Genomic DNA, 461373 nt, shown 5'->3' with positions numbered 1-461373 from the left:
ATGGGAGGCAACCACGTTGCTAAAGGTTGAGGGCGTTTGCAAAACCTACAAAAAAGGCTTCTGGTTTGGCAAAGCACGGCAGCAAGTGCTGCATAACATCAGCTTTGAATGGAAGCAGGGGGAATGCCTTGGCATTATAGGCGAAAGCGGAAGCGGCAAATCGACGTTGGGACGTCTATTGCTGGGTATCGAAAAGCCGGATCGGGGCACCGTTACATTCAATGGCAAACCAATATCAGACCGCAGTACAAGAAGGGGAGGAATCAGCGCAGTTTTCCAAGACTATACCTCCTCCATCAATCCGTTCTATACGGTGAAACAAGCGATGCTTGAGCCCTTGAGGCTGGCGAAGACGGAGCCGAAGATGCGCGATAGTACAATCGAACTCCTGCTGAGGCAAGTCGGCTTGGATGCATCCTATCTTACGAAATATCCCCATGAGCTATCAGGCGGGCAAGCTCAGCAGGTATGTATCGCGAGAGCGATTTCCACCCAACCTGCATGCATTGTACTGGATGAAGCAATCAGCTCGCTAGACGGGTCGAATCAAATGCAAGTACTTGAATTGCTGAAAAGCTTAAGATCGATTTATGACATGGGCTATATTTTTATCACTCACGATATCCAGGCGGCTGCCTATCTATGTGACAGGATCATGATAGTTAGAAGCGGTCGAATAGAAGAGCTTATCGAGGCGAAGTACTTGAATAGCGTCCAATCACCTTACACTAGGGAGCTGCTGAGGAAAGTCATGCTATAACGCTGCTATTGGGGGAGGAGCGGAAGGAATGAAGGGAGCCTTATCCTGGCCGTTTATACGGCTGTATTTGCTCACGCTATTTTATTTTAGCGGCAATTCAATTATTAATGTCATTATTCCTTTGAGAGGCGAAGCTCTTGGCGCATCCAATACTGCGATAGGCATTATTATGGGGGCCTATCTGTTTACCACTATGATTTTCCGCCCTTGGGCCGGCGGGCTGATTCAGCGCTACGGACCAGTTAAGCTGCTGCGTCTCATCTTGATCGTCAATGGAGCCGCCCTTGTAACGTATGCATTTACCGGACTTGGTGGCTATTTCGTCGCGCGAGTACTGCAGGGAGGATGCACCGCTTTTTTCTCGATGGCCCTGCAGCTCGGCATTATTGATGCGCTCCCAGACAAGGAACGTTCACAAGGTATATCCATGTATTCCCTTTGCTCCTATCTACCCGGTGTAATCGGCCCTTTGCTTGCCATTGGCATTTGGCAGTCAGGGGATACGAATGTATTCGCATCCGTCATGATCGCCATTGCCGTGCTGTCTGGGGTGGCGGGCTTTACAGCGACATTGGACAATCCGTCCGTCAAGACTGCAGGAAATTCGGATGTGCCGAATCAGGGAACAGAGATGCTGCAATCCTTTACTCAATTGGTGAAGAATCGGCTATTGTTTAAAAGCAGTGTCCTGATGTTAAGTGCTTCCCTGATCTTCGGCACAGTAACCACCTTTATTCCGTTATATGCCGAGCTGATTACCGGCGGAAGTGCGGCTTTTTATCTCATGCTGCAGGCAGCTGTGGTCGTTTCCGCACGCTATGCGCTGAGGAAAAAAATCCCCTCTGATGGTAAATGGCATTCTTTCTTTATCACGGCTACTATGCTGCTGGTCGCAGCGGCTTCGCTTAGCGTCAGTCTAGCTGCCTCAGGCGGGGCTGTTCTGTTTTATGCAGGCGCGATTTTGATGGGTATCGCCCAAGCTCTGCTTTATCCGACACTGACGACTTACTTGAGCTTTGTATTACCGAAGGAGAACCGGAATGTATTGATGGGCTTGTTTATCGCAATGGCAGATCTGGGTGTGGCACTTGGCGGCATTGTGATGGGGCCAGTGGCAGACCTGTCCAGCTACTCCATGATGTATATGCTCTGCGCGGTACTTGGTGCGGCGATGATATGGGTTGCTTACGAGCGGCGGTCTAATAAGCACGGAACATGACATTTATGTAAACGAAGTCAAACTGGTTGTACATCATATTTGATGTTACAATGAATCCGATCCATATTTTCACTACTGCCTTACATACTTTCAGATAGAGTCGATAATCTATGAAAAGGATGGGATTCTATGAAGAAAATCATGAATCGGCCGGAAACGCTCGTGAGAGAAATGTTAAACGGCTTCGTTATGGCACATCCGGGCTTGGAGTATAACAGCAAATATACATTTATCAAGAAAGAGACGATTCATCCGAACAAAGTCACCCTGATCAGCGGCGGGGGAAGTGGTCATGAACCGGCACATGCCGGATTCGTGGGCAAGGGCATGCTGGATGTCGCCGTGTGCGGCGATGTTTTCGCTTCACCGTCCCAGATTCAGGTGTATCAGGCGATCAAAGCGTCGGCAAGCAGCAAAGGCACACTGCTCATTATCAAAAATTACAGCGGCGATATGATGAATTTTAACAATGCGGCTCATCTGGCTTCCGAAGACGGCATCAAGGTCGACTATGTGAAGGTGGACGACGATATTGCAGTTGAGGACAGTCTATACACTGTCGGAAGAAGAGGCGTGGCTGGAACCGTTCTGGTTCATAAAATCGCAGGAGCGGCGGCGGAAGTAGGCATGTCCCTGGAGCAGGTGAAGGCAGCGGCCCAGAACGCCATCGACAATGTCAAAAGCATAGGTTTTGCGCTTACCTCCTGCACCGTACCGGCCAAAGGGAGTCCAACCTTCGCGCTTGACGAGCAAGAAATGGAATATGGCGTCGGCATTCATGGGGAACCCGGTATTCGGCGGGAAAAGCTTCTCCCTGCGGACGAGCTTGCGGCACGCATGGTGACAGAGCTGCTGCATAGCTTGGAAATCAGCGGCAATCACGGCGATGAGGTGGCTGTACTGGTCAACGGGTTCGGCGGTACCCCGCTGCAGGAGCTGTATCTGCTTAACAACGCGGTGATGAGGGAGCTGGAATCACGAAAGGTGAAGGTTTATAGGGTGTTCGTCGGCAATTACATGACGAGCATCGATATGGCGGGGGCTTCACTGAGCATCATGAAGCTGGACGCTCAGCTAAAGCGGCTATTGGCTGAAGAGTGTGATACCCCTGCCTTGGTCGTAAGAGGACCCATTGAACCGGTGCAGTTCAGCAGTCTATCTAATGAGGCAGAGCACCACAGTCCCACAGATTTCGGCATGGTAACCAGTGAGGAGCATGCGGTGGTGCGGGATGGGAAGCTGTCCCTTAACAACCTGATTTATTTGATCGATAAGATGAGCGAGATTGTCATTAAGAACGAGGTACCGTTCTGTGAGCTGGATTCCCATGCCGGCGACGGCGACTTTGGGATGAGCGTGGCCAAGGGCTTCAGGCAGCTGAAATCGGAATGGGACGAAATCATTTCCCAAGCGAACGATATAGGTGCTTTCCTGGATGCATGCTCTCTTATTATTATGGAGCACTGCGGCGGAGCATCCGGACCGATCTGGGGATCGGGATTCCGTGCGGCAGGTAAATATGCGAAAGGCAAGAAGGAACTGACAGTACCGGAAATAGCCGGGATGATGAATGCGGCGGTACAAGGAATCCAGGCTACGGGAGAACGCTCCTTTGGCCGGGGGGCGGTAGTCGGTGATAAGACTCTTATTGATGCTCTTGTTCCTTATGCTCAAGCGTGGTCGAAGGCGGCCGATGACCGAACCGATTTGATAACGGCAGGAATAAAGGCGGCCGAGGCGGCAGTAGAAGGCGCCAAGAAGACCGAATCCATCGCAGCTCGTATGGGAAGGGCGGGGACGGTAGGCAATCGAAGCATCGGCTATCCGGATGCCGGGGCCTATGCGCTTGGCGTGATATTTAGCGGACTCGCCGGCTCACTCAAAGCGTAAGCTGCTGCCCGCCGTCACAAGTTAGGGCCTTGGCTTCGGGGCCGAATCAGCTGCTTTGTTGGCAGTATTATAGTGGTAACAAAAATGCCGCATGTTCTATGACTGAACATGCGGCATTTTATATGCACTTGTTATCAAGCGTCGCTGCAGGCAAGAGAGCATTTGCTCATTAGGTCCCTCTTTACAGCAGCAGCATGCCTGTAACACCACAGGCGATCCCGAGAAGAACGACTGCGCAGCCGACGAAGACCAGGACCCGGGTTGGAAATGATTTGGAAATCATCAGAAGCGAAGGCAGGCTGACCGCCGGCAGCGTTAGCAGCAGCGCCGAAGCGGGACCTGCTCCCATCCCGAAGGACATCATGGTCTGAACGATGGGAATTTCCCCTGCTGTCGGAATGACGAACAGCGTGCCAGCGATGGCGAATCCGATAATAGCCAGCAGGCCGCCTCCCGCTTCACCGGCTGCCGGGAACAGCCAGGCTCTGACGGCGCCGAGCAGCAGCACGGCTATAACATAAGCCGGAACAATATGCAGGATCATGTGCCATGCGCTGCGAAGCCAACGGGTGAGCAGGGAGCCGGAGGGCTCTTTGCTCTGCTCTTGAGCAAGCCGGTTTATTTCCTCCGGCGGATTGGAGCTGTCAGCGAACCGGTTGGCAAAATGGCTGACGCCAAAGGTCAGGATCAATCCGAATACTAGGCGAAGCAGCGTAAATTTCCACGAGAGTACAAAGGTCATGAATACAAGCGTTGCCGGGTTCAGTGTCGGATTTCCGAGCCAGAAGGCGAGGCTTGCTCCGACCGAAGTATTCTTCCTGCGTAAGCCGACGGCCAACGGCGCCGCGCAGCAGGTGCACATCATACCTGGCAGAGATGCCATGCCCGCCAGAGCGGTGCTTTTAAAATTGCTTTTCCCCAGCATGCGAAGCAGCCAGCCGGAAGGAATTAACACCTGCAGCAGGGAGCCGAGTACAATACCCAAGACGGCGGCCTTCCATACGGAGGCATAATAAGCTTTGGCATACTCCCACGCACTGGTCCATGAGGGATCGGGAGCTATGGGTTTGGTGCCAGAGATGATAGATGCTCCTATCGTATGCTTGACGGCGGCATCTAACGCTTTATGATAATACGGAAGCCATTTGACGTAGGTTAATCCAGCCACAGCTATGGCTATGAAGATCGCAATATAAAGGGCGAGTCTCACTTTGCTATGTGCCGGTTCGTGATCAGATGCACTACTATACTGGGACATATATTCCTCCAAGTGAATTTGAATAATGGATTGATTAACGAGAAGTTTCGGATTCCATTATATCATGAGTGCGAAGAAGGAAAAGCTCATTTCGACATCGCCGCTTGCCCTGTCTGATCCTGCATGCCTAATGAACACTGCTGGTTACTTCTATACAAATGTATTTTTCAAATGGCAGGCAAGCTGAATCTTTAGCATATCTTCAGGATCGTCCAGACTAAGATCAAGCAATTCTTCAATCCTTTTCATCCGCTGATAAAAGGAATTGACATGAATATGAAGCTTCCTGGCGGTTTCAACTGCAGATTGATTCAAAGAAATATACAGCATCAAGGTTTTTTCCAATTCCTTGCTTTGATTTTTGTCTGTTCTTAGCGGCGCAAAAATCTCATTAATATATTTCTCGATTTCTTGAATAGGCTGATTAAGAAAAAAACGGTTAATCCCGATTTCTTCATAGCGCATCAGGCCGTAATTATTTTTGCTCCTCGCAAAGGCTACCGTCTTATTCGCTTCATTGTAGCTCTTACTAATATCCTCCAAGTCTTGGTAGGCTGAACCGATTCCTCCGCGTAATAAAAGCTGGTCTGTTTTCTCCCACTCTTTAATGACGGTTGAGATCAGATGAATGGTTTTGTCAACTTCAGCCGGATCATGAACGGATACCAGGAATTTCACTTTATTATAATCCCCATAAATTAACTTATTAACTTGGACAAGCTCTTTATTCAGCCGTGAAATGAAGCGTTGGATCTTAGCTTCTACCTCGTAGGGCTCAGTCAGCTCGGGAATTTCACATATCACGATAAATGAATAGGAAGAGAAGGTAAGGTTGAACTGCCTTCCTTTTGCAATAATCTGCTCATGATTTTGCATGTTCAAGATTTGGTTGAAAAAGTCATCCGCTTTTTTGTACTGCAGCTCGGTCACGGATATTTTTTTGACGATTTCAAGCGCCAGAACAGAGCCGCTCTGTTCCACTGTAATAATATCCATCGGAGAAAGAGGATGAGAAACGGTCACGAGAATACAGCCCAGCAGCACTTTGCCGACAGTGATTGGGTATAAGAAATAATCCTGGTTCATTATTTTTATAGACAAAGGCGAGAGCTGCTGCTGGTTCGCAAATAACTCGGATATCATATCAAAGCTGACCGGCACTTTGCTCTCATGCTCTTTATAAATTGCATTATCCAGGAAATCAATATAGGCAACCGGCATACCCAAGATCAGGTTGATCTCGTGAATCATTTTCTGTATCCCTTTATTTTTAAGAGATAGCTGTGTTAACGTATCGTGAACATTGATTCTCTTTTGCAACAAAAGATTGTTGTCTTCTAACTTCTTACTCAACGCCGTCACCTGCTGCAAGCGCAAATGGGTTTCCTCATACAGCTTTGCATTATGAATGGCAATGGCAACCTGGGAGGCAAAGCCTTGCAATAGCTTGATATCCCGATGGGTAAAGTTTCTTTTCTTGTGAAATTGCAGCAGCGTTAAGGTTCCTATTCGCGTATCGCCCGAGGAAACGGGAACAATGATAAGGGCGTTGGCCTTTTCGCTTGTTTGTACAAAATTAGCATTTTGCGAGGAAATGTTGGTATAATCCGCCTCCATTTCTTGTCTGGAATGATAAATTCGCGGAATCCCGTCGGAGAATACTTTCCCTGAAATAGCCTCGCCGCTCCTCGTTTTATATTGGGCAATGGAATCATCAAAGCCAATGGCAGCCAGAGGATTCAGCAGGGAGCTTTGGCTGTCATACAATCGAAAAATCCCTGCATCGCCCGCGGATATAACCGTCAGAGCGCTTCGGATGATTTGTTGGAGAAGCTTATTCAGATCCAGCGTAGAAGTCAGCGCTCCGATCCCTTCAATCATTTTGTCCAATTCCAGGTCCTTCGTTGTTAAGAGCATTTGATGATGAAAATCCCGACAAAGAAGATACAGCTGCTGTAGTTCGAGCTCGTCCAGCCGTGTATCGCTATTTGAGAAATAAACAACCATTTGGAGCTCATCCTCAAATGTAATATTCATGTAAGAAATATCAGGTTGATAGGTAAACTGATACTGCTGCTCTTTACTAACAGGAAATGGATGCGTTTGCATCTCGAGTTCTTTGTCGCCCGACAGTACCAAATCCAATGCGTTGTGCTGTCCATACCAAACTTGATATGCGATTCGGCTGAGCTTATGAAAGATGAATGACTCCAGTGATGTAAGGTATTTCATGACAGTTTGCTCCTTATATAGTGTAAACCTACATTATTCATCTTATTTCTCGTTAATAAGCTACATAGCTATTATTTTACTATAGTATAAAATATTTATTAAGTGTTGAATATATCGATTTTCCTTAGATTTTTCTACGCTTGTGTCATGAAAAGTAACAAGGGGGATAAGGAGGCTGACGAAACGCAAGAAAATATTGTTAAGAAAGCATGATAATGGCAATGAGAAGCTTTGCACAATTCAAAAATGGAGTGATAAGGATGAGGCAGGATATTACCAATAAGAAGAAATACGCCATTCTGCTTGTTTTATTTTTTGCTTGGATTGTAGGTTATTTTGATAAGGTTTCCATTAATGTTGCCATCATTCCGATTACGAAGGACCTTCAGCTAACGCCTGATAAAGCGGGTCTCATCCTAAGCAGTTTTTTCCTGAGCTATGCCCTTATGCAGCTTGTGGGCGGTTATCTGGCCGATAAATTCGGCGCAACCAAAGTATTGTCTGGTGCTATATTCACCTGGTCGATTTTCACTGGAATCACGGGGTTTGCAAACTCTTTCGCAAGTTTAATTGCTTCCCGTATTATGGTTGGTGCTGGGGAAGGCTCTTTTCCTACAGCAAGCTCCGTTGCCATAGCCAATACATTTCCCAAGGAACAACGGGCACGGGCCAAGTCTGTTGTACAATCCGGCAGCTCGGTTGGCATTGCCATAGGATCTATTGTCGTTGCAACGATGACAGCTTCACTTGGCTGGAGGATCATGTTTTATGCGCTTGCCGTCATAGGATTTTTAATCGCGATTCTGGTCTGGTTCGTTCTCAGATCCTCTGAGAATAGAGCAGGGACAGAGCAAGAGCAGTCTGAAAAGCAAGTGAATAAAGTTCCGGTCAAAACCATCTTAAAAACCTCCATGGTTTGGAAGCTGCTCATCGTTTACTTTTTTGCCAATGTCGTATTCTGGGGGCTGCAAAGCTGGCTGCCTTCCTACTGGGTCAAAGTAAAGGGCTTGAGCATGGTTTCAATGGGCGTCTACTCTTCAATCCCGGCGATTCTAGGCTTTGTATCTTTTCTAGTCAGCGGTTGGGTGCTGGACAAGTATATGCTTGGAAAAGAGAAGTTCATTATCATTGGCGGAGCCTTGCTATCAGCCGTTTTCATCTACTTGATGTTTAATGCCAGCTCTGTGCCTCTCGCTTTCACGTATTTGACATTAACGAATGTGTTCCTGAATCCAGTCAGCATTACGGTATTTATATTACCGCTAAAGCATATGGCCAAAGACTCTGTCGGTACGGCGACGGGGATCATTAACGCAGGCGCTCAGGTGGGTTCCATTTTATCGCCAACCATCATGGGCTATCTGATAGGTTCAACAGGCAACAACTACAATGTTGCTTTCATGTTTCTTGTTATTTCCTGCATTGTGATGCTCTTGGCCGGGTTCACAATCAACACGAAAAAAAGTCTGCAATTGAACAAGGAGACACCGCATGTTTAATGAACAGCTGAGAATGGAAAAGGATTTTCTCGGCGAGAAGGCCGTGCCGCTGCACGCTTATTATGGAATACAAACCATGAGAGCGGTTGAAAATTTTCCGATTACCGGCTATACGCTTCACAAAGAGCTGATTGTAGCTATGGCTATGGTCAAAAAGGCGGCCGCCCTCGCAAATATGGAGATGAAACAGTTGAATCCTCGTCTAGGGAACGCGATTGTGGAAGCTGCTTCAGAAATCATTTCGGGCAAATGGCATGATGAATTTATAGTAGATCCGATTCAGGGAGGCGCTGGCACCTCCATTAATATGAACGCCAATGAAGTCATTGCCAATCGGGCGATCGAAATCTTGGGCGGGTCCAAAGGAGATTACTTCACTTTAAGCCCTAATACGCATGTAAACATGTCTCAATCTACCAATGATACGTTCCCGACAGCGCTTCATCTTGCCGTCTTGTCCTTGATCGACAAGCTTCTAGTTACCATGAAAGAACTTCACGGGACGTTTTTATCAAAAGCACGCCAGTTTGACGCCGTCATTAAAATGGGACGAACCCACTTGCAGGATGCGGTTCCGATTCGGCTCGGGCAGGAATTCGAAGCGTACGGCCGAATGCTCGGAAGAGATATAAAGCGTATTCAACGGACCCGTGAGGATTTGTACGAGGTAAACTTGGGTGCCACAGCGGTCGGTACAGGCCTCAATGCGGATCCTCACTATATTCGCAAGGCCGTCGAGGCATTGGCCGAAATTAGCGGGTTTCCGCTTGTAAATGCCGAGCATTTGCCGGATGCTACCCAAAACACGGATGTGTACACAGAAGTCTCCTCCGCTTTAAAAGTATGCATGATGAACATGTCCAAAGCGGCCAATGATTTGCGGTTGATGGCATCCGGACCGAGAGCAGGATTGGGGGAAATTATACTGCCAGCTAGGCAGCCAGGCTCGTCCATCATGCCCGGCAAGGTCAATCCTGTCATGTGCGAGGTCGTGAATCAGGTTGCTTTTCAAGTCATCGGCAACGATCTGACGATTTCGCTGGCATCGGAAGCCGGGCAATTGGAGCTGAATGTGATGGAACCGGTATTAATGTTCAATCTGCTGCAATCGTTAAGCATGATGAACCAGGTGTTCCAAGTATTCCGTACGCATTGCCTGGAAGGAATCGAAGCCAATGAACAAATATGTAAGGACTATGTGGACAAAAGTGTAGGCGTATTGACTGCATTGAATCCGCACTTGGGCTACGAAACGGCAGCGCGTATTGCTCGGGAGGCCATCCTCACAGGAACATCCGTACGCGAGCTTTGCCTGCTGCACAACGTGCTCACGGAAGAAGAATTGGAACTCATTTTGGACCCTTACCAAATGACGGAACCGGGAATAGCCGGAAAAATATTACTTGATATGGAGTGAACTGCATGAATTTCCATGAACAGATCTCAGCGATCATTGACCAGAAGAAACAGAAGCTTATTGAGGTTAGCGATAGCATTTGGGGATTTTGTGAAACCCGATACGAAGAACATAAGTCTGCGGAGATGATGGCCCGAGCTCTTGAAGAAGAGGGATTCACGGTTGAGCGCAGCGCTGGGGGAATTCAGACCGCTGTAGTCGGTACGTATGGCACGGGTAAACCAGTTGTAGCTATTTTAGGAGAATTCGACGCATTGTCAGGATTGAGCCAACAAGCGAATGCAGCAGTTAAACAGCCCATACAGGAAGGCGGGAACGGCCATGGCTGCGGACATAATCTGTTGGGCACAGGCTCGCTTGCGGCAGCGATTGCAGTTCGTCATTACATGGAGCAGCAAGGGTTAAAAGGAACGGTACGCTACTACGGCTGTCCCGCGGAAGAAGGCGGGGGCGGCAAAGCGTTCATGGCTCGCGCCGGTCTATTCCAGGATGTCGATGTAGCTTTCACCTGGCACCCATGGGATGAGAACCTTGCCTATAACGCAAGAATGCTTGCTACATGCCAAGTGTATTTTAAATTCAAGGGCATTAGCTCTCACGCATCAGCAAGTCCGGAATTAGGCCGCAGCGCATTGGATGCCGTGGAATTGATGAATGTAGGGGCAAACTTCCTGCGGGAGCATATCATTCAGGACGCAAGACTTCATTATGCCATTACTAATACCGGTGGTTATGCTCCAAACGTGGTTCAATCCGAAGCGGAGGTCCTATATAAAATTCGTGCGCCCAAAATGGATCAAGTTCGCGAAATTCTCACGCGAGTCATCGATATCGCACGTGGAGCTGCTCTAATGACCGGTACGCAGATGGAAATGCAGTTCGATGCGGCTTCGGCGGATTTAATTCCTAACATCACGCTAGGTTCAATGATGCACAAGCAGTTTGTGCAAATCGGAGGCGAGAGCTATTCCGAAGAAGAAATCAGCTTTGCCCAATCGATTCAGGCAAGCTTCTCGGAAGTAGAGATGAAGCCCGTACACAAAGCCAATGGAAAGGTGCTATCGGTAGATGTGAATCCTTATAATCCGGAGCCTGGTTTCCTTGCTGGATCTACAGACGTTGGTGATGTCAGCTGGATTGTTCCAACAGGTCAAGTCTACGTAACGACCTGCGCATACGGTACACCGCCACACAGCTGGCAGATGGTTGCACAGGGCACTTCGTCCATTGCTCACAAGGGAATGCTTCTGGCCGGTAAAGTTATCGCTTCATCCGCCATTGAGACTATGCTGCATCCGGAAATTATAGAGCAAGCGAAGGCAGAGCATCAAGAACAGCTGGCAGGCGAGACTTACCAGTCCATGATTCCGGCTGAAGCCGTACCGGCTCCGATCCGGCGCGCATAATACGTTTGATCAGGGAAGGAATATTCGTTTTGAAGCAGCTATCACCGATTCGGCAAACTGGATTGATCGCAGCACTTGTTATCCTATGGGGCGTATCGTTTCCTATTAATAAAATGATGCTGCAATACACACCGCCCCTGCTGTTTGCAGGCATGCGAACGTTGGCAGGTGCTATTCTTCTCGTGCTGCTAATGCTTCCTAAGCGTAAGCAAATCCAATGGAAGCAGCACAAGCATGTTTATATCCTATCTTCCTTACTTAACGTTGTCTTATTTTTTGGACTGCAGACCTACGGATTGAAAATGATGTCTTCAGGACTTTTCTCGGTGCTTGTTTATTTGCAGCCTGTTCTGGTTGCTTTATTCGCCTGGATTTGGCTCAGGGAGCATATGTCGGTTTTGAAGGGAATTGGGCTTACATTTGGCATTCTAGGTGTTGCGGCAATAAGTACTAGAGGAGAGGCAGGGCATATTTCCACTATTGGAGTGATGTTGGGAATAGGCACTTCGATCAGCTGGGCATTGGGTACCGTTTATGTAAAGAAGGTCAGCTCTGTTGTCCATTTCATGTGGTTAGCCGCATTGCAATGTTTGATTGGCGGCATCATTCTCATCATCGCAGGGACATTGGCAGAGCCATGGAGTGCAATTCAATGGAACCCGATATTTTGGTCCGGGCTGGGATTTAGCAGCATCTTTGGGGTAACAGGTTCCTGGATTCTGTACTTTACCCTTGTCAATTCCGGCGAAGCCAGTGTGGTGACTTCGTATACATTTCTAGTACCCATAGTATCGGTTTTGACAGGGATGCTGTTTTTACATGAATCCTTTACCGTGTATTTATTGCTAGGATTGATTTTTATCGGGATCAGTATCGGCATGGTCAATCTTAAACCCAAATCGTCCCCGTTAAAATCAGGGAAACGTAAGATTCTTAACAAATTAGACTGAGTCATATGAACAGGAGTAAAGACATGGCCTATAACAATATCGTGGTCCGGTTAGAATTAACAGGTGTATCCTTCGGAGATGTGGCAACGGCAATAGGCAGAGCCGGCGGAGATATCGTGTCCATTGATGTCATTCGTTCAGGCGAAGCGTCATCCATCCGGGACATCACTTTTGAGGTGCGGGATTCACAGGAAACTCAAGTTATCGATTCGTTAAAAGCGATAGAAGGGATCCGAATCATTAATGTTTCGGATCGTACCTTCCTTACCCATATCGGCGGCAAAATCTCAGTGGAATCCAAAATCCCCGTGAAAAATAGGGACGATTTATCCAGAGTATATACGCCGGGCGTTGCCCGAATATGCTCCGCTATTCATGAAGATGAGTCCAAAGCGTACTCGTTAACCATAAAAAGAAATACGGTAGCCGTGGTCACAGACGGGACGGCCGTTCTTGGTTTAGGGGACATAGGGCCTTATGCGGCGGCACCTGTAATGGAAGGCAAAGCGATGCTGTTTAAACAGTTTGGCGGGGTGGATGCTTTTCCCATTTGCTTGAATACAACGGACACGGAGGAAATAATCCGTACGATAAAGGCAATCAGCCCTATATTTGGCGGGATCAACCTCGAAGATATCGGTTCTCCAAGATGCTTTGAAATTGAAGCAAAGCTGGCGGAGCAGCTAGATATTCCTGTATTTCATGATGACCAGCACGGTACGGCCGTTGTTGTCGTAGCGGGTTTAATTAATGCACTGAAGGTTGTCGGGAAAAGAATGGACCAAGTCCGGGTGATTGTGAACGGTATTGGAGCGGCTGGCGTCTCCATCTGCAAAATGCTGCTGGGTGCCGGAGTTAAGCGTCTTGTTCCTATTGATGTCGAAGGGGCTATTGTACGAGGAGGCCGCTACTCGCAGGCAATGTGGCAATGGCTTGCAGATCAGCCTGAGGTGGAGAATCAGGAAGGGAGCTTGAAGGAGCTAATAGCTGACGCGGATGTATTTATCGGAGTATCCAGAGGCGGCTTGCTCTCAGCAGCTGATATTAAGCGCATGGCGCCCCAAAGCATTGTGTTCGCTATGGCCAATCCTAATCCAGAGATTACTCCGGAGGAAGCTCTGCCTTATGTGAAGGTTTATGCAACAGGCCGCAGCGACTATCCTAACCAGATCAATAATGTCCTTGTGTTTCCAGGTATTTTTAGAGGAGCGCTTGATTGTCAAGCAAGTACAATTAACGAACCGATGAAGCTTGCAGCGGCAAGGGCTATCGCAGCTGTCGTGTCGAAATCAGAGTTAAACGAGCAGTATATCATTCCAAGCATCTTTAACGAGCAAGTCGTTACGAAGGTGAGACATGCCGTTATCGAAGCGGCGATTATTACGGGAGTTGCACGGCGGACCCCGCCTGAATTTAGATAATATCGTAAAAGGGAAAGCCATTCTTCTTTATCGGAGGATGGATTCATGAATCAGTAACCGGGCATGCATTAGCAGTAAACTGTTGGAAGATGAAGGAGCTGACCTTTGGGGTTAGCTCTTTTTTTTGATCTTTAACTTTTTTATCAGCAGCGGAAGTCTATTTTTTGGCCATCGTTCTTCTTCCCCATACGGAAACTATCAGTTTTGCATAAAATAGCACATTGAAGCAAGGCATACAGTTGCTAGATTCCTAGGAACCAGTCTTGCTTCAAGTATAAGCAAAGGAGAGGGAAGCATGGCACGTAAATCGATTCAGGAGCTTCAGAATGGTTATGCGAATCATCAGTTTACGCCTCTAGAAATAACCAGGCATTATTTGAAGCGCATCAAACGAAAAGAGGGGGCACTTAACGCCTTTATTACCGTATCGAAGGAAAGAGCGGTCAAGGAAGCCAAAATTGTCGAAGCTATAGAGAAGGCTGGGGATCAGACGGGGATTTTGTACGGAATTCCGCTTTCGTACAAGGACAATATCGATACCAAGGGAATCCGTACTACCTACGGCTCCTCCATCGATGCGAACAACGTTCCAGACAAAGACGCAGCCGTAGTCCGCAAGCTGCTTCAAGAGGATGCAATTACTCTGGGGAAAAATAACATGCACGAGTACGCCCTCGGCATTACCTCGAACAACCCTCATTACGGGCCGGTTCATAATCCATGGAATCTGGAGTATACACCGGGCGGCTCTAGCGGGGGATCGGCTGCTGCCGTAGCTGCGGATCTGAGTGTGGCGTCGATCGGGACCGATACCGGCGGGTCTGTACGTATCCCGGCCGCGTCGTGCGGCGTTGTCGGACTTAAACCCACCTATAACAAAATTCCGACACAAGGGGTATTTTACGTTTCCTGGACGCTCGACCATGTCGGTCCGTTAACTGCCAATATGACGGATTTGGCCATCATGATGGAGGCGCTGACGAATCAGAGCTACCTGCCTTATCTGAAGCAGGATATACGCGGGCTGCGCGTCGGTGTCCCAACGAGCTTTTTCAACGAGCATATCGAAGCGGAGACGTATCAGCTGTATCTCGCTGCCTTACATGCGCTGGAGCAGCTCGGCGCGCTCTTGATCGAAGTGGACGTTTCGTTCATCCATGGCTATCAGCAAAAAATATTGAACATCGCAGCCTCCGAAGCGGGTTATGTTCATCGCGAGCGGATGGAATGCTGCTTGTCCCAGTACGGAGCGGATGCAAGAGCGCTGCTGGAATCTTCGCTTATGATCACTTCCCGACAATATATTGATGCTTTGAAGGCAAAGAAGGACTATATGAAGCAATTCGGACGGCTGTTCCGCGAACAAATCCAGGTGTTAGCAACTCCGACGATTCCGATTGCAGCGAGAAAAATCGGGGTCGAACAGGTCCAATTCGGCTCTTATACCGAGAGCCTCTTTGACGCGATGACCCGCTATACCGAAATATTCAATGCCGTAGAAACTCCTGCGCTTTCCATCCCATGCGGCATAACAAGCGAAGGGCTGCCTGTCGGTTTGCAGCTGGTAGCCGCCTGGGGAAGGGAAGACCGGCTGATTCGCGCGGGTTATGCATACGAACAAAACCAACTGGCTGACTTCTACCGAATTCGGGACGAAATTTGCGCCGGGTATCATGCTTAACAAGTCGAACGGAGCAGGGCTATCTAGCCTTCCAAAAGGGGAACCGGCGGTTCCTCTTTTTTTTGCATGCAGCGAATAACACACCGGATCCATCAGGTATTGGAGTGACTTTCAAGATTAGCAGAATGGACAGCCATTGACGAAGAATGGTGGAATACAGCTATAATTCATTTACATGCTGAACCGAAACCATATCAACTCCTTTGCGTCTATCATTTATTGAATTGAATGGAGGAACAATGCGATGTCGACCTGTACTGTATGCGGTGCTGTCCTTCTCGAGGGGAAGACGTGCGAAACGATATTTAACGAATTTATGGCGCTTGAATTCATGGACCCCGGTTACGGACGGGTCCACTTTCTCACTGTCGCCTGCTACATGGTTCAACATAAGCGCTACAGTGATGCTGCGTATGTCTGGATACAATCAGCGTTACGGAACTATCTGGAGAAAGCCTATACTATAGAATGGATTCTTCAGGATGCCGCCCAAGGACCAGGAAGCACCAAGGATATCCTGCGGAATCAGGCTGATCCGACTCTGCCCAAGGTAGAGTGGACCATGACCATTGCTGACGTGGCTGCGCAGATGGATGACGCAGAAAGCTATTGCCAGCTCATTGAGAGATGGGCACATATCACACTGAAAGAAATGGGACCGCTCATATTGAATAAAGGATAGATAAAGGGATCAACAGGTGAAAAAGGAGGATATGGGATGTTCAAGATCGGGGAGTTCTCCAAGCTTGCGGGCGTGACGGTGAAGACGCTGAGACACTACGACCAGTTGGGACTATTAAAGCCCATACATATAGATGAGGAATCGAAGTACCGCTACTATACAGCGGAACAACTGCTAACTGTCCGCCGCATTGCGAGTTTTAAAGAGCAAGGTCTGACCCTTGAGCAAATGCGGCCCCTCATGGCCGATTCAGCCGCACTGTCTGATGCGGAATCTATGCTGAAGGAGAAACGGGAAGAACTGAAGCGTCTAATACAAGCCATGGAGCGGCAGGTCGTAGAGATTGACGAGCGGCTCGTGCAGCTTGATCGAATATCCGAAACGACGGAGCTGGTCAAAGAAGAGGAGGAGGGATTCGCATTGCAGCGTGTAGAGCCGATTCTCGCGGCTTCCATACGTGAGCAGGTTCCGAAAGACCATTTGTGCTTACTGCTCGATGAACTGAAGCAATACGTCCGAGGGTACGGGGAGCAAGCGGATCATATGGTGATGATTGTTTGGCACCGACGAGCTGACGGCAGCAGCTCACTTTCAGATATAGAGGTTGCTATCCCTTTATCAAAGCCTATCCCGTACGGCCATAGGGTCAAGGTTGGCATTTTGCCAGGCTTAGAGATGGCTGCTTCACTCAAGCATCTCTGCGATCCGTACCTTGACGATTGCAGAGCAGAGGAAGAACTGCAAGGTTGGATAATAGCCGAAGGCTATCGGCGGCTTGAGGCGGAACCAACCCGGGAGGTCTTCTTGACGTCGGATAAGGATATCTATGGCCGTTTACGTCTTGCAGAGGCTATTGTGCCTGTGGAGCCTTTGCCGTCCGACGTGTGAATCCCTTTTTCGATTAGAAAAAAAATGATTTTACAAATCGGCTTGACTCTACCCTTTAGGGGAGGGTTTAGAATGGTGTTAACCATTCAATAAGGAGTGATTTGTAATGAGTATGAAACGTTTGGAGAACCGTATCGCAGTCGTCACTGGAGCAAGCAGGGGGATAGGAAGAGCCATAGCGGTCCGGCTTGCTTCCGAGGGGGCGTTAGTTGCCGTACATTACGGCAGACGGCGGGAGGCTGCAGACGAAACGGTCCATACAATCGAAGCGGCAGGTGGCAAAGCCTTCGCCGTCGGTGCCGAGCTGGACTCCCTGGATGGAGTTTACCAGCTGTTGAAGGGTATGGACGAGGAACTTATTCGCCGAACCGGCAGCAATCAGTTTGATATTCTTGTCAATAATGCGGGCATTGGCACTTCTTCGTCGTTTCAAGATACGACCGAGGCGGATTTCAATCAAGTGTTCGAGGTTAACGTTAAAGCTCCGTTCTTCCTCGTTCAGAAGTCGCTGGACCGTCTGCGAGATGGCGGGCGTATCATTAATATTTCATCTGGGGTTACACGTATTGCTTATCCTCATCTCATGGCCTATAACTTAACCAAAGGCGCGATCAATACGTTCACCCTGCATTTGGCTCAGTTGTTGGGACCGCGGGGAATCACCGTGAATGCGGTTATGCCCGGTATCGTCGACACGGATGTGAATGCATCATGGCTCCACACTCCGGACGGTCGCAAGCATGCCGAAGAGATGTCGGTACTCGGCCGCGTTGGCGAGCCTTCGGACATCGCTGATATTGTCGCGTTCGCGGCATCACCGGATGGACGTTGGATAACCGGGCAGATGCTTGACGCCACCGGCGGCTCACATTTGTGAATGGGGCGTTTTTGGAACATTACGACTGCTGTCAACATAAAGCGAATCCTTCTATTGATCGAAACTGTGGCTCACGGAGTGCTGTCATCGCGGAACGAAGTGTTTGTCAAGAAAATCGCGAGCTAATCAAGTATATATGTAATGATGAGAACGTAAGCGTCCCCGGCCGATGACCGCTGTCATCCCGGGGACGTCCGTATGGAATGGAACCAATTACGGCTTCGGCACTACCAGATCCTCGGCGATTCGGACGGAGCATATCCTTAATGTTTTGTTTGCTGCTTCATGCCCACAGCAGTCTACAGAAAAGAATGAAAGGTGCGTTCTTATTGGGTCAGGTTCGCATGCCGCTGCCTTCATTAAAATTTGTTACTCTAATTTATAGCACATATTTTTGCAATTTCCTTATTATCAACATTAAAGTTTAACCGAGTCATTTATTATTTAGCTTTATTAAAGAATAATCTTGTTTGATACTCTTCCAAATTCTTGATATAATAAAATAGGAACAAACATTCGTAAATGATATTTGAATTGGCAGAAACTTACCACAGTTTGAGTCTGTTAAAATTTAATGTGTAATTATTGGCCCAAAAAGGGTAGCCGGAGGAAAGAACAATTATGAAACTAACCATTATTAATGATGTGCGAACTAATAATTTTAATGATGATCTTTTATTGCAAAAGATTACAGGATTGTGGGAAGAGGCTTCTAATAGTCTGACTAATCGAGAAATTATTATCTATGGTGTCTATCATGATTACGAGAGTGACTATAAAGGGGACTATACTTTAAGTGTTGGTTTTGAAGATAGCACAAGTGAATCTTCAATTGAAATACCAGATAACGCTGAATATGAAATTTTTAATGTGGATTCAGCAGAAGAACAAGGAGTTATAAACACTTGGAAGAAAATATGGGAACGTGAGAATTCTGGTACCTTGAAAAGAGCGTACACATACGATTTTGAGAAATATTATCCCAATGGGGAAATTGAGATTTACATAGCAATTAAGTAAATCAAGCAGGCGAAATTTGCACTTATATGATGGGGAAACCCAAAAGGATGCGGATCAGCATTTTTCGAAGCCAGCAAAACGTGATGATGGAGATAAGGGAATCAAGTGTACCTATACCGAACACGACCCTTAAGCCATGCAGATCGATGGTGTTTTACCAGAAGGGCCTAGGTAGACTAAGTGGGTGTTTTTTGCTCTTAGCTTCTTTTATTGATTTAAGGATTCCCAACCGGAATTCATTTTGTCGGTCAAACGAAATAATCCCCGAATATTAGGGTAGGTGCCTAAATTAAATTACATAAATTAAAAACGTGCCACTTAGGAAATAATTCTACAGCCGGAAGGCCATTTAACATGCTCAGCTTGCGGACTAGCTGTACAAGGTAAGAAATTGAAGAAAATGTCTGCAGGAGCTAAGTAAAATTTTAAAATCTACTCCCTCGATTATGACGGAAAGCGCCATGAAGATGGCAGTGCGCTTGTCACATCCGGCGAACCGTGGTGTACGGATCGAACACTGTGCCAGAGCTCCCGAGGCTTATCAGCAGACTCTTCGCGTATTCTTTCAAAAAGCTTGATAGTACCAATGAAACCCGATTCTTCAGAAGCGCTTTTTTCTGGGGATTGGGTTATTTTTTGTTATAAAAATCCTCATTTATAAACGCTATTGACACGACACCAAAAGGTGTCATATAATCAAAGTGTCACTAAATGGTGTCCAATTGGCAGTTTGTCATTTGAAAAGCTTGAAGCCTGAACTCGTTTCGATTGAAAATCATTAGGAGGAGGATACAAATGAGTAATGTTATCGGTGCGCAAACAATAGTGAGAGTAGAAACCCAGCCCCGAGGAAAAATAATTGCTTACTGGTCAGTCACCTTATTGCTAGCTGCAGCAGTTATGTTAAGCGGTATCGGACAATTGATGCAATATGGAGGTAACATCGAGTTAGTGACGAGTCTTGGTTACCCTGTATACATTTTGACCATTCTTGGGGTCTGGAAAGTGCTTGGAGCCATCGGTCTTGTCGTGCCAGGTTTTCCTCGGCTTAAAGAATGGGTTCATGCAGGCATCTTCTTTCTCATGACGGGTGCGGCTTTATCTCATGCATTTGCTAACGACTATGGTGATTACGGGTTTCATATTATCCTCCCGCTTTCATACGCTGCCTTAAATATTGCCTCGTGGGCGCTGCGTCCGAAGAGCTGAATACTTTAAATGGGAGGTGAAATAAAACGGCTATCCCTTTGTATCTACCATTGATTACTACACAGAAAATACGATTTTGGAGGGGGTGCTATGAGCGATAACAACCATTCGCGGGATGTGTTTGACGCGATTGCAGATCCAACCAGGCGCCAGCTCATTCGTTTAATAGCAGAGGCCGGGGAGATACCGCTTCACGAATTAACGTCGCATTTTCAAATGGGTCGTACCGCGGTATCCAAGCATTTGACCATCCTGAAAGAAGCCGGGTTGGTACATGACCGAAAAGTCGGCAGAGAAACACGATTTAGGCTTAATGCCGCTCCACTCAGAGAAATTCAAGATTGGGTCGCTTTTTACAGCAGGTTCTGGAGTATGAATATGCTTCGTTTAAACCAACTATTAGAGGAGGAAGAGGAATGAGTTTAGCATTAGCGTTAGATTTTCAATACACGACAACGATCGAGAAGCTTTGGTCCGCTTTAACCGATTCAAGCAAGCTTGCCAAATGGGTGGTCAATATCCACTCAGGTCAGGCAATGGAAAATGATTTTAAACCTATCGTAGGACACCGTTTTCAGTTTCGCACTCAGCCGACTGAATGGTGGAATGGAATTATTGACGGCGAAGTGCTTATCGTGGAAGCACCAAACCGTTTGTCCTATACTTGGGCCAGCGGAGGGGAGAAACACACGGTCACCTGGACACTTCAGGATTTAGGGAACGGAAAGGTAAACCTTCATCTCGATCAAACCGGATTCGCCAATGTTCAAGGACTTGAAGGCGCCAAGTATGGCTGGGGAAAATGGTGCGGCGAGCTTGAAAAGGTTTTGGAGCAATAAACCCTGATCATCATAAACCGGCTGCATGAGAAAATGCAGGCCGGTTTATGTCTGCTTCGGACAATTGTCATTTTGGGCAAAATAGTGAATCCATTGAAGATAGAGAACGTGAGGGGGTGTGCAGCTTAATCATCCAGTTGTAAAAAATGGACAGACCTTAAGTATCTGTACACGATGAATGATACAATGTGAATAGAAGTAAAAGTGAACATATCGGAAGGGCGTGAATCATGAGCACAGCTGATCAGGAGTACATCATAATCTCAGGAGCGAGGGAAAACAATCTCAAGAATGTGTCCTTACGCATTCCCAAACGGAAGATTACCATTTTTACCGGGGTTTCTGGTTCCGGTAAGTCATCGATCGTATTCGATACTATTGCCGCCGAATCCCAAAGACTGCTGAATGAAAACTTCAGCATGTTCGTCCGCAACTTTTTGCCGCGTTTTCCGCAACCGGATGCAGACGCGATTGAGAACCTGAGCATGGCTGTTATCGTGGATCAGAAGCGGTTGGGCGGCGGTTCTCATTCCACGATGGGCACGATAACCGATATCTCTCCTATTCTCCGTCTGCTCTTTTCCCGAGTCGGTCAGCCCTATGTTGGACAAGCGCATATGTTCTCGTTTAACGATCCGCAAGGCATGTGTCCCGAGTGCAACGGGATTGGCCGCAGTTTGCGCATCGATATGAGCAAGGCCGTTGACATGTCAAAGTCATTGAATGAAGGAGCGATCTTGCTCCCCGGTTATTCGGTGGATAGCTTGGATTTGACGATGCTTGTGCAATCAGGGCCCTTCGATCCCGACAAAAAGCTGAGTGATTATCCGGAGGAGGAGCTGGACCAACTGCTGTACGGCAAGGCAAAGAAAGTGGCGACACAGTTCGGCGGTAAGACGATGAACATTACGGTGGAAGGCTGCATCGAGAAGTTTACTAATAAGTATATCAAACGTGATGTAAAGACGATGTCCGAGCGGACACAACAAACGGTTACGCCGTTTATCACCGAGGGCACTTGCCCCAGCTGCCACGGTGCGAGACTCAGTCAGGCCGCGCTCAATTGCAGAATCAATGGATACAATATTGCGGAGCTGTCCTCCATGGAGGTCGGGGATCTGATCCGCGTCATTAAGGAGATTGATGACGCGATCGCCGCTCCAATCGTCAAGTCGCTATCAGAGAGGCTGCAGCATCTGGTTGATATCGGACTTGATTACTTAACGCTGGACCGGGAGACAGATACATTGTCCGGCGGCGAGTCGCAGCGCGTCAAGATGGTGAAGCATTTGAGCGGCAGTCTGGTGGATGTCACTTATATCTTCGATGAGCCGAGCGTTGGCCTGCACCCGCGTGATGTACACCGGTTAAACGAATTGCTTTTGAAGCTGCGAGACAAGGGCAATACCGTGATTGTTGTCGAGCATGATCCCGATGTGATTAAGGCGGCGGATCATATCGTCGACGTCGGCCCTCACGCCGGCAGCCGCGGCGGCTCCATCGTATATGAAGGAAGCTTTCAAGGCCTGCTGGAGTCAGGTACACTGACAGGCACCCATATGAAGCGGCCGCTCCAGCTGAAGCACAACTGCAGGAAGCCATCCGGCAAGCTGACTATCAAAAATGCCACACTTCACAACCTTCGGAACGTGAGTGTGGATATTCCAACCGGAGTGCTTACCGTAGTGACGGGTATCGCCGGCTCGGGCAAGAGTACACTGATTAACGAGGTATTCCTTGGTAAGCATCCGGATGCGATAGTCATCGATCAATCGGCGGTAGGAGTGTCAACCCGCTCGAATCCCGCAACTTATACAGGCATTATGGATGATGTGCGCAAGGCGTTTGCTTCCGCGAACAAGGTCAGCCAAGGCTTATTCAGCTTCAACTCCAAGGGAGCCTGTGAGAATTGCCAAGGGCTGGGAGTTGTCTATACAGACCTGGCATACCTAGACAGTCTGAAGCTGCCTTGTGAAGTATGCGGAGGCAGACGTTTCAAGGAAGAGGTGCTTGCATATAAACTAGACGGCAAGTCAATTGCAGATGTGCTGGAGATGACGGTAGAGCAGGCATTGGAATTTTTTCAGCTAAAAGAGGTTGTACGCAAGCTCCAGGCTATGTGTGATGTGGGGCTAAATTATATTACACTCGGCCAGCCGCTCAGCACGCTCTCGGGCGGGGAATGTCAACGCATCAAGCTGGCAAGCGAGCTGCATAAGAAGGGCAGCATCTATGTGATGGACGAGCCGACGACCGGCCTGCATATGTCAGATATCGGTCATCTTCTGGGGATCATGAACCGCCTCGTTGACGCCGGGAATACGGTGATCGTCATCGAGCACAATCTCGAAGTGATCAGTCAAGCAGATTGGATCATCGATATGGGACCGGAAGGAGGAAGCAAGGGAGGTCAGGTGGTATTCGAGAGTACACCTTCGCAGATCATCCATGCGGAGCGATCGATCACGGGAAAATACTTGGGGTAAATTCCACATTAACTGACAAGGTTTGTCAGTGGATTGATTTTATACTTGGATTAAGAAGAGTGAAACATCCTGTAGAGATTTACAACACCGCCGTTTCGAGTGTATGCTAACCCTATTAAAGGAGGAGAAGAATCTATGATAAAACAATTGATTATCGGAGACGCCAAGCAAGAGCTTGCCGCTACACGCCGTATCCTTGAACGCTTGCCCGAGGAGCATATGAACTGGAAGCCGCACATGAAATCAATGACGTTAGGCGGATTATCCACGCACTTAGTTAACCTGGTGAACTGGCAAATCGCGATTTTCCTTTCCGCTGAATTAGATCTCTCAACTTTACCGGACCGCCGGGAAGCTTTGGAGAATCGCGAAGACGTACTGAAGGAATTTGATGAGAACCTTGTCAAGCTTGAAGAGCTATTAGCCGATTGCGACGAGAAAACACTCGGGGAGGAATGGACCTTACGACACGGTGACCATGTCATCCTGCGCCAACCGCGGGCGATCGCGCTGCGTACCTTTGGATTAAGTCATATGGTCCATCACCGTGCGCAGCTCGGGGTATATTTGCGGCTGCTTGATATTCCAGTGCCAGGCTTTTATGGCCCCTCGGCTGACGAAGAAAGTAAATGAACTACGATGTGCCTGATAGACGAAGGGTATCGGCTTTACGCTGGTACTCTTTTTTTCGTGGATTAATGCTTCAAGTCTCCGGAAGGACCAGAAGCCCCTTAGCGCGTGTTTCTGTTTATCTCACGTAAACAAAGCGGCAGGCTGCCCGCATATACCGCTCATCACGGATCTTCACGGACAACTCCGTAATTTCTTTAATAACGCCGCTGCCGACTAGCTCATCGCCGCGAAATACGATAATAGGCGTACGATCGTTAGCAGCCGTATACAGGTGGATTTCGGATGTTAATTCGCGGAATCCCTTATAGAGCTTCGTTCGTTTCAATGGGGGTGCTCCTGACTGTTTAAGGTTATACTTGGTCCATAATGTGTTTAAAAAATAAAAAAGTGCGTTGCCATAGGCATTGCACTTTTATTTGTATGTATGTTTTTGACACGGTTTAATACAACGTAGATGACCTCGCCATCCATAATAGTAGTATAACCGATCGAAAATGATAAGTCTATACTTTTTCCTGAATTTCCCTTATTTTATTTAAGTATCGATGATCGAAAGGAGAAGCATTTACTTTGAAGATTGGACTAAAGGTTTAAAAACGAAAGAATAAATAAGGGAGCTGAGTATGGAAAATAATAAACAAAAGAACTCATACGGGTTTATTAGCAATTTGATATTTATGATTCGCGAGCAGTGGGGTTTCGAAAAGATGGGAGTCTTTGTCCCGTTTATTAGAATTCCTGCAGATATTGCAGTAGCTTTCCTAGGAATATGGATTCCCAAAATTGTGCTTGATGCCATTGTGAATTCTGTTCCCGCTTATGAATTCGTTATACATCTAAGCTTATTGTCGATGGCTATGATGGTTCTGATGTATGTCAGCTATTATACTGAACAAAGCCTATTCATGAGCTCTGTGAGAATTTGGAATTTGCATTTCTACGTTAAAAAAACATGGAAAATTGTTGATATGGATTATCCTCTTTTCGCATCCCCGGCAGGAAAAACAATAATTGAACGTTCCCACCAAGCGTTAAACAGGAATATCAATGTGAATATGGTTTCATTTTACCCGCATTTTGTCGAACTGATTAAAAGCATTTTTGGATTTGTTTCTTTCTGTACTATTTTACTCATACTTAATCCCATTATCATCCTTTTGCTTATGCTGAGTTACGCTGTCGATGTATTCCTTGTTTTATATATAGAAAAATGGCAGCACAAAACCAAAGATGAACGTGCAAAGATCGATCGTAAGCTTGACTATGTTATCAGCCGAACAAGTAATAGTTCTATAGCAAAAGATATCCGGATTTATAACATGAAGCCCTGGATCAACGGCATGTCGGAGTTTATGATGCAAGAAAAATACAGTTGGCAGAAAAGGATCGCATCGAAGTATTATACACAGCTGCTGTTGGAAGCTCTATTCATTTTTGTGCGAAATGGAGGTGCGTACATTTTTCTAATAGGGAAGATCCTTATTCAAGAGATCTCTATTGGAGATTTTGTGCTTTATTTTGGGGCAATAACAGGATTCGGACAATGGCTTGAACAAATAGTCAGCAGAATCGGGAAACTTTCATCAGCAAATTATAAGGTGGATGATTATCGGTATTTGATGGATATGAGCGATAAAATGAAAAGAAATGAGGGGGTATCGCTTCCGCCTAATGGTGAGCCCGTTGAAATCGTGCTTGAAAATGTCAGCTTCAAATATGAAGGCAGCGATGAACTTATTCTTGATAATATAAACTTGAAAATCCATAAAGGCGAGCGGCTAGCGGTTGTAGGCACAAATGGAGCGGGCAAGACAACATTAGTAAAACTAATTTGCGGGCTCCTGGAACCGGTTTCAGGACGTGTCCTTATGAACGGAATCGATATAAAGGAATTTAACAGAGACGAATATTATTCTCTGATTACTGCTGTGTTTCAGAATGTGTGTTTGCTGCCCGTGAGCATTGCCCAAAATATTACCTTCTGTTCAGACAATGAAATCGACTGGGATAAACTTTATAAATGTACTGAGCTAGCAGACATCAAAGATAAAATCGAAAGCTTACCGGATGGTTTTCGCACACAGCTTGTACCTTCCGTGACGGATCATGGTGTTGATCTTTCGGGAGGAGAAAACCAGAAGCTCATGTTGGCACGTGCGCTATACAAGGATGCCCCGTTGATCATTCTTGACGAGCCGACAGCAGCACTTGATCCGATAGCTGAGAATCGCATGTACCTCAAATATGATGAGCTGACCGCAAACAAAACAGCCATTTATATATCTCACAGGCTTTCTTCGACACGCTTTTGTGACAGAATCATACTTATTAGCGGTAAAACAATTGCGGAGGCTGGAACGCATGATGAGCTTATGGCACTAAGCGGAAGATATAAGGAAATCTTTGATATCCAGAGCCAGTATTACAAAAACAGCGTAGAGGAGGCAGCAAGTTGAAAAAGGAATCGGGAAAAAGAAGGTTAAAAAAAGATCTGCAATTAATAAAGCGCGGTTGTTCTATGATCAGTCAGATTTCACCGAGGTATTTAGAGCTGACGATGATAAAGTCATTTATTAACGCCATGATTCCTTACCTATCCATCTACATGCTGGCTGTAATCATTGACGAATTGCTGGGAAGCAGAAATCTGCACTTACTTACCCTCTACGTGGGGATAACGGTCGGCGGGACACTACTGATGACCGTACTCTCTGAATGGATATCGAAAAAATTAATGATCAGGAGCGGGATGTTTGAAGCGCAGTTTGAACATTTTCTTAATGATAAAAACCTGACAATGGATTTTACAAAGCTGGAGGATCCGAAATGTACAGAGCTGCGAGAAAAAATTATGGGGAATATGTCTGCTGCGGGAGGAGGGATTACTGCTATCCTTGGCTATGCAGCATCTATTGTTGAAAGTACAATTTCAATAATAATGGCTATCTTGATTGCATCTGAGGCCATAACAGCAACCGCTGCTGCAGGCAGTGGTATAACAGGCGTAGTGAATTCGATATGGTTTTCCTTAGTGCTGATTGTAGGAATCGTAGTTTGCATTGCCCTTACAGTAAAAAATTCGAGGACAGCTAAAAAGAAAGAATTTGAGTTGTTTCAAGACGGGGCAAAAATTAACGGGTACATCGCGTATTATAATTATTTTTACTTAGAAGATGACCAGGCCGGTAAGGATGTGCGAATTTTTGATCAGCGGAAGCTTATTATAGAGGAAGTACTTTCTAAGGGACGCTTGCCCTGGTTGAACATTGTGAATGGCACATACAGCCTGAATCAAAAATATCTCAGCCTTAATTCTGCGATCTCGGCTTTAATAGGAGGGTTTATATATATTTTTATAGGACTCAAAGCTCTCTCCGGTACGATCAGTCTTGGAAGTGTTACACAGAGTTACGCCGCGATATTCAAGCTAGTTGGTGCAGTTGGAAGTCTTTCGGTTTCGCTTTCCAAAATAAGAAGCAACAATAATTATCTTGAATTGCTATACGAATTTGTTGATTTACCTTCAGAAATGCAAGAAGGCACCGAAATTCCTGTCCTATCGGATACAGGATGGGAGTTTGAATTTCATAATGTCAGCTTCCGTTATTCGTCTAGTGAAGAATATGCGCTGAAAAACCTGTCATTAAAACTAATGCCAAACAGCCGCACTGCGATCGTAGGAATGAATGGTTCCGGCAAATCAACCATGATTAAATTACTTTGCCGGCTGTACAATCCGGAATCAGGGTACATCACACTTAATGGAAAAGACATAAAAAAGTATGATTATAACGCCTATGTAAGCCTCTTTTCAGTGGTGTTCCAGGATTTTCAGCTGCTTGCTTTTCCAATAGGGCAAAATGTGGGGGTGTCGAAGGAATACGAGGAAGAAAAAGTTTGGCGGTCTCTTGAAAAGGTGGGAATTGCCGATAAAGTACGTGAACTCCCATTCACGATAGAACAATCTATTTACAAAAGCTTTGAAGAGCACGGAATCGATATTTCAGGCGGCGAGGAGCAGAAGATCGCATTGGCACGCGCCATCTACAAGGATGCTCCAATCGTTGTGCTGGATGAGCCTACCGCTGCCCTCGACCCCATATCCGAATTTGAAGTGTATTCAAAATTTAACGAAATGATTGGATGTAAAACGGCTTTATTTGTATCCCATAGACTTTCCTCATGTCGTTTTTGTGATAAAATAGCTGTTTTTCATGATGGCGAGCTAGTACAATTAGGCACACATCTTGAATTACTTAAGAATTCGACTGGGAAATATTTTGAGCTATGGAACGCACAGGCTCAGTATTATGCGGAAAAGGGCGAAGATATTAGTCTAAACGAGATAAATTGACGGGCAGGATACGGCAGTGGTTTTGTGGAAACTATTGCGTAATGCTTATGGAAGACATTCACGCCATGATAACCTATAGTTTGCTCTTACCAGAATATACAATTTTGGAGGGATAATCCATGAAAATAGGAGCGGCTCGAGAGGCAGCAACGGAGTGGATCAAGCATTATGCTAGTCAGGAAGCATGGTTTATGGGGGCGTATTTCAGCGGCTCGACGGTTGGTCAGCCGGATGACGTAATGATGTCATTGGGCTCCGACATTGATGTTGTCGTTGTTACCACTGAAGCAAAAGCACCTCTAAAACTGGGGAAGTTCATCTACCGTGATGTGCTGATCGAAATAACCTTCATATCGTGGAACCAGATCGCCTCTGCGGAGGAGGTACTGGCATCGTATCACCTGGCAGGCAGCTTCCGCGTAGATACCATCATTGCAGATCCAACCGGACAGCTGCGCGGCGTGCAGCAGAAGGTATCGCACCATTTTGCCGAGAGGGAATGGGTGCGGCGCCGCTGCGAAAACGCTAAGCAGAAGATAGAACATGGGTTACAGAATATCGATCTGACTGCACCATGGCATGACCAGTTTATGTCATGGCTGTTCATGACCGGAGTCACCACACATGTCCTCCTCGTCGCAGCTGTACGCAACCCTACCGTGCGGCTTCGCTATCTGGCTGCGTACAAAGTGCTTCAGGAGTTCGGGCGAACCGAATTCTATCCGGAATTGTTGAGGTTATTGGGCTGCGAGCACTGGACTCCCCAGCGCACCAGCCATCATCTGAGCGCGCTTGCCCGTACCTTCGACGCTGCAGCAGCGCATGCCAAGACCCCATTCTTCTTCAGCAGTGACATTACTGCCGCTACACGACCGATTGCGATTGACGGCAGTCGCAGCCTTATTCGTGACGGATATCACCGCGAAGCAGTGTTCTGGATCGGGGTGACTTTCGCTAGGTGCCACAAAATACTCTCTATAGATGCCCCAAAACTACAAGTTGAGCTAGCTCCGGCGTTTGAGCAATTCGTCATCGACCTCGGCATTACTTCATCCGATGGCCTTGTGCGTCGTGCCGAGGACGTGCAGCAGTTTCTACAGCGGCTCTGGGATGAAGCCGAATTAATTATACAAGCCAATTAATCCGGCACCAAAGTGCTACTAATTGGTGAATGATTTATCTTTCAATTATGATTATCAGACAGAACGAAGCCTTAAGCAATAGTTAACAACAATTAGAATCTACTGCACTTTTATCACCAAGGAGGCATCCACATCCTGAATACAGCTGCGGCCGGAGATGGCTAGCTGCAGCTCGGTTTCCGCGATAAGGTGTTCCAGCAGCTGCACGACCCCCATTTCTCCTGCTATGGCCAATGCATAAGCATAAGGGCGGCCCAAGAGTACGGCGGAAGCGCCCAGCGCAAGGGCCTTCATGATGTCGGCGCCCCTGCGGATGCCGCTGCCCAGGAGAACGGGAACTCTTCCTCTAATCGCCTCGGCTATCGAAGGAAGACTATCGAGGGTCGCTACCGCTCCGTCCAATTGTCTTCCTCCATGGTTAGAGACGACGATACCGTCTACACCGTGCTCTACCGCCATAATGGCGTCGTCTGGATGGGTGATGCCTTTGATCAATAATGGAAGCTTCGTTTGCTTGCGAATGAAATCCAGTTCCTTCCATGTAAAACAAGTATTATTTCCTTCTTCAAGCGCCTTTTTGACTGCCGCTTTCTTGTCTTGTTCCGGAGGCTCCTTCAGCAACGCAAGAAATATGGGATCGGTAAAATAATTCCCCATCCCTTGTCCGGAAAGGAAGGGGAGGTAAGCATTGCGAAGATCCGTTTCGCGCCATCCGAGAAGGGTGGAGTCCACTGTGACGACGATGGCCGAGTATCCGGCTGCTTCGGCGCGGCTGATAAAGCTTTTGGTCAAATCGTGATTTTTGGGCGGATACAATTGAAACCACCGAACCGCATCTTTCATGGCATCTGCCACTTCTTCCATAGGCTTACTGGAAACATTGCTGAGAATATAAGGAACGCCAAGCTTTGCCGCTGCTTTAGCAGGACCGAGCTCGCCGTCGGGATGGAGAATCGTATTGACACCGATAGGCGCCAGCAGGAACGGGACCGGGAACCGGCAGCCAAATAGGGAAGTAGTCAGATCATGCTGGGAAATATCGCAGCACACACGGGGCCGGATTCGGTACTTTTGAAACGCCTCCACATTGCTCCGATTCGTATCTCCTGCTCCGGCAGATCCATAAACATATCCGAACGGTGCGGCGGCAAGCGTTTTTTTCGCCCGTTCTTCCCATTCATCAATCGAAATTGGCAGCAGCTTGGCCGCCTCATCCCCGGACTCGTAAATTTTCATCTGAATGTCTTCACTGTGCAAAGTCAAATTCCCTCCGCAAACCCATTTTCTTTCAATGATAAGTAAACGTGTTTATCATCTCCGACTTATTCCTTTTTGATTCTCAAGAAAATACTCGATGTCCCCGTTTTCCCAGCAATCGAAGGGCTAAGTAGAGGCCCATGCAAACAGCGAAAAATAATAAACCGCCAATAGAACGGGCCAAAGCGGATTCGGCACCGATATATAGCAGGAAGGCAGCATATGGCTTGTACAGGATACCGACTCCGGCCAGGAACAACGTCCCGATAGCTAAAGGCTGCAGGGGGAAGATACCTCGGCATCGTTTTCTCAGAAAACTGATGTTCCAAACCAGTGCAATGCATTCCAGTGTGAAGACACCTATCGCCGCTCCGGAATAGCCGAATCCTGGAATGGCAACGAAATAATATGCGGCTGCGGCAGAGCCGATTAATCCGAAGAGAAGCCCGAACAGGGGGATCGTCTTTTGCTCGGAGGCCCATAACATTGTCGTCGTTAGCTCCCGTATCCCGGTAATGAGAGGGGCGAAGGCCAAACATCGTATCGCCTCGGCTGCCCCAAGGCTGCCGAAAATTAGATTAGACAGCTCAGCGGCATGTGCATATAGAAACATCATCGAACTGATGCCCAATATCCATCCGATTTCTAGGGATAGATTGGAACGCTCGGCAAACTCTTTGGTCTTGCCGCTCTCCCAATCGGCCGTCAATTTGGGAGCAGTTGTAAACGATAGTGCAGCGGTGACCATCGTGGGTAAATAAACGATCGTCGCCGCCATTCCGAAGATTTCTCCGAACATCGCGAACGCTTCCGTTTGACTAAGTCCCGATACCTGCAGCCGATTGGGGATAATTAGGGCATCCAAAACGTCGGAGGCTGGTACAATTAAGCGGGTGAGGGTAATGGCCAGGGAGGATTGAATGAACCAGAATACGCCTGGCCCGATGACCAGCCAGCGGTAGGCTGGGCTTCTAACAGACCTGAAGCTTCCAATAGACGATCCCCTGGAATGGCAGTAAAACCAAATGATAAGAAAACCCAGTGCTATACAAGCACCTGTAAAGGCGCCGAAGACCGCTCCACCCGCAGCGGCATGAATACCATAATTCATCCATAGGATGACTAGCAGCAGCATCGTGCCGACGCGAATGATTTGTTCTACCATTTCGGATACGGATACCATCCCATAATATTCAAGACCTTGCAGGTAGCCGCGATACAGCTGCAGAAGAGGGACGATTGCAAGAGCAGGCACCATACAGCGGAGCGGAAACGTTAATCGGTCGTCACCAAAAAAATGAGCAAGTTGGGGAGCCAGAACGAAGAACAGGATGCCCAGGCTAGTCCCCAGCATGAAGAAAGGGATCGCTATATTGTGAAAAAACCGCTGTCCTCGTTCCTGATCTTTTGCGGTCATTAGCGCCAAGGAGGTTGGAAATCCTCCGGAAATCAATGTTAGAGCGAAGCCGTATATGGAGTAAACCATCTGGTAAATGCCCGTGCCTTCAGGACCAAGCAGCCGAAATAAAGGAATACGGACTGCCAGTCCGATAAGTTTAATAAGAAAAATAGCGCTAGAACGCAGCGCTGTTTGTTTAATAAAGGCGGGAAGCTTCATCTTTTCACCCCAAAGGATTTGTCCAAATCATTATATGAACAAGCTCCTGGAGGTAGACTTCTCCGCGCCTTTTAATCGTTGATATGAATTAATATATATTTGGTTGTCCGATCCCAGCCCAAGTCGAAGGGCACACGATACCGATCGGCGGTATGGGAGTTTACCAAAGGATATCCGTTCGCATCCACTCCGATTACGATGGAGAAATGGTCAGTATCCCCATCCAATACATAACCGATCAAATCGCCCGGCTGTAATTTCGCGATGGCTCCATGAGGATGCTTATCACTGGGCCGGGTAACTTCCGTGAAGGTTCCTTTGCCAATGAGCCGGCCGTACCCCGAGTACAGCAAGAAATGTTCAAAGGCATCCGTCTGCACCCAGGATTGGCTTCCCCCTCCATGGTATCTCCATATATTTGACATCGGCAAGCCGCCGCCTTCCTTAGCATCGCCAAGAACTTGGGAGGCAAAATTCGTACAGTCTCCTCCAAGAGGCGTATAATCCCGATATTTCCGGTTATACCGATTGTTATTTCCAGCCCCCCAGGCTAACCCCGCATATTTATTGGCGTAAGCGACCGCGCGTTCCCGATTGTACCGTCCCTTTGTCTGAGAAGCTTCATGATGAGGAGCCAGCTGGGGGAAGCCGGCCGGGGAATCAGGTATTAAATCCGGGTTCTCCTCGAGCGGATCCAGATACCATTCCTTTTTCACAATCCACTCATCCCGCTCCTTGATCAATGTAAGAGCATGCCGTGTACCAATTCCGAACGATTGAGGGGGCAGGTGATGCGATTCGTACTCGTAGGATATTTTTGCCGACTGAACCAGTGAAACCGTGGCTAGGTTGTCGTTCTTTTTGATGCGTGCAATTCGAATAACCGGCTCGGCAGAGACCAGTCGAACGCCGCGTTTCTTGGCCCAGGTCTGGATATATTTTGCACGTTTAAGCTCCATTTGATAAGCATACCTGCTCGCACTTTCGGTTTGATTGTAGTACTTCTGGATAGCTTCGGGCTGCTGATGAATGAGGAGGCTATTGCGATCCTTATACAACTGCTGTATAAATACAGTCACCTCATCCTTAACTCCACTACCCTGTATCGAATTCAAAGCGTAAGCATCCATAGGTGAAGCGATCATGGTGAACAAAACCCCGATTAGCAGAGACAAGCGCAGCACGTAGATAAATCCCCCTTAAGTTCGTTATGCCAAAAAACATTCCAATCCCTTGAATCGACATTCCAAAGCAAAGGAAATCCAACATTTATCCTTCCCCGCCTGATCGGTGATATGCTAAGGGGTTCAGACCCTTAATTTGGAAGCGGAAGCTTGAGCCTGATTAAGTATAGAATACCCAGGGGCATCGAATAAACCCATTGCCTTTATTTATATTGGTTTATCATAAAAAAGTCGGGGGAACACTGTTCATTGTACTTGATCTATTCAAATATCTAATTGGAGTGAGTACTTTGACTTATGAATGTTATTATTGTAAAAAAAGTGCAAACCATCATGATGAAACGGCTCATAGTATCACCCTTTATGATAAGGACGGCCTTGAGGAAGACATTGAGCTTTTATGCAATGAATGTTACTCGGATTGGCTATTGTCTCTGAAGGGTTGAACATGGAAGAGTTTGAAGGAAGAGCTTGCCTTCGGCAGGCTCTTTTTTAACGTTTCGGATAATATCATTCCAGGTAATCTATATCAGATGTTGTCCTTATGAAACTGATCAAGAAGGATTTATAAATTTTTAGCTGAAAAGCCGCATCCGATGCGGCTTTTTCATTTTGTGGCATCAAGCTTCTGTCATAGACTGCTTATGCCCGAATTATTGATAACACTTGTCTTTGCCTATTCCAGTTCTCCCCTTTGATCATATGGTATGTAGACATTGCTAAAAGGAGGATTTATATGGCAGAACATGTGAAGGTAAGCCCACGATTCAGAAAGCTTTGCATCCAATTTGGAAGAATTTTGGGGGGAGAATCTGAGATCGATCAGGGTCCTGTTTGTTTTGTTACACGAATGACGAATCTTCGGGCGAGGATCTTGGGAAGAAGAACCCTTTCCCCATTAGTTCAAATGCAAATGTTTTCGTTTGAATCTCTTGATGCTTCGGGAAGGGCACTTTGTTTAGGCGAGACTGCGGTACATCAAAATCAGGTTAACCGATTAATGTCGAATCTTCGTAAACGCGGAATTAAAGTCACTGCGGTCCATAATCACTGGTTAAAAGAAAATCCTCGCTTAATGTATATGCATTGGGAAGCCGTTATGAATCCCGTTGTTTTTGCTAGAAGAACCAAAGAATCCATTGCATTCTTGGGTTAATTGCAGCTGTTCAGTATGAGCAGAGGAATTTTATCATAAAAGCGAAAGGAAGGATTCATATGGCTGTGAAAGTAAGTCCCCGCTTTAAAAGACTATGTAACCAATTTTCTAGCATTTTAGGTGGTACAGAGCATGAGATTACAAAAGGACCCGTATGTTTTGTCAGTAGAAATCGGAAAGTTAACGCCTCGATATTAGGAAGACGCACCACATCGCCATTGGTCCGTTATCAGCTGTTCTCTTTTGAATCCTTGGACAGTTCTGGTCGTGCATTATGTTTAGGGGAAACAGCCCTCTTTCAAAACCAAGTAAATCAGTTACTGTCCAATCTTCGCAAAAACGGAATTAAAGTAACAGCAGTTCATAATCACTGGCTGTTTGAGAACCCGCGTCTAATGTATATTCACTGGGAATCGATTGATAAGCCAGTAGATTTTGCAAGGAAAGTAAAACGTTCGATTGCATTTTTGGGATAAACTATCATCAAAAAACATCGCAGCTATTTGAGGCGATGTTTTTTGATCGGGAATGCTGAACTTTTGTTATTCTTCCACCGTTTCGAACAAATGCCTTGAAAGTTTTCGATTTATTCTTCTTTGGTTTTGAAGCTTTAACTGGCGTGCAATTGTGTAACCAATAAGAAATGTGGGAGCCGAGGTATTGCCGTCAACGGTAAAAGGGATAATGGAAGCATCGGCTACTATTAAATTTTTTACACCATGAACGCGACCTCTACGATCAACTACACCGCCGTTCTTTAACGGAGCCATCCGTAAAAAGCTTTGCTGATGATGGTTATGATCGAAATTCTCCTTGATATATTGTTCCAATTTCGAATCGTTATCAATAACGTCGGGTTCAGGCGAAATGAGCTTGTAAGACGGGTCTATTGCTTCTAATTCTGCAGCAATATTTTTTACATATATTCTAAAAATATTTTTTATTGCTTCCATATCCTCAGGATTAGCGATAAATCCTTCGTCCGCAAGCACGATTTTTAACGGGTCGTTATTTTGAATACGAATGCTTCCTCGGCTTTTCGGCCGAAGATATAGAATTGCCAATGTTAGCATGCCCTTCGAACCCAAACCTATGAGTTGTACAGCACGCCTGCCAGGTGCGGCTCCGGTAGGGTCGGGCAAGAACGCTCCTCCAGAGTATAAGCTGTTCGGGTCATTCGCGGGGAGCGCATGATCTCTAGGATTGGCAGAGAATACGGCAAAGTTGAGCGTATGATTTCTTATGCTCTTACCTACGTGCGGATTATTGAAAATCACCGGGATGCCGGCCTGCTTAAGTAATTTACCAGGACCGATGCCGGATAACATTAATAGCTGAGCACTATTGATGCCGGCAGATATAATCACTTTTTTTTTTGCGGAAGCGGTTATGCATCTGCCTTCGCGTAAAAACTGAACGCCAACAGCCTTATTGCCGGTAAAAAGAACCCTTAAAGCCGTCGATTTATATATCACTTTAAGCTTGCGTCCATTTACTCCATGTCCACCGGCAGTCATAATATCGGAAGATAAGAAAGCAGTAGAAGAGCTCTCCCTGCGGCCGTCCGGATTTTGATACAGCTGCCATCGGGTGAAGGGCCCCAGCGTTGTATTTGGATCGTTATAATCGAGAATCTCGGGCAAACCAGTGGCCTGCTCTATTCCCGTAATCAGTTTTCTTGTCATCCCCGTCGGCTCCGTGGGGGTTTGCCTTATGTCGATCCTTCCCTTAAATCCTCTTGCCGCTTTATTGCTGGTTTTGCCGTTGTACTTTTCCAAACGTTTAAACCGACGAATTGCCCGTCTCGGAGACCACAGCGGACCCAATAGCTGTTCCCATTCTTTTAATACTGCAGGAGTAGGCCGAACATACTGCTCGCCGTTAATGGAGGAGCCGCCTCCCGATAGGCGCCCTGTAGTCCATTCGAAAGCACGATCGTCGAGCCCTTTTTGGGGAACACCTTCTCCTTGCCAAAAATATTTTGGAAAAAAATGTTCTTCAAGCTCCAGGGCCTCAGAAGAATCCCTGATCGCTTTGTCCCGGTCGTTGTTTTCGCCAGCCTCCAATACGAGAACGGATGTTCTTTTATCATCGGTCAGTGTTTTTGCAAGAACAGCTCCCGCTGGCCCCGTACCCACAATGATATAATCGAATGTTAGTTTCCGGTTCATTTCGATTCCCCTTTCATCGGATAATGTAGGGTATTATCATTGGGCGTCTAATGTGACGATGATTGATGAAAACCATTAATGATAGCCGGATTCAGCCTCATGACTGGGTTGAAGACAGAATCGTGTGCAGTAATGCTCACCATAGCCGTCATTTATCTTCCGCTTCTTTTGGAGGATATCATGAGAATCATGCAATCACGGAGAGTGCGGGGACCGCAGTACGGAAGATGGGATTTGGCAGGGCGGGGGAGAGATATGGTTTTATTGCTGACGCCGTTATTTCTCATGACCTTCAGGCAGGATTGCTTGGGCTGGTACTAGGCTTTAGCATAGCGCGCTCCAAAAACCGGATCCAGGCTGTCTCGTTGTTCGCTCTTGCATTATGGGCCGGAATTGCACTGCTGTTATACGCCATTCGCTTTCCGCTGATCGGACCTTCAGTCGCTGCGAGCTTCGATATCACTACGGCCATCTATATTTTATTATTTTGTTTGCTTTATAGCGCGATATGGACGGAACTCAGTCTGCGGTTATTGGCGAGATTAAGCAAGTCCGTACACGGACTATAAAGAACGTAACGGCACTGTCACATGAAAAGATTAATGGAAGCTTGCCAAAGTTAGCAGCTGCCTATTATAAACCAAAAAGAACCTGGACAGTTGTACCAGGTTCTTAAATATTGCATATAAAGAGACACAATGATATAATCGGACTACGACCGTTTTTTTTACGGTCAAGATTGCAAAGTAAGATCATCTTACACTTTAAGTGTATCATGGGTACAAAGCTTTTGTCAAATGTTTTTCTCAAATTCATGGTTAGGAGAGATGTTGAATGAGTTCGTTGGTTCTCAGCTTCCAGGAAATCGAAAAGACGCAGCTTTTACTCGTTGGAGGAAAAGGGTTACACTTGGGGGAATTATCAAAAATGGAAGGAATCCAGGTGCCTGAAGGATTTTGTGTTACCACCGTGGGATTTCAAAAAGCCATCGAACAAAACGAAGCGTATCCTGCTTTGCTCAATCGACTAACCATGCTAAAGGCAGAGGATCGGGGCCAGATTGGTGAAATCTGCAGAAAGATCCGACAAAGCATCATGGAAGCAGAAATCCCTTCCGAGGTTGTGAGAGCAGTTGCTCACTATCTCTCCCAGATTGGCGAGGAGCATGCTTACGCAGTGCGTTCTAGTGCGACGGCCGAGGATTTACCACATGCCTCTTTTGCTGGTCAACAAGATACCTATTTAAATATCATCGGCAAGGAAGCCATCTTACAGCATATCAGCAAATGCTGGGCGTCCCTATTTACGGATCGCGCGGTAATCTACCGTATGCAGAATGGATTTGACCACCGTCAAGTTTATTTATCCGTTATCATTCAAAGGATGGTATTCCCCCAGGCCTCCGGGATTCTATTCACCGCCGACCCAGTTACTTCCAACCGGAAGCTGCTTTCCATTGACGCCAGTTATGGACTTGGAGAAGCGCTGGTCTCCGGCTTGGTATCCGCTGATTGTTATAAAGTACGGGAAGGGGAAATCGTCGACAAAAGGATTGCCGCTAAAAAATTAGCTATTTATGGACGAAATGGAGGCGGAACAGAGACACTGCAGATCGATCCGGATCATCAAAAGACTCAAACGCTTACTGAACGGCAAATTTTAGAGCTGGCACGTATCGGAAGACAGATTGAAGCCTATTTTGGCTGTCCACAAGATATCGAATGGTGTTTGGCCCAAGATACGTTTTATATTGTCCAGAGTCGGCCAATCACGACTTTGTATCCGATCCCTGAAGCGAATGATCAGGAAAATCACGTCTATCTATCCGTCGGCCACCAACAAATGATGACGGACCCTATAAAACCGCTGGGTCTTTCCTTTTATCTGTTAACGACTCCAGCACCTATGCGTACAGCCGGCGGAAGGCTGTTTGTTGATGTTACGCCTAAGCTAGCTTCGCCAGCGAGTCGAGAAGCCATAATGAAAACCTTTGGACAACACGAACCGCTCATCAAGGACGCACTTATGACCTTAATAGAGCGTGGAGATTTTATAAAATTATTACCCGACGATAAAACAGCACCGATTCCCGGCAGAGGTAATACAGATATGCTTTCTCAAATCGAAAACGCTCCGACTATCGTCTCTGATTTGATGAAGATGAATCAAACTTCATTAGAGGAGTTAAAGCAAACCATCCAAACGAAATCAGGATCGGATTTATTAGATTTTATTCTAGAAGATATCCAGCAGCAGCTAAAGAAGATATTATTTAACCCGCAAAGCTCAGCTGTCATTATGGCTGCTATGGATGCTTCAGCATGGATCAATGAAAAAATGAACGAGTGGCTAGGTGAAAAAAACGCAGCAGATACGCTTTCTCAATCTGTACCGGGCAATATTACTTCGGAAATGGGTCTGGCTTTATTGGAGGTTGCAGATGTGATTCGTCCTTATCCTCAAGTTATTGATTTCTTACAACAAGCAAAAGAGGATGACTTCATGGATGAATTGCTTAAGTTGGATGGCGGACAGGAAACCCATGATGCTATCAGTGCCTTTCTCAACAAATATGGAATGCGATGTGCCGGTGAAATTGATGTTACGAGAACTAGATGGAGTGAAAAACCAATGACTCTTGTCCCGTTAATTCTTGGTAACGTCAAAATCTCTGAACCTAATGCTGGCCAACGCAAATTTGAGCAAGGGCTACAGGAAGCCCTGGAGAAAGAAGAAGAGTTATTGGATCGATTGAAGCAATTACCGGATGGCGAGCAAAAAGCCAAAGAAACAAAACAAGGGATCGACCTAATCCGGAATTTCAGCGGCTATAGGGAATATCCGAAATACGGCATGATTAATCGCTACTTCGTATATAAGCAGGCTTTGCTCAAAGAAGCCGAACAACTCGCACAAGCCGGCGTTATTCGAGAAAAAGAAGATATATACTATCTCTTTTTTGAAGAACTTCACGAAGCCGTACGCACCAAAAAACTGGATTACCAGATCATCAGCCAACGAAAAGAGGAGTACAAATTTTACGAAAAACTAACTCCGCCACGTGTTATTACGTCCGATGGTGAAATCATTACAGGCGAGTACAAACGGGAAAATCTCCCGGTCGAAGCCATTGTAGGTCTGCCTGTTTCTTCCGGAGTTATAGAAGGACGTGCACGAGTCATTTTAAATATGGCCGATGCGGATCTGGAGGATGGAGATATATTGGTTACCTCCTTTACTGACCCTGGCTGGACGCCATTGTTTGTATCCATTAAAGGACTAGTCACTGAAGTCGGCGGACTGATGACCCATGGAGCCGTTATCGCACGTGAATATGGCCTGCCAGCCGTTGTAGGCGTGGAAAATGCCACCAAAATAATCAAAGATGGGCAACGAATTCGCGTACATGGGACAGAAGGGTATATTGAAATATTGTAATGGCTGAATACCCATAATGGAGAGTACACCACTGAGCATAAAAATAATGAGGCGGCTGCGGCTGCCTCTTTATTTTTTATCGAGACCTGCCCGTTCTTCCTTAAAATGAAATGATTTTATACAAAAATATAAAAATATCCAATTATGTAATTAAAAAACTTATGAGATAATGACACCGACATTAAGACGAACGGCTGATTGCCGGCAGTTTCGTCTCGAAGAAAAGGGGGGGGGACGGGAATGTAAAACAGCCGAATTTGTATCGAGGATATTTCAGTATGGAGGTGGGAAGCTGCTTGTTTTGGGTAAGTTGTCATTCCAATCTAAGGAGGTTTCTAAGATGATGAGATATTCGAAAGTATGCGCCTGTTTACTTGTATTGTTTATTACGGGTTTTGCGTCAATCCCCTCATTCGCATTTGCAGATACCCAAGGGCCGGTCGCGGATGGCAAAATCATGTATTCCCAGGATTTCGAGCAAAACACGGACGGCACCAAACCTTCACCCTCCGGCCTTCCGAGCAATCGGATCACCAGAGTCACCGACCCCTTAGGGCAGCGTGGGACGGTACTTAAGCTGTTATGGCAGAAGGATGACGATTATCGCACATCCTCGGGTACGAATCCGAGAACAGAAATCAACGTCGAGAACGGCTACGAGTGGCCGCGGGATCAAGTCGTCAGCATCGCATGGGGACAGCGCTTTGATACCTCTGTAGTCAATGCTTCCATCGCACAAGTGATCGGAGATAACGGCCCTTATTGGATGCTTAAGGCTGATGGCACGGGAAAGCTGTCTGTTATGGGCGTGAGCGGCGGCTCTGATGTTAACTACACACTGAAAACGAATGAGTGGAACGATTTTAAGGTTGAATGGAAAGGCTCGGCTTCTAACGCCTATTTTAAATTTTGGATTAACGGATCGCTTGTTCTAAATAAAACCGGTTTATCTTTCCCGAGGGAAACCGTAAACATGCATACGAAGTTCGGGATTTACAATACGGATGAAGGGGTAAAGGCTAACAATACAAGGAACTGCTATTTGAGTAACATCAGTATCGGCAAGGATCCTGCGTCCACAACCCTGATTACGAATTTATCAGTCAAAGATTCTGCTAACGCTGCGGATTGGTCGATTCAGAAAAATCTGCAGTCCGGTCAAACCGAATACGGGGACCGTGCTTTCACATTTACTTCGGTTCCTTCCCTTGTCGCTGGATCGGATTGGATCCGAACGGCAAACGATTCGAAGGCCTATTCGTCCGACCCGGCCGTAACGTTTACAGTCACTCAAAATGCCGTCGTGTTCGTTGCCATGAACGATATGATATCCCCCAAGCCTTCATGGCTAAGCGGCTGGACAGATACGGGCGAAGATCTGGTCAACAACGAATCAACTCCGCGGACATTCAGCTTATATCAAAAGTCGTATGCAGCCAATTCGACCGTTTCTCTGGGAAATAACGGCAGCACATCGTATGGCATGTACACCGTTATCGTGAAGCCCAACTAGTCGGGCTGCGGCGATTATCATTTTGCGGAGCTTCCGGTTTTCCGAACGTAGTTTATACGAATATAAGCGTTTCGGCAATGTGTCGAAACGCTTCACTTTACTTTTGGTCATAGCTAATCGAACGTTTGAAGCGCACAGCATCTACCAAAAAATATATAATGGGTATGCATTCGGTCAAGATGAGAAAAGTCATTTCCCCATGCTTAAGCAATTCTGTTAGCTCTGGGGCGGTTCGCGCCATGAGCAAGCATAAAGCGATCATAGCTGCAGTCATCGAGAACGAGAATGGTTTATGATCCTCTAATGCAAATGTATGGGTAAGTGCGATGACAGACACGAATAAGAAAAGGCTGATTTTGATAAATAAGCTTGATAACCATACGGATATGAGAATAGGATCCAAATTTTCAAGAAACGTACCGATTCGTACGTAACTGATTAATTCAAGTTCCGGGAAAAACATGTTGGCAGATAATTTGGTTCCAAAAATCAATAGGGTCGGTATCAAATTAGCCAAAATTATAAATACGGATGTTGCCACTGCCCAAATAATCGACTTCATTGTATTGTGCTTCTCGGCAAAGTAGGGGATGAGGAACAATATAAAATTCATTTGACCGTAAAGAGCCATGACAATGTACATGCCGCTCCATATCCCTTTGGGTCTAAAATGGTTCGTCAATGCGATCCACATGTCCGGGTTCATAGTGCTGCCGACGAAGAGAGGGACAATTAGAACACCTACAACACTTAAGAAAAAGATGCCTTGGGCAGAGCGGAAAATAGTTTCTACTCCAGATCGCACAGCATAAGCCACGCATAGGCCGAAGAGAGATGCTACAGCCCAATCAGGGGTATTCGGTAAATACACATCGCTGATGAAATCCTGCAGCTCTCTCATTACAAACGATGCTGAGAACAAGAAAGAGAATATCATTATGGCAACGAGCGGATAATGAATCCATCTTCCGATAATTGTATGTCCGTAATGACCAAAAAATTGAGTCGGGCGCTTAAGACCTAATCGAAATGAAACATAGGTAAATCCAATACCTGCAAGGGCACCTGCAATTAAAGACAGCCATGCAGCAAAACCCGCCTTCTCAACTAACGTCCCCATTAAGAAACCGAGAATGGTTGTAAACAAGTATTGTGTAAATAGCATATATATCTGTAATTGGGATACTCGTCCCAAATAGTTCGTCATGATTTCGTACCACCCCCAGCGATATAATTTTCAATGGACATGAAGATGCTTTGAACGAGTCGAGCCATTGTAAATTTATCCTTGAATATATATAGCGTTTCTGTCCCTAGAAAGAGGAATAGTGCCGTCCCCAGCACGATAAAGTAAGTCCGCTGCTTTCGCTGTTTTCGTTTCAGGTAAAACCATTCGTAACCAATAATGCATCCAAAAGCGATCCCGATAAGTATCATGATCAAGCCCCCGTGTCTTTAAGTGTTTGTATTCGGAGAGGATGCTTTTCCGTACCTAAATGCTTTATGAGAATTCGAGCCTGAATGTCAAACTTAACTTTTTTGGCATAAAGGTAACGCCATTGCGGTTCGATGGTCATCCATTTATTCGGATAATTCCAATCGATATATTGGCCGATTTGGAACGCATCCGAGCCTGCTTCTTGTGATTTTCTTATTGCCATAGACATGCGGTCCTGAACAAGAGTCGCAAGGTCGTGTTCAAGAACGGCCAGCTGCTTCGCGTCCAGAAAGTCGATATCAGATTCGGACGAGATGAGATCAGCGCTAGCTCTGCTTTGGATATTTATGGTGATTTGATCACCGGATAAAACCGGTTTTATCGATGTTCGATTATTTTTTACCATGAAGCTAACTTCCTTCCCGTCTATTGTGGAAGGAACCGTGATCTCAGAATCCCTTACCGTCTCCTGTACCCACATTGCTCCGCGCATTTCATTCGTATCCAATGTCCCTACCATCTTTCCAAGCTTGAAAATGGCAGCTCCATCGGTACCCATCCATTGCTGAGTTTTATTTTTTTCACTAGGCACGGTTTTCATCTCAAAGCTAAGCATTGGTATGAATAGATCTCCGCCCGAGTAGGTAGCCATGAGGGCATCCTTAACGGTCGCACGGACGGTGATATGCTGTTTGGCATAGGCCACCAGGATATCTACGGGAAAACGCTCGAATACAACAGGAACTGCCATCATTTTCTTAACCTTACCCTCTGTAATGAACATGCTGGCATTGATATGAAAGCGTGGCTCGCGGGCGATAAATTCTAATACGGGCAAAATCCCTTCTTTAGCCAGAGCATTCCCTATAACGACGATACTTGTTTGTCCGAACGTAATTTTTCTTGAAAGGTCCGATTGAATAAACCGATAGGCCTCCCCGATGTCACGCCCCGTTTTCGTAATATAGGTATAGGGTTTGCCAGTTTGCCCACCGGAACCGCCGGATTGTCCTGGAATGAGGCGATTAGGCAGGGGGAAGCAGAGAGTAACCTCAATTCCAGACTCGGATTTATCAAGCAGCATCATTTTCACGAAGGCCCGGTCATTGATTTCGATAGAATTCCAGCAGCCAGTTAGCAGTAATAAAGGGCATAGCGTAATCAACGTCCATAAAGTAACGTAAGCGGGAAATTTGGATTTAATCATTACTACCCTCCTCCGAATACGACCACTTTCGAGTAACCTTTCCTTGTCTCGTTTTATTCGGTGCAGCCTGCATCGGGCGTTTTTTCATGAGCCACCACGGAGCACGAACTAGAGTATCCTTCAGATCACTCGGGACGAAAGGGGCGATCGGGGATAAATACGGCATTCCGAAGGAACGCAGATTGATAAGGTGGATGTAAAGAAATAACATGCCGCAGGCAATTCCGAACAATCCAAAGAATCCGGCTAATATCATAATTGGAAATCGCAATAAACGAAAGGCCAGTCCCAGATCGTAGTGAGGACTGATGAATGAAGCAATGCCTGTTAAAGACACAATGATCACCATTGCCGCTGACACGATGCCTGCCTGTACAGCTGCAGTGCCAATAATAAGCGCTCCAATAATGGATACCGCCTGCCCGATGGATTTGGGGATACGAATGGCTGCTTCCCGCAGTGCCTCAAAAGAAATTTCCATAATAAAGGCTTCGATTAAGGCTGGAAACGGGACGATTTCTCTGGAAGACATGACGGTGACAAGCAATTTTGAAGGAATAATCTCCGGATGAAAGGTCGTAATTGCGATATAGGTAGACGGTAACAGCAGCGAAACGAACAGAAAAAAGTATCGGATCCATCGTATCCAGGTTGAAGCAATGAAGCGCTGGTAATAATCTTCAGAGGACTGCAGCAGCATCATCAAGGTAACCGGAGCGATAATCACAATCGGAGTCCCGTCGACAATAATAGCCACGCGCCCCTCAAGAAGTGCAGCAGCCGTAATATCCGGCCGTTCCGTATATTGCAGCTGCGGGAAAGGAGAGAAAGGAGTATCGTCCAAAAATTCCTCGATAGTGCTGCTTCCCAAAACGCTATCGATGTCAATTTTCGACAACCGATATTTCACTTCATCCAGTAAATCTTTCTTGCAGAGGCCGTCAATGTAACCAATTAACACCTTGGTCTGGGTTAACGTTCCAATCCGCAGGGTCTCCGTCTTAAATTTTGGCGTTCTCAAACGTTTGCGAATTAAGGTCAAGTTAATACTGGCATCTTCTATAAAAGCCTCTCGTGGTCCCCTGATACCGGATTCGTTGGGCGGCTCTTCAATAGCACGTTTTGAATACTTGGATAGAGGAAGTTCAATTATTCTTTGTTCACCGTCTATAATAAGAACGGCCTTGCTATCCAGAATAGACGATATCCCCTCCGAAAGCGTGAACAGGAATCGGTAGTCCGAAACCGACAATTGCTTACGGTCGAAGAGCTGCTTGCGGAATTCATCCGCATTCGCCGCATCCATACGAAGAACAATCTTAAGAACATCCTCCTGCAAAGTGGTTAAATCGATCATTCCGCGCAAATAAATAATGGTGCACGCCACCATCGGACCTGCAATAAAGTTGTGGTAAGCTACATCTGAATTGTCGATCAATTGCTGACGAATCCAAGTTAACCGTTCTTCAATCGGATAAGTATCGGCCTCGACAGGCTCAGGTTCAATTTGACCGTTGTTCATATCGTTTTCTTCGCGGTGCTCAGGGTTCTGTTTCATAAACCAATGGAAATAGGTCATATGTACCTCGCGCTGATGTATTATCGGTATTAACCAATTTTTCCATTTATCGTTATTTTAAACTAAACATAAATAATCAGGTGTCTAATATGAAAATGAACAATAAGCGCTGAACGAGAACGACCAAGGGTCAGGTTTGAGATTTTCAATAAGGTCATTTATTTATGTTGGTAAGGTATTTGGGAGCCGGCTATGGTAAAATCCTCATATAAGTAATAACCGTTTATTATATCACTGAAGAGAAGAAGCGGGGGAAATGGTATTGTAAAACTCATTCCTGCAAAATAATCGAGAAAGAGGCTGCCCGATGACAACCTATTGCAAACGTTGCGTCAGCGACGAGGCTTTGGCCGATGTCAGTTTATTTGCTATTGAGAACCGACGTGAATTGCACCCTTCTTATGGTACCTTGGACATGGTCTCCCTGTTATGTTCTCATATTACGCAAGGCCATCTGATTTACATCACGAATACTGACAATCAGGTGCTCGGAATGATGACTTACTATCATGGAACGCCTGAAAAACAATTCGAGGATAAGGAAATCGCCTTCGTAAACTTTGCCATTATGGACAAAGCATACCGGGGGACACGCCTCTTTGTTAAAGGACTGTATTACATGATTGAGCTGATTATCGAAGCCCATCCGGATGTACAGGAGCTCAGATTCAACGCTTTAACGGAAAATACATACTTATGCAGACTTTATTCCAAATTTTCGAGTGCCAGCCATACCCAGGAGGGTATCCTTGGAGAAGAGACCGTATTTTGTGCTAAAATTCACCATTTAAGGACTACCTTAACTCGATATATCAAGGTATAATTGAGTAAAGAATACATTTTTTTGACACGAAATGGAGGATAACACATGTTTTTGCCACCACCTAATATCGACAAGAAAACTGGCGGTAAATTGGGGAGATTCGCTATTCTCAATGACACCCTAAGAGCAGTTCCGCAAATCCAGCCACAACCACAACCGGCTAAGTAATGTTTTTTTTATGCCGGCCATGCACCACGGAACTGGATTTCGAGAGTTATGTGAAGTTTCTGCTCCGGCATCACGCCGATTTGAACTTGCCGTACGCATTTGCCGTAAAGCTCAGCTTTATAAGTAGTCCGCTCATTTTCGGTAAGGCGATGCTGATCCTCTCGGAAGAGGACTACGATGTGGTTGGAGCTGCCGGTTTCGTCTATGGAACCGGTCCCAACGGCTATGAGGATCGGCATATCTGTCAAGTGGAGGTCGCGTATCTGCGTCCGGAATATCGGCGTACGAGCTTGTTTATGCAAGGTCTGATGAATCTTCTAAGCGAGATAAAAGCGGGCAACCGGGATGTTGAGAAAATTCAGTTTTGGGTTACAGAGGGTCAATCGGAGGAGGAAAGGCTCTTCTCCAAATGGAATGTCTTACCGGGCTCAAAACGCTTTCTCGTGAACGGTCTGATGTGTCATCAGGTGCTTTTTCACGAGCTGGAGGACTATTGCCTCAGGTTCAAAAATCGCTTCCAGAGGATCGAAGGGACAACTTGAATTTCACTTATAGAAAGAAGGCACTGACTATACAGATCAGTGTCTTTTTGCTGTATATTTGGCCCGATAACGGCCAACATTTGCTATTTGCCGCAGCCGTTTGTGTAAAAAAATGCAAGATGACAACAATATGTAAGGGTATAGGCTTTTACACATTGTAGATCAATACAGATAGGATAGTACTTTCCATAAGAAAGGAGAAAAGTACAATGAAGCTACATGTAGTGATTGAAGGTAAAGAGTTTCCGATTCAATATGAGCATGCGGATAGATATGAATTAGTCGATTTTGCTCCCGACGGGGAAGAAGCCCGTTATCTCGTATTCAAGGATGACTGTATTCTTGGTAAGGACGGCAATCTGCATGCGGACGATTTCCAAATAGACGCCAAATATTAATCTATAAGGCTTCCGGTTTTTGGTAAACTAATGAGTTTATCGAAAATCGGTTTTTATTAGGTATGAATTAGGAATCCTATCGGGATTACTTGAATTTTAAAAATGAACATCTTATAATTCAAATATTCACTTGAATAATGATGGCGGTGGTACTAATGGAAGATGCTCAACTAGCACAAATATATAAAGAACAATTATTTTTACAATATGCCCGAATTGGGAAATGCCTTTCCAGTGAGAGAAGACTCGAAATTTTGAGTTTATTATCCAATGGTTCAAAATCGGTAGAAACGATAGCTCATCAATCTGGAATGAACCTTGCCAATGTATCTCGTCATCTTCAAATTTTGCTGGATGCTAATCTGGTGAGATTTACAAAAAAAGGGACTTATGTTATTTACTCTTTGGCAAATCCCATGGTCACAGAGTTTTTGACGTCTTTATGGAAAATCTCCGAACATCAGCTTTCGGACGTTCCCCGTCTCAAGCAAAATATATATCAGCATTACAATAACGTTCGTACAATATCCAAGAAGGAAGTATTGGAGAAGATGAAATCGGGCAATTTCCTTATATTGGATGTTCGTCCTAAAGACGAGTACGAGACGGAGCATATTGAAGGAGCAGTTTCTGTTCCAATGGAAGAACTTGACGATTATCTTCAAAATTTGCCAAAAGATGCCGAAATTGCAGCCTATTGCCGAGGACCGTATTGTGTATTCACCACGCAAGCCGTTGAGCAGATGCAGAAAAAGGGATTCAAGGCCTATCGCATTGAAGAAGGCGTACATGAATGGCAGACAAGTTCATAGTTTTTTTAGAAAGGCGCAGCAATTAGGTTGCGTTTTTTATATGTCCACATTTCAAGTTATGGAAAGGTTTTCATAACTTTTTAGAACAGTACTCATTATATAGTATTCAATTATACAATTGAATACTATACCTTTTTATTCTATACTAAGGGAGTTCCATAACCGGACTGTAGGAGGAGGAATGATGCAATGAAAATGATGAAAGCTATGCAAATTCCGGCCAAGGTGAAAAATTGAAGCTGGTCGAAATCCCGGTGCCTCAACCTGGAGAAGGGCAAGTGCTTCTACGTGTAGAAGCATACGGGGTATGTCATGGGGACTCGGTAAGCAGTTAACTAAGGAGAAAACAAATGCCAGAAGGTAATTTACCGCTTGAAGATAAGATAAAAAGTCTTCCGGAGACGCTAAGGGAATACGCAGCCTCTCCCGAGAAGCAGTATCAGTTGTACAAGAGAACCATGAGAATCGTCATTGCTTCTCAAATTTTTGGCGGTGCAGGTTTGGCTGCGGGAATCACGGTTGGCGCACTGCTTGCCCAAGAGATGCTCGGCGTGGACGGGTATGCGGGAGTTCCTTCCGCGTTGTTTACGCTAGGTTCCGCTGCCGCAGCGCTTTTAGTCGGCCGGCTTTCCCAGCGTATGGGCCGCAGGGTGGGGCTTGCCGCCGGTTTTTTGACAGGGGGGATTGGAGCATTAGGTGTCGTTCTCGCAGCAATTCTCCATAATGTGCCGCTGCTCTTCATTTCTTTGTTAGTCTATGGTGCCGGTACAGCGACCAACTTGCAGGCTCGTTATGCCGGTACGGATTTGGCGCCGGCTACCCAACGGGCCAAAGCAATTAGTGCCGCCATGGTCTTCACGACCTTTGGTGCGGTGGCCGGGCCGAATCTGGTCAATGTCACTGGCAAGGTAGCGTCATCCATGGGAGCTCCTGCTTTAACGGGTCCGTTTATGCTGGGTGCCGCGGCTTATATTTTGGCCGGGCTGGTTCTTCTCTTGTTTCTCCGCCCCGATCCCCTTGTGGTCGCCAAGGCCATTGCAGATGTAGAGCGGCTTAAGGCTGCGCAAGGCAGCGGAGCAAGCAGGCATGAGGCAGAGCCGCGTGTCCATAAGCCGGGGATTATAGTGGGGGCAACCGTAATGGTGCTTACCCAAATCGTTATGATTGCCATTATGACGATGACGCCGGTTCACATGAAGCATCACGGCCATGGTCTTGGCGAGGTGGGTATCGTCATAGGCATTCACGTTGCTGCGATGTATTTGCCTTCCCTCGTTACCGGCGTGCTCGTCGATAAATTCGGGCGCACGATGATGTCCTATGCCTCCGGTGTCACCTTGCTATTGGCAGGCTTAGTGGCTGCTTTTGCACCTGGTGATTCGATGGTTCTGCTCATTCTGGCGCTGGCTCTGCTTGGTTTAGGCTGGAATTTTGGTTTAATTAGCGGGACAGCGGCCATCGTCGATGCGACGCCGCCGCAAATCCGGGCGAAGACGCAAGGCACTATTGATGTGCTAATCGCTTTGGCTGGTGCCTCCGGAGGCGCGTTGTCCGGTATGGTTGTAGCCCAATCCAGCTACTCCACACTCTCTTTGATCGGAGGGATCCTATCCTTACTGCTTATTCCGGTTGTCGTCTGGTCACGTAAGAAGAGGAATGCAGACTCTAGCAGAAGAACAGAAAGCATGTAGATTCTAAAACATGTTGAGGCTAGGAGCCGAGGAATCCGCATTCGATCCATGAATCAAAAAATGACTATTTCCCCTCTTATAATGACAATCAAGCCTTGTAAGCCGCTGCTGCAAGGCTTTTTTCGTGTTTTTGCAATTACGTACCGGAATGACTATGGACGGCAATGAAAGCATTACCCTATGATGCAGAGGTGACAGCAAGACTTGGTTCACCGGTGAATCAACTCTGCAGCTTAGTGGAGAGCATCCACGGCATAATCCATTGAAAGAAAGGAAGGGGCGTTATGACCACGGAATCGGCCGCAGCGGCCATCAAGGTATCAGGCGATATGTTATACCGCAAGCAGCGCATTCGACGTATGCTGCGCAATCGCTGGCTTTACCTGATGCTGCTTCCCGGCATCTTTTATTTTCTTATTTTCAAGTACATTCCAATGTACGGGGTATTAATCGCATTCAAAAATTATCAGCCGTTTCTCGGTTTCTGGGATAGCGAATGGGTAGGGATGAAGCATTTCAACCGGTTTTTCGGAGATCCTCTCTTTTGGAGATTGCTTAAGAACACATTTGTCCTGGCGATTTACAATATCGTCTTTTTCTTCCCGCTGCCTATTGTGATCGCGCTAATGCTGAATGAGCTGCGCCTGGAGCTGTTCAAACGGATGATCCAGACGGTCGTGTATATTCCCCACTTCATGTCGTGGGTCGTCATCGTATCCATCGTCTACTTGTTCTTTACGACCGAAGGCGGACTTGTGAATGAAGCGTTGAAGTCGCTCGGAGCCGAGAAGATCAACTTTCTGCTCAGCGCCGACTGGTTCCGGACGTTTATCACCGCAGAGGTGATCTGGAAGGAGACTGGCTGGGGCACGATCATATTCCTTGCGGCCCTGGCTGGCGTAGACCCGCAGTTATATGAAGCGGCCCGGATCGATGGGGCGAACCGGCTTCAGCAGCTTCGTCACATTACGGTACCTGCGATTCGTTCCACGATTGTCATTCTGCTTATTTTGCGGCTAGGACACTTTCTCGACACCGGCTTCGAGCAGATATGGCTGATGCTCAATGCGATGAACCGCGAGGTCGGCGAGGTATTTGATACGTACGTGTACTCGACGGGCATCACGGAAGGGCAGTACAGCTACAGTACGGCCGTCGGCCTGTTCAAATCGATCGTCGGTCTGGTGCTGGTCGCAGCCTCTAATTTTATCGCCAAGAAAATGGGCGAGGAAGGGGTCGTATAACACATGGAGAGGAAGGGTAGGCATGGTTAAAGACCGCACCTTCGGCAGCCGGTTATTCGATACGGTGAATGTCACCGTCCTGGTTTTGTTTGCTCTTGTTACATTCATTCCATTCATCTATATTATCGCCGGGTCGTTCGAGACCCAGAAGGAGCTTCTGGAGCGGGGATTCATCCTGTTTCCGACCGAGTTTACACTGAGCTCCTACGAATACATCTTTTCCACCGGGACGCTGCTCAAAAGCTTGGGAATAACCGTCTATATTACATTGGCCGGCACGCTCATCAATATTTTCATGACCTGCTTAATGGCGTATCCATTAGCACGCAAAGATCTGGATTACCGGACGCCGATTCAAATGGCCGTGATCTTTACGATGCTGTTCAGCGGTGGGATGATCCCGACGTTCCTTGTCGTCAAGCAGCTGGGCATGATCGATACCTACTGGTCTCTGTTAATACCCGGTGCGATAAGCGCCTTCAATCTGATTATTCTTCGTAATTTTTTTCAGCAGCTGCCCGACGGTCTTGAAGAATCGGCCAAAATAGACGGCTGCAACGATCTCGGCATCCTGTTTCGAATCGTCATTCCGTTGTCGCTGCCGGCGATTGCTACGTTTTCCCTGTTTTATGCCGTGGGGCATTGGAACACATTTTTCAGCGCGGTGCTCTACATCAATGATGCAGCCAAATGGCCGATTCAGGTGCTGCTGCGCCAGATCGTCATCATGGCGGATGGCGGCGGGTTGGGTGATTCGACCTCGCTCGCTTCGGACTTCGTTCAACCGCCGGAGCAAAGCATCAAAATGGCGGTGATTGTCGTCTCGACGCTGCCGATTCTCTTGGTTTATCCGTTCCTGCAAAAGCACTTTGCCAAAGGCGTGCTGCTAGGTTCCGTCAAAGGATAAACGGTTTACTCCGTTTGCCGATATCGATATGATGAAATAAGGGGAGGAAGTTTCAATGAAACAACAATTACACAAATCTATGCTTATGGCGTCCGTGCTGACGCTGACGGCTGGTGCTGCTGCTGGCTGCGGCGGCACTAAGGCAACTGATGGGGGAGGACAGCCGGCTGCAGCCGGCGATGCTGCGAAGACAGCTGCACCATATAAAATGTCGATTATGCTGCCAAGCTTCAATCCGGAGCCGATGTCTACCGACGGAGAAATTTTCAAAAAAATTCAATCGGCAACGAACACCGAGCTGAAGCTCAACTGGGTGCCATCCGCTACCTATTCGGATAAACTGAGCGCTACCGTAGCCTCCGGCGAGCTGCCGAATGTTATCACGGTATTAAATCAAAAAGCGCCGTTCATCGTCAACTCCGTACGATCCGGGATGTTTTGGGAGCTCGGACCCTACCTGAAGGATTACAAAAATTTAAGCCGCATGAATCCGATCGCCTTGAACGCGATTTCCATTGACGGCAAAGTATACGGGATTTACCGCGAACGGGATCTGGCGAGGGACGGGCTGACACTCCGCAAGGATTGGCTCGACAATCTCGGCTTGAAGGAGCCGAAGACGATTGATGAATTTTACAACGTTTTGAAGGCGTTTACGTATAATGATCCGGACAAAAATGGCAAAAACGACACCATCGGCCTCGTCGAGCAGCAGGAGCCTGCAGGCTGGAGAACTATGCTGGCGTGGCACGGTGGCCCTGCCGACTGGGAAGTGAAGGACGGCAAGCTGAGTCCGGCCCACCTGTCCCCGGCTTACTTGGAAACGATGAAGTTTTATAAGAAGCTGTATGATGAAAAGCTGATGAACCTGGATTTCGCCGTGGTGAAGGACGGGCGTCAGGTGATGAATAAAGGGACGGCGGGAGCATGGGTCGCCAACTTGAATGATGCCAATGGCATCGAGGAGCAGGCGAAGAAGGTTGATCCTAAGGCCGAGATGACCCTGATCGGTGCTCTGGAGGGGCCTAAGGGCTTGCGCAGCATCGCCGGGACGGGATCTTACGGAATCTTCATGATTCCGAAGACATCGGTTAAAACGGAAGCCGAGGTGAAGGCCATCCTGAACTATTTCGACAAGCTGTCGGATAAAGACATGCAGAATATGCTGTACAACGGCATTGAAGGACGCCAATACACGGTGGAGAACGGTCAGTACAAGAAAACTACCGATCCCAAAATGCTGGTCGAATACGGTATGGGCGATTCCTCCCAGCTGGCGGTGCTGAGAGACCAGGTCACGACCTTCGGCTCCCCGCTCGTGCACCTGCGTGACAAGGTATGGCAGGAGAACGCAAAACGGGCGATTGAAAATCCGGTGAACGCTTTTATCTCGGCTACCTACAGCGAGAAGGGTAAGGAGCTGGATAAGCTGATTGATGATGCGCGCACAAAGTTTATCATGGGCTCTATCGATGAGAATGGCTGGAACAAAGCGGTGGAGCAGTGGAAGCAAAATGGCGGAAGCAAGATCATGGAGGAATACACCGCCGAGTATAACAAGAGCGCAAAGAAGTAACCATTCATGACCAGCAAAGCCGTGTAGCGGGAGGTCTGTGATTTTTTCCCTCGGCGCTGACCTCTTTTTTGCTATACTAAGGGCATTAAAGACTTAGTACATTGACGTTCCGAAGGAGAAGACATCAGGCATGAGGACACATTCCTATTTCCGCAAATTGATATTGCTAACGCTTGCAGTGGGGGCTTTTCCAGTTCTCATCCTGGGCTGGTATTCCTATAACTATTCATCCCAGACGGTGCTGGAAAAGGTAAACGAAAGCAACGCGCAAATATTGCGGCAGACACAGCTTCGGGTGGAGCAGACGTTAAAGACGATCGATTATTCCGCCTCCCAGCTGCTTAATACTCCTCTCGTCACGGCGGCTATTGGTAAGCGGCTTACAGCAGCGGATTCGGAAATGATTACCGACGTCTATGACAGTCTTATCGGCATCCAAACGTTTGAGCTAGGGATTAAGGACGTTCTCTTGTACAGCTTGGAAAAGGATTGGATCATCAGTAATTCCGGGATCGACGAGCATAGCCAGCCCGGGATGAAGGGTCTTCTGAAGGAGTTTGCAGCCATGCCGCAAGGCTCCCGGTGGGTCAGTATGGATCTGACCGGGCAGTACAATACTGATCAGGAACCGCTGACGGCTGCAAGCAAACAGACTATAATGATTGTAAAAAAGTGGCCCATCAATTCCTTGCATCCGCAAGGAATGATGGCCGTCATGCTGTCTGCCAAGGAGGCGAATCGTTTTATCGATCTTGAGGACAGCAACGGACAAATCATGATCGTCGACGAGAACAGCCGCATCATAGCCCATAGTGATGATAGCTGGGTAGGCAGGGATGTATCACAGGAAAACTTTATTCGCTCCATTGCAGACTCGAAGGAGCCTACAGGATTGCTGCAGTCCGCCATAGGGGACGAGGATATGTCTGTCTCTTATCGCAAATCCGCATATAACGGCTGGATATATATTGCGGTGCTGCCGATTCACGAAATGACGAAGCAGGCGCAGAGCATCGCTTGGACATCCCTGTGGGTCAGCATTCTCGCGTTGGGCATCTCGGTGCTCATCGCTGTTCTAGGCACACGCAGCGTGTACAGCCCGGTCCGCCGTATTTACCGCGTTCTTGCAGATCACCGGGCGACTCGGGAAGGTAAGGACGAATTCGGAGTCATTGCCGATGGGATTCAATCGCTGCTGTCCAATCAATCGAAGCTGCAGTTTCAGCTGGAGGGCCAGCAGGAGCATATGACGGAGCTGCTTGTCCGCAAAATGCTGACAGGCGAGGAAAAGACCGCGACGCTGCAGGAAAGGCTACACTATTACGGCCACACGTACGACTGGGAGAAGAAACGGGTACTTTTGTTCCAGATCGACGATCTGGAGAAGAGCCGTTTCGAGGAGAAGGACCGTGACTTGCTGTTGTATGCGATGAGCAACATAGTCTCCGAGCTCGTACCGGGGGAGGAGCGTCTCGTCCCGATTATTTACCGGGACGCGGTTGTACTGATCATCGGTAAGCAATCGGGGACGGACGATGCGTTCAAGGAGCGGTTGTTCCGCATAGCCGAATCCATTCAAGATGCGGTGAAACGGTACATGTCTATCGAAGCGAGCGTAGGTATCAGCCGGGGCTTTGAGGAATGGGCCGGGGCCGAGCAGGGCTACGAAGAATGTGCAGCAGCACTGAAATACCGCCTCCAGCTCGGGAGGGAGGCTGTCCTGTTCATCGAGGACGTGCAGCCTGACATAAGCAATGAGCCAACGTATCCGAAGGAAGCGGCGGCGCGGGTGCTGGATGCGATTCAGTCGTTAGACCGGGAACGGGCGGGGGAGGCCTTGGCAGGATTTATGGAGAGCGTTTCCAGCCAGGGAGGTCATCCGAACGACTACCAGCTGGCTTTAGTCCGGCTATTCGTAGAATTGATCCGTCTCCTGCAAGATGCCGGCGTCTCGATCTATTCGCTTACCCGCAATGAACGTTCGCTGTTTGATGAGCTGATTCAGCTGCAAACGGTAAGGGATATCGAGTCGTGGTTCAACGGGCAGCTTGTCGAACCGGGAATCGCGCTGCTCGAGCAGCGGCGGGAGAAGCAGTTCCGCACGATTTCCGAAGAGGTCAAGCAACTGATCGCCGAAGAGTTCGATACCGATCTGACGCTGGAAAAGTGCGCCGCCCGAATCAATTATCATCCGCAATATATTAGCCGTGTGTTTCGCCAGGAAACTGGCATCAACTATGTGGATTATTTGGCCCAGTATCGGCTGGACGTCGCCAAGCGCTGGCTGAGAGAGACCGATATGACGGTCACGGAAATCGCCGAGAAGCTGAAATATAATAATCCGGCCAACTTTATCCGGTACTTCCGTAAAATGGAGGGAATGACTCCTGGACAGTTCAGGGGTAAGGCTTAACAGGAGCAGGCAGGGAGTGTTCCAATAAGCGCTTTGCTCTCCATAGTGCGGTATTGCCTGCAAATTCATGCTCAGGCTAGCGTCAGGCAATGATTGATCGTTGTCTGATGCGGCTGGCATGATGGCTGCAGCCTCAATACATATAAATAACCCATTATTACAATGCGAAAAGAGGGAATGAACTGTGAGGAGAGGCAGATTTAGTATCGCCTATTGGCTGCTTGTTCTCGTCCTGCTGGTTTCGCCAGTCACCGCCTATGCGGAGCCGTCAGGCACCATACTGGCACCGATCGGCGAGCGAAAGCAGGGTGAAGCCTTCACCATTCAAGGAACGACCGGCTTGCCTGAATTGATCGTTCAGATCCTGAGGCCGAATCAAACGATTCTGGAAATGGATCAGCTTACTAAGGAGCAGTTTCTATTCGGTAAAACGGTTACGCTTCCCGCTGACGCTCCGGTGGGCGTCTATACGGTGAAAGCGGGAGCGGGCAGCGAGGCTGCCGTAAGGGATTTCAATGCGGTTGCCAGGAATGGCGATGGAGAGCCGGGTACGGAGCCGGGGACTGAACCCGAACCGCAGCCTGCATTAGAGTTAAGCGCGATCAGCTCAGTCGAAGCAGGTGGCGCGATGCGTATTCTAGGCACGACCAATCAGCTTGCCTTACTGTGGAGAGTGTTAGCTCCGGATGGGACGCTGCTCCATGAGCAAGCAATAACTGGAAGCGAGCTGGAGCAGGGCTATGTCTACACGATTCCTGCGGATGCCGTAAGCGGCGTGTATACGCTCAAGGTTGGCAACAACCGAGTGTCGAGGCAGTTTACGTTTCAGGTGACGCGAAACGATACCGGAACGCCAGGAGGCCGACCTCCGGGCGGAAGCGGCCGCAATCACAGCAGCCGAGGCAGCGCGGTTATTTCGGCACCGGTGAAGCCGGAACCGCAGCAGGACGGCTCGGTTGCGCTCCTGCTTCAGCCCCAAGGGCCGCCAGATACAGCGGGAATGGTTCAAGTTATCCTCACGCAGGAGATCATTGACCAAGCCATGGCAGAGCTCCAGGCAGGAGCCTTGAAGCTGCGCATCGAGGCTGCGCCAAAGGATGGCGCGACGGCTTATGCCTTTCAATTACCCGCAGGCGTCCTGCTTGAAAATAGCAAAAACCTGCAATTCGAGCTGCTCACCGAATTGGCCAGTGTATCGTTTCGGGCCAGCCTGTTCGCACAGAGCCTAACGGCCGAAGCTCAGACCGCTTCTATAACAGTAGGAGAAGCTCAAATGAATGCGCTTTCCCAAGGAGTGGCGGCAGCCATTGGCACACGCCCGGCGGTCATGGTGCAGGCGGCGCTGGATGGGCAGGCGATCAATTGGCCGAGGCTTGATTCGCCGGTCGTCGCCATTCCGTATACCCCATCGGCAGCTGAGCTGGCCGTTCCGGATGGAATCACGGTTTGGTCTATCGACCGCTCAGGCAATCCGTACCCGGTACCTAGCGGTCATTATGATAGCTCCAGCGGCAAAGTGATCTTCCGTGCGGCACATCCTGGTCATTATGCCGTCGTTTATGTGACAATGACGTTCACTGACCTAGCGGACTATGCTTGGGCGGAGAAGCCGATTCGGGCGCTCGCAGCTAAGGGCATCCTGACGGGCATTTCTCCGGAAACATTCGCCCCGGAAGCTCCAATCAAGCGCGCTGACTTCGTGCTGCTGCTGAGCCGCACGCTGGAGCTGTCAGCATCTTTCGAGGACAACTTCGACGACGTGCGTCCCGGAGCCTATTATTACGACGCGTTGGGCGCTGCTCGAGCACTTGGCGTCACCGACGGAGCTGGCAATAACCGTTTCCAGCCGGAACGCTTGATTTCCAGGCAGGAAATGATGACGCTTACAGAACGGGCGCTGCATACGGCAGGACTGCTTGCCGAAAGCAGGGGGACTGATACCCGCTCTGAACTGGAAGCATTTGCAGACGCCTCGCGGGTAGCGGACTACGCCGCATCCAGCGTTGCGGCTTTGATTCGTGAAGGGTTGATCGAGGGCAGCGGAGGCTCGCTCCGCCCACAGGATAACACCAGCCGTGCGGAGACGGCTGTCATGCTGTACCGCATAGTACAACACATCGCAGGAGGGATGTAACGATGGCTATTGGAACATCAAATAGGCTGCGTCAGGCATTGAAACGATCCTGTATCGCGCTTGCGGCCGGTGCCTTGCTGGCATCGGCTGCAGCAAGCTTCACCGCGGGAACGACTCATGCGGCACCCGTGAATCTGGAAGCGGATTATGTCGTAAGTGAAGGGCCGCTTGTCCGCACGGAGCAATTCAACAATACGAATTACACGCCGCTTCCGGTTCATGTCGTCGATGAACTCAAAGGGATCCGGACCAAGGTCGTAAGAGATTTTGTTAAAATTAATTGGTACTACAACAAGGATGAGGCGAACAGCGATTATTTGGCTTATTCCATCGACGACCCGCGTAACGCGACGAACCCGGATTTACAGCATGGCCGCAAGGAAACGTATGATTTCATGTCCCAGTTTACCGATGGCATTCTCCTATCTCTCGCTTATTCCTACGGAGGTGACGCGAATCCGCAGAAAAACCGCCTCCTAGCCGGCGAGACCGAAATGAACTGGCCTGAATTCGACAAGGCGATGAAGAAAATCATTTATACGTTGAAAGAGAAAAATCCGAAGATCGAATATATCGAGGTGGGCAACGAGCCGAACCTGGAGCCTGCCTATTATGGACATGTGAAGGATGATATTCCCGGCTACATGCGCATGTATCAGGGCATGTCGGAAGCGGTAAAATGGGTAAACGCACAGGGCTTGGCCGGGCAGCCGCTGAAAGTAGGCGGACCGGTATTATCCGGCTACAATTTCGAGAAGCAGAAGCAGTTCGTCGATCTTGCCTACGCCGCAAGCTATCAGGTCGATTTTGTGTCATGGCACCGATACCAGGAGGACGTGCGGATGAACGAAACGCAGGAAATCGAAATGAAAAGCTATCTGCACAAGTTTTATCCGAATGCTATAACCATTGTTAGCGAATACGGCTGGAAGGGGGGCGGGGGCTTAAGTGATCCGACGAACAACGTCGGACTGGCGAAGCAAGCGGCGTTTATGACGGACTCGGCATCCTATTATGCCCGTGGAGGGACGGATATTCCGATGAACTGGGTAGCGGTCCATACACTGAATGCGTATTTCAAGAACCAGTTCGATGTCGACTATGCTTTAAGCAATGGGGATACGACGAATTGGCAGACATTTATGAATCCTAATCCAAGGGCTTTACAATATTTGAACCTGCGCGGGTGGAGGGAGTCGGCATCGACCTCCAAGCCGATGAAGATCAAGGAAATTCGTTTTTTTGACAGCAGTAACAACCCGATTCCAATCCCGAATCCGGCAAACGACCCGATTATTGCAGCGGTTACGGACGGTGATGATGCGACGCAGTTTATCCAGGCAGACTACTGGACCTGGCTCAAGTTCGATCTGGGTCCATCGGCTCCCGGGATTGCCAGGGTTGATATCAAGTGGGGGAATCCCGATATCAACACCTTCCAGCTCACTGGCACTAGTGATAAATTGAAATATTACGAGGTGCTGGGCCGCACCTTCTTCACCCCGTATTTTAACACAATGCGGATGTTCGCCCGGCTCGGGGACACCCGGGTGAAAGCAACCGGCGGCAGCAGTGACATCTATGGGACACGGATGCTGGCGACGAAGAACAGCGATTCCAAAGCGACGATGATGGTGTGGAACAAACAGGGAGACGGGGCGGCCTCATCCAATGTCAGCATCGATGTGAAGCATCTGCCGCCAGGCTTTGAAGGGAAGAGTGTACGGATCAAAAAGTATTTGGTCGACGAGACCCATAGCAATTATGCCTACAACAAAATCGACGAGCTCCAGTTGGTCGACGAAACCATAGCGAACACGGCGGACAATCTGACGATTAACGCTACGTTGAATAGAAATGCGGTAATGCTGATAGAGCTGGAGGCGGTTGATCCTAGCATCCAAAATATCGTGTCTGCCGGCAAGGAAGTTACCTCTACGACAGGAATGACAAATATGCCGGCGCTGGTGGACGGCAATAGTCTGACTGCTGCTGTCGCAGCCGATAGCAGCTATCCGCAAACTATACAAATGGATCTCGGCAGACCCTATGAGTTATCAGGGATGCAAATCGATTGGACGAACAGCGCATCGAGAAATTTCAGCTACGCAATAGCTACGAGCTTGGATGGCACGTCGTACCATACGGTAGCGGATCAAACCGACCCGGCTTCCGCTGTTCCAAGAGGGAACAGTCTGGACTGGTTCCAAACCAAGGCGCGGTATGTGAAGCTGACGGTGACGGGCTCCACCTTCGATGGCCCGCTATCGATTAACGATGTAAAGGTTTTTGCCGAAGCGCTGTACAAAAACGGGTTCGACACTACCGAGGATAAGAATGCAATGGCGGCATGGACGACGGTTGGCTTTGGATCGAAATCCACCCCATGGACCACCGTGACGGACAGTGTTTACCCTAACACATTCGTGCAACCGATGGACCTATACAGCACGACACCTAGTTTCGCCATTTTTGGTGACAGTCTTAAGGATTATGGAGTGGAAGCGCGGGTCAGAACTACGGACAGTGGAAACGTGCAAATGGGGCTTATTGCCCGAGCGACCGATTACAATAACTTGTATTACTTCAAGCTGTACCGAAACAGCTCCGCGCATCAGGCAGTGCTGGAGAAGCGCGTCAATGGAACGACAACCGTGCTTAAGTCGGTGGATTTGGCTGATCCGATTCAGTCGAACCGCTGGTATAGGCTGAATTTGGAAGCTGTCGGAACAACGCTGCGAGCTTCTATTGACGGCGTTCAGGTTATCGAGCTTACGGATGCCAGCCGGGCTTCCGGTAAATTCGGGCTGCGAAGCCATGAATCCATCGTAGGCTTCGACGATGTCAAAGTGTATCCGATCGTTCCGCTGCTTGGCGATATTAAGGTGAACGGCGTTTCCATTGAGGGCTTCCATCCGCATTTGAACAACTACACTGTGCTTGTCCCATCGACGAGCTCTGCGGTAATCGTGACGGCAACCGTCTACGGTACGGCCAATACCATGGCGTCCCCGGCCTCCGGGCAGGTGGCCTTCGACGCGGTTGGCCAAGAGAGGTCGTACACAATAGCTGCGCTGTCGACTGAAGGCAATGGGGCGAATTATTACAAGATAAACTTGCGGACGGCAAGCGCCGACACATCGCTTAGCAGCCTGAGGCTGTCGGCCATTACGGACCCTCTGACAGCCCCGGGCCAACAATTACCCGAATCGAGTGTTGCTCTGGTTCCGGGTCAAACGAAATACACGATTCACGTTCCTTCCCGTACGGCTTATGTCAAGGTGGTAGAGGCGATCCCGACGGCAAGCAATGTGGCTTCAGTTCAAATCACTAACGCAGCTTTGGTGAACGGCTCGGGTACCGCAACGGTAAAAGTAACCTCCGAAGCCGGAACGACGGCGGAATATATACTGAATATCCGGGCGAATCCGGAGGCGGCTGCCGGGACGGTGCTATACGAAGAAAATTTTGAGAGCGGAGCTTACAATCAGGACGCAGCGACCGGTTGGAATAACGGTGCCGTACCGAATGGTGCAGCTTCACATCTACGCATTGTGGATGAGGATCAGGGCAAGGTGCTGGAGAAGTATACGACGACCAGCATGGCCTTTACGGTCGGTCAAAGCGGTTGGACAGATTACGATGTAAGGGCCAGAGTTAAAGCGCAGGCCAGCCCGTCACTGCCAGGCATTATTGCGCGCGCATCCGACGATGCCAAAAACTTTTATATGCTGCGCATTCATAACGGCACGAATGGACTGCCTGGCGGAAGCACGGGATATGTCATCCTTGGCCGTGTCGTGAACGGGATGCTGCGTGAGCTGGACAGCAAAAAAATCCCATACCCGTATGTGATCGGTAACTGGTATCAGCTTCGTCTTGTCGTGGATGGCAATCGGATCAAAGGCTATGTGGACGATAGCCTGATCTATGACGAAGTAGATAACGGATCGTTATTCCCGACGAATCCTCCTGCACTGATGCAAGGCAAGGCGGGGATCCGGGTGGCAAACCAGGCAGCCCGCATCGATGATTTTCAGGTATCCCATCTTGCTGCCCTACCCGCAGATTCGGTGAAGCCGGTGATAACCCTGAACGGGCCGGCAGTGGTTGAAGTATTGGCTGGCAGCACGTATACGGATGCAGGAGCGACGGCGGCGGATGATGTGGACGGCGATCTGACAAGCCGCATTCAAGTGAGCGGCAGTGTGGACACGTCGACGCCAGGAACGTACACGCTGGTCTATACCGTAATGGACAACGCACATAATGTAGCGGACCCGGTTGTACGCACTGTAACGGTAACCGCTGCGGGGGATAAGCCGTTTACTGTCATTGCAAATGGCGGGCTGAACCGGACGAACGGTTTGAGTGCTAAGGTCGACGTTACCCGCACACCCGGCTCGGTAGATCATGCGGGTAGGGAAGTCGTTTACTTTCAGCTTCTTAAGGGCAGCACTCCCGTATCCCATGTTGCGTTGGAAAGCGAGCTTACGAATGGCGGCAGCCTGACAGGCCATTTCGATGTGCCGGATGCTGAAGAGGGCACTTATACGGTTCATGTGTTTATCGTCGATATGCTCGACTCTATAGAGGGATCCTTGCCGATTCCGTTATCGAATAAGGTGATCGTGGAGTAGATTTCTGCAAGGAGGCAGCCCTTAGCTGGGAGGGATTCCCTTTCCATTAAGTCAGCATATAGACAACAAGCCACTCCTTACAAGGGAGTGGCTTGTTTTGATAGTTCATCTCTTTTGATGATTCGTTATGTTCTGCTTAATATTGTCCTTTAATTACAAAAAACGAGCCTCGAATCGTTCCGGCCAATTTGGATTTCTGCCTGGCAAACTTAAACTTGCCTTCTAACTCCTTGGGAACGTCCATTCCCTCAGAAAGCTTAAAGCCAACAGCCCGCTTCTTAGGATCGTCAACCGTATACATGACATTGAGCCCAAGACCATCCTCATAAAAAACGTAGGTGAACAGGATATTTTCGACTTGAAAGCGCGATGTTTCCAAAGGCTTGGCCGCAAACGCAATATCCCGTTCCTCCTTCAAGATTCGGTTCACATAATCAAGGATCTCCTGACTTTCGCCAGCTGGCACAACCGTAAATTCATGCTTGTATTTGTTCATAAAGTAACGGGCTTCGTTAGCACGTAAACCAGCGAGCGCTTCCGCTACAGGTGAAGATTCCAAACCTACCGTAGACACATTTTTAAAATCAACGATATACGACATATCCATCCCTCATTTTCTCTTTATTCCCGAATCCTCTTAAATATTTACATAGATTGGTATTGACAAACGACACTTTAAATATACTACATTGCTACGTCAAAACCCTTCATTTTGAGGAATAGAAGCCATGCCAAATCAATATCGTGATTTTCGCTGCATCATCTATGAAAATATATCGATAAGCATTGTTTTCATTTAAAGTCGTCGCCCGTCAAATAGTTGTGGAACGGACGGTCTACCCAGAACTTATACGTGCTGACTTTGACACTCGGGTCGATTTGTTTGAAGCCGGCGACGATGCCGTCCGACTTGTCGTTCAGCGAGAACGATTGCGCATAATAAGGACCGGCTGCAGTGGTGATTTTATTATTGGTAATCACATCGTAATCGTTCAGTTCGGTCAAGGAATAATAGAGCGGCTGCCACCAGGAACCGGCGATTAAGCCGGATGTGTCTTCACTGTTTTTCTTGGCGTATTGCAGTACGATCGGCTGGAATTTTGCTTTGTCCGCCGTACTCGCGAATTCGAAGGCGATGTCGTACTCCTTTGCCAAGGCGATATAGTTGCCGTTGGCCAGCTTTTGATAGCGCGTCGTGCTGGACGGTGTCGGCTGCCCCCATTCGATCAGATGTACGAAAGCGGATGTCTTCGGCTCAAACTGCACTTTGGCTTCAATACCTTCACTGCGCAGCAAGCCGATCAGCTGAATCGCGTGCTTCAGATCGGAATGGCCGTACGTCAGGGATAACGAGTCGACGAAGTTGGAGCTGAATCGCGAGTCCTTCAAATTATAGCCGGTGACCAGCCCTTGATCCAAAGCGGTGTTGACAACTTTCTCCAGTTCAGGCGCCTCAATGATATCCGATGTATTGTAGGCATCGGTCAGCTTCGCATAGATATTGGGATCGGAGGTTTGGCCGATGTAGTGTTTATAGTGTCCCTGAGTTTCCAGCACGTGTCCGAGAAGCTGCTCCGCCAGCCGCTTGGAGGCGTTCGCGCCCAGCCTCAGATCGCCGTACAATTCCGGGTCGACGAGTCCGGCATCCTTAGCTGCAGCGATCTCCTGGGCAGCCGATAGAGAGACGAAATCATCGACATTGAGCGACAGTGGGGCGAGCGATTGGGACACTTTTGACTGCGGATAGGAATAGGCCAGCTCGGTGAGGCCCGCTGCTTTTACTGCGATGAATGCGGCTTGCAGCGCTGAGAGCGGCTGATCCGCTGATACGGACGTCGAGGTCAGAATTCCTCTCTGATACAGTGCTGCGGCCGAGGCGTAGTACGGGCTGGACGCCGATAGATCGCTGAAAGCGACGGTCGTTGTACTCTCCGGCGTAAAGTTCAGCGAGCGGGCGACAGCGGCGATAAATTCCCCGCGCGTCGGTGTTTCCGACAGCGACACTTGGAATTTCTCCTGCAGAAATACGCCGTATTCGCTCAATGCCTGCTGAGTTTGTACAGCGGCGGTCTGAATGGGAGCGGAAGCTTCCGCTGGAGCTTCAGCGCCAAATGCCGCGTGCGCTGGAACCGTAAATAGCAGGGAGGCGGATAGGGCTGCTGTGAGCAGTCCATTCGGTACGGAAATTGTCTTGAACATGATGCATTCCTCCAACCATAGTTAAAATGGAAAAATATAAATCCGAGTAATTATGTAGGATTTTCCTATGCATTCTATCATCCGTCACAAAACCTGTCAATAGTAGAAAACCAAGACGAGATCAAGTGGAAGGAGAGACCGTGCTATTTGAAACGTTGAAAGCACGAAGCATGTCCAAAGTTGAAATGTGAAATGCATTATGCTACAATCACTTTTAGTATTCAAGGGGAGATGATGAGAATAATGTAAGTTTTCTTGCTATTTTACGAATGATAAAACAATATCTGTTTTATTTTTTGTTGAGCAAGAAAGTTACTTATTCTCTTCACTCAAATAAATTTATCTGTCCCACGAGGTGGGTTAGATTTCAGCATTCATTTATTTGAGCTACAAGAAAGGGAACTTTCTTGTAGCTCTTTTATTTTTGTTTTTTATCTTGAGGAGGTTGAAAATCGATGTTTGAAGTTGTAAATGATCATGTGAGCCGTTCATTGTCCGTTGGTACGGTTCACGATCAAACAAAACGGATGCCGGAGCATTATCCATCTATTGATAGATGCACGTAGCGATTCTAGCTGCAAGCTTCGTGGGCTTTCATAGGGTTGGTTAATGTGCTTATTAAACACCAACAAAAGGGTGTAAAGGCTTTTTCTCCGGCTCAAGAGGAGAAAAAACATGAAATCAACTTCGAAATACGAAATGATTCAACATATATTGACAGAATGGAAACAACCCGCCTATCGGTTCCAGCAAATTACGGATGCGATCTTTAAGCAAAGAATCGGGGAGTATGACCGAATGACCGTACTGCCCAAGAGGATAAGAAACGATTTCATCATGGAGCTTGGCGAACATGTTTTGAATTTAACCCCTGTTATGCAAAAGACATCCAGTCAAGTGAATAAAGTGCTCTTTGCCATTGAGGGCGGCGAACGGGTGGAAGCCGTTCAGCTGAGCTATGAGCGCGGGTGGAAATCCTACTGTATTTCCAGTCAGTGCGGATGCGGGTATGGCTGCCGCTTTTGCGCAACAGGCACAATCGGCCTGAAACGGAATCTGACTGCCGATGAAATTACCGATCAATTGTTATATTTTCATTTAAACGGTCAAGCCTTGGATAGTGTTTCGTTTATGGGGATGGGAGAGGCGCTGGCCAATCCTAATATCTTCGACGCGCTTAAGCTTCTAACCGATTCCCGAATCTTCGGCTTGGGTCATCGAAGAATAACCGTTTCCACTATCGGTATTATGCCGGGGATCGATCGTCTGACGCAGGAATTTCCGCAGGTAAATCTGACCTTTTCCCTGCATTCTCCGTTCGACGAACAGCGGAGCGAGCTAATGCCCATTAACCATCGCTTCCCGCTTCATGATGTAATGAATAAGCTGGACCAGCATATTCGCACTACAGGCAGAAAAGTATATATTGCGTATATCTTGCTTCGAGGAGAAAACGATTCAACGGAACACGCAGAAGCGATTGCCGCCCTGTTGAAGAATAGAGGTTCTTGGGAACATTTATATCATGTCAATTTGATCCCCTACAATGCGACCGATGTGACGCCCGAAAGCTTCCATCCATCGGACAAAGACCGGGTTCAACGGTTTGTTAAGATTTTAAAGTCCAGAGGAATTCATGTCACCGTGCGAACCCAATTCGGAACGGATATCCAAGCAGCATGCGGCCAATTATATGGACATAACAAGTAAAAAAAGCTAAAGGAGGGATAACATGAGTACAGACACCGTGGTTACGCATGATTTACTCCGTATAAGTCGATAATATCCATTAAACTTATACGGAGTAAAATGAGACTGGATGGATATGTACCGACTTTTTATAAAGAAGCAGTGTGGTTATAAAAAGGAGGAACTTTCAACATGTCAATGATACAAGTGCAAAACCTGACGTTTTCTTATCCAAGCAGCTTTGATAATATTTTCGATGATGTTAGCTTTCAACTCGATACGGATTGGAAGCTCGGGTTTATCGGCCGCAACGGACGGGGCAAAACAACGTTTTTCAATCTGTTGCTGGGCAAATATGAATATAGCGGGAAAATTATTTCTTCGGTCGAGTTTAATTATTTTCCCTATCCCGTCTCGGATAAAAGCAAACTCACCTATGAAATATTAGAAGAGATATGTCCCCAGGCGGAGGATTGGGAGTTTCTTCGGGAAATCTCTTATTTGGACGTCGATGCCGAAGTGATGTACCGGCCCTTTGAAACCTTATCGAATGGGGAACAAACGAAGGTTTTGCTTGCCTCGCTTTTTTTGAATGAAGGGCAGTTTTTATTAATTGATGAGCCCACCAATCACCTGGATACCGATGCACGAAAGAGGGTTTCCAATTATTTAAAAAGAAAAAAAGGGTTCATTTTAATTTCGCATGATCGAAATTTTTTGGATGGCTGTGTTGACCACATCTTGTCCATCAACCGAGCGAATATCGAAGTTCAAAGCGGTAATTATTCTTCCTGGAAGCTCAATTTCGACAGACAGCAGGATCATGAGGAAGCAGCAAATGAACGATTGCAAAAAGATATTGGAAGGCTGCAGCAATCTGCCAAACGTTCAGCTAATTGGTCAGATCAAGTAGAAGCTTCCAAAAATGGCACAACGAATTCCGGTTCTAAATTGGATAAGGGGTTTGTGGGACACAAAGCTGCCAAAATGATGAAACGTGCAAAGAATATTGAATCCAGGCAGCAGAAAGCCATTGAAGAAAAGTCAAAGCTGCTCAAAAATGTTGAAAAAACAGAGTCATTAAAGCTGGAACCGTTGGAATACAAATCCGAAGAGCTGATCCGTTTAACGGATGTATCCGTTATATACGATGGTGAAACCGTGAATAAGCCCATAAGTTTTCATGTCAAGCAAGGAGACCGGGTTGTGCTTGACGGAAAGAATGGCAGTGGAAAAAGCAGTATTTTAAAGCTCATCCTGGGGGAGCCCTTACAGCATACAGGCACTTTGAACGTTAGTTCAAGCCTTGTCATTTCTTATGTACAGCAGGATACTTCTCATTTAAAGGGAATGTTATCCGACTTTATTGAAGAACATCAAATTGATGAACCGTTATTTAAATCCGTTCTGCGAAAAATGGACTTTGAACGTATCCAGTTTGAAAAGGATATATCCCATTATTCCGGCGGGCAAAAGAAAAAGCTGCTTATAGCCAAAAGCTTATGTGAAAAAGCTCATTTATACATTTGGGATGAGCCGTTAAACTTCATTGATATTTATACACGCATGCAGATTGAAGAGCTCATTCAAGGCTTCAATCCAACCATGGTGTTTGTAGAGCATGACCAGGCATTCCAAGAACAAGTCGCTACGAAAACGGTAGCCTTATAATGAACCTTCAGTATTGAGAAGTAAACCCGTTCCATAATTCCGGAGCGGGTTTATTTTTGTATTTTATTTGGGAAATGGATGAGTTTCCTCGACCGTGATACCGGCCGCTTTCAAATGCCCGTAGGCAATGATTCTGCTAAACTGGGATGCAACTTCATCTGCAGGAAGGGCGTTATCGTTTTTAACCCACCAAATTACAATCCCCATAAAAGCTGATACGAGGTATTCGAGCAGCAATTCCTTGGATATCGACGAAGGGGAATTTCCCTTAGCAGGATTCCATCCTTCATTCAGTTTATCTTTAATGATATTCTCCATTTTCGCTCGAAACTGATAGATTCTGTTCTCGTCAATTAACATAGCATAGTAAAAGGTAGTGTTGCGCGAAATATGTTCGAGTATAGTTTGCATGACTATTTCGAGTACAGAAATGCTGTAAGGATTCGTACTGATGGGACAAAGAACGATGGCATCCTTTAATTCGCTCAACAATTCATTCATGCATGTATCTAATAAATCGGGCTTATTTTGGTAATGGAGATAAAAGGTGTTGCGATTAATCATTGCCCGATCGGCAATATCCTGTACTGTAATCGCTTCGTAACCTTTTTCCTGAATAAGCTCATAAAACGCCTTGCGAATCGATTGTTTCGTGCGCAGTATTCTTAGATCCGTTTTCTTGCTCATGGTTTTCGTTCCCCCAAAATGGATTTAGTCCGTTTAGCGACAAACTTTTATAAGATGTCTTTTATCCTTCAAAACGAAAAATATTGAATATTGAACGTGATAATAACCTCCATTATAATGAGCGACAGATAAATAAACAACATGATGTTCATTATTTATCTAATGACCATTTACTCTAAGGAGGATATTCCAATGACATTCAACCATCAACATGAGCTTGTACTTAAAGCAATCGCCGTTCTGGAAAGTTTAGAAAGCGGGAACCCCGAAGCAATTACGGCTTACGTTCATCCGGAACATTATATTCAGCACAATCAGGCCTTACCCAATGGTCGTGAAGCCATGCTTGGCGCACTCGGTCATTTAAAGGAAATAGGTACGAAGGTAAGCATTAAGCGTACATTAATAGACGGAGATTATGTCGCTCTTCATTCTTTATATGATTTTCACGGACCTAAAGTCGCTTTTGATATTTTCCGTTTCGAGAATGGACTCATCGTCGAGCATTGGGATAATTTACAAGAGATGGAGGGCAAGACACCAAGCAATCATACGATGATTGATGGACCGATCACCATTAAAGATATCGACAAGACGGATGCCAACAAAGTATTGGTCAGAAGCTACGTCGAAAATATCTTGCTTGGGAAGAACCGCGACCTGCTTGCCACTTATTTTGACGGAGATAACTACATTCAGCATAGTCCACATATTGCGGACGGCCTTTCCGGACTTCATGCTGCATTGCAGGCGCTGGAGGAGAAGCATATTGAGTTTCAATATACTCATGTCCATCAAGTCATAGGACAAGGCGATTTTGTGCTTACAATGAGCGAAGGTCACTTCGACCGTCAGCCTACCGCTTTCTACGATTTGTTCCGCGTAGAGAATGGAAAGATCGCCGAGCATTGGGATGTCATCGAGCCCATTCTGCCGGCAGAAAAACGAAAGAACTCGAACCCTAGATTTTGAGGAAACTTTGCAATAAATCAAAAAGAAAAACCCGGCATTCACGCCGAGCTCGTTGTTGTATATAAGGAACAGTGTCTTCAGGATAGTCGAGTTAATGGACTGCATCGCGACGATTTCTTGCGACGACGGGAGCCGCGCAAGAGCGACCATGACGAAGGTCGAGAATGCGAAAAAAATGCCCGCGATCCACAAGCAAAAAAGGAGCGGAAAAAGAACAGGAGGCGCCGTACGGAAGGGATTGTGGTCCTGAATGGAATGCGTGAGTACAATAAGCATAGGCCTACTGCTTGCTGCAGTAGGCCTTGTTTTACAATCCTATTTCTAATCATTTGAAGGATTAAACAATCATTTCTTAAGCTCTTCCGGGATCTGAGGACGATGCCACTCAAAGCTAAACGATGTAGGTACAGTAATAAAAGCAACACCTACTAGCATGGTATTCAGAATTTTCGCGATACCTTTTTTCACCATAGTCAATAACTCCTCTCAAGTTTAAATATTTTTTCAAACCAAGGTGTTAATGAAAATGCTTGTACTACTATAATAGAGGATAATAGAGAATTTTGTAAGTAGAAATTGGAAAAAATAAATAATAAACTGCAAATTTTTATGATCCATTTTTTACGTAAAGAGACCTTCCTTATTACATCAATTCCTTTTGGCGCATAGATTGCAAAAACAAATAGAGAAATAATATCAAATGTGAGCCCCAGGTAATCATAAGGATACTTTACGAAAACAAGAAGCAAAAATACAATAATGGTAAAGATACAACAGGACAACGAAGAATTTAGATGCGCTCCGCCTGTAAAGTACCTTAATACGGTTAATATCAAGAATACTACGAGCCAACGTTCCAGGTTCCCGGCAGCGGCACAAATAACGAATGATATCAAGAGGGCGGTAAGGGTGTTAATAGTAATAATTAGCGAATAGGTTAACAGCTCCTTAGAGGAAGCTTTAGGATGATTCTGCCTGATAAAGTCAGCTATTTTTGAGGCTAACTCATCGATTGGATTCATTTTTTACCCACTCCAGTAGTGTTTAAGTACTTTTTATCTACCGCGTTTTTGTTTCTTCTCCAGGCAATTATCAAAACGATGATAAGTAATAATGCGATTAAAAAAAATATAATCGGATGGATCATGCTGTGTGTAGCCGTGTACATAGACAGCCTGCTTGCTTGAATTGCACAAACAATTAATATGAGTAGAACGCCAAAAATAACATTGAGCGGTTTCAAGGCTTTACGACCGTAAAGCTGTCTTGCGAGGAACATGAATCCAAACTTCCTGTAATTGAACAAAGCTGTTAATAGTAGAAGCAATATACTAGTACTTATTTGAATAATGGACATTTGAGTTAATGAATTACTAATACCCATATAAGTGGTTAAACCTATAAGCTGTGCAATGGAAGCAATTAAGTATTCCGCTAGAAATCCTACAATCGTATAAATGATGGAAATTAGGAATGAATATGCAATTGGCAGGTTAAACAGCACTATGCAAGATATAATCAAAAATGTCGGCAGGAAGAAGATGGTGATCCCTTTCATAGCCGCTACTTCTGATAAATAATAGGAGAGCAGACTCATAATAGTAGTAATTGATAATATTTTATAAAGATTATGACCGAACAAAAGCCGAAAAATAGAAAAGGTGAAGAGTCCTGTTGCACCATATTCCAGTATGTACAGTAATATCCGACTTACAGCAACCACAAAGGCACCAATCTCTCTTGTTGTATTATTGTTAAAAGTTATTAAATAAGAATTAACATATTTTTGTTCATTTGTGTAGTCTTTTTTCAATGTGAGATAAATAACGCCCGCTTTGTGCAAGGCAACAAATTATTGACAGGAAGAAATTGTAATTATAAGATTGATCGGATAGTTGGGCTTAATGACGTTAAAACGGCATATGTGTTCTTCTGGATGATTACGTTCGTGGGCCTGAGGGATTTATTGCGGAGCTGGCTGAGAACATAAAAAGGAGAAGGTGGCCTATGTTGAACAAAAAAACAAAGGGTGCGGATGTGATCGGATACTGCTGCATGAGATTTCCAGTCACCAATTTGAAGAAATCGGTGGATTTTTATTGCGATGTATTGGGCTATGAATTGATTTCAGCAGATTATTCATTTGGAGAGGCACATGTCGGATTAAAAAATGGCAATGGACCGGGTATTTTTTTGATGGAAACGAAACAGGAAGAAGTCACGCCAATGAAGTTTGTATTTCCCCGTTCCTTCTTTATTACAAGCAGCACAGGGCATGTGACGATGATTGAGCTATTAACGAATGATTTGCTTGCTTTGCATGAACGGGTTAAACAAGCTGGCGCTCCTATTGATAAAGAGCCTGTATTTACTAATGATTTCGGTTATTTCACCTTTTATGATCCGGACGGGCATTATTTTCGGGCGGTCGAAGAAGCATAACAATAGCAAAGCCCTTGAGCATCTTATGATAGACTCGAGGGCTTGTTACTTACTGTAAATTTTTCCTATCCGTCAAAGGGTCCTCGTCTAAATCGATTGCAGCTTCAAACACGTTGTCTTGCGGAACATTCGTAAGATCGAGCTTTTGCTTCACCTGATCGCCGATGTTTTCATACCAGGCTTCAAAGGAGTCATCTAATTGCGCCTCCCGATGGCGATCCTCATTCACATCCGAGTCCGCTTCGATTTTACTGCCAAATACCCCATAATCATCCCCAGGTTGTCTCATTGAGTGATTCAACTCCTTCGTTGTTGGGTCTAATTAAAATCTCCCAAAAGAATCCATTTTATACATGGACTTGTTCTGCCGATTTCGGAGATGAATATGGAATCCAAGGAGTGGCATACTTTTATCGTATTGCCATCTCAGCAAAGGGAGGTTGGAAGGATGTCTCGCAATAATGCGAACAATAACGGCAAAAAATCTCAGCCTGGAAATAACCAGGACTCTGAGGTAGCCGGATCCAATGGCAAGACGAAGAAATAAAGGAGTAAGAAACCGCCGAACCGGCGGTTTTTTTTCGTGGGGGACATCCGGAAATGCTTTGATCAGTATGATCGGGCGGGCGGCTAAAGGCTTCTCTCCAGCAGTGTCCCAACTTGTTTCGCCATTTCTTCAGGCGGGTACGGCATATCATTTCTGATCCACCATTCAATGACACCTACATAAGCGGTTCCCGCATATTGCAGCATAACATTTTCGCTTAGATCCTTATTTTTTCCGCTTTCTCTATCAATCTCGCCTTGGAACCCTTCGGTAATATAATCAAGAAGCCGTTTTCGAAATGAAGGGGCCCCTTTACTCGCTAACATAGTCGAAAAGAATACATAGTTTTTTTCAAAATATTCGAAAAAGGGTAAGAGTGCGCTGCTCCAATCCAATCTGCAAGCCCATTCACCCATCTCCCTTAATTCGTTAATGTGTGACTCTATAAGCTTGTCCAACAGATCAAATTTGTCCTGATAATGAAGATAGATAGTACCGCGGTTAATATTTGCCCAATCGGCTATATCCTGAATGGTAATTTCATCGAAACTTTTTTTCGTCATTAGTTCAATAACCGCTTTTTTCATAGCTTCTTGTGATTTAAGAATTCTCCGGTCCACTTTGGTCATCGTAACTATTCACCAAGCTTTCATAGATATTGAGCATTTTCAAACACTGTGTTGAATAATCAACAGATTACGGATCTTTAACCATTGATAAGCATAGTCTTACTTATATAATAATAGACGTAAGTTGATTAATCAATTGAGTTTGATTAACAGTATGTAGTTAACGCTTATTTATGCCAAGAAGAACGGAATTCATAACAATTCTGAAAGGAAAATCATTACTCAATGACAAGACGAAACTTTATTAAATGGTTGATCGCAGCTGTTTGGGCGAGTATCCTAACCATTTCTGGACTTATTATGTCCCGGCGTTTTCGAGGGGCCGCGGGCTACGATAATAGAACGATGCCTTCGATAGCTGCACCACCAGGCAGTGTAACAGATGAGAAGCAACCAACGGAAGACGCTGGACCGTTACTTTCCTTTTTCATTATAAGCGACCTGCATATCAACTCGGGGATTGCCGCCCAATCCAATCACCTGCGAAAGGCCCTTGACGATATAAAGACGTTCGGAGATAAAGCACAAGCAATCGTTATTACCGGGGATATTACCGATTCGGGAACACCGTCTGATTACAGGGAGTTCAAAAATATCATGTCCCGATACGAGCTTCCGCCGGTATATGCCAATATGGGGAACCACGATTATTATAATGTTTGGATCGGAAAGGATGGTGCATGGAATCAGGATTCGTTCCCGAACGGTAAGACCGATACCATGGCTCGGCAGGCGTTTACATCCATGTTCAATCTTGAGAAGCCTTACCATGACGTGTGGCTGAACGGTTTCTATTTTATTCTCCTGTCGCAGGAAGCGTATATTCAGGAAAGACCGGAAGTGGGCGAAGGCGCATGGTACTCGGACGAGCAAATGAGCTGGTTTCGGAGCAAGATGGCAGAAAACAATGACGGTAAGCCTGTCTTTGTTATGATTCACCAGGAGCTGCCGCCGATAGGCCAGGATGGAGGCAATCATATGCTGATCAAAGCCAAGGAGTTCCGAGAGATCTTGAAACCATACCGTAACGTATTCGTTTTTTCCGGGCATACGCATCAGGACTTTACCGTAAACACGGAGCATTATATCCAAGAAACGTTCCACTGGTTCAGGAACTCGTCAATTGGTCTCGTGATGAATACCAAATACGAAAATGTAAGGAAGGATGCTGCACAAGGCTTGTACATAGAGGTATATCCCAACAAGGTCGTGCTGCGCGGCCGTGAATTCAGCGACAGGACATGGATCAAAGAAGCAGATTGGTCTGTTCCGATTTCAGAAAGCTAATGCTGCATTTTGTATGGCAAAAGACAAATGGTCTGTCCCAGTCGAGGTGCAACCTGTTACTTTTTATACCCGTATAAACTGAACCTGCCTGCCTTAGACCCTCCTTGGTAAGATAATCCCATGAATATTACTATTTTTCCTGGAGGTTATCACAATGAAATCAGTTGTTATTGAAAGAGCAGGCGGGGCAGAGGTGCTTAAGGTCAAGGAAATGCCGGAGCTTGCACCTAGATATGGGGAGATGATCATTGATGTAGCTTATGCGGGCGTCGGGCTCGTGGATATTTTGATCCGTAAGGGCGAGTTTACCGAGCTGTTTCCTTTTCCGCTGACTCCAGGAATTGAGGTGTCCGGATATGTCCGCTCCATAGGAGACGGGGTGGAGGGATTCCGGATCGGCCAGCCGGTTGTTTCTATGAAACTGCTTGAGCTTGGCGGATACGCCACTCAGACCAGAGTAACACCTCAGCTTACAGTACCGCTAGATGTGCTGGAAGGAGAGCTGAGCATGGCCGAGGCGGCGGCCTCCATCGTTAATTTGACCACAGCCTACATGGCGGTTAAGCAAGTGAACCGGATGCGGGAGGGGGACACGGTTCTGGTTCATGCCGCAGCAGGCGGACTCGGCAGCTTTATCGGGCAAGTCGCCAAGCGGTTTGGTGCATCGAGGGTACTTGGAACGGTTGGTTCGCCGGATAAAATCAAATTGGCCGCATCGCTTGGATACGATGAACTGCTGCTGCGGTCGGATTTTGTGGAGGAAACGAAACGGATTGCAGGAGCACAGGGCGTCGATGCCGTGTTTGACCCCGTCGGCGGAGAGACGCGGGCCCGCAGCCTGGAGCTCTTGAGACCGCTCGGACAGATCGTCGCTTTGGGCAATGCCAGCGGCGGCGAAGTGCTGCACAATACGAACGATATTTGGTTGGGCAACATGAACATCGCCGGATTTAACCTGGGGGCGTATGCCGTCTATGATCCGAAAGCCGTGGGCCAAGCGGCAAGCGAGGCGATGCAGCTGCTTGCCAGCGGGAAGATCCGCTCGGAGGTGTACGGCATCTACCCGATGGAGAACGCATCCGAGGCGCACCGTCTGCTCGAGAGTCGGCAAACATCGGGAAAACTGGTCCTGCAGATGGGCTAAGAGTTATCGCTTTATTGTTCCCTGTGGTCTTGTGAACACTCGCAAAAAGGGGATTACCCTGCTGCCTCTAGCCCGCCCCAAGCGCGGACTGGAGGCTTTCTTTTGTGGCGGGAGGGATGGTATCATTTGAATGTTAAAGTTGAGGAAACGCTGAACATCTCGGAGGTGCTGCTGCAATGACGCAAACCCGGAATTTGCTCGGGGAATTTTTAAAATCGCGCAGGGCTAGGCTTCAGCCAAGTGACGTCGGTATCGGCGGGGGATATGGAAGAAGGAGAACCCCAGGACTTCGCCGTGAAGAGGTGGCGGAGATTGCCAATGTCAGCACCACCTGGTACACGTGGCTGGAGCAAGGGAGAGATGTGGCCGCTTCCAGGGAAGTCATGGAAAATATCGCCAGGGCGCTGCTCCTGTCGCCCGACGAAAAGCTGCATGTCATGCGGCTGGCGGGATTCGGCGATCTTCCGGAATGGTCCGCACCATTGCCCTTCACGCCGGTGGAGCCGGGAATACAAAAGATCATTGATCAATTCATGTATCCCGCCATTATTGTCAACCGCCGGACCGAAATCATGGCATGGAATCGCCAAGCGCCGCGATGGTTGTATGACTTTCTGGCAGAACCCGGAATGGGCCGCAACATGGTCTGGTCCATCTTCATGAATCCATATTTGCGGGATCGCGTCCTGAACTGGGAACAATTTGCCGCATACAGTGCCGCCATTCTCCGTGCATACCATGGACAATCCAACGGGGACCCGTGGTATGAGATGTTTGCGCAAAAGCTTTCCGAGGAAAGTGAGGAATTCGCGGTGTTATGGGAGCGGCATGATGTCCGGGAGAAGCAGGCGCAGCCATTTCAGCTTGACCACCCGGATCTTGGCCCGCTATCCTTTGAAATCAATACCTTTGCCCATATTAACGGCAATGAGGACATTCACTGCTGCGTCTTTACGCCGATGGAGGGCACAGGAACCGAAGAAAAGCTGAAGCTTGACGTGCAAAAAATGCCGTAACCGATCATCCGGATGCCGCCTAAGCCCCGATCAATTGCAAAGGGTGGTTAGGCCGTTGTAACCGGTCAGCACAGCGTTGACAAGTTTCCATGCTTCGTTCACAATAGGAAGTGTAAAGATGTCTAGAGGAGTAGATGTTATCATATGCTAGCGAAGCAGCAATTGATCAAGCAGTCCCTGGAGTCCATGATGGAGAACGGGCAGCTGCGCGTCGGCCAGCGTCTTCCGTCCGAGCTGCAAATGGCCAAAGATTTCGGAGTCAGCCGCGAAACGTTCCGGGCTGCGGTCCGCATGCTGGAGAAAGAAGGGAGGCTGCTTGTCAAACACGGCGTAGGGACCTTCGTTATTCAGCCGCTGCCGCTTATCCCGAGTTCGCTGGAGAAGCTGACGAGCATTGGCCATATCATCCGGACGGCGCAGCTGGACGAAGGGGAAAGCCGCGTGTCTCTCAAGACGGAGGCTTGCTCTCCGGAGGCTGCGCGGGCGCTAGATATCCGTCCGGGCGATGAAGTTGTTATCCTGGAACGCGTGCGCACCGCGGAGGGGGAACCGGTCGCCTTCTCCATCAATATAATTCCGCGCAGTATTGCCGGTGATGCCTTTGACCAAGGCGAATTCCACGGTTCACTGCTGGATTATTTCGAAAGCCGCCTCGTCCGCAAAATTACGACGGCGGATTCGGAAATTTGTGTGCCGCTTCATATCGACCGCAATTGCCAGCGGCTGCTGCTCCATCCGCAAACGACAGTCCTGCTGCTAAAGCAGGTACATTATGACGACGCCAATAAACCTGTCCTATACTCGCTCGATTACTTGCGTAACGATGTGTTTACGTTCCGGATTCGGCGCACAACGTAATTCCACAGCTTCCGATTAAGCCCCGGTCTGTTCTGCAGACCGGGGCTTTTCATTGATTACGAATCCCTGCTTCCAACACCCTGCGTATCTATCGTCCAAGCCTTTACAAATTATTTATCCCCGCTTGATGATCTGCTAATAATCATCGGCTATTATAATCCTATAGATGTCTATACCTCTTAGAAAATGGAAAGGAGCTTTGTATGAGCTGGAACCTGAGAATCTTCTCCGGCAAAGCGTGGATCGAATGGGCTGTCCTGCTGATCTTCGCCATCTTCTTCATGGGACCACTGCTTAATCTCTTGGTGCTGGCTTTCTCAGGAAAGTGGCAGTATCCTGCGATTTTGCCCCAGGAATGGTCGCTCTCCTGGTGGACCTATGTATTGACCCAGAACGAGGTGATCGAATCCATCTCACTCTCCTTCGGGATCGCCGCGGTCGTAACCCTGCTGTCTGTCATCCTCTGTTTGCCGGCGGCTTATGCGTTTGCCCGGATCCGATTTCGCTTAAGTAAGCTGTTTTTATTTTCGTTTTTGTTAACCCACGCTTTTCCCAAGATGGGGCTGTACGTATCGATTGCAGTTCTCTTCTATAAGCTGAACCTGATGAATACGTTTCTCGGTGTCGTGCTCATTCATATGGTCAACACGCTGATGTACATGACCTGGATTCCAGCTGCGGCCTTCAAGAGCGTCCATCTTTCCCAGGAAGAGTCGGCGCGGGATGCGGGAGCCGGTCCGTTCCGGGTGTTCTGGTACATCACGCTGCCGATGGCGCTGCCCGGTATCGTCGTTGCCTCGATCTTCACGTTTCTTTCTTCTCTGGACGAGGCCCAGGGAACCTTTATGGTCGGCATCCCGGATTTCCGTACGATGCCGCTGATCATGTATACGATCGTTCAGAACTATCCGACGACCGCAGGAGGCGTGTTCTCAATACTATTGACACTGCCCACGCTTCTTCTGCTGCTAGCCGCACGCCGTTTCATCAGCGCCGATGTATTATCGAGCGGATTTACCATCAAATAGGGGGCATAGGATGCAATGACTTTCCAACAACCTCAGTTATCGATTCAAAACTTCATGAAGGTGTTTAAAACGGGGGATGGAGTCAAGGGCGTAAGCCTGGATGTAAACAAAGGGGAGCTGGTAACGCTTCTCGGACCGTCCGGCTGCGGCAAGACGACAGTGCTCCGCGCCGTAGGGGGCTTCCTGGAACCTGACAGCGGAGACATTCTAATCGAAGGAAGAAGCGTCCTCCAAGTGCCGCCGGAGAAGCGCCCGACAGCGATGGTGTTTCAAAGCTACAACCTGTGGCCGCATATGACGGTCTTCGATAACCTCGCTTTCGGCTTGAAAATCCGCAAAAAGAAAAAAGAGGAGATACGCACCGCCGTCGATAAGGCGCTGCAGCTTGTTCGTCTGCACGGCATCGAGAGCAAGATGCCTGGTCAGCTGTCCGGCGGTCAGCAGCAGCGGGTTGCGGTCGCCAGAGCCTTGCTACTTGAGCCGGCGGTGCTGCTGCTCGACGAGCCGTTCTCGGCGCTCGATGCGAAGCTCCGGTTCGAGATGCGCGAAGAGCTGCGGGATATACAGGCAAGCACGGGCCTGACGATGGTTTTCGTCACGCACGACCAGGAGGAGGCGCTGTCGATCTCCGACCGGATCGTTGTCATGAATGCCGGACGCATCGAGCAAATCGATACGCCTCAGCGCATCTACGATCATCCGGAGACGTTGTTCGTTGCCCAATTTATCGGACGAATGAATTTCCTGTCCGGACGCGGGCACGGAGTTTCGGTCGATATTCAGGGACGGAGCTTCCCGGTCGGGCGCGAGCTGGACGGGGCGGTTACCGCAGCGGTCCGCCCAGAGGATGTGTTCATCTCCGAATGGGAGGGAGAAGACCGCGCAGGCGTGTTCCCCGCGACGATTCGTCAAGTGATGATCCTGGGACATTACGCCGAAGTGACGGCCGACACCACCGCCGGACCGGTCAAGCTGTTCGTGCCCCGTGAGCGGGCTGTGTCGCTTCATTCCGGACAATCCATATCCATCGGTTTCACGCGGGTAACCGCATATGCAGGATAAATACGAAGCGAATTTGAGGAGGCGGCATTGATGAAAAAATGGGTGAAACAAATCAGAGTTCTTAAGGGCAAGACCTTGGTGCTTGCCGCTGCGGCGATAGTTGTCGCTCTGAGCGGCTGCGGCAAGGTAGAACAAGCCGCTACGAATGGCGGTGCGGTGGGAGCTGCACAATCCGGCGGAGCGAAGCCTGTCGAAATCAACTTCTACTTCTCCGGCTCGGCCAACGTCAAGGAAATGTGGGAGACGCTGGCGCCGCAATTCGAGAAGGCGAACCCGGAAATCAAGGTCAAGCTCGTTCATTTGCCGGACGGTCAGGCTGAGGGAGCGGCGATCGACAAGGTGCTTGGCGCCAAGAAAGCAGGTCAGAAAAGCATCGACATCGATGTGTTCGAGACCGGGCTAAGCAATCTGACCAAGGGTGAAAAAGACGGCGTATGGCAGAAGCTCGATCAGTCCATGATTCCGAATTTGGGCAAGGTTGACTCCGCCTACATGAACGACGTTCATCAGCTGGCCGTGCCTTACCGCGCTTCCTCTGTCGTACTGGCCTACAACAGCAAGAATGTACCCGAGCCGCCGAAGACGGCGGACGAGCTGTACGACTGGATCCGCAAGCACCCGGGCAAATTCGCGTACAACGATCCGGCTACCGGCGGTTCGGGATCATCGTTCGTTCAGACGGCAATTTATAACTTCCTTCCTCCCGAAGCGATTCACAACGAGGATCCCGCAATCATGAAGCAGTGGGATAAAGGCTTTGCGCTGCTCAAGGAGCTCGGGCCTTCCATGTATCAAAAAGGCGTTTATCCGAAGAAAAACCAGGGCACGATGGACATTCTGGCTAGCGGTGAAGTCGACATGATCCCCGCGTGGTCAGATATGGCGCTCGAGCAGCTGAGCAAGAAAATGCTGCCGGATACGATCAAGCTGACCCAAATCCAACCGGCCTTCACCGGCGGCCCTTCCTATATTGCAATTCCGGCAATGTCGGAGAAGAAGGAAGCGGCGCAGAAATTCATTAATTATGCCCTGACCCCCGAAGCACAGACCGTCGTTATCAACAAAATGTACGGTTATCCGGGGATCAAGTGGTCCGAGATGCCGCAAGAATTACAGAAGAAGTTCGAAAGTGTAGCTAAGGGCTACCGCACCTTCACGATCGGCTCGCTCGGCGACGAAATCAACAAGCGCTGGCAGCGTGAAGTAGCCGGAGGCAACTAAGAATGCTATGAATAACAAACAGCATAATTATCTAGGGATAGCGATGGTTATCCCTTCTTTTCTCATTCTGCTGCTCGTCGTCGTTATTCCGATCGTGCTTGCGGTACTCGAAAGCTTCAAGGACGATGACACCGGAGCTTTTACGCTGAGCAATTATACCTTCTTGTTCGCCGATTCCTTCATGAGACGCAATATCGGGTTCACGCTCAGCATCACCCTGGTATCGATGGTAATCGTCATCTTCATCAGTTATTTGCTTGCGATGTATTTGCGGTTTAACCAAGGGAAGATTGCCGATTGGATTCGGCGGCTCTATTTTATTCCCATGTTCATTCCGTCGGTTATTGGTACCTACGGCATTATCTCGATGTACAGCAATCACGGCTGGCTGGCGAGATTTGTACTGCTTGCGGGAGGAGACAACTTTCCGAAAATTATCTACAGCTACAGCGGAATCGTTCTCGCGAATCTATGGTTTAACATTCCGTTCGCAACGATGATGCTCAGCTCCGCACTATCGGGCATACCGAATTCCATCGTGGAAAGCGCCAAGGACGCGGGCGCCGGGCGGCTGCAAATTTTGCTGCGCTTTATTATCCCGCTATCCTACAAGACCATGCTCGTAGCGATGACGTTCGTATTTATGGGCATCATCGGCAGCTTCACCGCGCCGTTCCTGATCGGTCCGAATGCGCCTCAGGTGCTTGGCGTCGCGATGGAGCAGATGTTTGGTGTCTATAAGGAGCTCGGCCGGACGAGTGCAACTGCGGTTTTTATGTTCATCCTGTGCTCGTTCATGGGTTATTTCTACATTCGCAGTATGATTCAGGAGGAGCGACGATAAATGAAACAACGGATGATGTTTTACGAACCGGCGGTTCCGGTACTGGTGGATGCCGGACAGGAACTTAAACTGAAGTTCCAGATGGACAAAGCGGGGCTTGCAGAATTTGCGTTAACCGCAGCCTGCGACGGGGATTGGCTGATTGAAGGCAAGGAATCCGTCCTGCTGCAAGTGCTGCTGAACGGGGAATACAATCAGGATGTGGTCTTGTTCTACGGCGACCGCTGGCTGAAATACCCTCGGCTGCTCGGTTATCTGGAGCCAGGCGATTACGAGCTCGAGCTGCGGTTTCACGATCAATCTTCTCCGGGCACACGACAAGCGGCCGTAAAGGCGGCGGCCATCTACCGGGTGGACCGCGATTCCTTGCTCGGTATGATTTACCGATACGCTCCCATGCTGTACGGCAGAGATTTGGGTCATCCGGTGGAGAGCCGCTACACGGACACACCGCTATTGATGCTGTACACGCTAACGCAAGGGGAGGACAGGACGGTCATTGAATATCACGTGCTGTACAGCCACGAGGACGAGGGAACACCGGCTCCTATGCTCATGTCCAAATGGGGACGTCTGACCGATATCGAGTGGACACTTAGACTAGTGCTCGATCGTGACGGAGCGATTATGGATGCCGTCTATCAAGGACTTCATCATAGAACAACCCCGTTTAGGGGCGAATTTGTGCTGGGAGGTCACCCGGTGCTGCAATCGGCGAGTGCTCACGGCATGGTCACCGATGTTCCGACCTCGCGTTACCGGATGCTGCTTGCCCCGGTGTACTGCTGGAACCCGGCGATCGAGCCGCGCGAGAGGGTGATGGACGCATACCCGTACACGTATCAGATGATGGCTTGGGAGCTGGAACGGCACCGCCGCTTGTCGCAATTAATCGCCATGGGCACGGGCTCCGAGCCTTGGCAAGTGACGGATGTGAGAGAGTATTTATTCGTTCAGACATCCAAATGGGCGGAGGACCCGGCGCTGCAAAACCGCACATGCGTCGATATACGCGTAAGGCTGAAGGGAAGTGCTGCAGTGTACTCCAGCTCGTTCGGGGACCTTCGCGCAGGGGAGTTCCGAGCCGCTTATACAGGGCCTTACGAATGGTACGCCACAACAGTGAAGCTCCCTGCAGGGACGGTGCTAGGCGATATTGAAGCGATTGAGGCAGAGCTGCTTGGAGGTGGCGACCATGCTGTGACGGTTCGCGGCCTGAAAGCGTTCATGCTGGAGGCCGATTATTTGCCGGGCGATGCCGTAGAAACGCTGGGGGAGCTGCGCTTGACAGTTGACGAGCCCGTCGGCTCGCTGTGGTGCGCACCATGAGAATAATGGAAGCGCAAGGCACCTTGACGCCCGTGATGTCCAAGACTCAGGTCGTGTACGCGTTTCCGCTGCCGGAAGGCCTGGCCGGGCTGACAATCCATTTCCGCTACTCACCTAAATTGCTGGAGAATACCGAACGAGCCGAAGAGCTGATCCGTCAATCGGCCCCGAGGTACATGGAGGAGCCCCAGCTCAGCCGTTATTTGGAACGCTGGGAGGATGCGCTCCCGCTGTCCAATTTGCTTACGCTGTCGCTCGACGATCCGAGCGGCTTCCGCGGAGCGGCGCATCGACATTCGCCGGAGCAATCACACCGGATCGGCCGGACCGAAGCGTCGCCGGGATTTCTCCCGGGACCAGCGGCCGTTGGGATATGGCGGATCACCATCAGTGCTCATGCCGTTGTCACGGAGGATTGCGGCTATTCCTTGAAGGTGACGGGCTGGAACGAAGAGGAGGCTTATGATGGGCTTGCATAATAAGGGAGAAGCAGCAGAGGAACGGTGGGTTGCCTGCGAGCTTCATACCCATACGTATCACAGTGACGGCCGCCATACGCTGCGTGAGCTGGCGCTCAGCGCAGCAGCACTGAAGCTGGACTGGATAGCTCTGACCGATCATAATACAACCTCGGGACTGCTTCACAAGGAAGAGGCCGAACACGAATCCGGCATCTCGATAGAGAACGGGCTGGAATGGACGACCTTTTACGGTCATATGCTCGTCCTGGGTTTGCCTTCCGGGAGCTATGCGGATTGGCGTATGTTGGGTGTCAACGATTTGGCTCAGGGCTTGCGAGAGGTGAAAGCGCTCGGCGCTTTGGCCGGTCTCGCGCACCCGTATCGGGTCGGCAGTCCCATGTGCACCGGCTGTTATTGGGAATACGAAATCGAAGATTGGAGTGACATCGATTTTATCGAGGTATGGTCAGGTACGTTTCCCGCTGTGAAGACAAGCAATCAGCGGGCGTTTGCCCTATGGACGGAAGCGCTGAACCGGGGCTATCGCATAGCGGCGACCTGCGGCCGTGACTGGCATGATTCGGCGCCGGACGCGGTGGAGCGGGAGCCGGTCGCCGTCACCTACATCGCTGGTGATACTCCGGTGTCGGGCATTGCCCGCGGGGCAGTCGCCGTGTCAATGGGGCCGCTAATGACGATAACGGCCTCCGGAGAGGGCGGAGAGACGGGCATCGGCGGCGTCATGAAGCTTATGGAGCGGTCCAAGACGATCGACGTATCGGTTCAATTGGATTTTGGGCGCCGGGCCGCCTGCTGGTCACTACCTGAGCAGACGCTTGAGGTTAAGCTAGTCGGCAACGAAGGGGTTATCCAATCGATAGCGCTGCCGTCAGGCGTTCGCGAGACAAGTGTCTCTCTTGATGCGTCCGCTTTATCATGGCTTCGGGCGGAGCTGTATGGCACGATGAACGTGTGCTGGACGATGATTGCCTTTACCAATGCCATCTATATCGAGATCTGAAATAACGAACTAGGCCGCCGATATGGTCGGCGGCTTTGCGTTGGGCGTGCTGCTATGTCAATCGTTAGTCATCATTACCCGTTGACATGCAACGCTTTCTTTTCGTGGCAATTATATTCACAAGAGATCCCGCAGCTTAGCAATATCTTCATCCGTTCTGTTGCCGTGGATCTCGATTTTAGCAAGTTCATTCTCAATTTGATTATATTCATCATCCGTTAGCTCGACATCAGCCGCCCCCAGATTTTCCTGAATTCTCTCAAAATTTCGTGAACCGGGGATGGGAACAATAAAATCTTTTTTATGCAGCATCCATGCCAGAGAAATTTGTGCCGGGGTGGCATTCTTTAATGCTGCAAATCGGGTTAATAAATCCAGCAGCGGCTGATTGGCTAACCTATTCTCCTTGCTGAAGCGGGTGATCACCCTTCTTGCGTCAACTCCAACAAACTCCGTATCTGCTTGGATTTTCCCGGACAAAAATCCGCTGGCAAGCGGGGAGAAAGGTACGAAGCCAATTCCCAGCTCTTCACATGTGGGGATCACATCCCGTTCAAACATCCGCTCCATGATTGAATACTCGCTCTGAATCGCAGTCAATGGAGTTACTGCATGTGCGCGCCGGATTTCATCTTCTGTGGCCTGCGACTGCCCCCAGCCCAGTATTTTTCCTTCTTTAATCAGCTCGCCCATACAGTATGCAATTTCTTCCACCGGTATGTTCTTATTCACCCTGTGTTGATAGTAGAGATCGATACGATCGGTTCCAAGCCTCTTCAGAGAAGCATCCACGCGCCCTCTAATTTGCTGCAGCATCTTTTCGGTCGAGCTCGCTTCGTCGCTTTTTTCATACATAATCTTGGTAGCAATCACAACTTGATCCCGGATCGGCCTCAGCGCTTCACCCACCAGCTCCTCATTGGACCCCATACCGTAGATCTCCGCCGTGTCGAAAAAAGTACAGCCTAATTCATAAGCCTCGTTAATCATGCGAATCGCATCACGGCGCTCCGGTACGGCACCATATCCCATAGATAACCCCATGCAGCCATAGCCGATTGCGGACACTTCCAAATCTCTCAATTTTCTTTTATACATTGCTGTTGCTCCTTCCATTTTCTCTGAGTTCCTCTCTAATGTTACAGTTGGAGTGCTTGATACGGAAGTTCAAATAGGTTAGCATGGTATTAACTATTAGTTTATACGGAGAGAAGGCTTAATAATGAATGAACAGTTGAATACGTTTATTCAGGTGGCGGAGTCTGGGAGCTTTTCCAAGGCGGCTGAGAAGCTATTTGTTTCTCCAACCGCAGTGATGAAGCAAATGAATTTGCTGGAGAAGCAAGTAGGAGTTCCTCTTTTGACTCGCACGAATCATGGTGTTGGACTCACTGAGGCCGGAAAATCGTTTAGCAAGGATGCGGCATTTATGCTGCAGTATTTTCAAGAAGCCCTGCTGCGTACACGTCATGCCGCACAGACAATTCAGGTTATTCGCGTTGGGACCTCTATGCTTAATCCATGCAAGGTTTTGCTGGATCTATGGAATGAAATCAGCGATCAATATCCGCAGTTCAAGATCAACATCGTCCATTTTGAGGATGATGCTTATACACTCCCAACTACGTATCGTACCCTTGGTCAAAACTTTGATTTCATCGTAGGGCCAACCCTTACAGAAAACTGGAAGGATTATTTCCGCGTGCTAGAACTAGGCAGTTACCGCTTTTGCTTTGCAGTCTCTCGCAACCATCGGCTGGCTTCCCAAAAAACATTGTCTGTCAAAGATTTATATGGGGAGAAGCTGGTTGTGGTGAATGGCGGAAAATGCGCCGCAATTGAAACAATTCGCGATTTTTTGATCAGGAACCATCCTAAAATCAAAATTAAATATATTCCGCGCCTATATGATCTTGACGTATTCAACCGCTGCGTAGAAAGTAATACAATCATGCTTACATTGGATGCATGGAAAGATATTCATCCGTCCTTGGTGACCCTTCCTAGCGATTTGGATTTCACTATACCCTATGGTTTGCTATATCCTCTGCAGCCATCCGAGGATGTCCATCAGTTTCTAGAAATCATTAAGGAAATGCAATCTAAGAACTAAGAAAAAAAGAGAATCCAATGGTGTGAGAGCAGCCCTCTTCTTGGGAACAAGGTGAGGGTTATTTGAGTTCCGGATTCGACCCGGCGAATTACTGGCACTAACATAACACTTTCTATGGGATTCTCTGTGTCAGCAGCTTTTTGTTAAGCAAAAAAAAGGTAACTACCCTACAACTATGATGTGTGACCCCCATAAGGATTTTGAAATAATAGGTATAATGAAGAACTGTAAGCGCTTACTGGTAGTGGCGAGGTCTATACCGGCAGGCCGACGGCTTGCGGCATCAAATTTACAGAGCAAGGGGGGGAAGTCGAATCATTGGACGCGCCAAGCTCAATCATGGTTGTCTATTTCATTACTGAGACTCACAGCTAGACTATAATAGGAGGTTACATTTATGCTCAAATTGAATAAGTCAAAAATGAAAAAGCTATGCGGAATTTCAGTTTGCCTATCGGTTACATTATCGTTATTTTGCACGACTGGAAACCATGTCAATGGTGCGGCGGCAGCTGCTCCCCCAAATGTCATTGCCTTTCCCGGAGCTGAAGGCGGAGGGAAGTTTGCAACAGGCGGAAGAGGAGGCGATGTAGTGTATGTTACTAATCTGAATGATAGTGGCCCTGGTTCATTCAGAGATGCGGTTGGCACGCCTAATAGAATCGTTCTATTTAAAGTTGGAGGAACCATTGAATTACAAAGCGATGTCGTTGTCAAATCCAACGTGACCGTAGCAGGCCAGACCGCCCCGGGCGGCGCAGGAATTACATTGAAAAACTACAAAATCGGTCTTGGCGGCGATAATATTATCCTTCGGTTTATCAGTTCAAGGCCCGGTGAAAGAGGTGTTGCGAAGGATTATGATGCATTCGGAGGTTCAAACGGAAGCAACTCCATCGTCGACCATGTTTCCATAGGCTGGGCGAATGATGAGCAATGGGGGCTTTATTCAAAAAATGATAACTACACGGTACAGTACTCCATTATTGGTCCATCGAATTCATTCTCCTACCATTCCAAGGGAATTCACGGGTTTGGGGTTATGCTTGGCAGAGCTAACGCTTCATGGCATCATAATCTGATTGTGCATAACGTATCTCGCAATTTCCGAGGGAAAGTGGTGGGAACCAATCCAATCGATTTTACCAATAACGTCATTTATAATTGGGGATATGAAACGGCTTATGGAACTCTTGGTCATGAAAATTATGTAAATAATACATTAAAAATGGGTGTTTCAACCAAAGGGGGCTTCAATTATATAAGTGTCGGTGATAGCGGAACAAGTCCCGAAAACTTTTCTATTTATTTAAAGGGGAATCGTTTCCTTAATAAGGACAATACAGAATACAGCACGTTTACCTCGGATAACTGGACTGGAATTAAATATGGCTCTGGAAAAACAGAAGAAAATACCCGTTCGGATGTACCTTTCGAAATGCTCGTAAACGGGGTCAATGTATCTACAGCCGTCTACGCGGAAAGTGCGGAGGATTCCTACAATCATGTGCTGCATTACGCCGGTGCAGCGGTAAGTGCGAATCAAAGGACGGAAATTGACAAGCAGGTTGTTCAAGAAACAAGGACAGGTAAAGGATCGCTTACAGGTGCTAGACCTTATTCGGAAGCTACGGATGAACAAAAAGCTCAGCTCGATAAATATCATATTGAGACTGGAGTTGAGTACACCTATCCTGATGCAGTGTTGACCGGCGCGCCGACGGATACAGATGCAGACGGTATGCCTGACGACTGGGAGAAGGCGAGAGGTCTTAATCCGAACAGCGCTTATGCGCCTGATGGTACTCTGGAATCGAGGGGAGACTACTTGGGACAAGGATATACAAACATAGAATATTATATCAATGATCTAACGGTACATGCATTTCCAGCCAACACAGTTCAGTTATCTCCCAAGAAAAAGAAGTAAGGAAGTAACATTTCTGACTAGATCTAGATAAATGCAAATGAGAGTATGGACGAAGCCTATGCTAAAGCGTAGGAGCGTCCATTTTTTTTGTAGGTGGCAGTGTAACGTAATAAGATCCTAAATTGATTTCAACTAGGAAATGATGAATTCATTATTGGGATACAAATAAAGATTAAAAATAACCTATTGCATTTCACATATGTATGCGATATATTGCATATAAGATCAAAAAAGTAAGGATGATAAAATTGCCAGTACCCAAAAATTTCGTTTCGCCTGCGCGGATGTCCGCAAAAGAAAGAGCCTTTTCCCAAATTCAACGATGGATTATCGATGGTACACTCCAACCAGGGGAAAAACTTATTGACGCCGAATTAGCGGAGTCGCTTGGAGTAAGCCGTACACCGATTCGGGAAGCATTTCAGCTGCTCGAAGTGCAAGGGCTCGTTTCGACGCATCCTGGAAAAGAAACAAAAGTGACGGAAATTGAGAAGGATGACATCTTCAAGATGTATTCAACGATGGCAGTTCTTCAGGCTTTAGCAGCTGAAATTACCGCTAAGATTATTGCACCAGAGCAAACTGAGCAGCTTCGATCGATTAATCACGATTTTGCTAGTGCCATTAATAGCGGTCAAGCTTACCAGGCCATGGAGACGGATGAACAGTTCCATAACCTTATCGTGGAGCTCTCGGACAATCCTTATATCGCATCATTCAGCGCGTCGCTTCAGATTCATATCCGGCGCTTTAAATACGTGTTCTTAAAGCAGCCGGTTACGGCGACACAAGCTTCAGTCGATGAGCATGCATCGATTATTTCAGCTTTTGAGCAGAAAGATAGCGATCGCGCTCAGGCAATGATGAAGCAAAACTTCATCCGTCCGATGCAGGAGCTGCACGAATTACTTTAATAGACAGGGGAGTGGAATAATGGCGAGCGGAAAGGATCTTCGTATTCGCAGTAAGGTAATCAGCGAGGGTGTGAACCGGGCACCGAACAGAGCAATGCTGCGTGCCGTTGGTTTTAAAGATGAGGACTTCAAAAAGCCGATGATTGGCGTAGCCAGCACCTGGAGTGAGGTAACTCCATGCAATATGCATATTAATGAATTGGCTGTTCAAGCTAAGCTTGGGGTGCGTAACCATGGTGGTGCTCCGCTGATTTTTAATACGATCACAGTCTCAGATGGTATTTCAATGGGCCATGGAGGCATGCTGTTCTCGCTGCCAAGCAGGGAAGCAATCGCGGATTCTATTGAGATTGTAACCGGAGCTGAGCGGTTTGACGGTCTTGTGGCGATCGGTGGATGCGACAAGAACACGCCCGCCTGTTTGATGGCAATTGGACGGTTAAATATTCCTTCCGTTTACGTATATGGAGGAACGATCCAACCGGGCAATCTCGACGGTAAAAAAGTTGATATCGTCACGGCTTTCGAAGCGGTCGGACAATATCATGATGGAAGAATGACGGATGAACAGCTCCATAAGGTAGAATGTAGCGCTTGTCCGGGTCCAGGCTCTTGCGGCGGCATGTACACCGCCAATACCATGGCCGCTGCTGCAGAAGCAATGGGCATGAGCCTTCCGGGCTCCTCTTCTACGCCAGCTATTTCGCCTGATAAAGCGGCAGAATGTGTTGAGGCTGGTAAACAAGTCATATCGCTGCTTGAGCAGGAGATCTACCCCAAAGACATTATGACAAAAAAAGCATTTGAAAATGCGATTACGGTCGTTATGGCTTTGGGAGGTTCAACAAATGCTATCCTGCATTTGCTCGCCATTGCACATTCGGTAGGTGTCGATTTATCATTGGATGATTTTGAGCGAATCCGCCTCCGTGTTCCCCATTTGGCAGATCTGAAGCCAAGCGGCCGATATGTTATGCAGGATTTGAACGAAATTGGCGGCATTCCGGGTGTAATGAAGTTCTTACTCGCCGAGGGTCTTCTTCACGGTGATTGCCTCACGGTCACAGGCAAGACCTTGGCAGAGAATCTATCCAAGGCAGCTCCACTTCGAAATGATCAGGAGATTATTCGCCAGTTGGATAAACCGCTGAAGCCTAGCGGACCATTGGTTGTTCTTAGAGGCAACCTCGCTCCTGAAGGCGCCGTTGCCAAAATGTCCGGTATGAAGAAGCAGCAGTTTGTCGGACCGGCAAAGGTGTATGACAGTGAGGAGGAAGCAACGGAAGCCATTTTGAGAAATGAAATCCATAAAGGGGATGTCCTAGTTATTCGCTATTGCGGTCCCAAGGGCGGGCCAGGTATGCCGGAGATGCTATCTGTTACTGCACTGATTGTAGGCAAGGGTCTTGGCGGGGAGGTTGCCCTTATTACGGATGGCAGGTTCTCGGGTGGTTCCCATGGCTTCGTAGTCGGTCATGTATCACCTGAAGCGCAGGTTGGCGGACCAATTGCATTGCTGAGGAATGGGGACATCATCACCATCGACAGTGAAACTCAGCAGATTAGGTTTCAAGTGTCGGAAGAGGAGCTTGCTGCCCGGGCTCAATCATGGGTACAGCCTCCGCTCAAAACAAATTCGGGCGTACTGGCAAAGTATGCAAGACTAGTTTCCTCAGCATCTACAGGTGCAGTTACAGATATGTAATAACAATGAAGAATCGCCAAGCTTTTGGCGGTTCTTTTCTTTTATGCCGGCAAGGCCGTGGTCCTGATTTCATTGGATTATGGCCGATTTATGATATATTCAATGATAAGACGGCTAAAGCACTAACGACTATCTATATAAAGGAAGTGCGAACCATGAATCTAGAAATGGTCATGCAAGAGCTTGAGGCTCTCGGTAAGGAGCGTACCAAGAAAATATACCAGTCCAACGGCGCGCACGAACCCCTTTTTGGTGTAGCCACAGGTGAAATGAAGCCCCTTTTCAGGAAAATAAAACGAAATCAGCCATTGGCAGAGCAGCTCTACGCTACAGGGAATTACGATGCTATGTATTTTGCCGGGATGATTGCAGATCCTGCAGCCATGTCAGAGGATGATTTTGAACGGTGGATTGATAAAGCTTATTTTTATATGCTATCGGATTATGTAGTTGCTGTCACTTTGGCAGAAACGGAAATAGCTCAACAAGTTTCGGATAAATGGATTGCAAGCGATATAGAGCTCAAAATGTCAGCGGGTTGGAGCTGCTACTGCTGGCTGCTCGGGAATCGTCCGGATAGCGAATTTTCCGAAAAGAAAATTGCTGATTTGCTGGAACTTGTTAAACATACGATTCATGATGCCCCGGATCGTACGAAGTACGCGATGAACAATTTTATTTACACGGTGGCAGTATCCTACCTTCCGCTCCATGACAAGGCGGTCGCGATCGCAAAGGAAGTAGGATCGGTAGAAGTTCATACAGGTTCTGCAAAAAGCAAGTTATTGAACGCTTCCGTTACGATTCAAAAAGCCGTAGATAAAGGGCAGCTTGGCTTCAAACGAAAATATGTAAGGTGTTAGAGATGTATGAGTCAATAATGATTGGCTGGAAATAGAATGGAATCAACATAAATAAAAGGTGAGCTATTCAAACTCCTAAATCCAATTGGGGGATTAGAGGACATCTAGTTCGTCATCGGCGATATCACGAATGTAGATGCATTTGCAGCGGTATTGGCGAATTGCGACGTCTTATTTCATACAGCAGCCTATTTCCGGGAATCGTTCGGATTGGGTCAAAATCAATGGCCGATGTTGGAAAAAAATCAATTTACCAATACGATTCGATTGTTCGAATTAGCTACCTCAAAAGATGTAAATAAGATCGTACATACGCGGGTAACAGCTTTCCGGCAGGTAATTCAGTCATCAATCGGAACTATACAGCTTCAGTTTCGCATGATCATTAAAGATCCCTTATAATGATAAGTGAATAAAATGTAAGTAGAGGTGAAAAAAATTGAGCTTGACTCCACTGCAACAATCCATTTTATTAACATTAACCACGGAATGGCAGACACCGGCACAGATTGCAGGTCAACTTACGGAAGCTGCGGATCTATCCGACGTAAATCATTCACTAAAAGACCTTATACGTGAAGGGTTGGTACAGGCTAACCCCGTGGTTCTGGGTCTGTATCGATTATCCACTCTCGGCACGCAAAAGACGAAGGATATGGGTGAAAATCAATAAAACAGCCCGGCACAAGAGACTTTCGCATACGCTTATTCAATGAAGCTAAGTTCCAAAAACAACGCGGTTGCCGATATGCATCGGTAGCCGCGTTGTGAAATCCCGTATAGGGACTGATAGAGATGCTCTAAGGATAGGGGATTATCAAGCGAGTAACGTTTACAAGCAGGTAAACGATGGATTACAATTCACCGAATGAAGCGGTGTTAAAGGTGAAACTTGGCCTAAAGATACCATAGCGGCGGGTCGTCGTCATACCGTTCGCCTTAAGTCGGACGGCACAGTGGAGGCTGTGGGGGATAACGAGTACGGACAATGCGATGTAAGTATCTGGCGAGGTATCCAACTGCCCGGTGTCAAAAAAAATGCCCATTAGACCTATCTACATATAATTGGGGAAGCCAATTAAGATAATGCCATTTCCGACAAGCGTCTTCTTATCCTATAACGAACATAGAAGGAGGTTCAAGCGGGATGAAAATAAGCGAGCTGTCGCGATTGACCCGCGTAAGTATACGGTCGATCAGGCATTATGACAACAAAGGCCTTCTGAACGCCGTTAGAATGGAGAATGATTATAGGGATTTCGGCGAATCTGCCGTAGAAAGAGTCAGAGCGATTCAACTATACTTGAAGCTCGGACTAACGACCGATGAAATCGGAACTTTGTTCAAAGGCGAGACGGCGGATCCCGACGAATATGAATTTTGCGAGGAAATGCTGGCGACGTATGAACAGAAGCTTGGGAATGTAAATCATCAGATCGAAGCGCTTCATACCCTGAGAAGATTATTGGAGAGACAAATCGATATAACGAAGAGGAAACAAACACCCTCTGACGCAGACACGCCCCGGAGATAATGAAATGCTCCTGGGCCGTTTTGTTTTTTGTGTTGACTTTGACACTAGTGTAATCCTTTATGATGTCCTTGAGGTTATCATGAAAGGGGTTTTTTACATTGAATAGCAATGCACATGCAGCAGGGAAAAGCAAATCGGTGACTATCATCGGCCTGGGTCCGATGGGCCAGGCGATGGCAGGTGTTTATCTGGAGCGCGGTTATAAGGTAACCGTATGGAATCGAACCACCAGCAAAGCGGACGAGCTTGTATTGAGGGGAGCCGTCAAAGCATTCACCATCAAAGAGGCGCTGGACGCAAATGATCTGGCGATCCTCAGCCTTACGGATTACGATGTGATGCATGCAATCCTCGAACCGGCTTCGGAATATTTGACCAGCAAGGTTCTTGTCAACCTGAGTTCAGATACTCCGCAAAAAGTCCGTAAGGCAGCAAATTGGTTAACCGACCGTGGGGCCAGCATGATTACCGGGGGAGTACAGGTTCCGCCTTCCGGTATCGGTAAGCCGGACTCTTACACGTACTACAGCGGTCCAAAAGAGGTGTTCGAGGCTCACCAGAAGGATCTTGAAGTCCTTACCGGCACTGACTATCGAGGCGAGGATCCCGGACTAGCCATGCTGTATTATCAGCTCCAGATGGATATATTCTGGACGTCCATGCTGGGCTACCTGCACGCATTTGCAGTGGCGAGTGCGAACGGCATAACGGCGGAGCAGTTCCTGCCCTATGCTTCAGCAACGCTGTCATCATTGCCAACATTTGTTAAGTTCTACACACCGCGACTTGACGCCGGTAAGCATCCTGGCGATGTGGACCGACTGGCTATGGGGGTTGCGAGCGTCGAGCACGTCGTTCATACAACAGAGGATGCCGGCATCGATATTGCTTTGCCATCTGCGGTTCTGGATATTTTCAAACGAGGGGTAGAGAAGGGTCATGCTGGGGACAGTTTTACCAGTCTCATAGAAATCTTCATGAAATCATCCGATGTCCGTTCATAAAAGGGAGACGATTTCTTAGCCATGATCTAGGGAATCAACGCCTCTCAACAATAATCGCCTTTGGCGGCTTCCGGTCAGCATGTGGCCCGGACGGAATTAACCCGTCCGGGCCTGAACTATTTAGTATAGTCATTTTTTGCGTGGAAGTCTTTTACCGCGAACAACTTTTAACGGCCGCATCATATCGTAGTCTTCGTGCTCTAGAATATGACAATGCCAAACGTAGTTGCCTGTATATGGTACGAACTTTGCGATCATTTTTGTAACAAATCCCGGGGGTACCCGAACAACATCTTTATTCCCCCGTTCATTAGCTGCTGGAGGAACTGCAGGACCAGTGTAGCGTATTTTTTTCATCTTGTTATAGTAATTTACATCGAACGGTCTACGGCTGAGAATTTGGAAGTGAACCAGATGCGTGTGCATACGATGCGTGTTAGTTCCCGAGTTAACGAAGTTCCATACCTCAATGGAACCCAGCTTAGGCCGCTGCGTAGCCGGCGCCATGAAGCCCTTGCCATTTAACAGCTGAACCTGTCTCCCAAATTGATCGGGGGATGAATTGAGCTCAAGATACCGTACCCGGCGCGCTTTGGCGGGCGATAAGCGGGGGATGGCTCTCAGTTTGGCAGGTATTCGGCTTTTATCCGGAGAAGTGAGACGATGGCCTACCCGAAACTGCATAATTTTTCCCGTTGTATTCGGATCGGGCATTGTTCCCCCTGGAAACGGGGCCCGTGCACTGTTGGTAAGTAAGATTTTTTGTCCTTTATGCCGTGAAAAGTCTATGATCACATCCGCCCGCTCGGCAGGACCAAGAATCAGTTCTTTTACCCGAACCGGTTTAGGCAGGAATCCTTGGTCGTTCCCGATTTGAATAAACGACTGCCCGGAGCTCAGTTTCATTTTGTAAAAACGTCCATTGGCACCGTTTATGATACGGAACCGGTATTTCCTCGGCTCCACATTCAGGTACGGCCATACCGTCCCATTAACCAGATTCGTATTCCCGAAGAACATCGGCACGATCGAAGGATTTACTCCTTTTACCGGCGGGGAAGTATTGCTCGGATAAAAAAGCTGCCCATTATTCTTAAACGACCTGTCCTGAATGAGCAGCGGAATTTCGAACTTTCCTCTGGGCAAACGGAAAGACGCTTCGCGGGCATCACGAAGCAGATAAGCACCAGCCAAACCGGCATAAACATTCAAACGGGTAATTCCAAGCGCATGGTCATGATAAAACAAAGTGGTCGCAGATTGCTGGTTCGGATAATCATACACCTTTTGTTTGAACAATGGACCGACTCGTTTAAAGGAACGGCTGAACCAGGCTAACGGATTTCCGTCACTTCCTTGGCGAGCTACGGTACCATGAAGATGAACAACCGTACGAACCTCCGGAACGTTAGGTCCGGCCCCTGGAACCGTTTTGTCTACCGGCAGCAGATGCTTAAGCGGCAGAGCGTTGATCCATTTTACCCGGACACGTTTATTTTTTCGAGCGATGATGGTCGGTCCTGGATAACTTCCGTTATATCCCCATACGGTAGTTGGGGGAAGATCTCTATGCAGCTTCTGCTTTACCTGCTTCATTCTTACTTCATAATAGTTGCCCTTCGAACTACGGGATTTAGGTTGTAAGACCGGCGGAATGGCGAGAGGAGTAACAAACTTTTTAAGCGGCACGCATGATCCTCCTTACTGAGGTTTGACATCCGTTTCAGGGTATTTGTCTTGAAACGTTGATATAAGTTAATGCCAATAGAGGGGATCGCGAAACGTACATGAGCCAGTAATCTTATTTTTCTCTGGGTAGCACTAGCCAATTCTGATAAAAAGAGGATATTTGAAAAGGAAGACTGAGGCAACGAAGGTTATGGAGGTCAGTTCAAGCTTGACGAAAAGAACAAAAAGGTTTATATTACTCACATACCCCAACGGGTATATGTATATAATCAAAAGGAGGTACCGATAAGCTGTAAAACAACTACGTGATGTTCGTCGACATCGTCAGACATAGTATCATTGTCTAAGTAGATGTCGGTCCATGTTCCAGTACAGTACTTCAAATCATTTTTTTTGCTAAATTATATACCCCACTGGGTATATGGCAAAGAGAATAAAGCATGATAAAAATTACTAGAAATGCAGAAAGGCGGGTGCCTTTATGGATTGGACATGGATCCTAACCATTTTCGCAATCGGCTTCCTGGGCTCTTATATCTCAGGGATGGTTGGGATCGGCGGTTCGATCATTAACTATCCGATGCTATTGTTTATTCCGCCGCTTCTTGGCTTTGCAGCTTTTTCACCTCAAGAAGTCTCAGCGATTAGTGCGGTTCAAGTATTTTTTGCAAGCATGATGGGTATGTTGGTTCACCGCAAGGGTGGGCACCTTCACAAGCTGCTTGTTATCTATATGGGAATTTCCATCATTGTCGGAAGTTTCTTGGGAAGTTTCATATCCAATTTACTACCAAGCTCAGTCATCAATATGGTATACGCGGTGCTGGCACTCATAGCGGCTATCATGATGTTTTTGCCCAAGAAAGGATCGGAAGGTCAGGAGGCCAGCCAGGTAGCATTTAATAAGCCCGTGGCTGTAATTCTTGCCATTATCATTGGCATGGTATCTGGGATTGTCGGCGCCGCTGGGGCTTTTATCACCGTACCGGTCATGCTAGTGGTTCTGAGGATACCGACAAGAATGGCAATTGCATCATCGTTGGCTATTTCTTTCATTTCTTCTATCGGCTCGATGGCAGGGAAGCTGATGGGCGGGCATATGCTGCTGATTCCGTCAATTGCCCTAGTAGCAGCCAGTTTAATCGCCTCGCCTTTAGGAGCAATTGTCAGCAAAAAACTCAATACGAAAATTCTCCAATGGATTCTGGCAGGGTTGATCACCGCAACAGTAATCAAAATATGGATCTCTATATTACTCTAAGGGGGAAATCAAAAATGACGAATCAAATTCAACTTCAAGGAATGACTGCGGCACAGCTGACGGCAAAAGTCCTGAATCATGAGCGGCTTTTTATCTTGGATGTACGAAACGAAAGTGACTTTAACGATTGGAGAATCGAAGGGAAACAGGTAAGGATCATCAACAAACCGTATTTTGATTTGATTGACGGAGTAGAAGAGGTCCCGGATCTGATCCCAGACAATCAAGAAGTGTTGGTTGTATGCGCCAAAGAAGGCTCTTCGAAATTCGTTGCAGAGCAACTGGTCGAAGCAGGGAAGCATCATGTTTCCTATTTAATTGGCGGTATGAAATCTTGGAGCGACCATTTGGAGCCCGTTAAGATAGGCGATCTGAAGGACGGCGGAGAAATTGTTCAGTTTGTCCGCATCGGCAAAGGCTGCTTGTCCTATATGGTGATTTCGAACGGTGAAGCCGCTGTTATTGACGCAGTTAGGATGACCGATGTTTTTATAGATTATGCCCAAACAAATAATGCGAAGATCAAACATACATTGGACACTCATCTTCATGCCGATCACATTTCCGGAGGAAGACAATTAGCTGAACAAACCGGTGGAACCTACTGGCTGCCGCCAAAAGATGCTGACGAAGTGAGTTTCGATTATGAAAAGCTGGAGGAAGGCAAATCCATCGTTGTAGGCAATACGCAAATCAAGATTCAACCGGTTTATTCTCCAGGTCATACCATTGGGAGCACATCTTTAATTGTGGACGATCAGTATTTGCTGTCGGGCGATATTTTATTCGTGAAATCTATCGGCCGTCCCGATCTGGCTGGCAAGGCGGAGGACTGGGTATCGGATCTAAGAGCAACTCTGTATGAGCGTTATAAACGGCTCTCGGAAGATCTGATCGTGCTTCCAGCGCATTTCGGCAAGTTTACAGAACTAGGTGAGGGTGGCAAGGTATCAGCACGTCTTGGTGATCTATATAAGGAAAATCCGGGATTAAACATTCAAGACGCTTCCGTATTCCGCAGTACGGTTACCGAAAATTTGCCGCCACAGCCGAATGCTTATCAAGAAATTCGCCAAACCAACATGGGGAAAATCACTCCAACCGAAGAGGAGCAAAGGGAAATGGAGATTGGTCCCAATCGCTGCGCAGTTCATGACGAATAATCCGGGATGATCCGATTCGATCAAGGAGGTGAAGCATATGTACAAGGAGCAAATGCCGGAAGAGGTTCTTGAGAGGCAGAAGCAGAATGAGAAGCTCGTCATCCTAGATGTTCGTGAGCCTGAGGAATGGCAATTCGGACACATTCCGGTTGCCAAGCACATCCCGCTCGGACAAATCGCAAGAGCGTTGAATGAATTAGATCCGAAGCAGGAAACCATCATCGTCTGCCGCAGCGGTAACCGAAGCGGTCAGGCCTGCGATTTCCTTTCTTCGATGGGCTTTAACGTCGTCAACATGCTAGGTGGCATGTCGAAGTGGACCGGAGATACCGTATACGGGGCTTAAGCATTTAATCAATAGGGAGGGTTTATCATGTCAACATTGCAAGTAGATCGCACTATAGAATGTGAAGGACTAGCTTGTCCTCTACCCGTTGTTAGAACCAAGAAAGCCATCGATGATATGAAAGCAGGCGAAGTATTGGAAGTCCGCGCAACAGATAAAGGTTCCGTCGCAGATCTTAAGGGCTGGTCCAGCCGTACCGGGCATCAATATATTGGCTTGAAGGAAGAGAATGGGGTGTTCCGCCACTTTATTCGCAAAGCGGAAGCAGCTGAAACGAAAGCCGAGAATAAGCACCCGCATACGGCAACGAATGAAGAGATTTACGCCAAAACGGCAGCCGGAGAAAAGTTGAATATCATCGATGTTCGGGAACCTGCAGAGTATGCGTTTGGTCGCATCCCGGGGGCGATTTCGATTCCATTGGGCCAGCTTGAAGAGCAGATGTCGTTGCTGGATCCAAATATGGAATACTACGTAGTGTGCCGAACCGGAAACCGAAGCGATATGGCCTGCCAGATCCTAACGGAAAAAGGTTTTTCTCATACCAAAAATGTTATTCCCGGCATGTCGGAGTGGACACACGAACTAGAGCAAGATTAAAAAACAAGATTTACAAAAGGAGACTGTGTATATCATGACAAATAAAAAAGTAGCTCTTATTGCATCTTCTGGCGGTCTGGAGACAGCCTATAAGGTTCTGAACATAGCCACAGCAGCGGCGGCACTTGATGCCGAGGTAGCCATCTTTTTCACCTTTGAAGGGCTTTCTATCATTCACAAGCAGTCGGAGCAGCTGCTTCAACTGAAGCCCGGCAACGAAGGATTAGCGGAAGGCTTCAAGAATGCCAATGTCCCATCCATCGGTGAGCTCATGGAAATTGCAAAGGAATCCGGAGTACGTCTCATCGGGTGCCAAATGACGATCGATGTTATGGGACTGAAGCCGGAGCATTTTATTGACGGAATCGAGTTGGGCGGTGCAGCGACATTCCTGGATTTTGCCTTTGATGCGCAAGTGAGCTTGAATTTCTAAAAATTGAAGAGACATTAGCTGAAAATTAAGGAGAGATATCCACATGGCAAACTTGACTGTAGACGCAAAAGGACTGGCATGCCCGATGCCGATTGTAAAGGCGAAGAAGGGAATCGATACATTGGAACCCGGACAAACTATGGAGCTGCAAACGACGGATAAAGGCTCCATGAAGGATTTCCAGGCATGGGTCAACCAAACCAATCATGAGCTGGTAGAAGCAAGAGAAGACAACGGCGTCTTTACCTTAATCGTGAAGAAGGGCTCCTGATTAAATTTTTTTGGATTTCAACATACCCATACATGTATAAGTAATGAGGTGATGATAAGTGAATCAAGAGAAATCGACAATAGTCTTATTCAGTGGGGAATTGGATAAAGCGATAGCTGCGTTCATTATTGCTAATGGGGCAGCGGCTTACGATCATGAGGTAACCATTTTCTTCACCTTCTGGGGATTGAATGCGCTGCGTAAGGATGAATCGGTATTCGTGAAGAAAGGCTGGCTGGAGAGAATGTTTGCGAAAATGATGCCGCGCGGAGCGGATAAGCTTGGTCTCTCCAGGATGAACTTCGGAGGTTTTGGCCCCAAAATGATTAAGCGCGTTTTGAAAAAGCACAACGCTTTGACGCTGCCGCAATTAATCGAACTGGCCCAGGAGCAAGGGGTTAAATTAGTTGCCTGTACCATGACGATGGACCTGCTTGGGCTGCAAAAAGAAGAGCTTCTGGACGGTATTGAGTACGCAGGCGTTGCCGCCTACTTGGGTGACGCTGCAGACGCCAAAGTCAATTTGTTTATTTAACGAAGCCTGCGTGGCATTGTTTTATGATGCTGTTTTGCAATTATATACCTATTCCGGTATTAAAGAAGGGCGGTTATTCCATGCATTATGATGAGGATGTTCAAAAGAGATTAAAGCGGGTTGAAGGACAAATTCGCGGCGTACTGAAGATGATGGAAGAAGAGCAGCCATGCAAAGATGTTGTGGCCCAACTGTCAGCGGTTAGGAATGCTGCGGATAAAGCCATCGCCTACATCGTTGCCGTCAATCTGGAGCAATGTATTATGGAAGAAAAGGAAGCCGGAAGAGATACGGGTAAAGTCGTTCATCAGGCTATCGAATTGCTGGTGAAAAGCAGATAAGCCCAAGAAAGGAGGCTACTCCAGTGGATGTCAATCTGATGATTCGAATTGCAGTCATCGCGCTCCTGGTTTGGTTTATTTATTCCCGGTTCGCCGGAGTCAAAGGACTTAGGAATTTAAGTACGGAGCAATTCCGGGAGGCCCTGCAAGAAAACAGCAATAATGTCCTGATCGATGTGCGGGAACCGAATGAAGTAAAGCGGGGGGATATTCCCGGAGCGGTCAATATTCCATTATCGGAATTCAAGCTGCGGGGCGGCATCATGGCTTGGAACGGGAAACTATCGAAATGAAGCAAAAAATCATTAGCTCCAACGTGAGAGCTAATGATTTTTTTTTACATAAGTATAGAATAATTGCAAATACTTATTTAGTCGCTGTAGTGTAATGTTCTACATAACCTTCTAGTGCGGGGATGAATTATACCTCCAAATTCCGATTTATATACTATGAATTATTATAAAACGAGAAAAGCTTGATTGTAAATAAAATAAAGTTGAAAGGGAATACAAGACATGTTTCATTATACGATCGATACCGATCAAACAACTGCGCAAACTATAGAGAAATTAGAACGGCATCTGAAGGAAGAAAAGTTCGGTGTACTATGGCATCTGGATATGCAGGAGAAGTTAAGGGAGAAAGGAGTAGAGCTTGAGCAACGCTATCACATCCTATAGGTATGTAATCCGGTAGAAGCCAAACGTGTGCTTAGTGAGAATGCCGTTGTGGGGTATTTCCTGCCATGTAAAATAGCCGTTTACGAGGAACAAGGAAAAACAAAAATCGGTCTGCCCAAACCAACAGCTTTAATTGGAATGGTAGATAACGGTGTCCTCCAAACCATCGCGGAGGATGTAGAAAAAAGATTGATTTCTTGTATAGATCAAGCGGCATTATCTTAATGGAAAGAGACCGGACCTGTGCCGGTCTTTTTTGCTATGTGTTAGTGCGAGAGCAATCAAAAGTTGTTCTCAATTTCTTCACACGATGTTTACCCTAATAGCCCTATCGGGTGATAGGAATTATGACCATAACGCGTAAAATTAAAATTGGAATTTGTATGGAAAGGAGCTGCTGCACGAGAGAAAGCGAATAAAAATAATAGATAAGGATTGGGAAAAAAGATGGAGAAAAATAATTATAATCGTTTTTGGCGATGGCATTTTTATGCAGCGTTATTTATTACACCGCTTCTCATTACACTAACGTTAAGCGGTATCGGGTATTTGTTTTATCCAAATGTTGAAAATCTCTTGTACAAGAATGAATTTTTTAACAAAAGCAGCCAAACGGAACAAATAACGTTAGATCAAGGTATTGAGAAAGCCAAGCAAACCTATCAAGATTTTTCTGTTTCAAAAGTTATTGTTTTAGATGATCCATATAATACGCGTTTAACAATGATCAATGGAGCTGGAGAACAAAAATATGTATTTTTAGACTCCAATTATCAAATAGTGGGCAGTCAGAATCCCAAATATACGTTTTCTAATGTAATGAGGGACATTCATAGTTCTCTCTTTGTTGGGGGAACTGTTGTCAACTATCTTGTTGAATTGGCTGCATGCTGGACAATCTTCCTGTTGCTCTCCGGAATGTACATGACATTCAAAGGAAGGGTGTTGAAGAAGGAGCCGAATCTAACCAAACGGCAAACAAATCTGAAATGGCATGCGAGAATCGGTATAATCATTTCCATACCATTGATAATCCTTATTTTTACCGGGTTGCCATGGTCAGCCTTTATGGGCGATATCCTATACTCCACAGCGCAAAAGCATCCGTCTATCGGATTTCCAGTATTAAAACAAAATCCGCCGACATCGGATATGAAAGAAATTCCTTGGGCCACTCGTAAAAATGAACTACCGGCATCAACCGGTGGATCTCATGAAGAACATAACGGCGTGGCACATCAGAATATTATGTCTGTACGAAACGGAATGATAAACCTCCAGCAATTAATGAACGAAATTAATCAGGCCAATATTTCCAAGCCGTACTCCATCATTTATCCTAAAGACGAACATGGTGTATTCATTGTCTCTAAAGGAAGTAATTCAGGAGTGACAGGATTAGACGTTAGCCCTAATGATGAAGTAACCGCATATTTTGATGCATATAGCGGCAAAATGATTTCAAAGGTTGGTTATGAAGATTATGGGATACTAGGAAAATTGTTCACCTGGGGAATTCCTTTACATGAAGGGCATTTATTCGGATGGCTCAATAAAATTATCAATCTCCTGGTTTGTGTTACGTTCCTGCTTGTTATTTTCTGGGGGTTCAAAACATGGTTGGCTCGTAAAAAGAAAAGTACTTTGTCTGCTCCGCCGAACCCAACAAGCAAGCTATCGATTGGATTTATTATTCTCATGTTGGTATTAGGTTGTATAATGCCGTTATTTGGCATTTCTTTAGTTTTGGTCTTCATGATGGAAATCATTCTATCCTACAAAAATAGAACTAATAATGCAGAGCCTTTTAAAAATTTTAATCCGCCATCTTAACTAAATAATTGATGATAAACAAAAACTGGAAGAAAACTTAATGCCGATAGATGAGGAATCATGGGAATAATGTAAACAGATAATATGGCATAAGAAGGGAGAGGAAGCCTCATGTTTGATTTATCGGAGCTCGAGAATGTTCACGCGGATATCCAGGCGGTGCACGAAATCGTTTCATCTTTTAAAGCACGCATTGACGGGAAGGAAATTGGAATTCGAATTCTAAGGAATCGGACGGATGATTACTTTTATGAGCTCAGTCATTATTATAGGGGAGCGGACCAGGCGGATCCAGAGTTTTCCGAGGAAAACCGTTTTACATCGGTGGAAGCTGCTGCAAAAGGGGCCCTTCGATCGGCTACGATGTTCTACCGAAGTACAGACGAGGGAGGAGCCTGGCATACTAACGAGTCGTACATTCTGCACTAGTTAAAATTTGTTATTTTTTTCAAAAGCAGGACAAGCACATAGTAATCAAAAATCGTTCTTGTATAAATCCTTTACAGGCAGGAAAAAGTATTTGGGGATGAAACCTTTAAATAAGAGAGGTCTATACATTCATGCTCAAAGATAATAATAAAGAAATAAAAGAAAAAATGAACTTCCAAAAGGCAAGCTGGGAATTGCCGGAGACAGAGGCGACGGAAGCAACTATGGATCAGGACGAAGTTCCGTCCAATTACGAGAGCTTATCGACCACTAGCTATACCGATTCGACTACATTTGAAGTTAAAAAAACACCAGGCAGGCTTTAACATTTAGACTAGGAACGTTCAACTCCCATTTTAGATTATGAACCGTGACGAAAAAAAACTGAGATCGCTGTATCTCATGATATCTCCTGTCAAAATAAGCAAAGCAAAGACCCGATCTTTTCAAACGATCGGGTCTTTTTGCAATTAATCCGTAATATTCCGGGTGTAGAATTCGATGATGTCTTTACGCCGAATGATCCCAAGAAAGATGCCATCGTCATCTACGACTGGAACAAAGTTCTGATCAGCGGCAAGCGCAAGCATGTCGTCCAAATCGGCGCCAATCTTGACGCATTCGATCTTTAACCGCTTATTGATGGAAACGACGGGAATTTCATGCATCGTATCGAAAGTAAGGCCAGGTGTGGCCTTCATCTTCCATAACAAGTCTCCTTCGGAAAGCGTTCCGTAATATACTCCATTGTCCTGCAGGACCGGAATGGCCGAATAATGGCAAGCCTCCAATTTGTCTAAGGCTTCTTTCATATTGGAAGATGTCGTGATGTAAGAGACCTCATTCTTTGGATGTAGAAAAGATTTAATGTCCACAGTATCACGCTCCTTTGATATATTAAAACATATTTTGCCACGCAGTGCATATGGCAATTTCAATCAGCATCAGTAAAAATATGGTATATTTTATACGAAGAGCTGCTTGATGGACAACGGACGGATGAAACAAAGAAAAGACTGCAAGGGATTCTTCTGAACGTAGAAAAGGTCCAATCGGACGAAACGTGCAACGGTTGTGGCAATTGACGGCTACAAGTTTCGCTCTCCTTTAGGTGCGGCAGGGCAGCAGCTTATTTTAAAGAAGCAGGATAGCGGGTGGGAGGTTCAGGAAAGGAAAGGGTTCTGGATCATCCAGATGCAGAAAAAACTTTATAAATATACATATTTATAAAGTTTTTAAAGTATGATATGGTATAAGCAAGGAAAGCACATTATATCGGGAATTGGAGGCGTTTTCATGAATGGTTGGATCCAGGCAGGTACCGTAGAAGAGCTTCGAGAGCAAGGTCCGAAGCTGATCAAAGGGGGGATTGTAGTTTTCTTTCACGAGGATGAAGTGTATGCGCTTGACAACCGGTGCCCTCACCTCGGGTTTCCCCTTCATATGGGAAGCTTGTGCAACGGAATATTGACCTGTCATTGGCATCACGCGCGGTTTGACGTATGCAGCGGTGGAACGCTCGATCCTTGGGCAGACGATGTTCCGGTACATGAAATAGCCGTACATGAAGGAGTGATTTGGGTCGACCCGAATTCCCGGAACGGCAATCAAGTACAGCTATATAAGGACCGGCTTCTGAGCGGTCTTGAGCAAAACATCGGCCTTGTCATTGCCAAGGCCATAGTCGGTTTAATGGAATCGGGTGTTCCCGAGTCGGAAATCGCTGCAATCGGGATCGAATTCGGGGTCAAACAGCGCAGGCAAGGGTGGGGCTCCGGATTAACGATTCTTACCGCGATGGCCAACGTCCTGCCGAAGCTTGATAAACAAGGACGGATCCTGGCGTTGTTTCAAGGCTTGCTGCACACAGCGCGCGACTCAGCCGGAAGCGGAACGCGCTTCTTGCTCGATCCGCTCCCGAATACAAGCGTCTCCGAAGCACGGTTGACGGAATGGTACCGTGACTGCATCGAGGTCCGGGATACCCGCGGCGCGGAGCGGGTGCTGCTGACCGCCGTACAGGCGGGGACGGATGAGATGCAATTATTCGCTATGATGAGCATGGCAGCAACGGACCATTTCTATATTAATGGAGGCCATACGCTGGATTTCCATAATAAAGCATTCGAGAGCTTGAAGTATGTCGGGGACGAGCAGCGCAGCTATATCCTCGCCTCACTGCTTCCCATGTTCGGAGACGCCTCACGCAGCGAAGAGCTTCACAGCTGGCAGTCGCCTGTCAATTTGGTTCAGCCGTTGATGGAAGCGTTCGAGGAGGTTTCCAAACAAGGCAATGTAACTGGAAGCGGGAACCCCGGTATCGACGATGAGGAGCTGCTCCAAGCGCTGCTCGGAGACGATCCGTTACGGACGGTTCGTGTGCTGAAGGAAGCTTTGCTCGGCGGCGCTTCCCCGGTACGCATTTCGCAAATTGCCGCGTTAGCTGCGGCGGAACGGGTCGTCCGCTTCCATACGCAGAATGATTTTGGAGATTGGATTTCGGTACTGCATACGTTTACGCATGCTCATGCCGTTCATGAAGGTTTGATCCGTTCCACTAATCCATGGCTGATTCGCGGAATTTTCCATACAGCAGCTGCGATATACCTGGACCGGTTCTTGAATATCCCGGCGGCCCCAAGGCCGGTTGTGATTGAAGAGGCTGGGGAAGTGCCTCAGCCCACGGAGCTGCTGGACATTCTCGATAAGCAGCAGCAGGTAGCTCCGGCGGCGGCATGGGTGATCCGCTATCTGCGCAGCGGCGGAAAGCCGGAACCTTTATTCAACGTATTGGGTCATGCTTTGCTTAGAGAGGATGCGGAATTCCATTCCTTCCAGATGTACGAGGCGGCCGTCGCGGAATATGACCGCTGGGCTACCGAATCGGGACCGTTCGCAGAGAAAGCTCGCGAAACGATGATCCTTGCTGCCACCCGTTATTTGGCGGCTCACGCCCCAACTTCCCGCGAGAGGCCTCATACGGCAAAAATTGCATGGCGGCTCCATCGTGGCGAGAAATTATTTGAAGAAGAATAAAATGATAGGGTGTTGACGGACTTTCGAGCTTATCAAAATAATTACTTGTCGGATGACAAGATGTGAACCAATGCAGACCCGCGTATAATCGTGGGTCTTTATTTTTATCTGAACATTTCCTTGTCTCAAGTCAATGACCAGAAGCTATTCGATATAAGCTTAAATGTCGTGAAATGCATTATTCAATGTCGTTAAAACAGTAGCTTGGAAATCATTTTATTTGTTATGATTCAAAAATCGGTTCTATAATCGAAAATAGGATATAACAAGACTGTCGGGCAACGACAGTTTTTAAATTTGTAGTAGGGGTGTGTGCTTTTGAGGATCCCGCATATTTCATGGAATTCGATTCGTTTCAAACTGGTTATGGGATTACTGCTTGTAACCGTCCCTCTCATTACACTGCTGCTGTACAATAACTTCTACAGTATTCGTGTCGTGCACGACCAGGTCGCATTGTCCAATAAAAATTTAATTTCTTTGTACATGGGACAGATCGATACGCAATTAAAGGATGCAGAGCGTAATCTGATCGGCTTGCTGACATCTGATTATGATATTCAATCCATGAATGCTCCGAATTCGGAAGACGAGTACCAGCTGGCCAAACATAGCGTCTCCGATAAGCTAGCAAGCGATATTGTATTATATAAATCCGTCGATGCTTTTTTTGTCTATTCTCAATCCAGGAAGGATTTGTTGGACGTCTTCAAGTCGACCATTTCATTTACCGACAGGGATCGGGTTGAGCAGCAATTGCGTGAATCTCTGAGCAGCGAGACAAACCTTTCGAATAATGAAGGCAGCCGATGGTTAGTAAAGCAAATCGGAGAAGAGTACTATGCACTGCGAATTTTGAAATCGGGTGATTTATATCTCGGTGCTTGGGTCAATGTGAAGACACTGCTGGTTCCGCTCCATTTGATTGATTTAGGGAAAGAAGGAAGCGCTTTGCTCGTGAATAGTGATGGGAACGTGATGGTAAGTACAAATCCGCTGCCGGATGAGCAGATAGATTTTACAGTGGACTTCAGCGAGTATTATATGACAGGCAGCAAGAATAGTTTACTTGTTGTCGGGGAACCTTCACAGGTAGGAAATTTCAGCCTGGCTGCTGTCATACCGGACAAGCAGATATTGCAAAACCTGCCTAATTTATCGCGGCTGACCTTGTTTATTTCCATTGTATCCATAGGATTACTGCCCATCAGTCTGCTTCTCCTTCGTCAAATTTTGCTAGTGCCGCTGCAGCGCTTGATTGCCGTCATGAAGAGAATTAACGACGGGAACGTCAACGTGCGGGTAGAATCCTATCCTGCATCGGACGAAATTGTATTAGTTAACGAAACATTCAACCGCATGATGGGGCAAATTGAAGAATTAAAGATCAACGTGTATGAAGAACAACTGAACAAGCAAAAGGCGGAGCTTCAGCATCTGCAGCTTCAGATCAACCCGCATTTTTTTATGAATTCGCTTAACATCCTGTTCAATTTGGCACAAGTGAAAAACTATGAATTGATTCAGGAGTTAACGCTATGTTTGGTTCGGTACTTCCGTTTTATGTTTCAAAGCAACCTGACATTCGTATCCTTAGGTGAGGAACTGCAGCATGTCCGTAACTACGCTCGAATTCAGGAGCTTCGCTTTCCCGGGGGCCTTACCTGTACGATAGATGTCCCGGATTTTCTTGAGCGTGTACCGGTACCACCGCTTATCATTCAATCGTTCCTGGAAAATTCAATCAAGCATGGGATCACTCTCGATCAACCGATCCATATCAGTGTATCTATCGATTTAATGGAAACAGGCTTGGAGCCTTACATTGAAATTATCGTTCGCGATACAGGCAAAGGTTTTTCCGAGGAAATATTGTCGGAGATTCGTTCAGGCAACAGGGTGATAGACGAGGAGGGGGAGCACATCGGGATATGGAATGTTCAAAGGAGGCTGCAGCTGTTGTACGGCGAAGAAGCTTCTCTCTCTTGCTATAACGGTTTTCCGAGAGGTGCGGTAGTCGAGATCAGGCTGCCCTATGCTTCAGAACGGTGAGAAAGGGGATATTGATGATGCCTCAACTTTTAATTGTTGACGATGAAATTCATGCGGTTGAAGGAATATTGTCCGGGGTTCACTGGCAGAGGCTTGGGATTACGGCGGTATTAACCGCTTATACCGTGAAACAGGCAAAGGAAGTATTCGAGAGGGAGCAGGTCGACATTATGCTCTGCGATATCGAAATGCCGCAGGCTACCGGCTTGGAATTGGCGGAGTGGGTTCGAGAGAGGTATCCGCGAACGGCCACCATTTTTCTCACATGTCATGCCGATTTCAAATATGCCAAGCAAGCGCTACAGATGGGGAGTCTTGACTATATTCTCAAGCCGATACCATTTCTTGAACTGGAAAAAACGATTCAAAAAGCGATCGAAAAAAATCTCAAAGATTCGGAGATCGAGCAGTTTAGCCAATATGGCCAATTTTGGTTTCAGCATCAACCTGTGCTGATCGAACGATTTTGGCTGGATCTTATCCATCAAGTGATTCCGGCCCGTGCGGATGCAGTGAAGCGTGCCGCGGCGGAACGTAACATCCCTTACGACGAATCTATGACTTTTATCCCGATACTGATCGGCGTTCAAAGATGGCATAAGCCGCTGACGCTCCGGGAGGAGAAAATTATGGAGTATGCTCTTAAAAATGCCGCGGAAGAAATGATTATTGGTGATCATCAAAAAGGACAAGTGGTTTCATTAGACAGAGGCCTGCTTGCTATATTACCGGCAACCAGCCGTGACGATTTTGAAATGTCGATGGAGCGGGCGTGCAATCGTTATATTGAGGCCTGCAAGCAATATTTCTCTTGCGATCTTTCATGCTATATCGGGGATGCCATTCACGGGCAAGATATGTTCGGGATGGTTAAGGCACTCCGTGACTTGGAGAGAAATAATGTAGCCTATAATAATAAAGTGTTCTTCATTTCCGACGTTTCGTTACGATCATCACTCCACGTGCTCCCGGACATGGGGGTTTGGGCCGTTATGCTCAAGGAAGGCGAGTATGGCAGGGTGCTTCAGGAGGCTACCGCTTATTTGGATGGGATGCTGCAGCGGGATACTGTGGATGCTACGCTGCTCCATCAATGGTATCAGGATTTTCAGCAAACGATGTATGTCGCTCTTCAAAATAAGGGGATTCAAGCGCATCAATTGTTTAGCGACAGCATTTCTTTAGATGCGTCGGCAAATGCGACCCGCTCCGTTACCGATTTGGTTTCCTGGATGAATCATGTCGTTAATCGAGCGCTGGAGTACGTTAACACTGTGGAGCAATCTCAGAGTGTGGTCAACCGGGTTATCGGATATATCAAGCTTCACTTGGCAGAGGATTTGTCCCGTGAAGAGATCGCAAATCACGTGTATCTAAACCCCGATTATTTAAACCGGCTATTCAAAAAGGAGACGGGAATGGCCATTTCCGATTACTTGTTTCAGGAAAGGCTTAAGCTTGCGCAGGAGCTGTTGTCGAAAACCGAGATGCCGATCAGTGCAGTTGCTTCGCATATCGGGTATGCGAACTTTTCGCATTTTTCCCGGATGTTTAAGAAGTATACCGACATGAATCCGAATGAATATCGCCAAAAACACCAGCAAAAGGGACAGAAGGATTAGATAGTCTGCAAATGCACATTGAAAAGTCGTGACCGGAGCAGTGCCATAATTGCAGCGGAAGTACAATAGGCGTATATTCACCTTTTGAATCCGCTTGCTCGCAATCGGTTTCAAGGTGAACGACACTACGCAAATGGGGGAGTACCATGAGGAAGAGATTTACAGCAGCAAGCGGGCTCGTAATAGGGTCCATGCTTTTCTTATCCGCTTGCGGCGGAAATAATGGAGGCGGCGCTTCTGGAGGGAATGCCTCGAACAAGAAATTGCCGGAATTGAACATCGCTTATCCGATTTTTGGTTCGGTGCCGAAAGACTTGCCGGTGGTGCAGGACTCTATTAACAAAATTGCGCAGCAAAAGATCAACGCTACTGTGAAACTGACGCCGATCAGCTTCGGGAATTGGGAGCAGCAGGTCAACCTGATGCTAAGCAGCAATGAGAAGTTGGATCTGATGGTGGTTACGAGCAGTCTTTACAGCAGTTTGGTTGCCAAAGGTCAAATCATCGCGTTGGATAAGTTGCTTGAAGCTCAAGGACAAGGAATTAAACAATCCATGGACCCGGCTTACTTGAATGCTGTAAAAATCGGCGGATCGACGTACGCAGTGCCCACAATTCGAGATTTTGCCGCTAGCCAGGGCTTGACCATGCGGAAGGATCTTGTCGAGAAATATCAAATTGACGTCAGCAAAATTCATACGCTGGATGATGTAGAAGCGGCATTGAAGTTAATCAAGGAGAAAGAGCCGGATTTGACCCCGCTGGTTCCTGGTAATATCGGCAGAACGATGCTCGATTCTTATCGATGGTTCGATATGCTCGGTGATTCGATGGGAGTGCTTCCAAATTACGATAATAACCTAAAAGTCGTGAATTTATACGAAACACAGGAATATGCCCAGTTCGTGCAAAAGATGAGAAGCTGGTACACATCCGGGTTGATTTTGAAGGACGCTGCCACTAATAAGACTTCTCAGTTCGATCTATTAAAATCTAACCGCGGCTTCGCATACTTTTCCAATATGAAGCCGGGATTTGAGGAGCAGGAATCGAAGAGCAGCGGCGTACCAGTGGTGACAGCCAACCTGGTTAAACCGGTCTCAACAACGACAAACGTCACGAGTATTATGTGGGGCGTACCCGTTAATTCCAAGATGCCGGAAAAAGCGATGGAATTCCTTAATTTAATGTACACCGACAAAGATATCGTCAACCTGTTCGATTGGGGTGTAGCAGATAAGCATTACGTCGTTAAATCCGGCAATGTGATTGATTTTCCACAAGGTGTAGATGCTAAAACCTCTGGCTACAGCTTGAATATGGGCTACTTATTCGGCAACCAATTCTTGTCTTACGTGTTTAATGGAGAAGACCCTAATATTTGGAAAAAGATGGATGATTTCAATAAGTCGGCTATAAAATCCAAAGCGTTGGGCTTCACGTTCGACGCTACATCGGTTAAGACGGAGTATGCCGCCGTGTCCAACGTGATCACTCAATATAAACTTCCGCTTGAAACGGGAAGCGTCGATCCGGATAAGATATTGCCGGAATTCATATCCAAGCTGAAATCCGCCGGTATCGATAAAATTATCGCTGAAAAGCAAAAACAGCTTGACGAATGGGCGAAAGGTAATAAATAAGACGAAATTCGTTGCCCGTCAACTTTCTGGTTGAACGGGCATTTTTTCCGAGTATCGTCTAGATCCCAAGAAAAGAGGTCGTTCATGTTGAAAATAATTCCATTAAATCAGCTTTGGATGTTCACCAAAGAAAACAGTCCCTCTTATGCCAGCACCTTAATAAAAGAAGGGCAGTCAGTTACATTACCGCACACTTGGAATGATATGGACGGACAAGGGGGGACAGAGCCGTATTACAGGGGGGCCTGCTGGTATCAAAGAACACTCCATATCGCTCCAGAAGATATTGGCAAACGTTTCTATTTGGAAATCGGGGCAGCCGGCAATATGGGCCAGGTTTATATCAATGGTCATCTTGTAGGGGAAAGCCGATGCGGTTACGCAATGTTTCGTGCAGCATTGAATCCTTATTTGACGGAAGGAGATAATCTAATCTCTATAAGAGTGGACAATAGCTATGATAATGAGGTGTACCCGCTGATGGCGGACTTTACTTTCTTTGGCGGCCTCTACAGGGAAGTGAACCTGTTTGTCATGGACGACATCCACTTTGATGTGATGGATCACGGCCGAGACGGTGTATATCTAACGCAGACAAGCAGCGGCGACAATTCATTTCGGCTGGATGTACGCGGACGGGTCATTAATGAATCATGCGCACCAGCCAATGGAAGCGTCTTGATTCAACTCGCGGACCTGGAAGGAACCGTTGTGTGGGAAGCAAGCTCCGAGTTGTCCTTTGCAACCGAAACGGAGTTCTCCTTGCATGGAACCATCAGCAATCCTACGCTTTGGGACGGTGTGGATAATCCCTATCTGTATAAGGCTGTGATCACCGTCAGCGTCCAAGGAGAAGTAGCGGATGCTCGTCAAATTGAAATCGGCTTTCGAACTGTCGAGCTTACGGCCGACCGAGGCGTCATTTTGAACGGAAAACCGGTCAAGCTCAATGGAGTGTGCCGCCATCAGGATTTCGGAGGCGTGGGCAATGCCATTACGAAGGCTCACATGGAATTGGACATGGAGCTCATTCGAGAGGTCGGCGCTAACAGCATTCGGCTTGCCCATTACCAGCATGACGATTATTTTTACAGTCTCTGTGACCGCTATGGTTTGCTGGTGTGGGCCGAAATTCCGTATATTAGCATTCCTTCGACCAAGGATCCGGAAAGCCGGAACGCCTTCGAACAGTTGGAGCGTTTGATTAAACAAGCCTATAATCACACTTCTATTTATTGTTGGGGAGTTCAAAACGAAATAACGATCGCCGTTGAGACGGAGAATACGTATCGAACGATTCAAAAGCTGGTGGAGGAAGCCAAGCGGCTGGATCCAAGCCGTTTCACCGCACAGGCGAATATTAATGGAGTTGCGGACGATAGTATCATCAATAATTTCACCGACCTTGTCGGTTACAATTTATATTATGGCTGGTACTATGGCGAAATCAAGGATCTTGGGGAGAGGCTTGACGAGTTTCACAGAGTTCGCCCTGACGTTCCTGTGCTGGTTTCGGAATATGGGGTCGACACGAATCCCCGATACCATTCTTATACTCCACAGGTTCAGGATTATACAGAAGAATACCAGCTATTGTTCCATCATAACGCGCTGGAAACCTTTCAGGCGAGGCCATTCGTTCTTGGCGGATACGTCTGGAACATGTTTGATTTCGGTAGTGCGAACCGTAAGGAAGGCGGAGAAGTCGGCAAAAATTTGAAGGGACTTGTCACCATTGACCGGACCTTGAAGAAGGATGCTTTCTATCTTTGCAAGGCCTATTGGTCGAAGAATCCTTTTGTTCACCTGGCCGGACGCCGATTCTACCATCGGCATAAAGAGGGGAACGATATCATCATTTTATCGAATCTGAGTCATATCCGCTTGTATCACAACGATATATTGCTGAAGGAGACTCAGGACGGTAAGCCGGTATACGTCGTTAAAGACGTCTTGTTGAAGCCAGGGGATAACCGCATTAGAGTGGAAGGTGTGGATGACCAAGGTATGGTCTATACAGATGAGATCGTTTTGCGCCATGTATCGGAGATCGACACCAGCTATATTCATGTGAAAGAAGAGAAGAGCAAGCACGTCGTCAATTGGTTTGAACAATTCGACTTGTCCGAGGCAGGGCAGATTGAAGTGAAGGAAGGCTATTATTCCATCTATGATACGATCGAGGATCTGTATAGTAACGATGCTTCCAAAGCAGTGTTTCTCAAATACTTCGAACATGTGACGAGCAATCCGTTCTTTGAGGTAACTCAAGGGGTTATGTCCATCGACAAGATGTCCCAGCTCGTGTTTTACGGAATTCCTCCGGAATTGCTGCCGGTCATTAACCGGGAGCTCAACATCATATCGAAGTAAATCCCGGATGAACTGCTCTGCTAGGCCGCTTGGCCTGGCAGAGCTTTTTTCATCCATTGACGGATGGTCGGCAAAGTGCAAATTGGAAGTCGTGTGAGCGGTAGTGAGAAGGACTGCCGATTGATTACTATAAGAGTACAACAAGAATTTCGTTAATACGGAAAGGGGAACCAGAAATGACAAATCGTTCACAGAGCGTGGCTATGAAGAAACTATGGAAATACAGCCCGCTCTACATCATGATGCTGCCGGGGATCGCGTATTTGCTAATTAATAACTATCTGCCGATGTTTGGCCTCATCATTGCATTCAAGGATATTAACTTTGCCAAAGGCATCTGGGCAAGTGACTGGGTAGGCTTTCAAAACTTTAAGTTCCTGTTTCAAACGTCGGATGCCTATATTATTACCAGGAACACGATACTGTACAATGCGGCTTTTATCGTTATTGGTCTCGTCGTTGCTGTCGCTTTTGCAATTCTTCTCAATGAAATCAAAAGCAAGTTTGCCTCCCGGTTTTATCAAAGCGTAATTATTCTTCCTTTTTTGATTTCGATGGTTATCGTCAGCTATTTGGTCTTCTCGATGCTCAGCATAGAGAGCGGGTTCATGAATAAAACCGTTTTACCGGCTTTGGGCATAGATCCGATTTCGTGGTATAACGAACCAAAATACTGGCCTGCGATACTAACGCTTGTGCATACTTGGAAGGGAGTCGGATACTCATGCATCATTTACTTGGCGGCCATCATTGGAATTGATCCGGAGTATTATGAAGCAGCCAAATTGGACGGAGCATCCAAGTGGCAGCAAATCCGCACAATCACGATTCCGCTGATCACACCCGTGATTATCATGCTGACCCTCCTTCAGATCGGGCGGATTTTCTATTCCGACTTCGGCTTGTTCTACCAGGTTCCAATGAATGCAGGAGCGTTGTTCAGTACAACGAACGTCATTGATACGTATGTATTCCGCGGGTTGCTTCAATTGGGCAATATCGGGATGTCGTCCGCCGCAGGTTTTTATCAATCGCTTGTCGGATTCATCCTCGTCCTTGTATCTAACTACGTAGTACGGAAAATTAATAAGGAAAACGCATTGTTTTAGAGGAGGAACCATCGTGAACACAGAAAATCGTGCTTGGCAGTGGATTGCCCATACCATCCTGTTTTTATTTTCGCTATCGTGCTTGCTTCCGTTTCTATTGCTGATTATGTCCTCCATAAGTGATGAGAAATCCATCCTGCAGAATGGCTACTCTTTCTTTCCTAAGCAGTTCAGCCTGTCAGCATATGAATATTTATGGGAGCAATCCTCCCTAATCTTTAACGCTTATGGGATAACAATACTGATTACCGTGGTAGGAACAACGGCCAGCTTGATCATCACGTCCATGCTTGCTTACCCGCTCTCCCGGCGCGATTTGCCCGGAGGCATGTTCTTCGCCTTCCTGCTGTTCTTTACCTTATTGTTTAACGGCGGTCTTGTTCCTACGTACCTCGTCTATACACAGCTGTTGGATATAAAAAATACGATTTGGGCGCTTATTGTTCCCGGATTACTATTGAATGGCTTCAACACGCTGTTAATGCGGACGTTTTTCATGACAACCGTACCGGTGCCCGTTCTGGAATCGGCCAGTATTGACGGTGCAAGCGAATTTAAAATGTACTATAAAATCGTTTTGCCCTTGTCATTGCCCATCCTTGCCACAGTAGGCTTATTTCAGGGCCTTGCCTATTGGAATGACTGGAATAACGGGCTCATATATGTGACCGATCCCCAATTGTTCAGCCTGCAAAATGTTTTGAATCGCATCATGAGCGATATCCAATTTCTTGCAAGCAACGGCGATCTGAGCGCGAGTGCCGGCGAGAAGGTTGCTCAGCTGCCTAGCGAAACGTTCCGCATGGCCATTGCGGTAATTGCCGTCATTCCGATTCTGATCGCTTACCCGTTCTTCCAGAAATATTTCGTGAGAGGAATGACGATCGGAGCTGTGAAAGGATAAATAACAGGTTCCATATCCACAGGGAGGAGAATATATCAATGAATCGCGACTTGAAAAAACTGATTTCCACTATGACTCTGGAGGAAAAGGCTGGACTTTGCTCCGGGTTTGATTTCTGGAATACCAAAGCCATCGAGAGACTTGACATACCATCCATCATGATGACAGACGGGCCTCATGGCCTTCGGAAACAACGAGCCTCTGCAGACCATCTGGGCTTATTCGATAGCGTTCCTGCGACTTGCTTCCCTTCAGCGGCAGGTCTGGCTACATCATGGGATCGGGAACTGCTTCGCAAGGTTGGCGTTGCTCTAGGGGAAGAATGTCAGGCAGAGCAGGTAGGCATTCTTCTCGGACCAGGGGCAAATATAAAGAGATCGCCGCTTTGCGGACGAAATTTCGAGTACTTCTCGGAGGACCCTTATTTGTCAACGGAATTGGCGGCCGAGCACATTCTAGGCGTTCAGAGTCAAGGCGTAGGTGCTTCACTCAAGCATTTTGCGGCAAACAATCAAGAGCATCGCCGAATGACAACGAATGCGGTTGTGGACGAGAGAACGCTGAGAGAGATTTATTTGGCCAGTTTTGAGGGAGCAGTCAAGAAAGGGCAGCCATGGACGGTTATGTGTGCCTATAACCAGCTTAACGGGGAGTATTGTGCGGAGAATCAACGCCTGCTTACAGATATACTGAAGGACGAATGGGGACACGAAGGCTTTGTTGTATCCGATTGGGGCGCAGTTAACGAAAGAGCCGATGGAATAGCGGCAGGACTCGAACTAGAAATGCCTGCCTCAGGAGGTGTCGGCGACCAAAAAATTATTGATGCGGTTAGGGAAGGCCGGCTTTCTGAGCAGAAGCTGGATGCCGCTGTGGAAAGAATACTGCGGGTCATATACAAAGCGGTCGATTATAGAAAACCTGCCGCCACCTACGATATGGAAGCTCATCACCAGCTGGCCCGAGAGGTAGCCCGAGAAAGTATGGTTCTATTAAAGAACGAAGATAGAATCCTTCCGTTAAAGAAGGGGGGACGTATTGCGGTCGTTGGCGCCTTGGCCAAACAACCACGCTATCAAGGTGGAGGGAGCTCCCACATCAAGCCTACCAAAATGGACGATCTTATGGTGGAACTGGCCAAGGCAGGGGGTTCAGCAGAGATATCCTATGCGGAAGGGTATACGCTAAACACGGATGATATGGATAATGTACTCTTAAATGAGGCAATTCAAGCTGCCAAGGATGCGGATGTAACTATCATTTTTGCCGGTTTGCCCGATCGCTACGAGTCGGAAGGATTTGACCGTACCCACCTGGGTCTGCCGAATAATCAAATGAAGCTCATCGAAGGGATTACCGCCATACAGAAACAGGTCGTCGTCGTGTTAAGCAATGGCGCCCCGATTGAAATGCCATGGATCGATGATGTCAAAGCCGTCTTGGAGGCATATTTGGGTGGTCAAGCTATGGGCGGTGCAATAGCGGATCTATTATTCGGCGACGCGAACCCTTGCGGCAAATTGGCAGAGACGTTCCCGGCCCAACTCAGTGACAACCCATCTTACCTCTTCTTCCCTGGGGACGGGGATACGGTGGAGTACAAAGAGGGCATCTACGTCGGGTATCGTTATTATGACAAGAAAAAAATGCGTCCTCTATTTCCTTTTGGTCATGGCTTAAGCTATACAAATTTTGAGTATTCCGACATGACAATAAGTAAATCGCAAATCGAGGATACGGAGACGCTGGTAGTAACAGTTAATGTCAAAAATATCGGGAAGCTGGCGGGAAAAGAGATCGTACAGCTGTATGTTCGGGACGTGAAAAGCAGCGTGTCGCGCCCCGATAAGGAGCTGAAGGGTTTTGCCAAGGTAAGCTTGGAGCCCGGCGAGCAAAGCACGGTTTCATTTACGCTGGATAAACGTTCGTTCGCCTATTATCATGTAGGTTTGCAGGACTGGCATGTGGAGACGGGAGACTTTGAGCTCTTGGTGGGCAAGTCTTCAGCAGAGATGGTTCTGACAGGGACAGTTCATGTAAAGTCCACTACATCAATCAAACCGCGATATACAAGAAACTCAACGGTCGGGGATATCATGGAAAACCCCCTAGCGGCACCGATCATTAAGGAGCTCGTGAATCAGACTCCATTTGGCGGATCCGCCAATACGGGGGAGAGCGATGAGTCTTCATCGGATATGATGGCGGCGTTTCTGAACTATTTGCCACTGCGCGGACTAGTGTCATTCAGCGCCGGCAAGCTGACGGAGGAGAGTCTTGATCAAGTTCTGGTCAAGCTTAACGGCGGGCTGTAGATTCTAGAAGTAGGCGAACTAAAATAGAGCACTTGTGCTGCCGAAACATCACGTATCTTGTTCAGCAGTACATTAGGAGACCATTAAGGTATACGGACGTGTGCCTAGATGGTCTCCTTTTTACGCAAATCTGACCATTAGTTTTCACAGTAACTTGAAGATTTATCCAATCTATTGTATAAAGATATGATAAGTATTCAGTCCGCAGAAAGACACAGGGTCTATAAAGTGAAGGTATACGAGAGTTGCTAGACCCGCTCTTTGATCCATTGAAAAAGCAAGTTTTTTTCTCCGATAGGAACGAATCCGGAGTACCGGTCTTCACTGTATCAGATGACACAATTGCAAGGGAATGGGATTGGATTACACGCAGTTAATGATAGAGGTGAAAATCTATGTGTACAGGGATGGCAATGTACGACACAAGTAAAATCACTCCACTTGATGCTTGCATTGCAGGCGAGTCTTTCTTTGAAGCAATCGGTGCAAGGATTACAACTGCCGGATATTATACTTACAAGAATGGCGAAGATGGACTCGATGTTGATTTGATAGAAGCCTCACTCTCCGAACTCAAGAGTAAAATAATCTCAAAAGAAGTTACAGCATTTAGATTATATTGTGAGCAAAGCAGCTACTCTCCATGGTTTGCATCCTTTGGGTACATGACCGATGAGTTTGGCAGCTTTCATCATATCGATGGTCAGTGTGCCGTGCCTTTGGAAGAGATTTATGAAAATATGATCGGATTTGTGAAGGATGTATCGAAAAAATTTAGCTACCCGTATGGAATCGTGTATGCTGCTAAAAGAGTGGCAGATGGATTTTATTATGCTCAGGGCGAGAATCTGATCAAATTATTTCCATACGAGGATTCGAGGATTTTTAAAGAAGAAACTCCCGGAAGATTTAAAGGGAAAGTTCGTTATAGAGGAGATATGCTAAGAATGGTATATCCTTGCAATATGATAAACGAAAGCCATCTGCATATAAAAATTCAAGGAACGACACTCGGAGAGTGGATTGTCAAAGAACGCGGCCGCGGTACTCTAAAAAAAATCAGCAATGAAATGTGGCTTTGGGAGGTTGGAAGAGATACTATGGAAGGAGTAACCAAATGCTGCGGAGACGCCGGAATCCTGCTAGCCTGGAAGCCGCCTCATCCAACAAAGCCATCCAGAACTTTGCCATAGAGTCTTTGCCAAATGAATCGGCGGGTTGAGAATATCCAGTACAATGGGAGAGATATTATGTCCGTAATACATGCCTACCTTGCGAAGTCATCCAATCCATACTCCCAGGAGCGTCTTGCTTCTGAGTTAAGCGCCTACTTTGATTTTGATACAAAGAATGGACTGGAAATGGGAGCGTCGGCAAATCCGTTTACGAAAGAGAAGTACTTGATTCTCCGTTGGCCGGGTTGGAATTTTACAGCGCATTTTGAAACTGGCCGTAATGTAGCTGAAGATGTAAATTACATTACAAGCACCGTCAAGGATTGTCCGCCTGAAATCAAAGACTGTACCGAACGTATTCGCTTCGTATTCTCGCCTGATGAAGGAAGGGATTTCACGAATCATATCATTTGGGCGATAGACTATTTGTTGGAGATACCAGGCGCAATCCTTTTTGATGTAAGTCAAAAAACAATAATTCGCTGCTGGTAAAAAAATAAAACATGCGGCGGATTCAAATCGAATAGATAGGAGAGATGACGGTGCAACTTTCAGATTCCACCCATGCCGAAATTACCGCACTGTGTAAACAAGGCGATGATCTGGTTAGTGCAGGCAATCTCGAGGCGGGAAAGAATAAGTACGTCGCGGCCCTCCGATTATTGCCGGAAAGTCATCGAGAATGGGAGGCCGCAACGTGGATCTATGTGGCTATTGGGGATGTCCATTTTCAAATGAAGAACTACGATAAGGCATTCAAGTGTTTTTTTAATGCTGTACAGTGCCCGAAGGGGTTAGGGAATCCCTACATTCATCTTCGGCTAGGGCAATTGTATTACGAACAGGAAAACCTTGAAAAGGCGGCAGACGAGCTGACCCGGGCTTATATGGGTGCCGGGATTGGTATCTTTATGGAAGATGATCCAAAGTACCTTGAATTTTTGGAGACAAGAATAGAGGTTTGAAGTACCAGGATAGCCATACAGGTTTATTATTTGAAGGCCATTCTGTGGCAGATTCCGCGATATATGGAACCATAATATAATGAGGTGCTTAACCATTGAAAACTATAGGTCTTATTGGTGGAATGAGCTGGGAGTCATCTCTACTCTATTACCAAATCATTAATCAATGTGTAAAAGAAAGACTTGGCGGGCATCATTCCGCTAAAAGTCTCATGTACTCGGTAAATTTTCAAGAAATCAAGACTTTACAGCATCAAGGGAACTGGGATGAGGCTACAAAAATTATGATTGATTCAGCACAAAAACTTGAAACGGCCGGAGCGGATTTAATCGTTATCTGTACAAATACAATGCATAAGATGGCACAAGAGGTAGAAAGTTCGGTGTCCATCCCGTTAATTCATATCGCAGATTCCACAGCGATCGAAATCGTTAAAGATGGAATTAAGAAGGTCGCGTTATTAGGGACTGCATTTACGATGGAACAAGATTTTTACAAGGGCAGACTCACTGAAAAGTTCGGACTTGAGGTTATTGTGCCGAATGAAGAAGATCGATTGGTTATACATGACATCATTTATCATGAGCTTTGTCTTGGTCTAATTAATGAAGAGTCCAAGCAAGCCTACTTAAAGATCATAAATAAGCTTAAACAGCAAGGAGCAGAAGCCGTTATTCTGGGATGTACAGAAATAACGCTGCTCATCTCACAAGATGATTGCAGTATACCCGTCTATGATACAACAAGACTTCATGCTGAAAGTGCCGTTGACTTCGCTTTAAAAGGGGCTAACCAGGACAGGATCTAGACTTGAATACCTATCTGCATTGAGCTGATTAACACCTGGGACCCTGCTGGATTAGTAGTCGCAGGTGCTTCCTTTGGATTAACCTAGCTTCGAAGATTGCGAAAGAAGAAACGAAAACAACCTAAAACCAATTAAATGGGTTTAGGTTGTTTAACGATCGTTTTTTTTATAATTAGAGCTTTAAACTGTAATAGTTACTCGAATATCCTGCGGATAGTTGCCGAAGTTCTTGCCAAAAAGGCTGACACCTCCGCAATTCGCAGCGGATTCGGGACAAGAGATTCGAAAGAGCAGCTCCTGACCTGCTGTTACGTTCAATTGATGAATTCGAACATCAGAAAACCTTACCCCATCGATAAATGTACCCTCATCGGTAATGGAGAGGACCTTAAGAAGTCCGTACTGCGTATCCACCCACCACTCGGGTGTGTATTGTCCGCGCTTGCTGCCAAAATCCCCCGGGCAGGTCCAAGTAGCCACTTCCATGTTATTGACGGAAAAGGTAATATCCGAGGGCCAATTGTCGTTATAATAAGGTGCTTCGGAGCAAATCTCCAATGAAATGCTAAGGCTTGACGCGGTTTCTTTTCCTACCAAATAGTTCGGAATCCGATATTCGACAAAACCGCTTGCAAACCACAGGTGCTCTGCCATCGTGCGCTCGGGGTCGTCGAAATAACGGGGATCGTCCATCATGCCGATGCGCTTGTCGGAGGATGCCAAACCACAGGTTGGGTGAACCTCATAACGGATGTATTGTCCGACCGGCAGGTCGACCGTAAATCCAGTTTGGTTCTGTGGCTTTTCTATTTCGGCAGTTCGGAGTACTAGCGTCATTTTATCCACATTCAATGAACAGCGCTTCTGCGTCCCTCGTTTTCCTACCGTATTCTCCGTAGAAACAATCCTGGCTTCCTCTAGCTTCTGAATATGCTTTGTAATTATGGCTGAGGACAAGCCTAATGCCTCTGCGAGTTCACCAATGTTATAAGGTTTCTCATTCAACAATTCAATGATCCGAACTCGCGTCTCAGAAGAAAAACACTCCAATACATTCATATTTCTAGTGGTTACGTCTATTTTCATACAGCACGCTCCTAATGCTCCAATTATATAACCAAATTGTTAATTAATCAACTTTAGATTGACAACAAGTCAGGGGTGGGGATATTATATTAACAATAATAGAATAAAGATAATTAATTTATTAATTAAACGAAAAAAGGGGGGGATGGTCCAATTTATTAAACGAAAGGGGGTTCTTTCGCAAAACGAGCAAAATTAGTAGAAATTATGTAAGCGTTTACCAGGGCTAGCTCGATGAAAAGAGGATTTTTCAAAGGCAGCGTGTGAAGTAAACTATAGAGTTTGTGCTGGATAGTTACAATGAACATGGAGGGATCTAATTTGAAACGAAAGTTAGTTCTTACTGCCACAGTTTTAACATTGCTCCTGAATGCCGGCTGCCAAAGTCAAAAGAGCCCTGGCGATAAGGGCTTGGATGTGCCGGAGTCGGAGATCAGTACGGAACCCGTGACTTTAAAGTTAATGGTTGCCCACGGCTTTTTCGCGCAAGAAGATTTTGAGGCTTATTTTGCCCAACCGGTAAAAAAGAAATATCCGCATATTACATTGGAAATGGTTAGTGGCAAGCTGCAGGAGATGATAACATCGGGTGACGTGCCTGATATTTTAATAGCCGGGTTGCCTGGGATTCCTGCTTTACAGGAATTGCAAATCATAGAGGATCTCAATCCGTATATCAAAAAATTTGGATTGGACTTGTCCAAATACGAACCGGTCCCGATTGAATCCATCAAGAAGTTTGGAACAAAAGGCGAAATGGTTGCGCTTCCATTCCGAATGAACATCCCTGCCCTCTTCTATAACAAAGACATATTCGATCGATTCGGAATCGCTTATCCCAAGGAAGGCATGACATGGGAGGAGACCATCGATTTGGCGCGCAAGCTGACACGCGATGATGGAGGTGTCCAGTATTTGGGTCTGTACGCAGGCGGAGTGGACCGCTTTGCAATGGGGCTTACTTTGCCTTATGTGAATAAGCAGACGAACGAAGCCGTATTGACAACGGATAGCTGGGCCAGGGTTCTGAATATGCATAAATCGATGTATGACATTCCGGGATATGTAAAGGACGGTAAACTTTCAAGCAACTCGCACACCGTATTTGTGAAAGACCAAAAAGTTGCTATGGCCGGCTATTGGGGCACAGATGTCATCGGAGAAATCGATAAACTGGTAAAGAGCGGTCAGGAGCTTCATTGGGACATGGTAACACTCCCTACGTTTGAGAAGGACAAGGGCTATGCATGGCAGGCGGAAACGCATAATATGATTGTGACCACGACAAGCAAACATAAGGAACAAGCCTTCCAAGTGTTGTCCTATGTCGCTGGTGAAGAGGTGCAGAAGCTAATCAATAAGAGCGGAAGAATACCGGTTCTGAAGAAAACGGAGGAATTGAAGAAAGACTTTGGCGTGGATTTGGAGTTCCTGAAGGGGAAAAATACGAATGCGTTCTTCACCCTCCAGCAAGGAATACATGAACATACAAAATATGATACAAAAGGCAGAAGCTTAATTGTTGAAGCCGGCAACGATATGATATTGAAAGGTATCGATGTCAATACTGCCCTGCGGAATGCACAGGAAAAACTGAACCAGTATATCAGGGAACAATCCGCTGCCCGATAATCATTCGTTCTGAATGATAACGGAACATGGAACATACGAAGCTCCATAATATTCACATGTAGGACCTGAGGAGGGCTCCGGCATATGAAGTAGTACAATGGCGGGGAATGAGGAGGCGGCGAAAGCATTATCGGCATTCCAAAACATGAGATTCAAAGAATGTTCCCCTCAAATATTTACATCATGGGGGGAACTTTGTTTTGTCGACCTTACAAGAATTATTCCTATTCCCTATGGAATAGCGGATCACGGTGAATAGTACGAACTACCACCCACTAAATAACGATAAAGTTAACATATGAACTATACGGTTGACAAAAAGAAAAGCGGCGCCTATTATATTAACATAATAGTAATTATATTAATTATTATATTAATGATTCAAAAAGGAGTGCAGACATGAATCAAGAGATCCAAAGACTGGAGTACCCTCGTCCGCAGCTTGTAAGGGAGAAATGGCTTAACCTGAATGGAACCTGGGATTTTGAATTCGATGATCAACGTATAGGAGATGAACAGCAATGGGGTTCGGTCACGAGAGAATTTACGAAAGAAATTCAGGTTCCCTTTGCTTACCAGAGCCATTTAAGTGGAATTGGAGAGACGGGTTTTCACGATCTGGTGTGGTATAAGCGCAGCTTCAACATTCCCGAGGATTGGACCGGCAGCAGGATCATTCTTCACTTCGGTGCAGTAGATTATGCGGCAACGGTGTGGGTGAATGGCAAAATGGTTGCCTTTCATGAAGGGGGACATACGCCATTCCATGCAGACATAACAGCCGCACTGAAACAAGATGAGAATATCATTGTCGTTCGTGTTGAGGATTTCAGCCGTGATGTCACCCTTCCGCGCGGAAAGCAATATTGGAAGGATCATTCAGCTTCTATCTTCTATACACGGACGACCGGCATATGGCAGACCGTTTGGCTAGAGCCAGTCAACCCGCTGCACATTAAGAAGATTAAATTCAAGCCGGATATTGATAAGAACGAAATTCAAATCCGGACTTTCTTGAATCAGGCTCCAGTGGTCGATAAGGTAGAAGCTCGCATCGATATTCGATATAAAGATGAATATTTCACCAGCACAACGTTAAGTTTTCATCATTCGGAAGAAACAAGGACCGTAGGGCTGCACGATTTTAACGATCATGGATTGGGGCGTTGGTGGTCGCCGCATAATCCCAACCTGTACGACGTAACTATAACCTTGTTGGTGAACGGCGAGGAAGTCGACTCCATTCAAAGCTATTTCGGCATGCGTAAAATCTCCGTTGAGGCAGGCAAGGTCATGCTGAATAATCGGGTCTATTTCATGCGTCTTGTCCTTGATCAGGGTTATTTTCCGGAGGGAAACCTAACAGCTCCGAACGACGAAGCATTGAAACGGGATATTGAATTGGCAAAGGAAATGGGATTTAACGGAGCGCGTAAGCATCAGAAGATTGAAGACCCCCGCTATCTGTATTGGGCGGATAAATTAGGTTTTCTCGTATGGGGCGAGACGGCTAACGCTTATCAATACTCGGAGGAGTATGTTCGAAAGATCACCTTCGAATGGCAGGAGGCCATTGAACGAGATTACAATCATCCTTCCCTTGTCGTCTGGGTACCCCTTAATGAAAGCTGGGGTGTCCCGAACATCCTGATCGATAAGCGGCAGCAGCAGCATGCACTGGCGATGTACCACTTAACCAAGTCTCTTGATGATACTAGACTGGTCGTTTCTAATGACGGCTGGGAACACATGAGAACGGATCTCTTGACCATCCACGACTACGAGTGGAGACGAGAAGAGCTGGAGGAGAAATATGCTACACTGGAAAACACGTTGGGAATGAAGCGCACACGTCGTGAGCTGCTGGTTGGCGGCACAGTCTATGAGAACCAGCCGATTCTAGTAACGGAATTTGGTGGTATTGCCTTTAAGAAAAACGATCAGGAGGGTTGGGGGTATTCCGGAGCCGAGAATGAAGAGGATTTCTTAAAGAGGCTTACTGATGTAGTCGAGCCGTTATTACAATCCCCGCAGGTCCAAGGTTTTTGCTACACCCAGCTAACTGATGTAGAACAAGAGATTAACGGGCTGCTGAGCTATGACCGTACTCCCAAATCTTCACTACAAAATATTCGGAAAATAATAGGCGGGCGGGTTAAGTATTAATCGCCGAAATCAAGGCGGGAAGGAGACTTCAGCATGTCTAGAACCTTCCATCCGTTGCTGCTGCAGGGGGCGGATCCTTGGCTTTATCAGCACGAGGGACGTTATTATTTTATGGTGACCCGGGGGAATAGGCTAGATCTGTGGGAATCGAATACGATATCCGGCATATCGGAAGCAGCCCCGGTCACGATCTGGACGCCGCCTAAGCAGGGAGCTAATTGCCAACACATATGGGCTCCGGAAATCCATTATATTCGTGGAAAATGGTACATCTATTACACGGCTAATGACGGCAAAGTAGGGAAGGCGGGCGATGCGTCCCGCCGGATCTTCGTTCTCGAGAACTCTTCCCCCGACCCGATGAAGGGTACGTGGACCGATAAAGGCCAGCTTGACACGGCTTATCCCGGGCTGGACGGAACCGTTCTGGAGCATAGGGGAGAATTGTATTTTATCTACTCCGGCTATGGCTGTTATCCGGATTACGGGTCGGCGATTTATATCGTGAAGTTGAGCAATCCTTGGACGCTGGTAGAAGATAACGTGCTGCTTTCTGCCCCGACAGAGCCATGGGAGAAACAGGGCGGCATGGCCATCAATGAAGGGCCGGTCATACTGCGTAAGGGCGATAAGCTTTACCTTCTATTTTCGGCAAGCGCCTGCTGGTCGGACGATTATTGTCTCGGGATGCTTACAGCATCAGCATCAGCTGATTTGATGAGGCCGGAAAGCTGGATCAAATCACCGGGCCCTATATTTGCCAAAAGTGTGGAAAACGGTGTGTTCGGCCCAGGTCACAACAGCTTCACGAAATCGCCGGACGGCACGGAGGATTGGATAATATACCATGCGATCGATATTTCGGGCGGCGGAGCACAGCGCAGAAGCACGCGAGCACAAAGGTTTACCTGGGATGGGAACGGAATCCCTGATTTTGGGGTGCCGGTTTCGACAGATACGGAGCTTATCGTGCCGTCCGGTGAATAGGTTTGATTGACCGACCGAAAAACATGGCTTTCCAGCGACTTATGGTAATAGTCAAGCCCCATGACATCTCTTTTGAAGCGGGAGACATGAGCCAATCGTTGTCGATTTGACTGAAAAGGAAAATTAATGTATTCTTATTTTGACATTACAGTAGGTCAAAAAAAGGAGGACTTTCCGATCATGTCTCCCCGAACGAAGGAACAGAACGAAGAGATTCGTGCGCTTCGGATCCAGCAAATGCTGCAGGCCGCCGCGCAGGTATATATTGATAAAGGAATCACTATGGAGATGCGCGATGTCGCGGCCCAGGCCTCGCTCGGTTACGGAACAGTTTATCATTATTACAAAAATAAATACGAATTGTTTGATGAATTGCTGTGGTGCGCTTTCGAAAAAGCGAAATCGGTCACGGAAACTGCCTTGAGCGGCGAAGGACCATGGCCTGAACGGCTGCGGAAATATATCGTGCTCATGCTTCGCCAGTGGTCGGAGAATCTATCGGTGTTCATCCTGTACAAAATGTCGGTGGAAAATTTTCACCAGCTGCCCGGCGGCCGCTATAGGGATCTGTCCGAGCGGTTCCACGAAGAGCTGTACTTGCCGCTGACGGAGGTATTCCGGGAATACGCCGGCGGGCGAAGCCCGGAAAAAGCGGCCAACATGCTGATTGGCTCGCTTGTCGGCTATGCCGGATTGCATATTCATCATCAGCATGAAGAGATGGATATCGACGAGGCAGCGGAAACTTTACTAACCGGAATTTTGCCAGGAGGGAACCGATAATATGATCACTTTGAAATCGGCAGCGGAAATAGAAGAGATGAAAATAGCCGGGCGGTTCGTGGCGGCATGCCACAAAAGAGTGGCCGAAATGATTCGCCCGGGCATTACGACACAGGAGATTAACGACGAAGTTGAGAGGCTCATCGCAAAAGCCGGGGGTAGAGCGCCCACTTTGGGCTACAATGGCTACCGGTATGCAACATGCGCTTCCGTGAACGATGTGATCGCACACGGGTTCCCGGACAGCAAGCCGCTTCAGCAGGGGGACATCGTCACCATCGATATCGTTGCCGAGTTGAACGGCTGGGTCGGTGATTCCGCATGGAGTTACGCGGTTGGCCCCGTCTCGGAGGAAGCCGAGAAGCTGATGCGGGTCGCGAAAGAGTGCATGTACATCGGTATCGAACGAGCAACCGTCGACAGCCGGATCGGTGATGTTGTCCATGCGATTCAACAACATGCGGAGCAAAATGGTTTTGGCGTTGTGCGCGATTTGCTTGCCCATGGAGTGGGTAGAAACATGCATGAGGAGCCTAATTTTCCGCACGTCGGCTTGCCGGGCAAAGGCTTCCGCCTTAAGGAAGGAATGGTTTTTACCATTGAGCCGATGTTGAACGCGGGAACGTATCGCATGACGATCGACGACGATGGTTGGACCGCGCGAACCGCTGACGGAAGGCTATCTGCTCAGTACGAGCATACAATTGCCATTACGAAAGAGGGACCTGTCATTTTAACTGCGCAGGAATAAGTCTTTTAAAAAAATGTTTTGACAAATTAAAAAATGCATGTTACTTTATTACCTAGTAATTCCATAGGAAATATAGTACTTGACTACCGGACAACCGGAAACTTGCTGCGGCTTGTTTCCGGTTTTTTCTATTATCCGGAGAAAAAATCGTTTGAATGGAGCGTGTGTAGCTTGAGTTCAGGGAAAAAAAACGTGCATCTCAACGTGTTTGTTCGTATTACAGGCCACCATGCCGGCGGCTGGAAGCATCCGGACGCAGAGCCTCACAGGGATCTTGATATTGACAAGTATGTGGAATTGGCCCAGCTTGCGGAACGCGGACTCCTCGACTCCTTGTTCACGGCAGACAATTATTCGGGCACGGGTCGCAGGCTAGAGCCTTTCACGTTGCTCTCAGCTCTGGCGGCCGTCACGAAACACATCGGTCTGATCGGCACGGTAAGTACCACTTATAATGATCCGTTTCATGTAGCTAGGAAGTTCGCTTCGCTTGATTTTTTAAGTAAAGGGAGGGCAGGCTGGAACATTGTAACAGGGCATTCGCCAGCGGACGGGGACAACATCACGAAGTGGGATGGGTATCCGGAGACGGAAAAGCGGTATGACATCGGAGATGAGTTCGTCGAAGTTACTAAGCAATTATGGGACAGCTGGGATGAGGAGGGAATTCAGATTCACGACGAGCATGAACTTAGAGTGGACCGGGATCATATTCACGAAATCGATTTTCAGGGCAACTATTACCATATCAAGGGACCTTTAAACATCCCACGCCCGCCGCAAGGCTATCCTGTATTGGTACAAGCCGGTTCCTCCGAGAAAGGCAAGGAGCTAGCAGCGAAGCATGGTGAAGTCATCTTTACCGCACAACAGACGCTCGGGGCGGCACAGGAGTTTTATACCGATGTAAAATCGAGGCTGTCCAAATATGGAAGGAGTCCTGACGAGCTGGTGATCATGCCGGGACTTGGTGCTATTGTCGGTGAAACGGAAGCGGAGGCTAGAGAGCTCGAAGAGGAGCTATTTTCCCTGCTCAATCAAGAGCAAGCTCTAAAGCAGGCTTCACGGTTCTTCGCCGTGGATTTGTCGGAGTATTCGCTGGATGATCCGGTGCCGATTGATAAGATCAAGCCCGAAGACCCGCGCAAGCAGGGCGGGATCACCAGCCGCCGGGAGGTAGTGCTTGACGCAGTGCGCCGGGAGAAGACGACCATCCGGCAATTTATCAACCGCAGCGCGGGCGGACACGGTCATATTACCTTTACAGGCTCCTATATTCAAGTAGCTGATTTCATCGAGAAATGGCTGCGGGAAGGGGGAGCGGACGGCTTTAACTTGCTGCCGCAGGTGGTTCCGAACAATTTGGAGACATTCATCAACAAGGTCATCCCAGAGCTGCAGAACCGGGGGATTTACCGGACGGCTTACGAAGGGACTACCCTTCGCGATCATCTTGGACTTGCGCGACCGGCTAACAGGAATAGAGAGCTGTGGACAGCCAGTCGGCAATCTTCTAAAAGCACCTATTCCGATGCCGCCCATTAATCGATAATCCTATACGAGGTGATGTATACAATGTCGAAGCCCAATAAAAAAGCGCATTTTAATGTATTCATACGCGGTACCGGACATCATGCTGCAGCTTCGAGACATCCGTCGGTCAATCCGGATGGCGGGCTTGATTTGGAGCATTTTGCTAACCAGGCGCGCATTGCTGAGAGAGGCTTGCTGGACGCTCTGTTCGTTGCTGACGGTTATTCCGGCGTTTCTCGGCGGCTCGAGCCTTTCACGTTGTTCTCGGCCCTCGCCCCGCTAACCAAGCATCTTGGTTTCATTGCAACGGTTGGAACGACGTATAACGATCCCTACCATGTTGCCCGGCAATTCGCTTCCTTGGACCATATCAGCAAGGGACGAGCGGCATGGAACATCGTTACGACAGCACAATCTGCAGCCCATAATTTCGGACGAGGCGAGCATCCCCATGTGGATGAGCGGTACAGAGTGGGCGAGGAATTCGTCGATGTCGTCAAGCAGCTCTGGGACAGCTGGGAGGAGGATGCCCTCGTTTACGATAAAACCTCAGACCAGCGGCTGGACTCAAGCAAGGTGTACCACATTAACTTTGCCGGCAATTACTATAAAGTCAAAGGTCCGCTAAATATTCCGCGTCCGCCGCAAGGCTACCCGGTACTTGTTCAGGCCGGTTCCTCCGAAGGGGGCAAAGAGCTGGCGGCGAGAACGGCTGATGCCATCTTCACTGCCCAGCAAACATTAGCTGCTGCGCAGGAGTTTTATCGGGATGTGAAGGGCAGATTGGCCAAATTCGGCAGGACGCCGGATCAACTGCTTATTTTGCCTGGTCTATGCCCGGTCATTGGGGATACGGAAGCGGAGGCTAGAGAGCTCGAGGAGGAGTTGTTCTCACTTCTCCATTTAGAACGATCGCTCAGCAATTTGTCCCGTTATTTCACCGTCAATCTGGCTGATTATCCGCTGGATGCGCCGGTGCCACTCGATAAGCTAAGGCCTGCAGAGGAGTTTCGCACAGGGATTACCTCGCGCCGGGACGTCATTATCGATGCTGCATTCAGAGAGAAGTTCACGATCAAACAATTTGTGAGCCGAAGCGCCGGAGGACACGGTCATATTACGTTTACGGGGTCCGTTCTCCAGGTAGCCGATTTCATCGAGCAATGGATCCGGGAGGGAGGCTCGGACGGCTTCAACATTCTCCCGCCGATCTTCCCTAAGGGGCTGGAGGATTTTGTTGACAAGGTTATCCCTGAACTGCAAAATCGCGGGTTGTTCCGTACAGAATATGAGGGAACAACCCTGCGTGAAAATTATGGTCTAGCCCGTCCTGAGAATCAGCATAGAAAAGTATGGGCTGCTAACGGACAAAGCCTTGCGGCATCGGGAGAGGCGAGTTGGGCATAGCGGAATGCTATAATCGAATGGAAGAATATTGACGATATGGATTATTATTGTTGACAGTATGAAAGCAGCATACTATACTGCACATAAACATAGTTAGTACATCGGAATACTTTAATTTATTTCGATGGTCTACCGGAAAGCTGGAGACTCCTTTTTGATTCGGATGCGTGCCGAATAGAATAGGGGTCTTTTTTTCTGTAATAGAATGGGTAGATGATAGGACTCCCAGCAAAGTAACGTAATCGGTCTCAAAGCAAAGGCGACACTTGCGGGATCATCCTATGAATTAAGAAGGGGGCGATAAAGGAAGAAACTCCGATGCGTTTTGCCGCCGCCGAGCTGCCGCCAAAATAAAATCCGCTGGAGTCCGGTCAATCGGAGACGATTCTCGGCAATTTGCTCGGCGCTCGCAGACACCAAATTATCCTCGCGACAAAAGTACATGGACGGGTAGGACTTGGTGCCAACGATGCGGGGCAGAGCCGTTATCACATTTTTCGCGCCGTCGAGAACAGCCTTCGGCGACTTCAAACGGATTATATCGATTTGTACCAAGTGCATCGCTTCGACGAAAGTACACCGTTGGAGGAAACGCTGAGAGCATTGGACGATTTGGTTCGTCAAGGGAAAATTCGTTACATAGGCTGCTCCAACTACGCCGCATGGCAAATTGCGAAGGCGCACGGCATCTCGGCGCAGCTGAATTTGCACCGGTTCGAAAGCGTACAGCCTGAGTACAGCATCATCAACCGGGATATCGAGCGGGAGCTGCTGCCGTTCGCCGCTTCGGAGCAGGTGGGCGTCATTGTGTACAGTCCGCTTGGTCGCGGGCTATTGGCGGGGAAGTACGCCTTCGAACAAGCTCCTCCTGAGGGAACACGCGGGGCCGCCGGCGAGCAGCGTCTGCAAGTGCTGCTCAAACAGGAGCATCATTTTCATATCGTAGAACGGCTTAAAGCGATTGCAGCTCGGAAGGGCTGGTCTCTAGCTCAGCTTGCGCTTACTTGGGTAGTCAGCAGACCGCACATTACATCTGCCATTCTGGGGGCATCGAATCCAAGACAAGTAATCGAATCCGTTCAATATGTCGGTGAGAAGCTGAGTCCGGAAGAGCTGTCCGAGATCGACGAGATTACGAATAACCCTTATGCAGGGAAGGTTGGGCAGCTGTAAGGCAAAGTTCGCTCTGCATCTAATCCGATTAAACTTATGAGAAAAATGGGTTGAACATCACTAACACGCTCATAAGAACTGAGAGGCGTTGACTCGATGGCTGGAATTTTAATCAACCACTTATATAAAAGATACGGCAAGGATAAGCATGATGTCGTGAAGGATTTTCATCTCGAGATTCAAGACCGGGAATTTCTGGTCTTCGTCGGACCTTCCGGCTGTGGCAAATCGACAACCCTGCGGATGATCGCCGGGCTGGAGGAGGTTACTGAAGGGGAAATCTATATCGGCGATAAGCTGGTGAACCATCTGCCCCCGAAGGACAGGGATATTGCCATGGTGTTTCAAAACTATGCGTTATATCCAAATCTCACGGTGTATGAAAATATCGCTTTCGGTCTCCGAATGCGGAAGGTACAGAAGCACGTCATCGATCAAAGTGTAAAAAAGGCCGCAAGGGTGCTGGAAATCGAACAGTACCTGGACCGTAGGCCTAGGGAATTGTCTGGTGGCCAAAGGCAGCGTGTCGCGTTAGGGCGTGCGATCGTCCGCAATCCGAAAGTATTTCTCATGGATGAGCCATTATCCAACCTAGACGCGAAACTGCGCGCGCAAATGCGTACGGAGATCATCAAGCTGCACAAGTCGCTGGACGTTACCTTCATCTATGTAACCCATGATCAGGTGGAGGCCATGACGATGGGGGACCGGATTGTTGTCATGAAGGACGGCATTATCCAGCAGGTGGATACGCCGGAGGTCATTTACCGTTATCCGAGCAATACATTTGTCGCCAGCTTTATCGGATCGCCCCAGATGAATTTTCTCACAGGACGCATCGTTGAGAACGTTCCAGGAAGGCTGGAGTTCTCCACCTCAAGGTTCTCGCTGGAAATTCCGCCTGAGACGGCTAGTATACTGCTCAAGCATAAGCAATTGAACCGGACGGTTACGCTAGGGCTGCGGCCTGAGTATATCAGTCTGGAGGGGCTCTATTCCGACACGCTCCTGGTCGGCCGCTGCAAGCTGAGCGAGTTAATGGGCGCCGATCGTTTCCTGCATTTAGATATCGGACAGGATAAGCTGCTGATTGTCCGCGTGAACTCCCAGTTTCAATACAAGGACAATGAAAGTGTGCGAATTTCACCTGATATGAACAAAGCGCTATTCTTCCACATCGATACTGGCGATAGACTAAAATAGGCGCTCGATCAGCGTATGGAAGAAAGGGGGGGTAACCATATTGTTCATCAATCGATTTCACCGTTCCCGGACTCTTAGATGCCGGACGCTTCTGCTGCTATCCGCCTTGCTGGCGATCTTGGGCCTTCCGCTCTCGATTAGAAGCGGCCTTCCGGTTTACGCTGCTGAGCCTAAGTCAACACAGCCCACGAAGTCGTCTATCCAGCAGGGGCAGGCCGCCGGAAATGACCCGTTAACGGAACCCTATTATGCGTCCGTGTTGAAGACGTGGCAGGAGCAAAATATTCCGAACGCGAAGTCTGACGTCGCCATCCGTGCCACCACGCCTTCTGCCCAGTCGGATCCCGGCTCGACCGCAAGAGGCAGCCTGGAGGGCAAGCCGGATGTGCTGCTGTGGAAAGGAAGCCAGGCAAGCTGGATCGAGTACCAATTCCAGGTTCCCGCCGCAGGCTTGTATGAAATACATGCCTCGTATCATCCGCTACCTGGGAACGGCGTCGGGAATCCGATCGTATGGGATGTTGCGTTGGATGGCAGACGTCCGTTTCGAGAAGCCTCTTCGATCACGTTGTACCGCGAGTGGACTGATGCCCGTCCGATCCTCAAGAATGAAGATGGGGATGAGGTGCGCCCTCGTTCATACGAACTCGCCACGTGGCGCGTCAAGCCGTTCATTGACTCCGAGGGGGCCTATGCCGAGCCGTTAAAATGGTATTTTACCGCAGGCTCCCATACGCTGAGGATTAACGGGCTGGAACCGGTCGCGCTGGAAGAGCTTCGGCTTGTTCCCCCGCAGAAAATCGACACTTACAGTGAAGTGTCCGCATCCTATCCATTAACGCCACCCGTTCAGGCGCGGGTATTAACACTGCAGGCGGAGGATTTAGCGTATAAAAATGATACATCGATCAAATTATTTTACGATACCGATCCCCGCACCGTTCCTGAGTCCAGGGGAAGGATCACGTATAACACGGTCGGCGGCAGAAGATGGCTGTATCAGAATCAGGAAATAGTCTGGAGCTTCGACGTGCCGGAATCCGGCAAATACAAGCTGGCGCTGCGTTCGCTGCAAAATGCCATCGCGCAAAAATCATCCTTCCGTAATATTCGCATTGACGGGAAGACACCATTTCGCGAGCTGCTGGACTACAGGTTTCCATACAGCTCCGGCTGGAAAGGAACGGTCCTTCAGCAGGAAAACGGAACGCCGTTTGAATTTTATTTGACCAAGGGTACACACGAGCTGTCGATGGCGGTCAACCATGCCCCCATCAAGCCGGTGCTGCTCGGAATTGATGATTTGTCCGGCCAGCTGCGCTTGATCGAGCAGGATCTGCGGCTATTGACCGGTGGATTGGTGGATAGGAACAGGACATGGAAGGTCGCGGAGGACCTTCCCGATTTGCCGGATCGGCTCGAGAAGGCCATAAGTTCGCTGCTGTCTCTATCGGCTGCGCTTCAGCAGATCAACGGGAACAAGGACAGTATTAGTCAGGGGCTGGCTACCTCGGCACAGGACCTTCGCACGCTGCTTGGGAAAATCGATGATGTGCCCTATTACGCGGATCAAATCACAAGCATGAACCAGAAGATTAGCAATTTTATCGATACGTTGCTGCAGCAGCCGCTGCAGCTCGATGAAATCTACATAGCCCCTTCGGAGGAACGTTTTCCAAAAATGGAGGCATCGTGGTTCTCCGAGGCTGTAGGCTCGATCAAAAACTTCTTTTACTCGTTCCAAGATCGAGACAGCCTCAACAACTTAGACGATCGCGTCTTGAACGTTTGGGTTCAGCGGGGGCGGGATTACGTTGACCAGCTGCAGCAGCTGGCGGATGAGCGGTTCACCCCAGATACCGGAATTAAGGTGAAGGTCAATCTACTGCCTACGCCGCAACTGCTGCTGATGTCCAATGCCGCTGGCGTGCAGCCGGATGTGGCACTGGGCCTCACGCAAGATCTGCCGGTTGATTACGCGATCCGCGGGAGTGTAGCTGATTTATCGAAATTTCCGGGCTTTCAGGAGCTTTATAACCAATTCAGTCCAGGGTCCTGGCTTCCGTTTTATTATGACAAGGGCTTCTATGCGATTCCTGAAACGCAGTCGTTTCTAGTGTTGTTTTACCGCAAGGACATTTTGGAGCAGCTTGGGCTGAAGGTACCGCAGACATGGGCGGACGTCACAGCCATGCTGCCGACACTGCAGCGGAATTCGCTTAATTTCTATCTTAACAGTAGGGATTATACGCCCTTCTTTTATCAAAACCATTCCGATTTCTTTGAGCAAACCGGGCTAGGGACAGCACTGGATTCACCGCAAAGCTTCAAATCGTTCAAACAGTGGACCGATTTGTTTACCACTTATGCCCTAGAGAAAGAAGTACCGAGCTTCTACCAGCATTTTCGCAGAGGGACGATGCCGATTGGCGTCTCCGACTACAATATGTACGTTCAGCTGGCCGCAGCTGCTCCAGAGCTGAACGGGAGATGGGGAATAGCCGAGATCCCGGGCATCAAGCAGCCTGACGGCACGATTGAACGGTGGGCCGGAGGCGGTCAGCGAACGGGCGTTATTTTCGAGGCTTCCAAGAAGAAGGATCAGGCTTGGGAGTTCTTAAAATGGTGGGTGTCTGCAGACGTCCAGGCACAATACGGTAACGATATCGAGGCAGTAAACGGCGTTGCTTTCCGCTGGAATACGTCTAACGTCGATGCATTCGCCCGGCTTCCGTGGAAGCGGGAAGACGCGCGCGTCATTCTGGAGCAGTGGCGTTGGTATAAGGACGTTCCCAATCTCCCCGGAGGTTACTTTATGGAGCGCGAGCTTCGGAATGCGTGGCTCAGGTCCGTCGTAGACGGGATAAACTACCGTTCCTCGCTGGAGACAGCGGTACTCGATATCAATCGGGAGCTTCGGCGCAAGCAGCAGGAGTTCGGCTATGTGGACCCCGGAGGACAAACGATTAAAACGCTCGATTTGCCGGTAGTGAGTCAGCCTTGGGAAGGAGTGAACCGTTATGTTCGATAGAACGTCGCGAATTCCGTTGAATACCGCGCCGACATCAGCTGCTGCACACAAGTCCAAAGCCCGTTCGCGGGTTCGGAACAACGCGCGGGGGCTGCTCGCGCTCCTATGGGCGCACCGTTTTTCTTATTTGTTCGTCGCTCCGTTCATGCTCAGTTTTATCACATTCATTCTAATTCCGGTTCTGGCAGCAATCGGACTCAGCTTCACGTATTTCAATGCGATTCAACGGCCACATTTTATTGGTTGGCAAAACTATCAGTATTTGCTGTCGCAGGATTTACTCTTCTTGAAATATGCGCTGCCTAACACATTTCAATTCGCATTGCTAGTGGGCCCCGGGGGGTATATTGCCGCATTTTTGCTAGCCTGGCTCATTTCCCAGCTTCCAGGTACACTGCGCAAGTGGTTCGCACTTGCCATGTATACCCCGTCGTTGACTGTTGGAATCGCAATGTCGATTGTTTGGCTGCCGATGCTGACCGGGGACCGGATCGGCTACTTGAACAGCATTCTGCTTCAACTAGGCTTAATCGATGTGCCCAAATTGTGGGTGACCGACAAAGATTACTTGATGAATTCGATGGTCGTCGTGACACTCTGGTCAAGCATGGGGGTCGGTTTTCTTGCGATGCTGGCCGGCATTCTGAACGTGAACAAGGAACTGTATGAAGCGGGCAAGCTTGACGGTATCGGCAGCCGGCTGCAGGAAATCTGGTATATTACGATTCCGTCTATGAAGCCGCAGATGCTGTTTGGGGCAATCATGGCCATTGTATCTACGTTCAAGGCAGGCGCCATCGGAGTAGAGTTGTCGGGCTTGAATCCGACGCCCGAATATGCAGGTCATTTGATAATTAACCATATCGACGACTACGGCTTTATCCGTTTCGAGATGGGCTATGCGGCCGCAATTTCTGTATTCTTGCTCATTCTGATGTATTTGTCCAACCGGCTGAGCTGGAGCTTATTCGGTCCCAAGGAGGGCGAGTAATGAAGCGGATGGTTTTTTCTACAAGCTGGCCCAAGGTCAAAGCCTGGAAGCATGTGAAGCGTCTCACCGGAACGGGTCGAATGGATGCCTTTCAAAAAGTGATTATCACCATCATGGTGCTGCTCTCTCTTTTCATGCTGCTTCCTATCGTGTATATCATCAATCATGCGCTCAAGCCTTATCATGAGCTCTTTGTTTATCCTCCGAATTTCATTGTCAGAGAGCCTACGTTCCAGAATTTTATTGAGTTGTTCCTAGTGGCCGCGAATTCAACCGTTCCGATGTCCCGGTACTTGTTCAACAGCGCGATCATTACGGTGGCCGGGGTTGTGGGCGTAACAATAGTCAGTGCGATGTGCGCGTATCCGATTTCCAAGCTAAAGTTTCCAGGGCATAAAGCGATGTTCTCACTCATTCTGCTGACGCTGATGTTCGCTCCGGAGGTTATGCAGATTCCGCGGTATTTGGTAGTAAGCCATCTAGGTATCATGAATACGTACTGGGGGCATATATTACCACTGCTCGCCATGCCGGTCGGTGTATTTTTACTTAAGCAGTTTATTGATCAGCTGCCAAATGACCTGCTCGAAGCTGCCAGAATAGATGGTGCCAGTGAGTATATTATATTTTTGCGCATCGTCATTCCAGTCTGCATGCCCGCCGTAGCTACAGTAGCTATTTTGACCTTTCAGAGCGCATGGGGTAACGTAGAGACTTCCTCCTTGTTCATGCAGGACGATAATATGAAGAACTTTCCGTTCTTTCTGAGTACCCTAACGAGCAACCAAGCCAATCTCGTGGCCCGTCAGGGGGCGGCAGCTGCGGCGGCGCTCATCATGTTCGTGCCGAACCTGCTCATTTTCTTGTTTTTGCAGGGAAAAGTGATTGCAACCATGGCCCATTCGGGGATCAAATAAAAAGAGAGGAGGACATTCGTTTGCGCTTCATTCATAAGAGACTGCTTCTCTCGATTTCAGTACTATCCGTGCTCTCGGCGTTACTCTTAGGGCCAGGTACCGTTGCGGCCGATACCCCATACAGCACGAATTATAAAGACAGCTACGATCAGCTCGTCTGGACTCAGCCGGCCTACAATCCGGCTGGAGCGCTAGGGCGCGAGATTTACATCCCTGATCCACAGAAGCCCGGACATCTGCTGTTCTCACCACTCAAACAGCCGCAGGATCTTTTTATTGATGTGAAGGATCAAATTTACATTGCGGACACGGGAAACAATCGGATCATTCATCTGGATGAAAAAGGTAAGCTGATCCGCATCATTGACTTGAAAGAAAGCCCATTAAATAAGCCGCAAGGGCTGTATGTTGACGATGAAGGGCAAGTCTATATCGCAGATACTGGGAATAAACGGGTCGTGCTGCTGAATAAGGATGGGAAGCTCATCCGTGAGTACAAGCGGCCAAATTCCAAGTTTTTACCAGATTCCTTCAAGTATGATCCGGTGAAGCTGGTCGTGGACAAACGCGGATATTTGTACATCACAGTGCTTGGCGGCTACCAGGGGCTAATACAGCTGGATTCGGAAGGAGAATTCCAAGGCTTCTTCGGCGCCAACACGACCAGCTTCTCGATGCTCGATATGTTCAAGAGGATAATCTACTCCCGGGAAATGTACCAGAAAGAGATCAGCAAGCTTCCGGGTTCGATTGCTAGTGTCGCGATCGACAAAGATGGATTGATCTATACTACTTCCACCGATGTGGTTAATCGGCAGATCAAGAAGTTGAATATTGCAGGGCAGGATCAGTTGACGAGCAAGGGGGATTTCTCCACAGGGAATGTGAAGACGGAGTATGGCGAAGTGGCCTTCCTTGATTTTAACAACCGGGTACCCGTCCTATCCGATCTAACTGTAGACGGAGACGGCAACATTACCGCGATCGATTCCAAACGCAAGGTCGTAAATCAATACGACAGCTCCGGTAATTTGCTGTTCTTCTGGTGGGGGGATGACACCACGGTAAGCACTCAATTAGGTATGGTTAAGACGCCGACGGCGATCGCCAGCAATTCCCGGGACGAGCTGTTCATTCTGGACGGGGAGAACAATTTGGTACAGCACTTCCAGATATCGGAATTCGGTGCGCTTGTTCATCAAGCAAACCATCTGACACAGGAAGGCAAATACGTGGAAAGTGAAGCCCCGTGGTCCGAGGTGTACCGGCTGAACAACTACTATACACCGGCTATCGTCGGCCTAGCGAAGGCATCCTATAAGAAAGGAGATTATGAACAGGCGCAGGAGCTGTTCCTGAAAGCCGGCCATGCGCAGGGCTATTCCGATGCCTTCTGGCAGAACCGTCTGCTCTGGTTCCAGCAGCACTTCGGTGCAGTAGCGAATACGGTCTTGATTGCGGTAACTGTGCTTGTACCGGCAGGCAAATGGGTAGGAAGAAGCGGCTGGGCGGACCGCTTACAGCGTCGAAGACGGAGCCGGTTTCCGCTGGCCGGACAGCTTGCCCAAGCCTTTTACATCCTGCGCCATCCGATTGAAGGCTTCAGCGCGATGCGGTACGACGAAAAGGCAGGGTGGCTTAGCAGCTCCATTCTGCTCCTGTTGGGGCTGGGCTCGTTCTGCGTTATGCGAGCGGGAATCAGTTTTATTTTTAACCCCGAGGTATTCCTGGATGTCAACCTTCTAGCGGTGATCGTGCAGTTCCTGGTCATCTGGTTCGGCTGGATCGTTGCCAACTATTTGATCAGCTCGATTTATCGGGGGGAAGGCCGGTTCCGGGATGTCGTCTATGGCAGTGCTTATGCTACCTTTCCGCTGGTCTTGGTGGGCCTGCCCTTGACGATCATTTCGAACGTCATGACATTGAACGAAGGCTCTATTTACCATTTTCTGTACTACGGATTGTTTGTCTGGATCGGCCTTCTGCTGTTTTGGAAGGTACAGAGTCTGCAAAATTATTCGGTAGGCGAGACGGTGATCAACCTCGGCTTATCCGCATTTACGATGCTGGTATGTGGGGTGCTCATCTTTATTACGGTGGGGCTCACGAAAGAGCTTCTAGATTTCTTCTACTCAATTTACCAGGAGGTGTCAGTAAGATGAAGCGCAAACAAGTCGTCATGATTTCCGCCATTCTGCTGGCTATTCTTCTGACGGTAGGACTCCTTACGAATGGCAATACGGGAGGCACGCTACTCGCTGCGGATCCTCCGGCAGGCACAGGGGCGGGTACACAAGCTGCAGCCATTGTCTCCCAGACTGCAACCGGAACCGGTTCGCCGAAGCTGGCGCTGCCGGAAGAAGCCGGCTTCCGGCTCTCGGCGGAATCGGAGGGGCTGAGATTGTGGGTGGATGACAAAACAGCCCATTTTAAGGTGGAGCAGAAAAGCACGGGGCAGGTGTGGCGATCGTATCCAGACCCCGAGCACTGGCCCCGGGAGACTATTACCGGAACCTGGCGTAACAATCTGATGTCGCCGATTATGCTGGAATATATCGATACCTCCAATTCCAAATCGCAAGCGAAGACGATCAGCTGGCTAGAGGATAAAGGTGCTCTTGAGAGCTTTCAGTTGACGCCTGCGGGCTTTAAGGTGACCTTCAACTTTACCGTAACCGGATTCAAAATCCCTATCGAGGTGCGGCTTCGTGAAGATTACGTGGAAACGGCCGTCGACGATAAGAACATCGGGGAAGGCAAGCTCAGCCTGCTGAATGTGAAGCTGTATCCATTATTCGGAGCCGAGCCTTACGAAGAGAAGCAAGAGGGCTACATCCTGCTTCCGGATGGAGCGGGGGCGCTCATCCGGTTCAAGCCGAATCAGGCGAATGATAAATCGGTCTACCGTGCCAGTGTATACGGGAACGACGACGCCTTCTTCAATGAAAAGACCGGCCGCAATGCGCTTCGTCTGCCGGTGTTCGGCATCAAAGCAGGTCCGCAGGCTTTTGTCGGTGTGATGGTATCGGGTGAAGAGTATGGCAAGCTGTTCGCTTCGCCAACGGGAGCGTACGGCCAATACAATTGGGTAACACCCGAGTGGACGTACCGGCTCAAATATTTTCAGAGCACGAGCAAGAAGGGACCCAATGGCTTCTTTACCTACAACAAAGAGCGGTTCACCGCTCCTGAACGGGCAACCCGGTACTATTTGCTCGATCCGGAGAAAAGCGATTATGCCGGGATGGCGGAGAAGTACCGCAATTTCCTGATCAAGGAAAAAGGACTTCAACCACTCACTCCAAAGAACGGTGATGTGCCGTTCTATGCAGATATCATCGGTGCCGACGTTAAGCAGGGTCTCATGTGGGATAAATATCTGAAAGGAACGACGACCACAGAGGCTGCAGAGCTTGTGCAAACACTGCTGAACCAAGGCATCCGTAACCTCACGGTGCAATATGCAGGCTGGCAGACGGGGGGCTACAGTGCGTTCGGCGGGCTGTTCCCGGTCGACTCCCGGCTCGGCGGCAATGAAGGCATGCGCCAATTCATCCAGTTTGCTCATTCCAAGAACGTACCCGTTTATTTAACAGCGAATTACACGCTGAACAATACGGGGAGGGACGGGTTCTGGCCGGCGTTCGACGGCCTGCGCGATTTATCGGGGACCATCGTAGAATATGAGAACCCCTCCAACCACGAGATGACAACGCGAGTAAGCCCGCGCCTAACAGCAAAAACCGCTGAAGAAGATTTGAACCGGTTCAAGTCGCTGGGAGCGGACGGCATCTATTTCAACGAAGGTATAGGGCAGCTGTTGAGCAGCGATTACAACGAACGCTACAAGGCCAATCGCAGTGCTGCACTTCAGCTTCAGCGTGAAGTTCTCCAGCAGACCAAAACGGCGCTTGGCGGAGTCAGCGTAGAGGATGCCAACCTGTACGCATGGGATCAAACTGCTCATATACATAAAATGGCGGATTCGTTCTCTCACGATATTTTCGTTGATGAATCAGTACCGCTCCTGCAGATCGTGCTGCACGGCCTGGTCACCTATTCCTTGGAGTGGTCCAACCTGCGGGAGCAATACCGCGCTGACTTCCTACGCAGCATTGAGCTCGGAGCCTATCCCTCGTATGTATTTACGAGCGCACCGTCCGGCAGCTTGAAGGGGGCCTTCTCCATCTGGTACTACAGCATGGATTATAGAGAATGGCTTGCCCATGCGGCAGCAGAATATAAACGCTTTAACGAGGCACTCGGGGATGTTCAGGATCAGGTGATTGTCGGACATCGTACGCTTGCATCCGGAGTCAAGGAAACGGAATATGCCGGAGGCAAAAGAATTATCGTGAATTACAATGCGGAGCCGTATGTTCAAGGGGATCTCCGTGTTCCTGGTAAGGACTTTATCGTGCAGAGAGGAGGGGGGCGTTCATGAGAAGGCTTAATCTGCATGATTCGACGCTGCGCAAATGGGAAGGCGCCTTATTCATCTCGCCGTGGATTCTCGGATTCTACGCGTTCGTCGCCTTCCCCCTCGGCTTTTCGCTTTACATGAGCTTCCACCGAGTGAAAGTGACGGTAGGCGGCATCGAAACGACGCCTAATGGTTTCGATTATTATAAGGAAATCTTATTTGCCGACGGCGGGCTGCTGTATGACGATTTGATTCCATTCCTGAGGGAAGCGGTCATCATGATACCGGTTATTATTATTTTTTCTATGTTGATCGCCATATTACTGAACCAAAAGTTCTGGGGCAGGACACTGTTCCGGGTCATCTTCTTTCTACCGGTCATTTTCTCGTCCGGACAGATCGTACTGGAGTTTATCAAGCAGGGTGAAGGCTCGCTGGCCTTCATTGAATCGCTGCGTCTCAGCGCATATGTGGCGGAGTATGTGCCTAAGAGCTGGGTAGAGCCTATCAATCACGTTATCAGCTCCTTCGTTCTTGTGCTTTGGTACTCGGGTGTGCAGATCCTGATCTTTCTGGCTGGACGACAGACGATTTCCTCTTCCGTGTATGAGGCGGCTCGGATTGACGGAGCGGATCCGTGGAATACCTTTTGGAAGATTACGCTGCCGGGACTTATTCCGTTTATTTTTTTGAATTTGATTTTTACAGTCGTCGATTTATTTACCTTCCCGAGCAATCCGATTATCAGCAAGGTGACGACGGCCAACTACGGCTTGTCCAGCGCACTCGCGTGGATCTATTTCATGATCGTCCTCACCTTTATCGGACTCGTGCTGTTCCTGTTCAGCAGGGTTGACAAAGCATTCGGAGGAAAGCGCAGATAACAGCCGACCAATACTCGCATGAGCAAAGAGGGAGATGACCATGGAACCTATCTTCGAAAAAAATGGAGGTCGGCGGAGCGGTGAGGGTGTGTTCATAAAAGACCGCACCATGAACACCAAGTACCTGCTGCTTGGCAAGGAAGCGGATCAAGGCTTGCTGTTCCGAATATTTCTATACGTGATTTTGATCGACACCGCATTTATTTATTTGAAGCCGATTCTTTATATGGTCATCACCATGATGAAGGATTCTTCGAATATGCTTGATCCTTCCGTGGTGTGGGTACCGCGATCGATCTTCTTCGGCCATTTGGAGGAGGCACTTCGGCTGCTGAAGTTCAAGACCGGTTTTATCTATAGCATCTCGATTTCGCTGTCTGTGGCGGTTCTCCAGATCATATCGTGCGCTGCTGCCGGCTACGCCTTCGCGAGACTGGAATTTCCATTCAAAAGATTTTGGTTCATCGCCCTGGTGTTTACCTTTATTTTGCCGCCACAGCTAACGATCCTGCCCTCCATCCTGATGTTCAAGCAAATAGGCTGGGCCAATACGGTGCTGCCGATGATCGTTCCGGCAATATTCGGCCATGGGCTGAAAGGAGCCCTATTTGTCATCATTTTCCGGCAATTTTTCTTGACGCTTCCGAAGGAGCTTGAAGAGGCAGCCCGAATCGACGGAGCGAATGCATTCCGCTTTTTCTTCAAGGTTATGCTGCCGCTCTCCAAGTCGGCTATTATCGTTGTCTTCCTATTCTCGTTTGTCTGGAACTGGAACGATTTTTACTTGCCGTCCATGTACATGTCGGGATCTAAGGAGGTTCCGCTATCCATTAGTCTGGCGAAGCTGGCGGCCAGCTTATCCGCAGACGAGGCCCAAGGCGGGATCAGCATCTATGCCGAACCGATTAAGATGGCTGCATCGTTCCTGATCATCGCACCGGTGCTTGTCGTATACGCAATAGCCCAGCGTTGGTTCGTCGAGGGAATCGAGCGGACCGGTCTGGTGGAATGAGATAAACCTCTATCCAAGATCCTTCGAAGATGAGCGACCTTAAAGTTTTGCTAAAGCAAGACTCACTTCGTAAGCAGGGTAGGTTTATTCGCCAATCCGAATGTTCTTCGCACTCGCTTTAGTGCTGTAAAGAACTTAAACATTTTGATGTGTAAAGAAAGGGGTTAACTACACAATGACAAAATCCAGGTCTACTCTATTTTTGACACTAGGCATCATGACTGCATTCTTATCTGCATGCTCCAATCCGGCTAATTCAGGGACAAATGTGTCTGCAGCAGATGGTCCCGCCAAAGATGCCGGGACCGACGCCAAGCCGGTTACACTGAAGTTCTACAACAGCAGCGGCACGTTTACGAACACAGAGTTCAAAACCTTCATTGCCGACCCGGTTCATAAACGGTTCCCGAATATTACCGTGGAACGGATTGAGCCTCCGAGCGGAACGACGCCGGAAGATTTCTTCACCTCCGGTGCAGATCCGGATCTCATTTATGCCAGCTCGACCACGCACAGCAAGCTAATAAACTTGAGCGTGCTTCAGGATTTACGCGAGTATATCAAGAAGTACAGCTTCGACGAGAGCCGGGTCAAGCCGTACTTGTACAACTACGCCAAAGGGCTTTCGAATAAGGGGGAAATCCTGGCAATTCCGTTCAATTCGAACCAGCATATTTTATATTACAACAAGGACATCTTTGACAAATTCGGCGTACCGTATCCTCCTGATACCCAAATGACCTGGGAGCAAGCCATCGAACTTGGCCAGAAGCTGACGAGAACGGAGAACGGCGTCAATTACATCGGAATTGATGCAGAAGGCCCAATAGGACTGGCCAAGAGCTTGGCCTTGCCGATTATTGACTTGAAGACGAATAAATCGGTTCTAACCTCGCCGGATTGGGTGCGTGTATTCAACATCGCGAAGCTAAATTATGACATTCAGGGTTATGTAGGGAAGGACGGTAAATATGTGTACGGACGTGACGAGTTCATGAAGGACCGTAATCTTGCAATGCGCCCGACCTGGCTCGCCAACATGGTCGGTCCTTTGGAGGAGCTGCGCCAGCAAGGGCTTGAGGTAAACTGGGATATCGCTCCGATTCCGACCTTCAGCGAACATCTCGGTCAAACCCGGGAATCCCAAGTTCATACGCTGTCGGTCTCGAACAAGAGCAAGCATAAGGATGAAGCATTCCAGGCGATCTCCTTCATTTTGTCCGATGAAGTGCAGAGGACGCTGTCCCGCAACGGACGGGTGCCGGCTATCGTGAACCCTGAGCTGGAGAAGGAATACGGCGCCGATCTTCCGGTGCTGAAGGGCAAGAAAGTACAGAATGTGTTCGTCGGCAGCCCGCTTCAAGAGCACACTTTCCATCCATATGAGATTGATGTGCAGAAGTATGTGAATGAAGCCGCCAAGAGCATTGCCGTCGATAAGGTGGACGTTAATACAGCGCTGCGGAAGGCATCGGAAGAGGTCGACAAAGCAGTGGAGCGGTTCCAAAAGAATAATTAAACTCTAAGTGGTTAATGTGAAAAAAGAAGCTATAAGGAACAAGTGTTCCCTATAGCTTCTTTGTACTATCGCTCAAATTTCGGCAAATCATCGGAATAATCGATCGGCACGTTTTTCCGAGTCCGGCAATGAATCGAAACGCCGGCCCATGACTATGGGAAGCGAGCGGACCCGCGAAAAACAGGCCCGGTACACTGCTCTCGAAATGGGCGTTCAAACGAGGGAATCCGCGGCCGTTGTACGTTTCCCGCTCCACATGCATTAGCAGCTCCTCGGAGAGAAACGGGACCCTGTCCAAAGCAATCCGATAGCCTGTTGCAGCAATCAGGTGGTCGACGATACGTTCTTCACCACTGGAGAGGAGCAGATGGAGCTTGTCGCCCGGAAGCGCCTTGGCCTTTTCCACGGAGACGTGAGCCGTCTCAGGTACCTTGCCTTCCACATAAGGACGCAAGAAGGCGGCAATGCTGGCGGAGGAAGTTGTCCATTTTTCCAGCTTGTTCTCAAGCGGAAGGTCATAGAACGCATCGGCAAGCTGTATCAGCTCCATCCCTGAGCCGTTACCGACGCTATAATGAGGCGCTTCCCTGCGGTAAATCAACTCGATGTCACTACCGCTCAAATGGAGAAGTGCAGCCGCCTCCCATGCACTCTGCCCGCTGCCAAGAACCGCGACCCTGCGGCCCGAGAAGGCGCTGAAGTCGGTGTAACGGAACGTGTGAGATACGAGGCTGCCGGGAAGTCCAGCAAAAACCTCCGGTATATAAGCGTAATGCTGCAAACCGGTGGCGACGACAGTATGGCGGGCAGTAAAGATCCTGTCGGTTTCCGTTAAAGCAGAATACCCGCCTGGAATGCCGTCAAGCCGGACCACGAGCTCGGATGTAAACTCGACTCCGGTTTTATCCGCGAACCAGAACGCATAATCTAAGAAGACAGGGCGGGGCAGCGGGACAGTAATTTTCGTATGAGTCTCCTGAGCGAAACGCTGAAGGGTATATTCACCACGTTCATCCGATAGCGCGATCACATCCGGCTGGGTGCGGATAAACATATTTTGCGGCATTTGATTCTTCCAAAAATGCATAGGGTAGCCGAGCAGCACATACGATAAGCCGCGTGCAGCCGCATGTGCGGCTAGCGAAATACCGTACGGGCCAGCACCGATAATAAGCAGATCCAGCACAAGAAGCTCTCCCGTCCGTTATTCTAATTTGAATCCCCGATTCTCCAAGAAGCTTCGCATGTGTGTGCGCTGCCTGGACCGGAGACGACCCGTCATTTCCTTAGACCAGTTCGATTCCCTTGTACCCCCGGCCCGGGTAAGCATCCACTGGGACAGCTCCTGGTTATACTGTTCAATCCCTTCGGTATAAGTTTCCGTGGAATAACGTTCGCGGTGAAGCACCGTTGCTAGGGGAAGACGCGGACGTTGTGTAGGCTCTTGATCGGGGTAACCGAGACACATGCCGAATACGGGATACACCAGCTCCGGCAGTCCGATCAGGTCCGATATTTCCTGAGGATGATTGCGGATCCCACCTATAAACACAGTACCGAGACCAAGCGATTCGGCAGCGATGACGGCATTCTGGGCTGCTAGTGCGGCATCGACCGTAGCGATAATGAAGATTTCCGTGCTCGCCGGAATGGTTACTTCTTCTACAGGGGCGCAGGCATACTGCAGCCTGTGCAGATCCGCACACCACAGTAGGAAGACTGGGCATTCATCGATATACTGCTGATCTGCGGCCAAATGGGCGATCTGGCGCTTCATGTCCGGATCGGTTACAGCCACTACGCTGTAAGCCTGCATGTTGCTTGATGTAGGGGCTTTTTGGGCCGCACCGATGATTGCCTTTAGCTGGTCTTCAGTAATCGTGTCCGGTTTGTATTTTCGGATCGAACGATGCTGAAGCAGTTGGTTAATGATATGGTTCATTTACATTCACCTATCCTTTGAGAGGGGTTTGTTCGAAAAGAAAAACCGAAGACCTTGCCCATGGGGAGGTCTCCGGTTATCCGGTAGCAAATTATATTATATTAATCCAATTGGTATACTCAGTTAAATATATCACCGGATTCCAATCGCGTCAATGCAGGATTAATGGCGAACCCCGCACCAGGGATTTAAAAAAAGTATTGAATTTCATATTATTCCAAGTATAATAGTTGGTATAAATAAGTTGTAACCAACACTATTGTCTACCTGGCAACTGGAGACCGGCATCTTTGAGGGTTCATTCCTCAGCCAAGATGTTGTGTCTCTTTTTATTATCACAAAAAAATTTAAAAGATTCTGTGGTTATCGGATACGAGTATGATTAAAACCCGATAAACCGTCCATAAAGGAGCTGATAACTTTAATTGACGCTGACGAGGACTTCCTGCAACTACATATCATATCTACCGGATAACCGGGGCTAAAGGCAAATGCTGCGGCTCCGGTTTTTTCTGCCTAACGCTACAAAACTCAAGGGAAGGTGACCAACCATGTTCAAATCCGTTGTTCTGCCTATAAGCGTTATATTGATAATTCTTCCTCTAAGTGCATGCTCACAAAAGCCGGATCCTGGCTCAAATCCCAAGGATACAACGGCGGCCTCCACGGAGCCGGTCAAGCTGCTGCTGTATTCGAACGGAGCCACCTTCACTAACACGGAATTTCAAACTCTTATTGCAGACCCGGTGAAAAAGAAATACCCTAACATTACGATCGAACGGCTGGAGCCTCCGTCGACAGCCACGCCAGAGGAAATTTTTTCTTCAGGAACCGTTCCCGATCTCATCTTTTCAACCTCTACTTCATACTACAGGTTCATCAAAATGGGTGCTTTAGAAGATGTACGTGAGTTAATTAAAAAATATAATTTCGACGCGAGTAGGCTGAAGCCGTTCCTATACGATGCGGTGAAGCAAATCGCGGATAGCGGGGAAATCTACGGGATTCCGTTTAACTCCAATCAGCACATTTTGTACTACAACAAAGATATTTTTGATAAATTCGGCGTTCCTTATCCGCCGGATCAACAGCTGACTTGGGATCAGGCGCTCGATTTGGCACGTCAACTGACTCGGACCGAAGGAGGAGTTAATTATATAGGAATTGATGTTCAAGGTCCGCTGGGCTTTGCCCGGAGTTTAGCCTTGCCCGTGATAGATCCGAAGACTGGCAAGTCCCTCCTTAGCTCTCCAGATTGGGTACGCACCTTTACCTATTCCCAGAAAAACTTCGAGATCCCTGGCTTTATCGGGAAAAATAACACCTACAACTATGATAGGGATCAGTTCATGAAGGATCGGACCTTGGCCATGCGCCCTGCGTGGCTTGCCAATATGGTCGGGCCGATGGAGGAGCTGAGGCAGCAGGGGATTGAAGTGAACTGGGATATCGCCCCGATCCCGCAATTCGGCGATCATCTGGGGGAAACCAGAGAGGCACAGGTGCATTCATTATCGATATCCAGCCAAAGCAAGCACAAGGATGAAGCGTTCCAAGTGATTACCCATATTTTATCAGATGAAACTCAGCGCATTTTGGCTCGCAACGGCCGGGTTCCGGCAATCATCAACCCGGAACTGGAGAAGGAATATGGCGCTGATGTCCCCGTTCTCAAAGGGAAAAAGGTGCAAAATGTGTTCGCCGGCAAACCGCTCAAAACCCATGCGACCAACGAGTATGAAAGTGACATTACAAAGTACGTATCGGATGCGTACAGGGATATGGTCTTGAACAACATTGATGTCAATACCGCCATACGTAAAGCTTCGGAGAACATTGATAAAGAAGTTGAGCGTTTGCGAAAGAATCAATAACCTGAACAGCGTTACTATTCCAAAGATGAGGTGTATAAAAACTATCTATATGGAGCTGGCCCAATCCGCCTAACTCAGCCTGCTCGATTTGCACAGCGTGCAAAGTAAAATGCTAATAGAGTGAATAACAAAGAGCATCTTGTCCTATGAAACCAGTAGCTGAGTTACATCCCTATGCTCTATGCAGAGCCCAAAAATTCTGGTAGATCAAGCAGCCGTCCTTTCATGCCTGACTGATTCCACCATCTATCTCAATGCCAAACGCAACCTCTATCCTTTATGGACGGAGGTTGCATTCTTTGTGTTACCCACTTTAATGGGAGCATATCACTATACCGTCGTCTTATGGAGCATGCCGTTCAGTCAGAAGCGTTCAAAGATACCAGGATAGGGAGGGAGCTATTAGGTCCGCCGCATAGCTAATTCTACTATTTTATTTATTTAATACTGGAGCTGAACTGCGTCAGGCTCATTCCGGTCTCGGCTTTGAACATCCTGCCGAATGTATGAACATCGGCGTAGCCTACCCGAATGGCGATTTCATTGACCGAGAGACTCGTGTTGGCCGCCAGCTCTTTGGCCCGTTGAATGCGAATCCACCTCAGATACTTCATGGGAGACAGATTATAGAACTGTTTGAATTTGCTCAGCAAATAATTGCGGCTTAATTCAGACACGGATTCCAGCTGCTCCAAAGTAATATTCTCCGCATAATGCTGCTCCAAATAACGCCTAGCCAACTCGACCCTTGCTCCCGAACGGGTTTGATTCAAGGCGAACGGCGCCGCAGAGGTCAGCAGCTGCAGCAGAATGCCGATCAAAATATGCTGGCACCTCAACTGATTGACCCAATGGGGGTCCTGATAATTATGGACAAGCTGGTGAAGCTGGTCTTCTAGCGGCAAGCCGCGAATCGATCCGAGATACGTCTCTTTCGGAAGCAAATCCGATAGCGGAAAGTTCTTGCTTTGTCCGAAATGAAACAAGATGCTAATGCACTTGTAAGGACTTCCGGCTTTCCCATGGATGGTGTGGGGATGATCGGGCCGGATCAGAAAGAGATCCCCTTGTTTTACCGGCATGGGCTTATCTCCGAGCATGAAATCTGCGCTTCCATCCTCTACGTACTCTAATAAATATTGCTTCAAGCGACGGTTTTTGTACAAGTCTTCTTCTCCATGCAAAAAATCGAAGCGGCTGGCCAACGTAATATAGGGAGGAAAGTAATAGTTAAACAGCCTGAGTATCGTCTCTTCAGGGCTTAGAGCGAAGTATTCCTGATCCTCATGCGGAGCACGTTCCATACCGATCACTCCTCACTGATGCGATAGATTCATTGTAATCAAAAAATAATGATTCTAGCAACTCGTTAAAGATAAGAAGCTGAATAGCCTACTCTCGGCTCTAATCCTTTAGGGCTAACTGGCTACTTGAAAGATATAACGAGGCGCTATCCAAATTTTTTTCAAAAAAGTGATTTCGGCAACTGAAATGTTGCTTTTAGCTAAATACAAGGGAGAGGACTTTTCCTATAATGATTTCTAGAAAGCGTTACCAACTGGGAGGGATTTGCTTTGACAAGTGATTCGGCATCGGTAGAACGGGTCGTCAAAGAAGGATTGGATATCGTTGTTCTCAGCGAACCGGCTACCGGCTCCACAGCAGAGATCATTACTGGCATCGGGAACAATCTTATTCGTTTTGAAAGCGGAGGCCATCCGGTCATCGAGCCGCCGGCCCGTCTGCAGATGCTGCAAACGGAGGCGTTTGCGCCATTCCAATACGGCATGCCTATCTTGTTTCCCCCCAATCGCGTACATAAGGGAAGGTTCAGCTATCGGGGAAGGGATTACGGATTGCCCATTAACGAACCTCCGGATTTTCATCTGCATGGGGAACTGTGTAAACGGGCATGGGAGGTCGTGAAAAAGGGGGTATCGGACGATGGCGGAGCGTATGTAACAAACCGTTTTTGCTACGCTTCCCATCCGGACCTAATGGCTTATTTTCCTCACTCACTGACCTTTACGATGACGTTCCGGTTATTGAAGGGACGTCTATATTTGGAAGGCACCATTGTAAATGAGGGAGAGGAAGAGTCGCCTTTTGCATTCGGGCTTCACCCTTATTTTTCCCTGCCTTTCCATCGTGGAGGAGAAATCATTCTCCACGCTCCTGCCTTGGAGGAGTGGCCTGTAACTTCTCAGGCAATGGTTAAGAGCCTGCCTTCGCAGACCGAGTTCAGCCGAAGTCTTAACGAAGGCGTCTCGATCGCGGAGTATCCCGAACTGGGCTGCTCGCTGGTTTCCCTTAAGGAAGGCGGGACCGCCTGCCGAATCGATGTACCTGATAACGCGTATTCCATCCTCTTTCGTATCGGTCCGGAGTTCCCTTATATGGTGCTGTTCCGACCGGACTGGTCCTCGGCTTATTCTTTGGAGCCTTATACGTATGTTACCGATGCGTTTAATTTGCCTTATGAATCGGAACGGACTGGAGCCAGAGGCCTTATGCCGGGTGAAACATTCCGCTTTGAGACTTCCATGTGGACCGAGAAGCTGGGTTGACGGTTTCGTTATGCAAGATGCTGCCGCAGTTGGCGAAGGAAGCGTGTGGAGCTGTTTTTTGCATGTCATTCGCTAATTTGACTATAAGGAGGAATCGGCTTGAATTCGATGGATTTGGATTTATCTATACGACCGCAGCTGCCCAATCGGAAAGATTTCAGAATCGGCTGTATCGGTTCCGGGTTTATTATGAGGGACTGTCACCTGGTTGCGTATCGGGATGCGGGATTTACTCCAGCAGCCATAGCCTCAAGAACTTTTGAAAATGCCAAAGCGGTGGCTGACCTGCGGGGTATTGGGAAGGTGTACGAAAAGTGGGAAGAGCTAATAAGCGATCCCGAGATCGAGATTTTGGACATTGCCATCCCGCCGGATAAACAGCTTGAGGTGGTAAAAAAGGCCGTGAAGCAAAAGCACATCAGAGGCATTTTGTGCCAAAAGCCGTTGGCCATGAATTCACGTGAAGCTTCCGAAATCGTCCAGCTTTGTGAAGAGGCAGGCATCAAATTAGGGGTCAATTCAAATATGCGTTACGATCAATCGATCCGTGCCCTCAAGGCGCTGCTGGACCGGGGAGATCTTGGATTGCCCGTCTTGGCCACAATCGAAATGCGCGCGATTCCCCACTGGCAGGATTTTCTGCATCAGTACGAGAACGTCGAAATTTTGAACATGGGGATCCACCATATCGATACGTTCCGGTACTTATTCGGTAATCCGCTGAAAATCACGGCTGTCGCAAGGCGGGATCCGCGAACGGCCTTCCGGCATATTGACGGTATTTCCCAATATTCGTTCCAGTACGCTAACGAGCTGTTGGCGACAAGTCTTGACGATGTCTGGGCGTGGCCGGGCGAAGGCACCGAGAAGGACATCTACATCAAGTGGAGAGTGGTTGGACTGGACGGTCTGGCACAAGGGACGATTGGATGGCCCTCCTATCCGGAGCGGGTACCCAGTACGATCGAATATACGACCAAAACATCGCCGAATGAGTGGCATCGTCCAACCTGGGATGAGGTATGGTTCCCGGATGCTTTTCAAGGGACGATGGCTCAATTGCTTCGGGCGGTAGAGACGGACAGCGAACCTGAGATTAGCGGCAGGGACAATCTGCTGACGATGGCTGCCGTCGATGGATGCTACCGATCGATTGCCGAAGGGCGCACGATTTTGTTTGAGGAAGTGGCTAGTCCATTCAAATAACGTTTTGGGAGGCGATGATTCATGATTTCAGTAGGTATTTTTAACGGATACTACCCGTACACATTGGCGGAAACGATTTCACGAATTCAGAAAGACGGTTTTTCCTGTGTTCAACTGGATCTATCCTTCAAAGATCTGGATGTAACCGCTCATAACCTGGATAGGAACAAGGCACAATTCATTCAGCATGCATTCCGCGATGCTAACCTGCCGATAGTGGCCATCTCGGGCTACACTAATATTATTCATCCTAACCCGGATATTCGGGAACAGAACATCGCAGGGTTAAAGAATCTCCTGCGCTATGCCCGCGACCTGGGAACCCCGTATGTCATCAGCGAAACCGGTACATATAACCAAGAAAGCGATTGGGTCTGGGATTCGAAGAACGGAACAGAGGAAGCTTATGAAGAGATATGCAGACAGATTGAAGACCTGGCAAAATTCGCTTACGAGCATGGTTCGGTGTTCCTGGTTGAGAACTATGTGAATAATATCATTGGTTCGGTCGATCAGCTGACCCGGCTGTTCTCCGATGTGAATCATCCGGGGCTCGGCTTGCTAATGGACCCTACCAACTATTTTACGGACACGAACATTCATCATGTGGATGAAGAGATTCACCGCATCTTCAATGCATTGGGCGACAGAATCAAGATTGCCCACGCCAAGGACTGTAAACCGGCGGAGGATACAGGGGAAAAGCACGCCAATATCGACGCTGCCGAATCCCATACCTTCCGAGGAGCGGGGGCTGTCGAGCTTCCGGCGCCGGGACTGGGCATACTGAACTACGATCTGTACTTGGCCCGGTTGGCGAAGCTGCACCCGAATATTCCGATCATTATTGAGCACCTCGACGAGGCCGACATTCCCCGTGCCAAGCGGTTTCTGGACAGCAAGCTGAAGCGACTGGGTGTCTAAACCAACCCTTGAACGTTTGATTGGTGGATAAGCGTGCAAAGAAGCGCGCTTATCCGTTACCAGTTGACCGATAGAAAGGAGCTTTGAGATGGAAGTACAGATCAAGAGAAGGGATTACAGTATTACAGGACCGGAGGGCAAACGTGCGGAGGAACGGGGACTGGTAGCAGCCGAATGGTACACAAGCCCGATTCCCCGGCAGAAAATGAAGGAATTGATGAAGAGAAAGGACGGTCCTGCGATACGGGATACGATAATATGGTTCGGCGGACTTGTTCTCTTAGGTTATCTGGCCTTTCTTTCCTGGGGGACCTGGTGGGCGGTACCGGCCTTTCTGGCGTATGGAATTCTCTACGCTACGCCAGGCGATTCCAGATGGCATGAATGCGGACACGGTACGGCATTCAAAACGCCTTGGATGAACGAGGTTCTATATCAGATCGCTTCCTTTATGGTGCTTCGTTCGGCTACTCCGTGGCGTTGGAGCCATGCAAGGCATCATACGGATACGATTATCGTAGGACGCGACCCGGAAATCATTACGGAGAGACCGCCCATTTGGAAACAGCTTCTGCTGGAGGTTTTCCATTTATACGGTGGTCCCATAGAAATCAAGCGGTTCCTTCTGCATACTTTCGGCAAATTGGAGGCTCAAGAGAAGGAATATATCCCTGAATCCCAGTATAAGAAAACGTTCTGGGAAGCACGTGTGTACATGTTGATCATACTGGGGGTTATTGGAGCTTGTCTCTACGCCGGAAGCCTGCTGCCGGCCATGTTTGTATTCCTGCCCTCGTTCTATGGCGGTATCGTCGTCATTACTTTCGGTATTACCCAGCATCTCGGCTTATACGAAGACGTCCTGGATCATCGGCTGAATACCCGTACGATCTATATGAATCCGGTGTTTCGGTTCTTGTACTGGAACATGAATTATCATACGGAACACCATATGTTCCCGATGGTTCCCTATCATGCGCTTCCGAAGCTGCACGAGGAGATGAAGGCGGACTGCCCGGCTGCGCGAACCAGTCTTTGGGCGGCTCTGGTAGAGGTCATTACAGCGCTGCGCAAGCAGAAGCAGGATCCGGCTTATGTGGTTGTCAAACCGCTGCCAAGCACGGCACGCCCCTATATGTATGGGATCCCCAACGAATTGGATCTCGAATTACAATTATCGAGGTCTTAGCGTTAAAGAGCGTCATAAAGAAAGGAGTGAAGCCGGCATGAAGGTTACAGAATGGCTGGAAGTCTGCCATATGGAGGATATTGGACTGGAAGATGTCATAAGATTTGACCATGACGACCGCACTTTTGCTGTGTATCGTACCGATAAAGGTGAATATTTCGCAACCGACGGGTACTGCACCCATGAGAAAATTCATCTTTCGAACGGGCTCGTTATGGGGAGTGTTATTGAATGCCCGAAGCACAACGGCCGTTTCGATATAAAGACCGGCGCAGCCAAACGAGCGCCCGTGTGTGTCGATCTTAAGACGTATCCGGTAAAGATTGAGAATGACAAAATATTTATTCAGCTTTAAAAAGTGTTGTGAAAAACGAGAATCAGTAAATCTGGGGACAACAGCGGTTGGAAGCTGCTTTCGCATGCGCAGTTATCGTATTTCACCACTTATTTAATGGTCAGGAGGTCTAGGGAGCCATATGATACAAAAGAATCCATTCGGGAAGCTGGAAACATCCGTTTCCCGCTTAGGCTTTGGAGCTATGGGTCTGGGCGGCGTGTTTGGGCAATATGAAGAAAAAGAACTGATCCGGTCCGTCTTGAACTGTCTGGAGCAAGGCGTCAACTTTATTGATACGGCTCGTAATTACGGGGAATCGGAAAGAATTCTTGGGCTGGCTCTGAGAGAGTGGACCGGTGAGAAGCCCTTTATCGCTTCAAAAATCCAGTCCCAAGGCCCCGGCAATCTGGGGTGGGGCCAGCCGATTCCTATTGAAACAGCCTACCCCAAGGGCTGGCTTAGAGAAAGCACAGAGATTTCGCTCAAGCTGCTTGGTGTAGAGACGATTGATTTAATGCAGCTTCACCAATATTGGCCCCAATGGGATCGCGTTGATTATTGGATGGAGGAGCTGCTCCAGCTAAAGCAGGAGGGGAAGATCCGAGGAATCGGAATTTCGCTTCCTGATCAGCGCCATGACCTTGCCTTATCTCTTGTACAGAGCGGAAAGATTGATTCGGTACAGACGGTATTTCATCTGTTCGATCCTCTTCCTCTGGATTGCCTGATTCCATTTTGCGTTGAGAACCATGTTGCCGTCATCGCACGCTGTATTCTGGACGAAGGGGGATTGACGGGCTTTCTGCGGGAAGACACTCCATTTGAGGAAGGGGATTTCCGCAAATCGTACTTCGATTATTTGCCCCGTTCTATCTATATAGAGCGAGTGAACCGCTTGAAGGAGGCATTCGTCCCCCAATATGCTGATAGCTTAGCCGAGCTGGCCATCCGGTTTGTTCTCCAACATCCGGGAGTGACGACAGCAATCAGCTCGATGCATGTAATGAAGTATGCCGATGAGAATATTGCAGCTGCCGGCAAACCGCCTTTGCCAGAGGACGTTTTTGAAGACATTCGCCGCCACTATAGATGGGTGAGGAATTTCTATGAAACCAAATATTGGGCCTAAAGTGTTATGGTCCGAGCTGCTGCCGTATGAATTCAGAGCCAGGTTGGCGGAGTGCCCGGCGGTTTATCTGCCGCTTGGGATTTGTGAGCCGCATGGGCAGGTTAGTGCCTTTGGACTCGATTTATTTAAAGCGGAATGGCTCTGTATCGAAGCGGCTCGTCGTACAGGAGGGATCGTAGCACCCTCTATGGGCTATCACATTCATGAAACCGGATACCACGCCAGATGGCTGGAGGAGGAAGTAGGGGAAACCGATCCTCTCCTAACCGGCATTCCTCCCGCGGTGATGATTCATTTATTTCTATACCAGCTTAGGTCCTTCGTCAACGCGGGATTCCGAACCATTGTCGTCGTTTCAGGACATAGCGGAGGCAATCAAGCGGATTTGCGCCAAGCAGCTGCTGTCTTTATGGAGCATGTTCCGGTTACCGTATGGGTCCAAAGCGATCCTGAGCTCGTGGACGGACTGTACACAGGGGATCATGCGGGAAAGTACGAGCTTTCTCAGCAAATGTACCTTCGTCCCGACCTCGTGGATATGGAGAAGAGGGTATGGGAGAATGTGCCGGGCTCCGGAGGGAAGATGGCGCTCGGTGACGATGCGGATGAAGCAACGGCTGAGCTGGGACAAAACATTATGAATGCTTGTCTGGACCGTCTTTGTGCCGCGGTTTGTTCATTAAACAGGGCTAGAAACACCAAGACCATTCCGCCGCTAACGTACGCAAGCATCGAAGAAATATGGCGCCAAGTATTATCCGGCTCTAAGTCCTGGGTTACGGCTCAGCCGTGGCCGGATCAAAAACCGGTATCCTCCCATTCGCGGTGGAAAACGTACGAGTACTACAGGGTGGACAGTTAATTTTGATTACTAGATGGCTGCGCTCTGCGGCCGTGGCCGAAATTCGTTTGTGCCACCGATGGCTATCGGTTGAACTTGTCCGCTGCCAACAAACTATTGGAGCCACTGGGCGTAACGCGTTTGCAAAATTTTATGGTATGTTGGGGGAAATATTCCTAATTGACTTGATAGCAGCGCTATCGTAAAATTTTGTTATGTTAATTTCAGGTAATGCACTTACTTGAAAGTAAGGGGATGATTTATCCATGATTCATCAGCGTGAATGTCCAATTGAGACACTCATTCATGTTTTAAGCGGCAAATGGAAGCCATTGATTTTATGGCATTTGATTGAATCCAAAAAAAGATTCAACGATCTGGAAAAGCTTATACCTGATGTTTCACAAAAAATGCTTTCGCAACATCTCCGAGATTTGGAACGAGAAGGCATCGTCGATAGAACGGTCTACCCTACTGTCCCTCCAAAAGTAGAATATTCTCTTAGCGAATACGGCAGAACTTTGATTCCTGTAGCAGAAGTTATGTGCGCTTGGGGAGAAAATCACAATAAGCGGAAATATGAAGAGCCAGCGTCATAAAGCTGATTCAATGTGCTTGTGCACTGATTCAATCAAACTCAAAGCAATAACTGCCACGGGATTCCGGGCAGTTTTTTGTTTACCTGCAGTCGCACTCCTGATACGAACTAAATATCGGGGTGGAGGTAATAAAACTCCTTACCATGTGGAATTGCCGCCAATCTGTCGTTAAAATCTTCCCGTCCTCCGCGTGTAACTAGGGTATCCCTTTTTACCATGCTTACTTTTAAGTAAGTACCCTACTAAAAAGTGGGTTCTTAACATCATTCTGAAGCGATGATAAGCTTGAGCTAACCAAATATTGGGGTCCATTCAGAGGAGGAAAGAATAATGAAAATTATTGTTTTTGGAGCTACGGGGAACACAGGGAAAAGAGTGTTGGCACAAGGGATACAAATGGGCCATGAAATGACCGCATTTGTGCGAAATTCCGAGAAGCTTTACGATCAACTAGGTGAGCATTCCATTAAGCATGTGGAGGTGATCGTGGACGATATGATGGACCCGGTGAGTGTCGGTAAGGCGCTCGCGCATCAAGGCGCCGCTATTATTGCAGCTGGCCATGCGGGCCAGGGAGAAGAGTTTGTTCGTCTCGTGGATAACATCATAAGCCAATGTGAATCTCAACTTAGCTTCTCTGGGCGGGTATGGGTCATGGGAGGAGCCGGACTACTGGATATTCCCTATACGGATCTTATCGGCAACAATTTACCCGGCTTCCCACCTGAGTTTAGAAATCACAACCGGAATTTCGAAAGGCTGCAGCAGACTCAGCTCGATTGGTCCTTTATGTGTCCAGGAACAATGAAGGATTCAAGAGATTACCCAGATCCGGTTCATCTGCATGTAACAACGGAAACCTTGCCTATTCCAATTTCGGAGACGATCAAGGAATATTCCGAGGCAGATATAGCCGGTCACTTGTTCAGCCGGCTTCAAGAGATGAATGTAACTTATGACGACGTCGCAAAATGTATGTTGGACCATCTTGAGCTCGAAGGAGCATTTAAAAGAAAAAGGATCGGTCTAGCCTATCAAAGCAATACTACGGCGCGCTAAGGAGAAGGGGGATAATGGGTTTGTTTGGATTCCTGCTCGTTTTGCATATAGTGGCTTCAATCGCCATAATGGGCCCCGCTTTCGTGATGCCCTTCATTCGAAGATCCGCTAAAACCGTAGGCCAGCTGCACTTTACTTTTGGGGTAACGACCAAGCTTGCCATAATGCCTAAAATTGGCGGAACCGTACTTATAGTAACCGGGGTTTGGCTTATGATCATAACCAAGATGGGGTTAGCCCAAATGTGGATGAATGTATCCATTCTTTTATCGCTGATTCTGATCGTCATGATCGACGGATGGATCGAGCCGCGTATGAAAAAGATCATAAAGCTCATATCTGAAAGTCAATACCAGGGTAATGAAATACCCGCCGAGTTCGGCCAGCTAATAAGAAAGATCGTACCAATCGAGACGGCAGCACAGCTGCTCATGATTGTCATATTGGTGCTTATGGTCGTTAAGCCATTTTAATGAAGCTGATGGGAGCTTCCTAACCACATTTTGATCGCTAACGAATCCGTAAACATCAGTAAAAGGACTTACATGGGAGGAGGGAATCAATGAAAAAATATGTAGTTGCAGCCCTAACATTCTTCGTTATAGGTATAGTCTTTCTAATTGCTACAACAAATAAGAATCCGCTCCATGTTTACCAAGTACCCGAAAATTTTACTGGACAAGTAGAAGTTACTTTTGAACAATCGGATAGCCCACCACTGCAAAAAGAAAAAAATGCTTACATTTATACCATACCTCAATCAGGTAAGTTGAAAACATCGTCTACATTGAAAAGTGGACCTGTAGAGGTGTACTATATTGACAATCAGGGTACGCGAAAAAAAGTAATGCATGAACAACTTCACAATGTAGCGTCTACGCATAGCAGCGACAGAGGTACAACTTCTACATTTTTTATCGGCTCTAAAGAACAGTACGAGAATTATTTGAAACAACAATGATATTATGTATCAGCTTGGATGCAAACACCATTGTCTGGAATGTTATCGATAGATCAACAGCACAATGGTACATCTGACACTTCAATTGACAAATCAATAAAAACCATATATAGTGTAGACATCTACACGAATTTAAGGAGAAGTTTATGCCAAGCGTTTTCGACATGTACCCCTACAGCCTTTACATTAAGCTTATCGCGCAACGGGTCCGGGAAATTATCGACCTGCTTCTGAGGGAGCATGGCTTGAACAGCTCGCAAGCGATTCTTCTCTCGCATATTCATCAATCCATAGAGGAGCATATAGAGATCAATCGAAAGTATCTTGAAAAAACAATGGCTTTAAGCGGCCCGTCTGTGACAAATTTATTGAACGGTCTAGAAAAATCCGGATTTATCACGCGCGGCAGCAACCCTGACGACGGACGCAACCTCCGTATCGATCTAACGGCCAAAGCCAAACAATTTCTTAGCGAGAGGAGTGATGCCTTCTCGAAATCTGAAGAATTGATCACGCAAGGGATGTCTGATGCCGAAAAAGCCATGTTTGCTTCTTTGCTGACCCGTGCTTTTGAAAATGTCGAAAAACAGCCGCCGAAATAATGAATTTGCCATGTATTATTATATTTTTTTAAACAATTAGGTAGACGACTACATAATTTATTTTAAAGTTTAGGAGATGGTCATGATGAAAGATCAACAAAACGGACTGGAGCTATCCAGAATCGGACTCGGCTGCGGCCATATGTCAAATGTCAATGAAGCTGTCAAAAGTGCTGGCATTTCCGCCATTCATGCTGCTTTTGGGAGTGGAATCAATCATCTCAACACAGGGGATTTTTACGGTGCAGGCCGAAGCGAGATGGTCATAGCTGAAGCGCTGAAGGGGTACAAAAGGGATGACTATTTTATATCGCTGAAGTTTGGGGCATTAAATACGATCGACGGTTCCTTGTACGGGCTGGATGTCTCTCCCCATCATGTTAAGAACTATCTCGCCTATTCGCTCAAACGACTCAATCTTGATTATATTGATCTTTATCAGCCCGCGAGAATCGATCTGGGTATCCCCGTTGAAGAAACGATCGGTGCCATTTCTGAATTGGTTAAGGCCGGCTATGTCAGGCAGATCGGAGTCAGCCAGGTTGACGCTGAGACGCTGAGAAGAGCGCATGCCACGCATCCGATCAGCTGGGTGGAAGTCGAATATTCACTTTTTAACCGAAGCATCGAGAAAGATATTTTGCCGACTGCGAGGGAATTAGGCATCGGCGTTGTTGCTTTTGGGGCGCTAGCTCATGGTCTTCTTGCCGGTCATTGGACAGACGAACGAATCCAAAAGAGCAAAGGCGGCTACGTTCCGTTATTTTTTGAAGAGAATATAGAGAAAAACGTTTCTTTGGCCAAAAAGCTGGGTGGGATCGCCGCAAAAAAACAAATGACGTTATCCCAACTAGCGTTTGCATGGATATTATCCAAAGGCGAAGACATCATACCGCTCATTGGTACTGTATCGAAGGCTCATCTTCAAGAAGCTTTGCAGTCACTTGATATTCATTTGACTGAAGATGATATCAGGGAAATCGAAGATGCGATACCAGAACAGGAGATCGCCGGCGCTTCTTTCCCCAATATGCAATTTAGAAACGGGAAGACTGTTCGCGTATAAGCATTATCATACAAATGAAAGGATGTTGTTTGCCATGATTATCGTTACCGGAGCCAACGGGAAATTAGGGCGGGCCGTGGTAGAACAGTTGCTTAAGCGTGTACCTGCCGAGCAGATCGGTGTCAGCGTCCGCGATCCGTATCAAGCACATGAGCTTCGGGAACGTGGAGTTCGTGTCCGTCGGGGCGACTTCAACGATGCCGAGAGTTTGCACCATGCCTTTGAAGGGGCATCGCAGGCTCTCATCGTTTCGTCCGGCATCATGAGCGAGGCTGATATCCCGCATGGTATTCAGCAGCATCAAACCGCGATTAACACGGCAAAGAAGGCAGGGGTCAGTCGAGTGCTATACACAAGTCATATGGGCTCTTCCCCGACATCTCACTTCGCCCCCATGATTCATCATGCGGCTACCGAAAAACTGCTGGAAGCTTCAGGTATAGCCTTCACATCGCTCCGTAATGGCTACTACACTGCATCGGCACTAATGATGATTGGCGGAGCAATAAAAACAGGGGAATTGATTGCTCCTGAGGACGGTCCAGTTGCCTGGACAGCCCACTCCGACTTGGCCGAGGCTGCGGCGGCGATCATAAGCGAGCAGAAACTGGATGGCATGACCCCCAATCTTACGGGATCCGAGGCCATTGACATGGATGGGATTGCGACAATCGCTTCCGAGGTCTTGGGGCGAACCATCCGCCGGATCGTTGTGTCGGACGAAGAATTTCGGGACCGCATGATGTCACGAGGCGTGACGGAAACGAGTATAAATATGCGGATGGGTATGTTTCTGGCGAGTCGTCAGGGAGACTTCGCACAAGGCGATCCTGCTCTAGCTAATTTGATCGGCCGTCCTCCGAAAAGTTTTAGAGAGGTCCTGAAAGAGTCGATTTCTCATTTATAAGGTTTGATTGAGTACATGCAGTGACTATAGAAAAATTTCAAATAACAACACCCAGTTTCGAAAGAACCTGATCCATTTCATCAAAATGTTCTTTGTCGCTTGAAGCATAAATCAAATTAAAACTATCGTCATTTCTCATTACCGTTATGATACTGTCATCGTAGTTACCATAAAATTCGATACCGATCCAATGCCGAAAGGAGAAACCTTTGTTTTTAAAATTCACACGAATAAAATCCAAGTCCGTTTGTTCTATGGAATAGAACGATTCACAGCCGTATTCAAGAGCGAATACAGTTTGCAAAAAGGCCATCGCATGAAAAAAATCGGTCAATGTTTCAAATTCCTTATGCCATACCTTTTCATCGTAACTCATATAGACAGGGGGATTGGTCCTTGATAAATCGTTCTTATGGATTCCCCAAACACAGACACGCTGGTTTTCGCAATAAAAAATTAAGTATTCGCTATGTTTGAAATAGTCGAATTGCTCGGGCTTAACCAAACTATCTTGCGTATGATTCAGTCGCTCGTCTTTACCGAGTTCCAAATAATAATCTATAAACACCTGAGGCAAAAAAATAGTTTAATGATTTGTATCTCGTCATGACTAAACCCGTTTCGTTCAGTAATATGAAACAGGTTTTTAATCATTTTAAAATCTGTCATCTGCAACACACCTTATTTCATTTTTTTTGATCCTTATTCCGAAATGCTATCATACTACCTTATATAAAAACAAACGGAACAGCTGACCTAAGGGGCATGCATTCAAAGGAAGGTTAACAAAGCCATTTCTCAAGGCTGCGGCCCAAAGGTACCGCTTTTTCACATTGTGAGCTTGCCTGCAGTAAAAGCAACAGTAACTTTTTTCTTGCTTAATTTCGATTTGCTCCTGTACTTAGATGGGTTGGAGAGGCCCCCAAAGGAGAAAGAAAAAATCACACATTTCATTCCCGTTTGGATGTAACAAAACACCTCAGAATAGCGTTTATATTGTAGAGATAAAGTTACCTCCAAAGGAGTGGAACATGTGAAAAAGTACAAGGTCATGCTTGCAACCGCGTTAATAACTTCCACTATAACTAGCTTTACCGGTCAATCGTCGTATGCTCAAGATATCGCATTTCACGATATAACAACAACGTTCTGGGGTTATTCAAACATCGAATGGGCTCTAAATAATCACATCATCGAGGGGTATCCAGACGGGACATTTAAACCCGACCAGCATGTTGGGGAAGCTGAATTTTTGGCGATGCTAATCAGAGCTTACCAGCCAGCGGAGTTTATTCCGGACCCTAATGCTTCTGATTGGAGTATCCCATATTTTACCTTTCCATCCAAGATGGGCTGGGAGGTTACCAATCCAACATCGGTGGGAACTTCTGTTCCTCTGTCCAGAGGAAAAGCTGCACAGTATCTGGCCAATGCCTCAGGTGAAAAATTAACGATCGACCAATCTATCGAATACTTACTTGGAATCGGCATAATCGAAGGAAAAACAGCAAAGACGGTTGAAGGATATCAGGGTGGCGATAGGGTAACAAGGGCGGAGGCCGTAGCTCTTATTCAGCGTTTCAAGTCTAAACGAGATCGTTTGTTGCCGGCAGGAAAAAAGGAAGAAGCAGGAAAGGAAACGGAACGAGATCAATTAATCATGAAACAGGTTCACGAAATTAAAGAGAAGCTTAAAGTGGGATTATCACAAGAAGAAGTACAAAAATTATTTAAAGAAGAACATGAAATAGCACATGATAACGGTGATTTAGAAAATGGAAGCGATTCGTATTGGAAATATAGCTTTTTTAAAGAACCAGGTTATTTGCGTAAAGATATACCAGATCACGTTATTGACGAAGAAGGACTTAAGAACAAGAAGCTTGGGGCCTATTTATTTATCGGATGGAAAAATAACACATTACACATGTATTCCGTTTCTTACGTTAATCCAAATGATAATAAAATTTATTTGCTTGTTATGAGCCCTGACGGAAAAATGACAGATGAACCTTTGTAGCATCTAAGTATTGATTCACAAGTTTTGTTGACGTCTCTAGGAAGCTACTGTATTTTCATATATTGTACACATCATATGTGGACATCCGTTTCACGGGAACGGAAATGTCCTCTTTTTTTTGTGTAAATAAAGGTGATGGAAGCGGGAAACTTGTGAGGCGTCAACTTCCTTGAACGCTAAATGTGACCAAGCATGCCTATTCACGATACTTTATTATAAAAAAACAATGGATAATGGGATATTTTCGAGTCACCAATCGTGTTGTATGTAGGAGGCGAAAAAATGAATAACAATTCTTTATTGCGTACGGATAAAGAATTAGCCGAACTATATCAACGGCATGCAGATCTAGTTTACAGACTGTGCTATATATATTTGAAAAATCCCGTTGATGCAGAAGACGCTGTTCAGTCTGTATTTCTAAAACTGATCAAATCTCAAACGGTTTTCAACGACCACGAGCATGAAAAAGCTTGGTTGATTGCAACCACCCAAAACTACTGTAAAGACATTCTTAAACATTGGTGGAAAACCCGTCGTGTGGCTTTAGACGCTTTACCGGAAGTTTCTTCTTGGAATGGAGAGGATCCGCCGAGGAAGGTTCTTTCAAAGATGCTTTCGCTTCCCGAAAAATACAAAACCGTTTTATATCTTTACTATTTCGAGGAGTACTCGGTAAAAGAAATATCAGCTATGTTGGGGCAAAAAGAAAGCACGATCCAAACACAACTATCTCGAGGCCGCAAACGACTTAAACTTGACTTGGGAGGGACTTACCTTGAGTAACATACATATTAATCGGATTTTTGAAGCTCTTACGCCAAAACCCGAACAAAAAGAAAAGATGTTTGTTAACATTTTAGTGCAAAGCCAGAATGAAAATACAAGTCACAGAGGATTTGCTCCCGTGAAACGTTTAAGATCTGCAATACTGGCTGCCGTGCTGATGGTTTGTTTGACTACAACAGCTATTGCAGCGGCATATATGGGATTAGATGAAGCTTTATTAAAATTTCTTAATCCAGTAAATAAGGAGCAGGCGCAATATTTGTCAAATGGCGCTTATATGGTTGACAAACAAGTGGCAAATGAGAACGGATCGCTTACTATTAAGCAAGTTATCGGCGACAGCAATCTGACCTATCTCTTAATGGACTTCACTGCTCCAGAAGGCACTGTTCTAAATGCAGCGCGATACCGTTTTGAGGAACCTATGATTAATACAAATCAGAGTTTTAGTACAGGATTTAAGGTGCTAGATGACGGGAACCCAAATGATAATAAAATTCGCTTGGTCATGAGTATCATGACCAAAAATTCAATCGCGGGCCAAACCCTGCATTTCGAATTCAAAAACGTACAAGCAGCGGAACCATTTCCTGGGATTTTTGAAACGGTCATACCGGGTTCTTGGGAAACCACATTTAAGTTGGATTTCAAGGAGTACTCTACCCTTTATCAGATCAATCAAGACATGGACATGTCTGGTTATCCAGCAGTATTAAAAACGATCTCCGTCTCGCCAATTTCGATTTCTTTAAAGATTGAAAGCAGTTCGTTGAAAGAGATTAACGAAGCCGCCGGCCGATTAAAGGAAATTGGCAAAAATGAATATTTGGATAATTACCCTATCACGATAAAGTATAAAGATGGTACCTCAGAAACGACTAGCATTTTTACCGGAATGCATTTGCTGGATTATCTAAATGACCAAATGCTTACGATCAAAACTTTTGAAAATGTTATCAATGATAAGGAAATCGCATCTATCGTATTTTTTGATAAAGAAATTCAGCTATGAAACAGAATCTACAAGAAAAGGGAATACTATGAATGGCCCTTGCACGACCGATGTAAAGGAGCGGGGGAAGGGGAACGGCTGATTTCCAATGCCTGGGGCAATTTAATTACTATTATTTTTAATTAATTGCAGCAGGTAAAGGTTCAGAGTTTATTCCCCATTCCACTAAAGACTCGGAACCTTTTTTAGGCAGAAATGGGCAATAATCACATTAGTTGGCCAACCAACGGAGCCCTTCGTTCAACAAGACGTCTTGCCCGTCAATGTAGACTTGTTTAAACGTTTCCCTTGTCAGGGGAACTCGGATGTCGGGGGCCACGCCGCCTTGCCCAGTATAGTTGCTGTCGACTTGAATTTGTTTGTCTTTATTCAGCGACCGTCCATCCGGAAAGTTGGCTGAATATCCTTCCGGCATGTTGATCGTAATGCGGCTCGACACTATTCCGAACGAGCCGTTCGTACCAGTAAACCCGATCAATTTGACGTTAGGCATCCCTTTCATCACAAGAGGGAGTCCTTCGCCGGAGCTAACCGTCCGACTGTTGATCAAAACCGCTATTTTCCCGGTAAACACATTGCTGGCAGGCTTGATCATGCGCGTTTCGTTGCGGTTGATCTCGAATTTCTTCATATAACGGTTATAATAGCTCGTGTATTCGTACAGTTTCTTTTCCGGGACGAAATATCCCGCTATTATGGCGACGAGATCATCCTCGCCGCCTTTATTGTCGCGAAGATCGAGAATCAGTCCTTTGGCTTGCTCCTTCTGAAACAGCTTCAGCAGATCCTCCAGCGGTTTCTCCGGTTTTCCGATTGGGTCAGACGGGAAGGCGGTGATTTTGACATAGCCATAGCCGTTATCCAGCAGCTTGCCGGTAATCGGCTCGCTGTCAGACGCGCTTGATCTGAGCGATTTGAATTGATCGTCGAAAGCGGTCAGGGTGGCCGTTTTCGCTTCTTTCTCGCCCCAATTTTTGAACCCGACTTCTATTGTTTTTCCGACTGGCCCTCGAGTCATAAACAGCTCTTGATTATTAATTTTGCCTTGCTCCGTTGCCGTAGAGGTCATGGTGCAACCGAGGTCATGCAAAGCGTCTTTGCCGTTCTTCCGATCCCAATTCACAATTTCCGCCCCGACTTTGATCCCGTTCTGGGCAGCCGTACTGTCCGAAACAACGGAACGGACGAACACCGAGCCGTCGTCCAGGCGAATGATGCCGATCCCGAAGCTGCCTCCGACTTCTTTTTTCATGTCCTCTTCATTGTTAAGAGTAACGTGTCCGTCATGAATGGAACAAACATATTCTTTCAGTGTCTTCACGTACAAGGCTCTGTCTTTGTTGCTGTCGGCTTGCTGGAAGATCGGCTCGTATTTTTGCCTGAGAGCGTTCCAATCGATCTTCTTCCATTCCCCGAACGGGTATTCGGCCGACAAACGCTCGTTCATTTTGACAAAAGCCGAAGCGTAGCTCATATTGCCTAAATGGCTTGCCGGGTTGTACCTGAGTTCCCCTGCCACCGTAAGCCCGAGGCCGATCGGCGCCGCCGCGCATACACATAGGATGACCCGAAGCGCCCGGTACTTCGGAACCCTTATCGTGTGTGTCGGTTTAAACACTTTCTTCACCGTGCATAAGAAGACGATCACGGCCGGCAAATAGATCAGGTTCGACAAAGTAAAAAAATCAAGGTCTCCGCTGATAATGCTGGCCGCAACGAGCAGCATTCCGACGCTAGGCATAAAATCGAGCCATCTGTAATGGACTCGAATCGGCACGGCGTACCAGATTAAAACGCCGATCGTGATGATGGAAATTAGCAGGTCATAAACGGTGAACCACTTGACGGAATCAATCATCCCCCATAAGCTCATATGTAAAGCCCTCCAATCGAAGTTGACTCCCGGGATGGGGCGGATGTAATGCACAGATTTCATCATAGCAGAGGAACATGAACAAAACGGAAAGATAAGCTAAGTTTTACCTGAACTTTATCTGAATTTTACCTGAATTTTACCTTTCCGAACCGATAGGGGGATTGGAATCGGGTGACTGTTGATTGGAATTATTGGGGCAGAGGCTGCTAAAAGGAACGATAAAAAGATAGTTTTTATGAGAAGTAATAATAAATAGGTTGGTGATGAGATGATTGCTATAGAAGATTTTACTCGTTATGGAAATTGCTTTTTTACATTTATTTATATCGTTGGTAATATACAATATCGTTCAGGTGTCATGTTTAAAACAGCTTGTTCGGATGAAGATTTTAAAAAAACCTTCCCTATGACTCAAAATACCCTGCTCTGGTTAGAACAAAATATAGAGAGTATCAATATGTTGGTGGAAAACAATCTACCACCTCAGGCAGATCTTGCAGTATTTAAGGAACAGCAAGTAGTGTCATTTTCTCTTATTATTAATGAAAATCATGACCCACCAGAAATACATCTTGCATATGGCGGCGATGGCGTGTATCTCACCGCAACGATAATAGATAAGCAATTAGATTTCGTGGGATTGAATGAGTATTCATAGATTCCATAGGGTAAAGTAACTCCGAGCAGTTATGTAACCGTAAGGAAATCGTTAAGATAAAATGGAAGTTTCATGGAGAGGGGATTTTCCGTGATTAAGCATAGTGATATGGAACTTATACAACGAAGGATTGAAGTTGGAGACGCATCCTTGGTTGATAACGAAATCGTCAAAAAGTTTCTTACGTGGCTTCCGAGTTACAATTGCGAATCAGCTGCAGAAGGATATTTCTCCATTCTTTCGTCAATTGCGAAATACAAACCCCAAATCATTGAGCCGCTGTTAAAGAAAGCAATCGAACCAATATATTTTTTGGGTTATGATAGTTCAAAGGATATTATTGGTTGGGCATCCCATTTCGCCAATAGCTCGAATGTTGCTTATAAACCATCTGAATCAGGAAGAGTTTGGTTGACTCATGAATTACCTAATTACGAGGAATTCATTGAACGCTGCCTGAAAGAATATATGTCTGAATGAAATTAAGATTTCATGTGAAGGTTCTGATTATATACAGATTTGGGGATAGTGGATTACAAGGAACTACAGGAAAGAATGATAAAAACAAAGTAAAAAAATACTGTGTTTTTTGTTGCGCGATAAATTTATAAAATGGACATTTCAACGGATGCTAGATAATTAGAACGGAGGGTAAAAATGGAGGATGAAAGTCCATTATACATCACGGGAGCAGCGATTAAAAGTCTTACAAGTAAATTAGATTTACCTACTCTTGAGCCGATTAGGCAAGATTGGGAACTCGAAATAACTGATTCGTCGAGAGTACTGGAATTTATCATTTTTTATGAAAAGCATGTCCTTAATGAAAATGAACGGTTCGCACTTATGGCATTGATTATCGCTTCATATGATGACTATTTATCTGGCGGGAATGTACCAGATTTTGTATGGACAAAAATTAAATATTTTCTGTTAAAACACTTCGCTATTCATAAAAATAAAATCATTTATTGGGCACTTGAAGAAGAAAATGATATAGAGAATTGTTTTGCTATAACTCCATTAATGAGGGAGGTTCTAGAAAATAAAACAACTATTGGCTGAATTGGCTCCATTAAGAGAAGCCAATTACCACCTTGTTTATTGATGGAATTCATGAGAATTATGATACATTCGATGATGTTGAGCTGTACCAGATAGTTTCCCTTCGATCTCTACTGAATGAAACCCGGCAAGATAGATGTTAATTCTTAGACAAGCTGTTAACCAGCTCTTCGGCGATGCATCTTCTTCCCTGGGGGGTCCAACTCATGACAAGCCAATTCGGAATGAGATGGATTTTCCGATTATGACCGGGCGGATTCAAATCGAATGGTATCGCTTGCGGCGGCTGCGTTCCGGATTCCCCGCTCATGAGGGGAGGAGTATCCAGCTTGATGACGAATAGGTGATCCGATTCCAGTCTGGGCACCTCTCCCAAAAGCCTCTCATCCCGCATTTTATTCCTCGGTACCCCGGACCCGGGCAGCAGCCCGAGTTCCTGATAAATCAAGTCGTTCAACGGATGGAGGACCGTCCCTTGAACACGGATCCGCTGCGGCAAAAGTTGAACAACAGCAACGCTGCTGTTATTCCCGGGGGATGCCATCAGAAGCCCCTTCGCTTCATTTATACTCACATCCAGTCGAGCCATGCTTTGCTCGGCTTCTTTCTCGCGTCCGACCAGCTCGGCAAGCTGGCGGTATGTCGCCCGCCAATCCAGCCCATGTTCGATAAACGCCGTTGGAGCAATCCGCTTGAACTCTTCATAGCACGACCGCTGGGCGAAATCCGCGATAATCAAATCCGGTTTGGCCAGACGCAGCTGCTCCAACTGAGATAATAACTGGCGGCTGTATTCATGGTCGTTCATCCACGGATATCTGTAGCAATCTACTGCAGCTACCGCCTCCATGCCCATGGAGGAGAGGTTCTCATGAAAGCCGCAACGAGATGCAGTCGCCACTCTCAATCGCTCTCTTTTAATAAAGTGAGAGGGGGACAAGCCCACTGTTTCTTTGAAGATGCGGCTGAAATAGTACTCACTTCCGTAACCGACGGCAACGGCTACTTCTTTGATAGAGACGGATGGCGAGAGGAGCTGCTTGGCCTTCTCAATCCGAAGGCTGTTTAAATAATCGGTAGGCGATTGTCCTGTGGTGCGTTTAAAGCTGCGGCAAAAAGCATTAGGCGTCAGCTTCGCCAGGCCTGCCAGCGTATTGCGGCTGATCTTTTCCTGAAAATGCTCGTGCATATAGGCTATACATACATCCAAACCAGGATCGGGGGTCCGGTTCGCATGCTGAAGCGGGGCTGAACGGAGAACCAGCTCAACAAGAGATTGAAGCAGCAGGTTTGAATCGACAGGAGACGACCGCACCAAGGCTGCGTCATCGGAGCTCGCCGAATCCATCTGGTACTTCCTGCCAAGGGCATACATCTGCTCGATTTTGCGCTCCACCTCTTGGGGATTCTGAAGTGGCTGAGGGCCAGGAGGGAGAAGGGACGATGGGGAAGTACCGCCGCTTAATGGGGTTAACTCCCATTGTCCCCGCCGCCTCTCTGCCTGCAATGCTTCGAACAGCACCACATAATACACGGATTCTTGGCTTGTAACGGACACGTCCAAATGACTGCCTGCAGGCAGGAACCACAGCTGCTGCGGCTGTACAGAATAAGCCGTCCCGTCGATAGCTGCGGTCCCGCTCCCTTTGGCGATCCAGCAAAGCATGGGCACGGGGAGAGGACTTCGACGCAAGCGAACCGCATGGGCCCGCTCGTATTTTCGCACGGAGGAAAGCAGATACATTGTATAGGGTCTCTTATGGTGAATGGATAAGGCCAAAACACGTCAGCTCCTATCTAAAAGAGGTAGATTTGTACAATAAAACGGATACTTCAGGACATGGACGATTCTTCCAGTACGTATTACACTATACCAATAATGATAACAAGAATCATTATCAACAAACAAGGGGAGAGAACTTCATGATTCAGAAATATCCGCAACGCACATTTTTTACGATGCTGTTTCTGTCGCTGATACTGATCGTTTCTGCATGCGGCTCTACAACAGCGAACACACCTGCTGCAGACAGTGCCACCAAAACGGTAGGGCAAGCAGGCGGTCAGCAGCCTGATGCCAGTGCACCCTACACCGTAAAGCATGCGATGGGGGAAACCACGGTAAAAGGAACGCCAAAGAGAGTGGTCGTACTGGTTAATGATGCGGTGGAAGCATCGCTGGCGCTAGGCTTTAAGCCCGTCGGTATGGTCAAAGCCTGGGGTGTGCAGCCGTACTACGATCATTTAAAGAGTCAGCTCGAGGGAGTGCAGATCGTAGGGGATGAGAATCAGCCCAACCTGGAAGCTATAGCTGCCTTGAAGCCGGATTTGATTATAGGCAACAAGCTTCGTCAGGAAAAAGTATACGACCAGCTAACAAGTATCGCGCCGACCATTTTCTCCGAGCGGACGAATTCGGATGCGCTGATCAATTTCAAAATATATGCGGAAGCATTGAACAAGAAGGCTGAAGGCGATAAGCAGCTTGCTGATTTTGATAATAAGATCAAGGATCTGCGTGCGAAGCTGGGTGATAAAATCAACACCAAAATTTCGCTTGTCCGGTTCTATATTGGTGATAAAGTGCGCATCTATTATAACGATACGTTTGCAGGCGGTATTTTGAAGCAAGTGGGTCTGAAGCGTCCAGAAATTCAAGATAAGCCTACATTCGCCGACATTATCGGCAAAGAGCGCATACCGGATTTGGAAGGGGACATCTTATTCTACTTTACACTGGAAGACGAGAAGGGAGAAACAACCAAAACCGAAAAAGCATGGCAGGAAGAAACATTGTGGAAAAACCTGGATGTCGTTAAAAAAGGTAAAGCGTTTAAAGTGAACGATGGGATTTGGAATTCCTCCGGCGGCATCATTTCAGCAAACTTACTGTTGGATGATCTGGCGAAATATATATTGAATTAATGCAGCTTACCCGCATCCGGAAACGGATTCCTATGCGGGTTTCTAGCTTTTCATTTTATAAAGAAGGGTTTCGTAGGATGATACTTCAAAGTACAGGATCCAAAATGATAGGAATCGTTGTGAGTTTACTACTCCTCGTCGTGCTATTTGCGGCAAGCATTGTATACGGTTATGCGGATACGACTTGGTCCATGGTTTGGCGAGCGTTCCAGCAGGCTGATGGATCGAACGCTCAGGTCATTATTCGGGATATTCGTGTGCCTCGCGCTATCGTTGCTTTATTGGTCGGTGCGGCATTAGCGGTGTCCGGGGCGATGATGCAGGCGCTGACCCGCAATCCGATGGCTTCTCCCGGTATACTGGGCGTGAATGCAGGCGCTGGTTTTTTTGTCGTTATGGGCGTGACGTTCTTGTCGTTATCCAGCCAAGGGGAGCTGATCTGGTTCGCCTTAACAGGAGCGGCTGTCGCGGCTGTATCGGTGTATACGGTCAGTTCGGTGGGGCGCGAAGGTATCACGCCACTCAAGCTCACGTTGGCCGGAGCGACCATGGCCGCCCTGTTCTCTTCGTTTACGTCAGCAATGCTAATCTCGGATGAGAAGACGCTGGACAGCGTCTTTTTCTGGCTGGCCGGCTCCGTAGAGGGGAGGAAGATGGAGCAGATCCTCACGATGCTTCCGTTTTGCCTAATCGGGCTGTTAAGTGCATTCCTGCTAAGCAAAGCCATGAATGTGATAGCAGTAGGGGAAGAGGTAGCTACCGGCCTTGGTCAAAATACGTTTCGTGTGAAGCTGGTTTCCTTACTGGTCGTCGTACTCCTGGCAGGAGGAGCGGTTTCCTTGGCGGGACCGATCGGCTTTGTCGGACTCGTCATCCCGCATTTGGTGCGAGGGCTGGTTGGTAACGACTACCGCTTCGTTCTCCCGTATTGTGCCATTCTTGGTTCGGTGCTCCTGCTTGCGGCGGATATCGGTGCGCGCTTCATTGCTTTTCCCAAGGAAGTACCTGTCGGCGTCATGACAGCTATTATTGGAGCTCCCTTCTTTATTCATCTAGCCCGAAAGGAGCTGTTAACTAAATGAGCAGCCGGTATGCTACGATTCGATGGCCGCGGCCAAAGCTATCCTTTATTTATGAGAAAAAAAGCGCCTGGATGTCACTACTCCTGCTCCTTATGCTAGCATTGCTTGCTGTCTTTAGCGTAGGCATAGGCACGCTCTATATCTCACCGCTGCGGACGATCCAAGTCATGCTCGGGATGGGCACGGGCACGATGGAAGCGAACATCATTCTGAATTTCCGGCTGCCGAGGATTTTGCTGGCTGGAATGGCAGGGATGGCATTAGCCTTAGCTGGCACCATTCTGCAAGCGGTCGTCCGAAACCCGCTGGCCTCTCCCGACGTGATTGGCGTCACCAGCGGGGCGGCGATGATGGCGGTACTCTATTTGGCGGTTTTTCAGGTCAAGACGAGTATTGTCTGGATGCCGCTATTTGCTTTTGCCGGTGCGGCTGTGGTATCGGCGATTATTTATTTTGGAGCCTGGAAAAAGGGCGTATCACCGCTGCGCATGATTCTGGTCGGATTGGGTGTGAGCGCGCTGCTTGAAGCGCTTAAGACACTTTTTCTCGTATTCAGTCCGATATTTGTCACGAGTCAGGCAAAAATTTGGATCACAGGAACAGTGTATGGCGCCACCTGGACCTCCGTGAAGTTCTTCGCTCCCTGGCTCTTGCTGTTTATTCCGCTGTTGTTTGTTCTGGCAGGCCGGATGAACATCCAAGTTCTCGGCAATGAGCTGCCGGTTGTGCTGGGAGGCCGAATCCAGCTGCAGCGATTCGCGCTCCTCGTGACGGCCGCGGCTCTGTCGGGCTCTGCCGTTGCTTTTGTCGGTGGAATCGGCTTTGTTGGGCTGATGGCGCCGCATCTGTCCCGCAAGCTGGTAGGTGGCTCTCACGGCCTTCTCTTGATTTGCTCGGCTATCGTCGGAGCTATACTGCTGATTGCCGCCGATCTTATCGGACGCACGGTGTTTGCGCCTCGCGACGTACCTGCAGGGGTGTTCACGGCCGTGATCGGTGCGCCCTTGCTTTTGTACCTGCTGATCAAGACAAAGAAAAAACAGACGGAATAGAAAGGGGATATGCATCCATTATGAATAAGCTTGCCGCTCAATCGTTATCGCTTTCTTATGGCGCTGCGCTCATTATCGATCAGCTTGATTTGCAAATTCCGCAAGGAAAAATCAGCATCTTGATCGGAAGTAACGGGTGCGGGAAATCGACGCTGCTCCGTTCCTTCGCCCGCCTGCTGAAGCCTGAGCAGGGCGCGATCCTGCTCAATGGCCGGGGCATTTCCCAGATGTCTACCAAGGAGATCGCCAGGCAAATGGCGGTTTTACCGCAGGGACCTGTGCTGCCCGAGGCATTAACTGTTCTGCAGTTGGTTCGGCTGGGCCGTTATCCGCACCAGAAGCTGTTCCAGCAATGGTCGGAGGAGGATGAGCGCCAAGTGGACAAAGCACTTCGGATGACGCATCTGGAGTCGCTGCAGGACCGGGCGGTTGACTCCCTCTCGGGAGGGCAGCGGCAGCGGGCCTGGATCGCTATGACGCTGGCGCAAAATACGGAGGTGCTGCTGTTGGACGAACCGACCACCTATCTGGATATGGCGCATCAAGTGGAGATCTTGGATCTGCTGTACGATCTTAATCAGGAAGAGCAGCGAACGATCGTCATGGTGCTCCACGACTTGAACCTCGCCTGCCGGTATGCGCATCATATCATTGCGGTACATAACAAAGGAATCCATTCGCAAGGGCTGCCGGAGGAGATTATGACGAAGCAGATGATTAAGGACGTATTCGGCATGGATTGCGAGATCGGCACGGATCCTCTCTTTGGTACGCCTGTATGTGTTCCGCATGGCAAAGGCCGAAAGATCATTGCCCGGCATGACTTTAAGGCAAAACAGGAATTGCGTAAGGCACAAGGATGAAGGGGACATGAAAAGGATGTCTGTCCCCGGGCACGTTGCCAGAAGAGGGACGCGTACTCCGATTGGATAATCCAAAACTATACGATTAGAGCATACTCGTCCCACATTAACCATGATAAGATAATTCACGGGGAGGGATAAAAATGATAATCATTATCAATGTAGAGGGGGCGGGGTGACGAAGGACAGCTGCCTTAAGCAGTTTCCAGTGATATGACCAATTCGTTGCGATGCAATTTTGGATTGCTATGGGGCAGCCATTTTTTGTCTGTTTTAAGCTCGATGGTGATTGCTCCTTTAATGCCGTTCTATATGGAGCAGTTAGGCGCAGGTGACCAGGCCGCGGTTCTGCTATGGAGCGGCTTGGGCTTGACGGCTCCTGCAGTATCGGCCGCATTGACGGCCCCGTTATGGGGCAGGCTTGGCGACGTCACCAGCCGCAAATGGATGGTGATTCGGGCACTGGGAGCCTCCGCCTGCGTACTGGCAGCGATGGGCTTGGCCAACACACCGTTTCAGCTGTTTCTTCTCCGTTTTCTTCAAGGAGCCTTAGGAGGGGTTGTCGATGCCGTAGGAGCTTTCGCAGCCTCCCAAGCAGGCAAAGAGGAACAGGGGAAGGCACGCGGGAAGTTGGAGGGAGCTCTTGCTGCTGGCTCAATGCTCGGACCGTTGCTCGGGGGGGTCCTGATGGGCGCCATCGGGTTCCGTTATATCCTTCACTCCTTATAGCCATCCTGCTAGCACTATGGACGATACTATGCGCGTTTCTGTTGAAGGAGAGGCAGTCGGAGAAAAGAACAGCTGCCGTGACACAAACCGGCATAACAGCCCCATTGCGAGGGCTGCTTCATAAACGTGAGCTACGTCTGTTTCTCTTGGCAGGAATCACAGCTAACTTCGGCATCTTCGGGCTGCTCCCCGTTCTGCCGCTGCATCTGAAGCCTTATATCGGCACATCAGCTCAGACGGCCGTATGGGTAGGTATTTTACAAGCCGTACTTTGGGCTGCCGTATGGCTCACCTCTTCCTGGTGGGGGCGTCGTAACGATGTAAGCCCGGTTCATCGCAATTATGCCCTCGCCGCCGCATTATGCGGAGCCGCGATTGTCCTTCAAGCGTTAGCACCGGGAATGGAATGGCTAGTGTCCAGCCGGGTTGTGCAAGGGGCGGCCTCCAGCGCGCTTGTACAATCGGTTTTTCTCGTAGTCACAAGATCTGCGCCGGAGGGGGAGCTGGGAACGAGATTAGGTTTTACGCGCAGTATTTTATTTACAGGACAAATCGCAGGTCCTATGACTAGCGGTCTACTGGGAACCATGTTGAGCACCTCCGGTTTGTTCGTTTTGCACGGAGCTGCTATCGCCGCAGGTGGCCTGCTGGTCGGGCTGTTCGCTTCCCCGAAGCTTGCACGGCGCGGAGTAGAAGATATTCCGGGCTGCGGTCACCGCCCTCTGCCCAACGAAAAGTAAAGGAGCCAAACGAATGAGCGAACCCTTCAAAACGATGCACTTGAACCTATTTGTACTGAATACAGGCCATCATGAAGCTTCCTGGCGGCATCCTGACACTACGCCTGAAGCTGTAGCGGACATTCATTATTATACCCGGCTCGCCCGGATGGCGGAGCAGGCGAAGATGGACTCCTTATTCATCGCTGACGCTCTTGTCCTGACACCCGCCATTGAACACAAAATCGGGGGAGGACTGGAGCCGCTTACCATGTTATCTGCACTTGCAATGAACACAGAGCGGATCGGTCTAATCGGCACCGTCTCCACAACTTATACGGAGCCGTACAATGCCGCACGCATGTTTGCTTCGCTGGATCATATCAGTGGAGGCAGAGCGGGCTGGAACAGCGTTACATCGGTAGGCGACGTGACGGCCGTTAATTTCGGAGGGGAGCGTCATCCTGTGCACAGTGAGCGTTATGAGCAAGCAAGAGAATTTCTTGACGTGGTTAAAGGCTTATGGAACGGCTGGGAAAAGGACGCGTTACTAGCAGACAAGGAGCGCGGCTTATTCACCGATTATCGTAAAATTCACCCGCTAAACCATAAAGGAAGATATTATTCCGTACAAGGTCCTTTGAACGTCACTAGATCGCCTCAGGTGTTTCCAGTCCTGGTACAAGCGGGGTCCTCCGATGCGGGCAAGGAATTAGCTGCAGAGACTGCAGAGCTGGTATTTACGGCTCAGGACACCATAGAGCATGCCAGGGCTTTCTATGCGGATTTGAAAGGGAGAATGACGAAATTCGGCAGAGATGCGGATGAATTAAAAATATTGCCTGGCTTCAGCCCCATTATCGGGGCGACGGAATCGGAAGCTCGAGAGAAAGAGGCGATGCTCACAAGTCTTATTAAACCGGATTTTGGGCTTATCCGCTTGTCGAACTCTCTTGAAATCGATTTGCACCACTACCCGCTTGACGGGCCCGTACCTTTGCACGACTTACCCGCTCTCAACGAAGTTAAGGGACAGAAAGCACGATTCGAGATGCTCGTGGATATGGTTAAAGCGGAGAACTTGACAATCCGGGAGTTAATTCACCGCACTGCCGCTGCGAGGGGGCATTTTACGTCGGTGGGAACTCCGAAGCAAGTTGCCGATGTGATGGAAGAGTGGGTTAGAAGCGGGGCGGCCGACGGGTTCAATGTGATGCCCCCGTATTTCCCTGGCGGTTTGGAAGACTTTGTTACTGGTGTCGTGCCGGAGCTCCAGAGACGGGGATTGTTTCGTACCGAATACAGCGGCCGTACGCTTAGGGAGCATTTTGGCTTGAAGCATCCGGACGTACAACGGATTAATGCAACCTAGTCTTAAGCTGGAGGAGACGGCTGAAGGCTGCTTGTATTGGCTGCGGGCGGCATGTGACGATTTTACAACATCAAAATGTTTAAGTTCTTTACAGCACTAAAGCGCGTATGAAGAGCATTCTGATTGGCGAATAAACCTACCATGCTTACGAAGTGAGTTTTGCTTTAGCAAAACTTTAAGGTCGCTCATCTTTGAAAGACCTCGATAGAGGTTTATCTCAGTACCCCCTTGCCCAACATCAAAGACGCCGAGAGGCGTTTTTGTTGGTAAATAACCAACCTTACCTATCTTCACGCTAGACGCCGAAACTGTATGCTTGCATTGCCTCATTGAAACACCAGGCTAGAGATGATCCCAAGTAAAACAAAAGTGAAGCAAACGGTCTCGGGAATGGCGCAGCCATATCCTTTTATTCTTAAAAATCAAAATCAATGAAGTCCGGGAGATATCTTTAGGAATTAATACCCGCCTGTGAATGGGCGACGACGACCGGACTTCCATGGGAGAGATGAAATGATGGCTGTTAGAAACTTGAAGCTTACGGTAGATTCTCACATTCAAAATGCGGGCGAACAGGAAAAACTAGCTCGTTTACATAGCTTGATCGTCAGAGCCGTATCGGCCATGAACATTGGCGAGCAAGTAAAAATTACGCTGGAGTATGCCGCACCGGTTGGAGGGTTCAAGGAAGAGCCGTTAAGTTCGAACGCCTACGGGCCGGTTTCGAGAAACCAGGTTTCGGTTCGTCCGTACATGCACGGTTCGAAGCTGAGCGAGCGGCAGCACCAGATTGCCGTCATGTTGTGCAATCACTATTCCATTAAAAAAATTGCAAATGAGTGCTGCGTTTCAGAGAATACGGTCAAAAAACATATGCAAAACATCAAAAAAACATTGGAGATCGAATGCTCCGGCGCAGACTTTATTTATACTCTTAAGCAAATGCTTTTCCCCGAGACAGTAATACGAAACGGATGATCGTTCCGTTCATGCTAATTTCTATCCCTTAAATCACAAAATTACTCCAATCGAATCATTAGGATTATCTGTTCGGAGAATTTACGCTCATTTCTCCGGTATGCTACGATAAAGCCACAAAGAATGATAATGATTATCATAATCATTATCATTCTTTTGTAAGTAGCGGTTCAGGAGGAGGAATAACGATGTCATCTATACTGCATGCGGACGCAAAGACGGCTTCAGTGAAAGGCTCCGTTGCCGAATGTGTGGGGCGGACTCCGCTCGTACATTTAAGCAGGCTGTTTCCGGAAAAGCACGTGCAGGTTATTGCCAAGCTGGAATATATGAACCCGGGAGGCAGCATGAAGGATAGGCCAGCCAGGTACATTATCGAGCAGGGACTGAGGACCGGTGCGATTGATTCCAGGACACATATTATCGAGAGTACCTCAGGCAATCTAGGCGTGGCTCTCGCTATGATGGCGCGCATCTACGGATTGTCCGTGACCTGCGTGGTTGATCCTAAAATCGCAAGCACGAACCTGAACATTTTACGCCAGATGGGCGCACAGATTGAAATGGTCAAGGAACGTGACGATCAAGGCGGGTATTTGATGACCCGAATTCGAAGGGTAAACGAACTTCTGAGGCAGGTACCGCACGCATTCTGGATTAATCAATATGCAAACGAGAATAACTGGAAAGCTCACTACGAAGGCACGGGAACAGAAATTACAGATGCTCTTGACCGCGCAGATCTATTGATTGCCGGTGTCAGCACCTCAGGCAGTATTATGGGGACCAGCCGAAAAATGCGCGAGAAATTTCCTCATCTGAAGGTTATTGCCGTCGATGCAGTCGGTTCGATCCTGTTTGGAGGGGCTCCAGGCAAGCGGGAGCTTCCGGGAATCGGCGCAAGCCGTGTCCCCGAAATATTGAACCGCACTGAAATCGACGGCGTGATTCACGTAAATGACAGGGAATCCGCGGAGGGCTGCCGTGAGCTTCTTTTAAAGGAAGGCATATTCGCCGGCGGTTCATCGGGCTCCGTCATGGCGGCCATTCGCAAGCTGCTTCCTTCATTGGAAGCTCTGCCCGATCGTCCGCTGCGGCTTGTTACGCTCCTGCCTGATCGCGGGGACCGCTATTTGGATTTAGTGTACGATGACGAGTGGGTTGCCCAATTACCATAATATGGGGAAAAGGAGAATGCATTTTATGATCTACCAAGCTGGAGTACAGCATCCTCTTGCTGCCGGAACGCTCTTAACCGCACCGGGATCAAATGGGCCGGAGCTGCTCTATCTGAACCGGGAGACGATCGCCGTGCTGGGCGGCGGTTCATCCCGCATGTATGTGGAGGCATTGGAGGAGGCGCTTGCGCTTCACGCCAAAGGAGACTTCGTACAGCCGCTGAAGCCGTATTTACGCTCGTCTGGGAAAGAAGGGCATATCGCTGACCGGATTATTGCAATGCCGGCGCATATTGGCGGCGAGATACCCTTATCGGGTATTAAGTGGATCGGGAGCAAGCACGACAACCCACAGATGCGGAAATTGGAGCGGGCGAGCGGCATTCTAGTGCTCAATGACGCTGCAAGCCATTATCCTGTAGCCGTTATGGAGGCTGGGCTGATCAGCAGCATGCGGACGGCAGCGGTTACCGTTGTGGCGGCAAAACGGCTGGCAAAGCAAGGATTCCATTCTGTCGCTTGCGTCGGATGCGGGCTGATTGCCAAGGCACAGCTGACCTCGATGCTGGAACACTATCCTCTTATTGAAGAGGTTCATCTGTTCGACCAGTCGGTGACGGCTGCAGAACGGCTCGCGGAGGTACTCCGTGTGCTCTCCCCACAAGTTAGAACAGTGATCTCTGGCAGCGCGGAGCAAGCGGTACGCCAAGGGGAAGTTGTCATTACCTGCACAGTAACGGATACGCCGTATATTCCGTTCGAGTGGCTTCGCAAAGGGGCTTTTGTCAGCAATATATCGATCATGGATGTGCATAAAGAAGCCTATCTACAAGCCGACAAAGTAGTTGTTGATGATTGGGAACAGTCCAATCGGGAGAAGAAGGTGCTGAACCAGCTCGTTTTGGAGGGAAAATTCTCAAGGGAGCAGCTGCATGCCGAGCTGGGAGAGATCGTGATCGGTACTAAGCCGGGGCGTGAAACTGATGACGAAATCATTATTTTAAATCCGATGGGCATGGCGATTGAAGATATTGCTTGCGCCCGCCGCATTTATTTGCAGGCACTACAGGAGGGTGCGGGACAGCGGCTTCCTTTATATTAATAGATCGGTTCACGAAAGGAGTATAGGGGATGCTGCACGAACAACATGTCCCGTTAAAAGCTGCTTCAGACCGATGCAGAGAGCTGGCGGAGCGCTCGGCACTCCGGGGACTGCTAAACAGCTTTTTGCGGGAGACAGGCATACAGGACCCGCGAATCGGAGAAGCATGGCCGGCATTTGTAGAAAGCTCAACAGCCACAGCTGTTAAGGCAGACATACTGCGGCAGCGCTCCGCTGATCACGGGGAAGTCTTCGTTCTGGCACTGGACCGGTCTGAAGAGTGGATTGCGGGGACCGTAACTTATTTTTCAATGATCGGCCAGCATGTGTACGGGGAAGCATTGTACACATCGACTACCGTCTTGCAAAACGATTCTTGCCAGACCGCGGATACTGAACAAGTCGTCGAAGCACTGCTGCTTGAGTTGAGCTATAGGGAGCCAAAGGCATCACGCAAGCAGCGAGTTGCGGAGCTCCGTGCGCAGATTTACAACAGTATCCGCAGGACGGTTCTTTATCTGGAGCGAGCGATGGATAATGCGGGGCGGGAAGTGGCTTGCTTGGATTACATCCGCTCCGAGCAAGCGCTATTGTACGGTCATCCGTTTCATCCGACACCTAAAAGCTCAGAGGGCTTCAGCGACGAAGACTTGACCGCCTATGTGCCTGAGCTGGGGGCAGCCTTTCCGCTGCATTACTTTGCTGTGGCCTCGGAGCTTCTCAGTGAGGAGTGGATCGGTGAAAGCCGTCCACCATCCCCGGCGGCAGCGGAGGCAGCACGCCGAAGACTAGGGGAGCGGGCAATCAATTATCGTCTGCTGCCGGTACATCCATGGCAGGCGGAATACATATCGCAGCTAAGTACCGTACGCCGGCTGATCGACAACGGCAGGCTGGTTCCGCTTGGTGTAGTTGGTGAAAAGGTTTATCCGACATCTTCGGTAAGGACCGTATGGGACCCGAAGGCCGGCATCTTTTATAAGCTGCCCATTCACGTTCGGATTACGAACTTTATCCGCGAGAATACGTCGGAGCAGCTTCGGCGTACGATGGATGCGGCGGCTGTGCTGAACCGTGCGCAGCTGGAAGGTTATTATACAGCAGGAGGACAAGCAGGTAGGGAGGGGGCGGTCAGAGAAAAGTCCGGAGTAGAGGGAATGCAAATTTTGCAGGAAACCGGCTACCAGACGGTATTGCTGCCGAACGAAGAAGCAGACGATGCGGAGCGGGAGATGGTGAGTTCGGCACTTGCTGTCGTCTACCGTCATGCCGTAGCGCTGGATGTGGAAGAGCAGAGCCGCTGTTTCGTCGTTGCATCGCTGTTTGAGGTGCCTCCCGGCCGTAAGGAGCCCTTGCTGTTCGAGGCCGTCCGGCAGTCCGGAGGCGGCAAGCTTCCTGATTGGCACGCATGGCTGTCAGCTTACTTGAGACTGTCGCTGCTGCCGCTTCTCCGCTTGTTTGCCGATAAGGGAATCAGCATGGAGGCCCATGTGCAAAATTCGCTGCTGACGCTTGCAGACGGCATGCCGGTCCGCTATTACGTCCGCGATCTCGAAGGCATTAGCGTGAGCAGGGAGCAGGCTATAGCTCATGGATGGACGCCGGACACCGTACCGGAGACCAGTCCAGTGTTGTATACACAAGCCGAGGCGTGGCTTAGGCTGCAGTATTATTTGATCGTTAACCATTTGGGGGCGCTGATTCATACTGTGGCACGATTCGATCAAAAAAGCGAAGCGGTCTATTGGCAGACGGTCCGGCAGGTTCTGCTCGATGATCGTGCTTATTTGGGGCGATCCGCCGGATTAGTCGTGTGCATCGATGATCTTCTGAACAAACGGAGCCTGCCTGCCAAAGCGAATTTGATCAGCCGGTTTCAAGGACGAGGAGAAACGCCCGATTTTGTAGAGATTCCGAATCCGATTTACTATTGCGGAGGTGAGTTCAAGTCATGAAAGGGTCGAATATATTGCAAAATGAAAACTTCACGCCCATAGCCTCAAAGGACGTCGATTGGGCAAAGGCACTAAGCTCACCGCAATATGCACAGGTAGAGCGAAGAATCCTTCGTCAGCTGGCGGAAGCACTGCTGTATGAAAACATTGCCCCCTACAGCCGATCCTCTTCCGAAGGAGCGGTGGACACGTTCCTTATCCAAGCTGTTGATACGAAGGGGCAAGCTGTCGCTTACATGATCCGTGGACGCACTACAGCAAGCTTCAACCGGATTCGTTTGAACCGCATAGAGCCAATCGTACGCAGGGACGCGGACGGCGTGAGGAGCGAGGCCCGGCTGGAGCAATTCGTTATTGAAGTCCTCGGACCGCACGTTCCTGGGGAGCGATTGGGCGGGTTTCTTGAAGAATTGGTGCAGACGCTGCTGAAGGATACGCAATCCCAGTATGTGAATCGGCATCGGGAGCTATCCGGCGAAGAGCGTATGTACGATGCCCTGGAAGGGAATATAATGGACGGCCACCCGTACCATCCGTGCTACAAATCCAGAATCGGCTTTAACGGGCCTGATAATGCAGCGTATGGGCCGGAGTTTCAACCCTTGCTGAAGCCGCTCTGGTTGGCATTGCCAGCCGAGGACAGTGTTCACGCGATTTCAGCCTCACTGCAGTCCTATGAATCCTTCATGGAAGCGGAGCTGGGTACGGAAACGATCGCTGATTTTACCGCCAGGCTCGAAGCCGCCGGGATCAATCCGCAACAGGTTCGTTACCTCCCCGTTCATCCCTGGCAATGGAGGGAAACGGCACTGCGCGTATTGTACCGCCAGCTGGCCGATGGGCAGGTAGTTGTACTTGGAGAAGGGCAGGATGGTTTCCGGCCACAGCAGTCCATCCGCACGCTGGCCAACGCGACTTCGCGGCATAAACCGTATGTAAAGCTGCCGATGAATCTGGTGAATACGTCCACAGGGCGGATGCTGGCCAAGCATACGATTTTGAATGCGCCATTGATTTCCGATTGGCTGAGCGGGCTGGTGCGTCAGGATCCGGAAGCGCAGCAGATGGATTTTGTACTGCTCCGCGAGGTGGCAGGTGTGGCTTATGATCATGAAACGCTGCCGGAGCTATTGAGACCCCGCGCCTATGGGACGCTTGGGGCAATATGGCGGGAAAGCCTTCATCTGTATCTTAGAGACGGAGAGGAAGCCGTACCGTTCAACGCTTTGTGTCATCTGGAACGTTCGGGGAAACCTTTCATCGATGCGTGGGTGCAGAACGAGGGAGTAGAGGCATGGACTTGGCAGCTGCTGGAGGCGGCGGTTCTTCCCTTAATTCATTTGCTTTTCGCTCATGGTGTGGCTCTAGAATCCCATGCCCAGAATATGATTCTGCTGCATAGAGCCGGAAGGCCCACACGTGTAGCCTTCAAGGATTTCCATGACGGAATCCGGTTTTCCCGGCGACATCTGGCTCATCCTGAAGCTTGCCCTCCATTGCACTCATTATCCGAGCATCATAGGCGGATTAATCCGAATTCTTTTATTGAAACGGAGCAGGCGGACGGGGTCCGGGATTTTGTCCATGATGCCTTCTTCTTCATTAATATGACAGAGCTGTGCTTCCTGCTGGAGGACCATTACGGGCTCTCGGAAAAAGCCTTCTGGCAAATGACGGCGCAGCTCATTCATGACTACTGCCGCAAGCACCCGCAGCACGAAGCGCGGTTTCAAGCTTTCGATTTATTTGCCGACACCATCGAAGTAGAGCAGCTGACGGCAAGACGGTTATTCGGGGACACGGAGCATCGTCTGCAGAAGGCGTCTAATCCGCTCCGGCCTTACCGGTGAGCGCTATGCTAAGAGAAAATCGTTTAAAGCGGAAGCTTGGGCTGGGGGAATCGGTATTCGGCTTGATCGGTTCGATCCCCTCGCCCGTTGTCGTGGAGATGATCGGCTGTGCGGGCTTTGATTTTATCATTATCGATACGGAGCATGTGCTAGTTAATCCGGAGACTCTAGAGCATATGATACGGGCCGCCGAGACGTCGGGTCTTACACCACTGGTGCGCGTGAGCGAGCCCAATCCGAAGGAAATACTGCGTGTTCTTGATGCCGGCGCCCTCGGGATCGTCGTTCCCCATGTGGAGACCCGGGAGCAGGCGGAGCTAATTGTTCGTGCCTGCAAATACGGGCCTATCGGCAGCCGAAGCTTGAACAGCGGCCGGGCCGGAACGTTCGGTAAATATGACTTGACGCGATACATTGAGAGGGCAAACGAGGAGGTAATGGTCGTTCCCATGATCGAGAGTAGAACCGGGGTGGAGCATGCCGAGATGATTTTGTCGGTTCCGGGCATCGACATGGTGCTGGAGGGTGCTGCGGATTTATCGCAATCTTACGGGATTCCGTGGAAAACCCGTTCACCTCAGGTGAAGGAGGGATTGAGGCAGCTGTATGCCGCCTCCATTAAGGCAGGCGTGCCTTATTGCGCCATTCCGCGCGCCGCAGAGGATTATGCTGAATGGCAAGAGCTTGGCGTGAAATCGTTCGTGCTGGGTGATGAACGAGGTGTTTCGTTTCGTGCGTTGAGGTCGCATCTGCAGGCGTTTCACCCTGAGCACAGGGCATAGGTGGCTGGCTCCGGTCAGCCAGGGTCAGACCGAAAGGCTGACTGTGGTGCAAAGCCTGAGAGCGGTCAGGAACTGTGAGTATAATGAGGAAAGGTGTGGGTGAGATTTAATGAGTCAGTTGGTTGCGGAAGATCATAAGGTTATATCCCGCATAGCACAGTGGAAGCAGGAGCGATCGGAGCCGGTGTGCGCCTTCTTCTATGATCTGAAGGCGCTTCGCGAGCATGTGAGCGCGTGCGTCAGCACACTGCCGGAAGGCTGCCGCTTGTTCTATGCCATGAAAGCGAATCCGGCCAAGGAGCTTTTGGAAGCCTTAGCTCCGATCGTTCATGGCTTCGAGACGGCGTCGATCGGCGAAATACGTAAGGTTCGCAGCGTTTCCGGCGATATTCCGGTTATTTTTGGCGGTCCCGGGAAAAAGGATACCGAGATTATCGAGGCGCTAGCTCTAGGCGTGACCTTAATTCATGCTGAAAGCACGCATGAACTGCGACGCATCTCGCATATTGCGGGACAGATGAACGTCAAGGCGTCCGTGCTGCTTCGCATCAATCTTAGAGCGTCTTTCCCTGAGGCCACTCTGGTCATGGCCGGCAGACCGACCCAGTTCGGAATTGACGAGGAGCAGGCTGGCAGCGCCATTGAGCTAGCGGCTGCACTGCCCCATATACAGCTGGAGGGCTTCCACCTGCATTCGATTTCAAATAACCTGGACGCCCGTCTACATGCCAAGCTCGTATCTGTGTACTTGGAGCGCGTTCAGCAATGGCAGGCCCGTTACGACCTGCGGCTCCGCTATCTTAATGCAGGCGGAGGGTTTGGCATCTCGTATACGGATTTGGAACGTAAATTCGATTGGCCTGAGTTTACGTCAGAACTGCGCAACGTACTTGAAGCGACGCGGCTACCCGGTGTAGAGCTGTTATTTGAGCCGGGTCGTTATTTGGCAGCTGCCTGCGGCTATTACGCCGCCGAGGTCATCGATCTCAAATGCAACCATGGCAAGCATTACGCCATACTTCGGGGCGGCTCGCACCATTTTCGGCTTCCCGGTGCCTGGCAGCACAGCCATCCGTTCGACATTGTCCCATTAGAGAGATGGGATTATCCATTTGAACGGCCAGAGGTCCGCGATGTAGACATCACAGCAGCCGGAGAGCTTTGCACACCGAAAGATGTGCTGGCGAAGGATGTTCGTGTATCCCGTCTACGTGTCGGAGACGTACTTTTGTTTCGTTATACCGGAGCGTACGGCTGGACGATTTCGGCCCACGATTTCTTAAGCCATGCCCATCCCGAGCATATCTTTATTGATCCGAGTTGACCAGGAGGTGATTTAAGATGAAAGAGGCCACCACAGAACTGCTCACAAGCAAAGGCAGGATCAGAATCGATCAGGCTTCACAGAATGGGGGCGGCATACGTTCTCTGCAGCAAGCAGAGGAAAAGATACTGTCTGATCTCATCAACGCACTTCTGGCAGAAGGCTTGTGGGATGTTGGCGGACGCGGTGAAATCATCGAAGCGGGAGAGCTGCTGTCTACGGATAGCTTCGCAGGGAGTGTTCTTAGGGCTCTGCTTACGGCAGAGGATCACGAGCTGTCCGAGCGTAGGTCATCTTCTGATTGCATAAAGCTGTTTCGCTGGCGTCGTCTTCCTTCGGATGCATCGTATCTGCTGTTTCCGGTCCGGCCGGCGATCGTTCAGGCCTATCGTCATGTGACCGGGGGAGGCGTGTATGAGGTGTCCCCGGCAGCACAGGCTGTTCCTGTCCGTATTGGTGCTATGGAAGTATGGAGCCGTATAACAGGTGCATTATACCCGGTGAACGCTGGTCAAACGGATTGGGAGAAGGAAAACGGCGTGACCCGCTTGACAAAGCTGCTGCAGCTGACGCTGGAGCAAACCGGCTGGACCTGCGAGGAGCAGTCTGGTACCTCACAGGTCTCCATCGGCACGAATCCGCCGCAATTGGAGGATTTGGCAGGTCTTGAGCGGCTGGCAGCCTTCCGGGATCGCCCGTTTCATCCGGTCGCAAAGGCCAAGGGTGGCTGGAGTCGGCAGGATTACCAGCGCTACAGTGCAGAATTCGAGCAGCCGATCACGCTGCGATGGGTTGCGGTGCAGCGACGGCATTTGCTGCAAAGTGGAGGCGCTCGAGTGTCAGAGACGGACGCTCCTCCAAGCCCTGCGGAGCTGCTGCTGAGCGTGGAGGAGCAGGGACTGTTGAAGAAAGCTATGCAGCGACTTCAGCTGCCGGAGGATGAATATATCGCGCTGCCCGTTCACCCTTGGCAGCTGGACGTAATCCTGCCTGTAATGCTGGCGAACGAGCAGGCAGCAGGTGACTTCGTGCCGTTGGATGTGGTGACCGGCACTTATTATGCGAGCTCGTCCGCTCGTTCCTTAGCTCCGGCCAGCGGAGGTACGGCGCATGTGAAGCTGCCCCTTGGAATTGTATCGCTTGGTGCTGTCCGCTATTTGCCTGCGGTACACATGATGAATGGGGAGCGCGGACAGCGCCTGCTGGAGCAGGCGAAAGAACGTGATCCCGTACTTCGGGATCAGTTAAGCCTGTGCGACGAAACATGCTGGTGGGCTTACCTGCCGGAATCTGCCGATTATTTTGACGATCCGCCGAGACATTTGTCCGCTTTGGTTCGAAAATATCCATCCAGCTTGATGGAGTCGGATGGAACGGCACTCGTGCCGATGTCGGCGTTGGCAGCCTATGCGCTGAACGGCTCGCATGTTTTGGATGCATGGATGCGGGTGAAGGGGGAGGAGCCGAGCCCAGCAGGAGCCGAGGTATTGTTCGGCGAGGTATGCCTGCACTTTCTCCATCTTTGCTTGCGGCTGTTCCGGCTAGGTGTCATGCCCGAAATTCACGGGCAGAATGCGGTGCTTGTTGTAAAGGACGGGCATGCAGCAGGTCTGCTGCTCCGAGATCACGATTCTGTCCGCTTGTACCTTCCGTGGATGGAAGAAAATGGGCTCGCTGATCCCTGCTACAAGATGAAGCCGGGTTATCCTAATTCCTTGTATAACGGGACACCTCAAAAGCTCTTGTACTATTTGCAAACCTTAGGCATTCAGGTCAATCTATATTCCATTCTTGAAGCGGTCGCCGAACATTACGCTATCCATGAGAGTCGGTTATGGCAGGTTATGAAAAGCAGCCTCCTGCAGGCTATGGAGCTAGCAGAGCTCTCTTCCGACGTCAGAGCTATTGTCGAGCAAGCGATGTTTGATCAACCGGTTTGGCCATGGAAAAACCTGCTCAAGCCGCTGCTGGAGCAGGAGGGAGTTCCTTCGGGCAGCATGCCTTCAGGCGCCGGGCAATCGGTGAATCCGTTTCATCGTTTGAGCCTCGATTGAAAAGCTCACAAGAATAAAACAAATCCCCACTGAAATATCAGCAGGGGATTTGCCTTTTTTACCATCCATATGGCTTTATATTTCTTCCCTCACATTGGCAGCAGTACGAGAAAACTATTGAAGTGCGAACACTGCTTTACCAAAAGCGCTTGAAGAATCGGCGAATTTCCATTAAAAAGTACCCGCTACCGCAGCTCACCGCGTAAATAACTGCCGGTGATCGATCGCGCAGCATCACCGTGCCCTTCGATCAGCTGTCGCGGTGTCCCCTGGAACATGACGGTACCGCCTCGGGTTCCACTTTCCGGGCCCATATCGATGATCCAGTCGGCGCTCCGGATGATGTCCGGGTGATGTTCGATAACGATGACCGTATTGCCGGCGTCAACCAACCGGTTCAAAATGTCGATCATCAGTCCGACATCGGATATGTGGAGGCCTGTCGTCGGCTCGTCCATGACGTAAATGCTGCCCGCCTTATGCAGTTCGCAGGCGAGCTTAAGCCGCTGGCGCTCGCCGCCCGACAGGGTACTCAGCGGCTGTCCGAGCGTCACGTAGCCTAGCCCGACGTCCGAGACCGCCTGTAGGCGGCGACGGATGGCCGGCTGTTTGTCGAAAATAGCCAAGGCCTCTTCCGTTGTTAGCTCCAGTACATCTGATATGGATCGGTCTTGATACCGGTAGCGCAGCACTTCCTCCTTGAACCTATGGCCACCGCACGTTTCACAGACGGTACGTATCCCCTCCATGAAGGCGAGATCCGTATAAAGGACGCCGAGCCCCTGGCACGTCTGGCATGCGCCCGATGAATTAAAGCTGAACAGGGAGGCACTCACGGCATTCACCCGTGCAAACAGCTTGCGCAGCTCATCCATTATGCCCGTATATGTTGCCGGGTTCGAGCGGACTGAAGCCCCGACGGCCGACTGATCTGTCGCAATCGCCTCCGGGTAGCGCGATAGAAACTCGCCATTGATCAATGAGCTTTTGCCGGAGCCAGCTACGCCGGTCACGACCGTCAGCACGCCTGCCGGGATGTCAACCGATACCCGCTTTAAGTTATGAAGCGTCGCATCGACGATCGGGTACATACCGGTCGGTTTACGGACATCCTTGCGAAGCGGTACCTCGTGCCGCATGTGACGGCCCGTTTGCGTATCTGCACGCAGCAGTCCTTCTACGTCCCCTTCATAGACAATCCGCCCGCCATTCACACCGGCATGGGGGCCAACATCAACGATATGATCGGCTGATGCGATGACGTCACGGTCGTGCTCGACGACGAGCACCGTGTTTCCCTTGTCGCACAGTCGGCGGAGCAGCCGATTCAACCGAATGACATCCCTCGGGTGCAGCCCGGCGCTTGGTTCGTCGAAAATGTATAGCATGTCGGTCAGGCTGCTGCCGAGGTGGCGCACCATCTTGACTCGCTGCGATTCGCCTCCGGATAGCGACGCCGTTTCCCGGTCGAGGCTAAGGTAATCGAGTCCGATGTCGATCAGCTGCTGCAGCCGCTCGGTCAGCGCGGACGTTACGGTCACCGCTTCCGGCTCCCGAATGCCATTAACGACTCGTATGAGCTCTCGGATCTCCATGGCGGCCATCTCTGCGATGTTCAAACTGCCGATACGACAACCTAGCGCTTCTTGATTGAGCCGCGTCCCACGACAGAGCGGGCAGGGGTTGCAGGACATATACGGCTGAGCACGACTTAACGTCACTTCGGCTATTTCCTCCGAATCCCGCTTGATGTAAAGCCGTTCAAATTTCGTAATGACACCCTCGTAGCTGGCTTCCATCGGGCCGGTCGGTGTATCGAACGTTATTTTCGCTTCCTTACCGCGAATACCGTATAGCAGCAAGTTCCATTCCTCTTCCGAGTAATCTCCCAGTTTCTTGTCGTTGTCGAACAACCCCGACATGACGTACAGCTTCCAATACCACGTGCCTACGCGGAATGTCGGAAAGGCAATGCCGCCTTCGTTCAACGATTTCTCCCGGTCCAACAGCTTGCCAGGATCCGCCGTGACGATCTTGCCGACACCATGGCATTCTGGACACATCCCGGCTGGTTCGTTGAAGGAGAAAGCGTTGGAATAACCGACGAACGGTTGCCCGACACGTGAAAATAGAAGCCGCAAGAGAGTGTAGGTATCTGTAATTGTACCGACTGTCGACCGTGAGTTGCCGCCAAGCCGCTTTTGGTCGACGACGATGGCGGGGGAAAGGTTTTCGATCACTTCCACCTCGGGCTTGCTGAATTTCGGGAGCCGGTTACGGATGAACGCGCTGAACGTTTCGTTCAGCTCCCGCCGCGCCTCGGCACCGATCGTGTCAAAGACAAGCGACGACTTGCCGGAGCCGGATACCCCTGTGAAGACCGTCAGCTTCCGCTTCGGGACAAAAAGCGTGACATCCTTCAAGTTGTTTTCACGTGCGCCTTTTATGAAGATGCAGTTTTGATCCATGCTTTTAACACCCTTCCAGTAGTTTATTACACGAATCAGTATACTGGGGTATTTATGCCATCTTCTGTCATATTCAAGCAGGGGATGAAACTAACAGGCAGCATAGTTGAAAAGTTACTCGATCCTGTCGCTAATATGACATAAGGTGACGTATATAAGGTTTATAATGAGGGGTATATTAACGAAAAGGAGTAAAATATCATGAAACGAAGAATAATTTTAGATTTAGCAGTTACTTTAGATGGTTTTATTGAAGGGAAGAATGGGGAAGTAGATTGGTGTATTATGGACTCTGAGCTGGGGTTTACTAATTTCTTAAATCAAATAGATACTATTTTTTATGGAAGAAAAAGCTATGATTTATGGGGACAGTATACTCCAGGAACGGAACAAACTGATGTCGAAGGAGAAATATGGGACTTAGTTCATAGTAAAGAGAAGTATGTGTTCTCCCGGACAAAAAAAGGGACAGATCATAAAGCAATATATATAAATGATAATATTCTCGAAGAAGTAAATAAATTAAAGAGTAAGCCTGGCAAAGACATTTGGCTATATGGCGGGGCAAGTCTTATTACAACTTTTATCAATTTAGGACTTGTTGATGTATTTAGATTATCTGTTCACCCCGTTATATTGGGAGAAGGAAAACCGTTGTTTAATGAAATAAAACAGAGGTTGAATCTAAAATTAGTGGATACTAGAACGTTCTCCTCTGGCGTAGTGCAACTAATCTATCATTTGAACGGGAATGAATAATTGCATGTGAATTTATGGGTTTAAGCTTTTGTCAAACGGAAAGACCTTGTCGTAACTGACGGGGTCTCTTTCTTTTGTGGTCATATTGTATTTTCTCAGTAAACGTTAAGGAAACTTTCATGAGTATTTCAGAGAGAGGAGGCATAATGAAATTTATTATTTATGATCACAAAAATTCTCTCACCGAGATAAAACATAGGAGGTATTGGCTAACATGAAACAATCCAAATGGTTTAAATGGCAGGTTGGTATGGTGGCTTCGGTCATTGCAGCTTTTCTCTTCCATGAGGTGAAAGCAAGCTCAGCATTCGAGCAAGCGACAACAGCTGCCAAAAACAGCACCACGGACCCAAAGATCTCAGCGAATGCCGGGTCAGAAGATTATATGGATCGTTGGGCTAGTCAAGCAATGTCCGGCTCTAGCGATACGCCTGGTTCTTCAAGTTTAACCAACCCGAGCACCAAGAATAACCAAAACGATTTATCCGGTAACACGGAGAGGCGCTCGAGCCACAACTCGGACACGTTCTCCCGCTCAAAGACTGGAAGATCGTAATCGCCGGCCTGCATGTCATTATTGAAAAGAGGGATACATGATGTCGTCCATGAACGTTACCCAATTTAATACGCTTGGTCAATATGAATGTAGCTTCCGCGCCATGAATACCTGGATCGAGGTTAAGTTCCAAGCTGCGGAAAATGAGGTAGAGAATTTGATCCTCCTTGCAAAAAACTGGTTTGAGACAGTTGAACAGTGCTTCAATCGATTTCGGGCGAATAGCGAGTTGAGTTATCTGAATCGGTCGGCCGGCAAAACGTGCTTGGTATCGGACCCCATGCTAGAAGTCTTGCAGCTTGCAGAGCTGTACCGCGTCAAGACAGATCACATATTCGAACCCTTCGTATTGCAGGCGTTGATAGAAGCGGGCTATTGTGAATCTTTCGAGCTGCTCAACATAGATAGAGTGGATTCAAGTCCGTTCCGCGACCGCTATAAGGCCCAAGCTTATCCATTAATCGCTCTGGATATTAAGATGAAATCCGTACTCCTGCCGGCGGGCTTACATCTGGATCTCGGCGGAATCGTCAAAAGCTGGTCGGTTAAACGCTTCGCTTCTTATCTTCGGAATAAGCGTTTCGTAGAAAAAGGCCTCATAAACGCGGGAGGAGATCTTATTGCATGGAACTCTAGTGAAGAAAGAACGCACCAGTGGTCTATCGGGATCGAAGATCCCTGGAATCCCAAGAAAGAGCTTGGCGTAATTAACCGCAACAATTTGGCAGTCGCGACCTCCAGTACTTTAGGCAGACAATGGACCAACAGCCAAGGAGCTCAGCATCATCTCATCGATCCGCGCACGATGCGGCCGAGTACGAGCGATACGGTGCAATGTACGGTCATAGGGCAAGACCCGGTTGAATGCGAAATCTGGTCCAAAACCATTTGCATTCTAGGCAGAGAGGAAGGAACGCAGATGCTCTTGGCACGTGCCCCCGGTTACGAGGCGCTGGTGTTTACGGAAGACTACCAGAGCCATTTTTATGGGAAAAGTGAATTGTGGAAGACAGTCGATACGGATGAAATTCATTTAACGGTTTAAATTCAGAAGGGATAGGAGGAATCACTATGCTGCAAACTATCGTTAACTTACCAATCTGGCAGATTATTCGCTCATTAGGTATCGTATCTTATTTGTTTCTTGCTATCGGGATGTGTCTCGGGATATCCTATAGCATGCCAATCTTACCTGTAACTTGGAAAAAAAATATGTACAAGCTGCATAACTTCTTTACGCTAGCAGGCGCTGGAATCGGTTCGCTGCATGGCATTATTACAGTGATCGATGCATATATGCCGTATACATGGATAGAAGTATTGGTTCCTTTTACATCGAAGCAACACCCGATTTTGAATGGGCTCGGCACGATTTCCGGTTACCTTATGCTGATTGTGATCTTCACAACGGACCTCCGCAATAAGCTGAAAAAGTCGGTCTGGTTCGTTCTTCACTTAATGGCATATCCGTCATTTTTCATGGCCTTCATTCACGGATATTACTTGGGTACGGACACCAGCAATTCTGCGGTTCATGTGATGTATCTCGTTACCCTAGCTGCTGTATTAGGTGTATCCGTGATTCGCGGCTTCGTTCACGGCAAAGCCAGCCCTTCCCAAGCAACGAACTAAGCCTTGGTGTCCCAAGGCTCTTTTGTTTTACAATCTCCTGAGAGCTAGTCTGCAGGTTTGAAAATATGCACTTTCGGACCATAGAGTTCCAGGCAATTTCCACAGGACCTCACGTTAATGAATAGAAACCCATTTTAATTCCCACTCTTTGGACATGCTCGGCATAATTAATCCATGAATGCTCGTTCTTTTCACAAAGGTTCTTGTACGGTAGTAGAGCGGAGCCATTGGCATATCCGCCATCAATTGCTTCTCGGCATCGACAAGCAACTCGGAGCGTTTCGCTAAATCGACTTCTTTGTCTGCAGCTTTCACTAGGTCGTCATAGGCTTTGCTATTGTATTGCATATAGTTGAAAGATTCGTTATCAGATACCCACATGTCTAAAAACGTCATCGGATCATTGTAGTCGGCACCCCATAAGGCAATCATAGCTTCGAAGTTGTTTTCCTGCATGTTTTTCACGCGCTGTGCGAATGGTAATGGTTCAACTTCAATGTCGATACCCAAGTTTTGTTTCCATTGTATTTGAATGAACTTGGTCGTTAAGATGGCTAAGTTCGTATCGTCACTTGTCAGCTTGACCCCAATATTACTCCCCGATCGATTCCGGTTATGATATAGCGGCGTATTCATCTTAAATGCTGGAACGAAAGAGCAGGGAGGAGGGTAGCATTGGCGGCCAACAGATGGCTCTTTAACCTTACTTGGAAATATAGAAAGTATTATTTTCAAATTTAGTTGTCAGCCCTAGCTCCTCGACTGCAAATTTCCACGTCATAGGGAAATAAGTCACATCATTTAAAACCAGCAAAGGATATTCTTCAGTCGAATTATCAATCCAGGAATCATTTACATAAACACTAAAATCAGGGAGTTTAGCATAAAGTTTTGAGTCAGGTGTACCGTTTTCTGCTGTTAACTTAGTTGCTTTATTATCAGATTTTCTAATGACAAAGCCAACATCCGCATCCCATTTAGTTTCTAGTCCTAAAGCCTGAGTATAGTTCCAGGTCATGGGGAAGTATGTAATATTCTTATACTCAAAAACCGGATACTTGGAAGATGAGTTTGAAACTAGTTGTCCGTTAACATTAACTTTGTAGGAAGGTAAGTTAACCTTTACAGCGCCTGACGGAACGGTTTCCTTAGCTGGTGTCACAGCCTTTGGTGAATCTGAAGCTGAGCTTGAACTTGAACTTGAAGAACCTCCGCCACCATTATGGTAATGGTACTCGCCATCTTTTAACCCCCACTTTGCACAGTTGGTTCGGCAAGTATGCCCGCCATTAGCATCCGTCCTGCCCGGATGTGCGTTTGCGATAGAGGAGAATGGTAAAGTTAATAGTGCTATAGTAATGATAGTTTTTCTAAGTTTCATTGTAGTGCCTCCTTGTATTGGTTCCAATTTCCTAGCAGATATTACCATATGCAAGAATGTGAGGCAATGAAAATGATAGGATCATGATGCATTATCCGTTAATAAAAGGGGTGCCCCGGCAGGGACATGCTTGTGGAGCTGCTGCTAGGACAACTCTTTTTAATGATCTTTGAAGTAGAGCGTAAGTGCTCAATTAAATGAGAAACACCTAATATTGAATCGGAGTCATCCACCTTAATAGCATCAAAAACCAACCGTCTGAGATAATCTGACGGTTTCTTCGTTTGCAAGCAACACGAACGCTCGATGAAAGGGTGTTTTGCATAATCGTGTTGACAACTGAAATCGCAAAGTATTATAGTATGTTACATGACTAACATACCGGTATGACTAGTTGTTTTATGATTACATAGTTAGTGGGATCGGAAAATATAGGAGCTGATGTTCCAAGAGGAGGCTATATCATGAAAAAAAAATCTTTTATTGTAACCATGGCCAAATGGAGCGCAAAACATCCATGGTACTCCATAATAGGTTGGGTCCTGTTCGTCGCTCTGTGCATTGCTGCGGGCAACGTTTCGGGAGTAAATAAGACGGAAAATGAAGATTTCTGGGTAGGGGAAGCCGGACGAGCGGAGGCAATTATTGCGGCCGGTCAGTTAGATCCGCCTTCTATTGAGAAGATCCTAATTACTTCTCCAAATGGAGAGCTGACCCGTCACGTAACGGATGCAGCTGGGCTTATTTCTAAGAAGATGTCTGTTCACGAAGCAGTCGAGAAAGTAGATAAACCTATTGGTTCGGCAGATGGAAAAGCACTCATGATAAAGGTCACATTGAAAAAAGACTACAAAGCGAGGGATTATGTACAATCGTTACGGGATCTGACCCATGCTGTGCAAGCCGAATACCCGAACGTGCAAATAGAACAAACGGGGGACGCCTCCATTTCAAAAGGTAATGAAGAGATGCTGGGAGGAGGGCTTAAGCGTGCGGAGATGATAACTTTACCGATCACACTTATCATTTTGTACCTTGTATTCGGAAGGTTCCTCGCTGCGGTAGTGCCGCTAATACTAGCCTTAACTTCCATAATAGCTTCTTTGGTTACAAAGTCGCTACCTATGTGTTCCCAGATGCGGGTGGTGCAGTCACCAACGTAGTTCTAATGATAGGCTTGGCGGTTGGTGTTGATTATTCATTGTTTTTTCTCAAAAGGGTACGTGAAGAGCGGGAACGCGCCAACGGACAAATTAGTCATGCAGCCGCGGTGGAGCTCGCTGCGTCAACCTCAGGAAGAGCGATCCTAGTTTCCGGGTTTGCAGTGCTCGTTTCGCTGTTAGGTTTATATGTTGCGGACGATGTGATTTTTTCCTCCATTGCTACTGGGTCCATTATTGTCGTTTTAATTGCCATGATGAGTTCGTTGACGGTACTCCCGGCGCTATTGGCCAAACTTGGAACGAAGGTAGATAACCGGGCTTACAAACGAAAGGCTCAATCATCTGCCGCAGCCCCTATGTTATCGCGTATGCTGAAAGTTATGATGAATCGCCCATGGCTCACGTTCCTCTTGGCAACCCTGGCTATGGTTGTTATTGCAGTTCCGGTGTTGGACTTACAGTTAAAAGTAGAAGGGAAAGAAACGTTTCCAAGGTCAATGCCGGCCATGTCGGCATATGAACGTCTGACAAAGGCGTTTCCTGATGAGGGAGTATCGCATGTGATTGCTGTTCTCAGTGATTCGGCTCATTCCGCTGAAGTTGTAACTGCTCTGAAGCGAATGTCGCAAAGTTTGCATAATAACCCCCTGTTCGCAGTTGGCGATACTCCAAGGATCCAAACTTCTGCAGACAAAACGGTCAGCACCCTTGAATTACCGATTCCATTTGGGTCCAGTTCCCAGGAGGCTGCCAATTCATTGGAGCAGCTTAGGAACGGATTGGTACCGGAAATGATCGGGTCTATCGCCGGTGTTGAATACGCTATAACCGGAGAAACAGCCAGATCGGTAGATACCGTGACTCATCAAATCGCCAAGCTCCCTTTGGTTGCGCTGTTTGTTCTCATGTTGAGCTTTTTCATTCTAGTTTTCGCATTTCGATCTGTCGTGATAGGATTCATCGGAATTTTGCTGAATATCCTTTCCGCTTTGGCAACGCTTGGAGCTCTAGTCATGGTATTCCAGTACAACTGGATAGAAATACTCGGCTTGGCAGGGGGCGGCTTTGTCAGCTCGCGAATACCGCTCATTCTGTTCGTCATTTTATTTGGGCTTTCAATGGACTATCAGGTTTTCGTAGTAAGCCGAATCAGGGAAGCTACCCTGCGTGGGTTATCTACCCAAGAAGCAGTATTTGAAGGGATTACAGGCTCGGCTACGGTTGTAACAAGTGCAGCTGTTGTCATGGTATCCGTATTCGTAAGCTTCATGTTCGTTCCTTATCTGGAATTGAAAGAAATGGGATTTGGACTTACCGTTGCCGTCCTGCTTGACGCCATAGTGGTCAGGATCATGATTCTTCCCTCTATTATGACGCTTCTTGGTAAGGCAAACTGGTGGCCGTCACGCTTGGTGGAGCGTATGCAATCAGCTAAATCATCTAGCATTTAACAATAGAACGGACAGTAACGGATATTATGCAATGAGCACCTCATTTAACTCCTGATTTACTATGTAGGCCGGGTTAACTGCGGTTCACATAACACCAGAGTTCTGTGTGAATGAAAGATTGACATTGGAATTCATTAGGATTATAGTGTATCGCAGTACTAACATACAGGTAGGGAGATAAAATGACTATTAACTTTGAGGATAGGCAACCGATATTTCAGCAAGTTGCCATAATGATTGAAGATGATATTCTAAACGGTACCTACCGCGAAGATGATCAAATTATCTCTATAGCGCAGTTCACACGAACGTTTCAGATTAATCCCGCAACCGCAGTGAAAGGGATTGCTCTATTAGTTAGTGAAGGCATTTTATACAAAAAAAGGGGACTAGGTATGTTTGTTTCCCCGGACGCCAAAAAGATTATTATGAGAAAGAGACGAGATCGTTTTTTTAATGAGCTAGTGCTGAAGCTGCTTGATGAGGCTGAAAAGCTGGGACTGACGAACGATGATGTGATAGAAATGATAAAACAAATGAAACGGGGGTGAGCGAGTGAGCACTATTCTGAAATGCACGAATATATGCAAAAGCTACGGGAATACCAAAGTGATAAGCAACCTAGAACTGCAGCTGGAAGAAAACACAATATATGGGCTGCTCGGGCGCAACGGCGCTGGCAAGACGACACTGCTCAATATGATAACCGGAAGCTTTTTTCCTGATAGCGGGGAAATTCAGGTTGCCGGATTACTGCTAAACCGGGGGGATACGCCTAAAGAAGCTTGCTATGTTCGGGAGAAAAATCTGTTTTTCAGCGACGCCAAGGTCATTGAGATATTGGATATGGCTTCGGCATTTCATCCAAACTGGGATGGGGCGTTTGCCAATGATATGCTCAAACTGTTTCGGCTGGATCCATCAATGAAAATTCGGAAGCTTTCCAGAGGAATGGAGTCGGTCGTTGGCAACATCATAGGTTTAGCGAGCCGAGCATCGCTGACGATTTACGACGAGCCCGTACTAGGCCTTGATGCGCTCATGCGTGAAAAATTTTACAGTGCACTTATGGAAGATTACGCTAACCACCCCCGTACGATTGTTATATCCACGCATCTGATTGATGAGATCGCCAAGGTTGTCGAACAAGTATTTATACTTGAAGCGGGGAGTATTTTGTTAAAAGATAGTGTAGATCATCTTCAAAACCGTTCTCTTTTACTAAGAGGGAATAGTGAGGCACTCAGAGCGTTCACCCGGGGTAAACGAGTCATTTATCAAGAATCTTATGGTCATGGTATGCTCATGGCTATCTACGATACTCTTAGTGAATCGGACAAAATAGAGGCAGACAAGCTAGGAATTACAATGGACGGTATACCGTTACAGAAACTTTTTGCTTATCTGGTCGAAGGGGGCAAAGGTTTTGAATAAGGTAAAAGTTCAAATGAAGGCGTCCTACTTGCAACTTCGAATTTATTTACTTATTGTCCTCGGGCTAATGGGAATAGGAATTGTCACTAGTGTCATACTGGACCTGACTATGGGAAGCGACAGAAACCACCATGTTTCCGTCGGTAATGTGTTTACGTTATACCTTATTCTTGCGGCCACCGTGCTTCCGCTCATCTATTTTAAACGGATCATAAACATCGGGGCTACACGTACAGAATATTTCATTGGCCTGCTTGCTATTTATTCCTTTTGGGCAGCGGTTAACGCGCTATTCAATTCACTGTGGCTTCAGCTTGAAATAAGTCTAACCTATATCCGTGCGAACAATTACATTAATATCCTAGAGGTTTTTCATTGGGATCAATTCGGGATTATTGGAATGGCCATTTACCAATTCGGGATTTACATGCTGCTCCTATCCATAGTGAATCTGTTATTCTCGGGAATGTGGCATTATATCGGCTGGCTTCTGTGGGCCATCCTGATTGCAGCGATATCGGTCGGCACATCAATCGCTTTTTTACGAGGCTATGTAGCAGATTTCTTCAAAGCGCTGCTATTCAATCAATCACTATTGCAAGGATTCATGCTTGCTATAGGTCTTAGTATTCTTTTCTTATTGGCCGGATGGCTATTAACCAGAAGACGGACGATTTAAAATGGTAACTGCTCCCCTAGTTGCAGTCCTTTCAAGCGTTATCGTGACTGTGAGTTGTAATAAATTTTGTCGTCGAGTTGAACATAATTTGTCGTCGTGCTTGAACATAAATGTAGCAGGCTCGTTCCTTTATGGAACGGGCTTTCTTTATACTGGGCTTTATCTTGCTTTAAAGGGTGGCTATTGTCCATTATTAATTAAGGGCAGTTTTATTATCATTCGGTATGTAATGGGTTATAATGGAATTATACAAGCATTAGGAAACATCAGGCATTTGTTCGCCATCTTTATAATTATCCTCGAGGATAGGGTATACATTGTCGTACCTTCCCTTGCAATAAATATTAAGAAAGCGGGATTTTGTATGAGTCGAAAGAAAGAACTGAAAATGAAGAAATTGGGAATTGAGCATTTGGAACAGTATAGTCAATTACTTAAATATGTTTTTCAAGTGACTCGTAAAGATCTATACCAAATTGGTTGGGAAGAGGAAGAGATGATTCAAGCCTATTCACCTATACTACAGCAAGCCGATGTCTGGGGATGGTTTGACAAAGAAAAGTTGGTTTCTCAATTGGCTGTTTACCCCTTTCAGGTTAGGATATTCAACAAAACATATGAAATGGGCGGGTTGACAAGCGTCGGGACTTTTCCTGAATATTCCGGTCAAGGTCTCATGAATAAGCTAATTTATCAAGCACTAGAAAAGATGAAAGAAAGAAAACAATCCATTTCTTACTTGTACCCCTATTCCATTCCATATTATCGTAGAAAAGGGTGGGAAATTATAAGCGACAAGATTACTTTTGAAGTTCACGATTATCAATTACCTAAAATGAAACAAGTTTCCGGGGATGTTGAAAGAGCTACCGCTGACAGTGATGAGGTTAAACAAGCCTACAAACGATTTGCATTACGAACTCATGGGGCGATGCTGCGGAATGAATTAGCATGGAATGAATATTGGCTTTGGGATTCAGACGACTTAATGGCTGCGATTTACTACAACGAAAAGCACGAACCTGATGGCTATATTCTTTATTGGATTGAAGATGAAGTATTTCATATCAAAGATATGATCTTTCTTCATGAAGAAGCCCGCATCGGACTTTGGAACTTTATTAGTGCTCATTTTTCGATGATAACAAAAGTCATTGGTCACACACACACAGATGAACCTTTAGCGTTCTTACTTGAAGATGCAGATATAAAAGAAACCATCTCACCCTATTACATGGCACGTATTGTTGATGTTGTGCAGTTTATTGAACAATATCCGTTTAAGCCGGATACCGAGAAAAGAGAATGGATCTTTAAGCTGGAAGACCCCCTTCTGACATGGAACCAAGGAACTTTCGCACTACGGATCTCCCCCTCAGGAAAAGGAGAAATCAATCGTACACTAGAGCACAGCAGCTCCAGAATTGATATTCAAACTTTGACAACTATGCTGCTTGGATACAAACGTCCGGATTATTTGAGTAAAATCGGACGGATCACATGCACCTCTGAGACGTTAGATATGCTTGAAGATGCGATTGAACAACAAACACCATATTTCTCGGATTATTTCTAAAAAACAACTTGCCAATTGGAATTGTCCCTGAGGCGAAAATGAAACAACGATTGGATGAGATTTCAGCATGGTGTGCAAGAAACAAGATCAATGAAAGACATCGCAGGCAGGAGTAGTCTAGAATGAAAATAGAGGAGATCGTAGAATACTGTTTATCCTATCCAGGGTCTTATGAAGATCACCCCTTCGGAGAAGGATGGACGGCTATACGCCATAAAGAAAACAAGAAGTTATTCGCCTTGATTTTCAACCGAGATGAACATCTTTGCGTTAACCTTAAATGTGATCCTGAACGATCCGATTTTCTTCGACAAGCATTTAAGGAAGTCAAGCCAGGGTACCATATGAATAAAGAGCACTGGAATACAGTGATTCTGGATGAAGGACTTCCGGAAGATGATCTTCATGACATGGTAAGGCATAGTTTTGAACTCACAAGGCCTAAACGTAAAACCAAAGAATAGTGCGGATAAACCTTAAGGGCTTCGATAGGAGGCTAGGTAGCTTGACAAGGTGTCAGGTACTAATCTAATAAACCAATCTATTTTAAGCCGCTTGCCTTAAGCGGCATTTTGTTTTTAACCGGGGGAACTTTAGAGACCCGACTGATCGTTGCCGCTGGGTAAAGAAGGAACTTTTGCTTCCGAACACCGAGCCGCAATGCTGGAATACTTTACTTGAAACTTCGTCCGCCATCGAATTGTAATTGTGGTACGATATTCACACAACATGTTAATCGAACAGGAGGGGAAACGATGGTGGCAAAACCGAATATCGTCGAAGTGGCAGCGCTCATCGGTGACGCTTCGCGGGTCACGATGCTTTCAGAAATGTTAGGAGGTAAAGCTCTTCCGGCAAGCGAGTTGGCGCGTATCGCGCGTATTACGCCACAAACGGCAAGCTCGCATCTGGCTAAATTGGTCGAGGGTGGACTGCTCTCCATGGAAACATGCGGCCGACACCGCTATTATCGGTTGGCCGGACCCGAAGTTGCCTATGCACTTGAAGCTCTCAATGCTATCGCAACGCAAAAGCCGAGCCAGTCACTCAAGGAATACGATCGCTTAAAAGTGCTGCGGTATGCCCGTACTTGTTACGACCACATCGCGGGAGAAGTGGGTGTTAGGCTGACGGATCAATTGCTTGCTTTAGGAATGATTGACCGATCAGGTCGAGACTTTGTCGTTAGCGAACGGGGTTATGAGCGATTCAGGAACTTCGGCATCGATGTAGATAATGTAAAAAAAGAGCGTCGCCATTTTGCCAGGCAATGTTTAGATTGGAGTGAAAGAAGGCACCACATTGCCGGTAGTCTTGGCGCTGCAATGACCAACAGATTGTTTGAACTCGGATGGATTGCCCGTATTCCCGGCGGACGTGCAATCCACGTAACGGACGCGGGTTTAAATGGCTTGGCTGACGAATTTTGCCCGAAACTATGACAAGCAAATCACTTCAACTAACACATAACATTCATCATTCGATGAATGTCGAATGGTTTTCCGGCTATAATGCTCGTTGAGGTGAGTAAAATGAATAAACAAATAAAAACAGCAATTCGGGCCATTCAACCAAAAATATTGTATTTTGGTACTCCAGTCGTATTGCTTTCAACTTTGAATGAGGACGGGACGACAAATCTCACACCCATGTCATCAGCCTGGGCACTGAGGAACCGCATCGTTCTTGGGCTTGGTGAAGGTGGGAAAGGGGCGGCCAATTTGCTCCGCTGCGGGGAATGCGTTGTCAACCTGCCAGATGCTTCCCACTGGGAACAAGTTGAGAGGCTAGCCAGATTAACCGGCGCAAACCCGGTACCAGACTACAAGCAGGAACTGTACCGGTTTGAGCACGACAAATTTTCAGCCGGTAGTTTCACACCGCTTGCTTCAGATGTAGTGCGACCACAACGCGTGGAGGAGTGTCCTTTGCAAATTGAGGCCAAAGTCGTTAACCTCTACAATACAGACGGATTTACCATCATCGAGGTAGAGGCACAAAAAGTCCATGCTCACGAAGCGATTATGCTAAATGAGCAGCATATTAATCCAACTGCATGGAACCCGCTCATTTACAACTTTCGCCACTACTTTGGCCTAGATCAGGAGTTGGGCAAGACCTTTAAGTCAGAAACATGATGAACATGGTTATCTCGTTTTTGACAACCATTCGATCATTCAGCAATGGATAGAGCAGGGGATGTCCACAGGCTCAATATCCTTCTTTTCACCTCGGCTACAGTAAAGTCAATTTTGATTTTACATCCGTATTTATGGTATGATTTTCCTTAATGAGGCTCTTATCTTTGGGTGATGTGTTATGGATAAAACACAATATCTGCCAAAGGTAAGAGTTTTTTTCATAACCGTCGCATTTCGAAATAAGGGAGGGTTTGCATTGCTTAGAGTTATCTTTGTAGACGACGAACCCTGGGCTTTGACAGGAATCAAAAATATTATCGATTGGAATAAGGAGGGATTTGAAGTCATCGAAACCTTTTTAGATCCGCGGCAGGCATTGGATAGCCTTACACGAATTCAGCCAGATATAGTATTTACCGATATACGAATGCCGGGAATGACCGGACTTGATCTGGTCAAGGAATCCAGAGAAAAAGGAATTCATTCTGAGTTTGTGATCGTAAGCGCTTATAGCGATTTCGAGGTAGCCCGCGGGGCTTTGCAATATGATGTATTTCACTATATTCTTAAACCTCTTGACCGGGATGAAGTAGGGACAGTGGCGGATAGGCTAAGAAAAAAACTTAATTCCGGCAAACACCCAGTCCTGATGGAGGTTTTTCAAACAGGCAAACTCATGAGTAATAAACAAAGAGAGGTGCTTGTAGCTGCTGCAATCCATAATCATTGTTACGTTGCAGTTGCCGATTCCAAAGATTACAGCCTGCCCCATAAGAAGGACATCTATGTTGAACAATTTTTGCTTAGTGATGGAACACGCCTTTACCTGCTTTCATCAAAGCAGAGTCTGGAGCCCCTTTTCAATCAATGGAGGATATCTGCTGCCGCGTGCGGGGTAAGCTTAGGAATAAGTGTGCAGCGTCCAGGTTTTGAAGATTTCGATAATATGTTATCTGAAGCTGTCTGTGCTGCTCAACTGGAAATTGATTATTCTGCAAACGCTATAGTATCGGCGATCCAGGTATACCTTAGCAGAAATTATCAAAATGAGCTTTCACTTAGTGAGATCTCTGAACGATTCTATTTATCCGAAACATACTTATGCGAGCTTTTCAAGAAGCAAACAGGGGTTACACTTACAGGCTTTTTGACTGCGATCAGAATGAAGAGAGCGGCACACCTTCTTGTGGAAAACGAAGCACCTGTACAACAAGTGGCGGACAAGGTAGGTTATTCAGACTATGGATATTTTGGAAGGATATTCAAACGGTTTTTCGGATTTACTCCCAGTAAGTACCGAAAAATTCAGCATGCTGCCATCATCAATAAAAACTTCAGTGCGTTGGAAGAGTAAAATTCGGGCTTAGTAATGTGAGCGCTTTAGGCACGCGGATGATGACTTTGGCGTAGTGACCCTTAACAGAGCGGACCTCAAAGCGATATTGGTCACCATAGCTGTTCTTTAGACGCTGCTGGATATTATAAAGACCTATACTCGTTTCTCCGTGTGAGGTATTATCGTTTATTGGCTGGGTAAAGTTATTTATTTTTCGGAGCTCATCACCGGAGATGCCGGCACCATTATCGGCAATGTTCAATAAAAGGGATCCATCTTCTTGAAGCCGGCCTGATATTCTTATGATGCAGGGTGGTTTTTTTTCAGCAAATCCATGTTTAATGGAGTTTTCAACGATAGGCTGGAGAAACATGGCATGCATAGGATGGTTCATTGCCTCATCCTGAATATCCAGCTTTATTGTGTATTTCCCCGGAAAACGCTGGCTCATTACCTTCACATAATCGCAGGTGTGTTTTATTTCGTCTTGCAGGGTCACGATAGTTCCAGTGCTTACCGAATAACGGAACATGCTGGCCATGGATATGCAGATATCTTCAATACTTCTGACACCATAGACTTGGGCCATGCTTCGTACACACTCCAAGGTATTAAAAAGAAAGTGTGGATTTATTTGGCTTCTGTATGAGAGCAATTCGGCCTTTTGCTGGGCAATCATGGATTGGTACAAATTCTGCTGGGATTTCCTAATCTCTTTTTGGGAAATATCAATTCGCTCCAGCATTTCATTGATATCCTCGGCAAGTCTGGCAAGTTCGACCGTTTTCGGTACACGTACCCTGGTTACATCTTTCCGCAAAGTAAGATTTCTCATATCATTGATAATCTGATCTATAGGATTGGTCACGGAACGGAGCACAAGCTGCATCTGGAAAAAAAGCAGAAGTCCGGCAACAAGAATAATAAAGATACCGATACTTCTTATAGGAATCAGATCGCCAATCAGGGAATGTCTCGTGGCCAGTGAAACAAAACGCCATCCGAATTCGGGTACCGATACGGAGCTGGTGAGAAATTTTTCTCCATTGACGTCCGCCTTGCCCCGGCCCTCTTTAGCGTTTAGCAATATAGACTTCTCTACTTCATTCATTTCCCTGCTAGAATTTATGATTTTATCTTCAAATATGAGTGCAGTTAGACCATCGCTGGATATTCCGGTGCTAAGTTCTCCTGTAAATGATTTCAAATCGACTACGACTGTACATAATGCTATATTTTTTTTCTCGCTATATCCTTCTAATATGGAACGGACAGGAAGAATGTACAGAAAGAAGGGTCCGTTATTGCCGCCGTTATTATCGAAGAATACGTTGCTAACGATCGGATTGCGGAGTGTTATATCTTGAGCCAGTCCGTTTTCCGCCATCGCCTTTTCTCGAATCTCACGGAAAATATCGCTAATATAAAAGTTATTCCTATTTCGGGATGTAAGGACAATGCTTTTTATATTTTTGCTACCGTAAGTGGAGTCATATAGAACCTCGGTAGCTGAAGTCTTCAATTTAAAAAATTCGGATGGTTCATCCGTTAACAGGAACTGCTGAACAGCCGTAGAGTAAGACACCCGCTTGGCGGCTCTGTCGATTTCATTGATAGCCATAACAAGTCTCCGGTCCATCTCATCGGACAGGAGTTCAAAGGTCTGATAAGCCCGGCGCTCAATGATGGATTCGAACCCCATATTGTATATGATGATTAAAACTCCCATGGAGATTAGAAATAGAAGTGTGCTTCCTATAATCCGGCCCCGAATTGACTTGAACTTACCAAACCTCATCATAGATAAACTCCTTCAAATAAATTAATGAAAGCCAGAATAATATGCCTTTATTATATAGAAGATCAGAGAATATTCGCAATATTCCGAATATAATCCTATTTCAACCTAATCCAATGCATATCGCGGTTTCCTTGCACTTGCTAAAATTTATCTATGAAAGCGATTACTTTTGAAGCAAAGTCCAAGGAAAACGTGTTGCCGATTCGATTGCGGGTTTGAACAAGGGACTTAATATAAGGGAGGATGAAGCATGACCATGTTAAGGAAATTAGTATGTTTTGGAACGGCCGTATCCATGATCCTTACTATTGCAGCATGCAGCAGTGACTCAGGCAATCAGCCTGATCCAAAGAGCAGCGACAGTTCCAAGCGTGTCAAACTAACAATGGCGTCCGTACAAGGAATCGAAGGGTTTAATTACACCAATGGCGATGCCCTTGCCAAGTATTATTCCGATAAGTTCAATTACGAGTTGGATATGACGGCCCTGAACTGGGATAACTGGAACGAAAGACTCCGCATATGGATCAACTCTGGCGACATGCCGGATATTGCCGTATATAACTATATTCATGCGGATGCCGCCGCTTTCGTCGATCAGGGACTTATCAAAAAGCTTCCTGACAACTGGAAAACCCGTTGGCCTAATGTAGCCAAAGTGTTTGACAAAACGTCACTCGGGCCTCAGATGGAAAAGGTCTTCGGCGGAACTTATTTCATTCCAAGAGCACGGTTTATGAATAACTTGCCAGGAGATCCATTGTCGAATCATCCAGCCTTATTTATACGTAAAGATTGGGCTCAAGCTGTGGGTTTCCCTATCAAATCCGCATACACGACCTCTGAGATTATTCAGTATGGTAAGCTGCTCAAGGAAAAAGATCCTGGAAAAGTAGGCGACAAACTAATTCCGCTTGCCGAGAATACGAATCATGCAGTTGACTTGTTTGTTGCACGAAACAGCACTTATTACAATAACTTCTACAAGGACAAAGACGGCAAGTATAAATGGGGCGGGGCTTCTGAGGATACTTTGAAAGGGCTTAAGGTATTCTCTGAAGCCTACCGATCCGGTGTCCTGAGCAAGGACTTCTTCACTGTGAAAAACGAAGAGCATGGCTCCTACTTTAATGTCAAAGGCAATGCAGGAGCAACCTACTTCCAGGCACCGACATCAGCTCTTCAGGTATATTTTGATGATTTTCAATCTAATACAAAGCTTGATTCTTATCAAAACATCCATATGGCTATTATTCTGGGAGAAGACGGAAACTATCACCAGGAAGACCTGATTAATTTCTGGGGCACTATTGTCTTTAATCCGAAAATATCCAATGAAAAATTTGAGCGTTATATGGATGTGCTCGATTATAACGCTACTCCGGAGGGCAATACAATTACCAATATGGGGTTAAAGGATGTGGACTGGACTTATGACAGTAATGGCAAAGTAAAATCGCTCTACGATCAAGTGAAAGAAGGCAAGCCGCTTGGCGGAGCAAACGGAAAGTATCCTTCCAATGGTTATCTGCTAGGCAGCACGATACTGTTTGACGATTTCGCATTCGACAATCCCAATACCGACCAAAGATTAAGGGATTTGTCCAAGCAGCTTTATGCTGAAAAATCGAAAAAAGGCACTCCAAACACTTTTACAAAAGTGAACTGGGATCTATACACCTACGATTCGCCAAGCAAAAGAAGAGCCCAAATCGATTACAATACAGAGTACGCTAATCTTGTTACTATGCAAGGGGATATAGAGGCAAACTGGAAGAAATGGGTGGAATCGAAGATGTCAATCATCCAGCCGGTTCTTGATGAACTGAACTCAAAATTGGCTAAATAGTCAGCCAATACACTTCGAATCATTGTCCTCGGGTAGCTGCGGTGGATCCGATTAGATTTGCCCAGCTACTTCATTTAGATCCATTCTGGCAGAAGGGGGATTGTATGGAGAATCTAGTAGCGGAAAAGAAGAAGGCAGCCTTGGAAACGAATCATTCATCTTTATTGAGTCGCGTAGTAAGGTCCAGGGAAGTTTACCTCCTGCTGTTACCGGGAGTCATATGGTATATCATCTTTGCTTATATTCCCATGTATGGGTTAACATTGGCGTTTAAAACATATAAAGCTAATCTTGGAATTTTTGGCAGTCCGTGGATTGGGCTTGATAATTATATCTATGTTTTTAGGGATCCCGCTTTTATTGAATCGATTTGGAAGACACTGTGGATTAACGCAGGACGGATCCTATTTCAGTTCCCCATTCCGATTATATTGGCTCTTATGTTGAATGAGGTGCGTGTGAACAAATATAAAAAGGCTATACAAACGATTTATACATTCCCCCACTTCTTATCCTGGATTATCGTTGCCAGCATTATGATTAATACTTTAAATACTCAAGGTATGGTAAACGGTATTATCAAAATGTTGGGATGGGAAGCAGTCAATTTTCTAGGCTCCACTCAAATATTTCAGCCTTTGTTATATATTACTGAGAACTGGAAGTCGTCGGGGTGGGTCATGATCATCTATCTGGCAGCTATTGCAGGGATTGATACGGAACAGTATGAATCGGCTCAGCTCGACGGTGCAAGCCGTTTGCAGACGATGTGGTATATCACCCTTCCAGGAATACAAAGTACCATTGTTGTTATGTTGATTTTATCTGTGGGAAATCTGATGAATGCGGGATTTGATCAGATTTTTAATATCAGTAATGCTGCAACTGCTAAAGCCGGTGAAATCCTGGATATGTATATTTATCGAATTACATTTCAGTCTGCTGCCGACTTCTCTTTCTCAAGTGCAGTAAGTTTGTTCCGGTCTGTAATCAACTTTGCTCTGCTGCTATTCGCTGATCGGGTTTGTAAATGGCTTGGTGCGGAAGGACTTTTTCCGTCCAGGAAAAAGTCGGTTCGGACATAAATCGGATGCGAATATGGGAAAGGAAAGTGAATATGGCGGACATTAGATCCATACCGAAGAAAGCTTATCGTCATAATCAAATACAATCGCTGGATATTGTTTTGTTGGTTATTCTCACCTTGTTGGCTATCGCCATCATATTACCGTTTATCAACGTTACTGCAATCTCTTTATCCACGCAGCAGGAATATTTGAAAAGAACGGTGTTGTTAATACCAACGGAAATTACACTTGAAAATTTCAAGGCCTTGTTTGAAGACGGACGCATATGGGTGGGCTATCGTACTACATTGCTGCTCCTTGTTATCGGATTGCCGCTCAACATGTTTCTGACGACCAGTATGGCTTATGGGCTAAGCCGCCCCGATTTTCCGTTTAAGCGATTTTTCGTTTATTTTGTTGTCGTTACTCTGTTGTTTCATGGCGGAATTGTCCCCATGTACCTATTAATGAAGCAGCTGCAATTAATTAATACCATTTGGTCTGTTGTGCTGGCCTATGGAGTGAATTCGTTTTATTTGATCATTATGATGAACTATTTCATGTCGTTACCGATATCGCTAATGGAGTCGGCTAAGCTTGACGGAGCAGGTGAATGGCGGATCCTGTTTAATATCATATTGCCGTTGTCCATGCCTATCATTGCAACAATCTTATTGTTTTATGCCGTGGACCGTTGGAACGAATGGTTTAATGCAATGATATTTATCAGGAAAGGCAACCTTGTTGTCCTGCAGCTTGCTTTACGGTCTATTGTTATCGATTCCCAGATCAGTCAGCAGATGAATATTTCGAATGTGCAAACCGATGTTAAGTTTTCGGAAGGTATGAAAATGGCCGCAATTATTGTAACGATGATCCCTATCATGTGTGTATTTCCTTTTTTGCAAAAGCACTTTGTCAAAGGCATGCTGGTAGGGGCAATCAAAGCCTAATTCATTCAAGAAATGAGGGTCTTTAATGGTAAAGAAGGCGAAAGTGACCGTACAGCCGGATTATAAGATAGGTAGGGTAGATAAACGCCTGTTTGGTGCGTTTCTCGAGCCGATCGGCAGTTGGGTATACGGAGGGATCTATAATCCCAAGCACTCAACTGCAGATGACATGGGTTTTCGGACGGATGTAATAGACGCTGTCAAGGAATTTGATCTTCCAGCCCTTCGCTTTCCCGGAGGTAACTGGGTTTCGGGCTGGGACTGGAAGGATTCTATCGGACCGGTTGAAAACCGTAAGGCACAGCTGGATCTGGCGTGGTTCCAGGTTGAGCCGAATATAATCGGCCATGATGAGTATATAGAGTGGACCAAACGTGTCAATACGGAACCGATGTACACTCTCAATCTCGGTACGGAAGGTATCAAAAGCGCCGCACACTTGGTAGAGTATTCCCGTCATATCGGCGGCACCTATTGGTCTGACCTGCGCAAGAAGTACGGGCACCCCGAGCCTTATCCCATCAAGACCTGGTATCTTGGGAATGAAATGGACGGCCATTGGCAGATCGGTTCCTGGGAAAAGGATCCGGTTGGCTTCGGCATTCGGACCCATGAGATTTCCAAAATGGTCAAATGGATTGACAACAAGGCGGAAACCGTTTTTGCGGGTACCTCCGACCATTACAAGCATTTCCCCGAATGGGAAATGGCGGCGCTTGAGCAGTGCTACGAATCGGTAGACTACGTATCCCTGCACCATTACCACTCCGCGCCGGAGGGCGACATCGCCAATTATCTTAACATTTCCTCCGTATTTGAGAACTATATCAAGACGACCATAGCCATTTGTGACTATCTGCAAACCAAGCTGCGTACGCCTAAGAAAATGTACATCTCCTTCGACGAATACGGCTGCAGCTTTGGCAAGCAGGGCGAGGTTCTCTTCGGACGCAGAGGCTGGCAGGATGTAACCAAGAGTTATGCCCAGTTTGCTCCCAGAGACAATGTCTTTACAAGATATGACCCGGAGCATTATGTCGAGCGAAGGTTTGGTTCCCACCAAATGCTGAATGCCCTTGCCATGTCTTCCGTGCTTCTGACTTTCCTGCGTCATGCGGATCGGATCAAGATAGGCTGCATGACCGGCGGAATTCGAAACGCCCTGGCATTTAACGGCGCACATGTGTGGAAGAATGCCGCATATTATCCATACTACCAGATGAATAAGCTTGCCCGCGACGGCATCTCGATCCTGCCCGTGGTCGACGGACCGACCTTCAACACCGAGCAATTTGCCCTTACAGGTTCTAATCAGTGCCATGCCTATGAAAATGTTCAAGCTATTGAAGCGGCCGCAGTACAAAATGAGGAAAAGGGCGAGGTCTACATCTTTATCATCAACCGGGGGATTGAGGATGACATCGAGGTTAACCTGGACGTTCGGGGCTTTGATGGTTATAGGTTCGCCGAGCATATTGAGATGTACACCGATGACCTGGAAAAGGGGAATAGCTTCGAGAATCAGGAAGCGATAAAGCCCACGAAAAATTTCGAAACGAAAATGGAAAACGGTAAAGTAACAGCCTTGACCCAAAAGCTTTCATGGAATGTCATTCGCCTTATGAAAGAGACAAATCATTGAAGAGAGGGGCATTAAGTATGCTTAGAGTTGTGAAGGTTGAAAACGGTATCGTTCAAGGGCTGCCGGCGGCCGACCCTCGTATAACAAGTTTCAAAGGGATTCCATTTGCCGCGCCCCCCGTGGGCGAAAATCGCTGGCGTGCCCCACAGCCTGCTAAAGATTGGGAAGGTGTGTTGAAAGCATACGATTTCGCGCCGGTTTCCATGCAGGTAAGACAAAAGATCGATGTAAATAACATCTATACCAGGGAATGGGCTGTGGACCCGGACATCCCCATGGACGAGGATTGCCTCTACCTGAATGTGTGGACCCCGGCTAACACTCCCGATGAGCAGCTGCCGGTGTTTGTATGGTACTTCGGCGGCGGGCTGCAGGTCGGTCATACGGCTGAGATGGAGTTTGATGGCGAACGCATTGCACGCAGAGGCGTCGTGGTGGTAACGATTAACTACCGTCTGAACGTGTTCGGATTTCTATGCCATCCGGAAATAACGGCGGAAGCCCCGGAAGCTCCCGCAAACTTCGGACACCTTGATCAGCAGTTTGCTACCCAATGGGTCAAACGCAATATCGCGGCTTTTGGCGGTAATCCCGACAACATTACGATTGGCGGTCAATCTGCCGGCGGCGGAAGCGTGATGAGCCAGCTCACTTCGCCTCAGAACGAAGGTCTTTTTCAGAGAGCTATTGTTCAGAGCGGTGTCTCAGCACCGCTTTACCCGGGAGGCCGTATGCCGAGAATTCGGCACAATCTGGTGGAGGCTGAGCAAGAGGGTCTGAAATTCTTTGAATTTATCGGAGCTTCCTCCCTTACAGAAGCCCGTAGACTTGATGCAGAATATCTCCGTGACAAAATGCTGGAATATAATAAGGGGTTTGGGTTCTGGGGCACCGTTGTTGATCAAGTATTCTGCATGGGCAACCCGTTTGATCTATTCCTAGAAAACAAGCGCCGAATGGTACCGGTTCTTTGGGGGCACACTTCGTCCGAATTTATCAGTGTTCCGAATGTCAAGACGCTGGAGGAATTCCGGCAAATGGCTGCCCATATGTTTGGCGAGAATGCCGAAGAGTTTGTTGCACTTTGCCAGGGACAGTCGGAAAACATAGATGAAATAGTGAAGAATGCTTCCGTGAGCGGTTTCGAATATGCAATCCGGATTGCCTCACAGGCCAATGCGGATACCGGAGCCAATATCCCGCTCTATTATTACAATTTTGATGCGGAAATACCCGGATGGGATAACCCAGGAACCTTCCACTCGGTGGATCTCTGGTTCTTCTTTGAAACTCTGGCCAAATGCTGGAGGCCATTTGTCGGCAAACATTATGATCTTGCCCGTCAGATGTGCAACTACTGGGCAAACTTCATCCGTTCCGGAGACCCTAATGGGAAAGACTCCACTGGAGAGAAGATGCCGCAATGGGAACCTTATACACCTGAGGCACCGTACGGGATGGTATTTAAAGATAAACCAGAGTTTGTTAGAGAACAACCCGGCGATGTAATGAAATTTCTAGTGAAGCAATATATCAATAAAACCAATAAGGGGATGTACCTATGAAGCTAGTATGCGGCGACTATGCTATTATCTTTCAGGACGGCGGCGTTGAGGTACAAAAGGGCGGAAAGCTTCTATATTTTAATAAACGTCCGATGTTTGTAACGGTAAAGACAACCGTTGCCCTTAGCGAGTTTTATGACAAAGCTTACTGCGAGATTTCTGCTTCCGGCGATACCATCACCGCCCAAGGTACATTAACCGTACCCTCCGGATCTGAATTTTCCTTTACAGATACTTATGAGGCAACTGGAGCCGGATTGAAGGTAAGCAGAAACGTAAAGGTGCTGAAGGCGGGAGGAGACCTTGGTTTTTCCACCAAGCTCTCCTTGGTCATGACAGATTCGGATGATCCGCATGACTATAACTGCTTCGCCCCCGGTGTATGGTATAAGCAAAACGAATTTGCGCGTGAGAATGCCTTTGGCAAAGACCTGGATTGCGAGTATTTCTGGCGGCTCGAAACCGCTTGTGCCCTGCCTTTGTTTGCCATGCAAAACGTCGCATCGGGCGAAATGGCGGCAATATCGCGTTGGACGTCAGACGTAACCATGCGGTCTCTGGATATTGCACAGGCTGCAAATCATGTAGATCCCAAATTTACCATTGGAGCCGTTGGCATGAGCAGGCCGGAAAGCAGAAGCATGAACTATATGTATTATGGTTTTGCCGTACGCAAGGATTTCGAGACGACGGTCGACGGCTTGTCTATCGATTATGTATACCCAGGCTGCGACGGTCAGATGCCTGCTGCAAGAAGGTATGCGGGACTTGACTTCAAAGATGAGTTCAAATTCTTCCAGCGCGTGAGCCACCCGGTGGAGGTCGGTTTTGAGCAAAACTACGCTGTGGCAGTAAATTTCGGACACTATAGCAGCTTCCAACTGATGATGAGAGACATCTGGCGGATGACCTACGACCGGATGCGCGACAAGTTATTCGATGTAGATAATGGGCTCCATTTCCACAACTGCATGAAGATGCTCACCCAATATACGCAGCAGTACGGCGATTCGTACGGGTTGCCTTTCTCCTGCCAACTGCCCGACATGGATGTATCCAGTGTGTCTTTTCAGTTCGGCTTTGTCGGACAACAGCCTGGTATCGGTTACCAGCTGCTGCGTTACGGCGACAAGGAAAACGTGCCCGAAGCCTTCGAAAAAGGCGTCAACATTATTGACTTTTGGGTACGGACGGCGATGACCGAGTCCGGTTTGCCGCATATGTGCTACCATCCCGGCATCCAGGAGTTTGAGCCGTATCCTCATTATATCCGGATGCTTGCCGACGGAATTGAGGCCATTCTGGATGCGCACCTTTATATGCGCAAGATAGGCGACGAGCGGCCGGCATGGCTGGAATTCTGCAGAAAGACCGCCGATTGGATTGTGAACATTCAGAATACAGACGGCAGTTTTTACCGTGCATACAATACCGACTGCTCCATCCGTATGGACTCCAAGGCCAACACGCCCAGTGTGATTCGTTTCTTGGTGCAGTTCTATCTGGTGTCGGGTGATGAAAGATATAAAGCCGCTGCGATCCAGGCGGGAGATTGGTCTTACGATAATGCCTACTTGAACATGGAATACCGTGGCGGAACCTGCGATAACATGGACATCATGGATAAAGAGGCCGGGATCTACGCTTTGTTCGGCTTCCTAGCCTTGTATGATTTGACCGGTGAGAAGAAGTGGCTGGAAGGCGCGATTGGCGCCGCCGATTATACCGAAACCTGGACCTATGCGTGGACATTCCCTGTGACTACCCCTTGGCCGAAGCATCCGTTCAACAAGTATTCCATCAGCGGGCAGAGCATTATCACTATCGGCGGGGGGGCCGATGTGTATATGGCCGCATGTTCATATACCTATTACAGGCTGTATGTAATTACAGGCGACGAGCATTATCTCGATTTTGCCGAGTTCATCGATAAGAACACCCGACAGTCCAATGATGTAGACGGCAGCATTGGCTATATCATGCCCGGACTGGGGCATGAAAGCGGCAATTTTACCAGCCAAGTCCTGCAAAGTCACTACCACTGGCTGCCTTGGTGCACCTATGTGGAAATCGACCCCTCATCGCGGCTATATGATACCTTTGGCGGCTATGAGATTGCAGATGCCCAAAAGCTCAGTCCGGAAGAGAGGGCCAAGAGAAACCGTATCTACGATACATTTGCTGAAATTCAGATTGGAAGCTAGGGGGCGTGCTATATGATAGGAGAAATCTTTTAAAAAAATCAATGTTCAATGAATAGGCACGAATGCAGCTTAATGGGGTGGCGATCGCCATCTCTTTTTTTATTTGTTTCTGTACAAAATTAGCAGCACTAGAAATATAATTAAATATGTACGTTAGTCCTTTTCCTATGTAATGTCGTAATTTATGAATGCGATTGTCTGAATGTTGAACTAATATTATCGCGGGGCTTATGCTACTTTATTATTATCTTATAGAGATGAGGTAAACGTATGAGCAGAATATTGAAGATCGGTATTATTGGCAGCGGGGGGATTGCTGGCTCGCATGTGAAAGCATATCGAGAACTAACCGATGTAGATATCGTTGCGGTTGCGGATGTAATACCTGGGAAGGCTAAACAATTTATTGACTTCTGGAATATTCCATCAGCACAACCTTTTGATGACTATAGGAGGTTATTGGAATTAGATTTGGATTGCGTAAGCATCTGCACACCGAATGTAGCCCATTATCAAACCACTATCGATGCTTTGAAGGCTGGGAAGAACGTCATGCTGGAAAAGCCCATGTCTGTTACTTTAAATGAAGCGATAGAAATGGCCCAAACTGCAAAGCAAACTGGCTTCATGCTCAATATAGGCTTTCAACCCCGTTATGATCCGAATATGAGAATTATTCAGGATATTGTGCAATCTGGTCAGCTCGGAAAGGTATATTATATAGAAACTGGCGGAGGCCGGAGAAGAGGCATGCCTGGGGGAACATTTATTTCCAAGGATATTGCTGGAGCAGGTGCGATTGCAGATATCGGCTGTTATTCCCTCGATATGGCATTGAATGCGATGGGTTATCCTAAACCGGTTACAGTTTCCGCAAGCAGCAGTAATTATTTTGGAACCAATTCCCGCTATCATAAGGAAGCAAGTCGTTTCGATGTAGAAGACTTCGGTGTTGCTATGATACGTTTTGAAAATGATCTCGTACTGAATTTTAAAATATCTTGGGCTATGCATATGGATACTCTGGGTCCAACTTTATTCTTGGGGACAGAGGGCGGACTGAAAGTTACGCCTGCCGGTAAAGGTCCATGGAGTGGTGTATTTGATGGGAGCGTAGGTGCTATATCCTATTTCCACGATGTTAGAGGTCAACATGTTGAGAGCCAGATTCCGGTAATAGAACATAATAAAAATTTGTTTCACGAAAAAGTTCGTGATTTTGTTCATGCGGTATTAGAAGGCAAGCAGGCGCCTATACCTGGGGAGCAAATTGTACGAAATCAAGCCATTATTGATGGTATTATACGATCATCCTTACTGAAGCGAGAAGTAACCATTGATCTTGAATAAATTGCTCTATTCCATAAGTGTTCACCCGATAATTACGGACATTTTATGGTGAAATAACAATATTAATCTACATTGCTGGTGGTACCAGCAATGTAGATGGATATATATGTTAATTCTAATCTGATGCCTTTTTTAAAGTTAAAAAGGGTTTCTTACTTGGTTTAAAATTAGCCTCAATGATCCAAACCTTGGCATTATGGTCCAAACCAATATCAAAGCCTATAATGCTTTGTGATGGATAATAATCACTTAGTTGTTTTGCCGCCAATAAACAGACTTTTTTTATGCTCTTTATTAATTTATGAGTTGGAGTTGGCTTCAGGAATGTTTGTTCAATCGCTTTCTTAACTGGAAGTATTGTTCTGGAAACGTTCGTAACAACATAGTCTCTTTCAGCCACTACCGCCAGCATACAGCTTACTTTCCATAATAATTGTTTTTGTTTTTTTCTTTGTACAAGCACTTTTATATCAAACGGTCTTTTATTTATTTCAGCCAAACATATACGGCGTTGTACTAAATATTTTGATTGACGGATCATTTTTTTTAGTTGACCAAAGACAGCTCGCTTACCATCTAAAACGATTTTTTTGTTTTCATTTTGTAGCACATACCGATTCTCTTCTAATGGAGAAACTTGAATTATGCCGTATCCTGATTTACCGTGATACGGCTTAAGTATCACCGCTCCGTATTTCCTCATATATTCCCATAAAGACTTCCGTGAAAAACTTTGGGTTTCCGGCAAATACCGGTCAAGCTTACTCGTGCCTTTCAACACTTTGAATTTTGCCCACTTGTTTTGTGAACGATCCTTCATCTATTCATCCAACTTCACGTTAGAGATTTGCGCGGATAAATCGTACTGCATTTAATCCGATCATCTGAGCAGGTATGGAAGTATTGCCGTCAGGTAAAACAGGAGCGACGGAAAGATCGGCTACTTTAAGATTTTGGGTACCAAAGACATTCAGGAATCCATCAACGACTCCTTCTCGGATATTTTTCCCCATTCTACATTGTCCACCAAAATGGTCAAAATTCGCATAAGATGCCCTAACATAAGAAGCAAGCCGGTTTCGTTTATCTTCCTCATTCGGTAAATTGAATATATCCTCAGGAGGGAATACAACCTTAAAAATACCGTCTGGATCCAGAGCACGAGCCCTCATCATAATATTGAACGTTTCAATGTATTGATCCACCAAAAAAGTTAAGTCATCCGGATCTTCGAGTGGATTAAAGGAAACCGACGGATAAGCCTCGGGATCACTGTGTGCTGCCGTTATCGTGCCCTTACTTTTAGGGTTTAGATTAATAATTGAAATACTCATTATATTACTTGGTTTCGCAGGATCAAACTCCCAATTATTAATAAACACTTCCTGAACCGGGAGCGCCGCCGGTACCGGAATTCCCAGTAATTGGAGCCGGCGTCCTGATCCGTTATCCTTTTTAAAAGCGCCTATTGTTATCGGCTGGTCGGGGTCAGCAGCCAATACCTGCAGAAGCCGGTTTGTTTCTACTTCTACACCCAATCCAACAGAATGATGAGCCTGAAAATTGTGACCAACATTTGGGCTCTCTACCAATGTTGATATCCCTGCCTGCGCCAAATCAGCCGAACTGCCGATTCCTGAACGCTGTAGTATGACCGAGGACAAATTACCTGCAGAGATAATGATCCCTTTTCGGGCAAAAGCTGCTTGTGACAATCCGTCTCTGACAAATTCAACGCCGTTGGCAATCATCAGCCTGTTCTTTTTCTTGAATAAGACTTTGTTTACCGTTGTTTTTGCAAAAATAACCAATTTTCTCTGGCCAACCCCGAACTCATCCGGACGGAACTCATTGCCTTGAGTAACAATATTTCGATTCAAATACCCGGTTGCCGTAGATGAACGAACAAACATACCATCTACTTCTTTCTGAATAAATTGAGATTTGAAAAATGTACAATCCCTTATGCCTGTATTATAATCTTCGACAACCGGGATGCCTAAAACGTCTGATGTTGCTTCGGCTAATGTGCGAGTAAGCCCGTCATTCGGAATGATTTGTTGCCTGACAAAAATAGGACCTTTTGTCCCCCGGTCATTCGGACTTTGCGTAAGACCTGTATACGTTTCATTTTGTTTAAATAAAGAACGTACACTCTCATAACTCCACTGATCTCCGACGAGACTTGCCCATTCGTCATATAGGTTACGACTTCCGCGTACTGCATACATGAAATTATGTTGAGAACTTCCCCCAAATACTCTGCCGCCTTCTAATTTAAGCTGACGTCCAAGATTTTGCTCCAAGATGGAAAGAATGTTGAAAGACAGCTTATTATCACTGGCTAATAATAAAGCCTTCTCAACAGAAGGACTATCATTCATCATATTCGTTCCAGCTTCAAGAACGAGCACCGAAGTTTTTTTATTATCAGTCAGTTTTTTGGCTATTACTCCTCCGGCAGTTCCAGCACCAACCACGATATAATCAAAAGTATCATTTACAGGAGGCCGAATTCCCACTAAATCCACTTCCTTTTCTGAGTTATCCAACCAGGTTAATGATAATGTTATTACATTACAAGATGCTGCTCAGTGTTGAAGCGTTCTAAGAATTTCCGGTAACGTCATGTGAGTATCTTGCTGACGATATTGATTGAGATTTCACTCTTTATTGGTTGCGATACTTAAACCACTGCAACAGTCTATGTACGTTCGCACAGGGGAAACACGGTCTTTGCCTATTTAGTGGATATATGAACGCAAAAAGATCCCCCATGCGAAAGAGCACTGGGCTAGGATGGTGACTGTATTCCACAAATAATCGTATTCAAAGTGGGTTACCCAACGTTTCGGATCAAGCTTGCTAATTCACCCCATAGAAGCAGAGTTACTACTTTTTTGCATTGTTTTAAAGAGTGGAAGCAGCAAGGGCATAGCCACAATGGCTGGATACCGGTTAGCACAAACCTAGTCATTTTTAAATAAATTCCGTTTTTGGTTTTGTAATTTGAACTTCATTGTGTTTTAGTTTCTCATTGCCCAGTGTCAAAAAAGTGTAGTGGCAGCATTGGATTTATAAGAGTCTGTTGCTGCCATTTTTTTGAACCTATGGCTTAAACACTATTGGTACCGTAATGGCAGATATGGTTTCGTTAATTCAACGAAATCGTGCTAATGGCATGAATGAGCTGCACCCCAACTGTTAGATGGTGTCTAACAATGGGGGTGCAGTTTTTCACTGATTAAGGTCGGTAACGGTTCCTTGGCTTTTCCGCTGGCAGTCGTGCTCTGGACTTACATGCCTCCTGCTGCGGCTATCCCTTTGTAACGATGTGCAAGTGCTTTATGATAGTATTCGCATTCGGCATATTTATAAAATAGTTCAGGATTACCGGCACATGCCATTTTCATTCTCTCGCAGTGTTCTGCCATCACAAAATGCCGCCCTGCTTGATGTAATGGATTATTATGGTACGTATAGATATCACGGGTCATAGTTGCTGACAAAATAAACACTCCTTTTTTAGATGCAAATATTAGGCCATATTACAATATGATAAAAGCCCGTAAGCGGCACATGATAAGCGCCTAAGGAATCTGGAGATCATTAGTTTCAACCGCTTCTGGATGCCGGTGCCGGTCATCAATTCTTTCATTTTCTAATGGTCTACTCGATCAGGAGTCAAGATTCCAACTATACAAGAGTTTTCAACAAATGGAGTTCGTATATCGATGGGAGGATGGTACTTTCGATTTGAATGCTTTTGACTGATAGGTAGAGGCGCCCTTAGCACGTTTTGAGCTAAGGGTTTCATTTTTGTTATGAGCCTTTTCAAGCGATTGCTAGCGGTTTGCGCAGTATACTTAAGCGAGCAGCGGCTAAGTATGTGATATTATTCACATACTAGCCCGTTTTTAGCTTATTCAGAACGGTCACGTTGACGATGAATTTGTAGCCAATCACACGAACGGCTTTGAAGAGATGAAAGAGGTTGTGAAGGAATTCACACCAGAATATACAAGCGAGATCACAGGCGTTGCACCTGAGAAGCTCATTCGCGCAGCTGAAATATACGGCAAGGCGCCCAATGCGATTGTGATGTTTGCTCGCGGGATTGAGCAGCAGCACAAGGGAGCGGACAATGTCTCCGCGTACACGAATATGTGTCTGGTCACTGGCAAAATTGGCCGTCCGAAGTCTGGCGTTGCTACATTTACCGGACAAGGAAACGGTCAAGGTGGACGTGAGCATGGACAAAAGTCCGATCTGCTGCCCGGTTACCGCAAGCTGACCAACCCGAAGCATGTGGAAGAAGTATGCAAAGTGTGGGGGATTACTCCGGAAGAAATGCCTCAGCCAGGCGTCTCGGCTTATGAAATGTTTGAGCTGATGGAGCAGAAGACCATCCGCGGTCTGTACCTGCTCTGCTCGAATCCGGCTGTTTCTGCGCCGAACCAAAATTTTGTCCGCGAGGCGCTTAAGAAACTGGACTTTATGGTTTGCTCCGATATTTATTTATCAGAATCCGCCGAGTTCGCCGATGTTGTGCTCCCTTCTGTTACTTGGTCTGAGGATGAAGGCACCGTAACGAATTTGGAAGGCCGGATCATTAAAATCAATAAAGCGCAGCAGCCTATCGGCGAATCGAAGCCGGATTGGCTGACCGAGGTAGAGCTGGCCGAGCGGCTTGGCAGGGGGCAGTATTTCCGCCACCTGAAGACGGCCAGAGATGTAGCTGACGAATTTCGTCTTGCTTCTAAAGGCGGCTATGCCGATTATTACGGAGCGACATGGGAGAAGATCGAGAAGCAGGATGGCGTCTTCTGGCCATGCCGCAGTGAGGAAGATCCGGGCACGCCGCATATGTTCCTGGATCACAAGTTTTATCACGCAGACGGCAAAGCCAAGCTGTGTGCGCTCCCTTACAGGCCGCCGGCCGAGGAGCCTTGTGAAAAGTATCCGCTCCGCTTAACGACTGGCCGGGTCGTGTATCACTACTTGTCAGGCAATCAAACGAGAAGAATTCCGTTTCTGCGGGATATGTGCCCGGAGCCATACGTTGAGGTGCACCCTGAAACGGCTGCCAAATATAACATTCAACATGAAGAAATCGTTCGTTTGTATACTCGCCGCGGGGAGGCATTTTACAAGGTCAGAATCATCGAAGCGATTCGCAAGGATACCGTATTCGTTCCTTATCACTTCGGTCATGAACAGTCCATTAATCTGCTTACGATTCCAGCGCTGGATCCAATGTCCAGAATGCCTGAATTTAAAGCTTGTGCGGCCCAGATTGAGAAGCAGCCGGAGGGGATGAGCATCCGATGAAACAGTATCTGTATATTGAAATGGACCACTGCATCGGCTGCCGCAGCTGCCTGGCTGCTTGTACGCAATGCGGAGGGCATGATGAAAGGAACCGGAACTACGTATATGACGTGAATCCGCTGGTCACGCGGCAAACGATTCCGCTCATGTGCCTGCACTGCGTCAATCCTGCGTGTGCCCGAAGCTGTCCGGCGCAAGCAATCCAGATCACAGAAGAAGGCGCTGTGCTCTCAGCTCTGGTTGAGAAATGCATCGGCTGCCAGAACTGCACAATCGCTTGTCCCTATGGAATCCCCAAATTCGATGAAGAACAGAACCTGATGTATAAGTGTGACTTGTGCTATGACCGTACCAAAGAGGGCATCCCGCCGATGTGCGCATCGGTTTGCCCGACGAATACCCTGCAGTGGCTGACTGAAGAAGAGCTTGCTGCAAAGAAATCACTGCATCAGTTGGGTAAATGGACGGCAAGCCACCAGCCAATCGACCCGCTTGAAGGGGAAACCAATGTAAAGCTCAGCCTTCCGGGCATTCTGCAAGGAAAGCAAAAATTGTTCTAATCCACATGTAATGGGGTGAGCCTATATGGAACAAGACAAAAAGCGTGATAATAACCATAGTCCGTTTAATGAGGATAACTATACGCATAACATACATAAAAATAACGAAAGAAAGCTGGATCGGCGCGGATTTATGAAGACGCTGGCCGGGGCTGCGGGGGTTTTCGCCGTATCTACACTTCCCTGGGGAGCATTGGCGGCAAAAGAATTGGCAGGTTTAAAGAAGAAAGCATACCCCGAGCTAAAAATAACCGATATCTGCTCACTGAAGGTCGGCGACGCTGTGGAATTCGCTTATCCGGGAGAGCATGATTCAGCGCTGCTCATCCGACTTGGCGAGGATGAATATAAAGCCTATCAGAATGCATGTACACATCTGAAATGTCCCGTGTTCTGGAGCAAGGAACAGGACGAAATGGTATGCCCTTGCCACCATGGGATATTTAATGCCAGAACAGGGGCTCCAACCGCCGGCCCACCGAGAAGACCGCTGCCTGAAGTCCTGCTGAAGAAGGATCAAGGCGCGATTTACGCGATAGGAGTGAAGCGCTATGAAGCGTAGCTATGCAGGGGTGCTTCTTCTATGTGCAGTTCTGTTTCTGAATATTATCTGCACCCAGAAAGCAGTCAACGCGTACTATTTCGAACAATATCGTACGGTTATTATCTATGCAGCATGCAACATCCTGTTGTTTCCATTGGCTTTATGGATCTACCGTCGGGAGCGTGATACTCAATGAATGCAATCAAAAAAATGCAGCTGCCGCTGCAAACCGTTAGCTTAGTGCTTGGCTTCATGGTATGGGTGATTCTCTCTTCGTTAATGCCGTTTATTAAGGAATCGATCAAGCTGACTCCTTCCCAGCTGACATGGGTTACAGCCATCCCTGTCTTGTTCGGCTCAGTAATGAGGGTGCCTGTAGGGTATTGGACGAACCGGTACGGTGCCAGAAAACTATTTGCGATCAGCTTCATTCTTCTGCTGGCTCCTGTATATTGGGTAAGTCAAGCAGATTCCTTCATGGATCTGATTATAGGCGGCTTTTTCTTGGGTATTGGCGGAGCTGTGTTTTCTGTTGGGGTAACCTCTCTGCCCAAATATTATCCGAAAGAACGCCATGGCTTTGTTAACGGAATTTATGGGGCCGGTAATGTAGGTACAGCGATTTCGACATTCGGAGCGCCAATCGTTGCCAACCATCTGGGATGGTCAAAAACGGTCATGTTGTACAGCATCCTTCTTGTTGTCATGGCCGCTTTGAACTTTTTTGCGGGAGATCGTAAGGAACCACCTGTGAAAACCTCCCTTGTGGAGCAGATTAAAGGGGTTTCGGGAAATTCCAAGCTATGGTTCTTACGTTTATTTTATTTTCTTACCTTCGGCTCTTTCGTAGCCTTTACGGTTTATTTGCCCAACTTTATGGTCAGCAGCTTTCATCTTAACAAGGTTGATGCTGGCATGCGCACAGCGGGATTTATCGTTCTTGCCACGCTTATGAGGCCTGTTGGGGGATATCTTGGAGATAAATTGAATCCTTTCAAAATTCTTATGTTTGTTTTCGCTGGGCTAACTGTCGCCGGAATTCTGCTTTCCTTCGCTCCGTCCATGACTTGGTATACGGCAGGGTGTTTGACGATCGCATTGTGTGCGGGAACAGGTAACGGCACGATTTTCAAGCTCGTGCCCATGTATTTCTCAAAGCAAGCCGGTATTGCTAATGGAATCATATCAGCGATGGGCGGGTTGGGCGGATTTTTTCCTCCATTGATGCTAACATTCCTGTATAAGCTCACAGGTCACTACACCATAGGCTTTATGGCTTTATCCCAGGTGGCTTTAGCAAGTTTAATTCTCATTGTCTGGATGTTCTATCAGGAGGCGCTGGGACTTTCGTCCAAAATTATTGAAAATACGGTAGAAGGCATCATGGTTACCGATTCCAGCGGTAATATTCGTTCAGTCAATGCGGCATTTACTGAGCTTATGGGTTACGAAGCCGAAGAAGTCATCGGCAAAACACCAAGTTTATTGAAATCGGGCAAACAGGACCGCGGATTTTACAGCGCAATGTGGGATCAGATTCGCAGTCAGGGTTTTTGGCAGGGGGAGATCTGGAATCGTAAAAAGAACGGAGAAATCTATCTGGAGTGGCTCACCATTAGCGGGGTCAAGAATGAAGCAGGGGATATCGTCTATTATGCCGGAATGTTCAGCGATATTACCAAACAAAGGGGACTTAAGCAGGAAGGAAGAGGATGATGGCTAGCGAATTTGCATTGGATTTGTGTTTTATTCGCGAGCATGCGCAGCCCCCGTTTAGGACGGCGCTTGACCAACAGCTACAGGAACTCTTTGCCGGGCGGGGAAGCTGGTATATCGATTACCGGGAAGAAGACGGGCTCGATATTGCTGTCGCTGAAGTGAAGGGGCTCGGGATCTGGGAGTCAGAGGATGACCTGCTCCACTATATCGAAGATTTTAACGAGAATGACGCGTATTCCGCTTCCAGCTCTTGGAAGCATCTGCAGGGTTATCAACTGAAGGTAACACCAAAAGAGGATGCGGGCTGCTGCCGTGTAAAGACGAGGTGAACGTGGATGAAGTGGGATGAAAAGCTGTCATGCTGGCTAGGCTCAGAGATTGAGGTGCATATTGAGGATCAAGCAGGTTATGATCCCGTAGCGCCACCTAAAAAAATGACACTTGTCAAAATAAAAATGACCGATAACGATGAATACCTGAAAATTTATATGAATGAACATCAATTTCTTGCCATTCCCATCAAGGAGGAAGCATTGACCAGCCTTGTCACAACCGATCATGGCGCTGTGCTTTGTTCCTCCGATTTGGGTGCTCAGCTTGTATATAAAGTGCATTTTGGCCAATAGGTCCCCTGGTTGCATTCCTCAATATCATAATAGCGTTCCTTACCTACTGACCTCTTGAGGTCAGTTTTTTGTTGTTACATGCACACCTGAATAATGGATTATGGAGCTCAGGAAATACAGACTGGATAATATTTCCAGACCTATGCCTATCTAGCAGTATAAGCATTATGGTGTATAAAATATGAATAATCGCGGACATCTTGATTTTTTACCCTATAAACCCATATAATGGCGACGAGTTCTTCATAGCACATGAGAATTAAAGATCATGCACGGAAAAAGGGGATACTACATGATAATCAAAAAAAATATTTTCTCAAAAATCAACGCCGTTATCTTTATTTTTCTAATACCCATCTTACTCCTTTACGGATTATCGAATCAGGTTAGCGTTCGTGTCGTGGAAGGGCTCTTACAAAAAGAAAAAAGCAATCAGCTGGAGTTTTTCCGCAAACAATTGGATTCGATAGCTGTTAGCTTAGCTATGAATGCGATCACACTTACTAGAGATACAACAGTTCTGGGTATGGAAAGAACCCTATTGACCGGCAAACAACAGCTATCTAGTCGGATCGAATCGACCGTTCAGGAAAAATTGACTCTTCAGAGCTCCGCCAGCAGTTGGTACAACGATATCACACTGTACTTTCCCTCTGTTCAAAAAACTCTATCTACCACTTTTCGACAAATCCCTTATGATGAGCAGCAGCTAGACAAAAATATAAGAAATACCAGTTGGAGCTACAGATCGGATCCTGACCACCCAGATATGTCATCCTTTGTTTACTACGCAGGCGGGCCGATAAATGATAACGGGAAGCTGGATCAAAGCGTCGTTATTGTAGAAATGACTTTTTATGAGCAAAATATTACCTCTCTATTGGATCAGTTGAAGACGGGCAGCAAAGGCGATCCCTTCATGGTTGACCGACAAAATCATATCAGCTATAACCGAACCTCGGATACACAAACTACGGATGCGATCGTCGATTTTCTATTTCAAAATGCATTAGAGGAAAAGGGTGACTTTGTAACGGAAGTAGCTAAAAAAAGCTATATGATAAATTACGTCTATTCACAAGCACTCGGGTATTATATTGTCGATTACACACCGCTGGAGCAAATTTTAGCTCCCATCACCGAGATTCGAAACTTATTTTATGGTTTTATTATCCTCTTGCTAGCGGTAGGAATACTGACATCCTTCCTGCTGTATAAACATGTTCAGGCTCCTCTTCACGAACTCACCAGTGTATTAAAGAGATTTAAAAGCGGTGATTTTAACGTGAGGCTGAATCGTTGGTTTCATAATGAATTTGATTTTGTAGTTGTTCGATTTAATGATATGGCAGGGCAAATTCAACACCTGATTGAGGATGTATATGAAGAAAAAAACCGGTCTCGGCTGGCTACACTGAAGCAGCTGCAGGCTCAAATTAATCCGCATTTTTTGTACAACTGCCTTAACTTCATCATCAGTTCTGCCAGTCTTGGGCGCAATGAGCCTGTTATCGCCATGGCTTACAATCTCAGTGATTATTACCGTTATATCACCCGGCTGGACGATCCCCACTCCTGTCTTGGAGATGAACTGAAATTAGTGAAAAACTATTTGGAAATTCACTTGTTAAGGATGCAGCGGATTCAATACGAAATGATAATTCCTGATGAAATGATGAATTTGCGTATGCCAAGGCTCCTTATACAGCCCATTGTAGAAAATGCGATAGTTCATGGCTTGGAACCCAAGATGGGGGAAGGCGTCATTCAGATTACCGGAGAGCTTACAGAGGATTGCATTCGCATAAAGATCGAGGATAACGGCGTTGGCCTTACAGCAGACAGGCTGCGTGAGTTAATGGAAGAGCTTGATAGACCAATGGATGAAACAACCGGATATGGACTATGGAATGTGCAGCAGCGTTTGAAGTATTGGTTCGGTGAAGAAGCCGGACTGGAATTGCGACCATCATCAGGTCTGTCAGGACTTAGTGTGACTATTTACTGGAGAAAGGGGACTCAACATGATTCGATTGCTTCTCGTTGACGATGAACCCGTTATTTTGGAGGATTTGGCCTTATTTATAAGGAAAACTACAAACTTTGATTGCGTATATACAGCTGCCTCCGGGCAGGAGGCTGTGCAGGTCGTTGAGCAGTTCCCTGTCGATATTGTTGTCACCGACATTCGCATGCCGGGAATGACAGGGCTTCAATTTTGCGAGTATATCAAACAGAATCAGATAGATATCGAATGTATCCTTTTATCTGGCTATGCTGAGTTCGAATATGCACAGCAAGCGTTAAAAACTAACGCAGCGGCATACCTGTTAAAGCCGGTCAAGAAAGACGAGCTGCTGCAGACCATTCTTCAAACAGCTGAAGGATTACAACAAAAGAGGGCAGCCGTGGTCTCCAACAAAAAAGCGCAGGAAACGCTTCGTTCTCATATCGTGCGCTTACAAGCATCTCTACTGCTCGATGTTCTTAAAGGCGGAAAGCAGACCCCGGAGAAATTGACCGAAGAAATGGAAAGGTTAAGTATTCCTTTCTCATCAGGGGATAAGACAGCTTTGATGCTGTTAAGAATTGAAAATCGCTTTTTGGAATATGAGGAGCGGGACATTTCCTTGTTTGAATATGCAATAGTCAATATTGCAGAAGAAGTGCTGCGAGAGTTTTTTGAAGTCTGGTCCTGCAAAGACGACAGTCAATATCTGGCTTTCTTAGTAAAAACAAAAAACAATGATTTGCTGGATGCCTCCCGAATAAAACTGGAGCAGCTGATCCCGCAATTACAGCATTATATAACGATATACCTTCAAGGAAAAATCTCGGTCATCATCAGTGACTTTGAAGCTTTCCCCCAAGGTCTTACCGAGCTGTATCAAAAAGCTTTGATGCTGTTCAGAAGGCTGCCCGAAAGCGAGCAGGAGCTGTTTCATCGTCTGTGGGACCAACCGCCTCATACACCACTGCGGCCTCTTCAGCGGTTGTACGAACCTCCTACCGTTCTACAGCTGTTAGAGACGGGCAGGTGGCAAGATGCACAGGTGAGATTGAACTATATTTTTGAAGAGCTGAGCAGCAACGGAATGGACTCCGCTGAATATTTATCGGAAGTATATTTTGCTTTATCGAATGCCTACACCTATGTGATTCACATGTACGGGCTGCAAATGGCGGATGTGATAGAGGCGCCCTATATGAGAGGGAATAACACTCCTGCGTTTCGTACCGTGAAACTGCTTCATGATTGGGCGGTTCAGGTGCTGAATCGGCTTAAAGAACGCGTTGCTATTCGCGGTAATGTGAGTAAGAGTAAGAGCCCCCTTGTATTGCAAATTCATCAATATATCGAGCGACATCTCTCCGAGAATGTAACCCTGCAGGCGATCAGCGAGCATGTCCATCTTCATCCGTCTTATTTGTCGGCCGCGTACAAACAAGAAACCGGCGAGAACTTGAGCGAATATATATACCGGTACCGCATGGAGAAGGCTGCTTACTTGTTGAGAAATTCGAAGGCCAAAATCTATGAAATCTCCGCCATGCTAGGTTATCAATATACCCCCTATTTTACAAAACTGTTTAAAAGCTACTATAGCGTATCACCGCAAGAGTATCGCGGCATGTCGGGTCGGGAATAAATCGCAATCTTTAGATTGTCCTCTATGATCTTAAAATATCATCCGTTTTCGCCTCCCCCTATACAACCTATACTTTAGTTATGAATCGGAAATATCTCAAAACAAATAGGGGGACTCCAGTTATGAATCGCATAGTACTCGATACGGATATCGGAACGGATTCGGATGATGCCGTCGCACTAGCGCTTGCGCTAAGATCGCCGGAAATCAAGCTTGAAGGAGTTACAACCGTATACGGTAATGTACAAGTCCGTGCGGAAATTGCCAAGAAAATCATGGCCTTGTCCGGTAGCAGCGAGGTCGATGTGTATCCCGGGATTGTACAGACCCTACTACACAACCGTGAGGTGTTCTGGGCTGGGATTGAAGGAAAAGGGCTGGACATTGAAGACCGGGATAGGAACGACGGCAAGCATGCCGTTGATTTTATCATTGAAACGGTGATGAATAACCCGGGTCAAATTACTTTGGTGACCATCGGGCCGCTGACAAACATCGCTGCAGCTATCATTCGAGAGCCGCGTCTAGTGAGGCACGTCAAGGAAATCGTCATGATGGGCGGTGTCGTTCGGTTAGGCAGCATCGCAGCGGAGCTCCCTCCCATTGAGCATAATGTGAAATGCGATCCTGAAGCAGCGTCGCTGGTGTTCTCCAGTGGAGCCCCAATCCTTATGGTAGGGTTGGATGTGACCAGACAGGTTGCCATTACGAGACAAGATAAAGACGATTTGGCAGCCTCAGGGACCCCATTGGCCTTTACTTTGACCAAGCAAATTGAAGGTTATATGGATTACCGAAAGAGGGATTTCACATTTATGCACGATCCTTTAGCTGTTGCGCTGCTGATAGAGCGCCAGCTTGTAACGACCCGCAGGATGAGCATCCGCGTTGATTACGATCATCGACATCCGACGGGAATCACAGTTGGGGAGCTCAGTGCGGACGGGAATGTTGAGGTTTGCCTGGAAGTGGACCGCGAATCCTTCCTGACGCTGTTGAAAGAAAGAGTGTTTTGCTGATATATACGCATTAATAGAAGGGGGCTTTTACTTTGAAAAAAATACAAACTAGCGTCGTTTGTTCGCTTGCACTATTGCTCATTGCAGGATGCTCCGGGACCCCGGGCAAAAATACTCAGTCCGCCCAGCAAGAGGCTAGCTCTTCAGGCACGACAGAAATTTCGTACTTGGCTAATTCCATCTGGGAAAAGCCTATTAAGAAAGTTATCGAAGAGTTCGAGAAGGAAAATCCCAATATCAAGGTGAATCTGCAGCTCAGTCCTTCGACCAAACTGACCGAAACCATTGAAATTAAGCTTGCTTCCAAGGCACAGGATCTGGATGTTATCTCGGTCGATGTTCCGCTGACAATGGGCTATTCGTTAAAAGGTTATTTGGAGCCGCTCGATGCCCTGATAGGTGCTGACGCAAAGAAGAAATGGATAGCTTCGGCAACAGAGGCAGGCTCCTATCAAGGACAGCTAATGGCGGCGCCGATGAATACCTCCAGTGTCGTGCTGTTTTATAATAAAGATTTGTTTCAGAAAGCAGGCATTGCGTTTCCATCGGATCAGTTGGAATATCGGATGACGTGGGAGAATGTACTGGAAGTTGCCAAGAAATTATCCAAGGATACGAACGGCGATAATCAAAATGACGTCTATGGTTTCAGTTTCGATCAGGTTGGCAAGGCTTATCAGCTCATTGCACTTGGACAAAGTAAAAACGCGAAGGTGCTGAGCGACAACGGTCTAACTGCTACAGGATACACGAATTCACCGGAGATGGTGAGCGCGTTCCAATTCTACTCGGACCTGTTCAATAAAGAGAAGATTAGTCCAAAGATCAAGCGGGAGGAAGCTCTGGATTACTTTATTTCCGGAAAAGTGGCGATGTTCTTGGCTTCAACCCAGAATATGCCGCGAATTAAAGATGCCGGGATGAATTTTGGGATAGCTCCTCATCCTTATTTTGCCGGGGGTAAGATAGTAACACCTACAGGCAGCTGGCATGTAGGCGTCTCCAAATATTCGACGAGAAAAGAAGCGGCAGCCAAGTTTGTCAAGTATTTAACGTTAGGAAAGGGCTCGCAAATTTGGTTTGATGAAAATGGGGCGCTGCCGGCGAGCTTGGAGCTGCTGGATCAGATCGATAAAGACCCTAAATATAAAGAATTTCCCAATAGCATTATGAAATTAGCAGCAAGGGAAGCACGCGAAACAGCAGTTGCACGCCCCAAAACGCCAGGCTACTTGGAATGGGAAAACAATGTTAACAAGGCATTTGAGGATATAAAAAACGGATCCGATCCGAAGAAAGCGTTAGACGATGCCGCAACATTGGTCGATAGTCAGTTAAAGAAGTATCAATCTGTGGTGAAGTAAATAAGTGTTCTGGGGATGAGGGTGGGTAATCCCATCCCTTTATTCAGAACTATTGAACAAAAGATGACTGAAGGTGAATGACATCAGAATAGAGAGGATCACCCCTTATATCTTCTTATTTCCAGCCATGCTCGGATTGCTAATGTTTAAGCTGTATCCGGTGTTTAAGGGCTTGGAAGACAGCTTTTATGCACCTTCTTTTCTAAGCGACAGTGGAGCATTCATCGGTTTGAAAAATTATAGCTTTCTGCTCAGCGATCCGGTTTTTTGGAACTCTTTGAAAATTACGTTGTTATTCAATGTATTCGTCAATCCGATACAGGTCATTCTTGCTTTTATGCTGGCGTTATTACTAAATGCCAAGCTCAAGCATATCGGGCTGTTTAGAGGGATTCATTTTGTTCCCGTAGCCGTTTCGGTTTCTACCGCTTGTATTTTATGGAACATCATGCTGAGTCCTGAACAAGGAGTCGTCAACTCCATGCTGGTCGGCCTGGGCTTAGAGCAGCAGCCCTTTTTAACAGGTTCCAAACAAGCTCTTGCTTCAATCATCGGGATTGCAACATGGAAAGGTATCGGGTATTGGGCTATCTTTTTTCTTGCCGGGCTTCAGGAGGTTCCCGTTTCGTTATACGAGGCGTCATCCATAGATGGGGCATCGCGGTGGGAGCAGTTTAAACAGGTCACATTTCCAATGATGAAGCGGTCCATAACGTTTGTCGCTGTATCGGTAACGGTTTCCAACTTCCTGCTGTTTTCCCCCATGTATATTCTTACCCAGGGCGGACCGGAACACAGTACGAATGTCCTGATGCTGGAGAGCTACAACAGCGCTTTTCTTTACTCTGATTCGGGCAGAGCCTCAGCGATCGTTATTATTCTGCTCCTTTTAACTTTAAGCATCGTTGCTCTGCAATTCAAATTTCTTAGGGCCAAACATTAGAGAGGAGATTCCATGAAACGCAAACAAGGTACGATCCCACTGCTGTATATCGCACACATCCTTCTGGGGTTAGTGATTTTGCTCCCTCTGGGGTTTGCGCTGGTCTCATCACTGCGGCCTTTGGACGAGATCTTTCGCTATATGTCTCCAGTATCTTGGAGAACGTTTGTTCCGACTGAAATTACTTTTGATGCTTACATCTCCTTATTTGTAGAAAGAGGCTTTGGACGAATCTTCTTTAACACGTTTTACGTTTCCATTGTTAATGTTGTCATCGGCTTGATTATCGCTTCGATGGCAGCCTTTGCTTTTGTCTATTTCGAATTTAAAGGAAGAAATTTATTGTTCTTCCTCGTTATTCTGACTTTTATGATACCGTTTGAGGTTATCGCGATCCCTTTATACGGCCTGGTTGACAGCCTGGGGTGGATTGATACCTACTCCGGCATTATTGTTCCCGGGTTGGCTAATGGTTTGGTTATTTTCCTTTACCGGCAATTTTTCCTTGATCTTCCTAAGGCGCTTATCGAATCGGCCCGTATCGACGGAGCTTCATGGTTCAAAATTTATGCGGGAATCATCCTGCCGTTGTGTAAGCCTGTAACGGTAAGTGCCGGATTATTAATCTTTATCCATCAGTGGGAATCCTTTATGTGGCCGTTGATTGCAACCCGGTCGAAAGAGTATAAAGTCATCCAGGTTGCGTTGAGCGATTTTGTCACCGAGTTTGCAACCTATTGGAATGAAATGTTTGCCGGCATCATCATAGCCGTAATCGTGCCTGTCCTTGTTTTGCTGCCGCTGCAGCGTTATTTTGTCAACGGAATCGCAAATACAGGGTCGAAGGAATAGTTCCATGAATGGAAGCGGCAAATGAAATCGGGTGCAGTGGAAAGTTCAATATCCGCTAGGCCTATGGGAGGTAAATTCAATGGGAAACATAGTGGTCGTTGGAAGTATTAACATGGATTTTGTATGTTATATTCGAAAGCTTCCACATCCGGGAGAAACGGTTCAAAGCTACAAAACGGACACGAAATCTGGCGGTAAGGGAGCCAACCAGGCTGTTGCGGCAGCTCTTTCGGGCGGAAATGTTACTTTAGTCGGGGCGGTTGGTAATGATTTTTACAGCAGAGATATCCTGTTTGCCATTAAAAAGTACAAAGTAAATACAGATCGGGTCTTATGGAAGGATAGCGATATTGGTACAGCCTTTGTTGTTGTAGATGAGTCAGGCCAAAACAACGTTTTCCTAAGCGAAGGCGCGAATGGGTGCTTGACGGTTAAAGATTTACAAGGGCTGCCGGAATTGTTCGACTCCACATCGATATTACTTGTACAGAACGAAATACCGTGGGCCTGTACGCGATACGCACTTGAAACTGCAAAGCAACGGGGGGCACAAACTTATTTCAATCCTGCACCCGCACTAGAGATAGAAGAGGATGTATTTCCATTAGTAGATGTAATGATCTTGAACAAATCCGAGGCCGAATTCATTACTTCAATACGACTAGAGGAAGATTTATCGAACGTCAGACAAGCCGCCAGGCAAATTATTGATTTAGGGGTCAAGGAAGTTATCATAACGTTAGGCGAGAAAGGGTCTCTCTATATGAACGGCCAGGAAGAAGTTGTCTTTACGTCAGCTTATCCTGTCCATGTCGTGGATACAACGGCTGCAGGCGATACGTTTATCGGTTCTTTTATTGCGGCCAGGCAACAAGGTATGACGATTAAGGATGCTTTGCAGCGAGCTAGCGCCGCTTCAGCTATTGCGGTGTCCCGTGCCGGAGCCCAAGAATCAATACCCAATACTGAGGAAGTCATCAACTTCTTAAATGAACATAGCCGTTCTAGAGGAACATTGGCAGTATATTAATAAGTTTGGTGGCAGATTAATGAACCCCGTATCTTAGGACAGTGGAGATCGTAGGGTATCCGGCGTACAGAACAACCAGTTACGACTGGATAATATGCTGTACCTTCAGAACGAAAATTTCGTTGTTGTGAAATAGGAACCGTCAGTCTAAAGAAGACTGGCGGTTTTTTGTGTGTAAACCGCCGAAATCCTGCAGCGATAAAACCATTATTGCTTGTTGTAGTCATCAAGGCCTTTCTGCATAATCACGATCATATCATCCACGTGCATGCTCTTCAGCTTCGCGACGTAGGCATCCCAATCCTGCTCAATGCCGCCTTGGACGACCCAGCGAATGAATGTCTGTCTTACATAGTCCCTAACGTTCATCTGCAATTGCGTCAGTTTGTCGCGGTCGTCTGCCGAATAGGCGACATAGTCTGGGAAAAACTTGTCAAGCGGCGCAACAATAGGCTCGTACATCTTAACAGCTTGAGAACGGTTATTATTGCTATTTCCCGGTAAGAAGCGGAGCTTGGAGGCTAAGTCTGGTGTGATCGCCGAAACTGCATCCACATTAGGGACTCCACCATCGTTTGCGATTTCCGGCAAGATGTCATAAGTACCGTCACTATTTTTTTTCGTGCCTGCTCCAAACAATCCGTAAGTTTCCTGCACAGACCAATCGGGATCAGCCAGCAGGTCGGCCAACCGGGCGGAGGCGATAGGATACTTATTATTTTTGAATAGGGTGAACTGATTAGTGCGGACAATCCATGTTTGTCGTCGATACAACTGCTCTTGGGTACCCTCAGCTTTGGGCGGAAGCATCGGCACATAAACGTCGGGATTAGGATTGCCGTAGGCTGCAATGGCACCGACCATTTCCGGTGTGGCTGCCAACTTGGCATAATAAGCGCCCCAGTCGTCCGTAAATACTTCGGGTGGAATCAATCCTTCCTTATACAATCGGTGCAGATAAGCCAGCGGCTTTTTGATATCCGGGTTAAGAGCCTGGAAACGGACTTTGCCGTTCTCGACCGACACATAGTTATCGTCTGGAACCAGGATGCCGAAGGAACCGCCGTATAAATCCAATTGACCTCCTACATATTGGTCCCATCGAAAATAATAAGGGATCATGTCTTTTGGAATGACCCCGACTCCAGCGTTCGCCTTGAATTGTGCCAGGACAGATGCAAATTGCTCGGTTGTTGCCGGAACCTCCGCGCCGATCTGATCCAACCATTTCTTGTTGATCAGCCATTGGTCGCGTATGCCCAAATAAACGGGATTTTGTTGAATAAGTCCTAAGCTGTAAATGCTCCCGTCTGGGGCAGTCATCGCTTTTTTGGCCGCCGGGTTTGACTCAAGCACTTTTATCCAATTAGGTGCATATTGCAGCAAGCTTGAAAAAGGGATAATATCCCCGTTGTTTTGAGCAATAGTAATTTGATACGGAGACGCATCGGAACGCAGTAACAGATCGGGATACTGACGGGAGGAGAACATTAAATTCAATTTATCCCTATTATCGACGGAGACTTGCTTAATATCGAGATGAATTCCGCTCTTTTTCTCCAGTTCCTGAAAAAACTTGGATTGATTGTAGTCGCCTTTATAGGAAGTAACAACAATGGTTTTCAATGTAATGGGCTGATTGACAATGGGGTATCCCGTCAAGTTGACGGTGACACCGTTCTCTATGATTTGGTTACCGTTCGTTTCTTCATAGCTGCCTGAAGCATTGTTGGTATTTGAAATGTCCGATGGTTTGCATCCCGATAGAAAGATGGCATTCCATAATGAAACGATTAGAAGCAACCGGGCTTTATTGTTCACACACACTTACTCCTTTCACAGAGGTTCATCCGTTGATTCAATTAAATATCCTAACCATAACAAAAAGAACATCGATAAGTAAATATGCCATTGTAGAGGCATTGGTCATTGTTCTAAAAGGGCATTTCCATGCTGGATGAAATATACAATCAATGAAGGATATGCTATATTGAATACACAAACCCGTGAAAGCGCAAACAATTTCGAACAGGATTCTGAGAAAGCATATAAGTGAGTACAAGAGAGTAAGAGGCTATCAAAGCGGGGTGAAATTATGTTTTGGCCACAACGAAATGTTTTGCAAACAAACCGGTTGTTTCTGCGCTATTTGTTATCGTATATGCTGGTATTGGCTATTCCTCTCTCGATTATCGTCATCCTGGTTTACAATTATTTCTTCCATATGTTGCAGGAAGAGGTAATCAAGAACAACGTTAATATTCTCCAGCACGTCGTAACTTCCGTAGATCATCAAATCGCGGGGATGAACACGATTGCCTACCAAATATATAACAATCCGGACCTTACTACGCAGCAAATCGGCGATGGCCCGTATAATACTTCCAAAGGGATTCGCCAATTAAAAAGCTATATTTCCGGAAATAACTTTATAAGCGATACTGTCGTTTATTACAAACAATTGAATAAATTCGTTTCTTCGACGCGGACTTATACGTTAAAAGAATTTTTGTCAGCCTATTATGGCGATACAATTTCGGAGGAGCAATTTCAAGCCGTAGCCCGGGATATTGACGGCAATGGGGTATGGGTACCGGATGGTGCAAGCGGAGGAGAAATGGGTCATGTCGTAAGCTATCTTATTCCCAATAGCTCGAATTACGATAAACGCATGGTATTGTTTATTATCAAACAGCATGCATTTGAACAAATGATGAGCAGCAATAAAGGCAATATCCTGGCAATAAATCCAGAGCGCAAGATCGTCGCCGCTTCGAAGGAGAGCAATCGTCCTCAAGAACAGGATTTAATGGCTATCATTCAACCTAACCAGGTTGAACATTCTGTCATCACGAAATTCGGTTCCTCTTCCCATTTCGTCTCTTATATCCAGTCCCCAGAAACCGGCTGGAGCTATTTTATAGTCATGCCTGTAAAAGAAGCGATGAGCCAAGTCTATGCCGCCAAGAATGCTTTCCTTGGAGCACTTCTTGTTATTGTACTAGCAGGTGGTACGGTCATCTTGTTCAATATGCGCTTAAACTATCGTCCCATCCGCCAGCTTCGTTTGTTTGCCGAATCGGAAACAGGTAGCGTAGCAGAAACCGGAAATGAGTTTGAAGCGGTACGAATGACGATTAACCGGATCAATCAAACGAATAAAATTTTGAAAGATCAGGTCACAAGCAATCGTAGTGCCGTCAAAGAATATCTATTGTCCCATTTGCTCAGTGGGATTTTCCCGAATGCAGAATCGTTTAACGAAAAAGGCAGCGATTTTGGCCTTTCCTTTAGCCTGCCATTTTTTCGCGTCGTCATCTTTTCCGCAGCTGCTTTGGAACCGCAGCAGAGAGAGAGGGCTTCCATGCTTCAAGAGCTATTGGAACAGGCGATACCTGACGAAATTGAAGGCTATGTCCGTTTAAATATCGACAATCGGTTGATTCTTATACTTGCCTGCGGCCGGGAATCGGATCGTCAAATGCTGCATGATACTTTAACGCATATGCAGCAGCTCTTAACAAATGAGCTGCACTCTCATATTGCGATTGGTGTAGGTAACCCGTACGAGGCAGCAGGACAGGTCGGCAAATCGTGCCTGGAAGCCTATACGGCACTTGATTACCGATTGGTCAAGGGAACGGATCAAATCATTTACTTTGAAGACATCCGCATTGCCGCCGTATCTGATTTTCCTTACCCGGTAGATGAACTAAGAGCGCTGGAATTGTCTATCATAGAAAGTAATACGGAACGAATCTCCTTCATTGTGGAGGAACTGGTGGACAAAATTACCCAGTACGACATCCCGTTGTTCGAAGCTCGTTGCCTCTGCTATGATATTATCAATACGGTGCTGAAAGCTATGCAGCAGATTAATAAAAAGTTCATTGGCCTGGACAAGGGAGCTATAGATGTCCTATCCCTAGCCCAATTTGAAACGGTAAAAGAACTTGGGCAAAGTATCACTGTTGTTTGTCAAACTCTGTGCAAATATATTCAAGATACTCGTGAGAAGCATGATGACGAGTTATTGAAGCAATGGGTCGCGTATATAGACACGAACTATCACGATATAAACTTTACAGTCCAGAACATGGCCGATCATTTTAATATGTCTCTTTCCAACTTAAGCTATTATTTCAAGAAATGCTCTGGGCAAAGCATTTCCGATTACATCAATTATCTGCGTATTGAAAAAGCCAAACAGCTTTTAAGCTCGACCGAGAAGCCCCTTATCGAGATTATTTCTGAGATTGGTTACTGCGACGTTTCCAGTTTCGTACGGAAGTTTAAGAAGGAGGTCGGGACGACTCCGGGGGGGTTTCGCAAATACAACAATATTTAAACGGTTTATACTTCGCCATAGAAGAGGACTGGATGAACCGGCTTCCGGTATAACGCATCATCGATGTGTTGTTCGGAAGCCGGTTCTTTTGTTGCGGGAAATGAACAGAAGATTATGCCATCCGTCAGAGGCTTCATCTAAGAAAATATAGGTTTTGTTGCTTGAGCAAATAGGCTTTGCTTAAGAATGGCATATCGTCATTTAACGGCATATTTACGTTCCGAGCCTGCATCTGCTAGTTTGAAAAGGCGATCGATTCGTAATATGCATATGCAAACGATTACATTGTTCACGTAATTTTTCTGCGGAAGGTACAAATGAGCGGACATTATTTTCACGAGCTCATGGAAGGACGAGAGAGGGCCTGTATATGTTCCTGTGATGCCATCGAAAAAACATGCTGAGGAGGTATGGGGCATGACCGATGAAAAAGATTCAAAGGAGAAGTTAACCCGTAGAAAACTTCTTGCTTCAATGGGCATGGCGGGAGCCGCAGCGCTTCTATATGGAGTATCGGCCGGAGGAGCAAATGCCAGGGAATCTTCATCCGTCACCGATTCCGTTTATGGAAACCATGGTGATTCAGAACATACGCCAGGCAGTTTTATCCGTGCCCGCGGCGTTTTTAGACCCAAGGTACGGATCACGCAGGAGTGGGAAGTATTGGAATTCACTACACCAGCCGGTGTCACAACCGGATATCGGTGGGCTGGAGCACGACCGCACACGACTACTTCAGATAACCCGCTTGCTGACGGAGGTATTGGCGTAAATGCATGGGTAGCTGTATATCAGACCGGTCTTGATAAATCATTGGCCCGTATCAGCGGTGCAAGTCTTGTCGGTGGGGCCAAGCCGATCTGGCGTGTTATTGATTCCGATTTGTGGCTCACGGATCCGACGGCTGCAGTCAAGTATGTTCTGGTATTGGCAGCCGAGAAGGGTGGGACAGTGCTGCTTCCCGCCGGTACGTACGACTTTACAGCATCAGGAGGGAATATAGACCTACCTCCAAATGTAATTATTTGTGGAGAAGGGGTTGGCGTTACCAATCTACTGTGGAATGGTGCCGGATACTTGTTCCGTTACTGGAGAGATTCGACTACCTGGAGCGGCGCAGTCGGAACCAGTCATGCCATTGTAGATTTATCCATAAACGGAGGCATCAATCCAAATTCGATTGCGATTGAAATCTCGGATACATATGGGTTCAAGCTTCGCAATGTCAGTATGTACGGTTTTACTGGCGGTGATGGCCTTGTATTACATACCCGTAATTTCTGGGTTGAAGGAACGACGTTGGAAAATGTCTCTATCAGTAACTGTAAGCGTCATGTCGTATTCAAACGTCAACCGGGCACATCCAACATGCCATCGTATGGTTATACTACGTTCCGCAATGTCTCCCTAAATGTTCGGGACGGTCAGATTGGGATGCTAGTCGGTGACAATACTTATAACAACGCCCAGCATGAAATTTATAATGCAATATTGGAAGTGAATATTTGGACATCAGGCGGCTCGATCGGCATTGGCTTTGGAAAAAATGGCACTATTCGTGACTCCAGCGGTATGTTCAGATGCGAGACGCCGCCGGAGGGAGCGGGGTTTACCGGCAAATTCATTCAAATCGATGATCCGGAAACGTCCGGAATTATTAATTTCGACGGGCCGGTAAGAACCTCTCATTTAAGCAAAGCGGAGGATTGGAAAAATACATGGCGTGATCTGAGATACCAAAAGCTGCGGGATATAGGTGAACCTAAGCCCGGTGTACAAAACTATGCGCAATGGTTTCGGGTGTGTCGTATAGGAAAGGATAAATCGTTATTCAGCGGTCGTGTCAGAACTGTTACGGATTATGGCAAAGCCTCTTACCGTACAGCATCAGCCGAATTTGCTTTCGGAGTTCGAGGCAATGAGGCCGGAGGATTTAGACCGGTATTTACGGTAGATGGAGACGGATTTAACGGATCGGGGGATTTATTCGCGAAATTTGCTGTATATGCCGACGCGGCCTCCAATTACTGGTTATACTTCCGCCGTCCCAAATATACGAACTACTGCGTGTTCGAGTACACATACGACTTGTATCCGCAAGGCACGTACGAATACTGGGATAAGGTAGATTCGCCGGAGACGGATACAACTTTGACCAAAGTGTGGGACTCTGTATCGTATCCGTCACAGTCTTCCTATATAGGTGATGAAATTGTATTTACGGGGCAGCGGACTATCGTTACGGTAAATGGCGGTAATGTCACTTATTATGTCCCCCACCTGTTAGGCATTGCCCCTGAGTGGTATATGGCTTCAGCGTTGTCAGCCGATGCCAATATGACTGGTATTTCTTCGGTTACCGCAGATAAGAGCAACATCACGATCACATTCAAATCCGTGACACCTGCCGGGACCGGAAACATCATGATTGCAGTAGAGTGGGGGCGGAAGCAGTTTAACAACCGGTTCCGGCCATCGTGATCGAACAACACAATACAGGAAAAAAGGGGTTACGAAACATGTTGAAGGATGGCGTCTGGCCTACAATGATTACTCCGTTTACGGAAACCAAAGAAATCGATTACGAAGCGCTGGAGCAGCTGATCGAATGGTATATCGCCAATGGCGTCGACGGCTTATTTGCGGTATGCCAATCGAGCGAAATGTTTCATTTATCATTGGCTGAACGGGTTCAGCTGGCCCGGTTTGTAGTCGAACAGGCGGCAGGCCGCGTTCAGGTCATCGCCTCGGGACATATATCGGATTCGCTAAAGGATCAGGTGGAAGAAATAGGTGCCATATCGGAGACAGGGATCGATGCTTTTGTCATCGTCAGCAACCGGTTAGCCGGAAAGGAAGAATCCGACGACATTTGGAAGCGGCATGCCGAGCAGCTGCTGCACCAAATCCCTGAGACGAGCTTCGGGATCTACGAGTGTCCGCATCCTTATAAGCGGCTGCTAACTCCCGAGCTGCTTCGGTGGTGCGCGGATACGGAGCGGTTCCTGTTTTTGAAGGATACCTGTTGTGATCCCGATCAGCTTACAGCCAAACTGAACGCCGTTCAGGGGACCCAGCTAAAACTATTCAACGCAAATGCAGCCACTCTGCTGATGTCGCTGCAGGCCGGGGCATCCGGCTACAGCGGCGTGATGGCTAATTTTCATCCCGATCTGTATGTCAGCCTGATGAGGCTAGCTCGAAGCCGACCTGAAGTTGCTGCCAGGCTGCAGCAATTCCTCGGATTGGCATCAAGTATTGAACGACAGCCTTATCCTCTAAATGCCAAATATTATTTGGGCTTGGAAGGCTTGCCCATCCAATTGCAGGCTCGTTCAAGCAATGCCGTAAGCTTAACCGCTTCGATGAAGCTGGAAATTGAGCAGCTGAGAGGTGTAGAACAAGAGATTCGAACCATGGCTGAAGCCGCTGTATTGTAAGACTATCTATTTATTCTAGGGGGACTATTCGATGGGGAATAGAGTTGTTGCCGGCATACTAAGTACCGTGCTCATCGGTGGAACATTGATCGGCTGCACGGATACAAAGCAATCCGAGAATGAAGCTGAACGTGAGATTTCCGATAGCACTAAGCTGGATGGAGGAATAACGAACGCAACGGGATATCCGATCACCAAAGAACCGATTACTTTAACAGTAGGAATCGCGTACGGCGCCCATATGGGGGATATCACCAAGTACAGCATATGGAAAAAAATAGAAGAGAAGACGAATATTAAGATTAACTTGAAAGTATTCAGCGATGTAGAGAAAACAAACTTGATGTTCAGCAGTCGCGACTATCCGGATATCGGGCTGAGAATGGACGCTTCGGATCAGTCCATGACCGATGCTATCGAAGCCGGAGATATTATCGGTATCGATAAATTGCTGCCCTATACCCCAACATGGCAAAAGTTTTTTGATTCAAACCCCGGCTTGAAGCTTCAGGCGATGATGCCGGACGGCAAATTATACGGCTTTCCTTATGCGGTTATTAATGAAACTTCCTATAATTTGCGTGATCAATGGTTTATCAACAAAAAATGGCTAGATGAGCTCGGACTTCAGATCCCAAAGACGACGGAAGAATTCAAAAGCGTACTCTTGGCTTTCAAAAATAACGCAGGAAAAGGCTCGATTCCTAAAAACGTCATCCCATACTACGCTCTATACGGCAGTAGCATCGGCGGTCAGTTTGACATTTACGGAACATTTGGCGTGTATACCCCCGGCAGCTACTTTATTGTGGAGGACGGCAAGTTCAAATCGCAGGCAACGAATCCCGACCTGAAAGAACCGATCAAATATATGGCCGATTTATATAAAAATGGACTGATGGTTCCGGAAGCCTTCACCGATGACTGGGGAAAATATACAGCGGCTGTTTCATCCAATCCTCCATTAGTCGGATCAATGACCTCTTTCTTGGATCAAGGGCAAAATAGCACGGATGGCAAATGGTGGTACCCAATGGCACCTCTGAAGTCGCCTAATGGCAAGGATCCATATATTCGCCGACAAACGAAAAGCATTTGGCCGAGAAACTTCGTTATCTTCAAAAACAACAAGTATCCAGTTGCATCAGCAAGACTAGCGGAGCTGTTGGCTGATCCGGAGTGGTCTTTATCGGAAAACTATGGAAGTCAAGGTGTGATGTGGAAGAAAAATGCAGAAGGCAAATATGAGTTATTGACGCCGGCGGCCGAGGTTGCAGATGCGGATAAGGGGCTAGGTAACTACGGTATAGCGCTACTTGACGAAGATATGTTCAATAACAAGATCGTCAACACCAATTTTACAAAAGAAGGTACTCGAGAATGGGCGTATGTAAATATTTACAAGAAATTTTTGCCGACCAAAGAACTGAACTTTCCTCCCTTGCCAAGCGGATTACTGAGTGAGACGGAAAAGCTGAGAATGGCCGATTTAAGTAAATCAATCAATGATTACATTAAAACGACGATTGCAGGCTGGATTTCTGGAAAAGGAAGCATCGATGCCGAATGGGATGCTTATACCAAAAAGTTGAAAGATCTTGGGCTGGATGAGTACATGCAGCTGAATCAAAAACAACTAGACGCTGCAAACAAGCTTAGAAAATAGTTTGGTCCTTAAGGTCCGCATTGGTAGTAAGGAGATGAAAGCGATGAATCCGGAACAAGTTATAGCTACGCGTACTTCAGTTAGATTGTTCAGTAAAAAGCTGCTTAAGGTCAAGGAAAATATCGGCCTATACTTTCTTGTGCTTCCAGCACTGATCTATGTCATTCTTTTCGACTATGTTCCTTTATATGGAGTGCTGATTGCCTTTGAGAACTTCAAGCCTATCAAGGGAATATGGGGTAGCGAATGGGTGGGGCTATATCATTTTCAACGGTTATTTAAATTGGATCTATTTTGGGTGCTGATCAAAAACACATTATCTTTAAGTCTTTACTCCTTGGTTGCAGGATTTCCAGCTCCTATCATCCTTGCGTTGGCACTACATAGCGCTGCAAGCAAGAAAATAAAGCATATCGTGCAAACCGTTACGTATGCGCCTCATTTTATTTCGATGGTCATTTTGGTGGGAATGTTGAATGTTTTTCTTTCACCCAGATTAGGAATCGTCAGTCAACTGCTTAATTCTATCGGGGTTATCGACGGGCCGCTTATGATCTTGACGAATCCGGATGCATTTGCACATCTGTACGTCTGGTCGGGCATTTGGCAGGGAATGGGCTGGGGAAGCATTATATACTTGGCTGCGCTATCGGGTGTTGACCCTTCATTGCATGAAGCGGCTACCGTGGACGGCGCCAATAAGTTTCAAAGGGCTTGGTATATCGACATTCCTTCCATTATGCCGACCATTGTAACCCTGTTGATCTTAAACTGCGGGGGCATATTGGGGGTCGGGTTCCAAAAGGCTTTTCTGATGCAAAACTCCTTGAATTTGCAAACCTCGGAGGTCATCTCGACTTATGTGTATAAGGTTGGGCTGCTTCAATCCCAATTCAGCTTTTCTGCTGCAGTCGGGCTGTTCAACTCAGTTATTAATTTAGTCATGCTGCTTACCGTCAATAAATTAGCCAAGAGATTAGGCCAGTCCGGCATTTTCTAAGGAGGGACCCATGAGCATCGTTGTGCGCAGAGGCAGGGCTGATAAGATCTATGATATTGTTAATTTTACCTTTTTGGCCGTACTATTCATCATCGTGCTATATCCGCTGTATTTTGTTGTTATCGCCTCCTTCAGTGACCCGTCTGCTGTTGGTACGGGGAGAGTCTTTTTATTCCCCAAAGGGTTTAATTTAAACGGGTATGAATTGATTTTTAACTATAAACAGCTGTGGATCGGTTATAGGAACACCGTATTGTATACGATAGGAGGGACGTTACTTAGCGTCTCTCTGACGCTTATGACCGCCTATGCATTCTCACGGAAAGATATGGTCGGACGGGGATTTATCGTGACCCTGTTCATCATTCCCATGTTCATTCACGGAGGCCTTATTCCCACCTATTTGCTTGTACGAAATTTGCATATGCTGGATAATCCGTTGACTGTCATTATTCTGGGCTGCGTCAGCATGTGGAATATCATCATCACACGAACTTTTTTTCAATCCACCATCCCTCACGAGCTGTTCGAAGCTGCAAAAATGGACGGATGCGGAAACATCAGCTATTTTACGAAGGTTGTTTTACCGCTTTCCAAGGCGATTATTGCCGTATTGGTCGTATTCGCTGCGGTCGGACAGTGGAATTCATTTTTCAATGCTCTAATCTACCTGAACGATAGAAACTTGATCCCTCTCCAATTGGTGCTGAGAGAAATCCTGACAAGTCAGACGCAAATGATGCAGCAGCTTGAAATGGGAATTGGAGATCAGGATATGGCTCAAAAAACGTTTCTGGCTGAATCAGTCAAATATGGAATTATCATCGTTTCCAGCCTGCCAGTGCTATGTATTTACCCTTTTGCCCAAAAATATTTTGTCCAAGGAGTCATGATCGGCTCGCTTAAAGGATAGGAGGTAGTTAGATATGAAACCGCTTGCGGACGAATTTATCAAAATATATGAATCGAGTGAGCCGTCATCTGTTTATTGCTATAGCCCGGGTCTCGTTCGGCTTGCCTCGGGGAGACTGGTGGCGACCATGGACCTGGGAGGTCCAGGTATGAAGCAACCCATCGGAAAAATATTCACGTCGGATGACAAAGGGAAAACATGGGTTCATCGAGGGGATTTTCCGTTTGGCCACGCGAGGCCTTTCGTTGCGGGCGAATCCCTCTATATACTAGGCCATCATGGAGATCTAGCGATCATTCGCTCCGATGACGAGGGAGAATGCTGGACGGAACCGGTATCACTGACGAATGGAGAGCAGTGGCATCAGGCGCCATGTAACGTTCACTATGCGAATGGCTCTGTATATTTGGTCATGGAGAAGCATCTTTATGGCAAGATCGAAGTTTGGGGTGTCGGTGAATTGGCGCCTGTCCTGATGCGTGGCCAAACGGATACGGACTTGACGAAGGACAATAGCTGGACGTTCGCTTCTGAGCTCGCCTTTTGTGACGCCGTTCCTGCTGAGGAGCTGGATTATTTCGGAGTTCCGTTCTTTCACACTGATCCGAAGCGGTATATTGATCTTGCACCGGGCAGGGGATGTGCACCAGCAGGGTGGCTAGAGACCAATGTGGTACAGTTTGTAGATCCCGACCATTATTGGCATGATCCGAGCGGACGAACGTTCCATTTATGGATGCGATCTCATACGGGAGGCAGTGGCTATGCCGCCATTGCCAAGGTCGTCGAGCAGGAGGACGGTTCGATGATCACAAAGCTGGAGCAGGTTCCTTCGGGGAAACGGATAGTGTACGTTCCTTGTCCGGGAGGGCAAATGAAATTTCACATCCTCTATGACGATGTGACCCGTCTTTATTGGCTGTTGAGTACGCAGGCGACCGATAGTATGACTAAAGCGGAACGGCTGCCAGCCGACCGTTACAATCTGCCGAACAATGAAAGGACGAGGCTGCAGCTGCATTTTTCCAAAAACTGCATCGATTGGTGCTTTGCCGGACTAGTCGCGGCAGGGCCTTCGGCCAGGCAGTCCCGTCATTATGCAGCTATGGCTATTGACGGGGAGGACCTCCATATCCTCAGCCGGTCTGGCGATGAGCTGGCTTACAGTGCGCATAACGGCAATTTTATCTCCTTTCATACCGTCAAGCATTTTCGCGAACTCGTGTACTGAAGCAAGCTAATTTAGGGAGGGGATTTCTATATGAAACGTGCCCAAAAGAATGGCAGCACTTTACTATTTCTGTTCATTGTGCTGTTCGTTATGCTTGCGGGAATTCCTGTTGCATCCGCCAACAACTATAAGGATGTAGTAAAGTCGCAAATCGATTATTCCGATCCAAGTACGGGCGTTTACATTGGGAGTCCCAGCCTCGTGAAGCTCTCCGATGGGACGCTTCTTGCGAGTGATGACGACTTCGGGCCGAATGCATCGAACAAAACCACCAAGGTTTTTCGTTCTTTGGATGATGGAGCCACCTGGACGCAAACGGCAACGATCGACGGTCAATATTGGAGCACGTTGTTCGAGCATAACGGGGCTGTTTATTTGCTGGGGACCAACTACAGCCTAGGCTCCATCGCCATCCGCAAAAGCGTCGACGATGGTATCACCTGGAGCGATGCTTCCATTCTTTATCAAGGGGATGACAAGAATGTTAAATATCACACTGCGCCTACACCAGTGATTAAAGCGAACGGGCGCATCTATAAGGGCTTCGAGGTCTTATATCCATGGGGGATGTGGGCGTTTATCGTTTCCGCACCGGACACGGCGGACCTGATGAATCCTTCGAGCTGGACAAAATCTAACGAATCCGACGTCAATCTTTATATCGAAGGCAACGCCGTAGTCGGACCGGATGGTCTGGTGTGGGATGTGCTCAGACGCTCGGTAATCAACCGTGCCGGCATATACAAGCTCAGCGCGGACAACGAGACGTTTACCAAATACGGAGAATTTGACTTCCCCGGAGGAGATGTGAAGTTCACCATTCGTTACGACGCCGAATCCGGCAAATATATCGCACTCGTTAATGAGCATACCGACTATAACGTGACGCAAAACAATCAGCGCAACGTACTGTCGCTTATGTATTCGTCCGATCTTGTCCATTGGACGCGGGGCAAGCTGCTCATCCAAGAAGACGAGAACTTAAGCTGGGCGAATTCCACCGCGAAAGACGGCTTTCAATATGTCGATTGGCAATTTGAGGGCAACGATCTGATCTATGTGTCCCGCACTTCTTACAACGGCGCAAACTCCAAGCATAACTCCAATCGGCTGACGTTCCATCGCCTTGCCGATTTCCGGAATTATTTGCAGCCGGCCGAGTTAATCGGAGACTACTCCTTCAACGGCTACTCTCACGACGATTCTGCCCAGGGGAACGACCCGATCCGCATAGGCACGGGCGGGTATACAGACGGTAAATATGGGCTAGCGATCTCGATGAAAGGTACGGATTCCCTCAACATGCATTACATGATCGGTAATGAAATAGCCAATGCCGATGCGGTTTCCGTCAGCGTATGGATCAACCCGAGCCTAATGCCCGCACAAGGCGCGCGTTATGATATTCTCAGCACGCGCATCGATGGCACGAATGAAGGGTTCGAGTTGATTGTCGACTCCGATTCAATACGGCTAGGAGGACGAAGCGACAAGGTCGACAGCTACCAAAGTAAGAGCTTCAGCTTCAACAGTCCGAACTCGTGGCATCATGTGGTAGGGGTTGTCGATCTTAAGAATAAGGCCATCAAGCTGTATTTAGACAAGGTTGAGCAGTCCCCCGGCGGAACGTTCACGTTCAGCCAAGATTATTACCGGCGATATTCACCTTCCCAGGAGGATCGAGTCGGCATGAATCCTAGCGGCGGCAAAAACTTCTATGGCATGCTGGATGAATTGAAAATATACCGCAAAGCGCTGACACAGACGGAGATCGAGAGCTTGTACTATAATTTTGACATAACGGCTCCCGTTACTACCGCGATTGTTTCGCCAGCACAGCCAGACGGTACGAACGGCTGGTATGTGCATCCGGTTATGGTAACGCTGGCTGCCTCTGATAATGGCTCAGGAGTAGCTTCATCCGTGTACAGCCTGGACGGCGGAGCATCCTGGCAGACGTATACGGGCCCCGTAACGTTCGATCGCGATGGCGAGTATGCGCTTAGCTATCGTTCGACGGATCATGCAGGGAATGTCGAAGCAGCGAAGACCATCTCGTTTAAAATCGACAGGACCGTGCCGACAGCGACGATTACATACGGTAAGGCGGCCGATGGACGCGTCGTTGCGACCCTCTCCCCAAGCGAACCGGTAACGATTACGAACAACGGGGGTTCGCCTAGCTACAACTTTTATGATAATGACAGCTTCACCTTCGAATTTGTTGATGTAGCGGGTAATAAAGGGACGGCAATGGCTTCTGTGAACAATATCCCGTCCCCAAGCACGGGTGCACCTGGAAAGCTCGTTCTGTCCGATGATAATGGGCACGATACAGGCATTCAAGACGGCAATTACAACATCACCATGAATATGTGGTGGGGTAATAACGGTGAAATTTATAAATTGTATGAAAACGACATTCTGATCGATACCCAAACCCTGATGGACCGGTCGCCCAATGCGCAATCGACCGTAACGGCGGTGACCTACAAGAAGAACGGCTCGTACCGGTATTACGCCGAGCTGACCAACGCATACGGCACCACGAGAAGCGATGTTCGGACCGTCAACGTTACGCAAGCGGCTCCGGGCAAACCGATTCTATCTAACGATAACTGGGACGGGGATGGGAATTTCAGTCTCAGTATGAACATGTGGTGGGGGACGAACGGGACGACATACCGATTGTATGAGAACGGTATTCTTGTTGATACGAAAAAGCTTATAAGCGCATCGCCGCAAGCACAATCGGTGGTTACGGCGATTCAAGGCAAGCCGGTCGGTACGCACGAATACCGCTGCGAACTCGTCAATTACGCGGGAGCGACTTCGAGCGAAACGATGATCGTGCAGGTAACCAAGTAATCGTGCTTACAGTTTAGTTGAATAAAATGAAAAAAAAATGACGACCAAAAGGAATATTCCTTATTCCTTTTGGTCGCCTTTTTATTTTAACAGGGTGAGGTACAGGAAAGGGTTCGGGATCTTTTGGGTTGCCCCCAATTAGAGCCATCCAGCGCTTACTTGAAACGTTACCTTAAAAAAGACATTGAGTTCACCTTATCACTCTATATTTTGCTGCAAGGGTCATACATCCGCTTTACCTACAATATCATAAGTTTAGATCTGCAATCTAAAGAGGTGAGCCAATGGCGGTCGTAAAAGCCAGGAAACAGGATATTGATATGCTGGCAAGGTTGCTTCGAGCTGAAGCTGAGACTGAGGGCGAAATGGGGATGCTCCTTGTTGGAAATGTTGGCATTAACCGAATAAGAGCGAATTGCTCCGATTTTAAAGGCATCCGGACAATTCCACAAATGATTAACCAGGCGCATGCGTTCGAAGCGTTGCAACATGGTTTGTACTATCAAAATGCAAGAGATAGGGAACGCCGTCTGGCGCGACGGGCTGTGAATGGGGAGCGGAACTGGCCAGCCAAATTCTCCCTATGGTATTTCCGTCCAGGAACGTTCGAAAATCCAGGACCATGTCCGGAAACCTGGTATAATCAGCCGCTCGTAGGACGATTCAGGAAGCACTGTTTTTTTGAACCGACCGGGGAAGAATGTGAAAATGTATATAGAACGTTTTAGTTTTTATAAACGAAAAGAGCCCAGGATCTCTTAATCTTGTCAAACAAAGAGGGTGCCCTCAGCCATTTTCATGGCTTTTGGGACACCCTCTTGACTTGTTCATGAAAATTCTTACATGCTAAATGATAATGACCACAAATGCCTGGTGGGGGTTTAGTGGAGCAAACGAAAGCCAGTTTGCATTCTTGGCGAATGGAAACTGGCTTTCGTTTACCATGAACCTGATTTTTCTAAAGGAAACCGTTCTCTACAGTCGGATATGGGGTGGAAAGTGGAATGTCCCATTTACGACAAATATCTTTGAACCTCTCGTGAACGTTCTTTTTATTGTTTGTTTCATACCGCTGACAATGAGCTCAATAGTTGCTTTGTTTGCAGTTAAAAGGTAAACTACATGCCCGTCTGACACCTTTTGTCTTATCCAATTTTTGTCGAAGGTTGCCAGCAATAAGTGGGGATGAAAGGGACACATGTGAATGAAAAGTATTGTATTTATGATTTGCTTGATTGGAAATTCAGTCCGTATTACATAGTTGTTTGACCCTTTGAACCCCACAATAACTAAAGGCAATCTCTGGCAAAGTAGAGAAAGATTTTAGGAAAGGTAATTTTGCTAAAGGATTGTAAGTAAAAAATTGTTAAATAGAAAAAATTATAGTAGTATTTTAGGAGCAGTAAGCTAGTTATTGTTTTTAAATCATGAACCCTCTGAAAGGTAGATTGAGATTATGTTTAAAAGAAAGTTGTGCATATTAGTGCTGATGCTGTTGGCCACGGGATGCGGAAAGTCCATTGATGTAAAACATGAGGAAATGATCAAAACGACAAATACAGTACCAGAATTGAAGGAAAAGAAGATCGAGTTGGCTAAAACAGAGAATGGCATTATGCTATTTGCAAATAAGCAAGCAGAGGGGGACTTATTTAAGGAGATTACCATCCAAACTAAGGAAAGAAGTAAAGTTTTTCCTTGGAGCACTTCAACAAACCCCGCCTACTATCCGGTAGTTAAAGTTGGTGATTTCTATACGGACAATAAAGAAGAACTAGCTGTTATCCTTACAAAAGGCTACGGAACGGGTGTTTTAGAACAAAAGGTTCATGTATTAAATGTAGCAGACCTTTCAGAAATTCCAGTTGAAAACCCTATGGACGCCGCATACGAACAGGTTCCTTCGAAAATTACCACTGCAGGCGACTCAGTTACGGTTGAATTAGAAATAAATAAAAAAAAGATTGAAAAAAAATACAAAAAATCAGATGCAGCTGCTTGGTTTGAAAAGGTTGGCTATGGAGCAATAACCGAGTATACATTTAAGGACAATAAGTTATTGGCAACCTTATCGGTAAATATATCTCCTGCAGAAACTGCAGGTAATTTAGTTGTGGAGTATGGTAACGATCTAAAAGTAAAGAGTATTACTTTTAAAGATTGAGTAATCAAAAGAGGATCCTTTTACTGCCTGGAAAAACGATTTCTCCCGGTAACCCTGTTATGCCCATCACACGACCCCCCGGCTTGAAATGACCCGCTTTTCCGCCAACCTCTTTTACTTTAACCTACTGGATAATGCAGTAAAATTCTCTCCACAGGTTTGAGAAATACATATCCGAATTTATGATACGACCGACCAAGTATTCGTTCTGATCAGCGATAAAGGACCGGGTATTCCATTGGAAAAACAAAAGTATGACTTTTTGATAAATTTTATCAAGGTGCGAAGTTGCACATCCTCTGAACTAATTACGATAATTTGAAAGGGAGCTCCTTAAATGAGGAGTTCCCTTATTTCGTGGTGTTCTATTATCCCTGCCATATATTAGCGATTAACTGATATATCCTGATATAAATATAACGATATATTAAGATAATATTAACAATATCAAGTGATTTACAAGATCTCAAAATATATATCATTGATTATGTCAGTGACATAAAGTAAGCTCGATTTAGATCACCAATCTGGGGCACGCTTCATACGGGGTCGAGAAAAATTTAAACCAGCTGCAAGGCTTCTAAAGTACCACAGCGGCGTATGCAGTCTATGGACAAATGTCCGAATGATAACGCTTCCTTTTTTTTGCAGCTCCGTTCGTTACTATCGTTTAAACAAAGGATGACCATGGATGAAAAATGTACGTGTGACGAAAAAACCGAATCAACAGCTATATTTGCAAATTGCGGATAAGGTGATGGAGATTATCCATAGCCGCAGGCTCCAGCCGCATGATCCGGTGCCGTCGGAAGGGGAGCTGGCGAAGCTGTTCGGCGTCAGCCGGATGACAAGCAAGCTGGCGCTGGAGCGTCTGGCGGAGCAGGGGCTGGTGTACCGCCTGCCCAGAAGGGGGACCTTCCTGGCGGTCCAACAGGACTATGAGCCTGACAGCCGTACTCTTCAGGAGGTCAGCAAGCCGGAGCGGGAGGATGTGAATCGCAGCAGGCAAGTCGCTTTGGTGGTGCCGCATCTGTCCGATTACACATCGAAGATCATCGCCGCAGCGGAGCTTGAGGCCAGGAAGCATGATTGCGATCTGATATTGAAGATCAGCAAGAATAAAGACGACGAAGACCGCTGTTTGCAGAAGTTGGTGGAAGGTGGGATCGACGGCATCATTTTATTCCCCCAGGGGCGCAAGACGTGCAGCGACCACGTGCTGAGATTGAAATTGCAGCAGTTTCCGCTTGTGATTATCGACCGGATTTTCCGCGAGGTTCAGATTGACTGCGTCTACCACGATCATTACCGGGGCTCCTACGAGATGACCCAATATTTGATCAAGCAGGGGCACCGGGAGATCGGATATACCTCAAACGCGATCGATAATATCACGAGCAGGGAGGAGCGATATCAAGGATACATCCAGGCGCTGCTCGATCATGCAATTCCTGTTAAAACTCAGCACATTCATTTTCGAAGCGTGTTATGCGATCCTAGCCGGATGAATGAAAGGGACCCTGAGCAGGAACAATTTCTTCAGGATAATCCGCAGATAACCGCTCTATTATGCGGAGATGACCATGTTGCCATTTCTACCTTGAATACGGCCTTGAGCATGGGAATCCAGGTCCCCGACAAGCTGTCGATCGTCGGATTCTCGGATATTCAGCTGTCGGCGCTAACGGCTGTTCCGCTTACTACGGTGAGACAGGACACAGAAAAGCTTGCGCTATCGGCGTTCAATCTCATTATGAAGCGAGTTAACCAGTCTCAGGAGAAACCGATAACTATCAAAATTCAAACAACAATCGTAGAGAGAAAATCTGTTCTCAAAAACGACCAGGAGGTTTAAGATGAAGATTCATTTTCTTGGAACTGCCGCCGCGGAGGGATTTCCCAATGCCTTTTGCCGCTGCGAGTATTGTGTCCGGGCTCGGCAGCTTGGCGGAAAGAACATCCGGACGCGAAGCTCGGCGATTATAGACGATGTCATTAAATTCGATTATTCGCCGGATTCCTATATGCAGTCGCTGCGCGACAACATCGATTTTAGTGCGATTGAGCACCTGCTGGTGACTCACACGCATATGGACCACCTCAATGCTCTCGATCTGGAATGCCGGAGAGCGGGTATCGCCCATAACCTGGATCGCCCGCTTCATATTTATGGAAACGATGCGGTCATGTATCACGTGCGCACTGCCATCGGACGTTTTGAGGGAGAACGCTTCGCCTTCCATCTGCTCCGCCCGTTCGAGACGATCACTGTAGGGGATGCGCGTGTGACCCCATTGCTTGCCGATCACGACCGGATGGAGACCTGCCTGTTGTATGTGGTGGAGAAGCAGGGCAAGAAGCTGCTGTACGGTCATGATTCCGGCTGGTTCCCGGAATTGACCTGGGCTTGGCTCCAAGGGAAGCAGCTGGATGCGGCTATCCTGGATTGTACGCATGGCTACACGGGGAAATCACGCGACCGTAACCATATGTGTATAGAGACCGTCCTCGAAGCTCAGCGTGAGTTTCATAAGGAAAACATCTTGAAAGAGGACGGCCGCATTATCGTCACGCACTTTAGCCATAATTCAAGGCTTCTTCACGATGAGTTCGTAGAAATCTTTAAGCCGTCTGGAGTCGTAGTAGCCTACGACGGAATGATCCTTCACATTTAGATTAACCAAAATCAACATACACCCAAAGGAGAGTCGAACAATGAAGAAAACAATGGTAAGCCTGTCTCTTTTATCGGTATTGTGCCTTGCTGTAACAGCTTGTGGCGGAGGCGGCAGCAATAACGCTGGAAGTACGCCTCCGGCTGCCGCGCCTTCCGCGTCTGCACCTGCTGCGAATGAACCCGTAAAGAACGAGAAGCTGATCGTTTATACGAATGCAAACTCAGACGGCCGCGGAGAGTGGCTGATTGAGAAAGCGAAGACAGCCGGCTTCGAGATAGAGTTAGTAGGGGCGGGAGGCGCCAACCTGACAAACCGCCTGATTGCCGAGAAGAACAATCCGATCGCCGACGTCGTCTTTGGCTTGAACAACATGCTGTACGAGAATCTGAAGAAGGAAAATGTCCTGACCAAATACGTTCCGAAATGGGCCGGAGATGTGGAGCCGGGACTGAACGATCCGGAAGGTTATTACCATGGACTTGTAAAGCAAGCGATCCTGCTCGGCTATAATCCGAAAAACTTCACCCCTGAAACGGCACCTAAGGATTGGACCGATCTTTACAAAAATGACGCCTTTAAGGGCAAGTACGAGGCTCCGACTTTGCTTGGCCAAATTACGCCGCAGCTTGTCGTGGCAGGCATCTTGACCCGTTACAAGGATCCGAAGGGGGATCTCGGCATTGCCAAGGAGGGTTGGGATGAAATCAAGAAGCTCTATGACAACGGCGTTAGAGCGGTTGAAGGCGAAGACTTCTACGCCAATCTCGCCAGTGGCAAAACGCCGCTTGGAGCTGTCGTTTCCGGTACGCTGAGCAAGAAGGAAGAGCAGTATAAAGTGAAGGCCGGCATCGTAAGCCCGTCCGTCGGCGTTCCGATGATTGTCGAGCATGCGGCGATCGTTAAGGGTACGAAGAAGATGGCAACGGCCGAACGTTTCGTTGAGTGGATGGGATCGGCTGAGGTGCAAGGAGAGTTCGCCGCCAAGTTCAATGCTATGCCTGCAAATACGAAAGCGGCAGATAAAGCGTCCGATTCCGTCAAAGCCCTGTATTCCTCGCTTAAGGCGCAGCAGCTTGATTGGGGCTTCGTCGCTGACAACATCGGCAAATGGGTAGAAAAAATCGAACTGCAGATCATGAAATAATACGAAAAAAGGATCAGGGATAACGATGATAACCTTTCGCGATATACAAATTAAATTCGGACAATTTCATGCGATTAAAAACCTGAATCTCCATATCAACGAAGGCGAATTCTTTACGTTTCTCGGGCCGTCCGGCTGTGGGAAAACGACGATTCTGCGGAGCCTGGTCGGCTTTATCAAGCCGACCAGCGGACAGATTATGCTGGCTGAAGCGGATATTACCCACGTGCCTATCGAGAAAAGAGGCATCAGCATGGTGTTCCAAAGCTACGCCTTGTTCCCGACGATGAATGTGTATGAGAATATCGCTTTCGGGATGCGCGTCAAGAAGGCTTCCAGGGAAGAGGTTGACCGGGAGGTCAGAGATATCGCCCGGAAGGTGGATCTGAAGGAGGAACTGCTGTTCAAGAAAGTATCTGAGCTGTCCGGCGGGCAGCAGCAGCGGGTCGCGATAGCGAGGGCGCTGGTCCTGAAGCCGCGCATTTTGGCGCTCGATGAACCCTTGTCCAACCTGGACGCCAAGCTAAGAGTGCAGCTCCGCAACGAGCTGAAGTTTTTGCAGAAGAAATTCGGCATTACGACGATCTATGTCACCCACGACCAAGAGGAAGCGTTAACCTTATCCGACCGGATTGCCGTCTTCAACAGCGGAGCCGTGGAGCAGGTGGGTACCCCTCAGGAGGTATATAATCAATCGCAGACGGAATTCGTTTGCAACTTCATCGGGGATATCAACAAAATCGATCCTCGCATTATAGAGAATAGCAGGTTGAAAGAGCATGTCGGCGCCGGTAAAGTAGCGTATATCCGCAATGAGAAGGTCAGCTTGCTGCCACTTCCGGGCGAGGATGTCGTGACACTCGAGGGAACGATTGCAGAGCAAGAATTTTATGGACTGTACAGCAAATATTTGATTGAGGTGTCCGGCGGGGGCGTGCTGAAGACGATTGAGAAAGAAAGCGGCCTCACGAGCCACAAGGTCGGCGATAGCGTCCGGCTGCACATCCTGGCCGGAGACATTTTACAGTACTAGGGAAGGAGGAAGCGGGTTTGAACACAGAAAGATTAAGAAAAACGTTATCATCCTTCAACCCGGCCGCAATTATTTTCTACGGGCTGATTGCCTGGTTCGTCATAGCATTTCTGATCTATCCCAATATCAATATTTATTACGAAATCTTCTTCAAAGGCGGCAAGCTTTCGTTCGGAGCAGCCGAGAAGCTTCTATCGTCCGAACGCGCTATGCGAAGCTTGTACAACAGCTTTATTCTAGCGGTGTCCCTGGTTTTTACGGTCAATGTCGTCGGCGTTACGCTGGTTTTGATTTCCGAATATTTTGATATTAAAGGCGCGAAGGTGTTAAGGCTCGGGTACTATACAACCTTGATCTACAGCGGCGTGGTACTCGTGTCGGGATATAAGTTTGTATATGGCGAGAACGGCTTTATGACCAAGCTTTTGGCCGGGATTTTTCCTTCCTTTGATACGACGTGGTTTCATGGATATTGGGCGGTGCTGTTCGTGATGACCTTTGCGTGTACGTCCAACCACGTTCTCTTTTTGAGCAATGCCATCCGTAAAATCGATTTTCAAACCGTCGAGGCGGCCAAAAACATGGGAGCGTCTACCTTCTATATTTTGCGGCGGGTAGTGCTTCCGGTTCTCAAGCCCACGATGTTTGCGCTCACGATTCTGATCTTTCTGACGGGTCTGGCCGCCACATCCGCTCCTCTGATCCTCGGCGGGGTGGAATTCCAGACGATCACGCCTATGATCCTGACGTTCGCAAACAGCACGTCCTCCAAGGATTTGGCAGCGCTGCTGGCGCTCATTCTGGGCCTAGCTACGCTGGTGCTGCTCACGCTGATGATCCGTTTCGAGAGAAAGGGCAACTTCATGTCCGTCTCGAAAGTAAAGTCAGAGCTTGTCAAACAGAAGATCGACAACAAGCTCGCGAATATAGCCGTACATGTTCTAGCGTATTTTTTATTTCTCATTTATATGATCCCGGTAGTGCTGATTGTCGTGTTCTCCTTCACGGATGCGCACAGCATCTCCACAGCAACGCTCGATATCCGCGGATTTTCCTTGAACAATTACATGCAGGTGTTCTCCAGTATGTCCGCGTTCAAGCCTTATCTCGTGAGTATCGTCTATGCGGCGGCCGCATCCGCTGCCGTGGTCGTTTTGGCTTTGATGGCATCGCGAATTCTGCATAAATTCCAGAACAAGTGGACGCTTGCTCTGGAATACTCGCTGCTCATCCCGTGGATGCTGCCTTCGACCCTCATTGCTATCGGCCTTATCGTCACATTCAACACACCGAGATGGATCATCGGCAATTCGGTTCTGGTCGGTACGGTCTGGATGCTGTTCATAGCCTATGTCATCGTGCATATTCCGTTCACGCTGCGCATGGTAAAGGCGTCCTTCTTCAGTCTGGACAGCAGCCTGGAGGATGCGGCGAAGAACCTGGGAGCGAAGTCCTTTTATACGTTCCGAAAGGTTCTGCTGCCGATTATTTTGCCATCCACACTGGCGGTATTGGCCCTTAACTTCAATGGCATTCTGGCGGATTATGACCTCACCGTATTCCTGTATCATCCGCTCTACCAGCCGCTCGGCATCGTAATCAAAAACAGCACCGACGCTCAGGCACTGGCTGATACCAAGGCGTTAACTCTGGTCTATTCCGTCATCCTGATGGTCATGTCAACCATCACGTTATATTTCGTTTATGGAAGAAAAAGTAAATCCTAGTAAAACACATAGAAACCTGCCGCAATCCCATCATGGGAGGTGCTGGCAGGTTTTTTTAGATGGAAAGACATTTGTTGCCGGACCGGATTTCGGGCTCACAAAGCAGGATATTTTGAACGTGCGCTCCGTCAGTGTGATAGGTATGATGCTGTCCCCGCTGTCCGGACGGTTGGCCGGTCACTTCGGCGTTCGTAATGATGCCATTTATTCGCCGATAACACCATTTAAAGAAACGGCCATCCCGCAAAGGATGACCCTAGTATTTGCCGTTTCTATTACATGTGCTCGCGGTATCTCTTGCGGGTTTATTTTTGTTTCCTAATAAGAGGAGCAATGGATGGAAACAGCATGATGCATAACAAGACAATTAAAGCGACATATTCCGAATCTGTCATAATTTGAAAAGGACTAATTGAATTTCTTATGGATACGGAAAGCTGAAGCCCCATGAGTAAATCGACTATGACAACAAAGCACATATTGATTATTAAAAACAAGATAAAGTAACCAATAGTTCCTATGCAAATCACACCTGTCCATTAAAATTTCTGTATGCACAATCACGTTTAGTATTGGAAAATGGGTGCGCTCCAATACATTTCTGGAAAGGTATAGAAACAAATTCAAATGTGAATAAATACTTGTATTAAGAACGGAGGGATTTCATTATGTTTGATTGGAGGCGATTTCGTAAACATAAAACTGTAGAAGTGCAAAACCAGAATGAAGAAATGCTTGGTTATATAAATGAAAGCACTTTATATGTTAGTTTAGAATATAACCTTCAACAAATAATGCAGGAGTTTGGAAATAGTCCCGATGTAAAAATTCGGGAGTTTGCGATTGGAAATCCAGGAGTTCGAGCAGCCGCAGTTTTTATCGACAATTTAACCGATAAAACGATAGTCGATGATTTTATCATGCGTTCCTTGATGATTGACACCGCCAAAGAGGCTATCAAAGAAACGGCATCGGGTAAGGATGTCTTTGAGTTCATAAAAAATCATGCTTTTGTTCTGGGAGAAGTCCAAGTTATTAAAAATTGGAAAGGATTCATGTTGTCCTTATTATCCGGTAATACGCTTATCTTGATTAACGGCACGAATGAAGCGATCAGCGGCGATACGAGAGGCGGGAAATTGAGAGACCCATCGGAACCGACTTCACAGGTAGTCATTCGTGGGCCTAAGGATGGTTTTACTGAAAATTTAGCCACTAATGTGTCTCTTATACGTCGTCGTATTAAAAGCCCCCATCTATGGCTTGAGTCTAAAAGCATCGGCAGTGTCACACAAACAACGGTAGCGATCATGTATATCCAAGGAATCGCCAACGATCAACTTGTCCAAGAAGTCAGACAAAGGTTGAATGGCATCCGGATTGACGGTATTTTGGAATCCGGTTATATCGAAGAATTAATTCAGGATCAACCGTTCAGTCCATTCCCGACCATTTACAGCACCGAACGGCCGGATGCTGTGGCCGCGAATCTGTTGGAAGGCCGAATAGCTGTATTGGTAGACGGAACTCCGTTTGTCCTTGTTTTACCGAGCTATGCTGCAATGATCATCGCTGCAGATTTATTCCAACTGATGAAACCGCAAAAGTTGGCATTGCCCATAGGAATAACCATACTTTTATCGTCGATGATGACGGCAGGCAGCTGGACGGAATTTGAACAAGAAGGGAAACAAGTTATTATAGGGGTGTTCTTGCCTCTTCTAAGTATTATCATACCTGTCTTGCTACTTGTGGTCCATCTTATTCGTAAGCGATTCGGTCTGTATTAAGATAGTAAACGCGTCCTTCTTGATCACATATAACTTAAAGCTTTCTTTCTAAGTTCCAGTTTTCGATATCCAAGCGCAAGCACCATGGAGGGTATGGTACATACAATCATTCCGATAAAGGCATACCTAGGCTCGATTTCGTATAAATAGCCGCCGAAAATTGTGAATATGGCAGTACTCCAGCTAAGTGCAAGCGCTGAATACATGCCTTGAGCTTTCGGAATCTGCGCGGGTGGAATCTGTTTGATCAAATATTTCATAAATGCATAATGCGCCATTGCAAATGAGCATGCATGCAAGGTTTGTGCAATACAGAATACGATCACAGTAGGAAAAGAAAATACCAGTAACCATCGTATGGATGAACCTAGCGCCGCAAGTGCCAACAAGGAGCCAACCGAAAACCGCTGAAAGCGTTTGTCAGCAACGGAGAAGAAAATGATCTCTGCGATTACGGCAATATTAAGAATTAGTCCAATCAAGTACTTTGGTGCATGGATTTCCTGTAAAAAGATATAGCCGTAGCTGTAATAGGAGGCGTGTGCCGCTTGTAATAAAATTACGATAACAAGGACTAACCCGAAGTGTTTTATGCGGAACAAGCTCATCATTCCGTGTTTTTTATTTTGATCCATGTTCGTAATTTCCGATAAAACGACGGGGGAATGCAGGAAACCTAGTAATAGGAATATCAGCGCCCCAACTAACAGGGACCATAAGATGACTTCATCACCCATTGCCCCTGTAAACAAAGTTAAGATCATGCCAGCCACAACAAATCCGATCGAACCAAAGGAGCGGCTTTTGCCGTAATCCCTTAATTGTTTATTTTGCACAAGTGTGCTAGCTGCACTATCTAAAGCTGGCATTAATGCTGGATAAAAGAAATGTAGAAGCAGGGTAGCTAAAAGTAAGCCGGTAAAGGAGGTTGCAGGGATATAACTCAAAAGGCTGATGATTGTACCAATGGCCATTGTATTTACTAATGTTTTACTACTGAATTTTTCCGAGAAATAGGGAAATACGGCCATCGTAGAGAGACCTCTAGCACCCAATCCCAAGCTCATAATCAAACTAGCCTGTGAAACGGTAATCCCTTTTGTATGAATCATCCATCCGGTCCAATACGGCAGAAAAATACCCCATGTCATAAAAAAACTAAAAAACTGACTACTCATCCAACGTTGTGTGTTCATTTGTTCTCACCCCATTGGTTGCATAATATCATGGTGATTCTTACAATAATATGAGATATCTCATGTTCCAAAAGGTGATATATGGAGATTTATAAAAATGGAAAAAGACAGAGCTATCTGAAAGAACACTCCATCGCACATTTATTTTCATTTCCGGTCGAAGAGTTTTTACAAATCCACGAATATCAGCGTGATGAATGGATTATTCAAGAAGGGATGCGCCCGGATTTTCTTTTTTATATTATGGAGGGAAAAGCAAAAATCTATGTGACACATCAAAATGGGAAAGTTTCCTTAATTAATTTTATTGGCGCAAACGACTACATAGGGGAAATGGAATTATTACATGATGTGTACTATACAAAAGGGATTCAAGCCTCAACCAAGACCGTTTGTTTTGCTCTTCCTATTCATCGCTATCGCGCACAATTGCTGGAAGATTCAAAATTTCTACGTGAATTAACCAGGTTTCTAAGTGCAAAGGCAACACTTATGGCGGCCAAGTACTCGCAAAGTCTTGCTTTCCCGCTTGAAAACCGGCTTGCGGATTTTATTTTGGAAACTGCAGATGAAGGGGTTTATAAGGAGAAACACGTAACCGTTTGTGATTATTTAGGCACATCGTATAGGCACTTATTGCATGTATTAACACAATTTTGCGATAAAGGGTATTTGCAAAAGGAAGGACGGAACTATCAAATTAAACAGTACCATTCCCTATATGAACTTGCTCAGGTATTGAAGTATAAGTAGTCATGCAATTTTGTGCCTTCGGAAAGAAGTTGGGAGACAAAATAGATTAATTCTGCTGGGTATTTTTAAAAATGTGATTCGAGGTAAGGTTCGGCTGTTCTGTTGACATATAAAGTTAAAAAGTGGTACGATTTTTCATAAATTCATTATATATAGGTGGCTTATGAGAAAAAAATTGCAAGTCTACATTTGTTCTACTTATTACGATTTGATTGAGGAAAGACATGCCGCTGTTGAAGCTGTACTTAATAACGGTCACATCCCTGTTGGAATCGAGCAATTTTTCAATGAACGACAACTAAAAACGATAAAGAGATCCATTGATGAATCTGATGTATTTGTCCTCATTCTCGGAGGATTTTACGGTTTATTGCTTCGTGACGAATCAAAGAGTTATACACAGTGGGAATATGATTATGCCGGAGAAATCGGCAAACCAAGATTTGCTATTGTTGTTACGGATGAAGCCTTAAGACAGAAGCCATATGACTTTACAGAAATAGAACACTATCAGAGGTTCCAAGAGTTTAAGCAAACTGTATTTGAAGAAACACCTACATATTATGCTGAAAATGAATTGCACGTTAAATATGTTATTCAAGAAAAAATGAAGGAGTTTGCGGGAAGGGACGATTTGTCCGGGTGGTATTCCGGCAAGGATATCCCGGACGTGAAACAGTTAATGGAAGAGAATGCACGTTTGTTGAAAGAGAACGCAAAGTTACGCGCAGAGTTAGGGAAAAATGATTAAGCGAATACGTCCTTTCAAGCACGGGCTAACACTCATTTTATGGCGTCAGCCCGCTTTTTTATGTTTCAGAAAGATGCTGCTGTGCGCTGTCCGTCTGCCACGTTGCAACCATAGCAGAGATTTCGATAACATTCATATGCCAACATGATAAAATAGTTTTATTCTGACTTTATCAGACTAATAGAAAGGACTGAAGTTTGGTGGGTATGCACGAAATAGAAGGCGCTGTCGATGGCGCTGTTCTTGTATTGGATGGAAGTCCCCTTGGCGAAGGATTGGATCTGCGCTCTTTTTACCACTCCCTGGCAAGTTTTGTAAATAGATGGGACGCTTCGTTCCAGCATTTTCACGTTCTCAAGCCTTTGTTGAAACATAGGTATACCTATGCGTTTCCGGTAACGGAGCACCCTGAGTATGAGCGGCATAAGGCGTACTTCGACGGGTTGAGCAAGCAGAAATATCTGCTGCTTCATCCTGACCGCGAGTGGGACGAGGAGACAAACCCCGATGCAGGCATCTATTGCCATCCGACGGAAGCTTGGGGAGGGAACTATTTGGACCAGATACCGGATCATTTGCGAAATGTCGGCATGATGTATTTCGATGCGGGCAGCGAGCTGTGGCAGCTGTTTGTGGACGCGGGCAAATTGATCGGCAAAGATGCGGAACCGCCTCGGGACATTCCTTTGGAGGAGATCATCAGCACGACGCTGACAGAAGCGCGCAAACAAAGTCATACGATTCTGATCAGCATCTGGTATCCGCTAATGGCAGCCTATGCCATCTTGAATGCGATGGATACGGCTGGGCAAGCCGAGCGCACGGAGATCGGCATGCCGCAGGACGGATACAGCGCCCAAGCGGTAATGGCAAATCCGCATTTTCAAGCGATTCGGAACGTAGTGATTGAAACCCGCGCATACGAATACAACAACGATTACGGTCTTACCCGATTGCCGGCCGAGAAAGAGTTTGAAACAGGATTCGAAGTGCTCGGCGGCGGTTTATCGGAGCAGGGCTGGGGGCAGTTTCTCGACTGGTGGTATGCGCCACTAAAGAACATGTATGTGGAACAACGGAATCAGGCATAGCCATACAAACGTAACAGCATGGAGGTATCGGAAAGTGAATAATCGACATCAAATCGTTCCGCTGCTTCAGGTGAAGGATAAGCTGCCAAGCGATAGTTTGAGTTATTATGTCTGGATTGAGCGGAGGCCGGAAAGACAGGAACAAGAGCTTGTCGCCTACTTCTCCGGGGATACCACGCTGGAGAGCTTGGATCTGGATGCGCCACTGGGGAATGAACAGATAAGTATAATCCTGGTTGACGGCAATTTGACAGTAAACAATTACATTTATAACGAAAACACGGACGGCGCTGCGGGACTGATCGTGATCGGGCATCTATCCGCTAAAAATATGCTGGTGGGCGGCCAGCAAATCTATGTGAGCGGCAGTCTGACGGTACAGGAACTGTTCTGGGGCGATTACAACCACGGGCAACTTGTCGTAAAAGGAGACGTAAATGCGACGGTCTTTGCCGAAACGGAAGAGTATCACGTGGAAATTGCAGGATCGCTGAATAGCAGGCAGCACCTTAAGCAATATGATGAGCAATGGTACTTGCCGGGTTTAGACATCGTGGCGCTGGGGAAATGGCTCGTCGAGGAGCTGTATGCCGCGGATGAAGAAGAATGTTGGCTAACCCGGGGAAGCGATGTGCTGCAGCTTTTGAAGGCCGGGAAGTCGCTGTTAAAGGTAAAAAGCGAGGAGTCATTGCTTCAGCCTGAGGATGATTTGCAGAAGCTGCGAGGGACGGTCACGGTTCAAGCCATCGAAGAGATTTTGGCTTTGCCGCTTGTGCAGGAGAAATACAACGATTATTACGATATGGATAAGGGCGGCTACTGGTACTTGAACCTGTTTCTCGGCTTTCGTCTGCCGAAGCCTGGCTTATCCGCGCGCGTTGTGATCGGGGAAGAGATTGTTAATGAAGACGGCGAGGACGATCTTTTCTTTTTCCATTACGATATTGCGGTTGATGAACAGGGAGACAAAACGGTCGCCCTGTATTATCAGGAAGGTAACGGGTATGAAAAAGAGTTAAAGCCGCTGCCGCCCGACGACACGAATATGCTGAAGAAAGCTCTTCGCCATTTCAAACGCCTTGTCGCAAAGGTCCGGGTCGACAACAAACAATATGTGAAAGAGAAAGACCGTCAAATAGCTGAGAGCGATGCCTTTAAGATAAAAAAGGAACAATTTATGAAGGAGCTTGCGGAGCAGGAGGATCTTGCCGATCGGACATGCACGCTGCTTGGGCATACGTTTCGCATCATCACCGTCAAACAGGCGGATCGTATTTTGAATGCGATCGTTCATCCCGCGCACAATACTCCGCTGTACGATATCTTTGGCAGCGCCTTGCTGCATCTTAACGATAAGCAACCGGTTTATTACTTGCTTTCGGAAGAAAACGCGCATCTGCAGCGGCTAGATATGACGCAGCTGGCGGAGGAGGCGGAGCGGCTCCATTTATCGATTGCAGGTTACATATTTGCCGCGAATGTAGTGGTAGACACCTATATTACAGCATATGATATCGATCATTCGCCGCCAATGGTCGTGTTCGGCGATCTGACCGCAAAGCACATCGCTTTGTTTGGCGCCTCTTTCTATGTAAGCGGGAACGTGAGCTGCGAATGCTTGTATGGCTATTACAACCATGGTCAATTGATCGTAGCCGGCCGCCTGGAAGCCGATGCGGTCATTGCCAAAGATTTCGTTATGCATATCGGGACAATCGGCAGCAATGTGCTCATATCTCACAACAATATCTATGGCATCGACAAACTGGAAAATGAGAGCGGCTCGATGATCGAGCGATGGACGCTGTACCCTTCGACACATCGCGCCAAGGATGTTTTGTATGACATTTTGATTGATTACGATGCCTCACCGGAAGGCCTTTGGCCGGATCGAAGCAAGCTCCTTGCCTGCTTTGAGGAAGGGTTGCCGGTGATCAACGAGGAGAAGCTGACGCAAACTTATGCGTCTTTTGCCGAAGAGCTCCCCGCCGCATTTTCCGAAATTTTTCACAGAATGAGTCCTGATAGCACGGGTGTATACAGAATCAAAGCTGACGATGCCGGGAGCTGCTTTTTCTACCAAAATCATAATCAGGATTGGCAGCAGGTTGGATTTATCGACGGCATGCAATTTTATATTTTGAGGGTCACTCGGTATATGAATGACGAAGAATGGCAAATGTCGTACGATGTTTACAATGATAAATGGGAGATGCAGTGCCAGTTTCAAACCGCTCCAGAGGATCGCTACACATCGACGCTGGCTGTGAAAAAAAGGTTACGCGATGCGCTGCAGGCGCTGCGCGGCCAACGAATGCCGGGAGCGAAGCTGCTGGACATACTCAGAGCAGGGGAAAATCACCCCGATGTGAGGCAAATCGTTCGTTTGCCCGATTTATACGTGCCTACCGGCAGCATTGTCGCCACCGATCCGCTCGCAAACATGGAAAGGCCGGCATTTTCGCGCCGTACGCCTGTCGGAATGTTTCCGGTCAACTTGTATATAGAGCAGCAATACGGTTGGATTTGCTGCGCCGAAATCCGCTTTTCCGACGATGAGATCGCGGCTTGGGAAATGGCGGTGCTGCCCGGGCAGAAGCTTGAAGAATTAATGGCCGGGGAAATATACGGCTATCCGGTCGATGCGGGACTCGGCTGCTTTATGGATGAGGAAAGCGCGAAGCGATTCAGGAAACACCAACAGGAACTGACGGAGCAGCTAGGCGAAGCATACGACAATTATTATGACGATTATCTAAGCGAGCTTCTGGAAGGGGACGAAGCGGTCAGTTCGGATTACTGCAACGCGGTTCCTTATCCGGGACAGCCGCATAATGCTGCCGTATTCAGATCCGGATGGGGCGACGGGTTCTACGCCTCCTACTTCGCCTTGAACGAAAAAGGAGAAGTTGTGCGGCTCATCACCGATTTCGCATGCTTAGGGGAATGATTTTTCCACATAATCCAATAGAAAAGCTTGAGCATTCAGGCTTTTATTTTTTTATGTAGGGAAGGTTGTGTCACAAAAAAATGCACAAGATTCTCTGGTAGAGATTTAACTTTCATCTGCTTCATATTCTGTTACAAAGTTAAGAGAAAGCACAAATATAAAGGATTACCCTATGTTTAATAACATAGGGTAAACATGCGTGTCCAGCTGGTGGAGAGGCAGCTTATGTTCGATTATGCCCAAGTCGTAGTGGTTTCAACGGGAAGGCGGTAAGAAGGATAACCTTCTTTGGCTGCTTTTCCGATTGAGATTAACATGACCGGTTTGAACCTGTCTTTATTAAGACCAAAGACTTCAGCAATCCGTTCCTTATCATATCCTGCCATTGGGTTAGTATTATATCCATGGGCTCGTGCAACAAGCATGAGCTGCATGGATACAATACCCGAATCAATCAAGTTCATGTCTCGCAGGTCGGATTCAGATAGGTTGGCATAGTAGGATTTCGCTTGTTGTACCTGCATGTTCATAATGTCCTGTGGCATGTATCCATGTTCTACAGCTTTGCCAAATATCTCGTCAATATATTCCATGTTATTAGCATCGTAAAATACCGCGATGACAGCGGAGGAAGTCAGAACTTGCGTCTGATTGAAGGATGCTAGCGGGGCAAGCTTTTCTTTGCCTTCTGGGCTGTCGATAACAAGGAAACGCCAGGGCTGCATATTTATAGCAGAAGGGGCACGGGAAGCTTCCGTTAATATTTCGGTCATTTCCTCCCGGCTAATTTTCACTTCTGAATCGTAGACTTTCACCGAACGGCGCTCCAAGACAATTTCATTGAAATTGTTAGTTTTGTGGAATTTGCCAGTGATTGTGTTCATGTAGTGTTCTCTCCTTCATCTATACTAATAGTGAGATTCCGGTCCCTTAACCTCACTATTAGAATTGTAAACTATGAAGTATACTTTATAGCAAGAGAAGGCATTGGGGTGATGAATATAAAGATTAGTGAAGTTGCAAAAATGGTTAACCTTCCTATATCAACTATCCGTTACTATGAGAAAATGGGAATTATTACCGATGATTATATTAGGAGGGAACAGAATAATTACCGGGATTATGCTTCAGAAATTATTGCTTATTTAGAAGTCGTAAAAAAATGTTTATCCATGGGATTTTCCATTAACGAAATAAAAGCCATGATCGAGAGAAATGGAATGTCCAAAGACGTTCAAACACATATCATTAAGGAGAAAATATCTGAAATCGAGAAGGCTCAAAAAAAGTTAGAGGAATCAAAAAGAAACCTCTACGATGTACTTGAATTGGATATTACATGTGAAGATGGGTTTGGAAAATATTAATTCAAATATGCAAGAGGATGGATTAATTAATCGTAAAGTTTATCCCGCATTACCTCCGATTGTTGAGTATTCAGTAGCATCAAAAGGGGAGCCATTGATTCCAATTTTTGATCTAATGGAGAAATTCGGAAAGAAGCTTGGAGACAAAATAGTAGGAGTTCAATAAAAAGGACGCTCCCGCGCCTTCGCTTGGGCTACGTCCTCCTCATTATATTTCATTTCCAATTATCGTGAACAGATAACAAGAAAAAGCCACCGATTTTTATTTGATGTGCTGTGTAATAAAGAGCGCGGCGCGATCCAGGGCTTGATCGGCTTCATCAAGAATACCGGCGAACGCCTGAAAAACGTGCGGGACGTCGGCGGTAACGTCAAGGATTACATCCACGCCAGCTGCCCGTGCACGGTCGGCTAACTGCGTGGAGTCGTCAAGGAGGACCTCGTTGGTTCCGACTTGTAGCAGGAGCGGTGGGAATCCGGTCAGATCGGCAAACCTCGCGGGGCTTACGAGTTCATGGTTCGGATCCTGTCCAGCGAGGTACATCGCATCCGTAAATTCAAAGCTCTCACGAGTGAAGAACGGATCGAGCCCAATTTTGCTATCCATACTAGCCCCAGAGTGCGTTTTATCTAAACCCGCCGAGAACGCCACTACCGCTGCCGGCATCGGCAGTCCTGCGTTCCGTGCCGTCAAGCATGTCGATACAGCAATACCACCGCCGGCGGAGTCGCCGGCAAACGCGATAGACGCCGCGTCAACTCCAATCTCCAGAAGCTCACGGTAGGCCGCAAGCGCGTCGTCAAGGGCAGCAGGAAACGTATGTTCCGGAGCCAGACGGTAATCGAGTGAGATAGACCGGATCCCGGTCCTGCTGACTAGATTCGCGGTAAGGGACATGGCCGTATGGGGAGAACCCATAATATACGATCCGCCATGAAAATAGAGGATTATTCCCGGAAGGGCATCCTTTACAGGGTCGACGATGACACCGGGTCTATTACCCAGCGTCGTTGGCTTGTTCCGAACACCCGAAGGTACTTTCATAGTCGCCATCATTGCAGCGAAGCCCGCACGCATCTCCTCAATAGTTTTTGGCTTTACGGGTCGGGGACGCCGCAGCATAGTATCCACGATCCGACGTTGTTCTTTTGTCATAGATATACCTCTTTTCCGTAGTGTTTGTCCAGAAATTCTACTAGCCACTGTTCCGGCTTATTCATAGTGTATAATACAAATGCGACAAAACTTGTCACTGTTTTTTGGAGGAGGGGGAAATTCAATGGGAAAATCAAGGCGCCTGATTGAATTGATGATGGCGGTAAATCGGAAACGGAAATTCACCGTCAAAGAGCTTGCTGAAGAGTTTGGTGTATCTACCCGGACCATGCTGCGCTATTTGCAGGAGCTGAGTGGAATGGGAGTGCCTTTATACTCTCAAGTAGGTGCAGGAGGGGGATACCAGGTTCTTACGGAGCGAAGTCTTCCACCTATTTCAATTACGGAAAATGAAGCATTCTCACTCTTTTTTGCTTCCCATGCTCTTCGACACTTCAGTTCGCTGCCCTTCGAGGCATCTGCAGAATCCGCACTTCGTAAATTTTACAGGCATTTATCGGAGGATGTGAAAAGCCAGATAGATGAGATGCGGCACCGAGTTGACTTCTTTACGCATACACGCCAAGAACGCTCCGAATACCTTGAAATATTGCTCCAAGCATCCATTAGAAGGCTGCCCGTAACAATCCATTATGGAATTCGTACGTATGAGGCCAATCAAAGAACGATTCAGCCGATCGGTATATATGCCTATGAGGGATATTGGTTTTGCCCAGCTTACTGCTATCTGCGAAAAGCCTTCCGGTTGTTCCGGGTTGATCGGATACGTTCGGCCGCTTTGGCGGACGCCGAGACGATAACGCCTCCAGTGGATATTTCAAAGGTGGACTTAACGAACTGGGGATTTCATTTTTACAGCGAACAAGAAAGCGTTGAGGTCAAAGTAAAATTGACGGTAAAAGGAATTGAGTTATTCCGGGATAAGAGTTGGATTTTCCCTTGGGGAGAAGTTCATGTTTCCGATAACGGTACAGGCTTACTAAAAGCGGCTATTTTATCTTCAGAGATACCATTCTTTTCCGATTATTTTTTTGCGTTCGGTACAGAAGCGGTCGTGCTTCAACCGGAAGAACTAAGAGAAGCTGTCAAAAGAAAGTTGATCCGCACTCTCGAAGAGTACAATACCTGAAACTCCTAGTCTCAACGGGGAGGATAATGGAAATGTCTGGTGAATAGATTAGGGGATGAAAAAGTAAAAATATATATTTTGTGATATGCCAGCAAGTTTAATTTGCAATGGCGTATAAATCGGAGGTTAGATTATGCAAAGTAGATTAGAACAAGACATTATTTCAACGGCAGAAAGCTTCAAAAATAACTTCTCCGATAAAGGAAATTTTGATTTTAGTGTACAAAGTCTACGTAAAGTAGACGATATTCTTGAAGAATTATGTGAGTATGAATTAGATAATGATACTTTGGATTCTGTTTCTTCTATGGTTGGAAGTTACATTTTCGAAGTGGCAAGAAGGAACTACGGCGGGAAGTATTATTGGGTACAAGAAAGAGAGCAGCCCGTTTTAGTTACTGGTGAGCCTGAATTTTCAATTTCAATATTTGCATTCGATAAAGTAAGAGGCAGAATTCAGAATGGAAAGGAAGATGAGATCCCTTATTACTTTGATGGCTATATCCAGTCAGTTGAAAAAGGTAAGCAAACAGGATACTGTGCAACAATTGTTTAAAGTCTAGGTCGTGTCTGAAAACTCTTCATTGAGTCAATTTGAAAATGGCAGCTACGTACACAAAAGCCAGGAATGACTTGGCCAACTTGTCGTAACGAGTAGCCACACGGCGAAAGTGTTTGATTTTATTGAAAAAGCACTCCACTAAGTGGCGTTCTTTGTAGCGGTACCAATCGACTTTCCATGGGTTTTGACTATTCGTTTTAGGCGGGATGGTGTAGGATGCCTGCTTAGCTGTAATCCAATTCCGAATCGCTTCTGAGCCATAAGCTTTGTCGCCAAGAATATGACTTCCTGTAATATCAAGCTTCTGAAGTAAATCGATCGCTGGAACGGAATCGTAGACTTGACCACCCGTCAGAAGAAAAGCAAGGGGGGTCCTAATCCATCGACGACGGCGTGAAGTTTGGTTGTCTTTCCGCCACGACTGACGCCGATGTGCTGATTCACTTCGTGTCCTGGGGCGTTTTTTTAGCACCAGCACTATGTTGATGGGCTTTGACCGATGTAGAATCAATGCTCAAGTTTTCAAAGTCAGGTTCGACCTGAAGAGTTTGGAAGATCGCGACAAGCAGTCCGGTATCTCGCCACTTGCAGAAGCGACTGTAGACCGTTTTCCATGAACCATAGCGTCACTCCGGTAGATCGCGCCAGGCAGCACCACTTCGAGCGATCCATAGAAAAGCGTTAAATATGGTTCTTTCACTTAATTTTGTCGGACGTCCTGTTTTGTAGGGTGGAAACATGCCCTTAATTTGTTCCTACTGTTCATCGCTTATTTCGTACCGTCTTTGAATCCTGCTTGACGCCCCATTCGTTCTCTCAAATCTTACCATGTTATTTAGTTTTCAGACACATCCTAGATATTATAAGAACCATTTTCGCTATAGCACTCAGCTTAATGACTTTCTATTACATCCTAAATCGAAACTATACATTCTTCCAATATATCATTTTAGATTACCCAAAAATGACGTCTGATGAATTAAATCAATTTATGCAACTCCTGGTACAGTCTTTGACCTTCCCTGCAGGATATCCGGGACCTTCCGTCCGAGATTGCCCAGTATCTCGGGTATGAGCACAGGCGCTATTTCAGCGAGGTGTTCAAGAAATATACCGGCATGACCCCGTCCGACTTCAAACTGCATTATCTTGGAAAAGAATAAGAATGCGCAGGGGAGGCATGTCCGCAGGGCGGAGGTGGCCTCCCTTCTCTGTATAAAGCTGCTGCAGAAATCTGCCCTTAATGTGGGCTTACCCGCCTTATCCGGATGCGCCAATCCGTCTATAATCAGGTTGTAAGCGAATACAGAAGGGATATATAAGGGTACTACCAATGATGAAGCGTATGCTAATAACATCTCTGAGGTTACCGATGATCTGGAACACTTCGAGGTGCTCAGCCTGTCTACACCGGACCTGCGCAATAAGGTACTGTTTCCCGAGTTGATCGGCGGCAAGTATGTCCGGCTGGAGCGTCCCTTCATGGTATACAGCCGCGGCGGCCGGGACCGCTTCGATGCCTGGATCTCCGAGTCGCCGGACCTGAAGCATTGGGGCAACTCCAGCCTACTGCTCGCCGTCGAGCAGGTGCCGTTTGCCAATGACAAGATTGGCCCGGCCGCACCTCCGGTCCGGACGGATAAGGGCTGGCTGACCACCTTCCATGCGGTGGATGTGGACCCGGCCAGTGGTAAGCAAGGTTGGGAGGACACCTGGAAGAAGCGCTATACCGCCGGAATTATGCTGCTGGATCTGGAGAACCCCCGCAAGGTGATCGGCATGAGCAGGCAGCCGCTGCTGGCACCGGAGACAGACTATGAGATTGGCGGGGGCTTCCGCAATCATGTGATTTTTCCGGGAGGGATAATTCTGGAGGATGACGGCGAGGTCAAGATCTATTACGGCTCTGCGGATACGGTGGAATGTCTGGCAACGGCCCATGTGGACGATCTGCTCCGGCTCTGTCTGGAGCCGGAGCATAGATAAGATTGGAAGCAGGCTGAGGGCGGAAATGCGGAGTAACAGTGGGGCCATGTGCCATGATTGGAGCGGCTTGCGCGGAGATTGTGCATGAAGTGCAACAATGCTAAATCAATAGCAGCGACCGTGGGGAGATTGTGCATAAAATGCAACAATACAGCTCAGTAGTAGCGACCAACGCAGAAATCCTGCACAAGGTGCAACAAAACCGGGGCCGTATTTTAAAAGGAAACTTTGCTGATGCAGAAAAGGTTAGTATTACTCTGCCACTTCCGAAGCTGAGCAGGAATATATTTACTTTATGAAAAGAGTAAAGAGCATCGCTGGTGAAATCATCATTCATTGATGATAGAGTGTTTTCTAAAAAAATATGAAAGAGGTGTTTATTTATGTTAAAGCGGTTAAAGTTTTTAAGCTTAATTATTTGTATGGTGGCCAGTCTTGTAACTGTCGTTCCTTTGACAGCAAGCGCGGCTACAGTTGTAAGCTATCCATTACCGTCGATCTATACCACGACCAGTCAATACACGGTAACAGCAGACTCTACGAATATACCGGTAATTGACACTTCGGAGGTATTTGTAAACTATAATTATTGTAATTTCTCTTTTTCAGGTACTACTACAATCACAATTACAGCAAGCGAGCCAATCAATACATATAATATTTCTCCCAAAGCTTTGGGAATCACTGCAACAAAGAGCGGAAATACACTTACATTTACACTTTCATCACCAAGATATCTTATAGTTAAAATCAATAACCTGAAAGATCTGGTTATTGCGGCAGATGCTCTTGAAACCAATGTTCCGGCTTCATCCGGTACAGGTATATACAATGTTAAAACTCAATACGGTGCCGACAGTACCGGGTCCGCTATGGCTACAACTGCAATACAGAACGCCATCAATGCGGCTAACGCAGCAGGTGGCGGTATAGTATACGTTCCAGCCGGAGTTTATAAGTGCGGAAACCTTGTTTTAAAAAGCAATGTTTCGGTTTATCTGGAGGGTGGTTCTGTTATAAGGGGTTCAGGAAATCCAAGCGATTACACTACCCATTTTCATAAGAATTCTCTGAAAAAGGATGGAACATGGTTTATCTATACCGAAACAAATGCAAACAATATTAAGATATACGGCAGGGGGACTATTGACGGCAATGGCCATTATATGAGAAATACAAACAATTATTTGAACAATATTCTTGTACCCTTGCAGTGCAGCAACTTCACGGTTGACGGCATAACCATAAGAGACAGCGGTGGCTGGGCTACAATCGTTACAAGATCTAATAACGTAACATTCCAGAATACAAAGCACTTCAACAACAATGAACTTGATTATGAAAATGATGCAATAGACATTCAAGAGAGCCAGAATGTACTCATAAAGCACACTGTAGCAGTATCAGAGGATGACACCTACTCATTTAAGACCTGGGATGTAGCAACTACGGATATAGCTGCAAACTGGCCGGGAAGTCCTGAAAACCAGTCAAATGTAGTTGTGGATGATGCTTTCGCTTGGAGCAGATGTGGAGCATTCAAGGTTGGAGATGGAGTAAAACAGCTTCAGGATGGCATCGTTGTTAAAAACTCTTATGTATACCGGTGCTGGCGCGCTTTAGCGGTAGGTCATCTTTATGGAACTCCAGCAGCACAAAACATCATATTTGACAATATAGATGTTGAAGGCTTCTGGCCAAGATCCGGTGTTCACTCCAGATGGTTTGATCTTTCTGCAAAAACCGGTCCGATAAAAAATGTGGTCTATAATAATATCAATTTACGCGCTTTAGGTGAAGTTTCAATAATGAAGGGTTGGAGTGACACATCTACTGTCTCCGGAGTTACATTAAACAATGTTCGCGTCGGTGGAGTTGCGGCAACTACATTGGCAGAATTGAAAATAACAGATACTAACAGCTATGCTGCAGCTCCAAAATTCAACACATTGAAATTTGAAGCGGAAGGCTATAACCTTAGTTCAGGTGTTATATCCTATGAGGCAAGCACTGATGGTGGGCTGGATGTTGGTGGAGGGAGTAATGGCGACTATATAGCATTTAAAAATGTAGACTTTGGTAGTACAGCTAAAACAAGTATTGATTTGAAGGTTGCATCCGCTAATTCCGGCGGAAGGATAGAATTCCACTTGGACAGTCCTACAGGCACTATGCTGGGTTATTGGACGGCAGAAAGCACAGGCGGATGGCAGACATGGTCAGTCAAGAATATCCCGCTTAATACCGGGACAGCTGTAGGAACCCATACTGTATATGTTACTTTTGTTAAGTCAGATTCAACCACAGTTGCAAATTTAACTTGGTTCCAGTTCAAATAGAATGGAAACTGTTTGATGTAATTGCAATAAGATGGATAGAGGGGGGTATCAAATGATATGCCTCTTCATTCTGCTAAAGTTTTTTCTACGACTGATCAACTAACACAAAAAAACAGCAAGTCTCCTAAGTGAAGTGAAATAGGGACTTGCTGTTTGAGGTTTCAATTATTTCTTAAAGCTATGAATTGGAGCTGGGATTCGTCCGCCACGATTAACGAAGTTCGCGCAGTTGAAGCCGTTTACTGCTATAACTGGTGCATATCCGAGCAGGCCGCCAAATTCGCAGTTTAAGCTAGCTTGATGTTTGGATAACATGGTATCCTTAATCCAAGTCTGGGACAAGTACAGCAGCCAAGGAGAGCATCGTTATATATTCGACCGATTGCCGGAAAAACCTTGGACCCTTGAGGAAAGGACGGAGGAGAACCATGAGCGCGCGGAGAGGGAGAGTCATTCGAAAGAAGTTTTACGATCTGTTTTACGGGATATCTTTCAAACAAAGAATTCGCTCCTCATTCATTCTGTTAATCATATTGGCCATTAGCGTTGTAGGAACCAGCTCTTATTGGATTGCATCCAAGGAGCTGCAAAAGAACGCTTTCACCTCGAGCCAGGAGGCAGTGGACAAGACGACGCAAATTTTGGACGATAAGCTGAATAGCATCTCAATTTCTCTCCGTTCGTTGATGTTAAGCGACGCATTCCGGCAAATGATGCTCGACGTTCAGAGCAACAATATATCGAATTATTATGTTCATTTGTCCGGATTCCAGTATGTTTTCTCTCAATTGAGCTATAATGATCCTCTGATCGAGAGCATTCTTATAGCTACCCCGATCGGTGATTTTTACCCGACGGCGCAGCGAAGGTCACAGTCCCTATCATTCTACGAGTCGAATTTGTATTATGAGATTAAAGACAAACCGGATGGATTGTGGGTCAAGGGACATACGGATATATTTTTTACTGGAGAAAAGCGTGTATTGTCCTTCGTCACCAAAGGAACACAGGATAATGTGACGAGCACTAATGTATTTATCGTCGTCAATATAAATGAAAACAGTTTGATCGGGGTTATCAATAAGCACTCATCCCAAAATGACAGTAACTACTTTATGATCGATTCTAAAGGCGAGGATGTCATCCGCACCGCCTGGTCTACACAACATAATCTAATGAAGGATGAGCTTTTTCTGCGTAACGTGTCTTCGAATACCCGCGGGTCCTTTTTTCATAGCTTTGATAAAACGGATTACTTGGTAAATTATACACGCTCTGGCGTTGTGAAAGATTGGCTTTTGTTCGGTATGCAGCCCAAAGACAAGCTGCTGGAGCAGATGAATCTTGTGCAGCGTACAACGATTTTCATCATGATCGTCTTTTTATTGGTGGCGTGGTTGTTCTCGAATAAATTGACGGCACTGTTGCTCAACCCCCTGTTCAAGCTGCAACGACTGATGCGGGAAGTGGAGGATACCCGGCTTTCCGTCCGTTTCGAGAGCCGCTACCGCGACGAGGTGGCCCAGGTCGGCTTTCAATTCAACCGGATGCTGGATGAGATCAATCGTCTGATAGATGATGTTAAGTCGAGTGAGGCTGGCAAGCGAAAAGCGGAGCTACGCTCGCTCACAGCGCAAATGGAGCCTCATTTTTTGTACAACACCTTGAACACGATATATTGCAAATCGGTTATGGGCGAGAATAACGATGTCAATGAGATGATTCTTGCATTGAGCCAGATGTTCCAATTGGGGCTCAGCGGAGGCCGTGATTGGAATACGCTAGAGGATGAGCTGTCCCATGCACAGCAGTACTGTGCTATTCAGCAAAAATGCTACGAGGGTTTATTCGAATACGTTATCAACATAAGCGATGAGCAGCTGTTAACCTGCTATGTACCGAAGATATTGCTCCAGCCGATCATCGAGAACAGCATTCAGCATGGCTTCAGCAACCGCCGGTCCGGGGGAATCATTCGCGTATCGGTAAGTAGAGAACATAATATGCTGCATCTGGTGATCGAAGATAACGGCACCGGCATGGAAATGGACAAGGTCATGCAGGCGATGATTCATCAAGTTAGCTCGAAGAAAGGATATGCAATTTATAATATATTAAACCGGCTCCAGCTCTATTATGGCGAGAAAGCAAGCATGGAGCTGTTCAGCAGCTTGGGAAGTGGAGCCAGAACCGATCTCTGGATTCCCATTAGGAAAAGAGAGGGAGAGTATTATGAATGAGAGTCCGGTCGTAAAATTATGTGTCATCGATGACATCCGCAGCGTCGTTGACATGATTGCCCGCAAGCCATCGTGGCATGAGCATCGTGTCGAGGTTGTCGGCACTGCTTTAGATGGCGAAGAGGGACTCAGACTCGTTAGAGAGTTGAAGCCCGATATTGTCCTAACTGATATTCGAATGCCAAGAATGGATGGACTTGCTATGACGGAGGCGATTCTTGAAGTGTCGCCGCATATCAAAATCGTGATTTTAAGCGCATATACTGACTTCTCCTATACGCAGCAGGCGATTCGACTGGGGGCATTTGACTTTATCAAAAAGCCGTTCTCGATCGATGAGATTGTGAAGGTTGTTCTCAAAGCGAAGAAAGCCTATGAGGAGGAGATGAGGGAACATTCTGAGAGGCTAGAACTCGAGAAGAGTGCGCGTACGAGTATGCCTATGCTACAGCGGGAATATGTATCGCTTCTCGTGCATCATCCGGCAAGTGAAGAGCGGGCATTGAAGGAATGGGAGCAGCTCAAGATCGAATTGGAGCCGCGTCACTTCAACATTTTCATCGTTGAGCTCGACCATTTCCCGGACAAGTATGGCAGCCAACCTGCGCGGGAGATTGAATTAATTCAATTTGCTGTGCGGAATATACTGGAGGAGACGATAGCTGCCTGGACACGTGGAATGGTGTTTCGTGAAGGTGTGAGCCGGTTCATATGCATCGTTAACTGCATAGACAATATCACAGCACAGCAAATTTCGGAAGCGTGCCGTGCGAATATTTCCCAGTTTGCGAAATCTACCGTCTCTGTCGGCGTAGGTCTGTGCGTCGATACCATTTCGGAACTACCTCATTCCTATGCCCAGGCGTTAAGTGCGCTATCGTACCACTTCTACACGGAAGGTGACGGCGTCAACAGCTATTCTCCTTCGGCGGGACGGAGTAACAGCCTGCCAACGTATTCGATTTCAACAGAGCAGGAATTTTTGTTCGCTTTGCGTTCTGGAAATAAGGACAACTGCCTGCATATTCTGGAGCGGATTTTTAACAGATGGATAAACAGTGATCCTCTACCCAAACCGCAATATGTCGAGAATCTATGCATGGAGCTTTCGAATAAAATAAATCGGTTGATGCTCGAATATTTTCCGCCAGAGAGGGTTTTCACACTGGAGCGCCAATACGGTTCGGTGAACCTCCGGGGGTACAGCACCTTTCAGGAAATGCGGGAGCGCATAAGGAATCACTGCACGGAAGCCTGCGGCTGGATGGAAGAGGAACGTTCGGATGAATCCGTCAAGTTGATTTATCAGGCAAAAGACTACATCTGTGCGAATTTGCAATTGAATTTGTCTTTAGAGCATTGTGCCAAGCAGGTAAATCTAAGCCCGGGCTATTTTTCCAACCTGTTCAAAAAAGTGCTCGGCATCTCCTATCAACAGTTCGTTACCCAACAAAAAATGGAGAAAGCCAAGTCCATGCTCATTGACGGTTACCAGGTACAAGAAATAGCACTGACACTGGGCTATGAGCATAGAAGGTATTTCAGCGAAATCTTCAAGAAATATACCGGCATGACGCCTTCCGAGTTCAAGGCCTACAGCATGGGGAAGAGCGCTTCTTCACAGGATAACAAGCCCTAACCCGTCACATCTTTACGCCCTCGTTTCCTAGGAACCGGGGGTGTTTTTATATAACGGCTAAAAAAACCTGCCCTTAATGTGGGGATTACCGCATTATGTAATAATGCTTTCAGGTTTAAAATAAGGACATAGAGATCACGAATTGAAAAGGGGAGGCAATGAGATATGAAAACACGTATAGTTCCGGCGTTGCTTGGATTGGCTATGGCAGGCAGCTTGGTGGCCTGCAGCAGCGATAACGGGCCAAAAGAAGGACAAGGGAATAAACCCATAGCGAAAACGAAGATTACTTACTGGACGGGTGACCGCCACGACTCTGATTTTATTAAAGAAATGGTTGATAAGTTCAATACGACAAATCAGGACAACATTGAAGTCGAGCTGGTGGTCAAGGGCGACGATTTCGACCAGGCGCTCGATCTATCGTTCCAAACCGCAGAACCGCCTGATATTATACGGGTCAAAGAAAATACGATTCAAACGTTTTATAAAAAAGGCTTCCTAGCGCCAATCGATGAATTCATGACTGACGACTTGAAAGCCAAATTCCCGGAGATGAAAGATCTGAACAGCTTTGACGGAAAAAGATACAGCCTTCCGAATTACGGCACGACGATGCGCCTCATCTACAACAAGGAGCTTTTCGCTAAAGCGGGTATTACAACCCCCCCGACAACATTGGCGGAGCTGGTCGAGGATGCAAAGAAACTTACCGAAGCTGGCAAAGCGATTGGAGCTTACGGATTCGCACAAAATTTCAAGAATCCAGGCAGCGCGCTCGGCCGTTCTTCCCGCGTCATAGCTGAGGTCAGCGGCTACGGAGGGTTCGGATATGACTTCAAGACTGCCCGCTACGACTTTAGCGGCATGAAGCCGATCATCCAGGCGTTCAAACAAATTAAAGACGATGGCAGCATGCTGCCCGGTGTGGAATCACTTGATATCGATCCGCTGCGTGCGCAGTTCGCCCAAGGTAAAATCGGGATGTATCTCTCATTCTCAGCCGAAGCGGGTGTATATCAATCGCAGTTCCCGGCCAAAATCGATTGGGCGGCGGCACCGGTTCCATCAATCAATGGAAGCTTCAACGGAGCCTCGGGTTTCCTGGGGGGCCAATGGCTTGCACTCAGTTCAAAAACGGCTAATAAAGAAGCGGCCTGGAAATTTATGAAGTACATGTACAACGATTCTTTGCTGCAACAGTACCAGGAAAAAGGATTCGGCATTGCGATGGTGCCATCGATAAGCGCGGTAGCGGCCAAGCCTCAAGTGAAGGGCATCGAAGGGTTCCTGCCTAACAAATATGATGGTGTCTGGCCAGTCTATCCTGTCGTGCCAGTACAAGGAACAAAATCCGATGATGCCTTCTTCAAGTACATTCTAAGCGGAGGCGACTTGGACTCCATCATAACTGATTTGAATACGCGCTATAATGCTGCGCTGGATACGGCTATCGCCAAAGGCGACGTCAAGGTGCAGCCTATGCCGGATTTCAAACCTTCAGACTTAGCTGGGAAATTTGTCAAATAACATTTCTATGAGGATGGGGATGACCGACGCCCCATCCTTATGTATACAAATAAGGAGTTGAGATGGATTGAATAAAGCCAAACATGCCGCTTTTGCCTACAGTTACTTGCTTCCCAGCTTTATTCTAACCGCTGTTCTAGGGATCTACCCGATCTTATGGGCCATGAGGTATATGTTTTACGATTATAAAGGGTACGGTCAGGAACGGTTTATTGGATTGGATAATTTTGTCCGGGTAATGAAGGACCATGATTTCTGGGATTCCGTCGTAAATACATTCGTTTATGCCGGTGGGAAGCTGGCCATTTCGATTCCGCTGTCACTACTTTTAGCCGTAATACTTAACCGGGGGATTCGGGGCAGGAACCTGATGCGGGCGATATTTTTTATGCCGACGATCATAAGCACGGCCGTCATGGCCGTTGTCTTTTTTACAATATTCAATTCGTATAACGGCATCCTGAATCAATTTCTGATGAAATACAAGGTTATTCATCAAGCTTTCGATTGGCTCGGTGTGGATCATTCCATGCTGACCGTGATCATTGTAGCTGTCTGGGGGGCTGTCGGCAACTACATGCTGCTTTTTCTTGCGGGTCTCCAGAACATCCCGGAGGACGTCTATGAGAGTTCCTCTCTCGACGGAGCGAATAAGCTGCAACAGTTCTGGTATATTACGATACCGATGCTGGGTCCGGTGCTGCAAATGATTATCATGCTTGCAATTATCAACGCACTCAAAGGGTATGAAAGCATTATGGTTATGACCGATGGAGGTCCGATCGGTAAGACAACGGTTATGTTTCTCTATGTATACAAGCTTTTTTTTCCTACTGCAGGCACCGGAGCGGCTACGCAGGTACAGGAAATCGGGTATGGCAGCGCCGTTGCCTTCGTCACCGCGATTATTGTGGGGCTGATCACGTTACTGTATTTCTTTGGTTCAAAACGGCTGAACCGCAACGATTGAGGAGGATAGCATCATGAGAATCGTATGGAACATCGTCTTATGGGTTTTTCTGCTTCTGGTTACGTTAGTCACGTTGTTTCCGGTTGTCATCACAATCTTCGGCTCTTTCAAGACGAACATCGAATTAACCACGGGCGCGACCTTGCTGCCCTCCAGCTGGCAATTCGGCAATTACGTGGAAGCCTGGAAGCAAGCTAATTTTTCGACCTACACCAAAAACAGTTTATTTGTTGCGATTACCGTTACGATCGGTACGTTGTTAGTATCTTCGATGGCCGCATATGTTGTAAACCGGATGGAATTTCGAGGGAAGAAGCTGTATGTCGGAATCCAAGCCTTTACGATGTTCGTCGCAATCGGCGCTGTTGTCTTAAGACCCCAGTTCGAACTAATGATTAAACTTCAACTGCATAATACACTGTGGGGTGTCATCCTTATTCTGATCAGTGCACATGCATCAACCTTTTTCATTCTTCTTAGCTTTATGAACGGCATTCCCAAAGAATTGGACGAGGCGGCGCGCATCGACGGCTGTTCACGAGGAGGAACATTCTGGAAGATTATTGTTCCGCTGCTGACGCCGGGACTGGGTGTCAGCGCGCTGTTCACGTTTCGCGGAGCATGGAACGAATACCTGCTGCCGTTTGTGTTTACTATGAGTAAGCCCAAATTGCAGACGCTGACCGTCGGTCTCGCCAATTTGAAATATGGGTTAGCTGCCGCTTCGCAAACGCATTTGATGATGGCGGGGGCCTGCTTGTCCATCCTACCGATCCTGATCGTCTACTTGTTCGCCAACAAATCATTTATGCAGATGACAGCAGGTTCGTTAAAAGGTTAGCCTGCAAATACTATGGGGTCCTTACAGGTCTTCGTTTGTTCTTAAGCTTATATTATGACTAGGAGGAAAGTATTTTTATGACATCGTTACCTTTGATTGGAGACCTGTTCTCCAGCAGCATTATTAAGCGGTATCCGGCGAATCCGATTCTGGATGCGGCTTCTGTGCCTTATCCGACAGCACTTGTCTTTAATGCGGGCGTCACCAAGTTCAACGGTAAGTACGTGATGGTATTCCGCAATGATTACGGATCACTTGAGAAACAATCGATAGAACCGCATCATACGACGGATTTAGGCATTGCGTTCAGTGATGACGGCATCCATTGGAAAGCGGGTCCGAAGCCCTGCTTTAAAATGCATAACGAGGAAGTCGTTCGCGCTTACGACCCACGGTTAACCGTTATCGACGGACGCTGCTATATGTGTTTTGCTGTGGACACCTTGCACGGCATTCGTGGAGGCGTAGCGGTAACTGACGATTTCGAACATTTTGAAGTACTCAGCTTGTCGACGCCGGATCTGCGAAATATGGTTTTGTTCCCGGAAAAAATTCATAACCGTTACGTTCGTCTAGAGCGCCCGTTTACCGTATACAGCCGGGGTGGGATCGATCGGTTTGATACCTGGATATCCGAATCGCCAGATTTGAAGTTCTGGGGAAATTCCGACCTGCTACTGGCAGTGGAGCAGGTGCCTTTCGCAAACGATAAGATCGGTCCCGCTGCTCCACCCGTAAAAACAGAGAAAGGTTGGCTAACTCTGTTTCATGCGGTCGATATCGATCCTTCCAGAGGCAAAAACGGATGGGAGCCGACGTGGAAAAAACGGTATACGGCCGGCATTATGCTGCTCGATCTGGATAACCCGAAAAAGATCGTCGGAATGTACAAAAAGCCTCTGCTTGCGCCTGAAGCAGACTACGAGGTGGACGGAGGCTTCCGCAATCATGTTATTTTTCCAGGTGGAATGGTTCTCGAGAAAAGCGGCGAAGTTAAAATCTATTACGGGGCCGCCGATACAGTGGAATGCTTGGCGACAGCCCATGTGGACGATTTGCTCAAGCTTTGTCTGGAAGGATGAGTCAGCCCGTTAGGAGGTGGAAATATTGACGTTCTGGGGAGAGCTACGGCGGCCACCGAACCGTTACCGTAGTGTACCGTTTTGGTCATGGAACGACAAGCTGGAGATAGCCGAGTTGGAGAGGCAAATTGAAGAGATGCATAATGCGGGAATAGGCGGTTTTTTCATGCATGCCCGGAGCGGGTTAAAAACGCCTTATATGGGTGAGGAATGGATGGCGGCGATTCGAATTTGTATAGAGAAAAGCAAATCGCTTGGAATGGAGCCGTGGCTTTACGACGAGAACGGCTGGCCGAGCGGATTTGCTGACGGTCAGGTGCCCGCAATGGGTCTCGACTTTCAGCAAAAGCGGATTGCATATGAGGAAGCCCCGTTCCGATTATCGCCGGAACGAACGATTGCTTACTATGCTAGAGCCGGGAACGGTTACCGCAGGCTAATGACCGGTGAAGAGAGCAACGCCGACTTACGTATTTTTTACATGGTGAATCCGTATTATATCGATACGCTCAGTAGGAAAGCGGTTCGCGCTTTCATCGATTCGACCTACGAAGCGTATTGGGACAAGTTTGGAGAGGAATTCGGAGAAGTTGTAAGAGGCGTATTCACCGATGAACCTCAATTCGCGAGGGGACAAAATCCATGGTCGTTCGACCTGGAAGAAGAGTTCGGCTCCCGTTATGGATATGATATACGGGATGTTCTTCCGTCGCTTTTCTTCACGACGGAAGGATGCGGGAAGGCGAGGTACGATTACTGGGAATGCGTCACCGCCATGTTCACTCAGGCTTATGCGAAGCAAATCGGCGAATGGTGCCATAGCAGAGGCTGGGTAGCTACAGGTCATGTCGTTGATGAACAGGAATTAATGAATCAGATCACCTCTGTCGGAGATCCGATGGCATTTTATGAATATTTGCAAATTCCTGGATGTGACTGGCTGGGGCGGTTTGTAAGTGAAGAGCCGATTGTTCCCAAACAGGTTAGTTCGGTAGCCCGGCAGCTTGGCAAGAAGAGGACCATCACAGAAAGTTACGGGTGCTCCGGATGGAATGTAGGCTTTCAGGATTTGAAAAGGATCGGGGAATGGCAGTTCGTTCATGGCATCAACTCCATCTGCCAGCATTTGCAGGGATATTCGCTCAAAGGGCTGCGCAAGCGTGATTACCCGCCTTCCTTGTTCTATCAGCAGCCATGGTGGGATGATTACCGTGCATACAACGATTACTTCGCACGGTTATCGCTTCTGTTGTCAGAAGGCAATCGTCAGGCAGACGTCCTCCTGCTTCATCCGATCCGCTCGGCATGGGTGGCGCAATGCGGACACGACTCCTCAGCTATCATCCCATATCACCAATCCTTCGCTCAACTTACGCGCTGGATGTGCCAAAGCTTTCTCGAGCATGATTACGGCAGTGAGAGCATCATCGAAACGCATGGCAGCGTCTGTGACGGACGATTCATCGTAGGGCAGGCTTCCTACAATGTGGTCGTTATTCCACCGAGCATCTCTTTAAACAAGAGGACAGTACAGCTGCTTCAGCAATTTATGGAGCAAGGGGGACGCCTTATCGCATTTTCTCCGTATCCGACGCAGATGAACGGAGCGGAAAGTGAGGAATTGAAAGAAATTCTCGGTTATGCACAGAAACCAGGGTGGAGCCGGGAGGAACTGCTGCAAGCGGTATCCGCTGCAGCAGCGCCATTCATCCGGGTGACGGATAGTACAGGAAAACCAATAGCTGCGGATTCGATCAATGTGCAGACATTAACACTGGAAGGTGCTTTCTTATACTATTTGGTGAATTCCGGTGAAGAATGCTATGAAGAAATTCAGGTAGAACTGCTGCGAAGTGGTACTGTAGAAATGATTGATTTGACTACAGGCGATGTGGTTCCGCTTAACCATGTAGGAACGGAAGATGGCGTTCGGTTCACGCTCTGCTTGCTTCCGGCGCAATCGCATATGCTTCGGCTTGTGCCGGTAACTGCTAAAATCTTTAAGGGGGAAAACTTACAAGCGAACCGAATTGGAGCCGCCGCTCGTACAATGTCTGACGGAGCGAAGGCAAGGATCGCGTACTCGCTGGACCGGCCATGGACTATTGCATATTCAGATCTGAATAGCTTGACGCTGGATACTTGCCGACTGCGAATAGAGGACGGCGAATGGTCAGACCGCCAGCCGATTATTTTTATCCAGGAACAGCTGCTGGCCATAGGGGGCCCGGTTCATATAGAGCTGGAATTCGAATTTCAGGTTGATTTCGATGTGTCAGTTCCACGAGAGCTGTATATGGTTATGGAACAGCCAGAAACTACGCAGATCACGCTGAACGGTTGCGTGGTGAATCCAGTAAGTTGCGGATGGTGGAGGGATACCTCCTTTCGCAAGATCGATATTCGCGGACTGGCCGTAAGGGGAAGCAATACGCTGATTATTGCATCGTATTTCAGCAATTCGAGCGCTACCTATGAAACCATAGAACGGGCGGCCGTGTTCGAATCGGAAGGTAATAAACTGACACTTGATTCCGAGATCGAGAGCGTATATTTGTTGGGGGAGTTCGGCGTCAGATCGAAATCGTCTTATACGGAAGGCGAGAGGCGCGCCGTTCGCACCGACGGTCCGTTCGAGCTTACGGAGCCGCCGACAGAAGTACAGGCGGGGGATTTCGTCCGGCAGGGGCTTCCGTTCTTTGCAGGAAAGCTACGCTTGCGGCAGCAAATTCAGCTGAACCATGAAGTTTGGTCCGTGGCTAGACTGCGATTCCCGGTGCCGCCGGATGCCATTGTCACGCGCTTGATCGTCAATGGCGAACAGGCTCATACTTTTCTGTGGGAGCCTTACGAGGCGGATATCGGAGCATTGCTCCGAAGAGGGGATAATATCATCGAGCTAGAGCTTGCGAACAGCTGTCGCAATCTGCTGGGTCCCCATCATCATATAAAAGGCGAGGTATACAAGGTGGGACCGGATAGCTTCAAAGATAAACCCGGATGGACCGATAAGGACCTGGATCCCAATACTCGGATATATCAAGACCACTATTCATTTGTCCGATTGGGCTTTCAGGATGCACCACGGATAGAACTGCAGTTGTAACTGCAGGAGTTCGAAATACGAGACAACAGCGGTGATAGGTAAGCTTAGGCTATCCCCACACCGCTTTTCTTATTAGCTTAGTGCAAAGGTTTCCTGCCCTAGATATATGGTTACCCGCATTGTAACGATTACGGAGAGTCTTCTTTCCGTGCTTGATGAAGAGCAATTTATTGATGGCCGAGCGAAGTATAAGCAAGGTGAGTTAAGCTCAAACGGACTACGATAGCCTAATAAAAGGCTCAGACGATCCAGGAAGATTCGATTCGTGAAACGATGCGGAATGGATATCGGGAAGTCTGCATTGTCCCATTATTAAAAGAAACTGTTCCTTGGTAAAATGGAAGTACCACCCACCATTTACGAAAGGAACGGTTTCTTTGTATTTTCAATATACCGTGGATCAACTTTGCCTGCTGTTATCATCCCAAGATGATCGCATCCATCACTTGGAAGAAACTGCAGGAAAAACACCGAAGGATAAGCCGCTTAAGAAGACCGTGCGTACACTCAGCAAAGATCTCCTGCTCGCCTTCAAAAGTATGAGACGCATAAACAAATTTTAGGCAGCCGGAACAGTTACAGTAAGACCGACAAAGATGCCAATTTTATGCGAATGAAAGAAATCACATGAGAAACGGTCAGCTCAAACCGGGCTGCAATGTACAGATAGGTACCGAAAATCAATTCATCTTCGGCTGCGCTACAGATTGCTATTTGTTCGCTGCAAAATATCTGGCGATCGGAGCCGGAGTGTTCACCGACTCGCTTAGAATTGCGTTCATAGAAAAATTAATGCCCGATTTTCGGCGCAACGATTTTTTGAAAATATTATAATCATAATTGTGTTCGGAGAAGGCTTCAATTCATTTTGAAACTGTTATGAAAAAAGGAGGAGCAGAATGATACCGCCCGACAGGAAACTCACGTATTATCAGGCGCTTATCGATAAGAAGTCCGAGTATGAAGGCATTTTCTATGTAGGAGTCAAGACAACTGGTGTGTTTTGTCGGCCTACCTGTCCGGCAAGAAAACCTAAGTTTGAAAACTGTGAATTCTATGAGACTGCTAAGGAAGCCCTTCTGGCATCATTCAGACCCTGCCAACGCTGCCGTCCGTTGTCTCATCCGGGCCATGTCTCGGAGCTGGTTCGTAAGCTAGTCAACGCGGTGGAAGAAAACCCCGAACACCGCTGGACAGACGAAGACTTCCGAAAATTATCTGTGGATGCCTCAACTGTGCGCCGCCAGTTCAAGAAGAGATTCGGAATGACTTTTGTTGAATATGCAAGAGCTCGGCGAATGGGAATAGCCTTAAAGCAGATCCGAGCAGGCAGCGCGGTCATCGAAGCACAGTTATCCGCAGGTTACGAATCCGGCAGCGGCTTCAGGGATGCGTTTTCGCGCATTATGGGTGCAGCGCCTGCCCAATTGGGCAATCAACAGATTTTAAAGGCATCGTGGTTGGATACGCGTCTTGGCCCGATGATCGCAATCGCCGATGAACAAGCGCTATATTTACTCGAATTTATAGATCGCAGAGGATTGGAGCGAGAGATCGAGCGTCTAAGAAGGAAGACAAAATCCGCGGTCATTCCGGGCAGCACACCGCCGATCGATTCGATTGAAAGGGAGCTTAGGGATTATTTCGAAGGCAAGTTAACCGAATTCAAAACGCCTGTGAAACTAATTGGAACGCCTTTTCAGAAAAAGGTATGGGAACAATTACAGAAAATTCCGCCCGGTCAGACGACTTCGTATGGCAACCTTGCCTCGACGATTGAAAAGCCAAGCGCTATTCGCGCCGTAGCCCAAGCAAATGGAGCCAATCAGCTGGCTATTGTGATTCCATGTCATCGAGTGATCAACTCGAACGGCGAGTTGGGCGGTTACGGAGGAGGGATATCTCGAAAACAATGGCTGCTTGACCATGAGAAGAATGAGAGAGTGGTGGATTAAATAAGATGATGAAAATCAAGCAGTCGGGCAAATGGTCCATTTTATTCGTGGTTACACTTGTATCATTTATTACTAATCTAGACGCTACGATTGTGGTTAACGGTCTCCCTTCGCTCATGGAGGACTTGCATCTTTCGATTGGAACGGGGATGTGGACGATTACTTCGTTCTATATCACAAGTACAGTATTCCTCCTTCCTTCTGGCCGATGGTCCGATATGTTCGGTACCAAGCGCATTTTTCTATGGGGGTTCGCTCTGTTCACGATTGCTACTGCTTTTTGCGGTATGTCAGACTCCGGCACAGTTCTGATCACGGCTCGCCTTCTGCAAGGTACCGGTGCTGCCATGGCGATGGCGGCATCTACTCCGATCTTGATACGGACATTTCCACCTAATGAACTTGGGGTCGCACTCGGCATTAACAATATCGCATGGGTGACAGGCTCTCTCGTTGGTCCTGTTGCCGGAGGTTTACTAATCGGTGATTTTGGATGGCGTTCCATGTTCTACTTGGTCGTTCCGATCGGTATCGTTGGTTTGGTTGCCGGTATTCTACTTCTAAAGGATGATAAATCAAGCGAAAAATCGAAGACTGACTGGCCCGGCGTGTTGACGTACGGAACAGGTTTAACCGCGCTGCTTATCGCCTTGTCCGAGGCCCAGACTTGGGGATGGGTATCGGGAAGAACATTCGGACTGTTCGCAGCAGTGCTGTTCTCATGGATTGCGTTCGTTTTCATTGAGAAGAAAGCTAAGCATCCATTGTTTCATTTGGGTCTTCTCACTTATCGTGATTATACCATAGGGCTCGGAATTACAATGAGCTACTGTATCGGTTATTTCGCCGTAACCATACTGCTTACGCTGTATTTGCAAGGTGCACTACACCTCAGTCCATTGGAGTCGGGGTTGTTGCTGATTCCGCTATCAGTGCCCCAACTGTTCACAGCTCCCTTCGGAGGTAGGCTTGCCGATCGTATAGGCCCCGCAAGAATGATTGTGCTGGGATCATTTCTAATCGGTCTCGCGCTACTGATGCTTGGACAGCTCGGCCCCAAGCTGTCGAATATAGCAGTCATCGCTCCGCTTTTGATCATTTCTGCTGCAACCGGACTTTCCTGGCCATCACTTGCAAAAGCAGTGCTATCAGCCGCTCCGCAAGAGCAAGCGGGTTCTGCTTCAGGTATGTTCTGGACCGTATACAACATGTGCCGGGCTATTAGCCAAGCGCTTGCGTTGGCAGTTGTTCAGCTGGTGGCCAAGTCCGATGTTGCTTCACAATTATTATCTAGTGCAGGGGGCCAGGAATTGGGTCAATCGAAAGATGCTTTGATCCAAGCTTCTAACATCGGTTTCCGATTCTTCGCAGTCTTTCTCGCACTCGCAGTCTTACTTGGACTATTTTTACTACGACCGCAGCACAAGACCGGAAGGGAATCAGCAAACATTTTCACTAATGAATAAACATACCTCCTGAAAATGAAAATGCCCCCTCGAAAAAGGGTGGCGATCGGCAGCTTCATTGCGTTAACGGGCAGCATTTAATAGCTCTTGTTTTTATGCTCGAGGTAATGGTAACATAGGAACATGCGTTTGTTTTTTTGCATTTTCCAGCGGATCGGGGGAGGAATTAGCGTGGTTGAAATCATTGAAAAAGAGCAATTTTCGGTTAGTGGAAAATTAGGAAGGGGGGTTGCTAATGAAGCACCCCAATGGATACCATCATTAGAAGCACTTAGTAACTTTATTGAGATAAGCAATCCCGCCATCCATCATCATGTGCAAACGGCTCTCGTTTGTTTAGTTAAGGAGCCGATGTGTACATGATCCAATTGACGAACCGCCAGGCACGGCAATTTCTGCTATTGAAGCACGGGTTGTTGGGCGAATATCATTTTACCGGAAAGCAGGGAGTATTGGATTTTGTACGGCAGGTCGGCTGTATTCAATACGATCCCATCGATGTTTGCGGAAAAAACGCCGAACTGGTGCTGCAGTCGCGAATCAAAGGATTTACCAAGAACATGCTCGCCGAGTTGCTTTATCATGATAGAATCCTTGTCGATTATCCCGACAAGAATTTGGCCATTATCCCCGTCGAGGACTGGCCGTATTTTGAGCGGTATAGGCAGGCAGCCAGACAACATGCCAAGCGTTATCCCGAAATGGAAGCGTTGATAGAGCAAGTACGAGCTCACATCCAAAATCACGGTGCGCTAAGTTCGGATGATCTAAAATTGGATGGAAATTTCGCTTGGCGATCGGCCATCCACTGGAGCAGCGGAAACAATTCATCACGGTCGGTGCTGGAGCAGATGTATTCGACAGGCGAGTTGATTATACATCACAAAAAAGGAACGCGTAAATATTACGATATCGCGGGGAAGTACATACAGCCAAATCTGCTGAATGCGCCGGAGCCGCTGGAGGGCGAGCTGGAGCATCACAAGTGGCGGGTACTGCGTCGAATCGGTGCAGTTGGCCTTTTATGGAATCGCGCATCCGATGCTTGGCTGAACATATGGGGATTGAAAGCGGAGCAGCGCAACGAGGTTTTCCACCAGCTGTTGCACGAAGCTCGCATTGTTGCTGTTGCCGTGGAACAAGTGAAGGATATACTTTATTGCCGCGTGGAGGACTTGCCGCTTATTGAAGCCGTTCTGCAAAATCCTGCGCCGAAATGGCGCTGCGAGCTGATTGCTCCACTAGATAATTTCATATGGGACAGAAAACTGATCAACGAATTGTTTGGATTCGATTACACCTGGGAGATTTACACACCTACAATCAAACGAAAATTCGGCTATTATGTGCTGCCTCTATTATATGGAATGAGCTTCATTGGACGAGCCGAGATAATCGTGGAGCGAAAAACTGGAACGCTCGTTGTTAAAAACATCTGGTACGAGAACGGTGTGAAGCAAACAACGCAATTGCGAACAGCTTTAAAAAGTTGTTTCCAAAAATTTGCGTTATTCAACGGGTGTGAGACGATTTCGGTAGAGTCTATGAATTGATATATACTGTATTTCTATAGAGATGATAAAGTTGTTTTATTCGTTGCCAAATCTTCATCCGTATACTTTAACGAGGATGCTCCTTGATAGATGAATGTGACACTGCAGCAGCTGGTCCCACGATCAGCTGCAGTCAGTCTAATACTTTTTTTCCCAAATTGATTGCACCTGCATCCGTATTGCAAGGTTGCCGTTATCATTTGTCCGAGAGGTGACCGGAAACCGTGAACCGTAATCACGTTCTCGTTTCCCCAAAAAGATTTCTTGCATTTAGGTTGACAACTGCATCCGGATGCCATAGAATAACAAATAATTAATTCGATAAACAAATGTTTCAATTAGAAATAGTAGAAGTGATACGAGTTTTCAGAGAGCCGCTGGTTGGTGCGAAGCGGCAGCATCATTCATTTCGAACTCGTCTATGAACAGCTGCCTGACAATGTAGGGTAAGCCGGATTTCCACCGTTACAGGGATAGATGGTGATGGCCATCGAATTGAGCTCATTTCGTATGAAATGAATTAGAGTGGTACCGCGGGTCTAACCTCGTCTCTATAACATAGAGACGGGGTTTTTTTGTTGGTTAAAGACCGGGTTTAATCAACCCCGCTTGACATATATGACACGTTAAGGAGCTGTTGCCCGACAGCGATGGTCCGATCGATGATTCGCCGGCTTAAAACTGCGGATGCTAAGGGAGGCTGCTGAAGTGAAGAGTGCGGAATCGTTCTGTAGAAGTGCAAGCGTTCACCTTTTTTCTTGTTGTTCCCATCTTCTAAAGATAGAAAAATCAGCACTAAATTTATATTAGGTACGGTCTTTCAGCAAAGACCCATCAAGAAAATGCTGATTTACAACTCTAATGTAATTCCAATACCAAAAAGCAAAATGCCTTTTCGTACTTTATTAAAGTGCCCGCTTAAGAACAGACTTACTTTGCTTTCGTTACGGTAAACTGAAATTTATAAACATATACGGAGGGTTTAACTAATGTCATCAAATCAAGAGAAAATTCGAGTGAACTATAAAGATGCTTTAATAGAGGATAAAAGATTTTTCCATGATAAGGCTAGCGAGATGGAGTCTTTCTACACTAAAAAATATATCGGTGAGTATATTTCCTCAGAAAAGAGTGTTATTGAAATTGGTTGCGGAACAGGTCACTATGGAATGTATTTTGCTGAGAAATGCAATACGTATTTAGGAATTGATATTACGCCCGAAAACATCGCATTGTTTAATCATAAAATATTGAACAGCGGCCTAAAAAATATTAAAGCTCAAGTTGGTGACGCAACAAAACTTGAAACCATATTAGATAAAAGCTATGATCTTGTACTAATTTTAGGCCCGATGTATCACTTACCTCCAGAGGAACGCAATTTAGTAATACATGAAAGCAAACGAATATGTAAAGAAAATGGTATTATCGTTTTTGCATATATAAATAAAGTTGGTGCTTATTTGGGAGGATGCTTTATGGCACCGGAAGCTTATCCGAGTAAAACGGCCAACGACTTCGTTTTCAATAAAGGTACTGACGATGTACGACCAGAGGTGTTTTTTTTCACAACTCCTGAAGAAATGGAAATGTCAGCCACCAATAACAACTTAACCGTTATTAAGAATTTAGGAGTTGATTTTTCATTCTGTGCAACAGCAATTAATGCAATGTCTGATAAACAATTGGAGGAATGGATGGTACTGTCTGACGTTATGAGTCAAAGCCCGTCCTGTGTTGGTGTTAGTAACCATGCATTACTTATTTGCCAAAATAGCTAAAGTATAGTAGTGGGGACAAAAAAGACTCGTACAACGATTATTGTTCCCGTATCTCCGACTGAGGGAGAGAATAACCTGCTTTTCTTCATGAGAGGTCGTTTAGAGTGTACCTTCGATCAATTAACCGAATACCTAAAAATGAATGAGCTATTACCGCATGATAACTAGATTTGTCGAGTGTCAAGAATATAATTCGATTAAGGTCCGCTGATATAGCGGATTTTTTGTTTTATCGTTTCAATTTTTACATCCAGCTCGAATCTCGACCTCAATCGATTAATTAAAGAAATAGGATGTCTACTGTAAGCCCGTTTAATTGCAAAAACATGCCTATTTGTCATGTCACGAAACACCAGCAACTGGTTAAGCAACAGATGTAGTTAAATATGTATAATTTGTGATGAAAAATGTTCCTTACTTATTCGCAGGTTTTGATGTTACTATAAAGACAATATTATGCTAATTAATCAGGGGGTTGAGGAGGGCGGTAGCGATGAAGCGATGGTTATCGGTTTGGTTTCCACAGAAAATCAAATACCGGTTTTTCGTTTCGTTTCTATTCTTTATTTTATTGCCTGCCGCGTCCTTTGTCATGTATTACTTCTGGGAGCTGGAAAGCACGTTGAAAGAAAAGATAAGCTCCCAAAGCGCAGCGCAGTTGGGCTATGTGAAAGAAAGCATGGAAAATATCAGGGTCGCGCTATTTAGAGAGTCTTTGGTATTAAGCAATGATAAAGAACTTCAGGCGGCCCTCCGGGATGATTCAAGAAACACTGAAGCACGACAGTTATTAGTGATGGAGCGATTGCGGGAAAAGCGGTTGCAGGACGGATTTTCTCCATTGCCCACCCATGTATATTATTCGCTGATCGACCACCGCCATCAGGAGGTCATTACAACATTTGAAAATAAAATCAATTATTCAGATCTTGCCAGCGAAGATTGGTGGAAAAATTCAGAAGGCTACGAAAAGCAGAACAACCAAATAATCGGAAAAAGTCTCCGGGACATGTACACACTTACGGTTGATATGGTTGGCCCGGACGGTAGCTTGGACGGCCATATATTGCTCAGCTTCGATTATGTGGAATGGCTGAACGCTATGTACCGTATTTTTACGATGAGACAGGATTATTTCATAATGAATCAATCGGGGGGCATTGTTACCAAGACAAGTCCGGCAGCATTTATTTCCGATCCGGCTGCAGAGGTTGTTCGGAGGCAAGCGGCAACAGGAGGTTTTTGGACGAATGGTCAGGAGCTGATGAATGCGGTCTATTTGCCTTCTTATCAGTGGTACGTAATTAATAGTTTTCCACTTCATACGTTTTTCGGGGACATCGATCAAGCTAAGCACAGGCTGGTAATCATTCTTGCCTCCTTTGTGTTTTTATTCATAGTCATCACCTTTATTATCTCCCATCGAATTACACGCCCGTTGCAGCTTCTTCAGCATCATATGTCCATCATTGTGAGAGATGAGTTTAGGTCGTCTTTGCCCGAAAAGTTGGGAACCGGTGAGGTTCGTGAATTAGGGACAACCTTCAATCGAATGATTAGCGATATACGCCGCTTGATACAAAAGTTAAAAGTGGAGGAAAGGGAAAAGGAAGCATCAAGGTTCCAAATGCTACTCGCTCAAATGAATCCTCATTTTCTTTTAAATACGTTGAATGCGATCAAGTGGACCGCTTTGGAACGCAAGGATTCAGAGATTGCGGAGATTTGTGTTTGCCTGGGCGAACTATTGGAATCCAGCTTGAATGTCCAAACCGAATTGATCCATCTGGACGAGGAGTTAACATTGGTGAAGGCATATGTGCGCATTCAGAATTTCAGATTCGACAGTTATATTAATGTCCGTTACGAATATGACGAAGCGCTTCGTTATGCGCTTGTTCCCAAGTTGAGTTTGCAACCGTTGGTTGAGAATTCGTTCTATCACGCTTTTGCGCAGATGCAGCAAGACGGCTGCATAACGATCCGGGTCGTGAATGAGCATCAATCGCTGATCATGGAAGTGGAGGACAACGGGATTGGGATGGAAGCATCCGCTAATCGTCAACCGTTACGCAAGAGCAAAGGGATCGGAATCAACAATCTGCGGGAACGATTGCAATTGCTTTTTAAATCCGACGGTCAGCTCGAGGCGGTTTCGAGAGAGCAAGGAACTCTCGTCCGTTTGAAATTCCCACTGCTTCTTTCGGAACCGTACGGGAAGGGAGAATGATATCATGTGGAAAGTGCTGTTGGTAGAAGATGAGACGCGAGTAAGGCGATTAATTAAAGAAATTATTGATTGGGAGAAGTTGGGGTTCGTTATTGCAGGAGAAGCCGCCAATGGGATCGAAGCGCTAGAGGTGATGCGGGAAGAGTCTCCACATTTCATTCTGTGCGATATTATGATGCCTCTCATGGATGGGATCGAGTTCCTTCGAAAGGCACGTCTGCAAGGCTTTGAGGGTCCATTCGTTATGTTGACCTGTATGAATGAATTCGAATTGGCCAGACAAGCGCTTGAGTATGGTGCGACCAGCTATATTTTGAAGCTTTCGCTGAATGTCGATACGATACGCGAGATGTTGGAGAAGGTCAGCCGAGAATTAAGCAAAGCCGCCATACCTGCTCGACAAGTATCGTATCGTGATTTCGAATTGTTATACCAATTTACGTGGAGGCAGATCCAGGGTATAGATGAAGCGGATCCGGAACGGAGAGTCTTGCTGCAGCGCATCTCCGCAAGTGGCTTTACGCATGCAGATCTTTGTATAGTACTGCACGGGACCGACGGGATCAGTGAGGAGGATCTGACTCGATTCGGGTTAATTCAATCCATCGAAACATTGGTTATTCACAAATTCAGAATCCATGGCTGTACCACGTTTTTTTCCTGGGTTCCACGTTCCGAGCTAATTGTTGCGCAAGCTCCGGAAGAGGACGGGGCAATGGCATATTCAGTCGTATGGGCCTCATCCGTGCCTATTTCCGAATTGGAGTCTACATGGAGAAGTATGATCAGACTCATTGAGAGATCCTGGTATAAAAGCAGAAAAAGTAGGATAGCCTATTCAAAAACAGATTCAATCATCCAACAGCCAGGTATATCCTCTCAAACCCTATGGAACATGGAACGCGAAATATTGCAAGCGTTTGAGCGCCGAGATAAGATAAATTGTATTCGCCAGTTGAATGTCATGTTTGACGAAATGAAAAAGAACCATGCAAGCATGGCCATTGTTGTGGAAACGGCGGAACGATTGGACAATAGGTTTGCTGCTATTTCGGGTTATGGGAAAGTTCAAACCGATGATTGGTTGTCCGCAGCAAACCATGAAGAGCTTCGAGATGTCTTGGAAGACAGAATCGATGATTGGATAACAAAATGGATAAAGACGACAACATTGCCATCGGCCCATCCCGAGATCAACAGGATTGTGGATTATATCCAAAGCCATTATGATACGGAAATCACGTTGAAATCGATGGCAGAGCATGTCACCTTGGATGAGCACTATTTAAGTGGCTTATTCAGTAAAAAAATGGGCTGCACATTGATCCATTACTTACATAAAGTGAGGATTGACCAGGCCCGGTTTTATTTGCTCCAATCTACATTAACTGTCGGGGAAATTGCAGAAAGAGTCGGATTTGCGAATGCCGCATATTTTGTGAAAATTTTTAAGCGCTGGACAGAACAGACGCCCAGTGAGTTCAGAAAGAGTCACATGTCCAATGAATAGATTTTCTCGCCCCTTTCCTGCTTGTGGAGAGGGGCCGATTTGTTTCTGAAGGCTTAATTTTGTATAAGAGGCCACTAAATCTGTTTCTTATCTGCTTCCAGGTACGATGGTATGATAAAGGTGTCTTACAGAATGGGAGAGGCGTCTACTGCAGGGATTCATCTTCCTTCTGCGATTCCAATCTATAGTACGACAGGAAAGAAGGGGGATATCGATGTTTAAATATAAAAAGATCGTGTTGTCCGCAACCTCCGTTGCACTTTGTTGCAGTCTGCTTGCAGCCTGTGGAGACGAAGCGAAGGATAACGGTTCATCTGCGGCTCCAGAATCATCGAAGATGGTCAAACTGGAAATTATAACAAGCGGAGCCGGCCTGCCCGCTCCGGAGAAGGACTTTGTTCGGGAGAATCTGAATAAGGCACTGAATGCCGATATCAACTTGACGGCTTATGCCTCTGACTATGGAAATCAGCTGAATGTCCGGATGGCTTCTGGTAATTACCCGGATTTGTTTTCCGTTGACAAAGCTTCGTTGAAGCAGCTATCGGAACAAGGACTTCTACTCGATCTGACTCCCTATTTCGAAAAAGAACTTAAGCCGGTCAAAACCTTCATAGGAGATTCCAGCCTGAAGAAAGGTATGGTTAACGGCAAAGTGTATGCGATAGCCCAAGCGCCGCAAGCTCCGAAAGCATCTTACTGGATTCGTAAGGATTGGCTGGACAAGCTTCAATTGAAGCCGCCCGAAACTCTCGATGATCTGCTAGCCGTGTCCAAAGCATTCACGGAGAAGGATCCAGACGGCAACGGAAAAAATGATACTTATGGTATCACAGGACTGATGGGACTCACAGGGGTCAACTTGTTGTCCGCTTTTTCCCCTGTATTCGGAGGATATGGTGTCCCAAATCCAGGTGAATTTTTCGTCAAGGATGGTAAGGTCGTCCAATCGTTATATGATCCGGGTATGAAGGATGCACTTGCCTTTATTGCAAAATTCACTGCCAGTGGTTCGGTTGATCCAGATTATGTATTGAATACCGGCACGCAGCCCAGGGATAAGGCCATCAAGGGTCAGGCGGGAATCATTTGGACGGAATGGACGAATTTGACCAACGAACAGTACGTCGAGCAAATCAAGAAAGTGAATCCGAACGCCGAATGGGTGCAGTTGCAAGCGCCGAAGGGTCCTGCAGGACAGTTCTCCGGGTCATTGGATATCGGTAAAGCAGCCGGATTGATGGCGATTCCGAAGGCACTGGAGAAGGACAAAACGAAGCTGCAAAGAGTGTTCGACCTATTGAATTATATCTCCGGGGGAGAAGGCTCGAAGCTTGTCCAGTTTGGCGTGGAAGGCAAACACTATAATTTGGCAAACGGCAAGGTTGTCCCGACTCCGCTTATGGCTTCGGAAGCCGGCTTTACCTACATGTACCAATTCACCGGCCGGCCGGACCTTGATTATTTGTCGATTAAATTCTCATCCCAATATCCATTTATCGATTTCGCGAACAAACAACCCCGTATTCAGTCGCTTAACGGTTTCCTGAACTATCCGGACGGTTACAATGATGCAGATGCCAGCCGATACATTTCGGAAGAGATCACGAAGTTCGCCTATGGAAAGCGGCCATTGAGCCAATATGATGACTTCTTGAAAAACCTTGAAACGACTATGAACTACAAGACTTTTTTAAACTCGGCGACCAAGCAATTAAATGAGTTGGGTTACGGTAAATAGAGCAATCAGTCTGTGCAGCAACATGGAATGACTCTTGGAGGCGAAGAACCGTTTCATCTCTTCTTGGTTCTTCGCTTTTTAGTACTTTCAATAAGATAAATAAGAATGAGTAGCAAAGAATATCGAAATTATGACCACACGTGGATAACCAAACATACGCAAAAACCCATACGTTCCGGAAAAATCGGTTGGATGGTGCCATACCCAAAATGTCCCGATAGCTTAGCGGCAATCTAGCGAACGATCCTGAGAAGCCGCTGAAAGAATAGGAGATGGCCGATACCACTTGTTAGGTCACAGGGGAATCCAGTTGATATTGAAGGAGGGAACCGACGATGGATCAAGGAAGTTTGCCGGTAAAGAAAGAAATAGCAGTAAAAGGACTTCAGATGAAACGGCTTGGAAACGTGATATGGAGCAATCGGGCCTTTTACTTCATGCTGCTGCCGGGAGTGATTTATTACATTATTTTTAAGTATATCCCTATGTATGGAATTATTATCGCATTCAAAGATTTTAATTTCTCTGACGGTATTTTGTTTAGCGGGTGGGCAGACCCTTGGTACAAATATTTCAAGATGTTCTATGAATCGCCTTACTTCACACAGGTCATGTCCAACACGTTTATTATCAGTTTGTATAAGCTGATTTTCGGAATCGTGCCTCCGATCTTTTTTGCAGTCCTACTTAATGAATGCCGCGTTCGATGGTTCAATTCGTTCATACAAACATTAACCTATATGCCTCACTTTTTTTCATGGGTGATTATTTATGGGATTCTTCTTGCACTTCTGTCCGAAAATTCAGGCTTGGTAAACCAGTGGATTAAGGATTCGGGCGGTAGTCCGATCAATTTTCTCACCTCTACTGAGTTGTTCCGTGGGGTACTTGTTGGTTCGGAGATTTGGAAGGACTTAGGGTGGGGCGCCATTATTTATTTGGCGGCTATGACCGGCATCGATCCGACGCTGTACGAAGCCGCCAAGGTGGACGGGGCAGGAAGGTTTCGAATGATATGGCATATTACGTTGCCCGGGATTCGCTCGGTTATGGTCATGCTTCTGATTCTGAAGCTTGGGCACATTCTGGATGCGGGATTCGATCAAATTTACATTTTATACAATGTTCAGGTATATCCAGTTGCGGATATATTGGACACATGGGTATTCCGAACGGGATTGCAGCAATTGAATTTTAGTCTGGCGGCTGCTGTCGGATTGTTCAAATCTTTCGTAGGTATGATACTGATCGTGCTTTCTAACCGGCTTGCGAAGCACTGGGGGGAAAATATATGGTAAATCGCTGGGACGAAAAGTTATTTGACGGTGCGGTGATGGTTATATTGGGCTTGGCAGGCTTGGCTGCCGTCATTCCGGTCATGTACGTAGTTTCCGTATCGATTACACCCTTCTCCGAGGTGCTGAAAAACGGAGGATTCGTTTTCATTCCAGGGAAAATTGATCTAACTGCGTACAAAGAACTATTTACGACAACAGGAATTCCACGCTCGTTATGGGTCACGGCCGTATTGACGGTTATAGGAACCGCCGTCAATTTGGTTTTGACGCTTCTTATGGCATATCCGTTGAGCCGGAAGAAGATGCCTGGCCGAAGTTTCTTTCTTCTGATGGTTGTCTTTACGATGCTATTCAACGGAGGATTGATTCCTACTTATATCGTCGTGAAGAATTTAGGATTACTCAACTCCATATGGTCCATGATATTGCCCAATGCAATTTGGACGTTTAACATTCTCATCATGAAAAGCTTTTTTGAAAACCTGCCCGAGGAATTATTCGAATCCGCACGGATGGATGGAGCCAAGGAACTGAGCATTTTAATGAAGATTGTCGTACCGTTGTCGGTTCCATCCTTAATGACCATCGGATTGTTTTATACCGTCGGCCATTGGAATGAGTTTTATCAAGCCATTATGTATATGACAGATAGAAATTGGTTCCCATTGCAAGTGGTTGTAAGGGAAATCCTGGTGCAGACACAGAAACCATTGGAGAATGTCGAAAACTTGATGCCCACCGAAACGGTGCAGATGGCAGCTGTAATCACAGCATCCTTGCCGATCATTGTCCTGTACCCATTCCTGCAGAAACATTTTACTAAAGGCATGCTGTTAGGAGCGATCAAAGGTTGAAAAACGGAGGGGTTCAAATGCAAATGCATACAGAGGTACTAGTTGCAGGCGGCGGTATTTCAGGCGTGTTGGCTGCACTGGCGGCTGCCCGCAACGGTGCGAAGGTTGTGATATGTCAGGATCGGCCCGTATTGGGCGGTAATGCATCATCCGAGATTCGCATGCATATCGTTGGTGCGGCGAATTCCAAGCGGAGGCAGGCTTTGGAGACGGAAGCGAGGGAAGGCGGCATACTGGAAGAAATCCTGCTTGAATGTGCTGTCCGCAACCCACAGCGAAGCGCATCGATGTTTGATCTCATCTTATATGAAAAGTGCAGAGCGGAACCAAACCTAACATTGATGCTCAACACGTCGGTGACTGGCGTGCGGATGGAGGACAGCCGGATTCTGTCCGTACTGGCTGCTAGGGAAAGCACGGAGCATCGCTTCGAAATCTTTGCCAAGATCTTCATGGACTGTACAGGAGATGGGCGTCTCGGCAAAGAAGCGGGAGCATTGTTCATGACAGGCCGGGAATCCTCCAGTCAATATGGGGAGTCCCATGCAGGAGAATATGCCGATTCGTACCGCCTCGGTTCCTCGCTGCTGTTTACGACCCGGAATATGGGCAAATCGATGAAGTTTATCCCGCCTGTATGGGCTAAAAAGTTTACGGAAGAGGATTTAAAGTTCCGCAGCCACTCCTCATGGGAATACGGTTATTGGTGGGTAGAGTTCGGTGGTTTGCTGGATACGATTGCCGATAACGAAACGATCCGTGACGAACTGCTTGCCATCATGATGGGCATCTGGGATCATATCAAAAACAGTGGCAACCATCCGGAGTCAGAGAATTGGGCTTTGGACTGGTTCGGCTTCGTCCCCGGCAAGCGGGAGTCCCGCCGGTTTATCGGCAAGCATCTCCTTACACAATCGGATTTGGAAGAAGCCGTCCACTTTGAGGATGTGATAGCATATGGCGGGTGGCCGATGGATACGCATCCTCCGCAGGGAATTGAAGCAAAAGACCGGGAGCCAAGCAGCCAGCCGGTGACCAACTATGTGTATGGCATTCCGCTCAGGGCCTTGATCAGCGTCAATGTGGACAATCTGATGTTTGCCGGACGGAACATATCCGCTACGCATATCGCCTTTTCAAGTACCCGGGTTATGGCCACCTGCGGCGTAATGGGACAGGGTGCAGGTACGTTCGCCGCGATGGCAATTCGCAATGAGATTCCGTTGGATCTGGCATGGCAAGACCGGGAGCTGATCAGGAACACACAGCAGCAGTTGATCCGACAGGATGCTTATTTGCCTGGCATTCAAGCGGAGGTCAATCTGGCGAGCCAGGCTATCGTCCGGGCATCGTCTGAGCAGCCAGAGGGGTTGGCATCGAATGTCATCGACGGACATACCCGTTCCATACATGGAGCAAGAGGGGTCAGGCCGAATCTGTCCGTTCCCGGCACCCACCGTTGGATGGCGCTGCCGGAAGACCGGGAGCCTTGGATCGAGCTGGAGTGGAAATCACCGGTATCTATCCGCGAAATCACCGTTGTGCTTGATACGGGCATGCACCGGAGGCTAACGCTGACACACGAAGACTATCTGCATCAGCAGAACGTGTGGGGGCCTCAACCGGAAACCTTGAAAGAGTTTCGGGTATCGGCTTATTTAGCGGATTCCCGTGAAGATGGCTGTCAAGTGATGTACATTCGCGATAATTATCAACGGCAGATTACTTGCCAGGTCCAGTTGAAGCAGGTGCACAAGCTTCGTCTCGAGGTTCTGAGCACAAACGGCTTAGATCATGCGAGGATATTTGAAATCCGATGTCATTGAAGGTAGGGATATGAATGAGTCAACGCAAGCCGCTTTTTCCGCAACTAAACTGGATGCTGCATGGGGCGGATTACAATCCCGAGCAATGGATTCATATGCCGGAAGTCTGGGATGAGGATGTGCGCCTGATGCATCTTGCCAAGTGCAATGTCATGACCATGGGCATGTTCTCATGGTCCAGCCTGGAGCCGAAAGAAGGGCAATTCGAGTTCGGATGGCTCGATAGAATCATCGATAAACTGAGCCGCAACGGCATCTCTTTCATCCTGGGCACGCCCAGCGGGGCGCGGCCGGCATGGCTGGCCCGGAAATACCCGGAGGTGCTGCGGGTCAGACCGGAACGGGTGCGCAATTTGTACGGAACCCGGCATAACCATTGTTATACGTCACCTGTATATCGCGAGAAGGTCAGGACCATCAATACGCTTTTGGCGGAACGTTACCGCAATCATCCCGGCTTGCTGCTGTGGCACATCTCCAACGAATACAATGGGGAGTGTCACTGCGATTTGTGCCAGGCAGCATTTCGTGGATGGCTACGGAAGAAATATGGCGATGATTTAGACCGTTTAAATTATGCGTGGTACACGACCTTTTGGAGCCATAACTATACCGACTGGGAGGAAATAGAGTCACCCTCCCCTATCGGGGAACATATGTTACACGGTTTGCAACTGGACTGGAAACGGTTTGTCACCGATCAGAGTATTGATTTTATGCTTCAGGAAATCGAGCCGTTGAAGCGGCTTACCCCTAATATTCCCGTCACAACTAATTTCCTGGGCGGGTGCGTCATCAATTACGAACGAATGGCGGAGCATGTGGACATCATCTCGTGGGACAGCTACCCGTATTGGCATGGAAAGAGTCCCGACTGGCAGACGGCCTGCCATACGGCTTTCACCCACGACCGGTACCGTTCGTTCAAGCCCGGGAAACCTTTTTTGCTGATGGAAAGCACTCCCAGCATGGCGAACTGGCAAGAGGTTGCCAAGCTGAAGCGGCCTGGCATGCATGCGTTGTCCTCTATTCAAGCGGTAGCCCACGGTTCCGATTCAGTGCAATATTTTCAGTGGCGCAAGAGCAGGGGGAGTTCAGAAAAGTTTCACGGCGCCGTTGTGGACCATAGCGGGCACGAGCATACCAGAGTGTTTCGCGATGTTGCGGAAATAGGCGATTTCCTGGAACGGCTGGAGCCAGTCACTGGCACGATTGTCCCGGCAGAAACCGCGCTCATTTACGATACCGAAAATAAATGGGCGGTAGAAGGAGCCGCAGGACCGCGAAAACCTAATCTTAGCTACGATCAGGAGGTGCTGCGCCATTACGAGCCATTCTGGAAGCAAGGGATACCGGTGGACATTGTATCCATGGATCGTCCGTTGGATCGATATAAGCTCGTAGTTGCTCCGATGCTGTATATGTTGAAGCAGGGTATGGCTGAGCGGCTTGAGGCCTTCGTCCGTTCAGGAGGCACGCTTGTCCTGACATATTGGAGCGGAATTGTCGACGAAAACGATCTCTGCTTCTTGGATGGGTTCCCGGGACCGCTCCGCAAGCTGGCCGGAGTATGGTCGGAAGAGATTGATGCGCTGTATCCTGAAGATTGCAATTCACTTGCTATGAAGGAGGGGGGATTGGACTTTATGGGAACGTATTCGGTATCTCTGCTGTGCGATCTGATTCATGCCGAGACAGCGGAGGTTCTTGCGGAGTACCAGGAGGATTTCTATCAAGGGTATCCTGCACTGACCTTAAACCGATTTAGAGACGGAGAGGTCTACTATATGGCGGCGCGAACCGAACCTGCTTTTCTGGACAGCTTTTATCGTGCGATGGCCGCCCGTTGCAGGTTGAGTCGAGCACTTCAAGCGGACTGGTCGGAAGGCGTCAATGCTCAGGTGCGTACGGACGGCGTCCGGGATTACATCTTCCTTCATAATTTCACCGATCAAGAGCAGAACATTCTATTCAAGGAGTCTATCATCGATCTGGACGGTACTCCGGTCAAACAATATTTACGCCTTCCGGCATACGGATACCGTGTGTTCGTTAGAAAAGAAAGTGAATATAGCAGTGGTGTTAAATAAATTAGAGAGGTTATATCGATCAAATTCTTTGTCAACCGACAGCCAGCTCTCGCTGACGATCCTATGAATCTACTGTATTTTCATATATTGTTACATGTCATATGTGGACACCCGTTCATTGAAACGGATATGTCCACTTTTTTTGTGAAGCTAAAGGGGAGAGGAGGGGAGGAAATGGCTTCATTTTTTTATATATACCGTCCGGAGGGAGTGAACAGCAAATACCGCCTGATCGTGTTTGATGATTCTAAGGAGGCGTATGCTGGGGAACGATGGCACTTCATTCTAAGAGAGCTGAAAGGTTTCGGGAGATAAGAAGAGTTTCAGGGATGAAGACTGCGTTCTCGAATTTGTCAAAGCAGAAGAATTGGAAAAAAGTAATTAACTTTCTTAATCATTAGGGATATGAAATAGAAGATGGGAAGACAACTGCCCCATTTTTGCCCCGAAATCCCGAGCTGTTAATTCAAGGGTTTGAAGCTGCTCGAACTGCTCCGGTACGGACATGAAGTCTTCTACTCGATCACCCCGCAGTCGGACAGTCCGTTTGAAAGCGGATTTAGGTAAAAAACAAAAATCGTACAGAAAGACCTAAAGATTCTTAAGGCCTGGAATGAAGGGATCACAGTACAGTGTAAGCATCCATGGAGCGAAGCTTCAGACAGAATGGAAGCGCTTTATTGTAGAACGATCATTTCCTGTGTCAAAAAGCTCAAATATAAATCCCTAAGGAGGAAATTGTTGGAATGAGAAGAATTGGTTTGTTTGCTGTGTCCCTAGCGGTACTGCTCGTAATGATGCTGACCAATATCGCCTATGCGGATGTATCATCCCATTATCTTAACCCGCTGATGAAAGGAGCCGACCCTACCATTGAACGGCAAGACGATGGATACTATTATTCGGCGGCAGGCGATGGCAATGTTGTATTGAAACGGCATGAAACCATTCTTGGCGTTTCCACCGCGAAGAGTAAAGAGGTATGGAAGTTACCTGAAAACCTGGAATTTATATGGGGTCCCGATGCGCACAGGATCGATGGCAAATGGTACATCTATTTCGCTTCCGGTCCGAAAAATAGTGATAAAGCGGGGCGCTTTGCTTATGGCCATCCCAGCTCCTATGTTCTGGAGAACAGCTCACCCGATCCATTTGAAGGGACCTGGGAACTGAAGGGAACCTATGATAATGGAGACGGACTTACACCCCAACAAGGATTGCTGAATACGCAAAGCTATGGACTGCCTACTGGCTTTGTCACCATCAATGGGCAGAGATACCTTACCTACACCAAATATTTCTATTTTATAGATCCAAAAACGGGAAAAGAGAGATTTGATGAATGTCCCACGATTGTCAAAATGAAAAACCCGTGGACATTGGAAGGCGAAGAGATTACGTTAGCCAGGCCGATCTACGACTGGGAGAAGTATGTTGATAATGTTAACGAAGGCGCAGCCGTGGTGGAGCGAAACGGTAAAGTTTATTTTGCCTATTCCGCCAGCAGCTACACGCATGATAACTATGCTGTCGGCCTGTCCTGGGCCGATCTGGCTCAAAATGTGGAGAATGAAGCGGCATGGAATAAATATCCCGAGCCGATCATGAAACGTTCGGATGAAAACAGTTCTTACTCGACAGGCTCGCCGTTATTCCTGAAATCCGAAGATGGTACAGAGGACTGGATTACATACCATGGCATACCGACCCATAGTCAAGGGGGTAAGAACAGAGAGGTTCGCACCCAGCGGATTAATTGGGATGACAATGACTTCATCAATCTGGGCATCCCGTCCAACCCCGGCACCGTGCTTAGCCGCCCCTCCGGGGAGGAGAAGAGCGAGATCTATGAAGCGGAAGACACGCAATTATCAGGGGCTGCCAGAGCAACCATGAACAGCATCTATGCCTCGTCCGGCCGATATGCCCGGTACAGCAATGGCGCTGCCAGCGACTATGTGGAGTTTACAGTCAACACCCGTACAGGGGGGATGTACTCGCTGGACTTCCGCTACAACAACAATACGGCAGAGCCGATCACCATGACGCTCAGTGTGAACCAGGAGGCACCGGCCTCGCTTGTATTCCCGTCTAATGCCGGACCGAAGAACAAACTGAACTTCGACTTAAAAACCGTTCACAACATCCGGCTGAATGAAGGCAGCAACATCGTGCGTCTATCCGGCAAAAGCGCTTTGGGGCTGGACGCGATCATTGCCAAGAAAAGCGTCTTGTACGAAGCGGAGGGCGCGGAGCTGTCAGGCGGCACGGGCATCGCTCAAAATCATGCGGGATATAGCGGTTCAGGCTTTGTCAGCGGGTTCACGGAGCCGAACGCAGCAATCAGCTTTACCGTAAACGCTCCTCAAGCGGGCAGCTATTCGGTCAAGCTGGCTTATGGTGCGGGAGGCGAGGACGATCGAACCTTGACCATGTATGTGAACGGCGCAAAGATCAAACAAACGAGTTTCTTTGGTCTGAAGGAATGGGATAAGTGGGCCGACCGATATGACAACGTATTCCTGAAAGAAGGAAGCAATGTCATCACCTATAAATATGACAGCGGCGATACGGCGAATGTCAACCTCGATTACATCACCGTTACCGAAGCGGCGACCTGGACGTATGAGGCGGAATCCGCCAAAATAACAGGCGGTGTGGATGCCCGAATCATCCAGGCTCAGGACGGCAATACGGGAATCGGTTATGTGAGCGGTCTGTCCCAGGTGAACTCGTCCGTGGAATTTTCTGTGGATGCCGAGTATGCGGCCAGCTATGATCTCAAGTTGAGATACGCCACCGAGCAGGGCGGCAAAACATTGTCGCTGGATGTGAACGGCGCGCCTGCGCAGGACATCGTTCTTCCCCACTCCGGAGGCGCCGGGATGTGGAAGGAACACACTGTAACCGTTCCCCTGAACAAAGGGAAAAACAGCATCGCCTATAGGAGCGCAGCCGGAGATTCAGGCGTCATCCGGATCGATCATATTCATCTGAATAAGCGCACACCCTGGAAATATCAGGCGGAAGCGGCAACCCTCTCAGGCACGCCGGGGATCGGCAGAGATCGTCTGTGGTTTGAAGGCAACGGTTATGTCGGCTTATTCCAGAAACAAGGGGATGCTGTCCGATTTGAAGTGAATGTTCCCTACACGGGGGCATATACTTCAACCCTGCGCTATTCGGGCGTACAGTCGTCGAATCGAACCATGACCCTGTATGTGAACGGCAACCGGGTCAAGCAAGTTTCCATGCCGCCGACAGCGAATTGGGATACTTGGATGGATGCGACCGAGACGGTCAATCTGCAGGCCGGGAAAAACAGCATTGAATTCCGCCGTGAGGAAGGGGATACCGGCCAGCTGAATATAGACAGCCTGATCCTGGATAAATTCAGCGGTGGATTCATGAGCACGAAGGCGAAGGAGCTTACCCCCGAGAAGATGGTGAAAATCCAGCCGAAGCACAGCGGCAAGGCGCTTAGCGTGGCAGGGGAGAAGTACAATCAGGGAGCAGCCCTCATCCAATTTTCCAATGGCGAAACCAACAGTCAATTGATGCGATTCGTGGATTTGGGAACGGGCTATTACCGGATTCTGATTATGCGCGGCGAACGCTTTCTCGATATCAAGCCTGATTCGGATATCCAGGAGCTGATTCTAAATCAGACCATGGGGGAGGCCCCCATTCCTTCCGATACCGAGCAGTGGCGTCTGGAGAAGGAAGGCGATTATTACAAAATAATTAACAAAAGCAATGGAAAGGTAATTACGGTCAATGAAGCGTCCAAAGGAAACAACGCTGTTATACGGTTGGCCGATGACGAGGGGAAAGACCATCAGCGGTTTAAGATTGAGCTGCGCAACCTGTATGATAATACCTTCCACGAGGTGTCGGACATTACTGCTGTTTCGGAGGCGATGCAGGCAGGCCAGGAGCTGACTCTCTTTGGAACAGTCTCGCCGGATTGGGCCACGCGCAAAAGCATTGTCTGGAGCATCAAGGATGCCGGGCAAACGAGAGCTGCCCTGGCCGGGAATGTGCTGTCCGCAACCCGAGCGGGAACCGTCATTGTCACCGCTACGATTGAAGAAGGAAGCGAGATCGGTGTGAACTACTCCAAGGACTTCACCATTACCGTCTTCAAGAAAGACGCGGATGTTAGTCCCGAAAAGGCCACCTATGATCTCAATGTTCCCGGAGATGTAAGCACCAGCATCATATGGAATGAAGCCCAGTCTGTGACCGGGGTGGTATACGCAGCAACTGTAGCAGGTGCCGTACACAATGGCACATTGGGAAAGGATGATTATACGATCAGCGGGGATATGTTGACCATCAAGCGCGAGACTATGGCCGCACTGGGGTTGAAGCGCGGTGATAAGGCGGACTTCTCTATTCTGTTTAATCAGGGGAATCCCGCTGTACTTAGTGTCAATGTGGTGGACAGCTTTGCTTTGACCAGCCATCGTATTACAGTGACAGCCGAGGGACACGGCATTGCCATCGCCAATGTACCATCGGCGGTCAAGGATACGGCGATTACTTTAACCGCCACGCCAGATCCAGGCCAGCTCTTCAAGGGCTGGAAGGTGATCAGTCCTAGCAGCTTGAATGTGACGGACAATACCTTCATCATGCCGGACGAGGCGGTAGCGATCATGGCGATATTCGGAGCGCCGTCCTACAGAGTGACCTATAACGGCAACGGCGCGGCAAGCGGTCACGTGCCGATAGATGACATCGACTATGATCAGGGCGTCACGGTATCTGTCTATGGCAATACCGGCAATCTGAAGAAGCCGGGCTATCTCTTTGCCGGCTGGAATGTACGGGCGGATGGCAGCGGAACCGGCTACAAGGAAGGCGAGGTATTCACAATGGGCGGGGCCAATGTGACCCTGTATGCGCAATGGACGGCTCAACATCCGGGCGGTTCTACTGGAAGAGGTTCGTATGATGGGGACTCATCCGATGACAGTTCAACAGCAACGGGCAAAGGAATGATTCCGGCGAACAGCAGCCAATTTGCGGTTCCGGCAGACAAGAAAGGCGAATACGGCATAGGGGACGAGATCAAGATCGAGATCCCTGCCGGCGCTTACCGAAAGGAATTCCAGCTTAGCATCAGCAAGATAACGGACACGCAAAAGCTGCTTGCAGGCAAAGCTGCGCCGGCCAGTCCGGTGTTCGAGATCTGGAAGGATTTCCCCGGGGATTTCGACAAGGAAATCACGCTGACCCTTGCTTTCGATCCGGCTCAAATAAAGAAGGGTCAACAACCGGCCGTGTTCTACTATGACGAAGTGCAAAAAAACTGGAGGGAATTAGGCGGACAAATCAATAGAGCCGCTTCTATTACGGTGAAGGTGAACAACGCTGCCAAGTTTGCGGTATTCGGCGTCGATCAGACGGCCAGCCTGCCCGCTCCTAAACCGACGGTCAACTTGAGCGACCTGGCGGCGCATTGGGCGGAGGCCGATGTCAAACAAGCGATTGACCTGGGAATCGTCAGCGGTTATCCGGACGGTACGTTCAAGCCGGATCGAACCGTAACGCGCGCCGAGTTTGCCACCATGCTTGTCAATGCGCTTAAGCCGCAAGAGAACCGCCTCTACAGTACGCCATTAACGTTCAACGATAAGGAGAAGATCGGCGCATGGGCGCTGAATGCCGTGGCGCAAGCGGTGCAAGAAGGGATCATTTCCGGTTACGAGGATGGTTCATTCCGACCGGATGCCGAGATTACCCGTAGTGAGATGGTCAAGATGATCGCAGGCGCCCTGGGCCAGTCAGGCGAAAAGGCTGATACCACAGGGTTTGCGGATGACACGGCTATTCCTGACTGGGCGAGGGGTGCCGTGGCGACCTTGAGCAAGCGGGGCATTATTGAAGGCAAAGGAGGGAACCAATTCGCCCCCGGCGATCAAGCTACAAGAGCAGAGGCGATTAGAGTATTGCTGAACATGCTGCGTAACAGATAAGAGAAGCGTGAATGCCTTCTTCGGTGCCGCAGGCCCATAGGCTTGCGGCGGATTTTGCGTTCCTATCAGAGCAATCATTTTGTGTAGAGCAACCATTTTGTAAAACGGTTACAAAAAGTTTATAGTGATTTTATTTTAAGGGAAGCGAAAACTCGAAACTTCTGAACAGCCCTAGCTTGATCTCAATTGGGGCTGTTTGCTGTGTAATAACACTACTTGCCATTACACCGCTATCCTTCCAAAAAAATGATGAATGTACAGGTATAGCTTGTTGAGAAAGCGGCTGGCTCCCTAAACAAACTAATAAACGAATGTGCCGAAAGTTAACATAAGGACTTGATAATTAAGTGGAGAACCATAAATAGAACTGCTGGATGAGAATAAGAACTATACAGCATATGGAAGTTAACGTACGATGTGCGTAGTTCTTCATTGTGGCGCTGCAGCAAATGCTTTTGATTCTATCTATTAAAGAGAGGTGAAGAGGTTTGCAACAAACTACTTTAGGAGATAAGCAATTAACACAAATCCATTCTGTTAAAAAAGGGAAGATAAATACTATCCTGACCCGACTTAGCCGAGACAAATATTTATATTTTCTCGCCGCACCTGGAATCTTGTATTTTTTGATTTTTAAGTATATTCCCATTGGCGGAGTAGTCATTGCATTTCAGGAGTACTCGCCGTTTAAAGGAATTCTGCATAGTAAGTGGGTGGGCTTTGAAAACTTCGAAAGGTTTTTCAGTAGCAGCGAATTCTTGAAATTATTAAGAAATACAATGGTCATTAGTGTTTTAAACCTAGTTTTTTTCTTCCCTGCGCCCATCATTCTTTCTTTGCTTCTCAATGAAGCAAGAAACAGCAAGTTCAAAAGAACTATCCAAAGCATCGTATATTTGCCACATTTCTTTTCCTGGGTGATCGTTGCGGGGATCACGTTCCTGTTGTTTTCCCAATCCGGAGGCATTGTAAATGGTGTCATTCACGCAATGGGTTACTTTAAGATAGACTTCTTAACGAATGAAAATTACTTTTGGGTGATGCTGACCCTGCAGTCCATATGGAAGGAAGCTGGCTGGGGCACCGTCATTTTTTTGGCAGCCATAGCCGGGGTCGATCCTGCGCTTTATGAAGCGGCTAAGATGGATGGGGCTAACCGACTCCAGCAGGTGAAGCATATCACGATGCCTGCCATACAAAATGTAGTTATTACATTATTAATTCTAAGAATGGGGCATGTTCTGGATGTAGGCTTTGAGCAGGTTTATCTCATGATGAACAGTGCAGTGACTGATGTTGCCGATGTATTCGAAACCTACGTGTACAGGATGGGCATACAAAATGGGCAGTTTAGCTTCACTACGGCGGTTGGACTGTTTAAGTCTGTTGTAGGACTTCTATTGGTAATTGCTGCTAACAAATTGGCTAGGACATACGGCAAGGAAGGCCTATATTGAGGGGGTGGAGACATTGAACAATAAATGGAGCAGTAGATTAGCAGATGCAGCCGTTGTGTCCATACTGATCATATCTGGAGTAGTCACGATCCTGCCATTCCTTTACATTCTGGTTATATCCTTTACCGACCCCTCTGAATACATCCGGACTGCCGGTCTCATCCTGATCCCGGAGAAATGGTCGCTAATTAATTATCAATATCTGTTGTCTACCAATACGTTTATTAGAGCGATGGGAAATAGCGCCTTCTTGGCTACAGTCGGCACTGTATTGAGTCTTGCTGTAACCTCGAGCTTTGCTTATGCCTTATCGAGGAAAAGATTGATGGGAAGAAAAGTCATGTTAATGCTTATTGTGATCGCAATGCTTTTTAACCCTGGTATCATCCCGCCGTATCTGCTTGTGAAGAACTTAGGGCTGATCAACAGCATGTGGGCATTAATCCTGCCGGTACTGACAACAGCGTATTATACATTTCTTATGAAAAGCTTCTATGATAGCATTCCACCCGGCTTGGAAGAAGCGGCCCATATCGATGGATGCAACGATTTAGGAATTTGGATGAGAGTGATCCTGCCGATCTCTTTGCCCTCTCTGGCGGCCTTCGGTCTATTTTATGCGGTTGCTTATTGGAACGTATTTTTTTCCGCGATTCTTTATTTGAACGATTTCAAGAAGTGGCCTTTACAAGTATTGCTGCAGCATATGCTTATCGATTCATCAACCAGCGTAGGTGGGGAATTAGCGCAACAAATTTCCTCCGAGCAAACCTTGCCTCAGGAAACTCTTAAAATGGCCGCAGTTATTGTGGCAACAGTACCTATTATTATGGTGTATCCTTTCCTGCAGAAGCATTTCGCCAAAGGCGTCATGGTAGGTTCTGTGAAGGAATGAATATAAAATTTACAAATGGAGGTAATAGTATGAGCAAGAAAAATGCAGGAATTAAACTGTGTTCCCTGCAAGTCTCTTTAGCTTTATTGTTAGCTGCATGCGGAGGAGGCGGGGGAGAAGAAGCAAATTCAGTGGAACAAGAGGGGGGAAAACAGGGAAAACCAACTCAAATCAGCATATTGTCGTCCTTTTATTCGCAAGAACCACCCTCAGAAGACAACCCTATAATAAAAGAAATCGAAAAACGGACGAATACCAAGCTGAACATTGCCTGGACATCATCCAACAACTATACGGATAAATTAAATGTGACGTTGGCCTCCGGTGAGCTGCCGGATTTAATCTTGACAACCGACCCGCTCAATTCATCGGTTATTAAGGGGATGGCTGCTCAAGGAGCCTTTTGGGACCTGACCAATTTGTATAAAAATTATCCGAATTTAGCAAAGTTTCCTGAAGAAACCTGGAAAAATTTGGCCTACGCGGATGGACATAACTATGGTATACCCCGGGTAAGACCGGTCTATGGCCAGAATGGGGTAAGCATTCGCAGAGATTGGCTTGATAAACTGGGCTTAAAAATGCCGACCAACATGGATGAACTCTACGAAGCGATGAAGGCATTTACCAATAACGACCCCGACGGAAACGGGAAAAATGATACGTATGGAGTCATTTTAAATATAAGAACTTTCGAGAACGTTTTTAATAAAACTATAGGCGACTGGAAAGCGCAGGATGGAAAGCTGGTTCCTACTGTTTACTTATCAACAGAAAAAGACGCGCTTATGTACGCCAATAAATTGTACAAAGAAAAGCTGATTCCCGAAGATTTCCTGATGCTTAAACCGAGTCAAATCCTGGATATGTTAAAGGCAGGGAAGGCTGGTGTCGCCACACAAGCCATAGATCAGGTTTGGAATATAACAGCCGAGCTTAGAAAGCAAAAGCCTGACGCTTATATGGAGCCGATTGTTTCATTAAACGGAGTGAGCGAGACAGAAATCGGCTCTTTTGGAATGTTTCTGATTCCCAAGACCGTTCCTGAAGCGAAGTTGAAGAAAATTATGGAATTCATGGATTACGGGGCTTCCGCTGAAGGATCGGATCTTGCGAATTTCGGCTTTAAAGACGTTCATTTCGTTGAAAAAGACGGCTTTAAAATCCCTACGGAACAGGCTGTAAAGGACAATGTATCCCAACAAGCGTTTGGTCAAATTTTTCTTAGCTACAACAAATATCTAAAAGCGTATGTTCCGGGAATTCCGAAGGAGTACTATGACCGTCATGTAAAAATAATGGATGAGCGGGCAAAAAATGCGGTTAATGATCCGTCGGTCGGTGTGGATTCCGAGGCCTGGATTAAGTTCTGGCCGGAATACAACAAAAAAATTACCGATATGAAGCTGCACGTGATTATGGGCAAGGAACCGATAGAAAAATGGGAGGCGTTCGTCAACCAGTTAAAAACGGAACCGAATTTCACTAAAATTGTTCAGGAAATGTCAGAGTCATACGTTAAAAGAAATTCAACCAAATAATCATGCTGGAGAGGCGGTATTGAAATGAAAATAGCGTATACAACTTTGTCTTGCCCGAATTGGAGCTGGGAACAAATTTTGAACGAAACCACACGTTTAAAGTACGACGGGATTGAGATCAGAGGCATGGAAGGGGAAATGTTCCTGCCCAAGGCAAGGCCCTTTCTCCCTGAGAATCTGGAAAAAACCCTGGAGGAACTTCATTCAAAGCAGATACAAATAATCGGTTTGAATACATCCTGCCAATTCCATGACCTTGACAAATTCGATGATTTTATTGCCGAAGGGAAAGCACATATAGATCTAGCACAAAAGCTAGGCGTACCCTATATAAGAGTTTTTGGGAATAAGGTGCCGGATCCTTTCCAAAAGGAGCAAATTATTGAGAGGATTTCAAGGGGCATAAAGGAGCTTTGTGACTATGGTTCGGAAAGAAATGTCCGCATCCTTTTGGAAACTCACGGGGACTTCTCCGATCTGGATCATATGCTGCCTGTACTGGAGAAGGTGGCCAGTGCCAATTTGGGCGTGCTGTGGGATATGGAGCATACTTACAAAAGATACGGCAATACCATTGAACAGTTTATCGAGAAGATCTTTCCCTATATCGAGCATGTCCATGTTAAAGATACGAAAAAGGTCAATGGCAAATTCCAGCTGTGTTTCATTGGCGATGGTGAAGTTCCCATTAAGAATAATATTGAACTGTTAAAGAAATATGGTTACACAGGATACTTATCGTTGGAGTGGGAAAAGAAGTGGCATCCTGAGCTTGAAGAACCGGAAGTTGTGCTGCCGGCATTTATTCAATACATCCGCGCATTCGTTTAATCCGAGGAGGAGTTAGAGATGACTATTCATAAAAATGTAAAAATAGCCGTAGTTGGAGTAGGGGCAATGGGATCGGGCCATATCAAAAATCTACGGCAGCTCCAGACTGCCGGAAAGGTCGAAATTGTCGGTGTTTGTGATGTAATTAAGGACAGAGCTGATAAATTTGCAGAGGAGCTGCAAATTCCGGCTTATGATAGCCACACAGAACTTCTCAACAAACCGGGTCTTGAAGCTATTACGGTGGCGACACCCCATTATGATCATCCTTCAGTTGCTATCGATGCATTTAACAGAGGTATTCACGTGCTTTGCGAGAAGCCTATCGCTGTCCATTTAAACGATGCGAAGAAAATGATAGCTGCTTATGAAAGGGCTAAAGAGGCATACCCTGAGCTTGTCTTCGCCATAATGTTTCAGGAAAGAACGTATCCGTTTCATAAGAAGTTAAAGGAAATTGTCCAAAGCGGGAAGCTCGGCAAGCTGATTCGTGTTACTTGGATCAACACGCAGTGGTTTCGCCCGCAGTTTTATTACGATAGCGGCGACTGGCGGGCGACTTGGGCCGGAGAAGGCGGGGGAATTCTGACCAACCAATGTCCGCATAATATGGATCTTTATCAATGGTTATTCGGAATGCCTGCGAAGATCAGCGGTTTTGTTAACATTGGTAAATATCACAATATTGAAGTTGAAGACGAAGTGACGGCCTACTTTGAACATGAGAATGGAATGATTGGACATTTTATTGCAACCACGGCCGAGACGCCTGGAACAAACCGCTTTGAAATTGTAGGAGAACACGGCAAGCTGGTTTATGAGAATGAAAAGATTGTCATGTATCAAAATCAGATTTCGGTATTTGATTTCATTCTGGAATCGAAAAGTAAATTCGGTAATGTTGAAAGCTGGTATACGGAAATTCCTGTTGATATTACTCAGCCTAAAGGCCATCTTGTTGTTATCGAAAAATTTATTAACGCTATTCAAAATGGAGACGGCGAGTTAGTAGCTCACGGTACAGAAGGGATCAATGGGTTGACTTTAGCCAACGCCATTATGCAATCTTCATTCACTGAAAGCAAGATTGTATTGCCCCTGGACGCCGATGCTTATGAAAACAAGCTGAAGGAGTTGATACAAAGCTCAAAGTATGTTAAACCGCCAATCACGCGGCTGTAGAGGAAGTTATGATATATTCGTTTTCAAAGAGTTAAATAGGATTGAGGACTGACAATTTATAGCACTCTAAACCCTGCGGATCACAAGTCCTAAAGATCTGCAGGGTTTTTGTTAATCCCGGTCAAATACAAACTTGACGATAAGCTAATGGAGGAATACCTTTAGATAAGATACATCGGCGACAAGGAGGGATGACAATGCTTCGTGGTCTGCTGCCGCAGCAATTGCATTTACGAATGTTTATATATATGGCCTTAGCGTTCACTGTGACCATTTATATATTTTCTTATATTTTAACTAGGCAATTGACTAATAATGCAATAACTGAAATTGACCGCCTGACTCTGCAGCGAATTGCGCAAGTTAAGGACAACACCGACTTCACGCTGCGAAAACTTAAATTATATTCCGTCCGTATTTTCCGGGATCAGAATGTAAACGGTTGGATGACCGCTTCGGAGGTTGACTACTGGGTTTTTAAACAAATGGAATTGAGCTTGACGGATTACTTGGGTATTGAGCCATTTATTCAGTCCATAAATGTGATTAATCCCTCCATTAACCGTATGTACGCTTCGGATAAAGGTCTGACTAAGTTAACTGACGAGGAGAACAAAGAATTTATTGAACAAGCCCGATCGGAAAAGAGTCGAAACTTAAACCTGCGAAATTACGAGATTCAAGGCAAAAGTTATTTGTTACTGGTTGTGCAGGATGTGATTGATAGAGGGGAGAACAACAGTAAATTGGCGGTGCTGCTGGATAAGGAAAAGCTGCAGCAGTACATCCTGCAGATGAATAAGCAAATCGCGAATGATGTGTTCATACTGAACGGGGAAGGGGAATTGATGCTGGGGAATGTTTCGGATAAAATGCTCAAGAAGGTAAGAACGTTAAGTTCAAACGGTAACTTAGAGAAATCTCATTTTTCGGTTGATGGCGAGGAGTGGTCATTACGTTATCAGACGCTAAGTATTTCGGGTTGGAAGATCTTTCATCTAACCTCGCTTGAAACGTTAAATCAAAGTATTTCCGTCACCAGATGGACGATTTTACTTTGCTTCAGTCTGCTTGTTCTGATTATCTGGATGTTACTTTATTGGTATTCCAGAACCAATATACGCCCCATAGGTACTATGCTGCAAGCTATTCAAACGCGTATAGGTCAGCCCTATGTCCCTTCCAACACCGTGGAAACTACAGTAAGCATCACTTCCGGTATCGAATCGCTTATTAACAAAATGGAGCAAATGGATCGTTCTATCAAAGATAGTAAATCATTAATCAAGGAGGAGCGGTTGCGCCAATGGATACTTAACGGCTCCCTTTCGGAACGTTATAAAAAAGAATGGTTTCAAGAGATACCGGTGCTTGCCGCTGGATCGATCCGAATAGCGGTTTTAAGGATCCGGTATTATGCTGCATTCTGTGATAAATATGATTTTCCTTCAAGAAAGCTAATGAAGTACGCGATGGGCAATATAGCTATTGAGGTCATGAGACAATATGGCTTAGCCGGAGAGGCAGTCGATATTGGAATCGATCACACCGTACTAATATTCCCTGACACGAAGAAGAAAGAAACAATCGATACTATGCTTCAAGAAATCAAATCAAATATTGATCAATGGTTGCATTTCGGAGTTGTTGCAGCGGTCAGCGATCCTAGGGCTTCGGATGAAGCACTGCTCCAGAGCTACGAGTTGGTTATGGAGGCATCCATGCTTAATTTTATCGATGGCAAAGACCGTGTATATTCGGAGAGTGATTTAAAACAGTTTGAGGATAGGCCAAATTATCTTGATGAAGATGTGATAAAAGAACTCGTTGCTTCAGTGCGTATCGGTAACTTGCTAGCTGTTAAAGGATACTTGGAGCAGCTGGCTGGGGATATGAAGGGAATGACTTATTCGGAATGCAAAATGCAGCTTATCCATTTAATATATGAGTTGATGAAAAATTTTAAAAAGCTAAACACGGTAAAAGGAATGGAAGGAATTGAGCATACACTAAATCAATTCCATCATTTAAATGAAGCGTTCCATTGGATTGAAACGTTCCTGCATCAAATTGTTGACGATTTAAAACAGCGGTCAACTAATAATCGAAAAGAAGAAATTGTTACAGAAGCCGTTCAATATATTCGGAATAATCTACATAACCCCATACTGAGTGTAGATTCCATCGCCGATCATACATCGGTCTCAGTCAGCTATCTTCGGGCCGTGTTTAGGGAATGGATGGATTGCCCCATATCGGATTTTATTTCAAATCAGCGTTTGGAGCGGGTAAAGGAGCTTCTTTTAAGCACCGACTTAACTGTAGCAGAAATTGCAGAACAGGCTGGTTTCCAAACAAAAAGCCACTTCTTCACAACGTTCAAGAAAGTATTTGGAACAACCCCTATCCAATTTAGACAGCAGCAAAAAATAAAGTAAGTGATGCGCTTATTCATGATGACGCTCGGCCACCCAGAGGAGTTCGACATGCCGGAATTCCAAACGAATCAACATACCGTTCAAGCATCTTTTGTGATTACATATTTGCGAACATCATGATTTAGACGGTTACGTGGAATTTCATGTTTATTCGATGGTATCAACATCGTGTGCCGGGGGCAGCAGAGGATGAGAAAGGTTAGTAACGAGAGCTTGTTGTAACATGCTTTCTACGGTAGTCACCCGGTGTCATGCCTTTCAACTCGCGGAAAATCCGCGAAAATGACTTGTACGAACCGAACCCGGTTTCAATCGCTATATCAACTCCCGCCATTCCGGTCGATGAAAGCAAGCTGCAAGCATGTCTAATGCGCACCTCGTGCAAAAAGCGGACAAAACCTAAGCCGGTACGCCGTTTAATCTCTTCGCTTAAATAGGATCTGCTTATGCCGAACTTATCCGCCGTTGCCGACAGTGTAATTGGCTCCCTGTAACGGGCATGAATGTAATGAATAATTGGCCATACCGGTTTTTTATCGATTGTTCTGTTTGTTTGTACTGTGTTTGGAACACCTTGCCGGCGGAACCGGTCATATCGCGCAAGCGTTTCCAACAGCTTCAGCTTGAGCAGCATGTTTCTCCATAAACCGTTGCCCGCAAATTCGGCAAGCATATCCTCAAAAGCCGACGATACAGCCGTGTACAGCTCCGGGCTTAAGAAAGCTTGAGGGGGCATCTCCTCCCCGACCAGCAGCTCCGACAAACCCGGTCCGACCTCTGCTGATTGGTATAGCAAATCCATATCAAACATGCAGTTATACAACCGGAGTGGATTCGCCGATTCCACATAAATTTCATGAACTTGATAAGGCAGCAAAAAAGTAGCCGTCCCTGCAAGTAGAGGATGTTTAACACCGTTAATAACCTCGTAGCCCTCTCCGTCTATTACAAGAGAAAATTCCAAAAAGTCATGGCGGTGAGCAGGAAAATGCCTTACCACTTTGTTAACGGACACATGAAATGGAAAACCCGGATGAATGTCCGGATAGTCGGTTAAATGTTTGTTGGTTGGGTATACGGTCATTTTGACGGATCGCTCCTGAACGAAAATATGAGATAGTCTAGCGGAAAATTGTCATACCTCCTCTTCGATTTTATTCTATGATAAGAGCATGTTGCAACCCAAATCGAAGAGGGGAGGAATAGTGTTGTCTATTCCAATTATTGGACCGCTAAAGTCAAGCCCGGTTATTACCCGTCATCCTGCAAATCCGGTATTATCCGCCCGTGATGTGCCTTATTCTCCGGCACTTGTATTTAATGCAGGCGTTACCAAATTCCAAGGTCGTTATGTTATGGTATTCCGCAACGATTACGGTGATCTGCAGAAGCATACGCTGCTGCCAAGTTCCACGACCAATCTTGGTCTAGCCCACAGCAGCGACGGTATTCATTGGGAGGTACAGCCCGACCCTTGTTTTAGCCTGAATGATGACGAAATCATCCGCACCTATGATCCGCGCTTGACTGTTATGGATGGGCGCTGCTATATGTGTTTTGCCGTCGATACGAAACACGGTGTTCGCGGAGGCATTGCCGTAACCGATGACTTCGAAAAATTTGAAGTACTCCATATGACTGCGCCTGATAACCGCAACATGGTGCTGTTTCCGGAAAAAATCGGCGGCAAGTACGTCCGTTTAGAGCGGCCGTTCCCTGTATACAGCCGGGGAGGCAAAGACCGTTTCGATATGTGGATATCGGACTCGCCAGATTTGAAATATTGGGGCAATACGGATTTGCTGCTTGCGGTTGAGCATGTGGCTTATGCTAACGACAAAATCGGCCCTGCCGCCCCGCCAGTCAAAACCGCTAAAGGTTGGCTAACTACGTTCCATTCCGTCGATCTTGATCCAAGCCGAGGAAAAAACGGTTGGGAGAAATCCTGGAAGAAGCGATATAGCGCCGGCATTTTGCTTTTGGATTTGGAGAACCCCAAGAAGATCATCGGCATGTACAAAGATCCGCTTATCGCACCCGAAGCCGTCTATGAAACCGAAGGCTTCCGGAATGATGTCATTTTCCCGGGCGGTATGATTCTTGAGGATGACGGCGAAGTCAAAATTTATTACGGCGCTGCCGATACTGTCGAGTGTCTGGCAACTGCCCAAGTCGACGACCTTGTCCGGTTGTGTTTGGAAGGCAAGTAAAGGTCCCACCAAACGCATCTATACCGCTAGTGTAGCAACCAAACGGAGGCGTATTACGATCGACTATCCGTTCGAAAGACATGGACGTATTGTCTAGTGGAGGAAGATGGAATGACAGTGAATCCCGCAATATGGCACATTGACAACCTGGAGATCGCCCTAAGGATCGAGATCTCCAGGTTGGTTGGCCGTATAGTCTGCCTGGAGCTGATTGTAACATAAAATGAAAGCGGAACCAAAACGACGAGGCGTTCGAAGAAGAATGAAAGTGAAACTGGAGGTTCCTGCATGGTAAAAGTGTATGGAAAAGCTGTAATTGGCGCGGCTTCGTTACTCTTATTCTCAAATGTAATGCTTGGATGCAGCAATGATAAGGAAGCGATACTGAACACCGAAGGCAATACCGGCAAGCCGAAAGAGCCGATCACGTTAACCATTTTTAACGGGCAGCCTGGGGCTTTGAATTTTGAGAGTTTGGGAATTACTGAAGCGATCAAGAAGAAGTTTCCCCATATCACGCTGAACATCATTCTCAGAGATCCCAAAAGTACGGACTATAAGGATCTAATTGCCGGGGGAACGCTGCCTGATATTATTTATGAATCCGCCAGCTTTACGGTAGACCGCATCATTCAGAACGGATTTCAATATGATCTGCAGGAGCTCGTGAAAAAAAATAACTTCAATCTCCAGCAATTTGAACCGAACGTACTCGCGCAAACCCAAAATGCCAACGGCGAAGGAAAGCTGTACGGCCTTCCGTTTACGATGAACCGGTATGCCTTATTTTATAATAAAGATATATTCGATAAGTTTGGCGTTGCTTATCCGAAAGACGGCATGACATGGGATGAAGTCTACGACCTGGCGAAAAAAGTAACGCGTGTGGAACAAGGAACGACCTATATGGGCTTCGCCGCTATACCGAATAATATGATGCTGAACAATCAGCTCTCCTTAAGTCCTTTGGATCCGAGGGAAGATAAGGCGGTGCTGAATACGGACGGCTGGAAGCTGATGTTCGACAACCTGAAACGGTTCTACGAAATTCCGGATAATGCTCTCGTTCCTACATCCGAGACAGCTAAAGGGAGTATTGCGATGGCTCTCGAAAGCCATCCGCTCATGATCGGCTGGGTGAAAGCAAACCCAAATTTAAATTGGGACGTCGTTTCGCTGCCTGTTTTAAAGGAAAAACCGGGCACCGGCTTAAAGCCTGCCACTCTTGCTTTGTTCATTTCCCAAACGTCCAAGTATAAAGATGAAGCGTTCCAAATTGTTTCTTATCTTGTATCCGAGCAAGTTCAGACGATGCTTTCCAAACAGGGAGTAGGTACGCCGCTCGTTAACGCAAACGTTAAAAATGCATTCGGCCAAGAGGTGCAGGAGTTGCAAGGGAAAAATACGGGTGCATTTTATTATTACAAGGATGCACCTCCGTCTCCGTTAAGAGCTGCAGATCTAACGAATGTTAATGTGGATTTCGGCAAGCCGTTCGGAGATATGGTGAAAAATAAAGCCGACACGAACACTGTACTCCGGCAATTTGAAGAGGCAATCAATCAGGCTATTGCAACGGCGAAGTCGGATAAGGCTAAAAAATAAGACGGATAAATAATGCCATGAAGCACCGGTACGGGCAACCCAGAGGACGGCTTCACAGTTTGCGTACACACCCTAAATTTCTCATGTTGATGATTGATTCCACTACTCAACAATTCAATATAATAATCGACAAAATCGGCAGTGTAGCGTATCCAAGGATGCGCCTGGGTGTAAACGGGGCGCATCCGTTCAAACTTTACCGGAGATATGCACACTTGGATCTACGCCAACAAAGGCCACAAGCTTCGTTGCTGCGATTTTCTCTCCGATACCGGGGATCGATTGGATAATCTTATATTCTTCAACTTCATTTGCAAGGCGTCAAATTCAATATTTCATTTTTCTAAGCAAGGCTTCTTTATCAAATGATTAAATAATCATATGTATTTATTTACTCCCTCTATTAGTGTGTTTGATTCCCTGCAGCGTTCTTAGTCGTGCTGTAGGGCTTTTTTTTGTTTAACCTGATTAATTGAATTATTCGGAAAATCAAGTGCAATGCTGAAACGATTATCCCTTGCGTATCACAATATTAATGTTGACAATTTTTATCGGATTACCCTATAATAAATCTCATCTTGTTATTGCACCTATTATTTTTCCAATTGTCTGGAGATTAGAACATGAAAAAGATTAATAAATGGTATAAAAGCCAACTCATCCCATGGCTGCTCCCTATCGTAACGATTGTGCTATGGCAAATACTAGGGCAATCCGGCATTATCAGTTCATCCATCCTGCCGACGCCATTGAAAGTGGTAGACGCGGCCATTCAATTAACGAAGTCCGGTAAACTGCAAGATCATGTTTGGATTAGTACCCAACGCGCTTTAATTGGATTTTTCATTGGAGGCATCATCGGTTTTATACTTGGCCTCTTAAACGGGACGATTAAAATTTTTGAACGAACAACCGATACCACGATGCAAATGATCCGCACAATTCCCCATTTGGCGCTGATTCCGCTCGTCATTCTCTGGTTCGGAATTGGGGAATCGGCCAAGATTTTTCTAGTAGCGCTAGGCGTCATGTTCCCTGTATATATCAATACCTTTAGCGGCATTCAAAATGTGGACCGCAAGCTCATCGAGATGGGAACCGTTTATGGGCTATCAAAATGGAAGTTATTTGTGAACATTATTTTGCCCGGCGCCTTGTCTTCCATTCTGGTAGGGATTCGTTATGCGCTAGGTGTCATGTGGATGTCTTTAATTGTGGCGGAGACCATTGGCGCGGATTCAGGAATCGGCTATATGGCAACGAGCGCCCGTGAATTCATGCAAATGGACATCGTCGTGCTCACCATTGTTCTTTACGCGATACTAGGAAAGCTATCCGATGTCATTGCCAAACTGTTTGAATACCGATTTTTAAAATGGAATCCTGTTTACCGTAAGAAGTAGCCAGCCGAATCATCTGGGGGGTGACGCCATGATCAATATTGAACTGAAAAATGTCGGCAAAAGCTACGGCGATAATGAAGTCTTGCATCATATCGATTTATCGATCGAGCAAGGAAGTTTTACGGCCATTGTCGGACGAAGCGGCTGTGGGAAGAGCACATTGCTTCGAATCATTGCAAGGCTGGAGCAGATTACAAAAGGAGAATTGCTTTTTTCCGGCACAGATTCAGGCGATCCGAAAATCCGGATCATGTTCCAAGACGACCGCCTTCTACCCTGGAAAAGCATCATAAAGAACATTGAGCTTGGTGCGGTCAACTCGACTGTCGCAAGCGAGTCCTTGGAAAAGGTAGGGCTGATTGAGAAACGGCATGATTGGCCTGATCAGCTGTCAGGAGGGCAAAAGCAGCGCATTGCCCTAGCCCGGGCACTCGCAAGCAATCCCGATATCCTGCTATTTGACGAGCCGCTTGGCGCTCTTGATGCGCTAACCCGGATTGAAATGCAGAACTTAATTGAAGATCTCTGGCAGCAGCAGAAATTTACCTCCCTTCTCGTTACCCACGATGTGACGGAGGCTGTACGTTTAGCGGATCGCGTTATCGTGATCGACCGGGGTGCCATTCAGTTGGATGAACGCATTGACTTGCCAAGACCTCGGGAACGGGGTGACAAGTTTACGGATTATGAGAAGAAAATATTAAATCAAATCTTAGGGGTGTAGAACATGAAAAAAACATTTTTGATTTCACTAGTTGCTATATTTGTTTTGGTTTTAGCGGCTTGCGGAAACGCTTCTTCCGGCAGACCTGCTAACAGTCCTTCAGATAGCGGTTCTACCGGCAGTACGCCTGCACGCGATCAAAAAGGCGTGATTACGATTGGTTATCAAAAAGGCAATACGCTAAACATTTTGAAAGAACACGGGAATTTAGATAAAGCATTGAGCGAGAAAGGTTACAAAGTAGAATGGAAAGTATTCCCTACCGGAACGGTACTGCTTGAGGCGTTAAACACGAATAATATTGACTTCGGACATGCATCGGACGGCAACGCTGTATTTATGCAAGCCGGCGGACATCCGCTCAACTATGTCGCATCCGAATCTCCGTATCCGAAAGGTGTCGCGATCGTCGTCAAAGAAGATTCCAAGATTCAAAGCGTTATTGATTTGAAAGGCAAAACGATCGGCGTCACCAAAGGCGGCAACCAGCATTACTTGCTCTTAGTCGCATTGGAAAAAGCAGGCGTTTCCTTGAACGACGTAACCATCAAGTTCTATAAAGATGCTGCGGAAGGCTTGGCCGCATTTACGAAAGGTGAGTTCGACGCCTATGGCACATGGGATCCGTACCTAGCCATTGTAGAAAACACATTAAAAACGCGCACCATTGTCGATGGAACCGGCAATTCGGAAAATCGAACATTCTATTTTGCGACCAAAGATCTGTTGAACAAAAAACCGGAAGTCGTGAAGATGATTCTTGAAGAACTGCAAAATGCCGATAAGTGGGCCAATGAAAATAAACAAGAGATTTCGAAAATCCTATCCACCGAGTTAGGGTTGGACGTAGCGCCTATTCAAAAAGCCAATGATCGACGTACATTCGGCGTTCAACAGATTGATGATGCGGTTGTGACAAGCCAACAAAAATTGGCCGACAAATTCTTTGAGGCAGGACTGCTGAGCGCAAAAATTAACATCAAAGACGCCGTTCAAATCGACAAGTCCCTCATTCCAAACAACGTCAAATAAAGGAGATCTGAACATGACCCAAGTGATCGAAAATGCATTTTTGAGCTATGGTAAGGAAAATGCGCCTGTAAAAGTAGAAGTGTTTTTGAACCTGGCGTGCCCGTATTGCGCAACATTCTTTCAAGCAGCCGACGAAACATTGACCTCTTATACCGAGAACGGACAAGTTCAATATGTGGTGAAGCATTATGACAAACCGCGCGAAATGCTTTTATATGGAACGTTGGCGAACGCATTCTTAGATTATAAAGATCCGCAGCGAGTCTATGAGCTTATGAAGGATTTATTCGCCAAGCAAAGCCAGTGGAGCGAGTCCGACAGCCATTCGATTAAAAAGCTGCTAACCGAAGAGTACAGATTACAAGAACAACCAGATAATATTGACTTAAGCTTAAAAATCACAGCAGAAGCAATTAAACGTCATGTGAAGATGGTACCGACGGTATTCATTAACGGCAAGGAGTTCCAATACCCCGTTGAAATTGATGCAAGCGGGTTAAAACAGGAAGTCGAACAGGCTTTGGCAAAGTGAAGCAGAAATCCCCGAAACCATTTAAGTTGCGGGGATTTGCCTATATGGGGGACAGTATGAGCTGTCGTACGAAAAATGAAACCGGAAAAGCGAGTTGCCCGATTTGACGTAGGACAACCGTTGCAAGATCGCTCTCCTCACTGCTTATTCAGGGGAATAGCGATCTTTTTTCTGTAACCTTCTCGGTTTGTTTAATGGTCCCTAATTATACTTATAGCGCCTGCTTAGTCGTTTGTATTACAGCCAGGTTCTGATGGAGTATGCCCCAAAATTTAAAACTAACAGAATTAATAAAATCATATTTAGCATTTGCATTTTATCGAGAGGGTGGTGGGGCATCCAACGAATATTTGCCCCTACGTTTAAAGCATAAATAATGACTAACGGAAGAAACAAGCAGGAATAGGGGGCTGCTATACGTCTGGCATGTTTTAGTTAATGCGTTCTATCACTATAAATTTGCGGTCGTTCTTCGCCTTCTGAATGACTCCTTAGGGTCCATTTTTGAAACGATGAGGCGGAAATAAAAACACTCTTCCAGCCGGCTTCCCTGTGAATGTCGTAGTAGCCTTCATCGGCGCTGTTTTGATAATCCGCGCATTAACTTACTTTACGTGGATTTCCGATTCTAAAATAAAAAACAGATCCTGTTTTGCTAACGTGATAAAGATTAACTCCGCGTTCCTCCATTAAACGAAAGTTAGGATGGATGTATGCTCCTGATGTCGGGTGACAAGATCATTATCTCATTAATTGCCGCGTAAATCGCGGCTTTTTGATTTTATGGGATAAAGTTCTTGTCAAACTTCAATGACAAGAACTTTATCCCATTCCCGACGGATCACGATGACACAATTTCACCTGCATTTTAGCATAGCTCAGGCACAGCAGACTCATGTCGGCCCAACCAACGCCACGACCCGACGGAGCTCCAGGGTAGGTCTAAGTTTCCTAACACTTCCTCCAGCGAATGTCCCAAATCGTCACGACAAACAACATACACTTGCTCTCATTTTTGAAAAAAGTTTTTCTACGAGAGGGAATAAGCAGCTTGATAGACTTCTAAACTAAATTAACGATTAACAAATCATATAATACCCACTTGACAACGCGGAATTATGGGACTATATTAATTTCAACATCTTTTATTTGATAATTAATTATCGATTAATGATAATTTTGTTAGAGGGGGTTGGCTTTTGATTCTCGCACAACGTGGTTATGAGCTTCGCTGTAAAGGCTGGAGGCAAGAAGCGCTCTTAAGAATGCTGGAGAATGTTCTAGAGAACGGGGAGAACCAAGACCAGTTGGTTGTCTATGCTTCCTTTGCCAAAGCAGCTCGGAATTGGGCATCCTATCATGCTATTGTCGATACGCTACGGGGATTGGAGGACGATGAAACTCTGGTCATTCAATCAGGCAAGCCGATTGGGATATTCAAGACGCATCCTTTTGCTCCGCTTGTCATCATGGCTAATGGAAACTTGGTAGGCAAATGGGCCACCAGTGCCAAATTCTATGAATTAGAGCAGAAAGGACTCCTAATTTGGGGAGGATTAACCGCTGCAGCTTGGCAGTACATAGGTTCACAAGGCGTACTTCAAGGAACCTACGAAATTTTTTCATCGATTGCCCGATTGCATTTTAATGGAAGCTTGTCAGGCAGGTTTATTTTGACCGCAGGCTTAGGCGGTATGGGAGGAGCTCAACCGTTAGCAGGGGTCATGGCCAAAGCAGCCATTTTATGCGTGGAAATCAACGAGGAGAAAATTAATCGGCGCTTAGAAACCAGCTATTTGCAGAGAAAGACGCATGATTTGAACGAAGCGCTGCGCTGGATTGTAGAAGCGAAGGAGAAGCGGGAAAGCATCTCCGTTGGTTTGCGGGGCAATGCCTCTGATATTTATCAGCAGCTGCTGGCGCAAGGAATCATCCCGGATATCGTCACGGATCAAACAGCGGCTCATGATTTGAAATACGGCTACGTTCCTGTCGGTTATACATTCGAAGATTGGTTAAAGGCGAGGGATAAAGATGCGGATGCGCTGGCAATTGAAGCTGGAAGCTCCATTGCCTCTCAAGTTGCAACGATGCTGGAATTTCAAAAGAGAGGCTCTATCGTATTCGACAACGGCAATAATATCCGCACACAGGCAAAGGAGTTCGGCGTAGAGAATGCATTTGAAATTCCGATCTTCACCGAAGCCTATCTGAGACCCTTGTTCGCACAAGGAATAGGTCCTTTTCGCTGGGTGGCGCTATCCGGAAATCCGGAAGATATCCAAATAATCGATGATTACATTCTGAGTACGTACAGCGACAGCGAGATCATATCGAACTGGATTGCACTGGCGAAGGAGCATGTTAAGTTCCAAGGCCTGCCTGCACGGATCGCCTGGTTCGGCCATGAGCAAAGATCACAGCTGGCGATAGCTGTGAATCGATTAGTCCGCGAGGGAATCATCGGACCGATTTCTTTTTCACGCGATCACTTGGACGCAGGAGCCATGACACATCCGAACATCATGACTGAGCGAATGAAGGATGGAAGTGACGCCATTACGGATTGGCCGCTTTTGAATGCGATGCTTAACTGTTCCTCGATGGCCGACCTGGTAGCGATTCATTCCGGGGGTGGGGGCTACACGGGGTATATGACGAGCGCCGGAGTAACCGTCGTAGCTGATGGAACAGAAGTAGCTGATACAAGACTCAAATATGCTTTGGATAACGATACGGGTATCGGGGTGCTGCGTTATGCCGATGCCGGCTATGAAGAGTCGTTCAAGGTGATCCGCGACAGCGGTCTCCGACGAATTGATTTGTAAGCTTATGAACTTATTGGGAGGTTTATATGGGAAAAACGTTAACTTTGGATGATGTAAAGGCCGCGGTCAAGGGTGGTTCGGTTTATGCGGCAGGCGGTGGAGGCTGGCCAGACCATGGACTGGAAATAGGCACAGCTGCCATAACGGTTGGAAAGCCTGAGCTGGTATCGATTGATGAGCTGCCAGATGATGCGATTATCGTTACGACCTCCGCTATAGGTGCACCTGCAGGGAGAGACTGGGAAATGCGGGGCATCGATTATATAAAAGCAGTCCAATTACTTGCGGAGCAGGTTGAGGGTAAGGTCGTTGGCGTAATGACACCCCAAAACGGTATGTCCAGTACGATTAATGGCTGGCTTCCAGCAGCCGCGCTTGGATTGAAGGTCGTTGATGCGACAGGGGATATCCGTGCCCATCCTACAGGTAAAATGGGCTCTCTTGGACTGGCGTCGCGGACGGACTTCGAAACCATTCAGGTCGTCGTTGGCGGGAGACGGGATACTGGTTCCTATCTGGAGCTCGTCGTTAAAGGCACTCCGGCCAAGACTTCGTCGGTGCTTCGTACCGCAGCCGATTTATCCGGCGGATTCATAGCTTGCGCCCGTCATCCGCTTCCAGCAAGCTATGTTAAGCAAAATGCGGTTATCGGCGGAATATCGAAGGCATTGGATTTGGGTTATGCCATCCTTGAAGCGGAACCACAAGGCGGACAAGCTGTTATCGATACGATTTGCTCCACTACTCACGGAGTCATTCTCGGTGCAGGAGAGGTTATCAGTTATAGCGTGGCTTATTCAGGAGCTTTCGATATCGGGACTATCGTCATTCAGCAAAACGATGAGCGTTTCACTCTGCATGTCATGAACGAATATATGGCAGTAGAAAACAGTGAAGGTCAACGATTAACCACCTTCCCGGATGTAATCACTACGTTGGATGCGCGGACGGGAGCGGTAGTACGCGTTGGTGACGTGAAATTGGGTGCGGAGCTTGCGATTCTATCCATTAATAAAAAGCATTTTTCATTAAGCGCAGGGGTGCTGGATCCTACCGTCTATCCGGAGGTTGAAGAAGCATTAGGAATTAGCATTGCTGATTATGCGCTTGGCAACTAACAGCTAATATTATCCATTACCTAAAGAGAAGAGGATCTATCTATGAAAACATTAACTGGATTGGCTTCCATTGTTCTGGCGTTAACGGTTGTTTTATCGGGCTGCGGTCAAAAGGCTGCTACCTCGTCGCCATCCACTCCTTCCAAGGAAACGGCTGCAGCGCCGACTTCACAAGCGGCAGCACCTGCAGCTCCTGCTGACTCTGGCAGTCAAGCTACGGATGAAAACACATTGGAAAAAATTAAAAAAGCAGGCAAAATCGTCATCGGCACCGGCGGAAATTACCGCCCATTTAACTACATGAACGAAAAGAATGAACTGGTTGGGTTCGATATCGAGTGGGGCAAAATTATCGCTGAAGGCTTGGGAGTGAAGCCTGAATTCGTTACGGGTCAATTCGCAGGATTAACCCCTGGCTTGCTTGCAGGCAAATTCGATATTTTGCTTGCTGGCGTCAATGTAACGGAGGAACGCAAAAAATCGGTTGATTTCGCAGAGCCTTATGGTCGTGACGGGGTTGTAGCGGTTGTGAATAAAGAAGGCGGCAACAACGCCAAGAGCATCAAGGATCTGCAAGGTAAAGTCGTAGGTGTTATTGCCGGAGCCACAGCTCAAGCAGTGGTGAAGGAGATAGGCGGCTATAAAGAAATTAAGGAATACCCCGGTGAAACGGAATTATTCAAGGACTTGACTAATAAACGTGTGGATCTTGTATCTATCGGAAGAGATGCGGCAGGCGATTTCATTAAAACGTCCCCGGACGGTAAAAAAGTAGAAATAGCAGGCGATCCCTACACGGTGGTAGATGTAGCGATTCCATTACGCAAAAACAATGCTTCATTGAAAGCAGCTATCGACAAAATCATATTGGACAAAAAGAAGGATGGCACGTATCAAAAGCTGGCTCAAGAGCACTTCGGATTGAAGTTTGACAAATAAGACAACCATCTTTCGGCCTCTACATCGGTGGTATAGCTGCCGGATGCAGGGGCCGGAATTGTTTTTGAATCATTGGGCGAAATGGAAAGGAGGCAGCGTTGTTGAATCTGGAAAAGGTCATGCAGGTCTTGCCCTTTTTATTGGAAGGGGCAGTTGTTACATTTGAAATCTCTATATTAGCGATTATTATAGGTACACTGCTTGGATTTTTGCTGGCGGCTCTGCGATTATCCAATAATAAGCTCGTACAGCTGTTCGCGATCGTATACATTTGGGTATTTAGAGGCGTTCCCATTCTAATGGTTCTCGTGTTCATCTACTATACGCCCCCGTTCGGCATTACTTTATCGGCATTTGCAGCGGGTTTGCTTGGTTTATCGTTGAATGCGGCCGCCTATAAGGCAGAGATCATCCGGACAGGGATGCTGGCCATTCCCAAGGGTCAGATTGAAGCGGCGGAAGCCATCGGCATGACGCCTTGGCAAATTTTGATCCGGATTCGGATTCCGCAAATTATTCGTTTTATTATACCGACTTACATCAGTAATTCTGTAGCACTGCTCAAAGAATCGGCCCAGGTTTCGGTTATAACCGTTCCCGATTTGATGCTCAATGCGCAGAGCCAATTCAGCAGCACTTATATGCCACTTGAAACACTTGGCGTAGCGGCAGTTCTTTACTTAATTATGACCAGTGTTCTCATGTCACTGCAAATATACTCGGAACGTAAGCTGAAGCTGAATCATGGATATAAATAATAGATGGAGCAGGCCGTATTTCATTAAGTAAGCGGATTAGGAGGATCAGGTTATGCCGATTCTAGAACTAGAACACATTACCAAGCAGTATGGGGGAAAAGCGGTTGTTAACGACATTAACTTTTCCATTGAGAAAGGGGAGGTCGTTTCCATTATCGGCCCGAGCGGTGCAGGCAAAAGCTCCTTGCTGCGCATGATCAACTTGCTGGAGGTACCTACGTCCGGAGGTATCATGATAGAGAATGAGCCTGTGCATTATTCAATCAACCGTGCAGGAAATTTGACCTTTATGTCAAAATTTAAATTGAGCAAGGTGCGCAGCCGGGTAGGGATGGTATTCCAGCATTTCAATCTGTGGAACCATAAGACGGTTCTTCAGAACATTATTGAGGGTCCTATGACCGTGAATAAAACTTCAAAGCGTGAAGCCGTGCAAAATGCCGAAGAGCTGTTGTCCCGGGTAGGGCTTCTGGAGAAAAAGAATGATTATCCCGGAATGCTGTCAGGCGGGCAGCAGCAGCGGGTCGCTATCACTCGTGCGGTTGCGATGAAGCCGAGTGTTCTGCTGTTTGATGAGCCTACCTCATCTCTCGATCCGGAGCTGGTTGGGGAGGTTCTGCAGATGATGACTCAGCTGGCCCAGGAGGGGATGACGATGATTGTAGTTACCCATGAAATGCGCTTTGCCAGGAACATATCGGATCGGGTGCTTTACATGGAAGAGGGCCGGATTATGGCTGAGGGCTCTCCGGAGTTTATTTTTGGTTCCAATGATAACCCGAGACTGAACCGCTTTTTCAATACTATAAATTCGGAGTAAAAGGAAGTTTTCATTATGAATGGTTCACAAACGCTGGTTCGTGCACTGGATATCATCTTTGCTTTGGGAGATGCGGAGTCGATGCTGACGGTCACTCAAATTGCGGAGAAGGTTTCAATTCCGGAAAGTACAGCGTATCGTTTGATACAGACCCTGGAGAAAAACGGGATACTGGAGCGTAAAGAGAAAGGGCAAATCAGTCTGGGCTTGCGTATTCTGGATTTGGCCCGCAGCCTTCATTACCAGATGGACCGCGAATTATATATGATCGCACGACCTTTCATGGAGCGGTTAACGGAGCAGGTACAAGAAACCACTGTACTAGCAGTTCGAGTCGGGAGCAGCACTTGTGTCATCTTGGCGATAGAGAGCCGTAGATTTCTGCGGTTTGTAGTGGAGAATGGGAGAACATTTCCTATAGAGCTGGGAGCAACAGGTAAGAGTATCTTGGCATTTGAGAAGAAAAAGGTCGTTGAGAAGATACTGAATGCGATTGTAGATAAAGAAACCCGAAAAGAGGTCAATGCTTCTATAGAAGCGATCAAAGAGCATGGCTATGCGGTGACTTTAGGAGAGGTGGATCAGAATATTTTTGGTGTTGCAGCTCCAATTTTTGACGATCAAGGCCAAGTGGTCGCAAGTCTGACGGTGGCTGGCCCCAAAGAAAGATTCGGAGATCAGGAACGGGCCGCTATTATCCAAGCGACGCTTCAGACAGCAGGCGATATTTCCGAAAAACTGAACGGTGCGTATTCACTGAGGCTGGAACGAGAGTAAATCCACTAGTGAGGAGGGAACGAGGAAATGCTGGGACTATTAACGTTGGGGCACAGTCCCCGGGCAGATTTGGAAGTGCCGTTCCGCAGCATATTGCCGTCTTCTGTGCCTATTGCTATGAAAGGCGGACTTGACGGTTTGACGCCTGACGCTATTCTCCTATTAGCCAAGCAGGCAGGAGAGCATCCCCTTCATGTCATAACTCAGGACGGCCCGGTCGTCATTCAGCAGGAGGCATTGATAGGACCTTTGGAGCAAAGGGCAAATGAGCTGGCAGATGCTGGAGCCAAGCTGGTTGTACTGCTGTGTGCCGGTGATTTCCCGCCATTCCATTCACAAGCTGTGGTAATTCTGCCTGGACAGCTGTTGGAAAGCAAGGCTCGTTCCACAGCAGGCAGCTCTCGGCTGGGTGTAGTCGTTCCAGCCGAGAGTCAGGTTCAGGCTGCTGGGCGCAGATGGCGACAGGCGGGATTTGAGCCTGCAGTCATGCTGCCTCCTGATGGAACAGGGGCAGTAGAGGAGCTGATCGACAACCTTAGAGCAGCCGAAGTGGAGCAGGTAGTCCTTGACTGCATAAGCTTCACATGGGGATTGAAGCAGAAGCTGCATGAAGAGCTGGGCGTACCGGTATGGCTGCCCTCCGAGCTTGCTGCTAGAGAGGCTAAAGAGCAGCTGCTGGTTGTATAGCGTATCTGTCGGGTTGCTGAGGAGATGAATATAGTTGAACACAAGAGACGATGTAGTTAAAGATATATTGGACTTTTTGCAATCTGATAAAAAGTCACTGCTTCTTACTGGTACTCATCAGTATGAAAAACACAGGTTGATTCTGCACATTTTAAAAGAATATGTACCAGATAGCTCGAAAGTTCTATTTCGTGCAAATTATATGCAAAACATAGGCTCGTTTTTTAATGAATCTAAGGATTTTAAAACAGGAATAGGCTATAAACTTGGAATACATACTTTATATTTCGATAGTATCAAAAAGACGAATTGGAATAACACTGGGATGGAATATGATTTTGCTATTTTATATCCTCTTGACAATGTACTTAAAAGTAAGCAGCAGATCGAGATACTTGATGACTTATTTGAAACAAGAACTATCAATAAGTTGTTTTTGGTATCTTGGGCTGATAATTTGTCCGATGACTACTCTGAACTAAAAGATTATTATGATCAGCATGTTGTTTTCGATGAGATAGAAAAATAATTGAATTTATGGGCGGGCTGTTAATCTTATTGTCGAGGGACAATAACATGGTCCCTTAGAAAGTCGCTAATTTAGCGGCTTTTTTGTTTTATCGGTACAAGTTCTTGTCCCGATTGCCGTAATGGACAAGAACATAGTCCGATTATCGATTAGATAAGTATCTAACTGGGTTTCAAATTCATGAAGCTAACGGGCAGTATAGTTTGACAACTGTATGGGCAAAACAATTTCAAACTCTCCACTTAACCACCACTGTATAATTTGGTGGTATGTTTTTTATGCTGACTCTGTAGCATAAAAACGAACCCTGTAAGGAGGAGAAAAATAAATGTTCGTCACGATCAAAGGAGCAAAAGAAAATAATCTGAAAATATAAAACTACAGATTCCTAAATAAAAGCTAATTGCATTCACGGGACAGTCCGTCAGCGGGAAATCAATGCTTGCGCTTGAAACCTAGCAGCGGTTATAGTTTTAGCGCCATATCCAAAGAAAAGGGGGTGGATTCATTATGACATATAAAACCGCCCAAATAGCAAAATTAGTAGGAGTCCATCCCAATACCATACGGCTTTATGAAAAGCTGAAACTGCTACCTCCGATACCAAGGACTGAAGGCAACTACCGAATCTTTAATGACAGACATCTTGAACAGCTTCGGCTGTTGCGTACTGCATTCCGCGCGGAGATTATCAGTGACAGGCTCAGGCAGGAAGTCTATGAAATTGTGAAGATTGCGGCAACGGATGATATTGAGGGGGCGTATCAAAGCACATTGAACTATTTAGAGCATTTGCGGATAGAAAAAGCCAGAGCTGAGGAAGCAATCAGCATCACGCTTAATATCATTGAGAACAGCAAAAAATCAGTAGAAACGATTGTGTTCAATGGCAGAGTTGAAGCTGCAAACGCTCTCGGCATCACAAAAGACGTGCTGCGTGATTGGGAGAGAAACGGCTTGATAGAGGTGCCGCGGAATGCCAACGGATACAGAAGATACGGCTCAAAGGAAATGAGTCGACTGAAAATCATCTGCATCCTTCGGAGTGCCCATTATTCTATGATGTCCATTCTGCGCATACTGAATCGTCTGGATCGTGGAGAAGGGAATATACGGGAAGTTATTAATACGCCAGGTGAAGAGGAAGACATTGTTTATGCTACTGATCGGTATATTACGGCACTCGACATGGCAGAAGCGGATGCACTGGAAATGCTGAAAATGCTTGATGCCATGAGGAAAGGCAATGCTTGAATAAAAAACCATCTATATAAGTCGGGTAAATCGCAATGCGCATTAATTATCAAAATTAGGAGTAAAACAATGACAGTTATATTATCTGATGAAATAAAGCATCTGAAAATGATCATAGGAAAATTGGAGGATTCTTTAGAGGAATTGAATCAAACGGTCTCAAGATATGAAGATGAATTTAAAGAATCCATGAAATATCTTTGGGAAAATAGAAGTGATATGGATTCCATGGAGATTTTTTCAAACAAACAGTCGATTGGCCGAAACGTAAACTTGGGTGAATTCACCGTAAAAAGGCGAGAAATGATCGAAAAGTTAATGGATTCGCCTTATTTCGCCAGAATTGATTTTAGGCCTAACGATGAGGACGGAGCGGAGCCGTTTTATATTGGGCGGTTTTCTTATGTTGATCAAAAAGGCAATATGCTGATATGCGACTGGCGAGCCCCAATATCCGGGATGTATTACGATTTTGAGCTTGGGCCTGCCTTTTATGATGCTCCTGTGGGCAAGATCGAAGGTGAAATGACCCTGAAAAGGCAATTTAAGATTAAAAACAGCATTATGGAATATGCTCTTGAGAGCTCAATCGGTATTAGTGACGAGGTGCTTCAAAAGGAATTGAGCCATACCTCGGATCAAAAAATGAAAAATATCATCGCGACAATCCAAAAAGAGCAAAATCAGATTATCAGAAATGAAAAGGCCAATGTCTTGGTCATTCAGGGCGCCGCCGGATCGGGGAAGACATCCATTGCGCTGCACCGGATAGCTTACTTTTTATACAAGTACAAAGACCGATTAGCCGCTCAGAATATTATGATCATTTCCCCTAACAGGGTATTTGCCGACTATATCTCCAACGTATTGCCGGAGTTGGGCGAAGAGCCTGTGACAGAAACGGGATTTGAGAATATTGCGGCGGAGATGCTGAATAATTCTATCGATTTCGAGAGATTTACCGAGCAGATTGAACTGACCCTTGAAGGGAATGACAAAAAGCTGTCGGAACGAATTCAATTCAAGTCCTCAATGGAGTTCCTATCTCTTTTGGATAAGTACCTTGAGTATGCGGATGATAACTTTTTCTTCCCCTGTGATTGTTCTTTTGGAAAAATCACCATTTCAAAAGATTTTATCCAAACGAGATATCATACTCTGAAAGCAAAACCAATTCTCCAAAGGATGGAAGAAATCGCTGGAAGCATTCTTGAGAAAATAAAATCGGAAACTAGAACGAAGCGAAACATCCCTGGAAAAAAGGAGGTCATAAAAAAGCTGGTTTCAATGTTGCATTATGATAGTACGTTATCATTCTATAATGGCTTTTTTGAATATATCAAAAGACCGGATTTATTCTCGCTTAAAAGCAAAAATAAATTAGAAGCATCGGATGTATACCCTTATCTCTATTTAAAAATATGTTTTGAAGGAATACAGGGATATGATGACATTAAACATGCCGTGATTGATGAGATGCAGGACTACACGCCGGTGCAGTATGCGGTCATCAACAAGCTGTTTCGTTGCAGGAAAACAATTTTGGGTGATTTCGGTCAATCCGTTAACCCTTATAACTCCATTTCACGAGAGGATTTTGTTAAGCTCTACGAAAATACAGAGTACGTAACGCTCACTAGAAGCTACAGATCCACCTATGAAATCATCAAATTTGCTCAAAATATACAAAACAACAGCATCGAGCCTATAGAACGACATGGAAAGGAACCGGAGATTCTCCAATGTGATGATTGGATTTCTGAACTGTCTGTGATAGACGATAGGCTTGAGGAATTTAAAAACAGTGGTTTAGCAACAGTTGGTATTGTCTGCAGATCAATCGGTCAAGCAGAAGAACTCTACCGAGAATTGAAAAAGAAACATGAAGTTATCCTCCTGAATTCCGACAGCTCAAAATTTGAAAACGGGATTATCATCACCACTATATATATGGCCAAAGGTCTTGAGTTTGATGAAGTCATTGTTCCTTCCGTAAACTCTGATGTTTATCAATCGGATTATGACCGGAGCTTACTGTACATTGCATGCACAAGAGCTATGCATAGGCTTACACTGACCTATCACGGAGAACTTACTAGCATCCTTAGGGACGTGAAATTCAATTTATTGAGAGCTCTGAAGAAGAAGAACGTGAACAGATGAGAAGAATGGGTGTTCAGGAGGATGCAATTGATTACGTGATTAGTTGGCACCTTAATCCGCCTAAATCTGCTTATACGGTTTTGCCGACAGTTGAGGAAGTAACAGGACACAAGCCGTATACTTTCGCAGAGTGGGTTAAGCAGAATGCAGGACTTTTTATAAATTTGGGTATCTCTTAAATCTATTATCTTTGAGGGAATGAAATAGACAAACGTGTCCGAATGCATCGCTGGCAGCGGTGAGGTCAGGGGTTCGTCCGCGCAAGGAACTTCGAATTGTTCCGCTAAAACCAGCTAATATCTTGTCAACATTTTTCTCTTAAAATAAGAATGGGATGACGGTATACTGAAAAATAGGTGCACTAAAGAGCCTTCACTGCACATGCTGGAAGGTTTTTCATTTCAATCATAAATGTGGTAACTAAGCTAAGTCGACAAACCTTTCTTGCTTCACTAGCAGGGCATAAATCCAGTGAAGGAGTTTGTTAACACAGGCTATGAGGGGCAACGCGATAAGGCTTACCAGCTGCACGCTTCTTGTCATAAAACTCACGTAATTTCTTGCTCCCGGTCTTTTTTAGACCGCATAGTACGGCGAGATATAAGGCATGAACTTACCAGAAGAGTAGACACTAGGGTCAATTCCTGCGAAAGCAACCAGCTTTTTGGCATGATTAAACCGATGGATTTCCCCGATCTCGGACAGAATCGTTGCAGCGATTTTGCTACCAATGCCGGGAATCGATAGGATAATCTGATAAGCTTCAACTTCTTCAGCAAGGGCATCGATCTGACTTCGCAGGTGAGAAAGATGCTCTTGGTACTGAAGGAGTAAATCGATGAACATCATGAGGCTTATTAGATGGCTGCTATTGAGGGTCAAAAACAAAAATCAGGGGTTTTGGATGATAGTTATACATATGTACAAAATACGGGTTTTGTGTAAAAGTAATTAAGTAACTTTTTGATACAGATGGTTTTCGGTCAAAACTTTTAAAAAATCATTTACTTTTTTACTTTTTCAATTTCATTTCCTTATTCACGCTTTTTTATTGTTTATCAATAATTTTTCAATTTTGCGAATGCGAATTGCGATTTTCTTTTTAACCCAAAAATAAACTGTTCATTGCGAACAGTTTATTTTTGATCTAATCATATATATTCATTTATTTTTAACCGGCTTAAGCCATCTTTGAACCATAAATCTTTAAATGAATCGCAATGCCTTATCAAGTCTTCAAATTGACCTTCGCCAACTACGCGGCCATGTTTAACGACAATGATTTTATCAACGTTTTTAATACATTCTAGCCTGTGTGCTATGATGATGACGGTTTTATCACGAAATTCTTTGAAAACGGTTTCCATGATGCTCTTTTCGGTAATTGGGTCAAGGGCCGATACAGCCTCATCTATAATTATGAGGTTCCTTTTCTGCGCCAGTATACGGGCAAACGCTAACCGTTGTCTTTCCCCGCCGGATAATTTAACCCCTTTTTCACCGACTAAAGCATCCAATCCCTCCTGTAAACTTGCTATTTTGTCCTTTAGATGAACTTTTTCCAAAAGACGATAGATTTCTTCATCTGACATAGCGTTATCAAACGCAATATTCCCTCTTATGGTTGTATCAAAAATCGGAGTGTCTTGGGACAGATACGAAATATGTTCATAATACCGATTTAATTGAAGCTTATCGATCTCTGTGCCGTCCAACTCAATATGGCCTCCGCTCTTTTTGAGTAAGCCTGCTATCAATTTTACAATCGTCGATTTCCCGCTCCCGCTTAACCCCACTAAAGCGACGGATTTTCCAGGTTCAATGGAAAATGACAGGTTGTGTAAGATTCTAACGCTGCCATAATGAAAAGAAACATTTCTGAATTCAATATGACCTTGAACTTGCATTACTTCTATTCCGGAATCCAAATTTTTATCCTCCGGTGCATGAATGAATTCCTCCAGCCTCCTATAGGTCACTTGATTCAGCTTGTAATCGACAAATAAAATATTGAATATGGCAATAGGCGAATAAATCTTATCGATAAACATAAATAATGCGACTACAACTCCAAGCGTTGTCTCCCCTCTTATCATGCTTCGGACACCGAAAATGATGACGAAGATCTTGATTATGGTGATAAACAGCTCGAAGATGGCGAAAAAAGCTTCATGTATCATTTTAAGCTGGGCGTTTTTATTAATGATAGTCCGAGCCGTCTGGCTTAATTTATCGATTTCTTTATCGTAGCGTCCATTGGTTCTAAAAACAACCAGCTCCATAAACCCCCGAATGGAGTATCTCGACATTTTCTCTTGTTCCTTCAGGATGGTCGATTTGATTGTATATAAATATCTCAACAGCAGATTCGTTATAACAAAAATGACGGCATACCCGCCTGCGATCAGCAGCATAAGGCCGCTGTTATAAAAGCTGATAAATAATAAACTGAAAATCAAGGTGGGCAATAGCTCATGCAGCGTTCTAAGAAAAAAGGAAAACAAGATCCCGTTCCCGGCCGCCGCCCCGTTCTCAATCACCTTGATCATCTGCCCCGTCCCTATCTCTTGGTATGCTTGATAATCGATCTTGGCGATTTTCTTTAAAGCCATAATTTTCAAGTTTTCAGAGATGCTATTCGATAAATATACGCCGGGATATTCATCAAGATAGTTAAGAATGGCGGACCCGCCTAGAATAATTCCATAGATGATAATGAATTTGGTTGCTTCTGTCCTATCCGCAGCCGCTGCATCCAGTATGTTTTGGAAAACAATGATCCCTAATTGGTTTAGCAATTGGATGATGAATCCCATCAGAATATAGCTTAGGACCCACCATTTGCATTGCACAAGGCATTTCTTTAACATCCTTGTTTCGTCCCCTATCTTTTATAAATGAGTGCAAAAAGCCAGGGCACATCGCATTTCTAACCGAAGCACCAGTAATAACCGGTCCCCTGTAGTTAGATGACATAAGTGCCCTGGCCATATAAGATGAATGCACGACACCGTTCAAAGCTCTAGTTTCTGTACGATCAAAAGGACATACGTTCCCCTTGATAGCTGGTACGCGTTTTTACCCAGCCCGGTAACTAGTTACTTCGAACAGTACGGAAAGCCATCCATTTCACCTCAAATGTAAAAGATTACCTCCATTATATACGCTAAATCGTATGTTTTACAACATAAGCAGCGTGAAAAAAAGAACGTCTAAGCTTGAAACCGATTAGCTTGCGTATCCAGTTCTTCTGCGGCTTCACTGATCCTGGCGAATTCGTTGACAGCCAGCAGAATCTGTTCTTGGCTATTGGCAATGGCCTTACTGGCATCGCTCGAGCTTTTGTTAACAAGATCGATCTGCCGCGAAATACCGATTACGTTGGTTTGAATCTCTTTTGCAGCCGCTTGTACTTGTTCAGCTAATCGCCGTACCTCAATGGCTACAATTTGAAATCCGCGGCCATGATGACTGGCATGGGCAGCCTCAATAGCGGCATTTAAACCAAGCAAGTGGGTTTGACTGGCAAAATCGCGGATCATTTGCACAATGTTTTGAACCGAGCTGGATTTATGCTCCAACTCCTGCAGCAAGGCTCTATTGGTTTGGTTGTCATTAACGACGCATTGCATTTGGTTAGCTGCTTCTTGAATGCGGTTAATGCCTTCCTGCGTACGCTGAAGTAAGCTCGCCGCCATTTGCTGCAGCTCATGGGTGATGGCAGCTGCGTTTCTTTCGCGCTCCGTGATATCTGAGGCCACTTTCAGTACAGCCATCACTTCCCCCTCGTCATTCCGCACAGGCATATAGGTAGCTTCCAGCCAAATCAAAGCTCCTTTTTTAGATACGCGAACTATTTTTGATTGAAAGGAAATCCCGCTTCTTAATTGATTCCATAATGAGGCGTACTCGCTGCTCTCTGCAAAATCCCGCAAACACAACTGACGATGATGCTTTCCGATCAATTCCCATGCTTCGTAACCCATTGCCCTGGCGAAAAGATCGTTTGCCCAAAGCACGTTCCCCTGCATGTCAAATTCTATCATAGCCAAGGATTGCTCCAGTGCGGATAGGACCGCTTTCCCTTCTAATACCTGTGTGCTTTCAACGCTTGATGGTTTCGTGTAGGTCATGTGCTGCGCCTCCCTCTGTCTTTTCAAGCAAGAAAGCTTGAAGCGTTCATGTTGTCCCTTACCTGCATGTAATTGCCAAGCCTAAGTATATCCAACCGATCTGAAACTTTTCTGAACCAAAGTAACGTATTATGGATACTTTTAAAGGATATAGAACAAATGTTCTGTTGCCATTAGAAAGGTCACCCGGGCTATTAATGAATTGAGCAACTTCTAGTTTTACGATATAGTAGCTACATAGAACTAATCCTTTGTCAGCCGTTATTTGAATCCGCTTACAACCAGTGGCTGTTTTAACCACTTAACTCGATGGGATTAACTCAGTTAGCCGTACTTTTGAAAGGATGATGGTTATGATAGACGATCACAGCCAGCTGGAAGTCATGCGATCCTATATGGATTCTTTACAGGTGAGGGTGATTACCGCCAGTTATGCGCATACCGTATCCAAAACCTGGGGAAGACCGGTACGGAAGGATGATTATTTTCGCCTCTATTTCATGGTCGAAGGACAATGCTGGATTAAGGTCGATCAGGTGGAGCTGCACCCTATTCCGGGTCAATTGATCATCCTGCCTCCCGATACGCCTTTAACATATTCCACTATAAATTCCACTCCGTTTATCAAGCATTGGCTGCATTTTTCGGTTAAGGTAGACCATTTGCATTTGTCTCAGCTCATTCAGTTCCCTTATTCCATTCAAGTTCACGATGTTGAATATGTATCGGGGCTGTTCAGAACCTTAACAGATACGTACAAGACGCGGGATGATCTCACCTCCCCTTTGAAAGCCAAAATGTTTCTGCTTGAAATTCTTACTTATTTTCTCGATCATGCGCCGGCGCAGTCCGTAGGGCTGCACTCTTCTTCTCCATCTCCATCGAATCAAATTCTTAAGTATATAGAGGATCATATTAAAGAGCCCATTACGTTAGAGAAGCTGGCGGGGATTTTTCATTATCATCCCAATTATTTCGTCAGATACTTCAGATCCATGTTTAACATGACGCCGATTCAATACATAAACCGAGTGCGTATCGAAAATGCCAAGAGACTGCTGATTAGTACGGACATGTCAATCGAACAAGTTGCAGAAGATATCGGCTTAGACCGGTATTATTTCTCTAAAATTTTCAGGCAGCTCACTACCCTTTCACCAAGTAAATATAGAATGATGCACCGTAATGCCGCGCATAACCAAATAGCCGATCGCTCATGAGAACGACCGGCTATCACAGGTATATCTTTATTTCGTCACGATTCCATGTACCAAAACTGGCGCTTCGGCATGGTCTGCAATCCGGATGTTGGCGTAAATCTTATCCATGACTTCCTGTACATCCTGCCGATTGGTATGGATAGTTACCAGCGATTCGCCCTTCTTGACCGGGTCGCCGATTTTCTTCTTCAGCATCAAGCCTACGGCAAGGTCAATTTCCGACTCCTTGGTTGCCCGGCCCGCTCCTAGCAGCATGGCTGCGGTACCTATTTCATCTGCGACGATTTCTGCCACGATTCCGTCTTCCTTGGCGGGCACTTCGATTTGATAGGCTGCCTGCGGCAGCTTCTCAGGATGATCAACTACGGACGGATCTCCACCTTGGTTGGCAATGAACGACTTGAACTTCTCAAGCGCCTTGCCGTTCCGAATGACCTCTCTCAGCTTTTCTTCCGCTTCTTCAAGGGATGCCGCTTTGTTCGCCAGGAAGACCATTTGACGCCCCAACGCGAGGCACAGCTCCTCCAGATCCTTAGGACCCTTCCCCTGCAGCGTATCGATCGCTTCTTTCACTTCGAGCGCATTTCCTATCGCATAGCCCAGCGGCTGACTCATATCGGAGATAACCGCCATCGTTTTGCGGCCGACATTATTGCCTATACGTACCATCGCTTGAGCCAATTCCTCGGCATCCTCGGCTGTCTTCATGAACGCTCCTGCGCCGGTCTTTACGTCGAGCACGATAGCGTCGGAGCCGGCAGCGATTTTCTTGCTCATAATGGAGCTGGCAATCAGCGGAATCGAATTCACCGTGGCCGTCACGTCCCTAAGCGCATACAGCTTTTTGTCCGCCGGGGTCAGGTTGCCGGTTTGCCCGATAACCGCAATTTTGTGGCGATTGACCAAGTCCACGAATTGCTCTTTGCTGATTTCGACATGAAAGCCCTCGATCGCCTCCAGCTTGTCAATGGTTCCGCCTGTATGTCCAAGTCCTCGGCCCGACATTTTGGCTACCGGAATACCCAGCGCGGCTACCAAAGGCGCCAAAACCAGTGTCGTCGTATCCCCTACGCCGCCCGTGGAATGCTTATCTACCTTGATGCCTTCAATCGCGGACAAATCGATCGTTTCGCCGGAATTGACCATCGCCATTGTCAAGTCGGCCCGTTCCCGCTCCGTCATATCCTGGAAGAAGATCGCCATCGCCAATGCGCTGACCTGATAATCAGGGATCTCGTTCTTGGTATAGCCGTCTATAATGAAATCGATCTCTTCTGTTGTCAGTTCTTTGCCGTCGCGTTTCTTCTCGATTAGATCTACCATTCTCATCGTCTAGTCACTCCTCCGTAAATAATGTGGAACCCGTCCGGCAGACGGCCCATCGTATACCTTATTATAAGGATACTGCCGTATCCAGCGCTACTTCCATCATTTCGTTGAACGTATTCTGGCGCTCTTCAGCCGTCGTTTCTTCACCCGTCAACAGATGATCGCTGACAGTGAGGATCGTCAATGCCTGGACGCCAAATTTCGCCGCGAGCGTATACAGCGCCGTTGTTTCCATTTCTACGCCAAGCACGCCATAGTCCATCAGCTTTTGTACGATAGATTTATCATCGCGATAAAATACATCGGAACTAAATATATTACCGACATGCAGCTTTAAGCCTTTGTCAGTTCCCCGTTCGTACGCCGCCTTAAGCAGCGGGAAGCTGGCAATCGGGGAATAATCAAATCCGCCGAACACATGGCGGTTAATGCTGGAGTCGGTGCAGGAAGCCTGCGCCAAGATGACATCACGCACCTTGACATGCTGCTGCATAGCGCCGCACGTACCGACGCGGAACAAATGCTTGACGCCGTATTGGCTAATCAGTTCATTGACATAGATGCTGATGGATGGGATCCCCATACCCGAACCTTGAACCGAGACGCGCTTCCCCTGGTAGGTCCCGGTATACCCGAGCATTCCCCGTACCTGGTTATAACAGATCACATCGTCCAGATATGTTTCGGCAATGTATTTAGCCCGCAGCGGGTCACCGGGAAGCAGTATAGTTTCAGCAATTTCCCCCTGCTTGGCGCCTATATGAACACTCATGTTACATCCTCCTCGCTAGACTAAATCCTTATAGAAGCTGGTGCCATGCTCCGGCTGTGCCACGCCGAAATTTTCCGCTACCGTGGCGGCAATATCCGCGAACGTCTTGCGGAGCGGGAGCTCACGTCCCCCTTGGGTGAAGCGTGGGGAATAAACAAGAAGCGGAACATATTCACGCGTGTGGTCGGTTCCCCGGTAGGTTGGATCATTGCCGTGATCTGCAGTAATGATCAACAGATCGTCATTCGTCATTTTGGCGAAAATTTCAGGCAGCCGCGCATCGAATTCTTCTAGCGCCTGACCATAGCCTTGGGGATCACGGCGATGCCCGAACAAAGCGTCAAAATCCACCAGATTCACGAAGCTGAGACCGGTAAAGGGTTCATCCATGGTTGCTATCAGCTTGTCGACCCCATCCATGTTGGAGGTAGTCCGGATCGCTTTGGTTACACCTTCCCCATCATAAATATCGGAAATTTTCCCCAAAGCGATAACATCGTATCCCGCTTCCTTCAAGGTATTCATCGTGGTCTTGCCGAATGGCTTCAATGCATAATCATGCCGATTGGCCGTACGGGTGAAGTGTCCCGGTTCTCCCACAAACGGACGGGCGATAATCCGGCCCAGCATATAAGGATCGTCCAGAGTGATCTCGCGGCAGAATTCGCAAATCTCATACAGCTCTTTCAGCGGAACGATCTCTTCATGGGCCGCAATCTGAAGAACGGAATCCGCTGACGTATAAATGATCAGGGCGCCGGTCTTCATATGCTCTTCGCCGAGCTCCGCAATGATTTCGGTACCGCTGGCCGGCTTATTGCCGATGACCTTACGTCCGGTCCGCTCTTCGATCCGGGAAATCAATTCTTGCGGAAATCCGTCCGGAAAAACACGAAACGGGGTATCGATATAAAGACCCATAATTTCCCAGTGGCCGGTCATGGTATCCTTTCCTTTAGAAGCTTCCTGCATTTTGGTGAAATAAGCAAGCGGCTTTTCGGCAGCAGGAACCCCTTCGATCTGACGAATATTCGACAAGCCCAGCTTGGCCATGTTCGGCATCTTCAGACCATTGCGTTCGCGCGCAATATGGCCGAGCGTATCGACATCGAAGTCGTCAAACTGCGCAGCGTCCGGCGCTTCCCCAATCCCAACCGAATCGAGAACGATGAGATGAATTCTTTTAAAATCAACCATGTTTCAACGACTCCTTTTTTACCTTCTGAATATTATATAAACAATCCTGCTACCGTAGCGGATAGAACGCTGACCAAGGTTGCGCCGTATAACAGCTTAAGACCAAAGCGGGCCACGACGTTCCCTTGCTTCTCATGAAGTCCTTTGACAGCCCCGGCGATAATTCCGATAGACGAGAAATTGGCGAAGGATACAAGGAAGACCGACACGATCCCTACCGTCCGAGCGGACAAGCCGGTGTGTTTACCGAGATCCAGCATCGCAACAAACTCGTTGGAGACCATCTTGGTAGCCATAATGCTGCCGGCCTCCACGGCTTCTTTCCACGGAACTCCCATAATGAAAGCAAACGGAGCAAAGACATAACCGAGCAGCTGCTGGAACGAAATGCCGAAGATGCCGGTGAAGATACCATTGACAAGAGCAATCAACGCGACGAAACCGATAAGCATGGCCGCGACCGTGATAGCAACCTTGAAGCCGTCCATAATATATTCGCCCAGCATTTCGAAGAACGACTGCTTCTCCTCTTCCTGTACTTCAAGGATATCCTCTTCCTTGGAAATGACATAAGGATTTAATATGGAAGCGATAATAAACCCTCCGAACAGATTCAATACCAGCGCTGTGACCACATATTTCGGACTAATCATTTGCATGTAGGCGCCGACAATGGACATGGACACGGTCGACATGGCCGATGCACAAAGCGTATATAGACGCTGTTTTGGCAGCAGGCCGATCTGTTTTTTCACGGAAATGAATACTTCCGATTGCCCCAAAATCGCGGAAGCAACCGCGTTATACGATTCCAGCTTACCCATACCGTTTACTTTACTCAATACGAGACCAATATATTTAATGATGAAAGGCAAAATTTTCGTGTACTGCAAAATCCCTATCAGCGCGGAGATAAAGATAATCGGCATCAATACGTTCAGGAAGAAGGGAGCTTGTCCTTCGTTCGCAATTCCGCCGAACACAAAATTGACGCCTTCTCCGGCATAAGACAATAATTTCTCAAAGGTAGAGGCGAAGCCTCCGATAAGAAACTCACCAATGCCTGTATGAAGCAGGACAAAGGCTAAGATAGCTTGCAGAACGAGCATGACGATCAAAGGCCGATAACGAATACTTCGCCGGTCATTGCTGGCAGCGTAAGTGAGGATAAAGACGACCAGAACACCTAGAACGGCAACTAAATAATTCATGATGTAATTCCTCCAATGTTATATTAATTTCAGTATGCCTATCTTAAGCGCTTACAACACCATCACGGGAAGAAATTCCCCGCCGGGATTATTTCTTCTTCATGTCTTGAGCCTGGAAGGCCCCTGGAAGCAGCTGCTTCATCGTCCATTCCTCGCTGTTTCCATGCAGATTGGTCAAATAAATTTTGGTGTCCTGGTTACAAAATTCTGCCAATACCTGCCGGCAAGCTCCACATGGAGATACCGGGCCGTCTGTATCAGCTGCGACCGCGATGGCCTCGATACGGGTATGACCCTCAGAGACGGCTTTAAACACCGCTGTCCGCTCGGCACAATTCGTCAGTCCGAACGAGGCGTTCTCTATATTGCAACCCCGGTAGATCTTTCCGCCGGCTAACAGCGCTGCTCCTACCGGAAAATGGGAATAGGGTGTGTAGGCTTGCTTGCGTGCCTCAATGGCTTCTTGAATCAGCTGCTCTTTCATGAACGAACCTCCTTGTATAAGGATTAATAGGAAGCTTCGGATTGGCCGCCTTCCATAATCTTGACACCGGAGCTGGCCCCGATCCGGTTGGCTCCCGCTTCGATCATCTTCTTCATGTCCTCGAGACTGCGTACGCCGCCGGACGCCTTGACTCCGACCTGCTCCCCAACGGTTTTGCGCATCAACGCAACATCCTCCGGAGTAGCTCCACCGGTTGAAAATCCGGTCGACGTTTTTACGAAATCAGCGCCGGCTTTGACAGCCAATTGGCAGGCGCGAACCTTTTCCTCATCGGTCAAAAGGCAGGTTTCAATGATGACCTTCACCAGTGCTTTACCTGCTGCCGCATCAACTACGGCCTTGATATCCTTCTCGACGAGCTCGTTATTCTGGTCCTTCAAAGCGCCGATATTGATGACCATATCGACTTCCGTTGCGCCATTGGCAATCGCATCCTTCGCTTCATAAGCTTTCGCGGCAGAAGTTGTGGCACCAAGGGGAAATCCGATGACTGTACATACCTTCACTTCGGTTCCCGAAAGCTGCTCCGCCGCATAAGCGACCCAACCCGGGTTGACACAGACGGAGGCAAATTTGTATTTCTTCGCTTCTTCCGTTAACTTGGTAATTTCAGCACGGGTAGCATCCGCCCGCAGTAATGTATGGTCTATCATACCTGCTAAATTCATGAAACTCTCTCCTTTAATTTGAGGTTGAAGGCATCTATTTATGAATGGTTTGTTAAAGACTTCATCGTTATCATAGCATGAGATTGAACAATTGTAAAACGATATATGAAATTATGTTCATGACAGTTATTTACTTATTTTGACGCTATGTCAAAGGGAAATGGCATACAGAAAAAGCCTGCCGATTCTTACCTCGGTAGGCTTTCCCAAACGTCCTGCTGGCTATTCATTTGTCTCTTAACAATGCCTGCGCTGTGTATTGATCCGTTATCAAAATATTGGCGTATTTACCCGTAAGCGCAGCACGGATCGCTTCGATTTTCCTTTGTCCTCCGGCAACGAGAATCGATTTTTCCTTTTTGCGGAGCTCCGGAAGATCGATGCCGACCGTCCGGTCGTTGATTTCATCAATGCAGATGTTGCCCTTCGCATCAAAGAAGCGTGAGCATATGTCCCCTGCCCCCGTCTTCTGAAGACGCTCCTGCTCTTCCTTGTTGAAATAGCCTAGACGGAACAAGAGCGCATCCTCCTTCACGGTTCCGACCGTGAATACGGCAATATTGGCCTGCTTGCCCAATTGGATAATTCTCTGAATATGGCGGTCCTTTTCCACCATTTCCTTGACGGCAATATTGTCAAAGATGACTGGCAGAGGCAAGTAACGGGCGGCCGTATGGAATGCTTCGGCAAACAGGTTTACCGTTTCTGCAGCATACGTATTTACGTGAGAGTGGCTGACGCCGCCTTTTAACTGAACGACCTCAACCCCCTTAACCTGCTTGGGCTGCAAATGCCGCGCCACCGAATACATCGTGGTCCCCCAGGTCACTCCGATAATATCCGAGTCCTGGACAATGTCATGAAGATATTCAGCGGCGTTACGGCTGATGTGCTTTTGGATCTCCTGGTATTCGTTTAAGGGAGAGTAGCACACATGGACCGTGTCCAGCATGAATTTTATTTTAAGATTATGAGCCAGAGTATCCAGATCCTCTTGAGGATCGACGATGTCAATGCGCACATAACCGCGTTCTTTGGCGTTCTGAAGCAGTCTGGATACGGTAGGACGCGAAACCCCGAGCCTTGCCGCGATATCCTGCTGGCTATAGTCGGATAAGTAATATAGCCTTGCCGCTTCGATGCTTAACCTCTGTTTTTCATCATCCATCAGTCCAACCTACTTGTCTGTATAGTTTAGGATCACTCCTCCTCATATTATAATCTCCGTACATAGAAGTACAAGTGTTCTCGAAATTACAAGTGATGACGGTACCAGCCGAATCATGTGCCTCCCAACTCAAGGCTTCAATGAAATCTTATAATCCCGATTCACAGATATCGTATCACGGGAGCGGGAAAGCTGCAGCGTGTATTTCCCCAGCTTGCTTGCCGGAATATATACGTCGAGATATTCCTGCTTACGGTAATCTTCAGCAATGCCAAAGCCGCTTACGTTGAAGGCTTCCCGGTCCTCTCTTTCTTTTTGTATATAGGCTTCATAAGCTTCCGGGCCTTCTCGTTCAAACCGCTGCGTCAAGTCTTCTTGTTCCGCTATATGGAAGGAGACGCCTTCCAGCATCGTTTGCTCGGGGCTCTCTTTTTGTATCTTCAGATGCAGGTACCCTTCGGGAGCATAGTCGGCCCCTTCGATGACGATATCCTTATGTTTAAATCGTACGGTTTGCGGGAACGTCCCGCTCAAAGATAGCTCCAATGCTTGGCTTGGCTTCCATTCGCCAACGGTCAGATCACCGATGTGCAGCGTAAGCGAATGTACCTCCGGATCAAAAAAGACCGACGAGGAAAACGGCAGCTGCAGCTTTCCATCCTCATAATAGAGAAGCCCCGGGCCCGACGGATCGTAACGGTACTCACGACCTTGATCATCCTTCAAATACGGCGCTGACGCAGTATCCCTAGGAAAATCGTAATACCAGCCTTCGGGACCTTTTACAATCAGGTTCATTGTCGTCGGTTGAATCGTCAGCTTCTCCAGACTCAGCTCCTTCAAGTCAGGATCGCCCACAGCCAACACTTGCTTGGGTTCAAGCACCTTATTGTGCAGCAGCTTGTCGCGCTGGATCGGCACCTTAATCGTACCAATGTCCTGAACCTCCGATTTGCGATGCTCTTGTTGAAAGGTAAGCATCTGGACGTCCAGTATCATTTCGGCCCCAGTGTCCAAAAATTGCTGAACCGTTCCATCCGCCAGCTGGTACTTGTATGTTTCCTGAAGGATAGGTTTCCCGCTGCCGTCTGTACTTGAGATCACGGAGGAAGCCGTTGTCCCCCCTCCCCCCTTCAAGCTTTGATGAGGGGAGATCGAGAGATGCGCCGGACTCCGGGTATCGGTGATATCGAATAAGTCCGTCTGGATAAAGCTTTTGAACAGCAGCTCCTCTTCGGTCAAGTACATATCGCTGATGGTTATCACTGTCCCGTCCGTACGGAACGTGACCGGCTCAATCGGAATATAATCGTGATTTATCGCCGTTTGTACGCCATCCTGCTCCCGTATCTGCCTCAGCCAATCGACGGCAATCTCCATGCCGGGGACTCCCTTCACCCATTCTGCAAAAGCAGGAGACATCTTCACCCCGGCAGAGAAGGTGACAGCGAGCAGCACCGCAGCCGCCGTGCTTTTCCATACGATAGGCAGAACCTTCCTCTTAGGTAATCTGGAAGGCGTTCTCGCCTCCATCTCTTGAAATTCTCCCCTAGCATACCGGTCAGGAACCTCTTCGGCGAACTGAAACAAGGATTCAGGCACCGGAATAGCTTCGAGGGATTGCTGCAATACTTCCTTCAACTCCGCTTCTTGCTTCATATCATCAGCTCCTTTGTTATGCCTTGTGCTCTATGAAGTACAGAGCTTAGCTTGATTCTGGCATGATAGAGTCGGGATTTGACCGTTCCTGCCTTAATGTCCAGAAGCGATGCAATTTCTTCGATTTTCATCTCCTGAAAATAATACATTCCTATAACCATTCTCTGATTGAGCTCCAGTTCCATGACCGATTCAAGCAGACGCTCGGATTGTTCTTTTCTGAGCAGATTCTCGAGCGGTGAAGTAGCCGCATCCTGTATGTCAAGTCCGTCGATATCGACGGTTTGCTTATATCCCTGCTCTTTCCTGGCAATATCCACGGCACGGTGTGCCAGCAGCCGGTTGAACCAGCCATGAAGACGGATGATTTCCTTTCCGCTCATAATGGTCGAATACAATTCGATCAATGAATTTTGTACCGCTTCCTCCGCTAACGGCTTGGACTGCAGCATCATATACGCCGTCCGGTAAGCTTTAGGAATTAACGGATTGACCAGCGTCCGAAACGCCTCTTTATTGCCGCGCCGGATATCCTCCATCAAACGCTGCTCGGCTTCCCATTCCATGCCCCCACTTCCTTTCCCATGCTGTCTCTATTCATTAGGCGTAAAGAAACGGTTTTCGGTTCAATTGGTCGTAAAAAAAGTTTGTAGATGATCCCATAATGCTTCCGCGGTAATATACGGCTCACCGGCATTGATTCGTTTTACGATCCGGCTACCGCTCTCATTCAATCCTTCCTCGATGGTGAAAAACAGCTCAACCCCTGCCTGTCCCCCCGCTTCCAGGACCGCATCGTTGTAGGCTCCGTAGGGAAACGCAAGCAAGGAGGGCTGGTGCTGACCGCCAAGCTCTTGCCGCAACCGCTTCTCCATAAAGGTCAGGTCGCTTACGATTCTTGTTCTATACTGCTCCTCCGACTCCAACGTCCCAGTCTGTCCGAGCCTTAACGCATTGGCAAGCGCCGGCTTCAAGGAGCCAGCGGCTCCGGCACTTCCCATCCGGTGAAGATGATAGGTATGGCTGTAGAAGCCCATCCCGCGAGCCTTCAAGCTGCGCATCTGGTCCCAGCTCATATGAGGCAGAGCCTCAGGATGATACAGATCCGACGATGCTCCCACGATAAAATTGGATGCCGTGACGCCAAACCTTTGCAGAACCGGCGCCGCTTCATGATAAAAAGATTCGTAGCCGTCATCAAAGGTCAATACGATAGCATTGGGAGGAATTCTCTTGCCATGGAGCATGAAGGAAACGAACTCTTCCATCGTGATAATATGAAACCCCTTATCTAGCAGCATCTGGATATGCTCTTGGAGCTGTGTGGAGCTGACCGTCGACATCCCCGCTTCTCCAGGCGGCACTTGCTTACGTACATCATGGTATAACAGCACCATGGCTTTATCCTGATAATACCATGGTTTGGACGGTCCCTGCTGGTCAGAAATTCCCGTTAAAACAACCAGCAATCCGATCCCCAGCAGCCAAATCATTATTTGGAACCAATTTCTTTTTCTCATAGCCTTTGCCTTTCCTGCTTTGTTACGCGCGTACGATTCCTAGGCGAAGCAACGGCTCAAAAGGTTCAATAAGGTGGAAGAAAAAAATCGGATCATTGGGTTTCAGGGGTGATCGATGGATGAAGAGAACCGGCTGTTTGACTGGCTGTATTTGAAGTATACACTTCGGATGTGCAGGAATTTATTTGGAATGGTTCCCTCTATCCATACGCAAAAAAAACGGCCGGATGGTTTTGCCCATCGCGACCGCTTCCTCTTGCGGGTTCAAGCTTTAAAACAGCTTGCGTAAAGCATCCGGCACTTCACGGCTCTTGCGCGATTGAATATCCATCGTCACACTGGTTACCGCTGCGTCGGCACAAAGCTCCCCGGCATCATTATAAATCTCCTGCTTAAGAACAAAGCTTGTGCGCCCTACACTTTGGGGCTGCGTCAGGATCGAGAGCTTGTCCCCCTGCCTGCATTCCTTTCGATAATTAATATTAATATTGACCGTTACCGTATGTACCCCTAACTCGCTGAAAGCTTCGTAAGGCAGGCCGACGGTTTCGTACCATTCCTCCCGCCCCCATTCCAAATACTCTAAATATTTGGCATTGTTGACATGACCGTTAACATCAATTTCCGTTGAACGGACTACAATATCGAGTCTGGCTTCCATGACTTGCTTCACCCTTTGCAGCATGAACTTTACTTCTGATTCTTACGAATACTAATCATTATAACAAATTCAGCCAGGAACAATCGAGATAAACACGATGATTCCGCTTGCCTTCCGTCCTTGTATGGGTACGGCTCTTTAGCTAGTCCATATATTCTCATTATCGGCACGAGATTATGCTGATGTATTGTAGTTCAATAATGAGGGTAAGCACCATTCTAATATGTTTACATAATTATTATTATGTTAAACACATAACCTTCCACTTCCTTCTCTTGTAAAAATATTACATTGCATTCAGATGATAGTTTACATAATATTTAATATGTAATCACCGAAAAGTGATCGTCCCCTTTTTTCTCTCCTAAGAAGTCACGAGATGAAGTCACAGAATCAACTCCCCTTCAGGCCGCAATATTGTACCTATCCGTCTGTGAAGCATGATAAGACAGAGCTCGCTATGGTCAAGTTGATCAATTGGTCACCTACTTAAAAAAGCGACAGTATAGGGACAAGCTCCTGAGCCCTACACTGCCGCTTCTTAATATTTTATAACGTTGATACCTCTTCCATCCCTTAGCCTATATATAGCCTTAAGTGAATGAAGCAGAGCTACTTTTTCTTATTTACTTCCTGCTCAATCGCTTTGTCCGCATCCTCTTGCGTCTCGCGAAGAATCGTGTTCACATCCTTTGCTCCCGATGCCAAGTTGGACACAACCCCGTTTATTTTCCCTGCGACAAGTACATGGTACGGATTCGGAGGGGCCATTTTGGCCGGTTTGATGGCTAAAGCACCTTGGATATTTTTTCCTTTCGTTAAAGGCAGATCGGCCAGAAAATCCTTCCTGATGGATTCATCCGCAAGAACCGTCAATCGGCTCGACCGGTTCAGAATCATCTGTACTTCAGGCGAAGCCAAAAACTGAATCACTTCAAATGCTTCCTCCTTATGCTTGGAGGTCTTGGACACAACCATCATTTGTGCCCCCGGATCAATAGTCACTCCCGGCTTATCTTGAAAGGCAGGCGCACCGACCAGATCGAAGTTGAGCTGTCCCCCTGCCTTCTGTATGAATCCTAACGTATCGGGGATCCAGTTCAAGTACATAGCCGTCTGCTGATCCTTGACAAAGCTGTCCTGACCCGGTGGCAGCTTTCCGTCGACGACCATACCAGGTATTTGATAAAATTCATGGACCCGCTCCAAAACGGACTTGAACGCATCATTGTTAATAAGCGACTTGTTGGTTTTCTCATCAACCAAAGGCATGGATTTCATTCTCGCGATAAACTCGGGGTTGGGCGGAAGACTTCCCCGAAACTGGACGCCGCCGTCGTTATACGTCATCTTTTTAACGAGTGCAATGTACTCGTCCCAGGTTATCCCGTCCTTCGGATAAGGGACGCCGCGCTTATCGAATAAATCCTTGTTATAGAACAACGCCATCTGGTTCAGTGCGAACGGGATGCCGTATATTTCCCCCTTCGTCCCCAATTCCTTAATCCAGTCAATATTCGGGCTGGAGAATTTGGATAGATCCATATTATGCGACTTGACCAGCGCGCTCAGATCGGATGGGATATCCAGATCCTGCAGGACAGAGAATCTTGAATTGGCGGAATAAATAATATCGGGAGTCTGTCCTGCTGCTACGAGCTTATTGATATCTTCCTTGACAATTTTCAAGGTGATATGAGGATACTTGGCCGCCAACGGCTTGATCATGATCCTATCATATTCCTCATCGGTCATATTAAGAAAGTAAGGGGTCATGGTTAGCTCCACGGGCGTATTAGACTTGGTGTCCCCCGATTTCGTCTCTGCTTGATTTGCGGCCGGAGCGGCTTGTTCACTACAGCCCGAAAGCAAACCGAGTATCAAAGAACTGAGAGTAAGGTAAGAGGAAGTTTGCACGAATCGACATAAACGGGAATTGGTCATAGCTTGTAACCCCTTCTCATTTCGTAATTTGTTTGAACTCCAAGCGCATTCCTTAAGCTGCGTTTCCTATGCGTATAATGAAAATTGCAGAATGTAAACCCTTACAATATAGTATATCCAAACCCGCTCTTATTAGAATGTCGTTTCTTTGTGAAAAATTTATCTTAGACTCCCACTTCCTTTCAAATGAAACCAGCTTGCCATCCATCATTTTTTGCGGCATAACCAAATAACCCCACTACGTGGGGCGAGACGGTTGAGAAACCTGCAGAAGTTGAAAAAAGCATCCGTACCCTGGTAGGGTACATCCCCTACAGCTATAGCGAATGTTTGTTATGGATTAAAGGATTGTTTCAGGTCATCTTCATTCAATCGAGTAGCACGTACCGCTATGCTCGCTAATCCTGGGATCAGACGGGCTGTACCCCATAAAATATGGGGCAGAACCGGAGCCTCGAGCAGGGAATGCAAAGTCCGCCCCCATCGCAGCGGTCCTCTGAATTCGCGAAGGACAGCTTGCGAATACTCCTGTTCCCACGTCGCTAACGAGATACCGCCCGATAAATATCTGCACGCCAGCGGAGTGCATAATTGGGCAGAACGCAGGGCCATCGACATTCCGTCTCCGCAAAGCGGCGGAATCGTCAGGATGGCATCACCGACGAGGGGAAGCTGACTCCATGCTATCGGTTTACGATGGAAGTTGACCGGAGCCACGGCTGCCTGGGTGTTAGGGATTGGCACGGCATCGGCAAGTCTGCGCTGCAGCTTCGGATGACGCCGGCATGCGGCCTCGAGCAAGCTCAATATCGACGAATGATCGCTTTGAAAGGCTTTCCGCTCTAACAGCGCCGTAACATTAACCAGCCCTCCCTCGATGGGAGAGACCCCCAAATATCCCCCGTCAAAAAAATACATCTCGATAACGGGCTCCCTCTCCACCCCTTGGAAATGGGATTTCACCCCCACATATTTCGAGGCTGTACTGGTCTTCGGATGCCGGCTGACAAGTCCCGAGCGGCCATTCGCCCCCCATGCGGCCACAACGGCACGTGCTTGGAACGTTTGGCGTTCCATCCCGTTTTTCGCTTCAATAATATAACCCCCATCGACAGGAGTAACGGATAGGACCGTCGTTGAGGTCTTCACACATACGCCCGAGCTTACAGCTGCCGCATGAAGAGCTGCGTCGAGCGAGTATCTGCTCACTCCGAGAGCGGTCCCGGGGAGAGCTACTTCAATTTCCTTCCCGCTTTCAAGGATTAGCCTTGTGCGGTCCATGAAGCTGGGCTGCAAGGAAACTACATACTTCTGAAGACCAAGAGCATGTAATATCCATTGGGATTCAGGGGAAAGGAACTCCCCGCATACCTTGTGACGGGGAAATGGCTTCTGGTCAAGCAGAAGGGTCTGCCAGCCGTTATCGGCCAAGGCTTTGGCCAGACTGCTCCCGGCGACGCCTGCTCCAATGACGGCCGCATCCAGAATCATAGCATCAGCTCCGAGCTTCAGAATGTAGGTTGTTATGCCGGATGACGACCAGATATCGAAATAACGGTCTCCAGGAGTAGCTCATCTCCGGCATCTGCAGCGATTGCCTAATGAGCTGCCAATCCTTGGCTCGAAAGCCCTTGGCAACAGACAAGGGACCGTCGTTGACGATATAGCGGTTAGTCGAGACTAAACGGGTAGTAATCCATACCGCCGTGTAGGGTATCCAATGCCGGTGAATGTCGTTGATCACGACACCGAGCCGGGATGCTTTCATCATGCTGGCCATCACATCCCGTAGCTCATGCTCGTGAAAATGATGAATAAACTGCGTCCCTGTCACCACATCGGCGCTGCATTCCGGTAATTCGAGCGCATCACAGCGCATAACTTGGATACGCGGTTCGTTATGGTAATACAGCCTCGCTTCGTCACAGGCTTCCTCCGTAATATCTACCAAGGTAATCCGCACATCGACTCCCTGCATGTCCGCCCATTTCAGGATGCGGCGGTTCACGTCTCCCGAGCCGGACCCGATATCAAGAATCGAGAAGGTCGATGGCTTGCCCGCCTCCGTCCAAATTCGCCGCACCCCATGCAGGGTGGGCGAAGCGGCCCCGAAGATCCGATTAAGCCGGCGCAAATGATGGAGTGCTTCGCGAAGCTCAGCGCCACCCATCGTGAAGTCATCCATCAGCTCGGGCTCGGTTGCTCTCTCTTTCAGCCTTCTAAACATACAGCGCATCTGAATGCCGATCCAGAGACGGAATGGACGGCTTATAGCTGAATTTGATGATTTCACAGGTAAGTCCGGGCCCAAAGGCCAGGGATACGCCCTCTGCCGGTCCGGAACCGCTGCTTTCAAGCTCGAGCCTAATGGCATTCAGCACGAATAATATCGTCGCCGACGACATGTTACCGTAATTCCGCAATACTTGACGGCTATAGCTTGTTTGCTCAGGGGCAAGGTCGAACATCTTTTCCATCGTATCGATAATGCCTTTGCCGCCGGGATGAATCGCCCATAGCTCCGGCATAGGCTCGCCGCCGAACAGTCTTTCCATTTGCTCAGGGACAAACCGCCCCAGGAGCTTCGGAATATCCGTAGATAAATACAGGTCAAAGCCGAAGTTGCCAACTTCCCACAGCATCTCTTGGGTAGAATCCGGAAGCAATACGGAGAGCTCCTCCCGCAATTGAAAGATTCCTTGCTGCTTAGAGCCTGAAGCTCCAACAAGACAAGCAGACGCGCCATCGCCAAAGAAAGAAGCGCTGAACAAGGCTTCCCGTTGGCTTGAAGGCTGGATGTGCAGGGTGCATAATTCGATGCATACAATCAATACCTTGGCCGAAGGGTTCCCCGACACAATCTGGCGCGATAGGCAGATCGCCTTTAGTCCCGCCGCACAGCCGAGGAAGTTCAGCGGAATCCGATTGACCGTATCGGACAATCCCAAGAGACGGATTAATGAAGCATCCATCCCTGGCAAAAATTGCCCAGTGCAGCTCACGGTGATCAAATGAGTGATGTCCGCCGCATCAACACGGGCGTCCTGAATAGCCTGCTTGGCCGCCTTCATTCCAAGCGGAACAGCCTCTTGCTTGTAGGTTTTCATTCGCTCCGCTGTGGATGGCGCCTGAGGATTGGCTATTCTTGAAAAATAACGGCATTCTTCGCCGGATGCAAGCAGGTTGGGCTCGCAAGTATAACGGCTTTCCACGCCGCATTGTTTAAAAATCTTCTTGGCCCATCGGGCGGAATCCGGAAATTCCTGCAGCGCCTCGTAAAGTCTTTGTGATGTATCCGTTTGGTCGAGCCGGTGATTCGGAACCGCTGTTCCGATTCCCAATATGGAAATGCCGAGTTCATCATCCATCACGATTACTCTTCCTCCTCTTCGGATTCCTTGACCTTCGATTTATCTGTTTATTCGTGCATCCTCCGGCATACGAACAAAACAACAGCCCTGATGAAGAGCTGTTGTTCCTATTAGGAGGATACGATGGCTTTATCGCTGCTGGTGCTCATGTTCCTCACCACTTCTATATCCTGCCAGTTTTATCATCAATATATCCTTGATACGGATGTTTTATACAAGTGCAGCTGCCTGATATGCTTATAGCTCAGCTTCACTCACGTTCGGAAGCGTATCCGCAAATGTGCTCCAGTCCTGCGTCATCTCAAGGTCCGTTAATAAGCAGGCATCCAGTCCAGCCTCGATTTGGCGACGATCCATCTCGATCCCAATAAAGACCGCCTTATTGATTCTATCCCCGAATTGTTCATCCCACTGCTGGGCCAGCTCAGGATCCTCTTGCAGCATGGCCTCCTGCTCTTCCTTAGGCAAAGCCGCAACCCAGTAGCCGGAAGGTCCAAAGCGAATGGAAGGACCCGCTTGGCTTAAGCTCTGGCCCAGCTTGTCACGCGTCGCCAGCCATAGGGTGCCTTTGGCCCGAACGATCTCTTCCGGCCAATCTTCCATCCACTGTCTCAACCGTTCGGGATGAAACGGTCTGACACGCTCATACACAAAAGAGCTTATTCCGTATTCATCCGTTTCCGGAGTATGTACCGGCTTCTGCATCTCCTGAATCCATCCGGCTGAATGGCTGGCCTCTTCAAAGTTGAATAAGCCTGTATTCAAAATATCGCTTGGGTTGACCCGGCCATGCTCGGTACGGATCAGTTTGGCCTTAGGCTGCAGCTTGCGCAGTACCTTCTCCAGCTCCTCCAGGTCCTCCGCCTTCACCATGTCGCACTTATTAAGCAGGAGCACGTCACAAAATTCAATTTGATCGACCAGCAAATCGACGACTTCGCGCGTATCGTCCTCTCCTACCGCCTGGTTCCGATCCAGCAGCATTTCTCCGGATGAAAAATCATGCCAGAACCGGTACGCATCGACTACCGTCACCATGCAATCCAGCGTGCAATATTGGGATAAATCGATTCCCTGCTCCTCATCGATATAACTGAATGTTTGAGCAACCGGCAGCGGTTCCCCGACGCCTGTGGACTCGATTAAAATATAATCAAAACGGTTTTCCTTTGCCAACTTTTCCACTTCCTGAAGCAAATCCTCGCGCAGGGTACAGCAAATGCAGCCGTTCGACATCTCGACCAGCTTCTCATCGGTTCTTAACAGCCCTCCGCCATCCTTGATCAGCGATGCATCGATATTGACCTCGCTCAAATCGTTGACGATGACCGCGACTCTTATCCCGCTCCGGTTATTCAATACATGATTGAGTACGGTCGTTTTGCCTGAACCCAGATAACCGCTCAAGACGGTCACCGGAATTTTTTTCGTAGTAGACATATTAACATCCCCTTTAATAAATAGTTATTATTACGATTTGTACAGAAAGATAAAAGGTTCTTTGGCACCCTTGGATTGTGGAGAGACTCGTTCCTCTCAACATGAGCTTTAAACGTAATATTTACGTTTAATGATTCTATCAAAAATCGTCTGATGCGTCAATCCATTAACGCAAAAACCCGAAGCAGCCTCCTGCTTCGGGTTGTATCAACTTCGTTACGGCCACCTTGATCCTGCGGGTTCAGGACAGCTTTTTTCCTTGAGAAGCGCCCTGATTTGAACATAGCAGCCGCAATAACGGCACGTATGATGATGCAGAAGAGCTTCGCATGTGCGGCACGCCGCCAATCTAGCATCATATAGGTCCTCTGTCACACAGGCATCGGGCGTACGCTTCAAGATTCCCATCGATCGCTCGATTTGTTCTGCCGATACATCAGCCTCATGCGTACAATGGCGACAAAATCCGTTAGCCATACCTAGCGTCTCGTCTACTCTAGGGTTAACAAAACGACAGACATCGGCGGCAAAACCGTATGTAACATGCCGTCACTCAACTTGGCATCACTGAAATCCGCAGCACGAACACAGTCAGGCTCGGCAAAGGTGTTATGCGCCTGCATCTTCTCCGCTGTCACAATGCGGCCGGATACCTTGCCTTGAGTGCCCTTAAGCCCACGAAGCTCCAGCTCGACCTGAGCTTCTTGCTCAGGATGGATGTTGCACAGGGTGATGCGCGTGCGGCCGTCGGTTCCTTTCGAAGCGGATGTGCTGACTTGAGGCAGCGAAACACCGTCGAAGGAATAGGATGTCTGCTCCTGTATATGCAATTCAAGCAGCTCCGCCCCCTGATGCTCCTTGTACAGCTCGAACACATGATAAGATGGAGTTTTGATCATGCTGCCCCCCTCGGTTAAGAGCATAGCTTGCAGCACATTGACCGTCTGAGCGATATTAGCCATGTGAACCCGATCGCAATGATTATTGAAAATATTGAGGGTAACACCAGCGACGAGCGCGTCACGCAGCGTATTCTGCTGATATAGAAATCCCGGATTCGTACCCGGCTCAGGGTCGAACCAGGTGCCCCATTCGTCTACGACCAGGCCCACTCTTTTCTCGGGATCGTACTTGTCCATGATCGTGGAATGCTTCGTAACCAGCTCATCCATTACCAGGGCTTTACGCATGGTCGTAAACCATTCATCCGTTTCAAAATCCGTTGCAGACCCCTTCTGCTCCCAAACGCCCGGTACCGTATAATAGTGCAGACTCAAGCCGTGCATATGCCTGCCGGCCTCGCGCATTAAAATTTCCGTCCAGTTATAATTGAAGTCGTTGGCTCCCCCGGCAATTTTGTATACCTTGTTCTCTCCAAAATTGCGGACGTAGGTTTGAAATTGTCTGTACAGGTCAGCGTAATATTCAGGCCGCATGTTGCCGCCGCAGCCCCAGTTCTCATTTCCGACGCCGAAATATTTGACCTTCCACGGCTTGTCGCGCCCGTTCTTCCTGCGCCAATCCGCCATTGGAGATTCCCCGTCAAAGGTCATGTACTCCACCCATTCCTGCATTTCCTGGACCGTCCCGCTGCCGACATTGCCACAAATGTACGGTTCACAATCCAACAGCTCACAGAGTCTTAAAAATTCATGCGTTCCGAAATGATTGTTCTCGACCACTCCGCCCCAATGCGTATTTACCATCCGTTTGCGGTTTTCCCTTGGGCCCACGCCATCCTTCCAATGGTATTCATCGGCAAAGCATCCTCCGGGCCATCTTAGCACTGGAATGCGGATTTGCTTTAACGCCTCAAGAACATCATTGCGGTACCCTTCCGTGTTAGGAATGGGCGAGTCCTCTCCTACCCATATTCCTTCATAAATACAGCGGCCAAGATGCTCGGCAAAATGCCCGTAAATATGCTTGCTGATGGTGCCGCGGGTGAAGTCGGTGTTAAGAACCATTTGCGTCTTCATGATTAATCATTCCTCCTGGAACAATGAATTAATAAATACATTAATCAATTAACATGAAATAACGACCTTGATCCTAGTTAACCATATGAATAACGCTTTGACAACCCCTTTTATTTTATATCTCATTGACTTTCTTGGATTTATGTTTATATTAATTACATACACCTATTTTTCGGAAGGATGAGAAAGGAACATACCCGACATGCTAACAATTACAGCAAGTGAAGACCATTTACCCGTATACGAGGCGCTGGCAAGTGAAGTGCGGCTGCGCATTCTTCGCATGCTGGCGGCCCAGCCTATGAACATAAAGGATTTAGCGCAGCAGCTGAAGCTTAGCAGCGCCATCGTCACGATGCATATTCGCAAACTGGAAGCCGGCGGATTGATCTCTACCCAACTGGTCCGCAAGGAAGGCGGAACCCACAAGATGTGCTCTCTTGCGGTCGACCGAATCCAAATCGAACTGCCGAGCCCAAGCGCCAACGAAGCACAGCGGCAAGTATACGAAAGTGTCATTCCCGTCGGACATTATACGGAGTTTGAGGTTTATCCTACCTGCGGACTTGCCACGAAGGAGAAGATCATAGGGCAATTCGACGATCCGCGCTACTTTCTGGAGCCGGAGCGGATGCACGCTCACATTCTATGGTTCGGCAAAGGCTTCGTAGAGTACCGTATCCCTAACTACTTGCTTCCGGGACAGGTGCTGGAGGAAATTGAAGTTTCGATGGAGCTGGGCTCGGAAGCACCGGGAGCCAATGATCATTGGCCTTCGGATATTCGCTTTTATTTGAACGGTACGCTTCTCGGGCAATGGACAAGTCCCGGGGATTACGGCAGCATCAGGGGCAAACACGCGCCGGATTGGTGGCGGACGGGGCTGAATCAATACGGACTATTCAAGGTGATCCGCATTAAAAAAGAGGGTTCCTATATCGACGGGCAGCTAATGTCGTCTGTCGGACTATCCGATCTGGAGCTGGATCGCAATCATTGGACATTACGGCTCGCGGTCGAGGAGGATTCCGCGCATGTTGGAGGATTAACCCTGTATGGAGAAGGCTTCGGCAATTATAGCCAGGACCCTGTGTTCAGAGTGTATTTCCGATGAGAACATCGTCTATCGACGGCTTTTCATACAAAAACAAAGGGCTACAACCGGATGAACCGATGTTGTAACCCTTCTTGTGTTTAGATGATAGTTATCCCGCTATTTCACTCTATCGTTGTGTGTGAATTAATGCTTTGTATGATGACATCCCAGTCATCCTCATGGATTTCATGTCCTGACCCCTCCAGCTTCAATAAAGAGGCGCCGGGAATTTCACCAGCAAGAGCTAGTGCATGCTCGATGGGCAGTATCGTATCTTCGGTACCATGAATAACAAGAGTCGGAACCGTAATGTCTTTCATTTTTCCTTCATAGGCATCATCGCCCTTCAGGAATGCATGATTAAACATGCTGAGCAGGCTGTTAGCCCGCTTTATTTCCTGGCGAACCTGCTTGTAAGCTCTCGCTTCATCAAACACATGCCTGGACCCGCACAGCAGACCGGAGCCATTGACCAAATAGGCTGCAACGGCCTCTTCATCAGACCAGTCCAATGTAGACGCTTGAGCATGATAAGCTAATATGCTCTCATCCATCGGAGGAAGCTCGCGATGATTCTGATCGGAACCGAACAGGCCCGACGCGATCAAGGTTATAGTGTGAACTCTCTGCGGGTTTTTCACTGCTATCACTTGAGCGATCATGCCGCCTAATGACATGCCGACAAGGTGAGCCCGATCAATTCCATACGCATCAAGCACCTTCACGGCATCATCAGCCATATCTATCACGGTATAGTTAGAGGTTCCCGGTTCATAGGAGGTGGAACGACCGACATCCCTATTGTCATAACGAATAACATATCTTCCTGTATCGGCTAGACGCTGGCAAAACTCCTCATCCCAATACACCATGGAGCACATGGCACCCATAATGAGCAAAACCGCAGGGTGATCAGGATTCCCGAAGCTTTCCGAACAAAGTACAACATCATTAGTGTGGATCAATTTTTCATTCATGTTAGATTCCTCATTTCATTCGATTTTATTAAAAAATACACAATCAAATAAACCTCAACTCATTTTTTTCAAAAAATGAATGGGCCTAGTGAAATGAAACCGTATTTTTTAACGTAAACGAATGAATTTGATAATCACAAGAATGCACGCTCCCTCGAAAGCATTTTGATAAATGGGGTTACCCCGTTTCCAATTATAACACAAAGCAGAGAAGGCTGCATCCCGCAGACTGCACCAATGCCCCTTCCCTCTCCTATGCTGCCTCAACGGAATAGCTGTAAGATGTAATGAATGATGGCAAATTCTATGACGACCAGAAGAATGCAAGTTGTCGAGTATGCCTGAAGCCTCATTGTACTGAACTTATCTTTCCAGTATTCACCCCTGAAGAAGGAGATGAAATTAGGGGTAAACGAATATTTGACGGACTGTTCAAATTCATCTTCATCATAAAAAAATAAAGAAAACAAAAAACGGTACAGAGGATAATTGATGACTAACAGTACGATAATGATAAGGATATTCCAATTCATAGGGCCACCTCCCTCTTATTCATACGAAAATAGTAAAGGGAAGTTCCATAAAATACCAGAATATCAATCCGCCGATTTTACCGAAGGGGGTAACCACGGTCAATGTGCTGCCGTCCCCTTTTCCCCATAACAATCGTTCTGAGTCCATTTGGGACCAGCTTTCGATGCATTCCGAGCAGCTTCCCGTCAGTTCCAGTATACCCGGCATCTTTGATTTATTCGTTCTCATCGCTACCACCCCTCTCTAAAAAGAAAGAAGACACAAAGCAACCATCCAAATGGCGACGATATCAGTCCATCCATGTTCAAGGAATAGATAAATAATTGTCATGGTTAAGATGAAAACAAGCCCTATTTCATTTCATAATCGATGATATGATAAATATCACAACGACGTTTATTTACGAACCAAAAGGGTGATAAAATCATGTGGAAACCCGACCGACAGAGCAAAAAACCTATCTATGAACAAATTGCCGACCACCTGGAACAGAGAATTTCTTATGGGGAATTTCCTCCGGGCAGCCTGCTTCCTTCCGAACGAAAATTGGCGGAGCAGCTGGGCGTCAATCGAAGCACGGTCATCCTGGCCTTTGCCGAGCTCCGATCGATGGGGATCATTGAAAGCCGCGCTGGCAGCGGCACTCGTGTGAGCAGAACCAAATGGGGAGCCATGCCGAAGCATACGCCGAACTGGCGCCGGTATGCCGAAGGCGGAAGCTTTCTGCCTAACCCTACCTTCTTGCGCAGGATCCGTGAAGCGTTAACACAGCAACCGTCCCTTATCGATTTTGCCAGTGGTGAATTATCACCGGACTTGGCTCCTACGGAAGAAATTGCCGATCTTATGAGCCAGCATAGGTATACCTCCTATTTGGGGTACGATAATCCGCAGGGGTATGTGCCGCTTAGAGAAGCGCTGGTGACGTATTTGAGTCAATATCGAGGGATTCAGACAACCGAAGCCTCCATACTGATAACGTCCGGCTCCCAGCAGTCGTTATATCTTATTACCCAATGCCTCTTGTCGCCGGGGGATGCCGTTGCGATTGAAGACCCCTCTTATTGTTACTCCCTGCCGATGTTTCAATCCGCCGGGCTGCGGCTGTTCCGTCTGCCTGTCGATCAGGAAGGCCTATGTCCCGAAGACATTCGCACCTTGTATAAGAAGCATCGCATCAAGATGGTCTTTATGAATCCGAATTTTCAAAATCCGACGGGGACCGTATTCAGCATGGAACGGCGCAAGCAGCTGTTTGCCGTTGCCAGCGAATTGGGGCTCCCTATCGTGGAAGACGATCCTTTCGGCTTGACTGCTTACGAGGGGGAGGTTCCGATGCCTCTTAAATCGATGGACTCTAACGGCTCGATTCTTTACATCGGTTCCTTCTCCAAAATCGCCGCCTCCGGGCTGCGGATCGGCTGGATGGTCGCGCCGCATTCGATCGTGGAACGCCTGGCTGATGCCAGACAGCAGATGGATTTCGGGCTAAGCGTCATCCCCCAGCAGGTGGCTGCCCAGTTCATCCGATCGGATTACTTCCGGCCTCACCTGGAACGGCTGCAGATACAGCTGCAGTTTAAGCGGGATCTCTTGGTCGAAGCCCTGCAAACGGAGCTTCCGGATCTGGTTTCCTTCACCGCTCCGCATGGGGGACTGCATTTGTGGTGCAAGCTGGCACATCCCGTTCATGACGGCCGATTGCTTGAAGAGGCTATCAAGAAAGGCATTGTATTCGTCCCCGGCAGCGTGTACGGCTCAGACTCAAGCTATGTCCGGTTCACTTATGCCAGAGCCAAAGCCGGGGAGATCCGGGATGGGGTCGCCAAATTCGCCGAGGCGCTACGGGAATTGGTGAGGGAGTGAATACAAAAAGGCTGGCAATATTGCCAACCTCAATTGAGAAACCCGTATTGCTCGAAATATTTCTATTATACTCAAGAGGGGCATACCCCTACAGCCGCTGTTGAAATCCGTAAATTTGATTAGATGAAGTGGTATTTTTACGGTTTTCAAAGGCGGACGTAAACTCTTCCGAGGTACACCCCTCTTCCTTATATAGAAATTTTCTCGGAATAAACAGGCTTCTCAAAACAAAAGGTTGGCATCTCCTTGTATGCCAACCTTTTTGTCGTCTTTGCAGTTAAAACGGTCGTCCCGGCGTATCCGCCATCATCACGACGAATACGATCATCAAGTAATTGACCGAGAGAAGAAAATTGGTTCTCGCCCATGCGCCATCATTGACAGCGGTAATGCCGCGAACCGTGTGCCAGCCCCATACTCCGCTGGCAAGCAAGGCGATGATCAGGAACACGATACCGGAATATCCGAGTCCATAGATCAACAGAACGGTCGGAAGCAGCAGAATCACGTAAGGGATCATCTGCAGCTTGGTCCGCTTGATTCCTTTGCGAACAGGCAGCAAAGGATATCCCGCTGCTCTGTATTCTTCTACGCGCCGAATGGCTAAGGACCAGAAGTGAGCCGGCTGCCAAAGAAACAGGAGCGCAAACAGCAGCAATGCTCCTATGTCCATTGTATGGCTATAAGCGCAATACCCGATCACTGGGGGCATCGCCCCGGATATCCCTCCGATCGAGGTGCTCCAGGTGGAGGTGCGCTTCAGCCACATCGTATAGATGACCACATAGACGAACATCCCGATAAGGCCGAGCCAGCCGCAAATGGCGCCGACTTTTCCGAATAATACGGTTTCACCGGCAAGCCCAAGCACCAATCCATAAGCCAATGCGCTTTTACGATGAATCCTTCCGGTTGCAAGCGGCCGTTCCCTCGTCCGATCCATTTTTCGGTCCAGCTTATAATCCCATACATTGTTCAATACACAAGAGGAAGCCATGGTAAGCGTAGTTCCCAGCAGCATCCATAACAAGAGCTTCCAGTCCGCCGACCATCGGGAGGCTATCCAGCAGCCCCCGAATGCGGCGATAAGATTTAATAGAAGGATACGCGGCTTGGTCAATTCGACCCAATCCCGGATGGAAGCGGCCCTGCTCATACGGCCACCATGTTGTACAGCATGATCCACATTGATCCCGCTACAATGACGATCAGGATCACCAGCCCAAGCAATAAGGATATCAATTGATAACGCGGCTTCTTCTCATCCCGCAGATGCATGAAGAACCATAGCTGTACAATCAGCTGCAGGGTGCCGGCGGCCATTAATACGACTGCTTTGGTTATTCCTGTAAGCCAGCCTCCGAGAACAATGGCTACCGGAATCGCAGTTAATAGAAGAGACATGACGAACCCCATCGTATACGATTGAACAGATCCATGAGCTTTGCCCCCTGAGGGAACCGAATGTATGTTCTCCAACCTAGCTCACCCCCATTAAATAAACCACAGTAAATACGAAGATCCATACAACATCCAAAAAATGCCAAAATAAACTGATGACTTGAACCTTTCGTTTGGTGACAGGCGTAATCCCCTGCTTGCTTAGCTGTATCATGATGGCAACCATCCATACAAGACCAAGGGTCACATGCAAGCCATGAGTGCCTACCAGCGTATAGAATGCCGATAGAAAAGCGCTTGTCCCCATCGTCGCGCCTTCTTGCACAAACTGTGCAAACTCACGGATCTCGAGTCCAACAAACAGGGCTCCCAGCACAGCCGTTACGCCGAGCCATCGGATCAACGCCTGCTTTTTTCCTCGGTTCATAGCCAATACAGCCAATCCGCTGGTATAGCTGCTGGTTAACAAAATCAATGTGCTGACGATGACCCCGCCCAATTCGAATAAATCGGCCGGCCCTGGTCCCCCGTTGGTATTGTTTTTTAAAACGATATAGGTGGCAAAAAATGTGCCGAAAATCATAATATCGGTCATAAGGTAGATCCAAAAACCGAACGTTCGCATTTCTTCCAAATCAGGTTGGTCGTGGTGCCCGGCCGCCGATGCTGGACTCAGTTGGGATGCATTCATTGTCTGTTCACCCTCCTCATGGCCGTTTCTGTGCGACTGACTTCATCGACCGGAATGTAATAATCGGTATTGTAGTTAAAGGAATGGGCGAGCATGCAGATCGCAACGCCTGCTAATCCTGGGATAATGAGCCACAGCCAGTGAAAGACGAAGCCGAACCCCGCCACAAACCAGAAGCCGGCCATGGTGATCGGGATGCCGGAATTTCGAGGCATATGAATGGGCTCCAATGAAACGGCCTCATTAAAAGTTGCCTCTCTTCCTTTGCGCTGCTTTGTTTCCCACCAATCGTCCATCTCGGTCACCTGCGGAATGACGGCAAAGTTATACAGCGGTGCAGGTGAAGGAATCGACCACTCCAGCGTACGGGCGTTCCACGGATCTCCCGTCGTATCGAGATGCTGGCGGAAATGCTTGACGCCGTGGGCGATTTGCCAAACCTGAAGCAGAAATGCAATCCCCATCAAACCGGCGCCGATAGTAGATACCAGATTGAGCTCCCACCAGCCTTTATCCCAGCTGTAAGTGACGACACGGCGCGTCATCCCCATCAAGCCCAGGACATATTGGGGCATAAAACAGATATAGAAGCCGATATTCCAGAACCAGAATGCCCATCTGCCGATTCGCTCGTTCAGCTTGAAGCCGAACATTTTGGGCCACCAGTAATATAGGCCGGCAAAGTAGCCGAAGACGACACCGCCGATAATGACTTGATGAAAATGCGCAATCAGAAAATAGCTGTTATGGTATTGAAAATCCGCTGGCGCAACCGACAGCAGGACTCCTGTCATACCGCCTATAACAAAGCATGGAATAAAACCGGCTGTCCATAGCATCGGAGCTTCGAACGTAATCCTGCCACGGAACATGGTGAACAGCCAATTGAACACCTTTACCCCGGTCGGTATGGCTATGAGCATGGTTGTCAAAGCGAAGAAGGCATTAACGTCGGCTCCGGAACCCATTGTAAAGAAATGATGCGCCCATACCAGGAATGACAAAACACTGATAATGACCATGGCGTATACCATGGAATTGTAGCCGAACAGCTTTTTCTTGGAGAACGTCGCCACCACTTCGGAAAAAATACCGAAAGCCGGCAATACGATAATATATACCTCGGGATGTCCCCACATCCAGATCAGGTTAATGTACATCATAGGGTTGCCGCCGCCGTCCAGCGTAAAAAAGTGCGCTCCGGCATAACGGTCCAGGAACAGCAGCGCCAGCGTCGCCGTCAATATGGGGAACGAGAAAATAATCGCAATGCAGCTGGAGAGCACCGACCAGGCGAACATCGGCATTTTCATCAGCTTCATCCCCGGCGCCCGCATTTTCAGAATCGTAACGATAAAATTGATGCCGGTCATCAGACTGCCGATCCCGGAAATCTGAATCCCCCATATATAGAAGTCTTGCCCGACACCGGGATTGTACATCAGCTCGGAATAAGGCGGATAAGCAAGCCATCCCGCATCCGGCGAACCTCCGATGACAAAGCTCAGGTTAAACAGCATGGCCCCTGAGAAAAACAGCCAGAAGCTGAGTGCGTTCAGGAACGGGTAAGCAACGTCACGAGCCCCGATCTGAAGCGGGATAACCACATTAAACAGACCGAACATGAAGGGCATAGCCATGAACAATATCATAATGACGCCGTGCGTCGTGAAGATCTCATTATAATGATCAGGCTGCAAAAATGGCATGTCCGGCATGGAGAGCTGCGTTCGCATCAGCAATGCGTCCACTCCACCGCGGAACAGCATAAGAAACGCGGAAAGAATATACAAAATACCGATTTTTTTGTGGTCGACCGTAGTCAGCCATTCCCGCCAGAGCCACCCCCATTTCTTGAAATACGTCAGCGCGAACAAGATTGCACCAAGAGTAAGGATAATGCTTACGTCCGCACCATAAATCAGAGGATCACCGGTTACGAAAAATTGGGATGCGAGGCTTTTAGTAGGATCCAGCATGAAGCTCAATCTCCTTTCCTGCCGTTCACTTATGCTCGTGCACTGATTTCGTATCCTGCACGGACATTTCATGATGATGTGATGCGGCGTATTTGGTGACAATGTTTTGAAACAGTCCCTCGGGAAATGAGGAATAGGTCAACACCTTCGTAGTGGAGGGCTTGGCCAATTCATGATATCCATCCAAGGTTAAAGCCGGTGAACCTGCCTTGATCCCTGTTACCCACTCATCAAACTGCTCACGTGTTACTGAATTAACGTCAAAATACATTTTGGCAAAATCCTTGCCGGTATAATTGGCCCCGGAGCCCCAGAAGGTCCCCAGTTCATCCGCCTGCAAGTAAAGCGTCATGGCCATTCCCGACATAGCATAGATTTGGCCTCCCAGCTGAGGGATCCAAAAGGAGTTCATCGGGGAATCGGCCGTGATCTCGAAACGAATAGGCACCCCTTGTGGAATTGTCAGCTCATTCACCGTAGCGATACCTTGTTCGGGGTACTGAAAGAGCCATTTCCAGTTCAGCGACGTCACCTGCACCGTTATCGGCTTGACATCGGACTTTAACGGTTTGGAAGGCTCCAGAGCATACGTCGATTGGACGGTAATAACGGCTATTGCGAGAATAATCATAATGGGAATCCCCCACCAGATGACCTCCAGCTTGGTGCTGTGTGCCCAATTCGGCGAGTAAGCCGCTTTTCTCTCCTTACGCTCCCTGTAACGCCACAGGATGACGGCCGTCAGAATAAGAACCGGGACGATGACGACCAGGCATAATGCGGTTGTAATGTACATTAAATCCCGCTGCTGTTCAGCGATCGGCCCCTTGGGATGGAGTATGATGATATCGGAGCAGCCTGTGAAGACAAACAGTGCAACGGGTAGCATTGATAATGCCGCGATCCATCGCCCAATTTTGGAAGCATTCATGTTGAAGTCTCAACTCCTCATAACAATATGGCTTGCATTAAGCTTCACTTTAAAAGAGCACAGCCGAACTGTCACCAGCCGATCAAGAACACAATGCCACCATCCAAGTTCAACGTTTTGAAATGAAATGAACAACATTTGGACATAGTTTCAGCAGTTTCCCATCCCTTAATGAAATTAGCAACAGCGGACTCGTTAAATCACTAAGCTCCACTTCAAATCGAAAAGCCGATCTTCCTTCCGAGGAAAATCGGCTTTACAAATTATGGCATAGCGCTCTCATAGGGGCGTGTAGAGGGATATCATATATCGCACCAGTGGGTGGCGTCATTAATATGCATTTATTTTAAAGGCATCCAATGTCTGTTGTAGTGCAACCATATGAACTACCTCTGCTATGTTCTGATGAATACAGGCGACCACACTCGTTCGGATCACTTCCCGGTTCATTGCCAGCTGGCCTTTATGACCCCGCAGCGCATAGGGATAATAAGAGCAATCCCCCTCTTGGTATTCCTCGGAATCCTTAATGAGAATGTCCCGTTCCTGCAGCTCCCTCCTTACGGCGGACAGTTCCTCACGCATCCGACTGATCATAATCATGGCTGTATCTGAGTATAGCTTTCGTAAAGTAGCTGTTGATGCTTCCATTTCTATGCGATTCGTGTTAATGATTGTAATCGCGATTGGCAGCAAAATGTAATCTCTCATTAATTGAAGCTCATGTGCAGAAGGCTCCATGAAAATCACCTCACATTCATTATATGAGAACTAATGTTCCTATATCAATGCTAATTTATTCGTTATAATGGCTGACTATGAGGAGTACTTTCGTTATAATAAAGGAATGCCCATCCTAACCTGACGACTATTTGACATTGACGGGGTGTATAATGACGTGACGTATGACTTAAACGAAATATCCAAGAATGTAGGTTTTTACAGAAAGCATCAGCCCATACCAGACCTCGAGGAAGTAAATCTTGTCTATCATGCAGCGGCTTCCGGTGATAAGAATGCAGCTACCCGTATGCTGGATTGGAAAAGACACTGCTTCTACGTGAAAAACGCTTATGAACAACAGGTCATGAGCATCGTATTCACATACTGTGGCGAACTATTCCGGAGGCAGTGACGAACTTATACTATAGAACATAATCCGGCAAATTAAGGCCTTGGAACGAAGCTGCTCTTGGTACATAGCGGTGCACATCGTTATTTACAACTTTTGCTTATTAAAAAAAGTGAGTGGTCCGACATTTCGTCGGCTCATCTCACTTTTCTTATTTTATAGGTTGAGCATACACAGTACATTGTTTGCGGCAAGCGAACTTTTCACTCTTCATCTAACAAAAGGCGGCTTGCCGCCGGAAGCTAAATCCTCAAAAAAGACCAGGTGATCGGTATAAAGATTGCTTGGAATCGCGTGAAGCGGGAAAAATTGATTGTCCAGTGTTTCATGATTGCTTTCGACCAGTTTCCCTTGAAAATCCCTGCAAGTAAACAAGACCTGAACCAGCGAGGTCTGGTCGCCATTAGCAAAGTGCTTCTCCGCGTTGGAATAAATGCCGAAATGCTCCAGCGCTCCAAGCCGCAATCCCGTCTCCTCCCACACTTCGCGGCGGGCAGTATCTTCTATCGATTCTCCCGGCTCCATAAAGCCTCCGGGCAATCCCCACCGGCCGTTGTCTGAACGCTGCTGCAGCAGCAGCTCCTGCCGATCGTTCGTCCACACGAAAAAAGAAACTCTTATTTAGTTAACTTCATTAACAATCTATCATAATTAACACTATAAATAATTAATGTAATTAATTGATATTCAATCTACCTACCGTTTTTCGATGCTATTTTTGCTGATTTTCGACCATCTCCAAATGCTTGCGCCCCCAGCTGCACATGCTGTCCAACACGGAGGAGACGGTTTTCCCATGCTCGGATAAGCTGTATTCCACCTTCGGCGGTATCTCCTGGTACACCACACGTCGAATCAGCTGATCGTCTTCAAGCTCTCGCAGCTGCTTTGCCAGAGTACCTTGGGAGACTTCAGGAATCAGACGGCGAAGCTCGCCGAAGCGCTTCGTGCCGTCTACTAGCAAGATGAATAAAATAAGCGGCTTCCATTTGCCGCCGATCATGTCGAGCGTTGTAATAACTCCTTTTAATCTGGGTTCTTGCAGGTTCATCGTTTCTCTTCACCTCTACTCTATGATACCTGCTGTGTATCCTTTTTGCACTATGAATTCCCCAATTCCTTTGGGAGCCTTTGGTACGAATTTTCGGACCTAGTACGACTAAAGTGTGTACTTGGCAGCATCTGGCTCCTGTTGAATAATAAGAGCCAGGCAGCAAAAATCCTAACTTAGAGGTGGTACTATGACATACCCTACATTAAAGCAGCAAAGAGTCGTTATTATCGGCGGAAGCTCGGGGATCGGCTTTGCCGCTGCCCAACAAGCTAAAGAGCTCGGGGCAGATGTTGTACTCGCAGGCCGTTCCAGTTCCAAGCTGGAGGAGGCCCGGAATCGTCTCGGGAACGCAGGCGTCGAAATCCATTCGCTGGACAACCGGAATAACGAGGAGCTGATAGCTTTTTTCGAAGCCATCGGAAGCTTTGATCATCTATTTACGCCGGGCGCCTCCTACGTTAGAGGACCTGTCACATCAGAGCCTGAAGTCGCCCGCAGCTGCTTTGACGCCAAGTTCTGGCCACAATATTTTGCCGTAAAATATGGTGCCCCCTATATCAGCAAGAAAGGCTCTGTAGTCTTGATGTCGGGTGCGTTCAGCCAGCGGCCGCTAGACGATGGAGCCTCCTATGCAGCCTGCAACGGCGCAATCGAGAGCCTCGGCAAAGCGCTAGCTGTCGAATTGGCGCCGATTCGAGTCAATGTGATCTCACCGGGAACGATACGCACATCCTTCAACTGGGAAGGTGCGGAGCAAGCCGTCAGAGACCAAGCGTATGAAGACTATGCCGGAATGAATCTTCTCGGACGGGTAGGTCATGCTGAGGAAGCTGCCCATACCGTCATCTATTTAATGACCAATGGCTATACAACAGGAAGCACTCTGTATCCCGACGGCGGCTATCTACTTCGATAACGGATGTTGTCTTTACACCAAAAGAGCCGACATAAGTCGGCTCCCACGGTATCATTTATTTGTGCCTTTACTGCGCAGCCGCCTTAGTACTCCTCAAACAGGAAATACCAGTACAGTGCGACCTCGTCCTTGTTTTTCTTAAATCCTTTATAGACGAAGGAATCGAATCCGCCCAGAACAAAGCCGCAGCTCTCATAAAATCGGCAGGCTTGGACGTTATTATTCTGCGTCTCGAGCATCAGCCCCGGCATACCGCCGGATTTTGCCCAGCTTTTGGCTTTGTCTATGAGCTGACGTCCTATACCATATCTTCTAAACTGGCGGTCAACCTTAATATCCTCGATATAGCCGTAATGATTCCAATTTCGCTTTAGTACGATGAGACCCGCTACCCGATTGCCGGCATAGGCTATAAAGATCTTTTGATCGGGATGATCGATGTACGTTGAATAATCGATATCGTCTGCATCATCCTCCTGCTGTTCCGAATAGCTTTTGGTGTACGGTGGAACCGGCTTGGCTTCATGTTGAATCCCCTGATCTGTGCTGGTAATGACAAGGACAGAATCGACTCCAAAGCTATCATCGATAAGCTGTTCCGGCAGTTGTTGCAGATTCGTGAGCTCTTCTATCGAAATATTCAATGTTCTCCCCCTTTATCAAGCATTTTCGTTCCTCTCTCCACGATGACTGTTTATGGTCACTGCCTCCGAAGCCTCATTCCCGCTTCCCAATCGTTTCCATTTTACTACAACCGTCACCCATGCGGCTAGAGCAAATCCAATGCCGCTCCAGATAAGCTGATGGATTCCCAATTGGGCAATGAACCAACCGCCTATCGTTGTACCGACGGTTATTCCCAGATTCGTAAAAGAAACGAACAAGCTGTTGCCGAATTCTGGCGCTTCCTCCGCCTCTGTCATCAGCCAGGCTTGACTCACCAGAAGCCCGCCGGAATGCACCATTCCCCATACGATAACCATAATGATCATAGGAATGAAGTAAGTCCCTAGTCCATAGACAAGAACATAAACCGCTATGTACAGCAAGGGAAAGAGGAACACCGTTCTCTTCAAACTTTTTTGCAGCCAGTCCCCGAATAGAAAATTACCGGCAATCATCACTATGCCAAAAACCATCAGCATCAGACTAATCCAGGTACCGTTCATTCGGGTTACTTGCCCAAGAAATTCCGCATAGTAGCTATATACAGAGAACATCGATGCGAAGATACAGGTTATGGTTGCAATATGCAGCCATAGTCCAGGCTTGCGCAGAATGCTAAGCTGTCTTCCATAGGTCATCTTCTGATTAACCGGCATGGAAGGCAGTCCTAGTAAGATTCCGAATCCTGCGATGGCACTCACTATTGCGCCAAACAGAAAGGCGGCCTCCAAGGAAATATGCTCAGCAAGAAACGAAGTTAAAGGCACGCCAAAAGCAAAGCCTACCGTAATTCCCGCAAATACCTTTGTCACCGCTTTGCCGCTTTTTTCCGGCGGAACCAATTGGGCTGCCGTGACTAGAGCTATCGAGAAAAAGACGGGATGCAGCATCGCCGGAATGATTCGAAACACCAGCATCAACTCGAACCTGGTTGTAAAAGCGTACACCAGATTAGAGACTGCAAACAGGAACACCGCGGAGGATAAAATGAGTTTACGGTTCATTCCGGATGCAAGCAAGGTAACAAAAGGTCCCGACAAGGCCACCACCAAAGCAAATACGCTGACCAGCCATCCCGCTTGTGCTGCGGAAATATGGAATTTATCGGTTACCTGGGGAAGTACCCCCACGATGCCCATCTCCGTTGTTATGATACCAAACACACCTAGGGCAAGCATAATAAGTAATAAAGGGTTAGACTTGTTCATGATGATAGTTCTCCATTTCTGTTGTTCTGTGACCGGACCTTCAAGGTTTCATCTATATATTCATGTATCTATATTTATAGATATGTTAAGACAAAAAAAGAGGCACCTCCTTCCTCTCTAAAGTTCTTTCTGCACATACTCGGCGAACTCCCGAATTATTTTTTCATTCCTTCGATAAAAGGTCCATTTGCCTATCCGCTCCGATTCGAGTAAGCCGGCATTTAGCATCGTGCTTAAGTAGCTTGATATGACGGATTGCGCAAGCCCTGATTTGGCCTGAAGATCCGCCACGCAGACGCCGACCTTGAAGTCGATACCATGCTGGATATAAGGACTTTTATCAAAATACTCCTCTTGATGCTTCAACCAAAACATAATTTGACGGCGTGTTTCATTCGATAATGCTTTATAGATTAATGAAGGGTCCATACCGGTTATTATATCTATTTTTATAGATTTGTAAATATGTTAACCCGAACGATCAGGAAACTTAACTCTGGATAGCTTTAAAATATCGGAATATTTTATTCAGCTTCTTCTCATGCCGCCCTCTTGGACTCTCCATAGAACCAAACTCGAAAAATTTGACCTTCTTCATGCCGACAAACTGAAATAATGCCTTTCTCATTAATATTTTGTGAGCGTTATTCAGCCAAAACAGTGGATACAAGGCCGGTCCCTTCATCGTAGAAATACAGACGACCGATTTTCCTTGGAGCAGCCCTTCCGGAAAAAGCCCCTTCTTATCGCGGTAGGCGAAATTAGCGGCGAACATTTTATCAATATAGCCCAGCAGCATGGCCGGAGGTCTTCCCCACCAGATCGGATACACCAATACTATTTTATCCGCCCACAGGATTTGTTCCCGATAAGTCTTCAGCTCAGGATCGGCATGCATATCTCTTCTGCGTTTGTTCTCATGGAACACAAGGACCGGATCAAAGCCCTCCTTATATAAATCCAGTATGGCGTTCAGCCAGCCCGTTACCCCTAGCCAGGTTAGCGATTGTCAGCATATGTCCATGCCGAATACAAGCCGGGAGCTTAAGAAGCTGTGCGAGAAGCAGCTCTGTGAGAAATTCGACGCTCCCGATGACCGGCGCAAGCAATTGTACCGTCTTACCTCCGGTGGTGAACGTATGATGAATGAAGCCTTCAAGCTCATCGAAGCGCGCTTCCTTCAGCGGATCCGTGAAGCATCCGATAGTGACCTTAAGGAGATGGATCATGCGATGGACATACTGAACAGCAAGGTCCTCCATGCAGGCAAGTCCGGATAACCAGTTCACGCTGCCCTTTTCCCCCGCATAACGAAAAGCTCTGCTTCCTGTTATCAGGAGACAGAGCTTTTTATAATCCGGATGAATTCGATTAAACAGCCGGTCTGTTCAACCTTTTTCGAGAACCCCTACGAGCGAAGTATAGAGGAATTTCCCCCATTTCTGATGTGCCAGCCGTACTTTCCTAATTCGGCCTTAGACAGCAGATGATGTCAATTCTTCAAGCCGCTGACGGATATTCCCCTGGTACAAGCCTCCGTGGTAGCAGATCACGGCTTGAATATCGTAGGCTTTAAACTTATGAAGCGATTGAAGCGCCTGCTCCATATTCGGCGTTACCCTAGGATTCGGCCCCTGCAGTTCTCCGTCGCTTACAACCATGGCGTCTCCGGCAATCAAGGTTTTGCTGGGCTCATGATATAAGCTTATATGGCCCGGAGTATGCCCCGGCGTATGAATAACGACCACACCGCCGGCTATGGGCAGCCTTTCCCCGTCCTTAACGGTTTGCGTTACATTCCCTTCTGTTGACTTGGAGAATGCATCCTCAAACTGCTTCCGCAGGTTATCCGGCAGTGACTGAAGCAAAGTTTGCTTTCTTTCCGGAGTCATCTTGATGAACGGAAGCTCTCCATCGATATAGGGCTTGTCATCCGGATGAGCAAGCACCTCGATGCGTCCTTGACTCTCATGAAGGAATTGAGGAAGACCACCCACATGATCGATATCCTGGTGGGTTAATATAATGGTGTGAGGCTCTGCTTGCTGAATCCCTGCTTTATGAATCAGATCGAGGATAAGATTGCGGCAGCCAGGCATCCCCGTATCCGCCAACACATAAGTATTTGAATCGTAAAATACGGTAGGATGAATGACCATCGGAGTACCGGGTACAGCCAGCTCCAGCATTTCGATACCTTCAGCAATTTTCATAGTTTCCAAAGCAATTCGCTTTGGTTCACCTCCTCTTGTTTTATGAAAACCAATGAGTTCATTATATGACCCGTAAGTTTCGGATGTCAATTCCATTATTGACCCTTAAGCGGTATCATGTCAAAATACGGAGGGGGTGGACGGATTGGAAGAATTGAAAAGACAACAAATCATCCATACGGCCATGGGTGTTTTTAAAGAAAAAGGGTATTTTGCCGCGTCCATGAAGGATATTGCAGAAGCGTGCGGCATGGCCAAAGGAAGCATTTATAAAATATTCCCATCCAAAGAGGATTTATTCACCGCCGTATTTGAAGCCTGTCATCAAACGATGTTCGATCAGGCCAGGAGACTGGATCAGCAATGCGGTGTGGCTTCCTCTAAGGAGATCTTGCGGCGGAAGATCGAATTCCAGCTTCAATTCATGATGGAGAACTATTACTTTACCAGTGAGTTCAAAGAGCTTCCGGTAAAGGATAACGAGCATTTTAAGATTGCTTGGCGGAAGAAAAAGCTGACCCTGCTCAAGATGCTGCGGGACTGCTTTTATGAGGCTTACGGCGAACCTGTTCAAGCTTATATCTGGGACATTGTCATCATATACCGGGGGTTATTGAGGGAATATTTATCGTTCGCCATTCAGAAAGCTATTGCTTTGCCGATGTCTGAGCTGGCGCTGTTCCTGGTAGAGCGGATGGATTCCGTTATCAAAGACATGATAAGGCAGCAGCCGGCTCCGGTGATCAGAGAAAGCACCGTTGCCTTTAATCAGCTTCATCCGATGGACGAAATCACCCAAAGGCAAATGGCCGGCGAATTGCTGATCCTAATCGAGAACAAGATCCAATCGCTGCAAATCACAGCTTCGATGAGAGAAGAATGGCTGGAGGTTCTGAAGCTGCTGAAGGAGCAGCTGGAGCTGGAAAAGCCGAACGCTACCCTGCTTCGCGTCTATGCATCGTATCTCGAGAATAATCCGGAGCTCAGCTCCCTAATCCGCCAGCTTCGTTTTATGATGGAACGATAAAAGGTTACCTTGTAAATCAAAAGGATCAGGTCTTAGCCTCCCGTGAAGACATAGACTTGATCCTCCGTTATTGCTTGCCGCCGCCCGGCTTCTCAGCAATGACTTCTCATCAATGAAATCCTTTACTTCATGCGTACTTGTGTCAACTCATCATTCAATAGGACGAGCTTCTCCTTCGTTAAATTGTAGACCCATACCATGGCAACGAAAGCGATCAAAGCGCCAGCTGCGGGGATGAGGGTGATCATATTCTTGATTCCCATAGCGACCTCTGCGGTTTGTGTCTGCACTCCCGAATTATAGCCTACGAGCACGAGCGCCAGGCCCCCGATTCCCCCCGCGACGGCCTGCCCGATCTTGCGTACCAGAGAATAGATAGAATAAACCGTACCTTCTTCCCTTTTGCCGGTAAGCTTCTCCTGATAGTCGATGCAATCGGCTACCATCGCCCATATTAATATATTCATAAAGGCCAGGCCGAAGTTGGAAATGCAGTTTAAAGCCATATACATATAAGCATTAGTAATAGGCATCACGTACATTAGAGCGCTTACAATGAATGTAATCGCCAGCCCGACCGACGCGGTTTCCTTCTTCCCAAGCCTTTTCACCAAGGGAGATATGACCGGCATGGCGACGAAGCTGGCTCCGAATCCAATTAGACCTGAAGCGGAGATTAAGCCCGGGCTATGGAAATAATCCTTAAACAAATACGGCGTTATCGCTTGACTCACAAGCATGGAAGCTAGCATTCCGAAGGAAGCCAGCATTAACCTTAACAAGGGGCGGTTGTGAAGCAAGCCCTTGATTGTTCGAATGAGCTGGACCTTTTCCTGAACAGGTTGTGCTGCTTTAATTCGCTCCGTCGTGAAATCGTATGCTCCCAAATAAAATCCGATGGCGAGAACAGCGCAAATGACAGCTACAAGGAAGAAGCCGGAAGCCGTTGGCGTCTTGCCTGCTCCAAATACGATCGATGGTGCCGCCGCCATGATGAACACATTGGCTAACAAAGCTCCAAGGGTGCGGAAGGTGGACAGCCCTGTTCTCTCAATCGGATCTGATGTCATGACGGATGCCAATGAACCATAGGGAATGTTGATGGTCGAATAAGCCAGCCCCCACAAAATGTAAGGTGCAGCGGCTACCAATACCTTCAACAACGAATCCGACGATACCGGGATATGGGTAAAGGTCAATACGCCGAGCAAGGTTACCGGTAATGCGCAATATAACAAATAGGGACGGAATTTTCCTCTCTTTCCTGCCGGCTTGGAATCAACATACGTACCCCAAGCAACGTCAAAAAGCGCATCGAGTACCCGGGCCACCAACAGGATCATTCCTGCAGCCCCCGCCGAGAGGCCGTACACGTCGGTATAGAACAGCATAAGGTACCCGCTGATCAAGCCAAAAAACAAATCATTGCCGATATCGCCGAACATATACCCTATCTTATCTCTTATACCAAATTTTCGCATCTGATTAGTGGGCATAAGATCAGAACGATTTACGGTTTCTATCATCCTATTCATATTCACAGCCTCCATCTGGCATGGTTCTGGAGAGAATCAGGTTAGCGGACGAACCGTAGGAAATGCCCCGCCCTCTAACCTCTTTTCTCCTTGTTCCTATTCGTTCTTGTATCCGAAGTGAGGTATCGCGTGCCAGCGCTTGCGCAGCTCGTGAGCCGCGTATTTCGGCTTTCGGTCCCTCGTAAAGATGCCTTTTTTATTTCCCTGTACACGAATGATGCCTTGGCTCGTTTGAAAATCAGCAAAGTTCCACACCTGCTCGCCAACGAAGCTGCCGAATTCATCGAAAACCTCGTGGTTAGCCTTCAAATATTCCACCTGGAATTCTTCGGTAAACATGACGGGGTCCACATCGTGCAGCCCGGCAATGGTATCCGCACCGTATTCCGTCATGATGATCGGTTTCCCTGGACAGCGGCGGCCCCAGCCATGGAATTCCTCACGGAGCTTGTGCTTCGCCATCTCCCAATCTCCGCCCTGAACATACCAGCCATAGTATCGGTTCAAAGCCAATACGTCGACGAGCTCGGCTACCTTGCAGGTTTCCGGCGTAGACATCAGATGGGTCACGATGGTAACCGGTCTATGCTGAGGGTCCAATTGCTTGGCCAGCTCAACCAGGGGCTTAAAATATTCATAAGCTCCTTCTTCTTCGGAAGCAGGCTCATTGGCAATAGACCACATGACGACGCAGGGATGGTTTTTATCTCGGGCAATCAGCTCGCGAATCACCTGCCGATGATGCTCCGCTGTCTTCAGCTCCTCCCATGTTTTTCGTTTTGCGCCGCTTCCGAAAATCGCCATGAAGTTCAAATGTAATCCGACAGCGGGAGTTTCATCGATCACGACGATCCCTTCCTTATCCGCGAGCCGCATCATTTCCTCCGAGTACGGGTAATGAGCCGTTCGGAACGAATTGGCGCCGATCCATTTCATCAAGCGGAAATCCATAACATTCGCCGCTTCGTTGATTCCTCTTCCATGAATCGCCGTGTCCTCATGCTTCCCGAAGCCCTTGAAGTAAAACGGTTTTTGGTTGATAAGAAACCTCCCGTCCTTGACTTCCACGGTTCGTACGCCGAAAGGCTGTTCGTATACATCTATCGTTTGCCCATTTTCGATCAGCTCGATCTTCATTTGGTACAGGTACGGAGCCAAGGGCTCCCATAGCTTCACATTACTAAGGCGAAGAACGCCTTGCCCGGAATTCCCTTCTGCCACCAGACGGCTCTGCTCGTCAAGAACGCTCACCTTCACCTGCCCTTTAGCCGAGGTATCCACTTTATAATGAACGATCCCATCGGTCCCCTCCGTCTCTGTAACAATCGTTACATCCTTGACATACGAATGAGGCGTCGTATAGATTTTGACCGGACGATGAAGGCCGGCATAATTGAAGAAATCGAAATTCGGCTGGTTGCGTACCACTCTGCCTACTTCAGGAATCTCCTGATCACTATAAAGTCCTACGGGCAGTGTGGTTTCATCCACTATATTGTTCACCGCGACCGTCAAACGGTTAGCTCCTCCCTGCAGATGCATATTGATAACGGTTTCAAAAGGCATGAACCCTCCCTGATGCTCCGTTACCAGCACGCCATTCACATAAACTTTGGCCGTGTGGGTCGCCGAGCCGAATCGGAGCACAATCCTTTCGGTTAAGAGCTGCCTAGGAACGGTAAACGTTCTCTCATACCATACCCAGCCAACATGATTGCGGATGTCCGCGGTAACGCCCAAATCATTATACGATGACGGAACTGACATGCTGATGGTATTCGTTAGAGGTTGTTCATACCATTTCTTTTGAAAGCCCTTACCAGAATCCAGCTTAAAGCCCCAAATCCCATTCAGGTCTAAGATAGCCCGCGATTCCGTTATGATCGGATATAACATAGTTTTAGCTCCTTTTTATCATGAATGTCATTCTGTATGGGTTATTATACTGCTTTCTAACGCCGCTCGTTAGGACTATAATTGCATATATAGGATTCCAATAACATATCTAAAAGGATGATTGTACATGAGCCTCCAACTGAATTTGACGGTTGCCACTCTGACCTTATTTCATTCCACAGACATCAATACGAGTGTACTGAACAGCAATGGCTCCCTCTATTTGGCTCACGAGCGGGATCCGATGCCGGACTTTATGCGCGGCATGCAGCAGAGCTTGTATCCGTACTTAATCGCTGAAGCAAGCCGATCTTATGGAGAATGCTGTTTATTTACCGATGAAATGAGCCTGTCCTATTTGGCAAAGCATATACAGCTTCCTGAGCAGGACCCAAAGACGATCGTCATTGGCCCCTTCCTGGAGCAAGTGCCCGGTACCAACCGGCATGACCATGGATTCAAGCTGGGCGCGCAACAGCAGATAGAACTGGAGGCTTATTACCGCAGCTTGAAGCTGATCAGCAGCTCACGGGTTCAAAGTATTGCGAATGTACTGGATCAAGTTGGCTCCATCCGGCAAACTCCGCTGCGGATTGTGAATGCGACGAATATAGAGAATGGATCACCGAGACTGTCCCAGGCAGAGCTGTTGAAGCGCCAGTCTGATGACTCCTTTGTCGAACTCATAGAGCTGAGGTATCAGATAGAGAAAGAGATGATGAGGGCGGTAGAGAAAGGGGACCAATCGGAGCTCAAGCGAATCACGAAGCAGGTTAACAATCTGTTCGATTTTTCCGAGAGATTTCCGAACCAGCCGGTTCGGGCATTGAAAAACGCCATGGTCGTACTGAACACGCTGCTTAGGATTGCCGCGGAACGCGGTCATGTGCAGCCTATATTTCTGCATCGGATTTCGGAGAAATTCTCCAAGCAAATCGAACGATTGGATACGATCGATTCGCTCAGTGCGTTATGGAGCACCATGGCGGGGGAGTACTGCGAGCTGGTGAGGCGGCGTTCCATCGCAGGGTATTCTCCCGCCGTGCAAAAAGCGGCCGAGCATATCGCGACCCGGTTTAATCAGCCCTTAAACATGCGCGAGCTGGCGGCATTATGCGAGGTCCATCCCGCTCATCTCTCCAGACAATTCAAAAAGGAAACCGGGCTAACCCTAACGGACTTTCAGCAAAAGCGGCGAATGGAGGAGGCCAAGCTATTGCTTAAATCGGAGCACGTTTCCGTTGGATGGATTGCCGGTTATGTCGGCTACGAGGATTCGGGTTATTTTACCCGAATATTCAAAAAGCTTGAAGGAATGAGTCCATCGCAATATCGCACCGAGAAGTGATTCTTCACGTCCATCGAATGCACTTTACAGCTCATCGATGATATCCCCTGCCGTAATCGACCGGGAGAAAGCCCTTGCTGCTGCTGCACGATCGCCGGCTTCCCCATGCAGATATACGCCATAAACAGCCGCCAGCTTGGCAGAAAAGCCTTGAGCAATCAGGCTGGCGATGAGACCCGCAAGGACGTCTCCGGCTCCGCCGACCGCCATTTTGGGATTGCCTGTCGTATTGATCGTAACGGCACCGTCCGGCTCCGCTATGACGGTCCGCGCGCCTTTCAATACCAGAATAACCCCATGCCGTGCGGCATAGCTTCTGGCCAGTTCGATCCGGTCACGCTGCACGTCCCGGATGCTGAGCCCGGTCATTCTGGCCATCTCCCCAGGGTGTGGGGTAAGGATGACCGGCGATCTGCGGCTCGGCCATTGGTCCAAATCCGCATCCGCAAGCATATTCAGCGCATCGGCATCCAATACAAGCGGGCAGTCTGACGTTCCCCAGATTTCACGTAGCCATTGGCTGTCCCCCTCCCATCGCCCCATCCCCGGTCCGATCACTATCGAACGCTTCTTGTCGGCTAATTCGATGACCGACGAAGCGGGAATAGAAGACCAATCGCCCAGGCCCGAATCCTTCAATCCCATAAGCATGATTTCCGGTATGGTTCCCATCATGGACGGCTGCACCGACTCCGGAAGCGCCCATGTCACCAATCCGCAGCCGCTGCGCAACGCAGCTCTTGAACATAGATGACCGGCGCCGCTCATCTGCCGGCTTCCGGCCGCAACCAGAACATGACCGTAGGTCCCTTTATTGGAATCCTGCGGACGAGTTACATTGCCAGCCCGGAAGCCGAAACGGTTCTTAAACATGGCCTCATTCGTCAGGTAAGTCCGGATACCATGCAGAGCCGCCCATTCGCTTACTATTCCAATAGGGCGAACTACGACTTCCCCGGCTTGCCCGGCGCCAGGGTATTGCTCCAAGCCTCTCTTGGTGAACGCCAGAGCAACCGTTCTTTCCGCTTCAATGCAAGGATCGTGTACCTCACCCGTATCGGCATCCAATCCGCTTGGAATATCGACGGCGATGATAGGCAGACCGGAGGCATTTGCCTCCAATATCAATTGAGCATAGGATTCCCTTGGCTTTCCGCGGCTTCCGGTTCCGAGGAGAGCATCCACGATTCCGTCATAATCACGCCAATCGATACTTCCGCTTTGATAAATTTGCGACGGTACTCCAAATCGGGCGGCTATGGCGCTCTGAACGGCACTCTCCCCCTTCCAGCCCGCAGGATCTTCTATGTAAATGACGGTCGGGTCCATACCCGCTTCGATCAAATGTCTTGCCGCTACGACCCCGTCACCGCCATTGTTGCCTTTTCCAACAAGTATTGCCCATCTGCGAAGCTTTCCGCCGGAATAAGCGGTCACTTCTTCGGCGACAGCCCTCCCTGCATTTTCCATTAAGACCATCGCCGGTATCCCGACAGTTTCAATAGCATAGGCATCTATTGTACGCATTTCCTGGTTTGTCACAACAAACATGAGCTCTTCACCCCTTAAGAACGAAAGTTCGGCCATTAAGATGCTCTCGCAGGATCATCCTACTTCAATTGTAGAAGCGGCCGCGGCCCCTTGTAAAGCTTCGTTTAAGACCCACTCTCACTCGAGCCTTTTCTGGCTAAAGATACAAACAGCAGCACCAACGGGAGGAACAAGGCAAAAATTAGTGAAAACGGCCCCCAATTTTTGGTCAAATAATTGGAGATAAAGATTGTATTCCATATTTGGTACAAAAAAATAAGGGAGCCCTAATCAGAATCCCCATGACATTATATATAGCTCCCAGGGCAAATGAGAGATTCACTTGGATCCGGCATCCGTTCCTTCTGAAAAATTGCTTCGACAAGTGGTTGTCATCTGCTAGCGATTGATAGACTTTATTATACGATTTCCAAACGTAATTATGCCATGAGCATGATCATTGTTAAACGGCAAGAAATTTGTTTACATAACATTTAATATGTATACTTTTATTGATAAGATAACATAGAATATATTATGTAAACATATTTTGAATTTTGTGAACCTGAAATAAAATAGTAGACCATAACTGACTACCGCCTCATGTCTCACCGACCCATGCGTGTTGAAACATTAAAGAGCTCGCCAAAAGGCAAGCTCCTTCCTTTGATAAACTTCGAATCCTAGTTAAACAATAGATTGGTTTCTTACAGCCGCTCTCTTCTTCCCAATTTGCGTCGCCGCTATAATACTGCTGACCACCAGCACACAAGCACCGAACAAATACGGGAGGTTTATGTGGATATCGAATAAGATTCCCGCGAGACCCGGACCGAATATGTTGCCGAGACTCATATAAGCATTGTTTAGGCCGGCCACGAACCCTTGCTCATCCCCCGCTTCCTTGGACAACAAGGTGTTGAGAGTCGGGCGCAAAATATTGTTGAAGGTAAAGAATAGCATCGTCATGAACATCACATAAATAAAGTTCCCCGACAACAGCAGGCACACAAGCGATACGGCGCATAAGACGAGCATGGAGCTGATCACTTTCTTCTCCCCCATCCATCGAGTAAGCTTCCCTGTCAATACAAGCTGATTGACTGTAGCAATCAGGGAGCATACCGTAAGCAGGACCGCTATATCGCGCGTGTCAAATCCATAGCTTTGTACGACAAACAGCGGAAAAATCGCTTCGAAATGCATGAGTCCGAAGGTCAGCGCGAATACCATGAGCAGCAGAATAAAGTACTTGGATCTTACCGACAGGATGATCTGGCGGAGGATGTTCTCCTTCTTGTTTTTGGACTCCCTCTGCATGAGTCTCTGATCTGCGGTAGTGGGTTCCGGGAGCAGCTTCAGGCTGCACAGCATCGCAAGAAGGCCTATCCCTACAGATGCATAGAATGGGAATCGGATACCAAGCTCCGCAAGCAAGCCGCCGGCTCCCGGCCCGATAATGAAGCCTGAGGTCATGGCCGTTCCTAGCAACGACATCGCTTTGCCCCGCTGATCATTCGTCGTAATATCCGCTACATACGCCATTATGGAAGGCACCAACGCCGCAGAGCCAATTCCTCCGATTAAACGGGAAAGGAAAAGCAGCGATAAATCCCCGGCAACAGCCGCAATCAGGTTCGATAATGCGAATAAGAACAGACCGATAAGGATCATAGGCTTGCGCCCGTATTTATCCGACAGGTCGCCTGCAATCGGCGAGAAAATAAACTGGGTTAATCCGAAGCACGAAACCAGATATCCTGCCGCTTGTCCACCAGCCCCGAATTCATTGAGCAGCTCGGGAAGGATCGGGATCACGATTCCCGTACTAAGCATGGCAAGAAACATATTTAACAGAAGCAAAGGAAACGATGATTTGGCAAGCATGATGTATTCTCCTTTTTTTAGTACAGCTGAACGACCGATCGACCAGGAAGCCCCTCTCCCCGTCCCATAGTCAGCAAGAAGTATTCTATCATGGAATCGCCCATATGAAAAATATGAAAAACATAGCTTTCACCAACCTAGATCGAATAGCCGGGAATAAAAATATCCCCCATAATGTTATGGAGGATTGTAGTTTATTCAAAATGCTGCAGCCACAGTCTCTTGGCCGACAACTGCGATGCCCCGGTAAGAATAACAGAGCACCGGCTGGTCCCGTTGAAATACAATATCGTTCGCGTCGCACTCGTCACGGAAGGAAAGCATGTCATCTGCAGAATAGTTCATGAAGCTAGTACCGTTTCCTATCAAAATGCATAAAAGATAAGTTCCAGTAGTTCCTGCACGGGACCTGCACTCCAGAACATAGTGGTCGGAATGGCCGCGCCCATCCTCTGTATAAATCCGAATACGGGCCTGGTTCGTTATCGTATCCTCCGGGCTCATGAACAGCTTGGCTTCATCGGATACCAGGGAGCCGTCCATAATGGCACTAATGCCTTTGCCAGCCAAACTCTCCGCATCCTCAAAGGTATTGAATTTATTCATTTACGTTTCCCCTATCTTTATGAAAGTAAACTTTGCTTTCTATCATACTATAATACCGGTAAGGTTGGAACCAGGACAGGCTTACCGCTGATAGGCAAAATAACCCCATAAAGTGAAACTTTAGCTCTGAAGCGAACTCAACCCGCTAATGTTAAAAAAGCCGCAGCCACTGCCTCGCAGGCAGCTAACCGCAGCTTCTCTCTTATAAAGTAAAGTTATTCGTCTCCTGTTGCAATAGGATTGTCTTTATAACTGATCCAATCCGACCAGCTGCCCGGATACAGCCGGACGTTCTTGAACCCGGCCTCCTTCAATGCCAACACATTCGGCGTTGCCGATATACCGGAACCGCAATAGACGATGAGTTCTTCCTCCTTGGACAGCTCGCTGAATCGCTGCTCCAGTTCTTCAGACGATTTCCAGGTCCCCCTTGCTTCAAGCCCATCCTTCCAAAAGTAATTCAACGCTCCTGGAATATGACCCGCTACCGGGTCGAACGGCGATTCTATACCCAGGTACTGGTTCCGGTCCCGAGAGTCGATCAGCCTGCCGTTCTTTTCCCCTTGGACAACCGCCTTCACAGTATGGACATCTACGATCCAATCTTCCTTAACGGCCGGGATCAACACGCGTGCCTCAGACAGCGGTTTCTCTGTACTGACGGGTAGTCCGGCCTCCGCCCATGCTTGGAAGCCCCCGTCTAATATACGCACATCCTCGACTCCAATATATTGGAGTACCCACCATAAGCGTGAAGCCGCCGGCCCGTTCACATCCTCGTAAACGACTACCGTAGTGGAGGTATCGATCCCTAGAGAGCCAAAGTGCTTGGCAAGCCGTTCAGGTGACGGAAGCGGGCTCCGCCCCCCATGCTCGCCTGCAGGGTCCGTCAGATCCGCTTTAAAGTCGATGAACACAGCCCCCGGCAGATGTCCGGCCTCATAAGCTTGTTTGCCATACAGCGCTTCTTTGGGGTTAAAGCGCACATCCGCAATGACGACATTTCCTTCTTTGAGACGAATCTGCAGCCATTCAATTCCAACTATTGCTGAGTTAGACATGGGATCAGTACTCCCTTCAACAATTTGGTTTATATTACAAATTCGAGATCTTCCTGCGTTTTTACTTGATGGATTGCCGCATAAATATCATTTTGGACCTTCAGCAGCTGCACGTCGTCCCGTTTTCGGGGTCTCGGATAAGGGATGTCAAATATTTTCTGTATTTTGCCAGGTCTTGGAGATAAGAGAACAACCAAATCCCCCAAAAATACTGCCTCGGATACATCATGCGTAACAAAGCACACCGTTTTTTTCTCTTTTTCCCAAATATGCAACAGATCGTCCTGCAGCTGCAGCCGGGTCAAATGGTCAACGGCGCCGAACGGCTCATCCATCAGCAGTACTTCCGGGCTGTTCGCCAGAGCACGGGCTATACCCGCTCTCTGCTTCATCCCCCCGGACAATTGATGGGGATATTTATGCTCAAAGCCCTGCAGACCGACCATGTTCAAATAGTATTGGACGATGTCCTTTCTTTCCGATTTGGGTATTTTGCGAAGCTCCAGCCCGATTCCGACATTCTGGAAGATCGTTCTCCAAGGATATAGGGACGGGTCCTGGAATACAACACCTCGCTCGATCCCGGGTCCGCGCAGCTTCTTGCCATCCAGCAGCACTTCCCCTGATGTGGGAAGCTGAAGACCGGCTAATATCTCAAGCAGAGTGCTCTTCCCGCAGCCGCTCGGGCCGAGAATGCTGATAAATTCTCCATCCCTAATGGTAAGATTAATGTCCGATAGGGTCAGGGTGGGACTCGAGCCACCGTATCTTTTGGAAACCGCTTGAAGCGTAAACCCGGCCATACTCACACCTCGTCTTTCTAGTTACTTCTTGGGGATGAACCGCAAATCAATGATTTTGTCTACATCATAAATTTTGTCCTGCAGCCCGAGCTCCAGTTGAACCTGCTGTGTATCCTGCAGCGCCTTTTTATCGACGTCAGGGTTATTTTCCCACAAAACTTTTTCCCGCTCGAAGGCTTTGTCTACTGCTGCCGGATCTATCTTGATCTTGGATAAGAAATAAGTCTTGTACTCATCCGGATGACTCTTAGCATATTCCTGCGATTTGAAATAGGCTCGAAGCAGCTTCTCGATCAGCTCAGGCTTCTTGGCTATCACCTCGTTGCTCGAAGCCAGAACCCCGGTGTGGAAGGTAGGCAGATAATCCCACCCCTTCGCTAATATCTTTCCTTTTCCGTTTACTTCGACAAGGGAAGCAAATGGCTCATGAATAATGGTTGCATCGACTTGCCCTGAAGTAAGACTGGCATAAGCCGCCTCGTTCGCACCATTAGCCAAGTAGGTTACATCCGTTTTACTTAAGCCATGCTTTTTAAGAATGACTTGAGTATAGACGTCCAATCCGCTGCCAAAGGCGGCTGCTCCGACTTTTTTCCCCTTCAATTCTTCTACACTATTGATACCGGGCGCAGCTACCAGATAAAACGGCCCTTTCGTACGGAACATGGAGGACACGATTTTGATCGGAGCTCCTTTTCCCGCAGCAATGATCGCCGTTGTGGTTGCAACGTCTGCAATATCCACATCTTTGCTGGTCAAGCTTTCAATCGGATTTTGTGTCGTTACGAACTCGACATCCAGTCCTTCTTCCTTGAAAAATCCTTTCTCGGCGCCGAAATTGACGGCCAGGCCGCTAACGCCATTGAACGCCGCATAGCGAACTTTTTGAAGCTGCTGCGCTCCTTCGGAAGACGATGTTGCAGAGCTCTTGGATTCCTGTCCGCCTTTGGAGCCAGTGGAGCAGGCGGTAAGCACCATCACCATTGCTATTGTCAGAATTCCTACTCCCCGCCATGATGTTTTTTTCATTCTTCTCTCTCCCTCTATGTGAATGCCAACCATTTTAGTAAGATTTCCATTTCAGCACGACTCTTTTTTCCAGCAGATCAATGATTGCAATAATTAGTACCGATACGATCGTGACGACGGTAATGATCGCGAATGCTTTGGCCGTATCGTATGTGGACGTCGCTTGAACCAGCAGGTTGCCAAGGCCATCCTTGGATGCGATCATTTCGCCGAATAATGCCCCTACCAGACCGGTAGCAGCCGATACTCGTAACGAGACGAATATCGTTGATGCTGCAGAGGGCAGTATCACCTTTGTAATCGTCTGGAATTTGGTAGCCTCAAAGACCTTCGCCACCTTCAAATGATTGTCCGCCGTCTGCTTGATTCCTGTAATTGTATTAAAGGCGATGGTAAAGAAGCAGAACAGGAACACAATGGCAACCTTATGTGATAACCCGATGCCAAGCCACAGCATCAAGAGCGGAATGATGGTCACCTTCGGGACCGCCAGCAGTGCGGACAGGAACGGGCGAAAGAACGATTCCGCCCTTGGGACCAGCACCAGGAACAAGCCCGTTCCTATCCCCGCCGCAGCGGAGAGCACATAGCCTGCCGCAAACTCCCCGAGCGTAACGAATAAGTGATGAAAAATAATGCCGTTCGTAAACAAGCCAATGATTTCGTCGATTACCTGTGTAGGCTTGGATAAATACAGAGGTCCGACGATTTCCGCCCGTACGATATACTCGATAAGACCAAGCCCCAGCAGTAAAAATAGGATCTGAGCGATGATAATCCGCCAGTTAGCCAAAATGGATTTGCTGCCGCCCATACGTTTCCCTCGCTTCCTCAGCTGCTCTGTTGTGTGCAAATTACTTTTTCAGGACGGCATCTTTCTTCGCCAGACGGTTCTCGGGACGCGGAAGGCCGAAATGCTCCCGGAACGTGCTTCCTTCGTATTCCGTACGGAATAAACCGCGTTTTTGAAGCTCCGGAACGACGAGGTCGATGAACAAATCCAATCCCCCAGGCATGTAAGGAGAGCATAGGTTGAAGCCGTCCGCAGCTTCGTTCACGAACCAGCGTTCGATCTCATCCGCAATTTCCTCCGGACTTCCGACGATAAGCAGATGCCCTCTGACTACGGCAGCAAAGTAGTAGAACAGCTCTCTCAACGTGATATCGTCGTGGCCGGCTGCATTTTGCGCTAGTCGGACGAGCTGCTCGGCACTGTTGTCGTTTAAAGTGGAAAGCGACAGATCGGGCAGCGGTCCATCTAACGGGTAGCCTGTTAAATCAATTCCGATTCGGGCAGACAATGCAGATAGATTAAAGTCAGTGACAATCAAGGAGCTGAGCTCGCGATATTTGGCATGCGCCTCTTCCTTGGTGCGCCCTACCAACGGAACGAGTCCAGGCATGATGAACAGCTCATCCTTCGAACGACCGTACTTGGCTAGCTTGCTTTTGACGCTTGCATAAAATTTACGCGCTTCTTCGATCAAGATTTGCCCGGTAAAGATAACGTTGGAGAAGCGTGCTCCCAGCTCCTGGCTTCTCTCCGAGGTTCCTGCAGACAGCAGTGGAATTTGCCCTTGCGGAGGCCGCGCAACATTCAGAGGACCCGCCACAGAGAAATGTTCGCCTTTATGATGAAGCGCATGGACCTTACTCTCATCGACATAAACGCCGGTTTCCTTGTTTCTTACGAACGCATCATCTTCCCAGGTATCCCATAAATCCTTGACAAGCTGAACGAATTCGTCCGCGTAGTCATACCGTTTGGCATTATCCCAGTGCTTGTCTCTGCTGAAGTTCAACGCTGCTCTGACATCAGCGCCCGTCACAACATTCCAGGCGACACGGCCTCCGCTCAGATGATCCAGTGAAGCGGTTTGCCGGGCAATGTGGTAAGGCTCCGCATAGGTCGTATTCGCCGTTACGATCAAACCGATTTTTTCCGTCACTGCAGTCAAATGGGCGATCATCGTGAAGGGCTCCATCCGAACCATCTGGGACGGGAATTGATACTGCATATCGGCGCTAGTGGCAAGAGCATCTCCCAGGAAGAAAAAGTCGAACTTCGCTTCCTCCAACCGCTTGGCGACATATTGCAAAAACTTAGGATCGAAGGCACCATCCGCAACCGCCTCAGGCAGCCGCCAACCGGCCGGATGATAGCCTGTTGAAAAAAGAAATAAACCCAAATGAAGCTTGCGATTCGTTTGCTGTGTCATGGATGACATCCCCTTTTTATCGAATGTGTTTTAATTTGCGAGAAATCTCGTCAATATGATCCAATTCTTCCCGCGTCAGTCTCTGGTCGGCATATTTGATCGCGTCCGTAATATGCTCCGGCTTGGAGGCACCCAGAATAGCGGAGGTGATATAGGAATGGCTGAGTACCCAGGATAGGGCAAATTGCGCCAAGGTCCATCCTCTGGCTTCCGCTAATGGCCGAATCTCTTCTACCAGCTCATATGCGGGATTGTGGCTGAGCAGAAGCTCCAATCTCTTCTCTCCCGCCGCCAATCGGCTTCCGGCCGCAGGCTCTTCGCCCTTGCGGTATTTGCCGGTCAAGATCCCGCGACCAAGCGGACTGTACACGATAACTCCGACGTTGTCCGACTGGACATACGGTACGAGCTCCTGCTCAATGTCCCTCGTGATCAAGCTGTATTCGGGCTGGATGCTCTCGAAGCGGTTCCACTTATGGAGCGCGCTGATGCCATGAGCCTTGGCCAACTGCCAAGCTGCAAAGTTGGAGCAGCCGATGTACCGTATCTTCCCCTCCTTAACCAGATCATCCAGCGCTCCAAGAGTTTCTTCCAATGGGGTTTCCGGATCGAACCCATGCACCTGATATAGATCGATATAATCGGTTTGGAGCCTGCGCAAGCTGTTCTCCAACGCTCTATAAATATGGTACCGGCTAAGCCCGGAATCATTGATCCCCTTCCCTACGGGCGCCTTTACCTTGGTCGCCAAGATCGTATCGTGACGCCGTCCTTTCAAAAGATTGCCAAGAATCGCCTCCGATTCTCCCGACAAGCTCGGGTCTCCCAGGTCCATTCCTCTTCCATAAACATCTGCCGTGTCAATGACATTGATTCCTGCATCCAGCGCCTGATCCAGCACGGCAGCCGAGGACCTCTCATCGATCCACCTGCCGAAGGCCATAGTTCCGAGACTGATCTCGGAAATCTTCAAACCGGTTCGTCCTAATTTCCTGTACTGCATCGAATACTCCCCCATTCCCAAAATAAAAAACAGCCAGAAAGACACACTGAACCAACAAGTGTCTCTCCGGCTGTCCGGTAGATACAATCTACATTATTCCCATCATATAAGTGGGATTAATGACAAAAAGTTCTCTGGCTTACTTGCTTGACCCTTACGGCCCCAAGAGCGCTGCGGTGAGCAGATGCCCTTTATGTACTGCGATTTGATGTGCTGTCTCGCCATCCGCATTCTTCACTGTCGGGTCAACCCCATACTCCAAAAACAGCTTAACAAGACAATCACGTCCGAAATAAGCAGCAACATGCAGCACCGTGTAACCTGAACGCAAGCTGCCTTCACATTTGGCATGAACATCTGCGCCATACTGGATCAGCATTTGGATAATATGCTCATAATTCCCCATGATTGCTGCATGGATCGCCATATTGTTCAGGCTGCCGTCCTTGCTTCTTGCGTTTACATCCGCCCCGAGATCAAGCAGCAGCTTCACAGTCTCGGTATTGCCAAAATGCGCCGCCATCGAAAGCGGCTGAAACCCGTCCGGCCCGTAGGCCGAAATCAACTCCGGAGCTTGCTGCAGCAGCTTCTTCACTCGTGTCGTGTTACCGACTGCCGCCGCCTCAAAAATATTCAGCTCGGCACCATGATTGATTAGCAGCTCCTTAATGTCGTTAGCACGCATGTAGGTTGCGATAAGCACGGCTGTCTCTCCCTTGCTGTTGCTTGCATTGACTAGGGAGGAATCTTTCCCGATAAGCTCTGTCACCTTCTTCAAATTATTATGCGTGACAGCCTCAAGCATCTCGTTTCTAAGCTGATGTACATGATCCGCAAGAACCTGAGCCTTCTTGAGCAGCTCTTCCGAGGCTTGAATGCCCTTGGATACAAGATGCGAGACCGCTCTTGAACGATTGGTTTCCAGTCCGGATTCAACGAGTAGATCGACAGCCTGGATAGCCTGCTCATCTAAGCGGATGGAAAGCACAACGCTATTTTTTTTCTTTGGCATGTACAGCTCCTGTAAAGTTGTAATAGGAATTACAAAACTACAATAACATAGGTATTGTGAAAAAGCTATCCTTTTTTTCGGATTGTTTTACTCGGATTTAAATTTCGGTGAAAATTTCCTGATTCATCCCCCCCTACAAAACAAAGCCATAGCTCCGAAGCGGATTCAGGCATTTCGCGGGGGGCCCCTTATCCTCTAGAACGAATAGCGCAGCTCCTCGGTTACATAATGAACCCACCGCTGCTGCGGCGCTACAATGTCGGGCAATCTGCTCATCGGAGCCCAGAACAAACGGAATACATGATGATCTGCTTCCATCTCCCATTCATCCCTGGTGCAATTGCTGCGCAAATGATAAAACCTCCGCAATACCTCACATGCCAGATCCTTACGGTCCACCCATCCCGTAATTTGATAGGAAATATAGTTCGGATCCGGATACTGGTCCTCTTCTATGTAAGATATCTGGACGAATTCCCCCTGTTCGCGAACGTAATCCACCTGAATGCCTCTTCTTATCTCGGCCCAATGGGAGCTCATAAAGTCCGGTCTTGAGTAAACCTTGGCGTTATGAAAGGTTGCATATTTGTCACCTGGAAGCCGAAGCTTCTGTTCTCCGATGTATTCACATGAACCGAACTCCTCTAACCCGGTCTCTTCTAAGGCTTCGCGCAGAGCCGCATCCTTAAACTCTTCATCGAATTCGACAGTTCCCGCAGGCAATTGAATGCCAGCATTCGGATGCCGGAAAAGGAGCAGCTCGGCTTCGCCATTCCGCTCCCTTGTTATAAAGCAGGTCACTTTGCCTAGAACATTGTTCGCTTGTTGCATAGGCCCGATCCCTCCGTCCCTTCGTGTACTAACCCTAAAGGCGGCAGTGTCTTATGGTTCACGATGTTTTCGCTGTCGTCGAATAAGGAGCTCCGGGGTTAACAGCAGCAGAATGACAGCTCCGTATACCCCTATCGAATAGCTAGCTGGATAAGTCCATCCGAATCCACGTGATATTACAGCCGTAATAAGGTGAGTCAGAAAATTGGTGAAGCAAAGCGCATAGCTCCTCATCATCCATTCCCGATGCTTGATAAGCCGTTTCTTTTTGATGTGCACTATGGCCCCGACAGTAAAAATCGGCCACAGCAGATTTAACAGGTTGAATGCTATGCTATTCATCCTGCCGCCTGTTGCATAAGGTGCCATATACCCTGAGGTCAGGTCGACGAGTAAAATGGAAACCAGGTACACGTATCCATTGATGCGATGGAATCGGCGATGCCGGCTCAACAACCTTTGCGAGAAGTTAAGGGCGCCCGTTATCATTGCCAGACAAGCAAAGCCTATATGGATATACATCACATGAAGCCATAGCGGAAGCTGAACCTCTTTTTTCAAACCAATCTTATGCTTCAGAAATTCAGCTGCAAACGGATCATGGATATAATTCATATATATCACATAAATGAGATCAATGACCATGATGAGTACCACGAGTCCATACCAACGCCTGCCGCTGAACATACCTAAATTCCCCTCTTCTACCACAACGCTCCAATGTCGCTGATGCCGCATTTTGATTCTTATTGTATCAGAACTGCTGGACAGGATGTGCTGGCAGGGATGACTTCTTTCTGACATTTGCTGAAGTAATGCTAGATCCCTTTAGTATCCTCCACGAATTGGCGCAGGGTCTCCTTTAGTGATGTGGCAGGTCTTCCCAGAATGGTTTGCAAATCGACAGAAGTGGAGACTGTATTGATTTGGCTTAGAAATCCGAAGACCCAGTGCTTCATCTGCGCGTCCCTGCGGACCGATATGGTTTTCCCTGCAAGCTCGGATATTGCTGCCGACAGATCCTCCATGGTCCACGATTGTGAAGCCGTAAGCTCATAGCTTCTCCCTTGATTTAGAGGTTCGCAAAGAACCGCTGCTATGGCGGCAGCAAGATCCTCTCTGGTTACTGTATTGAATGTCCACTCGCCGGGAGGCACAACCAGCTCTCCTGAAGCAATGGCCGCATCTAGGCCGAAGGCTTTGACAATATCCGTATACAGCGCATTGCGAAAAATCGTATAAGGGATGCCTGATGCAGCAATAGCCCGCTCCGTGTTCACATGCAGTTGTGTCAGCGAAATCGAGCCTTGTTCCGCATAGGCAAAGCTGGTATAAGCAATATGCTGAACCTGCGCTTGCTTGGCAGCTTCAATTACCCGCTCATGCTGGAGCAACCGTACGGCATCGTCTTGGTGTGAGCTGGAAATGAATAATAGCTGCTTCGCTCCTCTCAAGGCAGCCGGCAGCGATTCCGGGCGGTCGTAGTCGCAGTATCGTAACTCTATACCGAGCTTCTCCAGTGATTTTCCACGCTCGGCGTCCCTTATACAAGCAATGATTTGTTTTGCATCGATTCTTTGTAACAGCTCTTGGATAACCAGACTTCCCAATTGGCCATTCGCTCCGGTAATCACAATGGACATGAACCTGTCATCCTTTCCTCAACTGCGGTTATAGGAACCCTACCTGCTTTCGTTTATCCAAAATATAACATAACTCTTACCAGGATGCTTAAGGAAAAAATCAGTATAGGGATAAAATATCATCCTTATTTGAGAAGCGTATAGAAAAAAAGATCCAGCCCCTAAGGCTGAATCCTTGTATTCGTAATCCCTATTTTTGTTTGATTTGCGGCATGATCTTGGTAATCTCCTCGTCTGCTTCACGCAGTGCGGTGTTCACATCTTTTTTGCCTGCCACAACGTCCGCTACTTTCGCGTTAAATATTTTACGAACATCCGCATGGCTGGAATACGTCGAGCTCGGCATATACGGAGCGATCTGTCCTTTGTAGATAGCCTGGACATTTTTCCCTTTCAGGAATTCCATTTCGGTACCGAATGAATCTTTAACTGCTTTACTCGATAACACCGGATAATACCCGTATTTCTTGGCCATCGTCGACTGTACTTCCTCTGATGTGAGGACAGAAAGGACCTTCATGGCATCTTCCTGATACTTGCTGACCTTGTTAATCCCTACATACATCGTATCTCCCAATCCCTTAAGGCCGTCGTAGCCTTTGTAGCTTGGAAGCTGCACCATGTCCCAGTTCAACCCGTTCTTGGAAGCCTCCTGAAGGGACGGCATCATATTGGAAATGACCATTGCCGTGTTTTTATCCTTGACAAAGGCGTTCACTACATCTGCAAAAGCTCCGCCCTTAGGCTCGTTGCCCGGAATCATCACCAGATTCGAATATAGGGTCAACATCTGCTTCCATTGATCGTTGTTGATGGTCGGCGCGTCGGTCTTGGCATCCAGCAGATCAATCGGCAGCCCGCCCTTCATAGCAAATATGCTTTGCGGATGCATCCCTTTATATTGAAAGCCGGCATCCATCTTCGAGACCTGCTTGGCAAGATTGATAATATCCTCCCAGTACATCCCGTCCTTCGGATAAGGGACGGCAAATTTATCAAAGATATCTTTATTATAATATAAAGCGGTAGGACTGCTGTAAAAAGGAAACGCAACAAGCTGGCCATCCGCCTTGCTTCTCTCAGTAAAGGCCGGATCAAATTTGCTTATATCCATATTTTCCTTTTTCATTAATGGGCTCATGTCCTGGGTTAGACCAAGGTTCGCATAGGTTCGAATATCGTTCGTAATGGTGAAAATGTCCGGAAATTCACCTGAAGCAACCAATTCATCCGGGTTGGTTCCCTTGCCTCTCACTACTTGCTCTAAGGTGATGTGAGGATATTTCTTTTTCACAGGTTCTACGAAAAGCTGCTGCCATTGTTCATCCGATACGGCGACCCACTGGTATATTTTGATGGTAACCGGTTTGGACTCTGCCTGCGGCGAACCCGTACCGGCATTCTCCTGTGAGCCCTTCCCTCCTGAGCAAGCTGATAGTGCGCATAATGCGGCTAACGAAGCGGCAATAACCGATAATTTCTTTTTCATACAAATGGTTCCCCCTTAATTTGCGATAGACTCTCTGTAAGCGCTTTAATTTCTATGACTTTATTATAGCAAAGGCAATCCGGGGAATCTTCATTCATCTTGCGATGAATTATAGGAATATTGCTATCTTCAATAGCAACTAGCAAGCTGTTATATCCGTTATAGGCTTTATCCCCTATACTAGTTCTATGAATACCGGAACGCGACAGCGCAATATTTCTATAAATTCAAACAACATGGTGAAAGTATGCAGGCAGTCTATTATATATAATGAAGGAGAAATGAATCCTTTATCATTTGGAGGGACTGTATTTGCGAAATTATGCTATTTCATCTGATTTGGCCCTAACTAAAGCCGCTTCCGTCTATGCGTTTATGATTTCCGGTAAATCAGCGGATACACGCATGAAGATGGATCTGTGGGATTGGATTCCCGGAGTCGGGGTCATATCGATTCTGCGATATTACGAGAAAACCGGGCACAACGAACTGCTCCGCTATTTGACGGACTGGGCAATTCGTAATGGCGATAAATCACGGCTCCACCGAACCGTGAATTCCACTGCCCCCTATACCATTTTACCGGCCTTGTATAATTTGAATCCAAAGGAAAGCTACAAGGAGGACGTTCGAGCGGCGGCCTGCTGGCTTCTTCATGAAGCGCCTCGAACCCGCGAAGGAGCGCTGGAGCATACCGTCACTGAAAATGCGTTGTTTCCGGAGCAAGTTTGGGCGGACACGGTCTATATGGCCGTATACTTCATGGCTGAGGCAGCGAAAATGCTGAATTCGAAGGAAATTGCACAGGAAGCGCTGCTCCAGTTGGAATTGCACCTTCGATTGCTTCAGGACGATACGACCGGCGTACTCTTTCACGGCTGGAACTGCGGGGAGCGCAGCCACATGTCTGCAGCCCGTTGGACACGGGCGAATGCCTGGGTGGCTCTTGGCTTGCCTTGCATTCTGCAAAGCATCATCCATCTCGTGGACATTCCTCCCGGATTACATGACCGGTATGTTCGCCTGATGAACGGATTGATCGGTTACCAGAACGCGGGCGGATTATGGCACACCGTCCTGGATCGGCCTGTTTTCTATGAAGAGACATCGGGGAGTGCCGGCATAGCGGCAGGAATTATTCGAGCTATCGAGTGCGGCCTTCTGGACAAGAAGTTTCTTGAAGCCGCCGACCGCACGGCCTCGGCAATCGTTGACAAGATTGATGAAGAAGGCAGAGTTGCCGGAGTATCGGGTGGGACCCCAGTGAAGGATAGCGTTGAGGATTATAATCGGATTCCATTCAAAGACACGCTGTACGGTCAAGGCTTGGCATTGATGCTCTTGGCAGAATATATATAGGTTCATGAGGGCCGGCTAATTGTCTAGCAAGTCTGCTCTTGTGAAGGAAAACGGCAAAAAAGGCCTGACTGTTTATTTGCGATCAGACCGTTTCCTTTATACATGCGGCAAAACTGTTGCTGGCTTATCCGGACCCATAAAGGCCTAACTCAGTGCCTTGGTAGCTTTCCACTCGACGTGGGCGGCTTCCACCCTTTTCCATAAGTCATCCTTCTCCAAGGCGCTGTAACCGGCAAGACGTTCCCCGAAGACATCGTTCAGAAGGTCCAGCCACTCCGACTTACTTGCCACCTCGACCTTAGCTAAACCGTTCTTGTCTCTCTTGCTCCAGACGCAGCCCCGCAGCTCGTTACTCTGACTTGCATTTCTCTGCCTAACCAGAAAGATACGTGCCCATGGTGATTCCGGAGAGCGGCTGTAGAATTCATGCTTCGGCATAAACTCCTCCAAGCTTCCCAGGACGGCAGCATCAATGTCTACCCCTGCAAAAGAAGCCAACGGATCGTGCACGAGACGCCAACCCTGAGGCACAGCGCCGGATTGAACGACTTTATAGCTCAATGGCCCCTGCTCATACATGCCGTAACGAAGCGGAATAGGCTCATACGGCATATCACCCAGCCCCACGTCAACAATCCATCGCTCCTCCGTTTCCGCTTCATTCACAAGGTCAACGCTCAGACTCAAATGAAACGAATTCACTCTCGGCTGCTCTCCCAACGGCTGTACGCCGGCGCGGTGCAAATGGACCTTATAGCCTAAAGAATGAAGCAGCGAACTGAATGCGCCGTTCAGATGAAAGCAGTATCCGCTCTTGTCATTCAGTACAAGCCGGACGGATTGTTCGAACCCTATCGCTGCCGGTTTACCTGCAAATATATCCACGGTCTGCCATGAAAGAGCATTCACATGAGCTTGATGCAGTGCAAACAAATATTCCTTAGTAGGCGGCTGTATCTCCTTAATTCCGATCCTGTTCAAATATGCTTTTATTTCCTCTCTTGTCATGCGATACATCAGGGGATCACCTCGGATTTTACTAATTGCCCCCAAAGTGCTGGCGGCCATGTAGTCTCATTGTAGAGATGCAGAGAGGATTCGGCAATACGTAAGCAACACAACTGTACCGGTACACTTTTATTCGCTTATCCCCAGTTCTCGTTCCAATTCCTTCTTCTGCCGCAGGTGATGGCGGAAATGCATGTCGACAAGCGCAAAACATTCCCGTGCGTTCAGCCAACCGAAACCATCATGCTTTACTTTGCAGTTCGGGTTCAGTTGGTTTATTTTCCCTTCCCATTCTTTCATTCTTTTCATCACTTGATCGAGACCCTGCATCAGGTCTTCTTTGCTGTCGGAGTTGCTCGGAGAGTTCTCTGGCCCATCCGGAAGCTTTATTTTTACCGGCGGGAATCCGCCAAGCTGGAACAGATGCTCGCCTCCCTCCGTTTTCCCGAGTGATTGCTCTTCCCTTGCAGCAGCACACATTTCTACTTTGTCAAGATAATCGAGGGCGGTGAGAATCACATGGTTATACAGCTGACCGAGGGACCAGACCCCCGGCGCGGGGATCTGCCTTAGCTGCTCCATGGTATACCTCTGCAAACCGGCCTTATAAATTTCAATCCATGTCTGATTACTCACTAAAGGAATCCCCTTTCAAAGTTAACATCCAGCCTTTTTAAGCTTACCATGCAGCATACCCTATCATTTCTTTTCCTTTGCTATTTTAATGAACCGGCCGTCCCGCTTCCTCTATGATCGCCCTTACTCCCTCATCAATTTGCTCGGGATGAGCTTGCGAGATACTGATCCGAAGAAACTTTTCCCGCTCCAGGTAAGAGGTCAAATAAAATTTTTTCCCGGGTATGACATGAACATGTCTTGCATCTAACCGAGCAATTAACCGCTCCAGGTTAACCGTTTGGGGCAGCTTAAACTGAACATAAATGCCTGAGCTGACGTGCGAGGTTTCTATGAGGCCCGCTTGATTGTACCGCTCTACGGCTGCATTCAAAGCACTGATCCTTGCCGAATATTGACTGCATATTTTGCGTTTATGCCGCTCATACATGCCGTTTTTCATGTATACCTCGAGTGCTGCTTGAGATAAGAGCGAGGAATCGGCATACCTCTTGTTAGCAAGATACGTATCAAGCAGCTTCTCCGGCAGCACTGCTGCGCCCAATCTTAGCCCCGGGAAAATAATCTTCGAAAAGCTTTTCACATATACGACATGCGACGTCCGGTTGTACGCATAAATGGGGTCGAAGCCCTGTTCTATGCCCAAGTCGGCCATGTAATCATCTTCTACGATGTACACGTCGTATTTGCTCGCCAAATTGGCTATCGCTTTTCTCTCCGTTACGGTGTAGGAGGTTCCCAACGGATTATGAAATCTGGACATCGTGTAAAAAAATTTAATTTTACCGGTTTTAAACCTTTCCTCCAGCTCCCGCAAATCGATGCCTGTCGCCGTGCGCCTAATGCCGCTGACTGGAATACCTTCGTATTCGAGATAACGCAGATACATATCGTAGCCCGGCTGCTCGACCAGGATCTCTGAGTTTCCGTTCGGAAACGGCATTCTCGCCAAAATTTCCAGCGCCTGCTGCGCCCCCGAAGTCACTATGATTCTCCTGGGATCCGCAATGACTTGATCACCTGCAAGATGTGAGGCCAGCGTGTATCGCAGTGACTCCAGACCCTTCGGATCGCCATAGGTGAACAAATGTTGCTTGTATTGGTCAATCGCTTTGTTCAAGCAATGCTGGAAGTCCACGTAAGGAAACACATTGATATCCGGGAGCACCGAAGCGAAATCGATGATTTTACGGTCTTTCTTATCCTTGGCTGCATCCCCCGATTTATCTACGACGTAATAACCGCTTTGAGAAACGGAGTAAATGGCGTGCCGTTTTTCCAGCTCCGTATAGGCATGCAGGATCGTACTGATACTGCATCCGTACTGCTTGGCGGCGATGCGAACGGAAGGCAGCTTTTGCCCCGAGCGGTACTGTCCTTCCATTATTTTCTGCTCGATATCGGATAATATCGACAAATACTTTTTCATGCGGCCTCCGCTCCCTTCTGCTGATCTCCCTTCATTATACATAACTGCGACAACTGTATCGATGCAATCCCCCATTTTCGATATGAATCTATTGCGCTAATGCCGATCTAGGAGTAAGTTAATAAGATAGAGAATTTGCAGAGGAGGCTTTAAGTGGGATGCCAAATCATCAGGACGAGAAGCTTCGGATCTATGAAGTGGAAGAACGGCTGCGTGTGCGCCCTTTTTTTATAAAGCATCGTGCTACCGACAAGCACTTTTATATGGACTTCCATTCGCATCCGGGTTATGAAATTTATTTTTTCCAACAGGGCTCCGGCAATTTTCTTATTGAGGATCGTATTTTCCCTCTGGTCGGAGGCGATATCCTGCTCATATCCGAATATGAATCCCATAAAAGCGCCCCCAGCATGGGAGTAGACTGCTCGCGCAGCGTCGTTAACTTTTTACCGGAAATGCTTCTACCTCAGGCGGCGACCCAATTTTTGCGATTGTTTCACCCCGGCTCGGACTTGACTCACAGGCATCTGCGAGTGTCTGGAGAAACGCAGGCAAAATTGAACGCACTGCTGACACGAATGGAAGAAGAAGTGCGTCAGCGCCCGGACATGTTCGAAATCAGCTGCTCCATTTGCCTGAACGAGCTGCTGCTGGAAATTTACCGCTTGATCCATAATCAAACGTCCCAAGGTGCCTCCCCTATCTCCCGAAGCTCGGTTAATCCGAGGGTGGAGCAGGTCATACGCTACTTGTCCGAACGGTATCATGAGCCTATCAAGCTGAAGCAGCTGGCGGATATGATTTATGTAAGCCCTTACTATTTATGTCACCTGTTTAAAGAAACAACCGGCATTACCATATCCGATTATTTGATTTATACGCGAATACGCCAATCCAAGCGGGAGCTTGCCCTTACCGAATACTCCATCGCCGAGATCGCGAGCCGGGTTGGCTTCAATACTCTGGCTCATTTTGGACAGACCTTCAAGATGATGGAAGGAATGACGCCAAGGGACTACCGCAAAAAAGTGAGAAATCAATAAACGAACGATGCGCATGAAAAAAAAATATCCTAGGCTGATGGTTCAACCTAGGATAAATGCAGCTCTGAGGACAGCTCTCTCCAATTTCACTTACCCGGCTACTCCATTCTAAGCCAAGACGAGCTCGGGAAGCTCCAGCGATGACATGGCCGTTTTCTTCTGTTCATTGTTTACATGAGTGTAAATCATGGTCGTCTCGATAGATGCGTGCCCCATAAGCTCTTTCACAACCCGAATATCTACGTTATGCCTAAGCAGCATCGTGGCAAAGGAATGCCGCAGCTTGTGGCAGGAGAGCTTCAGGTCACTCAGATGTGGATGCTCTTCTTTTAACAACGCAAAGGTCTGTGACGCAATCTTTTGAATTTGCCTTATGGATAGCCTTCTTCCCTTTTGGGAGATAAAAAAAGCATCCTCCTTGGAGCTGTGCGGGATGATTCGCTCCTGCACCATCTGTGCAAGATACTGAATAAGCATCGGCGGAAGCGGGATTTCATTCCATTTTCGCCCTTTGCCGAATACTTCCAGGGTCCCCTTGGATGGATTAAAGTCGCTTACGTTCATTCTGTGAATTTCCCCTACGCGCAGTCCGCAATAAGACATCAGCAGGAAAACAGCCATATTCCGATTCTTGTAACGACCGTCAATATATTGCATCGTTTGTTTCAGGTCGTTCTCCTCCAGGTAGACTGGCTTCCTGTTCTTTTCGGTTTTGGACTTTTTGATCTCCATGGCCGGGTTTCGCGTTGCCAGCTCCAGATCGATCAATGCGGTATAGAATGCCCTTATGGCGGACAGCGTTCGGTTACGAGTCTTGTCCCCTGCCGTATTTTGCTTGGATACGAGAAAGCCGAGTATTTGCATTTTGCCAACCTTCTGAACCGGCAGCTCATTCAAAGATTCCAGGAACGAAAGTACTTCCCGCAAATATTCTTTCCTCGTAGTTTCCGTATACCCTGCCTGCTTCATCCATATGACAAATGCTTGAATCGGCTCGGCGTAAAAGTCTTCCAGGTCATAATTTCTAGCCATTCCCAAACCCTTCTTCCTTTATGTTCAACTGCACATGATGTGGGGCAAGCGGGGAGCTGCACTTACTCCCATTCCTAAATCATTTATGGTAAATATAAACTGAAATTTTACCGTAATCTTGTTCATCTGCAATAAATAAAAACCGTTATAAAGAAAAGTGCGCAAAATATGTGTTTGGCGTACTTATTGTAGCACATAGATCCATGGTAGGGATACACATTTCATAGTTTTTTGTATAATCAAATTCAAAGGAGATGAATTGTGCTTGAGTTCTCATAATGAAGCAACTACACTAGTCGGGCTCTACGACAGCAGCAGCTGTCATCATATCCGTTTTCCGGACACGGAGGCAGGCCGGCAGGCAGCCCATTGGCTGGTCCCGTGGATGGAGTACTCCCCTACCCGTTACATTGCCAATGTCAAGACAAGCCTGTATGTGCTTCGACTCGGGGATGACTTGCTTCCTGTCACTGTTAATAGCCAAGAATACGAGAACAGTTACGTGTGCTCGCCCTATACACACTATGTTACTTATGCCAAGCAAGAGCTGTACAAGCTAAAGCTGCCTTGGCTGGAATCCTTCTTAAGCCGGCTGCTGGACGGAATTGGTGTGCTATTAAAGGCAAGCCGAATGAACCAGGTGGTTCATGTGAACAACAGCCTGCTCTCTACGAATCTTTATCCGGCTCAAGCCTCGAGCCTTTTGCCTGAAGGGTTACGGCTGCTGCGCGCCCAATTTCCCGGACATACGATCATATTTCGTTCTCTCGTTCCCAGTATGAATGAACCTTGGATCGAAGCGCTTCGGTGTGAAAAGTTCCGTTTGGTACCCAGCCGTCAAGTGTATCTGTTTGAACCCCCCAATGCAAAAGCACGATGGCTGATCAAACGCGACCGGCAGCTGATCGACAAGCACGGCTATGAAGTCGTGCGTCCGGATCAGTTAATCTCCTCGGACATCCCGAGATTAAAGTCGCTTTATGATATGCTCTATCTGGACAAGCATTCCCGATGCAATCCGTGGTTTACCGAGGATTTTTTCTTGCAAGCCCTTGAGCTTGGAACCCTGCAGCTGTATGCTCTGCGGAATGCGTCCAGCCGCAGTTTGGATGCTGTGCTTGGCTATTACGTCAAAGATGGTGTCATGACAACTCCCGTCTTCGGCTACGACTCCTCTCTGCCGCAGGAGCTAGGACTTTACCGCATGCTATCCGCAGTCCTGATCGGTATCTCCGAGCAAAACGGCTGGAAGCTTCATGAAAGCTCCGGCGCAGCGGAGTTCAAGCGCAATCGTGGAGCGGTCGGAGACATTGAATACAGCGCTGTCCTCGATGCCCATTTACCTTGGCCGCGCAGAATTAGCTGGATGGTGCTGGAACGATTATTGAACAGGATCGGCGTTCCGCTGATGCGGAAATTGAAGCTTTAAGACGGCTGAAAGAGGCACACTGCAAGCGTCGCAGGGTGCTTCTCTTTTGCCACATTTTGCTAACGAAGCGCACTTTATTTAAAGCAAAATTATATGGCCGCACCTCGATGAGCAAAACTTTACTAAAAGACTTTTTAATGAGCAAGTCATTTTGTTAATGATATTAATTATTAGTATTATTAAAAGTATTGTTCCCGCCTCTACCTATAAATTTCTATATTAACCCAAAACAATTTTGTTGACACTTATTGCCTAATAGTGGTATTATTTTCTTCCGTCTCTCTAAATAGAATGGAGGTATCAAGCTTGATAACCGTAAACGGAATTAGCAAGTCATTCCTGGTGGCCAAACGCACATCAGGTCTGCGTCATGCCATCAAATCATTGTTTCATCGAGAATTCACTGTAGTGGAAGCGCTTCAGGACATCTCATTTTCCATCGAACCGGGAGAAATCGTCGGCTACATTGGCCCCAATGGTGCCGGCAAATCGACCACGATCAAGGTTATGAGCGGCATTCTGGTACCCGACCGGGGAACCTGCACCATTAAGGGCTATACGCCATGGCTGGAACGTGTGCCCTACGTCAAGCATATCGGAGTCGTATTCGGACAGCGGTCTCAGCTCTGGTGGGACGTCCCTGTCATGGATTCGTTTGAACTGCTGCGAGACATTTATAAGGTCCCGCTGCCGGAGTACAAACGCACACTTTCCCTGCTCATCGATTCGCTGGACCTTGGGGATATTATTTACACTCCCGTTCGACAGCTCAGCCTGGGACAACGGATGCGCTGCGAAATTGCAGCTTCCCTGCTTCACAATCCGAGCATCCTCTTTCTGGATGAACCGACCATTGGCCTCGATGCTGTATCCAAAATCGCAGTGCGGCACTTTATCAAAACGATCAATAAAGAAAAAGGAGTCACCGTCATTCTAACGACTCATGATATGAATGATATTGAAGCGCTGGCAGACCGGATTCTACTCATCGGCAAAGGAACTTTGCTGTATGACGGTAGCGTCCAGGGATTGAGAGGCCGGTTCGGAACCAAACGAACCATTACCGCCGAATACCGGGAAAGCAGCACCCCCTTGCAAATACCCGGTGCGACGGTATTGTCCTGGACACCGGACCGGGCCGTTCTCAGTGTAGATACGGATCAAATTATTATATCGGATGCGTTGACGCGATTGTCCTCCCAGGTAGAGCTTCTGGACGTCACGATCGATACCCAGCCCATAGAAGACATCATTGTTCAAATGTATAAGGAGTACCAGCTATGATGAAAGGATACCTGGCTGTTTTCAAGCTGCGGATACACACTGGACTCCAATACCGTGCGGCAGCCTTGGCCGGCATCGGAACCCAATTCTTTTTCGGCTTTATGTTCATTATGATTTTTCAGGCGTTCTATAGCCATGCAACACAGGAGCCGCCGATGACCTTATCCCAAGTAGTGACGTATACCTGGCTTAAACAGGGATTTCTTTCCCTTGTTGTGCTCTGGCTCAGGGATAGTGAGCTGTTTCAGCTAATTACTAGCGGCAACATCGCCTATGAGTTGTGCAGGCCAAGCGGCCTATATGGGCTCTGGTATGCCAAGCTGCTTGCTCAACGACTATCGAGCGCTATGCTTCGCTGCCTGCCCATCTTGATTATCGTATGGTTCCTGCCGGAGCCTTACGGACTGCAGCTTCCTCCGGATTTTGCCACATTTCTGCTTTTTCTCGCTGTATTGCTGGCGGGTCTGTTAATGATCGTCGCTATCTCCATGCTTATTTACATCTCGGTGTTTGTCACGATGTCGCCCGTAGGCTCTTTGTTACTATTTAGCGTGTTCGGAGAGTTTTTTGCCGGTCTCATTATTCCGGTACCCTTAATGCCGGGGTGGATGCAGAAGATCGTCTATGCGCTTCCGTTTCATTGGACCGCTGATTTTCCGTTTCGGGTATTTACGGGGAATCTATCGAAGGTGGAGGCTGTACAAGGATTATGTTTTCAGCTGATCTGGTTGGCTGTGCTTATATGTATAGGTAAGTTAGCTATGGATAAGGCATTGCGTCGTGTCGTCGTTCAAGGAGGGTAAACCGTACAATGAACCTTTATTTCAAATATATGCTCCTTTTTTTCAAAGGGCAGATGCAGTACCGGACCTCGTTCCTGCTTCTTATGGTGGGACAATGTCTGACTCCCTTTACCACCTTTGCCGGCCTGTACTTTATGTTTGATCGATTTGGGATGGTCAAGGGGTGGAGCCTCTACGAGGTAGCCCTCTGCTTCGCTGTTACGAATATAGCCTTCTCTGTCACAGAATGCTTTGCGCGCGGTTTTGACAACTTCTCCAGCCTAGTCGTTAGCGGAGACTTCGACAGATTGCTTGTCCGCCCTCGGAGCACGGTAGTCCAGGTGTTCGGCTCCAAATTCGAATTCGCGCGGATAGGCCGTCTGTTCCTATGTGCGTTAGTTCTTATCTGGTCTTGCCTACATATAGACACGGATTGGTCCTTTCTCAAAATCATGACGTTGGTGCTAATGATGATAAGCGGAAGCGTCATTTTTACAGGAATCTTCATTCTGGCCGCTTCCATCAGCTTCTGGACCGTACAAGGCCTAGAAATTGCCAACATCTTTACCGATGGCGGGCGTGAAATGAACCAATACCCTCTCAATATATATCATGCCTGGGTTCGCAAATTGTTCACGTTCCTCATCCCCTTCGGCTGCGTCAACTATTTGCCTTTGAACTACATCCTGGGGCGCGACGGCATGGATAATCCGCTATACGCGTTCCTGCCGTTATCCGGCTTTCTGTTTCTCATTCCTTGCCTGTTAGTTTGGCACATTGGGGTAAGGCATTACCGTTCAACGGGGTCATAAACGTATGGAAGGGGCAGCAGGAGAGGCTGCCCCTTTCATATCCTACAATTGCGCAGCGGTTAAACGACCTCATTCAAAATGAGCTTCCTTCAACTCAACCATTTCGATATCATGAAACTGTTCGCTTATTTGGGCAGCCAACGATCTGACTCCAAAAATCTCCGTAAAGGTATGGCTGCCGACAATCAAATTCATGCCTATATACTGCGCGTACTGAATTGTGTATAAGGTTTTTTCACCCGTAATATATACATCACAGCCGCTTCATGGGCATCACGGATTGATCCAAATACACACCGCCGTCATTCCGCACATTTGTCTCCACAGCCGCTTTCCATAGGCTTCACATACAATCGAGAAGCTCCTCCAAGCGGTGAATCATGTATTTAGGCTGTATGTCCTCTCGAAGATTCTGCTTATTTCTATTGTAATAGCAAAAATCGATTCCTGCGTTCACGGAACCATGGTAATCATCCTGCAGGGAGTCTCCTACAAACAAAACCTCATCCTTATCAAGCTTCAGTTCATTTAATGCCATCTCAAAAATTTCCTTATGCGGCTTACGTATCCCCACCTCATCGGATACAACAATCGATTGAAAGGTACCGCGAATATTCCCCGCCGTCAGCCTTTTGTGTTGAGCTTCCCCTATGCCGTTGGAAATAATCCCCAATCGGTAGTCACTTTGTAATGAACGAAGGACATCCTCCGCCCCATCTTCAAAATGACAGGTATGACAAAAATAATTCCAATACGTGCTTGCAAGCTCGTTATGCAGCCGGACATCCCTATTCAAAGTATCTCGGAAAGAATATCGAATGACATCATGAATCGATGTAATGGAGCCCCCGCTCACAAAGTCCATCCAATACTTTTCATTATGTTTTAAATAGACTTCCCAGAAGCGGCTCCATTGCTCCTCGTCGTTCGCAAATAATTGATGATCACGACAGGTCCTTCTCATACAGTCGTATTCGCTAAGTGAATAATTTAATAAAGTGTTATCCAGATCAAACAGAACCGCTTTGTACATAGAACATCCTCTTTTTCTCTACTATAAAATGAATCCATCGCTATTGAACAATGAACAACACTTTCGTCCCATCCGGGTACTTCTCGACTTGATTGCTGACCCAGCTGCCGGCCCCGCGATTATCCGACGGGGATATATAACGGATATCGGCGCCTTCCCCGCCTTCCTTGCACATGGCCATGGGCCACTCGTCGCGGTCATAGCCTTTTTTGGTGGGGACATCATGAAGCGATTTCTTGCGGTTCTCCTCCGCCCCTTTTCGATCGATCGTGCATACGGCGGATTCTCCGGAGGCTATAGCGTCCTTGATATGCTGTGCCGTTTCAGGAAAACGATCGGATGGAAACATCAGCTGCACATTGGCAGTGCTGCTTGTTTCCTCCACCTCCATATGTTTTTCGTAAAAAAAGGAACCGATAAAAACAGAGATACCTAATGCAATGGTGTACAAAAACTTTTGCCTGTGCTTTTTCAAAACGCTGCCTACCCTTCGTTAGTGTATCTATATTTTATAGGCTCAGCGGATGGGTGTAAAGATCTCCCATTTCTCAGGCATTTCAAGATAATTGCTGATTAAACATATTGAAAATCTTCTTTTCCGCCGTTTTATCCAGAATCGCAAATACGATTTTGTCAAATAAGGAGCCATAACCCTCATCTAGGATAACCTGCTTGAACATACGAGCAACCTCAAGCGGATCGTTCCTGAATACGCCGCATCCGTAGGCCCCAAGCACAATGGCGCTGTTCCCCTGCAAAGCCGCAATGGACAAGATGGATCGGATTCTGTTTGTCATGATAGGTACAATTTGATCCGCATTCTGCGGTTCCCTTTCTCTTACGACCCCGGCATTCACCGCAGGTGCCGTAATCATCGAGATGCAGTACGGCTGCCGTAAAAGGTTCCCCTTATCCTCCCTGAAAACGACGACATCGGGGGAATAAATCATATAGTCCGAATAGAGGCAGGTCTTGAGGCTCCGGTTGTAAGAATACATTTCGTTCATTTGGGCTATACACGGATAAAGCGCTGACGAACGCGCCAAACTTTCTTCCTGTGCCTGACTTCCGCCTAGGAAGCCTCCACCCGGATTTTTGGCTGAAGCAAAGTTCAGACAGGCGCTCTTATTACGCTTTTCCGCCAGAACGAGTCTAGCTGACGCTTCCAAAGTCGATTCATCCGTTACTTCTATGATAGGACCTCCGGTACAAGCATTGCGATCTATTTTGGTAACAATTTCACTGTTCAGTCTTTCAAGCATGTCTGGAGAATAAAGAATGGAGGCTCGAATCGCCTCCTTGATCTCATTTTCAATGACGATTTTGCTACCCTCCGTGTGGATATAGTACCCTTGCTCCAGTATCTCAAGAGTCTCCTTGGCCATCTTTGATCTTATTTCCCGATTATTTATGGATCTGTCCATAGATGAATCCCCCTTGCTGTAAAAAATCTGTTGCTCTTCATTATCCAGCTAATCGATAAAGCGTAACTTGTACATCCGTGAAAATTTCATGGATCATCCCGTACACGATTTCCCAATCTCCGCCGCCACGATCGCAGCCTATTTTATATGGAAGCGCAATAGCGTAGTGATGCTCTCTTGCAAAGTCATGCAGCTGAACGATGGCGCTCCTTATGGCATCATAGTCGGTATATTTTCGCTTATCCCGTCCGTAGTATTCCTGCCCGAACAAATTCGCTACGAAGGTACCGCTGCCCTCGTTTCTTTCGACGATTTGGCATCTGCCCAATAAATGCTGCTTATGCTGCGAACAATATTGGAGATAGGCTTTGTATACATCAGGAAATTGTTGTTTGATCTGTTTGGCAACACCGGACCCCATAACGGATTGGCAATTGACCTGATGCCCTATAATAGGCTCCACAGCCTCCAACAAATTTCCTTCTACTGTAGTAACTGGCATTATGAAAACTCCTTTTAAATGATTTTGATAACTCCTTCCGAATTACATCGTTTGGTTCCAAAACGGGTTATAGCGATACAGCTTCGAAGGACGGTGCCCTGCATCCTTTGTGGATTCGTTGGTTTCGACAACCATAGGGGCTATCTTTCTGCGGAATGCCGCTGCCAACAGCTCTTTGCCAAGCACGACTTCGTATACTTGCTGAAGCTCGGATAATGTAAACCGAGGCGGCATCAGATTAAACGCGATATCCGTGTATTCGATCTTGTTCCGCAAGCGCTCTATCGCATACTCAATGATCTTGGCATGGTCGAAGGCGATTCCTTCCGTATCCACGATCTCACGCACGATCTTTCTTGTACGTCCTCTCGTTATTTCAGTAATTTTCACAGTAGCCGATAATAAATCGTCTTCATGGCTTAGTGTAATTTTCATCAGCCTCTCATGCTCATAGCCGTCTTCCCAAAGAGTCCTCTTTTCCTGAAACATTTGATAAGTCACTTCGAACCACCCGGCATCATCTGCATCGTCCCCGGCCTTTACCTCCAATGCGGAGCGATCGACAAGCGCCATGTAGGAACAGCTGATGACCCGCGTACGAGGATCACGATCCGTATCTCCCCATGTAAATAATTGCTCCATATAGATATTGTCGATATTGGTCTCGCTTCTTAATTCCCGCTGGGCTGCTTCCTCAATACTTTCATGCACCGATACGAAACCGCCCGGCAGTGCCCACTGACCGATATAGGGATGCTCCCCTCTCTTGATCAATAGAAGCTGCAGCGATTTTTCCGGAAGCTTTCTATAGTTGATCTGATCTTTGTCCATAACGGTAAAAATAAGCATGTCGACAGTAACCGAAGGCCGTTCATATTGACTCGCATCATAATGCTGTAAAAATTCTTGTTCCGTTATCCCATTGCGGTCGCGACGGGTTAGATCGTTCATAGCTCTCACCTAATATCATCAAATTGTTATTATCATTTTGTTAATATCTATTTGTTAGTATATCCTTGCTGACATCAGGATGTCAATACAATCCATTAAATAACCCCATTTGTTTAGAAGCTTAAAAAATATGCTTCGGTATCCGCTAGGGGTGCCATTCCAAAAGAAAAAAGCCGCTTGCTTCTGCAAACAGCTTTCCTCCCACTACGCAGCTTGTACATCAGTCATCCATTTCCTTATAACCGAATGGTAAACGGATGTGAACCAATATCGCTTGCCTGTCCTTACGAATGATAATATCTTCCGGTTTCCATAACTGCCGGTTCAACGGATATCCCTTTTGGAAATCATGGTTTCTTTTTTAGCCAGTACTGCAATATAATCCATGATTTTCTTCACATTGGCATCGATGCTGCGCGTATCAGTATGTATCGTAACTTCAGGATGTTGAGGAGGCTCATAGACGTCAGATATGCCGGTAAACATCGAAATCTCGCCCTGCATCGCTTTGGCATAAAGACCTTTGACGTCGCGGCGTATACATTCATCCAACGGACAATCCACATAGACCTCAATATACGATTCCAACGTACCCCGCGCATAATCCCTCATCTCTCGATAAGGAGCGATCATGGAGATAATCGTGGTGATTCCATTGCGGTTCAGCAGCTTGCTAATGTATACCGCACGTCGTATATTTTCCATCCTGTCCTCTTTACTGAAGCCAAGCTCACATCCAACCGCACGACGCAGCTCATCACCGTCCAGGCATTCAACCAAGACACCGGCTTCCTTTAAGGCTGACGCCAGCGCCGCTGCCGTCGTAGTCTTTCCTGAGGATGGCAGTCCCGTAAGCCAAATGGTCGTACCTTGAGTTGGCATAACTTTTCATCAGCCCTCCTTAACTACAGGAATTCTTTCCAATAGCCGATTCCCGTAAATTTGTTGAAGCTGAAGCTCCGGCATATGGACGTAACCGATATAACAATCGCACTGCTTCATGCGGCACGTACGTGCTTGGGCAAGGCCTTCGATACCATCTCTATATAAATTCCCTATCACTTGCCTGTCCTTATAGCATCGCTTGACCCGGCCGTCCCCCTGGGCATAAAATACGTCCTCCCCTGCCCTGCAAGGCTTGCCAATGCTGTCATAATCCATTGCATTCACAGTAAAATGCGGATCTATCCCGCTTAGGAGCTCGAGATCTTCCTGCGAGTAGTAATCCGGTTTATCTTTGAATGCATTGACCCACAGATACACATCATCAGGCAGGGATTGTCTTAGGGAGACAATGGATGGGAAGGCGCTCCTAACTCCAACCGAGCCTACGCTGAAGGAGATTCCCCGGGAATATAGCTTCTCGCACTGCGATAGAAACCGGCTTTCCTCCGTTTGTCCGGGGTGGTAGGTCGCCCAGAATGCCGCCGTAACCGGATTCAGCTCTTCCGTCCAATCCAGCTTGGCGGATAGATTGGTTTGGATGGCTACTTTATCGACATGGTTCATATGAGACAGAGCTACCATAGCCTCGCGGTACCAGCGGTGAGTAAGTCCTTCTCCGTATGGGTTAAAAAATAGGGAGAGCCGGTGCCCTCTGCCTTCCTGATCTTTTACCCAGTCGACAAAGGTCTGGACTTGCCGCCGGTCTTTGGCTAAAGTCTCGGCATCATCGATATTTTTGCTGAAGGGACAATAGGGGCAATCGTAATTGCATGAACTTAGGCTTCCCCGGAAATAAATGGTTGCCCTCATGAGACAACACAGCTTTCCATGAGCGCGCGTATGTTCGAAGAAATGAACCAATCCCCTATCGCATCGGAATACATGATTCCTTCGCTCGTTAACCGCAGCAATACGGGGCTTAGCTCTGCAAGGCCTGTACGCTCCAACAGCTGCAATTCCGGATAATCATCCAAGGGCTTGGTGCCAAATCGGGAGGTGTAACTGTCCAAGGTAAGCCCCTCCGTGTGCAGCAAAGCCTTGAGAATAAACCGGCGCTTCTGCTCGTCCTCGCTCAATACGATTCCATAATCCGCTGTTGTGTAATCCTGGGCCGCCACATAGTCGGCAATGATACTAGCGGTTGCGGAACGGCCGACACTGTATCTGGAAGAATAGTGTACGGATTGGGTATAAGAGCGGGCCCCGCAGCCAAGCCCTATCATCCCTTCCTCCTGACAGCCGTAAGGAAGCAGCGGTTTAGTCGAGCCCGCCTCCGCTTTCGCAAATCTGCGCATGGAATACTGTGTGTATCCTCGTTCCATCAATCGGTCGCGTGCCGCGGTATAGAAAAGCAGCCTTCGGTCCTCTCCGCTCTGCCTGATTTGTTCAGGCTTCACAATCGTATGCTCGCGCGTGTATAAAGGATATAAGAAGATTTCTTCCGGTTCATAAGACAGTGCCTGATCCAGCGAGTACAACCAGGAGTCGACGGTTTGACCGGGAAGTCCATAAATCAGATCCAGATTAAGGATAGGGAAGGCGTACTGTTTCAACAGATCCAGTGCCCTTGCAACCTCCTGGGGCTTTTGCGGACGGTAGATCGCTTCCGCTTCCGCCTCGATGAAGCTTTGAATCCCCATGCTGACACGATCGACCTGACGGGTTTTCAGTATGGACAGACGTTCCGTTGTGACCGTCTCGGGGGACGTTTCTACGGAGATCGATGTTTTGCATGAATCCATCCCTGCCGCGTCTTCAGCGATGCGAAACAACCGATCAAGCTGATACGGCTCCAGCAGCGTGGGAGTGCCTCCGCCGATCGCAAATCGGGCAATGGGTTTATGCCGGATGAAGGAAGACCATTGATAGGCTTGTCTCTCCAATGCATCGACATACTCGGCATGTACATCCGCCCTCTTGTCGGGCAGCGTAAACAAGTTGCAAAATCCGCAGCGGGCTCCGCAGAACGGAATATGCATATATAAAAAAAACGTGTCTGCCGGTTCCTGGCTCCACAGCTCGGATAAGGGCAGCTTCGTCTTAAACTCACGATAAGAAGTTTTATGAGGATAAGAGTACAGATAAGACCGATATGGCTCTGATGTAAGGCTCTCCTTCCAGCTGCGAAGAGCCTCGGGATTCTGAAGGAGATCCGAGTAATTGGCATAAACCGGATGGGTCATTAAGATCGGCTCCTCTCGCTTATAAAATGAATTCACGGTACGGCACATTCCAGACAACTTCATGCGCAAGCCGATGACCGACATAACCGTCCTCGCCGTAGGCGGTGCCATGATCCGAGAAGGCCATGCAAAAAACAGGCCTTTCCCGTTCACGCAGAGCTTGAAACAGCCGGCCAAGCTCCCCGTCGACATACCGAAGCGCGGCGCGCTGCGTTTCTACGGAATCCTTCTTCGCTCCCGGAACGTAATAATGGTTCGGTCCGTGGATGGCTGATATATTCATAAACAGAAACAGCCGTTCTGTTGTTGGCGATTTTTGCAGCAGCTTGATGGCGTGATTCACCTGATGCTCTGTGGAACGAGGATTCGTGACGCCGAAGGTCATCCGCCAGTAGCTTTCTTGAAAATATCCGGGAAGCACTTTTGCGAGCGGAACCTTTTTCGTAAAGAAAATGACCCCGCCGATGCAGATGGTGCGATATCCCTCAGCCTGTAACCCGGATACGATATCCGTGGAATCAAATTGCCAGGTGTACGGATGGGTCTTGAGGCCGGTATTTTTGGAATGAAACAGCCGTACATGCTCGGATTTGTTCGTGTTTGCCGGCGTAGGCAAAAACCCTCCAAAAAAAGCGTGATGGGCCGCATAAGTGAAGCTGCCCGGCGTATGGCGCTTTTCCCAATGTCCGCCGCAGCACAAGTTAGGACAATGCTCCTCCTCTAATACAGCCGCATCGTAACGCAGCGTATCCAGAGTAATCATGACAATATCATGACTCCCGACAATCTCATTCATGTTAACCATCTTGGTGATCCTCTTTCATTGTGTTAGTCTCGAAGCTGCGAGTTCGTGTTGTCCGCTAGACAATCCTATCCCATCGGGCTTCGCAGAGACGTTTTTATCATCTCCCACTCGTAGGGGTCATGCCCTTCGTAGCGGCTATGGTATAGCAAATCTCCGAACGGATTGACATCCAGAATGTATGGCCGGAAGGCTCCGCTGCTTAATAATACGTCGATGCCTGCAACGCTGGAATGAGAAAAGGCCGCCAATGTCCGTTCCGCGCAATGACGAACGGTAGATTGGACGTCGCGGGACAATTCTATCTCCGTAAAGCTCTTACGCTCGCTGTCCAGATGAAGATTCGTTATAGGGGTCCTGCTGACCCTGGCAATGCCGTGGCACGCTTCTCCCTTAACGACCAGCTGCCTGATATCGAAGGTGCAGTCGCGATAGGACGCTTTGGGAATCCACTGCTCGGTATGGGCGCCGTGCCCCAATAACCAGTTAACCATTTGACGGATAGAGGAACCGTCTCTATTATTCGCCAGCTTCTTTACATTGTAGAACACAGGAGGTCTCGATTGATAATTCTCTACTCGCAGCGTCGTCACCGCGGACTCCGCACCCGTAACCGGATTCACCTGATAAGCAATAACTCCGCACGCTCCGGAACCGGCAGCGAGCTTGATGAAGATTCGATAGATTCGTTCCTTGCTCATGAGCTCTCTTAACGTCTGATAGTCTGGAATCAATTCCGGCGATGCCAATCTTCGTGGAACCGGTAAGCCTGCCTCCGATAGCACCTGATAGGTATATCGCTTATCGAACATGGCCGCAATGTCCTGAGGGGCATTCATCCATTCGGACTCCAATCCTAGCTGCTTCGCTTCCCTGTCCAGTCGAGATAACAGCCGGCAATAGCCGCGAAACCATTGCGATGGGTGATAGAGCTTCCCCTTGCTTTCCTTCAGGTTGAGGGCTATTCTGACGGACATAGGCTGAAAGGGCCGATCTCCAAACCTTATCCAGCGGTCATCCGCAGGATCCGCTTCCGCATCCGGGGCGCCAAGCGCAATCAGATCACGTTCCACCCCGAAATGCTCCCCCGGTGCGTCAAGTCTCAGCAGAGGGGGCTCCTCTGCTGACATCCCGTGCATTAAAACCGTCGAGGTCAAGGAGGCTCTTCCCTGAAGCAGATCTTGGTAGCTCAACAGAATGGCTGGAGGCAACCCCAGCTTGGCTCTTGCTGCCTGAAGCCCGGTTGTTCTTCGATTACCGGGGTTGCCAATCAGAATCATCTTCCGGCCCATTGCTACTCCGTCAAAGCCGGATAGCGATAATCATCTTCATCATCGGCAGCCTGCTGGTCGCTTGTATCTACATTAAGTCCGCTCTGATTCCAGCGCTTCATCATCTCATCGGACATGTAGTGATAGTTAAGGTCAAGCAGCTTCAGCTTCTTAACCCTTTCGCTGTTAATTAGAGCCTCAGCTCCCTTATCTGTCAAAGTCCCCATCGAAAGGTCAAGCGTATGTAATTGATCCAGAATAGGGGCATCGGCCAACGCAATGGAAATTTCATCCTGGATTTCACTGTCTTTAAGCCCGAGATAAGTAAGCTCAGGGAATTTACCCGGTTCGATGAGAGGGAGAACATCCTCCAGACTGCCGTCAAAACCGTAATTATCCACCCCGAGATAAAGCTCCAGTTTTTTCAGCTTTTTCAAGCTTCCTTCGCTGATGCTGGCAATAACATCCTTCCCGAGCCCGCCGCAAATGATAGTAAGCTCCTCCAGCTTCTCATGACGAGCCGGATTCAGCTCGAGTCCGGTGCTTCCTTTAATTGTGAGAGATTTGAGCTCCGGATAAGCTGTTAATAGAGGCGCAAGGTTGGACTGGTTGATCCAGGAAACCTCGCATTCTTCATAGCTCATGTCACCAATAAACAGCTTGGTGAGGCGCGGAAAGCGGTCCTTCAAACGGACGAGGGCCTCCACGACCTCGCTGGAATCATTCTCGTAGGCTCCGCCCCAATCTCCAATGATGAGGCTTTCCAGCTGCGAGGCCTCTTCTTTATTGGCAAGCTCTTCTATCAGCTCTACCATATTGACGCCATTCTCGTACTGATCATAATCGACAACTAGTTTAAGTTCGGACATAAGGAACCTCCTGGTAATTTATACTAACCTTGTATCCATTATAAAAGCCGTTTACTAGAGTTTCAAATGTTCCACTGGTTCATTCACATCGCCCACGTAGATCCCATGTGGAATCAAGCCTTCAGCTGTCTAACTCTCCCCGATTAGTTAGTTGCTTCTCCAAAACATCATTTTCTAATAGTGCAAATAAAAAATGGATACTCGGGGTAGGCTTCGTACCGTTGCATGCGTTCAAGCTTATGACCGGAATGGTCTATGTACTGCTCCAGTAATCCTTGAGCATTATTCTTTAGCCTGGACATAAACATCAATGCTCCATCCTGCTTCAACAGGTTTATGCAGGAATCCAGGCACTTATGAACATCACCGGATTCCCTGGCTGTAGAGCCGATTAACATTACAAGATCAAACTGTCCATCAGACATGCTGGTCTCAAAAATACTCTCGCAGACGACTCTAGAAGGATTCGGGTGACCTTCTCTCTTTTGGCGGTAAGCAAATAAATCACACAAGTCCCGGTCAATGTCGATACTCGTCAAGCAGCCTCTTCCATTCAACCAGTAGCCTAGATAATCATCCCAATCTCCGGTGCCGATTCCTACATTACATACTCGAAAACCGTTCTTAACCTCAAATGCTGTTCTAACGTAGTCCCGGGTCGCCAGTTCCGTATAGAGGCAAGCGGGAGAGCTGTTCCATTCCCCGGCTTCCGGGCTTCTCAGATTCAAATAATACTGAAGCAGCCGTTCATCCATGTTCATCCCTATCCCCTCCTGCACAGGTTTAAAACAACAAAAGCCGCCGTACTGGGATGCCGGCAGCCTCTCAAGATGTTCGTTATTTTGTGTTAGTAAATTTGTTTCACCGATTGATCTTTCGCTGATACGAATAAAATATGGTTGTCATAGGCAAACAGCCACGATACCGGATCGGTGACGGATAACTGCAGCTTTCCGGTTTTATCAAGAACCTTAAGCCCGTAATCTCCGCCTGCAGAAATTTTACAGATCAATTGATCATTCATACGTTCGACGCTTTCCAGCGATTCCTCTACCAGCAGCGTATCCGTTTGCGATGGTTCAGCTTTATACAGACGATTGGATCCATTGACATCTTGACTTATATAAAACAGGTTGCCATCCATTTCGTCGTACCAATTCCCCGCCGGGTTATGAGATACTTTCTGCTCACCGGTACCGTCCAGATTGGAGGAATACAAGAAATGATCCTCATCCTTCACATAATACAGCTTATTATGGATTATTTTAAAATGACTCACCGCTGCATTAACGATCGTATCGATTTCATTCGTTTTCAAGTTCAAACGGTAGATCTGATTAAGCTGCCCCTTATTCAAGTCAACCGGATAAGAGGACGCCATAATATACGCGTTATCCCCGATCACAGTCGTCGAGCGGTTGCCCGCATAACCATCCGCAATATGCCATCCATAAATGAAATTCGGATTGCCAATGCTTTTGCCGTTGGCCGCGTCTTCTCCATCTGGCACCAGGATGAGATTATTGCCACTTGGTGGAACGGATAGATTGACGATCAGATTGCCGTATGAGGTGCTTTTGATATCGAAATATCCCCGATGTACCTGTTCGGCCGTTCCGTCCTCTTTCACTTTGCAGTAGACATCCGATCCCATTATCGCCCCGCCGTTATGATAGGAAAACCATAGACCGTCGTCCTTTATAAAAAAATCCAACTGCTTATTGAAGCCTTTCGAGGTACTTACTTCGTACGAATACACCAATTGGGTCTTTAAGGTATCTTGTACTGGAGCTCTGTATATCTCGTTCGTAGTTCCCGTAGTTTTTACGAAATAATAATACCCTTTATACAAAGCAACATCATTATCCCCGGCATAATCCGGCAGCGGTACAGCAGCTACCTGCGTATTATCGGATCGGATCGAGAGCCCGTTGGATAGATTCCAATCATATTGCCATCCGAACTCGTCATGAGCGAATTTCCAGGTCAACGGGAAATAAATGATATCGTTATAGCTTAATAATGGATAGGGCTCCGTTGCATTGTTTATTTTTTTATTATTAATAGTTATATCGAAATCAGGTATGGTTGCCTTCATGCTCATAGGGTTTTTACGGTTCGTCTGATAGGCCTCGTAAGAGGAAGCTACCTTGTCTTTGGCGATGCCGAGCCCATCCTTTGTTGTCCAGTCAGTTTTTAATCCTAGCAGCCGGGAATCATACCAGGTCATTGGAACATAGGTGATGTCCTTATAAACCACCAGCGGATATTGGCGGTAGGGATTATCAACTTGATTACCGTTTAATTGAACGTTGAAGTCGGGCAAAGATACCCGAACACCGGTATCCGCCGCGAAGCTGTTCCAGGGAGCAGCTCCCGTACTTATGCATAAGGCCAAAAGACCGACCCATAGATATTTTTTCTTCATCGCTTGTAACCCATCTCCTCTCGATGTTCAACACTTAAGCATTAGACGCCGAATCGTTAGCTTTGTTGCACCTCGGAACTTCATTCTGCAGTTATGTGTTCCCGTCGTAATAGAGATGCTCTAAGGTAACGACCCGCGAGAGACCTAAGGCTTCCGCCACCTTGATGGATGCCCTGTTGCTATCGAGAACCTGATATCTTGGGGTAAGCTTCCTCTCCAACAGCCGATTGACAGCTTCGGCAGCCACTCTTCTTGCATAACCCTTTCCACGTTGGTCATCACGGGTAAAGACAGCTCCGATCTCCCATACATTGTCATAGTTGTAATTGGTCAAGCACGTACTTACCGGTTCTCCCGCTGTATAGAGGGTGTAAGATCTGGCTCCACGCTGGAACATGGCCAGTAATTCCTGCCGGTCATATCCGTTATTCATCCATAGCGGAACTAACCGTTCATTATAGCCGCTTTCTTCTATGTCCCCGGAGATCTCCATGTTGGGAACGGGAACCAACCTGGAATAGGTATAAAAAGACCGCACGAATGTTACCTTAAATCGTGCCTCGATACACTTGCGGTACTCCTCCTTCTGGCATTTAAATATCAAAGGCTTCCCAAGAGGCAGCCCGCCCAACAGCTCATCCATTAGCCCTTGCTCCGATCCGGCGATCATAATAATGGATTCCGCCTCTGGATAGCTTCTGCGATCATAGGATGAGCAGGATACTGGCAAGCATAGGATGAGTGCCCACTCCTCTCCCCGCTCCAACAGCCTGCATTCTATGGAATCTCTGTAAGCCTCCAGCATCTTAAGTATCGTGATATTCTCCAGAACATGGCCGCTTAAAAGTTGCACCACCCTCTGCAGCTTGCTGGATCGTCCCATTCCCCCGTCAGCCCCTTTACCTGCTGCGTTAAAATAGCTCTATTTCATAGCGTCCAAATCGGATTGTGTGATATCGTACTCCCATCTTACAAACCGTGACGGCTTGTTAAGATATTGGGGCTCGCTTATTCCCTCCGTCCAATAGGTTAAGGAGTCAGGAAGAATGATTTGCGCAGCATATTTCCCGGGAGCTACGAATCGGCCATCCAGATCCTTCAAATCCCAGACGGGAAGCTTGGCATCATACCACGCATAGACCGGTACTGTTCCCTCCAACGGAGCCAGCTTATGTTGAAACAAAGGCCGATCCCCTGCCGGTTCCACCTTGACGATTTGAAATTCGATGTGGAGCGGCTCTATGCGGATCGGCTGTTTTCCTTGGTTTTTAAACTGCAGGCTATGCACCAGCCCTCTGCGTGCCGGATCCAGCCTCCCCATCCCGAACACCAGCCCTTCATCCATTAACAGCATCCCATCATGGTAGCCCGTTGTTGTCGTCATGGACCAAGTATCGTTTACCCGTATCCGGTAGGAATGCATGTCGCCACGAACATGAATCGTTTGATTCAGCGGTACGATATCCCCCTCCTGCAAATCGTTAAAAAAGTCCATATCCGTTGAGCCGATAATTTGGTCTTGCTGGTCCAGTATATCCAGCTGTATTTTTTTATTGAACAAGTCTTTATTGACTCTTAAAAATCCACTCATTTTGAGATCTGTAAATCCCGTTTGATTATTCTTGCCTGCATATTGGATGCTCGGATGAGCCAGGCTTACGTAGCCCTCCAGATCCTGTGAGGTGAAGTCGGACTCCGACATCCCGGCGTAAATATCAATGATATTCTTCGTCCCATCGGCCGTTGGACGATATTGAACCGCTGCTCCCATAGCTTCCGCGAAGGCCCTTAAAGGGATGTAAGCTTTGTTATTGTAGTTGATTACGGGGTCCTCGTTCTCGTGGATTTCCTTGACGGAGCCGTTCAGGAGAATGTGTACTTTGCTGGGGAAAAGCATGGCCTGAATCGTATCCGAAGCAGCTGCCGCCGTACATAACGACAATCCTATGCCTGCACATAATCCGGTAAAAAAAGAAAGTCTGCCCATTGAAACCGCTCCTTTCATGCGTTCTGAAGCATGCCGTTTCCATAGGTATAGACGCGGGGTAAAGGCTGTTGGTTTCTATGTATTGCCAAAAATAACAAAAACCCGCTAATAAGCGGGTTAAGTCTATGTTACAAGTTAGTCTGCCAATTCCACATTATGGTACACTTGCTGAACATCATCCAAGTCTTCCAGGGCATCGATCATTTTTTCAAATTGAGCTTGTCCCTCTTCCGGCAGGGCGACGAAATTTTGTGCAAGCATAGTGACTTCAGCAACGGTAAATTCCTGGATGCCGGCATTTTTGAAGGCTTCCTGTACGGCATGGAATTGATCCGGCTCAGCGTAGACGATCACGTTCTCGTCTTCCTCGATGACATCACGAACATCGACATCGGCTTCAAGCATAATTTCGATGACTTCGTCTACAGTTTTCTCAGCAACGCCAATAATAGCCGTAGAGTCGAACATATACGCAACAGAGCCGCTTACGCCCATGTTGCCGCCGTTCTTGCTAAAAGCGGCGCGCACGCTGGAGGCGGTACGGTTAACGTTATTGGTCAATGCGTCGACGATGACCATCGAGCCGTTCGGTCCGAAGCCTTCGTAGCGAAGCTCCTCGTAGGTTTCTTCAGAGCTTCCCTTAGCCTTATCTATCGCGCGGTCAATGATGGATTTGGGTACATTGTACGTCTTAGCCCGTTCAAGAACGACTTTCAACGCTCTATTAGATTCCGGATCCGGCTCGCCTTTTCTCGCAGCTACATAAATTTCGATACCGAACTTCGCATAAATCCGACTCGTGTTGCCGTCCTTCGATGCTTTTTTCTCTTTAATATTATTCCACTTGCGGCCCATACTGTTCCCACTTTCTTAATTTATTCAATAACATTATAACCGATTTTGTTATAGATTTGGACTTGTTTGATGATTATTCAAAAAATTGAAGCGGAATTTGTTATATAAACTGACATAGACGGCTGCTGTTCCCTGGTTTCCTATGTATTGCTAGAGCTTGAATTCAATATAATCCATTCTCATATTCACCTGCAAGAGCAGCTGTTCGGCCATATATTCCGCAGAATATTTGAAATTGGTTTCGGCCCAATACATAATAACGCCTATCGTAGCCGCCATACGGTAGCTGAGCATGATTTCATAATCGATAGGAGTATCGCTTTCCTCCATTTCGATATGCATGTCTTTTCGCATCGACTCACGCAATAAATCATAGAGCTCCAGGACCATCGCCCTGTTTACAGTTAATAGCGCCTTAAACTCATCCTTGTGTTGTTCAATATGCTCGAACAGCTGCAAAGCGGAAGGCATAATTTGTGTCGCATCCACACGTTTGAGCCCCTTATAAGGCTCCAGCAGCGCTTCCGACATGCCTTGCAGAAATTCATCATGAATAGCCTGGAGCAGCTCTTCCTTCCCAATAAAATGGTTATAAAAGGTGCCGCGGTTATAGTCCGCCTGGTTGGCAATATCGAGAATCGTAACGGATTCATAGCCTTTGTCTAATATCAGCTTCACAAATGCAGATTTGATAGCTTGGCGAGTTCTCTTCGCCCTTCGGTCGATCTGAACCTCTGTCATCAAGCACTCACCCCATGAATGTAATGCTCTTATTATAACCATTTTGCGATGCTCATGAAATTCGAATGTAATGGCTGCCGGGCATTCAACACCGGGATAAGACTCTGTAGAAAATCTATGAGTTTTTGAACAACGTCTACTCCATATGTTCATTACATGACACGCCGCCGGGGATTGATTATTGTAGGCTTGGCCTGATGAGAGGTAAGCTTAAGAGGTAGTCAGTTAACAAAATTCTATTCATTCTATATACAGGGAGCGATCATATATGAGCACAACACAAGTGAAAACGGCTGTCATCACCGGTGCCGCCGGCGGTATCGGAAAAGAGCTTGCCCGCCGGTTAGCAGAACGCAAGCTGAACCTAGTTCTCGTCGATTTAAAAGAAGAGGCCCTGCGTGACGTGATTCAGGAGCTGGGCTTGAATGAATCCAATTCGCTTGCCGTAGCGGCTGACGTATCCAAAGAAGAAGACGTGCAAAACTACGTAAACAAAGCGGTTGAGAAATTCGGTACCATCGATTATTTTGCCAATAATGCTGGTATTGAGGGGCCAGCAGGACTGATTGAGGAGCAAAGCGTCAAAGCGCTCGATCTTGTATATAACGTCAATGTGAGAGGCGTATTCTTGGGCCTGCACTATGTTATTCCGGTTATGAAAAAACAGCAGTCCGGCGCTATCCTCAATACCTCTTCGCTTGCCGGTCTCATGGGGGCACCCGGTATGTCCCCCTATATCATGTCCAAGCACGCGGTTATCGGACTCACCCGTGTTGCGGCGAACGAGCTCGCCTCATTCGGTATCCGCGTCAACGCTGTTCTTCCAGGAACGATTAATACGCGGATGATGCGTCAGATCGAAGCAAATTCCGGTCATGCGGAAGAGTATAAAGCTGCGAATGAGGCAGCCACTCCACTGGGACGATACGGTGAACCACAAGAGGTAGCTGCTGTGATGAACTTCCTGCTGTCGGAGGAAGCTTCCTTCGTGACCGGTTCACTGTACACAGTTGACGGCGGTATGATAGGACAATAAGCTCAGGTTCTCTCTACTGACCGAAATTTCATTTCTTAGTATACCCCGGTTAAAATTAAAACCGATGAACTTGCTATAAGAAGCCGCTGCAAGGCTCCTGCAAGTCATCGGTTTTTCTATGATCCTGGCCTAAGCGGTTAACCCCATCCTAGGATTATCTCCTGCGCATTAATAACAGCTCATACAGGTAGCATTTCCGGATTTGACCGTCAAATCCTTCATCCATGAGCCGACCGATACAATGGAATAATCCTTGCCGCTCTTTCTCCCCCATCATTCGATGATCCGAATAAGTGGATAGCAGATCTAGGTACTGCTGCCGGTTATATACTTCCTCCTTGACATAAGTTCGCCTGACAGGTGGATCGAACCATTCGTTCGATTCTGCCCCGTAGGTTTCAGGCTGGAGTTCTTCGATCCGGGGAAGGGTGAACTTGTTTGCCTTGTTTGTCTTGAACTGCTCATAACACAGCTGTACTTGTTCAAAAAAAGCCTGATCCCCTCCCGCCACATGATGATACCGAATGATGGCCAGATGACCGCCCGGGCGCAGCAGAGAGGCAATCTTTTTAAACCGAACCTCCGGATCTAACCAGTGAAAGGCTGTCGCTACGACTACAAGATCATAGGTAGCTTCAGAAGGTGCTTCCCATTCTTCAAAGGCTCCGACCTGGATCTCCACATTTCTGAACTTGGCCAGCTTATGCCGCGCTACCAGCGCCAGCTCTTGCCCCAGCTCGACTGCAGTCACCCTGCAGCCTCGTTGAGCCAAATGAAGGGTAGCCTTGCCCGTACCGGCGGCGATTTCGAGCACATCAGACCCGGAGTGGCATCCGGATAGCCGAAACAGCTCTTCAAACAGTTCGTCCGGATAATCATTTCGTGCACGATCATAGAGCTCCGCTACCTCGTTAAAGGTCTTTTTCAATTCTTCGGCCATTAGACACTCTCCTTTTTTAATAAACCTTATGTTGAACACTGAGGAGGGTTGATAAAACAATTGTTAACATAATATTTATTATGTTATCTATTTCATGTGATATTCTACCAACTGGAAAATGTAAGTCAGGGAGCTTGTATAGAATACCATTTATTGTGTAGATTGACAGCTCCTTTTTTTATTCTCTCTGAATGATAAAGAGCCCCGATTTTCGGAGCTCCGAATCCTATCTAACTACCGAATTTTCCAATCACTTTTCCATCTTTATCTTTGATTGAACCAGATTGTTCATCTGTTCATCCGCTACTCGCAGAGCCGTGTTGATATCCGCCTCTTTCTTTAAAACGCTTTCATAAGCATCAATAACGATTTTATTCGTATCACTACCGGTATACACCGGGGGTTTATTGACGGATGGCTTCAATCTAGGGATACTGCTGAGGTTGTAAGTTTTGCCCGCAAATTCCGGAATGCCTTTGCCGAACTCCTGTTTGACCTGCTCATTGGCCAGCACGGACATCTTCCCATTCCTAGCCATATTGAGCTGCACTTCGTCCGATAAGATGGTTTCTATGACAAGGAAGGCGGCATCCTTGTTTTTACTGCTTGACGTGATAGAGAAATTCGGAGTATCCACACCGGTACTGTAACCCATCTTGTCTTTATGCTGAGGATACGTTACTACATCCCAGTTCACATCAGGCGCTTTGCGAAGCGCATTTAACGTACTGCTGTAGCCTGTAATCATAGCGAGCTCACCCTTAAGAAAGGCGGCCTGGTTATTTCCGAAATTGATCGTATTGAACGGTTCGTCCGAGTTACCCGGATAATTGTAGATATAATTCCACAGCTCGAAAGCCTTCTTCCAAGGCTCCGTCGCCATGATCGATTTATTATCCTTGTCCATTTGATACAGGTTGATTTGAGCGGCCATACGAGCCACTCCATCGGGGAAGAAGCCGCGGTATTGGATGCCGTCAAAATTCCTGGTTATTTTTTTGCCCAAATCGCCGACCTCTTCCCAGGTCATTCCGTCTTTGGGGTAAGGTACGCCGAATTTGTCAAACAGCGTTTTATTATAAAACAACGCGAACGCATTATTGTAAGCAGGCAGTCCGCCTAGAAAATCGCTCCTTCCATTCACTTTGATATAATCCAGAAATTCAGGGATAATCCGGTTCAAGTCGAGGTTGTACTTCTTGATGAGAGGGTCCATATTGTACAGGAGGTTCAGATCTTTAAGCTGAGGGAGTGTGCTTCCATAACCCATCACAATATCGGGGATATCACCCGCTGTAATCAGTTCGTTCAACCCGAAGCCTTTTTCCGATGTGTTGATATACTGAACCGTAATGTTTGGGTACTTCTTGGCTAAAGGATCCATAATATAAAGCTTTAACTCCTCATCCGTGAACAATCCCCTGCTTCCCGCCAGCTTAACGGTAACAGGATCTGAACTAATTTTCGGCGGTGCGGTGCTGTCCTCAGTCACTTTGGTTCCTCCGCCAGTACATCCGGATGCAATAAGCGCAGCGGCAGCCAACATCATACCAGATCGTTTCCATCCATATCCTCTCATCGGTTTAGACCTCCCTGTATTGATAAATAAATAGGAACTTCTTAGTACTTATTCTACACAGCATGAAAAAACGCCACTATGGAGAAACCCCATCTTCATATGGAGAAAAGAAGGGAAGTATAGCGCTTTCATTTTTTATTTATATCATTAATTGTTAATATCATTAACTATATATCGCTGATGTGAAAGAATAATCTATGAATCTACGAGCTGCTGAGGGGTCCTCAAACGAAAAACAGGCTGCCTTCCAGCAGCCCGCCTTCGCCACGATTATTAATGTAATTAATTATTTTTTGTTTTTGGCTGTCCATTGAAATGGCATTGTATCAAAGAACAAATTCGGGTTGACCGGAACATTATGTGCCCAGAATGTGAAATGCAGATGCGGTCCCGTAGAGAAGCCTGTCGATCCGACAAGCCCTATAATATCGCCCTTCTTCACCTTATCTCCCGTCTTGACCCGCAATTCCGACATATGAGCATATTGGGAAAACAAGCCCATTCCATGGTCAATATAGATAGAGTTCCCCGTCAAATAGAGATTGTCCGCCAAAGCCACAACGCCATCATTGGTCGCTTTAATGGGAGTCCCCTGCTTGGCGGCCAGATCGAGCGCCAAATGCGAGCCGCTGAGCTTCCCGTTTACATAGCGGGTGTGGCCGTAAGGTGTCGTAAGCACCCCCTCGACCGGTTTCAGGAAAGCGGAATCGAATAAAAATTCAGGCTGCGAACGGCTTCTTGCCGCATCAATTTTGACTTGGTCTGCTTCGATTCGTTTGGTATCCTGCCTCATGCTTTCCAGCTGTTCTGAGACCTGAAGATACTGCTTGGGGAAATTTTGGCTAGTGACCTTCAAGATTTGATCTCCAACAGGATAATCTCCAGGCTTCATATTGGCTGGAATCGGTAAATAGGTGAAATAACCTGCGCCAAATGGCTCCAATGAATAAGTCTTGCCCTGCCATTCCAGCTTATCCGGTTTACTGTGGCGAACAAGCACAGCGTCTCCCTGATTGACGGTTTCAGGCAGCAGCAGCCACTCCGACTGAAAAGCGAGCTTGGCTTGATCCAGAGAGGCATACAGCCGGGATTCCTTGTTACGCTGCTCAAGCAGAAGCTTTTCTTGGGTCAGAGCTTCCTTAACAGCTCCCGTAACTTCCGAATGCCAGCTGGCACCGCCATCCGTTGTGAGCAGCAGCTTGCTCCCCGCCTCCCCGGTATCATTGACAAGCGCCCATCCTACCCGATCCGTCATGAACTGGAGCTGCTTTACAGGGTATTCTTTAGTCTCAACCATGATAGTTGACAGAACCTTAGGCTCCTTCAGGAAGCGGAACTCCCCATTCTCCGAAACCTCGGGCGAAACGGAGGCCGGTGCAGCCGTCATCTCTGACAAGGTCCAGGATTCGCCCCCATTGGTCGTTTCCATCACGTGATCTTCATACCTTATCCACCCGTGAAACAGATCCGTCATGGCAAATTCAATCGGCAGCTTCACCTTCGGAGGCTGTGGAGCCGTCTGCTCTTGCGGACGAAGCGGGAGTACCCAACGCTCCCCGTCCCATAAGGAATACACCGCTGCACCGGCCGCCGATACGGCAAACAAGCTCAGCAGAAGCAGCCTATACTTTATTTTCCTTGCTTTATGAGCCGCGGTTCGACTATTATGCTTTTGCACCACCAATTCCCCCTTTCTCTATGTGGTGGTCTCATGCCCAAAGCCTTTCTACGTTCTCCAATTTATTTCCATCAAAGGTTAACTTATAAATATCCGGCATCGACATCTGTTCCCAAAATTCGAACCCGTAGGCTTCGTTATAGTAATTCATTATGATCGTCATAATGTTTCCATGGGTCCCCAGGACTATGTTGTTCCCTTTCTGCTCCTCCAGCAGCTTCTCAATGACCGGAATCGCTCTTTGCTGTGCCTGACGGGTTGACTCCCCGCCTTCGAGTGCGTAATCCTTGTCTTCGAAGGATCGGCGGATAGCCTCCAGCAATACGTCCCATGGCGCCTTTGTATCCAACCCTTTGATGGGCCGCTCGATCAGCTCGTCATATTCGATGACCGGGATGTTTGCTTGCTCTGCCAACGGCTGAACGGTTTGTATAGCCCTGGTATACGAGCTGGACGCAATATAATGGACCTCAATCGTTGAGAAAATACTTGCAACTCGTCGAGCCGCTGTCATGCCTTCCTCCGAAAGGCCGCGACTCTTTTCTTTACCGAATTCAAATGGGGATTCCGCATGCCTTACCATATACAAATTCGTTCTCATGCTACCTCCTGCAAACAGGGTATCCGAATCGAAAGAGCAAAATATGCATAGACAGGAGCGTGATGTCGGCCGTTTTCATCACTCAATCGGGCTTGCCGGCTCCGGTTTCTTCCTTGATGTTAAAGCGACCTACAAGAATGGCGTTCTGGAAGTACGCATGCAATTTCGAAACCGGTATTTGGGAAAGACCAAGTTGGATCTGAAAATTTGGTCTTTTTTTGTCTTTTTTCCTTCCGGATTGAATACTTACTTCTCCCCTAGCTGTGGAATTTCCTGCCAAGTTGAAGTTTATTCTCTTATTCATCCAGTTTGGAACCGTTTTCCCGGGCATTTGCGGAAAAATCGTCGGCCTCTTCCCTGCTTTCACCCGAAAGCATATAGTACATCAGCGATGATGTAGGAGGCCTCAGAATGGGATACAGGAATAAAGTAAAATTCAAATGGGGGAAGCTGGGAAAATATCGTTTTATGAAAAAATACAGCTCTATCCGTCCCTACCTGCCTGATACAAGGCTTGCAACGAAAGCGAATATCGGCACTATGCTGGAAAAATACGGTACGGTTTATTTAAAGCCCGATGAAGGCGCCTCCGGCTATGGAATCTATAAGCTGACCAAAAAAGGAGATCAATACATTTTGCGGAGCGGTACAACGACAAGGTATTACCATTCTCTCGATGCGGCATACCGTCCCCATCACCAATGGTTCACCCGTTACAGATATGTCGCACAGCAAGGAATCCGGCTCCTACAACATAACAAGAGGGCCTTCGATCTTAGAATTATGGTACAAAAGAACAAGGATAAGCAATTCGAGGTGACCGGAATTATTGGCCGCTTGGCCAAACAAGGGAAAATTGTTACTAACTTTCATAGCGGCGGGACACCCCTGCCTGTCGAGACCCTGCTCTCCTCCCATCTAACGGGAGACGAGCAAGCCTCCTTTATTCAAAGCATGGAGCAAATCGGCAAGGAAGCAAGCGTTGTGCTTGGACATAGCTACCGCAGCAATAAAGCGTTCGGAGTCGATATAGCCATTGACAGTGACATGAAACCCTGGATTCTCGAGGTGAATACAAGACCGGATACAAAGATATTCCGAGCCTTGAAGGATAAAACGATGTACCGGCGAATCATGCAGTATGCCAAATATTAATCCTTCAGCATCAGCCCAATGTCTCTGTTTAGAGCATTGGGCTGATTTTTGCTGCATCCGCGTTTACGACTGTCTGGAAACGGTCAAGCCATGGCAAATGATACGAATGGAGTATGCCAAGTATTCACTTTTTTTGGAAGCTTGGTATAAATAATTAATACAGCACGGGAATAGACTAAAGCATTACTTCACTAAGCGAAGGAGGCACCAGCCTTGTTCATCTATACCGTACAGCCGGGTGATTCATTGTATAGGATCAGCATAAAGTACGAAATTGACTTGGATCGGATTCGACTGGCGAACGGACTCTCCCAAACCAATATCGTTCCGGGGCAGGCTCTCCTCATCCCTCTCAACGTATATACGGTGCAGCCGGGAGATAGCATGTATTCTATCGCCAGAATGGCTTACGTCCCTTTCCAATCCTTGATCAATGCCAACCCTTCTGTCAATCCCAACGAATTGATGGCAGGTATGAAAATAACCATTCCCGACATATCCAATTACTATATTACTGCATTAGGTTATTATGCGCTTCGTTCCCCAGCCTTGGACCAGGCATTAATCAACGATTTTGCTCCGTATGCTACGTTTATCTCCCTATTTGAATATCACTTTTCATCGGATGGCTCTTTAAACTTTTTAGATGATTCAACGGCCATTCAAACAGCTTGGAGCCGAAGGGTTAACCCGCTGGCTACCATCACGAATTTGACGGAAACCGGGTTCAGTACCGAACTCACACATCAGGTATTAAATAATCCGACAGCCAGAAGCAATCTGATTAACAATATTTATACGATTGTAACAACGAGAGGCTACGCAGGGGTCAATATTGATTTTGAAAGAGTTGCCGCGGAGGATAGAGATTTGTTCTCCGGATTTCTTCGGCTTCTTAAGGAGCGGCTCCAACCTGAAGGGTATTGGATGACAATAGCCGTTCCTGCCAAAACAAGCGACGATATCCCATGGCTGCTGGGCTACGATTATGGTGCCATCGGTTCGGTTGTCGATTTAATGTTTATTATGACGTATGACTGGCATCATGCAGCCAGCGAACCCGGGCCTGTAGCCCCAATCGATGAGATACGAAGAACTATAACGTATTCGCTGCAATATGTAAGAAGAGATAAGCTGCTAATCGGCATCCCCTTCTATGGATACAACTGGGAAGTCCCCTATCAGCCCGGTTCTATAGCCCAGGCTCTGTCTAACCAGTCAGCCGTCGAATTGGCCATGCGCTTCCAAGTTCCTATACAATATTCTACTACATACCAGGCCCCTTATTTCGAATATGTCGATGAGAACGGTCAGCAGCATGTCGTATGGTTTGAAGACGCTAGAAGCGTCAGCATGAAAATGCTGTTAATCCGTGAGTATACGCTTCAAGGGGTGGGTGCATGGCAGCTCACCTTAGGCTTTCCGGAAGGTCCTTGGCTCTTAACCAACTTTTTCAAAGTCAAGAGGGTATGATTTTGTAACCTGAAGGGGTTCCTCGAGCGTATACCGTAGTTTAACGGCGGGAACGTTTTTTGAGTTTCGTGTTATCTTTCTTTTGAATTTCAGGCTTCTTCTTGTCAACGAGGCTGATATTGGTCATACGCCATGGAGACTGCGCTGTATCCCGGCTGAAGGAAAAGCTGAATGTTCTTCCTTGCTTCTGTAGTCCTTTCCTTTCCATAGTGACCGATAATTGAAGATCCGCTTTCAGGGCGGAAGGATCAGGTTCGATTTCCGGCTTTGCCGTATTTCTTTTTTTCTTTGTCTGTTCTTTATGGACTTGAATGGACAACAAATCTTGCAATTCAGGAAGAACTTTATCCATGCTCTCTTTCGGTACTCCTTCCGAGACCCTTTGGATAATTCCCGTATCCTGATGATCTAACCCTTCGATAAAGCTTTCTGCAAGGATTCGGGGAGAAGCGGCAGCCAAAAAGGTATTCAGCTCGCCTGCAGACTTATAGACCATCAATTGATGAGCCAGATCCGGGTGGTGCGATTTATGGGTTGTACTGTCCAGAAAGTGAACGCAGAAATGTCCTGAGAAATCATTATCGGGAATCCCATCCCCGCCGTGAGGCATTCCATTCATGGAAGCGGCAATCCATTCCTTGCCGGAATGGACCCATATCGCTTTGCGCTTCCAGCTCCAGCCGGAATGATATATTTGTTTCATTATGCTGGTATCCTTCTTGCTTATCGGCTGAACATCCGCGTGAGCGCTCCCGGCCCTGCGTTGTACTCGAAATGTCAACCCGGTTTCCACGTCCGTAATGGAAAATATGCTCTTTCTGGGAAAGATCCGCTGGGCATCCTTCCAGGAAACAAGCTTGCCATAGTGCTGTCCTCTAAGCTGCATCGCATATTGCTTCAAGATCTCTGACGCTTTATTCGGGAGGACCAGGTGTTTCGAACGCTCCTCGTCCCAGAGGGCTCCGGAAGCTTCCAACCGGAAATGGCGTTCTGGCTGGGTACGGACTACCACATACATATCCGTGAGTCCCGCAGGTGAGGGACCTTCTTCATAGCGCCCCTTTTTAAACGCTTGGGCTATCCCTTCATTGCGGATATCAAGTCTGCTCTCTATTTCAGCGTCTGGTGCCGTTCGCACGATAAGGCTGATAACCGGATCAGCTTGTTTTTTTTTGAAAAAAGCCATGGAGGGATGCCCACATAGCAAGGAAATCATCATTAAAAGAAGAAGTGCCAGGATCAAACGTTTATACAGCATGGAACCATTACCCCCATTTGGTAAGCCTAACATTGATATGTTTATCATTTTCAACAAAGGGCCGGGATATGTATTCCAATGATGCAGGCTCGATCTCTGTCTGCTGCACATTGCCCAGGAGAATCGATCAAAGTGTCATGATGGAATTTATTGGTGCATAGAATATAGCGAGGACCTCCTCCTTGCAGTCAACGGGAACAGTCAAAAAATAGACCATCAACTGATTCATTCAGCTGGTGGTCTATTTTTTGGAATCTGTTCTAGCTCCATCATGGGCCTATCGGTAAAGGAGCATCCGGCTTAAGCAGCTTCGATACGGTCACAAATTCCGCTTCCTTCGTCATGTCCGGGTAAGATTCCTTCAGGACGGAGGACGTGTTCTTGCCTGGACGGCCTACATGGCCTATGGCAATGCACTGATCCTGATGCTTCAATAAATCGAGTATTCCTCTCATCTGTTTCTTGATGCTGGACTTACTCGTTCGATCGTCCAGGAAAAGCTGATTCTCCAGTACCGGGACGCCAACCTGCTTCCCTACTTCAGCTGCAACACTCCAGTAATTCGTCTTGCTGTCGAGGAAAAACAGTCCCTTCTCCTTACAAATTTGCAGTACAACCTTCATTACCCGTTTATCCGCGGTAGCCTTAGAGCCCATATGATTGTTAATCCCTACTGCATAGGGTACATCGGTTATGGCTTCAAGCACTCTTTGGCGGATTTCATCCTCGGATTGCTTGGTAGTAATAACGCCTGGCCCTAGAGCGTCATGATTTGCTTTAAGCGGCTCCATGGGCAGATGAATCAGTATGTCATGACCAGCCTGATGAGCCCGTTCCGCATCCTGTCGGGTCGTGGGAAGAAACGGCATGACGGCGACCGTCAAAGGAAACGGCATGGTCATCATCTCTTCGGTCCCCTGCATCCCGTTGCCCAGGTCATCAATGACAATAGCGATGCGTTTACTCACAGCGGAAGCTTGCGGCTCTTCGCTTGCTTGCACCGTATGCAGCGGGATGACCATGAGGATCATCATCAATGGCAGCCAGAACTTGCAATACTTCATCCTTAGCCCCTCCTTCCTCCTGGCCAGCTATTTTATTAACATGTCTCAAACACCGCCGTTTTATTTAGATGGACTTGCCCGTTTAATTCCTAATCGTGTGACCTTGTCCTACATCCAGTTCCTTGAAGCCTGCCATCCCACTCAGCTTGTAGTCGATAGCCCTATTGCCGCCAACAAGCAGGATGTTGTGGAGATCCGTCTTCTTGTTGCCGGGAAGCACAAATGCTTTCACATAAGTAGCCGTTTCTTGAAGGGTCGTATGCACTGCGTTGATCAGTTTATCTTGACTGGCTTTCCCCATCAGATTCAGAATAAACAGACCCCGGCTCGTCAGCTTCTCCATAACCATAGAGAAAAATTCCAAGCTCAACAGGTGGACGGGGGTTCCCTTTGGATTAAACGCATCAAGAATCACGTAATCCCATGCATGGGATTCTTGAGTGCTGAGCAGCTGTCTTCCGTCTCCAATAAGAACATTATCGTAAGAGTACCTGAAATATTGTCTGCTCAGCTCCACGACAAGACGATCGACCTCCGCAACGGTAAAGCTCTTATCGGGATAATGCCCTGCAATGGTACCGATTCCGTGACCAATCACAAATACCCGGTGAAACTCCGAATGATTAGCCTCCATCAAATGGATGATCGCTCTTGGATATTCCAGTACGATGCGCTTCGGATCCTTCAAATCCATTGCTCCCTGTACGGCATGATCGGAGAACTGGAGGCAGCGGAATTTTCCTTTCTCACCGTACAATTGAGTAGTTTCGTAAACACTGACTTCACTATAATCACTTATTTCTCTTAGCAGCAGCTGCAATGATTAAACCTCTTTCGTTCGATATGTATGATGTTTTAATGTCCATAGCTATGAGCGTCTTCACTTAAGTACTGCATAATTGCAATAGCCATAAGAAGAAGTGCCATCGAGATGAGACTTAACCCCATCCACTTCATTCTGACCGAGTTAGCCGAAGAGCTTCGCAGTAAACAGAACCTTACTCCAACAGCAAGGATCAATACAATTATTAAGGCGAACCAGATAAGGTCCATCATGAACAAGCTCCCCTCTTCAATGATTTCAGTCTCCCCTATGTATACATTCTAAATATGTAAAAATAGAGATAGACACAATAGATCTATCTCTCCTCTGAAACAATTCAGTTATCATTTGGGGCCAAATCGTTTGGCATTCCGTTCACGAGCGCGTTCGATTTCCACTTCGCGGTTCCGCGGATCAGCATTAGTTACCAGCGAATCCAGCAGCTTTTTGGCTGCAGCAGCCACTTCCTCCACGGCAAGCTGGAAGGCTTCCTCGTTGGCTTTGGACGGCGCTGTAAATCCGGATAGCTTTCTGACGAACTGAAGCGAGGCCGCTTCAATCTCATTCTCGGTGGCAGGCGGGTCAAAATTAAATAACGTTTTGATATTTCGGCACATAAGGCTCTCCTTTTATCTTGCTTATGATGCCATTGTACTATTATTGAATCGCTTTTGCATCCATATAAATAACTTCCCACAGGTGACCATCCGGATCCTGAAAGCTACGGGTATACATAAAGCCATGATCGACAGGCTCCTGGGATACGCTTCCCCCCGACGCCAGCGCTTTGTCCACAATGCTATCGACATTTTCCCTGCTGCTGGCAGATAGAGCCATGATCACTTCACTGCTCTTCGCCGTATTTGCAATTTCCTTACTCATGAACGTCTGGAAAAATTCTTCTACCAGAAGCATCACGAAGGTGCGGTCGTTGATCACCATGCAAGCCGCATTATGATCCGTAAATTGAGAGTTAAATTCAAACCCGATTGCCGAGAAAAAATCGATCGCCCGATTCAAATCCTTCACCGGTAAGTTGACAAACAGATTATCAGATGTTAAAGCCATCTTAATCCCACCTTATTAAAATTTTTACTATAGGTAAACTTGAAAGAAACTTAGGAACCATGTTCCTGATAGGTATTACTTTACCATTAAAGTGCGATCGAGGTTTCTTATGGATTGCGGTAATTCGGCAAAAAAAAGCACTCATGGTTTCAATGAGCACTACTTGTTGCTGGCATTAGCACAAGTCCAGCAATTATCTTCTTGCTCCAAAATATTGAAATACTACGCTAGCTGAAACCATTTATTGGGAGGGGAAGGTTTTGCGTACGAATCCAAATGACGAACCCATACTGCCGGTTCTACATAGCTAAAGGCACCCTCTGTTTGGGTTCCCTTTGTTATTCCTTACCCAACACATCAAGGAGCTTTTCGATATGCTCCCAATTGAATAGCTGCTTTATTTCGTTAAAAACCTCCTCAGCATTATGGGTCATACCATTCTCGATCCACCAATTTAATACTCCTAGAGTTGCTCCGGCAAAAGCTTCAAGCACAATTTCAGAAGAGGTAGAATTTTTTTGAGGTTCAATGAGAATATGTTGTTTCATTCCCGTAGTCATTTCTTTTCTTATGACATACCTTAATGAGTCCCTTTCTTCTACCAATAGCTGAGAGAATAATCGGTTATATTTAAAAGCGACAGCATATAATTTTGAATGAAACTCTTCAATGTCACCCTCCAAAAAATGAAACTCCTCAGCAATTCGTTTTAATGAATAAGCCATTAAATCATATTTGTCATTAAAATGGGTATAAAATGTAGCACGATGTACCATCGCTTCTTCACAAATTTCTTTCACAGAAATGGAATTGAACGAATGGCGATTCATTAAAGAAAGTAAAGCTTGAGAAAGAAGCGTACGAGTTCTTTTTACTCGTAAGTCTTCTTTTTTTTCTTGTTCCATATACATTACCTCGTCTCTGTATTGTTAATCGACAGTTCCGCTATATTGTTCATTGATAAACTTAATTATACACATTAATATATAGGCATCAACAGTAAATAAAATATACATCCGTCTAAAAAATATTTATAGATGTTCAGAAAAAGGAGAGCATAAGGATGGACAAACAGCTACAATCTCATCAAACAAAAGAAGGCAAAGCCATCATTATCGGTGGAGGCATCGCTGGCTTACTGACAGCCCGTGTTCTTTCTGACTATTATCAGGAAGTAATGATTGTAGAGAGGGATGAATTACCTCAAGGGCCGTCTGCTCGTTCAGGTACGCCTCAAGCCTTTCACCCTCATCGTGTATTAACACGCGGGAGCATGATTATGGAGCATTTCTTCCCTGGCTATGTCGATGATTTGTTAGCTCAAGGGGCTCATCCCACACAAAATGAGAAAATGAGTTTATTCACTTTGCATGGGTTAGTGAAGACTTCTACCCCTGAAAAAAATGCATCAAGTAGTCGAGCATTATTAGAGTGGACATTCCGCCAACGGGTACAAAAGATTTCGAATATCCATTTTCTTTCTGGACAAGAAGTGACAAGTCTGCAAACATCAGCCGATCACAAGCAAGTAACTGGTGTTCATATCAAAGAACGAAGTGAGCAGAAACAAGAACGAACCGTGGCGGCTGATCTGGTAGTCGATACAAGCGGACGTTCCTCCAAACTCATTAAGTGGCTTGAAGCCATGGGTCTTGTTGTACCCGAGCCAGAACGTTTAATAGTGCATCTTGGCTATAGTACGCGCTATTACCGAGTACCTCAGCACATTAAAGAGAAATGGGGAAGTGTGATTTCGGAAGCGCAGCCTGTTAAAAGTATTGGTACGGGTATGCTGGGGTATATTGAAGATAACATGGCCCAAACGTTACTGTTTAGTGCGGGTGGCGCACACTATCCTTCAACAGACCCGGAAGAGTATGACCAAGATATGCTTGCATTAGCTAGCCCTATGCTAGCGGAAGTGGTCAAAGAGCTGGAGCCGATCGGCGTTCCGCGAGGCTATCGTACACCCGAATCGGTTCGTCAACACTTTGAACAAATGGAAGATTGGCCATCTGGATTACTAGTTGCAGGTGATGCGTTTTGTAACTTTGACCCGATCCATGGACAGGGGATGACCGTAGCTGCGATAGAAGCTGAAATGTTAGACATTTGCTTGAGTGAACAGCGTCATAGCCCTCAACCAAACTTTGAACGCAAGGTTCTGCAGCGCATGCAAGAAGCGATTGAACCGGCATGGTGGCTGAGTTCGGTTTCGGATTTACGTTGGAAAGGTATCACGCATGTCGGGGCTGAGCCATTAAAAGGTGTGTCATTTGCGCAGAAATATTTCGATTTGTACGTCAAACGGGCTGTGAAACTGGCGAACGAGGAGAATAATCCTTCTCTGTTCTTACAGTATTTTATGATGAACACTTTAGTCCTTTCACCACGTGAAATCATCAATCCACGTATGCTGAGCATGTTATTGACGGGGGATGGATCTATAGAGGAGAATCAATTATTAGCTGAACTTGGGGACGTTGATCAGCAAAGAATACAAGAGAGATTAGATGAGCTAATACCTTCTTTTTCTTTGGCGTTTGTCGGTTATGATAGATGAATAATAGAAATAAGCAGGCCATGTCTAGATTAGATCCAGTTTTGGCCTGCTTTTTGTGAATGTTGGCGGGGCCCCAATAAAGCAGACCATAGCTACCTGCTGACAGCTGACAGCTGCCCTCATTATGTACTGCGAAGCTGCGCCCTGATCAATTCGGCGGCGCATACAGCATGACCGCCCTCTATGACTGGCTAGGCGAAGCTAGCTGCTTGCAATTAAATCAAGATATCTGCTTATAATAAATCACGGTGGCATCCAGCTTCCCGTCGGCCGATTTGGCGTAATCCGGAATTCTCCCCGCTTGTATATAGCCTAAAGAAGCATAAAGATGATTGGAAGGATCCCCTTCTCTCGTATCCAGAACCAATAAGGTTCTTCCCTCCTCGAGAGCACGGCGTTCAGCCGTTTGCATTAATAATCTCCCAATCCCCTTGTTCCGGTAGTCGGGATGTGTCATTAATTTGGCCATTTCGGCTCGATGAAGTCCGTTCTGCTTGGGGCACAGCTGCAGCTGCACCGTTCCGGCAAGCTGTCGGTCCCATAGTGCAACAAATAAGATCACGTTAGGCTCCGTGACATTCCGCCAATACTTCTGAGCTTCCTCATATGCCATCGGAGGCAAAAAACCAATCGATGCGCCCCCATCCACGACATCCACCAGCAGCTTAGATAGTTCATCCACATGTCCCTCAACGGTTGATAAGACTTGAATCTTTATTTGACTGCTCATCCGAATCCTTCCTTTTCCTCAAGATCCACCAAGCCATTCATTCCAACAATATCGAATCTGAGCGATGAATCTATATGCTTCCTTATTGGGGTTGAATTTTGCTAAGAAAATTACTCATTAACAGCGGCAGTGAAATCAAGATCGGAGGATCATCCTGCCGCGCAGGATGAAGCGATACATGCTGATGCGGGATAACCGTATGAGGTCTGACGATGATGGGCTTCTTCGACCGGGTACGCAAGGTGGAATGCGGAAGCAGAAAATCGATGGCACGAGTCCCCCAAGACACCGAAGTGGCCATCAGGTAATAAACGCCCGGCTTCACATTACGAAAGCAGAACGAATCCGTAAATTTAACTAACGTACCGTACAATGGCATTCCTTCGGGAATCGGCTTGGCGAACAAGCCTACCAATACAACCCCGTCAAAGGGAACCTCCGCTTCAAATGATCCTGTTATTGTAGAAATAGCACTCGATGCCTGACTCTGCCTGGTCCAATGCTCAAGCCTATGTAACGTGCCTAAATGATCATCGGCTTGCAAAGCGGAATTGCGGAATTCGGAGGGAGACACCCCTACTCTCTCGGTAAATCGTGTAGTAAATGTCCCTAGACTTTGCTGACCTATCTCCAGCCCGATATCTCGAATGCACATATTGGTAAGCAGCAGCAAGTCCTTAGCCTTTTGCAGCCTCAAAGAAGATACGTAATATAAAGGTGAGAGCCCTATCCGTTCCTTGAAAATGCGCGTGAAATGATAAGGACTATATCCGGCATATGACGCTAAATGGTTTAAAGGGAGAGGATCATATAAATGTTGATGAATATATGAAACTACCCCGTCGATTTCCGAATAACGCTCCGTACTCACTGCTTTAACCCTCCATTCTTACACAAGAGAACAATTGTTCCTGTAAATCATACCATATTTCATGCAGAATGGAAATACTTGACTATACACTCAGCTCTTCTTTCAAAAAACGGTACAGCCTGAAGCCGGCTGACGTCATGACTTCATACGGCGAACGGATCATGATCCCGAAGGTCATGTCGATGAGGCTGCTTCCAACCTCTTTGGCAATAGTTCCCGCGGGAAGTGGGTCCAAAGCAATGCTGGGGACCAAGGCAATGCCCAATCCGCTTTTAACATAATGCGGTAAGGCGGTCATGCTGCCTATCTCCATCGTATCGATCGGAACACTCGCCGATTCCTGCAGCACCATCTGCAGTTTTTTGCGATAGGGACAAGCGGCCGAAGTAATAAGCAGTCGATGACCTTGGATATCTCCCGGTTCGATAACCGGTTTTGAAGCAAGCGGATGATTCTCAGGCAGCAGCATCACAAATCCTTCTTTAAACAAGGGTTCAAAATACAGCCCTGACCCGATATCCGGGGAGGAGCACAGCGCGATGTCGAGCTCTCCCTGCTGGAGCCGACCGCTTAGTGCCGGGGTGTTTGCGAAATCCACAGATAAGCGAATCTGGGGATATTGCGTCAGGAACTTCCCGAGCAGCTCCGGCAGACGGCGGCTCCCTGTCGGCTCCGTGACTCCCAACCGGACATGACCCGCTTCCCCCCGCTGCAAATCCGAAATATTCGTTTGTAAGCTGTCAACCTGCTGAACGATGGACAGGCTCTGCTCGTAAAGCAGCCTGCCTGCCTCTGTCAAGCGGATTTTTTTGCTGCGCTCCATAAGCTGAACACCCAGGTCAGATTCCAGCTTCTGTATTTGCATCGTGACCGTAGACTGAACATAATTCAATTCCTCCGCCGCACGGTTAAAGCTGCCAAGCTTCACAATCATTTGAAACGTCTTCAATGCTTTCATATCCATAATCGTATTGCTCCCGGCTATTCATTCAATATTTTTGAATTTACTATTCAATTTATTCAATTATACAAATATATTAGTGAGCTATACAATCATGAATATACAGGAAAGGAGTTTTGGAGAATGGATCTGAAGCATAAGGTGGCAATAGTGACTGGCGGGGGCACCGGCATTGGCAAGGCAGTGAGTATAGCCCTCGCAGAGAGAGGAGCCTCCGTTGTAGTGAACTATTCGCGATCCCAAGCGGAGGCGGAGGAAACGGTTCGGCAAATCCGCAGTCAAGGCGGGAACGCAATCGCTATCTGTGCGGATGTGTCCCGCGAATCTGAAGTCAAAGAGATAATAAACACAGCAGTTCAGCAATTAGGAGCGATAGATTTGCTGGTGAACAATGCCAGCATAACGAGACACATTCCCATGGATGACCTGGAATCGGCTTCGGAGGAAGTGTGGGACGAGCTGTTTGCCGTGAATGTAAAAGGAATGTTCTACTGTGCACGCGCGGCCGCTCCTTTTATGAAAAGTAAAAAACAAGGAGCCATCGTCAATCTGGGAAGTATCGCGGGGCACACCGGGTTGGGCTCCTCGCTTCCTTATGCTGTGTCCAAAGCAGCTGTACATGGCCTTACGAAATCACTGGCCCGAGCATTATCGCCTTACATTAGAGTAAATTGTATTATTCCGGGCGCGGTGGCTACGAGATGGTGGTCCGGAAGAGAAGAACAAATGAAGCGATTGGCACCGAGCCTCCTTTTGCAGCGAATTGCCGCTCCCGAGGACATCGCCCAGCTCATTTGCTCCACTCTGGAGCAAGAGGCCATGACAGGACAGCTCATTACCGTCGATAGCGGCCAAACACTATAATAAATAAGTTTCTTGCCGGCGGCCAACACATTATTCGTTCTATCGTGTCAAAACAAAAAAGAGGACTCCTGCATGGTGTCCTCTCCTCTTTGCCTGGCTTCCATTCGCTATCTGCCAGCCCTATCGCCCATCATTAAGATAATTGTGCCGCTATCCGCTCCGCCGCAGCTTGCCCGTTTGCAATGCAGTCGGGAATTCCTACGCCGTAATACGAGCAGCCTGCCAGAATAACATTTGGATAATGGGCCTCCATCCGCTTCTCCAGCGACTTGACGATCTCGTTATGCTTGATATGGTAATTCGGCATCGTTTCATGCCATTTGGTTACTTCATGCGTGACCGGCTTGGATGTAATACCAAGGCTGTTCTTGATGTCCTTCAAGGCGACTTCCAGGAGCTCTTCCTCCGATAGCTTCTGAAGCTTGGAATATACCGGCTTCAAGCTCTTGTAGAACAGTCTTACTAGCAAATGCCGGTTTTTGGAGGTGTGCTCCCATTTCCTGCTGGTCCAAGTGCATGCATCACAGACAAGCTTGCTTTCCTCCGCCACAATGAAGCCGGTCCCGTCCTGCGGAAGCTGCTCATCGGGAATGTCGAAGCCTAGATATACGCTGATCAAGGAGTTGTTCTTCAATTGATTGAAATCCTGATCAAGCTCCTCGGAGTTCATCAGCTTCTGTGATGCGGTATGAAGAGTGCTCAGAACGACAAAATCAGCCTCGATAGCCTCATGCTGCTCGCAAAGAATCCGGTACCTTCCCTGATCCTTTTCAATTTTTTGCGCTTTGGTGCCCTTCAGCACTTCTACATCGGAGAGCCGATTCTCCAAAGCGTCTACCAGCGTGGAAACGCCATTTTTAAACGATAAAAACTTTCTGTTGCCCGTTCCCTTGAATTTCTGCTTGTTCTCCGAAAGCCCTCGGATAATGCTCCCGTATTCATTCTTATAATCCAGCAAATACGGAAGTGTGGAAGCAATCGTCAAATCCTGCAGCCTTCCGGAATAAACGCCGGACAGGACGGGAGAAATTTGCCGCTCAACAATCTCTTTACCCAAAAAGCTCTCAAGGAACAGACCGACTGAGTCATTCTTGGTAAACGTCTCGTTCTTCGTATATAAATCCTTTAACGCTTCAACTTTGCCTTCTGCCGATATTAAATTGCTTTTGGCCAAAGACTCTATACTCAATGGAATGCCGAATACGGTATCCTCCGGAATTCGTTTCAATTCTCCGTCAATATATAAGAACGAAATGCCCGTTGCATTATATACGACTTCCTCCTGCAAATTCAGCTCTTCTATAAAAGGAGCAACGTTGTCCTTTCGTGTCACAATGGAATCCGCGCCGGTTTCCATAATAAACTCACTTTCATAATGAGTATTAATTTTACCGCCTAATTTCTCATTCGCTTCCAGCACAACGATTCGCAAATCGAGGTTGTTGGCCTTCACTTTTTTGTTCAAATAGTACGCGGCGGATAAACCGGTAATCCCTCCACCTATAACCACGGCTGTTTTCAAAGTCATTACCCCTCACTAAACAACTTTAAATATTTGGTTGATCAAAGTATAACATAAAGACGGCAGGTGCAGACAAACCCGGCAGGTTATGGATGTGAAGCTTATTCGACAAAAATATGACGCCGGACTCACAAAACAAAAGGACCGCACCCGGCGGGGATCAGCAGTCCTATGTCTTCTCTATTCAGCTCTTGATTTATCCGTAAAAAGGATGCTCATTCCCCATCAAATAATTGATGATAAAGTACGCCAGCGGGCAAAGAATGACTAGACTAAAGATCACAATGACAAATCCTAGTCCGTCAAATTGTTTCTGCGAGCTCGTTTTAGCCGTTTCCATACGTCCATCCCCCACTCTGTATATTGTTTCGACAGTTATGATTATAAGGAGGAATTACAGGAAAGTAAGTGATGAAAATCACAGCCGCAGGTTAAGTTGAACCATACAGGAAGCCGCTATTTCAAACGATTGGATTTGATTGTTAGGCATGTTTTTATGCTTCCGCATTGAGTTCTAAGCTGCATACCGTATATAATAGACGAGAAATCAAGTTTATATAGAAAAGGTGTCATACATGAGTATATTAAATGTTGAAAGATTAAGTCATGGCTTCGGGGATCGCGCTATTTTCAACGACGTTTCCTTCCGTCTGCTCAAGGGGGAGCACATCGGACTGATCGGTGCCAACGGCGAAGGTAAATCTACTTTCATGAACATTATTACGGGAAAGCTCCAACCGGACGACGGCAAAATCGAATGGTCCAAACGGATGCGCGTCGGGTATCTCGATCAGCATGCCGTTCTGAATAAAGGGATGACGATTCGCGATGTCCTCAAGGGTGCCTTCCAATACTTGTTCGATATGGAACAGGAAATGAACGATATGTACGCCAAAATGGGCGAGGTCTCTCCGGAAGAACTGGAGCGCCTGCTTGAGGATGTAGGAACGATTCAAGATATGCTGACGAACCAGGACTTTTACATGATCGATGCCAAGGTCGAGGAAACGGCCAGAGGACTCGGACTTACCGATATCGGTCTCGATAAGGATGTCAATGATCTCAGCGGCGGACAGCGCACCAAAGTACTGCTTGCCAAGCTGCTGCTGGAGAAGCCGGACATTCTCCTGCTGGACGAGCCTACCAACTATCTCGATGAGCAGCATATCGATTGGTTGAAGCGTTATCTCCAGGAGTACGAGAATGCCTTCATTCTTATCTCCCATGACATTCCGTTCCTGAACAGCGTTATTAACCTGATCTATCATATGGAGAATCAGGAGCTCAACCGCTATGTCGGCGATTACGATCATTTCTTACAAGTGCATGAAATGAAAAAGCAGCAGCTGGAGTCCGCCTATAAGCGTCAGCAGCAGGAAATTGCCGATTTGAAGGACTTTGTTGCGCGTAACAAAGCGAGTGTTGCAACGAGAAACATGGCTATGTCCAGACAAAAGAAGCTGGATAAGATGGAGGTTATCGAGCTGGCCAAAGAAAAGCCGAAGCCGCAGTTCAACTTCAAGGAATCGAGAACGTCCGGCAAGGTGATCTTCGAGACCGAGGATCTGGTCATCGGTTATGACTCTCCACTATCCCGGCCGCTTACGCTTCGCATGGAACGCGGCCAGAAGATTGCTCTCGTCGGCGCTAACGGGATCGGTAAGACGACTCTGATGCGGAGTATTCTTGGCGAGATCAAACCCGTATCCGGTTCCGTCAATCTGGGCGATCTCCTGCACATCGGTTATTTCGAGCAGGAATCCAAGGAAGCCAACTACAATACTTGTATTGAAGAAATATGGAATGAATTCCCTTCCTTCACTCAATTCGAAGTACGTGCCGCGTTGGCAAAGTGCGGCTTAACTACCAAGCATATTGAAAGTAAAATTACCGTACTGAGCGGCGGAGAGAAAGCCAAGGTCCGTCTTTGCAAGCTTATTAACCGCGAGACCAACCTGCTCGTGCTCGACGAGCCGACCAACCATCTGGATGTCGATGCGAAGGACGAGCTGAAGCGCGCGTTGAAAGCTTATAAGGGAAGCATCCTGCTCATCTCCCACGAACCTGAATTTTACCGCGATGTCGTAACGGATATTTGGAATTGCGAGTCCTGGACGACGAAAGTATTCTAGTCATCCCTATGGCCTGTCTATCCTTTTGAGGGTAGGCAGGCTTTTTTGATGGAAGAGAAAAAGCCGCGCTGAGCGCGGCTTCCTGATGTTTCTCTTATCGGCTTGCTCTTTTTCCTCTGAAGTAAAGTATAGCGGCTGCAATACATAAGATGAGGCCAATGAACGAAGTCCAAGGAAGCGACTCTCCGGTCAACGGAAGGGTACGGCCGCCTGACTTATCGGGATTCGGCTTACCGGATGGAGTAACGCCCGGTTCTTGATCCCCCGGCTGGTGATCGGGCTCCGAAGGCTGCCCGCCCGGTGATGGTGTGCCAGGTTCATTGTTCCCCGGGTCGTTTCCTTCCGGCTTCGGATTCCCCGGCTGACTGCCTCCCGGTGTGCTGCCAGGTTGATTACCGGGAGTAGTGCCTCCGGAAGGATTCGTGTTCGGTTGACCGCCGTTTGGCTGACCGCCAGTACCTCCGCTGCCGCCTGGTTGAGGTCCGCCGGGTGAGCCCCCATCTGAACCTCCGTCTGAACCTCCATCAGAATCCCCTGGACCGGATGGTCCCGGACCGCTTGACCTCGGACGCAATCCTGCATCGATCGTCAGATTTCTTTCCCCTGCTGCAAGAACGATGATATCCGTTGTACCATCCGTCTTAGGGTCAGAGTCTTTCGTGCTATCCGTACCTTTCCCTTTCAAGGTGAATTCAAAGCCTGCAGGCTGATCGAACTTCACGTAATACCTTCCCGGTTGGAGATGCTCGAAGACATACTGCCCTGGTTTATCGTAGACATTTCCTGTCACAGTAGAAGTAAGCTGGACTCCGCTTTCCGAGAAGAGCCTTACGATAACGCCATTCATCCCCGGCTCTTCATTGTTCTGAACTCCATCCCCATTCGCATCGATCCAGACATAATCGCCGATAGCTGAAATTGGATCCCCAGGGTCTGGACCCGGACCTCCCCCGTCATCGACTGGAATCAAGCCTGCATCGATCGTCAGATTGGTTTCGCCGTCTGCCAGAGCAAATACATCCGTCGTTCCGTCTCCCTTAGCATCGGAATCGTGAGCTTTGTCGGTCCCTTTGGCTTTTGGCGCAAACTCGTAGCCCGATGGTAGATCAAACTTCACGTGATATCTTCCTGCCTGGAGATGATCGAAGAGATAAGTCCCGTTGTGACCATATACGGATCCGGTAACGGTGGTGGATTGAAGACGCCCAGATTCATCGTACAGGTGCACAAATAGACCGTTAATACCTGCTTCTCCTTCATCCTGAATTCCGTTACCATTCGTATCGATCTATACCCAATCGCCTATTTTGCCCGACTGAGGAGGGGTGACGGCTTGCTTCTTCAATCCGGCATCAATCGTTCTAATGTGCTCGCCCTGCGCCAAATGGAACAAGTCAGTGTAACCATCCGTTCCGGCATCGGAATCGGCAGCCCGGTTGTCTCCTGCTCCTTTATAGGTAAACTCGTAGCCTGCAGGTGGATCAAATTTGATCTTATAGCTTCCCGATGGCAGATCATCAAAGAGATAATACCCTGTTTTTCCGTACACGGCGCCTGTCACTGTGGTTCCCAGCAGCTCATCCCTGTTGTTATAGAGCTTCACCGTAACTCCGCTAAGCCCAACCTCTTTGTCGTTCTGGATGCCATCCTCATTTTCGTCGATCCATACATAATCGCCGATAGAGCCTGCAGCCGGAGGATTCGTATCTCTCCTTAATCCGGCATCCACCGTCAAATTGATCTGTCCCGGCGCTAACGCAATCCAATCTGTCATTCCATCTGGACTTGCATCCGAATCGACAGCCTTATCGTTCCCGGCTCCTTTAGTCGTGAACGCATATCCTTCCGGAAGCTCGAACTTGACCGCATAGGTACCGGAAAGCAGATTATCGAAGCGATAATAGCCGGAAGCGGCATAAACGGAACGATAGACGGAATCATATACGGATGCAGTCACTGTAGAGGCCTGAAGGATCCCCGTATTGTCGAACAGCTTGACGACGACGCCGTTGACTCCCGTATTCCCGTCATTCTGAATACCGTCACCGTTGGCATCTAACCAAACCGTATCCCCAATACTACCTCTGGCTGGCGGTTGAGCCACTTTGACGAGTCCGGCATCAATCGTAGGATTCGATTCACCGTAGCCTAAAGGAATCAAAGAGGTTTTACCGTCGTTGCCCGGATTCGCATTGGAATCCGTATCGGATTTCGGGTCAGTGCCTTGTACCGTAAACTCGTATGAGCTATCCGGAAGAGCAAACTGGACGATGTAATTGCCTGCCCATAGCTGTTCAAACTGGTAGTAGCCATCTCCATACACGGCATCCTTAACTGTTGTTGCCTTAGCGAGCAGCTGACCGCTCTCGTTCAGAAGCTGAACGGCCGCTCCATTGATCCCCGGCTCGCCGGCATCCTGCAGCCCATTCTTGTTAACATCCAGCCAGACCCTGTTGCCTATGCTGGAATTAGGTTCAAGCAGACCGGCATCCACGGTAAGATTAACTTCATCCGGCCCTAACGAAATAAGATCCGATCTTCCAGATGCATCCGCATCTGAATCGATATCCCTTTTCGTACCGTCCCCTTTCTTTGTAAACGCAAGGCCCTTTGGCAGGACAAATTCAACCCTGTAGTCCCCGGAGGTCAGATGGTTAAACTCGTACAGTCCATTTCTGGCAGTTACGGTGGTATCAAGAAGATACCCATTTTTGTCATACAAATGGACGGGTACCCCATCGATTCCGGCTTCACCGTTATCCTGCAGGCCGTCGCCGTTAGCGTCAATCCAAACCTTGTCACCTATCCTGCCTTTGGGCGGCAGCAGCCCGGCATCGATCGAGTGGTTCTTCTCCCCAGCGGCTAGCCGAATCACGCGCGTCCATCCGTCACTGTTGGGATCGGAATCCGTCGCTTCGTTATTTCCGGCATTCGGTTTAACCCATCCGCTATACCCATTCGGAAGGTTGAATTTGACGGTATAATTACCAGAATCCAGATTGGTAAACAGGTAATATCCGGGGCTTCCGTTATGGTCATTGCTCGTAATCGTCTGCTGAACCAGCTTTCCGAATGCATCATACAGCTCGACTTGTACCCCGTTAACACCCTGCTCCTTGGGCTCATTCTGAATGCCGTCTTCGTTCGAATCGAGCCATACATAATCCCCGATTTCTCCCTTGGCATCCTCCTTGACGACCACACCCACCTTGAGAGGCTCGGAGGCCAGAAGCGTCTTCCCGTTATCGCCGCGTTTGGCCGTGAATCCGAAGGAGCTCCAGGCAGCCTGATCGTTCGTCGGCGCATGGACTGGCGCGCGCATGGTCCATTTCAGTTCCTCTTGCGCCCCGGGGGTAATGACATGATCGTCCGAGAGTTCGAACTTGATCCCCGTCACCTTCGTCAAATCAGCAGGAGGCTCCGTTGACCAGTGTCCGCCGGCCATCGAGATAGACGTATCCGTCGTATAAGAAACTTTAGTATAGCTGTTACCGCTCACTTCGCTCGTCAGTACAGGGCTCCATTTGCTGTCTCGAGGCGAGGTGTCTACAACGCCCGTGTCCCCAACCCTCGGTAAGGAGTCGATGATGAGCAAGCTTCGTACGGGGATATTGCCTACATTGGTTATCTGGAGCTTATACTCGACTTTGCCGCCCGGCGTCGTGAGTCCTTTGTCCGGATATTTGGTCCAGTTATTACCATCCAGATCACCCTGAACCCATTTAATCGATTCAAGCTTCACAACAGAATTGACATAAAAGGCTCCGTTATTGTAAACATACCATTTGCCATTCACTTTTTTCTTTTTGGCAAAGTCGATATGGTTCAAGTAGGCATGATGATCGGAGCTGACATCCACCTCATTGTCAATATAGCCGGCATTTGTTCCTGCTTTGATCCTGACATCAAATTCAAGCTCAATCTTCTTGTCATACCCCAGAACGGCCGGTGTGTCTTCTTTCCAAGACCATTTAAGCAGCGTTCGTCCGGTAGCAGAATCGACGGATTGTTCCAATTGCGGTGAAGCAATCCCCAGCCCGCTGTCATTTATCAGTACGGTACTGCCTGGCACATATTCCAACTGAGAGGGAAGCAAATCCTCAATGATCGGATGATTGAGATCGCTGCTGCTGAATTCGGTATTTCTAACGGAAACCCGGTATTTTACCGTATCGCCGGGCGAGAAGCTTGCACCGTTCATGACCTTCTTCGTCACTTCTATGAGCGGACGGCCCTGTACGACATAGAGAAAAGCGCTGCGCTGCTCTTCCTTCAAGCTCCCTTCAAAGCTGTATTTCAAGCTGGCGATGTTGGTTATCCTCTTGCTATCGCTTGGTTCCGTTGGAGCCAGATAGCCAGGGTTAACCTGATAGCGAATTTCAAAGCTGCCAGTCTGGTAAAAATCCACCGGGACTTCCCCGAAATTAAACCGCACGCCCTTCACAACCGCACCGGCAATAGGCGGATCGCTAGTGGTCAATGTGACGCTCTGGTCTGCGCGAACGGTTCCCCACGTGCTCCAGGGACCATTGGCATTATCGGCAAGCGTATACTCCACTGAATACGTAGAAATTCCATTGAACCTTGGGGTCGTGATTTGCTGCAAGATTAATCCTTCCGGCGTCATGTCGGTGAACACATAATCTTTCAAGCTCACATTAGCCGTATTGTACATATTCACAATGTTAAAGCTGACGCTTTGTCCGGGAGATGCTTCCTTTTGACGGTCGTTAATCATTTTGAAAAAGCCTGAGCTCCCGTAGCCCGATTCGTTCGTAAAAGTGTCTTTTCGCTCCGCCTTCAAAGTCACCTTATCCTGATTTAACGGGTTAAACGATACCTCCGCTATATTCGTGATGTCTCCGCTTATCGTATCTGGATATTTCACTTTTACTATATATTCCTTGTAAGTAATGCCTTCTCCGAAGGTTCCCTGGTTCCAGGTTACGGTATTTCCGGCAACGACGGCAG

General features: G+C 47.4%; 394 protein-coding genes, 10 pseudogenes and 1 other annotated feature (2 of these 405 running past the window's edge). Of the genes and pseudogenes, 268 read left to right on the top strand and 136 right to left on the bottom strand.

What is annotated here, in order from left to right:
* The 4 genes from cntD to dhaK form a co-directional block, all read left to right on the top strand.
* Positions 1 to 30, top strand: the final stretch of a protein-coding gene (gene cntD, locus ABEA66_RS16160) for a staphylopine uptake ABC transporter ATP-binding protein CntD (protein WP_345588856.1). 792 nt of this gene lie to the left of the window's left edge; the window shows 30 of its 822 coding nt (coding positions 793–822); its start codon lies beyond the left edge, outside the window; it ends in the stop codon at positions 28 to 30.
* The gene (locus ABEA66_RS16155) at positions 17 to 760 is read left to right on the top strand and encodes an ABC transporter ATP-binding protein (protein ID WP_345588854.1); all 744 of its coding nucleotides are present in this window, start codon (positions 17 to 19) and stop codon (positions 758 to 760) included. Before cntD ends, ABEA66_RS16155 begins: the two co-directional genes overlap by 14 nt.
* A gap of 28 nt (positions 761 to 788) precedes the next feature.
* Positions 789 to 1979, top strand: a complete 1191-nt coding sequence (cntE, locus tag ABEA66_RS16150; protein WP_345588852.1) for a staphylopine family metallophore export MFS transporter CntE — start codon at positions 789 to 791, stop codon at positions 1977 to 1979.
* A 129-nt stretch (positions 1980 to 2108) separates the two neighbouring features.
* The gene (gene dhaK / locus ABEA66_RS16145) at positions 2109 to 3869 is read left to right on the top strand and encodes a dihydroxyacetone kinase subunit DhaK (protein ID WP_345588850.1); all 1761 of its coding nucleotides are present in this window, start codon (positions 2109 to 2111) and stop codon (positions 3867 to 3869) included.
* Positions 3870 to 4050: 181 nt separating this feature from the next.
* On the opposite strand, the gene ABEA66_RS16140 is transcribed toward dhaK, so the two are convergent.
* Together ABEA66_RS16140 and ABEA66_RS16135 are read right to left on the bottom strand one after the other, a co-directional pair.
* Complete coding sequence (locus ABEA66_RS16140; protein ID WP_345588848.1) at positions 4051 to 5127, bottom strand: permease; 1077 nt, start codon at positions 5125 to 5127, stop codon at positions 4051 to 4053.
* 150 nt (positions 5128 to 5277) lie between these two features.
* Complete coding sequence (locus ABEA66_RS16135; protein ID WP_345588846.1) at positions 5278 to 7359, bottom strand: helix-turn-helix domain-containing protein; 2082 nt, start codon at positions 7357 to 7359, stop codon at positions 5278 to 5280.
* Between the two features lie 260 nt (positions 7360 to 7619).
* On the opposite strand from ABEA66_RS16135, the gene ABEA66_RS16130 reads away from it, so the two are divergent.
* The 15 genes from ABEA66_RS16130 to ABEA66_RS16060 all read left to right on the top strand — a co-directional run bounded on the left by ABEA66_RS16130 (position 7620) and on the right by ABEA66_RS16060 (position 24367).
* Complete coding sequence (locus ABEA66_RS16130; RefSeq protein WP_144027905.1) at positions 7620 to 8858, top strand: MFS transporter; 1239 nt, start codon at positions 7620 to 7622, stop codon at positions 8856 to 8858.
* Positions 8851 to 10275 (top strand): aspartate ammonia-lyase, encoded by a 1425-nt coding sequence (gene aspA / locus ABEA66_RS16125; protein WP_345588842.1) that lies wholly within the window; start codon positions 8851 to 8853, stop codon positions 10273 to 10275. Before ABEA66_RS16130 ends, aspA begins: the two co-directional genes overlap by 8 nt.
* A gap of 5 nt (positions 10276 to 10280) precedes the next feature.
* Positions 10281 to 11681, top strand: a complete 1401-nt coding sequence (locus tag ABEA66_RS16120; protein WP_345588840.1) for a M20 family metallopeptidase — start codon at positions 10281 to 10283, stop codon at positions 11679 to 11681.
* A 29-nt stretch (positions 11682 to 11710) separates the two neighbouring features.
* Positions 11711 to 12631, top strand: a complete 921-nt coding sequence (locus tag ABEA66_RS16115) for a DMT family transporter (RefSeq protein ID WP_345588838.1) — start codon at positions 11711 to 11713, stop codon at positions 12629 to 12631.
* A 23-nt stretch (positions 12632 to 12654) separates the two neighbouring features.
* A complete protein-coding gene (locus ABEA66_RS16110) occupies positions 12655 to 14052 on the top strand; it encodes an NAD-dependent malic enzyme (RefSeq protein WP_345588836.1) in 1398 nt (465 codons plus the stop codon).
* Positions 14053 to 14347: 295 nt separating this feature from the next.
* Positions 14348 to 15733: an amidase gene (locus tag ABEA66_RS16105; protein WP_345588834.1), complete on the top strand. Its 1386-nt coding sequence runs from the start codon at positions 14348 to 14350 to the stop codon at positions 15731 to 15733.
* A gap of 244 nt (positions 15734 to 15977) precedes the next feature.
* Entirely contained in the window at positions 15978 to 16415 is a 438-nt protein-coding gene (locus ABEA66_RS16100; RefSeq protein ID WP_345588833.1) for a DUF5946 family protein, read from the top strand.
* 36 nt (positions 16416 to 16451) lie between these two features.
* On the top strand, positions 16452 to 17303 hold the full coding sequence (locus tag ABEA66_RS16095) for a MerR family transcriptional regulator (RefSeq protein WP_345588831.1): 852 nt from the start codon (positions 16452 to 16454) through the stop codon (positions 17301 to 17303).
* Between the two features lie 112 nt (positions 17304 to 17415).
* Positions 17416 to 18180 (top strand): SDR family oxidoreductase, encoded by a 765-nt coding sequence (locus ABEA66_RS16090; RefSeq protein WP_345589313.1) that lies wholly within the window; start codon positions 17416 to 17418, stop codon positions 18178 to 18180.
* Between the two features lie 621 nt (positions 18181 to 18801).
* Entirely contained in the window at positions 18802 to 19200 is a 399-nt protein-coding gene (locus ABEA66_RS16085; protein ID WP_345588829.1) for a GyrI-like domain-containing protein, read from the top strand.
* A gap of 795 nt (positions 19201 to 19995) precedes the next feature.
* Positions 19996 to 20409, top strand: coding sequence for a DoxX family protein (locus tag ABEA66_RS16080; RefSeq protein WP_345588827.1), 414 nt, complete (start codon positions 19996 to 19998; stop codon positions 20407 to 20409).
* A 90-nt stretch (positions 20410 to 20499) separates the two neighbouring features.
* The gene (locus tag ABEA66_RS16075; protein WP_079915057.1) at positions 20500 to 20829 is read left to right on the top strand and encodes an ArsR/SmtB family transcription factor; all 330 of its coding nucleotides are present in this window, start codon (positions 20500 to 20502) and stop codon (positions 20827 to 20829) included.
* On the top strand, positions 20826 to 21248 hold the full coding sequence (locus tag ABEA66_RS16070; RefSeq protein ID WP_079915056.1) for an SRPBCC family protein: 423 nt from the start codon (positions 20826 to 20828) through the stop codon (positions 21246 to 21248). Before ABEA66_RS16075 ends, ABEA66_RS16070 begins: the two co-directional genes overlap by 4 nt.
* Positions 21249 to 21478: 230 nt before the next feature.
* Entirely contained in the window at positions 21479 to 23734 is a 2256-nt protein-coding gene (locus ABEA66_RS16065; protein WP_345588824.1) for an ATP-binding cassette domain-containing protein, read from the top strand.
* A gap of 135 nt (positions 23735 to 23869) precedes the next feature.
* Complete coding sequence (locus tag ABEA66_RS16060; protein ID WP_345588823.1) at positions 23870 to 24367, top strand: DinB family protein; 498 nt, start codon at positions 23870 to 23872, stop codon at positions 24365 to 24367.
* A gap of 115 nt (positions 24368 to 24482) precedes the next feature.
* On the opposite strand, the gene ABEA66_RS16055 is transcribed toward ABEA66_RS16060, so the two are convergent.
* Positions 24483 to 24692, bottom strand: coding sequence for a hypothetical protein (locus ABEA66_RS16055; protein WP_079915053.1), 210 nt, complete (start codon positions 24690 to 24692; stop codon positions 24483 to 24485).
* Positions 24693 to 24990: 298 nt separating this feature from the next.
* Between ABEA66_RS16055 and ABEA66_RS16050 the strand changes: the two genes are divergently transcribed.
* The 3 genes from ABEA66_RS16050 (at position 24991) to ABEA66_RS16040 (ending at position 29863) form a co-directional block, all read left to right on the top strand.
* Positions 24991 to 26823 carry an ABC transporter ATP-binding protein gene (locus ABEA66_RS16050; protein WP_345588822.1) on the top strand — a complete coding sequence of 611 codons (1833 nt, stop codon included), beginning with the start codon at positions 24991 to 24993 and terminating at the stop codon, positions 26821 to 26823.
* Entirely contained in the window at positions 26820 to 28721 is a 1902-nt protein-coding gene (locus tag ABEA66_RS16045) for an ABC transporter ATP-binding protein (protein ID WP_345588820.1), read from the top strand. Before ABEA66_RS16050 ends, ABEA66_RS16045 begins: the two co-directional genes overlap by 4 nt.
* 119 nt (positions 28722 to 28840) lie before the next feature.
* Complete coding sequence (locus ABEA66_RS16040; RefSeq protein WP_345588818.1) at positions 28841 to 29863, top strand: hypothetical protein; 1023 nt, start codon at positions 28841 to 28843, stop codon at positions 29861 to 29863.
* Positions 29864 to 29962: 99 nt separating this feature from the next.
* Here the strand turns inward: ABEA66_RS16040 and ABEA66_RS16035 are convergent, their stop codons facing one another.
* The 3 genes from ABEA66_RS16035 to ABEA66_RS16025 all read right to left on the bottom strand — a co-directional run bounded on the left by ABEA66_RS16035 (position 29963) and on the right by ABEA66_RS16025 (position 33922).
* Positions 29963 to 31126 carry an alpha-hydroxy-acid oxidizing protein gene (locus ABEA66_RS16035; RefSeq protein ID WP_377739344.1) on the bottom strand — a complete coding sequence of 388 codons (1164 nt, stop codon included), beginning with the start codon at positions 31124 to 31126 and terminating at the stop codon, positions 29963 to 29965.
* Positions 31127 to 31202: 76 nt separating this feature from the next.
* Positions 31203 to 32738, bottom strand: a complete 1536-nt coding sequence (locus ABEA66_RS16030; protein ID WP_079915048.1) for an oligosaccharide flippase family protein — start codon at positions 32736 to 32738, stop codon at positions 31203 to 31205.
* 71 nt (positions 32739 to 32809) lie between these two features.
* Positions 32810 to 33922: an amidase domain-containing protein gene (locus ABEA66_RS16025; protein ID WP_345588815.1), complete on the bottom strand. Its 1113-nt coding sequence runs from the start codon at positions 33920 to 33922 to the stop codon at positions 32810 to 32812.
* Positions 33923 to 34658: 736 nt separating this feature from the next.
* Here ABEA66_RS16025 and ABEA66_RS16020 point away from each other — a divergent pair.
* Together ABEA66_RS16020 and ABEA66_RS16015 are read left to right on the top strand one after the other, a co-directional pair.
* Positions 34659 to 35078 (top strand): DUF1259 domain-containing protein, encoded by a 420-nt coding sequence (locus ABEA66_RS16020; protein WP_345588813.1) that lies wholly within the window; start codon positions 34659 to 34661, stop codon positions 35076 to 35078.
* Between the two features lie 59 nt (positions 35079 to 35137).
* Entirely contained in the window at positions 35138 to 35554 is a 417-nt protein-coding gene (locus tag ABEA66_RS16015; protein WP_079915045.1) for a DUF1259 domain-containing protein, read from the top strand.
* Positions 35555 to 35620: 66 nt separating this feature from the next.
* Here the strand turns inward: ABEA66_RS16015 and ABEA66_RS16010 are convergent, their stop codons facing one another.
* On the bottom strand, positions 35621 to 37249 hold the full coding sequence (locus tag ABEA66_RS16010; protein ID WP_345588810.1) for a GMC family oxidoreductase: 1629 nt from the start codon (positions 37247 to 37249) through the stop codon (positions 35621 to 35623).
* 65 nt (positions 37250 to 37314) lie between these two features.
* Between ABEA66_RS16010 and ABEA66_RS16005 the strand changes: the two genes are divergently transcribed.
* From ABEA66_RS16005 to ABEA66_RS15995, 3 genes are all read left to right on the top strand, one after another.
* Positions 37315 to 37818 (top strand): hypothetical protein, encoded by a 504-nt coding sequence (locus ABEA66_RS16005; RefSeq protein WP_345588809.1) that lies wholly within the window; start codon positions 37315 to 37317, stop codon positions 37816 to 37818.
* 265 nt (positions 37819 to 38083) lie between these two features.
* Positions 38084 to 40687 carry a phosphoenolpyruvate synthase gene (gene ppsA / locus ABEA66_RS16000; protein ID WP_345588807.1) on the top strand — a complete coding sequence of 868 codons (2604 nt, stop codon included), beginning with the start codon at positions 38084 to 38086 and terminating at the stop codon, positions 40685 to 40687.
* 340 nt (positions 40688 to 41027) lie between these two features.
* Complete coding sequence (locus ABEA66_RS15995) at positions 41028 to 42200, top strand: heparin lyase I family protein (RefSeq protein WP_345588805.1); 1173 nt, start codon at positions 41028 to 41030, stop codon at positions 42198 to 42200.
* 97 nt (positions 42201 to 42297) lie between these two features.
* On the opposite strand, the gene ABEA66_RS15990 is transcribed toward ABEA66_RS15995, so the two are convergent.
* The 3 genes from ABEA66_RS15990 to ABEA66_RS15980 all read right to left on the bottom strand — a co-directional run bounded on the left by ABEA66_RS15990 (position 42298) and on the right by ABEA66_RS15980 (position 46424).
* Entirely contained in the window at positions 42298 to 43407 is a 1110-nt protein-coding gene (locus ABEA66_RS15990; protein WP_345588803.1) for a GerAB/ArcD/ProY family transporter, read from the bottom strand.
* Between the two features lie 232 nt (positions 43408 to 43639).
* Complete coding sequence (locus tag ABEA66_RS15985) at positions 43640 to 44845, bottom strand: Ger(x)C family spore germination protein (protein WP_345588801.1); 1206 nt, start codon at positions 44843 to 44845, stop codon at positions 43640 to 43642.
* A complete protein-coding gene (locus ABEA66_RS15980) occupies positions 44838 to 46424 on the bottom strand; it encodes a spore germination protein (RefSeq protein WP_345588799.1) in 1587 nt (528 codons plus the stop codon). Before ABEA66_RS15980 ends, ABEA66_RS15985 begins: the two co-directional genes overlap by 8 nt.
* A 307-nt stretch (positions 46425 to 46731) precedes the next feature.
* Between ABEA66_RS15980 and ABEA66_RS15975 the strand changes: the two genes are divergently transcribed.
* The 11 genes from ABEA66_RS15975 to ABEA66_RS15925 all read left to right on the top strand — a co-directional run bounded on the left by ABEA66_RS15975 (position 46732) and on the right by ABEA66_RS15925 (position 63772).
* Positions 46732 to 47247, top strand: coding sequence for a hypothetical protein (locus ABEA66_RS15975; RefSeq protein ID WP_345588797.1), 516 nt, complete (start codon positions 46732 to 46734; stop codon positions 47245 to 47247).
* A gap of 218 nt (positions 47248 to 47465) precedes the next feature.
* Positions 47466 to 47957, top strand: coding sequence for a hypothetical protein (locus ABEA66_RS15970; protein ID WP_345588795.1), 492 nt, complete (start codon positions 47466 to 47468; stop codon positions 47955 to 47957).
* A gap of 209 nt (positions 47958 to 48166) precedes the next feature.
* Positions 48167 to 48355 carry a hypothetical protein gene (locus ABEA66_RS15965; RefSeq protein ID WP_345588793.1) on the top strand — a complete coding sequence of 63 codons (189 nt, stop codon included), beginning with the start codon at positions 48167 to 48169 and terminating at the stop codon, positions 48353 to 48355.
* Positions 48356 to 48510: 155 nt separating this feature from the next.
* Positions 48511 to 49167 carry an ArsR/SmtB family transcription factor gene (locus ABEA66_RS15960; protein WP_345588791.1) on the top strand — a complete coding sequence of 219 codons (657 nt, stop codon included), beginning with the start codon at positions 48511 to 48513 and terminating at the stop codon, positions 49165 to 49167.
* Between the two features lie 350 nt (positions 49168 to 49517).
* A complete protein-coding gene (locus ABEA66_RS15955) occupies positions 49518 to 50858 on the top strand; it encodes an MFS transporter (protein ID WP_345588789.1) in 1341 nt (446 codons plus the stop codon).
* A gap of 329 nt (positions 50859 to 51187) precedes the next feature.
* Positions 51188 to 52102, top strand: coding sequence for an ABC transporter permease (locus ABEA66_RS15950; RefSeq protein ID WP_345589312.1), 915 nt, complete (start codon positions 51188 to 51190; stop codon positions 52100 to 52102).
* 22 nt (positions 52103 to 52124) lie between these two features.
* Entirely contained in the window at positions 52125 to 53009 is an 885-nt protein-coding gene (locus ABEA66_RS15945; protein WP_345588787.1) for a carbohydrate ABC transporter permease, read from the top strand.
* A 55-nt stretch (positions 53010 to 53064) separates the two neighbouring features.
* The gene (locus ABEA66_RS15940; protein WP_345588785.1) at positions 53065 to 54585 is read left to right on the top strand and encodes an extracellular solute-binding protein; all 1521 of its coding nucleotides are present in this window, start codon (positions 53065 to 53067) and stop codon (positions 54583 to 54585) included.
* A 130-nt stretch (positions 54586 to 54715) separates the two neighbouring features.
* Positions 54716 to 56998 (top strand): helix-turn-helix domain-containing protein, encoded by a 2283-nt coding sequence (locus ABEA66_RS15935; protein WP_345588784.1) that lies wholly within the window; start codon positions 54716 to 54718, stop codon positions 56996 to 56998.
* Positions 56999 to 57182: 184 nt separating this feature from the next.
* Positions 57183 to 59132 (top strand): S-layer homology domain-containing protein, encoded by a 1950-nt coding sequence (locus tag ABEA66_RS15930; protein ID WP_345588782.1) that lies wholly within the window; start codon positions 57183 to 57185, stop codon positions 59130 to 59132.
* A gap of 2 nt (positions 59133 to 59134) precedes the next feature.
* A complete protein-coding gene (locus ABEA66_RS15925) occupies positions 59135 to 63772 on the top strand; it encodes an immunoglobulin-like domain-containing protein (RefSeq protein WP_345588780.1) in 4638 nt (1545 codons plus the stop codon).
* A gap of 136 nt (positions 63773 to 63908) precedes the next feature.
* On the opposite strand, the gene ABEA66_RS15920 is transcribed toward ABEA66_RS15925, so the two are convergent.
* Positions 63909 to 64373: a phage tail protein gene (locus ABEA66_RS15920; RefSeq protein ID WP_079915060.1), complete on the bottom strand. Its 465-nt coding sequence runs from the start codon at positions 64371 to 64373 to the stop codon at positions 63909 to 63911.
* A 191-nt stretch (positions 64374 to 64564) separates the two neighbouring features.
* On the bottom strand, positions 64565 to 65971 hold the full coding sequence (locus tag ABEA66_RS15915; RefSeq protein WP_345588778.1) for a hypothetical protein: 1407 nt from the start codon (positions 65969 to 65971) through the stop codon (positions 64565 to 64567).
* Between the two features lie 675 nt (positions 65972 to 66646).
* Between ABEA66_RS15915 and ABEA66_RS15910 the strand changes: the two genes are divergently transcribed.
* Positions 66647 to 67681 carry a Cfr family 23S rRNA (adenine(2503)-C(8))-methyltransferase gene (locus ABEA66_RS15910; RefSeq protein WP_079915025.1) on the top strand — a complete coding sequence of 345 codons (1035 nt, stop codon included), beginning with the start codon at positions 66647 to 66649 and terminating at the stop codon, positions 67679 to 67681.
* Between the two features lie 171 nt (positions 67682 to 67852).
* On the top strand, positions 67853 to 69331 hold the full coding sequence (locus ABEA66_RS15905; protein ID WP_345588774.1) for an Lsa family ABC-F type ribosomal protection protein: 1479 nt from the start codon (positions 67853 to 67855) through the stop codon (positions 69329 to 69331).
* Between the two features lie 63 nt (positions 69332 to 69394).
* On the opposite strand, the gene ABEA66_RS15900 is transcribed toward ABEA66_RS15905, so the two are convergent.
* A complete protein-coding gene (locus tag ABEA66_RS15900; protein ID WP_345588772.1) occupies positions 69395 to 70018 on the bottom strand; it encodes a TetR/AcrR family transcriptional regulator in 624 nt (207 codons plus the stop codon).
* 192 nt (positions 70019 to 70210) lie between these two features.
* On the opposite strand from ABEA66_RS15900, the gene ABEA66_RS15895 reads away from it, so the two are divergent.
* Positions 70211 to 70990: a nuclear transport factor 2 family protein gene (locus ABEA66_RS15895; protein ID WP_345588769.1), complete on the top strand. Its 780-nt coding sequence runs from the start codon at positions 70211 to 70213 to the stop codon at positions 70988 to 70990.
* A gap of 345 nt (positions 70991 to 71335) precedes the next feature.
* Here ABEA66_RS15895 and ABEA66_RS15890 read toward each other — a convergent pair whose 3' ends face one another.
* The 3 genes from ABEA66_RS15890 to ABEA66_RS15880 are packed head-to-tail and all read right to left on the bottom strand — an operon-like array spanning position 71336 to position 72803.
* Entirely contained in the window at positions 71336 to 71461 is a 126-nt protein-coding gene (locus ABEA66_RS15890; protein WP_345588767.1) for an AgrD family cyclic lactone autoinducer peptide, read from the bottom strand.
* 2 nt (positions 71462 to 71463) lie between these two features.
* Positions 71464 to 72012 (bottom strand): accessory gene regulator B family protein, encoded by a 549-nt coding sequence (locus ABEA66_RS15885; protein ID WP_345588765.1) that lies wholly within the window; start codon positions 72010 to 72012, stop codon positions 71464 to 71466.
* The gene (locus tag ABEA66_RS15880; RefSeq protein WP_345588763.1) at positions 72009 to 72803 is read right to left on the bottom strand and encodes a hypothetical protein; all 795 of its coding nucleotides are present in this window, start codon (positions 72801 to 72803) and stop codon (positions 72009 to 72011) included. The genes ABEA66_RS15885 and ABEA66_RS15880 overlap by 4 nt, the downstream gene beginning before the upstream one ends.
* Positions 72804 to 72997: 194 nt before the next feature.
* Here ABEA66_RS15880 and ABEA66_RS15875 point away from each other — a divergent pair, with 194 nt between their 5' ends.
* A complete protein-coding gene (locus ABEA66_RS15875) occupies positions 72998 to 73432 on the top strand; it encodes a VOC family protein (RefSeq protein WP_079915017.1) in 435 nt (144 codons plus the stop codon).
* Positions 73433 to 73481: 49 nt separating this feature from the next.
* On the opposite strand, the gene ABEA66_RS15870 is transcribed toward ABEA66_RS15875, so the two are convergent.
* Both ABEA66_RS15870 and ABEA66_RS15865 read right to left on the bottom strand, forming a co-directional pair.
* Positions 73482 to 73721, bottom strand: coding sequence for a hypothetical protein (locus ABEA66_RS15870; protein ID WP_345588757.1), 240 nt, complete (start codon positions 73719 to 73721; stop codon positions 73482 to 73484).
* A 341-nt stretch (positions 73722 to 74062) separates the two neighbouring features.
* A complete protein-coding gene (locus tag ABEA66_RS15865; protein ID WP_345588755.1) occupies positions 74063 to 74608 on the bottom strand; it encodes a TetR/AcrR family transcriptional regulator in 546 nt (181 codons plus the stop codon).
* Positions 74609 to 74833: 225 nt separating this feature from the next.
* On the opposite strand from ABEA66_RS15865, the gene ABEA66_RS15860 reads away from it, so the two are divergent.
* The 11 genes from ABEA66_RS15860 (at position 74834) to ABEA66_RS15810 (ending at position 85879) form a co-directional block, all read left to right on the top strand.
* Positions 74834 to 75895: a metallophosphoesterase family protein gene (locus ABEA66_RS15860; RefSeq protein ID WP_345588753.1), complete on the top strand. Its 1062-nt coding sequence runs from the start codon at positions 74834 to 74836 to the stop codon at positions 75893 to 75895.
* Positions 75896 to 76049: 154 nt separating this feature from the next.
* Positions 76050 to 77039, top strand: a complete 990-nt coding sequence (locus ABEA66_RS15855; RefSeq protein ID WP_345588751.1) for a quinone oxidoreductase family protein — start codon at positions 76050 to 76052, stop codon at positions 77037 to 77039.
* Between the two features lie 176 nt (positions 77040 to 77215).
* Positions 77216 to 78055 carry a helix-turn-helix transcriptional regulator gene (locus tag ABEA66_RS15850; protein ID WP_079913135.1) on the top strand — a complete coding sequence of 280 codons (840 nt, stop codon included), beginning with the start codon at positions 77216 to 77218 and terminating at the stop codon, positions 78053 to 78055.
* A 144-nt stretch (positions 78056 to 78199) separates the two neighbouring features.
* Entirely contained in the window at positions 78200 to 78913 is a 714-nt protein-coding gene (locus tag ABEA66_RS15845; protein WP_345588748.1) for a GntR family transcriptional regulator, read from the top strand.
* A 203-nt stretch (positions 78914 to 79116) separates the two neighbouring features.
* Entirely contained in the window at positions 79117 to 79941 is an 825-nt protein-coding gene (locus tag ABEA66_RS15840; protein ID WP_345588746.1) for an ABC transporter permease, read from the top strand.
* 15 nt (positions 79942 to 79956) lie between these two features.
* The gene (locus ABEA66_RS15835; RefSeq protein WP_345588744.1) at positions 79957 to 81003 is read left to right on the top strand and encodes an ABC transporter ATP-binding protein; all 1047 of its coding nucleotides are present in this window, start codon (positions 79957 to 79959) and stop codon (positions 81001 to 81003) included.
* 30 nt (positions 81004 to 81033) lie between these two features.
* Positions 81034 to 82224, top strand: a complete 1191-nt coding sequence (locus ABEA66_RS15830; protein ID WP_345588742.1) for an extracellular solute-binding protein — start codon at positions 81034 to 81036, stop codon at positions 82222 to 82224.
* A 7-nt stretch (positions 82225 to 82231) separates the two neighbouring features.
* Positions 82232 to 83068 carry an ABC transporter permease gene (locus ABEA66_RS15825; RefSeq protein WP_345588740.1) on the top strand — a complete coding sequence of 279 codons (837 nt, stop codon included), beginning with the start codon at positions 82232 to 82234 and terminating at the stop codon, positions 83066 to 83068.
* Complete coding sequence (locus ABEA66_RS15820) at positions 83069 to 84397, top strand: hypothetical protein (protein WP_345588738.1); 1329 nt, start codon at positions 83069 to 83071, stop codon at positions 84395 to 84397.
* Positions 84394 to 84876 (top strand): hypothetical protein, encoded by a 483-nt coding sequence (locus tag ABEA66_RS15815; RefSeq protein ID WP_345588736.1) that lies wholly within the window; start codon positions 84394 to 84396, stop codon positions 84874 to 84876. Before ABEA66_RS15820 ends, ABEA66_RS15815 begins: the two co-directional genes overlap by 4 nt.
* A complete protein-coding gene (locus tag ABEA66_RS15810; RefSeq protein ID WP_345588734.1) occupies positions 84860 to 85879 on the top strand; it encodes a CehA/McbA family metallohydrolase in 1020 nt (339 codons plus the stop codon). The genes ABEA66_RS15815 and ABEA66_RS15810 overlap by 17 nt, the downstream gene beginning before the upstream one ends.
* A 117-nt stretch (positions 85880 to 85996) precedes the next feature.
* Here the strand turns inward: ABEA66_RS15810 and ABEA66_RS15805 are convergent, their stop codons facing one another.
* A complete protein-coding gene (locus ABEA66_RS15805; protein WP_345588732.1) occupies positions 85997 to 86995 on the bottom strand; it encodes an aldo/keto reductase in 999 nt (332 codons plus the stop codon).
* Between the two features lie 106 nt (positions 86996 to 87101).
* Between ABEA66_RS15805 and ABEA66_RS15800 the strand changes: the two genes are divergently transcribed.
* From ABEA66_RS15800 to ABEA66_RS15760, 9 genes are all read left to right on the top strand, one after another.
* A complete protein-coding gene (locus tag ABEA66_RS15800) occupies positions 87102 to 87992 on the top strand; it encodes a LysR family transcriptional regulator (RefSeq protein WP_345588730.1) in 891 nt (296 codons plus the stop codon).
* Between the two features lie 397 nt (positions 87993 to 88389).
* Positions 88390 to 89922, top strand: coding sequence for a dockerin (locus tag ABEA66_RS15795; RefSeq protein WP_345588728.1), 1533 nt, complete (start codon positions 88390 to 88392; stop codon positions 89920 to 89922).
* A gap of 248 nt (positions 89923 to 90170) precedes the next feature.
* Complete coding sequence (locus tag ABEA66_RS15790; RefSeq protein ID WP_345588726.1) at positions 90171 to 90836, top strand: GntR family transcriptional regulator; 666 nt, start codon at positions 90171 to 90173, stop codon at positions 90834 to 90836.
* Between the two features lie 19 nt (positions 90837 to 90855).
* The gene (gene ilvD / locus ABEA66_RS15785; protein WP_345588724.1) at positions 90856 to 92541 is read left to right on the top strand and encodes a dihydroxy-acid dehydratase; all 1686 of its coding nucleotides are present in this window, start codon (positions 90856 to 90858) and stop codon (positions 92539 to 92541) included.
* Between the two features lie 155 nt (positions 92542 to 92696).
* Positions 92697 to 93404, top strand: a complete 708-nt coding sequence (locus tag ABEA66_RS15780) for a DNA alkylation repair protein (RefSeq protein ID WP_345589311.1) — start codon at positions 92697 to 92699, stop codon at positions 93402 to 93404.
* 439 nt (positions 93405 to 93843) lie between these two features.
* Entirely contained in the window at positions 93844 to 94077 is a 234-nt protein-coding gene (locus ABEA66_RS15775; protein WP_192704697.1) for a hypothetical protein, read from the top strand.
* A gap of 235 nt (positions 94078 to 94312) precedes the next feature.
* The gene (locus ABEA66_RS36350; protein ID WP_377739482.1) at positions 94313 to 94453 is read left to right on the top strand and encodes a hypothetical protein; all 141 of its coding nucleotides are present in this window, start codon (positions 94313 to 94315) and stop codon (positions 94451 to 94453) included.
* A gap of 98 nt (positions 94454 to 94551) precedes the next feature.
* On the top strand, positions 94552 to 94938 hold the full coding sequence (locus ABEA66_RS15765; RefSeq protein WP_345588719.1) for a MerR family transcriptional regulator: 387 nt from the start codon (positions 94552 to 94554) through the stop codon (positions 94936 to 94938).
* 98 nt (positions 94939 to 95036) lie between these two features.
* Positions 95037 to 95942, top strand: a complete 906-nt coding sequence (locus tag ABEA66_RS15760) for an NAD(P)-dependent oxidoreductase (RefSeq protein WP_345588717.1) — start codon at positions 95037 to 95039, stop codon at positions 95940 to 95942.
* Between the two features lie 129 nt (positions 95943 to 96071).
* Here ABEA66_RS15760 and ABEA66_RS15755 read toward each other — a convergent pair whose 3' ends face one another.
* A complete protein-coding gene (locus ABEA66_RS15755; RefSeq protein ID WP_345588716.1) occupies positions 96072 to 97631 on the bottom strand; it encodes a multicopper oxidase family protein in 1560 nt (519 codons plus the stop codon).
* A 481-nt stretch (positions 97632 to 98112) separates the two neighbouring features.
* Between ABEA66_RS15755 and ABEA66_RS15750 the strand changes: the two genes are divergently transcribed.
* The 13 genes and pseudogenes from ABEA66_RS15750 (at position 98113) to ABEA66_RS15690 (ending at position 105849) form a co-directional block, all read left to right on the top strand.
* The gene (locus ABEA66_RS15750) at positions 98113 to 98892 is read left to right on the top strand and encodes a sulfite exporter TauE/SafE family protein (RefSeq protein ID WP_345588714.1); all 780 of its coding nucleotides are present in this window, start codon (positions 98113 to 98115) and stop codon (positions 98890 to 98892) included.
* A 14-nt stretch (positions 98893 to 98906) separates the two neighbouring features.
* On the top strand, positions 98907 to 100055 hold the full coding sequence (locus tag ABEA66_RS15745) for an MBL fold metallo-hydrolase (RefSeq protein WP_345588712.1): 1149 nt from the start codon (positions 98907 to 98909) through the stop codon (positions 100053 to 100055).
* 37 nt (positions 100056 to 100092) lie between these two features.
* Complete coding sequence (locus tag ABEA66_RS15740) at positions 100093 to 100401, top strand: rhodanese-like domain-containing protein (RefSeq protein WP_345588710.1); 309 nt, start codon at positions 100093 to 100095, stop codon at positions 100399 to 100401.
* 27 nt (positions 100402 to 100428) lie between these two features.
* Positions 100429 to 101001, top strand: coding sequence for a sulfurtransferase TusA family protein (locus tag ABEA66_RS15735; RefSeq protein WP_345588709.1), 573 nt, complete (start codon positions 100429 to 100431; stop codon positions 100999 to 101001).
* Between the two features lie 34 nt (positions 101002 to 101035).
* Positions 101036 to 101434 (top strand): DsrE/DsrF/DrsH-like family protein, encoded by a 399-nt coding sequence (locus ABEA66_RS15730; RefSeq protein ID WP_079913156.1) that lies wholly within the window; start codon positions 101036 to 101038, stop codon positions 101432 to 101434.
* Between the two features lie 43 nt (positions 101435 to 101477).
* Positions 101478 to 101705 carry a sulfurtransferase TusA family protein gene (locus ABEA66_RS15725; RefSeq protein WP_192704704.1) on the top strand — a complete coding sequence of 76 codons (228 nt, stop codon included), beginning with the start codon at positions 101478 to 101480 and terminating at the stop codon, positions 101703 to 101705.
* 58 nt (positions 101706 to 101763) lie between these two features.
* Positions 101764 to 102240: a DsrE/DsrF/DrsH-like family protein gene (locus tag ABEA66_RS15720; RefSeq protein ID WP_345588705.1), complete on the top strand. Its 477-nt coding sequence runs from the start codon at positions 101764 to 101766 to the stop codon at positions 102238 to 102240.
* 80 nt (positions 102241 to 102320) lie between these two features.
* Positions 102321 to 102581 carry a metal-sensitive transcriptional regulator gene (locus ABEA66_RS15715; RefSeq protein WP_079913352.1) on the top strand — a complete coding sequence of 87 codons (261 nt, stop codon included), beginning with the start codon at positions 102321 to 102323 and terminating at the stop codon, positions 102579 to 102581.
* Between the two features lie 23 nt (positions 102582 to 102604).
* The gene (locus tag ABEA66_RS15710; RefSeq protein WP_345588702.1) at positions 102605 to 102874 is read left to right on the top strand and encodes a rhodanese-like domain-containing protein; all 270 of its coding nucleotides are present in this window, start codon (positions 102605 to 102607) and stop codon (positions 102872 to 102874) included.
* Between the two features lie 222 nt (positions 102875 to 103096).
* Positions 103097 to 103486, top strand: a pseudogene (locus ABEA66_RS15705) (DUF302 domain-containing protein).
* 222 nt (positions 103487 to 103708) lie between these two features.
* Positions 103709 to 105094: a PepSY-associated TM helix domain-containing protein gene (locus ABEA66_RS15700; RefSeq protein ID WP_345588700.1), complete on the top strand. Its 1386-nt coding sequence runs from the start codon at positions 103709 to 103711 to the stop codon at positions 105092 to 105094.
* A 111-nt stretch (positions 105095 to 105205) separates the two neighbouring features.
* Positions 105206 to 105523: a hypothetical protein gene (locus ABEA66_RS15695; protein WP_079913161.1), complete on the top strand. Its 318-nt coding sequence runs from the start codon at positions 105206 to 105208 to the stop codon at positions 105521 to 105523.
* A gap of 131 nt (positions 105524 to 105654) precedes the next feature.
* Positions 105655 to 105849: a hypothetical protein gene (locus ABEA66_RS15690; RefSeq protein WP_079913162.1), complete on the top strand. Its 195-nt coding sequence runs from the start codon at positions 105655 to 105657 to the stop codon at positions 105847 to 105849.
* Positions 105850 to 105993: 144 nt separating this feature from the next.
* On the opposite strand, the gene ABEA66_RS15685 is transcribed toward ABEA66_RS15690, so the two are convergent.
* The gene (locus tag ABEA66_RS15685; protein WP_079913163.1) at positions 105994 to 106398 is read right to left on the bottom strand and encodes a CBS domain-containing protein; all 405 of its coding nucleotides are present in this window, start codon (positions 106396 to 106398) and stop codon (positions 105994 to 105996) included.
* 421 nt (positions 106399 to 106819) lie between these two features.
* Here ABEA66_RS15685 and ABEA66_RS15680 point away from each other — a divergent pair, with 421 nt between their 5' ends.
* The 12 genes from ABEA66_RS15680 (at position 106820) to ABEA66_RS15625 (ending at position 123526) form a co-directional block, all read left to right on the top strand.
* Positions 106820 to 108559 carry a Rieske (2Fe-2S) protein gene (locus ABEA66_RS15680; protein WP_345588695.1) on the top strand — a complete coding sequence of 580 codons (1740 nt, stop codon included), beginning with the start codon at positions 106820 to 106822 and terminating at the stop codon, positions 108557 to 108559.
* A 312-nt stretch (positions 108560 to 108871) separates the two neighbouring features.
* Positions 108872 to 110611: a sensor histidine kinase gene (locus ABEA66_RS15675; protein WP_377739365.1), complete on the top strand. Its 1740-nt coding sequence runs from the start codon at positions 108872 to 108874 to the stop codon at positions 110609 to 110611.
* Positions 110612 to 110625: 14 nt separating this feature from the next.
* Positions 110626 to 112233, top strand: a complete 1608-nt coding sequence (locus ABEA66_RS15670) for a response regulator (RefSeq protein ID WP_345588691.1) — start codon at positions 110626 to 110628, stop codon at positions 112231 to 112233.
* A 146-nt stretch (positions 112234 to 112379) separates the two neighbouring features.
* Positions 112380 to 113876, top strand: coding sequence for an ABC transporter substrate-binding protein (locus tag ABEA66_RS15665; protein ID WP_079913168.1), 1497 nt, complete (start codon positions 112380 to 112382; stop codon positions 113874 to 113876).
* Between the two features lie 84 nt (positions 113877 to 113960).
* Positions 113961 to 116249 carry a glycoside hydrolase family 2 protein gene (locus ABEA66_RS15660; protein ID WP_345588687.1) on the top strand — a complete coding sequence of 763 codons (2289 nt, stop codon included), beginning with the start codon at positions 113961 to 113963 and terminating at the stop codon, positions 116247 to 116249.
* A 176-nt stretch (positions 116250 to 116425) separates the two neighbouring features.
* Positions 116426 to 117358, top strand: a complete 933-nt coding sequence (locus tag ABEA66_RS15655; RefSeq protein WP_345588685.1) for an ABC transporter permease — start codon at positions 116426 to 116428, stop codon at positions 117356 to 117358.
* Positions 117359 to 117371: 13 nt separating this feature from the next.
* Positions 117372 to 118262 (top strand): carbohydrate ABC transporter permease, encoded by an 891-nt coding sequence (locus ABEA66_RS15650; protein ID WP_079913171.1) that lies wholly within the window; start codon positions 117372 to 117374, stop codon positions 118260 to 118262.
* Positions 118263 to 118300: 38 nt separating this feature from the next.
* On the top strand, positions 118301 to 120577 hold the full coding sequence (locus ABEA66_RS15645; RefSeq protein ID WP_345588683.1) for a beta-glucosidase: 2277 nt from the start codon (positions 118301 to 118303) through the stop codon (positions 120575 to 120577).
* Positions 120578 to 120972: 395 nt separating this feature from the next.
* Complete coding sequence (locus tag ABEA66_RS15640) at positions 120973 to 121770, top strand: hypothetical protein (RefSeq protein ID WP_345588681.1); 798 nt, start codon at positions 120973 to 120975, stop codon at positions 121768 to 121770.
* 57 nt (positions 121771 to 121827) lie between these two features.
* Positions 121828 to 122244: a hypothetical protein gene (locus ABEA66_RS15635; protein ID WP_345588679.1), complete on the top strand. Its 417-nt coding sequence runs from the start codon at positions 121828 to 121830 to the stop codon at positions 122242 to 122244.
* A gap of 50 nt (positions 122245 to 122294) precedes the next feature.
* Positions 122295 to 122717 (top strand): tetratricopeptide repeat protein, encoded by a 423-nt coding sequence (locus ABEA66_RS15630; RefSeq protein ID WP_079913174.1) that lies wholly within the window; start codon positions 122295 to 122297, stop codon positions 122715 to 122717.
* Between the two features lie 95 nt (positions 122718 to 122812).
* Positions 122813 to 123526 carry an aspartate/glutamate racemase family protein gene (locus tag ABEA66_RS15625; RefSeq protein WP_345588676.1) on the top strand — a complete coding sequence of 238 codons (714 nt, stop codon included), beginning with the start codon at positions 122813 to 122815 and terminating at the stop codon, positions 123524 to 123526.
* Between the two features lie 180 nt (positions 123527 to 123706).
* On the opposite strand, the gene ABEA66_RS15620 is transcribed toward ABEA66_RS15625, so the two are convergent.
* Entirely contained in the window at positions 123707 to 124612 is a 906-nt protein-coding gene (locus ABEA66_RS15620) for an ArsR/SmtB family transcription factor (RefSeq protein WP_345588674.1), read from the bottom strand.
* Between the two features lie 321 nt (positions 124613 to 124933).
* Here ABEA66_RS15620 and ABEA66_RS15615 point away from each other — a divergent pair, with 321 nt between their 5' ends.
* The 17 genes from ABEA66_RS15615 (at position 124934) to ABEA66_RS15535 (ending at position 149024) form a co-directional block, all read left to right on the top strand.
* Entirely contained in the window at positions 124934 to 126244 is a 1311-nt protein-coding gene (locus ABEA66_RS15615) for an ABC transporter substrate-binding protein (protein ID WP_345588672.1), read from the top strand.
* Between the two features lie 399 nt (positions 126245 to 126643).
* Positions 126644 to 128410: a glycoside hydrolase family 2 protein gene (locus tag ABEA66_RS15610; RefSeq protein ID WP_345588670.1), complete on the top strand. Its 1767-nt coding sequence runs from the start codon at positions 126644 to 126646 to the stop codon at positions 128408 to 128410.
* Between the two features lie 33 nt (positions 128411 to 128443).
* A complete protein-coding gene (locus ABEA66_RS15605; RefSeq protein WP_345588668.1) occupies positions 128444 to 129397 on the top strand; it encodes a glycoside hydrolase family 43 protein in 954 nt (317 codons plus the stop codon).
* 180 nt (positions 129398 to 129577) lie between these two features.
* Positions 129578 to 130180, top strand: a complete 603-nt coding sequence (locus ABEA66_RS15600) for a TetR/AcrR family transcriptional regulator (RefSeq protein ID WP_079913354.1) — start codon at positions 129578 to 129580, stop codon at positions 130178 to 130180.
* A 1-nt stretch (position 130181) separates the two neighbouring features.
* Complete coding sequence (gene map / locus ABEA66_RS15595; RefSeq protein WP_192704735.1) at positions 130182 to 130931, top strand: type I methionyl aminopeptidase; 750 nt, start codon at positions 130182 to 130184, stop codon at positions 130929 to 130931.
* Between the two features lie 171 nt (positions 130932 to 131102).
* Complete coding sequence (locus ABEA66_RS15590; RefSeq protein WP_345588664.1) at positions 131103 to 132476, top strand: LLM class flavin-dependent oxidoreductase; 1374 nt, start codon at positions 131103 to 131105, stop codon at positions 132474 to 132476.
* Positions 132477 to 132506: 30 nt separating this feature from the next.
* Positions 132507 to 133871: an LLM class flavin-dependent oxidoreductase gene (locus tag ABEA66_RS15585; protein ID WP_345588662.1), complete on the top strand. Its 1365-nt coding sequence runs from the start codon at positions 132507 to 132509 to the stop codon at positions 133869 to 133871.
* A gap of 360 nt (positions 133872 to 134231) precedes the next feature.
* A complete protein-coding gene (locus ABEA66_RS15580; RefSeq protein ID WP_345589309.1) occupies positions 134232 to 135044 on the top strand; it encodes an aldo/keto reductase in 813 nt (270 codons plus the stop codon).
* 96 nt (positions 135045 to 135140) lie between these two features.
* A complete protein-coding gene (locus ABEA66_RS15575; RefSeq protein ID WP_079913184.1) occupies positions 135141 to 136247 on the top strand; it encodes an ABC transporter ATP-binding protein in 1107 nt (368 codons plus the stop codon).
* Positions 136248 to 136287: 40 nt separating this feature from the next.
* Positions 136288 to 139278 (top strand): extracellular solute-binding protein, encoded by a 2991-nt coding sequence (locus ABEA66_RS15570; RefSeq protein ID WP_345588658.1) that lies wholly within the window; start codon positions 136288 to 136290, stop codon positions 139276 to 139278.
* Positions 139268 to 140269: a carbohydrate ABC transporter permease gene (locus tag ABEA66_RS15565; protein ID WP_345588656.1), complete on the top strand. Its 1002-nt coding sequence runs from the start codon at positions 139268 to 139270 to the stop codon at positions 140267 to 140269. The genes ABEA66_RS15570 and ABEA66_RS15565 overlap by 11 nt, the downstream gene beginning before the upstream one ends.
* Before the next feature lie 80 nt (positions 140270 to 140349).
* Complete coding sequence (locus tag ABEA66_RS15560) at positions 140350 to 141186, top strand: carbohydrate ABC transporter permease (protein ID WP_256865513.1); 837 nt, start codon at positions 140350 to 140352, stop codon at positions 141184 to 141186.
* Positions 141187 to 141206: 20 nt separating this feature from the next.
* Positions 141207 to 143348, top strand: a complete 2142-nt coding sequence (locus ABEA66_RS15555) for a YIP1 family protein (protein WP_345588654.1) — start codon at positions 141207 to 141209, stop codon at positions 143346 to 143348.
* Positions 143345 to 145630 carry a DUF5696 domain-containing protein gene (locus ABEA66_RS15550; protein ID WP_345588652.1) on the top strand — a complete coding sequence of 762 codons (2286 nt, stop codon included), beginning with the start codon at positions 143345 to 143347 and terminating at the stop codon, positions 145628 to 145630. Before ABEA66_RS15555 ends, ABEA66_RS15550 begins: the two co-directional genes overlap by 4 nt.
* Positions 145627 to 146493: a carbohydrate ABC transporter permease gene (locus ABEA66_RS15545; RefSeq protein WP_345588650.1), complete on the top strand. Its 867-nt coding sequence runs from the start codon at positions 145627 to 145629 to the stop codon at positions 146491 to 146493. The genes ABEA66_RS15550 and ABEA66_RS15545 overlap by 4 nt, the downstream gene beginning before the upstream one ends.
* Before the next feature lie 40 nt (positions 146494 to 146533).
* Positions 146534 to 147505, top strand: a complete 972-nt coding sequence (locus ABEA66_RS15540; protein WP_256865496.1) for a carbohydrate ABC transporter permease — start codon at positions 146534 to 146536, stop codon at positions 147503 to 147505.
* 175 nt (positions 147506 to 147680) lie between these two features.
* Positions 147681 to 149024 carry an ABC transporter substrate-binding protein gene (locus ABEA66_RS15535; protein WP_345588647.1) on the top strand — a complete coding sequence of 448 codons (1344 nt, stop codon included), beginning with the start codon at positions 147681 to 147683 and terminating at the stop codon, positions 149022 to 149024.
* A 49-nt stretch (positions 149025 to 149073) separates the two neighbouring features.
* On the opposite strand, the gene ABEA66_RS15530 is transcribed toward ABEA66_RS15535, so the two are convergent.
* Together ABEA66_RS15530 and nfsA are read right to left on the bottom strand one after the other, a co-directional pair.
* Positions 149074 to 150210: an NAD(P)-binding domain-containing protein gene (locus tag ABEA66_RS15530; RefSeq protein WP_345588645.1), complete on the bottom strand. Its 1137-nt coding sequence runs from the start codon at positions 150208 to 150210 to the stop codon at positions 149074 to 149076.
* An 18-nt stretch (positions 150211 to 150228) separates the two neighbouring features.
* Entirely contained in the window at positions 150229 to 150966 is a 738-nt protein-coding gene (nfsA, locus tag ABEA66_RS15525; protein WP_345588643.1) for an oxygen-insensitive NADPH nitroreductase, read from the bottom strand.
* A gap of 551 nt (positions 150967 to 151517) precedes the next feature.
* On the opposite strand from nfsA, the gene ABEA66_RS15520 reads away from it, so the two are divergent.
* The gene (locus ABEA66_RS15520; protein ID WP_345588641.1) at positions 151518 to 152840 is read left to right on the top strand and encodes an ABC transporter substrate-binding protein; all 1323 of its coding nucleotides are present in this window, start codon (positions 151518 to 151520) and stop codon (positions 152838 to 152840) included.
* A gap of 437 nt (positions 152841 to 153277) precedes the next feature.
* On the opposite strand, the gene ABEA66_RS15515 is transcribed toward ABEA66_RS15520, so the two are convergent.
* The gene (locus ABEA66_RS15515; RefSeq protein ID WP_079913194.1) at positions 153278 to 154144 is read right to left on the bottom strand and encodes a helix-turn-helix domain-containing protein; all 867 of its coding nucleotides are present in this window, start codon (positions 154142 to 154144) and stop codon (positions 153278 to 153280) included.
* A gap of 270 nt (positions 154145 to 154414) precedes the next feature.
* Between ABEA66_RS15515 and ABEA66_RS15510 the strand changes: the two genes are divergently transcribed.
* The 14 genes from ABEA66_RS15510 (at position 154415) to ABEA66_RS15445 (ending at position 166227) form a co-directional block, all read left to right on the top strand.
* Positions 154415 to 155407, top strand: coding sequence for an aldose 1-epimerase (locus ABEA66_RS15510; protein ID WP_345588639.1), 993 nt, complete (start codon positions 154415 to 154417; stop codon positions 155405 to 155407).
* A gap of 108 nt (positions 155408 to 155515) precedes the next feature.
* Positions 155516 to 156613 (top strand): Gfo/Idh/MocA family protein, encoded by a 1098-nt coding sequence (locus ABEA66_RS15505; protein WP_345589306.1) that lies wholly within the window; start codon positions 155516 to 155518, stop codon positions 156611 to 156613.
* Between the two features lie 21 nt (positions 156614 to 156634).
* Positions 156635 to 157537 (top strand): sugar phosphate isomerase/epimerase family protein, encoded by a 903-nt coding sequence (locus tag ABEA66_RS15500; RefSeq protein WP_345588637.1) that lies wholly within the window; start codon positions 156635 to 156637, stop codon positions 157535 to 157537.
* 88 nt (positions 157538 to 157625) lie between these two features.
* Entirely contained in the window at positions 157626 to 158726 is a 1101-nt protein-coding gene (locus ABEA66_RS15495; RefSeq protein ID WP_079913198.1) for a fatty acid desaturase family protein, read from the top strand.
* Positions 158727 to 158763: 37 nt separating this feature from the next.
* A complete protein-coding gene (locus ABEA66_RS15490; RefSeq protein ID WP_345588633.1) occupies positions 158764 to 159081 on the top strand; it encodes a MocE family 2Fe-2S type ferredoxin in 318 nt (105 codons plus the stop codon).
* A 121-nt stretch (positions 159082 to 159202) separates the two neighbouring features.
* Positions 159203 to 160192, top strand: a complete 990-nt coding sequence (locus ABEA66_RS15485) for an aldo/keto reductase (RefSeq protein ID WP_345588631.1) — start codon at positions 159203 to 159205, stop codon at positions 160190 to 160192.
* A complete protein-coding gene (locus tag ABEA66_RS15480; protein ID WP_345588629.1) occupies positions 160170 to 161054 on the top strand; it encodes a creatininase family protein in 885 nt (294 codons plus the stop codon). The genes ABEA66_RS15485 and ABEA66_RS15480 overlap by 23 nt, the downstream gene beginning before the upstream one ends.
* A gap of 245 nt (positions 161055 to 161299) precedes the next feature.
* Complete coding sequence (locus ABEA66_RS15475) at positions 161300 to 161632, top strand: winged helix-turn-helix transcriptional regulator (RefSeq protein ID WP_079913201.1); 333 nt, start codon at positions 161300 to 161302, stop codon at positions 161630 to 161632.
* Positions 161633 to 161962: 330 nt separating this feature from the next.
* Entirely contained in the window at positions 161963 to 162691 is a 729-nt protein-coding gene (locus ABEA66_RS15470) for an NAD(P)-dependent oxidoreductase (protein WP_345588626.1), read from the top strand.
* 14 nt (positions 162692 to 162705) lie between these two features.
* Positions 162706 to 163164: a DUF2269 family protein gene (locus tag ABEA66_RS15465; protein WP_345588624.1), complete on the top strand. Its 459-nt coding sequence runs from the start codon at positions 162706 to 162708 to the stop codon at positions 163162 to 163164.
* A gap of 89 nt (positions 163165 to 163253) precedes the next feature.
* Positions 163254 to 163652: a DUF6843 domain-containing protein gene (locus tag ABEA66_RS15460; protein WP_345588622.1), complete on the top strand. Its 399-nt coding sequence runs from the start codon at positions 163254 to 163256 to the stop codon at positions 163650 to 163652.
* A 146-nt stretch (positions 163653 to 163798) separates the two neighbouring features.
* Positions 163799 to 164254, top strand: a complete 456-nt coding sequence (locus ABEA66_RS15455) for a MarR family winged helix-turn-helix transcriptional regulator (protein WP_377768440.1) — start codon at positions 163799 to 163801, stop codon at positions 164252 to 164254.
* Positions 164255 to 164336: 82 nt separating this feature from the next.
* On the top strand, positions 164337 to 165320 hold the full coding sequence (locus tag ABEA66_RS15450) for an aldo/keto reductase (RefSeq protein WP_345588618.1): 984 nt from the start codon (positions 164337 to 164339) through the stop codon (positions 165318 to 165320).
* Between the two features lie 34 nt (positions 165321 to 165354).
* The gene (locus ABEA66_RS15445; protein WP_345588616.1) at positions 165355 to 166227 is read left to right on the top strand and encodes an NAD(P)H-binding protein; all 873 of its coding nucleotides are present in this window, start codon (positions 165355 to 165357) and stop codon (positions 166225 to 166227) included.
* A 37-nt stretch (positions 166228 to 166264) separates the two neighbouring features.
* On the opposite strand, the gene ABEA66_RS15440 is transcribed toward ABEA66_RS15445, so the two are convergent.
* The gene (locus tag ABEA66_RS15440; RefSeq protein WP_345588614.1) at positions 166265 to 166777 is read right to left on the bottom strand and encodes a hypothetical protein; all 513 of its coding nucleotides are present in this window, start codon (positions 166775 to 166777) and stop codon (positions 166265 to 166267) included.
* Between the two features lie 483 nt (positions 166778 to 167260).
* Between ABEA66_RS15440 and ABEA66_RS15435 the strand changes: the two genes are divergently transcribed.
* The 3 genes from ABEA66_RS15435 (at position 167261) to ABEA66_RS15425 (ending at position 170048) form a co-directional block, all read left to right on the top strand.
* On the top strand, positions 167261 to 168247 hold the full coding sequence (locus tag ABEA66_RS15435; protein ID WP_345588612.1) for an S-layer homology domain-containing protein: 987 nt from the start codon (positions 167261 to 167263) through the stop codon (positions 168245 to 168247).
* 282 nt (positions 168248 to 168529) lie between these two features.
* A complete protein-coding gene (locus ABEA66_RS15430) occupies positions 168530 to 169033 on the top strand; it encodes an RNA polymerase sigma factor (protein ID WP_345588610.1) in 504 nt (167 codons plus the stop codon).
* A complete protein-coding gene (locus tag ABEA66_RS15425) occupies positions 169026 to 170048 on the top strand; it encodes a hypothetical protein (RefSeq protein ID WP_345588609.1) in 1023 nt (340 codons plus the stop codon). The genes ABEA66_RS15430 and ABEA66_RS15425 overlap by 8 nt, the downstream gene beginning before the upstream one ends.
* A gap of 211 nt (positions 170049 to 170259) precedes the next feature.
* Here ABEA66_RS15425 and ABEA66_RS15420 read toward each other — a convergent pair whose 3' ends face one another.
* Positions 170260 to 171921 (bottom strand): S41 family peptidase, encoded by a 1662-nt coding sequence (locus ABEA66_RS15420; RefSeq protein ID WP_179136199.1) that lies wholly within the window; start codon positions 171919 to 171921, stop codon positions 170260 to 170262.
* 271 nt (positions 171922 to 172192) lie between these two features.
* On the opposite strand from ABEA66_RS15420, the gene ABEA66_RS15415 reads away from it, so the two are divergent.
* The 3 genes from ABEA66_RS15415 to ABEA66_RS15405 all read left to right on the top strand — a co-directional run bounded on the left by ABEA66_RS15415 (position 172193) and on the right by ABEA66_RS15405 (position 173647).
* The gene (locus tag ABEA66_RS15415; protein WP_079913212.1) at positions 172193 to 172582 is read left to right on the top strand and encodes a hypothetical protein; all 390 of its coding nucleotides are present in this window, start codon (positions 172193 to 172195) and stop codon (positions 172580 to 172582) included.
* 90 nt (positions 172583 to 172672) lie between these two features.
* Complete coding sequence (locus tag ABEA66_RS15410) at positions 172673 to 173062, top strand: hypothetical protein (protein WP_144028009.1); 390 nt, start codon at positions 172673 to 172675, stop codon at positions 173060 to 173062.
* Between the two features lie 177 nt (positions 173063 to 173239).
* The gene (locus tag ABEA66_RS15405; protein ID WP_079913214.1) at positions 173240 to 173647 is read left to right on the top strand and encodes a hypothetical protein; all 408 of its coding nucleotides are present in this window, start codon (positions 173240 to 173242) and stop codon (positions 173645 to 173647) included.
* A 139-nt stretch (positions 173648 to 173786) separates the two neighbouring features.
* Here the strand turns inward: ABEA66_RS15405 and ABEA66_RS15400 are convergent, their stop codons facing one another.
* Positions 173787 to 175427 carry an AraC family transcriptional regulator gene (locus ABEA66_RS15400; RefSeq protein ID WP_144028010.1) on the bottom strand — a complete coding sequence of 547 codons (1641 nt, stop codon included), beginning with the start codon at positions 175425 to 175427 and terminating at the stop codon, positions 173787 to 173789.
* Between the two features lie 143 nt (positions 175428 to 175570).
* Between ABEA66_RS15400 and ABEA66_RS15395 the strand changes: the two genes are divergently transcribed.
* The 15 genes from ABEA66_RS15395 to ABEA66_RS15325 all read left to right on the top strand — a co-directional run bounded on the left by ABEA66_RS15395 (position 175571) and on the right by ABEA66_RS15325 (position 193612).
* Positions 175571 to 176572, top strand: coding sequence for an ABC transporter substrate-binding protein (locus tag ABEA66_RS15395; RefSeq protein ID WP_079913216.1), 1002 nt, complete (start codon positions 175571 to 175573; stop codon positions 176570 to 176572).
* Positions 176573 to 176691: 119 nt separating this feature from the next.
* Complete coding sequence (locus tag ABEA66_RS15390) at positions 176692 to 177654, top strand: FecCD family ABC transporter permease (RefSeq protein ID WP_345588604.1); 963 nt, start codon at positions 176692 to 176694, stop codon at positions 177652 to 177654.
* Positions 177651 to 178706, top strand: coding sequence for a FecCD family ABC transporter permease (locus tag ABEA66_RS15385; protein ID WP_345588602.1), 1056 nt, complete (start codon positions 177651 to 177653; stop codon positions 178704 to 178706). The genes ABEA66_RS15390 and ABEA66_RS15385 overlap by 4 nt, the downstream gene beginning before the upstream one ends.
* A gap of 20 nt (positions 178707 to 178726) precedes the next feature.
* A complete protein-coding gene (locus ABEA66_RS15380; protein ID WP_345588600.1) occupies positions 178727 to 179569 on the top strand; it encodes an ABC transporter ATP-binding protein in 843 nt (280 codons plus the stop codon).
* Positions 179570 to 179782: 213 nt separating this feature from the next.
* Positions 179783 to 180298 (top strand): MFS transporter, encoded by a 516-nt coding sequence (locus tag ABEA66_RS15375; RefSeq protein WP_345588598.1) that lies wholly within the window; start codon positions 179783 to 179785, stop codon positions 180296 to 180298.
* A 77-nt stretch (positions 180299 to 180375) separates the two neighbouring features.
* A complete protein-coding gene (locus ABEA66_RS15370; RefSeq protein ID WP_345588596.1) occupies positions 180376 to 181038 on the top strand; it encodes an MFS transporter in 663 nt (220 codons plus the stop codon).
* A 13-nt stretch (positions 181039 to 181051) separates the two neighbouring features.
* Positions 181052 to 182389, top strand: coding sequence for an LLM class flavin-dependent oxidoreductase (locus ABEA66_RS15365; protein ID WP_345588594.1), 1338 nt, complete (start codon positions 181052 to 181054; stop codon positions 182387 to 182389).
* A 513-nt stretch (positions 182390 to 182902) separates the two neighbouring features.
* Positions 182903 to 183367 (top strand): response regulator transcription factor, encoded by a 465-nt coding sequence (locus ABEA66_RS15360; RefSeq protein ID WP_079913221.1) that lies wholly within the window; start codon positions 182903 to 182905, stop codon positions 183365 to 183367.
* 188 nt (positions 183368 to 183555) lie between these two features.
* Positions 183556 to 184545, top strand: a complete 990-nt coding sequence (gene sbnA, locus ABEA66_RS15355) for a 2,3-diaminopropionate biosynthesis protein SbnA (protein ID WP_345588591.1) — start codon at positions 183556 to 183558, stop codon at positions 184543 to 184545.
* Positions 184546 to 184570: 25 nt separating this feature from the next.
* The gene (sbnB, locus tag ABEA66_RS15350; RefSeq protein ID WP_345588589.1) at positions 184571 to 185647 is read left to right on the top strand and encodes a 2,3-diaminopropionate biosynthesis protein SbnB; all 1077 of its coding nucleotides are present in this window, start codon (positions 184571 to 184573) and stop codon (positions 185645 to 185647) included.
* Positions 185648 to 185676: 29 nt separating this feature from the next.
* On the top strand, positions 185677 to 187602 hold the full coding sequence (locus ABEA66_RS15345; protein WP_345588587.1) for an IucA/IucC family protein: 1926 nt from the start codon (positions 185677 to 185679) through the stop codon (positions 187600 to 187602).
* Positions 187599 to 189452, top strand: a complete 1854-nt coding sequence (locus tag ABEA66_RS15340) for an IucA/IucC family protein (RefSeq protein WP_345588585.1) — start codon at positions 187599 to 187601, stop codon at positions 189450 to 189452. Before ABEA66_RS15345 ends, ABEA66_RS15340 begins: the two co-directional genes overlap by 4 nt.
* A gap of 5 nt (positions 189453 to 189457) precedes the next feature.
* Positions 189458 to 190234, top strand: a complete 777-nt coding sequence (locus ABEA66_RS15335; RefSeq protein WP_345588583.1) for an HpcH/HpaI aldolase family protein — start codon at positions 189458 to 189460, stop codon at positions 190232 to 190234.
* Positions 190235 to 190343: 109 nt separating this feature from the next.
* The gene (locus tag ABEA66_RS15330) at positions 190344 to 191558 is read left to right on the top strand and encodes a type III PLP-dependent enzyme (RefSeq protein ID WP_345588581.1); all 1215 of its coding nucleotides are present in this window, start codon (positions 190344 to 190346) and stop codon (positions 191556 to 191558) included.
* 17 nt (positions 191559 to 191575) lie between these two features.
* Positions 191576 to 193612 carry an IucA/IucC family protein gene (locus ABEA66_RS15325; RefSeq protein ID WP_345588579.1) on the top strand — a complete coding sequence of 679 codons (2037 nt, stop codon included), beginning with the start codon at positions 191576 to 191578 and terminating at the stop codon, positions 193610 to 193612.
* 185 nt (positions 193613 to 193797) lie between these two features.
* On the opposite strand, the gene ABEA66_RS15320 is transcribed toward ABEA66_RS15325, so the two are convergent.
* A complete protein-coding gene (locus tag ABEA66_RS15320) occupies positions 193798 to 195675 on the bottom strand; it encodes an ATP-binding cassette domain-containing protein (protein WP_345588577.1) in 1878 nt (625 codons plus the stop codon).
* Positions 195676 to 195892: 217 nt separating this feature from the next.
* Between ABEA66_RS15320 and ABEA66_RS15315 the strand changes: the two genes are divergently transcribed.
* The 5 genes from ABEA66_RS15315 to ABEA66_RS15295 all read left to right on the top strand — a co-directional run bounded on the left by ABEA66_RS15315 (position 195893) and on the right by ABEA66_RS15295 (position 199027).
* Complete coding sequence (locus tag ABEA66_RS15315; protein WP_345588575.1) at positions 195893 to 196075, top strand: hypothetical protein; 183 nt, start codon at positions 195893 to 195895, stop codon at positions 196073 to 196075.
* A gap of 206 nt (positions 196076 to 196281) precedes the next feature.
* Positions 196282 to 196839 carry a dihydrofolate reductase family protein gene (locus tag ABEA66_RS15310; RefSeq protein ID WP_345588573.1) on the top strand — a complete coding sequence of 186 codons (558 nt, stop codon included), beginning with the start codon at positions 196282 to 196284 and terminating at the stop codon, positions 196837 to 196839.
* Between the two features lie 214 nt (positions 196840 to 197053).
* Entirely contained in the window at positions 197054 to 197395 is a 342-nt protein-coding gene (locus ABEA66_RS15305) for a hypothetical protein (RefSeq protein WP_345588571.1), read from the top strand.
* A 37-nt stretch (positions 197396 to 197432) separates the two neighbouring features.
* Positions 197433 to 198440 (top strand): FAD:protein FMN transferase, encoded by a 1008-nt coding sequence (locus tag ABEA66_RS15300; RefSeq protein WP_345588569.1) that lies wholly within the window; start codon positions 197433 to 197435, stop codon positions 198438 to 198440.
* A gap of 26 nt (positions 198441 to 198466) precedes the next feature.
* Positions 198467 to 199027: a ferric reductase gene (locus ABEA66_RS15295; RefSeq protein WP_345588567.1), complete on the top strand. Its 561-nt coding sequence runs from the start codon at positions 198467 to 198469 to the stop codon at positions 199025 to 199027.
* Positions 199028 to 199141: 114 nt separating this feature from the next.
* Here ABEA66_RS15295 and ABEA66_RS15290 read toward each other — a convergent pair whose 3' ends face one another.
* Together ABEA66_RS15290 and ABEA66_RS15285 are read right to left on the bottom strand one after the other, a co-directional pair.
* Positions 199142 to 199663, bottom strand: a complete 522-nt coding sequence (locus ABEA66_RS15290; RefSeq protein WP_345588565.1) for an ABC transporter substrate-binding protein — start codon at positions 199661 to 199663, stop codon at positions 199142 to 199144.
* A 67-nt stretch (positions 199664 to 199730) separates the two neighbouring features.
* A complete protein-coding gene (locus ABEA66_RS15285; protein WP_079913232.1) occupies positions 199731 to 200408 on the bottom strand; it encodes a YHYH domain-containing protein in 678 nt (225 codons plus the stop codon).
* Between the two features lie 464 nt (positions 200409 to 200872).
* Between ABEA66_RS15285 and ABEA66_RS15280 the strand changes: the two genes are divergently transcribed.
* The 10 genes from ABEA66_RS15280 to ABEA66_RS15235 all read left to right on the top strand — a co-directional run bounded on the left by ABEA66_RS15280 (position 200873) and on the right by ABEA66_RS15235 (position 210206).
* The gene (locus tag ABEA66_RS15280) at positions 200873 to 201571 is read left to right on the top strand and encodes an MMPL family transporter (RefSeq protein WP_345588562.1); all 699 of its coding nucleotides are present in this window, start codon (positions 200873 to 200875) and stop codon (positions 201569 to 201571) included.
* Positions 201572 to 201609: 38 nt separating this feature from the next.
* A complete protein-coding gene (locus ABEA66_RS15275) occupies positions 201610 to 203022 on the top strand; it encodes an MMPL family transporter (RefSeq protein ID WP_345588560.1) in 1413 nt (470 codons plus the stop codon).
* Positions 203023 to 203204: 182 nt separating this feature from the next.
* Complete coding sequence (locus tag ABEA66_RS15270) at positions 203205 to 203573, top strand: GntR family transcriptional regulator (protein ID WP_079913234.1); 369 nt, start codon at positions 203205 to 203207, stop codon at positions 203571 to 203573.
* A 4-nt stretch (positions 203574 to 203577) separates the two neighbouring features.
* Positions 203578 to 204456 (top strand): ATP-binding cassette domain-containing protein, encoded by an 879-nt coding sequence (locus ABEA66_RS15265; protein ID WP_345588556.1) that lies wholly within the window; start codon positions 203578 to 203580, stop codon positions 204454 to 204456.
* Entirely contained in the window at positions 204449 to 205135 is a 687-nt protein-coding gene (locus ABEA66_RS15260; RefSeq protein ID WP_345588555.1) for a hypothetical protein, read from the top strand. The genes ABEA66_RS15265 and ABEA66_RS15260 overlap by 8 nt, the downstream gene beginning before the upstream one ends.
* A gap of 364 nt (positions 205136 to 205499) precedes the next feature.
* The gene (locus ABEA66_RS15255; RefSeq protein WP_345588554.1) at positions 205500 to 206711 is read left to right on the top strand and encodes a GNAT family N-acetyltransferase; all 1212 of its coding nucleotides are present in this window, start codon (positions 205500 to 205502) and stop codon (positions 206709 to 206711) included.
* Between the two features lie 122 nt (positions 206712 to 206833).
* A complete protein-coding gene (locus ABEA66_RS15250) occupies positions 206834 to 207175 on the top strand; it encodes an MmcQ/YjbR family DNA-binding protein (protein WP_079913237.1) in 342 nt (113 codons plus the stop codon).
* Positions 207176 to 207466: 291 nt separating this feature from the next.
* Positions 207467 to 208153: an ArsR/SmtB family transcription factor gene (locus ABEA66_RS15245; RefSeq protein ID WP_345588551.1), complete on the top strand. Its 687-nt coding sequence runs from the start codon at positions 207467 to 207469 to the stop codon at positions 208151 to 208153.
* 90 nt (positions 208154 to 208243) lie between these two features.
* Positions 208244 to 208849 carry a flavin reductase family protein gene (locus ABEA66_RS15240; protein WP_345588549.1) on the top strand — a complete coding sequence of 202 codons (606 nt, stop codon included), beginning with the start codon at positions 208244 to 208246 and terminating at the stop codon, positions 208847 to 208849.
* Between the two features lie 181 nt (positions 208850 to 209030).
* A complete protein-coding gene (locus ABEA66_RS15235) occupies positions 209031 to 210206 on the top strand; it encodes a response regulator transcription factor (protein WP_345588547.1) in 1176 nt (391 codons plus the stop codon).
* On the opposite strand, the gene ABEA66_RS15230 is transcribed toward ABEA66_RS15235, so the two are convergent.
* Positions 210187 to 211809: a sensor histidine kinase gene (locus ABEA66_RS15230; protein WP_345588544.1), complete on the bottom strand. Its 1623-nt coding sequence runs from the start codon at positions 211807 to 211809 to the stop codon at positions 210187 to 210189. The two genes, ABEA66_RS15235 and ABEA66_RS15230, sit on opposite strands and share 20 nt — an antisense overlap.
* A 430-nt stretch (positions 211810 to 212239) precedes the next feature.
* On the opposite strand from ABEA66_RS15230, the gene ABEA66_RS15225 reads away from it, so the two are divergent.
* The 7 genes from ABEA66_RS15225 to ABEA66_RS15195 all read left to right on the top strand — a co-directional run bounded on the left by ABEA66_RS15225 (position 212240) and on the right by ABEA66_RS15195 (position 222619).
* The gene (locus ABEA66_RS15225) at positions 212240 to 213838 is read left to right on the top strand and encodes a type 2 periplasmic-binding domain-containing protein (protein WP_345588542.1); all 1599 of its coding nucleotides are present in this window, start codon (positions 212240 to 212242) and stop codon (positions 213836 to 213838) included.
* A 104-nt stretch (positions 213839 to 213942) separates the two neighbouring features.
* Positions 213943 to 214923, top strand: a complete 981-nt coding sequence (locus ABEA66_RS15220) for an ABC transporter permease (RefSeq protein WP_345588540.1) — start codon at positions 213943 to 213945, stop codon at positions 214921 to 214923.
* Positions 214924 to 214955: 32 nt separating this feature from the next.
* On the top strand, positions 214956 to 215858 hold the full coding sequence (locus tag ABEA66_RS15215) for a carbohydrate ABC transporter permease (protein ID WP_345588538.1): 903 nt from the start codon (positions 214956 to 214958) through the stop codon (positions 215856 to 215858).
* Between the two features lie 25 nt (positions 215859 to 215883).
* On the top strand, positions 215884 to 217500 hold the full coding sequence (locus tag ABEA66_RS15210; RefSeq protein WP_345588536.1) for an alpha-L-arabinofuranosidase C-terminal domain-containing protein: 1617 nt from the start codon (positions 215884 to 215886) through the stop codon (positions 217498 to 217500).
* A gap of 17 nt (positions 217501 to 217517) precedes the next feature.
* Entirely contained in the window at positions 217518 to 219065 is a 1548-nt protein-coding gene (locus tag ABEA66_RS15205) for a carboxylesterase/lipase family protein (protein ID WP_345588533.1), read from the top strand.
* A complete protein-coding gene (locus ABEA66_RS15200) occupies positions 219062 to 221269 on the top strand; it encodes a hypothetical protein (RefSeq protein WP_345588531.1) in 2208 nt (735 codons plus the stop codon). Before ABEA66_RS15205 ends, ABEA66_RS15200 begins: the two co-directional genes overlap by 4 nt.
* 270 nt (positions 221270 to 221539) lie before the next feature.
* Entirely contained in the window at positions 221540 to 222619 is a 1080-nt protein-coding gene (locus ABEA66_RS15195; protein WP_345588529.1) for a Gfo/Idh/MocA family protein, read from the top strand.
* 115 nt (positions 222620 to 222734) lie between these two features.
* Here ABEA66_RS15195 and ABEA66_RS15190 read toward each other — a convergent pair whose 3' ends face one another.
* The 3 genes from ABEA66_RS15190 to ABEA66_RS15180 form a co-directional block, all read right to left on the bottom strand.
* On the bottom strand, positions 222735 to 223439 hold the full coding sequence (locus ABEA66_RS15190) for a YheC/YheD family protein (RefSeq protein ID WP_345588527.1): 705 nt from the start codon (positions 223437 to 223439) through the stop codon (positions 222735 to 222737).
* A 19-nt stretch (positions 223440 to 223458) separates the two neighbouring features.
* A complete protein-coding gene (locus tag ABEA66_RS15185) occupies positions 223459 to 225141 on the bottom strand; it encodes a GMC family oxidoreductase (RefSeq protein WP_345588525.1) in 1683 nt (560 codons plus the stop codon).
* Positions 225142 to 225915: 774 nt separating this feature from the next.
* Positions 225916 to 226128 (bottom strand): hypothetical protein, encoded by a 213-nt coding sequence (locus ABEA66_RS15180; RefSeq protein ID WP_256865503.1) that lies wholly within the window; start codon positions 226126 to 226128, stop codon positions 225916 to 225918.
* Positions 226129 to 226540: 412 nt separating this feature from the next.
* Between ABEA66_RS15180 and ABEA66_RS15175 the strand changes: the two are divergent.
* The 14 genes and pseudogenes from ABEA66_RS15175 to rbsK form a co-directional block, all read left to right on the top strand.
* A pseudogene (locus ABEA66_RS15175) lies at positions 226541 to 227950 on the top strand (molybdopterin oxidoreductase family protein); the annotation flags it as partial.
* Entirely contained in the window at positions 227947 to 228510 is a 564-nt protein-coding gene (locus ABEA66_RS15170) for a 4Fe-4S dicluster domain-containing protein (protein ID WP_345588521.1), read from the top strand. The pseudogene ABEA66_RS15175 and the gene ABEA66_RS15170, both read left to right, overlap by 4 nt.
* A gap of 25 nt (positions 228511 to 228535) precedes the next feature.
* A complete protein-coding gene (locus tag ABEA66_RS15165; RefSeq protein ID WP_345588519.1) occupies positions 228536 to 229072 on the top strand; it encodes a Rieske 2Fe-2S domain-containing protein in 537 nt (178 codons plus the stop codon).
* Positions 229062 to 229250 carry a hypothetical protein gene (locus ABEA66_RS15160; RefSeq protein ID WP_192704791.1) on the top strand — a complete coding sequence of 63 codons (189 nt, stop codon included), beginning with the start codon at positions 229062 to 229064 and terminating at the stop codon, positions 229248 to 229250. The genes ABEA66_RS15165 and ABEA66_RS15160 overlap by 11 nt, the downstream gene beginning before the upstream one ends.
* On the top strand, positions 229247 to 230770 hold the full coding sequence (locus ABEA66_RS15155; RefSeq protein ID WP_345588516.1) for an MFS transporter: 1524 nt from the start codon (positions 229247 to 229249) through the stop codon (positions 230768 to 230770). Before ABEA66_RS15160 ends, ABEA66_RS15155 begins: the two co-directional genes overlap by 4 nt.
* Positions 230767 to 231102, top strand: coding sequence for a hypothetical protein (locus tag ABEA66_RS15150; RefSeq protein ID WP_345588514.1), 336 nt, complete (start codon positions 230767 to 230769; stop codon positions 231100 to 231102). Before ABEA66_RS15155 ends, ABEA66_RS15150 begins: the two co-directional genes overlap by 4 nt.
* Before the next feature lie 6 nt (positions 231103 to 231108).
* Positions 231109 to 231399, top strand: a complete 291-nt coding sequence (locus tag ABEA66_RS15145) for a hypothetical protein (protein ID WP_345588512.1) — start codon at positions 231109 to 231111, stop codon at positions 231397 to 231399.
* Positions 231400 to 231691: 292 nt separating this feature from the next.
* Positions 231692 to 233446 (top strand): sensor histidine kinase, encoded by a 1755-nt coding sequence (locus ABEA66_RS15140; protein ID WP_345588510.1) that lies wholly within the window; start codon positions 231692 to 231694, stop codon positions 233444 to 233446.
* Positions 233424 to 235049, top strand: a complete 1626-nt coding sequence (locus ABEA66_RS15135; RefSeq protein WP_345588508.1) for a response regulator — start codon at positions 233424 to 233426, stop codon at positions 235047 to 235049. The genes ABEA66_RS15140 and ABEA66_RS15135 overlap by 23 nt, the downstream gene beginning before the upstream one ends.
* Before the next feature lie 122 nt (positions 235050 to 235171).
* Positions 235172 to 236068: a nucleoside hydrolase gene (locus ABEA66_RS15130; RefSeq protein WP_345588506.1), complete on the top strand. Its 897-nt coding sequence runs from the start codon at positions 235172 to 235174 to the stop codon at positions 236066 to 236068.
* Positions 236069 to 236100: 32 nt separating this feature from the next.
* Positions 236101 to 237432: an ABC transporter substrate-binding protein gene (locus ABEA66_RS15125; RefSeq protein ID WP_345588504.1), complete on the top strand. Its 1332-nt coding sequence runs from the start codon at positions 236101 to 236103 to the stop codon at positions 237430 to 237432.
* Positions 237433 to 237505: 73 nt separating this feature from the next.
* A complete protein-coding gene (locus ABEA66_RS15120; RefSeq protein ID WP_345588502.1) occupies positions 237506 to 238375 on the top strand; it encodes a carbohydrate ABC transporter permease in 870 nt (289 codons plus the stop codon).
* A 12-nt stretch (positions 238376 to 238387) separates the two neighbouring features.
* Positions 238388 to 239227 carry a carbohydrate ABC transporter permease gene (locus ABEA66_RS15115; RefSeq protein WP_079913263.1) on the top strand — a complete coding sequence of 280 codons (840 nt, stop codon included), beginning with the start codon at positions 238388 to 238390 and terminating at the stop codon, positions 239225 to 239227.
* Positions 239228 to 239306: 79 nt separating this feature from the next.
* Entirely contained in the window at positions 239307 to 240257 is a 951-nt protein-coding gene (rbsK, locus tag ABEA66_RS15110) for a ribokinase (protein WP_345588499.1), read from the top strand.
* Positions 240258 to 240464: 207 nt separating this feature from the next.
* Here the strand turns inward: rbsK and ABEA66_RS15105 are convergent, their stop codons facing one another.
* A complete protein-coding gene (locus tag ABEA66_RS15105) occupies positions 240465 to 242078 on the bottom strand; it encodes a type 2 periplasmic-binding domain-containing protein (protein WP_345588497.1) in 1614 nt (537 codons plus the stop codon).
* A 274-nt stretch (positions 242079 to 242352) separates the two neighbouring features.
* On the opposite strand from ABEA66_RS15105, the gene ABEA66_RS15100 reads away from it, so the two are divergent.
* The 16 genes from ABEA66_RS15100 to ABEA66_RS15025 all read left to right on the top strand — a co-directional run bounded on the left by ABEA66_RS15100 (position 242353) and on the right by ABEA66_RS15025 (position 264791).
* Positions 242353 to 244605, top strand: a complete 2253-nt coding sequence (locus ABEA66_RS15100) for a helix-turn-helix domain-containing protein (RefSeq protein WP_345588495.1) — start codon at positions 242353 to 242355, stop codon at positions 244603 to 244605.
* Positions 244606 to 245022: 417 nt separating this feature from the next.
* A complete protein-coding gene (locus ABEA66_RS15095; protein WP_345588493.1) occupies positions 245023 to 247086 on the top strand; it encodes a hypothetical protein in 2064 nt (687 codons plus the stop codon).
* A gap of 38 nt (positions 247087 to 247124) precedes the next feature.
* On the top strand, positions 247125 to 248045 hold the full coding sequence (locus ABEA66_RS15090; RefSeq protein WP_345588491.1) for a dihydrodipicolinate synthase family protein: 921 nt from the start codon (positions 247125 to 247127) through the stop codon (positions 248043 to 248045).
* A 31-nt stretch (positions 248046 to 248076) separates the two neighbouring features.
* On the top strand, positions 248077 to 249711 hold the full coding sequence (locus tag ABEA66_RS15085) for an extracellular solute-binding protein (RefSeq protein WP_345588489.1): 1635 nt from the start codon (positions 248077 to 248079) through the stop codon (positions 249709 to 249711).
* Between the two features lie 43 nt (positions 249712 to 249754).
* The gene (locus tag ABEA66_RS15080) at positions 249755 to 250711 is read left to right on the top strand and encodes an ABC transporter permease (protein WP_345588487.1); all 957 of its coding nucleotides are present in this window, start codon (positions 249755 to 249757) and stop codon (positions 250709 to 250711) included.
* 10 nt (positions 250712 to 250721) lie between these two features.
* On the top strand, positions 250722 to 251624 hold the full coding sequence (locus tag ABEA66_RS15075; protein WP_345588485.1) for a carbohydrate ABC transporter permease: 903 nt from the start codon (positions 250722 to 250724) through the stop codon (positions 251622 to 251624).
* Positions 251625 to 251637: 13 nt separating this feature from the next.
* Positions 251638 to 252855, top strand: coding sequence for a sialidase family protein (locus ABEA66_RS15070; RefSeq protein ID WP_345588483.1), 1218 nt, complete (start codon positions 251638 to 251640; stop codon positions 252853 to 252855).
* A gap of 30 nt (positions 252856 to 252885) precedes the next feature.
* Positions 252886 to 255723 carry an OmpL47-type beta-barrel domain-containing protein gene (locus tag ABEA66_RS15065; protein ID WP_345588481.1) on the top strand — a complete coding sequence of 946 codons (2838 nt, stop codon included), beginning with the start codon at positions 252886 to 252888 and terminating at the stop codon, positions 255721 to 255723.
* A gap of 284 nt (positions 255724 to 256007) precedes the next feature.
* Positions 256008 to 256451 carry a cell wall hydrolase gene (locus tag ABEA66_RS15060; protein WP_079913279.1) on the top strand — a complete coding sequence of 148 codons (444 nt, stop codon included), beginning with the start codon at positions 256008 to 256010 and terminating at the stop codon, positions 256449 to 256451.
* A 728-nt stretch (positions 256452 to 257179) separates the two neighbouring features.
* Complete coding sequence (locus ABEA66_RS15055; RefSeq protein ID WP_345588479.1) at positions 257180 to 257887, top strand: hypothetical protein; 708 nt, start codon at positions 257180 to 257182, stop codon at positions 257885 to 257887.
* A 691-nt stretch (positions 257888 to 258578) separates the two neighbouring features.
* Entirely contained in the window at positions 258579 to 259742 is a 1164-nt protein-coding gene (locus tag ABEA66_RS15050; protein ID WP_345588477.1) for a GntR family transcriptional regulator, read from the top strand.
* Between the two features lies 1 nt (position 259743).
* The gene (locus tag ABEA66_RS15045) at positions 259744 to 260562 is read left to right on the top strand and encodes an MBL fold metallo-hydrolase (RefSeq protein ID WP_345588475.1); all 819 of its coding nucleotides are present in this window, start codon (positions 259744 to 259746) and stop codon (positions 260560 to 260562) included.
* Positions 260563 to 260602: 40 nt separating this feature from the next.
* Positions 260603 to 261709, top strand: a complete 1107-nt coding sequence (locus ABEA66_RS15040) for an extracellular solute-binding protein (protein ID WP_345588473.1) — start codon at positions 260603 to 260605, stop codon at positions 261707 to 261709.
* Positions 261710 to 261734: 25 nt separating this feature from the next.
* Positions 261735 to 262742, top strand: a complete 1008-nt coding sequence (locus ABEA66_RS15035; protein WP_345588471.1) for an ABC transporter ATP-binding protein — start codon at positions 261735 to 261737, stop codon at positions 262740 to 262742.
* 17 nt (positions 262743 to 262759) lie between these two features.
* A complete protein-coding gene (locus tag ABEA66_RS15030; protein WP_345588469.1) occupies positions 262760 to 264469 on the top strand; it encodes an ABC transporter permease in 1710 nt (569 codons plus the stop codon).
* Complete coding sequence (locus ABEA66_RS15025; RefSeq protein ID WP_345588467.1) at positions 264447 to 264791, top strand: hypothetical protein; 345 nt, start codon at positions 264447 to 264449, stop codon at positions 264789 to 264791. Before ABEA66_RS15030 ends, ABEA66_RS15025 begins: the two co-directional genes overlap by 23 nt.
* Here the strand turns inward: ABEA66_RS15025 and ABEA66_RS36500 are convergent.
* On the bottom strand, positions 264775 to 264948 hold the full coding sequence (locus tag ABEA66_RS36500; protein WP_465263659.1) for a YczF family membrane protein: 174 nt from the start codon (positions 264946 to 264948) through the stop codon (positions 264775 to 264777). The genes ABEA66_RS15025 and ABEA66_RS36500 overlap by 17 nt on opposite strands.
* Positions 264949 to 265137: 189 nt before the next feature.
* Between ABEA66_RS36500 and ABEA66_RS15020 the strand changes: the two genes are divergently transcribed.
* On the top strand, positions 265138 to 266259 hold the full coding sequence (locus ABEA66_RS15020) for a spore germination protein (RefSeq protein ID WP_345588465.1): 1122 nt from the start codon (positions 265138 to 265140) through the stop codon (positions 266257 to 266259).
* A 23-nt stretch (positions 266260 to 266282) separates the two neighbouring features.
* On the opposite strand, the gene ABEA66_RS15015 is transcribed toward ABEA66_RS15020, so the two are convergent.
* Positions 266283 to 267455 carry an MFS transporter gene (locus ABEA66_RS15015; protein WP_345588463.1) on the bottom strand — a complete coding sequence of 391 codons (1173 nt, stop codon included), beginning with the start codon at positions 267453 to 267455 and terminating at the stop codon, positions 266283 to 266285.
* 81 nt (positions 267456 to 267536) lie between these two features.
* On the opposite strand from ABEA66_RS15015, the gene yeiL reads away from it, so the two are divergent.
* The 4 genes from yeiL to ABEA66_RS14995 all read left to right on the top strand — a co-directional run bounded on the left by yeiL (position 267537) and on the right by ABEA66_RS14995 (position 273000).
* The gene (gene yeiL / locus ABEA66_RS15010; protein ID WP_345588461.1) at positions 267537 to 268208 is read left to right on the top strand and encodes a transcriptional regulator YeiL; all 672 of its coding nucleotides are present in this window, start codon (positions 267537 to 267539) and stop codon (positions 268206 to 268208) included.
* A gap of 163 nt (positions 268209 to 268371) precedes the next feature.
* Positions 268372 to 268959, top strand: coding sequence for a DUF4062 domain-containing protein (locus ABEA66_RS15005; protein WP_079913289.1), 588 nt, complete (start codon positions 268372 to 268374; stop codon positions 268957 to 268959).
* 206 nt (positions 268960 to 269165) lie between these two features.
* Positions 269166 to 270050, top strand: coding sequence for a hypothetical protein (locus tag ABEA66_RS15000; protein ID WP_345588458.1), 885 nt, complete (start codon positions 269166 to 269168; stop codon positions 270048 to 270050).
* Between the two features lie 34 nt (positions 270051 to 270084).
* On the top strand, positions 270085 to 273000 hold the full coding sequence (locus ABEA66_RS14995; RefSeq protein ID WP_345588456.1) for a DUF4241 domain-containing protein: 2916 nt from the start codon (positions 270085 to 270087) through the stop codon (positions 272998 to 273000).
* 233 nt (positions 273001 to 273233) lie between these two features.
* On the opposite strand, the gene ABEA66_RS14990 is transcribed toward ABEA66_RS14995, so the two are convergent.
* A complete protein-coding gene (locus ABEA66_RS14990) occupies positions 273234 to 273884 on the bottom strand; it encodes a nitroreductase family protein (protein ID WP_345588454.1) in 651 nt (216 codons plus the stop codon).
* Positions 273885 to 273995: 111 nt separating this feature from the next.
* Between ABEA66_RS14990 and ABEA66_RS14985 the strand changes: the two genes are divergently transcribed.
* Together ABEA66_RS14985 and ABEA66_RS14980 are read left to right on the top strand one after the other, a co-directional pair.
* Positions 273996 to 274367 carry a helix-turn-helix domain-containing protein gene (locus ABEA66_RS14985; RefSeq protein ID WP_345588452.1) on the top strand — a complete coding sequence of 124 codons (372 nt, stop codon included), beginning with the start codon at positions 273996 to 273998 and terminating at the stop codon, positions 274365 to 274367.
* Entirely contained in the window at positions 274318 to 274533 is a 216-nt protein-coding gene (locus ABEA66_RS14980; protein WP_345588450.1) for a winged helix-turn-helix transcriptional regulator, read from the top strand. Before ABEA66_RS14985 ends, ABEA66_RS14980 begins: the two co-directional genes overlap by 50 nt.
* Positions 274534 to 274629: 96 nt before the next feature.
* Here ABEA66_RS14980 and ABEA66_RS14975 read toward each other — a convergent pair whose 3' ends face one another.
* Positions 274630 to 275523, bottom strand: a complete 894-nt coding sequence (locus ABEA66_RS14975; protein ID WP_345588448.1) for an alpha/beta hydrolase — start codon at positions 275521 to 275523, stop codon at positions 274630 to 274632.
* Positions 275524 to 275647: 124 nt separating this feature from the next.
* Between ABEA66_RS14975 and ABEA66_RS14970 the strand changes: the two genes are divergently transcribed.
* Together ABEA66_RS14970 and ABEA66_RS14965 are read left to right on the top strand one after the other, a co-directional pair.
* Positions 275648 to 276613, top strand: coding sequence for a helix-turn-helix transcriptional regulator (locus ABEA66_RS14970; RefSeq protein ID WP_345588446.1), 966 nt, complete (start codon positions 275648 to 275650; stop codon positions 276611 to 276613).
* A gap of 133 nt (positions 276614 to 276746) precedes the next feature.
* Positions 276747 to 277169 carry a hypothetical protein gene (locus tag ABEA66_RS14965; protein WP_345588444.1) on the top strand — a complete coding sequence of 141 codons (423 nt, stop codon included), beginning with the start codon at positions 276747 to 276749 and terminating at the stop codon, positions 277167 to 277169.
* A 25-nt stretch (positions 277170 to 277194) separates the two neighbouring features.
* Here ABEA66_RS14965 and ABEA66_RS14960 read toward each other — a convergent pair.
* Positions 277195 to 277915 (bottom strand): annotated as a pseudogene (locus tag ABEA66_RS14960) (IS5 family transposase).
* A 282-nt stretch (positions 277916 to 278197) separates the two neighbouring features.
* Between ABEA66_RS14960 and ABEA66_RS14955 the strand changes: the two are divergent.
* From ABEA66_RS14955 to ABEA66_RS14940, 4 genes and pseudogenes are all read left to right on the top strand, one after another.
* The gene (locus ABEA66_RS14955; RefSeq protein WP_345589304.1) at positions 278198 to 278338 is read left to right on the top strand and encodes an AraC family transcriptional regulator; all 141 of its coding nucleotides are present in this window, start codon (positions 278198 to 278200) and stop codon (positions 278336 to 278338) included.
* Between the two features lie 202 nt (positions 278339 to 278540).
* A pseudogene (locus ABEA66_RS14950) lies at positions 278541 to 279161 on the top strand (glycoside hydrolase family 130 protein); the annotation flags it as partial.
* Between the two features lie 140 nt (positions 279162 to 279301).
* Complete coding sequence (locus ABEA66_RS14945) at positions 279302 to 279460, top strand: hypothetical protein (RefSeq protein ID WP_192705312.1); 159 nt, start codon at positions 279302 to 279304, stop codon at positions 279458 to 279460.
* Between the two features lie 84 nt (positions 279461 to 279544).
* Entirely contained in the window at positions 279545 to 281500 is a 1956-nt protein-coding gene (locus ABEA66_RS14940) for a carbohydrate-binding protein (protein ID WP_192705313.1), read from the top strand.
* 165 nt (positions 281501 to 281665) lie between these two features.
* Here the strand turns inward: ABEA66_RS14940 and ABEA66_RS14935 are convergent.
* Positions 281666 to 281782 (bottom strand): annotated as a pseudogene (locus ABEA66_RS14935) (hypothetical protein); the annotation flags it as partial.
* Between the two features lie 146 nt (positions 281783 to 281928).
* Between ABEA66_RS14935 and ABEA66_RS14930 the strand changes: the two are divergent.
* The 28 genes and pseudogenes from ABEA66_RS14930 to ABEA66_RS14795 all read left to right on the top strand — a co-directional run bounded on the left by ABEA66_RS14930 (position 281929) and on the right by ABEA66_RS14795 (position 325540).
* The gene (locus tag ABEA66_RS14930) at positions 281929 to 283740 is read left to right on the top strand and encodes a sensor histidine kinase (protein WP_345588440.1); all 1812 of its coding nucleotides are present in this window, start codon (positions 281929 to 281931) and stop codon (positions 283738 to 283740) included.
* Complete coding sequence (locus tag ABEA66_RS14925; RefSeq protein ID WP_345588437.1) at positions 283733 to 285379, top strand: response regulator; 1647 nt, start codon at positions 283733 to 283735, stop codon at positions 285377 to 285379. Before ABEA66_RS14930 ends, ABEA66_RS14925 begins: the two co-directional genes overlap by 8 nt.
* 165 nt (positions 285380 to 285544) lie before the next feature.
* Positions 285545 to 286909 carry an ABC transporter substrate-binding protein gene (locus ABEA66_RS14920; RefSeq protein WP_345588435.1) on the top strand — a complete coding sequence of 455 codons (1365 nt, stop codon included), beginning with the start codon at positions 285545 to 285547 and terminating at the stop codon, positions 286907 to 286909.
* Positions 286910 to 286976: 67 nt separating this feature from the next.
* Positions 286977 to 287879, top strand: coding sequence for a carbohydrate ABC transporter permease (locus tag ABEA66_RS14915; RefSeq protein ID WP_345588433.1), 903 nt, complete (start codon positions 286977 to 286979; stop codon positions 287877 to 287879).
* Positions 287880 to 287892: 13 nt separating this feature from the next.
* The gene (locus ABEA66_RS14910; RefSeq protein ID WP_345588431.1) at positions 287893 to 288720 is read left to right on the top strand and encodes a carbohydrate ABC transporter permease; all 828 of its coding nucleotides are present in this window, start codon (positions 287893 to 287895) and stop codon (positions 288718 to 288720) included.
* A gap of 77 nt (positions 288721 to 288797) precedes the next feature.
* A complete protein-coding gene (locus ABEA66_RS14905) occupies positions 288798 to 289802 on the top strand; it encodes a glycoside hydrolase family 130 protein (protein ID WP_345588429.1) in 1005 nt (334 codons plus the stop codon).
* Positions 289803 to 289827: 25 nt separating this feature from the next.
* Complete coding sequence (locus tag ABEA66_RS14900) at positions 289828 to 292908, top strand: glycosyl hydrolase (RefSeq protein WP_345588427.1); 3081 nt, start codon at positions 289828 to 289830, stop codon at positions 292906 to 292908.
* A gap of 526 nt (positions 292909 to 293434) precedes the next feature.
* Positions 293435 to 293598: pseudogene (locus tag ABEA66_RS14895) on the top strand (IS1182 family transposase); the annotation flags it as partial.
* Positions 293599 to 293807: 209 nt separating this feature from the next.
* Positions 293808 to 294863: a bifunctional transcriptional activator/DNA repair enzyme AdaA gene (locus ABEA66_RS14890; protein ID WP_079913306.1), complete on the top strand. Its 1056-nt coding sequence runs from the start codon at positions 293808 to 293810 to the stop codon at positions 294861 to 294863.
* A gap of 5 nt (positions 294864 to 294868) precedes the next feature.
* Positions 294869 to 296329, top strand: coding sequence for an MFS transporter (locus ABEA66_RS14885; protein WP_345588423.1), 1461 nt, complete (start codon positions 294869 to 294871; stop codon positions 296327 to 296329).
* Positions 296330 to 296500: 171 nt separating this feature from the next.
* Complete coding sequence (locus ABEA66_RS14880) at positions 296501 to 296692, top strand: hypothetical protein (RefSeq protein ID WP_345588421.1); 192 nt, start codon at positions 296501 to 296503, stop codon at positions 296690 to 296692.
* Positions 296689 to 297882 carry a winged helix-turn-helix domain-containing protein gene (locus ABEA66_RS14875; RefSeq protein WP_345588419.1) on the top strand — a complete coding sequence of 398 codons (1194 nt, stop codon included), beginning with the start codon at positions 296689 to 296691 and terminating at the stop codon, positions 297880 to 297882. The genes ABEA66_RS14880 and ABEA66_RS14875 overlap by 4 nt, the downstream gene beginning before the upstream one ends.
* 325 nt (positions 297883 to 298207) lie before the next feature.
* Positions 298208 to 298438, top strand: a binding site (T-box leader).
* Positions 298439 to 298871: 433 nt separating this feature from the next.
* Complete coding sequence (locus ABEA66_RS14870) at positions 298872 to 299663, top strand: class I SAM-dependent methyltransferase (protein ID WP_345588417.1); 792 nt, start codon at positions 298872 to 298874, stop codon at positions 299661 to 299663.
* A 493-nt stretch (positions 299664 to 300156) separates the two neighbouring features.
* Entirely contained in the window at positions 300157 to 301893 is a 1737-nt protein-coding gene (locus tag ABEA66_RS14865; protein ID WP_079913315.1) for a sensor histidine kinase, read from the top strand.
* A gap of 4 nt (positions 301894 to 301897) precedes the next feature.
* Complete coding sequence (locus tag ABEA66_RS14860) at positions 301898 to 303403, top strand: response regulator transcription factor (RefSeq protein WP_345588412.1); 1506 nt, start codon at positions 301898 to 301900, stop codon at positions 303401 to 303403.
* A gap of 214 nt (positions 303404 to 303617) precedes the next feature.
* The gene (locus ABEA66_RS14855; protein ID WP_345588410.1) at positions 303618 to 305144 is read left to right on the top strand and encodes an extracellular solute-binding protein; all 1527 of its coding nucleotides are present in this window, start codon (positions 303618 to 303620) and stop codon (positions 305142 to 305144) included.
* 389 nt (positions 305145 to 305533) lie between these two features.
* Positions 305534 to 306442 (top strand): ABC transporter permease, encoded by a 909-nt coding sequence (locus tag ABEA66_RS14850; RefSeq protein WP_225948441.1) that lies wholly within the window; start codon positions 305534 to 305536, stop codon positions 306440 to 306442.
* Positions 306436 to 307296, top strand: a complete 861-nt coding sequence (locus ABEA66_RS14845; RefSeq protein ID WP_345588408.1) for a carbohydrate ABC transporter permease — start codon at positions 306436 to 306438, stop codon at positions 307294 to 307296. The genes ABEA66_RS14850 and ABEA66_RS14845 overlap by 7 nt, the downstream gene beginning before the upstream one ends.
* Positions 307297 to 307313: 17 nt before the next feature.
* Positions 307314 to 309122 carry an FAD-dependent oxidoreductase gene (locus ABEA66_RS14840; RefSeq protein WP_345588406.1) on the top strand — a complete coding sequence of 603 codons (1809 nt, stop codon included), beginning with the start codon at positions 307314 to 307316 and terminating at the stop codon, positions 309120 to 309122.
* Positions 309123 to 309136: 14 nt separating this feature from the next.
* The gene (locus ABEA66_RS14835) at positions 309137 to 311212 is read left to right on the top strand and encodes a beta-galactosidase (RefSeq protein ID WP_345588404.1); all 2076 of its coding nucleotides are present in this window, start codon (positions 309137 to 309139) and stop codon (positions 311210 to 311212) included.
* Between the two features lie 174 nt (positions 311213 to 311386).
* Positions 311387 to 311527 (top strand): hypothetical protein, encoded by a 141-nt coding sequence (locus tag ABEA66_RS14830; protein ID WP_345588403.1) that lies wholly within the window; start codon positions 311387 to 311389, stop codon positions 311525 to 311527.
* 431 nt (positions 311528 to 311958) lie between these two features.
* A complete protein-coding gene (locus tag ABEA66_RS14825; RefSeq protein WP_345588401.1) occupies positions 311959 to 317196 on the top strand; it encodes an S-layer homology domain-containing protein in 5238 nt (1745 codons plus the stop codon).
* Positions 317197 to 317684: 488 nt separating this feature from the next.
* Positions 317685 to 318653, top strand: a complete 969-nt coding sequence (locus ABEA66_RS14820) for an ABC transporter permease (RefSeq protein ID WP_377739407.1) — start codon at positions 317685 to 317687, stop codon at positions 318651 to 318653.
* A gap of 13 nt (positions 318654 to 318666) precedes the next feature.
* Positions 318667 to 319548: a carbohydrate ABC transporter permease gene (locus ABEA66_RS14815; RefSeq protein WP_079913323.1), complete on the top strand. Its 882-nt coding sequence runs from the start codon at positions 318667 to 318669 to the stop codon at positions 319546 to 319548.
* 29 nt (positions 319549 to 319577) lie between these two features.
* Complete coding sequence (locus tag ABEA66_RS14810) at positions 319578 to 321089, top strand: extracellular solute-binding protein (protein ID WP_345588398.1); 1512 nt, start codon at positions 319578 to 319580, stop codon at positions 321087 to 321089.
* Positions 321090 to 321113: 24 nt separating this feature from the next.
* Positions 321114 to 321920, top strand: a complete 807-nt coding sequence (locus ABEA66_RS14805; RefSeq protein WP_345588395.1) for a sugar phosphate isomerase/epimerase family protein — start codon at positions 321114 to 321116, stop codon at positions 321918 to 321920.
* An 18-nt stretch (positions 321921 to 321938) separates the two neighbouring features.
* The gene (locus ABEA66_RS14800; RefSeq protein ID WP_345588393.1) at positions 321939 to 323102 is read left to right on the top strand and encodes a Gfo/Idh/MocA family protein; all 1164 of its coding nucleotides are present in this window, start codon (positions 321939 to 321941) and stop codon (positions 323100 to 323102) included.
* Between the two features lie 197 nt (positions 323103 to 323299).
* The gene (locus tag ABEA66_RS14795) at positions 323300 to 325540 is read left to right on the top strand and encodes an AraC family transcriptional regulator (RefSeq protein ID WP_345588391.1); all 2241 of its coding nucleotides are present in this window, start codon (positions 323300 to 323302) and stop codon (positions 325538 to 325540) included.
* A gap of 199 nt (positions 325541 to 325739) precedes the next feature.
* Here ABEA66_RS14795 and ABEA66_RS14790 read toward each other — a convergent pair whose 3' ends face one another.
* A complete protein-coding gene (locus ABEA66_RS14790) occupies positions 325740 to 326624 on the bottom strand; it encodes an AraC family transcriptional regulator (RefSeq protein WP_345588389.1) in 885 nt (294 codons plus the stop codon).
* Between the two features lie 88 nt (positions 326625 to 326712).
* On the opposite strand from ABEA66_RS14790, the gene ABEA66_RS14785 reads away from it, so the two are divergent.
* Both ABEA66_RS14785 and ABEA66_RS14780 read left to right on the top strand, forming a co-directional pair.
* Entirely contained in the window at positions 326713 to 327750 is a 1038-nt protein-coding gene (locus ABEA66_RS14785; RefSeq protein ID WP_377739409.1) for a glycoside hydrolase family 130 protein, read from the top strand.
* A 288-nt stretch (positions 327751 to 328038) separates the two neighbouring features.
* Entirely contained in the window at positions 328039 to 329355 is a 1317-nt protein-coding gene (locus ABEA66_RS14780; protein ID WP_079913330.1) for an ABC transporter substrate-binding protein, read from the top strand.
* Positions 329356 to 329550: 195 nt separating this feature from the next.
* Here ABEA66_RS14780 and ABEA66_RS14775 read toward each other — a convergent pair.
* Positions 329551 to 329673, bottom strand: a pseudogene (locus tag ABEA66_RS14775) (IS110 family transposase); the annotation flags it as partial.
* Between the two features lie 305 nt (positions 329674 to 329978).
* Here ABEA66_RS14775 and ABEA66_RS14770 point away from each other — a divergent pair.
* The 14 genes from ABEA66_RS14770 (at position 329979) to ABEA66_RS14705 (ending at position 344919) form a co-directional block, all read left to right on the top strand.
* Positions 329979 to 330758 carry an ABC transporter permease subunit gene (locus ABEA66_RS14770; RefSeq protein WP_079913331.1) on the top strand — a complete coding sequence of 260 codons (780 nt, stop codon included), beginning with the start codon at positions 329979 to 329981 and terminating at the stop codon, positions 330756 to 330758.
* A 28-nt stretch (positions 330759 to 330786) separates the two neighbouring features.
* Positions 330787 to 331482 carry an ABC transporter ATP-binding protein gene (locus ABEA66_RS14765; protein ID WP_345588383.1) on the top strand — a complete coding sequence of 232 codons (696 nt, stop codon included), beginning with the start codon at positions 330787 to 330789 and terminating at the stop codon, positions 331480 to 331482.
* 3 nt (positions 331483 to 331485) lie between these two features.
* A complete protein-coding gene (locus ABEA66_RS14760; RefSeq protein ID WP_345588381.1) occupies positions 331486 to 332514 on the top strand; it encodes an aliphatic sulfonate ABC transporter substrate-binding protein in 1029 nt (342 codons plus the stop codon).
* 13 nt (positions 332515 to 332527) lie between these two features.
* Complete coding sequence (locus ABEA66_RS14755; protein WP_079913334.1) at positions 332528 to 333046, top strand: thioredoxin domain-containing protein; 519 nt, start codon at positions 332528 to 332530, stop codon at positions 333044 to 333046.
* 1199 nt (positions 333047 to 334245) lie between these two features.
* On the top strand, positions 334246 to 335874 hold the full coding sequence (locus ABEA66_RS14750; protein WP_345588378.1) for a thiourocanate hydratase: 1629 nt from the start codon (positions 334246 to 334248) through the stop codon (positions 335872 to 335874).
* Positions 335875 to 335900: 26 nt separating this feature from the next.
* On the top strand, positions 335901 to 336992 hold the full coding sequence (locus tag ABEA66_RS14745; RefSeq protein WP_345588376.1) for a thiohydantoin desulfurase: 1092 nt from the start codon (positions 335901 to 335903) through the stop codon (positions 336990 to 336992).
* Positions 336993 to 337034: 42 nt separating this feature from the next.
* Positions 337035 to 337931, top strand: a complete 897-nt coding sequence (locus tag ABEA66_RS14740; protein ID WP_079913337.1) for a substrate-binding periplasmic protein — start codon at positions 337035 to 337037, stop codon at positions 337929 to 337931.
* Between the two features lie 101 nt (positions 337932 to 338032).
* Complete coding sequence (locus tag ABEA66_RS14735; protein WP_079913338.1) at positions 338033 to 338689, top strand: amino acid ABC transporter permease; 657 nt, start codon at positions 338033 to 338035, stop codon at positions 338687 to 338689.
* Positions 338690 to 338741: 52 nt separating this feature from the next.
* A complete protein-coding gene (locus tag ABEA66_RS14730) occupies positions 338742 to 339509 on the top strand; it encodes an amino acid ABC transporter ATP-binding protein (protein WP_079913339.1) in 768 nt (255 codons plus the stop codon).
* Positions 339510 to 339524: 15 nt separating this feature from the next.
* Positions 339525 to 340286 carry an IclR family transcriptional regulator gene (locus tag ABEA66_RS14725; protein WP_079913340.1) on the top strand — a complete coding sequence of 254 codons (762 nt, stop codon included), beginning with the start codon at positions 339525 to 339527 and terminating at the stop codon, positions 340284 to 340286.
* 27 nt (positions 340287 to 340313) lie between these two features.
* The gene (locus tag ABEA66_RS14720; protein ID WP_345588370.1) at positions 340314 to 340973 is read left to right on the top strand and encodes an AroM family protein; all 660 of its coding nucleotides are present in this window, start codon (positions 340314 to 340316) and stop codon (positions 340971 to 340973) included.
* A 34-nt stretch (positions 340974 to 341007) separates the two neighbouring features.
* Positions 341008 to 341502, top strand: a complete 495-nt coding sequence (locus ABEA66_RS14715; protein WP_079913342.1) for a hypothetical protein — start codon at positions 341008 to 341010, stop codon at positions 341500 to 341502.
* A gap of 510 nt (positions 341503 to 342012) precedes the next feature.
* Positions 342013 to 342756 (top strand): MerR family transcriptional regulator, encoded by a 744-nt coding sequence (locus tag ABEA66_RS14710; RefSeq protein WP_345588367.1) that lies wholly within the window; start codon positions 342013 to 342015, stop codon positions 342754 to 342756.
* A gap of 69 nt (positions 342757 to 342825) precedes the next feature.
* Entirely contained in the window at positions 342826 to 344919 is a 2094-nt protein-coding gene (locus tag ABEA66_RS14705) for a HelD family protein (RefSeq protein ID WP_345588365.1), read from the top strand.
* A gap of 420 nt (positions 344920 to 345339) precedes the next feature.
* On the opposite strand, the pseudogene ABEA66_RS14700 reads toward ABEA66_RS14705, so the two are convergent.
* From ABEA66_RS14700 to ABEA66_RS14690, 3 genes and pseudogenes are all read right to left on the bottom strand, one after another.
* A pseudogene (locus tag ABEA66_RS14700) lies at positions 345340 to 345798 on the bottom strand (transposase); the annotation flags it as partial.
* Positions 345799 to 346070: 272 nt separating this feature from the next.
* Complete coding sequence (locus ABEA66_RS14695) at positions 346071 to 347789, bottom strand: ABC transporter ATP-binding protein (RefSeq protein ID WP_345588363.1); 1719 nt, start codon at positions 347787 to 347789, stop codon at positions 346071 to 346073.
* Between the two features lie 342 nt (positions 347790 to 348131).
* Complete coding sequence (locus ABEA66_RS14690; protein WP_345588361.1) at positions 348132 to 349052, bottom strand: methyl-accepting chemotaxis protein; 921 nt, start codon at positions 349050 to 349052, stop codon at positions 348132 to 348134.
* A gap of 353 nt (positions 349053 to 349405) precedes the next feature.
* Here ABEA66_RS14690 and ABEA66_RS14685 point away from each other — a divergent pair, with 353 nt between their 5' ends.
* Complete coding sequence (locus ABEA66_RS14685; protein ID WP_192704304.1) at positions 349406 to 350272, top strand: helix-turn-helix transcriptional regulator; 867 nt, start codon at positions 349406 to 349408, stop codon at positions 350270 to 350272.
* Between the two features lie 27 nt (positions 350273 to 350299).
* On the opposite strand, the gene ABEA66_RS14680 is transcribed toward ABEA66_RS14685, so the two are convergent.
* The 18 genes from ABEA66_RS14680 to ABEA66_RS14595 all read right to left on the bottom strand — a co-directional run bounded on the left by ABEA66_RS14680 (position 350300) and on the right by ABEA66_RS14595 (position 369696).
* Positions 350300 to 351601 carry a pyrimidine-nucleoside phosphorylase gene (locus ABEA66_RS14680; protein ID WP_345588358.1) on the bottom strand — a complete coding sequence of 434 codons (1302 nt, stop codon included), beginning with the start codon at positions 351599 to 351601 and terminating at the stop codon, positions 350300 to 350302.
* A gap of 64 nt (positions 351602 to 351665) precedes the next feature.
* The gene (deoD, locus tag ABEA66_RS14675) at positions 351666 to 352373 is read right to left on the bottom strand and encodes a purine-nucleoside phosphorylase (protein ID WP_345588356.1); all 708 of its coding nucleotides are present in this window, start codon (positions 352371 to 352373) and stop codon (positions 351666 to 351668) included.
* Between the two features lie 15 nt (positions 352374 to 352388).
* Positions 352389 to 353570 carry a phosphopentomutase gene (gene deoB / locus ABEA66_RS14670; protein WP_345588354.1) on the bottom strand — a complete coding sequence of 394 codons (1182 nt, stop codon included), beginning with the start codon at positions 353568 to 353570 and terminating at the stop codon, positions 352389 to 352391.
* A 32-nt stretch (positions 353571 to 353602) separates the two neighbouring features.
* Positions 353603 to 354781: a NupC/NupG family nucleoside CNT transporter gene (locus ABEA66_RS14665; protein WP_192704300.1), complete on the bottom strand. Its 1179-nt coding sequence runs from the start codon at positions 354779 to 354781 to the stop codon at positions 353603 to 353605.
* Positions 354782 to 354869: 88 nt separating this feature from the next.
* Positions 354870 to 355265 (bottom strand): cytidine deaminase, encoded by a 396-nt coding sequence (locus ABEA66_RS14660; RefSeq protein WP_345588350.1) that lies wholly within the window; start codon positions 355263 to 355265, stop codon positions 354870 to 354872.
* A 23-nt stretch (positions 355266 to 355288) separates the two neighbouring features.
* Positions 355289 to 355954, bottom strand: coding sequence for a deoxyribose-phosphate aldolase (deoC, locus tag ABEA66_RS14655; protein ID WP_345588348.1), 666 nt, complete (start codon positions 355952 to 355954; stop codon positions 355289 to 355291).
* A 226-nt stretch (positions 355955 to 356180) separates the two neighbouring features.
* Positions 356181 to 357122 carry a DNA-binding transcriptional repressor DeoR gene (gene deoR, locus ABEA66_RS14650; RefSeq protein ID WP_345588346.1) on the bottom strand — a complete coding sequence of 314 codons (942 nt, stop codon included), beginning with the start codon at positions 357120 to 357122 and terminating at the stop codon, positions 356181 to 356183.
* A gap of 129 nt (positions 357123 to 357251) precedes the next feature.
* Positions 357252 to 358781 (bottom strand): DUF4179 domain-containing protein, encoded by a 1530-nt coding sequence (locus ABEA66_RS14645; protein ID WP_345588344.1) that lies wholly within the window; start codon positions 358779 to 358781, stop codon positions 357252 to 357254.
* On the bottom strand, positions 358778 to 359347 hold the full coding sequence (locus ABEA66_RS14640; protein WP_345588342.1) for an RNA polymerase sigma factor: 570 nt from the start codon (positions 359345 to 359347) through the stop codon (positions 358778 to 358780). Before ABEA66_RS14640 ends, ABEA66_RS14645 begins: the two co-directional genes overlap by 4 nt.
* Before the next feature lie 60 nt (positions 359348 to 359407).
* Entirely contained in the window at positions 359408 to 360301 is an 894-nt protein-coding gene (locus ABEA66_RS14635; protein WP_345588340.1) for a polysaccharide deacetylase family protein, read from the bottom strand.
* Positions 360302 to 360572: 271 nt separating this feature from the next.
* Positions 360573 to 360962 (bottom strand): acyl-CoA thioesterase, encoded by a 390-nt coding sequence (locus ABEA66_RS14630; protein WP_345589300.1) that lies wholly within the window; start codon positions 360960 to 360962, stop codon positions 360573 to 360575.
* A 612-nt stretch (positions 360963 to 361574) separates the two neighbouring features.
* Positions 361575 to 362738 (bottom strand): ABC transporter substrate-binding protein, encoded by a 1164-nt coding sequence (locus tag ABEA66_RS14625; RefSeq protein ID WP_345588338.1) that lies wholly within the window; start codon positions 362736 to 362738, stop codon positions 361575 to 361577.
* 501 nt (positions 362739 to 363239) lie between these two features.
* On the bottom strand, positions 363240 to 364397 hold the full coding sequence (locus ABEA66_RS14620) for an NAD(P)/FAD-dependent oxidoreductase (RefSeq protein WP_345588336.1): 1158 nt from the start codon (positions 364395 to 364397) through the stop codon (positions 363240 to 363242).
* A gap of 4 nt (positions 364398 to 364401) precedes the next feature.
* Positions 364402 to 365133 carry a methyltransferase domain-containing protein gene (locus ABEA66_RS14615; RefSeq protein ID WP_345588334.1) on the bottom strand — a complete coding sequence of 244 codons (732 nt, stop codon included), beginning with the start codon at positions 365131 to 365133 and terminating at the stop codon, positions 364402 to 364404.
* On the bottom strand, positions 365126 to 366274 hold the full coding sequence (locus ABEA66_RS14610; protein ID WP_345589298.1) for a type III polyketide synthase: 1149 nt from the start codon (positions 366272 to 366274) through the stop codon (positions 365126 to 365128). Before ABEA66_RS14610 ends, ABEA66_RS14615 begins: the two co-directional genes overlap by 8 nt.
* A gap of 240 nt (positions 366275 to 366514) precedes the next feature.
* Positions 366515 to 367717, bottom strand: coding sequence for a GTP-binding protein (locus ABEA66_RS14605; protein WP_345588332.1), 1203 nt, complete (start codon positions 367715 to 367717; stop codon positions 366515 to 366517).
* A 216-nt stretch (positions 367718 to 367933) separates the two neighbouring features.
* Positions 367934 to 368125, bottom strand: coding sequence for a DUF6171 family protein (locus tag ABEA66_RS14600; RefSeq protein WP_377768454.1), 192 nt, complete (start codon positions 368123 to 368125; stop codon positions 367934 to 367936).
* 83 nt (positions 368126 to 368208) lie between these two features.
* On the bottom strand, positions 368209 to 369696 hold the full coding sequence (locus ABEA66_RS14595) for an alpha-N-arabinofuranosidase (RefSeq protein WP_345588328.1): 1488 nt from the start codon (positions 369694 to 369696) through the stop codon (positions 368209 to 368211).
* Positions 369697 to 369898: 202 nt separating this feature from the next.
* On the opposite strand from ABEA66_RS14595, the gene ABEA66_RS14590 reads away from it, so the two are divergent.
* The gene (locus tag ABEA66_RS14590) at positions 369899 to 370810 is read left to right on the top strand and encodes an ArsR/SmtB family transcription factor (protein WP_345588326.1); all 912 of its coding nucleotides are present in this window, start codon (positions 369899 to 369901) and stop codon (positions 370808 to 370810) included.
* A 104-nt stretch (positions 370811 to 370914) separates the two neighbouring features.
* Here the strand turns inward: ABEA66_RS14590 and mle are convergent, their stop codons facing one another.
* The 3 genes from mle to ABEA66_RS14575 form a co-directional block, all read right to left on the bottom strand.
* Positions 370915 to 371769: an alpha/beta fold macrolide esterase gene (gene mle / locus ABEA66_RS14585; RefSeq protein ID WP_345588324.1), complete on the bottom strand. Its 855-nt coding sequence runs from the start codon at positions 371767 to 371769 to the stop codon at positions 370915 to 370917.
* A 263-nt stretch (positions 371770 to 372032) separates the two neighbouring features.
* Positions 372033 to 372302, bottom strand: coding sequence for a hypothetical protein (locus ABEA66_RS14580; RefSeq protein ID WP_345588321.1), 270 nt, complete (start codon positions 372300 to 372302; stop codon positions 372033 to 372035).
* A 19-nt stretch (positions 372303 to 372321) separates the two neighbouring features.
* The gene (locus tag ABEA66_RS14575) at positions 372322 to 372531 is read right to left on the bottom strand and encodes a hypothetical protein (protein WP_377739422.1); all 210 of its coding nucleotides are present in this window, start codon (positions 372529 to 372531) and stop codon (positions 372322 to 372324) included.
* A gap of 198 nt (positions 372532 to 372729) precedes the next feature.
* Here ABEA66_RS14575 and pdxR point away from each other — a divergent pair, with 198 nt between their 5' ends.
* Positions 372730 to 374169, top strand: a complete 1440-nt coding sequence (pdxR, locus tag ABEA66_RS14570; protein WP_345588319.1) for a MocR-like pyridoxine biosynthesis transcription factor PdxR — start codon at positions 372730 to 372732, stop codon at positions 374167 to 374169.
* A gap of 277 nt (positions 374170 to 374446) precedes the next feature.
* Here pdxR and cyoE read toward each other — a convergent pair whose 3' ends face one another.
* The 8 genes from cyoE to ABEA66_RS14530 all read right to left on the bottom strand — a co-directional run bounded on the left by cyoE (position 374447) and on the right by ABEA66_RS14530 (position 381354).
* Positions 374447 to 375325, bottom strand: coding sequence for a heme o synthase (cyoE, locus tag ABEA66_RS14565; RefSeq protein WP_345588317.1), 879 nt, complete (start codon positions 375323 to 375325; stop codon positions 374447 to 374449).
* Positions 375322 to 375648: a cytochrome o ubiquinol oxidase subunit IV gene (locus ABEA66_RS14560; RefSeq protein ID WP_377739424.1), complete on the bottom strand. Its 327-nt coding sequence runs from the start codon at positions 375646 to 375648 to the stop codon at positions 375322 to 375324. The genes cyoE and ABEA66_RS14560 overlap by 4 nt, the downstream gene beginning before the upstream one ends.
* A gap of 1 nt (position 375649) precedes the next feature.
* Positions 375650 to 376261 (bottom strand): cytochrome o ubiquinol oxidase subunit III, encoded by a 612-nt coding sequence (gene cyoC / locus ABEA66_RS14555; protein ID WP_345588315.1) that lies wholly within the window; start codon positions 376259 to 376261, stop codon positions 375650 to 375652.
* The gene (locus ABEA66_RS14550) at positions 376258 to 378240 is read right to left on the bottom strand and encodes a cbb3-type cytochrome c oxidase subunit I (protein WP_345588313.1); all 1983 of its coding nucleotides are present in this window, start codon (positions 378238 to 378240) and stop codon (positions 376258 to 376260) included. Before ABEA66_RS14550 ends, cyoC begins: the two co-directional genes overlap by 4 nt.
* A gap of 25 nt (positions 378241 to 378265) precedes the next feature.
* Positions 378266 to 379171 (bottom strand): ubiquinol oxidase subunit II, encoded by a 906-nt coding sequence (gene cyoA / locus ABEA66_RS14545; RefSeq protein WP_345588311.1) that lies wholly within the window; start codon positions 379169 to 379171, stop codon positions 378266 to 378268.
* Between the two features lie 330 nt (positions 379172 to 379501).
* Positions 379502 to 379912 carry a YhjD family protein gene (locus tag ABEA66_RS14540; RefSeq protein WP_079909572.1) on the bottom strand — a complete coding sequence of 137 codons (411 nt, stop codon included), beginning with the start codon at positions 379910 to 379912 and terminating at the stop codon, positions 379502 to 379504.
* Positions 379913 to 380513: 601 nt separating this feature from the next.
* Positions 380514 to 380906 (bottom strand): NUDIX hydrolase, encoded by a 393-nt coding sequence (locus ABEA66_RS14535; RefSeq protein ID WP_345588309.1) that lies wholly within the window; start codon positions 380904 to 380906, stop codon positions 380514 to 380516.
* A 109-nt stretch (positions 380907 to 381015) separates the two neighbouring features.
* Positions 381016 to 381354, bottom strand: coding sequence for a winged helix-turn-helix transcriptional regulator (locus ABEA66_RS14530; RefSeq protein WP_079909569.1), 339 nt, complete (start codon positions 381352 to 381354; stop codon positions 381016 to 381018).
* 190 nt (positions 381355 to 381544) lie between these two features.
* Here ABEA66_RS14530 and ABEA66_RS14525 point away from each other — a divergent pair, with 190 nt between their 5' ends.
* Positions 381545 to 382273, top strand: coding sequence for an SDR family oxidoreductase (locus tag ABEA66_RS14525; protein WP_345588306.1), 729 nt, complete (start codon positions 381545 to 381547; stop codon positions 382271 to 382273).
* An 83-nt stretch (positions 382274 to 382356) separates the two neighbouring features.
* Here the strand turns inward: ABEA66_RS14525 and ABEA66_RS14520 are convergent, their stop codons facing one another.
* The 4 genes and pseudogenes from ABEA66_RS14520 to ABEA66_RS14505 all read right to left on the bottom strand — a co-directional run.
* Positions 382357 to 382917 carry a GNAT family N-acetyltransferase gene (locus ABEA66_RS14520; RefSeq protein ID WP_345588304.1) on the bottom strand — a complete coding sequence of 187 codons (561 nt, stop codon included), beginning with the start codon at positions 382915 to 382917 and terminating at the stop codon, positions 382357 to 382359.
* Between the two features lie 15 nt (positions 382918 to 382932).
* Positions 382933 to 384147 carry an MFS transporter gene (locus tag ABEA66_RS14515; RefSeq protein WP_345588302.1) on the bottom strand — a complete coding sequence of 405 codons (1215 nt, stop codon included), beginning with the start codon at positions 384145 to 384147 and terminating at the stop codon, positions 382933 to 382935.
* A gap of 117 nt (positions 384148 to 384264) precedes the next feature.
* Positions 384265 to 384576 carry an ArsR/SmtB family transcription factor gene (locus ABEA66_RS14510; RefSeq protein WP_079909566.1) on the bottom strand — a complete coding sequence of 104 codons (312 nt, stop codon included), beginning with the start codon at positions 384574 to 384576 and terminating at the stop codon, positions 384265 to 384267.
* 61 nt (positions 384577 to 384637) lie between these two features.
* Positions 384638 to 385114 (bottom strand): annotated as a pseudogene (locus ABEA66_RS14505) (NAD(P)H-dependent oxidoreductase); the annotation flags it as partial.
* Positions 385115 to 385163: 49 nt separating this feature from the next.
* Here ABEA66_RS14505 and ABEA66_RS14500 point away from each other — a divergent pair.
* Entirely contained in the window at positions 385164 to 385427 is a 264-nt protein-coding gene (locus ABEA66_RS14500) for a MarR family winged helix-turn-helix transcriptional regulator (RefSeq protein ID WP_144027792.1), read from the top strand.
* A 195-nt stretch (positions 385428 to 385622) separates the two neighbouring features.
* Here the strand turns inward: ABEA66_RS14500 and ABEA66_RS14495 are convergent, their stop codons facing one another.
* Positions 385623 to 386360 (bottom strand): MBL fold metallo-hydrolase, encoded by a 738-nt coding sequence (locus ABEA66_RS14495; RefSeq protein WP_345589295.1) that lies wholly within the window; start codon positions 386358 to 386360, stop codon positions 385623 to 385625.
* A 145-nt stretch (positions 386361 to 386505) separates the two neighbouring features.
* On the opposite strand from ABEA66_RS14495, the gene ABEA66_RS14490 reads away from it, so the two are divergent.
* A complete protein-coding gene (locus tag ABEA66_RS14490; protein WP_345588298.1) occupies positions 386506 to 387387 on the top strand; it encodes a TetR/AcrR family transcriptional regulator in 882 nt (293 codons plus the stop codon).
* A gap of 122 nt (positions 387388 to 387509) precedes the next feature.
* Here ABEA66_RS14490 and ABEA66_RS14485 read toward each other — a convergent pair whose 3' ends face one another.
* Positions 387510 to 388922: an MFS transporter gene (locus tag ABEA66_RS14485; protein ID WP_345588296.1), complete on the bottom strand. Its 1413-nt coding sequence runs from the start codon at positions 388920 to 388922 to the stop codon at positions 387510 to 387512.
* 96 nt (positions 388923 to 389018) lie between these two features.
* Positions 389019 to 390818: a beta-glucuronidase gene (gene uidA / locus ABEA66_RS14480; protein ID WP_345588294.1), complete on the bottom strand. Its 1800-nt coding sequence runs from the start codon at positions 390816 to 390818 to the stop codon at positions 389019 to 389021.
* 127 nt (positions 390819 to 390945) lie between these two features.
* Here uidA and ABEA66_RS14475 point away from each other — a divergent pair, with 127 nt between their 5' ends.
* Positions 390946 to 392166 (top strand): helix-turn-helix domain-containing protein, encoded by a 1221-nt coding sequence (locus ABEA66_RS14475; RefSeq protein WP_345588292.1) that lies wholly within the window; start codon positions 390946 to 390948, stop codon positions 392164 to 392166.
* Positions 392167 to 392190: 24 nt separating this feature from the next.
* Here ABEA66_RS14475 and ABEA66_RS14470 read toward each other — a convergent pair whose 3' ends face one another.
* The 14 genes from ABEA66_RS14470 to ABEA66_RS14405 all read right to left on the bottom strand — a co-directional run bounded on the left by ABEA66_RS14470 (position 392191) and on the right by ABEA66_RS14405 (position 407279).
* Complete coding sequence (locus tag ABEA66_RS14470) at positions 392191 to 393717, bottom strand: NAD(P)H-hydrate dehydratase (RefSeq protein WP_345588290.1); 1527 nt, start codon at positions 393715 to 393717, stop codon at positions 392191 to 392193.
* A 666-nt stretch (positions 393718 to 394383) separates the two neighbouring features.
* On the bottom strand, positions 394384 to 395583 hold the full coding sequence (locus ABEA66_RS14465) for an MFS transporter (protein ID WP_345588288.1): 1200 nt from the start codon (positions 395581 to 395583) through the stop codon (positions 394384 to 394386).
* A gap of 198 nt (positions 395584 to 395781) precedes the next feature.
* Complete coding sequence (locus ABEA66_RS14460; RefSeq protein WP_345588286.1) at positions 395782 to 396189, bottom strand: hypothetical protein; 408 nt, start codon at positions 396187 to 396189, stop codon at positions 395782 to 395784.
* A gap of 215 nt (positions 396190 to 396404) precedes the next feature.
* Positions 396405 to 397250 carry a sulfurtransferase gene (locus ABEA66_RS14455; RefSeq protein WP_345588284.1) on the bottom strand — a complete coding sequence of 282 codons (846 nt, stop codon included), beginning with the start codon at positions 397248 to 397250 and terminating at the stop codon, positions 396405 to 396407.
* 29 nt (positions 397251 to 397279) lie between these two features.
* On the bottom strand, positions 397280 to 398053 hold the full coding sequence (locus ABEA66_RS14450) for an ABC transporter ATP-binding protein (RefSeq protein ID WP_345588282.1): 774 nt from the start codon (positions 398051 to 398053) through the stop codon (positions 397280 to 397282).
* A 21-nt stretch (positions 398054 to 398074) separates the two neighbouring features.
* Positions 398075 to 399082, bottom strand: coding sequence for an ABC transporter substrate-binding protein (locus ABEA66_RS14445; protein WP_345588280.1), 1008 nt, complete (start codon positions 399080 to 399082; stop codon positions 398075 to 398077).
* Between the two features lie 34 nt (positions 399083 to 399116).
* Complete coding sequence (locus ABEA66_RS14440) at positions 399117 to 399896, bottom strand: ABC transporter permease (protein ID WP_345588278.1); 780 nt, start codon at positions 399894 to 399896, stop codon at positions 399117 to 399119.
* Positions 399897 to 399936: 40 nt separating this feature from the next.
* The gene (locus ABEA66_RS14435) at positions 399937 to 401301 is read right to left on the bottom strand and encodes an LLM class flavin-dependent oxidoreductase (RefSeq protein WP_345588276.1); all 1365 of its coding nucleotides are present in this window, start codon (positions 401299 to 401301) and stop codon (positions 399937 to 399939) included.
* Positions 401302 to 401317: 16 nt separating this feature from the next.
* Positions 401318 to 402304: an aldo/keto reductase gene (locus ABEA66_RS14430; RefSeq protein ID WP_345588274.1), complete on the bottom strand. Its 987-nt coding sequence runs from the start codon at positions 402302 to 402304 to the stop codon at positions 401318 to 401320.
* Between the two features lie 154 nt (positions 402305 to 402458).
* The gene (locus ABEA66_RS14425; protein WP_345588272.1) at positions 402459 to 403316 is read right to left on the bottom strand and encodes an ankyrin repeat domain-containing protein; all 858 of its coding nucleotides are present in this window, start codon (positions 403314 to 403316) and stop codon (positions 402459 to 402461) included.
* Positions 403317 to 403511: 195 nt separating this feature from the next.
* On the bottom strand, positions 403512 to 404147 hold the full coding sequence (locus ABEA66_RS14420; protein WP_345588270.1) for an NUDIX domain-containing protein: 636 nt from the start codon (positions 404145 to 404147) through the stop codon (positions 403512 to 403514).
* 51 nt (positions 404148 to 404198) lie between these two features.
* On the bottom strand, positions 404199 to 404834 hold the full coding sequence (locus ABEA66_RS14415; RefSeq protein WP_345588268.1) for a DUF2306 domain-containing protein: 636 nt from the start codon (positions 404832 to 404834) through the stop codon (positions 404199 to 404201).
* A gap of 131 nt (positions 404835 to 404965) precedes the next feature.
* Positions 404966 to 405790 carry an NmrA family NAD(P)-binding protein gene (locus ABEA66_RS14410; RefSeq protein ID WP_345588266.1) on the bottom strand — a complete coding sequence of 275 codons (825 nt, stop codon included), beginning with the start codon at positions 405788 to 405790 and terminating at the stop codon, positions 404966 to 404968.
* A 190-nt stretch (positions 405791 to 405980) separates the two neighbouring features.
* On the bottom strand, positions 405981 to 407279 hold the full coding sequence (locus ABEA66_RS14405; RefSeq protein ID WP_345588264.1) for an ABC transporter substrate-binding protein: 1299 nt from the start codon (positions 407277 to 407279) through the stop codon (positions 405981 to 405983).
* Positions 407280 to 407591: 312 nt separating this feature from the next.
* Here ABEA66_RS14405 and ABEA66_RS14400 point away from each other — a divergent pair, with 312 nt between their 5' ends.
* Complete coding sequence (locus ABEA66_RS14400) at positions 407592 to 408638, top strand: glycoside hydrolase family 88/105 protein (RefSeq protein ID WP_345588262.1); 1047 nt, start codon at positions 407592 to 407594, stop codon at positions 408636 to 408638.
* Between the two features lie 144 nt (positions 408639 to 408782).
* On the opposite strand, the gene ABEA66_RS14395 is transcribed toward ABEA66_RS14400, so the two are convergent.
* The 3 genes from ABEA66_RS14395 to ABEA66_RS14385 form a co-directional block, all read right to left on the bottom strand.
* A complete protein-coding gene (locus ABEA66_RS14395; RefSeq protein ID WP_345588260.1) occupies positions 408783 to 409655 on the bottom strand; it encodes an arylamine N-acetyltransferase family protein in 873 nt (290 codons plus the stop codon).
* A 120-nt stretch (positions 409656 to 409775) separates the two neighbouring features.
* Positions 409776 to 410282 (bottom strand): DinB family protein, encoded by a 507-nt coding sequence (locus ABEA66_RS14390; RefSeq protein WP_345588258.1) that lies wholly within the window; start codon positions 410280 to 410282, stop codon positions 409776 to 409778.
* Positions 410283 to 410367: 85 nt separating this feature from the next.
* Positions 410368 to 411711, bottom strand: coding sequence for an aminotransferase-like domain-containing protein (locus ABEA66_RS14385; RefSeq protein WP_345588256.1), 1344 nt, complete (start codon positions 411709 to 411711; stop codon positions 410368 to 410370).
* A gap of 158 nt (positions 411712 to 411869) precedes the next feature.
* Here ABEA66_RS14385 and ABEA66_RS14380 point away from each other — a divergent pair, with 158 nt between their 5' ends.
* Positions 411870 to 412754: a helix-turn-helix transcriptional regulator gene (locus ABEA66_RS14380; protein WP_345588254.1), complete on the top strand. Its 885-nt coding sequence runs from the start codon at positions 411870 to 411872 to the stop codon at positions 412752 to 412754.
* Positions 412755 to 412862: 108 nt separating this feature from the next.
* Here the strand turns inward: ABEA66_RS14380 and ABEA66_RS14375 are convergent, their stop codons facing one another.
* Positions 412863 to 413786, bottom strand: coding sequence for a tyrosine-type recombinase/integrase (locus ABEA66_RS14375; RefSeq protein ID WP_345588252.1), 924 nt, complete (start codon positions 413784 to 413786; stop codon positions 412863 to 412865).
* A gap of 265 nt (positions 413787 to 414051) precedes the next feature.
* On the opposite strand from ABEA66_RS14375, the gene ABEA66_RS14370 reads away from it, so the two are divergent.
* The 4 genes from ABEA66_RS14370 to ABEA66_RS14355 all read left to right on the top strand — a co-directional run bounded on the left by ABEA66_RS14370 (position 414052) and on the right by ABEA66_RS14355 (position 418093).
* Positions 414052 to 415215: a GNAT family N-acetyltransferase gene (locus ABEA66_RS14370; RefSeq protein ID WP_345588250.1), complete on the top strand. Its 1164-nt coding sequence runs from the start codon at positions 414052 to 414054 to the stop codon at positions 415213 to 415215.
* Between the two features lie 306 nt (positions 415216 to 415521).
* Complete coding sequence (locus ABEA66_RS14365) at positions 415522 to 416499, top strand: ABC transporter ATP-binding protein (RefSeq protein WP_345588248.1); 978 nt, start codon at positions 415522 to 415524, stop codon at positions 416497 to 416499.
* Positions 416496 to 417302 carry an ABC transporter permease gene (locus ABEA66_RS14360; protein WP_345588246.1) on the top strand — a complete coding sequence of 269 codons (807 nt, stop codon included), beginning with the start codon at positions 416496 to 416498 and terminating at the stop codon, positions 417300 to 417302. The genes ABEA66_RS14365 and ABEA66_RS14360 overlap by 4 nt, the downstream gene beginning before the upstream one ends.
* Positions 417303 to 417310: 8 nt before the next feature.
* The gene (locus tag ABEA66_RS14355; RefSeq protein ID WP_345588244.1) at positions 417311 to 418093 is read left to right on the top strand and encodes an ABC transporter permease; all 783 of its coding nucleotides are present in this window, start codon (positions 417311 to 417313) and stop codon (positions 418091 to 418093) included.
* A gap of 69 nt (positions 418094 to 418162) precedes the next feature.
* Here the strand turns inward: ABEA66_RS14355 and ABEA66_RS14350 are convergent.
* The 18 genes and pseudogenes from ABEA66_RS14350 to ABEA66_RS14265 form a co-directional block, all read right to left on the bottom strand.
* A pseudogene (locus ABEA66_RS14350) lies at positions 418163 to 418354 on the bottom strand (Nif3-like dinuclear metal center hexameric protein); the annotation flags it as partial.
* A gap of 82 nt (positions 418355 to 418436) precedes the next feature.
* The gene (locus ABEA66_RS14345) at positions 418437 to 419126 is read right to left on the bottom strand and encodes a YjjG family noncanonical pyrimidine nucleotidase (RefSeq protein WP_345588242.1); all 690 of its coding nucleotides are present in this window, start codon (positions 419124 to 419126) and stop codon (positions 418437 to 418439) included.
* Between the two features lie 40 nt (positions 419127 to 419166).
* Positions 419167 to 419601, bottom strand: a complete 435-nt coding sequence (locus tag ABEA66_RS14340; protein ID WP_377739435.1) for a NucA/NucB deoxyribonuclease domain-containing protein — start codon at positions 419599 to 419601, stop codon at positions 419167 to 419169.
* Between the two features lie 82 nt (positions 419602 to 419683).
* Positions 419684 to 420550 carry a TIGR02452 family protein gene (locus ABEA66_RS14335; RefSeq protein WP_345588239.1) on the bottom strand — a complete coding sequence of 289 codons (867 nt, stop codon included), beginning with the start codon at positions 420548 to 420550 and terminating at the stop codon, positions 419684 to 419686.
* A 40-nt stretch (positions 420551 to 420590) separates the two neighbouring features.
* Positions 420591 to 421052 carry a macro domain-containing protein gene (locus ABEA66_RS14330; protein ID WP_345588237.1) on the bottom strand — a complete coding sequence of 154 codons (462 nt, stop codon included), beginning with the start codon at positions 421050 to 421052 and terminating at the stop codon, positions 420591 to 420593.
* Positions 421053 to 421094: 42 nt separating this feature from the next.
* Complete coding sequence (locus tag ABEA66_RS14325; protein ID WP_345588235.1) at positions 421095 to 422003, bottom strand: NUDIX hydrolase; 909 nt, start codon at positions 422001 to 422003, stop codon at positions 421095 to 421097.
* A gap of 324 nt (positions 422004 to 422327) precedes the next feature.
* A complete protein-coding gene (gene cysC / locus ABEA66_RS14320) occupies positions 422328 to 422885 on the bottom strand; it encodes an adenylyl-sulfate kinase (protein ID WP_345588233.1) in 558 nt (185 codons plus the stop codon).
* 9 nt (positions 422886 to 422894) lie between these two features.
* Complete coding sequence (locus ABEA66_RS14315) at positions 422895 to 423758, bottom strand: STM4011 family radical SAM protein (protein WP_345588231.1); 864 nt, start codon at positions 423756 to 423758, stop codon at positions 422895 to 422897.
* Positions 423755 to 425131 (bottom strand): STM4012 family radical SAM protein, encoded by a 1377-nt coding sequence (locus tag ABEA66_RS14310; RefSeq protein ID WP_345588229.1) that lies wholly within the window; start codon positions 425129 to 425131, stop codon positions 423755 to 423757. The genes ABEA66_RS14315 and ABEA66_RS14310 overlap by 4 nt, the downstream gene beginning before the upstream one ends.
* Before the next feature lie 19 nt (positions 425132 to 425150).
* Positions 425151 to 425936 (bottom strand): STM4013/SEN3800 family hydrolase, encoded by a 786-nt coding sequence (locus ABEA66_RS14305; RefSeq protein ID WP_192704239.1) that lies wholly within the window; start codon positions 425934 to 425936, stop codon positions 425151 to 425153.
* Between the two features lie 65 nt (positions 425937 to 426001).
* Positions 426002 to 427225 carry an STM4014 family protein gene (locus ABEA66_RS14300; RefSeq protein ID WP_345588223.1) on the bottom strand — a complete coding sequence of 408 codons (1224 nt, stop codon included), beginning with the start codon at positions 427223 to 427225 and terminating at the stop codon, positions 426002 to 426004.
* Positions 427226 to 427227: 2 nt separating this feature from the next.
* Positions 427228 to 428073, bottom strand: coding sequence for an STM4015 family protein (locus tag ABEA66_RS14295; protein ID WP_345588221.1), 846 nt, complete (start codon positions 428071 to 428073; stop codon positions 427228 to 427230).
* A 167-nt stretch (positions 428074 to 428240) separates the two neighbouring features.
* Entirely contained in the window at positions 428241 to 428834 is a 594-nt protein-coding gene (locus tag ABEA66_RS14290; RefSeq protein ID WP_345588219.1) for a methyltransferase domain-containing protein, read from the bottom strand.
* 86 nt (positions 428835 to 428920) lie between these two features.
* Entirely contained in the window at positions 428921 to 430501 is a 1581-nt protein-coding gene (locus ABEA66_RS14285; RefSeq protein WP_345588217.1) for a DUF5050 domain-containing protein, read from the bottom strand.
* 91 nt (positions 430502 to 430592) lie between these two features.
* Positions 430593 to 431384: a GNAT family N-acetyltransferase gene (locus tag ABEA66_RS14280; protein WP_345588215.1), complete on the bottom strand. Its 792-nt coding sequence runs from the start codon at positions 431382 to 431384 to the stop codon at positions 430593 to 430595.
* Between the two features lie 39 nt (positions 431385 to 431423).
* Entirely contained in the window at positions 431424 to 432488 is a 1065-nt protein-coding gene (locus ABEA66_RS14275) for a stalk domain-containing protein (protein ID WP_345588213.1), read from the bottom strand.
* A gap of 135 nt (positions 432489 to 432623) precedes the next feature.
* On the bottom strand, positions 432624 to 433343 hold the full coding sequence (locus tag ABEA66_RS14270) for a YebC/PmpR family DNA-binding transcriptional regulator (RefSeq protein WP_345588211.1): 720 nt from the start codon (positions 433341 to 433343) through the stop codon (positions 432624 to 432626).
* 150 nt (positions 433344 to 433493) lie between these two features.
* Positions 433494 to 434084 (bottom strand): TetR/AcrR family transcriptional regulator, encoded by a 591-nt coding sequence (locus ABEA66_RS14265; RefSeq protein WP_179135931.1) that lies wholly within the window; start codon positions 434082 to 434084, stop codon positions 433494 to 433496.
* A 268-nt stretch (positions 434085 to 434352) separates the two neighbouring features.
* Between ABEA66_RS14265 and ABEA66_RS14260 the strand changes: the two genes are divergently transcribed.
* Positions 434353 to 435120 (top strand): SDR family NAD(P)-dependent oxidoreductase, encoded by a 768-nt coding sequence (locus ABEA66_RS14260; RefSeq protein WP_345588206.1) that lies wholly within the window; start codon positions 434353 to 434355, stop codon positions 435118 to 435120.
* A gap of 154 nt (positions 435121 to 435274) precedes the next feature.
* Here the strand turns inward: ABEA66_RS14260 and ABEA66_RS14255 are convergent, their stop codons facing one another.
* The 4 genes from ABEA66_RS14255 to ABEA66_RS14240 form a co-directional block, all read right to left on the bottom strand.
* Positions 435275 to 436060 carry a class I SAM-dependent methyltransferase gene (locus ABEA66_RS14255; protein ID WP_345588204.1) on the bottom strand — a complete coding sequence of 262 codons (786 nt, stop codon included), beginning with the start codon at positions 436058 to 436060 and terminating at the stop codon, positions 435275 to 435277.
* Between the two features lie 250 nt (positions 436061 to 436310).
* Positions 436311 to 437639 carry an ABC transporter substrate-binding protein gene (locus tag ABEA66_RS14250; protein WP_345588202.1) on the bottom strand — a complete coding sequence of 443 codons (1329 nt, stop codon included), beginning with the start codon at positions 437637 to 437639 and terminating at the stop codon, positions 436311 to 436313.
* A 286-nt stretch (positions 437640 to 437925) separates the two neighbouring features.
* Complete coding sequence (locus ABEA66_RS14245; RefSeq protein ID WP_345588200.1) at positions 437926 to 439317, bottom strand: peptidoglycan DD-metalloendopeptidase family protein; 1392 nt, start codon at positions 439315 to 439317, stop codon at positions 437926 to 437928.
* Between the two features lie 31 nt (positions 439318 to 439348).
* The gene (locus ABEA66_RS14240) at positions 439349 to 439918 is read right to left on the bottom strand and encodes a histidine phosphatase family protein (protein WP_345588198.1); all 570 of its coding nucleotides are present in this window, start codon (positions 439916 to 439918) and stop codon (positions 439349 to 439351) included.
* Positions 439919 to 440329: 411 nt separating this feature from the next.
* On the opposite strand from ABEA66_RS14240, the gene ABEA66_RS14235 reads away from it, so the two are divergent.
* The gene (locus ABEA66_RS14235) at positions 440330 to 441073 is read left to right on the top strand and encodes a YheC/YheD family protein (protein WP_345588196.1); all 744 of its coding nucleotides are present in this window, start codon (positions 440330 to 440332) and stop codon (positions 441071 to 441073) included.
* A gap of 213 nt (positions 441074 to 441286) precedes the next feature.
* The gene (locus tag ABEA66_RS14230) at positions 441287 to 442546 is read left to right on the top strand and encodes a glycosyl hydrolase family 18 protein (protein WP_345588194.1); all 1260 of its coding nucleotides are present in this window, start codon (positions 441287 to 441289) and stop codon (positions 442544 to 442546) included.
* A gap of 40 nt (positions 442547 to 442586) precedes the next feature.
* Here ABEA66_RS14230 and ABEA66_RS14225 read toward each other — a convergent pair whose 3' ends face one another.
* The 6 genes from ABEA66_RS14225 to ABEA66_RS14200 all read right to left on the bottom strand — a co-directional run bounded on the left by ABEA66_RS14225 (position 442587) and on the right by ABEA66_RS14200 (position 447664).
* Entirely contained in the window at positions 442587 to 443804 is a 1218-nt protein-coding gene (locus tag ABEA66_RS14225) for a hypothetical protein (RefSeq protein WP_345588191.1), read from the bottom strand.
* Positions 443805 to 444073: 269 nt separating this feature from the next.
* Positions 444074 to 444868, bottom strand: a complete 795-nt coding sequence (locus tag ABEA66_RS14220) for a divergent polysaccharide deacetylase family protein (RefSeq protein WP_079909515.1) — start codon at positions 444866 to 444868, stop codon at positions 444074 to 444076.
* A gap of 82 nt (positions 444869 to 444950) precedes the next feature.
* Positions 444951 to 445688: a spermidine synthase gene (locus tag ABEA66_RS14215; protein WP_345588188.1), complete on the bottom strand. Its 738-nt coding sequence runs from the start codon at positions 445686 to 445688 to the stop codon at positions 444951 to 444953.
* A gap of 347 nt (positions 445689 to 446035) precedes the next feature.
* On the bottom strand, positions 446036 to 446308 hold the full coding sequence (locus ABEA66_RS14210; protein ID WP_079909513.1) for a DUF2277 domain-containing protein: 273 nt from the start codon (positions 446306 to 446308) through the stop codon (positions 446036 to 446038).
* A 40-nt stretch (positions 446309 to 446348) separates the two neighbouring features.
* Positions 446349 to 446759, bottom strand: coding sequence for a VOC family protein (locus ABEA66_RS14205; RefSeq protein ID WP_345588186.1), 411 nt, complete (start codon positions 446757 to 446759; stop codon positions 446349 to 446351).
* Between the two features lie 338 nt (positions 446760 to 447097).
* On the bottom strand, positions 447098 to 447664 hold the full coding sequence (locus tag ABEA66_RS14200; RefSeq protein WP_079909511.1) for a TetR/AcrR family transcriptional regulator: 567 nt from the start codon (positions 447662 to 447664) through the stop codon (positions 447098 to 447100).
* Between the two features lie 158 nt (positions 447665 to 447822).
* Here ABEA66_RS14200 and ABEA66_RS14195 point away from each other — a divergent pair, with 158 nt between their 5' ends.
* Positions 447823 to 449322, top strand: coding sequence for an NAD(P)/FAD-dependent oxidoreductase (locus tag ABEA66_RS14195; protein WP_345588182.1), 1500 nt, complete (start codon positions 447823 to 447825; stop codon positions 449320 to 449322).
* Positions 449323 to 449542: 220 nt separating this feature from the next.
* Here the strand turns inward: ABEA66_RS14195 and ABEA66_RS14190 are convergent, their stop codons facing one another.
* The 3 genes from ABEA66_RS14190 to ABEA66_RS14180 form a co-directional block, all read right to left on the bottom strand.
* On the bottom strand, positions 449543 to 450052 hold the full coding sequence (locus tag ABEA66_RS14190) for a GNAT family N-acetyltransferase (RefSeq protein ID WP_079909509.1): 510 nt from the start codon (positions 450050 to 450052) through the stop codon (positions 449543 to 449545).
* Positions 450053 to 450134: 82 nt separating this feature from the next.
* The gene (locus tag ABEA66_RS14185) at positions 450135 to 450923 is read right to left on the bottom strand and encodes a helix-turn-helix transcriptional regulator (RefSeq protein ID WP_345588179.1); all 789 of its coding nucleotides are present in this window, start codon (positions 450921 to 450923) and stop codon (positions 450135 to 450137) included.
* An 82-nt stretch (positions 450924 to 451005) separates the two neighbouring features.
* Positions 451006 to 451887 (bottom strand): LysR family transcriptional regulator, encoded by an 882-nt coding sequence (locus tag ABEA66_RS14180; RefSeq protein ID WP_345588177.1) that lies wholly within the window; start codon positions 451885 to 451887, stop codon positions 451006 to 451008.
* A 120-nt stretch (positions 451888 to 452007) separates the two neighbouring features.
* Here ABEA66_RS14180 and ABEA66_RS14175 point away from each other — a divergent pair, with 120 nt between their 5' ends.
* A complete protein-coding gene (locus ABEA66_RS14175; RefSeq protein WP_345588175.1) occupies positions 452008 to 452748 on the top strand; it encodes an SDR family NAD(P)-dependent oxidoreductase in 741 nt (246 codons plus the stop codon).
* A 133-nt stretch (positions 452749 to 452881) separates the two neighbouring features.
* Here ABEA66_RS14175 and ABEA66_RS14170 read toward each other — a convergent pair whose 3' ends face one another.
* The gene (locus ABEA66_RS14170) at positions 452882 to 454270 is read right to left on the bottom strand and encodes a protoporphyrinogen oxidase (protein WP_345588173.1); all 1389 of its coding nucleotides are present in this window, start codon (positions 454268 to 454270) and stop codon (positions 452882 to 452884) included.
* Positions 454271 to 454466: 196 nt separating this feature from the next.
* Entirely contained in the window at positions 454467 to 454610 is a 144-nt protein-coding gene (locus ABEA66_RS14165) for a hypothetical protein (RefSeq protein WP_179135929.1), read from the bottom strand.
* 235 nt (positions 454611 to 454845) lie between these two features.
* Here ABEA66_RS14165 and ABEA66_RS14160 point away from each other — a divergent pair, with 235 nt between their 5' ends.
* A complete protein-coding gene (locus ABEA66_RS14160; protein WP_079909504.1) occupies positions 454846 to 456402 on the top strand; it encodes an ABC-F family ATP-binding cassette domain-containing protein in 1557 nt (518 codons plus the stop codon).
* Positions 456403 to 456496: 94 nt separating this feature from the next.
* On the opposite strand, the gene ABEA66_RS14155 is transcribed toward ABEA66_RS14160, so the two are convergent.
* Positions 456497 to 457630: an SdrD B-like domain-containing protein gene (locus ABEA66_RS14155; RefSeq protein WP_345588170.1), complete on the bottom strand. Its 1134-nt coding sequence runs from the start codon at positions 457628 to 457630 to the stop codon at positions 456497 to 456499.
* Positions 457631 to 457690: 60 nt separating this feature from the next.
* Positions 457691 to 461373: the 3' portion of an SdrD B-like domain-containing protein gene (locus ABEA66_RS14150; RefSeq protein WP_345588168.1), read on the bottom strand. Its footprint extends 679 nt past the window's final position; only the last 3683 of its 4362 coding nucleotides appear in the window; the start codon falls outside the window, past its right edge; it ends in the stop codon at positions 457691 to 457693.

The organism is Paenibacillus vulneris (assembly GCF_039543185.1).
Lineage (GTDB): Bacteria > Bacillota > Bacilli > Paenibacillales > NBRC-103111 > Paenibacillus_S > Paenibacillus_S vulneris.
This window is presented reverse-complemented; position numbering and strand designations above follow the sequence as displayed.

Coding starts and splice junctions, on each gene's coding strand:
- ABEA66_RS15540 (WP_256865496.1), top strand. CDS start 146,534: ATGGAACCTATCTTCGAAAAAAATGGAGGTCGGCGGAGCGGTGAGGGT.
- ABEA66_RS14855 (WP_345588410.1), top strand. CDS start 303,618: ATGTTTAAATATAAAAAGATCGTGTTGTCCGCAACCTCCGTTGCACTT.
- ABEA66_RS14725 (WP_079913340.1), top strand. CDS start 339,525: ATGAATGGTTCACAAACGCTGGTTCGTGCACTGGATATCATCTTTGCT.
- ABEA66_RS15290 (WP_345588565.1), bottom strand. CDS start 199,663: ATGAATACGCCGCTATATCATAACCGGAATCGATCGGGGAGTAATATT.
- ABEA66_RS16070 (WP_079915056.1), top strand. CDS start 20,826: ATGAGTTTAGCATTAGCGTTAGATTTTCAATACACGACAACGATCGAG.
- deoD (WP_345588356.1), bottom strand. CDS start 352,373: ATGAGTGTTCATATAGGCGCCAAGCAGGGGGAAATTGCTGAAACTATA.
- ABEA66_RS14470 (WP_345588290.1), bottom strand. CDS start 393,717: ATGTTTGTTGTGACAAACCAGGAAATGCGTACAATAGATGCCTATGCT.
- ABEA66_RS15550 (WP_345588652.1), top strand. CDS start 143,345: ATGAAGCGCAAACAAGTCGTCATGATTTCCGCCATTCTGCTGGCTATT.
- ABEA66_RS16040 (WP_345588818.1), top strand. CDS start 28,841: ATGAAAATAGGAGCGGCTCGAGAGGCAGCAACGGAGTGGATCAAGCAT.
- ABEA66_RS15405 (WP_079913214.1), top strand. CDS start 173,240: ATGGAGGATGAAAGTCCATTATACATCACGGGAGCAGCGATTAAAAGT.
- ABEA66_RS14740 (WP_079913337.1), top strand. CDS start 337,035: ATGAAAACATTAACTGGATTGGCTTCCATTGTTCTGGCGTTAACGGTT.
- dhaK (WP_345588850.1), top strand. CDS start 2,109: ATGAAGAAAATCATGAATCGGCCGGAAACGCTCGTGAGAGAAATGTTA.
- ABEA66_RS14240 (WP_345588198.1), bottom strand. CDS start 439,918: ATGAGAACGAATTTGTATATGGTAAGGCATGCGGAATCCCCATTTGAA.
- ABEA66_RS14250 (WP_345588202.1), bottom strand. CDS start 437,639: ATGAGAGGATATGGATGGAAACGATCTGGTATGATGTTGGCTGCCGCT.
- ABEA66_RS15205 (WP_345588533.1), top strand. CDS start 217,518: ATGCTTAGAGTTGTGAAGGTTGAAAACGGTATCGTTCAAGGGCTGCCG.
- ABEA66_RS15945 (WP_345588787.1), top strand. CDS start 52,125: ATGGTTAAAGACCGCACCTTCGGCAGCCGGTTATTCGATACGGTGAAT.
- ABEA66_RS14325 (WP_345588235.1), bottom strand. CDS start 422,003: ATGAACGATCTAACCCGTCGCGACCGCAATGGGATAACGGAACAAGAA.
- ABEA66_RS14575 (WP_377739422.1), bottom strand. CDS start 372,531: ATGAGAACGAATAAATCAAAGATGCCGGGTATACTGGAACTGACGGGA.
- ABEA66_RS14800 (WP_345588393.1), top strand. CDS start 321,939: ATGACTATTCATAAAAATGTAAAAATAGCCGTAGTTGGAGTAGGGGCA.
- ABEA66_RS14755 (WP_079913334.1), top strand. CDS start 332,528: ATGACCCAAGTGATCGAAAATGCATTTTTGAGCTATGGTAAGGAAAAT.
- ABEA66_RS15210 (WP_345588536.1), top strand. CDS start 215,884: ATGGTAAAGAAGGCGAAAGTGACCGTACAGCCGGATTATAAGATAGGT.
- ABEA66_RS15445 (WP_345588616.1), top strand. CDS start 165,355: ATGATTATCGTTACCGGAGCCAACGGGAAATTAGGGCGGGCCGTGGTA.
- ABEA66_RS15995 (WP_345588805.1), top strand. CDS start 41,028: ATGATGAGATATTCGAAAGTATGCGCCTGTTTACTTGTATTGTTTATT.
- ABEA66_RS15475 (WP_079913201.1), top strand. CDS start 161,300: ATGATTCATCAGCGTGAATGTCCAATTGAGACACTCATTCATGTTTTA.
- ABEA66_RS15415 (WP_079913212.1), top strand. CDS start 172,193: ATGATTGCTATAGAAGATTTTACTCGTTATGGAAATTGCTTTTTTACA.
- ABEA66_RS15050 (WP_345588477.1), top strand. CDS start 258,579: ATGAAAAATGTACGTGTGACGAAAAAACCGAATCAACAGCTATATTTG.
- ABEA66_RS14605 (WP_345588332.1), bottom strand. CDS start 367,717: ATGTCTACTACGAAAAAAATTCCGGTGACCGTCTTGAGCGGTTATCTG.
- ABEA66_RS14630 (WP_345589300.1), bottom strand. CDS start 360,962: ATGGAAGCCAGACTCGATATTGTAGTCCGTTCAACGGAAATTGATGTT.
- ABEA66_RS15165 (WP_345588519.1), top strand. CDS start 228,536: ATGGAACAAGACAAAAAGCGTGATAATAACCATAGTCCGTTTAATGAG.
- ABEA66_RS15065 (WP_345588481.1), top strand. CDS start 252,886: ATGAAACGTGCCCAAAAGAATGGCAGCACTTTACTATTTCTGTTCATT.
- ABEA66_RS15890 (WP_345588767.1), bottom strand. CDS start 71,461: ATGGTGAAAAAAGGTATCGCGAAAATTCTGAATACCATGCTAGTAGGT.
- ABEA66_RS14270 (WP_345588211.1), bottom strand. CDS start 433,343: ATGGGCCGCAAGTGGAATAATATTAAAGAGAAAAAAGCATCGAAGGAC.
- ABEA66_RS16130 (WP_144027905.1), top strand. CDS start 7,620: ATGAGGCAGGATATTACCAATAAGAAGAAATACGCCATTCTGCTTGTT.
- ABEA66_RS15310 (WP_345588573.1), top strand. CDS start 196,282: ATGAAACGAAGAATAATTTTAGATTTAGCAGTTACTTTAGATGGTTTT.
- cyoE (WP_345588317.1), bottom strand. CDS start 375,325: ATGAGCAGGGCCGCTTCCATCCGGGATTGGGTCGAATTGACCAAGCCG.
- ABEA66_RS16075 (WP_079915057.1), top strand. CDS start 20,500: ATGAGCGATAACAACCATTCGCGGGATGTGTTTGACGCGATTGCAGAT.
- ABEA66_RS15340 (WP_345588585.1), top strand. CDS start 187,599: ATGAAAGGGTCGAATATATTGCAAAATGAAAACTTCACGCCCATAGCC.
- ABEA66_RS15170 (WP_345588521.1), top strand. CDS start 227,947: ATGAAACAGTATCTGTATATTGAAATGGACCACTGCATCGGCTGCCGC.
- ABEA66_RS15990 (WP_345588803.1), bottom strand. CDS start 43,407: ATGACGAACTATTTGGGACGAGTATCCCAATTACAGATATATATGCTA.
- ABEA66_RS15980 (WP_345588799.1), bottom strand. CDS start 46,424: ATGACCTATTTCCATTGGTTTATGAAACAGAACCCTGAGCACCGCGAA.
- ABEA66_RS14940 (WP_192705313.1), top strand. CDS start 279,545: ATGTTAAAGCGGTTAAAGTTTTTAAGCTTAATTATTTGTATGGTGGCC.
- ppsA (WP_345588807.1), top strand. CDS start 38,084: ATGAGTTCGTTGGTTCTCAGCTTCCAGGAAATCGAAAAGACGCAGCTT.
- nfsA (WP_345588643.1), bottom strand. CDS start 150,966: ATGAACCATATCATTAACCAACTGCTTCAGCATCGTTCGATCCGAAAA.
- ABEA66_RS16140 (WP_345588848.1), bottom strand. CDS start 5,127: ATGTCCCAGTATAGTAGTGCATCTGATCACGAACCGGCACATAGCAAA.
- ABEA66_RS14610 (WP_345589298.1), bottom strand. CDS start 366,274: ATGGATGATGAACTCGGCATTTCCATATTGGGAATCGGAACAGCGGTT.
- ABEA66_RS14220 (WP_079909515.1), bottom strand. CDS start 444,868: ATGAAGTATTGCAAGTTCTGGCTGCCATTGATGATGATCCTCATGGTC.
- ABEA66_RS14380 (WP_345588254.1), top strand. CDS start 411,870: ATGCCAAATCATCAGGACGAGAAGCTTCGGATCTATGAAGTGGAAGAA.
- ABEA66_RS16065 (WP_345588824.1), top strand. CDS start 21,479: ATGAGCACAGCTGATCAGGAGTACATCATAATCTCAGGAGCGAGGGAA.
- ABEA66_RS14825 (WP_345588401.1), top strand. CDS start 311,959: ATGAGAAGAATTGGTTTGTTTGCTGTGTCCCTAGCGGTACTGCTCGTA.
- ABEA66_RS15330 (WP_345588581.1), top strand. CDS start 190,344: ATGAGTCAGTTGGTTGCGGAAGATCATAAGGTTATATCCCGCATAGCA.
- ABEA66_RS14420 (WP_345588270.1), bottom strand. CDS start 404,147: ATGCAACAAGCGAACAATGTTCTAGGCAAAGTGACCTGCTTTATAACA.
- ABEA66_RS15500 (WP_345588637.1), top strand. CDS start 156,635: ATGATTTCAGTAGGTATTTTTAACGGATACTACCCGTACACATTGGCG.
- ABEA66_RS15870 (WP_345588757.1), bottom strand. CDS start 73,721: ATGAGACAACCTGGGGATGATTATGGGGTATTTGGCAGTAAAATCGAA.
- ABEA66_RS14500 (WP_144027792.1), top strand. CDS start 385,164: ATGTCCATGCCGAATACAAGCCGGGAGCTTAAGAAGCTGTGCGAGAAG.
- ABEA66_RS15905 (WP_345588774.1), top strand. CDS start 67,853: ATGTCAATGATACAAGTGCAAAACCTGACGTTTTCTTATCCAAGCAGC.
- ABEA66_RS14485 (WP_345588296.1), bottom strand. CDS start 388,922: ATGAATAGGATGATAGAAACCGTAAATCGTTCTGATCTTATGCCCACT.
- ABEA66_RS15225 (WP_345588542.1), top strand. CDS start 212,240: ATGACCATGTTAAGGAAATTAGTATGTTTTGGAACGGCCGTATCCATG.
- ABEA66_RS16090 (WP_345589313.1), top strand. CDS start 17,416: ATGAAACGTTTGGAGAACCGTATCGCAGTCGTCACTGGAGCAAGCAGG.
- ABEA66_RS15465 (WP_345588624.1), top strand. CDS start 162,706: ATGGGTTTGTTTGGATTCCTGCTCGTTTTGCATATAGTGGCTTCAATC.
- ABEA66_RS14495 (WP_345589295.1), bottom strand. CDS start 386,360: ATGAAAATTGCTGAAGGTATCGAAATGCTGGAGCTGGCTGTACCCGGT.
- ABEA66_RS15885 (WP_345588765.1), bottom strand. CDS start 72,012: ATGAATCCAATCGATGAGTTAGCCTCAAAAATAGCTGACTTTATCAGG.
- ABEA66_RS14525 (WP_345588306.1), top strand. CDS start 381,545: ATGACATACCCTACATTAAAGCAGCAAAGAGTCGTTATTATCGGCGGA.
- ABEA66_RS15985 (WP_345588801.1), bottom strand. CDS start 44,845: ATGATTAAATCCAAATTTCCCGCTTACGTTACTTTATGGACGTTGATT.
- ABEA66_RS15810 (WP_345588734.1), top strand. CDS start 84,860: ATGATGGGCTTGCATAATAAGGGAGAAGCAGCAGAGGAACGGTGGGTT.
- ABEA66_RS15800 (WP_345588730.1), top strand. CDS start 87,102: ATGAATGAACAGTTGAATACGTTTATTCAGGTGGCGGAGTCTGGGAGC.
- ABEA66_RS14720 (WP_345588370.1), top strand. CDS start 340,314: ATGCTGGGACTATTAACGTTGGGGCACAGTCCCCGGGCAGATTTGGAA.
- ABEA66_RS14665 (WP_192704300.1), bottom strand. CDS start 354,781: ATGAATTATTTAGTTGCCGTTCTAGGTGTTCTGGTCGTCTTTATCCTC.
- ABEA66_RS14530 (WP_079909569.1), bottom strand. CDS start 381,354: ATGAACCTGCAAGAACCCAGATTAAAAGGAGTTATTACAACGCTCGAC.
- ABEA66_RS14465 (WP_345588288.1), bottom strand. CDS start 395,583: ATGCTTGCCAAATCATCGTTTCCTTTGCTTCTGTTAAATATGTTTCTT.
- cyoC (WP_345588315.1), bottom strand. CDS start 376,261: ATGAATGCATCCCAACTGAGTCCAGCATCGGCGGCCGGGCACCACGAC.
- ABEA66_RS14515 (WP_345588302.1), bottom strand. CDS start 384,147: ATGAACAAGTCTAACCCTTTATTACTTATTATGCTTGCCCTAGGTGTG.
- ABEA66_RS15830 (WP_345588742.1), top strand. CDS start 81,034: ATGAAAAAATGGGTGAAACAAATCAGAGTTCTTAAGGGCAAGACCTTG.
- ABEA66_RS14225 (WP_345588191.1), bottom strand. CDS start 443,804: ATGCTGTATAAACGTTTGATCCTGGCACTTCTTCTTTTAATGATGATT.
- ABEA66_RS15285 (WP_079913232.1), bottom strand. CDS start 200,408: ATGAAACTTAGAAAAACTATCATTACTATAGCACTATTAACTTTACCA.
- ABEA66_RS15365 (WP_345588594.1), top strand. CDS start 181,052: ATGAGCGAACCCTTCAAAACGATGCACTTGAACCTATTTGTACTGAAT.
- ABEA66_RS15035 (WP_345588471.1), top strand. CDS start 261,735: ATGATAACCTTTCGCGATATACAAATTAAATTCGGACAATTTCATGCG.
- ABEA66_RS15640 (WP_345588681.1), top strand. CDS start 120,973: ATGTGTACAGGGATGGCAATGTACGACACAAGTAAAATCACTCCACTT.
- ABEA66_RS15965 (WP_345588793.1), top strand. CDS start 48,167: ATGAAGCTACATGTAGTGATTGAAGGTAAAGAGTTTCCGATTCAATAT.
- ABEA66_RS15395 (WP_079913216.1), top strand. CDS start 175,571: ATGATTCAGAAATATCCGCAACGCACATTTTTTACGATGCTGTTTCTG.
- ABEA66_RS15600 (WP_079913354.1), top strand. CDS start 129,578: ATGTCTCCCCGAACGAAGGAACAGAACGAAGAGATTCGTGCGCTTCGG.
- ABEA66_RS14730 (WP_079913339.1), top strand. CDS start 338,742: ATGCCGATTCTAGAACTAGAACACATTACCAAGCAGTATGGGGGAAAA.
- ABEA66_RS14440 (WP_345588278.1), bottom strand. CDS start 399,896: ATGGGCGGCAGCAAATCCATTTTGGCTAACTGGCGGATTATCATCGCT.
- ABEA66_RS14300 (WP_345588223.1), bottom strand. CDS start 427,225: ATGGGCCGGAAGATGATTCTGATTGGCAACCCCGGTAATCGAAGAACA.
- ABEA66_RS15765 (WP_345588719.1), top strand. CDS start 94,552: ATGAAAATAAGCGAGCTGTCGCGATTGACCCGCGTAAGTATACGGTCG.
- ABEA66_RS15925 (WP_345588780.1), top strand. CDS start 59,135: ATGGCTATTGGAACATCAAATAGGCTGCGTCAGGCATTGAAACGATCC.
- ABEA66_RS15520 (WP_345588641.1), top strand. CDS start 151,518: ATGTTCAAATCCGTTGTTCTGCCTATAAGCGTTATATTGATAATTCTT.
- ABEA66_RS14645 (WP_345588344.1), bottom strand. CDS start 358,781: ATGAAGCAAGAAGCGGAGTTGAAGGAAGTATTGCAGCAATCCCTCGAA.
- ABEA66_RS15420 (WP_179136199.1), bottom strand. CDS start 171,921: ATGAGCTTATGGGGGATGATTGATTCCGTCAAGTGGTTCACCGTTTAT.
- ABEA66_RS15450 (WP_345588618.1), top strand. CDS start 164,337: ATGATGAAAGATCAACAAAACGGACTGGAGCTATCCAGAATCGGACTC.
- ABEA66_RS16110 (WP_345588836.1), top strand. CDS start 12,655: ATGGCCTATAACAATATCGTGGTCCGGTTAGAATTAACAGGTGTATCC.
- ABEA66_RS14510 (WP_079909566.1), bottom strand. CDS start 384,576: ATGGACCCTTCATTAATCTATAAAGCATTATCGAATGAAACACGCCGT.
- ABEA66_RS14865 (WP_079913315.1), top strand. CDS start 300,157: ATGAAGCGATGGTTATCGGTTTGGTTTCCACAGAAAATCAAATACCGG.
- ABEA66_RS15160 (WP_192704791.1), top strand. CDS start 229,062: ATGAAGCGTAGCTATGCAGGGGTGCTTCTTCTATGTGCAGTTCTGTTT.
- ABEA66_RS14315 (WP_345588231.1), bottom strand. CDS start 423,758: ATGAGGGCAACCATTTATTTCCGGGGAAGCCTAAGTTCATGCAATTAC.
- ABEA66_RS14785 (WP_377739409.1), top strand. CDS start 326,713: ATGTTGCAACCCAAATCGAAGAGGGGAGGAATAGTGTTGTCTATTCCA.
- ABEA66_RS15055 (WP_345588479.1), top strand. CDS start 257,180: ATGTTTAAAAGAAAGTTGTGCATATTAGTGCTGATGCTGTTGGCCACG.
- ABEA66_RS15145 (WP_345588512.1), top strand. CDS start 231,109: ATGAAGTGGGATGAAAAGCTGTCATGCTGGCTAGGCTCAGAGATTGAG.
- cntE (WP_345588852.1), top strand. CDS start 789: ATGAAGGGAGCCTTATCCTGGCCGTTTATACGGCTGTATTTGCTCACG.
- ABEA66_RS15040 (WP_345588473.1), top strand. CDS start 260,603: ATGAAGAAAACAATGGTAAGCCTGTCTCTTTTATCGGTATTGTGCCTT.
- ABEA66_RS14345 (WP_345588242.1), bottom strand. CDS start 419,126: ATGTACAAAGCGGTTCTGTTTGATCTGGATAACACTTTATTAAATTAT.
- ABEA66_RS15490 (WP_345588633.1), top strand. CDS start 158,764: ATGAAGGTTACAGAATGGCTGGAAGTCTGCCATATGGAGGATATTGGA.
- ABEA66_RS14405 (WP_345588264.1), bottom strand. CDS start 407,279: ATGAAAAAGAAATTATCGGTTATTGCCGCTTCGTTAGCCGCATTATGC.
- ABEA66_RS15480 (WP_345588629.1), top strand. CDS start 160,170: ATGAAACCAAATATTGGGCCTAAAGTGTTATGGTCCGAGCTGCTGCCG.
- ABEA66_RS15075 (WP_345588485.1), top strand. CDS start 250,722: ATGAGCATCGTTGTGCGCAGAGGCAGGGCTGATAAGATCTATGATATT.
- ABEA66_RS36500 (WP_465263659.1), bottom strand. CDS start 264,948: ATGTGCTTTGTTGTCATAGTCGATTTACTCATGGGGCTTCAGCTTTCC.
- ABEA66_RS14680 (WP_345588358.1), bottom strand. CDS start 351,601: ATGAGAATGGTAGATCTAATCGAGAAGAAACGCGACGGCAAAGAACTG.
- ABEA66_RS14910 (WP_345588431.1), top strand. CDS start 287,893: ATGAGAATCGTATGGAACATCGTCTTATGGGTTTTTCTGCTTCTGGTT.
- ABEA66_RS15730 (WP_079913156.1), top strand. CDS start 101,036: ATGACAAATAAAAAAGTAGCTCTTATTGCATCTTCTGGCGGTCTGGAG.
- ABEA66_RS15955 (WP_345588789.1), top strand. CDS start 49,518: ATGCCAGAAGGTAATTTACCGCTTGAAGATAAGATAAAAAGTCTTCCG.
- ABEA66_RS15220 (WP_345588540.1), top strand. CDS start 213,943: ATGGAGAATCTAGTAGCGGAAAAGAAGAAGGCAGCCTTGGAAACGAAT.
- ABEA66_RS15240 (WP_345588549.1), top strand. CDS start 208,244: ATGAATAAACAAATAAAAACAGCAATTCGGGCCATTCAACCAAAAATA.
- ABEA66_RS15715 (WP_079913352.1), top strand. CDS start 102,321: ATGCATTATGATGAGGATGTTCAAAAGAGATTAAAGCGGGTTGAAGGA.
- ABEA66_RS15900 (WP_345588772.1), bottom strand. CDS start 70,018: ATGAGCAAGAAAACGGATCTAAGAATACTGCGCACGAAACAATCGATT.
- ABEA66_RS15325 (WP_345588579.1), top strand. CDS start 191,576: ATGAAAGAGGCCACCACAGAACTGCTCACAAGCAAAGGCAGGATCAGA.
- ABEA66_RS15865 (WP_345588755.1), bottom strand. CDS start 74,608: ATGACCAAAGTGGACCGGAGAATTCTTAAATCACAAGAAGCTATGAAA.
- ABEA66_RS14395 (WP_345588260.1), bottom strand. CDS start 409,655: ATGTATCGCATGACAAGAGAGGAAATAAAAGCATATTTGAACAGGATC.
- ABEA66_RS14600 (WP_377768454.1), bottom strand. CDS start 368,125: ATGGGAATCTTGAAGCGTACGCCCGATGCCTGTGTGACAGAGGACCTA.
- ABEA66_RS15725 (WP_192704704.1), top strand. CDS start 101,478: ATGGCAAACTTGACTGTAGACGCAAAAGGACTGGCATGCCCGATGCCG.
- ABEA66_RS15060 (WP_079913279.1), top strand. CDS start 256,008: ATGGCGGTCGTAAAAGCCAGGAAACAGGATATTGATATGCTGGCAAGG.
- ABEA66_RS15085 (WP_345588489.1), top strand. CDS start 248,077: ATGGGGAATAGAGTTGTTGCCGGCATACTAAGTACCGTGCTCATCGGT.
- ABEA66_RS15975 (WP_345588797.1), top strand. CDS start 46,732: ATGACAACCTATTGCAAACGTTGCGTCAGCGACGAGGCTTTGGCCGAT.
- ABEA66_RS16015 (WP_079915045.1), top strand. CDS start 35,138: ATGGCTGTGAAAGTAAGTCCCCGCTTTAAAAGACTATGTAACCAATTT.
- ABEA66_RS15230 (WP_345588544.1), bottom strand. CDS start 211,809: ATGGCTATCAATGAAATCGACAGAGCCGCCAAGCGGGTGTCTTACTCT.
- ABEA66_RS15780 (WP_345589311.1), top strand. CDS start 92,697: ATGAATCTAGAAATGGTCATGCAAGAGCTTGAGGCTCTCGGTAAGGAG.
- ABEA66_RS14310 (WP_345588229.1), bottom strand. CDS start 425,131: ATGACCCATCCGGTTTATGCCAATTACTCGGATCTCCTTCAGAATCCC.
- ABEA66_RS15560 (WP_256865513.1), top strand. CDS start 140,350: ATGGATGCCTTTCAAAAAGTGATTATCACCATCATGGTGCTGCTCTCT.
- cysC (WP_345588233.1), bottom strand. CDS start 422,885: ATGCCAACTCAAGGTACGACCATTTGGCTTACGGGACTGCCATCCTCA.
- ABEA66_RS15320 (WP_345588577.1), bottom strand. CDS start 195,675: ATGTGTCCAGAATGCCATGGTGTCGGCAAGATCGTCACGGCGGATCCT.
- ABEA66_RS14265 (WP_179135931.1), bottom strand. CDS start 434,084: ATGACAGAGGTTCAGATCGACCGAAGGGCGAAGAGAACTCGCCAAGCT.
- ABEA66_RS15545 (WP_345588650.1), top strand. CDS start 145,627: ATGAGAAGGCTTAATCTGCATGATTCGACGCTGCGCAAATGGGAAGGC.
- ABEA66_RS14205 (WP_345588186.1), bottom strand. CDS start 446,759: ATGGCTTTAACATCTGATAATCTGTTTGTCAACTTACCGGTGAAGGAT.
- ABEA66_RS14475 (WP_345588292.1), top strand. CDS start 390,946: ATGAGCCTCCAACTGAATTTGACGGTTGCCACTCTGACCTTATTTCAT.
- yeiL (WP_345588461.1), top strand. CDS start 267,537: ATGGAGATTTATAAAAATGGAAAAAGACAGAGCTATCTGAAAGAACAC.
- ABEA66_RS14445 (WP_345588280.1), bottom strand. CDS start 399,082: ATGAAAAAAACATCATGGCGGGGAGTAGGAATTCTGACAATAGCAATG.
- ABEA66_RS14790 (WP_345588389.1), bottom strand. CDS start 326,624: ATGACCGTATACCCAACCAACAAACATTTAACCGACTATCCGGACATT.
- ABEA66_RS15255 (WP_345588554.1), top strand. CDS start 205,500: ATGAGTCGAAAGAAAGAACTGAAAATGAAGAAATTGGGAATTGAGCAT.
- ABEA66_RS14280 (WP_345588215.1), bottom strand. CDS start 431,384: ATGGGACGATCCAGCAAGCTGCAGAGGGTGGTGCAACTTTTAAGCGGC.
- aspA (WP_345588842.1), top strand. CDS start 8,851: ATGTTTAATGAACAGCTGAGAATGGAAAAGGATTTTCTCGGCGAGAAG.
- ABEA66_RS15665 (WP_079913168.1), top strand. CDS start 112,380: ATGAGGAAGAGATTTACAGCAGCAAGCGGGCTCGTAATAGGGTCCATG.
- ABEA66_RS14615 (WP_345588334.1), bottom strand. CDS start 365,133: ATGTTTAGAAGGCTGAAAGAGAGAGCAACCGAGCCCGAGCTGATGGAT.
- ABEA66_RS14795 (WP_345588391.1), top strand. CDS start 323,300: ATGCTTCGTGGTCTGCTGCCGCAGCAATTGCATTTACGAATGTTTATA.
- ABEA66_RS14360 (WP_345588246.1), top strand. CDS start 416,496: ATGATGAAAGGATACCTGGCTGTTTTCAAGCTGCGGATACACACTGGA.
- ABEA66_RS14200 (WP_079909511.1), bottom strand. CDS start 447,664: ATGGAACAAGAAAAAAAAGAAGACTTACGAGTAAAAAGAACTCGTACG.
- ABEA66_RS14765 (WP_345588383.1), top strand. CDS start 330,787: ATGATCAATATTGAACTGAAAAATGTCGGCAAAAGCTACGGCGATAAT.
- ABEA66_RS15470 (WP_345588626.1), top strand. CDS start 161,963: ATGAAAATTATTGTTTTTGGAGCTACGGGGAACACAGGGAAAAGAGTG.
- ABEA66_RS15735 (WP_345588709.1), top strand. CDS start 100,429: ATGTCAACATTGCAAGTAGATCGCACTATAGAATGTGAAGGACTAGCT.
- ABEA66_RS14590 (WP_345588326.1), top strand. CDS start 369,899: ATGCTAACAATTACAGCAAGTGAAGACCATTTACCCGTATACGAGGCG.
- ABEA66_RS14540 (WP_079909572.1), bottom strand. CDS start 379,912: ATGGAGCCTTCTGCACATGAGCTTCAATTAATGAGAGATTACATTTTG.
- ABEA66_RS15920 (WP_079915060.1), bottom strand. CDS start 64,373: ATGTCGTATATCGTTGATTTTAAAAATGTGTCTACGGTAGGTTTGGAA.
- ABEA66_RS15910 (WP_079915025.1), top strand. CDS start 66,647: ATGAAATCAACTTCGAAATACGAAATGATTCAACATATATTGACAGAA.
- ABEA66_RS15635 (WP_345588679.1), top strand. CDS start 121,828: ATGTCCGTAATACATGCCTACCTTGCGAAGTCATCCAATCCATACTCC.
- ABEA66_RS16100 (WP_345588833.1), top strand. CDS start 15,978: ATGTCGACCTGTACTGTATGCGGTGCTGTCCTTCTCGAGGGGAAGACG.
- ABEA66_RS14305 (WP_192704239.1), bottom strand. CDS start 425,936: ATGGTTAACATGAATGAGATTGTCGGGAGTCATGATATTGTCATGATT.
- ABEA66_RS14375 (WP_345588252.1), bottom strand. CDS start 413,786: ATGGCTAGAAATTATGACCTGGAAGACTTTTACGCCGAGCCGATTCAA.
- ABEA66_RS14330 (WP_345588237.1), bottom strand. CDS start 421,052: ATGCCAGTTACTACAGTAGAAGGAAATTTGTTGGAGGCTGTGGAGCCT.
- ABEA66_RS15960 (WP_345588791.1), top strand. CDS start 48,511: ATGGAAGATGCTCAACTAGCACAAATATATAAAGAACAATTATTTTTA.
- map (WP_192704735.1), top strand. CDS start 130,182: ATGATCACTTTGAAATCGGCAGCGGAAATAGAAGAGATGAAAATAGCC.
- ABEA66_RS14660 (WP_345588350.1), bottom strand. CDS start 355,265: ATGAAAGAGCAGCTGATTCAAGAAGCCATTGAGGCACGCAAGCAAGCC.
- ABEA66_RS15485 (WP_345588631.1), top strand. CDS start 159,203: ATGATACAAAAGAATCCATTCGGGAAGCTGGAAACATCCGTTTCCCGC.
- ABEA66_RS15860 (WP_345588753.1), top strand. CDS start 74,834: ATGACAAGACGAAACTTTATTAAATGGTTGATCGCAGCTGTTTGGGCG.
- ABEA66_RS14455 (WP_345588284.1), bottom strand. CDS start 397,250: ATGTCTAACTCAGCAATAGTTGGAATTGAATGGCTGCAGATTCGTCTC.
- ABEA66_RS14705 (WP_345588365.1), top strand. CDS start 342,826: ATGACAGTTATATTATCTGATGAAATAAAGCATCTGAAAATGATCATA.
- ABEA66_RS15195 (WP_345588529.1), top strand. CDS start 221,540: ATGAGCAGAATATTGAAGATCGGTATTATTGGCAGCGGGGGGATTGCT.
- ABEA66_RS15360 (WP_079913221.1), top strand. CDS start 182,903: ATGATGGCTGTTAGAAACTTGAAGCTTACGGTAGATTCTCACATTCAA.
- ABEA66_RS15660 (WP_345588687.1), top strand. CDS start 113,961: ATGTTGAAAATAATTCCATTAAATCAGCTTTGGATGTTCACCAAAGAA.
- ABEA66_RS15690 (WP_079913162.1), top strand. CDS start 105,655: ATGCTCAAAGATAATAATAAAGAAATAAAAGAAAAAATGAACTTCCAA.
- ABEA66_RS15495 (WP_079913198.1), top strand. CDS start 157,626: ATGGAAGTACAGATCAAGAGAAGGGATTACAGTATTACAGGACCGGAG.
- ABEA66_RS15820 (WP_345588738.1), top strand. CDS start 83,069: ATGAAACAACGGATGATGTTTTACGAACCGGCGGTTCCGGTACTGGTG.
- ABEA66_RS15375 (WP_345588598.1), top strand. CDS start 179,783: ATGACCAATTCGTTGCGATGCAATTTTGGATTGCTATGGGGCAGCCAT.
- ABEA66_RS14450 (WP_345588282.1), bottom strand. CDS start 398,053: ATGGCCGGGTTTACGCTTCAAGCGGTTTCCAAAAGATACGGTGGCTCG.
- ABEA66_RS15100 (WP_345588495.1), top strand. CDS start 242,353: ATGTTTTGGCCACAACGAAATGTTTTGCAAACAAACCGGTTGTTTCTG.
- ABEA66_RS14975 (WP_345588448.1), bottom strand. CDS start 275,523: ATGACAAAAGAACAACGTCGGATCGTGGATACTATGCTGCGGCGTCCC.
- ABEA66_RS14805 (WP_345588395.1), top strand. CDS start 321,114: ATGAAAATAGCGTATACAACTTTGTCTTGCCCGAATTGGAGCTGGGAA.
- ABEA66_RS14875 (WP_345588419.1), top strand. CDS start 296,689: ATGATCCAATTGACGAACCGCCAGGCACGGCAATTTCTGCTATTGAAG.
- ABEA66_RS15080 (WP_345588487.1), top strand. CDS start 249,755: ATGAATCCGGAACAAGTTATAGCTACGCGTACTTCAGTTAGATTGTTC.
- ABEA66_RS15015 (WP_345588463.1), bottom strand. CDS start 267,455: ATGAACACACAACGTTGGATGAGTAGTCAGTTTTTTAGTTTTTTTATG.
- ABEA66_RS15915 (WP_345588778.1), bottom strand. CDS start 65,971: ATGTTCAAGACAATTTCCGTACCGAATGGACTGCTCACAGCAGCCCTA.
- ABEA66_RS14780 (WP_079913330.1), top strand. CDS start 328,039: ATGGTAAAAGTGTATGGAAAAGCTGTAATTGGCGCGGCTTCGTTACTC.
- ABEA66_RS14990 (WP_345588454.1), bottom strand. CDS start 273,884: ATGAACACAATCACTGGCAAATTCCACAAAACTAACAATTTCAATGAA.
- ABEA66_RS14595 (WP_345588328.1), bottom strand. CDS start 369,696: ATGAAGACGCAAATGGTTCTTAACACCGACTTCACCCGCGGCACCATC.
- ABEA66_RS15380 (WP_345588600.1), top strand. CDS start 178,727: ATGAATAAGCTTGCCGCTCAATCGTTATCGCTTTCTTATGGCGCTGCG.
- ABEA66_RS14695 (WP_345588363.1), bottom strand. CDS start 347,789: ATGTTAAAGAAATGCCTTGTGCAATGCAAATGGTGGGTCCTAAGCTAT.
- uidA (WP_345588294.1), bottom strand. CDS start 390,818: ATGTTATATCCGATCATAACGGAATCGCGGGCTATCTTAGACCTGAAT.
- ABEA66_RS14980 (WP_345588450.1), top strand. CDS start 274,318: ATGTACTTGAATTGGATATTACATGTGAAGATGGGTTTGGAAAATATT.
- ABEA66_RS16005 (WP_345588809.1), top strand. CDS start 37,315: ATGAAAACCATTAATGATAGCCGGATTCAGCCTCATGACTGGGTTGAA.
- ABEA66_RS14260 (WP_345588206.1), top strand. CDS start 434,353: ATGAGCACAACACAAGTGAAAACGGCTGTCATCACCGGTGCCGCCGGC.
- ABEA66_RS15855 (WP_345588751.1), top strand. CDS start 76,050: ATGAAATCAGTTGTTATTGAAAGAGCAGGCGGGGCAGAGGTGCTTAAG.
- ABEA66_RS15455 (WP_377768440.1), top strand. CDS start 163,799: ATGCCAAGCGTTTTCGACATGTACCCCTACAGCCTTTACATTAAGCTT.
- ABEA66_RS15585 (WP_345588662.1), top strand. CDS start 132,507: ATGTCGAAGCCCAATAAAAAAGCGCATTTTAATGTATTCATACGCGGT.
- ABEA66_RS15700 (WP_345588700.1), top strand. CDS start 103,709: ATGGAGAAAAATAATTATAATCGTTTTTGGCGATGGCATTTTTATGCA.
- ABEA66_RS14890 (WP_079913306.1), top strand. CDS start 293,808: ATGATACCGCCCGACAGGAAACTCACGTATTATCAGGCGCTTATCGAT.
- ABEA66_RS15135 (WP_345588508.1), top strand. CDS start 233,424: ATGATTCGATTGCTTCTCGTTGACGATGAACCCGTTATTTTGGAGGAT.
- ABEA66_RS15295 (WP_345588567.1), top strand. CDS start 198,467: ATGCTGCAAACTATCGTTAACTTACCAATCTGGCAGATTATTCGCTCA.
- ABEA66_RS14180 (WP_345588177.1), bottom strand. CDS start 451,887: ATGGATATGAAAGCATTGAAGACGTTTCAAATGATTGTGAAGCTTGGC.
- ABEA66_RS15645 (WP_345588683.1), top strand. CDS start 118,301: ATGAATCGCGACTTGAAAAAACTGATTTCCACTATGACTCTGGAGGAA.
- ABEA66_RS15695 (WP_079913161.1), top strand. CDS start 105,206: ATGTTTGATTTATCGGAGCTCGAGAATGTTCACGCGGATATCCAGGCG.
- ABEA66_RS14175 (WP_345588175.1), top strand. CDS start 452,008: ATGGATCTGAAGCATAAGGTGGCAATAGTGACTGGCGGGGGCACCGGC.
- ilvD (WP_345588724.1), top strand. CDS start 90,856: ATGGCGAGCGGAAAGGATCTTCGTATTCGCAGTAAGGTAATCAGCGAG.
- ABEA66_RS15460 (WP_345588622.1), top strand. CDS start 163,254: ATGAAAAAATATGTAGTTGCAGCCCTAACATTCTTCGTTATAGGTATA.
- ABEA66_RS15095 (WP_345588493.1), top strand. CDS start 245,023: ATGACCGATGAAAAAGATTCAAAGGAGAAGTTAACCCGTAGAAAACTT.
- ABEA66_RS14550 (WP_345588313.1), bottom strand. CDS start 378,240: ATGCTGGATCCTACTAAAAGCCTCGCATCCCAATTTTTCGTAACCGGT.
- ABEA66_RS15670 (WP_345588691.1), top strand. CDS start 110,626: ATGATGCCTCAACTTTTAATTGTTGACGATGAAATTCATGCGGTTGAA.
- ABEA66_RS14965 (WP_345588444.1), top strand. CDS start 276,747: ATGCAAAGTAGATTAGAACAAGACATTATTTCAACGGCAGAAAGCTTC.
- sbnB (WP_345588589.1), top strand. CDS start 184,571: ATGATCTACCAAGCTGGAGTACAGCATCCTCTTGCTGCCGGAACGCTC.
- ABEA66_RS14620 (WP_345588336.1), bottom strand. CDS start 364,397: ATGATTCTGGATGCGGCCGTCATTGGAGCAGGCGTCGCCGGGAGCAGT.
- ABEA66_RS16030 (WP_079915048.1), bottom strand. CDS start 32,738: ATGAAGCTTCCCGCCTTTATTAAACAAACAGCGCTGCGTTCTAGCGCT.
- ABEA66_RS15115 (WP_079913263.1), top strand. CDS start 238,388: ATGAAACGCAAACAAGGTACGATCCCACTGCTGTATATCGCACACATC.
- ABEA66_RS15940 (WP_345588785.1), top strand. CDS start 53,065: ATGAAACAACAATTACACAAATCTATGCTTATGGCGTCCGTGCTGACG.
- ABEA66_RS15845 (WP_345588748.1), top strand. CDS start 78,200: ATGCTAGCGAAGCAGCAATTGATCAAGCAGTCCCTGGAGTCCATGATG.
- ABEA66_RS15805 (WP_345588732.1), bottom strand. CDS start 86,995: ATGGAAGGAGCAACAGCAATGTATAAAAGAAAATTGAGAGATTTGGAA.
- ABEA66_RS15605 (WP_345588668.1), top strand. CDS start 128,444: ATGTCTAGAACCTTCCATCCGTTGCTGCTGCAGGGGGCGGATCCTTGG.
- ABEA66_RS14985 (WP_345588452.1), top strand. CDS start 273,996: ATGAATATAAAGATTAGTGAAGTTGCAAAAATGGTTAACCTTCCTATA.
- ABEA66_RS15840 (WP_345588746.1), top strand. CDS start 79,117: ATGAGCTGGAACCTGAGAATCTTCTCCGGCAAAGCGTGGATCGAATGG.
- ABEA66_RS15745 (WP_345588712.1), top strand. CDS start 98,907: ATGACGAATCAAATTCAACTTCAAGGAATGACTGCGGCACAGCTGACG.
- ABEA66_RS14190 (WP_079909509.1), bottom strand. CDS start 450,052: ATGAGCAGTCAAATAAAGATTCAAGTCTTATCAACCGTTGAGGGACAT.
- ABEA66_RS14235 (WP_345588196.1), top strand. CDS start 440,330: ATGGGATACAGGAATAAAGTAAAATTCAAATGGGGGAAGCTGGGAAAA.
- pdxR (WP_345588319.1), top strand. CDS start 372,730: ATGTGGAAACCCGACCGACAGAGCAAAAAACCTATCTATGAACAAATT.
- ABEA66_RS14770 (WP_079913331.1), top strand. CDS start 329,979: ATGAAAAAGATTAATAAATGGTATAAAAGCCAACTCATCCCATGGCTG.
- ABEA66_RS16120 (WP_345588840.1), top strand. CDS start 10,281: ATGAATTTCCATGAACAGATCTCAGCGATCATTGACCAGAAGAAACAG.
- ABEA66_RS15620 (WP_345588674.1), bottom strand. CDS start 124,612: ATGAAAATAGACGTAACCACTAGAAATATGAATGTATTGGAGTGTTTT.
- ABEA66_RS14335 (WP_345588239.1), bottom strand. CDS start 420,550: ATGGACAGATCCATAAATAATCGGGAAATAAGATCAAAGATGGCCAAG.
- ABEA66_RS16095 (WP_345588831.1), top strand. CDS start 16,452: ATGTTCAAGATCGGGGAGTTCTCCAAGCTTGCGGGCGTGACGGTGAAG.
- ABEA66_RS15515 (WP_079913194.1), bottom strand. CDS start 154,144: ATGGAACGTGCTCCGCATGAGGATCAGGAATACTTCGCTCTAAGCCCT.
- ABEA66_RS15430 (WP_345588610.1), top strand. CDS start 168,530: ATGAATAACAATTCTTTATTGCGTACGGATAAAGAATTAGCCGAACTA.
- ABEA66_RS16105 (WP_345588834.1), top strand. CDS start 14,348: ATGGCACGTAAATCGATTCAGGAGCTTCAGAATGGTTATGCGAATCAT.
- ABEA66_RS14845 (WP_345588408.1), top strand. CDS start 306,436: ATGGTAAATCGCTGGGACGAAAAGTTATTTGACGGTGCGGTGATGGTT.
- ABEA66_RS15200 (WP_345588531.1), top strand. CDS start 219,062: ATGAAGCTAGTATGCGGCGACTATGCTATTATCTTTCAGGACGGCGGC.
- ABEA66_RS14160 (WP_079909504.1), top strand. CDS start 454,846: ATGAGTATATTAAATGTTGAAAGATTAAGTCATGGCTTCGGGGATCGC.
- ABEA66_RS14255 (WP_345588204.1), bottom strand. CDS start 436,060: ATGGCCGAAGAATTGAAAAAGACCTTTAACGAGGTAGCGGAGCTCTAT.
- ABEA66_RS14410 (WP_345588266.1), bottom strand. CDS start 405,790: ATGTCCATTGTGATTACCGGAGCGAATGGCCAATTGGGAAGTCTGGTT.
- ABEA66_RS14580 (WP_345588321.1), bottom strand. CDS start 372,302: ATGAATTGGAATATCCTTATCATTATCGTACTGTTAGTCATCAATTAT.
- ABEA66_RS15250 (WP_079913237.1), top strand. CDS start 206,834: ATGAAAATAGAGGAGATCGTAGAATACTGTTTATCCTATCCAGGGTCT.
- ABEA66_RS14920 (WP_345588435.1), top strand. CDS start 285,545: ATGAAAACACGTATAGTTCCGGCGTTGCTTGGATTGGCTATGGCAGGC.
- rbsK (WP_345588499.1), top strand. CDS start 239,307: ATGGGAAACATAGTGGTCGTTGGAAGTATTAACATGGATTTTGTATGT.
- ABEA66_RS15020 (WP_345588465.1), top strand. CDS start 265,138: ATGTTTGATTGGAGGCGATTTCGTAAACATAAAACTGTAGAAGTGCAA.
- ABEA66_RS16060 (WP_345588823.1), top strand. CDS start 23,870: ATGATAAAACAATTGATTATCGGAGACGCCAAGCAAGAGCTTGCCGCT.
- ABEA66_RS15070 (WP_345588483.1), top strand. CDS start 251,638: ATGAAACCGCTTGCGGACGAATTTATCAAAATATATGAATCGAGTGAG.
- deoR (WP_345588346.1), bottom strand. CDS start 357,122: ATGGATGATGAAAAACAGAGGTTAAGCATCGAAGCGGCAAGGCTATAT.
- ABEA66_RS14435 (WP_345588276.1), bottom strand. CDS start 401,301: ATGACACAGCAAACGAATCGCAAGCTTCATTTGGGTTTATTTCTTTTT.
- ABEA66_RS15345 (WP_345588587.1), top strand. CDS start 185,677: ATGCTGCACGAACAACATGTCCCGTTAAAAGCTGCTTCAGACCGATGC.
- ABEA66_RS15090 (WP_345588491.1), top strand. CDS start 247,125: ATGTTGAAGGATGGCGTCTGGCCTACAATGATTACTCCGTTTACGGAA.
- ABEA66_RS15005 (WP_079913289.1), top strand. CDS start 268,372: ATGAGAAAAAAATTGCAAGTCTACATTTGTTCTACTTATTACGATTTG.
- ABEA66_RS15815 (WP_345588736.1), top strand. CDS start 84,394: ATGAGAATAATGGAAGCGCAAGGCACCTTGACGCCCGTGATGTCCAAG.
- ABEA66_RS14460 (WP_345588286.1), bottom strand. CDS start 396,189: ATGAATAAATTCAATACCTTTGAGGATGCGGAGAGTTTGGCTGGCAAA.
- ABEA66_RS15950 (WP_345589312.1), top strand. CDS start 51,188: ATGTTATACCGCAAGCAGCGCATTCGACGTATGCTGCGCAATCGCTGG.
- ABEA66_RS16085 (WP_345588829.1), top strand. CDS start 18,802: ATGAAACTAACCATTATTAATGATGTGCGAACTAATAATTTTAATGAT.
- ABEA66_RS14635 (WP_345588340.1), bottom strand. CDS start 360,301: ATGAGAAAAAGAAATTGGTTCCAAATAATGATTTGGCTGCTGGGGATC.
- ABEA66_RS16135 (WP_345588846.1), bottom strand. CDS start 7,359: ATGAAATACCTTACATCACTGGAGTCATTCATCTTTCATAAGCTCAGC.
- ABEA66_RS15575 (WP_079913184.1), top strand. CDS start 135,141: ATGGCTGGAATTTTAATCAACCACTTATATAAAAGATACGGCAAGGAT.
- cyoA (WP_345588311.1), bottom strand. CDS start 379,171: ATGAATGCTTCCAAAATTGGGCGATGGATCGCGGCATTATCAATGCTA.
- ABEA66_RS16050 (WP_345588822.1), top strand. CDS start 24,991: ATGGAAAATAATAAACAAAAGAACTCATACGGGTTTATTAGCAATTTG.
- ABEA66_RS14290 (WP_345588219.1), bottom strand. CDS start 428,834: ATGAACATGGATGAACGGCTGCTTCAGTATTATTTGAATCTGAGAAGC.
- ABEA66_RS15680 (WP_345588695.1), top strand. CDS start 106,820: ATGAATGGTTGGATCCAGGCAGGTACCGTAGAAGAGCTTCGAGAGCAA.
- ABEA66_RS16010 (WP_345588810.1), bottom strand. CDS start 37,249: ATGAACCGGAAACTAACATTCGATTATATCATTGTGGGTACGGGGCCA.
- ABEA66_RS14885 (WP_345588423.1), top strand. CDS start 294,869: ATGATGAAAATCAAGCAGTCGGGCAAATGGTCCATTTTATTCGTGGTT.
- ABEA66_RS15740 (WP_345588710.1), top strand. CDS start 100,093: ATGTACAAGGAGCAAATGCCGGAAGAGGTTCTTGAGAGGCAGAAGCAG.
- ABEA66_RS14285 (WP_345588217.1), bottom strand. CDS start 430,501: ATGAAGAAAAAATATCTATGGGTCGGTCTTTTGGCCTTATGCATAAGT.
- ABEA66_RS14355 (WP_345588244.1), top strand. CDS start 417,311: ATGAACCTTTATTTCAAATATATGCTCCTTTTTTTCAAAGGGCAGATG.
- ABEA66_RS14625 (WP_345588338.1), bottom strand. CDS start 362,738: ATGACCCCTTACTTTCTTAATATGACCGATGAGGAATATGATAGGATC.
- ABEA66_RS14810 (WP_345588398.1), top strand. CDS start 319,578: ATGAGCAAGAAAAATGCAGGAATTAAACTGTGTTCCCTGCAAGTCTCT.
- ABEA66_RS15300 (WP_345588569.1), top strand. CDS start 197,433: ATGATGTCGTCCATGAACGTTACCCAATTTAATACGCTTGGTCAATAT.
- ABEA66_RS15150 (WP_345588514.1), top strand. CDS start 230,767: ATGATGGCTAGCGAATTTGCATTGGATTTGTGTTTTATTCGCGAGCAT.
- ABEA66_RS14165 (WP_179135929.1), bottom strand. CDS start 454,610: ATGGAAACGGCTAAAACGAGCTCGCAGAAACAATTTGACGGACTAGGA.
- ABEA66_RS14930 (WP_345588440.1), top strand. CDS start 281,929: ATGAGCGCGCGGAGAGGGAGAGTCATTCGAAAGAAGTTTTACGATCTG.
- ABEA66_RS14830 (WP_345588403.1), top strand. CDS start 311,387: ATGGCTTCATTTTTTTATATATACCGTCCGGAGGGAGTGAACAGCAAA.
- ABEA66_RS14425 (WP_345588272.1), bottom strand. CDS start 403,316: ATGCCAAAGAAAAAAAATAGCGTTGTGCTTTCCATCCGCTTAGATGAG.
- ABEA66_RS14970 (WP_345588446.1), top strand. CDS start 275,648: ATGGGAAAATCAAGGCGCCTGATTGAATTGATGATGGCGGTAAATCGG.
- ABEA66_RS14760 (WP_345588381.1), top strand. CDS start 331,486: ATGAAAAAAACATTTTTGATTTCACTAGTTGCTATATTTGTTTTGGTT.
- ABEA66_RS15835 (WP_345588744.1), top strand. CDS start 79,957: ATGACTTTCCAACAACCTCAGTTATCGATTCAAAACTTCATGAAGGTG.
- ABEA66_RS14415 (WP_345588268.1), bottom strand. CDS start 404,834: ATGTTCAGCGGCAGGCGTTGGTATGGACTCGTGGTACTCATCATGGTC.
- ABEA66_RS15235 (WP_345588547.1), top strand. CDS start 209,031: ATGGATAAAACACAATATCTGCCAAAGGTAAGAGTTTTTTTCATAACC.
- ABEA66_RS15000 (WP_345588458.1), top strand. CDS start 269,166: ATGCACGAAATAGAAGGCGCTGTCGATGGCGCTGTTCTTGTATTGGAT.
- ABEA66_RS15655 (WP_345588685.1), top strand. CDS start 116,426: ATGACAAATCGTTCACAGAGCGTGGCTATGAAGAAACTATGGAAATAC.
- ABEA66_RS14690 (WP_345588361.1), bottom strand. CDS start 349,052: ATGACCTACACGAAACCATCAAGCGTTGAAAGCACACAGGTATTAGAA.
- ABEA66_RS15935 (WP_345588784.1), top strand. CDS start 54,716: ATGAGGACACATTCCTATTTCCGCAAATTGATATTGCTAACGCTTGCA.
- ABEA66_RS14710 (WP_345588367.1), top strand. CDS start 342,013: ATGACATATAAAACCGCCCAAATAGCAAAATTAGTAGGAGTCCATCCC.
- ABEA66_RS15385 (WP_345588602.1), top strand. CDS start 177,651: ATGAGCAGCCGGTATGCTACGATTCGATGGCCGCGGCCAAAGCTATCC.
- ABEA66_RS15190 (WP_345588527.1), bottom strand. CDS start 223,439: ATGAAGGATCGTTCACAAAACAAGTGGGCAAAATTCAAAGTGTTGAAA.
- ABEA66_RS15825 (WP_345588740.1), top strand. CDS start 82,232: ATGAATAACAAACAGCATAATTATCTAGGGATAGCGATGGTTATCCCT.
- ABEA66_RS15215 (WP_345588538.1), top strand. CDS start 214,956: ATGGCGGACATTAGATCCATACCGAAGAAAGCTTATCGTCATAATCAA.
- ABEA66_RS15245 (WP_345588551.1), top strand. CDS start 207,467: ATGGTGGCAAAACCGAATATCGTCGAAGTGGCAGCGCTCATCGGTGAC.
- ABEA66_RS15875 (WP_079915017.1), top strand. CDS start 72,998: ATGTTGAACAAAAAAACAAAGGGTGCGGATGTGATCGGATACTGCTGC.
- ABEA66_RS14870 (WP_345588417.1), top strand. CDS start 298,872: ATGTCATCAAATCAAGAGAAAATTCGAGTGAACTATAAAGATGCTTTA.
- ABEA66_RS14925 (WP_345588437.1), top strand. CDS start 283,733: ATGAATGAGAGTCCGGTCGTAAAATTATGTGTCATCGATGACATCCGC.
- ABEA66_RS15025 (WP_345588467.1), top strand. CDS start 264,447: ATGGAAGAAAAAGTAAATCCTAGTAAAACACATAGAAACCTGCCGCAA.
- ABEA66_RS15155 (WP_345588516.1), top strand. CDS start 229,247: ATGAATGCAATCAAAAAAATGCAGCTGCCGCTGCAAACCGTTAGCTTA.
- deoC (WP_345588348.1), bottom strand. CDS start 355,954: ATGAATTTAGCAGGTATGATAGACCATACATTACTGCGGGCGGATGCT.
- ABEA66_RS14850 (WP_225948441.1), top strand. CDS start 305,534: ATGAAACGGCTTGGAAACGTGATATGGAGCAATCGGGCCTTTTACTTC.
- ABEA66_RS16080 (WP_345588827.1), top strand. CDS start 19,996: ATGAGTAATGTTATCGGTGCGCAAACAATAGTGAGAGTAGAAACCCAG.
- ABEA66_RS14195 (WP_345588182.1), top strand. CDS start 447,823: ATGGACAAACAGCTACAATCTCATCAAACAAAAGAAGGCAAAGCCATC.
- ABEA66_RS15610 (WP_345588670.1), top strand. CDS start 126,644: ATGAATCAAGAGATCCAAAGACTGGAGTACCCTCGTCCGCAGCTTGTA.
- ABEA66_RS14945 (WP_192705312.1), top strand. CDS start 279,302: ATGCAACAATACAGCTCAGTAGTAGCGACCAACGCAGAAATCCTGCAC.
- ABEA66_RS14835 (WP_345588404.1), top strand. CDS start 309,137: ATGAGTCAACGCAAGCCGCTTTTTCCGCAACTAAACTGGATGCTGCAT.
- ABEA66_RS14745 (WP_345588376.1), top strand. CDS start 335,901: ATGGGAAAAACGTTAACTTTGGATGATGTAAAGGCCGCGGTCAAGGGT.
- ABEA66_RS15280 (WP_345588562.1), top strand. CDS start 200,873: ATGAAAAAAAAATCTTTTATTGTAACCATGGCCAAATGGAGCGCAAAA.
- ABEA66_RS14640 (WP_345588342.1), bottom strand. CDS start 359,347: ATGGAATGGGAAGCCGAGCAGCGTTTGATGGAGGATATCCGGCGCGGC.
- mle (WP_345588324.1), bottom strand. CDS start 371,769: ATGAATGAAAAATTGATCCACACTAATGATGTTGTACTTTGTTCGGAA.
- ABEA66_RS15505 (WP_345589306.1), top strand. CDS start 155,516: ATGGATTTGGATTTATCTATACGACCGCAGCTGCCCAATCGGAAAGAT.
- ABEA66_RS15045 (WP_345588475.1), top strand. CDS start 259,744: ATGAAGATTCATTTTCTTGGAACTGCCGCCGCGGAGGGATTTCCCAAT.
- ABEA66_RS14430 (WP_345588274.1), bottom strand. CDS start 402,304: ATGCAGTACAGGAAATTAGGACGAACCGGTTTGAAGATTTCCGAGATC.
- ABEA66_RS15270 (WP_079913234.1), top strand. CDS start 203,205: ATGACTATTAACTTTGAGGATAGGCAACCGATATTTCAGCAAGTTGCC.
- ABEA66_RS15130 (WP_345588506.1), top strand. CDS start 235,172: ATGAATCGCATAGTACTCGATACGGATATCGGAACGGATTCGGATGAT.
- ABEA66_RS14905 (WP_345588429.1), top strand. CDS start 288,798: ATGACATCGTTACCTTTGATTGGAGACCTGTTCTCCAGCAGCATTATT.
- ABEA66_RS15750 (WP_345588714.1), top strand. CDS start 98,113: ATGGATTGGACATGGATCCTAACCATTTTCGCAATCGGCTTCCTGGGC.
- ABEA66_RS16020 (WP_345588813.1), top strand. CDS start 34,659: ATGGCAGAACATGTGAAGGTAAGCCCACGATTCAGAAAGCTTTGCATC.
- ABEA66_RS15315 (WP_345588575.1), top strand. CDS start 195,893: ATGAACGCGCTGAACGTTTCGTTCAGCTCCCGCCGCGCCTCGGCACCG.
- ABEA66_RS14210 (WP_079909513.1), bottom strand. CDS start 446,308: ATGTGCCGAAATATCAAAACGTTATTTAATTTTGACCCGCCTGCCACC.
- ABEA66_RS14385 (WP_345588256.1), bottom strand. CDS start 411,711: ATGAAAAAGTATTTGTCGATATTATCCGATATCGAGCAGAAAATAATG.
- ABEA66_RS14860 (WP_345588412.1), top strand. CDS start 301,898: ATGTGGAAAGTGCTGTTGGTAGAAGATGAGACGCGAGTAAGGCGATTA.
- ABEA66_RS14275 (WP_345588213.1), bottom strand. CDS start 432,488: ATGGGCAGACTTTCTTTTTTTACCGGATTATGTGCAGGCATAGGATTG.
- ABEA66_RS15140 (WP_345588510.1), top strand. CDS start 231,692: ATGATAATCAAAAAAAATATTTTCTCAAAAATCAACGCCGTTATCTTT.
- ABEA66_RS15535 (WP_345588647.1), top strand. CDS start 147,681: ATGACAAAATCCAGGTCTACTCTATTTTTGACACTAGGCATCATGACT.
- ABEA66_RS15305 (WP_345588571.1), top strand. CDS start 197,054: ATGAAACAATCCAAATGGTTTAAATGGCAGGTTGGTATGGTGGCTTCG.
- ABEA66_RS15895 (WP_345588769.1), top strand. CDS start 70,211: ATGACATTCAACCATCAACATGAGCTTGTACTTAAAGCAATCGCCGTT.
- ABEA66_RS14685 (WP_192704304.1), top strand. CDS start 349,406: ATGATAGACGATCACAGCCAGCTGGAAGTCATGCGATCCTATATGGAT.
- sbnA (WP_345588591.1), top strand. CDS start 183,556: ATGTCATCTATACTGCATGCGGACGCAAAGACGGCTTCAGTGAAAGGC.
- ABEA66_RS15335 (WP_345588583.1), top strand. CDS start 189,458: ATGCTAAGAGAAAATCGTTTAAAGCGGAAGCTTGGGCTGGGGGAATCG.
- ABEA66_RS14295 (WP_345588221.1), bottom strand. CDS start 428,073: ATGTCCGAACTTAAACTAGTTGTCGATTATGATCAGTACGAGAATGGC.
- ABEA66_RS15850 (WP_079913135.1), top strand. CDS start 77,216: ATGACGCAAACCCGGAATTTGCTCGGGGAATTTTTAAAATCGCGCAGG.
- ABEA66_RS14840 (WP_345588406.1), top strand. CDS start 307,314: ATGCAAATGCATACAGAGGTACTAGTTGCAGGCGGCGGTATTTCAGGC.
- ABEA66_RS15795 (WP_345588728.1), top strand. CDS start 88,390: ATGCTCAAATTGAATAAGTCAAAAATGAAAAAGCTATGCGGAATTTCA.
- ABEA66_RS15565 (WP_345588656.1), top strand. CDS start 139,268: ATGTTCGATAGAACGTCGCGAATTCCGTTGAATACCGCGCCGACATCA.
- deoB (WP_345588354.1), bottom strand. CDS start 353,570: ATGGTTGATTTTAAAAGAATTCATCTCATCGTTCTCGATTCGGTTGGG.